Origin of the sequence: Anaerococcus sp. AH8042_DFU013_CI05, from assembly GCF_047936775.1 — a bacterium.
Taxonomy (GTDB): domain Bacteria; phylum Bacillota; class Clostridia; order Tissierellales; family Peptoniphilaceae; genus Anaerococcus.
This window is the reverse complement of sequence record NZ_CP175954.1, coordinates 57672-519044: the sequence shown is the minus strand read 5'-3', so window position 1 is coordinate 519044 and position 461373 is coordinate 57672. Positions and strand designations below refer to the sequence as shown.

At 32.3% G+C, this 461373-nt stretch carries 455 protein-coding genes, 17 tRNA genes, 3 rRNA genes, 8 pseudogenes, 1 CRISPR repeat array, 1 riboswitch and 4 other annotated features (2 of these 489 running past the window's edge); of the genes and pseudogenes, 83 read left to right on the top strand and 400 right to left on the bottom strand.

The window, feature by feature from the left end; translation table 11 throughout:
• The 15 genes from ACKRLN_RS02795 to ACKRLN_RS02725 all read right to left on the bottom strand — a co-directional run.
• Nucleotides 1-633, bottom strand: partial view of an ATP-binding protein gene (locus ACKRLN_RS02795; RefSeq protein WP_416335200.1) — the beginning only. Its footprint begins 1188 nt before the window's first position; the window shows 633 of its 1821 coding nt (coding positions 1-633); it begins with the start codon at nucleotides 631-633; its stop codon lies off the left edge, out of view.
• Entirely contained in the window at nucleotides 630-1640 is a 1011-nt protein-coding gene (locus ACKRLN_RS02790; RefSeq protein WP_416335199.1) for a metallophosphoesterase family protein, read from the bottom strand. Before ACKRLN_RS02790 ends, ACKRLN_RS02795 begins: the two co-directional genes overlap by 4 nt.
• Complete coding sequence (locus tag ACKRLN_RS02785; RefSeq protein ID WP_416335198.1) at nucleotides 1637-2206, bottom strand: histidine phosphatase family protein; 570 nt, start codon at nucleotides 2204-2206, stop codon at nucleotides 1637-1639. Before ACKRLN_RS02785 ends, ACKRLN_RS02790 begins: the two co-directional genes overlap by 4 nt.
• Nucleotides 2207-2280: 74 nt before the next feature.
• Entirely contained in the window at nucleotides 2281-2847 is a 567-nt protein-coding gene (locus ACKRLN_RS02780) for a histidine phosphatase family protein (protein ID WP_416335197.1), read from the bottom strand.
• A gap of 18 nt (nucleotides 2848-2865) precedes the next feature.
• Nucleotides 2866-6303 carry an FtsX-like permease family protein gene (locus tag ACKRLN_RS02775; protein ID WP_296141494.1) on the bottom strand — a complete coding sequence of 1146 codons (3438 nt, stop codon included), beginning with the start codon at nucleotides 6301-6303 and terminating at the stop codon, nucleotides 2866-2868.
• Between the two features lie 5 nt (nucleotides 6304-6308).
• Nucleotides 6309-7010, bottom strand: coding sequence for an ABC transporter ATP-binding protein (locus ACKRLN_RS02770; protein WP_203127774.1), 702 nt, complete (start codon nucleotides 7008-7010; stop codon nucleotides 6309-6311).
• A gap of 281 nt (nucleotides 7011-7291) precedes the next feature.
• Nucleotides 7292-7686: direct repeats of the CRISPR family, unit length 29 nt; unit sequence AGGATCACCCCCGCGTGTGCGGGATAAAC.
• A 28-nt stretch (nucleotides 7687-7714) separates the two neighbouring features.
• Entirely contained in the window at nucleotides 7715-8602 is an 888-nt protein-coding gene (gene cas2e / locus ACKRLN_RS02765; RefSeq protein WP_416335196.1) for a type I-E CRISPR-associated endoribonuclease Cas2e, read from the bottom strand.
• Nucleotides 8602-9540, bottom strand: coding sequence for a type I-E CRISPR-associated endonuclease Cas1e (cas1e, locus tag ACKRLN_RS02760; RefSeq protein WP_416335195.1), 939 nt, complete (start codon nucleotides 9538-9540; stop codon nucleotides 8602-8604). The genes cas2e and cas1e overlap by 1 nt, the downstream gene beginning before the upstream one ends.
• A gap of 1 nt (nucleotide 9541) precedes the next feature.
• A complete protein-coding gene (gene cas6e / locus ACKRLN_RS02755) occupies nucleotides 9542-10183 on the bottom strand; it encodes a type I-E CRISPR-associated protein Cas6/Cse3/CasE (protein WP_416335194.1) in 642 nt (213 codons plus the stop codon).
• A gap of 11 nt (nucleotides 10184-10194) precedes the next feature.
• Nucleotides 10195-10914, bottom strand: a complete 720-nt coding sequence (gene cas5e / locus ACKRLN_RS02750; protein ID WP_416335193.1) for a type I-E CRISPR-associated protein Cas5/CasD — start codon at nucleotides 10912-10914, stop codon at nucleotides 10195-10197.
• A 9-nt stretch (nucleotides 10915-10923) separates the two neighbouring features.
• Nucleotides 10924-11997, bottom strand: a complete 1074-nt coding sequence (cas7e, locus tag ACKRLN_RS02745) for a type I-E CRISPR-associated protein Cas7/Cse4/CasC (RefSeq protein ID WP_416335192.1) — start codon at nucleotides 11995-11997, stop codon at nucleotides 10924-10926.
• Entirely contained in the window at nucleotides 11990-12610 is a 621-nt protein-coding gene (gene casB, locus ACKRLN_RS02740; RefSeq protein ID WP_416335191.1) for a type I-E CRISPR-associated protein Cse2/CasB, read from the bottom strand. The genes cas7e and casB overlap by 8 nt, the downstream gene beginning before the upstream one ends.
• Nucleotides 12611-14284, bottom strand: a complete 1674-nt coding sequence (locus ACKRLN_RS02735; RefSeq protein ID WP_416335190.1) for a type I-E CRISPR-associated protein Cse1/CasA — start codon at nucleotides 14282-14284, stop codon at nucleotides 12611-12613.
• The gene (gene cas3 / locus ACKRLN_RS02730; protein WP_416335189.1) at nucleotides 14271-17036 is read right to left on the bottom strand and encodes a CRISPR-associated helicase Cas3'; all 2766 of its coding nucleotides are present in this window, start codon (nucleotides 17034-17036) and stop codon (nucleotides 14271-14273) included. Before cas3 ends, ACKRLN_RS02735 begins: the two co-directional genes overlap by 14 nt.
• 11 nt (nucleotides 17037-17047) lie before the next feature.
• On the bottom strand, nucleotides 17048-17584 hold the full coding sequence (locus ACKRLN_RS02725; protein ID WP_203127356.1) for a thermonuclease family protein: 537 nt from the start codon (nucleotides 17582-17584) through the stop codon (nucleotides 17048-17050).
• 79 nt (nucleotides 17585-17663) lie between these two features.
• Between ACKRLN_RS02725 and ACKRLN_RS02720 the strand changes: the two genes are divergently transcribed.
• Nucleotides 17664-17951, top strand: a complete 288-nt coding sequence (locus ACKRLN_RS02720; RefSeq protein WP_203127355.1) for a cupin domain-containing protein — start codon at nucleotides 17664-17666, stop codon at nucleotides 17949-17951.
• A gap of 27 nt (nucleotides 17952-17978) precedes the next feature.
• On the opposite strand, the gene ACKRLN_RS02715 is transcribed toward ACKRLN_RS02720, so the two are convergent.
• The 12 genes from ACKRLN_RS02715 to nth form a co-directional block, all read right to left on the bottom strand.
• The gene (locus ACKRLN_RS02715) at nucleotides 17979-18431 is read right to left on the bottom strand and encodes a hypothetical protein (protein ID WP_416335188.1); all 453 of its coding nucleotides are present in this window, start codon (nucleotides 18429-18431) and stop codon (nucleotides 17979-17981) included.
• Between the two features lie 86 nt (nucleotides 18432-18517).
• Complete coding sequence (smpB, locus tag ACKRLN_RS02710; RefSeq protein ID WP_203127353.1) at nucleotides 18518-18961, bottom strand: SsrA-binding protein SmpB; 444 nt, start codon at nucleotides 18959-18961, stop codon at nucleotides 18518-18520.
• Nucleotides 18924-21065 (bottom strand): ribonuclease R, encoded by a 2142-nt coding sequence (rnr, locus tag ACKRLN_RS02705; RefSeq protein WP_416335187.1) that lies wholly within the window; start codon nucleotides 21063-21065, stop codon nucleotides 18924-18926. The genes smpB and rnr overlap by 38 nt, the downstream gene beginning before the upstream one ends.
• A 57-nt stretch (nucleotides 21066-21122) precedes the next feature.
• The gene (gene secG / locus ACKRLN_RS02700) at nucleotides 21123-21350 is read right to left on the bottom strand and encodes a preprotein translocase subunit SecG (RefSeq protein WP_203127351.1); all 228 of its coding nucleotides are present in this window, start codon (nucleotides 21348-21350) and stop codon (nucleotides 21123-21125) included.
• A gap of 146 nt (nucleotides 21351-21496) precedes the next feature.
• Nucleotides 21497-22804, bottom strand: a complete 1308-nt coding sequence (eno, locus tag ACKRLN_RS02695) for a phosphopyruvate hydratase (protein ID WP_203127350.1) — start codon at nucleotides 22802-22804, stop codon at nucleotides 21497-21499.
• Between the two features lie 15 nt (nucleotides 22805-22819).
• Nucleotides 22820-23572: a triose-phosphate isomerase gene (gene tpiA / locus ACKRLN_RS02690; RefSeq protein ID WP_203127349.1), complete on the bottom strand. Its 753-nt coding sequence runs from the start codon at nucleotides 23570-23572 to the stop codon at nucleotides 22820-22822.
• A gap of 9 nt (nucleotides 23573-23581) precedes the next feature.
• Nucleotides 23582-24778: a phosphoglycerate kinase gene (locus ACKRLN_RS02685; RefSeq protein ID WP_416335186.1), complete on the bottom strand. Its 1197-nt coding sequence runs from the start codon at nucleotides 24776-24778 to the stop codon at nucleotides 23582-23584.
• Between the two features lie 56 nt (nucleotides 24779-24834).
• Nucleotides 24835-25839, bottom strand: a complete 1005-nt coding sequence (gene gap / locus ACKRLN_RS02680) for a type I glyceraldehyde-3-phosphate dehydrogenase (RefSeq protein WP_203127347.1) — start codon at nucleotides 25837-25839, stop codon at nucleotides 24835-24837.
• A 72-nt stretch (nucleotides 25840-25911) separates the two neighbouring features.
• The gene (gene trxB / locus ACKRLN_RS02675; protein ID WP_203127346.1) at nucleotides 25912-26841 is read right to left on the bottom strand and encodes a thioredoxin-disulfide reductase; all 930 of its coding nucleotides are present in this window, start codon (nucleotides 26839-26841) and stop codon (nucleotides 25912-25914) included.
• An 8-nt stretch (nucleotides 26842-26849) separates the two neighbouring features.
• The gene (locus ACKRLN_RS02670; protein ID WP_416335185.1) at nucleotides 26850-27308 is read right to left on the bottom strand and encodes a tRNA (cytidine(34)-2'-O)-methyltransferase; all 459 of its coding nucleotides are present in this window, start codon (nucleotides 27306-27308) and stop codon (nucleotides 26850-26852) included.
• Nucleotides 27301-28149, bottom strand: a complete 849-nt coding sequence (locus ACKRLN_RS02665) for a Cof-type HAD-IIB family hydrolase (protein WP_296142670.1) — start codon at nucleotides 28147-28149, stop codon at nucleotides 27301-27303. The genes ACKRLN_RS02670 and ACKRLN_RS02665 overlap by 8 nt, the downstream gene beginning before the upstream one ends.
• Nucleotides 28142-28786, bottom strand: a complete 645-nt coding sequence (gene nth, locus ACKRLN_RS02660; protein WP_295885597.1) for an endonuclease III — start codon at nucleotides 28784-28786, stop codon at nucleotides 28142-28144. The genes ACKRLN_RS02665 and nth overlap by 8 nt, the downstream gene beginning before the upstream one ends.
• Before the next feature lie 99 nt (nucleotides 28787-28885).
• Here nth and rodA point away from each other — a divergent pair, with 99 nt between their 5' ends.
• Nucleotides 28886-30076 (top strand): rod shape-determining protein RodA, encoded by a 1191-nt coding sequence (gene rodA / locus ACKRLN_RS02655; protein ID WP_295885565.1) that lies wholly within the window; start codon nucleotides 28886-28888, stop codon nucleotides 30074-30076.
• On the opposite strand, the gene ACKRLN_RS02650 is transcribed toward rodA, so the two are convergent.
• From ACKRLN_RS02650 to efp, 26 genes are all read right to left on the bottom strand, one after another.
• Entirely contained in the window at nucleotides 30073-30714 is a 642-nt protein-coding gene (locus ACKRLN_RS02650) for a V-type ATP synthase subunit D (RefSeq protein ID WP_296142664.1), read from the bottom strand. The genes rodA and ACKRLN_RS02650 overlap by 4 nt on opposite strands.
• 1 nt (nucleotide 30715) lies before the next feature.
• Complete coding sequence (locus ACKRLN_RS02645; RefSeq protein WP_203127340.1) at nucleotides 30716-32080, bottom strand: V-type ATP synthase subunit B; 1365 nt, start codon at nucleotides 32078-32080, stop codon at nucleotides 30716-30718.
• On the bottom strand, nucleotides 32080-33834 hold the full coding sequence (locus tag ACKRLN_RS02640; RefSeq protein WP_416335184.1) for a V-type ATP synthase subunit A: 1755 nt from the start codon (nucleotides 33832-33834) through the stop codon (nucleotides 32080-32082). Before ACKRLN_RS02640 ends, ACKRLN_RS02645 begins: the two co-directional genes overlap by 1 nt.
• The gene (locus ACKRLN_RS02635) at nucleotides 33818-34423 is read right to left on the bottom strand and encodes a V-type ATP synthase subunit E (protein WP_295885433.1); all 606 of its coding nucleotides are present in this window, start codon (nucleotides 34421-34423) and stop codon (nucleotides 33818-33820) included. The genes ACKRLN_RS02640 and ACKRLN_RS02635 overlap by 17 nt, the downstream gene beginning before the upstream one ends.
• Before the next feature lie 11 nt (nucleotides 34424-34434).
• A complete protein-coding gene (locus tag ACKRLN_RS02630; protein ID WP_203127337.1) occupies nucleotides 34435-34674 on the bottom strand; it encodes a V-type ATP synthase subunit F in 240 nt (79 codons plus the stop codon).
• A gap of 1 nt (nucleotide 34675) precedes the next feature.
• Nucleotides 34676-35116, bottom strand: a complete 441-nt coding sequence (locus ACKRLN_RS02625; RefSeq protein WP_296142656.1) for an ATP synthase subunit C — start codon at nucleotides 35114-35116, stop codon at nucleotides 34676-34678.
• A gap of 16 nt (nucleotides 35117-35132) precedes the next feature.
• Nucleotides 35133-37190 carry a V-type ATP synthase subunit I gene (locus ACKRLN_RS02620; RefSeq protein ID WP_416335183.1) on the bottom strand — a complete coding sequence of 686 codons (2058 nt, stop codon included), beginning with the start codon at nucleotides 37188-37190 and terminating at the stop codon, nucleotides 35133-35135.
• A 17-nt stretch (nucleotides 37191-37207) separates the two neighbouring features.
• Nucleotides 37208-38086, bottom strand: coding sequence for a hypothetical protein (locus ACKRLN_RS02615; RefSeq protein ID WP_203127335.1), 879 nt, complete (start codon nucleotides 38084-38086; stop codon nucleotides 37208-37210).
• Between the two features lie 2 nt (nucleotides 38087-38088).
• Nucleotides 38089-39069 carry a V0D/AC39 family V-type ATPase subunit gene (locus ACKRLN_RS02610; protein WP_203127334.1) on the bottom strand — a complete coding sequence of 327 codons (981 nt, stop codon included), beginning with the start codon at nucleotides 39067-39069 and terminating at the stop codon, nucleotides 38089-38091.
• Between the two features lie 98 nt (nucleotides 39070-39167).
• Complete coding sequence (gene miaB / locus ACKRLN_RS02605) at nucleotides 39168-40523, bottom strand: tRNA (N6-isopentenyl adenosine(37)-C2)-methylthiotransferase MiaB (RefSeq protein ID WP_203127333.1); 1356 nt, start codon at nucleotides 40521-40523, stop codon at nucleotides 39168-39170.
• 67 nt (nucleotides 40524-40590) lie between these two features.
• Nucleotides 40591-42873 carry a bifunctional 4-hydroxy-3-methylbut-2-enyl diphosphate reductase/30S ribosomal protein S1 gene (locus ACKRLN_RS02600; RefSeq protein WP_416335182.1) on the bottom strand — a complete coding sequence of 761 codons (2283 nt, stop codon included), beginning with the start codon at nucleotides 42871-42873 and terminating at the stop codon, nucleotides 40591-40593.
• Nucleotides 42874-42888: 15 nt separating this feature from the next.
• Complete coding sequence (locus ACKRLN_RS02595) at nucleotides 42889-43464, bottom strand: lysophospholipid acyltransferase family protein (protein WP_203127331.1); 576 nt, start codon at nucleotides 43462-43464, stop codon at nucleotides 42889-42891.
• Nucleotides 43454-44107: a (d)CMP kinase gene (gene cmk / locus ACKRLN_RS02590; protein ID WP_203127330.1), complete on the bottom strand. Its 654-nt coding sequence runs from the start codon at nucleotides 44105-44107 to the stop codon at nucleotides 43454-43456. Before cmk ends, ACKRLN_RS02595 begins: the two co-directional genes overlap by 11 nt.
• Complete coding sequence (locus tag ACKRLN_RS02585; RefSeq protein ID WP_416335181.1) at nucleotides 44104-45318, bottom strand: NAD(P)/FAD-dependent oxidoreductase; 1215 nt, start codon at nucleotides 45316-45318, stop codon at nucleotides 44104-44106. The genes cmk and ACKRLN_RS02585 overlap by 4 nt, the downstream gene beginning before the upstream one ends.
• 40 nt (nucleotides 45319-45358) lie before the next feature.
• Nucleotides 45359-46054 carry a pseudouridine synthase gene (locus tag ACKRLN_RS02580; protein WP_416335180.1) on the bottom strand — a complete coding sequence of 232 codons (696 nt, stop codon included), beginning with the start codon at nucleotides 46052-46054 and terminating at the stop codon, nucleotides 45359-45361.
• Entirely contained in the window at nucleotides 46044-46577 is a 534-nt protein-coding gene (gene scpB, locus ACKRLN_RS02575; RefSeq protein ID WP_203127327.1) for an SMC-Scp complex subunit ScpB, read from the bottom strand. Before scpB ends, ACKRLN_RS02580 begins: the two co-directional genes overlap by 11 nt.
• A gap of 6 nt (nucleotides 46578-46583) precedes the next feature.
• A complete protein-coding gene (locus ACKRLN_RS02570; RefSeq protein ID WP_203127326.1) occupies nucleotides 46584-47276 on the bottom strand; it encodes a segregation and condensation protein A in 693 nt (230 codons plus the stop codon).
• Nucleotides 47276-47821 carry an NUDIX hydrolase gene (locus tag ACKRLN_RS02565; RefSeq protein WP_296142629.1) on the bottom strand — a complete coding sequence of 182 codons (546 nt, stop codon included), beginning with the start codon at nucleotides 47819-47821 and terminating at the stop codon, nucleotides 47276-47278. Before ACKRLN_RS02565 ends, ACKRLN_RS02570 begins: the two co-directional genes overlap by 1 nt.
• Nucleotides 47808-49508, bottom strand: coding sequence for a DNA repair protein RecN (gene recN / locus ACKRLN_RS02560; protein WP_416335179.1), 1701 nt, complete (start codon nucleotides 49506-49508; stop codon nucleotides 47808-47810). Before recN ends, ACKRLN_RS02565 begins: the two co-directional genes overlap by 14 nt.
• Nucleotides 49508-49960 (bottom strand): arginine repressor, encoded by a 453-nt coding sequence (locus ACKRLN_RS02555; protein WP_203127323.1) that lies wholly within the window; start codon nucleotides 49958-49960, stop codon nucleotides 49508-49510. Before ACKRLN_RS02555 ends, recN begins: the two co-directional genes overlap by 1 nt.
• 9 nt (nucleotides 49961-49969) lie before the next feature.
• Nucleotides 49970-50797, bottom strand: coding sequence for a polyprenyl synthetase family protein (locus ACKRLN_RS02550; RefSeq protein ID WP_295885393.1), 828 nt, complete (start codon nucleotides 50795-50797; stop codon nucleotides 49970-49972).
• Nucleotides 50790-50975, bottom strand: coding sequence for an exodeoxyribonuclease VII small subunit (gene xseB, locus ACKRLN_RS02545; protein ID WP_296142621.1), 186 nt, complete (start codon nucleotides 50973-50975; stop codon nucleotides 50790-50792). Before xseB ends, ACKRLN_RS02550 begins: the two co-directional genes overlap by 8 nt.
• On the bottom strand, nucleotides 50968-52155 hold the full coding sequence (gene xseA, locus ACKRLN_RS02540) for an exodeoxyribonuclease VII large subunit (RefSeq protein ID WP_416335178.1): 1188 nt from the start codon (nucleotides 52153-52155) through the stop codon (nucleotides 50968-50970). The genes xseB and xseA overlap by 8 nt, the downstream gene beginning before the upstream one ends.
• A 1-nt stretch (nucleotide 52156) precedes the next feature.
• Nucleotides 52157-52531, bottom strand: coding sequence for a transcription antitermination factor NusB (gene nusB / locus ACKRLN_RS02535; protein WP_296142614.1), 375 nt, complete (start codon nucleotides 52529-52531; stop codon nucleotides 52157-52159).
• Nucleotides 52531-52857: an Asp23/Gls24 family envelope stress response protein gene (locus ACKRLN_RS02530; RefSeq protein WP_416335177.1), complete on the bottom strand. Its 327-nt coding sequence runs from the start codon at nucleotides 52855-52857 to the stop codon at nucleotides 52531-52533. Before ACKRLN_RS02530 ends, nusB begins: the two co-directional genes overlap by 1 nt.
• A gap of 9 nt (nucleotides 52858-52866) precedes the next feature.
• On the bottom strand, nucleotides 52867-53424 hold the full coding sequence (efp, locus tag ACKRLN_RS02525) for an elongation factor P (RefSeq protein WP_203127317.1): 558 nt from the start codon (nucleotides 53422-53424) through the stop codon (nucleotides 52867-52869).
• Nucleotides 53425-53564: 140 nt separating this feature from the next.
• On the opposite strand from efp, the gene ACKRLN_RS02520 reads away from it, so the two are divergent.
• Entirely contained in the window at nucleotides 53565-54722 is a 1158-nt protein-coding gene (locus ACKRLN_RS02520) for a nucleotidyltransferase family protein (RefSeq protein WP_416335176.1), read from the top strand.
• A 24-nt stretch (nucleotides 54723-54746) separates the two neighbouring features.
• Here ACKRLN_RS02520 and ACKRLN_RS02515 read toward each other — a convergent pair whose 3' ends face one another.
• From ACKRLN_RS02515 to ACKRLN_RS02490, 6 genes are read right to left on the bottom strand one after another with little or no spacing between them, the layout of a single operon-like run.
• Complete coding sequence (locus ACKRLN_RS02515; RefSeq protein ID WP_203127315.1) at nucleotides 54747-55232, bottom strand: ATPase; 486 nt, start codon at nucleotides 55230-55232, stop codon at nucleotides 54747-54749.
• Between the two features lie 10 nt (nucleotides 55233-55242).
• Complete coding sequence (gene coaD / locus ACKRLN_RS02510; protein WP_416335175.1) at nucleotides 55243-55725, bottom strand: pantetheine-phosphate adenylyltransferase; 483 nt, start codon at nucleotides 55723-55725, stop codon at nucleotides 55243-55245.
• The gene (rsmD, locus tag ACKRLN_RS02505; RefSeq protein WP_416335174.1) at nucleotides 55722-56264 is read right to left on the bottom strand and encodes a 16S rRNA (guanine(966)-N(2))-methyltransferase RsmD; all 543 of its coding nucleotides are present in this window, start codon (nucleotides 56262-56264) and stop codon (nucleotides 55722-55724) included. Before rsmD ends, coaD begins: the two co-directional genes overlap by 4 nt.
• Nucleotides 56264-58252, bottom strand: a complete 1989-nt coding sequence (locus tag ACKRLN_RS02500) for an ATP-dependent DNA helicase RecG (RefSeq protein ID WP_416335173.1) — start codon at nucleotides 58250-58252, stop codon at nucleotides 56264-56266. Before ACKRLN_RS02500 ends, rsmD begins: the two co-directional genes overlap by 1 nt.
• Nucleotides 58252-59826, bottom strand: coding sequence for a DAK2 domain-containing protein (locus ACKRLN_RS02495; protein WP_416335172.1), 1575 nt, complete (start codon nucleotides 59824-59826; stop codon nucleotides 58252-58254). Before ACKRLN_RS02495 ends, ACKRLN_RS02500 begins: the two co-directional genes overlap by 1 nt.
• A gap of 6 nt (nucleotides 59827-59832) precedes the next feature.
• Nucleotides 59833-60186 carry an Asp23/Gls24 family envelope stress response protein gene (locus ACKRLN_RS02490; protein WP_203127310.1) on the bottom strand — a complete coding sequence of 118 codons (354 nt, stop codon included), beginning with the start codon at nucleotides 60184-60186 and terminating at the stop codon, nucleotides 59833-59835.
• 264 nt (nucleotides 60187-60450) lie between these two features.
• Here ACKRLN_RS02490 and ACKRLN_RS02485 point away from each other — a divergent pair, with 264 nt between their 5' ends.
• The 7 genes from ACKRLN_RS02485 (at nucleotide 60451) to ACKRLN_RS02455 (ending at nucleotide 65760) form a co-directional block, all read left to right on the top strand.
• Nucleotides 60451-61377 (top strand): (Fe-S)-binding protein, encoded by a 927-nt coding sequence (locus ACKRLN_RS02485; protein WP_416335171.1) that lies wholly within the window; start codon nucleotides 60451-60453, stop codon nucleotides 61375-61377.
• Between the two features lie 12 nt (nucleotides 61378-61389).
• Nucleotides 61390-62562 carry a sulfurtransferase gene (locus ACKRLN_RS02480; protein WP_416335170.1) on the top strand — a complete coding sequence of 391 codons (1173 nt, stop codon included), beginning with the start codon at nucleotides 61390-61392 and terminating at the stop codon, nucleotides 62560-62562.
• 76 nt (nucleotides 62563-62638) lie between these two features.
• Entirely contained in the window at nucleotides 62639-62932 is a 294-nt protein-coding gene (locus ACKRLN_RS02475; protein ID WP_416335169.1) for a hypothetical protein, read from the top strand.
• The gene (locus tag ACKRLN_RS02470; RefSeq protein WP_416335168.1) at nucleotides 62916-63746 is read left to right on the top strand and encodes a rhodanese-like domain-containing protein; all 831 of its coding nucleotides are present in this window, start codon (nucleotides 62916-62918) and stop codon (nucleotides 63744-63746) included. Before ACKRLN_RS02475 ends, ACKRLN_RS02470 begins: the two co-directional genes overlap by 17 nt.
• Nucleotides 63747-63757: 11 nt before the next feature.
• Nucleotides 63758-64489: a TVP38/TMEM64 family protein gene (locus tag ACKRLN_RS02465; RefSeq protein WP_416335167.1), complete on the top strand. Its 732-nt coding sequence runs from the start codon at nucleotides 63758-63760 to the stop codon at nucleotides 64487-64489.
• Nucleotides 64464-65135 carry a TVP38/TMEM64 family protein gene (locus ACKRLN_RS02460; protein ID WP_416335166.1) on the top strand — a complete coding sequence of 224 codons (672 nt, stop codon included), beginning with the start codon at nucleotides 64464-64466 and terminating at the stop codon, nucleotides 65133-65135. Before ACKRLN_RS02465 ends, ACKRLN_RS02460 begins: the two co-directional genes overlap by 26 nt.
• Nucleotides 65107-65760 carry a TIGR04283 family arsenosugar biosynthesis glycosyltransferase gene (locus ACKRLN_RS02455; RefSeq protein WP_416335165.1) on the top strand — a complete coding sequence of 218 codons (654 nt, stop codon included), beginning with the start codon at nucleotides 65107-65109 and terminating at the stop codon, nucleotides 65758-65760. Before ACKRLN_RS02460 ends, ACKRLN_RS02455 begins: the two co-directional genes overlap by 29 nt.
• Before the next feature lie 27 nt (nucleotides 65761-65787).
• On the opposite strand, the gene ACKRLN_RS02450 is transcribed toward ACKRLN_RS02455, so the two are convergent.
• The 11 genes from ACKRLN_RS02450 to ACKRLN_RS02400 all read right to left on the bottom strand — a co-directional run bounded on the left by ACKRLN_RS02450 (nucleotide 65788) and on the right by ACKRLN_RS02400 (nucleotide 80775).
• Entirely contained in the window at nucleotides 65788-66609 is an 822-nt protein-coding gene (locus ACKRLN_RS02450; protein ID WP_416335164.1) for a nucleoside hydrolase, read from the bottom strand.
• Nucleotides 66594-67529: an ABC transporter ATP-binding protein gene (locus tag ACKRLN_RS02445; RefSeq protein ID WP_416335163.1), complete on the bottom strand. Its 936-nt coding sequence runs from the start codon at nucleotides 67527-67529 to the stop codon at nucleotides 66594-66596. Before ACKRLN_RS02445 ends, ACKRLN_RS02450 begins: the two co-directional genes overlap by 16 nt.
• A complete protein-coding gene (locus ACKRLN_RS02440) occupies nucleotides 67517-68296 on the bottom strand; it encodes an ABC transporter permease (protein ID WP_416335373.1) in 780 nt (259 codons plus the stop codon). The genes ACKRLN_RS02445 and ACKRLN_RS02440 overlap by 13 nt, the downstream gene beginning before the upstream one ends.
• Complete coding sequence (locus ACKRLN_RS02435; RefSeq protein ID WP_416335162.1) at nucleotides 68289-69146, bottom strand: ABC transporter permease subunit; 858 nt, start codon at nucleotides 69144-69146, stop codon at nucleotides 68289-68291. Before ACKRLN_RS02435 ends, ACKRLN_RS02440 begins: the two co-directional genes overlap by 8 nt.
• The gene (locus ACKRLN_RS02430; RefSeq protein ID WP_416335161.1) at nucleotides 69122-70420 is read right to left on the bottom strand and encodes an ABC transporter substrate-binding protein; all 1299 of its coding nucleotides are present in this window, start codon (nucleotides 70418-70420) and stop codon (nucleotides 69122-69124) included. The genes ACKRLN_RS02435 and ACKRLN_RS02430 overlap by 25 nt, the downstream gene beginning before the upstream one ends.
• Nucleotides 70410-70847 carry a C-GCAxxG-C-C family protein gene (locus ACKRLN_RS02425; protein WP_416335160.1) on the bottom strand — a complete coding sequence of 146 codons (438 nt, stop codon included), beginning with the start codon at nucleotides 70845-70847 and terminating at the stop codon, nucleotides 70410-70412. The genes ACKRLN_RS02430 and ACKRLN_RS02425 overlap by 11 nt, the downstream gene beginning before the upstream one ends.
• On the bottom strand, nucleotides 70840-72297 hold the full coding sequence (locus ACKRLN_RS02420) for a TIGR04282 family arsenosugar biosynthesis glycosyltransferase (RefSeq protein WP_416335159.1): 1458 nt from the start codon (nucleotides 72295-72297) through the stop codon (nucleotides 70840-70842). Before ACKRLN_RS02420 ends, ACKRLN_RS02425 begins: the two co-directional genes overlap by 8 nt.
• A gap of 97 nt (nucleotides 72298-72394) precedes the next feature.
• The gene (gene nifJ / locus ACKRLN_RS02415; protein WP_416335158.1) at nucleotides 72395-75934 is read right to left on the bottom strand and encodes a pyruvate:ferredoxin (flavodoxin) oxidoreductase; all 3540 of its coding nucleotides are present in this window, start codon (nucleotides 75932-75934) and stop codon (nucleotides 72395-72397) included.
• A 161-nt stretch (nucleotides 75935-76095) separates the two neighbouring features.
• Nucleotides 76096-77082: an HPr(Ser) kinase/phosphatase gene (gene hprK, locus ACKRLN_RS02410; RefSeq protein WP_295885305.1), complete on the bottom strand. Its 987-nt coding sequence runs from the start codon at nucleotides 77080-77082 to the stop codon at nucleotides 76096-76098.
• A 70-nt stretch (nucleotides 77083-77152) separates the two neighbouring features.
• Nucleotides 77153-79003, bottom strand: a complete 1851-nt coding sequence (uvrC, locus tag ACKRLN_RS02405; RefSeq protein ID WP_416335157.1) for an excinuclease ABC subunit UvrC — start codon at nucleotides 79001-79003, stop codon at nucleotides 77153-77155.
• The gene (locus ACKRLN_RS02400; protein WP_296142567.1) at nucleotides 79000-80775 is read right to left on the bottom strand and encodes an aminopeptidase P family protein; all 1776 of its coding nucleotides are present in this window, start codon (nucleotides 80773-80775) and stop codon (nucleotides 79000-79002) included. The genes uvrC and ACKRLN_RS02400 overlap by 4 nt, the downstream gene beginning before the upstream one ends.
• A gap of 178 nt (nucleotides 80776-80953) precedes the next feature.
• Between ACKRLN_RS02400 and ychF the strand changes: the two genes are divergently transcribed.
• From ychF to ACKRLN_RS02375, 5 genes are all read left to right on the top strand, one after another.
• Nucleotides 80954-82051, top strand: a complete 1098-nt coding sequence (ychF, locus tag ACKRLN_RS02395; protein WP_416335156.1) for a redox-regulated ATPase YchF — start codon at nucleotides 80954-80956, stop codon at nucleotides 82049-82051.
• A gap of 9 nt (nucleotides 82052-82060) precedes the next feature.
• Entirely contained in the window at nucleotides 82061-82669 is a 609-nt protein-coding gene (locus ACKRLN_RS02390; protein WP_203127292.1) for a thymidine kinase, read from the top strand.
• 65 nt (nucleotides 82670-82734) lie between these two features.
• Nucleotides 82735-83748: a D-alanine--D-alanine ligase family protein gene (locus tag ACKRLN_RS02385; protein ID WP_416335155.1), complete on the top strand. Its 1014-nt coding sequence runs from the start codon at nucleotides 82735-82737 to the stop codon at nucleotides 83746-83748.
• 69 nt (nucleotides 83749-83817) lie between these two features.
• Nucleotides 83818-84357 carry a transposase gene (locus ACKRLN_RS02380; RefSeq protein WP_416335154.1) on the top strand — a complete coding sequence of 180 codons (540 nt, stop codon included), beginning with the start codon at nucleotides 83818-83820 and terminating at the stop codon, nucleotides 84355-84357.
• Nucleotides 84270-85214: an IS3 family transposase gene (locus ACKRLN_RS02375; RefSeq protein ID WP_416335372.1), complete on the top strand. Its 945-nt coding sequence runs from the start codon at nucleotides 84270-84272 to the stop codon at nucleotides 85212-85214. Before ACKRLN_RS02380 ends, ACKRLN_RS02375 begins: the two co-directional genes overlap by 88 nt.
• A 55-nt stretch (nucleotides 85215-85269) precedes the next feature.
• Here the strand turns inward: ACKRLN_RS02375 and ACKRLN_RS02370 are convergent, their stop codons facing one another.
• The 8 genes from ACKRLN_RS02370 to ACKRLN_RS02335 form a co-directional block, all read right to left on the bottom strand.
• Nucleotides 85270-85665, bottom strand: coding sequence for a hypothetical protein (locus tag ACKRLN_RS02370; RefSeq protein WP_416335153.1), 396 nt, complete (start codon nucleotides 85663-85665; stop codon nucleotides 85270-85272).
• A complete protein-coding gene (locus tag ACKRLN_RS02365) occupies nucleotides 85665-86384 on the bottom strand; it encodes a YdjY domain-containing protein (RefSeq protein ID WP_295884980.1) in 720 nt (239 codons plus the stop codon). Before ACKRLN_RS02365 ends, ACKRLN_RS02370 begins: the two co-directional genes overlap by 1 nt.
• Nucleotides 86385-86457: 73 nt before the next feature.
• Nucleotides 86458-87522, bottom strand: a complete 1065-nt coding sequence (locus tag ACKRLN_RS02360; RefSeq protein WP_416335152.1) for a methyltransferase domain-containing protein — start codon at nucleotides 87520-87522, stop codon at nucleotides 86458-86460.
• Nucleotides 87523-87580: 58 nt separating this feature from the next.
• Nucleotides 87581-88552 carry an arsenosugar biosynthesis radical SAM (seleno)protein ArsS gene (arsS, locus tag ACKRLN_RS02355; protein ID WP_416335151.1) on the bottom strand — a complete coding sequence of 324 codons (972 nt, stop codon included), beginning with the start codon at nucleotides 88550-88552 and terminating at the stop codon, nucleotides 87581-87583.
• Nucleotides 88536-88874 carry an arsenosugar biosynthesis-associated peroxidase-like protein gene (locus ACKRLN_RS02350; RefSeq protein WP_296143002.1) on the bottom strand — a complete coding sequence of 113 codons (339 nt, stop codon included), beginning with the start codon at nucleotides 88872-88874 and terminating at the stop codon, nucleotides 88536-88538. Before ACKRLN_RS02350 ends, arsS begins: the two co-directional genes overlap by 17 nt.
• A gap of 131 nt (nucleotides 88875-89005) precedes the next feature.
• Nucleotides 89006-89542, bottom strand: a complete 537-nt coding sequence (locus ACKRLN_RS02345) for a GNAT family N-acetyltransferase (RefSeq protein WP_295884966.1) — start codon at nucleotides 89540-89542, stop codon at nucleotides 89006-89008.
• A 12-nt stretch (nucleotides 89543-89554) separates the two neighbouring features.
• A complete protein-coding gene (gene map, locus ACKRLN_RS02340) occupies nucleotides 89555-90361 on the bottom strand; it encodes a type I methionyl aminopeptidase (protein ID WP_416335150.1) in 807 nt (268 codons plus the stop codon).
• Between the two features lie 45 nt (nucleotides 90362-90406).
• Nucleotides 90407-91204, bottom strand: coding sequence for a nitroreductase family protein (locus ACKRLN_RS02335; RefSeq protein WP_416335149.1), 798 nt, complete (start codon nucleotides 91202-91204; stop codon nucleotides 90407-90409).
• Between the two features lie 73 nt (nucleotides 91205-91277).
• Between ACKRLN_RS02335 and ACKRLN_RS02330 the strand changes: the two genes are divergently transcribed.
• Together ACKRLN_RS02330 and ACKRLN_RS02325 are read left to right on the top strand one after the other, a co-directional pair.
• Nucleotides 91278-93077, top strand: a complete 1800-nt coding sequence (locus ACKRLN_RS02330) for an ATP-dependent helicase (RefSeq protein ID WP_416335148.1) — start codon at nucleotides 91278-91280, stop codon at nucleotides 93075-93077.
• A 52-nt stretch (nucleotides 93078-93129) separates the two neighbouring features.
• Nucleotides 93130-93639 (top strand): type 1 glutamine amidotransferase domain-containing protein, encoded by a 510-nt coding sequence (locus ACKRLN_RS02325; protein ID WP_416335147.1) that lies wholly within the window; start codon nucleotides 93130-93132, stop codon nucleotides 93637-93639.
• Nucleotides 93640-93676: 37 nt separating this feature from the next.
• Here the strand turns inward: ACKRLN_RS02325 and ACKRLN_RS02320 are convergent, their stop codons facing one another.
• Complete coding sequence (locus ACKRLN_RS02320; RefSeq protein ID WP_416335146.1) at nucleotides 93677-93880, bottom strand: DUF4177 domain-containing protein; 204 nt, start codon at nucleotides 93878-93880, stop codon at nucleotides 93677-93679.
• A 37-nt stretch (nucleotides 93881-93917) separates the two neighbouring features.
• Between ACKRLN_RS02320 and ACKRLN_RS02315 the strand changes: the two genes are divergently transcribed.
• Nucleotides 93918-94631 carry a heparan-alpha-glucosaminide N-acetyltransferase domain-containing protein gene (locus tag ACKRLN_RS02315; protein ID WP_416335145.1) on the top strand — a complete coding sequence of 238 codons (714 nt, stop codon included), beginning with the start codon at nucleotides 93918-93920 and terminating at the stop codon, nucleotides 94629-94631.
• A 27-nt stretch (nucleotides 94632-94658) separates the two neighbouring features.
• Here ACKRLN_RS02315 and ACKRLN_RS02310 read toward each other — a convergent pair whose 3' ends face one another.
• The 9 genes from ACKRLN_RS02310 to ACKRLN_RS02270 all read right to left on the bottom strand — a co-directional run bounded on the left by ACKRLN_RS02310 (nucleotide 94659) and on the right by ACKRLN_RS02270 (nucleotide 101550).
• Complete coding sequence (locus ACKRLN_RS02310) at nucleotides 94659-95270, bottom strand: DUF4230 domain-containing protein (protein ID WP_416335144.1); 612 nt, start codon at nucleotides 95268-95270, stop codon at nucleotides 94659-94661.
• A 78-nt stretch (nucleotides 95271-95348) separates the two neighbouring features.
• Nucleotides 95349-96233, bottom strand: a complete 885-nt coding sequence (locus ACKRLN_RS02305) for an SDR family oxidoreductase (RefSeq protein ID WP_416335143.1) — start codon at nucleotides 96231-96233, stop codon at nucleotides 95349-95351.
• A gap of 62 nt (nucleotides 96234-96295) precedes the next feature.
• Nucleotides 96296-96922, bottom strand: a complete 627-nt coding sequence (gene trmB / locus ACKRLN_RS02300) for a tRNA (guanosine(46)-N7)-methyltransferase TrmB (protein ID WP_416335142.1) — start codon at nucleotides 96920-96922, stop codon at nucleotides 96296-96298.
• 39 nt (nucleotides 96923-96961) lie between these two features.
• A complete protein-coding gene (gene brnQ / locus ACKRLN_RS02295) occupies nucleotides 96962-98329 on the bottom strand; it encodes a branched-chain amino acid transport system II carrier protein (protein WP_416335141.1) in 1368 nt (455 codons plus the stop codon).
• Nucleotides 98330-98394: 65 nt separating this feature from the next.
• Nucleotides 98395-98889, bottom strand: a complete 495-nt coding sequence (locus tag ACKRLN_RS02290) for a GAF domain-containing protein (RefSeq protein WP_203128145.1) — start codon at nucleotides 98887-98889, stop codon at nucleotides 98395-98397.
• On the bottom strand, nucleotides 98886-99491 hold the full coding sequence (locus tag ACKRLN_RS02285) for a hypothetical protein (protein ID WP_416335140.1): 606 nt from the start codon (nucleotides 99489-99491) through the stop codon (nucleotides 98886-98888). Before ACKRLN_RS02285 ends, ACKRLN_RS02290 begins: the two co-directional genes overlap by 4 nt.
• On the bottom strand, nucleotides 99488-99838 hold the full coding sequence (locus ACKRLN_RS02280) for an arsenate reductase family protein (RefSeq protein WP_416335139.1): 351 nt from the start codon (nucleotides 99836-99838) through the stop codon (nucleotides 99488-99490). Before ACKRLN_RS02280 ends, ACKRLN_RS02285 begins: the two co-directional genes overlap by 4 nt.
• A 51-nt stretch (nucleotides 99839-99889) precedes the next feature.
• Nucleotides 99890-100090, bottom strand: coding sequence for a DUF503 family protein (locus ACKRLN_RS02275; RefSeq protein ID WP_416335371.1), 201 nt, complete (start codon nucleotides 100088-100090; stop codon nucleotides 99890-99892).
• Nucleotides 100091-100479: 389 nt separating this feature from the next.
• Complete coding sequence (locus tag ACKRLN_RS02270) at nucleotides 100480-101550, bottom strand: FAD-dependent oxidoreductase (protein WP_416335138.1); 1071 nt, start codon at nucleotides 101548-101550, stop codon at nucleotides 100480-100482.
• Nucleotides 101551-101678: 128 nt separating this feature from the next.
• Nucleotides 101679-101914: a binding site (T-box leader), on the top strand.
• Between the two features lie 76 nt (nucleotides 101915-101990).
• Between ACKRLN_RS02270 and ACKRLN_RS02265 the strand changes: the two genes are divergently transcribed.
• Nucleotides 101991-103139, top strand: coding sequence for a 5-methyltetrahydropteroyltriglutamate--homocysteine methyltransferase (locus tag ACKRLN_RS02265; RefSeq protein ID WP_416335137.1), 1149 nt, complete (start codon nucleotides 101991-101993; stop codon nucleotides 103137-103139).
• A 37-nt stretch (nucleotides 103140-103176) separates the two neighbouring features.
• On the opposite strand, the gene ACKRLN_RS02260 is transcribed toward ACKRLN_RS02265, so the two are convergent.
• Nucleotides 103177-104553, bottom strand: coding sequence for an alanine/glycine:cation symporter family protein (locus ACKRLN_RS02260; RefSeq protein ID WP_416335136.1), 1377 nt, complete (start codon nucleotides 104551-104553; stop codon nucleotides 103177-103179).
• Nucleotides 104554-104907: 354 nt separating this feature from the next.
• Between ACKRLN_RS02260 and ACKRLN_RS02255 the strand changes: the two genes are divergently transcribed.
• Complete coding sequence (locus tag ACKRLN_RS02255) at nucleotides 104908-105072, top strand: hypothetical protein (RefSeq protein ID WP_416335135.1); 165 nt, start codon at nucleotides 104908-104910, stop codon at nucleotides 105070-105072.
• Between the two features lie 3 nt (nucleotides 105073-105075).
• Nucleotides 105076-106290, top strand: a complete 1215-nt coding sequence (locus ACKRLN_RS02250; protein WP_416335370.1) for a leucyl aminopeptidase — start codon at nucleotides 105076-105078, stop codon at nucleotides 106288-106290.
• An 81-nt stretch (nucleotides 106291-106371) separates the two neighbouring features.
• On the opposite strand, the gene ACKRLN_RS02245 is transcribed toward ACKRLN_RS02250, so the two are convergent.
• The 16 genes from ACKRLN_RS02245 to hpf all read right to left on the bottom strand — a co-directional run bounded on the left by ACKRLN_RS02245 (nucleotide 106372) and on the right by hpf (nucleotide 123556).
• On the bottom strand, nucleotides 106372-107013 hold the full coding sequence (locus ACKRLN_RS02245; RefSeq protein WP_416335134.1) for a YdhK family protein: 642 nt from the start codon (nucleotides 107011-107013) through the stop codon (nucleotides 106372-106374).
• Nucleotides 107014-107480: 467 nt separating this feature from the next.
• A complete protein-coding gene (locus ACKRLN_RS02240) occupies nucleotides 107481-107750 on the bottom strand; it encodes a hypothetical protein (RefSeq protein ID WP_416335133.1) in 270 nt (89 codons plus the stop codon).
• A gap of 14 nt (nucleotides 107751-107764) precedes the next feature.
• Nucleotides 107765-108424: a hypothetical protein gene (locus tag ACKRLN_RS02235; protein ID WP_416335132.1), complete on the bottom strand. Its 660-nt coding sequence runs from the start codon at nucleotides 108422-108424 to the stop codon at nucleotides 107765-107767.
• 933 nt (nucleotides 108425-109357) lie between these two features.
• A complete protein-coding gene (locus ACKRLN_RS02230; RefSeq protein WP_296143058.1) occupies nucleotides 109358-109888 on the bottom strand; it encodes a type I restriction-modification system subunit M N-terminal domain-containing protein in 531 nt (176 codons plus the stop codon).
• A 558-nt stretch (nucleotides 109889-110446) separates the two neighbouring features.
• On the bottom strand, nucleotides 110447-111400 hold the full coding sequence (locus ACKRLN_RS02225; protein WP_296143060.1) for a 1-aminocyclopropane-1-carboxylate deaminase/D-cysteine desulfhydrase: 954 nt from the start codon (nucleotides 111398-111400) through the stop codon (nucleotides 110447-110449).
• Nucleotides 111393-111533, bottom strand: a complete 141-nt coding sequence (locus tag ACKRLN_RS02220; protein WP_296143064.1) for a hypothetical protein — start codon at nucleotides 111531-111533, stop codon at nucleotides 111393-111395. The genes ACKRLN_RS02225 and ACKRLN_RS02220 overlap by 8 nt, the downstream gene beginning before the upstream one ends.
• Before the next feature lie 201 nt (nucleotides 111534-111734).
• Nucleotides 111735-112244, bottom strand: a complete 510-nt coding sequence (locus tag ACKRLN_RS02215; RefSeq protein WP_416335131.1) for a helix-turn-helix domain-containing protein — start codon at nucleotides 112242-112244, stop codon at nucleotides 111735-111737.
• A 326-nt stretch (nucleotides 112245-112570) separates the two neighbouring features.
• On the bottom strand, nucleotides 112571-112948 hold the full coding sequence (locus ACKRLN_RS02210; RefSeq protein ID WP_296143070.1) for a VOC family protein: 378 nt from the start codon (nucleotides 112946-112948) through the stop codon (nucleotides 112571-112573).
• Nucleotides 112949-113016: 68 nt separating this feature from the next.
• The gene (locus ACKRLN_RS02205) at nucleotides 113017-114009 is read right to left on the bottom strand and encodes an NADH:flavin oxidoreductase (RefSeq protein WP_416335130.1); all 993 of its coding nucleotides are present in this window, start codon (nucleotides 114007-114009) and stop codon (nucleotides 113017-113019) included.
• A gap of 593 nt (nucleotides 114010-114602) precedes the next feature.
• Entirely contained in the window at nucleotides 114603-115541 is a 939-nt protein-coding gene (locus ACKRLN_RS02200) for an L-lactate dehydrogenase (protein ID WP_416335129.1), read from the bottom strand.
• Nucleotides 115542-115636: 95 nt separating this feature from the next.
• Nucleotides 115637-116944: a sodium-dependent transporter gene (locus ACKRLN_RS02195; RefSeq protein WP_416335128.1), complete on the bottom strand. Its 1308-nt coding sequence runs from the start codon at nucleotides 116942-116944 to the stop codon at nucleotides 115637-115639.
• Between the two features lie 125 nt (nucleotides 116945-117069).
• Nucleotides 117070-117645, bottom strand: coding sequence for a uracil-DNA glycosylase family protein (locus ACKRLN_RS02190; protein WP_416335127.1), 576 nt, complete (start codon nucleotides 117643-117645; stop codon nucleotides 117070-117072).
• Nucleotides 117646-117684: 39 nt separating this feature from the next.
• Entirely contained in the window at nucleotides 117685-118773 is a 1089-nt protein-coding gene (trpS, locus tag ACKRLN_RS02185; RefSeq protein ID WP_416335126.1) for a tryptophan--tRNA ligase, read from the bottom strand.
• Between the two features lie 52 nt (nucleotides 118774-118825).
• Nucleotides 118826-119933 (bottom strand): peptide chain release factor 2 gene (gene prfB / locus ACKRLN_RS02180; RefSeq protein ID WP_416335125.1). Its coding sequence is split into 2 segments (ribosomal slippage): nucleotides 118826-119857 and nucleotides 119859-119933, totalling 1107 coding nucleotides; the frame shifts between segments, so codons are not numbered across the junction.
• Between the two features lies 1 nt (nucleotide 119934).
• On the bottom strand, nucleotides 119935-122694 hold the full coding sequence (gene secA, locus ACKRLN_RS02175) for a preprotein translocase subunit SecA (RefSeq protein WP_416335124.1): 2760 nt from the start codon (nucleotides 122692-122694) through the stop codon (nucleotides 119935-119937).
• Between the two features lie 310 nt (nucleotides 122695-123004).
• Nucleotides 123005-123556, bottom strand: coding sequence for a ribosome hibernation-promoting factor, HPF/YfiA family (gene hpf, locus ACKRLN_RS02170; RefSeq protein WP_416335123.1), 552 nt, complete (start codon nucleotides 123554-123556; stop codon nucleotides 123005-123007).
• A gap of 116 nt (nucleotides 123557-123672) precedes the next feature.
• Here hpf and ACKRLN_RS02165 point away from each other — a divergent pair, with 116 nt between their 5' ends.
• The 4 genes from ACKRLN_RS02165 to ACKRLN_RS02150 all read left to right on the top strand — a co-directional run bounded on the left by ACKRLN_RS02165 (nucleotide 123673) and on the right by ACKRLN_RS02150 (nucleotide 129511).
• Nucleotides 123673-125574 carry an alpha/beta hydrolase family protein gene (locus tag ACKRLN_RS02165; RefSeq protein WP_416335122.1) on the top strand — a complete coding sequence of 634 codons (1902 nt, stop codon included), beginning with the start codon at nucleotides 123673-123675 and terminating at the stop codon, nucleotides 125572-125574.
• The gene (locus tag ACKRLN_RS02160; RefSeq protein WP_416335121.1) at nucleotides 125574-127130 is read left to right on the top strand and encodes a 5-formyltetrahydrofolate cyclo-ligase; all 1557 of its coding nucleotides are present in this window, start codon (nucleotides 125574-125576) and stop codon (nucleotides 127128-127130) included. Before ACKRLN_RS02165 ends, ACKRLN_RS02160 begins: the two co-directional genes overlap by 1 nt.
• A gap of 33 nt (nucleotides 127131-127163) precedes the next feature.
• On the top strand, nucleotides 127164-128063 hold the full coding sequence (locus ACKRLN_RS02155; RefSeq protein ID WP_416335120.1) for a DUF4300 family protein: 900 nt from the start codon (nucleotides 127164-127166) through the stop codon (nucleotides 128061-128063).
• 36 nt (nucleotides 128064-128099) lie between these two features.
• A protein-coding gene (locus tag ACKRLN_RS02150) for an IS3 family transposase (protein ID WP_416334739.1) occupies nucleotides 128100-129511 on the top strand; the annotation gives its coding sequence in 2 pieces (ribosomal slippage) (nucleotides 128100-128606 and nucleotides 128609-129511; 1410 coding nt in all).
• A 112-nt stretch (nucleotides 129512-129623) separates the two neighbouring features.
• On the opposite strand, the gene ACKRLN_RS02145 is transcribed toward ACKRLN_RS02150, so the two are convergent.
• Nucleotides 129624-130814: a carboxylate--amine ligase gene (locus ACKRLN_RS02145; RefSeq protein ID WP_416335119.1), complete on the bottom strand. Its 1191-nt coding sequence runs from the start codon at nucleotides 130812-130814 to the stop codon at nucleotides 129624-129626.
• Nucleotides 130815-130912: 98 nt separating this feature from the next.
• Between ACKRLN_RS02145 and ACKRLN_RS02140 the strand changes: the two genes are divergently transcribed.
• The 3 genes from ACKRLN_RS02140 (at nucleotide 130913) to ACKRLN_RS02130 (ending at nucleotide 133772) form a co-directional block, all read left to right on the top strand.
• Nucleotides 130913-131605, top strand: coding sequence for an aspartate/glutamate racemase family protein (locus tag ACKRLN_RS02140; protein ID WP_416335118.1), 693 nt, complete (start codon nucleotides 130913-130915; stop codon nucleotides 131603-131605).
• Nucleotides 131606-131687: 82 nt separating this feature from the next.
• Nucleotides 131688-133517, top strand: coding sequence for an acyltransferase family protein (locus ACKRLN_RS02135; protein ID WP_416335117.1), 1830 nt, complete (start codon nucleotides 131688-131690; stop codon nucleotides 133515-133517).
• 30 nt (nucleotides 133518-133547) lie between these two features.
• A complete protein-coding gene (locus tag ACKRLN_RS02130) occupies nucleotides 133548-133772 on the top strand; it encodes a hypothetical protein (protein ID WP_416335116.1) in 225 nt (74 codons plus the stop codon).
• 120 nt (nucleotides 133773-133892) lie between these two features.
• Here the strand turns inward: ACKRLN_RS02130 and ACKRLN_RS02125 are convergent.
• From ACKRLN_RS02125 to ACKRLN_RS02050, 16 genes are all read right to left on the bottom strand, one after another.
• Nucleotides 133893-135304, bottom strand: a protein-coding gene (locus ACKRLN_RS02125) for an IS3 family transposase (RefSeq protein WP_416335115.1) whose coding sequence is annotated in 2 segments (ribosomal slippage) — nucleotides 133893-134795 and nucleotides 134798-135304 — 1410 coding nt in all. Because the reading frame shifts where the segments join, the coding sequence is not laid out codon by codon here.
• 77 nt (nucleotides 135305-135381) lie between these two features.
• Nucleotides 135382-136671: a serine--tRNA ligase gene (serS, locus tag ACKRLN_RS02120; RefSeq protein ID WP_416335114.1), complete on the bottom strand. Its 1290-nt coding sequence runs from the start codon at nucleotides 136669-136671 to the stop codon at nucleotides 135382-135384.
• A 235-nt stretch (nucleotides 136672-136906) separates the two neighbouring features.
• Nucleotides 136907-138199, bottom strand: a complete 1293-nt coding sequence (gene brnQ, locus ACKRLN_RS02115) for a branched-chain amino acid transport system II carrier protein (RefSeq protein WP_416335113.1) — start codon at nucleotides 138197-138199, stop codon at nucleotides 136907-136909.
• A gap of 59 nt (nucleotides 138200-138258) precedes the next feature.
• Nucleotides 138259-138744, bottom strand: coding sequence for a DUF1003 domain-containing protein (locus ACKRLN_RS02110; RefSeq protein WP_203127762.1), 486 nt, complete (start codon nucleotides 138742-138744; stop codon nucleotides 138259-138261).
• 75 nt (nucleotides 138745-138819) lie between these two features.
• Nucleotides 138820-139479 (bottom strand): NAD(P)H-hydrate epimerase, encoded by a 660-nt coding sequence (locus tag ACKRLN_RS02105; protein WP_416335112.1) that lies wholly within the window; start codon nucleotides 139477-139479, stop codon nucleotides 138820-138822.
• A 7-nt stretch (nucleotides 139480-139486) separates the two neighbouring features.
• Complete coding sequence (locus ACKRLN_RS02100) at nucleotides 139487-140455, bottom strand: ATP-binding protein (RefSeq protein WP_416335111.1); 969 nt, start codon at nucleotides 140453-140455, stop codon at nucleotides 139487-139489.
• A 1-nt stretch (nucleotide 140456) separates the two neighbouring features.
• Complete coding sequence (locus ACKRLN_RS02095) at nucleotides 140457-141176, bottom strand: DnaD domain-containing protein (protein WP_416335110.1); 720 nt, start codon at nucleotides 141174-141176, stop codon at nucleotides 140457-140459.
• Nucleotides 141166-141738, bottom strand: coding sequence for a GNAT family N-acetyltransferase (locus ACKRLN_RS02090; RefSeq protein ID WP_416335109.1), 573 nt, complete (start codon nucleotides 141736-141738; stop codon nucleotides 141166-141168). Before ACKRLN_RS02090 ends, ACKRLN_RS02095 begins: the two co-directional genes overlap by 11 nt.
• Complete coding sequence (gene dnaB, locus ACKRLN_RS02085) at nucleotides 141731-143062, bottom strand: replicative DNA helicase (protein WP_416335108.1); 1332 nt, start codon at nucleotides 143060-143062, stop codon at nucleotides 141731-141733. Before dnaB ends, ACKRLN_RS02090 begins: the two co-directional genes overlap by 8 nt.
• A complete protein-coding gene (gene rplI / locus ACKRLN_RS02080; protein WP_203127749.1) occupies nucleotides 143062-143511 on the bottom strand; it encodes a 50S ribosomal protein L9 in 450 nt (149 codons plus the stop codon). Before rplI ends, dnaB begins: the two co-directional genes overlap by 1 nt.
• Nucleotides 143489-145495 (bottom strand): DHH family phosphoesterase, encoded by a 2007-nt coding sequence (locus ACKRLN_RS02075; RefSeq protein WP_203127747.1) that lies wholly within the window; start codon nucleotides 145493-145495, stop codon nucleotides 143489-143491. The genes rplI and ACKRLN_RS02075 overlap by 23 nt, the downstream gene beginning before the upstream one ends.
• Entirely contained in the window at nucleotides 145485-146390 is a 906-nt protein-coding gene (locus ACKRLN_RS02070) for a hypothetical protein (protein WP_416335107.1), read from the bottom strand. Before ACKRLN_RS02070 ends, ACKRLN_RS02075 begins: the two co-directional genes overlap by 11 nt.
• A 294-nt stretch (nucleotides 146391-146684) precedes the next feature.
• On the bottom strand, nucleotides 146685-147431 hold the full coding sequence (locus ACKRLN_RS02065) for an ABC transporter ATP-binding protein (RefSeq protein ID WP_296142533.1): 747 nt from the start codon (nucleotides 147429-147431) through the stop codon (nucleotides 146685-146687).
• On the bottom strand, nucleotides 147428-148483 hold the full coding sequence (locus ACKRLN_RS02060) for an ABC transporter permease (protein ID WP_416335106.1): 1056 nt from the start codon (nucleotides 148481-148483) through the stop codon (nucleotides 147428-147430). Before ACKRLN_RS02060 ends, ACKRLN_RS02065 begins: the two co-directional genes overlap by 4 nt.
• Before the next feature lie 14 nt (nucleotides 148484-148497).
• Nucleotides 148498-149610 (bottom strand): ABC transporter substrate-binding protein, encoded by a 1113-nt coding sequence (locus tag ACKRLN_RS02055; protein ID WP_416335105.1) that lies wholly within the window; start codon nucleotides 149608-149610, stop codon nucleotides 148498-148500.
• 30 nt (nucleotides 149611-149640) lie between these two features.
• Complete coding sequence (locus ACKRLN_RS02050) at nucleotides 149641-149865, bottom strand: hypothetical protein (protein WP_203127738.1); 225 nt, start codon at nucleotides 149863-149865, stop codon at nucleotides 149641-149643.
• 58 nt (nucleotides 149866-149923) lie between these two features.
• Nucleotides 149924-150136: a binding site (T-box leader), on the bottom strand.
• A gap of 157 nt (nucleotides 150137-150293) precedes the next feature.
• Between ACKRLN_RS02050 and ACKRLN_RS02045 the strand changes: the two genes are divergently transcribed.
• A complete protein-coding gene (locus tag ACKRLN_RS02045) occupies nucleotides 150294-152432 on the top strand; it encodes a metallophosphoesterase family protein (protein ID WP_416335104.1) in 2139 nt (712 codons plus the stop codon).
• Between the two features lie 104 nt (nucleotides 152433-152536).
• Here the strand turns inward: ACKRLN_RS02045 and ACKRLN_RS02040 are convergent, their stop codons facing one another.
• From ACKRLN_RS02040 to ACKRLN_RS01730, 63 genes are all read right to left on the bottom strand, one after another.
• Nucleotides 152537-154012, bottom strand: coding sequence for a DUF1846 domain-containing protein (locus tag ACKRLN_RS02040; RefSeq protein WP_416335103.1), 1476 nt, complete (start codon nucleotides 154010-154012; stop codon nucleotides 152537-152539).
• A 64-nt stretch (nucleotides 154013-154076) separates the two neighbouring features.
• On the bottom strand, nucleotides 154077-155183 hold the full coding sequence (locus ACKRLN_RS02035; protein WP_416335102.1) for an FAD:protein FMN transferase: 1107 nt from the start codon (nucleotides 155181-155183) through the stop codon (nucleotides 154077-154079).
• Nucleotides 155180-155638, bottom strand: coding sequence for a UPF0158 family protein (locus ACKRLN_RS02030; RefSeq protein WP_203127721.1), 459 nt, complete (start codon nucleotides 155636-155638; stop codon nucleotides 155180-155182). The genes ACKRLN_RS02035 and ACKRLN_RS02030 overlap by 4 nt, the downstream gene beginning before the upstream one ends.
• Nucleotides 155622-157439, bottom strand: a complete 1818-nt coding sequence (glgB, locus tag ACKRLN_RS02025; protein WP_416335101.1) for a 1,4-alpha-glucan branching protein GlgB — start codon at nucleotides 157437-157439, stop codon at nucleotides 155622-155624. The genes ACKRLN_RS02030 and glgB overlap by 17 nt, the downstream gene beginning before the upstream one ends.
• A 5-nt stretch (nucleotides 157440-157444) precedes the next feature.
• Complete coding sequence (udk, locus tag ACKRLN_RS02020) at nucleotides 157445-158065, bottom strand: uridine kinase (RefSeq protein WP_296142516.1); 621 nt, start codon at nucleotides 158063-158065, stop codon at nucleotides 157445-157447.
• Nucleotides 158062-159012 carry an NAD(P)-dependent oxidoreductase gene (locus ACKRLN_RS02015; protein WP_296142514.1) on the bottom strand — a complete coding sequence of 317 codons (951 nt, stop codon included), beginning with the start codon at nucleotides 159010-159012 and terminating at the stop codon, nucleotides 158062-158064. Before ACKRLN_RS02015 ends, udk begins: the two co-directional genes overlap by 4 nt.
• A 117-nt stretch (nucleotides 159013-159129) precedes the next feature.
• Nucleotides 159130-159654 carry a nucleoside deaminase gene (locus ACKRLN_RS02010; RefSeq protein ID WP_296142511.1) on the bottom strand — a complete coding sequence of 175 codons (525 nt, stop codon included), beginning with the start codon at nucleotides 159652-159654 and terminating at the stop codon, nucleotides 159130-159132.
• A 202-nt stretch (nucleotides 159655-159856) separates the two neighbouring features.
• The gene (locus ACKRLN_RS02005; protein WP_416335100.1) at nucleotides 159857-160066 is read right to left on the bottom strand and encodes a hypothetical protein; all 210 of its coding nucleotides are present in this window, start codon (nucleotides 160064-160066) and stop codon (nucleotides 159857-159859) included.
• Nucleotides 160056-160313 carry a hypothetical protein gene (locus tag ACKRLN_RS02000; protein WP_416335099.1) on the bottom strand — a complete coding sequence of 86 codons (258 nt, stop codon included), beginning with the start codon at nucleotides 160311-160313 and terminating at the stop codon, nucleotides 160056-160058. The genes ACKRLN_RS02005 and ACKRLN_RS02000 overlap by 11 nt, the downstream gene beginning before the upstream one ends.
• 82 nt (nucleotides 160314-160395) lie before the next feature.
• A complete protein-coding gene (locus ACKRLN_RS01995; protein WP_203126440.1) occupies nucleotides 160396-160839 on the bottom strand; it encodes a hypothetical protein in 444 nt (147 codons plus the stop codon).
• Nucleotides 160840-161108: 269 nt separating this feature from the next.
• Complete coding sequence (locus tag ACKRLN_RS01990) at nucleotides 161109-161492, bottom strand: hypothetical protein (RefSeq protein ID WP_416335098.1); 384 nt, start codon at nucleotides 161490-161492, stop codon at nucleotides 161109-161111.
• 10 nt (nucleotides 161493-161502) lie between these two features.
• Nucleotides 161503-162243, bottom strand: coding sequence for a peptidoglycan amidohydrolase family protein (locus ACKRLN_RS01985; RefSeq protein WP_416335097.1), 741 nt, complete (start codon nucleotides 162241-162243; stop codon nucleotides 161503-161505).
• 50 nt (nucleotides 162244-162293) lie between these two features.
• Nucleotides 162294-162836, bottom strand: a complete 543-nt coding sequence (locus tag ACKRLN_RS01980) for a hypothetical protein (RefSeq protein ID WP_296142497.1) — start codon at nucleotides 162834-162836, stop codon at nucleotides 162294-162296.
• A 10-nt stretch (nucleotides 162837-162846) separates the two neighbouring features.
• Nucleotides 162847-164280 (bottom strand): leucine-rich repeat domain-containing protein, encoded by a 1434-nt coding sequence (locus ACKRLN_RS01975; protein ID WP_296142494.1) that lies wholly within the window; start codon nucleotides 164278-164280, stop codon nucleotides 162847-162849.
• Nucleotides 164280-164747 carry a carbohydrate-binding protein gene (locus ACKRLN_RS01970; protein WP_296142491.1) on the bottom strand — a complete coding sequence of 156 codons (468 nt, stop codon included), beginning with the start codon at nucleotides 164745-164747 and terminating at the stop codon, nucleotides 164280-164282. The genes ACKRLN_RS01975 and ACKRLN_RS01970 overlap by 1 nt, the downstream gene beginning before the upstream one ends.
• Nucleotides 164740-165108: a hypothetical protein gene (locus ACKRLN_RS01965; protein ID WP_416335096.1), complete on the bottom strand. Its 369-nt coding sequence runs from the start codon at nucleotides 165106-165108 to the stop codon at nucleotides 164740-164742. Before ACKRLN_RS01965 ends, ACKRLN_RS01970 begins: the two co-directional genes overlap by 8 nt.
• A complete protein-coding gene (locus tag ACKRLN_RS01960; protein WP_416335095.1) occupies nucleotides 165101-166966 on the bottom strand; it encodes a hypothetical protein in 1866 nt (621 codons plus the stop codon). The genes ACKRLN_RS01965 and ACKRLN_RS01960 overlap by 8 nt, the downstream gene beginning before the upstream one ends.
• Nucleotides 166967-167434 carry a hypothetical protein gene (locus tag ACKRLN_RS01955; protein ID WP_416335094.1) on the bottom strand — a complete coding sequence of 156 codons (468 nt, stop codon included), beginning with the start codon at nucleotides 167432-167434 and terminating at the stop codon, nucleotides 166967-166969.
• Nucleotides 167427-167771 carry a hypothetical protein gene (locus ACKRLN_RS01950; RefSeq protein WP_296142478.1) on the bottom strand — a complete coding sequence of 115 codons (345 nt, stop codon included), beginning with the start codon at nucleotides 167769-167771 and terminating at the stop codon, nucleotides 167427-167429. Before ACKRLN_RS01950 ends, ACKRLN_RS01955 begins: the two co-directional genes overlap by 8 nt.
• Entirely contained in the window at nucleotides 167771-168535 is a 765-nt protein-coding gene (locus ACKRLN_RS01945) for a hypothetical protein (protein WP_416335093.1), read from the bottom strand. The genes ACKRLN_RS01950 and ACKRLN_RS01945 overlap by 1 nt, the downstream gene beginning before the upstream one ends.
• Nucleotides 168528-169760 (bottom strand): baseplate J/gp47 family protein, encoded by a 1233-nt coding sequence (locus ACKRLN_RS01940; RefSeq protein ID WP_416335092.1) that lies wholly within the window; start codon nucleotides 169758-169760, stop codon nucleotides 168528-168530. The genes ACKRLN_RS01945 and ACKRLN_RS01940 overlap by 8 nt, the downstream gene beginning before the upstream one ends.
• Entirely contained in the window at nucleotides 169753-170121 is a 369-nt protein-coding gene (locus ACKRLN_RS01935) for a DUF2634 domain-containing protein (RefSeq protein WP_416335091.1), read from the bottom strand. The genes ACKRLN_RS01940 and ACKRLN_RS01935 overlap by 8 nt, the downstream gene beginning before the upstream one ends.
• A complete protein-coding gene (locus ACKRLN_RS01930; RefSeq protein WP_416335090.1) occupies nucleotides 170118-170732 on the bottom strand; it encodes a Gp138 family membrane-puncturing spike protein in 615 nt (204 codons plus the stop codon). The genes ACKRLN_RS01935 and ACKRLN_RS01930 overlap by 4 nt, the downstream gene beginning before the upstream one ends.
• A complete protein-coding gene (locus ACKRLN_RS01925; protein WP_416335089.1) occupies nucleotides 170729-171565 on the bottom strand; it encodes a phage protein in 837 nt (278 codons plus the stop codon). The genes ACKRLN_RS01930 and ACKRLN_RS01925 overlap by 4 nt, the downstream gene beginning before the upstream one ends.
• Nucleotides 171552-171857, bottom strand: a complete 306-nt coding sequence (locus ACKRLN_RS01920; protein WP_416335088.1) for a phage baseplate plug family protein — start codon at nucleotides 171855-171857, stop codon at nucleotides 171552-171554. Before ACKRLN_RS01920 ends, ACKRLN_RS01925 begins: the two co-directional genes overlap by 14 nt.
• On the bottom strand, nucleotides 171854-172633 hold the full coding sequence (locus ACKRLN_RS01915) for a phage baseplate protein (RefSeq protein WP_416335087.1): 780 nt from the start codon (nucleotides 172631-172633) through the stop codon (nucleotides 171854-171856). Before ACKRLN_RS01915 ends, ACKRLN_RS01920 begins: the two co-directional genes overlap by 4 nt.
• Before the next feature lie 3 nt (nucleotides 172634-172636).
• A complete protein-coding gene (locus ACKRLN_RS01910) occupies nucleotides 172637-174889 on the bottom strand; it encodes a phage tail tape measure protein (protein WP_416335086.1) in 2253 nt (750 codons plus the stop codon).
• Nucleotides 174890-174894: 5 nt separating this feature from the next.
• Nucleotides 174895-175032, bottom strand: coding sequence for a hypothetical protein (locus tag ACKRLN_RS01905; protein WP_416335085.1), 138 nt, complete (start codon nucleotides 175030-175032; stop codon nucleotides 174895-174897).
• A 53-nt stretch (nucleotides 175033-175085) separates the two neighbouring features.
• On the bottom strand, nucleotides 175086-175367 hold the full coding sequence (locus tag ACKRLN_RS01900; RefSeq protein WP_416335084.1) for a hypothetical protein: 282 nt from the start codon (nucleotides 175365-175367) through the stop codon (nucleotides 175086-175088).
• Nucleotides 175368-175381: 14 nt separating this feature from the next.
• Nucleotides 175382-175795, bottom strand: coding sequence for a phage structural protein (locus ACKRLN_RS01895; protein ID WP_416335083.1), 414 nt, complete (start codon nucleotides 175793-175795; stop codon nucleotides 175382-175384).
• Nucleotides 175796-175838: 43 nt separating this feature from the next.
• Complete coding sequence (locus ACKRLN_RS01890; RefSeq protein ID WP_416335082.1) at nucleotides 175839-176804, bottom strand: DUF3383 family protein; 966 nt, start codon at nucleotides 176802-176804, stop codon at nucleotides 175839-175841.
• 3 nt (nucleotides 176805-176807) lie between these two features.
• Complete coding sequence (locus tag ACKRLN_RS01885) at nucleotides 176808-177320, bottom strand: LIC_12616 family protein (protein WP_416335081.1); 513 nt, start codon at nucleotides 177318-177320, stop codon at nucleotides 176808-176810.
• Nucleotides 177304-177687, bottom strand: coding sequence for a hypothetical protein (locus ACKRLN_RS01880; protein WP_416335080.1), 384 nt, complete (start codon nucleotides 177685-177687; stop codon nucleotides 177304-177306). The genes ACKRLN_RS01885 and ACKRLN_RS01880 overlap by 17 nt, the downstream gene beginning before the upstream one ends.
• Nucleotides 177687-178199: a hypothetical protein gene (locus tag ACKRLN_RS01875; protein WP_416335079.1), complete on the bottom strand. Its 513-nt coding sequence runs from the start codon at nucleotides 178197-178199 to the stop codon at nucleotides 177687-177689. Before ACKRLN_RS01875 ends, ACKRLN_RS01880 begins: the two co-directional genes overlap by 1 nt.
• Entirely contained in the window at nucleotides 178186-178581 is a 396-nt protein-coding gene (locus tag ACKRLN_RS01870; protein ID WP_416335078.1) for a hypothetical protein, read from the bottom strand. Before ACKRLN_RS01870 ends, ACKRLN_RS01875 begins: the two co-directional genes overlap by 14 nt.
• Nucleotides 178582-178591: 10 nt before the next feature.
• Entirely contained in the window at nucleotides 178592-178927 is a 336-nt protein-coding gene (locus ACKRLN_RS01865; protein ID WP_416335077.1) for a hypothetical protein, read from the bottom strand.
• A gap of 1 nt (nucleotide 178928) precedes the next feature.
• Complete coding sequence (locus ACKRLN_RS01860) at nucleotides 178929-179876, bottom strand: phage major capsid protein (RefSeq protein WP_416335076.1); 948 nt, start codon at nucleotides 179874-179876, stop codon at nucleotides 178929-178931.
• Nucleotides 179877-179889: 13 nt separating this feature from the next.
• Nucleotides 179890-180453 carry a DUF4355 domain-containing protein gene (locus tag ACKRLN_RS01855; protein WP_416335075.1) on the bottom strand — a complete coding sequence of 188 codons (564 nt, stop codon included), beginning with the start codon at nucleotides 180451-180453 and terminating at the stop codon, nucleotides 179890-179892.
• Between the two features lie 78 nt (nucleotides 180454-180531).
• Nucleotides 180532-180615, bottom strand: a tRNA-Cys gene (locus tag ACKRLN_RS01850).
• Nucleotides 180616-180822: 207 nt separating this feature from the next.
• Nucleotides 180823-181608: a phage minor head protein gene (locus ACKRLN_RS01845; protein WP_416335074.1), complete on the bottom strand. Its 786-nt coding sequence runs from the start codon at nucleotides 181606-181608 to the stop codon at nucleotides 180823-180825.
• Complete coding sequence (locus ACKRLN_RS01840) at nucleotides 181574-183022, bottom strand: phage portal protein (RefSeq protein ID WP_416335073.1); 1449 nt, start codon at nucleotides 183020-183022, stop codon at nucleotides 181574-181576. Before ACKRLN_RS01840 ends, ACKRLN_RS01845 begins: the two co-directional genes overlap by 35 nt.
• Before the next feature lie 256 nt (nucleotides 183023-183278).
• Nucleotides 183279-184061 (bottom strand): hypothetical protein, encoded by a 783-nt coding sequence (locus ACKRLN_RS01835; RefSeq protein WP_416335072.1) that lies wholly within the window; start codon nucleotides 184059-184061, stop codon nucleotides 183279-183281.
• Between the two features lies 1 nt (nucleotide 184062).
• Nucleotides 184063-185340 (bottom strand): PBSX family phage terminase large subunit, encoded by a 1278-nt coding sequence (locus ACKRLN_RS01830; RefSeq protein WP_416335071.1) that lies wholly within the window; start codon nucleotides 185338-185340, stop codon nucleotides 184063-184065.
• Nucleotides 185327-185740: a terminase small subunit gene (locus tag ACKRLN_RS01825; protein WP_416335070.1), complete on the bottom strand. Its 414-nt coding sequence runs from the start codon at nucleotides 185738-185740 to the stop codon at nucleotides 185327-185329. The genes ACKRLN_RS01830 and ACKRLN_RS01825 overlap by 14 nt, the downstream gene beginning before the upstream one ends.
• 188 nt (nucleotides 185741-185928) lie before the next feature.
• Complete coding sequence (locus tag ACKRLN_RS01820) at nucleotides 185929-186417, bottom strand: hypothetical protein (RefSeq protein WP_416335069.1); 489 nt, start codon at nucleotides 186415-186417, stop codon at nucleotides 185929-185931.
• Nucleotides 186418-186431: 14 nt separating this feature from the next.
• A complete protein-coding gene (locus ACKRLN_RS01815; protein ID WP_416335068.1) occupies nucleotides 186432-186656 on the bottom strand; it encodes a hypothetical protein in 225 nt (74 codons plus the stop codon).
• A gap of 2 nt (nucleotides 186657-186658) precedes the next feature.
• Nucleotides 186659-187156: a MazG-like family protein gene (locus ACKRLN_RS01810; protein WP_416335067.1), complete on the bottom strand. Its 498-nt coding sequence runs from the start codon at nucleotides 187154-187156 to the stop codon at nucleotides 186659-186661.
• On the bottom strand, nucleotides 187146-187634 hold the full coding sequence (locus tag ACKRLN_RS01805; protein ID WP_416335066.1) for a hypothetical protein: 489 nt from the start codon (nucleotides 187632-187634) through the stop codon (nucleotides 187146-187148). Before ACKRLN_RS01805 ends, ACKRLN_RS01810 begins: the two co-directional genes overlap by 11 nt.
• 115 nt (nucleotides 187635-187749) lie before the next feature.
• Complete coding sequence (locus ACKRLN_RS01800) at nucleotides 187750-187938, bottom strand: hypothetical protein (RefSeq protein WP_416335065.1); 189 nt, start codon at nucleotides 187936-187938, stop codon at nucleotides 187750-187752.
• Nucleotides 187935-188402: a hypothetical protein gene (locus ACKRLN_RS01795; protein ID WP_416335064.1), complete on the bottom strand. Its 468-nt coding sequence runs from the start codon at nucleotides 188400-188402 to the stop codon at nucleotides 187935-187937. Before ACKRLN_RS01795 ends, ACKRLN_RS01800 begins: the two co-directional genes overlap by 4 nt.
• Nucleotides 188399-188821, bottom strand: coding sequence for a nucleotide modification associated domain-containing protein (locus ACKRLN_RS01790; protein ID WP_416335063.1), 423 nt, complete (start codon nucleotides 188819-188821; stop codon nucleotides 188399-188401). The genes ACKRLN_RS01795 and ACKRLN_RS01790 overlap by 4 nt, the downstream gene beginning before the upstream one ends.
• On the bottom strand, nucleotides 188822-189202 hold the full coding sequence (locus ACKRLN_RS01785; protein ID WP_416335062.1) for a DUF1064 domain-containing protein: 381 nt from the start codon (nucleotides 189200-189202) through the stop codon (nucleotides 188822-188824).
• 101 nt (nucleotides 189203-189303) lie between these two features.
• The gene (locus ACKRLN_RS01780; protein WP_416335061.1) at nucleotides 189304-189717 is read right to left on the bottom strand and encodes a single-stranded DNA-binding protein; all 414 of its coding nucleotides are present in this window, start codon (nucleotides 189715-189717) and stop codon (nucleotides 189304-189306) included.
• A complete protein-coding gene (locus ACKRLN_RS01775) occupies nucleotides 189714-190172 on the bottom strand; it encodes a hypothetical protein (RefSeq protein ID WP_416335060.1) in 459 nt (152 codons plus the stop codon). Before ACKRLN_RS01775 ends, ACKRLN_RS01780 begins: the two co-directional genes overlap by 4 nt.
• Complete coding sequence (locus ACKRLN_RS01770) at nucleotides 190172-191050, bottom strand: phage replisome organizer N-terminal domain-containing protein (RefSeq protein ID WP_416335059.1); 879 nt, start codon at nucleotides 191048-191050, stop codon at nucleotides 190172-190174. The genes ACKRLN_RS01775 and ACKRLN_RS01770 overlap by 1 nt, the downstream gene beginning before the upstream one ends.
• A gap of 15 nt (nucleotides 191051-191065) precedes the next feature.
• Nucleotides 191066-191809, bottom strand: coding sequence for a hypothetical protein (locus tag ACKRLN_RS01765; RefSeq protein ID WP_416335058.1), 744 nt, complete (start codon nucleotides 191807-191809; stop codon nucleotides 191066-191068).
• Complete coding sequence (locus ACKRLN_RS01760) at nucleotides 191799-192677, bottom strand: recombinase RecT (protein ID WP_416335057.1); 879 nt, start codon at nucleotides 192675-192677, stop codon at nucleotides 191799-191801. Before ACKRLN_RS01760 ends, ACKRLN_RS01765 begins: the two co-directional genes overlap by 11 nt.
• Nucleotides 192678-192686: 9 nt before the next feature.
• Nucleotides 192687-192926 (bottom strand): hypothetical protein, encoded by a 240-nt coding sequence (locus tag ACKRLN_RS01755; protein WP_416335056.1) that lies wholly within the window; start codon nucleotides 192924-192926, stop codon nucleotides 192687-192689.
• Entirely contained in the window at nucleotides 192919-193860 is a 942-nt protein-coding gene (locus ACKRLN_RS01750; protein ID WP_416335055.1) for a YqaJ viral recombinase family protein, read from the bottom strand. Before ACKRLN_RS01750 ends, ACKRLN_RS01755 begins: the two co-directional genes overlap by 8 nt.
• The gene (locus ACKRLN_RS01745) at nucleotides 193857-194126 is read right to left on the bottom strand and encodes a hypothetical protein (RefSeq protein ID WP_416335054.1); all 270 of its coding nucleotides are present in this window, start codon (nucleotides 194124-194126) and stop codon (nucleotides 193857-193859) included. The genes ACKRLN_RS01750 and ACKRLN_RS01745 overlap by 4 nt, the downstream gene beginning before the upstream one ends.
• Nucleotides 194107-194298: a hypothetical protein gene (locus ACKRLN_RS01740; protein WP_416335053.1), complete on the bottom strand. Its 192-nt coding sequence runs from the start codon at nucleotides 194296-194298 to the stop codon at nucleotides 194107-194109. The genes ACKRLN_RS01745 and ACKRLN_RS01740 overlap by 20 nt, the downstream gene beginning before the upstream one ends.
• 83 nt (nucleotides 194299-194381) lie before the next feature.
• Nucleotides 194382-194558: a hypothetical protein gene (locus ACKRLN_RS01735; protein ID WP_416335052.1), complete on the bottom strand. Its 177-nt coding sequence runs from the start codon at nucleotides 194556-194558 to the stop codon at nucleotides 194382-194384.
• A 14-nt stretch (nucleotides 194559-194572) separates the two neighbouring features.
• Nucleotides 194573-194776 carry a hypothetical protein gene (locus ACKRLN_RS01730; RefSeq protein WP_203127622.1) on the bottom strand — a complete coding sequence of 68 codons (204 nt, stop codon included), beginning with the start codon at nucleotides 194774-194776 and terminating at the stop codon, nucleotides 194573-194575.
• A gap of 57 nt (nucleotides 194777-194833) precedes the next feature.
• Between ACKRLN_RS01730 and ACKRLN_RS01725 the strand changes: the two genes are divergently transcribed.
• Nucleotides 194834-195022, top strand: coding sequence for a hypothetical protein (locus ACKRLN_RS01725; protein ID WP_203127621.1), 189 nt, complete (start codon nucleotides 194834-194836; stop codon nucleotides 195020-195022).
• Here ACKRLN_RS01725 and ACKRLN_RS01720 read toward each other — a convergent pair.
• The 3 genes from ACKRLN_RS01720 to ACKRLN_RS01710 are packed head-to-tail and all read right to left on the bottom strand — an operon-like array spanning nucleotide 195019 to nucleotide 196354.
• Nucleotides 195019-195270 carry a hypothetical protein gene (locus tag ACKRLN_RS01720; RefSeq protein WP_203127620.1) on the bottom strand — a complete coding sequence of 84 codons (252 nt, stop codon included), beginning with the start codon at nucleotides 195268-195270 and terminating at the stop codon, nucleotides 195019-195021. The genes ACKRLN_RS01725 and ACKRLN_RS01720 overlap by 4 nt on opposite strands.
• 8 nt (nucleotides 195271-195278) lie before the next feature.
• Nucleotides 195279-196082, bottom strand: a complete 804-nt coding sequence (locus ACKRLN_RS01715) for a phage antirepressor KilAC domain-containing protein (protein ID WP_203127619.1) — start codon at nucleotides 196080-196082, stop codon at nucleotides 195279-195281.
• 38 nt (nucleotides 196083-196120) lie between these two features.
• Nucleotides 196121-196354, bottom strand: a complete 234-nt coding sequence (locus ACKRLN_RS01710; RefSeq protein ID WP_416335051.1) for a helix-turn-helix transcriptional regulator — start codon at nucleotides 196352-196354, stop codon at nucleotides 196121-196123.
• A gap of 173 nt (nucleotides 196355-196527) precedes the next feature.
• Here ACKRLN_RS01710 and ACKRLN_RS01705 point away from each other — a divergent pair, with 173 nt between their 5' ends.
• Complete coding sequence (locus ACKRLN_RS01705; protein ID WP_203127617.1) at nucleotides 196528-196719, top strand: hypothetical protein; 192 nt, start codon at nucleotides 196528-196530, stop codon at nucleotides 196717-196719.
• A 22-nt stretch (nucleotides 196720-196741) separates the two neighbouring features.
• On the opposite strand, the gene ACKRLN_RS01700 is transcribed toward ACKRLN_RS01705, so the two are convergent.
• Nucleotides 196742-196918 (bottom strand): hypothetical protein, encoded by a 177-nt coding sequence (locus tag ACKRLN_RS01700; protein WP_203127616.1) that lies wholly within the window; start codon nucleotides 196916-196918, stop codon nucleotides 196742-196744.
• Between the two features lie 156 nt (nucleotides 196919-197074).
• Between ACKRLN_RS01700 and ACKRLN_RS01695 the strand changes: the two genes are divergently transcribed.
• The 3 genes from ACKRLN_RS01695 (at nucleotide 197075) to ACKRLN_RS01685 (ending at nucleotide 199248) form a co-directional block, all read left to right on the top strand.
• Complete coding sequence (locus ACKRLN_RS01695) at nucleotides 197075-197677, top strand: LexA family protein (protein WP_203127615.1); 603 nt, start codon at nucleotides 197075-197077, stop codon at nucleotides 197675-197677.
• Nucleotides 197674-198042 (top strand): hypothetical protein, encoded by a 369-nt coding sequence (locus tag ACKRLN_RS01690; RefSeq protein ID WP_203127614.1) that lies wholly within the window; start codon nucleotides 197674-197676, stop codon nucleotides 198040-198042. Before ACKRLN_RS01695 ends, ACKRLN_RS01690 begins: the two co-directional genes overlap by 4 nt.
• Nucleotides 198043-198162: 120 nt before the next feature.
• The gene (locus ACKRLN_RS01685) at nucleotides 198163-199248 is read left to right on the top strand and encodes a tyrosine-type recombinase/integrase (RefSeq protein ID WP_416335050.1); all 1086 of its coding nucleotides are present in this window, start codon (nucleotides 198163-198165) and stop codon (nucleotides 199246-199248) included.
• 86 nt (nucleotides 199249-199334) lie between these two features.
• Here the strand turns inward: ACKRLN_RS01685 and ACKRLN_RS01680 are convergent.
• From ACKRLN_RS01680 to ACKRLN_RS01665, 4 genes are all read right to left on the bottom strand, one after another.
• A tRNA-Arg gene (locus ACKRLN_RS01680) sits at nucleotides 199335-199409 on the bottom strand.
• Nucleotides 199410-199616: 207 nt separating this feature from the next.
• Nucleotides 199617-200825: a D-alanyl-D-alanine carboxypeptidase family protein gene (locus tag ACKRLN_RS01675; RefSeq protein ID WP_416335049.1), complete on the bottom strand. Its 1209-nt coding sequence runs from the start codon at nucleotides 200823-200825 to the stop codon at nucleotides 199617-199619.
• Between the two features lie 8 nt (nucleotides 200826-200833).
• Nucleotides 200834-201664 (bottom strand): aminoglycoside 6-adenylyltransferase, encoded by an 831-nt coding sequence (locus ACKRLN_RS01670; protein ID WP_416335048.1) that lies wholly within the window; start codon nucleotides 201662-201664, stop codon nucleotides 200834-200836.
• Nucleotide 201665: 1 nt separating this feature from the next.
• A complete protein-coding gene (locus tag ACKRLN_RS01665; protein WP_203127610.1) occupies nucleotides 201666-202244 on the bottom strand; it encodes an NUDIX hydrolase in 579 nt (192 codons plus the stop codon).
• A gap of 125 nt (nucleotides 202245-202369) precedes the next feature.
• On the opposite strand from ACKRLN_RS01665, the gene mscL reads away from it, so the two are divergent.
• The 8 genes from mscL to ACKRLN_RS01625 all read left to right on the top strand — a co-directional run bounded on the left by mscL (nucleotide 202370) and on the right by ACKRLN_RS01625 (nucleotide 207037).
• Entirely contained in the window at nucleotides 202370-202804 is a 435-nt protein-coding gene (gene mscL / locus ACKRLN_RS01660; RefSeq protein WP_296142342.1) for a large conductance mechanosensitive channel protein MscL, read from the top strand.
• A 125-nt stretch (nucleotides 202805-202929) separates the two neighbouring features.
• Nucleotides 202930-203313 carry a GntR family transcriptional regulator gene (locus tag ACKRLN_RS01655; protein ID WP_203127608.1) on the top strand — a complete coding sequence of 128 codons (384 nt, stop codon included), beginning with the start codon at nucleotides 202930-202932 and terminating at the stop codon, nucleotides 203311-203313.
• An 8-nt stretch (nucleotides 203314-203321) separates the two neighbouring features.
• Complete coding sequence (locus ACKRLN_RS01650) at nucleotides 203322-204173, top strand: ABC transporter ATP-binding protein (RefSeq protein ID WP_416335047.1); 852 nt, start codon at nucleotides 203322-203324, stop codon at nucleotides 204171-204173.
• 11 nt (nucleotides 204174-204184) lie between these two features.
• The gene (locus tag ACKRLN_RS01645) at nucleotides 204185-204832 is read left to right on the top strand and encodes an ABC-2 transporter permease (RefSeq protein WP_416335046.1); all 648 of its coding nucleotides are present in this window, start codon (nucleotides 204185-204187) and stop codon (nucleotides 204830-204832) included.
• A gap of 4 nt (nucleotides 204833-204836) precedes the next feature.
• Complete coding sequence (locus ACKRLN_RS01640) at nucleotides 204837-205010, top strand: hypothetical protein (RefSeq protein WP_203127605.1); 174 nt, start codon at nucleotides 204837-204839, stop codon at nucleotides 205008-205010.
• A gap of 123 nt (nucleotides 205011-205133) precedes the next feature.
• The gene (locus ACKRLN_RS01635) at nucleotides 205134-205502 is read left to right on the top strand and encodes a GntR family transcriptional regulator (RefSeq protein ID WP_203127604.1); all 369 of its coding nucleotides are present in this window, start codon (nucleotides 205134-205136) and stop codon (nucleotides 205500-205502) included.
• The gene (locus tag ACKRLN_RS01630; protein ID WP_416335045.1) at nucleotides 205495-206355 is read left to right on the top strand and encodes an ATP-binding cassette domain-containing protein; all 861 of its coding nucleotides are present in this window, start codon (nucleotides 205495-205497) and stop codon (nucleotides 206353-206355) included. Before ACKRLN_RS01635 ends, ACKRLN_RS01630 begins: the two co-directional genes overlap by 8 nt.
• A gap of 1 nt (nucleotide 206356) precedes the next feature.
• On the top strand, nucleotides 206357-207037 hold the full coding sequence (locus tag ACKRLN_RS01625) for a hypothetical protein (protein WP_296142329.1): 681 nt from the start codon (nucleotides 206357-206359) through the stop codon (nucleotides 207035-207037).
• A 24-nt stretch (nucleotides 207038-207061) separates the two neighbouring features.
• Here ACKRLN_RS01625 and topA read toward each other — a convergent pair whose 3' ends face one another.
• Genes topA through ylqF form a run of 5 tightly spaced genes read right to left on the bottom strand, consistent with a single transcriptional unit; the run spans nucleotide 207062 to nucleotide 212003 of the window.
• Nucleotides 207062-209116: a type I DNA topoisomerase gene (topA, locus tag ACKRLN_RS01620; RefSeq protein ID WP_416335044.1), complete on the bottom strand. Its 2055-nt coding sequence runs from the start codon at nucleotides 209114-209116 to the stop codon at nucleotides 207062-207064.
• A gap of 5 nt (nucleotides 209117-209121) precedes the next feature.
• Nucleotides 209122-210213: a DNA-processing protein DprA gene (dprA, locus tag ACKRLN_RS01615; protein ID WP_416335043.1), complete on the bottom strand. Its 1092-nt coding sequence runs from the start codon at nucleotides 210211-210213 to the stop codon at nucleotides 209122-209124.
• Nucleotides 210203-210550, bottom strand: coding sequence for a YraN family protein (locus ACKRLN_RS01610; protein WP_203127600.1), 348 nt, complete (start codon nucleotides 210548-210550; stop codon nucleotides 210203-210205). Before ACKRLN_RS01610 ends, dprA begins: the two co-directional genes overlap by 11 nt.
• Entirely contained in the window at nucleotides 210547-211170 is a 624-nt protein-coding gene (locus ACKRLN_RS01605; RefSeq protein ID WP_416335042.1) for a ribonuclease HII, read from the bottom strand. Before ACKRLN_RS01605 ends, ACKRLN_RS01610 begins: the two co-directional genes overlap by 4 nt.
• The gene (ylqF, locus tag ACKRLN_RS01600; protein WP_416335369.1) at nucleotides 211167-212003 is read right to left on the bottom strand and encodes a ribosome biogenesis GTPase YlqF; all 837 of its coding nucleotides are present in this window, start codon (nucleotides 212001-212003) and stop codon (nucleotides 211167-211169) included. Before ylqF ends, ACKRLN_RS01605 begins: the two co-directional genes overlap by 4 nt.
• A 272-nt stretch (nucleotides 212004-212275) precedes the next feature.
• Here ylqF and ACKRLN_RS01595 point away from each other — a divergent pair, with 272 nt between their 5' ends.
• Nucleotides 212276-214018 (top strand): phosphoenolpyruvate carboxykinase, encoded by a 1743-nt coding sequence (locus tag ACKRLN_RS01595; RefSeq protein WP_416335041.1) that lies wholly within the window; start codon nucleotides 212276-212278, stop codon nucleotides 214016-214018.
• A 42-nt stretch (nucleotides 214019-214060) separates the two neighbouring features.
• Here the strand turns inward: ACKRLN_RS01595 and ACKRLN_RS01590 are convergent, their stop codons facing one another.
• The 10 genes and pseudogenes from ACKRLN_RS01590 to ACKRLN_RS01545 all read right to left on the bottom strand — a co-directional run bounded on the left by ACKRLN_RS01590 (nucleotide 214061) and on the right by ACKRLN_RS01545 (nucleotide 223021).
• Complete coding sequence (locus ACKRLN_RS01590; protein WP_416335040.1) at nucleotides 214061-215302, bottom strand: aminotransferase class I/II-fold pyridoxal phosphate-dependent enzyme; 1242 nt, start codon at nucleotides 215300-215302, stop codon at nucleotides 214061-214063.
• A 249-nt stretch (nucleotides 215303-215551) separates the two neighbouring features.
• Nucleotides 215552-215878, bottom strand: a pseudogene (tnpA, locus tag ACKRLN_RS01585) (IS200/IS605 family transposase).
• Between the two features lie 497 nt (nucleotides 215879-216375).
• Nucleotides 216376-217782 carry a YcaO-like family protein gene (locus ACKRLN_RS01580; RefSeq protein WP_203127596.1) on the bottom strand — a complete coding sequence of 469 codons (1407 nt, stop codon included), beginning with the start codon at nucleotides 217780-217782 and terminating at the stop codon, nucleotides 216376-216378.
• The gene (locus tag ACKRLN_RS01575) at nucleotides 217773-218531 is read right to left on the bottom strand and encodes an ABC transporter permease (protein ID WP_296143202.1); all 759 of its coding nucleotides are present in this window, start codon (nucleotides 218529-218531) and stop codon (nucleotides 217773-217775) included. The genes ACKRLN_RS01580 and ACKRLN_RS01575 overlap by 10 nt, the downstream gene beginning before the upstream one ends.
• Nucleotides 218531-219421 carry an ATP-binding cassette domain-containing protein gene (locus tag ACKRLN_RS01570; RefSeq protein WP_296143200.1) on the bottom strand — a complete coding sequence of 297 codons (891 nt, stop codon included), beginning with the start codon at nucleotides 219419-219421 and terminating at the stop codon, nucleotides 218531-218533. Before ACKRLN_RS01570 ends, ACKRLN_RS01575 begins: the two co-directional genes overlap by 1 nt.
• A gap of 10 nt (nucleotides 219422-219431) precedes the next feature.
• Nucleotides 219432-219827, bottom strand: coding sequence for a CPBP family intramembrane glutamic endopeptidase (locus ACKRLN_RS01565; protein ID WP_416335039.1), 396 nt, complete (start codon nucleotides 219825-219827; stop codon nucleotides 219432-219434).
• 224 nt (nucleotides 219828-220051) lie between these two features.
• A complete protein-coding gene (locus ACKRLN_RS01560; RefSeq protein ID WP_416335038.1) occupies nucleotides 220052-220879 on the bottom strand; it encodes a SagB family peptide dehydrogenase in 828 nt (275 codons plus the stop codon).
• 9 nt (nucleotides 220880-220888) lie between these two features.
• The gene (locus ACKRLN_RS01555) at nucleotides 220889-221647 is read right to left on the bottom strand and encodes a hypothetical protein (protein WP_416335037.1); all 759 of its coding nucleotides are present in this window, start codon (nucleotides 221645-221647) and stop codon (nucleotides 220889-220891) included.
• A 16-nt stretch (nucleotides 221648-221663) separates the two neighbouring features.
• Nucleotides 221664-222461 carry a hypothetical protein gene (locus ACKRLN_RS01550; protein ID WP_203127590.1) on the bottom strand — a complete coding sequence of 266 codons (798 nt, stop codon included), beginning with the start codon at nucleotides 222459-222461 and terminating at the stop codon, nucleotides 221664-221666.
• A gap of 95 nt (nucleotides 222462-222556) precedes the next feature.
• A complete protein-coding gene (locus tag ACKRLN_RS01545; RefSeq protein WP_296143190.1) occupies nucleotides 222557-223021 on the bottom strand; it encodes a hypothetical protein in 465 nt (154 codons plus the stop codon).
• Nucleotides 223022-223730: 709 nt separating this feature from the next.
• On the opposite strand from ACKRLN_RS01545, the pseudogene tnpA (ACKRLN_RS01540) reads away from it, so the two are divergent.
• Nucleotides 223731-224163, top strand: a pseudogene (gene tnpA / locus ACKRLN_RS01540) (IS200/IS605 family transposase); the annotation flags it as partial.
• Between the two features lie 1506 nt (nucleotides 224164-225669).
• Here the strand turns inward: tnpA (ACKRLN_RS01540) and rplS are convergent.
• The 8 genes from rplS to ACKRLN_RS01500 all read right to left on the bottom strand — a co-directional run bounded on the left by rplS (nucleotide 225670) and on the right by ACKRLN_RS01500 (nucleotide 230276).
• On the bottom strand, nucleotides 225670-226017 hold the full coding sequence (gene rplS, locus ACKRLN_RS01535) for a 50S ribosomal protein L19 (protein ID WP_203127588.1): 348 nt from the start codon (nucleotides 226015-226017) through the stop codon (nucleotides 225670-225672).
• Nucleotides 226004-226711: a tRNA (guanosine(37)-N1)-methyltransferase TrmD gene (gene trmD / locus ACKRLN_RS01530; protein WP_416335036.1), complete on the bottom strand. Its 708-nt coding sequence runs from the start codon at nucleotides 226709-226711 to the stop codon at nucleotides 226004-226006. The genes rplS and trmD overlap by 14 nt, the downstream gene beginning before the upstream one ends.
• Complete coding sequence (gene rimM / locus ACKRLN_RS01525; protein ID WP_416335035.1) at nucleotides 226704-227189, bottom strand: ribosome maturation factor RimM; 486 nt, start codon at nucleotides 227187-227189, stop codon at nucleotides 226704-226706. Before rimM ends, trmD begins: the two co-directional genes overlap by 8 nt.
• A complete protein-coding gene (locus ACKRLN_RS01520; protein WP_203127585.1) occupies nucleotides 227186-227410 on the bottom strand; it encodes a KH domain-containing protein in 225 nt (74 codons plus the stop codon). The genes rimM and ACKRLN_RS01520 overlap by 4 nt, the downstream gene beginning before the upstream one ends.
• A gap of 5 nt (nucleotides 227411-227415) precedes the next feature.
• Nucleotides 227416-227661, bottom strand: coding sequence for a 30S ribosomal protein S16 (gene rpsP / locus ACKRLN_RS01515; protein ID WP_101540903.1), 246 nt, complete (start codon nucleotides 227659-227661; stop codon nucleotides 227416-227418).
• Between the two features lie 60 nt (nucleotides 227662-227721).
• Entirely contained in the window at nucleotides 227722-229074 is a 1353-nt protein-coding gene (ffh, locus tag ACKRLN_RS01510; protein WP_416335034.1) for a signal recognition particle protein, read from the bottom strand.
• Nucleotides 229075-229085: 11 nt separating this feature from the next.
• A complete protein-coding gene (ylxM, locus tag ACKRLN_RS01505; RefSeq protein ID WP_115594946.1) occupies nucleotides 229086-229409 on the bottom strand; it encodes a YlxM family DNA-binding protein in 324 nt (107 codons plus the stop codon).
• Between the two features lie 165 nt (nucleotides 229410-229574).
• Nucleotides 229575-230276 (bottom strand): class I SAM-dependent DNA methyltransferase, encoded by a 702-nt coding sequence (locus ACKRLN_RS01500; RefSeq protein ID WP_416335033.1) that lies wholly within the window; start codon nucleotides 230274-230276, stop codon nucleotides 229575-229577.
• 75 nt (nucleotides 230277-230351) lie between these two features.
• A riboswitch (TPP riboswitch) is annotated at nucleotides 230352-230439 on the bottom strand.
• Nucleotides 230440-230524: 85 nt separating this feature from the next.
• Here ACKRLN_RS01500 and tenA point away from each other — a divergent pair.
• Entirely contained in the window at nucleotides 230525-231193 is a 669-nt protein-coding gene (gene tenA, locus ACKRLN_RS01495; protein WP_416335032.1) for a thiaminase II, read from the top strand.
• 38 nt (nucleotides 231194-231231) lie between these two features.
• Here the strand turns inward: tenA and ACKRLN_RS01490 are convergent, their stop codons facing one another.
• The 27 genes from ACKRLN_RS01490 to ACKRLN_RS01360 all read right to left on the bottom strand — a co-directional run bounded on the left by ACKRLN_RS01490 (nucleotide 231232) and on the right by ACKRLN_RS01360 (nucleotide 251682).
• Nucleotides 231232-232503 (bottom strand): S1C family serine protease, encoded by a 1272-nt coding sequence (locus ACKRLN_RS01490; RefSeq protein WP_416335031.1) that lies wholly within the window; start codon nucleotides 232501-232503, stop codon nucleotides 231232-231234.
• Between the two features lie 85 nt (nucleotides 232504-232588).
• A complete protein-coding gene (locus ACKRLN_RS01485) occupies nucleotides 232589-233770 on the bottom strand; it encodes a YcjF family protein (protein WP_416335030.1) in 1182 nt (393 codons plus the stop codon).
• A 101-nt stretch (nucleotides 233771-233871) separates the two neighbouring features.
• Nucleotides 233872-234570, bottom strand: a complete 699-nt coding sequence (locus ACKRLN_RS01480; protein ID WP_416335029.1) for a cysteine hydrolase family protein — start codon at nucleotides 234568-234570, stop codon at nucleotides 233872-233874.
• A 186-nt stretch (nucleotides 234571-234756) separates the two neighbouring features.
• A tRNA-Arg gene (locus tag ACKRLN_RS01475) sits at nucleotides 234757-234833 on the bottom strand.
• A gap of 118 nt (nucleotides 234834-234951) precedes the next feature.
• Nucleotides 234952-235025 (bottom strand) — tRNA-Gly (locus ACKRLN_RS01470).
• A gap of 55 nt (nucleotides 235026-235080) precedes the next feature.
• Nucleotides 235081-235155 (bottom strand) — tRNA-Gly (locus ACKRLN_RS01465).
• Nucleotides 235156-235214: 59 nt separating this feature from the next.
• A tRNA-Asp gene (locus ACKRLN_RS01460) sits at nucleotides 235215-235291 on the bottom strand.
• A 72-nt stretch (nucleotides 235292-235363) separates the two neighbouring features.
• A tRNA-Thr gene (locus ACKRLN_RS01455) sits at nucleotides 235364-235439 on the bottom strand.
• A 121-nt stretch (nucleotides 235440-235560) separates the two neighbouring features.
• A tRNA-Val gene (locus ACKRLN_RS01450) sits at nucleotides 235561-235636 on the bottom strand.
• Nucleotides 235637-235852: 216 nt separating this feature from the next.
• Nucleotides 235853-235927 (bottom strand) — tRNA-Glu (locus ACKRLN_RS01445).
• A gap of 181 nt (nucleotides 235928-236108) precedes the next feature.
• A tRNA-Glu gene (locus tag ACKRLN_RS01440) sits at nucleotides 236109-236183 on the bottom strand.
• A 33-nt stretch (nucleotides 236184-236216) separates the two neighbouring features.
• Nucleotides 236217-236293, bottom strand: a tRNA-Met gene (locus ACKRLN_RS01435).
• A 16-nt stretch (nucleotides 236294-236309) separates the two neighbouring features.
• Nucleotides 236310-236386 (bottom strand) — tRNA-Met (locus ACKRLN_RS01430).
• 77 nt (nucleotides 236387-236463) lie between these two features.
• Nucleotides 236464-236538 (bottom strand) — tRNA-Asn (locus ACKRLN_RS01425).
• A gap of 78 nt (nucleotides 236539-236616) precedes the next feature.
• Nucleotides 236617-236733, bottom strand: a 5S ribosomal RNA gene (gene rrf / locus ACKRLN_RS01420).
• 36 nt (nucleotides 236734-236769) lie between these two features.
• Nucleotides 236770-239981, bottom strand: a 23S ribosomal RNA gene (locus tag ACKRLN_RS01415).
• Nucleotides 239982-240185: 204 nt separating this feature from the next.
• Nucleotides 240186-240262: transfer RNA gene (locus tag ACKRLN_RS01410), tRNA-Ile, on the bottom strand.
• A 91-nt stretch (nucleotides 240263-240353) separates the two neighbouring features.
• A 16S ribosomal RNA gene (locus ACKRLN_RS01405) occupies nucleotides 240354-241880 on the bottom strand.
• The 16S, 23S and 5S rRNA genes sit together here with 12 tRNA genes alongside, the layout of an rRNA operon.
• A gap of 379 nt (nucleotides 241881-242259) precedes the next feature.
• Nucleotides 242260-243465: a glycosyltransferase family 4 protein gene (locus ACKRLN_RS01400; protein ID WP_416335028.1), complete on the bottom strand. Its 1206-nt coding sequence runs from the start codon at nucleotides 243463-243465 to the stop codon at nucleotides 242260-242262.
• Nucleotides 243462-244391 carry an ABC transporter ATP-binding protein gene (locus ACKRLN_RS01395; protein ID WP_416335027.1) on the bottom strand — a complete coding sequence of 310 codons (930 nt, stop codon included), beginning with the start codon at nucleotides 244389-244391 and terminating at the stop codon, nucleotides 243462-243464. Before ACKRLN_RS01395 ends, ACKRLN_RS01400 begins: the two co-directional genes overlap by 4 nt.
• Nucleotides 244375-245928 carry an ABC transporter permease gene (locus ACKRLN_RS01390; RefSeq protein WP_416335026.1) on the bottom strand — a complete coding sequence of 518 codons (1554 nt, stop codon included), beginning with the start codon at nucleotides 245926-245928 and terminating at the stop codon, nucleotides 244375-244377. Before ACKRLN_RS01390 ends, ACKRLN_RS01395 begins: the two co-directional genes overlap by 17 nt.
• 135 nt (nucleotides 245929-246063) lie before the next feature.
• Nucleotides 246064-247230 carry an ABC transporter substrate-binding protein gene (locus ACKRLN_RS01385; RefSeq protein WP_416335025.1) on the bottom strand — a complete coding sequence of 389 codons (1167 nt, stop codon included), beginning with the start codon at nucleotides 247228-247230 and terminating at the stop codon, nucleotides 246064-246066.
• Nucleotides 247231-247295: 65 nt separating this feature from the next.
• Complete coding sequence (gene msrA / locus ACKRLN_RS01380) at nucleotides 247296-247781, bottom strand: peptide-methionine (S)-S-oxide reductase MsrA (RefSeq protein ID WP_416335024.1); 486 nt, start codon at nucleotides 247779-247781, stop codon at nucleotides 247296-247298.
• On the bottom strand, nucleotides 247778-248248 hold the full coding sequence (locus ACKRLN_RS01375; protein WP_296141535.1) for a threonine/serine exporter family protein: 471 nt from the start codon (nucleotides 248246-248248) through the stop codon (nucleotides 247778-247780). Before ACKRLN_RS01375 ends, msrA begins: the two co-directional genes overlap by 4 nt.
• Nucleotides 248249-249028 carry a threonine/serine ThrE exporter family protein gene (locus ACKRLN_RS01370; RefSeq protein WP_203127498.1) on the bottom strand — a complete coding sequence of 260 codons (780 nt, stop codon included), beginning with the start codon at nucleotides 249026-249028 and terminating at the stop codon, nucleotides 248249-248251.
• Between the two features lie 25 nt (nucleotides 249029-249053).
• Nucleotides 249054-249653: a J domain-containing protein gene (locus tag ACKRLN_RS01365; RefSeq protein WP_416335023.1), complete on the bottom strand. Its 600-nt coding sequence runs from the start codon at nucleotides 249651-249653 to the stop codon at nucleotides 249054-249056.
• Between the two features lie 259 nt (nucleotides 249654-249912).
• Nucleotides 249913-251682: an ABC transporter ATP-binding protein gene (locus tag ACKRLN_RS01360; protein WP_296141537.1), complete on the bottom strand. Its 1770-nt coding sequence runs from the start codon at nucleotides 251680-251682 to the stop codon at nucleotides 249913-249915.
• 186 nt (nucleotides 251683-251868) lie between these two features.
• Between ACKRLN_RS01360 and ACKRLN_RS01355 the strand changes: the two genes are divergently transcribed.
• Entirely contained in the window at nucleotides 251869-254127 is a 2259-nt protein-coding gene (locus ACKRLN_RS01355) for a metallophosphoesterase family protein (protein ID WP_416335022.1), read from the top strand.
• 92 nt (nucleotides 254128-254219) lie between these two features.
• On the opposite strand, the pseudogene brnQ (ACKRLN_RS01350) reads toward ACKRLN_RS01355, so the two are convergent.
• Nucleotides 254220-255552: pseudogene (gene brnQ, locus ACKRLN_RS01350) on the bottom strand (branched-chain amino acid transport system II carrier protein).
• Nucleotides 255553-255614: 62 nt separating this feature from the next.
• Nucleotides 255615-255843: a binding site (T-box leader), on the bottom strand.
• 140 nt (nucleotides 255844-255983) lie between these two features.
• The gene (locus ACKRLN_RS01345; protein ID WP_416335021.1) at nucleotides 255984-256820 is read right to left on the bottom strand and encodes an aldo/keto reductase; all 837 of its coding nucleotides are present in this window, start codon (nucleotides 256818-256820) and stop codon (nucleotides 255984-255986) included.
• Nucleotides 256821-256871: 51 nt separating this feature from the next.
• Here ACKRLN_RS01345 and ymfI point away from each other — a divergent pair, with 51 nt between their 5' ends.
• Complete coding sequence (gene ymfI / locus ACKRLN_RS01340; RefSeq protein WP_416335020.1) at nucleotides 256872-257600, top strand: elongation factor P 5-aminopentanone reductase; 729 nt, start codon at nucleotides 256872-256874, stop codon at nucleotides 257598-257600.
• Between the two features lie 130 nt (nucleotides 257601-257730).
• Here the strand turns inward: ymfI and tnpA (ACKRLN_RS01335) are convergent, their stop codons facing one another.
• From tnpA (ACKRLN_RS01335) to ACKRLN_RS01290, 10 genes are all read right to left on the bottom strand, one after another.
• Nucleotides 257731-258201 (bottom strand): IS200/IS605 family transposase, encoded by a 471-nt coding sequence (tnpA, locus tag ACKRLN_RS01335; protein WP_416334547.1) that lies wholly within the window; start codon nucleotides 258199-258201, stop codon nucleotides 257731-257733.
• A gap of 210 nt (nucleotides 258202-258411) precedes the next feature.
• Nucleotides 258412-258885 (bottom strand): GyrI-like domain-containing protein, encoded by a 474-nt coding sequence (locus ACKRLN_RS01330; RefSeq protein ID WP_416335019.1) that lies wholly within the window; start codon nucleotides 258883-258885, stop codon nucleotides 258412-258414.
• A 79-nt stretch (nucleotides 258886-258964) separates the two neighbouring features.
• Nucleotides 258965-262342, bottom strand: coding sequence for a UvrD-helicase domain-containing protein (locus ACKRLN_RS01325; protein ID WP_416335018.1), 3378 nt, complete (start codon nucleotides 262340-262342; stop codon nucleotides 258965-258967).
• The gene (locus ACKRLN_RS01320) at nucleotides 262335-265703 is read right to left on the bottom strand and encodes a PD-(D/E)XK nuclease family protein (RefSeq protein WP_416335017.1); all 3369 of its coding nucleotides are present in this window, start codon (nucleotides 265701-265703) and stop codon (nucleotides 262335-262337) included. The genes ACKRLN_RS01325 and ACKRLN_RS01320 overlap by 8 nt, the downstream gene beginning before the upstream one ends.
• A complete protein-coding gene (locus ACKRLN_RS01315; protein ID WP_416335016.1) occupies nucleotides 265700-268756 on the bottom strand; it encodes an AAA family ATPase in 3057 nt (1018 codons plus the stop codon). The genes ACKRLN_RS01320 and ACKRLN_RS01315 overlap by 4 nt, the downstream gene beginning before the upstream one ends.
• Nucleotides 268753-269853, bottom strand: a complete 1101-nt coding sequence (locus ACKRLN_RS01310) for an exonuclease SbcCD subunit D (RefSeq protein ID WP_203127508.1) — start codon at nucleotides 269851-269853, stop codon at nucleotides 268753-268755. The genes ACKRLN_RS01315 and ACKRLN_RS01310 overlap by 4 nt, the downstream gene beginning before the upstream one ends.
• A complete protein-coding gene (gene yaaA, locus ACKRLN_RS01305) occupies nucleotides 269850-270572 on the bottom strand; it encodes a peroxide stress protein YaaA (protein WP_416335015.1) in 723 nt (240 codons plus the stop codon). Before yaaA ends, ACKRLN_RS01310 begins: the two co-directional genes overlap by 4 nt.
• Nucleotides 270573-270619: 47 nt before the next feature.
• The gene (locus ACKRLN_RS01300) at nucleotides 270620-271426 is read right to left on the bottom strand and encodes a metal ABC transporter permease (RefSeq protein WP_416335014.1); all 807 of its coding nucleotides are present in this window, start codon (nucleotides 271424-271426) and stop codon (nucleotides 270620-270622) included.
• The gene (locus tag ACKRLN_RS01295; protein ID WP_416335013.1) at nucleotides 271419-272084 is read right to left on the bottom strand and encodes a metal ABC transporter ATP-binding protein; all 666 of its coding nucleotides are present in this window, start codon (nucleotides 272082-272084) and stop codon (nucleotides 271419-271421) included. Before ACKRLN_RS01295 ends, ACKRLN_RS01300 begins: the two co-directional genes overlap by 8 nt.
• Nucleotide 272085: 1 nt before the next feature.
• Nucleotides 272086-273237, bottom strand: a complete 1152-nt coding sequence (locus ACKRLN_RS01290; RefSeq protein ID WP_416335012.1) for a metal ABC transporter solute-binding protein, Zn/Mn family — start codon at nucleotides 273235-273237, stop codon at nucleotides 272086-272088.
• Nucleotides 273238-273335: 98 nt separating this feature from the next.
• Here ACKRLN_RS01290 and ACKRLN_RS01285 point away from each other — a divergent pair, with 98 nt between their 5' ends.
• Complete coding sequence (locus ACKRLN_RS01285) at nucleotides 273336-273749, top strand: Fur family transcriptional regulator (RefSeq protein ID WP_203127513.1); 414 nt, start codon at nucleotides 273336-273338, stop codon at nucleotides 273747-273749.
• Nucleotides 273750-273775: 26 nt separating this feature from the next.
• Here the strand turns inward: ACKRLN_RS01285 and ACKRLN_RS01280 are convergent, their stop codons facing one another.
• The 5 genes from ACKRLN_RS01280 to nadE form a co-directional block, all read right to left on the bottom strand.
• Nucleotides 273776-275038 carry a dicarboxylate/amino acid:cation symporter gene (locus ACKRLN_RS01280; protein ID WP_416335011.1) on the bottom strand — a complete coding sequence of 421 codons (1263 nt, stop codon included), beginning with the start codon at nucleotides 275036-275038 and terminating at the stop codon, nucleotides 273776-273778.
• Complete coding sequence (locus tag ACKRLN_RS01275; protein WP_203127515.1) at nucleotides 275022-275885, bottom strand: SDR family oxidoreductase; 864 nt, start codon at nucleotides 275883-275885, stop codon at nucleotides 275022-275024. The genes ACKRLN_RS01280 and ACKRLN_RS01275 overlap by 17 nt, the downstream gene beginning before the upstream one ends.
• A gap of 469 nt (nucleotides 275886-276354) precedes the next feature.
• Nucleotides 276355-276428, bottom strand: a tRNA-Arg gene (locus ACKRLN_RS01270).
• Nucleotides 276414-277214, bottom strand: coding sequence for a metallophosphoesterase (locus tag ACKRLN_RS01265; protein ID WP_416335010.1), 801 nt, complete (start codon nucleotides 277212-277214; stop codon nucleotides 276414-276416). Before ACKRLN_RS01265 ends, ACKRLN_RS01270 begins: the two co-directional genes overlap by 15 nt.
• Nucleotides 277201-279015, bottom strand: coding sequence for an NAD(+) synthase (gene nadE, locus ACKRLN_RS01260; protein WP_416335009.1), 1815 nt, complete (start codon nucleotides 279013-279015; stop codon nucleotides 277201-277203). Before nadE ends, ACKRLN_RS01265 begins: the two co-directional genes overlap by 14 nt.
• Before the next feature lie 146 nt (nucleotides 279016-279161).
• On the opposite strand from nadE, the gene ACKRLN_RS01255 reads away from it, so the two are divergent.
• Nucleotides 279162-280382 (top strand): FprA family A-type flavoprotein, encoded by a 1221-nt coding sequence (locus ACKRLN_RS01255; RefSeq protein WP_416335008.1) that lies wholly within the window; start codon nucleotides 279162-279164, stop codon nucleotides 280380-280382.
• A 41-nt stretch (nucleotides 280383-280423) separates the two neighbouring features.
• On the opposite strand, the gene ACKRLN_RS01250 is transcribed toward ACKRLN_RS01255, so the two are convergent.
• From ACKRLN_RS01250 to ACKRLN_RS01110, 29 genes are all read right to left on the bottom strand, one after another.
• Nucleotides 280424-281791 carry an aldehyde dehydrogenase family protein gene (locus ACKRLN_RS01250; RefSeq protein ID WP_416335007.1) on the bottom strand — a complete coding sequence of 456 codons (1368 nt, stop codon included), beginning with the start codon at nucleotides 281789-281791 and terminating at the stop codon, nucleotides 280424-280426.
• 92 nt (nucleotides 281792-281883) lie between these two features.
• Entirely contained in the window at nucleotides 281884-282336 is a 453-nt protein-coding gene (locus ACKRLN_RS01245; protein ID WP_203127519.1) for a redoxin domain-containing protein, read from the bottom strand.
• Between the two features lie 47 nt (nucleotides 282337-282383).
• Nucleotides 282384-283580, bottom strand: a complete 1197-nt coding sequence (locus ACKRLN_RS01240) for an amidohydrolase (RefSeq protein WP_416335006.1) — start codon at nucleotides 283578-283580, stop codon at nucleotides 282384-282386.
• 189 nt (nucleotides 283581-283769) lie between these two features.
• On the bottom strand, nucleotides 283770-284141 hold the full coding sequence (locus ACKRLN_RS01235) for a RidA family protein (protein ID WP_416335005.1): 372 nt from the start codon (nucleotides 284139-284141) through the stop codon (nucleotides 283770-283772).
• An 80-nt stretch (nucleotides 284142-284221) separates the two neighbouring features.
• On the bottom strand, nucleotides 284222-285229 hold the full coding sequence (locus ACKRLN_RS01230) for a M15 family metallopeptidase (protein ID WP_416335004.1): 1008 nt from the start codon (nucleotides 285227-285229) through the stop codon (nucleotides 284222-284224).
• Nucleotides 285230-285537: 308 nt separating this feature from the next.
• Nucleotides 285538-286008: an IS200/IS605 family transposase gene (gene tnpA, locus ACKRLN_RS01225; protein WP_416334547.1), complete on the bottom strand. Its 471-nt coding sequence runs from the start codon at nucleotides 286006-286008 to the stop codon at nucleotides 285538-285540.
• A gap of 210 nt (nucleotides 286009-286218) precedes the next feature.
• Nucleotides 286219-288411, bottom strand: coding sequence for an RNA degradosome polyphosphate kinase (locus tag ACKRLN_RS01220; protein ID WP_416335003.1), 2193 nt, complete (start codon nucleotides 288409-288411; stop codon nucleotides 286219-286221).
• Between the two features lie 7 nt (nucleotides 288412-288418).
• Entirely contained in the window at nucleotides 288419-289327 is a 909-nt protein-coding gene (locus ACKRLN_RS01215; protein ID WP_416335002.1) for an exopolyphosphatase, read from the bottom strand.
• A 1-nt stretch (nucleotide 289328) separates the two neighbouring features.
• Nucleotides 289329-290075, bottom strand: coding sequence for a glutamate racemase (gene murI / locus ACKRLN_RS01210; protein WP_203127524.1), 747 nt, complete (start codon nucleotides 290073-290075; stop codon nucleotides 289329-289331).
• Entirely contained in the window at nucleotides 290072-290902 is an 831-nt protein-coding gene (ispE, locus tag ACKRLN_RS01205; RefSeq protein WP_416335001.1) for a 4-(cytidine 5'-diphospho)-2-C-methyl-D-erythritol kinase, read from the bottom strand. Before ispE ends, murI begins: the two co-directional genes overlap by 4 nt.
• Before the next feature lie 93 nt (nucleotides 290903-290995).
• Nucleotides 290996-291085 (bottom strand) — tRNA-Leu (locus ACKRLN_RS01200).
• A 57-nt stretch (nucleotides 291086-291142) separates the two neighbouring features.
• The gene (locus tag ACKRLN_RS01195) at nucleotides 291143-291868 is read right to left on the bottom strand and encodes an amino acid ABC transporter ATP-binding protein (RefSeq protein WP_416335000.1); all 726 of its coding nucleotides are present in this window, start codon (nucleotides 291866-291868) and stop codon (nucleotides 291143-291145) included.
• The gene (locus tag ACKRLN_RS01190; RefSeq protein ID WP_416334999.1) at nucleotides 291861-293336 is read right to left on the bottom strand and encodes an ABC transporter substrate-binding protein/permease; all 1476 of its coding nucleotides are present in this window, start codon (nucleotides 293334-293336) and stop codon (nucleotides 291861-291863) included. The genes ACKRLN_RS01195 and ACKRLN_RS01190 overlap by 8 nt, the downstream gene beginning before the upstream one ends.
• A gap of 12 nt (nucleotides 293337-293348) precedes the next feature.
• On the bottom strand, nucleotides 293349-294719 hold the full coding sequence (argH, locus tag ACKRLN_RS01185) for an argininosuccinate lyase (RefSeq protein WP_416335368.1): 1371 nt from the start codon (nucleotides 294717-294719) through the stop codon (nucleotides 293349-293351).
• Nucleotide 294720: 1 nt separating this feature from the next.
• The gene (locus ACKRLN_RS01180; protein ID WP_416334998.1) at nucleotides 294721-295962 is read right to left on the bottom strand and encodes an argininosuccinate synthase; all 1242 of its coding nucleotides are present in this window, start codon (nucleotides 295960-295962) and stop codon (nucleotides 294721-294723) included.
• Nucleotides 295963-296036: 74 nt separating this feature from the next.
• Nucleotides 296037-296267, bottom strand: a binding site (T-box leader).
• A 58-nt stretch (nucleotides 296268-296325) separates the two neighbouring features.
• Nucleotides 296326-297066: an ABC transporter ATP-binding protein gene (locus ACKRLN_RS01175; protein WP_416334997.1), complete on the bottom strand. Its 741-nt coding sequence runs from the start codon at nucleotides 297064-297066 to the stop codon at nucleotides 296326-296328.
• A complete protein-coding gene (locus ACKRLN_RS01170; RefSeq protein ID WP_416334996.1) occupies nucleotides 297066-298094 on the bottom strand; it encodes an ABC transporter permease in 1029 nt (342 codons plus the stop codon). Before ACKRLN_RS01170 ends, ACKRLN_RS01175 begins: the two co-directional genes overlap by 1 nt.
• A 13-nt stretch (nucleotides 298095-298107) precedes the next feature.
• The gene (locus ACKRLN_RS01165; RefSeq protein ID WP_416334995.1) at nucleotides 298108-299268 is read right to left on the bottom strand and encodes an ABC transporter substrate-binding protein; all 1161 of its coding nucleotides are present in this window, start codon (nucleotides 299266-299268) and stop codon (nucleotides 298108-298110) included.
• A gap of 397 nt (nucleotides 299269-299665) precedes the next feature.
• Entirely contained in the window at nucleotides 299666-300763 is a 1098-nt protein-coding gene (locus tag ACKRLN_RS01160) for an ABC transporter substrate-binding protein (protein ID WP_416334994.1), read from the bottom strand.
• 31 nt (nucleotides 300764-300794) lie between these two features.
• Nucleotides 300795-301610 carry a DUF169 domain-containing protein gene (locus ACKRLN_RS01155; protein ID WP_416334993.1) on the bottom strand — a complete coding sequence of 272 codons (816 nt, stop codon included), beginning with the start codon at nucleotides 301608-301610 and terminating at the stop codon, nucleotides 300795-300797.
• 406 nt (nucleotides 301611-302016) lie between these two features.
• The gene (locus ACKRLN_RS01150; protein ID WP_203128333.1) at nucleotides 302017-303978 is read right to left on the bottom strand and encodes a sodium-translocating pyrophosphatase; all 1962 of its coding nucleotides are present in this window, start codon (nucleotides 303976-303978) and stop codon (nucleotides 302017-302019) included.
• A 182-nt stretch (nucleotides 303979-304160) separates the two neighbouring features.
• A complete protein-coding gene (gene rpsR, locus ACKRLN_RS01145) occupies nucleotides 304161-304391 on the bottom strand; it encodes a 30S ribosomal protein S18 (RefSeq protein WP_203128335.1) in 231 nt (76 codons plus the stop codon).
• Between the two features lie 22 nt (nucleotides 304392-304413).
• Entirely contained in the window at nucleotides 304414-304959 is a 546-nt protein-coding gene (locus tag ACKRLN_RS01140; RefSeq protein ID WP_203128337.1) for a single-stranded DNA-binding protein, read from the bottom strand.
• A 3-nt stretch (nucleotides 304960-304962) separates the two neighbouring features.
• Nucleotides 304963-305247 (bottom strand): 30S ribosomal protein S6, encoded by a 285-nt coding sequence (gene rpsF / locus ACKRLN_RS01135; RefSeq protein WP_203128339.1) that lies wholly within the window; start codon nucleotides 305245-305247, stop codon nucleotides 304963-304965.
• An 84-nt stretch (nucleotides 305248-305331) separates the two neighbouring features.
• Nucleotides 305332-306270 (bottom strand): P1 family peptidase, encoded by a 939-nt coding sequence (locus ACKRLN_RS01130; protein ID WP_416334992.1) that lies wholly within the window; start codon nucleotides 306268-306270, stop codon nucleotides 305332-305334.
• A gap of 40 nt (nucleotides 306271-306310) precedes the next feature.
• Nucleotides 306311-307000, bottom strand: coding sequence for a hydrolase (locus ACKRLN_RS01125; protein ID WP_416334991.1), 690 nt, complete (start codon nucleotides 306998-307000; stop codon nucleotides 306311-306313).
• A 48-nt stretch (nucleotides 307001-307048) separates the two neighbouring features.
• A complete protein-coding gene (locus tag ACKRLN_RS01120; protein WP_416334990.1) occupies nucleotides 307049-308200 on the bottom strand; it encodes a nucleotide sugar dehydrogenase in 1152 nt (383 codons plus the stop codon).
• Between the two features lie 92 nt (nucleotides 308201-308292).
• The gene (locus ACKRLN_RS01115) at nucleotides 308293-309582 is read right to left on the bottom strand and encodes a dicarboxylate/amino acid:cation symporter (protein ID WP_416334989.1); all 1290 of its coding nucleotides are present in this window, start codon (nucleotides 309580-309582) and stop codon (nucleotides 308293-308295) included.
• Between the two features lie 110 nt (nucleotides 309583-309692).
• Entirely contained in the window at nucleotides 309693-310760 is a 1068-nt protein-coding gene (locus ACKRLN_RS01110; RefSeq protein WP_416334988.1) for an alpha-glucosidase C-terminal domain-containing protein, read from the bottom strand.
• Nucleotides 310761-310847: 87 nt separating this feature from the next.
• On the opposite strand from ACKRLN_RS01110, the gene ACKRLN_RS01105 reads away from it, so the two are divergent.
• Both ACKRLN_RS01105 and ACKRLN_RS01100 read left to right on the top strand, forming a co-directional pair.
• A complete protein-coding gene (locus ACKRLN_RS01105; protein ID WP_416334987.1) occupies nucleotides 310848-313571 on the top strand; it encodes an ATP-binding cassette domain-containing protein in 2724 nt (907 codons plus the stop codon).
• A gap of 6 nt (nucleotides 313572-313577) precedes the next feature.
• Nucleotides 313578-314480 carry a diacylglycerol/lipid kinase family protein gene (locus tag ACKRLN_RS01100; RefSeq protein WP_416334986.1) on the top strand — a complete coding sequence of 301 codons (903 nt, stop codon included), beginning with the start codon at nucleotides 313578-313580 and terminating at the stop codon, nucleotides 314478-314480.
• 69 nt (nucleotides 314481-314549) lie between these two features.
• On the opposite strand, the pseudogene ACKRLN_RS01095 reads toward ACKRLN_RS01100, so the two are convergent.
• The 10 genes and pseudogenes from ACKRLN_RS01095 to ACKRLN_RS01050 form a co-directional block, all read right to left on the bottom strand.
• A pseudogene (locus tag ACKRLN_RS01095) lies at nucleotides 314550-315506 on the bottom strand (M20 metallopeptidase family protein).
• A 142-nt stretch (nucleotides 315507-315648) separates the two neighbouring features.
• On the bottom strand, nucleotides 315649-316887 hold the full coding sequence (locus tag ACKRLN_RS01090; protein ID WP_416334985.1) for a hypothetical protein: 1239 nt from the start codon (nucleotides 316885-316887) through the stop codon (nucleotides 315649-315651).
• 437 nt (nucleotides 316888-317324) lie between these two features.
• Nucleotides 317325-318521, bottom strand: a complete 1197-nt coding sequence (gene tuf / locus ACKRLN_RS01085) for an elongation factor Tu (protein ID WP_416334984.1) — start codon at nucleotides 318519-318521, stop codon at nucleotides 317325-317327.
• A gap of 17 nt (nucleotides 318522-318538) precedes the next feature.
• Complete coding sequence (gene fusA, locus ACKRLN_RS01080) at nucleotides 318539-320611, bottom strand: elongation factor G (RefSeq protein ID WP_416334983.1); 2073 nt, start codon at nucleotides 320609-320611, stop codon at nucleotides 318539-318541.
• Between the two features lie 12 nt (nucleotides 320612-320623).
• Nucleotides 320624-321094 carry a 30S ribosomal protein S7 gene (gene rpsG, locus ACKRLN_RS01075; protein WP_203127537.1) on the bottom strand — a complete coding sequence of 157 codons (471 nt, stop codon included), beginning with the start codon at nucleotides 321092-321094 and terminating at the stop codon, nucleotides 320624-320626.
• Nucleotides 321095-321238: 144 nt separating this feature from the next.
• Nucleotides 321239-321652, bottom strand: a complete 414-nt coding sequence (gene rpsL / locus ACKRLN_RS01070) for a 30S ribosomal protein S12 (RefSeq protein ID WP_203127538.1) — start codon at nucleotides 321650-321652, stop codon at nucleotides 321239-321241.
• 110 nt (nucleotides 321653-321762) lie between these two features.
• Nucleotides 321763-322533: a MurR/RpiR family transcriptional regulator gene (locus tag ACKRLN_RS01065; protein ID WP_416334982.1), complete on the bottom strand. Its 771-nt coding sequence runs from the start codon at nucleotides 322531-322533 to the stop codon at nucleotides 321763-321765.
• On the bottom strand, nucleotides 322520-323209 hold the full coding sequence (locus tag ACKRLN_RS01060) for a MurR/RpiR family transcriptional regulator (protein ID WP_416334981.1): 690 nt from the start codon (nucleotides 323207-323209) through the stop codon (nucleotides 322520-322522). The genes ACKRLN_RS01065 and ACKRLN_RS01060 overlap by 14 nt, the downstream gene beginning before the upstream one ends.
• Nucleotides 323210-323277: 68 nt before the next feature.
• Nucleotides 323278-324606, bottom strand: a complete 1329-nt coding sequence (locus tag ACKRLN_RS01055; protein WP_203127541.1) for a 6-phospho-alpha-glucosidase — start codon at nucleotides 324604-324606, stop codon at nucleotides 323278-323280.
• 23 nt (nucleotides 324607-324629) lie between these two features.
• On the bottom strand, nucleotides 324630-326267 hold the full coding sequence (locus ACKRLN_RS01050) for an alpha-glucoside-specific PTS transporter subunit IIBC (RefSeq protein ID WP_416334980.1): 1638 nt from the start codon (nucleotides 326265-326267) through the stop codon (nucleotides 324630-324632).
• Nucleotides 326268-326520: 253 nt separating this feature from the next.
• On the opposite strand from ACKRLN_RS01050, the gene ACKRLN_RS01045 reads away from it, so the two are divergent.
• The 3 genes from ACKRLN_RS01045 to ACKRLN_RS01035 all read left to right on the top strand — a co-directional run bounded on the left by ACKRLN_RS01045 (nucleotide 326521) and on the right by ACKRLN_RS01035 (nucleotide 329645).
• Nucleotides 326521-327972, top strand: coding sequence for an FAD/NAD(P)-binding protein (locus ACKRLN_RS01045; RefSeq protein WP_416334979.1), 1452 nt, complete (start codon nucleotides 326521-326523; stop codon nucleotides 327970-327972).
• Between the two features lie 54 nt (nucleotides 327973-328026).
• Nucleotides 328027-328524: a thiol peroxidase gene (tpx, locus tag ACKRLN_RS01040; protein WP_416334978.1), complete on the top strand. Its 498-nt coding sequence runs from the start codon at nucleotides 328027-328029 to the stop codon at nucleotides 328522-328524.
• A 119-nt stretch (nucleotides 328525-328643) separates the two neighbouring features.
• Nucleotides 328644-329645: an MsnO8 family LLM class oxidoreductase gene (locus ACKRLN_RS01035; protein ID WP_416334977.1), complete on the top strand. Its 1002-nt coding sequence runs from the start codon at nucleotides 328644-328646 to the stop codon at nucleotides 329643-329645.
• A 52-nt stretch (nucleotides 329646-329697) separates the two neighbouring features.
• On the opposite strand, the gene rpoC is transcribed toward ACKRLN_RS01035, so the two are convergent.
• The 3 genes and pseudogenes from rpoC to ACKRLN_RS01020 form a co-directional block, all read right to left on the bottom strand.
• Nucleotides 329698-333261, bottom strand: a complete 3564-nt coding sequence (rpoC, locus tag ACKRLN_RS01030) for a DNA-directed RNA polymerase subunit beta' (protein ID WP_416334976.1) — start codon at nucleotides 333259-333261, stop codon at nucleotides 329698-329700.
• 8 nt (nucleotides 333262-333269) lie between these two features.
• Nucleotides 333270-337060, bottom strand: a pseudogene (locus tag ACKRLN_RS01025) (DNA-directed RNA polymerase subunit beta).
• Nucleotides 337061-337223: 163 nt separating this feature from the next.
• Nucleotides 337224-337730, bottom strand: coding sequence for a nitroreductase family protein (locus ACKRLN_RS01020; RefSeq protein WP_416334975.1), 507 nt, complete (start codon nucleotides 337728-337730; stop codon nucleotides 337224-337226).
• 109 nt (nucleotides 337731-337839) lie between these two features.
• On the opposite strand from ACKRLN_RS01020, the gene ACKRLN_RS01015 reads away from it, so the two are divergent.
• The 4 genes from ACKRLN_RS01015 to ACKRLN_RS01000 are packed head-to-tail and all read left to right on the top strand — an operon-like array spanning nucleotide 337840 to nucleotide 341226.
• The gene (locus tag ACKRLN_RS01015) at nucleotides 337840-338775 is read left to right on the top strand and encodes a hypothetical protein (RefSeq protein WP_416334974.1); all 936 of its coding nucleotides are present in this window, start codon (nucleotides 337840-337842) and stop codon (nucleotides 338773-338775) included.
• A 14-nt stretch (nucleotides 338776-338789) separates the two neighbouring features.
• On the top strand, nucleotides 338790-340688 hold the full coding sequence (locus tag ACKRLN_RS01010) for a fructose-1,6-bisphosphatase (RefSeq protein WP_416334973.1): 1899 nt from the start codon (nucleotides 338790-338792) through the stop codon (nucleotides 340686-340688).
• 9 nt (nucleotides 340689-340697) lie between these two features.
• Nucleotides 340698-340952 (top strand): hypothetical protein, encoded by a 255-nt coding sequence (locus ACKRLN_RS01005; protein WP_416334972.1) that lies wholly within the window; start codon nucleotides 340698-340700, stop codon nucleotides 340950-340952.
• A gap of 25 nt (nucleotides 340953-340977) precedes the next feature.
• Nucleotides 340978-341226 (top strand): hypothetical protein, encoded by a 249-nt coding sequence (locus ACKRLN_RS01000; RefSeq protein ID WP_203127552.1) that lies wholly within the window; start codon nucleotides 340978-340980, stop codon nucleotides 341224-341226.
• A gap of 37 nt (nucleotides 341227-341263) precedes the next feature.
• Here ACKRLN_RS01000 and ACKRLN_RS00995 read toward each other — a convergent pair whose 3' ends face one another.
• From ACKRLN_RS00995 to ACKRLN_RS00985, 3 genes are all read right to left on the bottom strand, one after another.
• Nucleotides 341264-341782 carry a peptidylprolyl isomerase gene (locus ACKRLN_RS00995; RefSeq protein ID WP_416334971.1) on the bottom strand — a complete coding sequence of 173 codons (519 nt, stop codon included), beginning with the start codon at nucleotides 341780-341782 and terminating at the stop codon, nucleotides 341264-341266.
• A gap of 64 nt (nucleotides 341783-341846) precedes the next feature.
• Nucleotides 341847-342626: a hypothetical protein gene (locus ACKRLN_RS00990; RefSeq protein ID WP_416334970.1), complete on the bottom strand. Its 780-nt coding sequence runs from the start codon at nucleotides 342624-342626 to the stop codon at nucleotides 341847-341849.
• A 135-nt stretch (nucleotides 342627-342761) separates the two neighbouring features.
• Complete coding sequence (locus tag ACKRLN_RS00985) at nucleotides 342762-343607, bottom strand: SH3 domain-containing protein (RefSeq protein ID WP_295883373.1); 846 nt, start codon at nucleotides 343605-343607, stop codon at nucleotides 342762-342764.
• 445 nt (nucleotides 343608-344052) lie between these two features.
• On the opposite strand from ACKRLN_RS00985, the gene ACKRLN_RS00980 reads away from it, so the two are divergent.
• The 3 genes from ACKRLN_RS00980 to ACKRLN_RS00970 are packed head-to-tail and all read left to right on the top strand — an operon-like array spanning nucleotide 344053 to nucleotide 347408.
• On the top strand, nucleotides 344053-345090 hold the full coding sequence (locus tag ACKRLN_RS00980; protein ID WP_416334969.1) for a D-alanine--D-alanine ligase family protein: 1038 nt from the start codon (nucleotides 344053-344055) through the stop codon (nucleotides 345088-345090).
• Nucleotides 345087-346466 (top strand): UDP-N-acetylmuramoyl-tripeptide--D-alanyl-D-alanine ligase, encoded by a 1380-nt coding sequence (locus ACKRLN_RS00975; protein WP_416334968.1) that lies wholly within the window; start codon nucleotides 345087-345089, stop codon nucleotides 346464-346466. Before ACKRLN_RS00980 ends, ACKRLN_RS00975 begins: the two co-directional genes overlap by 4 nt.
• 9 nt (nucleotides 346467-346475) lie before the next feature.
• Nucleotides 346476-347408: a 1-phosphofructokinase family hexose kinase gene (locus tag ACKRLN_RS00970; protein ID WP_203127558.1), complete on the top strand. Its 933-nt coding sequence runs from the start codon at nucleotides 346476-346478 to the stop codon at nucleotides 347406-347408.
• A gap of 46 nt (nucleotides 347409-347454) precedes the next feature.
• Here ACKRLN_RS00970 and ACKRLN_RS00965 read toward each other — a convergent pair whose 3' ends face one another.
• The 10 genes from ACKRLN_RS00965 to ACKRLN_RS00920 all read right to left on the bottom strand — a co-directional run bounded on the left by ACKRLN_RS00965 (nucleotide 347455) and on the right by ACKRLN_RS00920 (nucleotide 356857).
• Nucleotides 347455-348105 (bottom strand): ABC-2 transporter permease, encoded by a 651-nt coding sequence (locus ACKRLN_RS00965; protein WP_416334967.1) that lies wholly within the window; start codon nucleotides 348103-348105, stop codon nucleotides 347455-347457.
• Nucleotides 348105-348941: an ABC transporter ATP-binding protein gene (locus tag ACKRLN_RS00960; RefSeq protein ID WP_416334966.1), complete on the bottom strand. Its 837-nt coding sequence runs from the start codon at nucleotides 348939-348941 to the stop codon at nucleotides 348105-348107. Before ACKRLN_RS00960 ends, ACKRLN_RS00965 begins: the two co-directional genes overlap by 1 nt.
• A complete protein-coding gene (locus ACKRLN_RS00955; protein ID WP_416334965.1) occupies nucleotides 348934-349317 on the bottom strand; it encodes a GntR family transcriptional regulator in 384 nt (127 codons plus the stop codon). Before ACKRLN_RS00955 ends, ACKRLN_RS00960 begins: the two co-directional genes overlap by 8 nt.
• 524 nt (nucleotides 349318-349841) lie before the next feature.
• The gene (gene udp / locus ACKRLN_RS00950) at nucleotides 349842-350615 is read right to left on the bottom strand and encodes a uridine phosphorylase (protein ID WP_416334964.1); all 774 of its coding nucleotides are present in this window, start codon (nucleotides 350613-350615) and stop codon (nucleotides 349842-349844) included.
• Nucleotides 350616-350634: 19 nt separating this feature from the next.
• A complete protein-coding gene (locus ACKRLN_RS00945) occupies nucleotides 350635-351072 on the bottom strand; it encodes a deoxycytidylate deaminase (RefSeq protein WP_203127563.1) in 438 nt (145 codons plus the stop codon).
• Nucleotides 351073-351088: 16 nt separating this feature from the next.
• Nucleotides 351089-352324: a hypothetical protein gene (locus ACKRLN_RS00940; RefSeq protein ID WP_203127564.1), complete on the bottom strand. Its 1236-nt coding sequence runs from the start codon at nucleotides 352322-352324 to the stop codon at nucleotides 351089-351091.
• Nucleotides 352324-353187: an ABC transporter ATP-binding protein gene (locus tag ACKRLN_RS00935; protein WP_203127565.1), complete on the bottom strand. Its 864-nt coding sequence runs from the start codon at nucleotides 353185-353187 to the stop codon at nucleotides 352324-352326. The genes ACKRLN_RS00940 and ACKRLN_RS00935 overlap by 1 nt, the downstream gene beginning before the upstream one ends.
• Entirely contained in the window at nucleotides 353177-353548 is a 372-nt protein-coding gene (locus ACKRLN_RS00930) for a GntR family transcriptional regulator (protein WP_203127566.1), read from the bottom strand. The genes ACKRLN_RS00935 and ACKRLN_RS00930 overlap by 11 nt, the downstream gene beginning before the upstream one ends.
• Nucleotides 353549-353669: 121 nt before the next feature.
• Nucleotides 353670-355175, bottom strand: coding sequence for a PTS transporter subunit EIIC (locus ACKRLN_RS00925; protein ID WP_416334963.1), 1506 nt, complete (start codon nucleotides 355173-355175; stop codon nucleotides 353670-353672).
• Between the two features lie 89 nt (nucleotides 355176-355264).
• Nucleotides 355265-356857, bottom strand: a complete 1593-nt coding sequence (locus ACKRLN_RS00920; protein WP_416334962.1) for a phospholipase D-like domain-containing protein — start codon at nucleotides 356855-356857, stop codon at nucleotides 355265-355267.
• 81 nt (nucleotides 356858-356938) lie between these two features.
• On the opposite strand from ACKRLN_RS00920, the gene ACKRLN_RS00915 reads away from it, so the two are divergent.
• From ACKRLN_RS00915 to ACKRLN_RS00905, 3 genes are read left to right on the top strand one after another with little or no spacing between them, the layout of a single operon-like run.
• A complete protein-coding gene (locus ACKRLN_RS00915) occupies nucleotides 356939-357718 on the top strand; it encodes a bifunctional hydroxymethylpyrimidine kinase/phosphomethylpyrimidine kinase (RefSeq protein ID WP_203127569.1) in 780 nt (259 codons plus the stop codon).
• Entirely contained in the window at nucleotides 357708-359048 is a 1341-nt protein-coding gene (locus ACKRLN_RS00910) for an MATE family efflux transporter (protein ID WP_416334961.1), read from the top strand. The genes ACKRLN_RS00915 and ACKRLN_RS00910 overlap by 11 nt, the downstream gene beginning before the upstream one ends.
• A gap of 9 nt (nucleotides 359049-359057) precedes the next feature.
• Nucleotides 359058-359255: a hypothetical protein gene (locus ACKRLN_RS00905; RefSeq protein ID WP_296141645.1), complete on the top strand. Its 198-nt coding sequence runs from the start codon at nucleotides 359058-359060 to the stop codon at nucleotides 359253-359255.
• 35 nt (nucleotides 359256-359290) lie between these two features.
• On the opposite strand, the gene ACKRLN_RS00900 is transcribed toward ACKRLN_RS00905, so the two are convergent.
• The 4 genes from ACKRLN_RS00900 to ACKRLN_RS00885 all read right to left on the bottom strand — a co-directional run bounded on the left by ACKRLN_RS00900 (nucleotide 359291) and on the right by ACKRLN_RS00885 (nucleotide 363261).
• On the bottom strand, nucleotides 359291-359530 hold the full coding sequence (locus ACKRLN_RS00900; protein WP_203127572.1) for a Veg family protein: 240 nt from the start codon (nucleotides 359528-359530) through the stop codon (nucleotides 359291-359293).
• Between the two features lie 96 nt (nucleotides 359531-359626).
• Nucleotides 359627-361009: an aminopeptidase gene (locus ACKRLN_RS00895; RefSeq protein WP_416334960.1), complete on the bottom strand. Its 1383-nt coding sequence runs from the start codon at nucleotides 361007-361009 to the stop codon at nucleotides 359627-359629.
• A gap of 8 nt (nucleotides 361010-361017) precedes the next feature.
• Entirely contained in the window at nucleotides 361018-362859 is a 1842-nt protein-coding gene (gene htpG / locus ACKRLN_RS00890) for a molecular chaperone HtpG (protein WP_416334959.1), read from the bottom strand.
• Nucleotides 362860-362913: 54 nt separating this feature from the next.
• Complete coding sequence (locus tag ACKRLN_RS00885; protein WP_416334958.1) at nucleotides 362914-363261, bottom strand: hypothetical protein; 348 nt, start codon at nucleotides 363259-363261, stop codon at nucleotides 362914-362916.
• A gap of 125 nt (nucleotides 363262-363386) precedes the next feature.
• Between ACKRLN_RS00885 and ACKRLN_RS00880 the strand changes: the two genes are divergently transcribed.
• Nucleotides 363387-363602 (top strand): DUF1858 domain-containing protein, encoded by a 216-nt coding sequence (locus ACKRLN_RS00880; RefSeq protein WP_296141652.1) that lies wholly within the window; start codon nucleotides 363387-363389, stop codon nucleotides 363600-363602.
• 31 nt (nucleotides 363603-363633) lie between these two features.
• Here the strand turns inward: ACKRLN_RS00880 and ACKRLN_RS00875 are convergent, their stop codons facing one another.
• From ACKRLN_RS00875 to ACKRLN_RS00860, 4 genes are all read right to left on the bottom strand, one after another.
• The gene (locus tag ACKRLN_RS00875) at nucleotides 363634-363948 is read right to left on the bottom strand and encodes a DUF1648 domain-containing protein (protein WP_416334957.1); all 315 of its coding nucleotides are present in this window, start codon (nucleotides 363946-363948) and stop codon (nucleotides 363634-363636) included.
• Nucleotides 363949-363973: 25 nt separating this feature from the next.
• Nucleotides 363974-364492: an NUDIX hydrolase gene (locus tag ACKRLN_RS00870; protein WP_416334956.1), complete on the bottom strand. Its 519-nt coding sequence runs from the start codon at nucleotides 364490-364492 to the stop codon at nucleotides 363974-363976.
• 75 nt (nucleotides 364493-364567) lie between these two features.
• A complete protein-coding gene (locus ACKRLN_RS00865) occupies nucleotides 364568-366217 on the bottom strand; it encodes a putative manganese-dependent inorganic diphosphatase (protein WP_416334955.1) in 1650 nt (549 codons plus the stop codon).
• A 9-nt stretch (nucleotides 366218-366226) separates the two neighbouring features.
• The gene (locus ACKRLN_RS00860; RefSeq protein ID WP_295883413.1) at nucleotides 366227-367471 is read right to left on the bottom strand and encodes a hemolysin family protein; all 1245 of its coding nucleotides are present in this window, start codon (nucleotides 367469-367471) and stop codon (nucleotides 366227-366229) included.
• Between the two features lie 118 nt (nucleotides 367472-367589).
• Here ACKRLN_RS00860 and ACKRLN_RS00855 point away from each other — a divergent pair, with 118 nt between their 5' ends.
• Nucleotides 367590-368909, top strand: a complete 1320-nt coding sequence (locus ACKRLN_RS00855) for an NCS2 family permease (protein WP_203127286.1) — start codon at nucleotides 367590-367592, stop codon at nucleotides 368907-368909.
• A 38-nt stretch (nucleotides 368910-368947) separates the two neighbouring features.
• Here the strand turns inward: ACKRLN_RS00855 and ACKRLN_RS00850 are convergent, their stop codons facing one another.
• A complete protein-coding gene (locus tag ACKRLN_RS00850; protein ID WP_203127285.1) occupies nucleotides 368948-369244 on the bottom strand; it encodes an MTH1187 family thiamine-binding protein in 297 nt (98 codons plus the stop codon).
• A gap of 11 nt (nucleotides 369245-369255) precedes the next feature.
• A complete protein-coding gene (locus ACKRLN_RS00845) occupies nucleotides 369256-370530 on the bottom strand; it encodes a M18 family aminopeptidase (protein WP_416334954.1) in 1275 nt (424 codons plus the stop codon).
• Between the two features lie 125 nt (nucleotides 370531-370655).
• On the opposite strand from ACKRLN_RS00845, the gene ACKRLN_RS00840 reads away from it, so the two are divergent.
• Nucleotides 370656-371228, top strand: a complete 573-nt coding sequence (locus tag ACKRLN_RS00840) for a xanthine phosphoribosyltransferase (RefSeq protein WP_296141661.1) — start codon at nucleotides 370656-370658, stop codon at nucleotides 371226-371228.
• 69 nt (nucleotides 371229-371297) lie between these two features.
• Here ACKRLN_RS00840 and ACKRLN_RS00835 read toward each other — a convergent pair whose 3' ends face one another.
• Entirely contained in the window at nucleotides 371298-373166 is a 1869-nt protein-coding gene (locus tag ACKRLN_RS00835) for a flavocytochrome c (RefSeq protein WP_296141663.1), read from the bottom strand.
• Between the two features lie 246 nt (nucleotides 373167-373412).
• On the opposite strand from ACKRLN_RS00835, the gene ACKRLN_RS00830 reads away from it, so the two are divergent.
• Nucleotides 373413-373934 carry a sigma-70 family RNA polymerase sigma factor gene (locus tag ACKRLN_RS00830; protein WP_416334953.1) on the top strand — a complete coding sequence of 174 codons (522 nt, stop codon included), beginning with the start codon at nucleotides 373413-373415 and terminating at the stop codon, nucleotides 373932-373934.
• Nucleotides 373927-374916 carry a hypothetical protein gene (locus ACKRLN_RS00825; protein ID WP_416334952.1) on the top strand — a complete coding sequence of 330 codons (990 nt, stop codon included), beginning with the start codon at nucleotides 373927-373929 and terminating at the stop codon, nucleotides 374914-374916. The genes ACKRLN_RS00830 and ACKRLN_RS00825 overlap by 8 nt, the downstream gene beginning before the upstream one ends.
• A 45-nt stretch (nucleotides 374917-374961) precedes the next feature.
• Here the strand turns inward: ACKRLN_RS00825 and yihA are convergent, their stop codons facing one another.
• The 13 genes from yihA to ACKRLN_RS00760 all read right to left on the bottom strand — a co-directional run bounded on the left by yihA (nucleotide 374962) and on the right by ACKRLN_RS00760 (nucleotide 390027).
• A complete protein-coding gene (gene yihA / locus ACKRLN_RS00820) occupies nucleotides 374962-375549 on the bottom strand; it encodes a ribosome biogenesis GTP-binding protein YihA/YsxC (RefSeq protein ID WP_416334951.1) in 588 nt (195 codons plus the stop codon).
• Nucleotides 375546-377876, bottom strand: a complete 2331-nt coding sequence (gene lon, locus ACKRLN_RS00815; protein WP_416334950.1) for an endopeptidase La — start codon at nucleotides 377874-377876, stop codon at nucleotides 375546-375548. Before lon ends, yihA begins: the two co-directional genes overlap by 4 nt.
• Before the next feature lie 46 nt (nucleotides 377877-377922).
• The gene (gene clpX, locus ACKRLN_RS00810) at nucleotides 377923-379152 is read right to left on the bottom strand and encodes an ATP-dependent Clp protease ATP-binding subunit ClpX (protein ID WP_295883443.1); all 1230 of its coding nucleotides are present in this window, start codon (nucleotides 379150-379152) and stop codon (nucleotides 377923-377925) included.
• A 7-nt stretch (nucleotides 379153-379159) separates the two neighbouring features.
• On the bottom strand, nucleotides 379160-379753 hold the full coding sequence (gene clpP / locus ACKRLN_RS00805) for an ATP-dependent Clp endopeptidase proteolytic subunit ClpP (protein ID WP_203127276.1): 594 nt from the start codon (nucleotides 379751-379753) through the stop codon (nucleotides 379160-379162).
• A 31-nt stretch (nucleotides 379754-379784) separates the two neighbouring features.
• A complete protein-coding gene (tig, locus tag ACKRLN_RS00800) occupies nucleotides 379785-381155 on the bottom strand; it encodes a trigger factor (protein WP_296141674.1) in 1371 nt (456 codons plus the stop codon).
• Between the two features lie 56 nt (nucleotides 381156-381211).
• A complete protein-coding gene (locus ACKRLN_RS00795) occupies nucleotides 381212-382528 on the bottom strand; it encodes a CCA tRNA nucleotidyltransferase (protein ID WP_416334949.1) in 1317 nt (438 codons plus the stop codon).
• Complete coding sequence (locus tag ACKRLN_RS00790) at nucleotides 382518-383507, bottom strand: YbbR-like domain-containing protein (protein ID WP_238390473.1); 990 nt, start codon at nucleotides 383505-383507, stop codon at nucleotides 382518-382520. Before ACKRLN_RS00790 ends, ACKRLN_RS00795 begins: the two co-directional genes overlap by 11 nt.
• Nucleotides 383476-384297: a diadenylate cyclase CdaA gene (gene cdaA, locus ACKRLN_RS00785; RefSeq protein ID WP_203127273.1), complete on the bottom strand. Its 822-nt coding sequence runs from the start codon at nucleotides 384295-384297 to the stop codon at nucleotides 383476-383478. The genes ACKRLN_RS00790 and cdaA overlap by 32 nt, the downstream gene beginning before the upstream one ends.
• Nucleotides 384298-384392: 95 nt before the next feature.
• Nucleotides 384393-385187: a ZIP family metal transporter gene (locus ACKRLN_RS00780; protein ID WP_416334948.1), complete on the bottom strand. Its 795-nt coding sequence runs from the start codon at nucleotides 385185-385187 to the stop codon at nucleotides 384393-384395.
• A gap of 24 nt (nucleotides 385188-385211) precedes the next feature.
• Entirely contained in the window at nucleotides 385212-387599 is a 2388-nt protein-coding gene (locus ACKRLN_RS00775; protein WP_416334947.1) for a glycogen/starch/alpha-glucan phosphorylase, read from the bottom strand.
• Nucleotides 387592-389103 (bottom strand): 4-alpha-glucanotransferase, encoded by a 1512-nt coding sequence (gene malQ / locus ACKRLN_RS00770; RefSeq protein ID WP_416334946.1) that lies wholly within the window; start codon nucleotides 389101-389103, stop codon nucleotides 387592-387594. The genes ACKRLN_RS00775 and malQ overlap by 8 nt, the downstream gene beginning before the upstream one ends.
• Nucleotides 389104-389105: 2 nt before the next feature.
• A complete protein-coding gene (cutA, locus tag ACKRLN_RS00765) occupies nucleotides 389106-389417 on the bottom strand; it encodes a divalent cation tolerance protein CutA (protein ID WP_296141687.1) in 312 nt (103 codons plus the stop codon).
• Nucleotides 389398-390027, bottom strand: coding sequence for a hypothetical protein (locus tag ACKRLN_RS00760; protein ID WP_296141689.1), 630 nt, complete (start codon nucleotides 390025-390027; stop codon nucleotides 389398-389400). The genes cutA and ACKRLN_RS00760 overlap by 20 nt, the downstream gene beginning before the upstream one ends.
• A 110-nt stretch (nucleotides 390028-390137) precedes the next feature.
• Here ACKRLN_RS00760 and ACKRLN_RS00755 point away from each other — a divergent pair, with 110 nt between their 5' ends.
• Entirely contained in the window at nucleotides 390138-390758 is a 621-nt protein-coding gene (locus ACKRLN_RS00755) for a thiamine diphosphokinase (protein WP_296141691.1), read from the top strand.
• Nucleotides 390759-390783: 25 nt separating this feature from the next.
• Here the strand turns inward: ACKRLN_RS00755 and ACKRLN_RS00750 are convergent, their stop codons facing one another.
• The 6 genes from ACKRLN_RS00750 to ACKRLN_RS00725 form a co-directional block, all read right to left on the bottom strand.
• Nucleotides 390784-392013, bottom strand: a complete 1230-nt coding sequence (locus tag ACKRLN_RS00750) for an AI-2E family transporter (RefSeq protein ID WP_296141694.1) — start codon at nucleotides 392011-392013, stop codon at nucleotides 390784-390786.
• A 20-nt stretch (nucleotides 392014-392033) separates the two neighbouring features.
• A complete protein-coding gene (gene abc-f, locus ACKRLN_RS00745) occupies nucleotides 392034-393959 on the bottom strand; it encodes a ribosomal protection-like ABC-F family protein (protein WP_296141696.1) in 1926 nt (641 codons plus the stop codon).
• A 2-nt stretch (nucleotides 393960-393961) separates the two neighbouring features.
• Nucleotides 393962-394600, bottom strand: coding sequence for a redox-sensing transcriptional repressor Rex (locus ACKRLN_RS00740; protein WP_203127265.1), 639 nt, complete (start codon nucleotides 394598-394600; stop codon nucleotides 393962-393964).
• The gene (locus ACKRLN_RS00735; RefSeq protein ID WP_203127264.1) at nucleotides 394593-395246 is read right to left on the bottom strand and encodes a hypothetical protein; all 654 of its coding nucleotides are present in this window, start codon (nucleotides 395244-395246) and stop codon (nucleotides 394593-394595) included. Before ACKRLN_RS00735 ends, ACKRLN_RS00740 begins: the two co-directional genes overlap by 8 nt.
• Before the next feature lie 9 nt (nucleotides 395247-395255).
• Nucleotides 395256-397076 carry a translational GTPase TypA gene (gene typA, locus ACKRLN_RS00730; RefSeq protein WP_296141699.1) on the bottom strand — a complete coding sequence of 607 codons (1821 nt, stop codon included), beginning with the start codon at nucleotides 397074-397076 and terminating at the stop codon, nucleotides 395256-395258.
• 110 nt (nucleotides 397077-397186) lie between these two features.
• The gene (locus ACKRLN_RS00725) at nucleotides 397187-397579 is read right to left on the bottom strand and encodes an ATP-binding protein (protein WP_203127262.1); all 393 of its coding nucleotides are present in this window, start codon (nucleotides 397577-397579) and stop codon (nucleotides 397187-397189) included.
• A 133-nt stretch (nucleotides 397580-397712) separates the two neighbouring features.
• Between ACKRLN_RS00725 and rd the strand changes: the two genes are divergently transcribed.
• On the top strand, nucleotides 397713-397871 hold the full coding sequence (rd, locus tag ACKRLN_RS00720) for a rubredoxin (RefSeq protein WP_101540267.1): 159 nt from the start codon (nucleotides 397713-397715) through the stop codon (nucleotides 397869-397871).
• 77 nt (nucleotides 397872-397948) lie between these two features.
• On the opposite strand, the gene ACKRLN_RS00715 is transcribed toward rd, so the two are convergent.
• The 9 genes and pseudogenes from ACKRLN_RS00715 to ACKRLN_RS00675 all read right to left on the bottom strand — a co-directional run bounded on the left by ACKRLN_RS00715 (nucleotide 397949) and on the right by ACKRLN_RS00675 (nucleotide 404485).
• Entirely contained in the window at nucleotides 397949-399007 is a 1059-nt protein-coding gene (locus ACKRLN_RS00715) for a hypothetical protein (RefSeq protein WP_203127261.1), read from the bottom strand.
• A gap of 104 nt (nucleotides 399008-399111) precedes the next feature.
• Entirely contained in the window at nucleotides 399112-400077 is a 966-nt protein-coding gene (locus ACKRLN_RS00710) for a YitT family protein (RefSeq protein ID WP_296141704.1), read from the bottom strand.
• Between the two features lie 25 nt (nucleotides 400078-400102).
• Nucleotides 400103-401282: pseudogene (locus tag ACKRLN_RS00705) on the bottom strand (coenzyme F420-0:L-glutamate ligase).
• 109 nt (nucleotides 401283-401391) lie between these two features.
• Entirely contained in the window at nucleotides 401392-401718 is a 327-nt protein-coding gene (locus tag ACKRLN_RS00700; protein WP_416334945.1) for a hypothetical protein, read from the bottom strand.
• A complete protein-coding gene (locus ACKRLN_RS00695; protein ID WP_203127258.1) occupies nucleotides 401708-402442 on the bottom strand; it encodes an NAD-dependent protein deacylase in 735 nt (244 codons plus the stop codon). The genes ACKRLN_RS00700 and ACKRLN_RS00695 overlap by 11 nt, the downstream gene beginning before the upstream one ends.
• A gap of 8 nt (nucleotides 402443-402450) precedes the next feature.
• Nucleotides 402451-403185, bottom strand: a complete 735-nt coding sequence (locus ACKRLN_RS00690; protein ID WP_416334944.1) for a hypothetical protein — start codon at nucleotides 403183-403185, stop codon at nucleotides 402451-402453.
• 2 nt (nucleotides 403186-403187) lie between these two features.
• Complete coding sequence (locus tag ACKRLN_RS00685) at nucleotides 403188-403886, bottom strand: ABC transporter ATP-binding protein (RefSeq protein WP_203127256.1); 699 nt, start codon at nucleotides 403884-403886, stop codon at nucleotides 403188-403190.
• Nucleotides 403879-404229, bottom strand: a complete 351-nt coding sequence (locus ACKRLN_RS00680) for a GntR family transcriptional regulator (protein ID WP_296141711.1) — start codon at nucleotides 404227-404229, stop codon at nucleotides 403879-403881. The genes ACKRLN_RS00685 and ACKRLN_RS00680 overlap by 8 nt, the downstream gene beginning before the upstream one ends.
• A complete protein-coding gene (locus ACKRLN_RS00675) occupies nucleotides 404219-404485 on the bottom strand; it encodes a barstar family protein (protein ID WP_296141713.1) in 267 nt (88 codons plus the stop codon). Before ACKRLN_RS00675 ends, ACKRLN_RS00680 begins: the two co-directional genes overlap by 11 nt.
• 168 nt (nucleotides 404486-404653) lie before the next feature.
• Between ACKRLN_RS00675 and ACKRLN_RS00670 the strand changes: the two genes are divergently transcribed.
• A tRNA-Pro gene (locus ACKRLN_RS00670) sits at nucleotides 404654-404730 on the top strand.
• A gap of 485 nt (nucleotides 404731-405215) precedes the next feature.
• On the opposite strand, the gene ACKRLN_RS00665 is transcribed toward ACKRLN_RS00670, so the two are convergent.
• The 5 genes and pseudogenes from ACKRLN_RS00665 to ACKRLN_RS00645 all read right to left on the bottom strand — a co-directional run bounded on the left by ACKRLN_RS00665 (nucleotide 405216) and on the right by ACKRLN_RS00645 (nucleotide 412826).
• Complete coding sequence (locus tag ACKRLN_RS00665) at nucleotides 405216-407636, bottom strand: zinc-ribbon domain-containing protein (protein ID WP_416334943.1); 2421 nt, start codon at nucleotides 407634-407636, stop codon at nucleotides 405216-405218.
• Nucleotides 407637-407721: 85 nt separating this feature from the next.
• On the bottom strand, nucleotides 407722-408654 hold the full coding sequence (locus ACKRLN_RS00660) for an ABC transporter permease (RefSeq protein WP_295883867.1): 933 nt from the start codon (nucleotides 408652-408654) through the stop codon (nucleotides 407722-407724).
• Between the two features lie 241 nt (nucleotides 408655-408895).
• A pseudogene (locus tag ACKRLN_RS00655) lies at nucleotides 408896-410002 on the bottom strand (ABC transporter permease); the annotation flags it as partial.
• A complete protein-coding gene (locus ACKRLN_RS00650) occupies nucleotides 410002-411525 on the bottom strand; it encodes an ABC transporter ATP-binding protein (protein ID WP_296141715.1) in 1524 nt (507 codons plus the stop codon). The gene ACKRLN_RS00650 and the pseudogene ACKRLN_RS00655, both read right to left, overlap by 1 nt.
• A 113-nt stretch (nucleotides 411526-411638) precedes the next feature.
• Nucleotides 411639-412826, bottom strand: coding sequence for a BMP family lipoprotein (locus tag ACKRLN_RS00645; RefSeq protein ID WP_295883872.1), 1188 nt, complete (start codon nucleotides 412824-412826; stop codon nucleotides 411639-411641).
• A 286-nt stretch (nucleotides 412827-413112) separates the two neighbouring features.
• On the opposite strand from ACKRLN_RS00645, the gene ACKRLN_RS00640 reads away from it, so the two are divergent.
• Together ACKRLN_RS00640 and ACKRLN_RS00635 are read left to right on the top strand one after the other, a co-directional pair.
• Entirely contained in the window at nucleotides 413113-413835 is a 723-nt protein-coding gene (locus tag ACKRLN_RS00640) for an MIP/aquaporin family protein (RefSeq protein WP_295883875.1), read from the top strand.
• Nucleotides 413836-413953: 118 nt separating this feature from the next.
• Nucleotides 413954-415462 (top strand): NAD(P)/FAD-dependent oxidoreductase, encoded by a 1509-nt coding sequence (locus ACKRLN_RS00635; RefSeq protein ID WP_416334942.1) that lies wholly within the window; start codon nucleotides 413954-413956, stop codon nucleotides 415460-415462.
• Between the two features lie 31 nt (nucleotides 415463-415493).
• Here the strand turns inward: ACKRLN_RS00635 and ACKRLN_RS00630 are convergent, their stop codons facing one another.
• The 10 genes from ACKRLN_RS00630 to ACKRLN_RS00585 form a co-directional block, all read right to left on the bottom strand.
• On the bottom strand, nucleotides 415494-415850 hold the full coding sequence (locus tag ACKRLN_RS00630) for a DUF1667 domain-containing protein (RefSeq protein ID WP_416334941.1): 357 nt from the start codon (nucleotides 415848-415850) through the stop codon (nucleotides 415494-415496).
• Complete coding sequence (locus tag ACKRLN_RS00625) at nucleotides 415847-417106, bottom strand: NAD(P)/FAD-dependent oxidoreductase (RefSeq protein ID WP_296141721.1); 1260 nt, start codon at nucleotides 417104-417106, stop codon at nucleotides 415847-415849. The genes ACKRLN_RS00630 and ACKRLN_RS00625 overlap by 4 nt, the downstream gene beginning before the upstream one ends.
• A gap of 10 nt (nucleotides 417107-417116) precedes the next feature.
• The gene (locus tag ACKRLN_RS00620) at nucleotides 417117-418544 is read right to left on the bottom strand and encodes an NAD(P)/FAD-dependent oxidoreductase (protein WP_416334940.1); all 1428 of its coding nucleotides are present in this window, start codon (nucleotides 418542-418544) and stop codon (nucleotides 417117-417119) included.
• A 121-nt stretch (nucleotides 418545-418665) separates the two neighbouring features.
• Nucleotides 418666-420168 carry a glycerol kinase GlpK gene (glpK, locus tag ACKRLN_RS00615; RefSeq protein ID WP_296141725.1) on the bottom strand — a complete coding sequence of 501 codons (1503 nt, stop codon included), beginning with the start codon at nucleotides 420166-420168 and terminating at the stop codon, nucleotides 418666-418668.
• An 18-nt stretch (nucleotides 420169-420186) separates the two neighbouring features.
• The gene (locus ACKRLN_RS00610; RefSeq protein ID WP_295883891.1) at nucleotides 420187-420756 is read right to left on the bottom strand and encodes a glycerol-3-phosphate responsive antiterminator; all 570 of its coding nucleotides are present in this window, start codon (nucleotides 420754-420756) and stop codon (nucleotides 420187-420189) included.
• Nucleotides 420757-420885: 129 nt separating this feature from the next.
• Complete coding sequence (locus ACKRLN_RS00605; protein WP_296141727.1) at nucleotides 420886-421482, bottom strand: sugar transferase; 597 nt, start codon at nucleotides 421480-421482, stop codon at nucleotides 420886-420888.
• A 23-nt stretch (nucleotides 421483-421505) separates the two neighbouring features.
• A complete protein-coding gene (locus ACKRLN_RS00600; protein ID WP_416334939.1) occupies nucleotides 421506-422204 on the bottom strand; it encodes a pseudouridine synthase in 699 nt (232 codons plus the stop codon).
• Nucleotides 422201-422527, bottom strand: coding sequence for a PadR family transcriptional regulator (locus ACKRLN_RS00595; protein ID WP_203127239.1), 327 nt, complete (start codon nucleotides 422525-422527; stop codon nucleotides 422201-422203). Before ACKRLN_RS00595 ends, ACKRLN_RS00600 begins: the two co-directional genes overlap by 4 nt.
• A gap of 40 nt (nucleotides 422528-422567) precedes the next feature.
• Nucleotides 422568-425144: an ATP-dependent DNA helicase gene (locus ACKRLN_RS00590; protein WP_296141731.1), complete on the bottom strand. Its 2577-nt coding sequence runs from the start codon at nucleotides 425142-425144 to the stop codon at nucleotides 422568-422570.
• Nucleotides 425141-425641: a GNAT family N-acetyltransferase gene (locus tag ACKRLN_RS00585; RefSeq protein ID WP_296141734.1), complete on the bottom strand. Its 501-nt coding sequence runs from the start codon at nucleotides 425639-425641 to the stop codon at nucleotides 425141-425143. The genes ACKRLN_RS00590 and ACKRLN_RS00585 overlap by 4 nt, the downstream gene beginning before the upstream one ends.
• 95 nt (nucleotides 425642-425736) lie before the next feature.
• Between ACKRLN_RS00585 and ACKRLN_RS00580 the strand changes: the two genes are divergently transcribed.
• Nucleotides 425737-426912, top strand: a complete 1176-nt coding sequence (locus ACKRLN_RS00580) for an NAD(P)/FAD-dependent oxidoreductase (protein WP_416334938.1) — start codon at nucleotides 425737-425739, stop codon at nucleotides 426910-426912.
• 108 nt (nucleotides 426913-427020) lie between these two features.
• On the opposite strand, the gene ACKRLN_RS00575 is transcribed toward ACKRLN_RS00580, so the two are convergent.
• Genes ACKRLN_RS00575 through ilvA form a run of 4 tightly spaced genes read right to left on the bottom strand, consistent with a single transcriptional unit; the run spans nucleotide 427021 to nucleotide 432119 of the window.
• Nucleotides 427021-428313 carry an NAD(P)H-dependent oxidoreductase gene (locus ACKRLN_RS00575; protein ID WP_296141738.1) on the bottom strand — a complete coding sequence of 431 codons (1293 nt, stop codon included), beginning with the start codon at nucleotides 428311-428313 and terminating at the stop codon, nucleotides 427021-427023.
• Entirely contained in the window at nucleotides 428306-429514 is a 1209-nt protein-coding gene (locus ACKRLN_RS00570) for an aminoacetone oxidase family FAD-binding enzyme (RefSeq protein WP_416334937.1), read from the bottom strand. Before ACKRLN_RS00570 ends, ACKRLN_RS00575 begins: the two co-directional genes overlap by 8 nt.
• Entirely contained in the window at nucleotides 429511-430938 is a 1428-nt protein-coding gene (locus tag ACKRLN_RS00565; protein ID WP_416334936.1) for a UDP-N-acetylmuramoyl-L-alanyl-D-glutamate--2,6-diaminopimelate ligase, read from the bottom strand. Before ACKRLN_RS00565 ends, ACKRLN_RS00570 begins: the two co-directional genes overlap by 4 nt.
• A complete protein-coding gene (gene ilvA / locus ACKRLN_RS00560) occupies nucleotides 430935-432119 on the bottom strand; it encodes a threonine ammonia-lyase (RefSeq protein WP_416334935.1) in 1185 nt (394 codons plus the stop codon). Before ilvA ends, ACKRLN_RS00565 begins: the two co-directional genes overlap by 4 nt.
• A gap of 105 nt (nucleotides 432120-432224) precedes the next feature.
• Between ilvA and ACKRLN_RS00555 the strand changes: the two genes are divergently transcribed.
• Nucleotides 432225-432857, top strand: a complete 633-nt coding sequence (locus ACKRLN_RS00555) for a hypothetical protein (RefSeq protein WP_296141743.1) — start codon at nucleotides 432225-432227, stop codon at nucleotides 432855-432857.
• A gap of 141 nt (nucleotides 432858-432998) precedes the next feature.
• Here ACKRLN_RS00555 and ACKRLN_RS00550 read toward each other — a convergent pair whose 3' ends face one another.
• The 9 genes from ACKRLN_RS00550 to metG form a co-directional block, all read right to left on the bottom strand.
• Nucleotides 432999-435500 (bottom strand): FtsX-like permease family protein, encoded by a 2502-nt coding sequence (locus tag ACKRLN_RS00550; RefSeq protein ID WP_416334934.1) that lies wholly within the window; start codon nucleotides 435498-435500, stop codon nucleotides 432999-433001.
• Nucleotides 435463-436140, bottom strand: coding sequence for an ABC transporter ATP-binding protein (locus tag ACKRLN_RS00545; RefSeq protein ID WP_296141747.1), 678 nt, complete (start codon nucleotides 436138-436140; stop codon nucleotides 435463-435465). The genes ACKRLN_RS00550 and ACKRLN_RS00545 overlap by 38 nt, the downstream gene beginning before the upstream one ends.
• Before the next feature lie 87 nt (nucleotides 436141-436227).
• Nucleotides 436228-437100 (bottom strand): sensor histidine kinase, encoded by an 873-nt coding sequence (locus ACKRLN_RS00540; RefSeq protein WP_296141749.1) that lies wholly within the window; start codon nucleotides 437098-437100, stop codon nucleotides 436228-436230.
• The gene (locus ACKRLN_RS00535; RefSeq protein ID WP_296141751.1) at nucleotides 437088-437741 is read right to left on the bottom strand and encodes a response regulator transcription factor; all 654 of its coding nucleotides are present in this window, start codon (nucleotides 437739-437741) and stop codon (nucleotides 437088-437090) included. The genes ACKRLN_RS00540 and ACKRLN_RS00535 overlap by 13 nt, the downstream gene beginning before the upstream one ends.
• A 168-nt stretch (nucleotides 437742-437909) precedes the next feature.
• Nucleotides 437910-438140, bottom strand: coding sequence for a glutaredoxin family protein (locus ACKRLN_RS00530; protein ID WP_203127226.1), 231 nt, complete (start codon nucleotides 438138-438140; stop codon nucleotides 437910-437912).
• A 44-nt stretch (nucleotides 438141-438184) separates the two neighbouring features.
• Entirely contained in the window at nucleotides 438185-439021 is an 837-nt protein-coding gene (gene rsmA / locus ACKRLN_RS00525) for a 16S rRNA (adenine(1518)-N(6)/adenine(1519)-N(6))-dimethyltransferase RsmA (RefSeq protein ID WP_296141754.1), read from the bottom strand.
• Nucleotides 439018-439548: a ribonuclease M5 gene (rnmV, locus tag ACKRLN_RS00520; protein WP_203127224.1), complete on the bottom strand. Its 531-nt coding sequence runs from the start codon at nucleotides 439546-439548 to the stop codon at nucleotides 439018-439020. The genes rsmA and rnmV overlap by 4 nt, the downstream gene beginning before the upstream one ends.
• The gene (locus ACKRLN_RS00515; RefSeq protein ID WP_416334933.1) at nucleotides 439545-440306 is read right to left on the bottom strand and encodes a TatD family hydrolase; all 762 of its coding nucleotides are present in this window, start codon (nucleotides 440304-440306) and stop codon (nucleotides 439545-439547) included. The genes rnmV and ACKRLN_RS00515 overlap by 4 nt, the downstream gene beginning before the upstream one ends.
• The gene (gene metG, locus ACKRLN_RS00510; protein WP_296141760.1) at nucleotides 440306-442255 is read right to left on the bottom strand and encodes a methionine--tRNA ligase; all 1950 of its coding nucleotides are present in this window, start codon (nucleotides 442253-442255) and stop codon (nucleotides 440306-440308) included. The genes ACKRLN_RS00515 and metG overlap by 1 nt, the downstream gene beginning before the upstream one ends.
• 125 nt (nucleotides 442256-442380) lie before the next feature.
• Here metG and ACKRLN_RS00505 point away from each other — a divergent pair, with 125 nt between their 5' ends.
• Both ACKRLN_RS00505 and tyrS read left to right on the top strand, forming a co-directional pair.
• Complete coding sequence (locus tag ACKRLN_RS00505) at nucleotides 442381-442629, top strand: hypothetical protein (RefSeq protein WP_416334932.1); 249 nt, start codon at nucleotides 442381-442383, stop codon at nucleotides 442627-442629.
• A gap of 210 nt (nucleotides 442630-442839) precedes the next feature.
• Nucleotides 442840-444090, top strand: coding sequence for a tyrosine--tRNA ligase (gene tyrS, locus ACKRLN_RS00500; RefSeq protein ID WP_416334931.1), 1251 nt, complete (start codon nucleotides 442840-442842; stop codon nucleotides 444088-444090).
• Nucleotides 444091-444130: 40 nt separating this feature from the next.
• On the opposite strand, the gene ACKRLN_RS00495 is transcribed toward tyrS, so the two are convergent.
• The 9 genes and pseudogenes from ACKRLN_RS00495 to ACKRLN_RS00455 form a co-directional block, all read right to left on the bottom strand.
• Entirely contained in the window at nucleotides 444131-444448 is a 318-nt protein-coding gene (locus ACKRLN_RS00495) for a hypothetical protein (RefSeq protein WP_416334930.1), read from the bottom strand.
• A 108-nt stretch (nucleotides 444449-444556) separates the two neighbouring features.
• The gene (gene epsC / locus ACKRLN_RS00490; protein WP_203127218.1) at nucleotides 444557-445084 is read right to left on the bottom strand and encodes a serine O-acetyltransferase EpsC; all 528 of its coding nucleotides are present in this window, start codon (nucleotides 445082-445084) and stop codon (nucleotides 444557-444559) included.
• The gene (cysK, locus tag ACKRLN_RS00485; protein ID WP_416334929.1) at nucleotides 445071-445982 is read right to left on the bottom strand and encodes a cysteine synthase A; all 912 of its coding nucleotides are present in this window, start codon (nucleotides 445980-445982) and stop codon (nucleotides 445071-445073) included. The genes epsC and cysK overlap by 14 nt, the downstream gene beginning before the upstream one ends.
• Before the next feature lie 278 nt (nucleotides 445983-446260).
• Nucleotides 446261-446818: a DUF3793 family protein gene (locus ACKRLN_RS00480; protein ID WP_296141765.1), complete on the bottom strand. Its 558-nt coding sequence runs from the start codon at nucleotides 446816-446818 to the stop codon at nucleotides 446261-446263.
• Complete coding sequence (locus tag ACKRLN_RS00475; protein WP_416334928.1) at nucleotides 446815-447246, bottom strand: flavodoxin; 432 nt, start codon at nucleotides 447244-447246, stop codon at nucleotides 446815-446817. Before ACKRLN_RS00475 ends, ACKRLN_RS00480 begins: the two co-directional genes overlap by 4 nt.
• 127 nt (nucleotides 447247-447373) lie before the next feature.
• Nucleotides 447374-447526, bottom strand: coding sequence for a FeoB-associated Cys-rich membrane protein (locus ACKRLN_RS00470; RefSeq protein WP_115594804.1), 153 nt, complete (start codon nucleotides 447524-447526; stop codon nucleotides 447374-447376).
• A gap of 9 nt (nucleotides 447527-447535) precedes the next feature.
• Nucleotides 447536-449690, bottom strand: a pseudogene (gene feoB, locus ACKRLN_RS00465) (ferrous iron transport protein B).
• Entirely contained in the window at nucleotides 449687-449914 is a 228-nt protein-coding gene (locus tag ACKRLN_RS00460) for a FeoA family protein (RefSeq protein WP_416334927.1), read from the bottom strand. The pseudogene feoB and the gene ACKRLN_RS00460 overlap by 4 nt, the downstream one beginning before the upstream one ends.
• Nucleotides 449914-450135 (bottom strand): FeoA family protein, encoded by a 222-nt coding sequence (locus ACKRLN_RS00455; protein ID WP_115594801.1) that lies wholly within the window; start codon nucleotides 450133-450135, stop codon nucleotides 449914-449916. The genes ACKRLN_RS00460 and ACKRLN_RS00455 overlap by 1 nt, the downstream gene beginning before the upstream one ends.
• 328 nt (nucleotides 450136-450463) lie before the next feature.
• On the opposite strand from ACKRLN_RS00455, the gene ACKRLN_RS00450 reads away from it, so the two are divergent.
• Genes ACKRLN_RS00450 through ACKRLN_RS00440 form a run of 3 tightly spaced genes read left to right on the top strand, consistent with a single transcriptional unit; the run spans nucleotide 450464 to nucleotide 453660 of the window.
• Entirely contained in the window at nucleotides 450464-450847 is a 384-nt protein-coding gene (locus ACKRLN_RS00450) for a hypothetical protein (RefSeq protein ID WP_203127487.1), read from the top strand.
• The gene (locus ACKRLN_RS00445) at nucleotides 450837-452645 is read left to right on the top strand and encodes an acyltransferase family protein (protein ID WP_416334926.1); all 1809 of its coding nucleotides are present in this window, start codon (nucleotides 450837-450839) and stop codon (nucleotides 452643-452645) included. Before ACKRLN_RS00450 ends, ACKRLN_RS00445 begins: the two co-directional genes overlap by 11 nt.
• Before the next feature lies 1 nt (nucleotide 452646).
• Nucleotides 452647-453660, top strand: coding sequence for a threonine aldolase family protein (locus ACKRLN_RS00440; RefSeq protein WP_416334925.1), 1014 nt, complete (start codon nucleotides 452647-452649; stop codon nucleotides 453658-453660).
• 36 nt (nucleotides 453661-453696) lie between these two features.
• Here the strand turns inward: ACKRLN_RS00440 and ACKRLN_RS00435 are convergent, their stop codons facing one another.
• From ACKRLN_RS00435 to ACKRLN_RS00425, 3 genes are all read right to left on the bottom strand, one after another.
• The gene (locus ACKRLN_RS00435; protein WP_203127484.1) at nucleotides 453697-454149 is read right to left on the bottom strand and encodes a YtxH domain-containing protein; all 453 of its coding nucleotides are present in this window, start codon (nucleotides 454147-454149) and stop codon (nucleotides 453697-453699) included.
• A gap of 36 nt (nucleotides 454150-454185) precedes the next feature.
• Nucleotides 454186-454395 (bottom strand): hypothetical protein, encoded by a 210-nt coding sequence (locus ACKRLN_RS00430; RefSeq protein ID WP_416334924.1) that lies wholly within the window; start codon nucleotides 454393-454395, stop codon nucleotides 454186-454188.
• A gap of 94 nt (nucleotides 454396-454489) precedes the next feature.
• Entirely contained in the window at nucleotides 454490-454948 is a 459-nt protein-coding gene (locus ACKRLN_RS00425; protein WP_416334923.1) for a GyrI-like domain-containing protein, read from the bottom strand.
• 157 nt (nucleotides 454949-455105) lie between these two features.
• Here ACKRLN_RS00425 and ACKRLN_RS00420 point away from each other — a divergent pair, with 157 nt between their 5' ends.
• Entirely contained in the window at nucleotides 455106-456320 is a 1215-nt protein-coding gene (locus tag ACKRLN_RS00420) for a peptidoglycan-binding protein (protein ID WP_416334922.1), read from the top strand.
• 43 nt (nucleotides 456321-456363) lie between these two features.
• Here the strand turns inward: ACKRLN_RS00420 and ACKRLN_RS00415 are convergent, their stop codons facing one another.
• The 6 genes from ACKRLN_RS00415 to ACKRLN_RS00390 form a co-directional block, all read right to left on the bottom strand.
• Nucleotides 456364-456693 (bottom strand): hypothetical protein, encoded by a 330-nt coding sequence (locus ACKRLN_RS00415; protein ID WP_203127480.1) that lies wholly within the window; start codon nucleotides 456691-456693, stop codon nucleotides 456364-456366.
• A 67-nt stretch (nucleotides 456694-456760) separates the two neighbouring features.
• Complete coding sequence (locus tag ACKRLN_RS00410; protein ID WP_296141780.1) at nucleotides 456761-457195, bottom strand: SH3 domain-containing protein; 435 nt, start codon at nucleotides 457193-457195, stop codon at nucleotides 456761-456763.
• Nucleotides 457188-457853, bottom strand: a complete 666-nt coding sequence (locus ACKRLN_RS00405; protein WP_296141782.1) for a CpsD/CapB family tyrosine-protein kinase — start codon at nucleotides 457851-457853, stop codon at nucleotides 457188-457190. Before ACKRLN_RS00405 ends, ACKRLN_RS00410 begins: the two co-directional genes overlap by 8 nt.
• Complete coding sequence (locus tag ACKRLN_RS00400) at nucleotides 457846-458670, bottom strand: chain-length determining protein (RefSeq protein ID WP_296141786.1); 825 nt, start codon at nucleotides 458668-458670, stop codon at nucleotides 457846-457848. Before ACKRLN_RS00400 ends, ACKRLN_RS00405 begins: the two co-directional genes overlap by 8 nt.
• Nucleotides 458660-459451 (bottom strand): glycosyltransferase family A protein, encoded by a 792-nt coding sequence (locus ACKRLN_RS00395; RefSeq protein ID WP_296141787.1) that lies wholly within the window; start codon nucleotides 459449-459451, stop codon nucleotides 458660-458662. Before ACKRLN_RS00395 ends, ACKRLN_RS00400 begins: the two co-directional genes overlap by 11 nt.
• A gap of 1 nt (nucleotide 459452) precedes the next feature.
• The gene (locus ACKRLN_RS00390) at nucleotides 459453-460601 is read right to left on the bottom strand and encodes a glycosyltransferase (RefSeq protein WP_296141788.1); all 1149 of its coding nucleotides are present in this window, start codon (nucleotides 460599-460601) and stop codon (nucleotides 459453-459455) included.
• 97 nt (nucleotides 460602-460698) lie between these two features.
• Between ACKRLN_RS00390 and gltS the strand changes: the two genes are divergently transcribed.
• Nucleotides 460699-461373: the 5' portion of a sodium/glutamate symporter gene (gene gltS / locus ACKRLN_RS00385; RefSeq protein WP_416334921.1), read on the top strand. Its footprint extends 504 nt past the window's final position; only the first 675 of its 1179 coding nucleotides appear in the window; it begins with the start codon at nucleotides 460699-460701; its stop codon lies beyond the right edge, outside the window.

Sequence of the window (461373 nt, the reverse complement as noted above, 5' to 3'; positions counted from 1 at the left end):
AAGACTTTTTAGATCTAAAATCTCAGAAGAAATTTCTTCTATTTCTGCCTTTGTTTTTGCATAAGGTTTGGTATAAGCTCGATTAGTTCCTATTTCAGCTAGCTTATTGTCTAAAATATTTATAGCATCACTGGCAGAAAAATTATAATCATCTTTATTTCTTATAAGCTCTACGACCTTTGCCCTAGCCTTATCAGATGATTCTTGTGCTTGATAGTTTGAGATTATGTTTTGATAAATCTCATATGGTAATTCTAGTAAAAATTCTCCAGGATAATTTAAATTGCTTGCTTTTGCTTCGACTACTTCTTTAGTATATAGATTATAGATTTCGTATTCACCATTCTTAAAATTACGGCTAATCCTATAATCTGTTCCATCTTTATTAAAAATTGCAATTCCTGCATATTTATAAGAATTAATTGGTCTATATATTTCTTGTTTTTTATTAAAATGACGAACACGAACTCCATCATCAAAACCGTATAGAATTCCTTCAATAAAGCTTGCTATGGTTGATTTTCCAGATTCATTTTTACCGTAAATTAGATTAAATCCAGAGGTAAAATCAATGCTCGTATTCTCAAACTGGCCAAAGGAAATAATATGGAGTTTTTTAATATATACGCTCATTTTTTACTCCTCAAAATTGCATCAAGCCCAATTTGTCTAGCTAGCTTGCTTATTTCATCATCGGCATTTTCAAAGTGCTTATCATATTTACTTAAAAGAGAATTTGGATATAAATCTCCTAGATTAAATAGATCCTTATCATAGTCTTCGTTTATTTCAACATAGCTAGCATTAATTTTTTTCTTTAATCTATTAAAATTTATATCTGATTCGTTTTTTATATTTATCCTAAGAAAATTAATTTTATTACTAAGTTTTGATTCTATAAAATCAATAATTTCATCTTCAGACTTAAAATCATTTGTATATATATCTAGGTTTTCAAAACTTAAAAGTGATGAGTCAATTTGGCTGATTTCTCCATCATCATATCTGATATATCCATAATCATATATATCAGAAAAATCATGGGGCTCGATACTGCCTGGATAGAAAATATTATAGATATTCGAAGCCTTATGGATGTGACCCAAAGCAATGTAATCAAATCCTATTTTGTTTAGCTCTACTGGGTCTAGGTCTAGGTAATTTGTAGGACTTGGACTAATATCAGCGTGTGATAGTAAGATATTAAAAAATCCCCTATCAAGATTTAAATCATAGGGAAAGTTATTTTTATATATGCGGTCTTTGTAGGATAAGCCATAGACTCTAAGTTTTCCATTTTCAAATAGGGAGAGGTTTTCTTCAGTAAAAATATGCAGATTATTTGGTTTATTATTTAGAAAAATTGTGTTGTACTCATCAAAATAATCGTGATTACCTGTTACATAATAAATATCTTTTCCAAAGCTTTTAAAAATATCAAAAATCTTATCAAAATCTTTGGCCGAGAAATACTGTCTTTCAAATAAATCACCTGCTATTAGGGCAAAATCTACATCCGTGTTCGTCTTAAAAATATTTTCAAATGACTCCCATGATTTTTTTCTAATTAGAGATCCTAAGTCATCATTAAAACTAGATTTATCCGCCAAATGAGCATCAGCTAGGTGGATAAATTTCATATTAGGTTTACACTTTCTATAATTTTTCTTCTATTTTCTATCCTAAAGACTGTAATAGATCCATTTTCAACCCAAAATTTTTCCCAATTTTCCATATCTTTAAGTAACCAAAATAAGGATGATTTGATAGCCATAGCATGACTTACGCAAAGAATATTTTTATCCTCTTTTGACTTTTCCTCAAAGAAATCACTGGTTCTTTTTATTACATCATTGATAGATTCACCGCCTGGATATTTTAAATTAAAAAGATCTTTTTTCTGTTTTTCAAAAAATTCAATTTCATTTGATCTGATATCATCAAAAAACTTGCCCTTAAAATCTCCAAAGTCTAGCTCATTTATACGACTATCTATTTTATAATCTGTAAATCCAAGCCTTTCAGCAGTTTGCTGGCTCCTTTTAAGCTCTGAAACATAAACTTCATCTATGTCATATTTTTCTAAATTTCTTCTAGTATTATTCAAAACACTAAATCCACTCTCGTGCAATATAGTATCTTCTAAGGAATAAAATTTTGAAATATTTGCTTCACTTAAACCATGTCTAACTAAAATTATTCTCATTATTTTCTCCTTTATACTATTATATCTTATAATTAGTTAACAAAAAAACAAGGTCATAGGACCTTGCTTTTCTATTAAACAATGTTAACACCTTTTATAAGTTTTTTATCATTATTTATATCAAATATAGTTACTGAACCATTTTCTATCCAGAAACTATCCCAATCAGCTTTATCTTTTAGTACCCAGAACAGGGCAGATTTTATAGCTAAGCCATGGCTGATGCAAAGGGCATTTTCATTCTTTTCTACTAACTCATCTAAAAATTCACTAATTCTTTTTATAACATCATTACGGCTTTCATTACCAGGATATTTTACGTTAAATATATCTTCCTCATTGCCTAAAGTACCTTCATAATGCTCATTAATTTCTTCAAGTAATTGTCCGCTATATTCACCAAAGTCCAGTTCATTTAATCTTTTATCTACTGTGTAATCATGATAGCCTAGCATATCAGCAGTTTGTGTTGCATCTTTTAATTCTGATGTGTAGACTTTATCGATATTATATTTTTCAAGATTTCTTCTAGTATTTACCAGAACATTAAAACCACTTTTGTTAAGTTTAGAGTCTTCAAATGATTCTGTTCTAGCCCTATTTGATTGGGTAAATCCATGTCTTACTAAGTAAATTTTCATAAAAATCTCCTTAAATATTTATTCTCCACTACTCATAGCCTCAGCCATATCAATTTTCTTTAGTTTTCTGTGAACTACAAGCAGTAAAATTATTGAAATAGCTATTGTTATCAATCCGCTATATAAAAATGGGTTAAAGTGGACTCTGTAAGATAATAAAATATCGGATGGAGCCACTACGTATAATATATACCTAAACATAGCATATCCTAAACCAAAACCAACAAAGATTCCAAGTATAGTAAGGATAAATATTTCTCTAAATATATAGGAAGTAACTTCCTTTGGATAAAACCCGAGTACCTTTATAGTTGCAAGTTCCCTTTTTCTTTCACTAACATTTATATTTATCAAATTATATAAAACAACAAGGGCTAAGAGTCCAGAAATAATGGTAATTATTCCTATAACAAGGTTTAAATTTTGAAGAAGTACATCCATTGATGCATAAATTACAGATGCATTGATTATTGCACTTACTGCTTTCTCATTTTCAATATTTTTTATAATCTTGCTTGCATCACCGTGGAGATAATTAGCATTCAAATCTGCTTTCTGGTCGGATAGTTTTTCAAAATTTTCCTTTGAAATATAGATGTAATGGCCAGTATAGTTTTCTGCTATATTTGTTATAGGGAGGTCAAAATCTTTACCCTTATAGGAAAATTTAATTTTATCTCCCTTTTTTATTCCTAACTTATCAGATGCTTTTTCTGTAATTACAGCCTTTTCATTTGATAAATCTATTGAATTTCTATCAAGGTTTTTTAGACTTACAAATTTATCTAATTTATCATGTTCCTTTGGGATTACCAAATTTAAATTTAATCTATTACCATTATTATTAACATTTGTCTCTTGAAAACTAATCGGAAGAGATTCATAGTTTTTAATTTTATTATTGAAAGATGTTAAATCTCCATCAGTTGCATTTTCATTCACCATGGCAATTACATCATAGTGATTTATCCTATTTTGCTGCCAATCTACCGTATCTTTTATAGAATCTATCATTGCAAAACCAAAGAAAGTAAGGGCAGTACAACCTCCCACTCCAAATAAGGTCATAAACATCCTAGACTTATATCTAAATAAGTTTCTTGCAGTAATTTTTTGCATAAATGAAAGATTTTTCCAAATAGGTTTGATACGTTCTAAAAGTATTTTCTTTCCAATTTGTGGAGCCTTTGGTCTTAGTAGAGCGGCTGGAGTTTCTCTCACCGTTTCTTTTGATGAAAAATATACTGTGAGGACAACAAGTCCTACCGACAAAGCTATAGAAAATAAGATGTATGGTAATGCTCCTACATAATTTATACCAAGATTTCCAAATCCTGATGAATAAGCATTTATAATAATGCGGCTAACTAAAAATCTTCCAAACAAAGCTCCAATAATTGATCCGATAAGTGTAGGAATTATCCCATAAATATAAAATCTTTGGCTGATTTGCTTATCAGAATATCCGAGAGACTTTAAGGTTCCATTTATTGTGCGTTGTTCATCTATATATCTTTTCATAGTAGTAAGGGTAACAAGCATTGCTACTAGATAGAAAAATGTAGGAAAAACTTTGGTAAGCTCATCCATATTTAAACTATTTTTATAATAGGTGTCGATACCCTCATTGTCAAAAATCGTCTCTACATCATATTCTGGATCTACGAGTTTTAGCAAAGACTCCTTATTTTCTTCAATATCGTCTTCACCTTTATTTATTTTATTAGTCGCTTTTGATTTTTCTTTGTTGAACTTATCCAGATTATTTTGGTACTCTTCTTCCCCATCCATAAGCTTTTTGTAAGAGTCTTCTAATTTTTTTTGGCCATTTATTTTTTCTGATTCTAGATTTTTTAGTCCAGAATTGTAATCAGTCCAGCCAGCATCAATATTAGCTTGATTTTTATCAAGTTCGTTTTTTGCACTAGATAATCTTGACCATCCTTCATTCTTTTCAGATTCTAGTTCTCTTTTGCCTTGATTAAGTTTTGTCCAACCAGCATCTAAGTTTGCTTTTTTATTATTTAATTCACTCTGACCTTGATCAATTTTAGCTTTTTCTGTTTGATATCTAGATTCTATGGAATCCTTTTTAGAATCATATTCAAAAAGGCTTTGTTCATATTGAATTTTTGCCCTATCTATTTCTGCTTTTAACAGACTAATTTGTTCTGACAAATTATCTGCTTCACTGTCTTTATCGAAACGGTCTTCTAAAATAGCTAGCTCATTTTGTTTTTGATCTATATTTCTTTTTGCCTCGTCTAATTTGGATTCTGCACTTTTTAACTCTGCCCTAGGACCTTCAAATTTATTTTCCAATTTATTATATCCTGCATCTATTTCAGCTTGGGCAGCATCTAATTCACTTTGACCGGCAGAAAGTTCTTTTTCCTTTGTATTTATTTCACTTTGGGCAGATGAAATTTTTCTATTGTATTCATCTAGATTTGTTTTATAGCTTTCTCTACCCCTATCTATTTGATTTTGACCTTTAATTAATTCATTTTTCGCATTCTCTAATTCACTTTGGCCTTTTGAGATTTGTTCCTCATATGTTTTTTTTCCTTTTTCATAATTAACATAGCCTTGATCTAGTTTTTTGCGTGCATTTTTAAGTTCTTTTTCTGCATCGGAAATTTCTTTCTTTGCATTATCAATTCCACTTTGGGCATCATCAAGTTCATCATTTGCTTCAGATTTTATTTTCTTAAGGACCTCACTTGGTCTATTTGCTATGGCATTTTCAAGATTATCTTTCTTTTCATATACAAAATTTTGATAATCTCCACTTGTTTTATCCATTTTTTTTGAATTTTTGTAGATAATATTTGCCTCTCCAAATTTATCTGTATCAAAGTTTTCTTCAAGAACATAAGCATAGCCATTAAGTTCTTTTTTTGCACTAAAAGACAATTCTCTCATATCTTCCATAAAATAATCTGAAGTTCTAAAAAATCCTACAACTTCATATTCCAAGTTTTTCATGACTTCTTCATCAAATTTTGGATTATCTACATAGGAAAATTTAATCTTATCTCCAATTTTATATTGATTTTCTAAAATTCTATCTAATATTATTTCATTTTTCTTTTCTGGTTTATGACCACTTACTATTACCGATTTTGCTATAGATTTATTGTAGGATTTTACTCTTATTAGAGTTTCATTATCCAACAGATCAGCGCTTTTTACCAGAGTAATATTCTCTATATCCTCATCTGTTTTTAAAATCATCTCATCTTCAAAATCAAGTCCATAGGTTGATCTTAATATTATATCTGGGTGATTATAAGACTTTAAGGAATTATTTAAGGTTTTTCGCATAGTGGGACCTGTTAGGGTCAAAGCAACTACAACTAAAGCTGCAAGTCCAACCATGGTGGCAATGGATATTACTTTACCCATGGTATTTTTTATATCTTTTAGGATATTTTTAAAATATGTTTTATTCACAAAAATCACCACTCAATACTTTCAACCGGTGTTGGGTTTGTATTCTCATAATTTTCAATTACTTTTCCATCACGCAGCTCAATGACTACATCTGCCATTGGCTTTATTAGAGAGTTATGGGTAATTATTATTACAGTTGCTCCAAGCTTTCTTGATGCATCTTGTAGCAGTTTTAAAATATTTTTTCCAGTTTCATAATCAAGGGCACCTGTTGGTTCATCACATAATAAAATTTTAGGATTTTTTGCCAAAGCCCTTGCAATAGCAACTCTTTGTTGTTCACCACCAGATAATTGGGCTGGGAAATTTTCTGACCTATTTTTTAATCCAACATTTTCTAAAACTTCTGCGGAATTTAGTGGATTGTCTGATATCTCAGCAGATAAATCTACATTTTCAAGAGCAGTTAAATTTGGGATAAGATTATAATGTTGAAATACAAATCCTACATCATTTCTCCTATAAGTAGTTAGTTCATTATCATCAAGTTTTGTCAAATCCTTGCCATCTATTAGGATTTGCCCACTGCTAGCTTGCTCCATACCACCAAGTATATTTAAAAGAGTTGTCTTTCCTGCACCAGATGCCCCAACGATAACTAAAAGTTTACCGCGTTCAAGATCAAAACTTATATCATCATTGGCAACAATAGTCGATGCACCAGACTTATACTCTTTTGTTAAATTATTTAATTCTATATAAGCCATATCTAACCTTTCTAAACTTTAATATAATAATAATTATACCTAGATATAGGCCTAAATCATTTCCCCTTAACCTTAAGATAATCTTTATGTCTAAAACCAATCAAAATATATGACAATCTTTAGTTATAATTAATGATTAAAGAAAAACTAAATATTGAGTATCACCCCAGCGTATGCGGGATAAACGCCTCTGCAGGTGCTGGTGGGCCACACAGGCATGGAATCACCCCCCCCGTGTGCGGGATAAACTAGACCCTATACCAGGTCTTATGATACAGAAGAGGATCACCCCCGCGTGTGCGGGATAAACTATGATATTTAAGAAAACACCTGAAGAAAAATAGGATCACCCCCGCGTGTGCGGGATAAACTCAAATGCTCTTAAATTACGCATATCATTTACAGGATCACCCCCGCGTGTGCGGGATAAACCTAAATCTGATTACTTAGATAGTGCAAAAGTAGGGATCACCCCCGCGTGTGCGGGATAAACCTAAAGGGTGTGTAACACCTTTTAGCTTAAAAAGGATCACCCCCGCGTGTGCGGGATAAACACAATTAGTAAAAACAATACCAGTAATAACGGAGGATCACCCCCGCGTGTGCGGGATAAACCTAAAGGGTGTGTAACACCTTTTAGCTTAAAAAGGATCACCCCCGCGTGTGCGGGATAAACAGTATTTTGATCCTTATTTATAGCCATCCTATTTTATTTTTTCTTTAAAAATATTTACTTTTGTTGAAAGCTCGTAGGTTAATTTGGCATCAGCCAGCGCCCTATGGGGTACCTCTTGACAAATCCCATATGATTTTAAGACTGTTTCTAGTTTATAGTTTTCTAGCATTCTTTTTTCTTTTTTTACATATCTCATCAAGTCAATGGTTTGATTTTTTATATTTCCTAATTTATGTTTGTTTAAAGATTTATTTAAGAAGTTTATATCAAAGTTACTCCCATAATTTACTAGGGGTAGGTCTTTAATAAAATCTAGTAGTTCGCTTAGGACTTCTTTTTCATCTTCTCCATTCTTATCTAAAAACTCGTCAGTTATTCCGGTAAGATTTACTATTTCTTTAGATAATGAATTATCTATTTTAATTGCCTTTTCAAATTCTTCAAGATTCCCATTAGAAAGTTTTACACATCCAATTTCTATTATACTATTTTTATTAAAATCTAATCCATTGGTTTCTATATCTATAACTACATATGAAGGTAATTTTTTGGATTGTTGCTGAAATTGTCGTGCTTTTATAAATTTTGATGCTGTACTATAGCCTAATTTTGTTTGATCATTTACTTCTATTTTTTCTTTCTTTTCAAGCATTACCAAGGGTATGCCATCAAAATCAATAATGGAAATCTCTTTGCTATTTGTCTTAAAGTCATATCCTATTTCATTGCGTGAAGCATAACAGATTGTAGCCTCACCTTCTTTTACATTTTCTACTACTCTTTTCCACAGTTCTTCTCTTACTTTGCTATTAAAATTTCCTATATAAACTCCTGTAGATATTTCTTGCATCCATTTTGTAAGATCACCACGGAGTGATGGAGGAGTGTTTTTTAATGTTATTACTGTAAAAGGCATTAGTACTCACTATAATTTATTCCGTAATCTACGTATTCTTCTTTATCATCCCAAAGATGAATCTGATCTATTACTATTTTTTCTTCTTTGGGTATTTCTAAAAGATATTGAACATCTTTTACTATTCGTTCCATTAATTTTTCTTTTTGTATAAGATCTCTTATGGATTTTCTTGTGATAGTTTCAATATCATCGTTTTCTGAAATTAATGACGCTACTTTAAATGAAATAGGTATAGTTATTTCTGCCTTATATAAATCTGCGATATCATACACAAAGGCTAGATTATGGCCAGAGTGAACAAAACCTAGCCCTGGTGATATGCCAAGTGCTACTATTATACTATGGACTAATCCATAAAGCGCTACATTTGCCACTGATAAAGCCTTGTTAACCTGATCTGATTTATTAAAATCATCTGGATCATAGTCTCTACCTGACCACTCTACATCATATTTTTTCGAATTATCTTTGTATACTCTACGGACTCTTGTTCCTTCTCTACCACGCAATTGTTGGATTGTTAGATTGCTTACATCTTCTTTTGGAAATCTCATCTGATACATTTTTCTAGCAACGGCTGCTCTACTTCTAGTATTTGATACTAATTTTGCTTGCTTTTCTAAATATCTAGATGAATGGGTTAAACTTCTGCCGTGAGCATATTGCCTTACACCATTTTCTCCTACCCATACCATAGCACAACCTGTATCTCCTATTAGTTCCACAGCTCTATGACTAATATCTGTACCTGGTCCTAGGAGCAAAACACCAATCATTGCACAAGGGATTTTAACTATTCCTCTGTTATCTAAAAATATGATTGCACTATCTTGCCTATTAATTTTTGCATGTTCTACATATATAAAACTAACTCTATCTGATATTCTAGGAAGTTCATTTATTTCTGCTTTTTTTGCTCCAAATGATTTTTTCATATTAATTATCCAAAATTATTGTCATTAGACCAAATCCATATGCTCTTTTCTTTCCGATACCGGAAGTAAGAGTTTTTATCATCTTATCTTTATCAGTTATCTTTAGTTTTCCTTGATAAGTAACTTGATCTAAGTTTATTCTTTTTGAATTTTTAGAATGTTTAAAAGGCACTATTTTTCTTTCTGTTATCAAAAAATCATCCTCATTTAAAGAAAATCCATTTTTTAATGACCTATCCAATAAATAATTAGCAAACTCAGATGATTTTAGTGGAACTATCTTGCCTCTTTGAGATTTATCTACTTCACTTTTTATAGATATAGTTGGATTTAAAACTACTTTAAAACGCGCAATATCTCCATTTTTAAGTTTATTTAAAAATGAATCATAATCTTTAGTAGAAGCTGTACCTCTTACACCATATTTTTCTAATTGATCTAAGTCTGGTTTTGTTTCACTTACTAGTAATAAATAGTTTTTGCCATTAAGTTGATCAATCCTCCATAGTTTTCTAGTGCGAGTTTTGTTTTTTATTTCATCCGGAAAACTTTCTTCAACCCAACTATGATAAGCATTTAAATTAGATAATTTTTTGAGGTTCATTCTATTATTAAAATCAATTCCTACTCTTGACATATACATAATAAATCCTCCTAAAGACTGCCATAAGCGTCATGCTCATCATAAGTAGTAAGATTATTATTTTCACTTGCAGGGTCGATTGCTTTTATTATTAGCTGACTTTCATTTCTATATTGGTGTTTTCGTTCTCTTTGAGAAAAAGATATAACCATATCTCTTCTTTGTGATACTCTTAAGTTCTTTTCAATAGAAGCATCCATGTAGCAAGATATAGCATTATCATTATGTTTTTTATACCAATATTTAGCTTGCCAAGGATAGTTTTTTAATGTATCTAAAATATTATCATCAAAAATTCCAAGTAAAAAATCGGCTGGTGGTGGACATGATCTTCTGCCCATAAATGTTTGAAAATATGGGTTTCGAAGATTCTCATATATTCCTTCGATAAATTTATCATCATCATGACTTAAAGCTACTACAAATATTGCATCTTCAAGATAATAACGATTAGTAACATAAGTCCTATCAAAATCCCCATTTTCTTTAAATTTTTGTGCTATCTGATAGTCCCTTAGTAAATTTCCCTGTTGGTCTATTCTTACTGCATAGTTTAGTTCATTTAGCTTTTTTATTTTACTATCTTCATCTCTTTGATATCCAAAACTAGCAGCTATTAGACCTATTACTGCACTTTTTGATGGATATAGGTCTGTTTGCCTTGTTTCAAAATGGGAATTAGTTCCCCATGATTGAAGTGGTCCTGCAAATTTTAATAGTATTGTTTTCAAAAAATCACCCTACCAATTTGATAACTCTGTGTCTAGGAAATTTCCTAAGTCACCTATCAACTCATTTAATGAATTTTCATTTTCAATGTTATCAGAAGAAAAATTATAGTTATTTAAGTCTAAGATAAATGTTTTTATAGTTTTATTTACAAATTTTTCTACCTTTTCGTTTTCGTTCAACAATGCATTTACAGATTTTTCTACATATCCTTCATTTGATCTTATAGGATTCTCAAAGGCTGAGACTAAGTTTACTGGTCTATCATCTCTTAATGTAACCATTACAAATTGAGGAAGAGTCTGATTTGCAAATGTATTTACTTTTCCTGTTGGAAGGCTATTTGTAAATGATTTTACAAATAACTTTCCAGTATTTAATACAGCTTCTTTATTTTCCAATTGTTTGTATAATTCATGAATAGCTACATTTGCATATCGGTAAAGAGTTGATGAATTAAATTCTACTGTTCCAAGCATACCTGCACCGGCATTTTCTTCTGGAGCAAGGTCATCTACTGCTGTAAAAAAGTCAAATTCTGTATCTACTGAATGAGTTGAAATTGCATGGGCTACTTGGCTTGATGCATCTTCATTTAATGATGGATCATCTGCAACCATTCTACCAAATAAAGCTATATCTATGGCAGGATTATTTCTCAATATCTCTTTTAAATATTTTTTATCATTATTTCCATCAATTGCAGCCTTCGCCAACTCTTTAGCCTGACTATCACCTAAAAAGAAAAGAGCTTTTGCTTTTCCATCTTTAGTTTTTACGCCAGCATCATTTATTATTTTTTCAGCTAGACTAAAAGCTGTATCTTCATTGCTGGAGTCAATTTCAATTATTTTATCAGCTACAAATTGTACAATATCTTTTGTCCTAACACCCACATTTTCTTGTTCACTTTGTTCATAAAAATAAGTTCTCATCGCCCTTTTCCAAGATTGGGAGCTAACTCGGGCTCTTTTTACCCCACCATATTGGCAAGTTTTTGGACTTCCTGTATCATCCCTATTAATATTTGAAGGTGGCAATGTTTGTATTGCGTGCACATCTAGGAACAGTCTATTATTACTCATTTTCTTCTCCTTTATTATTTTTTTCTTGGTTATTAAATCTGTAGTATTCTTTAGCCCAGCTAAGCTTAATATTTTCTCTCATACTTGGTATTTGTAAATAATATAAGTCTTGGGCAAGTTTTGCATAATTTACCTTTTGATCTGACCTAGACTTTAACAAAGAAATTAGTTGTCTTAGGTGAAAAGTAAGCTCTTCAAAGGTATCTGCACTTATCATAGCGTTAAATCTTCTATCAGTTGATTTTGCATTTTCACTAGTTCTTAAAACTTTTAATGCACATCCTATATTTTTGTATTTATTTTCATCATCAGCTGCTAAAAAAACACTTTGGCTATTTCCTTGCTGATGAATAGAAAATATTTGTAGTGTTGTGATTATAGCTTTTTCTTGATATGACAAATCTCCATATTCACTAATAAATGAATCTGGGAGATATATATAAAGTGTAGAAAAAACTTCAATTGTTTGTGAATATGGTTTTGATATAGAATTTCTAAGATTTGATAATGTTGCTTTTGTAGCTGGTGCATCTAAGTTACTTGCAATTTGATTTAATATATTAGCAGTAACTCCATAAACAGATGGTTTGTTTATATTATTTTTATTAGACATTTAGGCCTCCTTTCTTAGTTGTTTATTTAAAAAGAAATTAAATGAATTATAAGCAGTTATAATGTTATGTGTTTTATCATCAATTGTAACACCTGTAAAATCTCTTTGATTTGCATTTACTAATATTCTATCTGCCTCAGCTCTTACAATTTTTTCTAATACCTTCCTCCATTCTTCAATTTTTTGATCTTTACTATCCTCAAGCGTAATAGAAGATAACCAGTTTTTAAATGGATCATTTAATAAAAAGTATAAGTTTTCTACATTTTGTTCTACAAAATTATCTGAATGTTGATTTCTAATTAATTTTATTTCTTTTAAAAACCTTCTGTAAGTGATATCTACGATCTCTTTTGTTTCATTTATAGTATCTTCAATGCGGATAACCCATCCATTTTCTGATAAATCTGTCGCTACAAAATCGTTAATATTTAAATAGTCATATATTTCATTAACTGGAACCCAGCTTGTAGCATTGCCATCATCTTCCATACTTATAGAATTAATAGTAAATTTGTAATCTCCAAGAGTACTCTTTATACTTTCTAAATGATCCATTAAACCTACTTTCCGAACATCACTTGTATTTGGATTTAAGGCAAGCAAACCAAATGATCTCCATAAACTAACATCCCTTTTATGTTTTTTGGGTGTAAAAAACCCCTTATTTGGTCCACTTTCATTTTTTCTCCATGTTGTCATAAGTTCTAGGCTTTGATTTTGATGTTCTAAATCTAATAATTTTACAACTTCAAATGAGAATTCTTTATCCAAATCTGTGTCTGGATCAATATATATGGCTCTAGAATACCTAGTGTAAAGCTCTGACAAATTATTTACTAAAGATTTTGATAAATCCTCGTTTATATTTTCCTGTGGAGAATATTCCCAAGCCGGTTTTTGTTTATTAGCATTAAAATCTGCTGGATGAACCAAGATTAAATTAAGCATCAAAGTCTCAAACAAATTATTTCCAGTAAAATAAATACCACCAATATCGTATAGCCATCCCTTAGATGGAGTAAATTTATCGTCAATATCTGTAAATTTTGTCTTATCACCTGTCCCAGTGTATCCGTGATATGTGATTAACCACCTTGCTATTTCTGCTTCTGTAGTTAAGTTTTTGCTAGAAGCATCTTTTCCTGCAAATAATGAAATTTTATTATTACTTTCTGTTATAGTTCTATTTATATTCTTTATACTTATGTTGGTTCCTTTTTTATTTTTAGTATTATTCCTAATAATATCTTCACTCACTTGCATAAATGGATATTTATCATCAAATAGATAAAATCTGTCATGACATTTTTCAAAATATTCATTTACGATATATGGAAATTCTCCTGCTTTCCATAGATTTTTCCATGTTTTTTTTAAATCTTTTTTATAATCTTTTAGATCATCTTCTTCAACATCTTCTAACTGACGATAGTCTTCATCTAATTCTAAATATTCATAAAAAATACCATCAGCATCAAATCTAGAAAACACAGTCTGTAAAATTGCAAGCAATATTCTAAGAACAGCAAAATCTTGTGTTTTCATTTCACCTGCTAGATCTTTATAATTGCTTGCATTAGAAAATAATTCTTTTAACGATATTTCTTTTGTGTTTCCGTTATTATCTATAACTAAAATCCAATTTTCATCTATTAAATTAAAGCTTGTCACTATCTCCCTTCCTTTCATAAGATAGTCCGTATTTATTTGAGTATTTTAATATATAATCACCAATCTCAAAAAAACCGTTTTCATTAAAAATTATACCCAATGATCCTTTTAGCCAAGCACTGTCTTGAAACTTTAATAAATATTTCAAATTATATTTTTCTAGAAAATTTATTGTTTGATTTAAATTATAATCTTTTGTAAGAATTTGAGGTAGCTTTAAGGTATTTGCAGCTATAAGTTTTGCAATGTGAGAGTCATCTATTTTTTCGTAGATATCATCATCATTTCCAAATAGTCCTATTCCATGTTTATTTTCTTGAAGGGCTATAACTTCTATGGTTTCTTTTGTATCACGAACTTGGGCAAATGCCGCTTCTTCAGTATTTACCTCATTACTATTATTTAACCAACCTATTATAGTTTCACCTTCATCTTCTAAAAAATCTGTATCTGGATTTCCTATTCTAAATACTTTGGCTTTTTCCTTTTGTCGCTCAATTAACCTCAAATGTTCATTTCTAAAGTTTTTATAAACATTATCTAAATTTTTATCTAATTTTATTTCACAATCTGAATAGACATTTTGTACAAGTTTTGATAAATCATCTGGAATTATTATTTCATCTGGCAAAAAGTATTGGCTACGTGCTAGAAGATATGAGCTGTATACAAATGATGAACCTTCATCAAATTCTAATTTTTCTGATGTTCCTATTACATATAAAGTAGGCTTTTTATAATATTCATTTCTTTTTATATCATGTCTTTGAAGTCTTCCTATTCTTTGTAAAATCAAGTCAATTGGAGCAAGTTCTGTTATCATAACATCAAAATCTATATCTAAAGATTGTTCTATTACTTGAGTACCAATATATATTTTCCTATCTGGTCTATTTGCTTTTTTTCCTATTTTTTGCAACAACACTTCCTCTTTTTTCATTCTATTAGTATCAATAAATCTTGAATGTATCAATTCAAATGAGTCACTTCCAAAGACTTCCTCTACTTCTTTCGCTAAATTTTGAGCTTTTTTTACTGTATTTACTATTACTCCTATATTTCCTCCCTGTTTATACAAGGATTTAATTAGCTTTATTATATTATCCTCATCTTCTTTTATAACATGTATTTTCTTTGTGGAAGACTTTTCAAATTTATCTTCATATTTAATTATTGAACCATCATTATAAGTAATTAATGGATAGGTATCTATTGCTATTTGCCTATCATGCTTTTGCTTTCGTGCTTTTATGCCCTTGCCTATTAGATATTCTTTTATAAGCTCTTCTCTTTTTTCAGCTGGTAAGGTGGCAGACAATATTATAACTGGCACATTATAAGCCCCCATCCATCTTAAAGCTTGGTACAGATATTGGTTCATGTATGCATCATAAGCATGAACTTCATCTATAACTACTACTTTTTTACTAAATCCTAGGTGTCTTAGAAAAAGATGTTTTTGCTTTAATGATAATAGCAAAAATTGATCAATTGTACCCACTACAAAATCGTCTAAAATTGCAGACTTTTTCCCTGAAAACCATTCGTTAACAACTACACTTGGATGATCATCATAGTTTGCATCTGGGTTAATATTTTTTGCAAGCCTTTGAAAATCTTCATTCAAATATGCTTTTCCATGTACCAATCTTAATCCTAAATCATCCTCAAAATCATCTACAATATCTCTTAACCACTTTTCTACTCTTGGGAAAATTCCATTTGTAGTGGCTTGAGTAGGTAAGGCGAAAAACATTCCGCTAGATCCTTTTTTTTGAGCGAGTAATTCTACACCATATAAAGCAGCTTCAGTTTTTCCCATTCCCATGGGAGCTTCAAATATATAAATACCTACATCTTTTGTATTCAAAATAGTTTCTATAAAAATTTCTTGATGTTTGTTTGGATAAAATCCAAATCGTTTTTTGAAATTTTCTTTATAATCAAATTTATAATCTGCTTGCCAAACTTCTGTTTTAAACCAATTTGTAAAACCTATTTCGACTCTTTGATCTAAATTACAGTCTATTTCATCATAGATTGAAAAAAGCGGAAAATATTTCGTATTACTTGCTATCCAGTCTGCCATAATTAAAAGTCCAGTCAATATTACTTGACCAACTTGATTTATTTCTGGCAAATCATCTATACTTTCAAAACCACTTGAATTTAAAGCCGATGAAAAAAAATATTTTTGTATCTGTTCCCATTTTTGATATATTGGGTTTGTACTTTTTTCTTCTTGATAATAATTAGATTCATAGGCGATTTGGTTTTTAATTGTAGTAAAGTTATCAACTGGCTTTCCATGGTGGGCACCTACAATAGAGGCTATATCTGCTTTTACACCGTATTTATATAATATATATTCACTTGCCATACTATGATGAGATTTATTCATTGAAGGAAGGCTAGTACTTGCTATACCAAAAAATCCTACTTGTTCTAATTTTTCTTTTAATATCTTATCTAAATCATCTGAGTTTGCAAAACCTTTTTTAATTTGAAACGCTGGAGTAGCTTTGCCTAAATCATGACAAGCTCCTAAAAACATAACAAGATTCTTTGCAATGCTTTCATCCCCATTATCTATAGAATTTATAACTATATTTTTTTGTGAATCACTAAGCCAATGTTCCCACAACAAGGATGATACTTTTTGAGTATCAGATAGGTGAATATATAGTGGCATCCATTCAAAATTTCCATTTGTAATTTGTTTTTTTGCCCAAAAACTTTTATAAGATTCCATATTATTTCTCCTTAACTCCATAAACGAAGTTTTTTATTTTTTGCATCTTTCTCGATTTCATTTAAATAGCTTTGGTATTTTATGTTTGGCTCATAAGTTTTAGCTCTTGCATATCCATCTCTTACCAATATTCCATTTACCAATTGAGTTTCTATCTCTTCATGAGTAGGATTATTGGGTTCTTTGGGTGGAATTATCCAGATATATCTTAATAATCTATCATAATTATCGGTATCTGATATGTCTTTTTCTAGGTATACTATTTGTTTATCCAATAAATTTCTAGTGAACTCACTGGCTTCTTTTCCCCAAGGATCGGATATATTCATTGTAGGATTATATTCTGGTGTATCCATTCCTATAAATCTAACTTTTTGGTTTTCATTCTTTATTCTAATTACTGCTGTATCTCCATCTACAACTCTTATTACTTTTCCTGTTTGATAATTAGAATCCTCTTTTATAAAAAAATTATTATTTGCTAATACCACAGTAAGTATTATGATAATGCCAATAATATTGGATATTTTATTATTTTTAATTTTCATACTATTCTCCTTAATCTTATATATAGATTATATCGAAATTTTTGGTAAAATGTAAGAAATAATCTTTTTAGGAGGTATTATGAAATATTCAGTAAAAGATGCTAGTGCAAGGGCACACAACATTTATGAAAGTGATAATCAAGTTGTTACTCATTTAAATTTAAAATCTGGTGAGAGTATTCCTAGCCATGACAGTAATATGTCTGTTGTGGTTGTTATATACGAAGGTCAAGTTATATTTACAGAAAAAGATAAAGAATATACTATAAAATCTGGTGATATTATAAAACTTGAGCCAGAAGTTAGTCATAGTCTAAAGGCTTTAGATGATAGTAAACTTATGGTAATAAAGTCTGATCTAAAATAAAACGCAGAGGATAGTTCCTCTGCGTTTTTAATTATCATTTTGTATATATGATTTTAATATATTGTATAATTTTGCCTGGTCTACTAGTGAAAGTGAATCAGCATCTACGTTATTTTCGATTATATACTCCTGACAAGCATCATATATTTTATTTAAATCATCGTATGTAAAGTCGTTTGTATCATAACCCATTTGCTTTAGACCATCACTAGCCATGGCATATATTTTTGCTTTTTCATCATCACTAAGATCATTAAATTCATTATTTTTAACATATTCTATGCCAGTACTTAGGTCATTATTTTCTATATTATTATCTTGCCTATTAGTTTTGCATGATTTTGTATGTACCTTATCATCCAATGCATCTTCAATTTGTCGATCATTTTTTTCAATACTTTTTGGCCTATTATTTTCCCTGTAATTTATAAATCCTATTATGAGGGCTGCTGCTAAAAGTATAGATAATATTTTCTTCAAAATAACCTCCTTAGTTTTTACTAATGGCTATTATACCTTTTTTAGTTTTTAAAAAAGCAATCGACCACATATAGGGTCGATTGTCATTAATAATTTTTTAAAGCTCTATCAATTCTTCGATCTGCTTCTCTTCTTTTTATAGTTTCACGTTTGTCGTATTGTTTTTTACCTTTGGCTAGAGCTAGTTCTAATTTTACTAGACCATCTTTTTCATAAACACTAATTGGCACTATAGTATAACCATCTTGAGTTTTTTTACCAATCAATGTATCTATTTCTTTTTTGTGAAGGAGTAATTTTCTGGTGCGCGTCGGATCAATTTTTTGATCGTAAGCTTCCTTAAATGGAGTTACGTGCATACCATATATAAACATCTCTCCATTTCTATCTCCTACAAAGCTTTCCTTGATACTAACCTTGCCCTGTTTTATACTTTTTACTTCGCTTCCTTGCAATTCTATGCCTGCTTCATATTTTTTTTCTATAAAATAATCATGAAAGGCTTTCTTGTTGTTCGCTAACTGTTTCATCTTCCTCCAATAAATCAAAGTCAATATTTCTTTGATAAATATCGACATTGAGTACTCTTGTTTTTACTTCGTCTCCAATAGAGTATATCTTCTTATTATCAACATTTACTGCTTTTAAACTTTCTTCTTGATATTCAAATCGGTGCGGTGAGAACTTATACATAAAAAGTCCCTCTACCGTATTTTCAAGCTCTATGAAAATTCCAAAGTCTGTTACTGATGATATTGTACCGGTAAATTCATCTCCGATAAATCTACGCATATATTTACATTTCATCAAATCTTCTACATCTCGCTCTGTATCTTCCGAGCGTCTTTCTGTCATAGATAAGTGTTCACTGGACTTTTCTAGGCTCATCTCTAGACTTGCTTGATTAAATTTATTTAGTCTATTTTCAATATATGATTTTAAAAGTCTATGAACAATGAGGTCTGGATATCTACGAATAGGGCTTGTGAAATGCGTATAAAATTCTGTGGATAATCCAAAGTGTATGTCACGCTTTTTGCTATATTTTGCCTTTTGCATGGTGCGTAGCATCAGCATATTTATAACATTTTCTTCATTTTCCCCTTCTACATCTTCTAGTATTCTTTGAAAATCTTTTGGGTGAAGTTCGTTTCCGCGGATATTATATCCCATTGTGTTTAGGGCGCGTTTAAATCCATCTAGTTTTTCTTTTGATGGTTGCTCGTGAATACGGTACATAAATGGGAAGTCCATATATCCAAATAGAGTTGCAACTGTTTCATTTGCTGCAAGCATAAATTCTTCTATCATCTTATTTCCTGAACCACGCTCATGTACGGAAATATTTAATACTTTGCCATCATCAGTTACATCTATTTGACTTTCTGTAAAATTAAAGTCAATAGCTCCCCTATCTTCTCTTTTTCCTCTTAATATTTTGTGTAATTCATCAAATAAAAGTAACTTTTCTTTTAATATATCATCTTCATAGACACTTTCATCTTTTTCATCTATAAAATTATTTACATCATCATAAACTAATCTATAATCAGAGTTTATAACTGCTTTATAAAAGTCATTTGCTATTACCCTACCTTTTTTGTCTATGGTCATTTTTAATGATAGGGATAGTCTATCTACATTTGGATTTAATGAGCAAATACCATTTGATAATTCTTTTGGAAGCATTGGTATAACTACATTATATAAGTATGTAGAGTTGCCTCTATCATAAGCATCATTGTCTAAGGCTGTTCCTTTTTTTACATAATGGGATACATCTGCAATGTGTACGTATAAATCGTAATTGTCTCCATTTTTATCAATTGAAATAGCATCATCAAAGTCTTTTGAGTCCCTTCCATCAATTGTAACTGTAAATAGGTCTCTAAAATCTGTTCGATTTTCTATATCTTCTTCTTTTACTTCCTTATCTAGATATAAAACTTCTTTTTTTGTATCTTTTGAAAAAAGATAAGGTATTCCGTGTTGCGCTACTAAGGAATAGATATCAACATTTTTATCATTTTTATGACCGATAATATCTACAATCCTACCCTCAGGATTGCCTTTTTTAGGGAAGTTGATTATTTCTGCTACTACCTTATCCTTATTCTTTGCATTTTTTGAAAGTTTTTTGTCGATATAAATATCATTACCAATTGATTTATTATCTGGAATTACAAAACCAAAACCCTTTGACTCTTGGTAAGAACCTACTATTTTAGTATTGCCACGTTCTATTATTTCTAAAACTCGTCCCTCAGCATTTTTTCCTTTTTCTCTAGCTTTTGTAATTTCAATTTTTACTCTGTCCCCATCAAAGGCCTTGTTTAGGTTATCTTTTGAGATAAATACATCTTTAAAATCTGTATTATCTGAAATAAAAAAACCATAACCAGATTGAGCTAGTTGAATCTTTCCTACTAGAGAAAGTTCTTCATCACTTAATGGCAATATGCGTTTTTTGTGGGAGATACGTAGTTTATTTTCTTTTTCAAGCTCTTTTAAGACATCATAAACTGCATTTCTTGTGTATTTATCAGCTTGTAAATATTTTTCAAGTTCTTTTATTGTAATGGGTTCATAATTTTCATCATTTACTATATTTAATATTAGTTCTTTTAGATTCATATCTTATCCTTTTCTATAAAAAAAGAGGCTAGATAGCTTAAGTCTATCTATAGCCCCTTACATAACTGCTAGCATTATGATACTTCCTAAGAAAAGTAATACTCCTCCAGCAATTACAACTTTATCTAACATTTCATTTTTAGTTCTATGAGCACTTCTACCAAATACGTTTGTTTCTTGGCCAGCTAGTGTTCCTAGTCCATCAGTTTTTGGATCTTGCATTGTTACAGACACTATAATTATTAGTGATGCAAGCATTAAAATAACTGCAAAGATATTTTCCATCTAGACACCTCCCATTTTCATCACTCTATATGATACCACAGGAAATGTCCTTTCGCAATTTTTAGTTTATAGATTAAGCTAGTAATATGATACCCAAATTTCTTTAAATAAAAAAGTAGGGATATTTTCCCTACTTTTTATTTTAATTAATCGTTAAATCTATCTTTTAGGTTGTAAAATGCTTTTAAACCTTTAAATTCTGCATTTTCCCAAAGTTCATCTTCGATTCTTAATAATTGGTTGTATTTTGCAACACGGTCAGTTCTTGATGGTGCACCTGTTTTGATTTGTCCAGCATTTACAGCTACTACTAAATCCGCGATTGTAACATCTTCTGTTTCACCAGATCTATGTGAAACTACAGCTGTGTATCCTGCTTGTTTTGCCATTTCGATAGCGTTTAGTGTTTCTGTTAGAGAACCAATTTGGTTAACTTTGATAAGGATAGAATTTGCAACATTTTCTTTGATACCTTTTTCAAGTTTTTCAGTATTTGTTACAAATAGGTCATCACCTACAAGTTGAACTTTTCCTCCAAGTCTTTCTGTAAGTTTTGCCCATCCTTCCCAGTCGTTTTCATCTAGGCCATCTTCGATTGAGATGATTGGATATTTATCAACTAGGCTTTCTAACCAGTCAATCATTTCTTCTTCTGAGTAAACTGTGCCTTCACCTTCTAGGTGATACTTTCCGTCTTCTTTGTTATAGAATTCTGAGCTGGCGCAGTCCATTGCTATAAATACATCTTTACCTGCTTCATAACCTGCTTTTGTAATAGCTTCAACTATGATTTCTAGAGCTTCTTCGTTTGATTTAAGGTTTGGTGCAAATCCACCTTCATCACCTACAGCTGTGTTGTATCCTTTTTCTTTAAGAACTGATTTTAAGCTGTGGAATACTTCTGTACCCATTTGTAATGCGTGTGAGAAAGTTTCTGCGCCTAGTGGGAAGATCATAAACTCTTGAATATCTACTGAGTTATCAGCGTGTTCACCACCATTTAGGATATTCATCATTGGTGTTGGTAAAAGTTTGGCATTTGGTCCACCAAGATAAGCATAAAGTGGAAGTCCTAATTCATCTGCTGCTGCTTTTGCTACTGCTAATGATACACCTAGGATAGCATTTGCACCAAGATTTCCTTTATTGTTTGTTCCATCTAGTTCAAGCATTCTGCTATCAACACCTACTTGGTCGGTAACATCATATACTAAAACTAATTCATCAGCTATTTTGTCATTTACATTTTCAACAGCTTTTAGAACTGATTTTCCTAGGAAGTAATCTTTATCTCCATCACGAAGTTCTACTGCTTCCCATTCACCAGTTGATGCACCAGATGGTACTGATGCGCGGCCGTATCCGCCTAGTTCTGTTTCAACTTCTACTTCTACTGTTGGATTTCCTCTTGAGTCGAGGATTTGTCTTGCATATACACTTGTAATTAAGCTCATTATTAATTCTCCTTATTATTTTCTATGATTTACCAATGCTTCAAAATCGTCTGCTTTTAGGCTTGCTCCACCTACTAGAGCTCCATCGATGTTTTCTTTTTCCATTAACTCTTTAACATTTGCTGGTTTTACAGAACCACCATATTGAATTCGAACCGCATCTGCTGCTTCTGTTGAGTAAAGATCCGATACAAGATTTCTAATAAATGCACACATTGCTTCTGCATCATCAGCTGATGCTGTTTTTCCAGTACCTATTGCCCAGATTGGTTCGTAAGCTATGATTAATTTTTTAATATCACTTTCGCTTATATCTTTAAGATCAGCTTCTAATTGTGCTTTTACTTTTTCTTCTTGTTTGTTAGCTTCTCTTTCTTCTAAAGATTCACCACAGCAAAGAATTGGTGTTAAGTCATGGTCAAAGGCTGATAATACTTTTTCATTGATTAATTTATCATCTTCGCCAAAGATATCACGACGTTCAGAATGACCTAGGATAACATATGTTGCTCCAATATCTTTTAGCATTGTTGGGGAAATTTCTCCTGTAAATGCTCCAGATTCTTCAAAGTACATATTTTGTCCACCAAATTCAACGTTAGTTCCTTCTAAAATCTCAGCTGCTATTGGTAGGTCTATGGCTGGTGTACAAACACCTGCTTCTACTTCATTATCTAAGTCTTTTTCTTTAATTTCAGTAAGTAAATTTTTAGCTTCACTTACTGTCATATTCATTTTCCAGTTTCCAACTATTACTGGTTTACGCATTATTACTCCTTATTTATCTTCAATTGCAGAAATACCTGGTAGGTCTTTTCCTTCTAAAAATTCTAAGCTTGCTCCACCACCTGTTGATACGTGGGTAATTTTATCTTTTAAATCTGCCATTTCTATTGCAAGTGCTGAGTCGCCACCACCAACAATTGTTGTTGCATCAGCTTCTGCTAGAGCGTGTGCTACTTTATTTGTACCATTTGAAAATTCTTTGATTTCAAATACGCCCATTGGCCCGTTCCATACAACAGTTTTAGCATCTTTAATTTTTTCTGTATAGATTTCTGCTGTTTTTGGTCCAATATCTAATGCTTCCTTATCAGCTGGGATATTATCAACATCTACAATTTCAGTTTCAACACCTGGAGCAATATCTTCAGCTATTACAACATCTACTGGTAATAATATTTCTACATTGTTTTCTTTTGCTCTTTCAAGTAATTCTAAAGAAAGATCCATCTTGTCTTCTTCAAGAAGAGATTTACCTATTTCCTTGCCTTGAGCTTTTAAGAAAGTGTAAGCCATGCCCCCACCAATAAGAATTGTATCTACTTTTGTAATTAAGTTTTCAATTACACCAATTTTATCAGAAACTTTAGCTCCACCAAGGATTGATACAAAAGGATGTTCTGGATTTTCAAGAGCTTTTCTCATAACATCTATTTCTTTTTCAATTAATAATCCTACTGCGGATGGCAAAATGCTAGCTACACCTACATTTGAAGCATGTGCTCTATGGCTTGTACCAAAGGCATCATTTACATATAAGTCAGCAAGAGAAGCTAATTCTTTTGCAAATGCTTCATCATTTTTAGTCTCACCAGCTACGTATCTAGTATTTTCTAATAAGGCAAGTTCTCCGTCATTAAGTTCATTTACTTTTTCTTTAACATTTTCGTCAACTACTTCATCAGCAGCTAAAAATTCAAATTTATTACCGTAGTGGTCGGATAACCAATTTGCAACTGGTTTTAATGAAAATTCTGGGTTAGCTTCACCGTTTGGTCTGCCTAAGTGACTAATTAAGATAACTTTTGCGTCGTTTTCTAATAAATAATCTATTGTAGGAAGGGCTGCTCTGATTCTAGAGTCATCTGCAATCTTACTTCTATCCTCTTTTGATAAAGGAACGTTAAAGTCTACTCTAACTAATACTTTTTTTCCATTTACATCTAGGTCTTTTAGTGTTTTTTTGTTCATAATTCACCTCAATAATAAAAGGGCAAGAGATAAATATCCCTGCCCTTTTCTATCTCTTAAAGTTTAGCTAAATAATCTAATGTTCTAACTAAGTTAGATACGTATCCTGCTTCGTTATCATACCAAGCAACTGTTTTTACTAATTGACTGTCACCATTTTCTACAACTTTTGTAAGTTGTGAATCAAATACTGATCCTGCTGGGTAGCCAACGATGTCACTTGAAACAACATCTTCTGTTTCGTAAGCGAATGCATCAGATGAGTATTTTTTCATTGCTTCATTTACTTCTTCTTCAGTAACTTTTTTCTCAAGTACTGAGTAAAGTTCTGTAATTGATCCTGTGATAACTGGTACTCTTAAAGCAGTACCATCAATTTTACCTTCTACTTCTGGAAGTACTTTACCTACTGCTTTTGCAGCCCCTGTTGAAGCTGGAATTGTATTTTGAGCAGCTGCACGTCCACCTCTAAGGTCTTTTTTAGAAGCTGGTGTATCTTGGATAGCTTGTGTTGCTGTATATGCGTGGATTGTAGACATTTGTCCTGTTACAAATCCAAATTCTTTTACAAGTACGTTTACCATAGGTGCTAAACAGTTTGTTGTACAGCTTGCTGCTGATACTACTGTTTCTGATCCATCTAAAGTTTCATGGTTTACACCGTAAACGATAGTTTTCATATCACCTTTACCTGGTGCAGAGATTAGAACTTTTTTAGCTCCTGCTTTTAAGTGAGCTTCTGCTTTTTCTTTTTCTGTGAAGAAACCTGTACATTCTAGCACAACATCAACATCAAGGTCTCCCCATGGTAGATCTTCTGGATTTCTTTCAGCAAAGATTTTGATTTCTTGGCCATTTACTTTAAAGCCCTCTTCTGTTTGTTCAAAATCTCCAGTAAATCTTCCTTGTGCTGTATCGTATTTAAAAGCATAAGCAAGACCATCTTTATCAATAAGGTCATTAATTGCTACTACTTGGATATCATCTTCTACTTCAGAAATTCTTCTTAGTGTAAGACGACCGATTCTACCGAATCCATTAATTGCTACTCTAGTTGTCATTATTGCCTCCTATATTCTTTCTAAAAGTTTTTACAATAATATTTTACTAAATTATAGGACATTGTCAATAGTTTACCAGACTTGTCCTTCAAGGTATCTGTTTGCTACAACAGCAGCTGTACAGCCATCGCCTGCAGCAGTCACCATTTGTCTGACAGACTTTTCACGATTGTCACCTACTGCAAAAACTCCTTCGATATTTGTTTTCATATCGCTATCAGTAACTATATACCCATAATTCATATCAATTTGATCTTTGAATATATCTGTTTGTGGAATATATCCTACAAATATAAATACCCCTATTGGGTCATTATCATCACTTTTTAGCTCTTTTTTCTCCCCAGTTTTTACATTTTCTATAATAAGAGAAGTAGTTTCCTTATCTCCCCTTATTTCATTTACTACAGAATCCAGTTCGAATTTTATTTTTTCATTTGCACGTGCCTTATCTACAACAACTTGGCTTGCTCTAAACTCATCACGTCTGTGGATAATAGTTACAGATTTTCCAAATTTTGTAAGATATATCGCTTCTTCTACTGCACTATCCCCACCACCTACAACAAATATATCTAGTCCATTATAAAATGGGCCATCGCAAGTAGCACAATAAGAAACACCCATATTTGCAAATTCACTTTCACCAGGGACTTCAAGTTTTCTATGGCTTGCTCCAGTTGAAATAATTATTACTTTTGCTTCTAGGGTTTTGCCATCATCTGTGTGAACTTTTTTAACTTCTCCCTCTAGTTCAACACTAGTAACATTTGTAGTTAAAAATTCACAATATTCTTTTGCTTGATCATACATCCTATCTGATAGACCCATGCCTGTTGCATCTTCCATAGATCCAGGGTAGTTATCTACAAATGCTGTTGTCGCAATTTGTCCACCTGGTATATTTTTTTCAATTATAAGTGTTTTTAATTTTGATCTACCAGCATAAAGTCCTGCAGTAAGACCTGCTGGACCTGCTCCTAAAATTATAATATCGTACATATTCTCTCCTAAAAATTAAAATTATTTTGCCTTAAGGCTTCGTATAAAACTATATTTACTGAATTGGCTAAGTTTAAAGACCTATCTATCTTTTTAGTCATAGGGATAGTAATTATTTTTTCTTTATATTTTTCTAGAATACTTGAATTTATACCTTCTTTTTCCCTGCCAAATATTAAAAAATCATTATCATTAAAAGAAATATCAGAATACTTTGTATCTGTACCTGTCTCTACTAAATAAAAATTCTTGTCTTTGATGAAATCTAAAAATTCCTCCATACTATCATGGATAGTAAGATTTACCTTATCCCAATAATCAATTCCAGATTTTTTTAAGGCCTTATCTGAAAAATCAAATTTAAATGGTCTTACTAAGTGTAAGTGAGACTCGGTTAATACACAAGTTCTTCCAATATTTCCAACGTTACCAGGATATTCTGGGGCTAATAAAACTATATTAAACACTTGGATTTTCCTTATTATATTCTAAAATTATTTTTGCTGCTTCACTAATGCCGCCATTATCATTATCTGCTACAACATAATCGGATATTGATTTTACTTTTTCGTTACCATTGCCCATAGCAAATCCAATTTTTGCATTTTCAATCATTGGCAAATCATTATAAGAATCTCCAATTGCAGCAACTTCATCAACTTTTATACCCAAAAATTCTATTAGTTCTTTTATACCTTCCCACTTATTAACATGGGGTTCCATGATTTCTATTGCACCTGGACCAGAAGAAGTTATATAAAGTATATGATTAAATTTTTCTTTTATTATTTCTACTGCTTCTTCTTCGCCATAAGGATGGCTACTTAAACATCCGATTAATATCTTATAGGCTAATTTTTTTCTTTCTTTCAGATTCTTAATGGGATCGTCTGTAATAGAAATATTGCATTGGTAGTTTAAACCATAATCATTATCAATTTTTAAATGTCTTATCCTGTCTTCATCAAGTCTATTTGAATAAAAAGTATCTTCATCATAAAAATGATATATAAATTTGTGTTCCTGGCAAAAGTCTACTAATTCTTTAAGATGGTCATCTTTAAGTGGATATTGCTTTAAAATTTTATTATTTGCCATAATCAAGGCTCCATTAGTTGCCACCATGGGATTATCTTCTCCAAGATCTTTTGTAGCAAATTTAATAGATGACATTACCCTGCCACTTGTTAAAACTGTTTTTACACCAGATGCATTTAATCTTAAGATGGATTCTTTCGTAGATGGATCTATTTTATCATCAGTATTTAAAAGTGTACCATCCATATCAATTGCAAAAAGTTTAATCATTATCTCTCCTATAATATAAACATAACTTATTCAAATTGCATTCTTCACAGAGTGGCCCTCGCGCCTTACAGATTGCTCGGCCGTGGGTAATAAGCCTTTTATGTGTTATATTCCACTCATTTTCTGGCACATTTTCTGTAAGCTGCATCTCTGTTTGACTAACATTCTTTGCCTCAGCTAGACCTATTCTATTAGCTACTCTAAAAACATGAGTGTCTACTGCAAAGGCTGGGATGTCAAATGCATTTGCAAGAACTACATTTGCTGTTTTATTGCCTACTCCAGGTAACTTTATTAGTTCACTTTTCTGTTTAGGAACTTCACTATTAAAATCTTCAAGCAAAATTTGACTGGTTGCTTTTATATTTTTTGCTTTATTTTTATATATTCCAATAGATTTTATCCAGTTTTCTAAAACTTTAATATCCATCTTAACAAAATCTTTTGGAGTATTTGCCTCTTTAAATAGTTCAGATGTTACTGCATTTACTCTTTTATCAGTACTTTGAGCTGAAAGCATAGTTGCAATTAGCGCTTCAAAAGGAGTTTCAAAGTGTAACAGATTTTTGTTTGGATCCTCATACATTTTAGATAAAATGTCTAAAACCTCTCGAATTTCTTTTTTCTTTAAAATAATATCACCTTATCCTCTTTTAATACTATACTATTTTTTAAGATTATATTTATTAAAACTTCTTAAAATGGTATAATAAGTCATTAGATATGGAGTGATTGAATGTTTAATATAAAGAAAAAAAATTTAAAAGATTTGGATTTGATTTTGCTTTTTGCAACACTTATCCTAAGTATTTATGGTCTAGTAATTCTATACTCGGCCTATGGAGGAGATTTTGATTCTATAAAGATGCAAATAGCATCGACCCTTTTAGGTTTTGTACTAATTGGTATTTTTTGTACTATTGATTTGGAAGTATTAAAACGATTTTACCTATGGATTTATGGAATAGGTCTTGGCTTATTGATTTTAACCTTAATATTTGGACGAGGCCTTGATGAATGGGGTGCAAAATCGTGGGTTTATATAGGATCATTTTCCTTCCAGCCATCAGAATTTGTAAAAGTAGGGCTTATATTTGCTTTTGCAGCTTATCTAGATCAGAACAAATATCAAATAAATGAGCCAAAAAAACTTATACAAGCTTTAATATTTGTTGCTGTACCCGTAGGACTAATCCTACTTCAACCAGATTTTGGAACTGCAATGGTATTTTTATTTTTCATCGCTGCTATGCTTTTTGTAGCAGGCTTGTCTTGGAAATGGATTTTGTTCTTTGCAGTGGGTGGTATAACTGTAGGGTACTTAGTTTTATCAAATCTATCTGGTTATAGAGCCGATAGAATTCAAAACTTTTTGGACCCAGCAAGAGATACATCTGGATCTAACTGGCAACAACAACAAGGTATGATAGCAATTGGATCTGGAATGCTAAAAGGCCGTGGATATTTAAACGGTACTCAATCCCAATATGGATATGTTCCAGAAAAAGAAACTGACTTTATTTTTTCAGTTTTGGCTGAGGAATTAGGATTCATAGGAGCAATATTTTTAGTATTGTTATTTACAATTATTATTCTAAGACTAGCTAGACTTGCTAAAAAATCTAATAATACTTTTATTTCATTAATGGTAACAGGCATCGCAGCCATGCTATTTATTCATATTTTTGAAAATATAGGTATGACAATTGGCCTAATGCCAGTAACTGGTATCCCACTTCCATTTTTATCAGCTGGAGGTACTTTTCAATTAATATGCTTAATTATGATTGGACTTGCCTTATCGGCATCTATGCAAAAATCATACAAGGATGATGATATCTTGGATTATGAAACTATAAAAGTTATCGATCCAAACAAGATTCGCACATCTAAAAAGAGAGAAATTAAAAACACCGCAACAAATTAGTTTGCGGTGTTTTTTTCATCTCGTATTTTTTTATCCTTAACCATTTTTGTCTTAGAAAATTCTTCTCTTTCCTTTTCTTCTATCAAGGATGATATTGTTTTTATTCTCTCTTCGGTTTTTGGTATTTGTACTTTTTCTAGAGAATTAACTTTTTTACTAGTTTTTTTTATTTGCCTATCAAGGTTATTAATTGTAGTATCTAGCTCGGCTAACTTATAAATTTTATACTTAAGTTCATTAAATGATAGCAATGCCACATCAAAGGCTTCGTTTGTTTCATAAAATGAATAAGAAAGATTTAGCATAGTTGGTACAAAGTTTATATCATAAACCTTTGTTTGCATAAATTCGCTTTCTTTTAGCTCTATACTATTATCTACTGGAACAATTCTTGAAATATCATCAAGTTTTGACTCACCCATGGTTACCATAGCTTTTTTGAAATTTCTGCTAACTTTTTTGATAGTATCATTTACATCATCATTTAGTTCATCTCTTTGTTTAATCTTGCCATCATGGGCTTGTATTAAAGCTTTTCTTGATTTATCAAGAATATCAAGACCACCCTTAAGTAAATTTAAGTGGTCTTTAGCTGCAATTAAATTTGCCTTGGTAGGGGCAGTTGATTTTATTTCCATTTTACTTACCTATAAATTTATCTAGGTTTTCTGGACTTACCCTGTGTAGTTCTGTCCTTGGAAGAATACTTAAAATCTCCCAACCTAGATCTAAACTTTGGTCAAGTTCTCTATTTTCAGTTGGATCTTGAGATAAGAATCTTTTTTCGAATTCATCTCCAAATTCTAGATATTTTTTATCAATATCTGATAAGTCATCTTCTCCAACAATTTGGGCAATATTTCTTACTTCACCAACGTGAGAATATGATTCATAAATTTGGTTCATTAAATCTTCATGGTCAGCACGTGTATACCCTTCACCAATACCATCTTTCATAAGACGAGAAAGTGAAGGTAGTACATTTATTGGTGGATAGATTCCTTTATTAAATAATCCCCTATCAATTACTATTTGTCCCTCAGTGATGTAACCTGTAAGGTCAGGAACTGGGTGAGTAATATCATCATTTGGCATAGTTAAAATTGGAATAAGTGTAACAGATCCATTTACATCACGAATCATACCAGCTCTTTCATAAAGAGTAGCAAGATCAGAATATAGATATCCTGGATAACCCTTACGAGATGGCACTTCTTGTCTGATAGATGAAACTTCACGTAAAGCTTCTGAATATGAAGTCATATCAGTGATAATTACTAAAACGTGATAGCCTTTTTCATATGCTAAGTATTCAGCTGCGGTTAATGCACATTTTGGCGCTATTAATCTTTCCATAATTGGGCTATCAGCTAGATTTTGATACATTACTACTTTATCACGGACTCCTGCTTTATTAAAGGCATCTTCAAAAAACATAGCTTCATCTTTTTTTATTCCCATAGCGGCAAATACAAAGGCAAAGTCTTCATCAGTTTTTAGTTTTGCTTGTCTTACTATTTGAGCTGCTATTTGATTATGTGATAGTCCATATCCTGAGAATATTGGTAGTTTTTGACCACGGATTAGGGTTGTAAGTGTATCTATTGCTGAAATACCTGTTTGTATAAAGTCTCTTGGGTACTCACGAGCCACTGGATTTAGTGGTTCACCTTCTACTGAATAATTTTTTTCAGCATAGATATCTCCACCATTGTCAATTGGACGAGCAAGTCCATCAAATGTACGACCAAGTATTTTCTCACTTAGTGGAATAGCGAGTGGTTTTTCTTCAAATGATATCACTATATCATCTAGTGAAAAATCTTGAGTATTACCAAAAACTTCTATAGATATAGTATCATCATCTATCTTTACAACTTGTCCTACAAAGTCCATTCCTAATGCATGAACCGACACTACGGCATTGTAGGTTACATCTGCTACTTTTTCAATTTCTATGATTGAGGATTCGATTCTTTTAACTTTTGTATATTCTTTACGCATTAATATTCTCCTCCCCTAAGTCCTAAGAAATGTGATTCTAGTTTATTATTTAAAACTGTAAATTTATCTAGCTCATCATTTTTAATGGTGTATTTCATTTGAGTAATGTCATTTATAAGTTCTGAGTTATAAGTTTTACTATATGGTACACCATTTTCAATTGCTTCTGCTGATTTATGATAATAATTTCTAATTACATTTAGCATTTCAATTTGTTTATCAAGTGGCACGTATTTATCAGTATCATTGTAGGCATTTTGTTGTAAAAATCCTACTCTGATAAGTTCAGATACATCTAAAATATTTCTTTGAGCATCTGATAGAGCATCCTTACCTACAAGCATAAGGATAGAACGCACTTCGTCTTCTTGTAAAAGTACATTCATAAGTTCATTACGAACTGCAATAATATCTTCTCCAGTTTTTTCTTGATAGTATGATCTCATGGTATCAACATAGTTTGAATAAGATGTTAACCAGTTAATTGCTGGATAGTGACGTGAATATGCTAATTTTCTATCTAGACCTAAGAATACATTTACAGACCTTCTTGTATTTTCTGTAACTGGTTCTGAGAAGTCTCCACCTGATGGTGAAACTGCACCAATTAGGGTAACTGATCCTTCTGATCCATTTAAGTTTGTAAAGTATCCTGCTCTTTCATAGAACTGAGAAAGTCTTGATCCAAGATATGCTGGATATCCTTCTTCTGCTGGAATTTCTTCCAAACGACCAGAGATCTCTCTTAAAGCTTCTGCCCATCTAGATGTAGAGTCAGCCATTAACGCTACGTGATAACCCATGTCTCTAAAGTATTCTGCAATTGTAATTCCAGTATAAATTGAAGCTTCACGGGCAGCTACTGGCATGTTTGATGTATTTGCAATAAGAATTGTACGCTCCATCAAACCATAACCTGTATTTGGGTCAATAAGCTCTGGGAATTCTTCTAGTACTTGAGTCATTTCATTTCCACGTTCACCACAACCGATATAGATAATAATATCAGCATCTGCGTATTGAGCAAATTGGTGTTGAAGCATAGTTTTTCCAGTACCAAAACCACCTGGGATTGCTACTGTACCACCCTTAGCTACTGGGAAAAATACATCAAGGACTCTTTGCCCTGTATTTAATAATAACTCAAGCGGTCTAACTTTTTTAACTGGACGAGGATTTCTTACTGGCCAATATTGATAAAGTTTTAATTCTTCTTCTTCGCCCTTATTTGTCTTTACTTTTACTATTGTATCTTCTAATTTATAAGTCCCTGATGGTTTTACATCAGTGATCTCACCATCTACTGTAGACATAAGTCTATGTTCGATGGTTTTTGTTTCCATAATTGTGGCATAAATATCTCCAACATTTATAGTGTCGCCTACAGAAACCTTGATTTCTACTTCCCAAGATTTTTCTTCATCCAAGTTTTCAAAACCAATTCCTGAGGGAATGAAAGCACCATTTTCATCCATAATTTTTTGTAGTGGACGTTCGATACCATCAAACATATTTTTAAGTAGGCCTGGTCCAAGTCTTACAGAAAGTGGTCTACCTGTTGAAACTATCTCTTCATTTGCAGCAAGTCCAGATGTATCTTCATAAACCTGGATAGTAGCATTATCACCATCTACAGATATAACTTCACCAATAAGTTTAAGTTTACCTACAGAAACCATCTCACGAATTTTAAGTGAGCTTGCATTTTTTGCTACAACTACTGGACCATTTATTGTTTTAATTATTGGATTCATTAAAACTCTCACTTTCAAACAGATTATATAAAGTTCTGCCTATATCGTATTGTTTTTCTTCGATTTTTTTTAGATAAGTTTGGTTATATTGGAATGATCCATCTTTTGCTTTTAAAATAAATCCACCAATATATTCATCATCCAAAGTACCAATATTAGGATAGTTTACTAAATTCTTGTCCTCTTCTCTTAACAAAATATCAAAATTATCAGCGCTTTCATTTAATTCGTTAAGTACTTTTTCTATATTTTTTGCAAGAGAATTTTTATATTCATCTGTTTTTGTATACTCTTTAAGCTTATCTTTAACTTCTCCCACTAAGTCATTAAGGAGAGATTCTTTATGAGCGTAAAAATTTGTCTTTTGTTCTTCTTCAAGTTTTGATACTCTCTCGTTTCCACGAATTGTTGCAAAACTTCTACGATTTTCTAAAGTTGATTTTAGCTCTTTTTCAAGACTTGCTTTTTTCTCATCAATTTGTTCACTATTTATATTTGTAGAATTGTATAATTCTTCGTTACTTCTTGCTTTTTCTTCATCCCAAACCATTTTTCTAAAGGTTCTTAGTTTTTGATTTATATCAAGCATAATACCTCCAATTAACCATCAATGACTACAATTAAAGGAGCCCCTTCACTAAGCCTATGAGTTCTAACATCTTCTTCAATCCATGATTCTACTGTTTTAGTTAAAATTAGAACTGCAAGATCATTATCTTTTAATGAAGCCTTAAAATCTTCATAGGCCTCATCAGGCTCAGTAACTAGCTTTCCTTCAATAGACCCAAGTCTAAACATTACAATAAGACTTGGGTCGTTAGTTAATATTTTTGCCTTCATTTTATGCGTATAAAATAAGGATTGAGATGATAACACCGAAGATTGCGATACCTTCAGCAAGACCTACGAAGATGATTGTACGTCCTAATATTGATTGGTCTTCAGAAATAGCTCCAAGTGCTGCAGAACCTACTGTACCTACTGCATAACCTGTACCAATTGTTGCAAGACCTGTTGATAAAGCAGCACCAATATATTTTAATCCTTCAGCGCTTGTTGCTGCTGTAGCTGCTGCAGCATCAGTTGCGGCTGCTTTTGCATTTGCTGGTAAAAGTAAAACTACAATCATTGCCATAAGTGGTACAAATGTTGTTAAGTTTATCTTTAGTGCTTTTTTAATTTTTTCTTTTGATGGGTCTTCATTTGTTCTTAATAGATAAATACCTGAATAAATTGTAATAACTACTACTGCTAGTGCTAATAATCCTATGTTTTTAATCATAACTTTTCCTTTCCATTTAGTTATTAATTTTTTTTCTACCGATTGGTCTAAATAAGCGACCGTTACCTTCATAATACTTGCTAAACATTTCATAAAATTCTAGTCTTAGACCTTGGATAAATACTATCATTCCTTCTAGACCGATAATTAATGCATTACCTAGAATTAGAATTATGAAACCAATTATGCCTCCACCCGCAAGCTTGGCCATTACTTCAAAGGCCATATATAAACCAACGTGGTTTATAGCAAAGGCACCTACCCTTGTAAAGGATACTAAATTTGAGAAAACTGAAAGAAGTGCTTCTATGATAGAGAATGAACTTTCTACATAGTAATCGCCTTTTGATTGATCGTAAAGTCGTTTTTTACCTTCAAGTTTTCTTGCTATAGGTTGTTTAAATACCATCATGACAATGGAAGCTATTAATAAAATTAATCCCACTGGCATTGGTATTGGGCTTATGTTTACTATATTTAACACGATGATGATAAATGAAAGCATCATCATAAGTCCTGCCAAACCTTCCTTGCCAAATATACCTTCTTCAATATTATGTTGTTTTGAAACTTTATTGTAGACCCCTATTAAATAAGAAATTACCATAAGTCCCACACCGAATGCAACGGATGCTATTAAAACAGTCATAATATTATCAAATGGTTTGATAAGCAAAGCTGGAATTAAATCTTCGCGTCCAAAGAATGAACCGTACATGAGTCCAAAAAACGAAGCAGATATCCCTATTCGCTTGATTAAACCGCCAAAAACTTTATTTTTCTTTGACAGCCACAAACCTATAGCTATAAATACTAAACCTTGGCCCAAGTCCCCAAACATTAATCCATATAATAATAAATATGTGATTGCGAAAAATGGAGTCGGGTCAACTTCATCATAGTTTGGTGCACCATACATATTAACTAAAAACTCAAAAGGTCTAAATAATGAATTATTTTTAAGCCTTGTTGGTGGTGCCTCACTAGTTTCTTCAACTTTTTTAGTTGATAAAACTGTATCTTCATATTTATTTTCTAAAGATTTAAATTTATCAACTTCAGATTCTGGAACCCAACCTGATAAATAAAAATATTTATCACCTTGAGCCATATTGCTTTTTAAATCCTCTGCTTTTTGAGCATAATCTAGTGAATAAGCAATATTGTTCATAACATCTTTATATTGCTTATCAAGTTCATTTATCTCAAGATTTATATTATTTAACTCAGCATTTACACTTGCGTATTCTCGATCTATATTTTTTATATCAATATCTTCTGGAATTTCATTATCTATAAATCCAAGAGTATTTATAGAACGAGATACATCTTTTTTAACTTTCTCTGGATAAACAAGCAAATAACTTTCTTCATTTTTATTATTCTGCTTATTATCATTTTTTTTAGGTTTCTTCTTTTTATCTTCAACCATAATATCTTCTTTTACAATTTTAGTATCTGAATACTTATCCTCAAGACCTTTGATATTCTTAAGATCAGATTCAGGAACTAAAGCTGAGAAATAAAAGTATTTATCTCCAAAGGCCATGCTATTTTGATAGTCGCTTGCACTTTGTTCATAATTTAAATTATAAGATAAATCCTTGATTACATCTTGATATTCATTGCTTAATCGATTAATCTCATCGTTTAATGATTCTAGTTTCTCGTCTATTTGTGCAATTTCATTATCAATATTTTTGTAATTACTGTCCTCAGGAATAGTATTTTCTACAAAACCTAGAGTATTGATAGTTCTATTTAAGTCTTTGCTAACTTTTTTTGGATAAACCATCAGATAACTTTGTTTTTCAAGTAGGTCTTGGTTGTCGATATTAGGTATTTTTTTTATTTTTTGTTTAGAATTATTTATATCTGTCAAATTATCCTCATAAGTGTCTCCAATAATATCTGCATCTAAAAAATTATTTTTTTCTTTTTGCAACTTATTATCTTTAAAGACTTTACTTTTTAACTTTTCCCCTACATCATCTTTAACATTTTGGGCTTGAATTTGTAGATAATCGCCAGTATTTTCCAATCTGATATTATTAAAATTTTGATTACCTGCCATTTTCATATACCTCTTATCTAACTTTCAGAATTAACTAAGAAGTCTACTATCTTATCAACAACTTCATCCTTATGTTTACTATAAGTATCATTCATGTTGTTAATTCTTGACTGATAGTCTGCATTGATTTTATTTTCTCTATCTGAAGCGCCTTGCATAATATCATTATAAATTTGATTTGATTCATTTTTTGTTTTTAAACTATATTCTTGATCAAGTTTTAGAGAAACATTGCGAGCATTTTCTCTTTCATTTTCTAAAACTTGATTTGTTTTTTCATTTAAGTTATAAGTTGCTTCATCAATTGCATAAATTTCATCTAATGCATTTAAGCTTGCACGATCTACATTCTCATCCAAATGGATAATTAAAGATGGGATATTTTCGTAGTTATTTTTTAGGATAAAACGACCATCTTCAGTAACTACTCCATATCTATAATCAAAATATTTTAAATTTTGAATTTTATCGATATCGATATCGTATTGTTTAAGTAAGTCTACATTCTTTTTATAGACTTCAAGCTGTTTTGATTTTTCTTCTAGTTCTGTTTTTTTGTCTAATAAAACTTTAAGTTTATCATAAAGTTCATCGACTCTTTCATGGTCAAGTAATTGTCCATTTTCTGAGTTACTATCAATGCCTAGAGAATTTTTCATCTCTTCAAGCTTGTTAATAAACCCATCATCATTTCTGTCAAATCCTGATAAGTTATTGATATCTTCAGTAATGTCAACATTTTCAGCACTAGCTGTTATGTTAAAATTCCTGTTTGTAATTTGATTAAATGAATCAAGTGGCTCGATATCACCAATTTTGATCACATCTTCCAAAAAACTGTCCAGGTTTTTTTTATCGGATATCATATTTACCAGGTACATTTTTTCTACTGCCATTATTACCTCACTATTAGATATTCCATTGCTTCTTCTACTGTGAAACTGTCATCAACTTCTAAAAGGGCTTCGATATTTTCTTCGCTGATAAACATTATATTCATTGCAGAAATCACGTATAGGATATCGCACTCTTGTTTAGTTATTTCACCATAATAGAGTTTTAATTCCCTTTTTCTGATTTCTTTATGAGTATGGGTGTAATCATCGAAAATATGTTTGTACTTACTATCACTCATTTTTTCGAGAAAATCTATCTTTGACATTTCTGCTAATTCCTTTAGCCTTTGTCCATTATATGTATTTCCTCCTGCAATAAGGTAGTTGAAAACATCGCCGTCATTTCTATTGTAATATGATTTTAGTCTATAAAGCATCTCAAAATTAAGCAAATTAATTTCTTCACCTAGGAATTTTTCTATTTGCTTGCGTTCTTTGCTATTAAATTTTTTAGCAAGTTTTAATAAATTACGATAATAAAATTTGATTAAAGCATTTGAAGATAAAAATATTATAGACTCTGCCTCCATATTTTCATTTAAAAATGGAAGCAAAATTCTATAATACTTGCTAGATTTATTCATATTTACAAAAGATTCTAGATCCATGTCCTCTGTCAAAATAAATTCTTTTGATAAAGGACTAGCTGTAAAGCTTACATAGTTTCTTTTGTAGTTTTTATTTACTAGTGATTCTATAACTTCTTGCAAAAATAATATTTCATATTTTGAGAAGTATAAGTTGAAAAATTCACTTTCAAGTCCGCGTAAAAAGTAATCAATGCTTTTTAGTTCACTAAACATATAGTTGAAATTATCAGCTTCTAGGGCTCTTTTATTTTTCCTGTTATCAATTTCAGGATAAGCTTTTGAAAGAATATCAATTTTTTTGTCTATATTGCTTTCATTTGCTAAGGCTAAATATAATTCGTTATCTGGGAGTCTTCCCATTTTTGCCTTGGCTTTTACTAATACATCTCTCATTTATCGCCTCTTTTCTCCCTACAGAAAAATAATATCACTTATAACTTTTCTTTAAAAGGATAATAAATAGTTTGTATTATCCATAAATGATTTGATAATTAATTTACCAAGTCCCCTGATATAGTAAACGATGTATGATCTGTGATTTTTACATTTACAAATTCACCTATTAATTCTTTCGGTGCTTTTACGTGAACTAATTTGAATGTATCAGTCCTACCTGTTAAAATTTCAGGATTATTTTTTGATTCTGATTCTAATAAAACTTCTACAGTTTTTCCAACATACTCTGCATTCTTTTCGTTAAACATTGGATATAGTTCATCTAAAAGTCTTTGGAATCTGTCTTGAACTATTTCATCATCTATTGTTGGGTATTTTGCTGCAACTGTTTTTGGTCTTGGTGAGTATTTAAAAGTATAAGCTGAGTCAAAACCAACTTTTTTGCATGCTTCAACTGTTTTTTGAAAATCTTCTTCTGTTTCTGTAGGAAAACCTACAATTATATCTGTAGAAAGGGCAATGCCTGGAATCTCTTCTTTTAATTTGTTTGCTCTTTCTAAGTATTTTTCTATTGTATAATGACGGTTCATTTTCTTTAATACTTCATCTGATCCTGATTGCATTGGTAAGTGGAAGTAGTTACAAATGTTGTCATTATTTCGCATTACTTCAATTAGCTCATCTGATAAATCTTTTGGATGGCTTGATGTAAATCTAAGTCTTTTTACACCTGGAATTTTAGCAACTCTTGCTAGTAACTCTGGAAAAGTAAAGTCATAGTCTGTGTTGTTTCCATATGAGTTTACATTTTGTCCAAGCAGAGTAAATTCTTTAAAGCCTTGAGAGACTAAATACTCTATTTCTTCAATAATTGAATACGGACGTCTAGATTCTTCTCGTCCACGTGATTCTGGAACTATACAATAAGTACAATAATTATCGCATCCGCGCATAATATTTACATAGGCTTGGAAATCATTGGTGGAATTATATTTTTCGAAATCATCTTTTACTGCATCTGTAGAAATATCTATAACTCTTTCACCTGTTTCAAGATATCTAAATATCAAATCAGAAAGTGAATTAATATTTTTTGTACCAAAAATAATATCTACCTCTGGATGCTTATCTATTATTACTTGTCGAGCTTCTGTGGTTTGCATCATACATCCAGATACTGAAATGATTTTTTCTGGGTGTTCTTTTTTTAATCTTTTTAGGGATGAGACTTGACCATACAGTTTTAACTCAGCATTTTCACGAACTAAGCAAGTATTAAATAAAATAAAGTCAGCTTCTTCCCTATTATCTGTATATGTGTATCCTAAATCTTCAAGAATATATGAGATACGCTCAGAATCATGTTCATTCATCTGGCAACCAAATGTGGTTATATTGTAAGTTTTATTCTTAAAATATTCTTTGTATTTTTCTTTTTGTAAACTTTGCATTATATCCTCACTTAAAAAAAGAAGATGATCGAAATCATCTTCTTTAATTTTTAATTTTATTTATAGATTAATATTCTATTTCTTCTTCATTTTCATCAACATCATCGATTTCATCGGCTGGTTGATCAAGATTTTCTTCATCTTCAAGTGTTACGATGTCTTCATCAACTACTTCATCGTCTAGCTTTTCAGCTTCTGTAGCTAATTCTTCGTTAACTTCTTGATCAAGATTTTCTTCTGGAGCTTCAACAGAATCGAAATCATCAATTACATTGTCAACTTCTGAGTCTTCAGAGATTAAATCAGATGAACCTTGTGCAAATAGAGCTTGTTCTAATAAGTTACCAAGGTTGTTGTTTAGATCAGCATCTGAGCTAAAGTTATTTGAGTTAGATCTTTCAGCTTTTCTTCTTGGTCTGTTGTTATTAGTATTTTCTCTTTTTTCACGTCTAGGTTTTCTTTCTGGTCTTTCTGGAGCTTCTTCAAGTTGTTTGATTGATAGACCAATTTTTTCTTCTTCATTATCTAATGAAATAATTTTAACTTGGATTTCATCTCCTACATTTAATTCATCAGATGGTTTTTCTACATGGTCCCAAGAAATTTCTGAAACGTGTACTAGTCCTTCTACGCCATCAGCTACTTCTACGAAAGCACCAAAGTCAAGTAAGTTTACAATTTTACCTGTTACTACATCACATACTTCGTGTTCATTTACAAATGAATCGAACGGTTTATCTAGTAGTTGTTTACGACCTAGAGAAATTCTATTTTTTTCTTTGTTTAATTTTAATATTTTAACTTCGATAGTATCTCCAACGTTAAGTACATCTGATGGAACTTCTACTCTAGTCCATGCAATGTCTGAAACGTGAAGTAAACCATCAAGTCCATTTACTTCTACGAAAGCACCAAAGTCTGTAAGTCTTGCAACTTCACCTTCAAGTACTTGACCTTCTTCAAGTTCATCCCATCTTTCGTCAAGTTCTTCTTCAAGAACATCTTTACGAGATAAAACTAATCTATTTTTTCTTTCATCGATTGAAACAATTTTTAAATCCCATGTTTCACCAACAAATTTTTTGAAGTTTTTAACAAAGTATGTTGCAACTTGGCTAGCTGGTACAAAACCACTTACTCCTTCAACATCAACTGTAAGTCCACCTTTGTTAAAGCCTGAAACTGTACCTGTTACTAATTCTTCGTTTTCGAATTTTTCAGCAAGTTCTTTCCAAACTTTCATTCCTTGAACTCTTCTTGTTGATAGAGCTACGTTTCCTTCACCATCATCTAGTTTAATAACATAAACATCAATGTCTGTTCCTACTTCAAAATGATCTTTAGGATTTTCTTGTTCTTCTTCTGTCATTTCGTCAAGTTTAATGATACCATCTGCACGGTATTGGATATCAACAAAAACTTCATCATCTTTTACATCGATAACTGTTCCTGTGATAACATCTTTTGGATATACCTTTTTTAAACTATCCTCAAGACTATTCATAAAATCTTCTTTTGTAAATTCGTCCATTTTACTAACTACCTCCTCAATAATCTCATCAGGTGTGGATGCACCTGCGATTATTCCAATTTTTTTAAATTCCGAGAGCTTTTGCAAAGGTAGATCTTTAACAGTCTCAATCCTAAAAACATTTTTGTTATACAAACTCACTACTTGATATAGCTTGTTAGTATTAGAACTATTAAAACCACCAACTACAATCATGCAATCAACTTCCTTTGACAACTCTGCTGCTGATTGTTGTCTAAGCTTAGTTGCGTTGCATATTGTGTTTTCTATCACAACACTACCATTATTTTCTTTGAGCGTATTTGCAATATCATAGTAAAAATCAGCTCTATTTGTAGTTTGACTTACAACATAGAGTGGTTTTTCACTTTTAATATTTTTTGCTTCAGTCTCATCATCTACTATTATACCATTTTTTAAATAAGAGTCCATAGCAATTATCTCAGGGTGATCAGGGTCCCCTACAATAATAACTTGGTATCCTTCTTTCTCTTTTTCTGTTATTTTTATATATATATTTCCTAGGACCGGACAAGTCGCATCAAGTATTTCATTTCCATTATCTAAGAGTGCTTGTTTAAACTCAGCACTTTCTCCATGGGCACGAATTACAATTAATGAATCCTTTATTTTAAGAGCTTGCTCTTTAGTTAAAACTTTTAATCCTTGACTTTCTAACTTTTCTACTAATTGTGGGTTATGAATTAGCGGTCCAACTGTATATTTATCTCTTTTGCTATCTAGGGCTTCATGAGCTAGATCAACAGATCTTTTTACCCCAAAACAAAATCCAGAATTTTCTGCTATAATTATTTCCATTTTTTTCTCTTTCTTTTATCTTAGCTGTGTTTGATAGATATTTAAAAATACCTCATCAGTCATTTTTACCATAGCCTCTTTTGATTTCATAGATAAATATTTATCTACATTAATTGGTTGATTTATATAAATATATGTTTTTCTAAAAGGTTTATAAGTTGAAACAATTTCAACAGGCAATATATCCTTTTTCGCTTTTAAGGCAATATAGGCCACACCATCTTTCATATTCTCACGAGATATATTTTTTGTTCTCGTTCCCTCTGGAAAGATTCCAAGTGTTTTTCCTTCTTTAAGTAAGCTTATTGAGTTTTTTAAGCTAGCTAAGTCACGACCCTTACGGTCTACAGGAAAAACTCCAAGTCCTTTTAATAACCAGGCAAAAAACTTGTTTTCAAACAATTCTTTTTTAGCCATAAATTTTATTTGAGGCGGAAAGGCTATTACTAGAAATATCGGATCAAATCCAGATTTGTGATTGGCACATAAGATATAATTATCTGCTGGTATATTTTCATATCCTACTACATGGACTCTATAAAGTGGCCATATAAAAATTTTAGCTATTATTCTTATAATTCTATAAAACATCTGATTTTTCCATATTCTTTAGTATTAGATCAATCGTCTGATCTATATTTAAATTTGAGTTATCAATCTCAATTGCATCCTCAGCTTTTTTTAAAGGTGATATTTCACGTGTGGAGTCGTATTGGTCACGGGAAATTATCGCTTGTTCAATTTCTTCAACTGTTAGTTTTGATTCTTTTTGCTCAAATCTTCTTATGGCCCTCTGCCTAGCATTTGCAGTTAAATAAAATTTATACTTAGCATTTGGAAATACAACAGTACCGATGTCTCTACCATCAAGTACAAATGATTTTTCTTTTGCAATTTCTCTTTGCATATCAACTAGTCTCTCTCGTACAAGAGCAATTGCAGAAACCCATGACACATTTTTAGTCACAATATCTGTCCTAATTTCATTTTCTACATTTATATCATTTAAAAATATTTCATTATCCTTAAAATCTATTTTTATATTATTTAAGGCCTTTGATATTTCCTCAGTACTTGAGTCTTCATTTAAAGAATGTTCTAGAAAATAAAGAGTTGCTGCCCTATACATAGCACCAGTATTTAGGTATTCTATATTTAAAATTTTTGCCAGTTTATTTGAAATAGTTGATTTTCCAGAACCACTTGGCCCATCTATGGCAATTATATAAGTCATATTCTCTCCTTTATAGCACTTGCTGCAGCAAATGCGCTTGTAAATGCGATTTGTAAATTAAATCCTCCAGTTAAAGCATCTATGTCTAAGACTTCTCCAACAAAATATAAATCAAAAACTAGTTTTGATTCCATAGTTTTAGGATCGATATCTCTGACATCTACTCCGCCTTTAGTAATAACCGCAGTATTAAATCCGCCGAATTTATCAAAATCCAAGGTAAAATTTTTAATATTTTTTACTATTCTACTTCTCTCATCTTTTGTAATTTGATTAGATTTTTTATCTGGATTTATGTGTGCTCTTTTTATTACTACTGGGACTAAAGCATTTGGTAAAATTGGGTCTAAAACATTTGATATATCCTTATTAGGATTTTTATCAAATATTTCTATTAGAGTTTTATCAAGTTCATTCTCATCTAAAACTGATAAATTTAGTGAAATTTGTCTTACATCTGTTCCCACTATAAAAGAAGATAGTCTTAAAACACTAGGTCCTGATATAAAGTTTTTTGTCAATAAAACTGGTCCTAATTGCGAAAAATCTCCTTTATTTGTTTCTGCTTTTATTTCTATATTTTCAAGGGATAGGGCTTTTATATTTTCTAAATCTTTATCCTTAAAGAAAATAGGCACTAAAGATGGAATTGTTTTTGTAACTTTGTGTCCAAAGTTTTTTGCAAATTTATATCCATCACCAGTTGCCCCAGTATTTGGATATGACAATCCACCTGTTGCAATGATTAAATAATCAAAATCGTAATTTTTTTTATCAGTTTTAACTAAGAATTTTTCGAATTTTTTAATACTTAAAACCTCAGTATTTGTAATAAGTTTTATATTATTTTTTATAATTTCTCTTTTGAAAAATCTTATTACATCAGTACTTTTTTGAGATTTTGGAAATACTCTATCATATTCTTCGGTAACTAATTCTAGACCTTTGCTCTGAAAAAAATCCATGCTAGCATAGTTATCATGCTGGCTAAATGATGAATATAAAAACTTTTGATTTGTCACAATGTTTTCTAAAAATTCATCATAAAACTTTGCATTTGTTATATTGCATCTACCATTACCAGTCATGAGGATTTTTTTGCCAATCCTATCATTTTTTTCAAGTATAGTCACATCTGTATTTTGATTTTTTAAATTTATTGCAGCATAAAGTCCACTAGCTCCAGCTCCAATGATTCCTATTTTTTTCATATACTATAAAAATTTTACCATAAAAAAAAGAAATAGATAACTATTCCTTCCATAAAGAAACAAATTCCATTTCTTTGTCATCAAATTTCCTGTATTCGCCTTCTTCTAATTTATCAAGATGTATTGCACCAATTCTTGTGCGTTTTAGGTCAATTACAGTTGATCCAAACACAGCAAACATCCTTCTAATTTGGCGGTTGTATCCTTGGCGGATAGCAACTATATATGTGTTATTTTTTATATAGCGAATAGCAGCATCTGATGTCATCTCACCATTACCGATATCAAGACCACTTTTAAATTTTTCGATTTGATTTTGATTGAGCAATTTATCAACTTTTACTATATATTCTTTGCTAATCCCAGATGAAGGATGGATTAGAGAGTTTGTAAAATCTCCATCATTTGTAATTATCAAAAGCCCATGGCTATCCTTATCGAGCCTACCAGCCGCGAAAAATCTTTCGTCAATGTCAATTAGATTATTTAAATCTTTGTCATTATGAGGGTCAAAATTACTTGTTATATACCCAACTGGCTTATTTAGTTTATAATAAAAATATTCTTCTAGTTTTAATATCTCACCATTGATGCTTACTATATCATCTTCCTTTACATTATATCCCATTTCATTTAAAACATTCCCATTTATTTTTACTTTTCCAGCTAAAATTAACTGATCAGCTTTTCTACGAGATGTATATCCTGATTGGGCAATAAATTTATTAATCCTCATAACTATCCTCTTCTAACTCTTTAATTTCAGGTAATTCTTTAAGGGAAGATATATTAAAATATTGCAAAAATAATGTAGTAGTTACATAAATAATCGGCTTGCCAATTTTCTCCAAGCGTCCATTTTCTTTTATAAGTCCACGTTCTAAAAGATTATCAATTGTAGTTTGAGAATTTATACCACGAATCTTATCAACTTCTGCTCGAGTTATTGGTTGCTTATATGCAATTATTGATAGAGTTTCTAAGGCTGAGGATGTTAATTTTTTTTCGCTTTTTTTAACAAGGGCAGAGAAATACTTATCATGTTTTACCCTTGTCACAAACTGGTATTTTTCATCAAAATTATTTATCAAAAGCCCACTTTGATTTTGCTTTCTTTCTGCAACCATCTCATCGATAGCTATCTTTATTTGATTTTTATCTGCATCAGTTATTATTGTTGAGAGATCTTCTATACCAATTGGTTCACCCCAAATGTATAAAACCTCTTCAATAAGTCCTTTTAGATAAATTTTATCCATTTTTTCCTACATTCTCTTTTTAATATGAAATTTATTTCCTTGATTTTGTTCTAAATATATTTCTCTTAGCTTGCAAAGTTCTAAAAGTGCCAAGAAACTTGCTATACATTCTGCCTTTGTATGGATTTCATTTATTATTAGATCAAGTTTCAAATCATTTCTTATATCTAAAGCCTTTCTATAGCTTGATAAATAATCATTTACATCTGGTATCTTGATTTGAGAAATGATGTTTTGAGGTTTTTCTTCCTTTTCTATTCTTTTTAAAAGCTTTTGAAATTGATTGGCTAAAATTTTTACATCTTTAGTAATTATCTCTTCTTCTGCTTCAAATTTTGCCAAGTCTTCCCCATATTTGCTATGAATTTTTCTAGCTTCTGCTTCTAAGAGTTTTAAATCATCCTGAACCGATTTTATTTTTTTGTACTCAATTAGATACGCAATAAAATCTTCTTCTAGATTTTCTTCCTTTTCTCTAGGTAATAGTTTATTTGATTTTATATTTAAAAGTACTGAAGCTATGTATATAAAACTACTTAAGTCTTCTATAGCAGGGTCCAGCTTTTCGATCTCCGATAGATAATCATTAGTTACATCTTCTAGATTAATATCGTAAATATCAATTTTTTGTTTTTCAATTAGTTTTAATAACAAATCAAAAGGGCCTGTAAAGCCCTCTAGTTCAATAGTAAATTCCATTAATTATTTTTATTCATTATTGCATATTGAATAGCAATTATTGTTTTTGCATCTGTGATTTCGCCATTTTCTACCATATTGTAGAGCTCATCTATAGGATAAGATTTTGCTTCTAAGTTCTCATCCTCATCTAATTCAAGTTTTGATTCTTTTAAGTCTTTTGCTACAAAAAATAATAATTTATCATTTGTAAATCCTGGAGATGCATGCATAGTAAATAAGAAATCTATTTGTTCTGGGAAAAATCCCACTTCTTCTTGTAGTTCTCTTTTTGCAGATTCAATTGGAGCTTCATTTGGGTCAACTAGACCTGCTGGAATTTCTAGCATTACTTTATCAACTGCAATCCTATATTGGCTAACCATCCATAATTTATCATCGCCGTCATAAGCTATAATGCCTACTCCTTTTTGGTGGTCTACAATTTCTCTTTTTGAATATTTTTTATTTTGTAATTCTACCGTTTCAACTCTGAGTTTTAAAATTTTGCCATCATAAATAGTATCTGATTTTATCGATGTTTCGTAAAATTTATTTTCGCTCATTTCTTAATTCCTCCGCCATTTCAAGCATTTCACTTGCTGAATTTATGGTTATATCTGTTATATTTACTCCGCCTATAAGTCTAGCTATTTCCGATATACGCTTTTTACCTTCAATTTTTTGTGTAGATGATATAGTAAAATCTCCCACATCTTCTTTACTAATCAGTATATGATTGCTTGCAAGAGATGCAATTTGTGGCAAATGGCTTATAGCTATTACTTGCCTTTTGTTTGATAAATCGAGTATTTTTTCACCTACAATTTGGGCAGTTCTTCCTGATATTCCTGTATCAATTTCATCAAAAATCATTGTATCTACATTATCAAAATCAGCAAATATTTCTTTAAAGGCTAACATAATCCTGGATATTTCACCGCCTGATGCTGTTTTGGTAAGAGATTTTAAATCTTCTCCCTTATTTGTTCTTATCAGAAAATCTACTTCATCAGCTCCTGTAGTATCAATATTTTCTTTTTTACTAAATTCTATCTTAAACAAACCATTTTTGATATTTAAATCAGCTATGGATTTATTTATATTTTTTTCAAGAATTTTACTTTTTTTAACTCTTATCTCATGGAGTTTGTTTGCATTTTTATCTAGCTTTTGGTCAATATCGGATAAGATATCATCTAGATTATCTCTTAAATCTTCAATCTCATCCAGTTCCTTAATTCTAGCTGAGATTTCATCATAATAGGCTATGATATCATCAATATTCGCCCCATATTTTCTCTTTAGATTATAAATGTGTTCTATAAGGTCTTCTAATTCTGCAGCTCTTTCTGGATCTCCAGTTAAAGTTTCTTGATAAATATCCATCTCTGAATAAATATCATTGACTTCATCATTTAGTGCAGAAATTCTGTCATAAAACTCACTTACCTTACTATCGATATCAGAAAAAGAATTAATTTCACTTAGTATTGTTCCAAGCATTGAAGAGATTGAATTTACATCATAATCGCTATTATCCAACACACCCTTCGCAAGCTCTATAGACTCTCGCAAAGCATTGATATTATTTAGCTTTTTGTATTCTTCATCAATTTCTTCTTCATTTATAGAAAACAAATCAATTTTATCAATTTCCTCGATTTGGTATTTTATCAAGTCTCGTTCTCTAGTTATTTCTTCATCTGACAGATTTAGATTGTTATATTTTACTAAATATTCATTTTTTTGATTAACTAAGGCCTTAATCATTTTTCTAAGATCGATAGTTTCTTGATCGTTAGAATAATTATCGATAAGATAAATATAGTTTGCCTTGTTCATAAAAGCATTAGAATCGCCTTGATTATAGATATCAATTAAAATTGGTGATATTTCTCTAAGTATAGTAAGATTGGCAACTCTCCCGTTAATACGCAAAGTGGATGATTTTTGAGAAATAGTTCTATTTACTATTAGTTTATTATCATCTTCATCAAATATAACACCATTATTTATAAGTATATCTTTAGCCTTTTTATCAAGCTCAAAAACTCCTTCGATTACAGTTTTATCTGCAAAACGGCCTACTATATCTTTGTCAGCTCTTTTTCCTAAAAGCAAATTTATAGACTCTAGAATTAAAGACTTACCAGATCCAGTTTCTCCAGTTAGTACATTAAATCCATCTTCAAAAAATATATGATTTCTTTTAATAATTACAAAATTATCTATAAACAGCTCAGAAAGCATTATCTAACCATATCCCTTAATTCTTCTATCAAATCATCTAGGGCATCAAAATCTCGTGGTGTAATAAACATAGTATCTATTCCTGTTACTATACCTTGAATATTTTCAAGTTTTGCATTTGTAATATATTGGCCACAAACAGTCGCACAGTATGAAATAGTTTTTATCACACAAAATTGTCCACTTTTTTCAACAGAAAGTACAGACTCTTTAAAAATCTTTTCCATACGCTCATTTAAAGTATCATATACTGTATCTACAACAGTATATTTATATTCATAATCATCTGTTTGTACTTTTGAAATGCGAAGTTCCTTGATATCTCTAGAAATTGTAGCTTGTGTCGCATCAACTCCATGATCCCTAAGCATTTGAGAAAGCTGGCTTTGAGTTTTTACTTCATTATTCTGAATAATATCAAGTATTAGTCTTTGTCTAGTATATTTTTTCATATTATTTCCTTATTTCTCGCGCACTGATAGATATTCTATCAGAAATAATAAAAAATCGTTATTTTCAAATTCTAATATCGATGATTTTGCTTTTTTGTTTATATCATCTAACAATTTTATAGCAGCGGACTTATCTAAAACATTTAAAATATTAAGTTCATCTGTATAGCTATCTTCTAATAAATCGTCTTGGATTTGGTAGGCCAAACCTAAATTATAGGCAAATTCTTCTAATTTTTTCACTTTTTGATCTGAACAATTACTAACAATAGCAGCCGAAACAATAGAAGCTTTAAATAAATCAGAAGTTTTTTTATCATAGACATTTAATAGATAATCTTTATTATAATGATCAGGACATCTTAGGTCTAATACTTGACCCTCGACCATACCCTTATAACCAGTGTGTTCAAAAAGATATCTTCCAGCCTTTGCATAATCTAAATTTTCACTTGATAAATCAAATATTAATGAACTTGCTTCATTTAAAAGAGCATCCCCAGTTAATATTGCAATATCTTCACCAAATTTAATATGTAAAGATGCTTTTCCACGTCTCATATCATCATCATCCATAGCTGGTAAATCATCATGAACTAGTGAATATGCATGAACCATTTCCAAGGCTAAAGCAAAATTTAAATCTAGATTTGTAATCACTTTATTAAACATTTTTAAAGTTTCAAGATAAAGATTAGCTCTGATTCTTTTTCCAGAATCCATAGCATAAACTAAGGGCTCTACTAGCTTATATTTATCAGTAAAATATGAAATTGCTTTCTTATCTATTAAATTTCTATTATCATTTAATGATTTTTGAAATATTTCCTTATTCATGCTTGCCTATTACTTCAATTTTTGCTTGGTATTCTGAAAGCTGAGATTTAAGCTCATCATAAAGACCATTTGCTTGTTCATATATCTTTATACTCTCATCCAAGTTTTCTTTGTTTTCTTCTAATTTTTCTAAGAGTTCTTCAATTTTTTTAAAATTTTCTTCAAATGATTTATCCATCAGTAACTACTGCTTTTATCCTTCCATCACTAAAGTTGATTTCAATCTCATCCCCTATATTTATAGAATATTTTGAAAATATTTCAGTATTGTGAGCATTTTTGATCACTATATTTTCTTTCCTAGATTCAATTAATGTTTTTGCAGATTTCAGTCTTGCTTCTAATAAATTGAGTTTGCTTATATTATGGGCAATATTATTTTTTATTGCCTTGTCCATAGCAATTTTTAAACTTTTAACATCTTTATTTTTTTGCTCAACACTGTTTTTGGGATTTTCTACTTTTAATTTTTGTTTTAATATTGCAAGTTTGTATTCATTTAGCCTTAGTTGACCTAAAACAATATCTTTCATCAAAGATAAATTTTTCTTCATTTCACTTTCTAAATTTGTATAATTTGCAATAATATAAGATCCTGCTTCGGTTGGAGTTTGTAATGATAAGTCAGCTACCAAATCTAATAAGGTTGTATCAATTTTATGTCCTATTGCTGAGATAATAGGTGTATTTGACCTAAATACTTGTTCAATTATTTCCTTATCATTAAAAACTGACAAGTCTTCGCTCGATCCCCCACCACGTGTAATTACAATTACATCTAAATTCATTTTTTCCAAATCATTTAAACCTTTTAAAATCAAATCAACTGCATCATTTCCCTGAACTTTTACTGGAAATAATTTTATAATGATATCATTCGGTTTTTGATTGATTACTGAAACAAAATCTACTATGGCTGCTCCATCTTTCGAAGTTATAAGGCCTACATTTTTGGGTAGTTTTGGAATTTGTTTTTTATTTTCTAAATCAAAGTATCCTCGATTTTTAAAGTCTTCTTTCATTTTGATAAACTTTAAATATTCTTCTGATACTCCATTTTCCTTTATTTCATTTGTAATTATGACTACTCTAGATGAATAGTTGTTATAGGAAAAATTACCTCGAACTAAAACATCCATCCCCTCCTTAAAGTCAAAATCAATATCCTTATCATCGTAATAATAAATCACGCAGTCTATAATATCGTTTCCTTCTTTAAGAGAAAAATATAAATGGGCGCCATTAAACCTAATATTGGCAAGGCTACCATTTATATAAACTCTTGTTAGGATGGGATCATGTTTTATGCTAGTTTTAAAATATTCGTTAAATTGTTTTACAGAAAGAGCCTTTAACATATTATTTTCTTACAATTTTCCCTAAAACTGAATTTATCATTTGGTAATCATTGTCAGCAGCATAAGTTTTTGCAAGCTCCACAGCTTCATTTATAGAAACAGAAACTGGGATATCCATGTAGGTCATTTCATTTAGGCTTAAAAATAATATTGCTTTCTCAACTTTTGATAAACGACTATATCTCTTTTTTAAAGATTCTTCTAAAGTTTTTTCTATATTTTCATAATTGTTATTGTAAGAAATTATAGATTCTCTTATAAAATCTTCATCAGCTATGTTGTGATTTTCCAATGTTTTTTCAACATCTGATATTTTATTTATACTGTCCTCATATATGAGTTTAAAAACCCACTCTCTTTGCTTACTACGCTTCATTAGATTACTAATTTGTCCACAGATACATTTACACGTGATACACTAAGGCCTGTCATAGATTCAATAACTCTTACTACATTTTCTTGAATATTTTTTACTGTTTTTCTTACATTTACATTTTTATCAAGATTTACACTAAGATCTACTAAAAGTTTACCATTTGAATGTGTAACTGTACTTTTTGGGCCATGTTGCGAAATATTTAGTTTACTATCATTCTCTTCTTGTCCGCAAACTCCATTTATCTCTTCACTTGCTCTGATAGCAAGTTGATCTAAGATTTCATTTGCAATCTTTACTTGCCCATTTCTAAAATTATTAGACATCATTTCTCCTTAAACTCTGGATAGATAATCTCCAGTTCTTGTATCAATTTTGATTGTGTCTCCTTCATTTACGAACACTGGAACGTTTATTACTGCACCTGTTTCAACTGTAGCTGGTTTTGTAACGTTTGTTGCTGTATCACCTTTGATAGCAGGTTCTGTTTCTGTAACTTTTAGTTCTACAAAATTTGGTGCTTCAACACTAAATGGATTGCCATCATAGAATTTGATTTGAACTGAGTCGTTTTCTTTTACGTATTGTATAGCTTCTTCTACAGCCTCGTATTCTATACCAATTTGTTCAAAAGTTTCAGGATCCATAAAGTAGTATAGAGTACCATCATTGTATAAATATTGCATTTCTGTAGTAGAGATAACAGCATTTTCAAATTTTTCATTTGGGTTAAAAGTTACATCTTTTGTTCCCCCACCCATAACTGATCTAATTTTAGCACGCACAAAAGCAGCACCCTTACCTGGTTTAACGTGTTGAAAATCAACTACTTGATAAACATCATTGTCATATACAAAAGTAACACCTTTTCTTAAATCATTTGCAGAAATCATAATTCCTCCTATGTAAATTTAGTTTACATTATTATACCATATTCTGTATTTTTTTGGAAATTTTATTAAAATTATATTTCAAATATATCTAAAATTATTCTTATTTATGAAATAAAATACAATTGGGGTATAAAGATTTTATGAAAACTTTAGCAATAATTTCGGAATTTAACCCCTTTCATAATGGCCATAAATACTTATTGGATGAAGCAAAAAGATTAACAAATGTAGATATCTCTATAAGCATTATGAGCGGAAACTATGTTCAAAGAGGAGAACCAGCAATAATAGATAAATTCGCTAGATCAGATAGTGCCATCAAAGCTGGATTTGATATAATAATTGAAATGCCAACATTTATCACCTTACAATCTGCAGAATACTTTGCCCTAGGATCTATCAAAATTTTGGAAAAAATCGGCATAGATTATTTATGTTTTGGTATTGAGAATATAAATTCTGATGATTTTTTTAAAAAAGTAAATTTATTAATTGACAAATCCAGTGAGCTTGAAAGATTAACTAAGGCAAATCTTTCTAATTCATCTTTCACCAAGGCTCGCTATGATGCTACTTCTAAGATATTAGGAGAAAGTGATTTTATCACTGCAAATAATATACTAGCCCTAGAATATATAAGAGCTATCAGAAAAACTAATTCAAAAATTAAAGCTATACCGATTAATAGAATATCATCTTTAAATAGGGATAGTGACTTAAGAAAAGAAAAAATTTCTTCATCAACTGCAATTAGGAATAATATTTTCGCTGACTACAAAGATCATGTCCCAGATTATTCTTATAAGCTTTTAGAAAAAAATAAAATAGACTATGGTATTCCTAATATGGAATATGAATATGATTTGTTTAAATTTTTGCTGCTTATAGATAAAAAACCAATGGTAAATATTTTGGGATATGAAGAAGGAATAGATAATTATCTTTCAAAAATTGCTAGTAAAAACAATTCATTTGAGCAATTTTTAGACGAAGTCACTACTAAAAGATACACTTCTTCTAGGATTAAAAGATTGATTTTAAATTATATTTTAAATAATACAAGTAAGCTTAATGATTATGATCCAAATTTCTACAGAGTGTTAGCATTTAATAAAAAAAGCGAATATATTTTTAAAAATGCAAAAAGTAAATCAATACTAACAAAAAAAGATATGGATAATCTAGATGGTGATGATCTAGAAATATTATCACAAATGATTAAGGCTTCAAATCTATATAATATTTCTACAAATAGAGAATTAAATACGGATTTTACAAAAAAAATAAGACGCTATTAGGAAAACTAATGGCGCCTTTTTTTATTATCTAGATTCTAGAATAGATCTTCTATTTTTTTCTAATTGTTGAGCGAGAGTACTGAAGTTTTCAGATGAAGATGAGAATAGTTTATCAATATACTCATATGATTGTTGTCTAATTTTATTTGCTTCAGTTGCTGCTTCTTGTAAGATTCTGTCCGCTTCTGTTCTAGCTTGTAGAGTGATTTCGTGTTCAGAAATCATTTTTTGGTATTGAGTTTTAGCTTGTTCTTTGAAGTTTTGGATTTCTTTATCAGCATCTGCTAGTCTACGATCAGCTTCAGCATTAGCTTCACCAATAATTCTATCTTTTTCTTGATAAGTCCACTCAGCTTGTTTAATTTCTTGAGGTAGAGAATCTTTCATTTCATTTAATATTTCATAAATTTCGTCTGGATCCACTGATACTTTTCTAGAAAATGGAACAGCACTTGCTTCATCCATAACATCTTCCATTTCATTTATTAATTCTGTAATTGTACTTGCCATGTTTTCCTCCTTAATAATTGAATTTTTCTTTCATTTTACGTTCAACATCTGCGCTTACAAAGGAGGAAATGTCTCCTTCAAAGCTTGCAACTTCTTTTACCATGCTTGAGCTAATGTGCGAATAATCAGGATTGCTTAAAAGATAAACTGTTTCAAGTCCTTTAAAAAGTGCTTCATTTACCCTTGCAAGATTTCTTTCATATTCATAGTCAGCCATGCCCCTCAACCCTCTTGCAATTATGTGTGCATTTTCTTCTTTTGCAAAGTTTACCATCAGGCCATCAAATGTTTTTATAGTTACATTTTTAAGATTATGGTCTTCTACATCTGATTTTATCATTTCGATTCTTTCATCTAGGGTAAAAATCGGATTTTTATTACCATTTATCAAAAGTGCAACTACTACTTCATCAAACATTTGACTAAGTCTTTTTATAATGTCAAGATGCCCAAATGTTGGTGGGTCAAAGGTTCCGGGATATATTACTTTCATTTTATATAAATTTTAACTATTTTCCTTCCATAAGTTTTCTCTTTAATGAGATATAAATCATATGTATCAGAAAACTCAATGTTTCTATCTGATTCAGTTATTACTATACCATCGTCATTTAACAATTCATAATTTAAAATTAATTCGATAGATTGTGTGATATATTCTTCATCATAAGGCGGATCTAGGAAAATATAGTCAAATTTTATCCCCTTGTTTTTATAATTTTCCAAGGCCAATTTATACTCTAATTTAGTAAGTTCATAATTTGGATTATTAATTTTTTTTAAATTTTCATTTAGAGTTTTTAAACTTGACCTATCTATCTCATTAAAATAAATAAAATCCATACCCCTTGATAAAAATTCTATACCCATTTGCCCACTTCCTGCAAACAAATCTAGGGCATTACCATTTGTCTTCATTGGATAAAGCATATCAAAAATTGCTTCCTTGATTTTATTATCAGTAGGTCTAGTATTTTTATTTTTGGGTGCGGTTAGATTAAAACCCTTATATTTTCCTGCTACTACTCTCATTAGTTTAAAATTATCCTTTTATCCATTTCAAAAAATTTCTCTACATAAGAAAAATTTACTCCTCTAAAATTATTTGCTTTTAGATAATCAAATATTTTAAAGCCCTTATCAATCTCTTCACTTGCCATATTTAAAAACTCTATTTGGCTGATATTTCTACCGTGTTGGATGGATGATAAAATTTTACCATCACCACGTAGGTCAAAGTCTTTTTTTGCAATATCAAAGCCATTTTCGTTATTTACCAAGATATTTAATTTTGCCATATTATCAGCATGTTTACTTACTAAATAACAATATGAATCGTATTGGCCTCTACCAACCCTGCCTCGTAATTGGTGGAGAGATGAAAGTCCAAAGTGATTTGCATTATAAATTACCATTGTGTTAGCATTTGCGACATCTATTCCAACTTCAATTACTGTGGTTGAAATCAGAATATCTATACGCCCTTCAGCAAATTCTTTCAAAGTTTTATCCTTATCGGCGGCTTTCATATCCCCGTGAAGTTTTTTTACATTCCTCGTTTTAAATTGTTTTATATAACGTTTGTATAGCTTTTCTACACTATTTTTATCATCGGCATCGATATTATTTGAAACTACATAGACTTGTCGTCCTTCATCTAAATTTTTGTTTATCTCATAAAATAATGTTTCTTCCATTGCCTCAGTGATTACACTTGTAGTAATTGGTTTTCTGCCTTTTGGAAGTTCATTTATCATTGATAAATCTAAAATTTTAGATAATCTTAAGGAAATTGTTCTTGGGATTGGAGTTGCAGTCATGGTAAGGTAATTAACTTTTTCACCTTTTTTGCCCAAAGCCTGCCTTTGTCCAACACCAAATCTATGCTGCTCATCATTTACAACAAAACGTAAATCATTAAAAATTACATCTTCTTGAATAAGAGCATGTGTGCCAATTACAATATCAATTTCACCATTAGCAAGTTTTTCCTTAATCTCATCCTTATTTTTTTGAGATCCAGTTAGCAATCCTAAATGCAATCCAAATTTTCTGATTAAATCTAAATTTTTTTCGTATTGTTGGATAGCTAAGACCTCTGTTGGAACCATCATAGCAGCTTGATATCCATTTAAGGCAAATATAATCATTGCAATTATAGCAACAATTGTTTTTCCAGATCCTACATCACCAATTAATAACCTATTCATCAATTGATCTTTGCTTGCATCATTTAATATTTCTTTTAAAGAAATAAGCTGAGATCTAGTGAGTTTAAATTCTAATTTCCCTAATATATTATCCAAATCATATTTTAGATCTAAACTTTGTTTTCTTTGGAGATTTTGATTTATATAGTCAATATAGATAAGTTCTTTTACAAAATCTATAATTTTAATTTGTGACTTAGCAGCCATCAAATTTTCTTTTTCAGTAGGAAAATGAATTTGATTTAAATTATCCAGCTTAGTATTAAAGGAGATTTTATTCAAAGTACTAGTATCTAAAATCTCTTCATCCTTATCAAAGTTTTTAAGGCTTTCTTTAATAAATCCAGATAATTGCTTTTGATTTATCCCACTTGTAAGCGGATAGATTGCAATTATGTTGCCAATCTGCTCATCATCTAGTTCACAAAAAATTGGATTGACAGTCTCGTAAATCCCATTTTCTGATTTCACTTTACAATAAAATTTATAGTTATCTCCCACTTTTAATTTTTGATGTGAGAATCTATCATTAAACCATATGATTTTTATTTTTTGATTTGTCTCTTCTTCAAAGGCAAACAAGTAAGTTATAATCCCTACTCTGGTACGATTTTGATATGACCTACTTACTATTTTCCATTCAAAATATGATTTTTTATCTGGATTTGCCTTTAATATATTTGTTTTATGACTTCTATCCTCAAAACTAGTCGGATAGTAATTATACAAATCAGAAACCATGTAGATATTTAGTTTTCTTAGTGTATCTTTTTTCTTTTTTCCAATGCCTTTTAGATCAAGTAAGTCCATTATTCAAGTGTTATTGTGTAATAATAAATTGGTTGTCCACCATAAACTAGCTCTACATCGACATCTTTATTTTTCTTGCTGATTTTATTTACCAAGTCTTTGGCATCTTTTTTGTCTATTTCTTCTCCATAATATAGAGTAATAAGCGATAAATCTTCATTATCCTCTAATGCACTTGCAATAGTTTTTAATGCTGTATCAACAATTTTTGCATTTGATGTTACGATATTACCATCTAGTATTCCTAGATAATCATCTCTTGCAATTTCTATGCCATTGATTGAAGTATCACGGATAGATATAGAAATTTCAGCTACGTGCATTTCTTTGATAGCATCGTTCATATTTTCTACATTTGTTTCAATATCACTATCTTCGTCAAATTCTAGCATTGCAGCAAATGTTTCTGGTATAGATCTAGTTTCTACAACGACTGCATTTTTTTCTGTAATTTCAGCTGCCTGTTTAGCACTCATTATTATATTTTTATTATTTGGAAAAATAATAATGTTTTCAGCATTAACACGATCTAATGAATTAAAAATATCTTCTGTGGATGGGTTCATAGTTTGGCCACCAGAAATGATTTCGTCTACATTCATTGATTCTAAGATTGCATCATAGCCTTCACCGCGACTTACAGCTATAAAACCATACTTTTTAGCTTGACTTGACTTTTTGCTTGTAACTTTTTCTGCATTTGGTTTTAAATTTTTAAACTCAGCCTTTAAAATCTCTCCATCTACAGTTAACATTTGTAGTAACCCATATGGGTTATCAGTTTTTAAGCTTGCTTTTAATACTTTATCTTCAAAAGATTCTTCTATTTCATCGGCCATTGTTTCAAGATTCTTTAAAATAGTTTTATAAGACTCTTCTGTAGTGGCTATCTCAAAACTTAATTCATAAGGCAAATCTTTTTTTGCTGCTTGACTTTTGCTATGAATATCCTCGATTTTGATATCACTATTTAAAGCAGTAAATGCACCTTTAAGTAGAGTAATCAATCCTTGTCCACCAGAATCAACCACACCTGCTTCTTTTAATACTGGAAGTTGATTTGGTGTGTTATCTAATGCTCTTTGCCCTGCACTAATTATTTCAAATAGATACTCATCTAAGTTAATTTCTTCGCTATAGACTTCATTTGCTTTATCAGTCATCTTTTGACTAACTGTAAGGATTGTCCCCTCAGTTGGCTTCATTACAGCCTTATAAGCTGTTTGATTTGCTATTTGAAAAATTTCTTTTATATCAGAATTTTCGATAATATCTTTGTTCTTAATAGCTTTAGATAGTCCTCTTACAAGTTGAGATAGGATAACCCCGGAGTTCCCACGAGCTCCCATAAGGGTTCCTTGGGATAAAGCTTTTGCAATTTCATAGCAACTAGTACTATTTAATTGATTAACTTTATCAACCCCTGACTTCATAGTCATAGTCATATTTGTTCCAGTATCTCCATCTGGAACTGGAAAGACGTTTAATTGATTAACCATCTCTTTATTTTCATTTAATAATTCATAAGCTCCAATTATCATCTGGTGGAGTTTATTTGCATCAATTTCTCTCATATTCACCTACTGTCCTATTCCTTGCACCAAAATATTTACATCAGAAACTCTAACATTTAGAGATTTTTCGACTGTATATTTTACATTGTCAATTATATTTTGTGCTACTACTGAAATTCTTACCCCATACAGTATAAAAATTGAAATATTAATTGTAAGAGTTCCATCATCTCTTCTATGTATTTCTACACCTTTGCTCATATTTTCTAGTTTTAATAATTGATAAATATCATCTTTTGCTGATTGTGATGCAAGGCCGACTACACCATATGATTGCATTACTGTAGCTGCAACTATATTGCTGAGTACAGAATCATCTATAGTAACCTTGCCTAAATTATTTACGTATTTTATAGACATTGTATCCTCCATTATTTGGACCTATTATATCATATATATTTGTTATATTATACTATAAGCATTCTAGATTTGCTGTATATATATTGACAAAATAATCTTTTGTGTTAATATATAAACGGATATATGACAACATTTTCATAATTGCAAAGGCAATAAGTACACTATGAAGTTTGAATATATTTATAAGCTAAATTTAATATTTTAAGATAAGCCCTAGGCTTTAGTACACACTTAAAATATTTTATCATAAAGATTGGAAATAAAATGGATTATCTGAAAATAGTTAAGGACAATTGTATCAAGTGCGGGCTATGTACTGATAATTGTCCATTTTTGAGTAAATATAGTATAAACTTATTAGATTTTACTAAAAGAAAAGACTTAGCTTATTCATGCTTTTTATGCAATAAATGTAGTGATGTTTGTCCTAAAAATTTAAACGGCAAATATATTTCACTGGCATTTAGACAAAATACTCCAAAATATAAACTCGTAAAACTTACTAAAGAATCCTACCCCTTTAGAAACCTTCCAAAAAACAAAGGTAAATCAAGGGATCTTTTATATCTAGGTTGCAACTTTCCAGCATTTTATCCAGAAACTTCTAAGACTTTAATAGACTTATTTAAAGATAAGGGTTTTGATTTTTCTATCGACTGTTGCAAAAATCCAGTTAAAAGCTCAGGATACAAAGATACTCCTAGTAAGTTATTAGAGGATGAAATAAAAAATCTGGATATAGATAGGATTGTAACTGCATGTCCAAACTGCTACCATCAGATGAAAAATAAATACGATGCTCAAATAATTTCTATATTTGAATGGCTAGAAGAATATAATTATATAAAAGACATAGATCATGAATGCAATGTATTTTACCCATGTTCTGATAGATATAATAAAGAAATATTTGAAGTCATTAAAAGACACGCTCCAAAATGGCAAGATAAGTTTAAATCAACTAATTGCTGTGGTGCAGGAGGTCTAGCAAGTAAAAAGGAAAAAGAAATAGCAGATGGTATGGCTCAATCTATTAAAAATGATGAGATTTATACTTATTGTGCAACTTGTTCTATGCGATTTTCCAAATATAACAAGGTCCACCACTTTGTCTCAGTATTTTTAGGCATCGATGAAGAAGTAAATGCGGATTATTTAAAAAATGCACTTAAAGCGAAATTTTTTAAATAAACAGGAGAATAAATGAAAAAATTAAATATTAATCAAATCATAAAAAAACTTGGCCTTTCATTTTTTACTTTGTTTTTTGTTTTAAGTATTACAGCTTGTTCAAATCAAAATGCAAATGAAAATACTGCAGAAAATGAAAAAGTAAGCGAAGAAACATCAGACAGCAATGAAGTAGAAGAATCAAATGAAGAATCAAAAAATGATGAAAAAAAAGAAATTGCATCTGAAACTATCAAAGATTCTGATGACGGTGAAATACTTGATTGCTGTGGAAGGACAAAAAACAAGGATATTTTTGTTACAGCTGACTATGTAAAAGATGTAATTGATGGCAAAGAAGATGTTGGTGATTATGTAATAGCAGAAGTTACTTGGGGTGAAGCTGACGCCAGCGAGGATTATTTAAAAAATCATATCCCAGGAGCTATTCATATAAATACTGATACTATCGAAGAGGGCCCAGTTTGGAATTTAAAAAGCGATGATGAAATTGTAAAATCAATGCTAGATTACGGAATTGATAAAGATACAACAGTATTTTTATACGGTCCTGATTCTGGAGCACCAAGAGTAGCTCTAGCCTATCTGATAGAAGGTGTTGAAAACATAAAGCTAATTGATGGCGGCCTTAAAGTTTGGATGGACAAGGGTTATGAAACAGAAGATGGTGAAAATAAAGCAGTTGCCAAAGATGATTTTAAAGGTGAATATCCTGCCCACCCAGAATTTATAGTGAGCCTAGAAGAAGCTAAAAAAGACATTGAAGATGAAAATGATGATGTTCAATACATTTCTACTAGAAGCTATGAAGAATATGTCGGTGAAACCAGTGGATATTCTTATATTCCAAAAGCATGTGAACTGCCAGGTGCAATATACGGCCATGATGAAGCGGACTATAAAAATCCAGATGGAACATATATCATCTACACAGATATGATAAAAATGTTAGAGGCTGAAGGTGTAGACACCAGCAAAGAAATGGTATTTTACTGCGGAACTGGTTGGAGAGCTGCCCTGCCAATCCTAAAATTCTACGAAAAAGGAATTCAAACAAAATTATTTGATGGCGGATGGAATGAATGGCAAATGCACGATGAACTTCCAGCCCAACTAGGTGATCCAAAAGATGGTGCAGAAATAAAAAAAGTTGGCGAATTATCAAATGATAAAGCCACAGAATAAAAATATTATACTTTCGATCTTTCAATTTATTTTCTTATTAGGCATTTTTTTAATCCAATACTTTTCAAGAAAAAAAATGGGAGTTCAAAGAACATTAGTTTACTATAATTACAATTTAGAAAATAATTATAATATTAAAATCATAATAATACTTATTAGCTTGGGATTATTGATTTATTTAATCTATAACTTTTATAAATACAAAACATTAAGAGTTATTAATTTATTGTCTACAATTGCAATATTAATCTTAATGACCATTAATATTAATAAATTTAAACTTATTAAATATGCAATATCATTTTTATTGCTATTGATAAATATTTTAGAATTTAACAAAATAGGAGAAAAATATGAAAAACACAAATAAACTACTTACACTTATGCTAATTGGTACTTTTGTCCTAACAGCTTGTGGAAATAACACATCTACAGCACCAGAAGAAACAAAAACTGAAGATACTACTTCTACAGAAACTACAAGTGAAGATAATAACAAATCAGAAACATCTACAACAGATGAAGCAACCACTGATGATACTGCTAAAGATAATTCCGAAACTGAAGTTAAAACAATTACAGGTGAAGAACTAGATAAAATCCAAGAAGATAACGACGAAAAGGAAAAATATCTAGTAATTGATACAAGAAAAGCTGATGCTTACAAAGAAGGACACGTAAAACACGCTATCACACTTCCAGCTGATGAATTAGCTGAAAGAATTGATGAACTAGCTGATTCTAAAGACAAAAATGTTGTTGTTTACGGTGAAACTACTGGAAAAGCAGAAGAAGCTTATAAGACTTTAGTAGATAATGGATTTACAAATGTAAAATCTGCTGGAGCATACAGGGACTTTGATTACACCACAAAAACAAAAGTAACATCAGTATCAGGACCAGAATTTATAGAACTTGCAAAAACAGGCGATTACACAATCGTAGATGTTAGAGATGAGAAAGACTACAATAAAGGTCACTTAGCAGGAGCAATCAATGTTCCAGTTGATCAAACTGAAGAATTAATCAAAACATTACCAACTGATAAACCATTCTTAACACATTGCTACTCAGGAAACAGATCATTTAAAGTAGCTGATATGTTAGCAAATGAAGGACATGAAGTAATAAACGCTCTTGATGGTACTAAAGAATACGACGGATACGATCTATCTGAAAATTAAGGTAATAAAATATGACACAGAGACACACAGATAAGACAAATCCACAAGAAGAACGATTAAAAAATTCTTCTAAACTTGCTATTTTGGTGCCCCTATTAGTTTTATTACTAGCTTACTTCATAATTCCATCATTTAGAAATGGAATTAATAACGCTTTGAAAGCTATCAGTACTGGTGGACTAAGTGGTGTTATTGAATACATCCGTGGTTATGGTGCAAAAGCAGCTGTAGTTTCTTTTTTATTAATGGTTTTACAATCTGTTATAGCACCTATCCCTGCAGTTTTGATAACACTAGCCAATGCAGCTATCTTTGGTTGGGTTAAGGGAGCTATACTTTCATGGTCTTCAGCTATGGTTGGAGCCGCACTATGCTTTTTTATAGCAAGATCACTAGGCCGTGATGCAGTTATCAAACTTTCTAGTAAAGGTGCTTTAGAAAATATCGAAGATTTCTTTGCAAGATATGGTAAACACACTATTCTTTTAGCAAGACTTTTACCATTTATATCTTTTGATATTGTAAGCTATGCTGCAGGACTTACATCAATGGGTTTCTGGGGCTTTTTCCTAGCTACAGGACTTGGACAATTACCAGCAACTATTGTGTATTCCTACACAGGTGGAGAGCTTGATGGCGGAGCTCGTGGAATATTTATGTTTGTAATAATCATATCTGTCCTTGCTGTTCTCGTAGCTTTCATAAGAAAAAGATATAATGAAAAACACAAAACGAATTTATAATGTTATTAAAGCTATCCTTGTGATAGCTTTAATAGTTTGGGTAAACAAATCAATTAATATAGACATATTACAAGCAAAAATAGAATCTTATGGAGCTTTAGCACCTATAATATATATAATCGCATTTACAATACTACCTGTCTTTTTATTCCCGACCCTTAGTATTGTAATAGTAGGTGGAACATTGTTTGGATTTTTAAACGGACTAATATATACAACAATTGGGGTTGCTACAAATACAACACTGATGTATTTAATCTCACACAAATATGCTAAGGATAAAGTTTATAATATCTTAAAAGATAAATTACCTGATCAATATTTAGATTTAATTTATACTAAAGATCAGAAAAAACTTATAACTACTTTTATTATATTTAGACTAGTACCTGCGGTTCCTTATATTTTTGAAAACTATCTTGCAGGCTTAACTGAAATAAAATTTGTACCATTTTTACTTACTACTATCATCTCAGTTATTCCAGGAACTTTGGTTTATTTAAATGTAGGGACAGCTATAACAGATGTGGGTAGTAAAGAATTTATAATTTCAATAGTAATTCTTGTGGCATTTACAGTATTGACCCTCCTTGCTAAAAAAATATATGATAAAAAACATGGTAACAATAATAATTCCAACTTATAATGAAGTAGAAAATGTAAAAAAAATTGAAAAACAATTAGATAAAATAAATGGAGATATCGAGGTAATATTTACTGATGGTTTTAGTAGTGATGGAACTTACGACCTAATCACATATCCTAAAATAAGAGAAACAAAGTATAGATCAAATCAGATGAATGCAGCAAGTAAGTATGCCAAGGGTGATTACTTATTTTTCCTCCACTGTGATAGCTATATAGGTTCTGATTGTATAAAAGTAATAGAAAAATCCAATCTTGATGCAGGTTGTTTTACCTTAAAATTTCATCCAACAAATCCTAGCCTAGATTTTATAGAATTTTTCTCAAATCTAAGGGTAAAGAGAAAACATATTGCTTTTGGTGACCAAGGCATATTTATAAAAAGAGAAATTTTCGAAAAAATCGGAGGATATAAGGCAATTCCTTTAATGGAAGATTATCAATTATCTATGGATATTAAAGACCATGGTTATAAGTTAAAGCAAGTAGACTACCCTATATATACTTCTTCAAGAAGATTAAAAAATCATCCCCTAAGGACTGGATTTATGATGAAAATTTTGCAAAAAATGTATAGGAAAGGTTATGATATAGAAAAAATAGCTAAACTTTATAAAAAAATATAAAAAAGACGAGGATCATTCCCCGTCTTTTTAATTATTGTTTTCAATTATTGATACTATATACTTCATAGCATTTATATTTTCTTTTATTTCTGGTAAATTTACTTTTTTATCATTTCCTTCCACCAGGTATCCATTTAGTAAATGTTCATCTAATGATATATCTTTTTTATAGTCAGTGAAGTATTCTGGATTTGTTATATAAAGTGCAGCCAGTGCATCCCAAACAACTAATTTGCTTTCTCCAAACTCATCCATAAATTCTTCACTAACCCTATTTAGAGATGGTTTCAAATAATTCATAAACTCACTTTTATAAACCGCATTAACTGGCACTTGATATTTGTGCTTCATACAATTATTGCCAGTAATGACATCAATATTATCAAATCTTTTTAATGCATATATAGTGGATAGATAGTCTATACTTAGGTTTAGCTCACGCATAATTTTTTTGTTAAATCTAAGCTCAGCTGTAATCCCACCCATGGCTACAAAAGATTTTACTCTTTTAGGATCCATTCCTAAAGCTAGAGCCTTTTGACTATTGCTTGTTGCTCCTAAAGATAAAATGATGATATCATCATTTTCTTCAACTTCCTTTTTTATAGCTTCTGCCGCATCATGGATGTAAAGGCCGCCCTTTACAAGTGGTATGTCAATATTTAAATCATCTAGCATTTTTTTTGTAGCATTGTAAGTTACATCCTCATTATTATTACCAAAAGTTGTTGTAATAAGCCTCACATCTATATCAGGATGGGCTATCAAATAAAGAATTGCAAAAGCATCATCTAAGTCACATCCCTTTACATCTACAGTACAATCTGTATCTATTATAACTTTTTCCATTTCTCCTCCAATTCTATCACTCGTTTTATATTTATCCCTATCTTATCACCTAAAAAATATTCTTTAGGGCTATCTACTGACAAAGTATATGGACCATCCAATTTATAAGAAAAATAATCTCCCCTATAAGTTTTTTCTATAACACTGTAATCATCACCGTCTATTATATCAATATCAGATTTTTTGATAAGTTTGTTACCTATTATATTATCCTTAAATATGAAACTTGCCGTAGTTTTATTACCTGGATTTTGATAAATATTTTTGGGCCTATCATAGGCTATAAATTTCCCATCAGCAAGGATTGCAAGTTTATCTGCTACTTCTACTGCTTCATTTAGGTCATGGCTTACAAATATAGTTGGGATATTCTGATCCTTTATGATTTTAAAAGTTTCGCTTCTCAGTATCTCTCTTAAAGTTGGATCAAGTGCAGTAAATGGCTCATCTAGTAAAAGCATTTTTGGTTTTACAATCAAGCTACGAGCTAGGGCAATTCTTTGTTTTTCTCCCCCTGATAATTGAGATGGGTACTTATCTTTATGCTCTATTAGTCCAACCAAATTTAGATATTTTTCCACTTCTTTTGTTATAAAGTCTTTATCTTTGCCCTCCATTTTTAGGCCAAAACCAATATTATCAAAAATTGTCATATGAGGGAAAAGTTCATCATCTTGGAACATAAGGATAAATTTACGTTCCTTCATAGATAAGTTTGTGATTTCTTTTTCATTTAAATATATTTTCCCAGAAAATTCTTCTATAATTCCAGAGAGAATTTTTAATAAAGTGCTTTTTCCCGATCCACTATTGCCAACAATAGATAAAACTTGACCAGATTCTAAATCAAAGCTTATATTATCAAGTATTTTTTCATTATTATATGACTTGCTTATATTCTTTGCCCTTATAAGGCCCATTTTTTCCTCCTAAATACTATTTTAAAAATCACTTCTATGATTAATATAAAAATTATATTAATAATTAAAAATACTATGCTCACTGCTGAATAAATTGCCCTATCTCTAGCTACAAAAAATGGAAAAGCTACAGTCATAAAACTTTCTACAAGGCCAGATCCTAATACTAGGGTTAGATAGTATTCGCTAATCGAAAAAATGAATCCCATAATAAAGGCTGTCTTTATAAAAGGCGCTAGGATTGGAAAAACTATTTCTTTTTTAATTTCTTTATCTCCAGCCCCTAACATTTTTCCAGCATAAATGAGATTATCAGATAGAAAACTATACCCAGCTTTTAGTATCCTAACTGCATAAGGAATAATGTAAATGCTTTGAGCAATTATAATAAGTATTTTTGAGCCAGTAACTCCAATAGATTTAAAAAATAATTGCAAACCGAGGCCTATACTAGTAGCACCTATTAAAAAAGGTAGAAAAACTATAAAACTTATTAGCCTATATCCCTTAGACTTATAATAAATTTTTTTAGTAATTGCAATGGACAGTAAAACTGAAAAAGTACTAGAACTTAAGCCAATTATTAATGAATTTAGTATTCCTTTGATAAATTTCCTATCTCTATATAAGTACAAATAGGATCGTAAAGAATAATTAGCAGATACTAAGTTGGGCCAAGGATAATTTTGTCTAAAGCTAGTAAATAACAAATCTATTCCCGCAAATATTAATATAATTATATAAATATATAATACTATCTTAGACATTTTCTTCATAAATTTCATCCTTTATGATATACACAATTACTAATGATAAGAGACCTAGAATGATTAAAAATATATTTATAACTAAGGCCTTAGGCTTATAGGCAAAGCTATTTTTAGTAAATTCGATATAAGATTTTGCAGCAAGAGTTCTTGGACTAATGGGACCTATCAAAAGTGGAACTTCATAAGAACTTATAGCGAAATTAAAAAGTATTAGAAAAGTTTCTATCATTTGCCTTTTTATAAAAGGGAAAATTATAAAATAGTATTGTTGAATATCATTTGCCCCTAAATTTTTAGCAGCAAGTAGCTGATTTGAACTAATATTTCGATAGATTTCTAAAAAAACCATGCCTGCATAAGCCCCACCCTTTAAGGCATAGCTTAAAATTATCCCAAAAGCATTTTTGTTATAAAATAATTGAATAAATGAACTTGAATCATCTATTAAATTTAGCTTATAAAATACTCTGGAAATCACCCCCGTTTGGGAAAATAAATTTACAAACAAAATTGCAACTATAATATGTGGCACAATCACGGGTAGTTTTAAATAAATATCAAATATTTTATTGGTAAATATGCCATAAGAAAGAAATATACCCAGCAATACTGCTAAAATACTTGAAATAATAGAAATTTTTAAAGAAAAAATAAGGCTTGATATAAAAGTCTTATCTTTAAGAACTTCTTTATAAAAGTCAAAGGTAAAACTATCAAGCCCTACTTCTTTAAAAAGTCCAAAACTTATTAACATTGACTTACTAAAGCCAATCAAGATTAATAATAATATTAGTATTAATCCTGAATAGCTAAGTAAGTTTTTTAGTTTAGTACTTCTTCTTCCCATATTTCTTCAATCAAAGGCACAAGATTTGCTGGCATTTCTGGAATTCTATGTTCTTCTAATTCTTTTGTAGATAAAGTGTATTTACCGCTTGGAATTTCATCATATAATTTCTTTTGCTCATCAGTTAATTTATCGTAATCTATTATAGGAAGATCTCCTAAAGTTTCAGGATCAGCTTTTGAAATTTGAGCTTCTGGGGATAATATTAAGTTTATAAGAACCGTTGAAGCATCTTTGTTTGAAGATCCTTTGCTTATTGCTAAGAAGTGTGTATTTGCGATTGTCCCCTTATCAAATACTGCTGTCCTTACATTTTCATTAAATTGTCCATCAGCTACACCAGTTGATGCGGCATTTGGATTATAGCTCATAGCCATTATTAATTCACCATCTGCAAACATATTTACTAGAGTTGGGTTATCTGCTGGATAAGATTGACCTTCATTCCATAAATATGGTTTTAATTCATTTAAATAATCAATTGTTGGTTTTAGCATTTCTTTAAGCTCATCTTTAGTTAGATCCTTATCCATAAATTCTTCATAACCTTGGATATCAGAAATAATATTTCTAATAAAAGCTGAACCTGTAAAATCTGGCAAAGAAGCATAAGTTATTTTTCTAGGGTTTGCTTTGGCAAGTTCTAATAATTCTTCAGCGTTTTTAGGTGGATTATCAATTTTTGAGCTGTCATACATAAATACAAATTGAGCTCCACCATATGGTGCTTCCATATTTTCTACTGGTTCACCAAAATCGTATTTTATTCCTTCATCATCTTGGTCTACATAATCATTAAAATTTGGAAGTACCTGTGTTATTGGACCAAAAAGCAAACCATTACTCTTTGCATTTTCAAAGTTTTCACCATTTATCCAAACCACATCTACATCACCTTCTTCAGAATCTTTCTCTGCTAGCATAAGATTTAATATTTCATCAATATCCATGCCTACACGATTTACTTCGATGTTATAATCTTCTTTCATCTTTGGAATTATATAATCATCTAACCATTGATTACGCTTATCATCCCCACCCCATCCATATAAATTTACAGATGTTCCTTCCGCTTTTTTAGCTATTTCGTCATAATTTACTTCACTTATTACATCACTTGTTTCAGAAGTTTCTTTAATTTCTTCATTTTCCTCTGATTGGCTTGTTTCTACTGGTGCTTTTTCTTCTACTGCCTTCTCATTAGCATTGTTAGCACAACCGGTTAATATCCCTAAGCACAGGAGACTTGTAATAAATAAATTTTTAATTTTCATCATTTCCCCTCATTATTTCTTCTGTAATCTCAATTGCATTTGTAATGCATTTGCCACATATCTTTGATAACAAATCATTTTCTACTGCATAATTAAATCCATCATCTGTATTTACATCTACTTTTAAAAGATTGGAACATTTTGTATGGCCCATTCTTTTTTCAAATTCTTTATCAAGTTTATAAATCATCTTAGCCAATTCAATCTTTTTATAAGGATCTGTAGACCCATATTTAAGACCTAATGCCATATATGATGCAGTCAAAGCACCACAAATATCGGATTTATACATTCCCATTTCAAAAGGTGTAGAAATTTTTACTGCAGTATCTTCATCCATTCCCAAATCTTCAGCAAAATAAGCAAATACTGTTTGTGAACAGTTATAGCCCTTTTCCATAAAATTTTCTAATTTTTTATTATCCATTATAGCTCCTATAAAACTTCTCTAACATATCTAAAAATTCAATACTTAAAAACTTATTTATTTTTATAAGTGTATCTTTATTAGATAAAAATCTATCTTGTTCGTATTCTACCTTTGCCATAGAACACCATGTCACTCCCCTTAGTGAGTTAAACATTAAGTACTTATAAAACTTATCATAATCTACTTCTCGATACTTCTCATAAATCTTTAAAAAAGATAGCATTTTTTCTTCAGATAAAATTGTATCAGTTTTCCAATTTGTAGTAGTAGGCACTAAAAAGTGAGCTAAATCTTGTTCGCACTCACCAATAATTGGTTTTTCCCAATCAATTATCACTGATTTTTCACCAATTATAAAATTACGATTGTTTAATTCAGTATTTATAATGCATGGATTTTCTATTTCAGAATCTAAACCTGAATCTCTAGCTATTTTCAAAAATTTCAAAATTTTTGACTCGACAATTGGATCTTTGTGGATATAGTTTTGATAATGGAAAAACATGGTCTGAAATTCCTCATACATGCTAAGAAAAGGTTTTTTAGCCCAGATAAACTTATTGAAGTCTACTTTCAAATTATGGACTGTGCTTAATAATTTTGCTGCAATATCCATATCTGTATCATAATTAAGAGGTCTACCCTCGACATATTCCATAGTCATAAACGATTTATTAAGGTATTTGCCATTTTTATAATAATCATAGATCTTAGGAGTAACGTTAGATTTTCCTAAAGTTTTTAAAGCATCAAATTCATACTTTAATTGATTTTCACCTAAACCCATCTGGGATGCAAGATTTATTCTAATTACCATATCATTAAGTTTATAATTTAAATTGTATTCACCATTACCAAGCTCTGTAATGTTTTCATCATCAAACTCAGCAATTATCAAATCTTTTATGGTATCTATATCGCGAATTGGATTAAGTAAAAAATATGATTTATCAAGGTCTTCTATTTTCTTGATAGTATCGTCCAATACATTGGGGGTTGAGTATTTTATATCAGAAAATATATCCAGTTTTTCTTTCATAGCTATCAGGCCATATCCCCCATCAATACTTGGTGCAATTACTACATCAAACTTATCTAGTTTTTCGAAAGCATTTTCAATTTGTATCTCTGTAAGATTTTCTAAGTCTGATCCTATTAAAAGAACTTTCTTGTAGTTATCTAACTGATCAAAAATAGCATTTCGCATTTTTTCCCCTAAATCTTTTCCATATTGGGAAATTTTTTGACCTTCTATAAAGTCTAAATCTGATTCAGTTCCACTAAAATATATCACTGATTCTATTGATTGTTGATTTAGAAGTTTATAGTTTTTCTTTATAAGTTTTCTCATCAGATCAAGTCTTTCTTTCTCAGACAGGAAATCTTTTAGTCTTGTTTTACTATTGGTTAGATTGGGTGCTTTTGTAAATAAAATTGCTCTATTCATTTTAGCTTCCATTATAATTTTGTTAAAAAATTTATTAATTATTTTAAAAAAAATGCCATATTTTCATATGGCATTTTTTGCTAATTAATTTTTAACCTTATTTACCAGCAAGTCTCTTATATGTTTCGTATCTATCGTTAGCTGCTTTTTCTGCTTCAGCATATAATTCGTCTGCTGTTTCAGGGAATGATCTCTTAAGTGATGAGTATCTTACTTCCCCTTGAAGGAATTCTTGGAATGATTCGCTTGGTTCTTTAGAGTCTAATTGGAATGGATTTTTGCCCTCTTCTGCAAGTCTTGGGTCAAATCTCCATAAGTGCCAGTAACCAGCTTGAACAGCTTGTTTTTCTCTAAATTGTGATTTACCCATACCAATTCTAATTCCGTGGTTGATACATGGTGCGTAAGCGATGATTAATGATGGTCCATCGTAAGCTTCAGCTTCTTTGATAGCTTTGATTGTTTGGTTTTGGTTAGCTCCCATAGCTACTTGTGCTACGTAGATGTAACCATATGAAGTCATCATTAAACCAAGGTCTTTTTTACGTACTTTTTTACCAGATGCAGCGAATTGTGCTACTGCTGATAATGGTGTAGATTTAGATGATTGTCCACCTGTGTTTGAGTAAACTTCTGTATCGAATACAAGAATGTTGATGTTTTCACCACTTGCTAATACGTGGTCTACACCACCAAATCCGATATCGTAGCTCCATCCGTCACCACCGAAGATCCATAATGATTTTTTAATCATGTAGTCTTTTAGGTTGTAAATATCTTCTAGAAGAGCTTTACCTTCTTCACTGTCAACTGTTTCGTTTTCAAGTGTAAGAATTTTAGCTGTTGCTTCTTTAGATGAGTTTACATCTTCTTTACCTTCTAACCACATTTTAAATGCTTCATTAAGTGGTGTATCAAGGTTTAAGTCTAAGAATGAATTCATTCTTGTTTCAAGAAGTAATTTATTTGATTCTGCAGCTAATTTGATACCATATCCGTATTCAGCAGCATCTTCGAATAATGAGTTACCCCAAGCTGGACCTTTACCTGATTCTTGGTTAATTGTGTATGACATAGCTGGTGCACTTGCTCCCCAGATTGATGAACAACCTGTTGCGTTTGCAACGTACATTCTGTCACCGAATAATTGTGTAACAAGTTTAGCATATGGAGTTTCACCACAACCTGCACAAGCTCCTGAGAATTGAAGTAATGGTTGTTTGAATTGGCTTCCTTTAAGTGTTTTATCATCCATAACATCTTCTTTGTAGCCAACTTCTTCGTGAGCGTATTCCCAGTTTTCTTTTTGACTTTCTACTTGTTCATCGAATGGTTTCATTAGAAGAGCTTTTTCTGGAGCTGGACAGATATCAGCACAGTTTCCACAACCTGTACAGTCTAGTGGAGAAACTTGAATTCTGAATTCGTATTGTTCCATTCCTTTTCCGATAGCTTGTTTTGTTTCGAAACCTTCAGGTGCATTTGCTTTTTCATCTTCTGTTACTAGGAATGGTCTAATTACAGCGTGAGGACATACAAATGAACATTGGTTACATTGGATACAATTTTCCATTTGCCATTCTGGAACATTTAGAGCAATACCACGTTTTTCAACTTCTGTTGTACCAGATGGGAATTCACCATTTTCAATATTAAGATCTACGAAAGCAGATACTGGAATGTCATCTTCTTTTTGTTCAATCATTGGTCTTAAGATGTTTTTAACGAATTCTGACATTTCTGCTTGTTCAGCTTTTTCTTCTTCAGTAGCGTTTGCCCATTCAGCTGGAACTTCTACTTTTTTAGCTGCTTCTAGACCTGCATCTACTGCTGAATAGTTCATGTTTACAATGTCATCACCTTTGTGACCGTAAGCTTTAACTATAGAATCTTTTAAGTATCCAACAGCTTCTTCAATTGGAAGTACTTGAGATAAGTTAAAGAATGCAGCTTGCATAATCATATTTGTTCTTGAACCTAGTCCAATTTCTTGAGCAATGTGGCTTGCATCAATGATGTAGAAGTTAATATTGTGTTCAGCAAGGTATCTTTTTACATTTGCTGGAAGGTGTTCGTCTAAATCTTCTTCACTCCAAGTTGTGTTAAGAAGGAATGTACCACCATCTTTAAGTCCTTTTAATACATCATATTGGTGTAGGTAAGCTTGTTTTGAAAGTGACATAAAGTCAGCTTCGTCAAGTAGGTATGTTGATTTGATTGGTTCTTTACCAAATCTTAAGTGAGATACTGTTAAACCACCTGATTTTTTAGAGTCATAGTCAAAGTATCCTTGAGCAAACATGTCTGTGTTATCACCGATGATTTTGATAGCTTGTTTGTTAGCACCAACAGTACCATCAGATCCGAATCCCCAGAATTTACATCTTGTTGTGCCTTCGTGACGTACTTTGAAGTCTTCTCTTTCTAAAGATGTGTTTGTAACATCATCTGTGATTGAAAGTGTGAAGTTATCTTTTGTATCTTCTTTTCTAAGGTTGTCATAAACAGCCTTGATATCTCCAGGAACTGTATCTTTACTTGAAAGTCCGTAGATACCACCATAGATAACTGGTGCGTTTTCTACTCCGTAGAATGCTGATTTAACATCTAGGTATAAAGGTTGTCCTTCAGCTCCGTGTTCTTTTGTTCTATCAAGAACTGCGATTTTCTTAACTGTGTTTGGAACAACTTTTAATAAGTGTTCTTTAGAGAATGGTCTGTAAAGGTGAACTTCTACTAAACCAATTTTGTAACCGTCTTTTACTAATTCATCAATTGTTTCACGAATTGTTTGGTTTACAGAACCCATAGCTACGATAACTTCTTTAGCATCTTCTTGACCGTAGTAGTTGAATAGACCGTAGTTTGTACCGATTAATTCGTTAATTTGGTTCATGTAATCTTCTACAATACCCACGATTTCTGTGTAAGCATTGTTTCTTGAAACTGTTCTTTGGAAGAAGATATTCTTCTCAGCTGTACCCATGTGTTTTGGTCTTTCTGGGTTAAGTGAGTTATTTTTGAAATTATCAACTGCTTCGAAATCTACAAGGTTTTCTAATGTTTCGTAATCCCAAACATTAATTTTTTGGATTTCGTGGCTTGTTCTAAATCCGTCAAAGAAGTTAACAAATGGTACTCTACCTTTAATAGCTGATAAGTGAGATACTGGTGATAAGTCCATAACTTCTTGTACAGAGTTTGAGCAAAGCATAGCTACACCTGTTTGTCTAGCTGCATATATATCTGAATGGTCTCCGTAGATTGAAAGTGCGTGTGTAGCAACAGTTCTAGCTGCAACGTGGAATACACCTGGTAATCTTTCTCCAGCAACTTTATACATGTTAGGTATCATTAATAATAAACCTTGACTTGCTGTGTATGTAGTAGTTAGTGCTCCTGCTGCAAGTGAACCGTGAAATGCTGCTGCTGCTCCTGCCTCAGATTGCATTTCTTTAACCATAACTTCTCTATCGAAAACATTTTTACGTCCATTTGATGACCATACATCAATAGATTCTGGCATTGGTGAAGATGGTGTGATTGGGTAAATGGTTGCAACGTCAGTAAATGCGTATGATACGTGAGCTGCAGCGGTATTACCGTCCATAGTCTTCATTGCTCTAGTAATTGTCATTTAGACCTCCTAAAATAATTAATAAGCAATTATCGTTAACACTAATTTAAGTATAGATAAGATGAAAGCGAATGTCAAGAGCCTTTGGTAAATAATATCAAAATAATAAATTTTTTTAAAAAATTAACCAATATATTTGCAAAAAAATAAAAACGATAAACTTATTCAAAGTCATCGTTTTCATCAACTAATTCTTTATGAAATATCTTATTTGTCATTACACGAGCTGCATTATAGCCAAAATTTTTCTCTCTTTGGTTCATAGCAGCCACTTCTACAATCATAGCTAGATTTCGCCCTGCTCTAACCGGAACAACTAAGTGAGGTAATTTGACATCTAATAGCTCAATATAATGATCATCAAGCCCTAGTCTGTCGTACTCGTAATCTTCTTTCCATTGCTCAAGCTCAATTACCATTTCTACTTGCGTGCTATTTTTAACCGACCCTGTACCATATAAACGTCTCACATTTACTATTCCAAGCCCTCTTATTTCCATATAATGGCGGATATTATCCGGAGACTCTCCAATAATTTTGTTATCAATAGCCATTATATCAACCATATCATCAGCTACTAATCTGTGACCGCGATTTACAAGGTCTAGGGCAGTTTCACTTTTTCCAACTGAGGATTTCCCCATAATTAAAACCCCCACACCAAAAACTTCCAAAAGCTCACCATGGACATTGCTTCTTGGTGCTAATTGATATTCTAGTTCATCAGAAATATCAGAAATTAATTTAGTTGTTTTTGCTGGCGATCTTAAGACTGTTTTGTCATAATAATCGGCTAAGTCTAATATGTCTTGGTTAATGTCAACATCATAAGAAAAAATTACCGCAGGAATGCTATATGAAAGTATGCCTCTAAATCTTTCATATTGAAGCTTACTATCTAGTCCTGTAAGATATGTGTATTCGACAGAACCAATAACTTGAAGTCTCTTATAGGGAAAATCTTCTAAGTATCCTGCCAATTGCAAACCAGGACGATTTACATCAGCGCTTAAAAGACAAATATCATAATAATCTGAGGATTGGTGGACAATTTCAAGACCTAGTCTTTCAACAACCTTATGAAGTTTTATAGTATTTTTTTCCTCACCTAATTGTAATTCTTTTAATATAGTTTCACTTTCCACCATTGATTCTTGAGGCTCATTTATTGATTTATCACTCATATTGTTATTTTCATCCATAAATACGCTCCTATTTCTAGCCTTTTAATCTAAAGTATTTGTAAATTTCAAGGGCTTGGGCTCTGCCGACTAATGGCACTTCCATAAGTTCTTCAACACTTGCTTTTTTTATATTGGATATGCTTTTAAAATGTTTGTATAAATTAGTTCTAGTCTTTACTCCTACTCCCTTGATATTATCAAGCTCAGATGTTTTCATTGTACTTTGCATAAGCTTTCTATGATAATTTATTGCAAATCTATGGGCTTCTTCTTGGATTTCGTAAATTAATTTATAAACCGGATCATTTCGGTTAATAAATATCTCTTGACCTTGATAAATTATAGCACGGGTGGTGTGCTTATCATCTTTTACAAGTCCTGCAATTTCTATATCCAATTTAAATTCATCAAGGATTTCTAGGGCTGATGAAACCTGACCCTTTCCACCATCCATTAAAATTAAATCTGGCATATTTCCAAAACCTGTAGAAGTATTGCCATTTTCCATTTCTTTTATACCATTTTTAAATCTACGAGTTAATACTTCTTTTAAGGAACCATAGTCATTTGGCCCCTCAATAGTTTTTATTTTAAATTTGCGATATTCTTTTGGATTTGGATGACCATCTTCAAAAACTACCATAGATCCTACAGACTGAACACCAGATGTATTTGAAATATCATAGCATTCGATACGCTTTATCTCCGTCATATCCAAAATATCTTTTAGCTGATTGATACCTGCTGACTTCTTACGTTCTTTTTTTTCAGCTTGCTTTTCGTATTTTATGCGCATATCATTGGCATTAGTAAGGGCCATATTTATTAAATCTCTCTTCTTACCAAGTTTTGGCTTATGGATTAAGACTTTTGTCCCACGCTTTTGATTTAAGAATTCATTTATAGTTTCTAAATCATCTGGCTCTGTCTCTATCAAAATTTCTTTTGGTATATACATTATGTCAAGGTAGAATTGCTTGATAAAAGAGCTCATGATATCTTTATCGGTTTCTACATAGTCATTTTTTATTATAAAATGTTCACGTTCTACAATTTTTCCTTGACGCATGAAGAAAACTTGCATGACAATAGCTATTACACCCTTGCTCATGGCAATGATATCCATATCTTCTCCGGCAGCTTCTGTAACTTTTTGTCTTTCGGATATTGTTGATAGCGCCTTGTAATAATCTCTATATTTTGAAGCCATTTCAAAATTTAAATTAGCACTAGATTCATTCATCTTATCTAAAACCCAATCAGGAATTTTATCAGACTTATTTTCCAAAAAAAGTTTTATATCATCTAAATGCTTCATGTAGCGACTCTCATCTTCATCATGGATACAAGGTCCGTTACATTTTTTAATAAAATAATTAAGACATGGTCTATCTAATGTCTGTCCTTTTTCAAAATCTAGATTGCAAGTTCTAAATGGATAGTATAGATGAAATAAATCTATGGCATCATTTACTGCATAGGCATCAGGATATGGCCCATAATAATTAGCTTTATCATTATAAATTTGCCTTACTTTTTGTATCCTAGGGAATTTCTCATTTGTAATTTTTATATAAGGGTATTGTTTATCATCTCTTAGGACGATATTATATTTTGGCCTGTTTTTCTTAATTAGATTTGATTCTAAGACCAAGGCCTCCACTTCATTTTCTACTATGATATATTCAAAGTGGTCAATGTGGGAAACCATGGCCAAAACTTTGGCACCCTTGTTTTTATTGTTATCAAAATATTGGCGAACCCTTTTTTTAAGAGAAATAGCCTTGCCGACATAGATTATTTCATCATCGGCATTTCTCATTATATAAACTCCTGGCAAATCAGGAAGTTCTTTAAGCTTCGTCCTTAGTTCTTCTTTACTCAAATTTGTCTACAACTCTCTTTCAAATACTCTAAATCTGCTCCTTCTAGGTGTGGAGCTAAAACTTCTTCGCATTTTTGATTGTAATCATTAATCCAGTTAATCTCATCATTTGTTAACATATCAATATTTATTGGACGTGTGTCAATTGGAAGATAGGTTAGATTTTCAAATTCTAAAAACTTACCAAATTCATTTTCCATTGCTTTTTTCACAACAGCTTGATTTTCTATTCTAATTCCGTGGCTGCCTGCAATATATAAACCTGGTTCAACTGATGTAAACATATGTTCTTTAAATTCTATTTCTGATCCAGGACCCATACCAAGTCTTTGTGGTCCTTCATGAACTGTTAATAGATAACCAACACCGTGTCCTGTTCCGTGGAAAAAGTCCTTTCCTGCTTGCCATAATGGATATTTAGCAATAGCATCTAATCTTGATCCAGTGGTTTTTTCTTTAAATTTCGCTAAAAATAGTGCAATGTGTGATTTTAAAACCAAGGTATAGTCATCTTTTTCTGCTTGGCTAAGTTCTCCAAGTGCAATAGTTCTTGTTATATCAGTCGTTCCTTCTTTATAGTGAGCACCAGAATCTATCAAAATCATTCCATTTGTTCTAATTGTTTTTGAGCCCACATCTGCTGGCGCGTAGTGAACTATGGCTGCATTATCCTTAAATCCTATAATTGATTCAAAAGATTCTTCTACAAAACTCTCATTTTCTGCACGAAGTTCACGTAGTTTTTTACTAGCTACATATTCGTTTAATGTACCAGTTGTTGCTCCTACTTCTAACCAATTAAAGAATTTCACTAAGGTTATTCCATCTATAATGTAAGCTTCTTTAGTATTTTCTATTTCTTTTTCACTTTTTATCGCCTTCATATTTGTAGTAATATTTGTCCCAGTGGATACCTTAACATTGGAATTTATAGAATCATAAATTGCTACATTAGTACGAGCTGGATCTAGGAAAATACGATTTTTTCCAGGAATATCTTTTAATAGTGTAAAAATATAATCATATGAATGAATTTTTATTTTGTTTTCATCTAAATATTCTTTTACTTCTCCATCTAATTTTTCTTGGTCTATGCATAAGTAGGCCCTATCTTTTGAAATTAGCATGTAAGATAAAACAACTGGATTAAAATCAATATCATTTCCACGGATATTTAAAAGCCAGCATATGTCTTCTACTGCCCCTATAAAATAATAATCGTATTCATTTTTCTTCATTTCTTCCCTAATACGACTTAATTTTGATTCTGTACTTTCGCCAGTATATTCTTCGCCTAATAACCAAGCTTTATCTTTTCTTAAATCTGGACGGTTTTTCCATAATTTTGAAATATAATCAATATCAGATACTAGAGTACGTGATCCCATTGATTCGCTGAGTTTTTTATATTCTCTTACTGAAAACAAATTTCCATTAAAGGCAATTTTTCCAAATTCACTTACACTTTGGTCTAGGTATTCTTCAACAGATGGATAGTCTTCATCTCCTAATTTCATTAATTCAAATTCTGATCTAGACAATTCTTTTTCTGCTTGTAAAAAATATCTGGAGTCTGTCCACACTTTTGCTTCATCTGGTGTAATAACAGCAGTTCCAGCAGAACCAGTAAATCCAGAAATAAATTCTCTCTCCTTATAATGATCTGCTAGATATTCTGACTGATGTGGATCAGAAGTTGGAATTATGTATGCTTCTATTTTTCTTTCTGCCATTAAACTTCTTAAGTCTTCTAATCTTTGATCTATATTCATATAAACTCCCTTAAATATTTAAAAAAGTAACTTTGTTAAAAGGTTAAAATTCCTTGATTTTATAAAATAATTATACCTTTTAGCACCCTATTTGGTAGCATATCAGTGATTGAATTTTTTAGCAAATCAATTATAATAAATACAATCGTGTAAAAATATTAGAGGGGTGATAATATAAATGAAACTTGGAATTGTAGGTTTGCCAAACGTTGGAAAATCAACTTTATTTAATGCCATTACAAAAGCTGGAGCTCTTATTGCAAACTATCCTTTTGCAACAATTGATCCAAATGTAGGGCTAGTAAATGTACCTGATGAAAGACTAGATGTCCTAGCTAAAATCAGTGAGTCAAAAAAAATAGTTCCAGCTGTAATTGAATTTTATGATATAGCAGGTCTTGTAAAGGGTGCTTCTAAAGGTGAAGGTCTAGGCAACCAATTTTTATCAAATATTAGAGAAACAGATGCTATTGTTGAAGTTTTAAGATGTTTTGATGATCCAAATGTAACACACGTTGATGGATCCGTTGATCCTATCCGTGATATCGAAACCATAAACTTAGAATTAATTTTTGCTGACCTTGATATGATTGATAAAGTTTTAGAAAAACGTAGAAAAGTTGCAAGAAATGATAAGGAAGTGGCTAAAGAGGTAGAAGTTTTGGATAAGGTAAAGGCTGTGCTTGAAGAAGGAAAATCAGCCAGAGTCCTTAACCTAACAGATGATGAAAGAAAACTGCTTCGTTCTTACCAATTACTTTCAACAAAACCGATAATCTATGTTTGTAATGTAAATGAAGATGATGCAGCAAATGATGGAGCTGATAATCAATATGTTGCAAAAGTTCGTGAATTTGCAGCAAATGAAAATGCAGAAGTTTCTATAGTATCTGCAAAAATCGAGCAGGAAATCTCAGAACTTGATACAGATGAAGAAAAAGAAGATTTCCTATCTATGCTTGGTTTAAACGAGTCTGGTACTGATAAAGTTATAAAAGATAGCTACAAAACCCTAGATCTCATTTCATTTCTAACAACTGGTGAAATGGAAACACGCGCTTGGACTATAAAAGATGGTACCAAAGCAGTGGATGCAGCTAGCAAAATCCATACTGACATCTCCCGAGGATTTATAAAAGCAGAAATAGTTTCTTACGATGATTTAGTAAATAGTGGATCTATAAATGCTGCTCGTGAGAAAGGCCTTTTAAGAATGGAAGGCAAAGATTATATTATGCAAGATGGTGATGTAGTTAACTTTAGATTTAATGTGTAAGGTTAGATAATGAAAAAACAAGGAAAACTAATAGTTCATACAGGATCAATGTTTTCAGGCAAAACCACTTCCCTATGGCGCGAGCTTTATAGGATGCGCATTGCTAATTACAAGATTGCCGCCTTTAAGCCAGCAATTGATAATCGTGACGATGATAAAAAAATAGTTTCTCATGATAACTTAGAATTAGATGCCATAAAGGTTGAAAATCTAAATGATGTTCTGGAATACGCAACCAAGCACGAGCTAGATGCCATAGGAATTGATGAAGTGCAATTTTTCCCAAATGATCCAACCGAAGTTATCGATATTTTTAATGAACTTATGGCAAAAAATATCACCATCGTAGTCTCAGGACTTGATATGGATTATAAAACTAGACCATTTGAAATTATAAAAGAAATTATGCCAATTGCAGATGAGCTTACCAAGCACCATGCCATTTGTGCAAATTGTGGTGACGATGCCTGGGCATCATACAGAAAATCAACTGATGAATCAAGAATCCAAATTGGTTCAAAAGATAAGTATGAACCATTATGCAGGGAATGCTACAATCAAATGATGGGCGAACGAGAAAAAACCAAAAACCAAATATCATTAGAATTAGGTGAATAAACCTAATTCTTTTTGTTTATCAGGAAATAATTTACTATATTAATGTTATAAAAGGAAGAGTACATATGAAAGTTGCTTTAGTTTACGCAGAATACGAAAACATGACAGAAGAAATCAGACAGGTAAATCCAAATGCAGATAGGATTATGAAAAATATGCTATCATCTATAAAAGAAGCATTGGAATATAAAAACCACGAAGTTTATGAGATCCCAGCAAATATCGATATGATGAGAAATATTATGGAAATTGAGGGACTTGATGTAATATTTATCCATTACGATCCATTAGAAAATCTAAAACTTCAAGGAAATGTATTTGCAGCATTAGAATTACTAGGAATTCCAATAGTAGGAAGCGGTATGCTAGCGCAAGCTACTGCTCTCTCAAAGGAGACTGCAAACTTAATTTTAGCATCTCATGGTTTACCAATAGTAAAATCACAAATCTTATTTTCAAAAGATGAAGAGTTAAAAGAAGAGCTTAAAGGAAGCTATCCCCTATTTGTAAAACCAGAATCAGAAGCTGTTTCAGTAGGAATCAGGAGTGATTCTTTGGTAGAAAACGAAGAAGATTTAGAAAAAACTTTAGACAGGATATTTTCTGAAGTAAACCCACCAATAATCATTGAAGAATTCCTCCCAGGTAGAGAATTTACTGTCGGAGTTCTTGAAGATATGGGTGAGATAAAAGCATTAGAGGTAACCGAAATTACTTTTGATAAAGAAAGTGGAGTTAACTTTAGAACTAAGGATGTCGTTAAAAATAAATGGACTATTAAAACTACTCCAGCTGAAATTGATGAAGAATTAGAGCTAGAAATGAAATACCTAGCCATTAAATCATTTAAGGCTATGAATTGTGATACTTACGCAAGAATTGATATTAGACTTAATGCAGATGGAGAGCCTTACATAATGGAAATAAACACCATGCCAGGTTTGTCTAAAACTTCATCTCCATATGTCTTAGAAGCGAAAGCCTCCGGGATTGAGTACGAAGAACTAATTGATAAATTAGTAAAATCAGCTTACAACAAGGGTGCAGATAATAAAAAATTAGGTATAGGAAAATTTTAATATTAAAAAAGCAGGATCAGTTTTGAGCTGAACCCCAAAATCCGGAATATGGATTGAGGGGTTTTTTTCATGCCAAAATACACAAAAAAGTTTAAAATTAAATTAGTTCTGGAGTACTTATCAGGTCAAACAGGTGGACGACCTGAAGTAGCAAATAAATACAATATACCTGATAGCACTCTAGAAAATTGGATTAACAAATATAACTCAGGAGGGTTTTACAACTTAACTAAAAAACAAAGTAACGATAAATTCACTAGTGAATTTAAACTATCTGTAATACAATATAGACAAAACAATAATATCTCATACAGGCAAACCGCAGAGCACTTTGATATCACTAATGGATCAGTAATATGTAACCGGGAGAAAGCATATCGAGAACGTGGTTTATCTGGATTAGAAGATAACAGAGGAAGGCCTAAGAAAGATATGTCTAAATCAAAAAAGAAATCAAAGAACGAAAAACCAATAGTTGAGTCTGAAAGAGAAGAACTAATAAGACTTAGAGAAGAAAATAAATATCTAAAGATGCAAATACTATTCGAAAAAAAGTTTCAAGCCTTGCTACTAGAAGAGGAAGCAAAAGCAAGGAAAAAACAAAGATAATACTTCATCTTCTTAAAGAACATCCTGAAACAAAAGCAAATGAATGGATAAAAGTAGCTAAGCTTCCTAAATCTTCATACTATGAGTGGAAAATTAAATTAGAAAATCCAGAAGACAAAGATAAAGAAGTAAAAGAAGAAATTAAATTAGTAGTTAAAAAAACTAAAGGTAGATATGGTTACAGAAGAGTAAGTACAGTTCTAAGAAACAAAGGCTTAATAGTAAATCATAAAAGAGTTCTTAGAATCATGAAACAAGAAGGGTTACTCTGTACTAAATTTAAAACTAGGTCAAGAAAATACTCATCATACAAAGGTCAAGTAGGTAAAATAGCTTCTAACGTAGTTAATCGTAACTTTAAAGCCAGTAGACCTAATAGGCTATGGTTAACAGATATAACTGAATTTAGAATTAAAGGTCATGAAGATAGACTCTACCTATCACCAATACTAGATGCATACAATAGCGAGATAATTAGCTATACACTAAGTCATCACCCAACAATTAAACTAACGAACTCAATGTTAGACAAAGCAATAAAAGGTATTAGTTCTAAAGACAATTTAGTAATACACTCAGACCAGGGATTCCATTACCAACATAGTTCATGGTCTAGTAAACTAAGAAAACTAAATATAATACAAAGTATGTCAAGAAAAGGGAATTGTCTAGACAATTCACCAATGGAGAACTTCTTTGGCATACTCAAACAAGAAATGTACTATGGTGTAGAATTTACAAGTTATGATCAATTAAGAAAAGAAATAGAATTATATATCAAATGGTACAACGAAGACAGAATAAAGACAAAATTAAACGGAATGTCCCCTGTTGATTACAGATTACATTCCGCTTAAAATATTATTAAGTTATTCCGTGTTTATGGGTTCAGCTCATTTAAAGATCCTGCTTTTATTTTGTTTTAATTTTTTCTAAAGACTTACTTTTTTTATAATAATCATAATAAACCAAAAGACTTGTAACAATTATAATTATTATTAAAGATACCTTAAAGTCTTCAATACCTATTGGTAAATAAAAGGCATCTCTAAGCTCATACGAAACTCTTGGAAATTTACCAAATATAAAAACTAACACCATAATAATTTCACCAATTAAAATTGGTTTTATAGTCTTAAAATCCCTGCTTATTATGAATATCAGCATTATGATAAAACTAGCATAGACAATATGCCTAGCATGGATTCTCATATCTATCCATACGCTTAGGCTAATTAAACTAGTTGCAAGTGCAAATAGAATGATTGAGCTTAATAAGTATCTTGCAATTTTTGTTAAAGTTTCCATTATCCTTTAATTGAGTATACTATAGCAATTGGAGTTCCATCTTCTGGAGCTAGTTCTTCATTTAATCCAAATTCTACAGTTTTTGCTTTTTCAACAGATCCGTATGGATAGTTAGCGTTTGATGTAATACCAACTGTACAAGAGTCTAGGCAAGATAAGCAGCCTGTTTTCTTATCATTTGCTCTATCAAGGTTACCTGTAAATCTTAAGTCAACTCCTTTACCGTTTGGATCTACAATAAAGTCATTTACATCAACCCCATCTTCATTTCCTTCCCAGTAAAGTGTTACATCAAGTGGTGTACCTTCAGATGTTGTTTCTTCTGCATTTTCTGGTGTCATATTGTTGCCTGGTTCAGCTCCGATATCTAATAAAGCTTGATGGAAATCAGCTGGTGCTGTATATGATTTAAATACTGGTTTATCAGCAAATTTACCTGTTTCAGAGACCACTAAGTGTCTTGTTGACTCTGTTAAAAATTTACCATTAAAGTTTGCATATATTGTAACTGTTTGGTTTTCTTTATCAACTACGATATTGTTATCTTTGCTTACACCTTTAATTTCTTCTGCCACTTCTTTAGTACTATCAGATGACTCTGTAGTTTCAGTTTTGTTTCCTGCAGCATCTTCTTTTGGTGCTGCATCTTGATTAGAACAAGCTGTTAGTAGAGCTCCTGCTAGAGCTAAAGTTAGAAACAAATTCTTGTAATTTTTCATATTACTCTCCCTTTATAAAATGTTATTTAATGTATAATATATTTTATCATGCTTAAGAAAAAAACACAATAATTTAACAACAACAAGCTTCTTTACTTTCTCCATTATCTGAATTGCTAGATCCTGTCGTTACGCATCCGGCAAAGGCACCAAAGTGTTTTTCTCTATTACCTATAATTTCAAAAAACTTATTATATCTAGTTTCTTCAAGCATAGCAGCTGTATTGCCACAAACTAATTCTGGCTTATTTAGAAAAAATCTATGGTGGTCATCAAGGTCAAAGTAAAATTTATTTTCATTTATTCCACCCCTATAGATAGCAATTTGGCCATAGTCTTCACATATATCTTCCATAAGATTTGGAATTTTAAAGGCACTAATAGTATCAGAATAAAAGTTGATATCGCCTACCAAATCTTCTATATTTTTATTTCCTATACTTTGCTTAGCGCTTGATAAATATCTAAAGTCAGCCCATCCTATCTTAGTCATTAGCCTTCTAAAATCTTCCCTATACATAGCCCCACCTAGACACTCTCCTCTGAGGGTTTCATTTTTACTAGTTTCTTCTGGGATTCTTCTATCAGCAAATATGTCTGAGAAGAATAACTCTCCACCACGTTTTAATACTCTCCATATTTCTTTAAAGACTTCTTCTTTAAATGGAGAGAGATTTATAACACAATTTGAAATGACTACATCAACTGATTCATCTTCTATTCCAAGTGTTTTTAAATCTTCTATGTATCCTTTATGAAACTCTACATTTGATTTGCTATAGCCAAATTTTTCTGCCATCTCATTTTGATATTTTTTTGCAATTTCTAATTGGCTATCTGTCATATCAACACCAATCACCCTACCATTTTCACCGACTAGTTTTGACAATATATAACAATCTAGACCTGTTCCACATCCTAAGTCAAGGACAGTTTTGCCTTCAATAGCCTTTGGTATAGGTGATCCACATCCATAAAAACGAGTAATAATTTCTTCTGGCAATTCTTTTCTGATTTCTTTTAGATAATCAGGCATTGCATCGCTTGCACATGAGCAAATATTAGTTTGCATTTTACCTTCATCTTCTGTAGTAATCTTACTATAGTAATTGCTTACTTTTTTTCTTAAATCTGACATAAAACATCCTCAAATAATATATTAACTCTTTAGGAGTAAACTACTCCAAAGAGCCACCTCAGGAAGAGCCCGCTCCTGCTGTACAGCTGTAACAATGATTTGCTGTAACTATTGGTCTATTTTCTAAATCATTTACTGTAATATCAAATATAGTTTTATTTTTCCCTTTTATACCAAGACCTAGGGCTAGGTTAAAATCACAATCATGGATAGTGCCATCATAATCAACTGATAAAGTAGACCTGCACATAACTTCTTCGATAACTTCATCATTAAAAGAATTGTATAGGCGATTCATATACCTATCAAGATTGCGAGATTTATCTAACCATTTTCCAAAATTTCCTATAGGTGAATTTGTAATTGCAAATAAATCATTAAATATTATGCCATAATCTTCTTTTAGTTTTACCCTGTATACTTGCTCTAACTCTTCCTCTGATTGGGGAATCATGGCACCAGAAGGATTATAAACTAGGTTTAGATTTAAATCAGAATCTTTTCCATAATCCAATTCATTTAATATTTTTAAAATTCTTATAGAATCCTCAAAAACTCCTAGGCCCCTTACCTTGTCAGTTTTTTCTCTCTCATAAAAAGGCAAACTTGCTATTATATCCACCTTATGATTTCTTAAAAACTGAGGAATATCCTTATAATCTTCTTTGTTATAAATAGTAAGATTTGATCTAATCATTACATTTTTATTTAATTTGCTAGCTTCTTCTACCAGGTACTTAAAAACCCCACTCATTTCTGGAGCCCCACCTGTGATATCTACCGTGCTAAAGTTATAAGATTTTAGAAGCTCTACACATTTTTTGGCCACATCCAGACTCATATCTTCTCTTCGATTTGGATTACAGGAAAGATGGCAATGTTTACATGAGAGATTGCAAGTTCTGGTTATATTTAATTGTAGGATATCAATTTTGTTTTTAGTCTTAAGCTTATAACCTACCCTATCGTTAAATTTTGGAACAGTTTGATTTACTTTTTTTAAAATAATCCACTTAAAATTCCAAATCATCTATGATATTTTTCATTTGAACACTAGTTACAAGAGTAATACCTGCCTGCATAGCACTTGCTACGTGAACTGCTTCCATCATTTCTTCTTTACTAAGACCTAAGTCTAAACATTTTGTAGTATAGGCATCTATACAATATGGGCATTTTTCTGCATGAGCTACTGCAAGGGCTATTAGAGCTTTTGTTCTTACAGAAAGTTTGCCATCAGCCATCACATTTGAATAATAATTTAGAAAATTATCCCAATGTTCTTTATGCAATTCGGCTAAATCACCGCTATTAAATTTATCTAAATCAGATTTGTTAAAATATTCACTCATCTTATTTTCCTTATATTTTATTAATATACTATGTATTAAATATAATTATACAATATGTGAAAAGGTTTAGCTAACTTATAAACCTTAAAAATTTAAAAAACAAAGGGTCTTAGTAAATTAAACTAAGACCTCTAAATATCAATTGCTTTTATATTCTCATTTATATAATCTTCTTCAAAAATATTTAAGTAAGTATCCATATATTCATCAAGACCAGCATCTTTTGTAGTTGCCATTAGTTCCATTTCTATTCCAAAATAGTTTATGTTTTCTTCTAGTACATTAAAACCATTTTTGATATAAAAAGCCTTTCTTCTATTTCTTAGGGCAAAGTCATCTGCATCTTTAAATCTTGTACTTTCAATTTCGATAATCAAATCTTCGTACTTTACTTTAAATAGTTTTAAAGCTTCGCTACCCATCCCCTGGCCTCTATATTTTGGATCTATCGCAAGATATGAAAGTAAATGAATATTTTTATTTAAATAAATTACAGCCATACCGACTTTATTTTCATCTTTAATTAGTATTAAAATATCTATCAAATTTTTCTCAAAAAAACCATATAAAATATTTTCACCAATTCGTTCATCTTCTGGAAATGATGATTGATATAGTTTTTCAAAATATTCTTTATCTTCTTGTGTTTTTACTTGTTTTAATTTCACTGTACCCTCAAATTAAAATTTATAGTTTTCAATAAATTCTAAGTCAGATTCGTTTAAGGAATATTTACTTTGATCTGTAATTATTTCTGGACCATCTTCATGGATTATTAATTGATGCTCAAATTGACAAACATTTGACCCATCTTTTGTTTTTGCCACCCAGCCATTATCTTCAAGTTCCATAGGCCAGTTTCCACTTGCAATCATTGGTTCGATTGTAAATACCATTCCTGCTTGAATTCGCGGTCCACGATGAGCCTTACCGTAGTGTGGAACTTGTGGATCTTCGTGCATTTCCTTGCCTATACCATGTCCTATAAAATCACGAATAACTGAAAAATCATTTTCTACTTCTGCATATTCCTGAATAGCATGCCCAATATCACCTATTCTATTTCCAATTTTTGCTTCTTTTACTGCTCTATTTAATGAATCTAATGTCACATCCATTAGTTTTTGATCACGTTCTGATAACTTACCGATTGGGTATGACCAACAAGAATCAGCTAATCCTCCATTATATTCAATAACATTATCTATAGAAACTATATCTCCTTCTTTAAGGACATAGTCGCCAGGAAAACCGTGGCATATTTCATCATTAACAGAGATACAAAGCGTATATGGAAATCCACCATAGCCTAACTGAGCTGGTATTGCCTTTTTATGCTCTACTATAAATTTATTTGCAAAGTCATCAAGCTCTTTTGTTGTCATACCTTCTTTAATAACTTTTTTAATAGCAAGATGGGTTTGGCAAAGAATTTCTGCAGCTTCTCTCATCTTTTCAAAATTATTTTCTGTATATAATCTAATCATATTTACCTTTCAATTAAAATAAAGCGACTAAAAGTCGCCCTATCATTATATTTTCTTTGTTGCTATATAAGTGTATTTGTCAGATGAAATTTGTGGGTTTAATTCCCATCCACTTGTCATCGCAAGGGATTTTCCAAGTTCATCTATATAATACATTATTATACCAGCATCGATTAGATTTACATCTCCCTTAAAGTTTTCGATATATAGATTGATTTCATCATCTACAATTACAAATCTCCAAGGTTGTTCGTTATGAGTTGATGGTGCAAATTTTGCATAGTCAAAGATGTCATTTAATCCTCTTTGTTCTAGGTCTTCATCTGTTGCTTGTGTATCAAAATCACCAAGGAAAACTAAATCTTCTGTTGGTTTTCTATCATCATATCTTTGTTGGTGCACTCCATCATCTAGTGGATATCCAACAGCCAATAGTAGATTTACATCTCCATCAGTAAAGTTAAAGGCAGATTGTTTTACAGTTGCATCTACATCATTTACTGTAATCCAGCAAGATCCAAGACCAATTTCGTTAAGTTTTGTGATGATCTCTTCCATACCATAAGCACCTTTTACAATAGATGCAGGATTTGTATTAAGCGCATTTAGTGCAATGTATGCAGGAGCTTTAATCATGATTCCCCTATAACCTGCCACTCCTTTAAGAGCATTAAATACAGATTCTCCATCTGTATTTACTAAAAAAGAAAGATCATCTTTACCAAGTTTTTCTGTCTCAGCATCCACGATTTCATAAATTTTTTTAGTTGTATCTTCATCTAATTGTATGTCTTTATAATCTCTAGTTGAAGTTCTAGATTTCAAAAAATTTGTTGTAAGCATTGTTACCCCCATTTATGTATTCTAATACAATTTTACCATATTTTAATAAATTTTTATATGGTATGATAATTATATGAAACTTACAGAAAAACAAATTCAAGCTGCAAATCATATATATGGTCCATGTTTAGTTCTTGCAGTGCCTGGAGCTGGCAAAACAACCATGCTTTTAGAGCGAATAAAAATATTAGAAAAGCAAGTAGATCCAGCAAAAATTTTATCACTCACCTTTTCTAGAACCCAAGCTTTAGATATGAAAACGCGATTTGAATTAGAAAATGATACAAAATCAAATTTTATGACCATACACGCCTTTTGCTATTTGATTATTAGAAATTATTATAAAAAATCAAATAGAGAACTTAAGATATTAGAAAGTGATGATAGCTATAATAAGTACAATCTTATCCAGAAAATTTATTTTGATATCAATGGCAAGTTGATGTCATCAGAAGATTTGCGAAACTTTTTTACAGATATTGGTTACATGAGAAATAGTTTGTCAGATATCACTTATCTAAAAAATTCTCAAATAAAAAATATTGAGAAAATATATTTTGCTTACGAGAACTTCAAAAAAGAAAATTCCTACATAGATTTTGATGATATGCAGACCATTGCATTAAGATTATTAAACGAGCATCCAAACTTACTAAAATCTGTAAAAAATAAATACAAATATATCCAGCTAGATGAGGGTCAAGATACATCTATCTTACAATTTAAAATCATAGAAAAAATAATTTATCCAGAAAATAATCTAATGGTAGTTGCAGATGATGATCAATCCATATATTCATTTAGGGCTGCAGAACCAAACTATTTATTAAATTTTAAATCCACATTTCCAAATGCAAGAATAATCACCATGGATGAAAACCACAGATCACAGGCTAACATAGTAAAAGTAGCAAATGATTTTATAAGGCAAAATCAAAATAGATATGAAAAAAACTTATTTACAAATAAGAAAGCTACAAATAAAGTTCATAAAAATTATGCAAAAGATAGCAAAGATGCTTTTACTTATATACAAAAAAATATTGAAGATGGAAAAACAAATGCAATTCTTTTTAGAAATAATATCTCATCACTTAATTTAGTAAGTTTTTTAATGGATAAAAATATCGATTTTGCAGTTAATAATGGGTCCATTGATTTTTTTGATTCCAAAATTTTAAGAGATATGATAAATATTATTAACTTTTCTAACGATTTTAATAATGTTGAACTTTTTACAGAAATATATTATATGGTAAAGACATATCTGACCCGCGAAGAAGTTGAAAAATTAGAATTAAAACCTAGAAATTATTCAGTTTTCGATTATCTTCATGAGTATATAAATGAAGAAAAAGCCTATGGACTTTTAAGAAAAGAAAAAGAATTTAAAAATTTGCGAACAATGACATTGGATAAACAGATTGCATATATCTACAATACCATGGGCTATAGAGATTATATAAAAATGTTTTCTAATAAATATTATGAAGTTGTGTTAAATAAGGATTTGTATATAGAAAGTATAATTAATTTTACCAAAGACTTACATAATTTAGATGAATTTTATAGCAAAATAGAAGACTATGAAAAAATCTTAAATAGACGCAGCAAATCAAACATTATCCTTTCCACCATCCACAAATCAAAGGGTCTTGAGTATGATAATGTGTTTGTAGTAGATTTAGTCAAGGGTGAATTCCCTATGATTTTTGATTATAAAGACAAATTAGATCGACTAGAAGAAGAACGAAGGATGTTTTATGTTGCTATGACTAGGGCTCGCGACAATCTCCACATTATTTCTTTAAAATATCGTAATAATCATAAGGCCTATCCTTCCGAATTTTATAATTTTATTACAAATAAATAATTTGGGTATAAATAAAATGAACATGAAACATTGAGTTTTAAAGGAGAATATAATGAAAAAAGTAGCAATACTAATTGAAAATAAATATGAAGAGCCAGAACTAATTTATCCATATTGGAGACTTAAAGAAGATTATGAAGTAGTACTTGTTGGTACAGAAGCCGATACAGAATATGTCGGAAAAGCTGGTGGATATAAAATGAAATCAGATATTGCAAGTTCTGATGCAAAAGCAAGCGACTTTGACGCAGTATATATTCCAGGTGGTTTCTCACCAGATGCTATGAGACAATCAGAAGATACAGTAAATTTTGTAAAAGAAATGCATGAAGCTGGAAAACTAATTGGTGCAATTTGCCACGGTCCATGGGTATTAGCAGAAGCAGATATCCTAGATGGAGTAAAAGCAACATCAGTAAAAACTATAAGCACAGACATTAAAAATGCTGGTGCAAACTGGGTTGATGAAGAAACTGTTGTAGATAATAACATTGTTACAGCAAGAACTCCTGAAGACCTACCAGTTCACGTTACAAGATTTGTAGAAGAACTTGGAAAATAATATAAAATTTAGCCCCTCCTGGGGGCTTTTTTATTTGCTAAATTTCTCTTTCAAATATAATTTTGTAGTAGTTTATCATAAATAAACCTGCTTTTTCTTTGGGAACAACTAAAACTTGGACCAATCTCCAACCATCCTTAGCATGATCCACTATTGCTTTTTCTACTTGCTCCATATTATTATCTTGTCTTTCTTTTAATCCATTACTGATGATAACTTTTTCAAACTTATATTCAAACATAAGGCCGCCTAGCTAGTTTTTATGTTATAATATTATCATGAAAAGAAATCACAATCTAGATAAGTGGCGTGGATTTACTATTATATCCATGGTGCTTTTTCATTTAATCTATAATATAAATTATTTTTGGCAAATTGATTGGTATGATGGGACTATTTTCAATAAAATTTGGCAATTATCAATTGCTTGTTCGTTTTTTATCATATCAGGCATTACATCCAATTTTCTTACTCCAGAAAGAAATATAAAACGTGGAATAAAAACATCTTTGATTGGCTTTGCAATTACAGTTATTACCTACATTGCAGCGCCTAGTCAGTTTATACTTTGGGGAGTATTAAATGGACTTGGTGCTTCTATTATTATAACGGGTCTTATCCAGTATTTTACAGATATTTCACCAAAATGGGCCATAGTTTTTTTATTGCTGTTTGTAATTAGCTACAAAGTTCCAAGAGGGATTCTTTATGAAAACCAAGTTTTTAAAAATTTTTATGATCTAAATTTTTTCTACCTAGGTTTTCCCTCAAATGACTTTCATTCTACAGATTATTTCCCAATCATACCTTGGGGATTTATCTACCTATTTGGTTTTTACTGGGGCAAGTCTTTAAAAAACAAAAATTTTTATGGTAAATATGGCAGGGATAGCATGTTAGCAAAAATTGGTAGATACGCTATGCCAATTTATCTAGCCCACCAAATAATCTTATATCCTCTTATAACTTTGATTTATAATTTTGCAAAATAAAACTAGGAGCTTATTACTCCTAGTTTTTTATTTTACAGTTAATGTGTATTCTTCTTCTATTATTGGATTTAACAATAATATTTCTTTTACAGCCTTTAAAGTTTGATCTTTTGCTTCTTTTAATAAGCCTTTATCAATGGCTTCTTTTTCTACTTTTGCTTCTTCTTCTTTTCTAAAATTTGAGTAGTCTTCTAATTCTAAGGGATTAAATATAGAATTTTTCTCATCATAAAACATAACACTATCTTCATCTATGTCATGGCTAAGTATTTTTGTTTTAGGCAATGTGACACTTATAGATTTTGCCTCTTGATTAATATTTACCTTTGCCTGATCAAGGTCGACCCCTGCATGGATTTCTCCTTCGTAAGTATACAAGAATCTTTTTGTGGTAAATGGTATGGTCATACCATGAAATTGTTGACTATTTTCAAATGAGGCTATATTTTTATAATGATATTTTAAAGTAGTAAGCTCTTTTGCTTCCTTTAAGGCTGATTCTACAGTTTCTGAACTTATTTTTGTGTCTTCTTCTACATTAAAGATACTTTTTGCAGTAAAAAAAGTTAACAATATAAGGCTAGCTACTATAATAGCGCTAATAAGCCCTTGTTTAAATTTACTTTTATTATTATTCATTTTAATTCCTTTATTTATTATTTTATAATATTATACTGCATATATTAATAAAATGTAGGTAGGATTTAAAATAATAAATTATATTGTTCTAGTACCACCTGTTATACCAAAAACTTGACCAGATACATATGAGCTATCGTTTGATGCTAAGTATACATAAAGAGCTCCTAGTTCTGCTGGCTGGCCAGATCTTCCTAAAGGTGTTTCTTGACCAAAGTTTTCTATATCGTGATTTCCATCATCTAATTGAAGAGGTGTCCAAATTGGTCCTGGCACAACAGTATTTGCACGAATTCCTTTTGATGTGAAATAATCAGCTAGACCTTTTGTAAATGTAAGTACTGCTCCATTACTTGTTGCATAATCTAACAATTGTCCAGATGGTTCAAAAGCTTGCATAGAAGAGGTTGTTACAATAGTTGCACCTGCTTCAAGATATTTTTCAGCAACTTTTACTGTTTCAAACATGGAAATAATATTGACATTCATAGTATCTCTAACTTGCTTCATTGACAATTCTTCTAAGGATTCAGAAACTATTTGTTGAGCTGAATTAAGAACTAAGATATCAAGATATTCAAAGGCTTCAATTGTTTTTTCTACAAGATTAGCTCCAGTACCTTCTTCTCTAAGATCTGCTGGAATGATTAAAGCTTTTCTTCCTTCTGCTTCTATTAATTCTTTTACTTCCTTTGCATCAGCTTCTTCAGCTGGGAAATATTGTATGGCAACATTTGCACCTTCCCTAGCGAAAGCTATGGCTGCTGCACGGCCTATACCAGAATCTCCCCCAGTTATTAGGGCATTTCTTCCCTCAAGTTTGCCATGACCAACATAAGATTTTTCGCCGTGGTCTGGTTTATATGTCATTTCAGCTTCCAAAGCTGGTGTGTCTTGTTCCGCTTCCTTATATCCTTGGGTATGATATAGGGTTCTTGGATCTTTTAAATATTTATTTTTCATTTTTGCATCCTTTCTTATCCTTTATGTATATTTACCCAAGTTTTTTTATAAAAAAACTAAGTTTATTTAAACTTAGTTTTGGCGTAATATATTGGTTTTTGACGATCTCTCCATTTTCTTTCGTATTCTGTGACTATGGATTTTTCTTCTGGTAAATCAAAATTTGATTCTAAGACTTCCATTCCAAAATCCTCATAATATTTTAATGAATTTTCAAAAAATGATAAGTCATCTGTTTTTTGCTCGATGATACCATTTGATTTTATTATTTTTTCGTATCTTTCGAGAAATCTTGGATGGCTTAAGCGTCTCTTATGGTGTTTTGTTTTAGGCCATGGGGTAGAAAAATTGATATAAATGTGGTCTATTTCGTTTTCATCAAAGGTATCAGTTAATTCTTCTGCATAATCAACTAAGCCAATGACATTTGTAAGTTCTTGTTCAATTATTTTTCTACTTGCAATTACAAAAGCATTTGTATTCATCTCTAGTGCAATAAAATTTATATTAGGATTAGCTTTTGCTTTTTCTATGATAAAGTCTCCCTTACCTGCCCCAATTTCTAGGTGGATTGGATTATCATTAGCAAAAATTTCGTGCCACTTACCTTTCATATCTCTTGGATAAAAAAACACTCTATCATTTTCTTTCATCTCTGGTATAGCATTTGGTTTAAATCTTAATCTCATATTCTCCTCACAAAAAATGGCAAGCCTTGCTCCATCGAGCTACTTGCCTGTAGTGTAAATCATTTTACTTTTTTTTCTACTTTTATCAATCATATAACCTATGATAAATCCAATGATAGCAGGAACTACCCAACCAAAACCTAATTCAAATCCAGGTAGATATCTTTGAGCTATGCTTAGGATGCTTGTCATAAAAGAACTTTTTGATATACTTTCTGGTAAACTTACCAATAAGTCAAAAAATGCCGCTACTGCTGTAAACGCTAGAGTCCACTTATAGATTGTTTCTTTTTTGCCAGTTTTTATTGAAATCATCGATAAAAATATAATGGCAATTGAAAGTGGATATAAGAACATCAATACTGGTAATGATAGCGAAATAATCCTACTAAGTCCAAGGTTTGCTATTAAAAACGAAACTAAGGAAAAAATTATGCAATATTGCTTATAAGATATCTTAAATGAAAGCACCTCGCTAAACATCTCAGAGCATGCAGAAATTAGTCCAATAGCTGTTTTTAAGCAAGCTATAAAAACAATCAAACTTAAAAGAATGTGCCCAGCTGATCCTAAATAATGACTAGCAATTTTTGCAAGTATTATCGCTCCATTTTCTCCACCATCCATGATGTGAGCTGAAGCTGAACCTAAAAAAGCAAGAGATGTATAGACAACCCCCATGCCAACTAAACAAACCAAACCAGCCTTTAAGGTTTCTCGTCCAATATCAGCTGGATTCTTTACTCCTAAATCTTTAATAGCAGATATAATTAAAACTGCAAAAGCAAGGGAAGCTGGTGCATCCAAGGTATTATAGCCATCAATAATACCAACTGTAAAAGGACTATTTTGATACTTATCAATAGGTTCTACACTTGCTAGAGGACCCATAGGCTTTACTAGTCCCAATATAGCAATTATTGCTAATAAGATTAAGAATATTGGAGTCATGTATTTTCCAATAGTATCTATTAAATCACCCTCTTTTACCGCAAAATAAAAGGCAATTAGGAAAAATACTAAGGAGAATACCAATAAAACTACAGCATCATTAGCTCCAAAGATCTCCTTAAAGGCAACTTCATAAGAAACGGTCGCCGTACGAGGGATTGCAAAACCAGGCCCTATTGTCAAATATAGCAAAATAGTGAAAAAATACGCAAAAAAATTGCCAGCAGGTTTTGCTGAATCAAACAAAGATTGGCTATCACTAAGACCAGTAGCAACTATACCTAGTATTGGTAGCCCCACACCCGATATCAAAAATCCAATGGTAACTGGTGTGAGATTAAATCCTGATCTTTGTCCTAATTCTAGTGGGAAAATAAGGTTTCCTGCTCCAAAATATAGGCCAAATAAAAGTGAGCCTACTAGTAAAACTTCTTTAAAACTTAATTTATTTTTCATAATTTATCCTTCCTTTATCTGGATAATTATATCAATAAAACTTAAATTTTACTACACAATAAATATTAAAAAGGGTGTATTTTTTTCTCTATTAGTTTTCCAATTTTTGAAAATCCATCTAGCTCTATATCAGTAAATCTATTTTTTATTGGACTATCTAAATCAAGAACTCCATATACTTTGTCTTGGTAAAAAAGTGGTATAACAAGCTCGCTTTCTGATGCACTATCGCAAGCTATATGATCAGCAAAATCGTGCACATCATCTACCTTTGTAATCTCTTCATCCCTAAAAGCTTTAGCACAAACTCCCTTATCTAAAGCTAATCTTGTACAAGCAGGCAGGCCTTGAAAAGGACCTAATACCAATTCATTTTCTTTTAAAAAATAAAATCCAGCCCAATTTAGATTTTTTACACTTGCCATTATAAAACTAGAAATATTACTCATTAGTGCAAGGCTATCAAGCTCATCATCCAATTGTATTTTTATAAAATTTATTAGTTCATCCATACGTTCTTGATCCGATAATTTATCCAATCCTTTTAGTTCAAAGCTCATTTTTCTCTCTTTCCATTACTTAACTTATCTATTAACTTTTCATTCTCTCTAATTGTATTATCAATTACTTGATCTAAAAAATTATCAAAAGCCTCTTGGCCATATGAGTCGACCAAATAGGTTTTTAAATCGTGAATCAGTTCATAATTATTGATACCATTTGGATTTTCCGTGACTATTACATCATGTGTTATGGCCACATTATTTTTTTCATCAGCAGTATCCCTTATTTTTGTATCAATTATTTCAAATTCTGCCCTTTGATACCTGATTTTTACCGGACTATCATCTTGCATAAGAAAAACTTTGAGATTATCATTTATTTTTAATTCCCTATCAGAAGAATATGTCTTTATAAGCCCCATTATTTTTTCTGCAGTATTTTCATTATAAAAAAATTTATTTAAAGCTTCCTTATCATCTGCTATAAGCTCTGATAAATCCTTGGTTGTTGTATCAAGTGTTTTAATTCTCTCAGATACAATCTCTGTTTTATTTTGCTTTTGTCTTAAGGGCAAGGTTTCCACAAAATAGTATAAAATTAATAATGCAATAAGATAAACAATATATCTTTTAGTCTTATTTTCTATTTTAAATTTCATAGACTTTCTATATGTTTTTTGACATCTGGTCCTACGAAAATTTCTCCATCATCTGTAAAAAGGATTGGTCTTTTTACAAGCATGCCATCAGTTGCAAGCAATTCATAAGCTTCATCATTGCTCATTTGTGGCAATTTATCTTTGATATTATTCTCCCTATAAATTTTACCTGATGTATTAAAAAATCTTTTGATTGGTAGCTGTGTTTTCTCATGCCATTGTTTTAGCTCACTTGCACTTGGGTTTTCTTCTTTAATGTCTCTATAATCATAAGAAATATTTTTTTCTTCAAGCATTTTTTCCACACCCTTGCAGGTTGTACATTTTTTATAGCAAATTATTTTCATGTTTTCCTCCTCAAAAAAGATAAGTATATGATATCATCATACCCTTATGATCTAAATTCTTTCTATTGCGTAGTTGGTAATTTCTACTGGATAATTATTTTCTATTCTTTTTAGCAAGTTTTCTAGGATTTCCTTTGCCTTATAATTTTGATTTGAGATAGTCACAAATCCTAGGTGGGCAAAATTTTTAATATCATTTGCTGAAATTTCTGCTGATGATATTTTTAAAGTATTTCTTGCATAATCAATAATTGACTTTTTGACTTCTAGATTTTTCTCATAAGCTTATTAAAGTTTGGAGCGTATTCTGGAATTAAATACTCTAGTGGTATCAAAAGACCATAACTAACGCATTCCACTTCTTCGGCAGTATTTAGAATGCATGGTCCATTAGCATATATAATATCAGCGATTTAGGCAATCTTTCGGCTCTTTAACTCAAGTCGGATCAAGGTGTATCCTGCTGATATAGTAAATGCAAGGTTTACCAAGGTTCCACAACTGTATAAATAAACGAAAAATATATCAAAGATAATTAATCAAATCCCCAAGTTTTGATAAAAATATTCTTATATCTAAGCTATAAACATATACAAATTTAAATTTTTTAATAAATATATATACGAATTATAGGTTTACAACTATATTTTCATATAGTCTCTATCGATTTTATCCTTAATTTTCCAGGAAATTTTTCCATAATTTGATAGACTACCATAATTTGACATGGCTCTTTTATTGCCACAATTGATTATCTGTAGATACTTTTTTTGGGGTTTGTAATTTATAAAATCATTATCGCCATTTATAAGTTTTAGCAAATTTTGGTAAAGTATAGGTGCTTCGCGTATAGCATATACACCTGCTTTTGGCATAGTAGGATATTCTTTTATACTTGCTGCATCCCCCATAGCCAACACATTTTTATCAGCAAATAGTTTATCATTTACTGCAAGATAATTATTATTAAAAATCATGAATCCATCAAAATTAATATCTGGTCCGCAAAAACCTGTTGTAATAAAAGCAAAGTCAAAATCATATATATCATCATCAGTATAGATCTTCTTGTCTTTTATCAGATTAACTCTCTTACCTGTGATAATTTTTATAGACTTAGTATCTAAAAGTTTTTTAAGCTTATTTTTTGCACTCTTATTAAAATTTTCTAATATATTCTTTGTGGTCATGATAGAAATTTCTGCTTCAGGAAAGGCTGCCCTGAAGGCAAGGGCAAGCTCCACCCCAGAGGCCCCAGCTCCAATAAAACTAATTTTTAGTCTTGGATTTTTTCTGTACATTTCACTTACCCTATCTTTTGCATCTACCACATTTTTAATAGGTTTTACCAAACAAACATCTTTAGATTTTATTGGAAAATTGATATTTGAAAGTGATCCTAGATTTATTGATAAAAAGTTATAAGGATAATCACCCTTACTTGTAATAACTTTTTGATTAGCTTTATCTATGGCTATAATCTTTTCTTCAATATATCTAACATTTGCCATTTTAGAGAGTTTTGCCACATCAAATGAAATATCTTTCTCAGTATATATCCCCTCAACGAAACCAGCAAGCATACCCGAGTAATATTGTTTTTTAAAATCTGTAATCAGTAATATTTCACAGTCAAGTAACGGATTTCTAATCAAATTTTTAAGAACATTTATATGCCCATGGCCTCCGCCAGCTAATATAATTCTCTTCATAATCTCCCACCTTAATTAATATATAAATATTATACTAGACTTATATATTAAATAATTATTAATTTTTTTAAATCTTCATACTAAAATATTTGACAAACCTAAATTAAGCTCCTATAATGAATATAGAAATAAAAACGTTGATGAGAAAAGTAGCTTTGCTAAGACCTACCCAGAGAGGCTAAGGTTGGTGAGATTAGTCTAGGGATAGCAAAGTGAAAATGGCCTCTAAGTTGATTATCCGAATTTTTAAGATAATCCGTGTGCGCACGTTACAGCGATAGGGTATAAATTTGTACCTGATGAGTTATTAATTGTGAAATTGATATAAAATTAAGGTGGTAACACGAGTGACCTCGTCCTTTATAAGGACGGGGTCTTTTTTTATAAAGATTTTGCATTTAGCGTTTTATTTCTAAAAAATTTTAATAAAGGAGCTAATTATGAGCGAAAGATTTTTAACAGTAGGATCGTTACTAAGAGAAGAAGAGTTATTAAAATACAAAAACGAAATAGAACACAGAGATGACATCACTTATCCATTTTACAATGACATTGAAGGCTATAAGGAAGCTGAGGATAATGCTGTAAAAAAAGTAGTAGATGCTCAAATTGAGCATGGCTTGCCACAAATAACTGATGGAGAATATTCAAAATCTCTATGGCATCTTGACTTTGTCTGGGGTCTACATGGGGTAAAAAGATTTATCGATGAAAGTGGATATTTCTTCAGAGAAAAAGACAATGAAGAAAAATACGAAACCAGAAAAGATATAGGAATAAAATTAACAGATAAACTTAATGGTAAAAATCATCCATTTATTGATGACTTTAAAAGACTAAAAGAGCTTGCCGGCGATAAAAAAGTCAAACAATGTATTCCTTCCCCATCACACATTTATGGTGAGCTATCTCTATTTGGAAGACTAGATGATGGCTATTATGCTAGAAAAATTGACGAATTTGAAGAAGACCTTAAAACATCATACAAAGAATTTTTAGATGAATATAAAAACGCTGGCGGTGAAATTATCCAATTTGATGATTGCTTGTGGGAATTATTTTCAGAAGATAATGAGGATTCACCATTTTCAGAAGATTCTACACAAGCAGAAAAGAAAGAACTAGCATTAAAATTTATAAACATTAACAATGATATAATCGCCTATGCCCATAATCTAGGACTAAAGGTTTATACCCACAATTGCAGGGGAAATTATGACTCTAGATCTATGAGTGATGGCTCCTATGAGTCCATAGCAGATTTATTCTTAGAAAAGCAAAACTATGATAGGTTTTACCTAGAATGGGATGATGAAAGAGCAGGATCTATAAATGCCTTAAACGCTTTTAAAAATAAGGATAATGAAGTAGTTTTAGGGTTACTTTCCAGTAAGACAAATACCCTAGATGATGAAAAAAGAGTAAAAGAACTTTTAGAAAAAGCTAGTCAAATCATCGACAAAGATAGACTTTATCTCTCCCATCAATGTGGTTTTGCATCTTGTGATGGAGGTAATGAACTAACCATAAATGAGCAATGGCAAAAAATTGACCAAGGACAAAAAATCGCCGAAGAATTTTGGGGATAAAAAAAGTGTAAGGAATCTTCCTTACACTTTCTAATAATTAATATAGACGGTGCTCTTCGCCCCTATCCCATACTGGTTCTTCTATACCTTCATCAAGTTGTTTTTGATAGTCTTTTAAAACTACTTTTACATCCTTAAATAATAAGAATAAGCATATTACGTTAATAAACACTACTATACCAACAAATACGTCGATGAATCCCCATACTATGTCTAGATCCATTTGTGTAGCAACTAAGAACATGATAAAGGCAATTATTCTATAAATCCAAAGTGGCCATTTATAATTTTTGCCAAAGATTAAAAGGATGTTGCTCTCACCATAGAATAAGTCAGCAATTAAGGTTGTAAATCCAAATAAGGCCATTGAGAAGAATACTAGCCATCTACCTATTTGGCCAAATTGAGATTGGAAAGCATCTTGTACTAGTAAGATACCATCGTGACCATTACCAGCTACCCCTGTTAATAGAATGGCAAATGCAGATAATGAACAAATAATAATTGTTGTTACAAAAGTACCAAACATAGCTAGGAAACCTTGTTCAGCTGGGTGTTTTACATCTGCTGATGCGTGCATGATACCAGCTATACCGTTTCCAGCATCATTTGAGAATAATCCACGAGCAACCCCATGTCTAAATGCTTCTGTAATAGTATGTCCTGCTAGACCACCTACTATAGCTTCTGGTTTGAAAGCTCCTCTAAAAATTAAGCCAAACATAGCAGGTACTTCTTTAATGTTAGTTATAATAATAAATAAAACTGCTAAGATATAAAGACCTGCCATAAAAGGAACAACATTTGATGAGAACTCTGTTAGTCTTTTTACTCCTCCAAATGTAATTATAGCTGCTGCAACAGTTACAATTATTCCAGGCCAGATAGGATTTGCATTAACAACCCCTGTAAAGGCTTGACCAATAGAGTTTGATTGCATAAATGCAATACACAAACCTACACCTAAAATATAGAAAAATGCAGTGAGAATAGCAAAACCACGAGATTTTAGTCCATATCGTACATAATAAGCAGGACCTCCCCTGTATGTACCATCTTCAAGCTTTACTCTATATAATTGACCTAAAACGGTTTCTGCAAAGGTTATTACCATTCCTAAAAGAGCAGTAATCCACATCCAGAAAATAGCTCCAGGGCCTCCCCAAACGATAGCAGTAGCTACCCCAACAAGAGATCCAGTACCTACCTGGCCTCCAACTGCAGTTGCAAGAGCTGCAAAACCACTGATGTTATCACCAGATTTTAAGTTTTTCTTCAAAACTCTATTAATGTTACCAGCATATTTGAATTGTGGGAAGCCTAGTCTTAGGGAATAGTAAAGACCAACAGCCAATAATATGTACCCGATAACGTTATCCCACATCCAATTGGCAACGCCGATTATATTTTCCATATAACCCTCCTTTATAAAACTATTTCTTGTGCACAAATACCCCTCCATTATATATAATCTATCAAAAAAATACAAGTCATAAATTAAATTACAAATCAAATTACTATTTTATTTCAAATATAATATTACTTTGTCTAATTAATAAACTATCTAGCTATATTTTTTATGGCAAATTTTAAACTGTCTATTTTGCAGCTATAAAGGGTATATTGATAAACATATACTTAAGAGTATAAGGCAATCCACCCTACAAGAATTAAAATTTTGATTTTTTATGCCATAGCCAATGATTAATTAGCCATATATTTGTCATTGTAAAATCAATCCCAAATATAATTTAATATAAGGAAAAAAATGAAAGTAAATTTTAATAATCACAAAAAAACAAATTTAATAAAATTTGCCTATAAAAATGAAATTGATAATCCATTTTTTAAAACAAATGCAGGAGAAACCCTTCCAAATTCTTCCGATAATTCTATCCTTCTAGGACTTGGGGAGAAAGAAAAATTAGACTAAGAAATATTTCAAAAATCTATCTATGATTTAGCAAAAAAAGCTATCAAATTTGACCTAAATGAACTTAGCTTTGAAAAAGAAAATATAGATATAGAAAATGAAGAATTTTTAATCCAAGTAATAGAAGCAGTAAGCCTTGGCTCATATAATTTTGATCACTACAAAGAAGAAAAATGCGGCAAGATAGAATATATTAATTTTCCAGAAGATCTAGATGATGAAAATTCAAATGCTATTGAACAGCAACTAACAGTCCTAGACTCCCAAGCCTTTGCCCGTGATCTTGTAAACCTACGTTCAAATGACATCTATCCAGAAACTTTAGCAAACAATGTAAAAGAAAAATTTGCTGATAAGAATGTAAATATAAAAGTTTATGATGAGGAACAAATCCACGAACTAGGTCTTACAGCATACTTGGAAGTAACAAAGGGATCAGACAATCCACCAAGATTTATAGTAATAGAATATCTAAATGGACCTCAAGAACAAAAACCACTAGTATTTGTCGGAAAAGGCATCACCTATGACTCAGGTGGATATTCTATAAAACCATCCGATGGCATGAAAACAATGAATGCAGACATGAGTGGCGCTGGAACAGTAATCGGTGCAATCGATGCCATTTCATCAAACGAACTAAAAGTAAATGTTGTAGCATTAGTAGCAGCTTGTGAAAACTCTATTTCAGGCAGATCCTACAAACCAGGAGATATTATAAAAGCAAGAAATGGATTAACCATAGAAGTAGATAACACAGATGCAGAAGGAAGAATAACCCTTGCAGATGCAGTAAACTACGGAGTGACAGAATACGACCCAGAATTTATAATAGACCTTGCAACCCTAACAGGAGCATGCCTAGTAGCCTTTGCAGAAACCTACACAGGAGCTGTAACAAATAACCAAGAAACATTTGAAAAAGTTCTAGCAGCAGCCAATGAAGCAGACGAAAAAATTTGGCAACTACCAAATGATGACACAATAAGAAAGTATAACGAATCTGAAGTAGCAGATGTCAAAAACTCAGGCGGTAGACTGGGTGGCACAATAACAGCCGGTCAATTTATAGAAAACTTCATAGAAGAAAAACCATGGGTCCACCTAGACATAGCAGGCACGGCCTACCTATCAAAAGCCCAAGGCCTATACGAAAAAGGCGCAACAGGTGTCCATGTCAAAACCCTTTATAACTTAGCAAAAAAATATAGCAAGTAAATACAGACACAGAAAAAGCTACCATTTATTGGTAGCTTTTTTTGCTAAATATATCTATATTTTATATTACCAAGACGGTAATTATTCAGCTTTAGATAGTTCGTCTTCTGACATCCATTTATGGTTTTCAATCTCTTTCCCAGATTCTGTGTCTGTGTAAGTAACCATATAAACATTAGTCTTTTCAGCCGAATCAATAGTTGCGGTAGCCCCTTTCATACCTGGCATATGAGAAGCTTCCAAAACTACCTCATCGCCTGCTTGGTATGGTTCATCTTGGGCGTTTTCTAATTCTTCATGGACTACCCATTTGTGGTTTGCTACGGTTTCACCTGTTTTAGTATCTTTATAGGTCACTTCATAAGCAATAGTGTCAAATACGCCTACCACAGTACCTTTAGCACCTTTCATTCCTGGCATATGATCATTTTCAATAACAACTTCGCTTTCTACTGGGTAAGTTGGATTTTCTGCTTCTTTCATTCCCTCTGGAACTTCACCAGATTCATCGTGTTCCATATCTTCGTGACCATCTTCATTTGCAGCTTCTTTTTCTTCCGCATCGTTAGTGTTTTGTGTTGTCTCTGTATCAGTAGTTTCCTCTGTTGTAGTTGTTGGTTCAGTTGATTCTGTTTGTCCATTATCATCTGTTGTACCACAAGCTCCTAGAAATAATGCAGATGATAGTAAAACAGCTCCTAACTTCTTCTTATTATTTTTCATTTTTTGCCTCCTTTAAAATATAGAAATATCTTTACAAATTCAAGTATAAAAATAGCATAAATAATGGTAACCAAATATTTTTTTGTTCCCACCGTTTGCTTATTAACGTCATTTAATTAAGATTGATACTCCCCTCCTTATAATTTATTATACACATATTAGTCTAGAATATCATAGACCCCTATCCTAATAAATAGATTCACTATCTAATACACAAGTTTTGTATGAAAAATGCGACTATATCTAGAAATTTTCTTTTAATTTATTGCTATCCTAATCTTCAAAGAATTTCTAAAAGCTTTTTCTAACATTCCTTCATCTTTTGTATAAGTAGTCTAAACAGAAACCTTTTAATTCTAGATAAATACTATTATAACGAAATTTTGTTAATTCATAAATATTTGATTTTTTCTTATCTATTTTGATATCAAAAAAGCACCTATTTTTTGATAGGTGCCTAAAACTAATTATAAGATATATAGAGTTCCTTCCTCGTATTCCTTATTATCGAATAAATCTTTAATTGTTTTTTCCTGTATAGTTATTTTGCTAACATTTTTTATTAATTTATCATAGTCTTCAAAATCGGAGAGTTCTTGAGATTTTACCAAATCATCTTTTTCCTCAGAGAAATACCAAATCCCCTCATAATTAGTTATAGAATAATTAATATTATTATAAGAAAATTCAATTTCTCTCCCTCTTCTTAAGCTATCTACTAAGTCTTTATAGTTCATATCATCACCAATTATTAGTATGCTTTTCCTCTACCAGTATCAGACCATTTGTGTCTATGCGGAAATTTATGTTTAGCACCACTATGTCTATAATCTATATCTAAATCAGCTTTTCCGTTTTCATCGTAATATCTTCTTTGTTTTATACCTTTATTATCTATTAAGTCTTTTGAAGAATTAGGATCACCTTTGGGCGGAAGACTGCTACCAGTTTCTGAGGAATGGTTTTTCGTTTTTGTTCCATTTTCTTTAGCATTATTATATTCTCTATTTTCAAACCAATTAACAACTGCTTCGTAAATCCATGATCCCGCTGCAACAACAGTACCTGCAAAAATAACAGCACCTGCTGCTGTTACTACCACTTCTCCTACTCCTGGAATCCACCATGTTCCTGCAACTAATGTAGCTGCAGTGGCGCTTCTAGTTGCCACACCATTTTTGTTATTTTCTGATATAGGCACTGCATTATCTAGTAATTTTATAAACTCTTCTTGAGTATAAAATTCATCATTTATAAAAATACCATCATTAGTCACTTTTACAGTCGATTCATTATTACTTACACTTAAACTGTTACTACTTTTTTCTTCCACGGCATGTGATTTTGTAGCTGGAGCTACTGTTGATATTAAAATTGAAAATATCAAAAAAAGTGTTATTCTTCTTTTCATTTTTACCTCCTATAATCGATTTATCATAATATACTATAATTTAGATTTTTCTCAAATAAACTTTTTAACTCATAAAAATCTTTAAATTGATAGTAATTAAAAAAACTACTTACAAGATTTAATCATTTATCTTTTTTAAAACTGATAAACTTAAATAAAAAGAGTAATATGTAATCACAAACTATCTATCAATCATGTAAACTTATTACCATTAAAATAGTATAAATAATTATTCGATGTTATAGATAATATTTTAAAATATTTATATATTAAATAATATCAATTAGTTAAATAAATATATTAATTTACCCTTATTTTTACATCCTATGCTATATCTTAGTATCTTGGATCTTTGAATGTTAGTAAGGATTTGTTAATCTAAACTTAATATTACAGTTTCTTATGTATAAGCTAATAATTAATTTCTATAAACTCTTATTCTGTTTTGTGAACTATTTTCCTATTTGATTACTTTACATGATGAATACTTTAAAATTTTAAAATAATTCTAGTTTTTATATGTATAAATTTATAATCTTTACTAAGTATTATTATAATTAGTATTCTCTCTAAATAAAATCTTCATTTAATTCCATCTCTATATTAATAAAATTTACTACAATTGTAGGAACTTTTCATTAAGATTTTTTATACATTTACATGTCAAACATTTAAATAATTTTTATATCTTATACTCAAAATAAGTCCCAATCTTTTGCCTTATAAACTTATGTGTATCTTTTCTAAGCATAGATTTAAATCTTAATAAAATTAGATTTTCGCCACTTGCCTCGTTGTAGAGGTCTTTGTTGGCGTTTTTGATTAGCTTATCCTCACCTAGTGGTTTTTTTACTTCTTTTTTATCTAATTGGTAGTTGGCTATTAGAAACTCTATGTCTTCTTTGTTACCTTGGAAAAGTTAGATATCATATATTAGTAGGCATATCCTAGTATGTCGTCAGAATATTCTGCAAGGTTGATGCCTGATATTTGTTTCATAACATTGGCTATTCTTTTGTTTTTATCTTGCAAAGACTTGCCCAAACGATTTGAGTATAAGTCTACATCATCGAATAAGCCTGCAAAGTTTTCATCTGATCTTTCTATGTCGTTAAAGGCTTGTTTTAGATTATCTAGCTGGAAGCTTGCCTCATCTATTTCTTTTATAAGATTTGTAAATGTATATTGAGCTTTGATTATAAAACCATCTTGGTATTTTAGTTCTTCTAAAAGCAAGTCTGCATCTTCACTTTGTATGGCTTCTTCATATGCTATTTGTATTTCTTTTAAGTCATCTGTTTCTAGTTCTAGTAAATTTGCTATCTTTTTTAGTTGTTTATCTGATAAATATTTATAAAAAATGATCCCTAGAAGATAATTTTTGTACTCATTGGCATCCATAATGTTACGCAAATCATCCGATGCGGACCATAGTTTTTGGTATAGGTTGTTAGTAGTTTCCATTATCATCTTCTCCTTAATATATATTATAACATAGGCACTATATCTATTTAATTGACTTTCTAATATAGCATTTATAATTTCCCAACTTAGGCTCTTGCTAATAGCTCAACGGTTTATAAATTTATTTTTCTTACCACATTCACCTCTATCTAAGTATCTAATTAAAAGTAGGCATAAAAAACTATCGTTTTAAGCTTAGAAGGTAACACTGAATAACTTAATAGTATTTTAACTGGTAAATTTATTATATTTTTAGAAATTAAAAAACCCCTAAATCCATATTACAGATTTTGGGGTTAAGTCAAGAAGAACTTGACATATTTTTCAATTAGTAGGCTAAACTAAGATCTAGCTAGTCTTTTGTTATTTTTAAATATTCTAGCACGTGGATATCCACATATTTTTTATTTCTTATCCTATTTGATTAGAAAGCTTAAAGTTCATATCAGCTGTTTATGTAGGAACAATGTCTGATTTTTCATCTAATCCTATGCTTCTTAAACATTGGTGTTTGCTTGCTTATTTTAGTCTATTGTAAGTATCCTTGAAATTATACTTCTATTTTTCCCTTACTATTTCTTTAGCCATTTCTCTCATCTCTTTTGTCCACCCAAACATTCCTCCTGTATGGATAAATAAATGATTGCCTTTTTTGTCGTACTTGTTTTCAATATTAGAAATAAATCCTGCAAATGCTTTTCCTGTGTAACATGGATCAAATAATATGCCAGTTTTTCTTGCTATATCTAGATATAATTCTATATCTTCTTTTCTATATTTAGCATAGCCCGGACCTATAAATTTGTCATTTATATAGATTTTTGAAGTATCAATTTCATCTTTGCTGTCTTTTAAAATTTCGCTTACTTTTTTTATAAAAAATTCCTCGCTATTATTAACAGATATGCCATGGATTTGCTTTTTGCCAGCTGATAATTTTTCATTGCCATTATAAATACCTGCATATGTTCCAGCTGAACCAATTGCAAAAGTAATAGTATCGAACTTTATATTATTTTCATTTTCGTAAGTTAAAATTTCTTTATATTGGTCAAAGTATCCTTTTGATCCTATATAATTGGATCCTCCCATAGGAATTATATATGGTTTTTTTCCTATGTCATAAAGCTTAGAATAAGTTTCCTCTATTGAATCTTTTACATTGTTTGTAAATATGATTTTTGCTCCAAAGGCCTTATCCAAAAATAAATTGCCTTCAAATTCTTTTTCCTCGCCTTCAAGTACTAAATAACAATCTAGTTCATACATGGCCGCAACTACAGCAGTAGCCCTGGCATGATTTGATTGAACTCCTCCACTTGTAATCAAAACATCACATTCTTTATCAATGGCATCATATACCAAATATTCCAATTTTCTTATTTTGTTTCCCGAAACTTCTAAACCAGAAAAATCATCTCTTTTTATATAAATATTTGTTCCATAATAATCAGACAAGCTATCTATCTTATAAACTGGTGTCGGAAAGTTTCCTATTTTCAATTTATTCATTTTTTAATCCACCTTTTTCTATCCAATCTTTTCCATAAGCTATTCTTGCAACCATCATAGATGATATAGTATCTCCATATACATATATATTTAATAAAATAGGTTGACAAATTCTTAGAAATTTTAGAATCATATATATAAAGTCATCATTAGTATAATTATAACAAAAATGTTGTTAAATAGGCAATTAAATAGGCTTGGATTAAATTTGATAGTATTAGAATATAATTAGATATATAAAAACAATGAATGAATTTAATAATAAAAACTTATATAAGATAAAATTGACTAGGTAAATATACTTTTTATTGGTATATTTGCCTAGTCGATATTTTTATCTTTCTTTCTTAAAAATATAATAAAAGACTATAAAGGGTGATATTATAAAAATCACAGGCAATATCAATTTTGAAAATGTGAAATAATCTGTATCTTCTAATTTGTTTCCCATATTTTTCACTGCTTGTGGGAAAGTTATTACTGAGATTATTAGGAAAATTGTTAATATTAAAAATGGCATTTGTTTTGGATCTTTGTTTAGGGCTCCCTCTACTATACCAAAGTAATATATCAAATAGAAAATAAGTCCTACAACTGCATACAAAATATCCCAAAATATTCTCAAAGCTTGGGACGTATTTTCTTCTGGATCCCTATCTTTTTTAAAATAGCCTATATCAACTCCGAATATTTCAGATAGTTTAACAAGATTATCCATAGATGGTTCGCTAATTCCTTTTTCCCACTTTGATACAGCTTGTCTTGAAATATTTAATTCTTTTGCTAAATATTCCTGGGTTAAGTTCAATTTTTTTCTTTTATTTTTAATTTTTTCTCCAATCATAAAATCTCCTTTTTTCTATTGTAAGGGGATTTTTTAAAAAAAGCTAGCAACTATAGGGCAACTTAGACATTTTTTCCTATATTTTTTAGTTTTTTCATTGTATTTTACTTGATTTACCTGATTTTTTTACTCATTTCATACAATCTAGATCGATGATTAATTTTTTTAAATAAAATGTTAAAGTCAAATAGTAGTCCTACTACTATCCCAGCTGGTATTGATGCAAAGTTTGCTGATTGGCCATATACTCCTTAAAATCCTCCCAAACATTCAAAAAGGGCCAGCAGATTTTACTGCTAGCCCTTTTAAGTCGTAAATTTTAAATATTATTTTTCTATAATCTCAATCTGATATCCATCTGGATCTGTTACGAAAAAGTATTTGTCTGAATTATCACTTAGACCTCTAAGTTCTGTAACTTCATAGCCTTTATTGCTTAATTCTTCTCTAAAGGATTTGATATCTGGGTTAGAAATTGCTATATGTCCGTAGCCATTTCCTAGCTTATAATCTTCTTCTTGGTCGTAATTATATGTTAATTCCAATTCATAATCGTTAGATTCAGGAAGTTTTAGGTATACAAGGTCGAATTTCTTGTCTGGAAATTCCTTTCTTCTACTTTCAACAAATCCCAACTCTTCTGTATAAAACTTATAGGACTTATCAAGGTCCTTAACTCTAATCATTGTGTGTAAAAATTTCATATATCCTCCTGATTTATTTATAACCAAATGCGATTTTATTATTCAATTAGCTTATTTTTGGATTTGCTTTATATAAGGGGCTTGATCTCTTTTTCTATCCAATTTGAGTCTTTAAAAACTGATCTACCTACGCCAACTAAATCACATACTTTACGATTTAAAATATTTTCTACATCTTGTCCAGTTTTTACACCACCTGTAAGTATAACTGGTATTTTTACTTCCTCATAGATAGGTTTTGACAAAAAGTCAAAAAATCCAGCTGATGTGTTATCAATTGAAAATTTACACATACCACCAGAAATATCCAAAACATCTATATCAGCTTTTTCAAACGCTTTCGCTGCATAGACTGCATCTTCTTGTGTGAGTCCTCCTTCCATATCATCACCTGCACCTAGTCTTAAAAATATTGGATAATCCTCTCCAACTTTTTCTCTAACTTTTTTTATAATTTCTAAGTGAATTTTGATTCTATTTTCGATATCTCCGCCATATTCATCAGTTCTTTTATTAGTAAGGGGTGATAAAAATTGATCTAGTAGATATCCGTGAGCAGAATGAATCTCAACTCCATCAAATCCTGCTTCTTTTACACGAACGGCTGCATCTGTAAATTTATCTTCTATTTCTTTTATTTCTTCAATTGTAAGTTCTCTTGGCTGGGATGCTTTTGCATTGGAAGGATTTTTTATTGCAGATGGGGCAACTGGACTCTCACCTATAACATCCTCATTTGTAGAACTACCTGCATGAGAAATCTGCACTACTGCGTGAGAGCCATTATCTTTAATAATTTTTGCAAGTTTTTTTAGGCCATCTATAGAAGAATCATCTGCTATCGAAACTTGATTGTGACTTGCTTTTCCAAGAGGATCAATAAAATTATGCTCTATAATAACTGTTGAAAAAAGTTTATCACGAGTTTTCTCCTGATAATAGTCAAGTATTTCTTTGGAGATATGCCCCTTATCATCAGCCTTGGCGGTAGCCATAGGTGGCATTATAATCCTATTTTTAAAGCTTATATTTTTGGATTTTAACTCTTCGAACAATTTCATACATACCTCTGCTTTCATGAACTAACTACATTTACAACAATACTCTACTAATTTTATTTTACTTGTTTTCATTGATAGTAACGAAGATGATGCTACAATTTTATACTTAATTGTTTAATTTTATAGTTCATTTATCTCATTCACAAGTTGTCTAGCAATCGCCTACCAGAATCTATTTTTTCACTATCATTTCCTTAATGGACAGTGTTTGTAATTACTACTAGTGATTTTTTATCCATTGTTTGCCTCATTTTTTCTTAATTAAATATTCACCCAATAAAGTAAATAAAGAAAAACCGCAAACTTATGTTTACGGTTTTTCATTAGATATTGTTGGTTTTTGCAAATATTGATTCGGATATTTCTCTAAAAGTATTTAAAATTAAGCTAATACTTTTTTTATCCCGTTTTTGTACTGATCTATGAGCTTTATAAAATTAGCTTTTTCAAATCATTTGTCTTATCTTTGAAATATTCCAGATGTACTAGTAGGCATCTACAAATCCATTTATATTTTCTTAAAAAGACTTGTCATCCTCAGCCGTTTAGCTTCCTTCTTTTTTATTTACCCACAGTCTAATTTTTTATAATATTTATAATTGGCTGTTGTTGATGATATCTTTAAGTGTTTTTGCAGAGTGTTCTAATTTTTCTTTTTCTTCATCTGATAATGGCACTTCAATGATTTGTTTTACACCTTCTTTACCAATTACTGTTGGTACACCTATGTGGATATCGCTTAATCCGTATTGGCCATCTAGGTAGCTTGAAGTTAGGTAAACTGCGTTTTCATCATTTAGGATTGCTCTAACTAAAGATGTAAGTGCTGTACCAATTCCATAGAATGTAGCACCTTTTCTGTTAATGATTTCATAAGCTGCATTTACAGTTTGATCAAATGCTTTGTCAAGTACTTCTTGAGTTACATTTGGATGTGTGCTTTTCCATTCTTCAATGCTTAGTCCACCTACGTTTGCGTTTGACCAAACTGGAAATTCTGTATCTCCGTGTTCACCCATGATGTAAGCGTTTACTGATCTATAGTCAACATCTAAAAGATTACCAATTTGTTTTTGGAGTCTTGAAGTATCTAGTGTTGTACCAGAACCAATTACTTTGTGTGCTGGGAATCCTGAGAATTTCATTGTTGCATATGTTGTGATATCAACTGGGTTTGAAGCGATTAAAAAGATGCCATCAAAACCACTGTCTACAACTTTTCCAATCATGTCTTTAAAGATTGCTAAATTTTTATCTACTAATTGTAAACGTGTTTCACCCGGTTTTTGTGGGATACCAGCTGTAATTACTACTACTTCTGCATCAGCACAGTCTGAGTAATCAGCTTTGTAAACTTTTTTTGGATATGCAAAGCTTAGTGCGTCTGTAAGATCTAGTACATCTCCTTCAACTCTTTGTTCATTGATATCGATGATTCCTAGTTCACGACCTACTCCTAATAAACATGATGAGTAAGCAAATGAAGATCCTACTGCACCATCACCAATTAAAATTACTTTACTATCTTTCATAATAACTCCCTTCAATATATGTAATGTTATTTTTTTTATTTTTGTTATTTTAATAACTATAATAACTATAACATTTGGGCATGGATAAAGCAAACCTAAAACGAAATTTTAAATATCAGTGCTAAGGAAGTTAAGATAATAGCTAAAGGTACATAAATATATTTGCCCATTTTGTACCAAATTTTAGAGTGCTTATTTTTACTAGAAAGATTGACTTCATTAATTAGTAAGTCTTTTTTTAGTACATAAAACCAAGTAATTGCACCTATTGATGCACCTATTGGGATGATATAAATAGAAATGATATCCATATATGGTCCAAATGAATCGATAGTTTCAAGACTCACCCCGATGATAAACACAATAATTCCTAAGGCTAGAAAAACTGAATTTCTGGATAGATTTTTAAATCTTGATGTGATAGATTCGGCTATTACTTCAAACATATTTTGTAAAGAAGAAATACCAGCACAGATTACTGCAAAATATAAAAATATGGCAAATATTCTACCAAATTTAATATTTTTTAGAATTGTAGGCAATGTTACAAATAAAAGTGATGGTCCCCCTATTTGTTGCATATTAAATACACTTACTGCTGGAATAATTACAAAAGAGGCAATAATTCCTGATAGTGTATCAAGAATACCCGTTTGAACTGATGAGCTTACTATATCTTCTTTTTTACTAATATAAGCACCTACCACTATCATTCCAGAGCCTGTAATTGATAGGGAGAAAAATGCCTGACCCATTGCCGTAACTACCGTATTAATATTTAGTGTTGCTGGATCATACTTAAACATATTTACATATCCAACACTAGCATTTGGTAAAGTTGCTACTTTGATAGCAAGGATTACAAATAAAATAAAAAATGCAGGCATCATAATTTTATTTGATTTTTCAATTGAAGACGCCCCACCTAAGCAAGTAATTATAGTAAGTATGATGGCTATAGCATGATAAATAATTATAGAATATTTCTCTTTAGCAAAACTATTAAACCAAAGTTCTGCATCCATAGTAAATATATTTCCAGTTAATGAATCTACGAATCCTTTTAGTATATAAGCAACTATTACACAATATCCAATTGCTATTAAAAATGTACCAATAAGCGGGATAAAACCAATAACTTTCCCCAATTTTGTCTTATTTTTCTTAGATTTAAAGGCAAATTCATAAGCTCCCAAGGTCCCAGTTTGGGCCATTCTGCCTACTGCAAACTCACTTGCAAGTCCTACATAGGAAAAAATAGCTGCAAACAATATATAAAATATTAAAAACACTAGACCGCCTGCTTGAAATTTATATGGAAAACCCCATATATTCGCCATTCCAACTGCTGACCCAACTGCAGAAAGTACGACGCCTAGTTTCGATGAAAATTCTTTATTCATACTTTACCCCTTTAAAGTGTGATTAGTTATAAAAAGATTATAACACTTCTAAAAATTGATGTAAAGATGCCAACAATTTAATATGTTTAGTTTATTTAAATAATAAAATATTATTAATTCCTATCTTATGACAATATTTTCTTTATCATCTCCTGTAAATCAGGAATAGCTTCTTTTTCAAACCAAGGATTTTTCTTTAGCCAACCTATATTAAGAGGGCTAGGATGTACTATTGGAAAAAATTCTGGTAAATATCCCTTATAATTTTTTACGGTTTCTGTTAAATTTTTCTCACGGTTTTTACCTAGATAATATTTTTGCGAATAGGCTCCTATTAGTATAGTAAGCTCTACATTGGGCATTTGTTCTAATATTTTCTCATGATAGACATCTGCCATGAATTTTCTTGGTGGCAGATCTCCTTGTTTAGCCTTACCTGGATAATAAAAATCCATTGGTAGAATTGCTATTTCTTTTGAGTAAAATTGCTCTCTATCGATCCCCATCCATTTTCTTAATTTATCTCCAGATTTATCATTAAAGGGAATCCCTGTTTCTTCTACCACCCTACCTGGAGCTTGGCCTATAAGCAGGATTTTGGCATTCTTATCTACTTGAAAGATTGGATCTATGCCGCGTTTTGTGTATTCTTCATTTTTAGGATCAGCTTTTATTTCTTCTATAATCTCTTTTAAATTCATTTTCCCTCCAAAAAAACCACCAAAAGCTGGTGGTTTGTTTTAATTATATTTTTCTTTTATCTCATCTAAAAATCTGCTATCAGCAAAGTAATCTATGCCCATCGCTCTTTTGACTTCTTGAAGTTTTGCTCGCCCTATCTCTCTTGCATCAGCAGTCCCTTCTTCAAGAACGGCTAGAACCTGATCTAAATTTTGCTCATAGTAGGCTCTTTTTTCTCTGATAGGTTCTAGTTCTTCTTCCAAAACCTTTATCAAGAATTTTTTAACCTTTACATCACCAAGACCACCACGTCTATAATGATCTTTTAGCTGATCAAGATTCTTATAGTCTGGCAAATATTTTTCAAAATGTTCCTGTTTAGAAAATACATCTAGATAAGTAAATACAATATTTCCATCAATTTTTCCTGGATCATCGATATTAATATGATCGGGGTCAGTGTACATGGACATTACTTTTTTCTTAACGGTAGCCTTATCATCTGCAAGATAAATTGCATTTCCAAGAGACTTGCTCATTTTTGCTTTTCCATCTATACCTGGCATACGTCTAGCTTGTTCATTTTCTGGCAAAATAGCGTATGGTTCTGTAAAAATCTCTCCATATATATTATTAAAACTTCTAGCAATTTCTCTAGCTTGTTCAAGCATAGGCTCTTGATCCACCCCCACTGGGATAAGATTTGCATCAAAAAGTAATATATCTGCAGCTTGACTGATTGGATAGATTAAAAATCCTGCTGGAAGACTTGTTTCAAAATTTTTTTGTTTAATTTCTGTTTTAACTGTTGGGTTTCTTTCTAGTCTTGAGAGAGTTACTAGATTTAAAAAGTAAAAAGTAAGCTCTGTTAACTCTTCTACTTGAGATTGAACAAAAATAGTTACTTTTTCAGGATCTATACCTATACTTAGATAATCAAGAGCTACTTCAATTAAATTTTCACGTATTTTTTCTGGATTATCAAAATTATCTGTTAGGGCTTGGCTATCTGCAATCATGACATACATTTTTTCATAATTGCCTTCATTTTGCATTTTTACCCTGTTTTTTAGACTTCCAACATAGTGGCCTAAATGTAATCTTCCTGTTGGTCTGTCCCCTGTTAAAATAATTTTTCTTTCTTGCAAAATATTCTCCTTTTAAAAAAGAGAGGATATTATCCTCCCTGCTTTAACTTTCTTAATGACTTTCTGCTAGATATGCATCGATAAAAGCTTGTATATCTCCATCCATTACCGCTTCTACGTTTCCTACTTCGTAGTTTGTCCTATGGTCTTTTACCAAAGTATACGGTTGGAAAACATAGGATCTAATTTGGCTTCCCCAGGCAATTTGTGTGTATTTACCTTGAATGTCGGAAATTTTTTCTCGTTGCTCTTCTTCTTTTATTTGTATAAGTTTTGATAAAAGAAGTTTCATAGCAGTTTCTCTATTTAAAATTTGGCTACGTTCTGCTTGGGAGCTTGCAACAACACCTGTTGGTATGTGAGTAATTCTTACTGCAGAATCAGTCTTATTTACGTGTTGACCACCAGCGCCGCTTGCCCTATATGTGTCAATTCTTAAATCATTTGGATCGATTTCTACATCAGTATTATCAGGAAGTTCTGGAAAAATATCTACTGATACAAATGATGTATGGCGGCGAGCGCCACTATCAAATGGTGAAATGCGAACTAATCTATGAACTCCTTTTTCACCCTTAAGGTATCCGTAAGCATAGGATCCGATTACCTTTAATGTAGCAGATTTTATACCACCTGCTTCTTCATTATTTATATCGGTAAGTTCAAATTTAAAACCATTGTGGTCAAAATATCTGGTGTACATACGTAGGAGCATTTCTGCCCAATCTGTAGCTTCTAGACCACCAGCACCTGCATTAATTGACATAAAGGCGTTGTTTTTATCATATTCCCCATCTAGCTGGGTTTTTAGTTTCATTGAAGATACTTCTTTTTTTAGTTTCTCCAAATCATTTTCTATTTGATCAAGAGTTGCTGATTCTGAATTTTCGCTCATTTCTACAAGGTCTATCAAGTCAGTGTTATCAGTAAGACCTTGACTTATTTCTTGATACTTTTCTAGGTCTTCTCTTTTAGATGACAATTCTGCCATAATATTTTGAGCCTTGTCACTATCATCCCAAAAATCAGGAGCAAAGGTCTGTTTTTCTAGATCCTTTACTTCATTTTCTAAATTTTCTGGGTCAAAGAGAGTCTCCGATTAGTTTCAATGTATCAGATAATTCTTCAATTGTTTCTCTTAGTTGATATATTTCTGCCATATTATTTCTTTACGTTAGATTTTTTGCTTTCGCGCTCTAATCTTCTGCGTTCAGCTCTATTTAGCCCTTCCATTTGATCTTCATCACTAATGTCATCAGCTTCTTGAGATTTTATATTGCTATCTCCATCAAGTTCTGGTCCATGTTCTATGGTTGGAGACATAACTTGTTTTCTTTGGATATTTTGTCTCATTTCTACATTCATCATGTATCTTACAGTTTCTTCTTGGATGGCTCTTGTCATTTCTTCATACATATCAAAACCTGTGTTTGTGTATGCACGGACTGGGTCTTCGTTACCCATTGCTCGAACACCAATTTCTTTTCTCATTTGATCCATTGCATCGATGTGGTCCATCCACTTTTGATCGATTACTCTAAGCATGATTACACGTTCTACTTCTCTCATGTTTTCAGAACCAAATTGGGCTTCTTTGTCTTCATATTTTGCAAGAGTAGCTTCTGTGATGTAATCGATTAAGTCTTGTTGGCTGTAATCATTTATATTTTCAAAATGTAATTGTGTTACTGGTATCCCTAAACTATTTAAGTGGTTTAATAGTGCAACCATTTCCCAGTTTTCTGGTTTGATTTCTGGATTTGTAAAGTTATATACACTATCAGAAATTACTTCTTTAATCATACCAACAATAGTTTCCTTCATGTCTTGACCATAAAGAACATCTTGTCTTTCGTTATAGATGATTGTTCTTTGTTTGTTCATAACATCATCGTATTGTAACACTCTCTTACGTGTTGCAAAGTTATTTGCCTCTACACGGGTTTGAGCTTTTTCTACTGATCTACTTACCATTTTTGATATGATTGGCTCGTCTTCATCAAAGTTTGCATTTTCAATGAATTTAGCTACTTGTTCCCCACCGTTTAGTCTGATTAAATCATCTTCAAGTGAGATAAAGAATCTTGAGTGTCCTGGGTCTCCTTGACGACCTGAACGTCCTCTTAACTGGTTGTCTATACGACGAGATTCGTGACGTTCTGAACCAATGATGTATAGTCCACCTACTTCTTTTACTTTTTCGGCTTCTTCTTTTACACCTGGTCTTATTTGGTCTTTGTAGTGTCTAAATTTCTTACGAGCATCTAGGATTTCTTGATCATCTGTTTCTGCATATGAATCTACTTCTTCAAGAAGTTCATCACTCATTCCTTCTCTTTTAAGTCTTTGCTTAGCCATATCATCAACATTACCACCAAGCATGATATCTGTACCACGACCTGCCATGTTTGTTGCAATTGTTACTGCTCCAAGGCGGCCTGCTTCTGCTACGATTGCAGCTTCTCTTTCGTGGTTTTTAGCATTTAGTACTGTATGTTTGATTCCTGCTTTTTTAAGTGCTTGAGATAACCTTTCGCTTGCTTCAATGGAAATTGTACCTATAAGAATTGGTTGTCCTGTTGGGTGTATTCTATTTATCTCGTCGATAATTGCTCTAAATTTACCATTTTCGTTGATATAAACATAGTCCACATCATCTATCCTTTGGATAGGTCTATTTGTTGGAATTTCTACAACGTCTAGGTTATAAATTTCGTCAAACTCTTCTTCTTCTGTTTTTGCTGTACCAGTCATACCAGAAAGTTTATCATACATTCTAAAGTAGTTTTGGAAAGTAACTGTTGCAAGAGTTTTTGATTCAGCTTTTACTTCTACGCCCTCTTTTGCCTCGATTGCTTGGTGAAGACCATCTGAGAATCTTCTACCTTGCATAATACGACCTGTAAATTCATCTACGATTTCTACTTCGCCGTTATTAACTACATAGTCGATGTCACGGTGCATGGTTGTATTTGCTTTAAGAGCGTTGTTAATGTAGTGAGAAAGCTCTAGGTTTTCTGAATCTGATAAGTTTTCGATACCAAAAAATCTTTCTGCTTTTTCAGTACCTTTTTCTGTAAGGTTTGATGTTTTTCTTTTTTCATCTACTATAAAGTCGACATCTTCCACTTTAAATTCACGATCAAATGGGTCGATATCTGTATCTTCGTTTGGATCAAGGATTCTACCTTCAAGTGTTTGAATAAATTCATTGGCACTTGTGTAAGTATCTGTGGATTCGTCGCCTTGACCAGATATGATAAGTGGAGTACGAGCCTCGTCGATTAAGATTGAGTCAACTTCATCGACAATAGCATAATTAAGGCCACGTTGAACCATATCGTCTTTATAAATTACCATGTTATCTCTTAGATAATCAAACCCAAATTGGTTGTTTGTACCATAAGTAATATCTGCTGCATAGTTTTCTTGTCTTTCGCTATTTGTAAGGCCATAAACAATACATCCTACAGTCATACCAAGGAAAGTAAATATTTTTCCCATCCACTCTTGGTCACGTTTTGCAAGATAGTCATTTACTGTAACTACATGAACACCCTTACCACTAAGAGCATTAAGATATGCTGGACAAGTTTCTACTAATGTTTTACCTTCCCCAGTTCTCATCTCAGCAATCTGACCATTGTGTAAAACAATTCCCCCAAGCAATTGGACTGGATAATGTTTCATACCTAATACCCTATCACTTGCTTCACGTACTGTTGCAAATGCTTCTGGTAGAAGGTCATCTAAAGTTTCGCCGTTTTTTAATCTTTCTCTAAATTCTACTGTCTTATGTTGTAACTGTTCATCTGTAAGTTCTTGCATAGACTCATCTAGGCTAAGGATCTTATCAACAATCTTTTGATTGTTTTCTATTTCCTTTTCGCTAAATGACTTAAATAAATTAAATATTGCCAAATTATTCACTCTCCAATTCTCTTAATTATTTGTCCAAATTATTAAAATAATTAAGTTTATACCACTATAATATTAAAGTATTTTATCAAATTTGTAAACTCCAATATAAGTTGGTTCATTTTATAACTTATTTTACTTAACATATAAAAAACGCAGTAGACTTAGTCACTTAAGACCCTGCGTTTAAAACTTAAGTATTTTTATTACTTTCTTCTATTGATAGTACCTTTATAAAGGCAAATTTTCAAACAAAAAAGCTGCAAGATAAACAAATAATTTTTACTATTTGTTTAAGCTTGCAGCCCTTAATTTATCTAGCTGGTACTATTAATCCATAATCTCCCTTGCGTCTTTTATAAACAACCCTTACATCCATTTCTTCTTGGTCATAAAATACAAAAAAGTCATGGCCCAATAGCTCCATTTGCATTACAGCTTCTTCTGTATTCATTGGTTTAAGTGGAATATTTTTTATCCTAGCTATATTTATCTCATCATCATAAGCTTGATCAATTTTGTATTCATCATCAAAAGCTTCGTTAAAATTTTCGAACCTAATAGAATCTTGATGACGATTTTTGGTTAGCCTTGTTTTATGTTTTCGGATTTGTCTAACCAATGCATCAATTGTTTTATCAATTGCATTTAGATAATTTTCATCATAGGCTTCTGCACGAAGGATTGGCCCCTTGTCAAGATACATAGTCACTTCTGACTTAAAACCATTGCCCTCTTTTGAAATTAGAAGATTCATTTCTTCTTCTTTAGAAAAGTATTTATCAAGTCTGTCATACTTTCTTTCTGCTTCGTATTTAATATCATTAGTGATATCAATATTTTTGCCTTTTAGATTAATCTTCATAAAATCATCTCCTCTTTGCTTTTTTATTATTTACCCAAATTCTTAGATATGCAAACGTTTGTAATTTAAAAATAATATAAAATATTGTATAATTATATTATTAATTGGAGGAAAATATGACTAAGACAAAAATTAAAGACATACTTAACTATGAATTTTTATCTGGCCTTGAAATTTCAAAGGATGGATCAAAATTAGTCTACAAAAAAACAAAAGCAAATTATGATGAAAATAAATACGAAACAGACCTTTGGGTTTATGACACTAAAGAAAATAAAAACTATCCTATTACAGATATTAAAAATATAACAACTTACACCTTTGATGAAGATGCAAATGTAATTTATAAATCAAAATCAGGAGCCAAAAAAGATATCTTTAAAACCTATAATGGATATGGCATAGGCAAAAAAGCCTTTGACTTAGATCTTGATGTAAAAGAAATTAAATGGATAAAAGATGAATTATTTTTAGTCCATGCTAGTGAAAAAAAGAATGATAAGGCAAAAGAAAAAAATAAGTACTTTGAAAAACTAGATACCCTCCCTTTTTGGTTTAATGGACAGGGATATATAGAAAAAGATTCAAGTGCTTATTATTTTTACGATGCAGATAATGAAAAATTAACAAAAATAGTAGATTCAGAATTTCCAAACGAAATCCAATATCTAGCCTTAAATGATGATTTGTCAAAAGCCTTATATATAAAATCAAATTATGATAAAAACAAGGTTGCACAAAGCCGCGAAAGCCTAGTGCTTTTTGATATAGAAACAAAAACAAAAAAAGTTCTAATTGATAATATTTTTTCTTACTATACTGCAGAATTTTTGGGCGATAGAATTATTTTTGTAGCTACTGATATGAAAAAAGGTGGCATTAACGAAGACTCTTTCATTTTTACCTGCGATTTTGAAGGAAATTATGAAAAAATTACCGATAGTAATTTCGATATGTCTTTTGGAAACTCTCTAGGAACTGATGCAAGATTTGGATCAAGCAAGACTTTCTTGAAAGCTAATGATAAATTATATTTCATTGTAACCGAAAAAGAAACTACAAAATTATACTCAATTGATAAAAAAGGCATAGTAAATCTTGAAATAGATGATCAAGTAGAAGACTTTGCTATCAATAATGATGACATTTACTATTTATCTATGGGTAAAGAAAGTTTATCTGAACTTAAGAAAAAAGACGATGACCGCATCCTTGTAAAAAATAAAATCAAATCAAATGTAGGAAAAATAGAAACATTTGAATTTGAGTCTAACGGGGATACACTAACAGGCTTCGTAGTATTACCTCCAAAATTTAACAAAAATAAAAAATATCCTACCCTATTGAGCATCCACGGAGGACCAAAAACTGAATTTGGAGACATCGTCCACCACGAGCACCAAGTGTTTGCAAGCAATGACTACATTGTAATTTACACTAATCCACATGGTGCAAGCGGTAATGGTGTTAAGTTTTCTGATATCCGTGGTAAATATGGAGATATAGATTATTCCGATTTGATGAGATTTTTAGACATAGCAATTAAAAAATATCCACAAATTGATACTGAAAATCTAGGAGTTTACGGTGGATCATATGGTGGATTTATGACAAACTGGATAATTGGTCACACTGATAGATTTAAAGCAGCTTGCTCCCAAAGATCTATTTCAAACTGGACAAGTTTTTATGGAGTATCCGACATAGGATATTATTTTGGATCTGACCAAACTGCTTCAAATCCTTGGGATAGCCTAGATAAAATGTGGGAACAGTCACCAATAAAATATGCAGATAATGCAAATACTCCAACCCTATTTATTCACTCTGATGAAGACTACCGTTGTCCTTTAGAACAAGGTTTACAAATGTATACCAAATTAAAATTAAATGGTGTTGATACAAAAATGTATGTTTTCCATGGAGAAAATCACGAATTATCCAGATCTGGTAAACCTCACGGTAGAATAAAAAGACTTAAAGAAATTAAAAAATGGTTTGATGGGCATTTAAAATAATGAAAACAGCGACAAAAGTAAAATTAAAAAATACCATATCAAATATGATTTTTAGATTTAAAAATCATGAGGTTACAAATAATTCTGCTGCCCTATCTTTCTACTTTTTACAAGCATCCATCCCACTTTTGATGGTTCTTGTTTCAGTAGCTTCAAAAGTTTTACAAAATAATGCAAAAGCAATCTATTCTCTTATAGACTTTTTGCCATCGGCATCCCAAGAAATGTTAATTTGGGTAATTGATACTATGTTTGCAAATACGGGATCAGCTTCTGTGACAATCATTACTATTTTGTTTGCCCTATGGTCAGCTACAAAGGGTATTAATAATCTAATAACATCAATAAATAAAGCTTATGGTTTAGAAGGGGAAACTAAATATATAAAACAAAGACTATTATCACTTTTATATACAATTATCTTTATATTGTTTATAGTATTTATATTAGTTTCTCAAATCTATGGACCTAGTATTTTGACATTTATAAATGACCAAGTTTTAACCCGTATATCTGATAAAGCATTTGGTGGGATTTTTGATAGAGTCATCAAAACCCTATCTTCTCCCCTATTTAAACTTACAGTTATACTTATTCCAATATTTATAATGTCTGTTGTTTTTGGGATATTTTACAAGTTTGCTCCAAATAATAGAGAAGACCGAGTACCTTTTAAAGATTCGTTATTAGGCGGAATCTTTGCCACAGTTACAATCTATATTGCAACATTTATCTACTCGTTCTTTTTAACAAATTTCTCAAAACAATCTGTAGTGTATGGAGCACTTGCTGGTATTTTGGCGTTATTTATCTGGCTAAACTTAGTTTCAACAATACTTATACTAGGTGCAGAATTAATCGATGCAGTACGTAAAAATTACAAAATAAAATCAGATGAAGAAATTGATTCATTTGATGAGGAGAATAAATCCTTTAAACAAACTCTAGAATCGACTATTGCAAATTCAAAATCTAATGATAATGATAAAAACAAAAAGGAAGGTCATAAAATGGACAAAAGATCATTGCGTAAGAAATTTAGAGATATTAGATATCACATGAACTATGATTACAAAAATATGGTTGATTACAGCATTTATACCAAATTTTTAAACTCAAATTTATTTTATGAAGCAAAATCAATTTTTATCTATGTTTCAGTAGCTGATGAAGTTGACACTTATGAAATAATCAAAAAATCATTAGAGTTTGGAAAGGAAGTATATGTACCATATATCTATGATCCAGATAATTTTCTAATGAAAGCTGTAAGAGTCTACTCCCTAGATGATTTAGGAGTTGGAGAATTTGATATACCTACATCTCGTTCGCTAGAGTATATAGAAAATCCAGATCTAACAGTTGTGCCTGGACTTGGTTTTGATAGAGATAAGAACAGGTTAGGCTACGGCGGTGGCTACTATGACAGATATTTAAGCAAAAATCAAACTAAATCAGTTGGATTTTTCGCTAGTGACTTTGAAGTAGACCATATACCAGCTGATGAAAATGATCAAAAACTAGATTATATTATTACAGAAAAAGAAATATTTTAATGGGGCTTATATAGCCCTTTTTTTGGAGACAAAATGAGAAAAATTTTTGCTATAGTACTAATGCTTTTAAGCTTAAACAGCTGTACAAATAAAAATGAGATTATAATACCCGAAAATGATGAAAAAATCTTAGTTTATAATAACCTTGCTAGTAAAAAATCCAAAGATGATTTAAAAGGTATTATGAATAATACTGACTTGAATAAAAATAATATTGATAGATTTTTTAAGCAAGTTGATTTTTTTAATAAACAGGTTGATAAAAATTTGCTTGTAGAAAAAGATTACGAAAAATCTGACAGAATTATGGATTATGATTTTTATGCTATCCAAGATCAACTTTTTAAAAAACATCCAGAATTTACCGGTACCAATTGTAGGATAACAACTTTTGGCTTAATTTCTGATAAAATAAAAATTGCTAACACAAAAAATCCAAATTTATCAGTAGTGGAAGTTGACAATACAAGCTTTAATAATGATTTAGTTGCAACTTTAAACAAAGATGAAATTGAAAAATTTAACAAATTTTACTCAGCAATTCCAACCGAAAATAAAAACGATAAGAATTTTCAAATCAAGAAAATAAAAGATTTTTGGAAAGAAAATGATATCACTTTTCCAAACAGCAAAGATTATAGTGTAATATCAGTATTTGTATTCTCAAACATTGATGAAACTATAAATGAGCTTTTTATAGGTCACACTGGATTATTATTTAATCTAAATGATGGCAGATTTATGCTAGTAGAGAAGTTAGCCTTTACTGCTCCCTACCAAGCTATAATTTTTAAAAACAAAAATGATTTATATGATTATCTAATGAAGCTTTACGATACTTCAAATGAAGAGTATCCTATAAAGCCTATTATTTTTGAAGATGATAAAGTTTTAGATAAAAAAAATTCCCCTAATATTGAACTGACCCCTTAAAGTTGGACCTAATCAACTTAAGGAGGTCAGTTTTTTATGGCAAAATATAGAACAGAATTCAAATATAAACTAGTTAAAAGATATTTAGAAGGTGACGAAAGTTATGAATCTTTAGCTAAATCATTCAATATTCCTGATAAATATCAACTAAGAGTATGGGTGAACGCATATCAAACACTAGGTTATGAAGGATTAAAAAGATCTAGAAATAAGAAGGATTACTCTACAGAATATAAATTAAAAGTAGTAAAGTTGTATTTAACAAGTGAAATGTCCTATCTAGACCTAGCCAATAATTTAAATATATCAAATCCATCTATGATATGTACATGGATTGGCAAATATAGAAAATATGGAATTAAGGGACTGGAAGCTAAAAAACGAGGAAGGCCTTCAAGTATGACTAAAGAAGATAAAAAAGTTAGTAAATCAACAGATAAACAATATACTCAAGAAGAAAAAGATAGAATCAAAGAACTTGAAGATCAAGTATATTGGCTACAAATGGAAGTAGATTTCTTAAAAAAAAAGAGGGAATTCAGACAAAGGGACAAACTCAAAAAGAAGAAATAGCTAGGATAATACACGAACTTAGAGAAACATACAAATTGAAAGATTTACTAAATAAATTAAACTTTCCAAAATCAACATATATGTATTGGCAAAAAAGATTCGGTAGAACTAACAAAGATGCTGATTTAGAAGAAAAAATATTAAATATTAGAGCTAATCATAAAAACTATGGATATCGTAGAATATATGGACATTTAAGAAATCAAGGAATACTAATAAACAAAAAGAAAGTACAAAGATTAGTCCAAAAACTAAAACTACAAGTTACAAGCTTTGGAAGAAAATCTAAGTATTCATCATACAAAGGGCATATAGGAAAGTTATCAGACAACCTAATAAATCGTAATTTTAAATCAGAACTAGCTCATCAAAAGATAACAACAGATACATCAGAATTTAAATATTACGCCACTGATGATAAAGGTAATACTAGAATAGGTAAACTGTACTTAAATGCATTTCTAGATATGTATAATAGTGAGATAATATCATATTCCATAAGTAAAAGGCCAACAATAAAAGCAATCTTAACCCCACTAGAAGAAGCCATCAATATAACAAGTGACTGCAAAGAAAGAAGAATAATTCATTCAGATCAAGGATGGGGATATCAGATAAATCAGTACACAAAAAGACTTAAAGAATATGGAATAACTCAAAGTATGTCAAGGAAAGGTAATTGCTTAGATAATGCTCCAATGGAAAACTTCTTTGGAATACTAAAACAAGAAATGTATTATGGTCAAACTTACAAATCCTATGAACAACTAAAACAATCCATAGAAATGTATATCGAATACTATAATGAAGAAAGAATAAAAGAGAAATTAGGATACTTATCACCGGTAGAATATAGAAGAAGGAATGCTGCTTGAAAAATAGACTTTCCCCTAGGGGAAAGTACAAACAAAAACATCAGACACAGATATAAATCTATGCCTGATGTTAAGTCCAACTTTTTGGGGTCACCTTAATATAGGGGAATTTTTATATTTCTCTAACGGCAAAAGTTTCTTTGCTTAGCTTATCCAAGTATTTTTTCATTTTTAGTCTTCTTTTGAAATTTAAATCTTTTTTATAAACAAGTGGGTTTGCTGAGTTTGTTTTTCTATCATCATCTTCAAAGTCTTCTCTAAATTCAGGGTCTAGATTATCGATTGTTTGACCTAAATCTAGATTATAGTATCTAAACTTCTTATCTCCTATTATCTCTGCTTGTTTATCAAAAATTAAATCTTCAATAGCAAGTTTTGAAGTATTTACTCCATTTAGACTTGCAAAATAATGGCTGCGGCCTTGGCGAAGATTTATTTCAAAGGCATAAAATTTGCCAGTTTTGGTATCTTTTTTAAAATCAATGTTAAATAAACCAAAAACGCCTAAGGTTTCTACAATTTTTCTAGCATAGTCAAATAAGATTTTTTCATCAGAGTCAATTTTTGCAACAAAATTTCCAATCCATTCTACTCTTTTATCAAGTAAAATATTTCTTGAAATTGCCATAGAAATAGTGGATTTTGATCTATATCCTTCGATAGTGTATTCAGTTCCATCTCCACCAGCTACAAATTCTTGAACTAATACATTGTAATTGTAGCCATTGTTAAAAATATTTGCCAAAATTTCCTGAGTTTGTTTAATTGATTTTGAATGATATCCCTTTTGCCAACCTTCAAAATCTAATGTTTTATAAAATACATCATTGTCTGGCTTGATAAATACTTCTTCTGGAAAATCCAAGTTCATATAGTTTTTATTATTTGCTATAAAAGTTTTTGGTGCAAGATCTAAGTCACTTATCTTATCATAAAAATCATTTTTTGTTGAAAGTCCTCTGATAACTTCAATATCCGCATAAGGCATAAGTGGTTTAAAGTTTAAATTTTCTATATTTTTAAGGGCAAATGTTCTCATAACATCATCCGGAGCAAAAATTATAAAGTTTTCGTAATCACTTTTGTAATCTTTGTAAATATCATCCAAAACTTCTTTAAAAACTTCTGGATCTTTTGAAAAATTTGTTTTTTTATAAAATTTGATGATTTTAGAATCCACACATGGCAATAAAATCGTAGATGTTGCTACAACTGGATTTATGTCATAGGCTTCGTGGATTTCTCTTGCTATAGAATATGTATTTAGGTCTGAGCCTAGGATAATTGGTAAAAATTTGTTCATTCTGTCTCTCCTATTTTGCTTAAAAGGCTTGTCAATAGTGATATCTATTATATAATCGTATAATATAAAAAGCAAATCCTAGAATTAAGGAGAACTTTATGAAAAAATTAGGAATCTTAGGTGGAATGGGTCCACTTTGTACTGCAAACTTTTATCAAAAAATAGTACAAAATACCAAAGCAGACAAGGATCAAGGCCATATACCTACTATAATAATTTCAGATCCTCAAATACCAGATAGAACAGCAGCGATTTTAACTGGCAAAGATGAAGAAATTTTACTTAAAAAATTTAAGGAAGACTTAGAAAACTTAGAAAATCAAGGCGTAGATAATATTGCAATTCCTTGTAATACCATGCATTATTATTACGACACTTTTAAAAAGTACACAAAAGTCAACATTATAAATATGGTAAAAGAAACGCTTTTGTATTGCAAAAAAAATAATGATATAAACATTGCGGTTTTGGGAACAAAAGCAACAATGTCTTGTGGGATTTATGAAAAATATGCTGGAGATATTGGCATAAATATTATCCCAATGAATGATAAAATCAAAGATTTTACCATGGATACAATTTATAAAATAAAAGAAACAAACGAAACTAATCATCCAGAGTTTTTGGATATGATAAAACACTTGAAAAATACAGGTGTAGATGCAATAATACTTGCTTGCACAGAGCTTTCACTAATCGATAATATAACTTCATATGATTTTGTCATAGATGCTATGGACATCTTAACCTATGAATCTATAAAAAAATCCGATTTCGAATTAAAACTTTAACTAAGATTTACAAAGTTCATAATGTCTTTATAAATTTTTAATATTAGCTCTGTTATAATTAATCTGTTAACGAGGTGGCATTATGACTAGAAGAATAAAATCAAATAAAAAATATAATTACCTCACCATTCTTAGGGCAATCGCTTTTTTTGGAGTTTCTCTATTTCATACCTACTCGCACTTTGTGCCAGGTGGATACTTAGCTGTAATTATATTTTTAGTTTTATCAGGATTTTTAACAGTTAAGACAGCTGATTTTAAAAATCAAGAATTAAAAACAAAATTAAAGACAAAATTTATAAATATACTCTCACCAGTTTATTTGATTATGGCAATCTCCCTCATATTTTCATTTATTTTTGCAAGAACCATATTTGATGATAGCATCAAGTCTGCTATACCAGTTGCATTAAATATTGAAAATATTAGGCGAATCTTAGCTGGCGATGACTATTTTAACCAACTTGGCAATTTCAATATGTTTTTGCATATGTGGTATGTTTCCCTCTATATGCAATTTATTGCAATATTTTTTACAATTGATCAATTTTTAAGAAATCCTAAAAAGGATAATAAAAGAATCCTTGTATATGGTTCTTTGACTCTCATAAGTTTTATATCAATGTTTATATTTGCAAAATCAAATGCTGATATTACGAGGATTTATTACGCTATAGATACAAGATTCTCTGCTTTTAGTCTTGGTGCTCTTGCATATTTAATTAATAAAAAAATTGATAAAACTAAGCTTAAACTTGAAATAAATCCTAAAATTGCAATTATAATCCTAGGGCTTCTAGTGATTGTTCCTTTTTTTGTAGTAGATGGAAAAGATATTAAAGCATATCGAGGATTTTTTGTTATTTATACAATAGCAGTTGCCCTTTTAGTAACTTTTTTATATAATTTTGAAAATTTATCATCGAGCAATAAGCAAAATAGACATGGTTTTATATATAAATTTTTATTATACATTGGCGAAAGATCTTTCTACTTGTACCTGTGGCAATATATAGTGCAAATTTTTGTAGTATATTTTTCTCCAGGACTCATGGATAATATTTTACTTAATCTGTTAATCCAATTCTTTATAATAATAATTTTAAGTGAATTTACTTACCATTTATTAAAAACAAAGAGTTTTAAAAAATATATCTTGAGTGGATCTCTACTTGTTTTTGTAATTTTATCCATAACATCTCTTGTACTGGGTAATAGCAAAAATGATGAAATCAATAATCTACGCAATGATATAAAACAAAGTCAAGAAAAGATTGATCAAGCCAATAAGGAAATAATAGAAAAAAATAAAAATCGAAAAGGAAAAATAGAAGAAAAAAATATTCCTAAGACAAAGAAATTAGAGGATAACTTTAAAGAAAAAGCCTACGATGACTTTGATTTTAGCGAAAAGGAATTAGAATTTTTAAAAAATCTCAATATCACAGCTGTTGGTGACTCTGTTATAATTAATGCAGACTCATATATCAGAAAATTTATTCCAAACTTTTATCTTGATGGTAAAGTTGGTAGAGATATGGTTTCAGGTCCTGATATCCTATCTCAAATTAAAAATAACTACGGCCTAGCTGATATTATTTTAATCTCACTTGGTTCGAATGGCTCAGCTAATGAAGCAGATTTAGAAAAAATTATGCAGATTGCAGATGGCCGTGATGTATATTTTATAAATACTTCCCACACCCAATCATATATGGAATATGTAAATAAAAATCTAGCAAGTTTTACAGAAAAAAATGATAAGGCCCATCTAGTAGACTGGAGAGAATTTGTAAAAGACAGACCAGACCTATTAGCACCAGATAGGACACATCCAAATGTAGAGGGATCAGATGATTTTGCAAAACTAATTATGAGAAAGATTTTGAATGTAAATAAAGTCGTAAATTAATATGGGTATCATAAGTAAAAGGAGTTGCTTATGAAAAATAGTAAAATTTGCCCGAAGTGCAATTCAGATGAAATAATAATAGTCCCTGGAAAGAGGATACCTGCTGAAAATGGTAGAAATATCATGATAGGAAGTTCTGTTTTTTCCTCAGCTTTATTTGATAGATATATTTGCTCTGATTGTGGTTACTCTGAAGAATATTTTGATGAAAATGAGATTAAAAAATTAAAAGATAAATTTGGAACTAATAATTAGAATAAAAAATCCAAGCAATTAATAAGGTGACCCCAAAAAGTTGGACTTAACATCAGGCATAGATTTATATCTGTGTCTGATGTTTTTGTTTGTACTTTCCCCTAGGGGAAAATCTATTTTTTAAGCAGCATTCCTTCTTCTATATTCTACCGGTGATAAGTATCCTAATTTCTCTTTTATTCTTTCTTCATTATAGTATTCGATATACATTTCTATGGATTGTTTTAGTTGTTCATAGGATTTGTAAGTTTGACCATAATACATTTCTTGTTTTAGTATTCCAAAGAAGTTTTCCATTGGAGCATTATCTAAGCAATTACCTTTCCTTGACATACTTTGAGTTATTCCATATTCTTTAAGTCTTTTTGTGTACTGATTTATCTGGTATCCCCATCCTTGATCTGAATGAATTATTCTTCTTTCTTTGCAGTCACTTGTTATGTTGATGGCTTCTTCTAGTGGGGTTAAGATTGCTTTTATTGTTGGCCTTTTACTTATGGAATATGATATTATCTCACTATTATACATATCTAGAAATGCATTTAAGTACAGTTTACCTATTCTAGTATTACCTTTATCATCAGTGGCGTAATATTTAAATTCTGATGTATCTGTTGTTATCTTTTGATGAGCTAGGTCTGATTTAAAATTACGATTTATTAGGTTGTCTGATAACTTTCCTATATGCCCTTTGTATGATGAATACTTAGATTTTCTTCCAAAGCTTGTAACTTGTAGTTTTAGTTTTTGGACTAATCTTTGTACTTTCTTTTTGTTTATTAGTATTCCTTGATTTCTTAAATGTCCATATATTCTACGATATCCATAGTTTTTATGATTAGCTCTAATATTTAATATTTTTTCTTCTAAATCAGCATCTTTGTTAGTTCTACCGAATCTTTTTTGCCAATACATATATGTTGATTTTGGAAAGTTTAATTTATTTAGTAAATCTTTCAATTTGTATGTTTCTCTAAGTTCGTGTATTATCCTAGCTATTTCTTCTTTTTGAGTTTGTCCCTTTGTCTGAATTCCCTCTTTTTTTTTAAGAAATCTACTTCCATTTGTAGCCAATATACTTGATCTTCAAGTTCTTTGATTCTATCTTTTTCTTCTTGAGTATATTGTTTATCTGTTGATTTACTAACTTTTTTATCTTCTTTAGTCATACTTGAAGGCCTTCCTCGTTTTTTAGCTTCCAGTCCCTTAATTCCATATTTTCTATATTTGCCAATCCATGTACATATCATAGATGGATTTGATATATTTAAATTATTGGCTAGGTCTAGATAGGACATTTCACTTGTTAAATACAACTTTACTACTTTTAATTTATATTCTGTAGAGTAATCCTTCTTATTTCTAGATCTTTTTAATCCTTCATAACCTAGTGTTTGATATGCGTTCACCCATACTCTTAGTTGATATTTATCAGGAATATTGAATGATTTAGCTAAAGATTCATAACTTTCGTCACCTTCTAAATATCTTTTAACTAGTTTATATTTGAATTCTGTTCTATATTTTGCCATAAAAAACTGACCTCCTTAAGTTGATTAGGTCCAACTTTAAGGGGTCAGTTCATTAAGCTTGGATTTTTTTATTTTATTTATTTTTCAACTGGCTCGATTTTTTCTTTACCACCCATATACATTCTAAGTGGTTCTGGGATTTTTACGCTGCCGTCAGCTTGAAGTAGATTTTCTAAAAATGCTATAAGCATTCTTGGTGGAGCTACAACTGTGTTATTTAATGTATGGGCAAAGTAAGTGCCGTCTTCTCCACGTAATTTAATACCAAGTCTTCTTGCTTGAGCATCTCCTAGGTTTGAGCAAGATCCTACTTCAAAGTATTTTTGTTGGCGTGGGCTCCATGCCTCAACATCTACTGATTTTACTTTTAAATCTGCTAGGTCTCCTGAACAACATTCTAGTGTTCTTACTGGTATTTCCAAGCTTCTAAAGAAGTCTACAGTATTATGCCACAATTCATCATAAAATTTCATAGAATCTTCTGGTTTACAAATTATAACCATTTCTTGTTTTTCAAATTGGTGGATACGATATACTCCACGTTCTTCGATGCCGTGAGCTCCTACTTCTTTTCTAAAACATGGAGAGTAGGATGTCATTTTAAGCGGCATTTTTTCTTCATCATTGATTGTATTTATAAATTTACCAATCATTGAGTGTTCAGATGTACCGATTAGATATAGGTCTTCTCCCTCGATTTTATACATCATATTTTCCATTTCTTCAAAGCTCATAACACCTGTTACAACTTCGCTTCTAATCATAAATGGAGGTATATAATATGTGTAGCCACGGTCAATCATAAAATCTCTAGCATATGAAAGAATACCTGATTGTAGTCTTGCTATATCTCCTTTTAGATAGTAAAAACCAGAACCGGAAGTTTCACGAGCAGCATCTAATTCTATACCATCAAAACTTTCCATAATATCAACATGGTATGGTACTTCAAAATCTGGTACTACTGGATCGCCGTATCTATCATTTTCCACATTTTCGCTATCGTCTTTACCAATAGGTACAGATTCGTCGATAATTTGTGGAATTTTTTGCATTCTAGTTTTGATTTCTTCTTCAAAATTTCTAGTTTCTTCTTCTATGTGAGTCAATCTGTCGTTGATTTCTCCTACATGAGCCTTAGCTTTTTCTGCTTCATCTTTTTTGCCTTGGCCCATAAGAGCACCGATCTCTTTTGAAACTTTATTTCTTTCTGCTCTTAGATTATCTCCCTCAGTTTTTACAGCTCTGCCCTTTTCGTCAAGCTCTAAAACTTCATCAACAAGGTGTAATTTTTCATCTTGAAATTTCTTTTTGATATTTTCTTTTACTAGGTCAGGGTTTTCTCTAACTAATCTTATATCTAACATTTTTTCTCCTTTTTTGCATAAAAATAGACCATCATCCTACATGGGACGAAGGTCTCGTGGTGCCACCCAATTTTTATGTATAATTACATACTTAAATTTAAAAAGCTAAAGGTAGATTCACTATTAACCACCAAAGATTTTCACCAACCATCTTCTCTCTAAAGGCTTTATAATAGTTACTAAGTCTTATCATCGCTCATATTAACTTAAGTATAGTATATACCAAAAGTTTATTTTATTCAATTATTTTCTGCTTTTTTGAAATTAATAGTCCAATTATTAAAGAAATCCCAAAAACAAAAACAAAGGCGAATCCTGATGATCCTAGCGGCAATTTGTTTATACCATTTACATAAAAATTATTATTAAATCCAAGGGCACTAAGGGCATCTGCAAAACTTACAAGAGCCACAGCTCCTATTGATATTTTGTAAGCTAAAGGACTAATATTTCCCCTATCTATTAAATTTAAAATATAAAGACTAATTACAATTGGATAGATAAATAACAAAATCGGGATAGATATTTCCATAATTTTGTCTACTCCCAATATCGATAATACAAAAGAAATAATCACTCCAATCCTTACAAAAAATTTGTATGATAGCTTTTTAAAATTGTTTGCAAAAATAGATGCAAACGCTGATACGAGTCCTATGGCTGTAGATAGACATGCGAAGCCTACTACTAAACTTAGGATAATTTGTACATTTCGCCCTAAAAGATTTTCTGATATAGTTATTAAAAGGCTTGTTCTATTTAAATCTGGATCAGCAAAGGCAATTGATTTTGCACCTACATAAGTAAGACCAGTATAAACTACTACTAAACCAAAAACAGCAATTAATCCTGAATAAATAGTTGCCCTGATCAAGTCATTTTTTTCACTGATTCCTTTATTTCTAAAATCTTCTAAAATCATACCAGTAAGAAATATCGGCCCTAGTGAATCCATAGTTTGATATCCTTCTATAAATCCTGCGGAAAATTTGTTGCCAGCTGTTGAATTCAAAACTATATTAGGATACATAATTCCCCTTACAATTAAAATAGCTAATATGAAAAGAAGAGTTGGTGTCAAATATTTGCCTACCCTATCAATTACCTTTGATCCATTTATAGTTAAAATATATACTAGAGCAAAAAATATAAATGAAAATAATATTTTATTTATATTTGGATAAAAAGGACTAAGGACAACTTCAAAAGTTGTTGCACCAGTTCTAGGGATTGAGAGCAAGGGCCCCACAAGTGTTATGCATATTAAACTTAGGATATTTCCAAAATTTTTACTAATCTTGCTTCCAAAATCATTTAAATTTGCTGACCTAAAGCTTAATGCTAATATTCCCAAAAGTATTAGAATAGAATCGGAAAGATTAAAACCAAGGGATGCTAAAAACCAATCTTTACCCGAATTTATGCCTAAAAATGGAGGAAAAATCAAATTGCCCGCACCAAAAAATATAGCAAAAAGGGCAAATCCTGAAATAATTATTTGTTTTGTATCTAAATTTTTTTGCTTCATTGCTTTTACCTGCTTAAGTGTTTTACTTTATATTATACAAGTAAAATTAAAATTAAAAACTATTTTATCTCATTATTTTGATCTAATTTCTCCTCTATCTCATTTAGGTGTTTGTGTATATCACGGATGATGATTTCTGTCTTAAGATTTACTATATAATCATCTTCTGCCCTTTGTCTGTCCTTTTCCTCTTGACGATTTTGACTCATCATTATTAGTGGAGCTTGGATGGCAGCTACACATGATAAAACTAGATTTAAAAGTATGAATGGATATGGATCAAAAGCCTTATCTTTCATTTTTATATTTATAAACATCCATAGAATAAGACAGGCCACAAAAATAATGATAAAAGTCCAAGATCCAGCAAACTTTGCTATTCTATCTGCAGCTTTATCTCCAAATGAATAATTATCTTCTTTATTTCTTTTTTGCTTTGATAGGCTATCTTTGATTAGCATTACTATTTGTTCATCATCTAAGCCAAGATCATTATCTAGAATATTTCTAAGAATTTCAGCCTCATTTTCTTTATGATTTTCCATAATTTTCTCCTAAGAATTTTTTCTATTATATTTTATTCTCTTTTATAAAAAAATAAAGATGGCTAAATCGCCATCTCATTTAATTACATAATCTATTGCTTTTTGAGGAATGCCAATGTCTTCGACAATGCACTTATTTTTATAAATTGACCTTTCAAATACACCTTTTTTCATCAATTGCATAGAAACTATCAAATCGCAATCGACAATTTCACCCCAGCTGTCCCCACTTGACGAATCAAGTCCTGAAGGCACATCTATTGAAATAATATATTTTAAAGATCGGTTTATAAGGGATATCACATATGCATATGTACCAGATATTGTTCGATCAAGTCCAGTGCCAAAAATCCCTTCGATGATTGTAGAAACATTGGAAAGATTTTGCTCCATAAATTCTAAGTCTGCTATTGTTTGTAAGGGATAAATGTTTTCTGTAAGATTTTTAACTGCCTCATAATTTTGCAAAAATTCAGTACTTGCTTTTTCAGTGTTTCCAACAATATAAATATCTACATAATATTGCCTAGCTAGCAAATTTCTAGCAATAGCAAGTCCATCAGCTCCATTGTTTCCAATTCCAACTACTATTGCAAAAGTTTTTCTGACTTCTAGATTAATATTTTTTATTACCGCAAGGGCTGCCCTTTCTACCAGAGCAAGAGCTGGAACTTTTAACTCATCTATAGCATACTTATCAATTTCTATCATCTGGCCTTTGTCAACAACTAGCATTTTTACCTCAAAATTTTCTTGTTTTAAGTCTCAAATCTTCACCAAATATTTCAAAAACTTCACTATTTCCAATAATTCTAGAAAAAATCCTATCCCCATAAGTATCTGACAAACTTGTTTCATCAAAGTTAGTAGAAAAAATAATTGGCTTTCCAGCAATCATTCTATTATTAACTACTTCAAATAAATTTGCAGAATCATTTTTACTGGATGGTTCACTTCCTAAATCATCTATTATTAGTAAATCACATTCTAGGATAAAATCAAATTGATCCTGATGTTTTTCACGTACTTCTTCAAAAGCCCAATTGTAGTCATTTAAAAATTTAAAAAGCCTTGAAGAGGTCATATAAAGGACTGAATAATTGCGATCTAAAATTTCTTTGGCAATAGCATTTAGTAAGTAAGTTTTCCCGCGTCCTACATCACCAAAAATATATAAATTGTGACTGACATTATCAAAATTATTTATAAATCCATACAAAGATTTTTTTATTAGCTGAATATTTTTATAAGGTGTAATTGGATAATCTCTATAAGGATTATCAGAAAATAATGAATCATCAAAATTTCTAAAATTTTCTATGGAAATTAGATTTCTAATATTTGATTGATTGTAGTTTTCATCAATTATTAGTTGTTTGCGGCAAGAACACATTTGTGTTCCAACAAATCCTGTATCTTTGCAAATTGGATGATGATATCTTATCTCCATATAATCTTTTGAAAATCCATTTTGCTCTAAGATATTTATTTTTTGAAGTCTTAAATTTTTAAGGTCATTTTCTTTTTTTTCTGTATCAAAACCCTTAAGCCCATCTTGAATTATAGAGTAACCAAGCTCTTTTATATTTTTGTCTAAAGACTCCATACTAGGAATTTTGTGATATACTTCATTGATTCGTTTTTGCTGGTCAAGTATATTTTGCTCGCGCCTTTGAGATAGGATATTGGATACTTTATTGTTAGTTTCCATTTTAATCCTCCCCTAGCATTTTTCTAAAACGTTCTTCACGAGCTTTTTGGGCATAGTTTTTAACATCATCATTTGTAGAAGATTTTTTCCTATATTGGCGTGGAGAATTATTACGAGCAAGTTTTTGGCGTTCTTCACGCATTTTTAGATCATTTAGAGTAAAGACTCCTTGGTCACGCCAGGTTTTTATGTAACCTAGGACATATTTTACATCCATATTTCCATTGGCTTTTCCTTGACGAAAAGCTTCTGTCACTAACTCTGGATCAGAATCATAGTCTATTAAAGTTTCCTGGATACGAGTAATATCTGCTGGGGTCAAACTTCTATCTAGTATTCTTTCTATATTATCGAACATAATTGACTTTCTGCCTGCCTGATCAAAGCTAATTTCATTATCGCTTTTACTATTATCACCATAGTACATTTGCCTTAGAGATACTATTTCTATGAAATTTTCTCCCCTTGGATTTTTCTTCTCACGAAAAACTCCCATATTTATCCAAAACTCTATACACTCATTAAATTTTTCTTCTGTAAATGATAATTGTTTTTGAATTTTTTTTGTATCTACAAGTCCAGTATTGTAGGCATCTTTGTAGACTAAAAGATAAACCTTAAGCGCATCTCCATCTGCCATTTGGACATAGGTGTTTAAAAACATATTTTCAAAAGCTGTCATACCTAAATCTAGCTTTACATCTTGCATCTTAAAGTTCATAATAATCTTCCTTTGCTAAATTCATAATAAGTATCTTGGAAAAAATAATATCTCTCTTGCCCTCAAAATATCTTTCGTCAAATTTTATATTTTGGTTTTCAAAAACTTCAGTTTTTTTTCCACATTCTTTAAAACCCAATTTTTTATATAGCTTTATTGCTCTTTCATTAAATAGATTTACTTCAAGAATCATCTCTCTAAATTTTAATTCATTAAAATAATAGTCTAAAAATATGGACATGGCTTCATATCCATAACCTGCTGAAACAAAATTCGGATCAAAAACTATGCCTAGTTTTGCTTTTTTGGTAAGTGGATTATAGTTTTTTAGGCCCATAAAACCTATAAATCTATTATCATCAGTCTTTTTTACTGCAAAATATCTCTTGCGTGGTGTTGTTACAGAATTATACCAAAAATTAATTTCAAAGTCTGTTAGGCCACCGTAATTATATCCAGCTAACCTAGGATCATCAAACTCTCCCCGATCCTTAAATCCATATGCTGTTTCGCGATTTATTTTTTCTATATAAACTCTATGCTTGTCTTTCAAATTATGCATCTTCTTCCCTATAGCTTAGGTCTCTAAAGGTTGTGCATGGTTTGTTGAAAAATAAATCAAGAGTTCCCGTTGCACCATTTCTGTGTTTTGCAACTATAACTTTGGCAATATTTGGATTTTCTTCCTCATCGTAATAATCTTCACGATATAAAAGCATAACTACGTCTGCATCCTGTTCTATGGCACCTGATTCTCTAAGGTCTGATAAGATTGGTTTATGGTCTGCTCTTTTATCAGCTTCACGGGATAATTGAGCAAGGGATAAAATTGGGCAGTTTAATTCTTTGGAAAGTGATTTTAGTCCACGAGAAATAGAAGCAATTTCATTTTGTCTATTTTCTTGTCGACCATCTGCTTGCATAAGCTGTAGATAATCGATTACTACAAGATCTACCCCTACTTCAGCTTTTAGTCTTTTTAGTTTTGATCTCATTTCTGATAGGGTGATACCTGGGGTTTCATCGACATATAAATCTTTTTGTGCAATTTCTTTTGTAGCAGTAAATAATAACTCCCACTCATCATCCTTTATCCTACCATTCATGACCTGTTCTAGATCAATCATGCTTACCATAGATAAAAGTCTATAATTTAATTGGAGAGTTGACATTTCAAGAGAAAAAAATGCAACAGATTTTCCTTCTCTGGCTGCATTCCATGCCATTGTAAGGCCTAAGGCAGTTTTCCCCATAGCTGGACGAGCTGCAAGTAAAATTAATTGGGCTGGTTGAAGACCTGAAAGTTTGAGGTCGATAGTTGAAAGTCCAGTTCCAACACCTGTAATTTCTCCATCATTTAGGGATAATTCGTTGATCACTTGGACAGTTTCATCAAGGGTGTCAGCTACTTTTATCAAACCTTCGTTAAGTTTGCTTTGGGATATATCAAAAATCCTTCCCTCAGCCATGGATAAAATGGAGCTTACATCTTCATTTTGCCTGTAGCTTACCTCCATAATATCTTCACTTGCCCCTATAAGACTTCTAAGCAATGCTTTTTCTTTTACAGTTTTTGCGTATGTATCGATATTTGGAGTATAAAATGAGGAGAGGGTAATCTCAGTGATAAACTCCTCCCCTCCAACTTCTTGTAATATATTTTCATTCCTAAGCTGGGATAATAAACTTATTTCATCAACCTTAATGTCTTTTTCAAACATAGTGACGATTGATTTATATATCCTCTGTGTCCTAGAATCATAAAAGTCTACAGGTTTTATTATTTGATTTGCCTTATCGAAAGTCTCATTTTTTTTGATTATACTTCCGATAATAGCTTTTTCTGCTAAGAAGTCGTATGGAAGAGGCCTATTTGCCTCTGTCACTATTGAACCTCAGCTACAACTTCTACTTTAAGATTTGCGTTTACTTCTGGGTAAAGTCTAACATTTAGATTATATTCACCAGCTCCATCAATTTTTTCAACGTCTTCAATTCTTTTTCTATCGATTTCGATTCCTTGTTCTGCAAGTGATTCTGCAAGGTCTTTGTTTGTTACTGATCCGAATAGTTTACCATCTTCACCAACATTTACTTTTTGAGTAATTGTAAGTGCTTCGATTTTTTCTTTTAATTCTTCAGCTTCTTTTCTATTTTCTGCTTCTTCAGCTTTTAATTGTGCTTGCATTTCTTCAAGCTCAGCCATATTTTTCTTTGTTGCTTCTACAGCTAGTCCTTGTGGATTTAGGTAGTTTCTGAAGTATCCTGGTTTTACGTCTACTAAATCTCCTTTTACACCTACTCTTACAATATTATCTGTTAGTATTACTTTCATTTTCTTCTTCCTCTCTTAAATATTCATTTATTGCTTTTTTTAGCATATCTTCAGCATTTTCCATGCTCATGTCTAATTGGGTCGCAGCCGCTGTTAGGTGGCCTCCCCCGCCGATACGTTCTAGTATTAATTGTACCGATATATCGCCAAGGCTTCTACCAGAAATGTGGATTTTGTTATTAGCTTTTGTGAGTACAAAAGATGCTTTTACACCCTTTATAGTTAGCAAATCATCAGCAGCCTGACTTGCAATTAAGCTAGATCCATCTATATCTCTATTAAAATGAGCTATGGCAATCATATCATTTACTATACTCGAATCTGCTATAACTTCCGACTTATATTTTACAATTTCAAAGTCATCTTTAAACATACGTTTAATATACACAGAATCAGCTCCCCAGCGTTTTAATATACTGGCTGCTTCAAAGGTACGGACACCTGTTTGATAAACAAAATTTTTGGTATCTACAGTTATTCCTGCAAGAAGTGATTCTGCAATAGATGTCCTTGCCTTAAAGTCTTCATCCAAATAATTTAATATTTCAGTTACAAGCTCTGATGCACTTGATGCATATGGCTCGATATAAGAAATAGTTGCTTTTTTGATATAGTCATTTCCACGTCTGTGGTGGTCTATGATAAAAATTTGGTCTGTTTTTTCAATTAAACTTGGTGCCTCTGTTGAGTTTTTCCTATGGTTATCACAAACGACTACAAGTGATGAAGGCTTTATGCGGGCAAGGGCTTGGTCTTCTGTTAAAATATTACCTTCAAGCTCTTCTAGAGTACTAGTAGTACTTGCATACATATTTTCTATTTGTCTAGGCACTTCGTTAAGTACGATATAGGCATCTTTCTCTAAAAATCTTACGCCCTCATAAACCCCAAGTGATGACCCAAATGAATCCATGTCTGGATTGTTATGGCCCATGATATAAACTTCGCTAGAAGCATTTATCATTCGTCTTAAAGCACCAGATATTACTCTTGATTTTACTTTTGAAGTTTTTTCAGTAGCCTTTGACTTTCCACCAAAATATTCGTAGTTATCATCAATTTTTACTACTGCTTGGTCCCCTCCACGGGAAAGAGCAATTTCAATTGCAACTCTTGAGTCTCCATATATCTCGCTAGGATTAGCACCAGAAATACCAGCACCTATAGATAAGGTAGGATTGATAGTATTTCCAGCCTCTATTTCTCTAATATCATCCAAAATCGAAAATTTTTCATCATGGATCTGTTGGTAATCTTGATACTCCATGATCACCATATATCTGTCATTTTCATATTTTCTTACGATACCGTTGTGACCATTAAAGTACTCATTGATTATTCTATCAACAGCGCCTAGGACTTGAGGTCTATTAACTGAGTTTGTTGAACTTCTTAAATCCTCATAATTATCTAAGTAAACTGTAAAAAATACTAGCCTTTTATCCTTAAATAATTGCTTAATAGACTCATCATAGGAGTTATCGATACCATATAGAAAAGTTTCTGTTGTTTTTAATTCCTCATTAAATACTGTTGAAAAATAAAATTGCATGGACTTATCATCTATAACTATTGTTATAGGCTGGATAACATCCTTATCACTAAAGTCGGTATCTTCAAAATCGGAAATTAATTTTTTTATATCAACTCCAACTAAATCTTCACCTGGAAACAAATTTCTAAAATATCCATTATGCCATTTAATATTTGCTCCATCATTTAAAACTGCAATAGGAAAAGGCATCTCAAAAACCAAATTTTTTGTGATACTATCAAAACTTAAATGCACATCATCTACGTATCTTTGGATAGCTTTTTCATTATAATCTCTTTGATTTTGCAAAAAAAAGTAAAGAGCTCCGCAGCCTAAAATAGCTATGGCCCCAAATATTTGGTTATAATAGAAAATCCCAACTGATGTGATAACCGGAAGAATCATTGTATAAAAAATATTTTCATTAGCTTTATTTGAATTATTTTTCATCTATCCTCCTTATCTTTTTTCTAAAATCAACAAATATATCGCTTATGCCTAACAAAATAAAGATAAACATAAAAAAATAGAAAAACATTATAATAAAAAACCATCTCATACCACGAGAAATAGCTCCGGCCCTTCGCATTGTCATATAATCATAAGTTAGAATACCATTTAAAATTAAAAATATAATCACAATGGCTATAAGATTTGCACTTATATATTTTACAGGCACACTTAAAACAAAGCTTAATACAAAATAAATCACTAAGCAAATTGCAATTAGTGTGATGAAATTACTTTTACTAAGCCTAATGGTATTTAAGTTTTTGATATCCTCGCCTTTATTTTTGTAGGCTAAATAATTTCTCACTATTTTTAAGGAAAACAAACTATAAAGCATAGCAAGCCCAGACAAAATAGATGGATAAAGGGCAAATGATGTTTCATAAACCCTATCTGGGATATCATATTCCAAACTAGACGAAAAAGCTTCTTTCATTTCATTTGCCATATCAGCAATACTGATATTTTCAGTAATCATTTGATATTTATATATTCCAATAAATAACAAACTTGCTAGGGCAAAATTAATGACTATCTGGTATTTATCAGATAAATTAGATTTTATAAGTCCTATTTGGATCAGTGACAAAATTAAAATCGGGATGAAAAATAAGCAATTTTGCTTAATATCACCAAATATTAGCCCAATTAAAAACGAACTGGCAAAAACTATTAAAAATTCACCAATTCCCTTATCTAGGCCAATAGCAGAAAAAATAATTGGTATGCTAGCGAGCAATAAAAAACTATCTCCTGCTGTGATAGTTAAAATACTGACTAGGCATATGTAAAATAAAATATTTACTATCTTATTTATATTTTTACTAATGTCCATAAAATTCCTTTCACTTAATTTTAGCATAAAGGTTCAAATCGAACAATTTGATTTATATATTTTACTTCATCCTTGATAAGTATCAATTTAATAAAAACTACATTAATTTTATATTATATTTAATTAAAATAATAATGTTACCCTTATAATTGAATTTTAACTTATAACTTATGTAATTGCCCTTAAGGCATATCACCTTCATAAATTGATAAGGGAGTAATCAATGGCAAATTTACGTAAAAATATGTAAAGTAAAAAGTGCTAATCAAACTAATAATTAGCACTTTTTATTTATTAAATATCAAGCATATCTAAAAGTTCATTTCTGTATGCCATAAATTCTTTACTTGTTCTTTTTCTAGGATATTCTAAGTCTATTGGAACTATGCCCTTTATTCTACCTGGGCGAGGCTCCATAACAATAACTTTTGTAGACATATATACAGCTTCGTCTACATCATGTGTTACCATTATTGTCATATTTTTCTCTTCATTCCATAATCTTAAAATTTCATCTTGCATGTTCATTCTTGTAAATGCATCGAGGGCACCTAGTGGTTCATCTAATAATAAAACTTCTGGTTTGTTAATTAGTGTTCTAATTAGCGAAACCCTTTGAGCCATACCACCTGATAGGTTTGATGGATATGAATCTTTAAAGTCAAGTAATCCAACTTTTTCAAGCATTTGATCAATTGCTTGATCACTTACTTTCTCTTCGTTTTTTAGTTCACCAGAAAATCCAACATTTTCTCCTACTGTAAGCCATGGGAATAAGGTTGATTTTTGAAAAACCATACCCCTGCGGCTAGATGGACCTTCAATTTCCTTATTATCTAAATTTATATTTCCTGTTGTAGGGAAGATTAGACCTGCGATAAGTCTTAATATAGTAGACTTACCACATCCTGATGGTCCAACTATACTTACAAATTCCCCATCATGGATTTCAAAATTTATATCATCTAGGGCTGTAGTGATGCTGTTATTATCTGGTCTTACAAATGATTTTGATACATCTTTAAATTCTAATTTGCTCATCTTACACCCCCAACTTTCCATCTTAAGGCTCTATTACTAATATTTTTAATTACTTTATTTACTAATATAAATGTAAGAGCAAGTAAAATAATTGCTCCATACATAGCTGAGTAATCAGCCCATGAAGATTTCCATGTAATATACCAACCAAGTCCACTTTCTACTCCTAGCATTTCAGCTACGATTAGAGCATTACAAGCAGCGCTCATACCGGCAATTAATCCTTGGAAAATATTTGGTGTTGCTGACTTTATTGCAACTTTTCTAACTAATTCAGAGTTTGTTGCACCTAGAGTTTGTGCAGCTTCATAATAGGATGGATCTACGTTGTGAATACCAGTAATAGTTGCTAGAGTTGTTGAAAACCAAACTCCAAGTGCGATTATAAATACGGCTCCTTGGAAGAGATTTATTGCAATTACCATTACTACTGGTAGCCAGGTTGTAGTTGGAATAGGCCCTAGTAGTTTTAAAAATGGGTCTACCCAATAATTTACTTTTTCAAAGTATCCTGCAAGAATTCCGGATAGTATTCCTAAAAATGCTCCTATAAAGTAGCCTGTAAATAGTAATTTTAATGAGCTAAATACAGAATCTGCTAAAAAGCTTGTATCCTCTTTCATAGAATTAAATATCATATCAAGCCATGGGAAATATGGCAGAGCCAATTTTCCTGTTTTTAGGGTCATGATATCATAAATAATCAATATAATAAATACGAAAGTGTAAAAGTTAGACTTATATAAAAGTCTATCTCTTACATTTTCTTTTTTTATAGATACTAGTAGGGCAATAATATAAATTGCTAATAGTATGCCTATAAATCCCGGATAAAGATTTGTTTTTGTTACGGATACATCATAATCTGGGACAAATAGGTATTCTAGTATTGCCGCAAGTCCTGCAAGGATTGGCAGGATTAGTTTAAAGCGATCTTTTATTTTATTTCTTGGTTTTGATTCAAGTTTTATAAGCTCTTCAGCCGTAAGGGTTCTAGTTGAAGGTTTCTTTTCTATAATTTCGGCAGACGGTTTTTCATTATTTATTGCCATTTATTTCTCCTTAACTATTTTCTAACTACGTCAACTTCTCCGTTACCTAGTGGTCTCCATAGTTGTTCTACAAGTTCATCTGTAGATTTATTTGCTGGGATTAGACCTAGTTCTTTGTAATCATCGAAATAACTTCTAATTGTTGTTTCACCATCTTCGTTTGTTAATGAGTAGTCATATGATTTTAATAGATCAGTAGCTACTTCTGGGTCACCTTCAGCTAAGTTTTTATCTTGAAGAAGTTTAATTGATTCTTCTGGATTTTCTGCTGCAAATGTATTACCTTCATCAATTGCTTCTGCTACAAGCTCTGCAAGCATTGGGTTGTTTTCTACAAAGTCTTTGTTAAATGCAGCTACACAGCATACTTCTTTACCAAAGTCCTCATCACTTGTTAGTGATCTAATTGGTCTAATAATATCTTTTTGTAGGAATTCTTGAGCAAATTGATCATCAAGAACTGCCCCTTGGATTTCGCCTTTTTCTAGAGATTGGATAACTGCAGATTTTTCTACTGGTTTTACTTTGATATCTTTTGGATTTACATCATCATGGTTTAAGAATCTTAAAAGAGTGTTGTGTCCACTATTTCCTATACCATTTGTTACTGCTACTGATTTACCAGCTAGATCAGAAGTTTCTTGTAAATCAGTATTTTCATTTAATACATAAAGTGATTTACATCCTGAGTGAGATGCTGTTGAGAAGACATAATTTAGTCCTTTTGTTGCTGGAACGATTAGTGAACCAAATTCTCCTGTCATAACGTCAATTTGTCCTGTTGAAAGAGCATCTTTACCATTTTGTGTGTTGATAAACTCGATATCTATACCTTTGTCTTTAAAGTATCCATTGATTTCAGCAAGGTTTTGTCCTGCCATACATAAGTCACCATCAAATCCCATTTTAATTGGAGTATTGTATCTTGGTTCTTCTTCAAGACTTTGAGCTTGAGCTACATTTTTATCTTCAGTTTTGTTTTCGGTTTTATTTTCTTTCTCAACTTCATTTTTAGTTTCAGTTTGAGTATTTGCTTGATCAGTAGTTTGATTGTTTGCGTTGTTACCACAGCCTACTAAAGTAAGTCCACCTAGTAATAGTACAGCTAATAATTTATTGTTTTTCATTTATATTTCTCCTTTTATAATCGTTATATATTAAAGATCACAGCATGAGCGCTTTTCAATCTTATCCATATCAAAATCTTTATCCATAAAGTCAACAGTTTCTAAATCATCGACCATATGTTCTTCATGAGTCACACTATTACTAGCATGATCATGGTGGTGAGTATGCGTATCTACTTCAGCATCAGCACTGGAACAGGCAGATAAGCTAAATGCCATAGCAGCTGAAAGTGTTAGATAAACTATTTTTTTCATCCGATAATACTATAAAAATCCTTTCTATATATTACATGAACATAAAAAATCCCCGCCCAAAAAGGACGAGGTTATCGTGGTTCCACCTTAATTTATTTTAAGAATATCTTAAAACCTTAATGTGCTTAACGGGCACAAGCGTTATAGCCTACTATGATTTCGGTATAAAACTCAAAGATGCACTTCCATAAATTTTTCAATGATTTTTCTCAGCTAACAAATCTCTCTGTATTTGAAAATAAATATGTACTCTTCTTTTCCTAGTTATTCATGTAAAATAAGTATACCATCTACTTAACATATGTCAATATTTTTTTGTAATATTTTTTACATTTAATAAATTTATAAAAACATTTTCTTATCTGATTTTGTTTAAGAAATTTCATTTCCTGGTATATTATTTATGACAAAGTTATTAAGAGGTAAATATGAGTTTACAAAAAATAGACAATTTTGATATATCAATCATTAGCGACCCCCATGTGCTTGCTTATGACTTGATAAAAGATACAGAAGATTTCCAAAAAGAAATCAAAATAGACAGAAAACTTTTAGTAGAGAGTGAGGCCTTACTGGGTGAAGCTTTATCTATGGTAGATAAGGTTAATAGCCAGTTTCTTTTTTTGCCAGGAGATTTGGTAAAAGATGGAGAATATAAGTCTCATGAAATAGTTAAAAAATATGTTTGTGATTGGAAAAATGCCAAAGAAGGTCGTGAAGTTTTTATGATCCCAGGCAACCATGATCTAAATAACCATAAGTCCTACGATTTTAAAAATTCTAGAAAAACAAAAAATATTACACCAAAAGAATTTTATGATCTTTATTCTTTTATATACGAAAACCCATATGTCATAGAAATGTACAAGGATACAGATATTTTTAAAGAATATTTGACTAGGGTTAATGATGAATATGATAGAGATCAACAATACAAATATTATGCTCACGGATATTTTTCTTATGTAGCAAGAATTCCAAGTGAGATTAACAATAGTGGCTTAACCATCATTTCATTAGATACTTCAATTTATTCTGCTGATACCGAGCAATCTCATAGGGATGGCAGAGAAAATGTTCCTGGATCATTAGTCCTAGAGCAAATGAGATGGGCAGTAGAAAAAATAAAAGAGGCAAAAGAACGCAATGATTTAATTTTTGTAATGGCCCACCATGCACTTATGCCAAACTTTAGAAACCAAGAATTGGTTTTTTCACCATTTATAATCAAAGAATGGCGCACAAAATTTATTGACGATGACCCAAGGATAAATAACAAAACACCAATAGAAGTACTAGCTGACAATGGGGTAAAATTTGTATTTACAGGCCACTTACACGAAAATGGTACTGCCAAATATATTTCAGAAATGGGCAATGAAATCTATGATATCCAAACAGGCTCTACAGTGACCTATCCCCTACCTATTAGGCATATAAAAATAATAAATAAACTAGAAGAAAATAGCGGCTATGAAGTTCATATAAAAACCGAATTAATTAAAAAATTTACTTATAGAAATTTATCCGATGAAATAGAAGTTGTTAATGATGCTATAAATTATACAATTGAAAAACAACTTTCACTTAGAGATGTTCTTCATAATTATGTAAGGATTCAGGCAAACAATCCAAAGTATGCTCACATAGATTTGCAAGATCTACTAATAGAAAAAGCTAGCGCATATTTAAATGAAGATGTGCCAGAACATGGATATATGAACAAAATAGTTTTTCCAATGATCTATAAGTATTTCCCACTTTCTAAAAAATATCTTGGAAAAATAGATATTGCAAAAATAAACAATGAATTTGAATTTCAAATTAGATCTATAAAAAATATCCTTCATGTAAAGGCTACTAATATAGAAGAAGCTATAGATGTAATTTTTGATCAGATTGAAGATAAAATTTTGATACCATATCAAATAGTCAATTATTGGGATAGGATAATAAATAAAGCTTGGCAAATGCCTATTGATGAGGAAGGTAACACCTTTTATGATTTTGCTAACTACATTTATCAATATAAACCTCTAGGTGAGGAAGAAAGACCTACCTATGTATCAAAAATGATTGATAATCTAAATAATCCAAACTATAATTTAATAAATATAGTTATAGAATATTGTAAAGATGAAATAAACGAAATATTTGATAAATTTACAAGATCAATCAAACTAGAAAAAGATGGCAGCAAGGAAAAATTCTTTAAAGACCTCATCCAAACAGAGGGATTTACCTCAGGCCTTGTATATAAATATCTAATAAAAAGAGTTGATAACCTTAGGGACTTACTAGACTTTTTCTCCCTATACCTAACAAAGAAAAAAGATTTGACTGGTGTTGATCTAGCAAAAAGAATAGTAAATACAAAATCAGCAAGAATTGCAAAAGAAACATTCGCAGACCATATGTTCGGACAAACAAGTTTAAGGAAATTCATAATAGATGTGGTAAACTCGATGAGTGATGAAATGGTAGAAATTTACCAAAATGAAGATTTAAATGAACTAGAAAAATATTTTAATTATATAGAGTATAACGACAAAAAAACAACAACTTAAAAAAGTAACTCGCAAAATCCCAAATAAACATAAGTGCCTAACTAGATGGCTTAAAAATTAAATGATAAAGATAAAAAGACTTTTAGAAATCCTAAAAGTCTTTTTTAATATCCACTATCATCTCCAAAAACTGCATCTTGAGTAAAATTAAAACCTAATTTTCTAAGTTCACTTTTTTCACTATCATTTAAAATAACTGTGCTGTGGGCATCTAAATTTTTTAAATTTTTAATCTCCTCCATAGCCATATGGGTTAAGGGATTTGTTGTAGCTGAAATTGCAAGAGCAATCAGCATTTCATTTATAGATAGAGAAGGCTCTACTTCTCCAAGAGAAGCTGTTTTTAAATTTGAAACTGGCTCTATGATATGTGGACTTAGCAAAAGTATTTCATCATCTATTTTGCCAAGTTTTTTTAATGTATTTAAAATTGCTGCAGCTGGTGCTGAAAAAAGATTTGATTTCTTACCAGTTATTATCTGTCCATCATTCATCTGAATTGCAAATGATTCTTTGCCAGTGCTTTGTTTTTTTTCTCTAGCTGCGATTGCAACTTCTCTATCTTCTGCTTTTATATCCAAATTGGACATTAAGGTTTGGATTTTTTCTATTGAGCTATATGATTCTTTGGCAAAACGATAGTCAACTAAGGCATTATAATATCGTCTAATAATTTCTTCTTTGCTTGCTTCTATGGCAGCTTCTTCATCAACTATGCAAAAACCAACCATATTTACACCCATATCTGTTGGTGATTTGTATGGTGCCTGTCCCATAATTTTTTCTAGCATTCTTTTTAAAACCGAAAATGCTTCTACATCCCTATTATAATTTACCGCCAAAGTCCCATAGGCCTCTAAGTGATATGGGTCAATCATATTTATATCATTTAAATTTGCAGTGGCAGCTTCATAGGCCATATTTATCGGATGCATCAATCCTAAATTCCAAATAGGAAATGTTTCAAATTTAGCATATGAAGATCTTTGTCCTCTTTCATGGTCAAGATACATTTGTGAAAGGCATGTTGCCATTTTTCCTGATCCTGGTCCTGGTCCAGTAACTACAACTAAGGGTCTTGTTGTTTCTACATAATCATTTTTACCAAAGCCTTCCTCAGATAAGATGTGGTCAATGTCATTTGGATAGCCATTTATATTATATGTCCTGTAATGTTTTATTGATAGGTTGTCTAAATATTTTTCAAATTTTATAGCCTTATCTTGGTGAGTAAATTGGGTGATAACTATACTATTTACTAAAAATCCCTTTTGTTCAAAGGCTTGTTTTAGTCTGATAGATTCTGTATCATAAGAAATATCATTATCTCCCCTGATTTTATTATTTTCAATATCATTTGCATTTATTGTTATTATTATTTCTGCCTTGTCTTTTATACTTTCTAGCATTCTAAGTTTGCTATCAGGCAAAAATCCTGGTAAAACTCTTGATGCATGCCCATCATCAAAAAGCTTTCCGCCAAATTCTAGGTAAAGCTTATCAAAATGGCTGATGCGTTCTAGGATCTTTTCAGATTGTAATTTTATGTATTTATCATTATCATAGGCTATCTTTTTCATAATTCCTCCATTTGCTAATCTAATTATAACAGATTAAATTTTAAAAAGAAAAAAATCGGAAACATTATTTTTCCGATTTTGATTCTAATTTTTCATAGCCTTCTGTCTTGTAGTAATTACCATCATAATCTATCCAAAGTACTTCTGCCTTATATTTTTCGGCAACTTTCTTACCAGTTTCTAAATCTACAGTAAATAAATAAGTACTTAATGCATCTGACAAGGCTATATCTGGGTGGATTACTGATACTGATTTAAAGTATTTTGATGGATAATTTGTATCTGAGTCTATAATATGGTGGTAAATTTGACCATCTACTACATAAAATCTTTGATAGTCCCCACTTGTTACAACCGTATTATCTTTTATGTCTACAACACTGGCATAAGGTTTTTTTGCATTTTTTTCAGGGTTTACAATAGCAATTTTCCATAGGCCATCTGCTCTAGCAGGATTTTTTCCTATTATTACATCATCTCCACCGACTGATAAAATACCATGCTTCATTCCAGCTTTTTCTAGGCTTTCCTTCATTTTTTTTATAGCGTAGCCTTTACCTTCTGCTCCAACATCAATTTTGATATCTGGATCTTTTATATAGACTGTGTTTTTTTCATGATCAATTTCGATTTTTTCGATATCACTGTGACTTGCAGCTTCTTTTAATTCTTTGTCGCTAGGTATAGCTGCATTTTTTTCATCAGCAAGTCCTGCTTCCCTGTATTCATGCCATAAGCTTATTAGATCTCCCAAGGCCATATTTATTTTTCCATCTGTTATATTATAGATTTCTTTACTATAATCTAAGAGTTCTATTATGGCTGGGTCTACTTTTACTGCTTCTTTTCCTGCATTTTCATTTATGGTTTTGACATCATTTATCCCATCAAAATCATAGTAAGTGTTAAAAAGTTTGTTGTATTTGGATAAGTCGTCTTCTAGTATTTTTTTATAGTTCTCAAATTCTTCTTCATCTTTTGCATATACTAAAAATTCGGTAACTGTATCAAAATAGTCGTAGAAAACTGCATTATATTTTTTTAAATCAGTAGCATTTTCATCTGTTACTACTGTTTTATCGCTTGCGTTTTTATCTTTAGCTCCTTGAGTACTGCAAGAGGTTAAACCAATTGCAAAAACTAAGGCCATTAGTATTTTTTTGTAATTCATATCTTATTTGTATTAATTGTCTCCATATCTTTTTTAATATGTATGCCTTGTTCATCTGCCCAATATAATAAAATATTTCCGGCAGCCTTTGATCTAAAGTCATAATATTCATTTTCAAGACCTAAGGTATAGACTGTATCTAGAAATTCTTCGCTTGGAGAAAATCCATCATATTGATCTATAAACTGGTCTTTTTTAAATCTATCTAGGGTTTCTATAAATGCTTCCCTTATATTTGCCCTATTAAATTCATCACGACTTGGCATTAGAACATAGTGTTCTATATCATTTTCTATATCTAAGTAATCTTTTGTAATATCTTCTTCTGTTTGTCCTTGGTTGATACGAACAATGTCTAAACTTTCTGTATTTAACCACATTGCTTTAAGATAAGAATCCTCATCTAGTAATGTCCATTTTTCTACCAACCAAGATAAGTTAATTGGTTTTTTCATTTTTTTCTAAGATTTCAAAGACACAAGCTTCATATTCCCAAAGCTCAAGTCTTAGAACTTCTCCCTTTCTAATTTCAATTTCCCTATAATTATCCTTAGCACCACCATAAGTGGGGCTAAAGGTATTTAATTTTTCAATAAATATCAAATCTTCATCATAAGTAAATTCATATCTACCATGATACACATTTGCCATATTTAGTACAACTAAAAATCTTGATCCCTCTGCTATTCTTTCATAAGCAAAAACTGAAGTACTTGCATCATCTACAACTATCCACTTAAATCCATCTTCTTCGTAGTCTTTTTTATAAAAGGCTGGATTATTTTTGTAAATGTAATTTAAATCTTTAATAAATCTATTAAAATCATCATGAACTGGATAATTTTTTATGTCCCAATTTATGGATTCATTTTCATTCCACTCATCAAAAGTTGCAATCTCATTGCCCATAAAGTTTAACTTTTTGCCTGGATGAGTCATTTGATAAGTATTTAAAACTTTTAACTCTTTAAATTTACTTTCATAGTCCCCACTCATTTTGTTAATCATTGGTTTTTTTAAGTGCACTACTTCATCATGACTAAGGGGTAAAATAAATCTTTCATTTTGAAAATAGAACATAGAAAAAGTTATTTTATTATGATACATGGACCTATTGAAAGAATCAACTTCAAAATATTTAATTGTATCATTCATCCAGCCCATATCCCATTTGTAGTCAAATCCTAAACCCTCATCAGAATTTTTATTTGTTACTAGTGGGTAAGATGATGAGTCTTCTGCAATGAGCATTACATTTGGATAATTTGTAGCTAAAGTTTTATTTAAATCACTTATAAATTTTATATTATCTTCATGCACTCCACGATTTTCGTTACCATTATAATAAATCATATACGAAACCGCATCTACCCTTATACCATCTAGGTGAAATTTCTCTATCCAATAGGATAAACTTGATTTCATAAAGCTTTTTACATGCCCTTTTGAATAATCAAAATTTATAGATCCCCATTCAGAATAAGTGAGTCCTTTATATGGCGATTCGTATAAATGAGTTCCATCAAAAGTTTTTAGCCCATAATAATCATTTGCAAAATGCACTGCAACTACATCAAGGATTACACCGATACCATTTTGATGCATTAGGTCGATAAATTTCTTAAAATCTTCCGGTCTACCATAACGAGAACTTGTGGCAAAAAATCCTGTGGATTGATATCCCCATGATGGATAAAATGGATATTCTGTAACTGGCATTATCTCCACATGGGTGTAGTTCATATCTTTGATATGAGCAATTAATTTATCTACAACATCTAAAAAATTAACATTTTGACCATATCTAAGCCAAGAACCTATATGAACTTCATAAATATTCATTGGCTTATTAAAATTTTTGCTGCGATTTCTTATAAATTCATCGTCATTAAACTCATAGTTTTCATCCACTATTAATGATGCAAAATCTCCTTCATAGTCCATGGCCCTTGCAAAGGGATCTGTGTGTTCCACCCAGTTGCCATCTTTTACTACAACTAATTTATAAAAATCTCCTATTTTTGCGTTTTTAAATATATAAAAGTAACCATATTCAGGATTTTTACTCATCTCGTGATTTTCCCAATTTGAAAAATCACCCCTTATAAACATTTGATCAGCATTTGGTGCATATACTCTAAAGATGTAACCATCTTCATAAGGGATTGGACCAAAAATTTCATGGCCATTGCTGGCATGACCACTTATATAATTTTTTATTTGCTCATGGTCTGTTTCAATGATATTTATCTCCATTATTATTACTTATCCTCTATCATATCAGTAATATGTCTTAATAGGATTTCTATTCCTTTAGTATTTTTTGCTCCGCGTGGGATGATTATGTCTGCGTATTTTTTGGTAGGTTCTACATATTTCTCATGCATTGGTTTTACTTGCTTTATAAATTGTTCCAAAACAGAATCAAGAGATCTGCCGCGTTCTTTGGTGTCTCTTAAAATCCTTCTTTGTAGCCTTACATCACTATCAGCATCAATAAATACTTTTGTATCGGTAATATTTCTAATTTTCTTATCTTCTAAGACTAAAATACCTTCTATTAGGATGATTTTTGTAGGCTTGATTGTGATAGTTTTATCGCTTCTAGTGTGGATTGTGTAGTCATAAGTTGGCATTTCAATTGTTTCACCCTTTTGAAGTTTTAATAAGTGCTTATGAAATAAGTCATTATCGAAGGCTCCTGGGTAATCGTAATTTAGCTTTGCCCTTTCTTCAAAAGAAATATCATCATGGGCTTTGTAGTAATTATCATGGCCTATAACTAACAAATCATCTTTAAAATACTCATCTATATGTCTGACAATAGATGATTTTCCAGATGCAGACCCACCTGCAACTGCAATAATTTTTATATCACTCATAGTTTTATCTCATTGATAATATTTCCATCTAAGTATTCATAAATATTGTTAAAAACAATTTCAGCACGGTTTGCCATTGCTTCTTTTGTATAAAAACCAATGTGATTTGTAAGTACTACATTTTTTGCATTTCTTAATGGATAATCGCTTGGAAGTGGTGGTTCCATATCGAAAACATCGATACCAGCACGAAGTTTATTAGCATTTAGTAATTCTGCTAAATAATCATTATCTACAACTGGACCTCTAGCGCAATTGATTAAAATAGCATTTTCTTTCATTTTATCTAATTCTTCTTTGCCTAGGAAATGTTTAGTCTCACTGTTATTTGGAATGTGTAAAGAAATTACATCTGATTCTTTTAAAAGTGTGTCTAAATCTACATAAGTCACACCAAGATTTTTTATATCTTCTTTTTCAGTTCTAGAATAAGCTATGACTTCGCAACCAAAGGCTAAGAGTATGCCAATTAATTTTGTACCAATATTACCTGTACCAATTATCCCAAACTTTTTGCCTTGGATGGTTTCTCCCATCAAATTATTATTTTTACCATCAAAAATATTTGCATCATTTTCTTTAAACTTTCTCATAACCGCAATTGTAAGACCAATAACAAGTTCTGCTACAGAATCATCAGAATATCCACTTGCATTTAAAAGTTTTATTCCATTTTTTTTGACAGCCTCTAGATCTATATGGTCTACCCCTGTAAAGGCAACATCGATCAGTTCAAGATTTTTTGATGCATCTATAACTTTTGCTGATAATGGTTTATTTGTTACAATTGCAATATCAGTATCTTTTAATCTTTCTATAAGTTCATCATCATCTTTTGCGTTTTCATCATAAGAAATGAATTCATGACCCATTTCTTCTAATTTTTCTTTATGACTTTCAATAATTTTTTCTTCTACTTCTAACGGATTAACTAATGAAATTCTCATAACACTCTCCTTAACTATTATTCTAATTTAATTATACTATAAATATTTTGATTTTAGAGATAAAAAAAGACTCCAGAATATATCTGAAGTCAATAAGTATTTGAGATTTTAATAAATTTATAAATTATCCTGATACCTTTTTAATAATTTTTTCTCCTTATTACGAGCTCTAAGCATTTTAAAAAAACTTTGAAGTTCAAAAAGACATTCATCATCTCTTAAACCAAATTCTGCATCTAAAAAGTGTAGTTGAGATCTATCACCAGTAATGTTAGTATTTGACCCACAAGCCCCTCTTTTATAATCAGGGATCCCAATAACAAGTCTAGAAATTCTGGAATTTATAATAGCACCAGCGCACATAGAACAAGGTTCCATAGTAACATACATAGTTGTGTTTTCAAGTCTAAAGTCATCAAAAAATTCATTTGCTTCTTTTATAGCAATCATTTCAGCATGTAAGAGACCAGACTTGCCTTTAAAAGTGAAATTGTGACCTCGTCCAATTATTTTGCCATCATACACAATTACACAACCAACCGGAACTTCCTCGATAAATCTAGCAAGTCGTGCCTCATAAATTGCCTCATTCATAAAAAAATAATCATCACTAGTAAAATCTTTTTTTAAAATCTCAGTCATAAAAAATCCTTAAAATAATACAAAAAAAATATCTTTAATAAAAAAGATATTTTAAAAGTTAAATATAAATGGTGTTCCAGAGAAACTGCCTACACCCCTTGCAATATCTTTACCATAAATAATACAACCGCTTTCAGCCAAAGGCAACCCACCGCACCCAGTTAGGTTGCCCACACGTTGCCCACATCATTAAAGAGGACACTCAGTCCTCTTTTTCTTTGATCCCTCTAGGATTTTCTTTGTAGTATATATCTATCAACTCATCTATATCATCTTGGGTTGCATGGTGCCTAAAGAAAGTTCTTGCGCTTCTTTTGTACCTATCTATTTTAGTTTTTTCTGGGTTTCTTTCTTCGTAAGCTCTGGAGGCTCTTTTTTGAGCCTCGCTTACTTTTCCCTTTTTATCTGTCATTTTCTGCAGCCTTTAAAAAATCACTCCACATAGTATCTGGATCATCATAGCTGCTATAGTCTAGGTCATACTCTTCTAATGCTTTTGCATACACTTCATCATCGATATCGCTCCACATATCAACACTTTCTACTTCTTTTACAAATTCATCTACTGTAAGATAGTCATAGTTATCTAGGTTTATACCGTTGTATGCTACTGCGATTTGGTTGTCTTCTTTGTTTCTTAATACTTCTAATTGTTTCATTTTTCTATCTCCTTTAATTATTTATCTTACACTAACATTATACCGCGGGCGTTATATAAAGTCAAGTACTTTTTTTAATTTTTTATGCTAATTTTAAATTATTTTCTAAAGCAATTACTGCTTCTTGCACATCATCATCTTTTGCTTGTGTACAGTGAAGTTTACCAGTTGTTAAGTCGATGTAAGCTCTTTCTACTATGCTTGCCATGTTGCTACCTTTAGTGTTTGAAACTTTTTCGCCGTTAAGTTTAGCACTTGAAACATTGCCTGTGTTATATCTGCTAATTTCTAGACCTGCAAGTTTAAGACCAGCATTGTTTAAGTAAAGTCTATCATAGCCAGCTTTTTGCCATCTTTTAGCACCCATAGCTATAAGATCTTCTACTGTATATCTTACTTCTTTAACTTCTGCCCATGCCATCTTCATAGCTTCTGCTATATACTCAACTGCTTTGCCGCCAAAATTTGCTACTGCTTCTTTTGCGATTTCCCATGCTCTTGTCATAATGTTTTTTAAGTTTGCCATTTTTGTTATCTCCTTATCTCTTATGTTACTTATATTATATCACGCCCGCGTTATATGTCAAGTGTTTTTTTAAAGTTTTTTTAGAAAATCTTCACTTTTTTTATAAAGGCAAGTTACAAGCATTGCAATCAAGCCAATCATTCATATTTTAAGTTATAAACGATTTAAAATATCTAGCCATAGTTTTATATGCCTAAAATCTACTTTAAAGCACAAAAAAAGAGGGCCAGCACACCGCCAGCCCAGAGTTAAACATTTACTATATATTACTACTTCTTTTTTTGTTTTCTTACTTCCGCTTGAACCACATCGGTAAGGTAAGAGTCAAGGTCATCATGAGTTTTAGATAACACTTCTTTGCTAGCATCATCTAAGTTTTTCTTTATTGCAGCCTTTGCTTTTTCACGCACTGCATTTTGCCTTTGCTCATCAAAGTTAAGCTCTGGCGATTCTTTTAGTGGGTCTACTACTGTTTGGTTAAGACTACCTACTATAGTCTCTGCTAGATCTAGTAGTTGTAGTGTGGCGTTTCTTAAAAGCTCATTTTCAATAAGCTTCGCTCTCTCTTTGCCCTCTTTTATACCTTGTATAGCAAGAGCAATCACTGCTCCAGCCATTAAAACCATTAAAAATATTACTAAACTATCTCTCATTTATATCCTCCTAAAAAGTTATCCATGCTCTTGTGTTGCCACTTGTACGTCTATAAGCTACATATCTACGCTTACCAGAGTTACCTACATAGGATATCCAACGATAGCCATTAGCCTCATACACCCTATCATAGTTAATTCTAGATCCCATTGGGTAGGTTGCCACTATGGCTGAGTTTGTACTTGCATCTGCTCTTACATGACAAGCAGCCTGTGTTATTCCGTGCCACTTTTCATATTTAATTAACTTTTTACCTGATGCTTTTTGTGGTCTCTGTTGTTTTACAGGTGCTATATCTAACTTTTGTCCACCATACCTAGGTCTAAAGTAACGCTCATTACTGCTCCTCCTGCGGTCTAAAAAGTAGCCTATAAAGCTCTTGTTGTCGTTGTAACTAATCCCATTGTTTGAATAGTTAGAGTGGATTATGCCGTCTTTTTTGTAAAACATTCCAGTGTGGCCACCAGCACCTGCAGAGGTACCCTCGCCACCTCTTATAAAGATATCACCAGCTCTTACATCCTTGTAGTCATATATCTCATCTAGATACTTGCCTTTTAGCTTAAAAAGAGTCTCGGTGTTTCCTATCGGCGTATTTTTAGGTAAGACTCCACCCGCTATAAGTGCATAGTAAACTGCAGATGAGCAGTCATAACCTGGGTTGCCATTTCTTTTAACCATTGAGTATGGATAGTTGCCCTTGTGCCTATGGTGCTTATCCATCCAATCTAAAGCTTCTTTTACTCCCATTTTTACCTCCTTTTAGGTACTAAAAAAGGACTAGCTTGTGCTAATCCTAATTACTTTTTTGACCTGATATACTCATCAAGTCCACTTTGCACTTTATCCAGGTCTGCTTTTGTTACTAAATCGCTAGTACTGTGTTTTATATCCTCAAGCATACCAGCGATGCTTACTAACTGACTATCGACACAATCAAAACGATCACCAGTTTTTTTTATGTGGGATATAAAAATTTGATTATGCTCATCAATAGCCTTAGTATTGCTATTAATCCTATCGCTATAGCTTCTTAGTTCATTTGATTGGTTGCTTAATATTTCCGCTTGCATCTGTGTAGTTTTCTTAAGCTCTTCTGTCATACTCAGATAAGTTCTTCTGGTCTCTTTTTCTGCTTCGAGCCTATCCCTCTCGGCTTCGAGCATTAGTTCATCACGTTTTGCCTTTTGCTCTCTCTCGTATTTGTTATTTTCTCGTTCATCCTCAAAATTTTTATCCAATTTTTGCAGATACTTATAAAAAAAGGCAACTAATAGAGTAACCACAATTATTGTTATCCCTATGGCTACCCCGTAATCTGCTATTGTTTGACTTACTTCCATGTCTCACCTCCTAATTTCTTAGTATGATTTTGGTCGTAGATGGGAAACTACTTGGTTTATATATTGTGTTTTTATTAATTACTACTTCTTTTATATTTGGATTATTTGAAAAAGCATAATTACCTATACTTTGTAATCCATCAGGGAAAATTACACTTTCTAAAGTGTTATTTGAAAAAGCATAATCACCTATACTTTGCAATTCATCAGGGAAAATTACACTTTTTAAAGCGTTATTTCGGAAAGCATAATTACCTATACTCGGCAATTCATCAGGGAAAATTACACTTTTTAAAGCGTTATTCTGGAAAGCATAATTACCTATACTTTGCAATCCATCAGGGAATTCTATTTTCTCTAATTTATTATTTTCAAAAGCATAATCACCTATATTTTGCAATTCACCAGGGAGTATTATACTTTTTAAAGCGTTTTTTTGGAAAGCATAATTACCTATACTTTGCAATCCATCAGGGAATATTATACTTTTTAAAACGTTGTTTAAAAAAGCACTAGCACCTATTAATAATAAATTATCCGATAGTTTTAAATCTTTTATATCATTACTTAAAAAAGCATTTTTACCAACTGATGTTATACTGTTGGGCATTATAACTTTATAGACTTTTTTTTCATTTGGAGTGTTAGAGTCGGTCGTAAAGTAATCGTCGGGTATTTTTGTAAACCCAATTAAACTTTGATAAGTACCATTATTAATCCATATACCTTGGGTAGGCTCTGAATCAACTGATAGTTGATATTCTTCTATATATCCCTTGATAGTTTCTTTTTTATCCTCGATGTATTTATCAGCAGCTAATGATATAATATCATCATTTATAGATATATAGTCGCTACCTTGATACTTTGGCGCATCTTCTCCTTTATCGCCTTTTAGCTCAGTTTTATCTTCTTCGGATAAATCTTCAAAGGTTAGTTTGTCCCCTTTTTCCCCTTTAAGTTCCGCTTTCTGCTCTTCTGTTAGGTCTTCAAAAACTAGGGCTTTTCCCTTAGGAATGGTAATTTGTGTATCATCACTAAAACTAACAACTACATTGTTTTCTTCATCTTCAAAAGTTTCAGCAATCCTTATAGACTCCCCAGGTTTACCTTGAGGCCCCACATCACCAGTATCACCCTTTAGGTCAAGCCTTTGGCTTACAGTCAAGTCATCAAAGGTAAAAGGGTCCCCTTTCTCACCCTTAGGCCCTCTAATCAAGGCTTTATCTTCCTCGGATAATTCATCTACCTTGATTTCCCCGATAGTGATATAAGGCAGGTCAGCATACTTAGACCTACCATCACCCCTTTTTATACGGGTAGTACCCTCATCATCTGTTTCTAGAGCCAATTCCCCTTTTAACAGTATTAAATCAGATGCTTCTAGCTCCTCTTTTGTCCCATCGTAAAACTGGAAACGCCCTTGTATTACACCAGTAGCCATTATTCAACCACCTTCCAGCCAGCAGGATAGTCAGTAGGACTATAGGCATTATTATCGATCGCAGACTCATAAACCTTGCCTTCAAACTTCACTTTATCCCCTTTTTTATAAGTATCATGACCACCTGTAGGTTGTTTAAAGTCCGGGATTATTTCAACCCCATCTGTAGTCTCTTTAGCTGTAGTAGTTTTAAAAAGAGCAGGCGTAGCATTAGGCTTCCAGTCCGTTTGACTTGTGTGGTCTTGGATAACCTCATAAAGCACATTGTAGTACTTGACAACATCCCCTTTTTTATAGGCCTTGCCAGCCTCCCACTTATCATAGATAGCGATTATCTCAGCATAATCACTTGCTGATATATCGCTTGCCATTACTAGCCTTTGTGTAGCCTTTTTAATATCTGCTACATCAGTCGTTGTAGCATCAATGTTTTGTCTTAACTTTTTTAGTTTATCACGTCTACTCATCTATATCTCCTACAAGAACATCAAGGTCGGCATTTAGGTCTTCTATGGTCTTAGCTTGACTCTCAGTCTTAGACGCATAGTCAGCCACTGTTTGCTCAGATTCTGCTAGCTTTGCTTCAAGTTCTTCTATTTTTTTCAAAAGTTCACTGTCATCGTAAAGATCTGTAGCATTGTCTTTGCTTTCAAGCTCTGTAATCTTGCCCTCCAGCTTTTGAATTTTATCCTCCAAAGCTTTTGTATCTGGAGTCTCAATCTTTGTGGGATTGGCATTTTCTTGCACACTAAAAGGGGCGTTGTATAGCCCCTTTTCTCTCAATTCTTCAATTTCCTTTAGTGGTTTTGGGTTTAAAATTTTAATCAAAACTACCTCCTATTGCACTTATATATGACTGCCCTTTTGCATCTCCACGGCTGATAGTAACTCTTATATCAACCCCAGCTTTTTCAGCCACCTTATCCTTATTAGTAAAATTAAAGGCCTTATTAGCCATAGTCATAGCAGTAGCATCTTCCCAAGTCGGGCTATCATCAAAGGAGTTGTTGCACACCTCATACTTTACATCTGCTCCCTTAGCTACATAAACACCGGCAGTAGATATGAGTACACGCTTAGCTAATCCGTTAGTTTCTATCCCGTTGCCCGCAAGCTTCATCACTAACCTATCTACTACCCTAGTAAAAGTTAAAGTACGACTAGAGCTAAAACCCTTATCATCATCTACAACTATCCTTATAGTATGTTTGCCACGAGATAGCTTTTGCATAGCTTGGCCATCTATTTTTACAGTCTGATTTGTCCCCTCAGTTAAGGCAAATCTATCCTTGATTATCCTGTCATCAAGAAAGATTATTGCAGTCATCTTATCTTTTTCAGGATCAGTAGCAGACCATGAGTATTTAAGGTCATTTGTCACTTCTCCCAAATCCTTGTCCTTATCAGATATGATAGGCGGCATATTGTTACGGATAAAAGTAACACGCCTAAAGGTTGTAGCAGTACCATCAGTCGCCTCTATCTCAATAGTATTAGACGCATTAAGTTCAAGCTTTCTGATTTGCTCATCTGTGATAGTTATCCTATACTCACTACCCAAAGTAGCATTGTTAAGTACACGGATGACCTCGCCATTTACTTTTTCTATAACATATATGTTGTCACTTTCCCTATCAGTCACAGTATAAGTATAGGAAAAAGCAGTATTCTTAGCCCCTAGATTTTCATCCTTGCCCGATATGACTGGCGCTGAATTAACCTTATTAAAGGTATAAGCCCTTACTGTAGATGCTCCATTGCTATCAGTAGCCTTTATCTCAATAGTATGGCGGCCTATCTCATAGTCTTTTATAGCTATAGTAAAGTATCGCCTTACCCCTAAAGTACTCTTACTAGAGCTTTGCTTGATAGCCCCATCAACCTTTATCTCAACCGATACATCATTGCCCTCAGCATCTTGGACTAAATAATCGACTTGGAAGTCCTCAAACTTAGCCCCCAAATCCATATCAGACCCAGATATAGTAGGTGCAGTATTAGACTTTGTAAAGTAGTAAGTACGGCTAGCAGATGCTTTACTTGTATCAGTAGCAGTCACTGTGATAGTATGGTCACCTAGTCCATAGTCTTTTATACGGATAGGCACACTGTGACTTTGGTTTAAAGCCATAGCCATAGGGTATTGGATAACTTTTCCGTCCACCATAATCTCTACTTTTACTTCATCATTATCTTCATCCATTAAATTATATGATATAGTAAAGTCATTGTTAACATTACCAATAGCGGTGTTAGACCCTCCTATTATAGGGGCACGATTAGCATATCTATCCCACTCGTACCAATAACCATCTTTTGTGCCATCTCTTGGGTAGGCGCCATCTTCTGCTGTAACTTCACCAATATATTTCCCTTTAGTATATCTAGGAGTTACGCGTTCTGATTTATAAACTTTTTCTGGCCTAGGAAATGTTCCTCCACCTGATGTGTATCTTGTATACTCGACAACTATATTTTTAGAGCTACCACCATAGGCATAAAAAGTCCCACTTGGATAAGTGGAGCCACTCATGGTAAAAGTCCCGTCATTTTCATTAAATGTAAAGTGCGAGTAGGCGGTGTTGCTATCATTATAAGAATAGGAATAAGGACTACCGCCATCTACCATTTTATAATTTGGATTTAAATTTTTAGCCTCATATTTTTTGTAAACAACCTTAGCCATCTACACCACACCCCTTCCGTTCACTTCATCATAGATACCTTCAACCATTTCAATATCCTCTCCGATATTTTTAGCATTAGCCACAAAGGAGTTGTAAGGCATATTGTTGTTATTTTGTCCTATAAGAGTAGCCACCTGCACTTGTACTTCCCTTATTTTATCCATTACATATTTACCTATGACAAAGTTGATAAGGTCATTCCACTCCATCTGTCCAAGATTCTCAGCATTCACAGGAGTACCCTCTTGAACAACCACACCATCAAATCGTATATGTTGATACAAAGGATTACCCTCACTATCCTTACCAACATCCTTTTCAGCCCTCACATCAGCAAACTCAGCTAGATGGTCTTTCCATCCCACAAGGCTTATGCTTTGAGTTATAAAATATTCAACAAACTCTTCACGGTCATAGCCTTGCTCAACCAGGTCATTATACTCAGCTAAAGAAAAATTATTATCCATTTAACCCCTCCTTTATCTCGATAATGTTCAAAGGATTTGCAATTTCTTCTTCAGTAATTTTTATATAAAAAGAGGACACCAATGCATATCCTGTCGTTTTCACTCTCTCACGAGGTTTGCTTAACAAAATTATGCCTTTAGCATCCTTAAGTCTTATATCTTTAATTGTTCCAATCCCTTTGGTTGTAGTCACATTTACTTGCAAAACACTTCCCACAACCCTTTTGTTCATAATTTGCACTTCTTCCACCCTCTCATCATCAAAGACAACCTCAGCAGTCGCTATTTTTTCTTTGATAAATTGGGCTACATCAACCATTAGTTGGTCAGATAACATTACTTATCACCCCCAAAATCGTACCTATTTTCAAGACCAAAGTTTTGTACATATAGATAGTCAGCATCTTCATAGTCACGTAGTTCACCAGCCTTATGCTCAGTACCAGCATATCCATAGTAATTTTTAGCATCATATGTGCTTGTATTAAGACCAATCCCCATATAGTGCACTTCACCAACAGCCCATGGATAAGGTATATCCCCACAAGGATGCTCCCCGCAAAGGTACTGCATAAAAGAACTATCCCCAGACCTAGTCACTATCTTAAGCTCAGTCGCATAGATCTCATCAACCAGTATTCTTATCCCAGCAGCCTTTATCCTTTCAAGGATTTCATAAGGCATAAAGCCTGCAGAGTTATCCACACTTAGCCTTAAAGCAGCCGGCTCATGATAAAGGTATTCATCATCTAAAAAACCCTCCTTGATAGATAAATACTTATCTCCAAGTAGGGTAGACATTACGTAGTTTATAGTTGGTATATCACCGATAGATAAGTTAGATATGATACGGACTTTTATATAGAGCCTATACAGGTCATCATCCATACCCTCTTGCCTAAACTCACCAACATTTGCTCCAAGCATATCTAGAGTTTGCCCAAAGGCTTTATCTATACTGTGACTGTCTTTAATTGTTTGATAGGCACTTTCAATTTCGTCAGATCCGTTATAAAGCACATAGTAAAGGTCTTTTGTGTTAGGCTTTCTAAATCTTTCTGGCAATCTCTCAAATGCTTTTAAGTATAAAGGTTTATTCATAGCTAATCCTTATTAGTTCAAGGCTAGTTACCGCTATTTCATGCCTATCTATATCAATAGATTCTTCTACCATTTCATAGTCAGGGCTTGCTCCTATCTTTACACTTGCATCTGACACTCCACCCGGACACAATATTTTAGCAATAAGCTTATTATAAATAACATCTTCGCCTAGCTTTAGTCCTGCATACTCTACGTTGTCATCATCAACTCCGCCAATATATCCAAGGACTGCTCTTTTGATTACATCATCTCCTGGATAATCTTCAGTTTTTGTAAGAGTAATATCAACCTTGATTTTAACTTCTTTGGCACGGGTAAATCCTATCTTATGCTTAACACCTTTTTTATCTTCTATATACTTATAGGTTTGACCATATGCTTCGATACCTGCAGGTTTATTTTCATAAATTACATTGGCAATTTCATCATCTGTACCACCAAAAACAAAGCAAGCTACAGATTTTGGAGGTATACCATCAACTTCTTGCATGGTGACGTTCTCACGGACTTCACAATCCACAACATCGTTTATATCAAGCAAAGCCGCAGTCATAGCAGGCACGGTAGATCCACCAACTCTTGAATAAGATTTTTTATATCTTAGCCTAAATTCTTCGTCAGATTCTACATCCATACCACCCTCGGTATACATAGCATTGCTAACCCTATCTATACCAAAAGTAGGATTGACTATTTGGTCTATTTCCTCAGATTGGGCATTAGTGTTTTTACCTGCAATTACTGACTCTATGGGTATATCCACTTGACCATTATCACCAATATAAGCTTGTTCTGTGGTATAAAATTCCACGCCACTTCCTGTCGCTACTCTAAAACCTGCAGGCACTAGAGTATTAGCAGTACCAAATACAGTGATTACACCCTTACTCTTACTAGCAGGTCTACGGGTAATGGTTAAGTATTGGCCAACTGCATCAAGCCCCGTACCCTCAGCATAATTTACAAAAGGACTCATATAGACCGATTCTGCAATTTCCCACATATAGGCCTCATCCCATGCAGCATTACGTATTAATTTTCCTAAAAAAGAGGTCTCTGAAGTATCAATTTTTACTCCAAAAACCTCTCTTGCACGTGTTATCCTTTCAGACAAGCACTCACTATACAATTTTCTTCTAAATCCATACTGGGTCACACCATAACCATCATCCTTAAACTCAGTTATGGACCCGTAATCGTCATATAATTCAAAATTATCCAATATCTATCACCCCCGATAGTATTAGTTCTTCGCCATAAGGGTCGATTATAGTCACATCAATATCAGCAGTCCTTAAAGCTGCATTCCTATCTACAGTCACTTTCCTTACTTCTTTTATTCTCTCATCTTGCAAGATACACTCACGGATCCAGTACTCTATATCACTGTCTCTTACACCCTTGCCCCTTATATCCTTGTAGGATAAGCCAAGGCCAAGGTTTAAAAACCATTCAGTTTTATTTACAGCTAGCCTATTTTCGGCATTTTGTCGCATTTCTTCTTGACCAGTAACCAAGGCAAGGTCATTGCCAACTATGTCTATATCTCCGTTAGTCATCTTAAAAGTATCATAGTAATTCATGCTATACTTGCTCCATCCGTTGTAGGGTCACCCCTACGTGCTATTTCTCTACCATTATAAGTTGCCTTGCCTTTTATAGATAAATTAGCACTTGATATGTTGATATTGGGAGCATCAATCTTTATTGACTGCCCTTTTACATTTATATCTCCACTAGATTTTATAACTATACTAGCATTTTTATCCATAGTTTGTAGGCAAAGACTGTCGCTATCTTCAATTTCTAATTCATCATTGATAAGGCTAATGCCACCTATAGCTATACAATCAGATATATCATGGCCACGCTTAGTATCAGCCTTATCTTGGCCTAATAATATTTGGTCTATATCTCCATCCATAAAAAGCAAGACTACATAATCATCTGCTTGTAAAGGGTAATAAGCTACAAAGTCCTTAGATCTCATACCAGCTACTGGTACATTTATTAGCAAGCTATTATCTTTACTTGGTAAAGGCATTACCTGGCAAGACATATTTTTTGGATCGTAGGACTTAACCCTACCAACCCTTGCAACCACGGTGGACTCAGCCATAGACTGACTAAAACTATCCATAAACTTATTAAAAGCTGCATTAGTATCTTTCTTTTGTCTTAGTAAATCGCTCATGCTTCCACCACCTCCAGCTCTGTTACAAAGTCCTTAGAGTGCTTTCCAGATTTAACCCTAAAAGCACCATTTATAGACCTTGATTCTATATTTATTATCATATCTGTTTCTATCTGTGGATTTAACAAGCATTTTACAGTCCACGACTTTTGAGGTGGATTTTCTTTGCCACCCTCAGCACTGTCTACTTGGTCTCCAGTATTATTTTCATTAAGGGTAGGCGTATCCAATAGTCCAGATTCACCATTAAGCAAAATCCCACTATTATAGCCAACTTCTTCAGGCCTTATTACAATACGACCTTTATTTATAAACATCTTAGATTCAGTATCTTTTGCTAGTTGTATAAGACTCTTAGATGCGCTCCCTTTGATTGTTTTACCTAATGGATATGTAATATCCTTTTTAGGTTTTAATTCACTTACAGGGTAGCCTAGAGTACTGCAAAGGTCATTCATTATTGCAGATGCCTTGGTATTGTTCTGATATGTCTTATTTAACTCAGTCTTACGCCAAGCTTTTGCTCCATCAGATATGGTTATAGTTGTAACCTTGTCAAGGCCTTTCCATTCAGTTTTGATAGATTCTATCTGCCCAGATAAAACTTCGGCCACATTGTGCATATCTCTATATCCAGCAGATACCGATACATTGCCTTGCTTTTCGATTGAGTTTATACTATCTTCAGATAAGTTATATATGCTTATAGTCGATACATCCGGCTCATTTTTATCGCTAAAGGGTATCTCAAATTCTATATCTAGGGCGTTATCCCCTATAGATTCAAAAACTTTACCCCCAGCTTTAACTTCAATTTGCCTAATCCAATACATACAGAAACACATCCTCATTTAGATTTTCATAGGTTATCCTTAATGCTGACTCAGTTGTATCATAAGGAATTACAATTATCATCGGTATATTTAAGTGTTCAAATCCATCAAATAAGGGCTGGTGGAGTACAATTTTCTCCCCGATTATTACCGGCTCATGATTTTTATATAAATTAGCAGTGAAGTAGTCCCCATAAGTGTTATACAGGATTTCGAATTGGAAAATCTCCCCGTCAAACTCCATTTCAAACTCATAGGGTATCCTCTCTTTTTCTATTTCTATATAATTCATCGTCCACCACCCCCTCCACCGCCAAACGCTCTGCCAGACCTTTTCTTTGGCAATGGATTTAACATTTTCTTATACATTTTTTGACTATTTATTGTTTTGTTCACTCTTAATTTAGTGCCAGATGTTAGTGTGGATATCATCTTTTTACGTATTTTACCTGGGTTAGTTATAGTAATATTTGATCTTTTTCCAGAGTAATATTTCATAATAGTTTTAGGTCTTGTATTTCTATTGACTTTTTGTCGTCTATTGCTATAACCGCTAGACCTTTGATTTTTATAGTTTCGATTTCTATTAGCCGTATTCTGCATTTGTTTACGACCTGCATTTGTTACTTGCTTAACCTTAGTTTCGACTTTTTTATCAGCTTGCTTAGTTACAGGATTTTTTACCTCTTGCTTGATAGTTATAGGCTTAGCTATTTTTACAGATTTTAAGGATATATCCCAGTCATAACCATTAGACACTTGCTTGTTTTGTTTTGTGCTAAAAGATGTTATAACCATATCCTTTAGCTTTCTTTTGCCTATATACTCAACAAGTTCAGCATCAGCCATCATTTTTTCAAGGGTAGATATTTTGCCCTCTGGATCGTTGACCATAGTCCCAGACAACCTTACACTATACGGTTTAGTTTTCATATGGTCTGATATATCTTCGCCTTTTTCTACTGGCCTATCAGTTACATCTGCAGTCTTAGATACTTCTTCAGCCGTGGTACAATCGAGTAGGACTGTACCAAGCTTAATCTTTGTTATCTCTTTTGGTTGGTCCATATCCTACCCCCTTTGTAAGTTAGCAGTCATAAATAACTGCATCAATTCTTCTTTTACTACATCTGCAATATGATTTGCATCTGAAGCGTTTCCGTTGCCATTTACTGTCACATTTATTACCGGGCTAAAACTACTATTATTAGAAGTGCTAGACTCGTTATTAGTCACACTTGGTCTTAAGTCTCCCATCATAGACCCAGTTGGAGGATTAGAAAAACCATTTTCATTTGCCCCCATAGAGCGTAGTTGATTAGACCCTTGGGCAGTAACAACCATCTCATCTTTATGGAGCATTGCAGGGTACTCATCATAAGGCACACGATATAAACCGTCAGCATGAGAATTCCCAGAAATTAAATTCTTTGCCCCATTAACGATCCCTTTACCAAAATTAACTACGGCATTGATTGGAGCAGATAAAGCCGATTTTAATCTGTTCCATGCTCCAATTATTCCATTTATAGCACCTTGTGCAGTTGCTTTTAAAGAGTTAAACATGCCCATAGCAGTATTAATCGCTCCAACTACAACTCCACTTATAGTGCTAGCTAGGCTAGAAAAAGCAGATTTTAAAGTATTAACTGCAGGCGCAAAAAGGCTTTGGATGGCACCGCCTACTTCAGACGCTTTTTGTTTTACCATGTCCCAGTTAGAATATAGCAAATATCCAATACCAATCACTGCAGCAATAGCACCAACAACCATACCCATTGGACTAATAACAAAACTTACAATGGCACCCCCAACTGCCATTAGACCGCTACCGATACCCCCAAGGATACCCATAACTACAGTCCCAACAGTTGAGAAAAATGTTCCGACAGTTGCCAAAGCACCACTAATACCAGCAACTGCACCACCGATACCAGATACCACAGACCCTATCACTCCAACTATGGCACCAACACCAGATATTAGCCCACCAATAGCACCCCCAATAGTGCCAAGGATAGCTAACACAGGACCTGCCACAGTCATTACAAGAGCAACTTTTCCTATCATTCGTTTAGTACCGTCATCAAGGGAATTAAACTTTTCAGCAATCTTAGTTACTCCAGATGCAAATTGTTCAAAGACTGGAATCATAGAAGCACCCATTTCTATAAATGAGTTTTTAAGCTTGTTTTGTGTTTGCCTTAATTTTTCAGTAGGACCTTGCATCTTTTGAAAGTTTGCCTCGACAGACCCACCACTATTAACCATAGCATCTAAAGCACTGTTAAATTGTTCTGGGCCGTCAGCTAGTAGTGTATTTGCAGCAGATGTAGCCATTTTATTAGCAAACATATCCCCAAGGTTTAGGCCTTCCTCTTGAGCAATACCATCTAGAGATTGGAGTACATCACCAAGTGATTTACCATCTTCCATCATCTCTTTAAAGGACTGGCCCATGCTTTTTCTTAAGGCCTTATCAGCAGTAGACCCAGTTGTATTAAGCTCAGATATAAGGGCAGATAAGTTAGTAGTAGCAATAGCCGCATTTTGCCCTTTAGCAGTTAACACTGAGTAACCAGCCCCTAATTGGTCAATCGATACACCTGCAGCAGATGCAAATGGTACTACCCTACCTATGTTTTTACCAAGCTCATCCACGGTAATCTTACCAAGGTCTTGGGTCTTAACCATTACATCTTGGATATGTGAAGTGGCCTCAGCGCCTTGCAAACCATAAGCATTAAGAGCGGTAGTAGTAGCATCTATTACAGTTGGCATATCAGTAAAACCAGCCTTAGTAAGTTGTACACCTTGCTCTACAAAGCCGACTACATCAGCACTATCTATACCAGATGATAAAGCCTCATACATAGACTCAGATATTTCTTTTTGGGCAATACCAGTGGCATCAGATATACGCCTTACTTCACTTTCAATTTTGCTTACAGGCAAGACATCTTGGTCTGCTAGTGTAGTAACTTGTCTTATAGCAGTATCAAGCTCTAAAGCTCCATCTACACCCTTTTTAAAAGCTAGGGCAACTGGCGCAGCCATAGCGGTCATCCTTGCACCAGCAGTAGCAATTCTCCCGCTTACATTAGATATGCCAGCACCCACGCTTTGCATACCAGCCCCAACATTTTGTATCCTAGAGCCTGCAGTAGCAAAACCTCCAGCAATCTTACCTAAAGCCCCAGACTGCTTGTCGACAGCCAGCATGCTAGTCTTTAGCTTATCTACTTCTTTGTCAACTTTTTGTATATCACTGACTGCCTTGCCAGTTTTCGTATTCAAGTCCCAGGTAAGTTCTCTCTCTGCCAAACGCCTCACCTACCTTTCTTCATTTGATTATTAATTTCTTTGGCTATCTCATCTTCCACCCTTTCTGCAGCAATGGATAACTCAGCTAGTTCAATTTCTGTCAGCTCCATAGCCTCTGAGTATGTAAGATAACCCCCGCGCATTAAAAAAAGAGCAGGACGCCAGAAATCATAGTAGATCTCATCAATCCTGCTCTTTAATTGTTTTTTGTAAATTTGCCTCCAAATTGGAAGTTTACAGCTTGGGTGCCTAATTTATTAAGCTCTGATATATCATCAAAGTCATCTACAGTTTTCTTTGGATTTACCACAATGTGTTCAAGCACTTGATCATACATTTCAAGCTCTATAATTTGTCCATTAGCATCAAGCCATTTTTGTTTTATTTCTAAAGCCTTTCTAGTAGGTAGCTTTTGTAAAACATATTCTTTGTCCGCAACTGTAACTGTCTTCTGCTCAAATTTTTTAGCTTCTGTCATCTCTACTCCTTTATCTATTTATATCTTCTATCTTCGTAGTATGGTATTAGGATTTCTATTTCCACATCTTCAACTTCTTTATTACCTCTATACTCAGTCATAGGCTTTACAATTACACAATCACTGCTAGCAATATTGTCTTGATTTTCGTTCATATCCACGATACTTAAGTCAAAGAGTTCATTGGTCTTTGATAACTCTCTAAATAGTGGGATAGATGGGCTAGTACTTACAAGCTTTACAGTAGCAGTTGCAGTACCATCAGCACTCACGCCAAAGCTTACAATACCATCTACACCAACTTTGTGAGCTATATTGTCCTCGTTTTTCTCTATTTCTATTTTCCCGTCTTCGGAAAAACCAGTAATGTATTGACCATTTATAGTTAATATGCAATCTCTAGGATCGTATACATAAACATTTTTCATTATCTACCAACCCTTTCTTCAATATCATTGACCATATCATAAGTCAATATTCCTGATATTTGCCCTTGGTGGATAGCACCTTGTAATTGTGCAGTCCAGATGATGTCGTTATATGTCTTAAAGCTACTTCATTAGCATCTACATCTTCACGGCGCTTATAGTCCACTCTATATTGGCCAGAGCTAATAATTCCTTGAGTTACTGCTTCTTGTAACGTCCCTTCAACTTCCCCTACAAGTATTCCAATACCAATATTTGTATATGGTATCTTGTCATTAGTTACAGATGCTCTTAAAGCACGCTCTTCCATACGGAATCTAATCCAGTATTCAGCAAGTACTATGTCTAGATACTCTCCAGATAAAACAAGCCCCTCACTTCTTTGCAATACTCCTAATTTTTCTACATAAGTATTGATCCCGTTTTTGTGTAGGTCATAGATTTGAGTATCAGATACATTTGAACGCTTAACCCCTTGGATAGCCTTAAATTTAGCAGTCTTGCCACCTACGTTATAAGACATAATAACTGCAGTAGCTTCTGCCGAAAATGCATCCTTATCATCGTGGTAGTCTACAAATGTATTTTCATACACTTCTTCAAATAACGCTTCACAGTCGCTATATTCATTGATAGTTACTGCATAAAGCTTATTGTTAGTTTGGGCCAACTCAGATAAGGCCTTTACAGTTTCTAGGCTATTGTCAGTAGCAGTTAGCCAAAACCAATCAGTCCTGCCAGAGTTTAAAAGCTCTCTTACAGCATCAACCACAGATCCATCTGCTTTACCATATACTGCCACTTCCTGTGGTTGTGGTTTTTGGGCAAACAGTCTATTTAATAGCTTAAACAACTTGCTATCAGGCTCTAATTCATTAACATAGTTATAATCAACTAATGTATAGTCAATATCCATAGTATTATCAACAACTAAAATTGTGCCAAATCCTCTCTCAGATACGGCAACAGTTTTTCTTTGGATATTAACAGGAAAATCCAATTTAGCCATATATTAAAATTCCTTTCCTTTGTTTATCTTGTATGTTTCAATATTTTCAGTTCTTCGCTCCACTTCGTGTAGGTATCTTATACGGACATCAAACCCATACCTATACTCAAAAGATACATCCTTAAATACCGACCTATCAGAAATATTTTTCACATCAACTACAACATAGTTTTTGTCTTTAAAATCTTGATAGCCTGCTTGCTTAAACCAATCCCAAGCCTTTTGGATTGACTCTTGGCACTCTATGAGGTCATCAGAATAAGCATTAAAGCTAATCACATAATTAGGTTGATGCTGGTAGGTCTCTCTTAGGTCGTATTTAAATTTAGGGTCTAAACTATCAGGGTAGTCATATAAATAATTGCCCTGCCCCCTATCCTTTTGCAGTAGAGTTGTAAACTTAAAACTATAAAAGGGATATGCAGGTCTCCTATAATTGCTATCAGTATCGATAGTCTGAAGTCCCGTATATCCCTTAAGTCCACTAACAATTACCTCTCTAATTGTCATTATCATTTCTGCCACTCCTTTTAAGAGTGTAAATAAAAAGACCCTCATCAAAATCTGAGTAGTCTTTAAGCTCCATTATTCTATAATATTTTCTAGTACCATTTTTCTGCCAGTTGCAAATATAAGTCCCTTTGGGCAAGTATTGGTAAGTATAAAGCTTACGATCATCTCTTGAGTACATACCGCCCTCATCATTAGCAAGGTCAGTATTAGATAAAGGGACAATTGCAAACTTATCTAATTGTACAAATGTTTTTTTGCCCTCGATTGGCAATCCAGTCCTATCATCGTAGGTATCAGGCTCTCTTATCATAGCCAAGACCCTACCAGTCTGGAATTTATCAACCAAGGCCTTAAAATTAAATAGCCCCATTATCTACCCCTTATCTCATAAGTTATAGCTGCTGCCAATTGCCCACTATCTACAAGTGGATTGCTAGAGCCTTTATTTGCTATAGTTAGGCTACTATTAGCAGGACTATTAACTTCATTTACCATATACTCTCTTATAGTATCAGCACATGTTTGCCCCAATAGCTCATAAAAAGCTCTAGCCGACATATTGCCATTTACTACTTCAGTAAGCAAATCCTCGCCCTTATCATAGACTTCACTTGATTTATTGTCATAAGATGACCTAACAAAAGACCTTTCTGGTATCTTAATTACCTTAGTATCTCTTTTAAGGTGGACACCGTAATTGTAGGCCAAAAACCCCCTCATCTTATCAGTAACAGGGATACTACAGCCAAATTCATGGACATTAGCTATCATTAGCATTTCTCCGCCCGATTTGGATAGGATTCCCACTGCTACTTGATACGATTCCAACTCTTTTAAGTTAGATAGGATTTCTGGCACCTTACTTTTATCATCTACCGTCATAGTAAGGACGTTTCTTTTTATCTAATAGGTGGACACGCCTATAAGGCTCTAGCCACGCTAATATATATCCAGGTATTGCTCCACCAGCGCCCCCACCTGAGCCAGTGCCAGACCCATAAGTTATAGACATATCTGACAGTTTTTCTGTAGTTACGTTATAAGACTTAGGATCTGTCTTGATTAATTCTTCAAGGGCAAGGGAGACAGGACCTGGCAAGCTAGCCTCATTAAAGGTCACATTGCAATAATCTTCTATCCAATTCATATAAAGAGGCCTTAACTTTTCAAATTCATCTTTGATATTTGCCTCAGCTTCTTCTAGGTTAGTAATCTCATTATCTAGGTCACGTTCCCACCTATAGTCCGGAGTTAAATTTTCCATTTATACCCCCCTAACCATTGATTAAATTGATTAAGTCCTCTTTGGTATCATCGTCCTTAAATTCAATACCTTTTTCGCTAGCTAATTCTTGTAGCTCAGCCTTTTTTAGTTTAGATAAGTTTTTGTTGGTTTCTTCTACTTCTTTATCTTCCGTATCATCAGCCTTATCTTCAGATACTACTTCTTCTGTTTCTACTTCCTCTGGAGTAATTTCAGCTTCTGGTACAGATTCAGTAGCTTTACCTTCTTCATCCTTAACCAAAGTCCAGCCCCTATATCTATATAGGGTAGAGTAAGCCTTTTTAGTAACTTCTACAATTTTACCTTGTGGATTTCTCGCTTTCATCTTAAGCCTCCGCTCCTGCTGGTTCTCCAGCTGGTTGTAGTACTGCAAACGCATCTGGTTTAACAGTCAAGAAAGCCACATGCATAGTAGCTCTTAATGCTACTAAGTCTCTTTCAGCAAGATTGATAGGTGCTCCATCTTCGCCTACTACTGTAGATAGTGTAGCTTCTTCAAGGATTTTATATTCTATTCCTTGTGGTATACCATAAAATAGATTGTCAAAGTCCCCAGTTAAAGCAACAGCCTTTTCTTTATCCCAAGACTTTCTGTTTCCATAAACGATAGGTAGACCTAAAACATCAGCAGTTACTCCGTTATGAGCATCATTAAAGATAGGTAGGTTTCTGCTATCAAGAGCCCCCCTTAAGTCCTTGTTATAACTTCTAGTAGTAGCTATTGCTTGAGGTTCAAGGTCAGCATCTTCAATAAGTGCCATTAGGTCATTGATGTCGCTATATGGACTAGTAGATTGTGTAATTATATTTCCTTCTTCAGTTGCTCTTTCTAGCACTGATAGACCTTTAGGGAATGGAGAATCTTCTCCACCAAATAGTACAGATCTATCAAACTTAGCTTGGAAAGCTTCAGCAATCTTAGGTTTGATTTGTTCAAAGAAGTCTGTGACTGTAAATTTTAAAAACTCATTAGACACTGGAATGATAACCCCTAATTTATGAGCTTCCATTTCTACTGTTAGCCACTTAGCCTTAGAAGTTTGGATTTTTTCACCTTCCGATACCCAGTAAGCCCCAGGTCCTTCAGCTAGATAAGTAAACTTCTTTCTTAAAGAGTCCATCTCTTCATATTTTGCAAGCTTAGTAACTAATGAGTCATCTACTACTTGCTTAATTACTAAATCTCCTTGCTCGGTAGGTACGCTACCTGTTTTTTTATCAGATAATAAAACATTATCTGGATCAAATGTAGCATTTGTTTTTACTTTTTCCATTTATATTCCCTTCCTAGATAATTCTTTGCTTTGAAGCATATTCAGCCATTTTTGCTTGAGTATCCTTCTTATCAACCTTGGCAGTCACAGTATTAGAGCCCTTTGGTGTACGACCCTTAAGCCTTTTCTCAACCTCAGCCTGCACTGCATCAAGAAATATAGGTTTGAATAAGTTAATATTTTCTAGAGTGTTTTCAGCATTTTCTGCAATTAAAAAAGACTTAAACTCAATCGGTAAGCCTTCTTCTTTAAGATTTTCAATTGTATCGCTCTCTAGCTCCATACGGGCTAGCCTAGCCTTAGACTCTGCAAGCTCTTGCTTTAATTTATCGTGTTCTTCGCTATCTCTTTCCTCTTTTGATAATTCAGAAAGTCTCTTAGCCTCTTTTTTGGTATCTTCAATAGCCTGCTCTATTTCTTTTTCATGATTTTTCTTCTCGCGAGCCAACCTATTAGCAATTAACTTATTTACCTGTTCTTCAGTAAAAGTTTTCAGTTCAGCATCAGCCTCTGACTCTTGGTCATCAACTTGATTAACATCTTCAGTTTGCTCATTTACTTGTAATTCTTCTGCCATAATTGTTCCTTTCTTCCGTTTAACGACCGTATGTCTAATTTCCACACTTCTTTAAAGTCTAGTGAGTCAAAGACCATATGGAGGGAAGAGAGGGATTCGAACCCACGATGGCTTTGCCAACGGTTTTGCAGACCGCCCCGTTTTCCGCTTCGGTATCTCCCCACAAAAAAAGACGGTATAAAACCGCCTTGATTGATTTATTTAATTATCGTCAACTTTCCCGCCTACCCAATAGACAAATCCAAATATGGCAATTGTTAACCATAGTGGAGTAAAAACAAAAAACCAAGATGCTGAGGTCCACCCCATAACCTTGGCCATAATTAAAAATATTTGTAGTATATACATTAGCACCTTATAAACTCCGTTTTAATTCTTTTTATAATCATAAGACACCCAGCACCTGCAATGTATATCTTCAGCAGCCACACCAAACTCCCCAGGTCTTAAGGCAGTAGCCCCAGATGATGAAACAAATTCCTCATCAAAGGCAACTGTCTTACCATCTAAATATTGGTGGGTATGCCTCACTCTCTCATCACCCACACAGTGCCAGGTCTTTTCAAGTCCTAACTGCCTATTGACTTCTTCCATTGTGTCATACTTAGTAGTTTCATATATCCTATGGCCTTCAGTTCTAGCAATTGTATAGGATTTGCTATAATCATTCATAAATTTTTCAGCTACTTTTTTAGTAATAGTAGTATAGCTATCTCCAGCTTCAATACCACCCGCAGTTACATTGATTAGATCATACCTAGTATTAGCATTGTGATGAGCCAGTCTTCCAGCCCAATCAACGCCAGCCCTAGACTTATTTATAATTGCATTCCTGTCGATAGCCTTATTAATTCCAATAAGCCTATCAGTCCCGCCAAGAGACTGTATAGAATTATCACGGGCTTGTTCAAATATCGTATTAAAAGTTGCAGTAATCAGCCTTTCATTAGACAAATAAAGGTCTTTCATAGTAGATGCAGTCTTAAAATTTAATAACTGTCTAGACCAATCATCAAGGCTTAGTTGCCCCTCAATCTCATCAAGGCTGCCATAGATCTCTCTAAAATCTCTCTCTAATTGCCTATAAGATAGCTTATAATTAGCATATAGTTCTTTTTCCTTAGCCTTCAGAAGCCTCTCGTACTTCGTTAGCATTGTCTCCCAAGTCATCTTGGCCATACATCAAATCCTTTGTAGTCTCAGCAAATAAATCACTATAGGCTTCCCTTTCCTGTCGTTGTCTTTCTAACTCCTCAGATACATCATCAATACCTTTAAGCTTAGAAAATGCATATTGACGACTAGCACCAGCATCAAGCAATTGCTTAACAGTTTGTGCATTTTGTAGTTCATCATAAGGCTTATTATCTTGAAAGTTTATAGCAATCTCTCTATAGTCCAAATCAATACCTTGCTTAATTCTTAAATACTCACAGATAAGCTCAAGCCTTTTAGTAAGTGCCGAATGGAATTTACGCTTCTTAAGCTCTATAATCTGGTCAGTAGTAAATACCTTATATTTCTGACTCTCGCCAGAAGCAGTACCAGAAAACTTTTCATCAGTCACATTAGGAGCCTTAGAAAACTTATGGATAGCCTCATCAAGATTTTTCTTAAAGTTTTCAATAGCTGTGTCATTAATATCTTTGGTTAAAAACTTAGCATCTTGCTTGCCCCCAGCACCTTCAGATGTAGCCAAAAGCACTCCATCTTCACGCAGCTTCTTAAAGTCATCGGAGTCAGTATTAACCATTCCCCATAAGATTAAAAGAGCATTTATAGTCTCTTCAAAGCTATTGGCATTATCAGAATATAGAAGGTTCATTTCATCAATCTGGGTAAGCTCACGCTCAAAGTCCCCTGTGTACTCATCGTTGTTGGCAAATTCAATAACCGGAAACATACCTAAAGCATTGTCATATTCTTCTTCTAACTTAAATCCACTTTGGCTTGGCACATATTCATAAATCCTATCAGCAGTATAAACAGTAGCTGCTTGGGCTTTCTCATCTGCAGTTAAGTTTTCTAATGTGATAGCATCTCTAACATAAATAGCTAGCCAAGGCTCAGGATTAATCTTATCATCCCAAACATAAATCATATTCTGAGGCAAGATCTCATTAAATCTAAAGTTCCCCTCCTCATCTATATAGTTGATTTCATAACCTACACCATTGATACCACCCATTTTAGCAAGAGCGGTATTCTCATCCTGTTCACGGTTTAAGTCAAGGATATCTTGTACTGCTATCATTTTATCTCTAAAATCATCAGAAACAGCATAAGTCACAGGCCTACCAACCGCCATACCTTGAAGGATGTCCACAATATAAGCAGGATAAGCCAACACAATTTTATTATTAGACTTTTCAGCATCCCTAGTTCTTTCAAGGATTTTTGCCCAGCCCTTGTAATACTTTTGTAGGGTAACAAAACGTTCATTGTCCTTATCCTTAATCTTCATTAAAGTATTAATTAAATCAGGACTAATCTCAGTATCAGTAGGCAAACAAATTCTTTGGGGCAACTCCATATATTCACTTATGTAAGATTGTGATTTACCAGCCATTATCTTCTCACCCCACAATTCTGATTAAAATATCTTTCCTTTTTGTTCAACTTCTTAAACTCCTCATCTGTCAGTAATCTTTGCATTGCAATCCTATACTTTTCCTCACGTGGATACTTGCAAGCATCAATCAATTTCCTACAACACAAAGCTTCTTTTTTGGTATAAAAATGAGCATGTTGAGAATACTCTCCATGCTCACGTTTCAATAGCCGAGGTCTATTCATTTTTGGATAATAGATTATTGATAATTGCATTAGCTTAGACTTTCAATGATTGACTTTTCCTTATCGCTTAGTTCCCATTTAGTAGTTTTTGCCAGCTCTATCTCTTTGGCTCTAATCTCCATTTCCTTGGCTCTTTCGTCATTAATAAAAAAACCAGATCCATAGATAGTTTTTTTGTGAGGCTTCTGGGCATCTAGCTGCCTAACAAAATGTAACTCTTCTTTTTTAAATTTGATTTCTTCCCCAGCCTTTACATACTTGCCTAGGTGGGATGCGGTAATTATATTGTATGGATAAATATATTTAGGCAAATTTACCTTATTATCTTCTTGGACTTGCTTTATCATCCTATGTAATTCAGGCTCAGTCCTCACCATATAGTCATCCATATTGGTCACGAACGAAGTATTGACCTTGGCCTTGTTCTCATACTCTATACTGGCATCTACAATGACGTAGCTTAAATCTAGGTGCGTGCTTGAGAATACAGTCAAGCTCGGAGCAAATAAAAAGAATTTTATATTATGCTTAATGTAGAACCTCTTAATCTCAGCTAAAATAGAAAACGGTGGATTATCAATTACCACCGAGTTTTCAGAATATTCATAATTTTTATAGTCCCCGCCAGGATAAAAAGGTCTTTCAATCTTTACATTTTCTAACTTATAATAATCAATTACATAATTCTTAATGACTTCATATACAGGTTCCGGAGTATAACAGTCGTCTGTAGTAACCTTATGCTTGAATTTTTCTTCAAACGCCCTATATTTATCGTCTTTAATCTTTTCTATATTTTTTAATTCTTTCAATCTATAACCCCAACTTACGTTTACTAATAGTCCTCATGCTTCCTTGTCCTGTCATATCGTTATTTAAGGCGTACCTAACAGCATCTATAATGTGGTTATCCTTATCCTCAAGTCTCGGTAACGGATTACCATCTCTATCCACTTGATAGTCAATGTTTTCAAATTCTTTTGCCGCATTAGGACACCTCTTAGGGTCAATAAAAATAGCCTCTAAATCATCCAGCCATTTTTCCCCAAACTCGACAGATCCAGGACCTTTTTTAGCACCAATGATATTAACACCAAAGGACCTAACCTCATCAACCGACTTAGGCTCAGCACCATCTGCAATTATCAAAGTGTCATTAAAACCACGTTCCTTTATCTCAGCTGCAGCCTTACGGTTGCTCATCTTAACTTGGTATATCTCATCAAACAAATATATACATCTCCTAGTCTTATCATAGTGGAGCCTTATCATAGCAAAAGGGTCAGTTGCATAACCCCAGTCAAGGCCCTGCCTAATATTATCAAAGTTCCTAACCTCATTATCAGAAAATTCCCTAAATACAAGATTATCAAAAGGTACAACCCCAGACCCGATAGGCTCTCCTAAATATTCCCAGCGATACTTATTAGACCTATTGTCTTTTAGATGTTCAGCCTCTTCGATAAAGGCCTTAGATATATAAGGATTATCTAAATAGGTGGAATGATGTACATATGTATTAGGATTTATAAACTGAGTCTCATACTTTTTATTAACCCACGATTGCTTACGCTTAGGCGGGTTATATGAGTAAAACATCTTGTAATGCAAGTCATTAGGTAACTCTGCCCTTAGCACTGAGTTCTCTATAGTGCTAACTTCATCTTCTGTCTTAAATTCCGCCAATTCCTCAATCCATAAAGTGGCAATAGGAAACTTAGCCACCTTGATAGACTTAATCTTTCCAGGATCATCAGCACCCCTAAAGATGATAGAATTACCACGCGGGATATAAGTAATCTTTAACGGGCTTTTACCAAAGTGAAAATACGAATCAAGCTCTAATATAGACACAGCCTCTTTTAATTGCTCATAGCAAGACTCATAAAGAGTATTAGCCACCTTACGAATGCACAAAATAGAAACAGGATTAGCCACTAAATCAAGAATCAATTCAATAGCAATATTAGAAGATTTACCAGACCCACGGCCACCCTTTAAAACATATCTTAGGTAATCATTGTTTTTAATATGCCTATGCAGGTCAAAAAAAATAGGATTAATGATTGTAGATAACTTAGCCGATGTCATCTATAATCTTAATCCCTTCGCTAGTACTTAGGTCAACCTTATCAGTAAACATTTGATGTCTTTTACCAATAAGTTCTGCCGCCCTTAACTTATCCTTAGCAGTTATTTCAATATCAGTTACCACCTGATAGCCATCACCATCAAGCCTTAAGACCTGCTCAGTCTTTTCACCACGCATAATAGCAGTCAAAAACTCCATAACCTCTTTTTGGTCAGCAATCTTTTTAGAGTCAATCTCTTTCATACGCTCAGCAATATATTCCTTAACATCACGCCTGCCAAAAATAGACTCCGCATTCCTATCAGCATAATTCTTCGAATAACCAGCCTTAAGCATAGAGCTTTTCTTATCACCGCAGATGATAAACTCATCCACAGCAATCTTTTGTTTAGGATTCATCCAGTCACCTGCCTTTCCCTTAAAAATAAACACAAAAAAACAACCACCCACCGCAAAAAATCAAAAGATAAAAAAATAAGGAGTTTCATTCAGTAACCGCGGTACCAAGTAGTTGTTAATTTATGTAATTTAATACAATACTATTATAACCCATTCAGTGACTTAAAGTGTCGCTTTTTCTGTCGCATTTAATCAGGATATACATCCTCAGGAGTTTTTATATACAATTCTTCAAAAATATAAAGCAAAGCCTTGTCAGATTTCCTCTTAACCGTATCCTTAGCCATATTAACCTCAGGCTCAAGCTTTCTTAAAGAACTAGTTTTATCAATCCATAAAGCATTAACCAACTGCCTATCTTCATCGTCCAAAGTAGATAAAACCTTTTTCAAAGCCCTAGTATCCAAATCAATCATTTTCAAAAGTCTTTCAAGCTCTATAATCTTATCAAAAACATCAAAGTACCTATCCTCTTGGGAGCTACCCCCACCCTGCACAGGATCAGTATTACTTAAGCCAGACTTAGCATCAGTCACGCCTCCACGAAGATTTTCAATCTCCTCTCTAATTTCCTTAGCCAGTTCATCTTGTCTCTTTAAAAAACTTAAATCAGACTTTACCTTATCAAGTCTCTTAATCCTAATGTTTTTGTTTCTAATGTAGTTGTAATTAATCAATCAACACCTCCAGCTTAATCCTCAACCTTTTGTATTTCACACTCAGAAAGAGCATCCAGAATTTTCTCATACATATCAATCCTAGCTTGTTTAACCCTAATAATCCTAGGGTCCACGTCCTCCATAGACTTAACCCTTTCCAAAGCATCCTTTTCTAGTTCAATTTCCGTACTACAATCAGAATGCAACATAAAAAGCTCGTCAACATCAAGTTCAATCTTAAGTTTAAAAATAAACATAATTAAAGCTCCGAGTCCTTAACAAAAGTGCCATTTTTAACAACGCCTTTTCTATCAGCAATTTCCTTGTAAGCACTTTCTACGCAGTCGGCAAAATCTAGATTGTATAGTTCCGCCACCAAAATTATAGTATTGATTTTCACATGGACAGCCTTGCTATAATCTTTATCAACAAGTAAATCACTAAAGTTAAGCATGAGTGTTTGTATACACTCGAATTTATCTTTAAAGCAATCATTTTTTTGGTACTTATAAAAGTCATCAATAGTTTTCATCAAGTCATTTTTATTACCTTGAATTAGACTACCAATAACAAGTGTAACAAACACATCCCCAATAGAGTCCTTAATCATATCAACATCATCCTTAGAAATCCCAATAATAAGTTCCGCCACTTCTTCAGCAGTCTTGATCAACTGCCCTTCTACTGTGCCATTCTCATCAAGCCCACGGTCAATAGCCCATTGTTCTGTAAGTTTAATTAATTCATTAATTGTCATCTAACACCTCATCTATTTTAAACAATGTATCATCTATCATTCTATGATCTCCCAAACATACCCTTTCAAAATAAACAGATTTGCTTGCATGGATTTTATAATCTCTAAAACATCTTAGTAGGTTTCTACACTCTATATCAGTAAGTTCTAATTGTATCGTATCAGCTTTTAAATCCTTGCTTATTTCTAATCCTAAAGACAGGAGAGTTCCCTCATGTTCAGGAAAATACCTAATTATCCCTATATAAGTTAATTCAAATTTCTCTATATCCTCATCACTTTTTCTATCTTCGTATATTAAAGTATATTTAAAGTCATTTATAATCCCTATTTTTAAATAGGCCTTGTATTTATATTCCGCACCTTTCATCAGTGCAATGATATTTTTATATAAAGGATTACCTTCACTTAAGTATCCTTCAGGGTGGTCGCCATATTTCTTCCATTGTTTCTTAGTTCCATAGACGTAGTATCTCATTCCTCAAACTCCATATGCTCATATTCTTTAAGAACTTCTTCTGCCCAAGCCTTAGAAACTAAGTAACAAAACAAATTGTAAAATATATAACATATTATAAAAATCACTTCTGTTCTCATCCCTCCACCTCAATTTCATCGTATAAATTCTGAAATTCCTTTCCACTAATCTTGTATCTATCTCCAGTATCTACATCAACAAATGCTAAACTACCATCTTTGTGCACCTCTAGACCAAAATTAAATTCCTTTACAATCCTTGCTATCATCATTGCAGCTAGCATAGCTATGTCTTTTTTATTCACTCCTCCACCTCCACCTCTTTAAAATCGTATAAATCAGTATCAAACGCAAATTTTATATCTTCAATTTCTTTTTTTGTAAATCTAACTTTATACTCAAATACATCTTCGTTTGACCCTTGTAGTGTCAAGTATGATATGTTCGGTCTTTTTCTTAAAGCCATATATAACCAATTGCCATTTTTTGTTTTTGCCCACCTATGTCTCAAATAAAACTTCTTTTCCTCTTCACGTTCTTCAATTGGAGTAGATGCATATTCCACAAGTAGGTCAAATAATTCTTTTTTAAAGTCATCATTAACTAATCTAAATCCTAAAAAAAGTGTATTAAAATTATACATAGTGTACTTAAATATAACCGCCAAATCTTCATCACTATCATAATCAAACAATCTAATAAAGAGTCTGTCTTCTTCCACGTGCAATCCAAGTTGTTTAACTCTTTCAATAAATTCCTTAGTTTTCATATATTAAGCTTATCCCCCTGGTCATAATCTTTTACCGGTGCAGGCTCACCCGGAAACCCTTTATCACCAACATGTATTGGTTTTTTTCTTTCAGGACATATCCCAAGCCTCCATTTTTCATAATCAGTTAAAGGTGTAATTGTAAAACCGCTATCTTCCAACTCCATCTCCACCACAGCCATCACACAATAATTAGCACAATCAATAAACGTATCTTTAATCGACTCATCCTTAACCCTAGCATCAGCCCTGGTCAAAGCCTTAAGCCTCTCAACCTTATCAGAAATCCTAACAACAGGAGCAGTCAAACCAAACTCCTGGTAGGATTTGCTAAAGCTATCCCCATAGTCAGCATTTTTAGCCTTATAAGTCTCAAGCATCTCCCTAAAAATCACAGCCATCCTATCTGCCTTATTCATCTAAACCTCCCTAAAAACAAAATCTGTATATTTTTGCAAAAACAACCTTTTTTTTAATAAATATACAGGCGTTTTTGTAGCCACAGATTTCACATCTTCAACAATAATTTTTCCACTTTCAACATCCACATACTGAAAGTCAGCATAATAAGAAACCTTTCTCAAAGTCTCAGTCTCAGTCCTAATAGTAGGTATCAGCTCAAACTTAGGCTGCAGCTCCAAGTCTTTGATAACTCCAGCCCTCTCCATAAGTTTAAGCTCCCCATACCTCCTAGCCTCTTTCTGGCTGTCAAACTTATGTCCATCAACAACAACTTTTTTATTGCCATACTTGTTGTAAGCCTTATTTTGCGTTCTAACGATATTTACCCCCTTATTCATATGTAGGTACTCTTTTTACATTTCAATACAATCTAGGCACAAAATATGCACGATCTAGGGCAAATCTATATTAACCCAATAGACCTACCCAACAATAACCACTAAAAAGGAATAACTCCATTGTCAGCCTCATCAACAAAATCATCAGCCCAGTCATCCTCAGACTTAGCTTGATTAGCACTGCCCAAAAACTCAATCCTATTAGCCACAACATCAGTCGTATAAACAGTTTTGCCAGTATCCTTATCTTGATAAGACCCAGTCTGTATCCTGCCCTCAATAGCAATTTTAGATCCCTTGCCACAGTACTGAGACAGTAAGTCAGCAGTCACGCCCCAAGCTTGGCATGATATAAAGTCAGCAGTGGGCCTATCATTTTGCACCGCCTCATCTCTCTTTTGCTTAGACAAGCCCTTATCAACAGCCAGTATAAAACCAGCAACACTAGTCCCACTCTTAGTAGTCCTTAAATCAACATCTTTGGTCAAACGACCAATCAAACTAACACAATTCACTCAGCATACGCCCCTTTCTTATTTATAATCTTCCAAACAGTCATGTAATGTATATCCATTTCTGTAGCTATAGCCCTTTGACTCATCCCATTAGCATGAAAGAACCTAATCTTGTCAATCTGGGCATCATTAACAGCCCTAGTTTGCGGAATTTTTCTAGGTGCCCTACCAATAGCAGCCTCAATCTTAGCAATACTCACCTCAATACTTTCAGGATCAGACTCAGCCAAAGCCCCATAGCGTATCACACCCCTAACAAAAACACCATCACGATCCAAATCATAAGTCAAATATCTACGACCGCCACTAACAAATCTTACAATTTGCGTATCCCTAGCCTTTTTATTATGAGGTAGTAGGAAACCCTCAAAGACAATGGAGTTACCTACAAAGATCTCCTCATAGTCGCTAAAGACTTGGTCTGTCCTATTTTTTAATCTTAAATCAACAGCCATTACTGTCCTTCTCCTAACATTTTCTTAAATCTTTCCTCACGTGCTTTTTGAGCATAATTGTTGTGCTTTTGTTTATTTTCTGTCTCTTTGTCTTTGTAATTACCTTCTAAAACCTTAATAAAATTATTAGGCTTAATAAACCAGTCAAAGTTAATAACAAAATCAGTTACATATCCTTGTAGAAAAGGACTTTGATTAATCGATCCAATAGCACCTAATACCTTATCCAGGCCATTTTCATTAATCCTAGCTTTGATTAATCTATAGCGATTAGTGTTAGGGTTAAGCGATTGTATTCTAGGGATATTTTTATCTAATTGGTTCCATGTATCCATGATTTGTGCCTGCCATACTTCATCATCCTTCTTATTCTTATCTCTATCTCTTCTCTCTATATCTATCTCTTTCTCTATCTCTGTGTAACAGGAACGAACATTGTTACGCCCTTCCGTTACATTGTTACGTAAGGCTTGAACATTGTTAGCATTTGTATCGCTCTCTATAGCTTTATTGTCTCTTGCTCTTTTCCTTCTCATGCGCCTAGCAGCCTGTGTTTCCGACCCAATCAGCTGAGGAACATCATTTAAAAACAAGTCCTGCTCCTTTATCTCGATTAGATCATTAGCAGTACAAAAGGCCACCGTCATTTTTATATCATCAATCTCTTCATCAATATCAAGGGAGAGTTGGTGGAATATATCCTCATCAGTACCTTCAAACTCAATCACACCATCGTTATTTATACTTAGTAGCTGTAGTTTTAGGTAGATGATAGTATAGGTATCCCCACCAGCCACCCTTCTAAGCTTCTTCATCTTCCTTGACTGGAAAAAGTCATCCTTAAGTTTTAACCAATAATATCTCTTTTCATCTCCCACTAACTCACCCCACAATCAAAAAGCAAAACCAAGCTGACCACTATCATAAGATCTAAAACCTAATTCTTTAGCCCTACTTTTCATTCCATACTTTTGTTTCTGCTCCCAAGCCCCTAAAATATAAAAAGGAGTAAACCAAGTATCAATATCTAGCACACTATTAGGAGCCAAACCATCACGCTGTCTAATCACAGCATTAGCACCAAGTAAAGACAACTGCACATAAGACATACAGCAGGCCTTATGGTCAACATCAACACCTTCCAAAACCAACATTTGCTGAGGATTAAATCCCAACTCTTTAATATGATTAAAAGCAGCGATCATATTAACACCGCCACCACAACCAGAATTATCAGTTAATTTGGCAAAACCCTTATCATCCACCTGCTTTTGGATAGCCTCTTTGGTTAAAATTAAATTAGTCATTACATTAACCAGATAGTAAGGGGTAAAAAACTGCCCCTTCCACTTATCTCCCAGCTCCAACTCCATAAAAGCCTCTCCCAAAACATCGCGAGGATTTTCTTCCAAATCCATAACCAAATCAGCAAAGATTTTAGAGAAAACTTCAAGCTCACTTTTTGAATATTTATTCGCAATAGCCTGATACCTTACATTCCTAAAATCCCTTCGTCTAGTATCAACAGTATTAGATAAACTAATAGCCGCCATTTCCACAAAGTCAGACCAAACAGTGTAAGTATCCCACTTATGCCCAGCAAAGCTTTTAATTCCTTTTACAAAATTACTTGTCATCTTTTACCGGCTCAAAATCATCCCCAAAGAAATCATCCTCAATAATTTCCCCAGTCTCTTTATCAACCTTAGGCTCTTGCTCTTGCTTTTGCTCTGGCTCATCATCTACAACCTCATAGTCAATATCATAAGTAATACCACCAGTTTCTGAGTCAGTATTTGACGATTTAAAGACTTGATTGTCATAAGCCATAGCTTGACCTAGTTCGGGCTTATCTATAGCCTTAGGGGCGTATTTAAGCACTTGTATGATGCAAGACTTCTTAGCCATAGCATCAAAGTTAGTTTTCCAAGGGCCAGAGTTAAAAGACTTAGAAAATCTACGACCATAGGCCTCCGCATCCTCTTTGCTCATATAGAAAGAGTCACGGCCACCCTCTTTGGTCTCATACACTGCATAGTAACCAATCACATCGCCACTTTCGCCAATCAACACTGGTTTATGTTTGATTTCTCCAGTCCCATAATCGATATCAAAGTCATCATTTTCATGCACTTCCTTAGCAGTTATTCTTCTAAATTGGCCGGTATTGTGTGCAAGCTTTAAAAGTCCTTGATAACCAATCTGAAACTGCACTTGATTACCATAAGGGATCAGATAAGCCTCACCCAGCGGAGTATTAAACTCAAGCCCCAACTGTGCCGAATTCATAACCGCAGCTAAAAGCGACTGCGGGCTACATTGCAATAACTTAGGATTGCTATTTATAGCAGTTAGTGATGTTCTTACAAACTTATCAGCAGGTAAATATTGAGGTAGAGCATTATTAATCTCCCCCTTCATACTCATTAATAGATTTCTCACATTGTCCTGTGGTGCCGGTTTATTATTTGCCTTTTTGCTTAGTGCTTGTTTTGCGTTAGTCATGTAATCCTCCTAAAAACCCTCGTTTTGTTCTTCTAATACTGATATTTTTTTCTCAAGTTTTTCTGTCATTTGATAATATTTGTCCCTTTGTTCTCTAGCTAAATCTAATTGCCCTAGAATCTCATGTTGTTTATTTATAAGCTGAGCCTTTTCAACTCTCAGCCTAGTAATTTCACTTTTTAATGTCTCGATATAATCTTTTGCTACATCACTTAAAACATCTGCATAATTTTTGTTTCTCTTACTCACTTTTAATCTCCTTAATCAAAAATCTTCTACTTTCAGTCTCTTTTCCATACTTCTCATATATTTCAGGTGCTTCAGCCTTTATCCTCTTAGTATCAAGTCTTACACTCTTACTAGGCTTGTAAGTCACCGTGAAGTGCTTACTCTCACCAAAGTTGTTATCACCCATAGCAAGCTTAATCTCCTGCTCAAACTGTTTGTTATACTCCTCAAGCCTCTTAATCTGCTCCTTATTGTAAAGATATAGGTCATAGGCATGTTTATCTGTATCTAGGTCAATACTTTCCTCTAGTCCCCCTTTAAAACGATTTTTAAGGGCATCATCATAAGCACTAGATCCATCAGGCTCAGGCATTATTCCTTTTTCTACATATTCAGTCCAAAACTTGACTTCCAATTCCCTTAGCATCTGGATATCTTCATCATCCCAATCAAGCTCACGGATGATAAAATCAGTACCAAATATCAAGCAAGCAATGTAGCACTTTCTAGCCCCAGTAACAGACATATAATGCAAGCATTGCAGCTCATACTCGATAGGTATAGCACCATCTGCCCACTTATCCTTTACATAAGGACTAGCAGTCTTACACTCAAGGATTGCATCCTCACCAACCACACGGCGGTCAATATCAGCAATCAAAAATGGATACTCACTATCACTCACCATGTGGTTATCACGCCTAACTTTCTTACCAGTAGCTTCAGTAAATCTTTGGGCTACATAGTCCTCAAAGTCCCTGCCTTGTCTTAAATGCTCACTTTCAGACTCTTCTTTTTCAATCTCTGTAGTCTTTTCTAAATATAGCTGTGCAGGACTCTTCCACTTAGAAAGCCCACAAGCAGCCGCAGCATCAGACCCGCCAATACCTAGTTGCCTATACTCCAACCATTCTTCGCGGCTTAGGTCTTTTACATTAACAATCGTATTAGTCATATAAGACCCCCTAAATAGTCAGAGTTTTGATTTCTTTCATCTATCTCCCATAGCCTATCCTGTTCCTTTTGATATTCCTCATCCTCATCATCAAGACTGCCAACTTTCATATCATCAAGCTCCACATATTCATGGATTTTTTTAGCCTTAAACATATACTCAAGGATTGCCTCCTCCTTGCTATCGTTAAATCGCTCCTGAAACTCTTTCAAAGGCACATCCACCTCACAGTCTTGATATATGCACTTAGTAAATGTTATTTTCATAATATCTCCTAATCTTTTCCCTACGTTCAATCTCCAAATCTATATATAAAATCTTTGTATCTCTTTCTTTTTCATTAGGTTTAGTTTCTAGCCACTTTCTTAAGGAAAATAATCTATCTTCTTTAGTGGCCATCAAACAACGCCTATACTCTTCCCAATCATGACAATTCATTTCTTCTTCCTTTCAAATTGTGGTATAATAACCACATAAGTTTTTTTGCCAAGCCCTTAGATTGCCGTCTATTGGGCTTATTTTTATTCTCCAAACTCCTCTAAACTAGCTTTTCTGATACGCTCCCAGTTTCTTTTTCTGTAATCCTTTTGCATATCCTTGTAGACCCTTTTTTGATTTCTTCTTTCTGCTTTTCTGCTTATCTTTTTGTCATAGTTTGGTTTAAAAATATCTTGAAATGTTAATCTTTTTACTGTCATTTTTTAATCTCCTTTTACTTAAACAATTCTTTTTCCCCATTTGCACACTTGTACAAAGTCTTTTTATCAATGTAATATTTGTGATTATCTCCAGTACCTTTTATAGCAGTGCCAAAAGTTAAAACCCCAGCCCTGAGACAATCACGTATTATTTTTTCATCCCAGTTTAAAAGCTTACTAGCCTCTGCAACTGTTGTTATATGGTCACTTGCTTTCACTGGTCACCCCATCCTCCTTTTTAATATTGAGTACAATCACCTTAAGGAGGTGATATAATGTCTAAAAAAGTCAATATAGAATTGACAGAGCGCCAAGCCACATCTTTATTACTTTTGCTTGCAGAATACAGCAACGGCAAGACTGAAGTAACAAAAGAAGATGCCAAGCTTTTTAAATCTGTTTTAAATTCTATAAAGAAAAACTATCCAAACATTGAAAAGTTTGATAATCTATTCAAAGATTAATATTTGTCCCAAACACCAAGGTCATTAGCTATATCTTCCATAATTGATATTCTTTCTTCGGCAGTAAGATTAAGAAGATTATTTTGAGAAATAGTTACCATGACTTTCCTAATATCAGAGTCGTCCAACACAATTTGGTCGGCTCTTTTATTTTCTTGTAGTCTTACAGCCTCATTAATCTCGTGCCATTCTCTTTTAGTAAATTTTTGTCTAAACTCTAAAAACTGTTTTATATCTTCTAATTTCATAATTTCACCTATCCTAAAAATTTATTAATAAAGTAAATCTGACCCTTGCCAGTAACCTTTGTAGTGGTTGTCAATACATTAGCACCCCTACTATCCACATAAGACCCTTTCTTCATTTCAAATAAGCCTTGCTCAACATACTGTTGCAGTGGTTGATTTTTTCTCTCGCCAGACTTACATAAGTATCCGTTATCTCTCATCCAAGCAAATAGTTTGTTTTGTCCTATCTTTCCATCAATTTTGCCTTGTCTTATTGCTTCTTGACTAATCATCTTAGCAAGTTCACCCATTAAGCAAGACCTACTTGAAGCAGATACTGTGTCAGCAAATAGTACCTTTGGTTTGTTTCTTTCATTCTCAGCCTCAGCCAATGCTCTTTTTGCTCTTTCTTCTTTTAAGTTTGTCGCTAGCATTATTAGATAGTCCGGATCAGATAAAGTTTTCTCTATGACTTCATCAGACATGTATACTCCATGCTTTCTGATTGCTGGTAGGACTTCACTTGTAACCCAATCTGTAAATCTTTCAGCTTGAGGTTTTCTACTTTGGAAAGCTAGTTTGTATAGGTTGGACTCATTGATAAAATTCATTTTTACATTTTGTACAGCATTTGTACCGTCTGATTTTTTTCCAGTTATCACCCCTACCTCATTACTAATGACCCCGTCTTTATTAAGTCTTGTCTTAGCTTGACTAGGATTATTTATTTCTAAAATCTTACAAATATCATTCAAAGCGAAGTATGGTTCGTTGCTTATAGTTGTTGTTCTTATTTCAAATTCATTGTTCTCAAAAATTTTTAATTGATTCATAATTACTCCTATTCATTTTTCTTGGATTTATTCTAAATCTATTTATTTTCTATTCCATATTCTTGGACTTTTAGGTCAAAAAAATATTGTACTGGCTTATGAAATATGTCAGCTATTGAATTCATAATTTCAAGTCGCGGTTTTGTGACTCCTTTTTCAATATACATATAAGTACTTTTGCTACTATATCCTAGTAGTGTAGCCATATCTTCATACGTATAGTTATGCTTCAATCTCTCTTCCTTCAATCTATTATTAGTTATAATAATCACCCCCTACTCTTCATAAATCAACCACCAATCAATTTTAAGCTCTTTAGCTAAAAGCTTAGCTTTACTAACTGGCAACTCTAATCCACCATTCTCATACAAATAATAAGTATTTATATGACAACCCCTATAAGTGTTATAATTGTCTTACAATGTAAAGAAAGGAGGATAGTATTATGAATACATCTGATTTAAACACCCTTATTTACCTACGTTTAAAAGATGAAGATTTATCTAAACTTACCGACATGGAATTAGTTGAAAAATACTTAGAACACTCAAATTCATTAAAACAAGCTTATAATCAACTTAAATACCCAGACGGCGAAAGATTGAGATCCATTGATAAACGTGAATTAGGTTTATAAGATTGAGGGCTTCTGGCCCTCTCTATTTGTAAGCGTCTAAATTTATGTGGACTTCAACCACACAATCATTTTTTTTAGCGAATGCTTCTGCATACTCCTTATATTCTTCTAATGCTTTATGCATTTCTTCTGGAGTCCACTTATCATAAAAATTAAAATTCAAATGTATTTTTACTTTATTTTCATCTTCAATTTCCATCATTTCCTCCCTTCCTAAGTATATTATAGTCCAAGTAATTTGGACTGTCAAGTAAAAATAATTTATTAGTACAATATTTTTGGATTAAGTTCATTTTATTTGGATATTATAGTATTATGAACTTAGTAGTTCATAATATTTGAACAAGGAGAATGTATGATTAGTAAAAATATTAGAAAGTTTAGGAATGAAAATAACTGGACTCAAAAAGAATTGGCAGATAAACTTCACGTAGGCAAAACAACGGTTTCTAACTATGAGACCGGCTACTCAGAGCCTGATATAGAAACACAACTTATTTTAGCCGATTTATTTGGCGTATCACTTGATGAGCTTAATAGCCGTAAATCTGACTCCAAAATCAAAAATTACATAACTATCAACGTCTATGGTCGTGTCCCAGCAGGCATCCCTATAGAGGCAATAGAAGATATAGAAGACACCGAAGAATTATCCCTAAAAGATTATCAACTATCCAAAGACTACATAGGCCTCATAGTAGATGGAGACTCCATGTACCCTAAATATCTTAAAGGAGACACTATAATAGTAGAAGTCACTCCGCAGTGTGAAAATGGCGAGGATTGTGTTGTATATGTAAACGGCTATGATGCAACACTAAAGACTGTGATAAAAAATGACGATGGAACAATAACTCTACAACCAATAAACCCCTCATATCCCCCAACTACATATGGCTCAGATGATGAGCCTATAAAAATCTTAGGCAGAGTAAAAGAAATAAGGAGAAAAATATGAAAAAAATACTATTAACATTAGCTTTATCACTAACATTAACATCTTGCGGAGGAAACTCAATAAAGCCAGAAAAAAATGATATAAAAAATGGATCCGGTACAGAAACAATCGGCACCATGACAGTAACAAGAGAAGATGAAGCTAAAGTAACAGATGAGTACATCAGAGAATGGTACGAAATTGTAAAAGACCAAAGCTCAGACTATGATGTAATAATCTATAACGAGTCAAACACAAATAACGAAGGTAAGGGAATATACTATGATGGCAGCACTATATGGAAAGATGTTGAATTTGAATTAGGACCTGACTTAATCTTTACCACATCAAGCATGGAGAATGCTGAAGAAGTACCAATACAATAACAAATAAAAAAGCACGGGAACCTGTAAAACCCGTGCTAAATTATACTTTTTAAAAGACATTAACCGACTTCTTATATCATTTAGTGCCTCTTAATAGAATTATACAACAAGGAGGACAATATGGCAAAAAGAAGAAAGCTACCCAACGGAACTGGATCTATCGAGCGAGTAAAAAAGACACCCCAAGGCAAAACACGATTAAACCAATATCGAGCAAGACTACCAGCAAAGAAAGGCCGTAAAGACATAGGATTTTACAAGACCTACAATGAGGCAATGGACGCCCTAATTAATTATCAAGAGCCAGCAAAAACCGAAACCTTTGAAGCTTTATACCAAAAAACAAAGCAAACCAAAGCCTTTAGAGACCTAACCCACAAAACAAAAATCAGATATGACTCGGCCTATGAAAAATTTGAGCCTATCCATAGCCTAAATATCACAGAAATAACCTACACCGACCTGCAAGAAATCATCGACCAAATGGATGAAGAAGGCTACTACAAAACGATAAATGGAGAATATAGGCATCAAGAATATAGCAAAGGCACCCTCAAATACCTAAAATTTGTAGTAAACAAAATCTATACTACAGCCATAAGAAACAATATCCAAGTGACCAATCTAGCCCCTACCCTAACATTAGGAGGTGCAGCGGTAGGTACAAAAAGACAAAAAACAATCTTTACAAAAGATGAAATTAACCAAATGATAGATCAAATAGACAAAGTACCAAATATAAGACACGTACTTATAATGATATTTACAGGCATGAGACCAGGAGAATACAGAGAATTAGAAAGGTCAAATATAGACTTTGATACCAATACCATATCAAACTTTGGAATAAAAACAGAAGCAGGACAAAACAGGAAAATATTTATCCATCCCAAAATAAGAAACTTGCTAATGGATCTAACTATAGAAAGTCAGTCAGGATATATTTTAGAATATAAAGGTAAAGCACTAAAACATGATAAAAGATTTTATGATGACATCTACTATCCAGCACTAAAAGATGCAGGCATAGAAAGAAAAATACCATATACATGTAGGTACACCTTTGCCACCATAGCCCACAACAGTGGAGTAGATAATAAAGCCTTACAAAAATTAATGGGCCACACCGATTTTAATATTACAGCAAATTCTTATATCCAAGACCTAGATGAATTTATTTATGAAGAGTTACAAAAAATACAATAAAAAAGCGGATAATATGTAAGATTACCCACATATTACCCACAGACAAAATATAAACCGTTGGAATTTCAATATTCTAACGGTATTAATGGTGTTCCAGAGAGGATTCGAACCTCCGACACCCGCCTTAGGAGGGCGGTGCTCTATCCAGCTGAGCTACTAACAAGCCCCTCCGGCTTAGGGAGGAGTCGCGCCATAGCGCGAAATAACCGCAGAGCAAGGCTCGAGGACAAAGGCCCTGCGCCGCATGAGCAGTCGGAACGAAGTTCCGAACTAAATTTAATATCAATCTACAGTCCTCAGCCCTAAAAGGGCTTGCGGTATTCCGTGCTGTAGCACGGGTCCTCTAAAAGGCGGACAGCCTTGTCTTACTATCTAGCAATCAACACCTTCAACAAAAAGTCAGCTGCATCTTCACTAGATCTCATAATTCTTGAAAACATAGATGCTTCTTTAAAATCACTTTTTGCTACCAAAGGCACTTTGTATTCTTCGTCTTCATAGCTTACATAAGCTTCACCGAGAACTTCTCCTGCCTTAATTGGTGCCTTAATTTTATTTTTTATATCATATTTAATGGCAGCTTTTTCTCCATCTTTTAATATTATGTTTACATTTTCACTTGGGAAAACATCGACATAACCTTGACTTACAGTGTTTGTTTTTATAGATTCTACTGCTACGTTTTCATCTAGTACACTTTCTAGATTGTAATATCGGCTTACATAATAAATCAAATCGCTCATTACACTATTTCTAGTGTCTTTTTGATCAGCTCCCATCACTACACCGATAGTTCTAAAATCATCTTTATCATCGATTTTTTTCATATCAGCTGTAGATATTAAACAAGCACCAGCTTGATCAGTTGTCCCAGTTTTAAGTCCGTCTACTCCTGGTATTTCTCCTATCAATGGTACTGTAGATTCTACATTTATGTTGCGTCTTGGATCTGTTATTTCGCGTACACTGCCATATTCTAATATTTCAGGATACTTTTCAATAATGTGCTTAGTTAGTAAAAATAAGTCTCTAGCCGAAGATGAATTTTCCTGACCATTTTCTGTTTCTACTCCACTTGCATTGTAATAAATTTGACTGTTTAAGCCAAGTTCTGAAGCTTTCATTGTCATATTTCGTGCAAATTCTGTCTCAGAATCCTCTACTGTCACTGCAAGTTGATAGGCACAATCATTTCCAGAAGCCACAATTAAACCTTCTAAAAGCTCTTTTACTGTAAAAGTCTCTCCTTCTTCAAGGCCTAGGGCAGAATATTCCCAGCTATTATATTTAGCTGCTTCTTTACTAACTGTAACCTCTTGATCTGGGCTTATTTTCCCTTCATCAATTGCTTCTTTAGTTAGTAGATAGGTCATTAATTTACTAAGGGAAGCCATTGGCAAAGACTCATCAGCATTTTTTTCGTAATATATATCTCCTGTTTTTTCATTACCTATAATGTAGCTTGTTACATTATCATCTAGACCAACAATCTTATTTTGATTAGCTGCAAGAGCTGGCATTGGCGCTAGAATTAAGATTAATGATAAAAGTAAAGATATGATTTTTTTATTTTTCATAGATACCCCTAACTTAAGAATGACTCAAGTTTTTTATAATTACTTCTTAAAATCTTAAGGCTTTCTACATCTATTTCTTTTGGATAAGCATAACCTAAAACATTACACATATTCATAGCAAGTCTTCTAAATAGGACACAGGCCTTAAAGAGTGAATTATATATATCCATCAAGTCCTCATGATGATAGGTCAAAAGGAAATTTTCTTTTGTGTCGATATCTAAAGTACTTTTAAGCTTTTGCCCGTCATATCCTTTATCCATTGTATAAGCATATTTTTCTTTTACATAAAAATCAATCATTGCTAATAAGTAGCTTCTTAATTCTTCCATTTTAAGGCTTGCCGCAATTTCATCTTTTTCTGTTATATATAGTGAAACTTCAATAGCATTTGCAAAGAAATTTCTGATTGTTGATGTAAATTCATATTCTTTTGGAGATTCGTACCTAAAATTATCATTAATATCTAGTCTATCAACACCTGGTTTGTTATAGATAAACTGAATTTCCTTAGGCAATTTTTTTACAAAAACATCTGCATAATCACTAGAAATAATGCTTTCAGTAATTTTAGTATTGTCTTTTTTGTAAATATTTATACTTGTAAAAGGTACCTTAGATTTATCGATTGTAAACTCTTCTTTTATTCTATTTACTAGTACAACATCATCAAATAGGCCCACTAATTCTTCTTCAAGCTTTCCAATTATAATGTCATTTACAATTGTATAAACCTTGTAAAACGAATCGTAGTTTTCATCTTTGATGCAAAACATCGATTCAATTGCATCATTAGTTTTGGAATATGAGATGAGTTTGTTATTAATATCATTTCTCATATTAATCTAAACTTTCTATATAATTATTTAGTAGCTTTGCAGTTAATCCCCATATTACTGGCTCTGTATCATAAAAATAAATATCATTAAATCCAGTCCAAAATTTATATTCTCTGCCATTTGGTATTTTATCAAATGGAAAATCATCTGGGAATTCCCACCTTGACGGAGTGTGATAAACTTTTGGTCTATGTTCTTTTAAATAGTCGATATCAACTGCAAAAATTTTTTCTACTTCCTCATTATACTTTATTTCTTCGATTTTTTTATGTATTCTGCCATAAAAAGATTTAACATGCATATAAGATGTATTTAAAATCATAGAAGAATATCCTTGATACTCAATATCTTCATAATCAAGCAATAGCTCTTCCATAGTTTCTCTTACAGCCGCTTGTTCAAAAGTCTCACCCATTTCTACTCTCCCACCTGGAAAACTCACTTCTCCTGGCTGGGGAATATTTTTAGATCTTACTTCAAAAAGTATATGGTCTTTGCCATCCACTTCTATAATTGGAATCAGGACAGCATAATTTTTAATTTTATCATAAAACTCATCATCAACCAATAAATTTTTCATAATAACCTCTGTAGCTTTATCTTATAAAAATTATTTATATTAGTCAAATAAAAAATAATGTTTATTAAATCCTAAATTAGGTATAATAATAGTGTCATTGACAAATTTCTGAAAGGAGAAATATTATGTGGAAAGAATTTAAAAACTTTATCCAAAAGGGTAGTGTTTTAGACATGGCCGTTGGTATCATCATGGGTTCTGCATTCACAGCAATAGTTAATTCACTTGTTGAAGATTTATTAATGCCAATTATTACAGGATTAACTGCAGGTGTTGATTTTGAAGACCTAGTAGTAAATGTAGGTGGTGCAACACTTAAATTTGGTAACTTAATTAACGCTATTATAACATTCCTAATCATTTCACTAGTTCTATTCTTAATATTAAAATCAATGAATAGAATTGAACCAGTTAGCGATAAACCAACTACAAAAGAATGTCCTTACTGTAAAACAGAAATTGATATTTCTGCAACAAGATGTCCAAATTGTACATCAGAACTAGAAGGATACCACAACGAACATGCACATGTTCATAATGAAAATGTAGTTGTGAAATAAGACTTTTAATTAGAACCACGTAAGTGGTTCTTTTTTTTGCCATATTTTACTTTACAATTTAAATAAATTTGTTATACTGTTATATATACAGTTATACAATTATTATAAGGAGTTATAAAAACTTAATGGATATACTAATAAATGCGCAAAGTGAAGATCCAATTTATATTCAAATTAAAAATCAAATAATTAAAGCAATTATTGAAGGCAATTTAAAAAACAATGAACAGTTGCCCTCCCTAAGAGGCCTTGCAAAAGAATTAAAGGTAAGCATCTTAACTGTAAATAGAGCATATACTGAACTTGAAAGTGAAGGATTTATAGTAGGGGTACAAGGAAGTGGATTTTTTGTTGGAGATACTCAGTCACTCATTGTTAAAGAACAATATATCCGCGAAATCGAAAACTTATTTTCCCAAGCTGTAAATCTTGCTAATATTTCTAATCTAGATTTAGAAGATTTAACACAATTACTAGAAATGATATATAAGATTGAAATTAATGATTAGGAGCAAATATGGATAGTGTAATAAAAATTGATAAGTTAATTAAACAATACAAAAATTTCGAATTAAATGTATCGACAGTTTTTCCAAAGGGTTATATAACGGGGATTATTGGTGGAAATGGTGCCGGTAAAACCACCTTAATTAATTCTATCTTAAATATTATAAAAACTGAAAGTGGTTCTATATATGTGGATGATAATAAAATAAATGACGAAAGTTTCATTTATAAGGATAAAATTGGAATCGTACTTGATTCAAACTTTTTTCCCTCCTTTTGGACCGCTGAAACACTAGAAGAAGCTATAAGTCCATATTATAATCACTGGTCTCATAAAAAATATATGGATTACCTTGATATATTTGATCTTGATAAAGAAAAAACTATATCTTCCTTATCAAAAGGCATGCAAATGAAATTGATGCTAGCAGTTGCCCTAGCTCATAATTCACAAACTCTCATACTTGATGAGCCTACTTCTGGACTTGATCCTATATCTCGCAATGAATTACTTGAAATACTACAAGAATTCGTACAAACTGAAAGCAATAGTGTTATATTTTCAACTCATATTACCAATGATTTAGAAAAAATAGCTGACTACATCATATATTTAAATAAAGGAAAAATTGATTATAGTGGAACAAAAGATATGTTTCTAGAAAATTACCGTATTGTACAAGGACCAAAATCTAAATTAAGCCAAGGTATAGAAAAATTTATGATAGCTAATGAAACTTCTAATTATGGCTTTAAATCATTAATTGAAACAAAAAATATATCGAATTTTAAAAATGATGATTTTCAAATATTAAGTCCTAGTATTGAAGAAATAATGATTTTTAAAAATAAGAATAAATAAAGGAGATAAGGGTGTCTACAATTAAAATTCAGTGGCATTTAATAAAATCATATCTTTTGCCAATTTTATATTATATGTTAATAGCATCAATTATGACCATACAATCAAGTAGCATAATATTTTCTGCTTTATTAGCAGCTACACTTATGGCTATGAAACTAACATCCCTCCCATTTGAAGTTGATACAAATGAAAATCTAGATAAATTTTATGGATCACTTCCTGTATCAACAAATGACTTTATTAGTTCAAGATACGGTTTGATGATAATAATTGGTTTTATTGGAATTATACTTAGCGTATGTCTAAGATTAATATTAGTACTAATTATTAAAAAAACAGTTTCAAGCTCAGAAGAAATAATTTGTGCTATCATATTAGGTATGATTTTCTATGTGATATTAATCTCACTACAACTTCCTTTGTATTATAGATACGGCACTATTAAGGTTAGATTATTTTCTATAATTCCTGTTATATTTTATGTTTTAGGAGCTTCATTATATATATACACAGATGTATCAAATAATCTAATAGAAATTATTGGCTATCTCAAAAGTAATATTTGGCTCTCTATTATAATTTTTTTATTAGTAAGCATATTAGTAGGATATATCTCATTTACGATTTCAAATAATATCGTTAAGAAAAAGGAGTAGAAAAATGGATGATAAATCAAGAAAAAATTTAAATTTTGTAGGTAAATTTATAGCAATCTCGGGAGCCATTCTAGGAATACTCCACATAATTCCTATAAATGGAATTATTCAATTATCATCACTGGGGATTGGCCTTATATTAATTATTGTGAGTAAAATTGATAATGATAATTTATAAAAAGAACTATAAAGATAGTTCTTTTTTTTTTGCAAAAATAAGTTGACAATTAAAAATGAGATGCTATAATTAAATTAAGTTAGTTAGTCACTTAAGTAACTAACTGATAAGGAGGCTGTATGAATGGATTCTAATAAACTTATTTTTGAACAAGTAGCAGAAATGGTAGAAAATCAAATCCTAGATGAACTTTTAAATCCAGAAGACCAATCCCCTTCTACGACGGATTTTGCTAATATATATGGTATAAATCCAGCTACGGCTAGGAAAGGACTTAATATTTTGGTTGATGAAGGAATACTTTACAAAAAAAGAGGAATGGGCATGTTTGTAACAAGTGATGCAAAAAAAATTATTAGTGAAAAAAGAAAAAATGAATATTTGACCAATATCCTACCAGATTTGATAAAAAATATTCAAATGTTAGGCATAAGTCAAGATGAGTTGATTGCAGAAATTGAGAAAAATTATAAGGAGCTATCTAATGATTGAAGTTAGAAATCTAAAAAAATCTTATAAGGATAAACTAGTCCTTGATCGAATAAATTTAACTTTAGAAAATGGAAAGATTTATGGACTTGTGGGCAGAAATGGTGTAGGTAAAACTACCTTGATGAAAATCCTATCAAATCAAATATGTGAGTATGAGGGAAATGTAAAAATTAACGGTGTTGACATTAAAAATGATAAATCATTTAAGGAAGGCGTAACAATAATTAGTGATGATTTTATAACTGAAAACCAAAATGGTGAAAAAATAAAAACTTTACTTAGCAGTTTTAAAAGCCTATCCCCTAATTTTAATCAGAAAAGATTTGACGAATTGATGAGTTTGTTTAATATTGATAAAAAGAAAAGATATGATAAACTTTCATTTGGTAATAAATCTCTATTTAGGACAATAATTGGCCTATCATCTGGAGCAAAATACCTATATCTAGATGAACCAGCAACAGGACTTGATGAAATAAATAAAGATATTCTTTACAATAAGATTTTAACCTACCAAGATAGTGACAATTCAACCATTATCCTTTCATCACATATTTTAAATGACATAGAAAAGATTGCAGATGATGTGATAATTTTAAAGGGTCAAAAAATTATAATCAATGATTCTATAGAAGCATTGTCAGAAAATTCTCTAAAAATAACTCTAGATCCTAATGACCTTAGCTTGCTAGATGGTAAGAATATCATACATACAAACAATATTGGCGGACAAGTTATAGCATATGTTTATGATCGATTTACTAGAGCTGAACTTGAAAACTTGAGGGCAAAGTCTGTCGTTCAGCCAATGCCACTTGATGAATTATTTAAGTCATTGAATATGGAGGTTTAATATGAATGGAATTACAAAAGTTATAAAAGCTTCCTTGAAGCTAGATTTAAGAGGACTACTCGGTGCCTTTATAGGTATTATTTTTGGCAGTTTGGTATTATATTTTGGTTTAGGCCAAGAAATCATGAAAGATAGTGGAACTAGTGGAATTAATACAATTTTGCTGATTTTAAGTGGAATGATGATAATAGCCATAGTTGTTATGGTAGCAATGTCCCAGGCCCAATCCATGGGCGATATTCTCCCAACTGCTAGCAAACTAGGTAATAAGAGAAATGATATTGCTTGGGGATTGCTTTTAAAGGATATTATAATCACGTTAATAGCTGTAATAATGTTAAAGCTATTTGTAGATTTTATAGTGGGAGTATATATAAATAGTCCTAGTTTTAAGGATGATTCCTTAAGCAAAACAACTATGAATCTGTCATTAAATGAAGCATTATTGAAATTTGTTTTAAATATTTTAAGCATATCAGTAATTGCATCTGTAATTTCCTACTTATTAAAAGTAAACCCACTTATTGGATGTGTTATAGGACTTGTACTTTCAAGTGCATTCAACTCAAGCTCCCTTACCTTTGATGCTATTACTAATAATTTATGGTTAAGCCTTCTACTAGTAATTATCAGCCAAGCATTTAGATTTTATGTAATAAAAAAAATAGATTTAAGATTTTAAATTAATAGAGATGAGAAATTATTCTCATCTCTTCTTTTCTTTTATATAATCACAGTTAGCACATCTTATCTCATCGACTCTTCTATTTTTCTTATGAACTAAAAGGTCACCACATTCTGGGCACTTTTCTCCTGTTGGTGGATCCCATACTGCATATTCGCATTTTGGATAATTATCACAGGCATAAAATCTTTTACCCTTTTTGCTAACTTTTTCGATAATTTCTCCAGTTTTGCATTTTGGACAAGTAACTCCAGTAGTTTTTACTATTGATTTTGTAAAATCACATTCTGGAAAATTGGTACAACCGATAAATTTACCATTTCTGCCGTGTTTTATAGCTAGAGCATGACCGCATTTTGGACATTTTTCATCTAAAACTTCATCTTTGACCTTATAATCTGTATCATCTTTTTTGACATTTTTCATGTCTTTTTCAAAACCAGTATAGAAATTGCCCAATACGTCTTTCCAATATATTTTATGTTCGGCAATCTTATCCAATTGATTTTCCATATCTGCGGTAAATTCTACATTTATTATGTCATCAAAATTTTCTTGTAAAAAGTCATTTACCGTAAAACCAAGTTCTGTTGGATAAATAGACCTGCCCTCGTATTCTACATAGTTTCTATTTACAATTTGATTTATCGTAGCTGAATAAGTTGAAGGACGGCCAATGCCAAATTCTTCAAGGACTTTTACAAGACTTGCTTCAGTATATCTTGCTGGTGGATTTGTAAAGTGTTGGTCTTTTTTTATTTTTGTAGCAGATATTACATCTCCCCCTTTAAGCTCTGGGAGTATATTTTCATTTTCAAGTCCCCCACTTATTTTGTTAAATCCTTCAAAAATAGTGATTTTACCATTTGATTTAAAAATTAAGCTATTATTATCAAAATTTATTGTGGTTGATAGATATTCATAATCTGTCATTTGCGATTGAACAACCCTTGTCCAAATCAATTTGTAAAGCTTATATTGTTGATCGGTTAAATATGGTTTTACTGAGATAGGGTCTCTAAAAATTGATGTTGGTCGGATGGCTTCGTGGGCATCTTGGCTGCCTTTTTTCTTGCCGCCATGATTATTGCCCTTTCCAGCATACTTATCTCCGTACTTATCTTTTATATATTTTAAAGACTCTCCCACAATTTCTGATGAAATTCTTGTAGCGTCAGTTCTCATATAAGAAATCAAACCAACAGACCCATCTCCTACATCTATACCTTCAAATAGTTGTTGGGCCAATTGCATGGTGTATTTTGTAGAATAACCCAATTTGTTTGAAGCATCTTGTTGGAGTGTTGATGTTGTGTAAGGTTTTGGTGGTTTACGAGATTTTTTGGTCTTTTTAACTTCTACTACCTTAAAATTGTCCTTATCTATGGCATCTAAGACCTTATCAGCCCCAGACTCGTTTGAAATTTTTACCTTTTTGCTAGGCTTACCATAAAATTCTGATATAAATTTTGTATTGTCATAATCATGGTCAGCTGTGATTGTCCAGTATTCTTCTGGTACAAAGGCATCTATTTCTTTTTGTTTTTCTACAATTAATTTTAAAGCAACTGATTGCACACGGCCAGCTGAAAGTCCAGATTTTACTCGCTTCCACAAAATCGGACTAATTTCATAACCTACTATCCTATCCATAACCCTTCTAGCTTGTTGAGCATCTACTAGATTTTGGTCAATTTGCCTTGGAGTTTTTATGGCATTTTTTACATTTTCTTTGGTAATTTCATGAAATTCCACACGATTTTTATCATCTGGATCAAGTCCCAATAGATATTCCAAATGCCAGCTTATAGCTTCACCTTCCCTATCCGGGTCAGTTGCCAAGTAAACTTTGTCCGCCTTATCTGCTTCTTTTTTAAGTTCATTTATAGTTTTTGCCCTGCCCCTTACTTTTATATATTCAGGTTCAAAGTTATTTTCTATATCTACACCAAATTTTGACTTTGGTAAATCACGCAAATGTCCAATGGTCGCCATTACCTTGTAATTGCTTCCTAGCATCTTGCCGATTGATCTTGCTTTTGTTGGAGATTCTACTATCACTAAATTTTTAGCCAAGCTTTTCACCTCTTTGTTGTAAATTCATTATTTCCAATATTTTCTATATAATCTCTAAGTTCGAGTGATGTTAAAAGATAATTAATTTCTTCGATATTATATGATAAATTTGCTGCAAGTAAGTCTGCAGTAGCATTTGGATTTTCTTCGATATATCTTACTATTTCTAGCTCATCTTTTGCAAGTGATGAATAATCAATACTTGATTTTATTTGATTGATATCCAATAGATAATCCAGTTCTTCTAGGATATCCTCAGTACTTGTAATTAATTTGCTACCCTCTTGGATAAGTTTATTTGTACCCTTGGAATAAATAGAATTTATATTTCCAGGCACTGCAAATACTTCTTTACCTTGGTCTAAGGCACATCTGGTTGTAATCATTGTCCCAGATTTTTCCTTAGCTTCAATAACTACTGTTGCAAGCGATATACCGGATATAATTCTATTTCTCCTTGGAAAATTATAAGGCTTTGGTTCAGTTCCTAGGGGAAATTCTGATAATATAAGTCCCTTATTTTCTAGTTCTTGATATAAATTACGGTTTTGTTTAGGGTATATCTTATCTATTCCACAACCGATTATTCCTATGGTCCTGCCAGAAACTTCTAATGTAGATTTGTGGCATACTGCATCTATGCCATAGGCAAGTCCAGATACAGTTGTAATTCCAGCTGATGAAACTCCCTGGCTTAAAGTTTTACAAGCCCATTTGCCGTAATCAGTGCATTTACGTGCGCCAACAAAGGCAATGGAGTTTTTATCTTTTTCGTGATCTAGTTCACCCTTATAAAATAATATAGCAGGTCTATCTTCAATATATCTAAGGTTTCCTGGATAATCTTCATCTAAAATAGTTACGTAGTTATAGCCATATTTAATAACTTTTTCATGATATTCTTTAAAATCTACCATGGATTTAGCATTAAATATTTTTTCATATATCTTATCTGTTAAAAAATCTAAATCTATCCTAGATTTGTCAAAAAAATTATCAAAACCTATGGTTTCATTAATCTTTAAAATGACACGATTATCTAAAAATATGTAGTTTAAGTATAATATTATTTCTCTATTTGTGTATTTAGAATGCATTTTCAATATAATTTATCTTTCTACTTTCGGTAAATACTTCCGCCACATCAAATCTCATTATATAATTTGTAAGATTGTTCTCAATTAGATAAGTTTGGCTAGCCTTGGCTATGCGTTGTTGTTTATAAAAGTTTACTGCTTCTCTGGGATAGCCAAATTTTATATTTTTTCTAGCTTTTACTTCCACAAAACATACTATATCATTTTTCATAGCAACAATATCAATTTCTCCATAGGGCTTTAGGTAATTACGGTCGAGTATTTCGTATCCATTTTCGATTAAAAATTTTGCAACGATTTCTTCTCCTAAGTTCCCTATTTTTCTTTTTTCACTCATAAAAAACTTTCCTGTTTTGCATAGTATTTTTTTAAGAAACTTAGCCTATGAATAGGTGTAATTCCGTTGTTATCAATAGCTTCGTAATGTTTTTTTGTTCCGTAGCCTACATTTGTATCAAAGGAATATTCTGGATAGATTTTTGAAAAATTAATCATAATATCATCCCTACGGATCTTTGCTAAAATTGACGCACAAGAGATGGCATACTCATTTAAATCTCCTTTTACAATATTTAATTGAGGGATATTTGAGTCAATTCTTTCTGCATCTATTAGCAAAATTTCTGGCTTTATATTTAAATTCTCAACTGCATTTTTCATCGCAAATAGGGTCGCCTGTCTGATATTTATCTTATCTATCACTTTATTATTGGCATAGCCATAAGAAACTGCAAGAGAATCATCTAAGATTTGCTCTTTTAATTCTAACATTTTCTTACGTTTTAGCTTTTTAGAATCAGTTACGCCTTCGATATTGGAATCTTTTTTCATAATTACAGCACAGGTTACAACAGGTCCTGCCAAGGGCCCACGGCCTACTTCATCCACTCCTGCTATATAAGTATATTTTTCGTATATTTGTTTTTTTATTTGATCATTATATTCTGAATATCTCATGGGCGTTCTAGTGTGATTCTTCCAAGTTTGCCTGACCTAAAGTCTGTTAAAATTATGTTTGCAGTTCTAGTGTAGTCAAAATCTCCACCCTTTGTGACTGCACCACGTTTTCTTGCAATATCTTCGTAGATTTCTAGGGCTGGTTTTTCTTGATCTATACCATATCTTTCATTTAGATTTTCTGGATAATCTTCCTTCATTTTTTCTAAAAACTTAAGAGTTAGGTCTTCGATATTTAAAATTTCATCTTTTATGGCATGGGTATATGATAAATTTAGTCCAGTTTCCTCATCAAATTTTGGCCATAAAACCCCAGGAGTATCTAGAAGTTCAATATTTGCATTTGTTTTTATCCATTGCTTAGTTTTTGTAACACCTGGGCGGTTTCCTACATTTGCAGATTTTCTTTTTGCAACATTATTTATAAAGGTAGATTTGCCTGCATTTGGTATACCAACTATCATCATGCGGATGACTTTATTTTCAATATTTTTTGCCTCTATTCTCTCAAACTTTTCAGATAGTTCTGCCTTTGCTAAATCATAAATTCTAGAGACATTTATTTTTTCTTTTGAATTCATAAGTGTAGCAGGTATACCCTCCCCCTTAAATTTATTAATCCACATTTTATTTACCTTACTATCGGCAAGGTCTGATTTATTCATCACTATTAAACGTGGTTTATCTCCCAAAATCTCATCAAGCATAGGATTTCTGGATGATTCTGGTATGCGGGCATCTATTATTTCTAAAACTATGTCTACTAGTTTTAAGTTATTTTGAATCTCTTCCTTGGTCTTTTTCATATGACCTGGATACCAATTTATATTCATTGCCATAATACTCTCCTTATTTTCTAAATATATTATACATAATATATTGTCTTTATCTAGAATCAGTTAATTTGTTGTACTTAAAAAGTGTACCAATTTATAGAGTATAAAGCTATATTTGATGCACTTAATTTAATTATTTAATAAATAAATCTCATAATAGCTGAGATTTATTCTTTTTAATTTTTATCCTTGTGTTTAGCCAAGTTTTGATATACAATTAATAAAAATTATCAATAAAAAGTAGAAAAGAATAAAGAATGGAGAAGAAAATGAGTATGGAATTTTCTATTACAGGAAACAAGTCTATTTTAAACTTATCGGAACAATTTTTTAATGATATCAACGAACTTTTAAATAGCGATTCTTTCTTTGAACTAACAAAATCATTTATAAACTATCACAAAGAAGAATCATCAAGGGTCTACGCATACATAGAACAATTTTTTATTAATTCATCTGTTGACTCTCTTTCAAGAGAATTAGTTGATATCCTAAAGCTACTTACAGTTATGAATATTGACGAAGTTTCTTCAAAAATAAACAAATATCATAACCTAAACAAGGAAAAAGATGGACTATTAAAGATAGTTGAAGAATTTTATAACTATTGGAGAAATCTTGAAAGATACTCAATCATAGAACAAAAAGAAGATTCTCGTGGAGTTGGAGTTGTAAATTTTGTTGAGATCAATGAAAAATTAAAAAATATGATCCTACAAGCCTACAGAAGAATTGAAATGTCTATCATAGGAGAATGGCCAAAAGTCTATAGGCAAGTACCTGCAGCAGCTGATGCTTCTATTATGATAAGATATTTTGATAAGGACTTTCCAGAAATTTATCAAGACTTAAATAAAATACCTTTTATAACTCAAGTTATGATTGAAACTCCATATATTACCTATACTAAATCAAATAAAAGAGATGGAATATTTGAAGAAGTTTACGAAAACCCAATATTTGATACAGATATAAATTACGACCATTTCTTCTGCTATCCAGCAAAGGTAGGAGATAATTTAATCTATATATATTTTCATAGAGACCTTCTTACCCATGGAGTTTCAGCATCCAACCTATTTGAGCTAGCAGATGTTAAAGATATTGAAGAAAAAACTCCAGATGCCATTTATATTTATGGACCAAAAGATAAGGGTGATAGAAAAAATTCTTTCTACTATGATGAGGAAAATAAATTATATGTTGGCTATATTGCCTACAGCGATAAGATTGATTATTTTGGTTATCTTAAAAAAATGGTCCTAACCTTAAACAATGTAATAAACATCAAAAAAGGATATTTACCAATACACGGTGCTGGTCTTTCAATAGTTTTACAAAATGATAAAACAGTAAATATAGTAATCCTTGGTGATAGCGGAGCAGGAAAAAGTGAATCAATAGAAGCCTTTAGATCTCTTGCCAAAGACTATATAAAAGAGATGACCATAGTTTTTGATGATATGGGATCATTTAGAATAAAAGATGGTAAAGTTTATGCTTATGGAACAGAAATAGGTGCTTTTGTAAGGCTTGATGACCTTGATGCAGGCTATGCCTTTAAGCAAATTGATAGATCAATTTTTATGAATCCTGATAAAGTAAACTCTAGACTTATAATGCCTGTGGCAAGTTTTGAGGAGATAAATAAGGGATATGAAGTTGACTTTTTCCTTTATGCAGATAACTACTCAGCAGTTTTAGACAATGAGTCTTCACTAGAAATAATTGATGATAAAAAAGAAGCCTTAAGAATTTTTAAAAGAGGTGGAAGACTTGCCAAAGGAACTACTACAGAAACAGGTCTTGTTAAAACTTATTTTGCAAATCCATTTGGTCCTGTTCAAAAAATGGAAGAATGTGACAAGTTATTAGACCAATATTTTGAAACTTTATATAAAAATAAGGTTAAGGTAGGAACTATAAGAACTCAATTAGCACTTGATAATATGCAATTTGCAGGACCAAAAGCTGCTGCTATCGAACTCTTCGAACTAATTAAAAATATGTAAAATAAAAAAACTCAAGCAAAATAATATGCTTGAGTTTTTGTTCTATTTGTTTACCTTATCAATAGCTTCTTTTATAAGCTTTGGTGAAATTTTACATTTTTCTTCACTTACTGCACACACTGCAAATCTTAGCCCGTTTTTATTTGCAACTATGTACATATCTTTTTCCTTTAATTTTTCGGCAACTTCTTTTGGATTTTCACATGGAATTGAAATGAAAAATCCTCCAAAATATGGCAGATGAATAAGGCCCACCTCTTTTGCACTTTCTACAAAAGCACTAGCTCTTTTTTCAATCAAACGTCTATTTGCAATAAGTTCATCTTCATAAGATTTTTTCTTCTTTTCATCACTTTCTATATCAACTAAGATATTCATACCAGCATGGGTTATATTTGACCAGATTGATCTGTTTGAATGTTTCATCGAATCAAAGGCTCTGTTTGCAATATCTTCATTTGATGAAATTATTATACAAGCACCTGCTCTTATTCCATAAGCTGTATAGGATTTACTCATAGAATAGGCAATTGTTGTTATGATATTTTCTGGTAAAGATGAAAATTTTTGAAAGAATTTCTTTTGAGATCCATCCCCTGCAAATTCTATATAAGCAACATCAAGAAGAATGCAGATAAACTTACCAGAAACCGCTCTTTTTCTTATTACGTCAAGAATCCTATCCCACATTGCATCATTTATACTAAAACCTGTGGGGTTATTGGCAGGGGTGTTAAATACACAAAGGACCCTATCTCTTTTTTCTAAGGCAAAATCTAAAGTATTTGTAAACTCTTCTAGATTGAAGTTAAAATCTTCATCTAAAAACTCATAAGTTTTAAATTCCCTATCAAATTCTTCACACATTGTATGATAAGCCGGCCAATACCAATTCGGACATATTACATAATCACCTTGATTTAAAAATGTCCAAATACTATGCCTAATAGCTCCAGTGCCACCAGCAGTTGCAACAGCTTTAATATAAGCATCTGGCTTATAAGAGCCAAAGCAATTATCAATTAAGAGGTCAAGATAAGCTTCATTTCCCTCAATAGCTCCATAGCCTGCTATTGACTTTTTATCCATATCTTTTAATGTATCATAGACACTATCAAATGCAATCAGATTCCCATCATCATCTATCAATGTTCCAAGAGTTGAGTCTATGACCTTATCTCTTCCTTTTGCTTTTATAGCTTCTTTGCATTCTTTATTTACTTTAAATATTTCATCTTCAAGTCTTGGCCACCTAGCATGGTCTGCTATAATATCTTTTGCCATAATCTCTCCCCCATTTTAATATTTTTGATATTGTATCATTTTTTAATATTTTTTAAAAGGAAAGATTTAGAAATCATAAAGTATCTCTATGAAATATAAATCAAATAGGTATTTTTATCTAACCAAAACTACCAGTTTAGCTGGTAGGTTCCACAGCGCCTAGAAGGCGCTAATACCAGCACGCCCCTACTGGACCTTAGAGTATTTCTCCATATGCAACACTATCCCAGCTACTGCTTAAGCAGTTATTTATTTGCTCTTTGGTAATGACTCACTCGTAAAAGGGTCATAGTATTCCTTTAAGCTGATTTGATCTAAATAATAATCTTCTTATAATTGATTTTGTATATATTCTTTTATTATTTTTTCGTTTCGTCCTATTATATCAACATAGTAACCTCTACACCAGAAATGTCTGTTTCCATATTTATATTTTAAATTGGCATGGCGATCAAATATTATTAATGAACTTTTTCCCTTTAAGTATCCCATTATTTCTGATATGCTGTATTTTGGTGCAAATACTACATGATATTTACATCGTCATTTAGTGTGTGATAAACTATTTTCGTCCATTAAATTCTCCTTGTTTTAATTGTACTTGTGGTTATCACAATTATATATCAAGTGAGAATTTTTTGGCTTGAAACTGGCGCTTAAATCCTCCACCTGCATAGCGGGTGGTTTTTTGTTTCACTCACATTCGTTCGTTCAACTCACTAAAGTGAATAATAAAATATGTCTCCTTAAGCTTAAAAGTTAAGGAGACATTTTATTATTATGACAAGCATAATAAGTAATCTTTTCTGCTATATTTTATTCCCTAAAAATTTAACAGTATATAACTATATATTAATTGAATATATTTGCCCAGCACCAGCAACAGCAGCTACAGCACCATCCACCTGGTGAAAGTGCACTAGCATTGAAGTCTTTTTGGTCTTCAATTTTCTTTACAATTTTCATTAAGCGACTCTCCTTTCTTATTATTTACAGCAGAAAAGTATTACCAAGATTATTCTGTTTTTAGAAAAATTAATCTAGATTTTATCTAAAAACTTATTTAATAAATATTATGGGAAAGGTAAAATTCTCTTATTTAAATTTTCACCTTTTGGTAAGAATTTTTCATAAGCTTTATGACCTAAAGCCGGGACTCCTGCAATGAAAGCTGTAGAGAACTCTTTCATATAAACTTTAGCTATATATATTCTTCTAAATCTCTCTTGCATTTTAAGTACTGTGTAGACAGGCTTTATATCATTTTTCTCTACATATTCTTTAACGCTAAGACCTAGTTGTTCTTTACGTATTTCGGATAATTTAATTTTATCGTTTCCTTTAACAAACCAATCTAACTCACGTTTATAACATGAAAGTCCATAGTAAGATACTGCTTGATAAAAAGTTTTGAAATTTTTGGGATCATCACCTTCGTGAACATCTAAAACTTGGTTAGAGAACTTTGATGTTATCCAATTTGGAGCGTAAACAATTTTTCTAGTATTATTAATCGATTGCATATATTCTTCTAGAGATGATAATATAGCACTTTCTATATCATTAGAGACCCCTCCTCCAGCATTAAAAGAATATTTTGTCATATCTTCATCAAAAGACATAGCAGTTACAACGTGAAAATTTTCTTGATCTACGTTATGTAAATAAAAATTAATATTTTTATCTCTTATGTATTCTTTAAACTTTAAAAGCTTTGAATTTTTTACTTTATCTAATATAATTGCTTTTGGAGGATTTTTACAATACCAAGATAAATTAATTTCATGGCGTTCAATAATTTCTTCTATCCCGTGTAAAATTCCACGATTATATTCAAAATGAGAAGTCAGCCCCCCCGATGTAGAATAACCTATCCTATCTTCATTTTTTTCTTGTTGAACGTAGTACATTAGAACTAGGGATGCAGGAAATAGAATTTCCTCATCTGTTCTGTATTCTTTCATCGGAACCCATCCAATTATGCTATCTTCATTAAATTTATCAAATAAGAAGTTTTTTTCTTCATGTTGATCTTTTGCAAATAATGAATAGTCTGCAGGATTAGCTGCATTAATATTTTTATTGACTAAGTCCTTGTAAGAGGATACTACCAAATTATTTTCTTGCTCAAAATATTCAAAACATGCCATAAGTCTTTCAAATGCTTCTCCTAAAGATGAACATATTGCTTTATAGTATGTGAATCCCTTTCCTCCAGCAAATATAGATTCACTAAGGGATAATGATTGTCCTGTGTTACCAAGAAGATAATTAAAAATATAATCTATATTAGAAAACTCACAATTGCCTATAAAAAGTGGTAGTTCTGAATATGGAGCTAAAACTATATCTAATTTTTTTATCAAGTTAAAATATCCTAGATAATTCATCATCTCCCTGTAATTTAAGAAGTCTTCAACTTGAAATTCTGATGGCTCAGAAATCTTTTTATGATTTTGTACTTTTATCTTTAATCCCATTTTATCCTCACATTCTTTAGTACTAGTATTGCAATTATAGTATAACCAAGCATATAGAGACAGTTTATTCCATTATTAGATAATGAAAATTCATTAATCCAAACATTTTGAACTATTTCAATAGAATGATACATTGGAAAAACACGAGCAACTTTTTGTACAATTTCTGGTAAAGAGTCTACTGGCAAAGCAACCCCAGATGTAAATATCAAAAACATAAATACTCCCGATGCTACTAAACTAGCTGTTCTAGTTGATTTTATTAGCAAGGCTAATGCATAACCTAAAATGAAAAATACAAACATAATATCAAAATATGCTACAATGAATATTAGTAATGATTTAATATCCATAAACCAACTCGCATCATATATTAAAAAAGATGCAGCTACAAAGAGAGATGTTGATAGCAAACAAACAATCATAAAAGTTAGCATAAGTGATAAGAAATACATCCCATAAGATACAGGATAGGTCATATACCTTTTTAAAACTCCTTGATCTTTTGCTTCAAGCGTTGTTATTGGAATCCCCATTAAACCAGTATTTGCTAATAAAAATACTATATTTACAGGAATTACTGTGTCTATCCCTAATACATCGGAACCGTACTTGGTTACTTCATCACCGAAAGTACCACCAAAAACTATTGTTAGCACCATAGGTAAAACTATCATAAAGAAAAGGGAAACATATTCACGTGATAAAGCAATCATTTCCATTTTTAAATATGGTTTTATTTTATTCATTACATAATCTCCTCAGAATGACTCTTTTTACCAGTTAAATAAAAATATATGTCTTCTAAATCCAAATCATGAACTGATACTTTTAAATCTTTCACTTTGTTTTGAATCTGATCAACATTATTTCTTATATAGAAATTATGAACAGTTCCTGATACTTTAATTTCGGAAGTGCCACCCAATTCTTCTATGATTTGCTTTATGGGAGCAACATTGTTATGTCTAACTTTAATTAATTTCTCGTAAGGACATTTTTTTCTTATATTTTCAAAAGTATCTTTTGCTACTATTCTTCCATTATCTAGTAAAATTATTGTATCAGAATAGAGTCTTGCTTGATTTAAGTAGTGATCAGAAACAATTACAATATGCTCTTTTCCGTATTCTCTAATTGTATTCCAAATCTCATCTCTACTATATGTATCAAGTCCTGATACTGGTTCATCAAGCATGATAATGTTTTGCTGTGCTAAAAAAAGAATAGCTGTTAAAAAACGTCTTTTTGTACCTCCAGAAAGAGTAGTTGTTTTATTGTTATAATATTTTTCCAGATTAAATCTTTTTAAATAATCAATATCATTAACTTCAATTTGAAAAATATCTTTTATTAGAGCCATTTCTTCCTTTAATTTTATTGTTTTTCTCAAACCATTTTGTTGACATAAGAATCCTAGCTCTTTTTTCGCCTCTAAACTTCCTGCTTTATAGCCACTTATTAAAACTTCTCCGCTATCCGCTTTACGAAGCCCCGCTATTATCTCCAATAAAGTTGTTTTCCCACTACCGTTTGGACCTGCTATCAAATAAACACCTGGTTCCTTAAGATCTAGATTTATATTATCTAACACAGTATTATCGTAATTTTTTATTACATGATCTACAATTAAATTCATATCTTAACTCCTAAACATCATCTCTATTTCTCCTTGTATTTACCCCACCAAATAATTCAATCGCAATATTATAAGTAATATGAACTATTATAGAATAATAAATATTCTTAGTTATTAGAACAATCATACCAAAAATAAGTCCAATAACTATTTTAGATAATCCATCATACTTTGAAAAGTAAAAGTGAATTATACCGAATGAAATTGATCCTAGCATAAATAATAACACTCCCTTCACAAATTCTAATTGACTTATAGGGAATCTAAATATAAACTCCTCACCAATTGATATTATCAAGGATAAGATTAATCTTAATAATGATATATCATTAAAGCTAGTATAAAATTTTATGTCTAGTATCAACAAATCATTTAATAAAATATTTTTTATTAATAAATCTACCATATAAATTAAAAAACCTATAATGATAAAACCTACGCATAATAAAAATTCAACATTCGTTGCCTGTATTATTAATTCCATCTTATAACGTAGTACTATGTATAATGCTAGACTAGTTGTCATAAGTATATGTGCGGCCAACACTACAATTCTAGAATGAATTAACTTATCTAACATCCTCTGGACTAAGGGAAATACCAGAAAGATTAATAGAGAATAGTTAAACATTAATTTTTAATTCCAAAGGACATAGTGGAAATTGGATAATCATTTTCTGTTAAAGAAAGTAATTTTTCTAATTCATTTTCTAAAAAACCCGCAACTATACAAGAGGATACGCCTAAATACTCTCCAAGTAATTGCATATACGCTGTTGCAATTCCTGCATCCATATGCACCATTCTATAGGCACGCTTATAATATTTAGGAACTATTCTAGATAAGTCTGATACAATTGTTACTATAAAATTAGAATATACAGTAAATTCATTTTGATAATTGACATACTTCTCAGCTAATCTCATATTTCCATGTTCAATTTGTATGAGCTCATCATTAATAAAATCATAATAATATATTCCACTTTCTACTCCAGTAACTTTATTTACGAATACATACAGATCAAGATGGTTGAGACCGCCAGCACTATTAACGAATCTAAAAGGATATTCTCTTTGATCATAAGCTCCTCGTGCAGTACGTTTTTTTCCAAAGCTATAGTGTAGAATTGTACTGAATTGCTCAAAAGACACTTCTTCGTTTTTATAGTCACGAATAGAATATCTTTGAGTTATAACCTTTTTCAAATCACAATTTGACATATCTTCACAAGGTTTTAATTTTATTCTTTTAGCATTACTATTAATTATATTTTCTTTATTATGTGAAATATGGTATTCATCATGTAAATATTTATTATATTCTTTTGTCTTGTAAGGAGTATCGTCGATTATTTCATGAATTATAGCAACTTGCTCTATATCTGGTAAATTAGCTATATTGTTAGAAATTTCTTTTATTTGATCTGAATACTTATTTAGTCTTATACCTTCCATTTTATCTCCTTAACATGTAATAATGCTAATAATACTTTTTTCAACTGAATCTATTCGGAATTTTTCATTTATATATCTAGACTCAAATCTTCGAATAATCTTAGAATCATCAGTACTATGTTCAACTAGTGAAAGTATTCTACCATAGTCTATGAGTGATTCTCTATAACCATATTCACCAAGAAATAGCATCTTCCTTATAGGTATAAATATAGGAATTATTACTATCTTATCAGTTAAGTCCATAGATAAAATTTTAGAAATTTTATCTATAAGATTTTTACCATTTTTTTCCCACGTGAATACAAAATTTTTTTTTGGTAAATATTGATATAAACTACCATCTACATAAAAAATTAAATCTACTGAAGAATAAAGTTCTATATCTTTTTTATTTAAATTATTAAGAATCTTTTTTATTTTATTGGAAAAAGAATCTATAAATACGTATTTTTCTTCTTTAATTACATATTCTGAATCATGAGGATGAACTGTTTTATTTCTCCAATCAACAGATACTTCATACAAATTTATATTTTCATCCATCTCATCTGAGTTCCAAAAATCTGAGTTTGCATGAAATAATTCTGCATAAGATACAAATTCATCTCTGGTATATCTAGAAGCATAATAGTCTAAATTTTTTTCGAAAACTTCAAATACGTTATCATTAAAGACATCATTTTCTTCTATATATCTTTTAAATGATGCTATCTGTTCACCTGAAAAGTCATCGTATTGTTCATTTTCATTTAATAACTTCTCCATAGCTTATATCTCCTTTCTATATAAATGGATGAGTAAGATTTGAGTCACCTTGACAACTAGGACATTTAGGAAATCGGAAAAGTTTTGTTTTTGAAAAATGCATTCTTTCAAAGTCAATAGATTGAGCAAAAGTATTAATTTGTGTTTGTTTTTTTATAAAATTCATTATAACTATTGACCAATCAAGTAACATGGCAGAATAAAAAGAACTTTTTTTCATAGTTCTTTTTTTTATAATTTCTTCTTTCATTATTTGATATTCTAATAAATTATGGAAAGACGATTCTCTTAAAAGTTCAAAGTCGTTGTAGCACCCTTTGTACTTAGGTTCTAATAGAGGTAATACTATTCCTTCATCCCCATCCATATAAGAAAAGATAGCGTCTTTATTTTCTTCAACGATGTATGAATTTATTGTATAGAAAATATCTGGTCTAAAACTATTAGAGAAAACTAATATCATTTCTGAGTTTTTTATATACTTTTCTAGCTCTGAATTATCTTCTGATACATTTTCGATTTCAAAAAAAGCATCCATAATAAAATCCATTTGGTTAAGTTTAGTTTCTATAAGTTTTTTATCATCTATTGTTGAAATGACCATTACTTTATTTAGAACAGAATCATTGTTAACTCTTCTTATTACTTCTAATTCTAAAAGTTTTTGTATAAATTCTTTTGACTCATCTCCAATATATTTTTTAACATTATTGGAAAATTTTTCCTCGTCTATAGGATACTTCTCAATTTCAAATATATATTCCAATACATCAGTATTATTTTCGTCAATTATATTAAATGAGTAATTTGACATACTACCTTTTTTGACAAGATAGTTTGCTTTGGTGCAACGAAAAAATTCTAAATCGTTATATAGATTAATCATATATGTACATCCCCTTTTTATATTTACTTATCTTCTAAAAATAATTCAAAATCAAGAACATCCCCGTAATAAGAAATATGAGACAGTTCTATTATAGAGTTATTCGATAAATCCAAATCCGGTCTTTGTTTCATTAACAATTTTATACCTTCACGGAATTCATTTTCATTGTTTGTGATAGCTAATTTCACCCCCTCATTTATTGAAAAATTTTTTTCCAATTCATATTGTGGATGCTTTTTAAAAAAATTACTAAGTCCATCATTTATAGAAATTGGAACACGGATTTGCATCAACATAGTTTTTTTAGTTGGATTTTTACCTACAACCTTACTAATAACGATATTTTTATGCTCTATTCCAATTTTTCTAAGTTTAGGCATAATCATATCAAGCTCTTTTTTTATAATTTGCGGCTGTGTTACTTCTCTTTCGAAGAAAAATAAATCCTCAAAATTTAGTCTTTCAGTTCTAACTAACTCACTCATAAGTATCCCTTCACACTTATATTAAAATCCTAATGAAACAATAAATTATTCTTTTATGATTTGAAGTGTATAATCATCAATTTTAAACCATCGATATTTTAATAACCAACAATATATTAAACGTTTATCCATCTTATAGGATATAATTAACACATTTATTATTTTATCTAAGTTTTATTTAGAATTTATTATTATTCTGTAAATAATATGTAAAAATATTTAAAATTATTTTGTAATCAAATTTATATAAAAACTAATCAATATTAATAATTTACTATTTAAATAATAATTAGTTCATTGTTAAAAATCAAGGTTACAGGAAAGTCCTAATTGACTTATAATCCTATATTACTCACTGCTATAAATTGATTAACCTTAATTTACTAGTATAGTCCATATCCGGTAGAATCTTTTTTACACCTAGTTTATGTGCATAATAACCCCTTTTAAAATTTCGAGGACACCAAAATTTTGGCCTTAACATCAGACATAAATCTATATTTATGACTGATGTTTTTTGTTCACTTAAGTAAGTTGAACGAACGAATGTGAGTGAAACAAAAAACCACCTGCTATGCAGGTGGAGGAATTTAGCTTTAGCTTCAAGCCAAAAAATTCTCACTTGATATATAATTGTGATAATCACATGCACAATTAAAACAAGGAGAATTTAATGGACAAGAATAGTTTATAACACGCTAAATGACAATGTAAATATCATGTAGTATTTGCACCAAAATATCGAAGAGAAGCAATATATGGGAAATTAAAAAAAGATATAGGGCAAATACTTAGAAAACTGTGTCAACGAAAAGGAATCTATATAATAGAAGCAGAACTTTGTGTAAACCATGTTCATATGATGATAGAAATACCACCAAAATATAGCATATCAGAAATAATGGGATATTTAAGAGAAAAAGTTATTAATAATATTTGATAGTCATGCAAATCTAAAATATAAATATGGGAATAGACATTTCTGGTGCAGGAGCTATTATGTGGATACAGTAGGACGAGATGAAAAAATGATAAAAGAATATATACGAAATCAATTATAAGAAAATTATTTTAGCGATCAAATAAGTCTTAAGGAATACTATGACTCGTTTACGGGTGAGTCAGTAGCAAAAGGCAAATAAATAATTGCTTAAGCTGTAGCTGGTAGTTCTGATTATTTGTACTTTTCCCTAGGGGAAAGTCGAGTTTCTTAAGCTGCTCTCTTTCTTCTATAATTCTACTAATGTGAAGAAGCCTAGTTTCTCTTTTATTCTTTCTTAACTGTAGTATTTTATATATACATATATGGATTGTTTTAGTTAATCATAGAATTTGTAATTTTGACCATAATACATTTCTTATTTTAGTATTACAAAGAAGTTTCCCATAGGAGAATTATCTATACAATTACATTTTCTTGACATACTTTGGGTTATTCTATATTCTTTAAGTCTTTTTGTGCATTGTTTTGCCTGATATCTCCATCCTTAATCGGAATAAAATATTCTTTCTTTGCAGTCACTTGTTATACTGATTGTTTCTTCTAGTGAGATTAAGATTGCTTGTATTGTTGGTTTTTACTTATGGAGTATGATATTATCCCACTATTTTACATATCTAGAAATGCATTAAGTATAGTTTACCTATTCGGGTATTCCCTTTATCATAAGAAGTGTAAGATTTAAATTCTGGTGTATCTATTGTTATCTTTTAATGCGGTAGTGGTGATTTAAAATTACAATTTATTGCTTTATCTGATAACTTTCCTACCTTACCTTTGTATGATGAATACTTAGATTTCCTACCAAAACTTGTAACTTGTAGTTTTAGCTTTTGGACTAATCTTTGTACTTTCTTTTTGTTTATGAATATTCCTTAGCTTTTTTCATGTGCCCTGGATACCAGTTTATATTGATTGACATAATTTTATCCTTATTTACTAAATATATTATACATAAGATCAAATTATTATCTATAAAATTTAAAATAATGAGAATATATTTTAAAAATTCATTCTTACGTTAAAAAACGACTCTATTTTGAGTCCTTTATTTTATAATTTATTAATAATTATAAAATTTATATTAATTTTCTAAACCTTCAAAATATTCATTGCAAAATTTATCCCATTTTAGTATGTAATCCTCACTGTTTTTAGCAAAAGTTTTTATTGCATCTAGCTTTTTTCTATCAATATAAAATTGTGTGGGTTGTATGTTATCAAGATCTAACTTAAATATTTTAGGAGACTTACTTTATAAGAGCCAAATTTTTAGATATTATTTTGATTTGATAGAGAAATTTGCCATTTACCACAAAGCATCCATGTTGATTAAGAGCTGCTTCATCAAATCTTTTGTCATCATATGAATCTATTCTTTGGATATCTATTTCATTTAGTAATCTATCCTTCTTATCTTAATACTTTTTATAGTTTAGTCTTTCACAATTTGGGATAAATTTTAAAAAAGGGACTGTTGAAAACAGATAAAATGTTCCAAAATCATTCGAGCACCCTCTCAGAAAGTGTCTCAACCAGCCGACGGAATATGCCTCCATAAGCCGGCGGGCTAAGTCTCTAACTTTCTGTGAGTGCACTCTAATGACGGAACAATGATTATCTACCAATTTCCAACAGTCTCTGATTTCTAATAATTAGTTTTTTCTTTTACTTTTGTAGCTTTACCTTGACGTCCACGTAGGTAGTTAAGTTTTGCACGACGTACTTTACCGTGTCTTGTTACTACTAGTTTTTCGATTCTTGGTGAGTTATAAAGGAAAGTTCTTTCAACACCTACACCATAAGAAATTCTTCTTAGTGTGAATGCTTTATTTACTCCACCTTCTTTAATTTTGATAACTGTACCTTCAAAGTCTTGAAGTCTAGTTTTTTCACCTTCTTTAATTCTGTAAGATATTCTAACTGTATCTCCTACGTTAAAGTCAAATTGGTCTTCACGTAAGTTTTCTTGTTCAATTTTTTTAATTAAGTCCATTTTTATTCTCCTCTCTTAGGAATTTTTCATATAAGTCTGATCTGACTCTTTTTGTTTTTTCTATTGCTGATTTTTTGTTCCAAGCTGCAATTTTTTTATGATCTCCACTTAGTAAGTCTTGTGGCACCATATATCCATTAAATTCGCGTGGCTTGGTGAATTCATCTTGTTGCAATAATGTATTGTAATGTGAATCTGTAACTAGGGATTCTTCTTTACCAACTACGCCTTCTATAAATCTTGCCATAGAGTCGATTACTACCATAGCAGGGATTTCTCCTCCTGTAAGGACATAATCTCCAATTGAGATTTCATAATCTACATAGTGGTTGGTTATTCTTGCATCTATACCTTCATAGTGGCCACAAATAAGTATAAGATGTTTAATTTCTGCAAAGTCGATTGCTAATTTCTGATTGAATTGAGATCCTGCAGCAGACATATAGGCTACCTTGGATCCAGGTTTTTTTACAGACATTAAAGCATCATATATTGGTTGTGGTCTCATAAGCATTCCTGCTGCTCCACCATAGACTGTATCGTCTACATGATTGTGCTTGTCGTTTGAAAAATCTCTTATATTTACAAATTCAAGTTCTAATAATCCTTTTGAAATAGCCTTGCCTATAACTCCATAAGTTTTTAGAAATTCAAAACTTTCTGGAAATAGGGTCAGGATGGTTATTTTATTCATAGTCACTAAAGTTTTCTACTTCTATAAAGCCATTTTCTATATCAACATTTTTTACAGTAGCATTTAAAGCTGGAAAGTAAACTTCATCTTTTTCTGTTTTTATAACATAAACATCATTTGGATAAACGCCTGTGATAACATCTGTGATCTTGCCTACTATTTGCCCATGGCTTTTCACATCTAGTCCAACTAATTCAAAAACATAATACTCATCTTCGTTTAGATCTCCAAGATCAGAATCTTCTATGGTTATATCCTTGCCCACAAATTTAAGAACATCATTTATATCATCATATTCTTTAAATTTGATAACCTTTAGTCCTTTTTGATCAAAGGATGATTCTACTGTAAGCTCCTCATCTCCGATTAGTAATTTTGCTCCGTCTTCAAATCTTTTTTCATAATCACTTAGGCTTTTTACTTTTAAATTACCACGTACGCCGTGGGTAGTTACTATCTCTGCTACTGTTATTCTCATATTTTTATATTAACCTTAACATTTTCTTTTATAGCTGCTGATCTTGCGATAGTACGGATTGAGTTTATAATATTTCCTCTTACTCCTATCACTCTGCCCTTATCAGATTCAGCTACATGGATTATGATGTTAACTTCGCCGTCATTACGGTTTTCTTCGATTTCTACTTGATCTTTTTCTTCTACAAGTTCTTTTACTATTGTTTCTACTAGTTCTTTCATAATTCTTAAGCTAGTACATCATTGTCATTGAAAAGTTTTTCAACGATTGATGTTGGTTTTGCACCAGTGCCAACCCAATATTTTGCTCTTTCATTATCGATTTTAAATTCTTTAGGTTCGCTTACTGGATTGTAATATCCGATTTCTTCGATGAATTTACCATCTCTTGGGCTTCTACTATCTGCTACAACAACTCTGTAGAATGGTCTTTTCTTTTGTCCCATTCTTTTTAATCTAATTTTTACTGCCATTTTTACTTCCTTTCATTTTGACGTTTGAAACAAATTAAATATTTAAATATTATTTAGCTATTAAAAAGGGAATTTAGGCATTTTTGGCATCCTCATACCTCTGCCTTTCTTTCCTTTTCCTTGCATATTTGAAACTTGTTTCATCATTTTTTTCAGTTCTTTAAACTGCTTTAAGAGTTTGTTTAACTCTTTTACATTAACTCCAGATCCGTTTGATATACGATCTTTACGGCTTTTGCCTATTATTTCTGGTTTTGCTCTCTCTGCTGGTGTCATAGAGCTTATGAGTGCTTCAATTCTTTCAAAGCCTAAGTCATCTACGTTAATTTGCTTAAGCATTTTATTATTTACACCAGGTATCATTGCAAGTAAGTCTTCTAATGGACCCATATTTCTGATTTGATTGATTTGCTCCATAAAATCATCTAGGGTATAGGTTTGATTTCTCATCTTTTCTTCAAGCTCTTTTGCATTTTGAAGATCAATTTGGGCTTCTGCTTTTTCTATTAAAGATAAAACATCTCCCATTCCTAAAATCCTATTTGCCATCCTATCTGGATAAAATGACTCTAGGTCTTCTAGTTTTTCACCTACACCGACAAATTTTATTGGTTTCCCAACTACTTGTCTTATGGATAAAGCTGCCCCACCTCTAGCATCACCGTCAAGCTTGGTGAGTATTACACCTGTGATGTCAAGATATTCATCAAAAGTTTTTGCAACATTTACTGCTTCTTGTCCTGTCATAGCATCTACTACTAAGAGGATTTCATCAGGTTTTGTTGCTTCTTTGATTGCTTTTAGCTCTTCCATCAAATCAGTATCTATTTGAAGACGCCCTGCTGTATCGAGGATGACTGTATCATAATTATTTGCCCTTGCAAAATCTTTTGCATTTTGAGCTGTAATTACTGGGTCTTGTTTGCCCTCTTCAAAAACTGGAACTCCTGCTTTGTTACCAACTACTTTTAATTGGTCAATAGCTGCTGGCCTATAAATGTCTAGGGCTGCTAGCATTGGGTTTCTGTTTTCGCTTTTAAGTTTGTGTACTAATTTACCTGAGTGAGTGGTTTTACCAGAACCTTGAAGCCCAACCATCATTACCATATGCGGTGTGCTTCCTTTAAGATCTAGTTTGGAGTTTTCTTTCCCCATCAAATTGGTTAGCTCTTCATTTACGATTTTAACTACCATTTGACCTGGGCTTAGTGACTGCATGACATCTTCGCCTAATGCGCGTTCTTTTACTGTTTTTACAAATTCTTTTACGACTTTGTAGTTAACATCAGCTTCAAGAAGTGAAAGTCTTATCTCTCTCATTGCACTATCGATGTCTTTTTCTGTTAATTTTCCTTTTCCGGTTAGCTTACCAAGGGTTTCTTGGAGTCTATCGGATAGGCCTTCAAACACCATATTATCACTCCCTAAATTTTTTCAATTTCTTCTGTTATCTTTTCAATTGCTTGTTCATAATTTGAACTTTCCATCAGCTCTCTTATACTCATAAGAGCATCCTTGAGCCCCTCTTTTTTTTCTAGCAAAGAAAGCTCATCTTCAAACTCAAATAATTTGTCAACTGAACGAGTCATCATATCTGAAATTGCTTGCTTGGATTTGTTGTTATTATCCGCAATCTCTTGTAAGGATAAATCCTCGTTATAATAGCAATTTATAACATCACGTTGTTTTTCATTTAGTAGCGGTCCATAAATGTCGAATAGTTCGGCCACTTTAACAATTTTTTCCATAATGCTCCACTAATATTCTTGTAATTTTCAAAAATTACTGTGTCAATAAAATTTCTTGACCTATGCATTATACAACGTATTTAAAGGAGTGTCAAGGATTTTTCTTGACATATAAAAAGAAGACAAATGGCCTTCCTTTTGTGCTTATTAATTATATTTTTTTACTTATTTTTCAGCTACTATTGCAACATATGATCCCTTGTCATATCCTTCTACAGCTTCTTCTACATAGTCATCTGAATATGCTGGATCTGTTGTTAGTGTTTGATAATATTTAAAGTCTTTAAATCCTATATTTTCTAAGATATCACGTTTTTCTGGTGTAGTTGTCATTACTGTGGATGTAATTAATTCTATTGGATATGGTGATTTTGGTAAGATCCCCTCAAAATTTGGCAAATCAAATGTTTTTGCATGGCTAGCAAATTGATAAAGAATTCCAAATGGGCTTTCCTTTGGAACATCGATTACTACAATGTGTCCGCCTGGTTTTAGTGCTTTATAAACTGTTTTGTAGGCACTTTCTAAATCTTCTATATATGTTGATGAACCATTTAGGTAAATGCAGTCATAGAATTCATCTTCTAGCTTAGCATCTTCGATGATACCTACAATTACATTTAAGCCTCTTTTTTCTGCAATCTTAGCCATATCTTCTGATGGTTCTAATCCATCAGTAATGGTAATTCCCCTATCTTTTAGAGAAACTTCAAACAAACCACTTCCACAACCAACTGATAGTGATTTTTCTGTATTTACACTTTTAAGAGCCATCTCTACGACACTTAGCTCTGTTAAATACATATTTTCATTTTCCATAAACCATTCATCATATTTATTAGCATATCCATCAAATTTTGCTTTCATTGTCATCTCCTTATTATATCCAAATTCACAATTAAAAATAAAAAACTCTTTTTTCTTATATTCGGAAAAAGAGTTATCATTGCTTTTTTATTTCCCTACGAAACTATTACGTTTATCAGGTTTGCGGGTATAATCTCAGCACTTGGCACCCCGAATACAAAAAGAAATATTTAATTGTTACTTATACTATATCAGTTATATAGAAAATTTAAAGTAATATGGGGTATGGTTTACTTATTGGAGGATTTATGAAATTTATTGACTATTTATACGAAAAAACCGAAGACATTTGGCAAGAGCTTTACAATCATCCTTTTATATTAGGTTTGATTAATGGAGACCTTGAAATGTCTAAATTTAAATATTACCTGGAAGAAGACTACATTTACCTATGGGACCATGTCAAAATTTTTGCTATTGGTATTACAAAAACAAATAATAAGGATATCATCCGCAAATTTTCCCATCTATTAAATAATTGCATGGAAAATGAGATGGCCATCCACCGTGGGGTCATGCGTGATTTTGGTATAGATGCTAAAGAAATTGAAAAAAAACCTTCAAATCTTACTAATCTTTCTTATTCAAATTATAGGATTTCTCAATCATTAATTGGGGGTTATGAAGAAATATTGATGGTCCTTATGGCTTGCGATTTAGGATATGTAAATATTTTTAGATATATAGATAAGGTAAATCCCGAGGCAAAAAATCATGATGTTTACGGCAAATTTATAACTGGATATCTAGATCCTGTTTATCTTTCATATGTAGATGGGACAGTTGATGAAATAAATGAAATTGGCATGGATATGACTGATACAAAAAGAGATATTTTGATAGATATTTTTAAAAATTGTCTGCTTTATGAACTTAAGTTTTGGGATATGGTTTATAACGAAGGCGATGTATTTTAAAAATAAAAGCTTGCTAGATACTAGCAAGCTTTTTATCTTTATGGAAGATTGTTAAATGGGTTAATACTACTATTTTCCTCCTCATTTTTTTCTACTTTATTTTCTGGACTAGCTTGTTTATATTCATCTACATTTGATGAATCTATTTTGAATGTAAAGTTAACTTTTTGCTCTTTTCCATCTCTGATTAATGTGATTTCTGCACTTTGGCCTATTTGATAATCAAGAAGAACCTTTCTTAAGGATGCCATATCAGTTACTTTTTTGCCATCAACAGCAGTGATTACATCTCCTTTTTGGAAAACACCATCTTGATCAAAGTCGCTAAATACATATACACCTTCTACATCCTCAAGAGCTCCCATATTTGCTTGTGGGAATTGTTTAAAATAGTCTAGGGATTGTCCAGTTATGCCTAGATATACTGACTTATATTCTCCATTTTTTATTATTTGTTCGATTACACTTTTTACAGTATTGATTGGTATAGCAAAACCAATACCATCACTATTTCCAGCTTTTGCAGAGTTGATACCGATTTGTTGGCCCTTTGAGTTTAGTAAGGCTCCACCAGAGTTTCCAGAGTTTATAGCAGCATCTGTTTGCATTAAACCATCCATTTGTGCTCCAGTTTGAAAACTTACTGTACGATTAAGTCCTGAGATTATTCCGCTAGTCACTGTAGATTGAAGTTCAAAACCAAGTGGGTTTCCAATAGCTACAACCCTATCACCTACTCCCACATCATCACTATCAGCTAGTTCCATTGCTGGTAGATTTTTCTTTTCTACTTTAATAATAGCTAAATCTAGGGTTGAGTCATTCCAAACAAGTTTTGCTGGTGTGGTTGTACCATCATTAAAAAGTACACTAATTTCACTAGTATCACCGTTACTTACTACGTGAGAATTAGTTAATATATATCCATCACTGCTGACAATAGATCCTGATCCGATTCCTTCAACATATCCAGATTGTGGACCCCAAAATGTTTCTTGGGTAACCTGAGACTTGGTTGTAATTCCTACAACGCTATTTATAGATTTTTTTACAACCTTAGACTCCATGGATGCGCCAGAATCATCAGCATCAAGATTTCCTATACTCTTATCTATTTCTTTTTTTGAAACATTCGCTTCTTCTGTCTTTGTTTGTGGAGGATTAGCAGCTTCATTGCTACTATTATCATTAGTCATTGCTCCAAAACCATTAGTTAACAAAAATACCAAAAGTCCACCTATAAGAGCTCCTGTGAGAGCTGATAAAAAATTAGGTAGAGAACTTTTTTTATCAGAAGTTTTATTAGACATAAATTATTCCTTTCTATAAATATTATTTAATTATGATTATATGATACTCTTTTTGAGATTAAGATTTTGTTAAGGATTTATTATACTATTTGTTATTTTTATCTGACAATATGGCTAAATATGATGCTAAATTGTCTTTTCCAGATTTTAACTTATCATTAAATACTTTGGATAAAGTTTCTTTTCCTTTTTTGCTAGAAATATCCTCTATATTCATTTCCCCCTTATAGATCATCTCCATAATTGTTATATATGCTGCTCCTAGGGCTGCTGTTATGATACCTGCAGTAGTTGCAGATATTGCACCCCCTGCTACAGATCCAGCTCCTGGTACTAATTTAAATACATTTGAAACCACAGTTCTACCTAAAAGTGTTGCTCCTCCAGATCCTATTGTTGAAGATAATAGAGCTGTTATAACTGTTTTATTAATCTCAAAACCAAATACTACTGTGATAGAAGCTATCATAGTAACTTGGGTTGGTATTAAAAGTGCAGCGTCTGCAAAAGGAATTGGGGCCGCCCCCTCGCTTGTAGCTGTTAGTGCTGCAGTTGCTACAATTTTAGAGGCTTTTCGCTTTTTTTCAGATAAACTTGCTATTTGCACATGTTGTAGAGTATCCATAAGCTCATCAGGCATGGCCTCACCCATTACTTGGATTAATGTATCCAGACCAAAAGCTTTTACAGTACCCAGACCTTCAATTTCATAGTCTTTTGCAAGTACTGGTATCACTTGGATAATATCTAAATTCTCATCTAAAATAAGATTTTTCATTTCTTCTGCATTTTTCTTAGAAATAGTCTGAGTTAAAACTACTATAATTGGCACTTGTGTAGAATTATTTTCTTCCGATAGCTCTCTTAACCATTCTATTTCCTCAGGTTCAATCCTATTTGAACCAGTATTTATACAATACCAAATACAGTGTATGGCTTTATTTATATCATTATAAGCAAGACCATCTTTAATAGTATCAAGTATTTCCTTTTTTACATCTTCTTGGACATCCTTGCCTAGTTCAAATCCTCTAGTGTCATAGATTGCTAATGGTATATCTTTTTTGCTAATCTTTCTCATATGATTTGTAACTGGTCTACCCATCCCTGTTTGTACGATATTATCTTTAAAAACAGCATTTATTAAAGTAGATTTTCCTACTCCGGTTTTCCCAGCTACTATTATATTTAAGGTATTTAAATTTTTTATTTTCTCATTGATTGCATTGATTGTATCTTGGGCAACTTTGTTTATATCATTAAGCATATTCGCTCCTTAGAAATTTAATTTTTATAAGCATATTGTACTTATAAGAGCATTTTTAACAATAAAAAAGGAGCCATAAGGCCCCTTTACTTATAATTTTATTATTTGCTTTCTTCTAGTAAATTCAATGTATCCTCTGTGCTTAAAACATAAGTATAAATTACATTCATTATTTTAAGTTCTGCATCATGAAGCTCTTCTGAAGCTGCAATGCAAGCATCATGTACTGTTATAACATCATAACCAGCATCAGCAAGACCTCTTACAGTAGAAGCCACACATTGGTCAGTAACCATTCCGCAGACAACAACAGTTTCTATTTCCATATTGTCTAATAAGTGTAGATAATTCGTTCCAGTTGTTACAGAGTCAGTTGTCTTATAAACAACTATTTCATCATCAATTGGTTTTAAAGAATCTACAACCTCTGCTGCAAATGAATTTACAGGCATGAGCATATTATTCCAACCATCAGATTTTTGAACTGGTGATCTATCACGTCCATCTTCTCTTTGGCAAGCAATAAGTCCATATGAAACTAATAAATCATTGTCTCTAAAATATTTTAAAACTTTTTCAGTATTAGGTAAAGCAACTTCATGCATTTTGTCAAAATATGGTTTCCAAGAATCCCACATACCTTGTTCTTTAAATTCCTTAGCTTCTCCAAAATCAGTCAGACAAAATTCATTTTGATAGTCAACAATAAGAAGTATTGTCTTAGAAAGATCAATATCTAAATCAGGAAAATCATCTACATGCTCATAATATTTTGATACAAACTTTCTGTCTAATTTCATATAAACCTCCATATGCAATTGATGGCTATTGAATTTAACCATTGTGTTAAAGTTTTGTCTTTATAGTTATTATAACATAAATAAATCATTTTCCAATGTAAGATATCAAGCTATCGTAATCAAATTTGTAACAATTTAAAAAACAAACCCTTGTAAACATAGTACTTACAAGGGTTTATTGAAATCTGGCGCGTCATTGAGGATTCGAACCCCAGGCCTTCTGGTCCGTAGCCAGACGCTCTATCCAGCTGAGCTAATGACGCAAAAATTTAATTTTTTGTGCACTCAAGAAGTTTATGCTTCTCTCGCTTAGTTCTTCGGATTCGCTATGCTCATCTCGAAGATTTCAGATGCTATGCATCTGAAACACTACAAGTGACTTGGAGCGGGTGAAGGGAATCGAACCCTCGCAACCAGCTTGGAAGGCTGGGGCTCTACCACTGAGCTACACCCGCATATTAAAAAATCACCATACCAAACATCTGCTGTTCGGGATATCTGGTGATATTGTGGAGCGGATGACGAGATTCGAACTCGCGACCCTCGCCTTGGCAAGGCGATGCTCTACCACTGAGCCACATCCGCATAAGTATATATAGTATTAAATTTTCGCATTATAAAGTCTATTTCAAAAAAATTTTAAATGGCGACTCGGATGGGATTCGAACCCACGACCTCCGCCGTGACAGGGCGGCATTCTAACCAGCTGAACTACCGAGCCAATAAGTGCCGATATTTATTCTCGGCTTACAAACCTATAATAAACCATTAGAGTTATAATATAGGTTTGATTTGGAGCTGATGATAGGACTTGAACCTACAACCTATTGATTACAAATCAATTGCTCTGCCAATTGAGCTACATCAGCGTACCTATGTAAAGGGTTGGGCTAGGGTAAAATCTACCCTAGTAAAATTATTACTAGTCTAAAAATCCAAAATATTCTCTACTTTATGTCTCTATTAAGAGCTATTTATAGACTAGTTATATGGTGGAAGTAACAGGGCTCGAACCTGTGACCCCCTGCTTGTAAGGCAGATGCTCTCCCAACTGAGCTATACTTCCATATTTACTTAATACATTATAAGTTAAAATCAAATATCTGTAAAACGGAGCTTGGGATTCGTAACCCAGTCCCTTGTAGGGTGGAAAGTACGGAGTACTTTTTATTTTCGAGATGAATCAAAGCGTAAGCTATTGATGAATCCGAAAAACTTACCACCGTCGGTGGTATCCCCGCCAAACGAAGATTTTATCTTTATATAAAAGTAATAATAATAGTGGTGACCCTACCGGGATTCGAACCCGGGATACCACCGTGAAAGGGTGGTGTCTTAACCGCTTGACCATAGGGCCTTGTTAAAAATGCATAATATATAATATAATTTTTGAAGCTACGATTCAAGGTGTCTTAGTCGGCTCCGTTTACCAAATCAAAGATTTGGACTTCGCGACATTTGACCTACCATCAATCCAACTTTGTTGTATTGGGTTAGGATCAAGAAACCGCTTGACCATAGGGCTTGTTTTTTATTAATGGTGACCCCATCGGGATTCGAACCCGAGAACCCGCCGTGAGAGGGCGATGTCTTAACCGCTTGACCATGGGGCCAAATTTAAAGGTCTATTAAACTAAATAAAAAAATGGTAGCGAAGAAGAGACTTGAACTCTTGACACTCCGGGTATGAACCGAATGCTCTAGCCAACTGAGCTACTTCGCCATATAAAAATTAATAATGGTTGCGGGAGCAGGATTTGAACCTACGACCTTCGGGTTATGAGCCCGACGAGCTACCAAACTGCTCCATCCCGCGATATATTAGTCCTCGGCTTCGCCTGCGGTATTTCGTGCTGATGCACGACTCCTCTATGAGCCGGAGGGACTAACTCTTGGCGCTCAGGGTGGGACTCGAACCCACAACCTACCGGTTAACAGCCGGGTGCTCCACCATTGAGCTACCTAAGCATAGTTATACTTAAATTAATCTAATATATTTTTTTACATTTATATCTAACTAGCCAATATGGCTAGCTAATATTAAATGTTTAGCAACTTCCTACTCTACCGGGAGGTCACCCTCCGAGTACCATCGGCGTAGTTGGGCTTAACTTCTATGTTCGGTATGGATATAGGTGTATCCCCAACGCTATCGTTACTATATTATATTTTGAACCTTTTAAATAGCCAACAATATTTCCAGTCAAGATTAAAAGTTTAGTATCCATTAGCTTAATACATTACTGCACTTACACCTTGGACCTATCAAACGTATTTTCTTTACGTACTTTTAGAAATCTTATCTTGAGGGTTGCTTCGTACTTAGATGCTTTCAGTACTTATCAATTCCATACTTAGCTACCCAGCTATGCTCCTGGCGGAACAACTGGTACACCAGTGGTATGTCCATCCCGGTCCTCTCGTACTAAGGACAGGTCCTCGCAAATTTCTTACGCCCACGCTGGATAGGGACCGAACTGTCTCACGACGTTCTGAACCCAGCTCGCGTGCCTCTTTAATGGGCGAACAGCCCAACCCTTGGGACCTACTTCAGCCCCAGGATGAGACGAGCCGACATCGAGGTGCCAAACCTCCCCGTCGATGTGGACTCTTGGGGGAGATAAGCCTGTTATCCCCGGGGTAGCTTTTATCCGTTGAGCGATGGCCCTTCCATGCGGTGCCACCGGATCACTAAGTCCGTATTTCTACTCTGCTTGAGCTGTATCTCTCGCAGTTAAGCTCGCTTTTGCCTTTGTACTCTACGAATGGTTTCCGTCCATTCTGAGCGAACCTTTGAACGCCTCCGTTACTTTTTAGGAGGCGACCGCCCCAGTCAAACTGCCCAACTGACAATGTCCTTTGCCCTGATTAAGGGTCAATGTTAGAATTCTGATATTAGAAGGTTGGTATCCCAAGGATGGCTTGGCACATACTGGCGTACATGCTTCTTCGCCTCCCAACTATCCTGTACATCTAATCTCAAAATCCAATATCAGCCTACAGTAAAGCTCCACGGGGTCTTTCCGTCCTAGCGTGGGTAAGTCGCATCTTCACGACTACTACAATTTCACCGGATCCTTTGTTGAGACAGTGCCCAAATCGTTACACCTTTCGTGCGGGTCGGAACTTACCCGACAAGGAATTTCGCTACCTTAGGACCGTTATAGTTACGGCCGCCGTTTACTGGGGCTTAAGTTCTAGCCTTCGCTTGCGCTAAGCCTTCCCCTTAACCTTCCAGCACCGGGCAGGTGTCAGCTCCTATACTTCATCTTACGATTTTGCAGAAACTTGTGTTTTTGGTAAACAGTCGCTTGGGCCTGGTTTCTGTGGCCATATCGCTATGGCTCCCCTTCTCCCGAAGTTACGGGGACATTTTGCCGAGTTCCTTAACAAAGGTTCTTCCGCGCGTCTTGGTATTCTCTACCTCCCTACCTGTGTCGGTTTTGGTACGGGCGCTTTGGTCATCGATAGTGACTTTTCTTGGCAATTTGAAATCGGCTACTTCTCTACTCATGTTTTCGATACCTATCACACATTAGCTTTTTGATTAGCGGATTTGCCTACTAATCAGCCTTTGTGCTTAGACTGCCATCCATCGGGCAGCTTAGCTTATCCTCTTGCGTCATCACTTCTCTAATAGCGACTTTAAGCGGTACAGGAATATAAACCTGTTATCCATCGGCTACGCCTTTTGGCCTCGCCTTAGGTCCCGACTTTCCCTGAGGGGACGAGCCTTGCTCAGGAGTCCTTGGGGTTTCGACGGGGATGATTCTCACATCCCTTCTCGCTACTCATGCCAGCATTCTCTCTTGTATTAAGTCCACGCCTGCTTTCGCTTGGGCTTCTTCCCTAATACAATGCTCCTCTACCACTGATAGAGTATTTAAATCTATACATAAGTAACCATCTTTTTATCGGTTTTAGAATACTTTTTTTCCAGACTTTGATATATTTTTTTATTTATATATCTTACTGTTTAATCTAGTGATTTTTGTAGTTATCTTGACCTAACTCAAATCTTTGATTTGTTAGTAGGTCAAATGTCTCACTGTTTCAAAATTAGCCCCTCCGGCTTTTGGAGGAGTGATTTGTCAAAGTGCAGACCAACTTACCTTTTACTTGTGATTTTGCGTAATTAATTAGTTGATAACTCGTTTTATCTTGATTGTATATTTTAATATTTCTCAGTCTAGTTTAGTTTTCTTTATCCTTTTTTAATGGTTTCCTTTATATTATAGATTTAAATTCTCTATCAATCCGAAGCTTCGGTACTGAATTTTAGCCCCGTTTATTTTCGGCGCAAACCCACTTGACCAGTGAGCTATTACGCATTCTTTAAATGTATGGCTGCTTCTAAGCCAACGTCCTGGTTGTCTTAGTAGGTTCACATCCTTTTCCACTTAATCCAGATTTTGGGACCTTAGCTGTCGGTCTGGGCTGTTTCCCTTTCGACTTAGGAGCTTATCCCTCTAAGTCTGACTCCATGATCTGATTTTTTGGCATTCGGAGTTTGATAGGCTTTGGTACGGTAAGCCGCCCTAGGCCAGTCAGTGCTCTACCTCCGCAAATCTTTAATCATAGGCTAGCCCTAAAGCTATTTCGAGGAGAACCAGCTATCTCCGGGTTCGTTTGGTTTTTCGCCCCTATCCACAGTTCATCCGATGCGTTTTAAACCGCACCCGGTTCGAGCCTCCAGTGAATTTTACTTCACCTTCACTCTGACCATGGATAGATCACCCGGTTTCGGGTCTATCGCACTTAACTTTCGCCCTATTAAGACTCGCTTTCGCTTTGGTTCCGTCTCTTAAAGACTTAGCCTTGCTAAGTACGATAACTCGCTGGCCCATTCTACAAAAGGTACGACATCACACTGTTGTGCTCTGTCTGATTGTAGGCTCAAGGTTTCAGGTTCTGTTTCACTCCCCTTTCGGGGTTCTTTTCACCTTTCCCTCACGGTACTTGTTCGCTATCGGTCACATGTTAGTATTTAGCCTTAGGGGATGGGCCCCCTATCTTCACAGCAAATTTCTCGTGTTCACTGCTACTTGCCCCCACAATATATTTTCTTTTGCTTACAAGACTGTCACTTTCTTTGGTTCATCTTCCCAAATGATTCTGCTAAAAAATATATTTCTTATTGGGTTGGGCTGTTTTCTTTTCGCTCGCCGCTACTTGGAAAATCGAGTTTTCTTTCTTTTCCTCCTGCTACTTAGATGTTTCAGTTCGCAGGGTCTTACTTCATAAAGCTATGTATTCACTTTATGATGACTGTGTCTTCCACAGCCGGGTTTCCCCATTCGGATACCTAGGGGTCATCGCTTTTTGTGAGCTTGCCCTAGTTTTCGTTCACTTACGTCCTTCATAGTCTTCATGTGCCAAGGCATCCACCTTGAGCCCTTTATTTCTTGACTGGAAATATTGTTTGCTATTTAATTTTTTACTCACTTTTGTGAGTGGTTCATTTATTGGTGTAATTTAAACTTTACACTTTAATTTACAAATTTCAAATAGTAATAATCAGCCAGGACAAATTTTATCCTCTGTCCTCGGGCATATGCCCTGCGGCAATTTCGCGCCTATTAGGCGCGAGGCCTCTATGAGCCGGCCGGGCTTGTTGGTGGACCTGAGTAGACTCGAACTACCGACCTCACGCTTATCAGGCGTGCGCTCTAACCACCTGAGCTACAGGTCCATGCAATTAATTGGTACCATTATATTTCTAATTAGAAATCACAAAGTAATTTCTTCTTGAGAAGTCGACGTATCGACTTCTCAATCCTTAGAAAGGAGGTGATCCAGCCGCACCTTCCGATACGGCTACCTTGTTACGACTTCACCCCAGTTACTGACCCTACCTTCGACTGCTGCTCCCTATTGGTTAGCTCACAGGCTTCGGGTATTGCCAACTTCCATGGTGTGACGGGCGGTGTGTACAAGACCCGGGAACGCATTCACCGTGGCATTCTGATCCACGATTACTAGCAACTCCAACTTCATGCACTCGAGTTGCAGAGTGCAATCCGAACTGGGACAGGCTTTTTGAGTTTTGCATCAGATCACTCTGTAGCTTCCCTCTGTACCTGCCATTGTAGCACGTGTGTAGCCCAAGTCATAAAGGGCATGATGATTTGACGTCATCCCCACCTTCCTCCGGTTTGTCACCGGCAGTATTGCTAGAGTCCCCAACTTAATGATGGTAACTAGCAAAAGGGGTTGCGCTCGTTATGGGACTTAACCCAACATCTCACGACACGAGCTGACGACAACCATGCACCACCTGTATTACAGTGAGCCGAAGCTCTAAGGATCTATCTCTAGATGCCCTCCGTAATATGTCAAGACTTGAAGGTTCTTCGCGTTGCTTCGAATTAAACCACATGCTCCGCTGCTTGTGCGGGTCCCCGTCAATTCCTTTGAGTTTCACACTTGCGTGCGTACTCCCCAGGCGGAGTGTTTAATGCGTTAGCTGCGGCACCCAGATTTACTCCAGACACCTAACACTCATCGTTTACGGCGTGGACTACCAGGGTATCTAATCCTGTTTGCTACCCACGCTTTCGTACCTCAGCGTCAGTTAATGGCCAGAAAGTCGCCTTCGCCACCGGTATTCCTCCTAATATCTGCGCATTCCACCGCTACACTAGGAATTCCACTTTCCCTTCCATTACTCAAGGTTCCCAGTTTTAGAAGCTTACTATAGTTGAGCTATAGCCTTTGACTTCTAACTTAAAAACCCGCCTACGTACCCTTTACGCCCAATGATTCCGGACAACGCTCGGTCCTTACGTATTACCGCGGCTGCTGGCACGTAATTAGCCGGACCTTATTCGTATAGTACTGTCATTTTCTTCCTATACAAAAGATTTTTACAACCCGAAGGCCTTCTAAATCACGCGGCGTCGCTGCATCAGGGTTTCCCCCATTGTGCAAAATTCCCCACTGCTGCCTCCCGTAGGAGTCTGGGCCGTGTCTCAGTCCCAATGTGGCCGTACACTCTCTCAAGCCGGCTACTGATCGTTGCCTTGGTGAGCTTTTATCTCACCAACTAGCTAATCAGACGCAAGTCCATCTTACACCGCTAAGCACTTTGACTTACTCTTCATGCGAAGTTAAAGTTTCATAGGGTATTATTCTCCGTTTCCAGAGGCTATCCCCTTGTGTAAGGCAGGTTACTCACGCGTTACTCACCCGTTCGCCACTAATCCTTTCATTTTCATTCCGAAGAAATCTAATGAGTTTCATCGTTCGACTTGCATGTGTTATGCACGCCGCCAGCGTTAATCCTGAGCCAGGATCAAACTCTCATGAAAAATTATTTAACTACTATTTTAAAATAGTAGTTTTAAGTTTTGTTCATAAAAGCTTTTTGATTCAAGCTCTTTTCATTTACACTGATCTTTTAATCAATGCGTGATTTAAATTTATCCTTTTCTATATTATATGGATAAGAATCATTTTCTCGGCCGTTCCGTCCTGCGACCACTCCGTGGAGGGTCCTCTTCTGGCCGGACTGGCCTAATTTTTGGTTACTCAAATTAATTGCTAAAGTTTAATTACTATTTTATTGTTTCATCAAATATAAATTTGATGGATGAATACCCATTTTCTAGATAAATCATCAGGTTCTTTGTCGCTTGTTAACGACAAGATATATAATACCATGGCATTTTATTCTTGTCAACACTTTTTTTAAAAATTTATTACATTTAATATTTTCTTACCTATATTAGCCCATGCTAATGCCTCTATTTCAGCGTTTACTTCGTCTGTAAATAAATTTTGATTTAGTCTTTTTATTTGTTTTTCTATATTAGTGCTTAGTCTTTGTACATACGCCGGTATGTCTTCTTTTACTGGCTTATCTACATCATAAATCCTTGGTAAGTTTGTGAATTCTATTAAGTGCTTTTCTTTAATCTTTTCTCCCACTAGATTATAAAGTCCCTCTATCTCACTTGTTACTACTAATTTATGACAGGCCAGGGCTTCTATTGCGATTAGTCCTAGGGCTTCAAAGTATGATGGTAAGACAAATATATCTGCATCTCTTAAAAGATTTGCTAGTTTCACCTGGTCTAAGGCATGACAAATTACTAGTCTTGGTGAATGATTGGCTAATTCTTTCATTTTGTGGCAAGATTCTAAATCAGCGTTGCCTACCATATGTAGCCTAATTGCTGGATACTTCTTTTCTAGTAATGGTAGAATTTGTACTAGTTCAAAAACTCCTTTTGACTGACTGATTTTTCCAGCATAGACAATATCAATGCTGCTTTTTTCTATCTTTTCTTTCGGAGGATAGAATACTTTTTCGTTATAGCCTCCACCTACATTATGGATTTTTGCCTCATCTATACCTAATAAATTAATTATTGCATCATCTTCTTTGTCAGTAACGGTTAATACATAATCAAGGTCTTTTAAATGGCTTAATCTTTTTAAAAATTTGTTGTGTTGTTTAACTTGTCTGATATCTGTCCCATGAGATATGCCTACCACTTTTGTATTTTTAAATATTTCTCGAACTAAATCAGTTATAAAAAACAAGTGGTGGGATATGACTATATCAGCTTTAAATTCTGCTTTTATTTCTAATAACTTTTTTCTGAAATTTTCTAAAAGGATATCGATCTGCTCTTCAGTCATTTGGCTATAGACAGTTGAATCATATGGCATAAGATCGCTCATCCCACAAATTCTAAATGGTAAAGATTTGGTATTGTAATAAACAGGTTTTAAAATTTTTGCATTAACTTTGTTATCATAAATTTCTTCCGTACCAAATACGGCTGCATTTTCTATTCCTAAACTATTTAAGCTATCTATAAGGTTTGTAAAATATACTCCACTGCCGGTTTTTGATGGAAGTTGAGTTAGTACGTGTAATATTTTCATTCTATATACTCCATATCGTATCTAAGTTTTATCCTATCACCAACTTTTTTATCAAAATTATCGTTAAGCAATAAAACTTTTAGTTGTTTATAATTATTTTCTACAAAAAGTTCAATAGTGCTTCCCATAAAGATAATGTCTTTAATTGTAAATTCTTCTCCCTTATCTGAGATTTTTACTTTTTCAGGTCTTATATAAGAATTCCCAATTATATTTTTTTGACCTATAAAGTCTAAGGTCTTTTTGTTGGCAGGATTGTTATACACTCTTTGTGCTGGTCCCTTGTCGATAATCTTACCTTGGTTTAATACTATGACCTCATCAGCCATCTTAAAGGCTTCGCTCTGATCATGGGTTACAAAAATGGTTGTTAGATCAAAGTCCTTATGAATTTTTCTTATTTCTAATTGCATCTTTTCCCTTAGTTTCTGATCTAAGGCAGAAAAAGGTTCATCCATTAAAAGTAGTTTGGGTTTTACAACTAAGCTTCGGGCAAGCGCCACCCTTTGCCTTTCTCCTCCAGAAAGAGCGGTTGGTTTTCTTTTTTCATATCCTTTTAGTCCAACCATTTCAATGGTTTGGTAGGCTAAGTCTTTTTTCTGATTTGTATTTAATGATTTTTGATTAAATTTAAGACCATACATCACATTATCCAAAACTGTCATATGAGAAAAAAGGCCCAGGGATTGAAAAACTGTGGATACTTTTCTCTGACTGGCTTCTAGATTTGTAATATTTTCATTATCTAATATAATTTCTCCATCATGGTCGATAAAACCACCAATCGAATGAAGAATAGTACTTTTGCCAGAACCAGAAGGACCAAGCAAGCACAAAAATTTTCCTTTTTCTAAATTTATGTTAATATTATCCAAAACCTTATTTGCCCCATAGGTCTTGGATAGATTTTTAATTTCTAAATACATACATAAACCTTTCTTTAAAACTATCTTGACCAAAAATCCAATTAACTAAAAGATTAAAAATTAGACAAATAACCATAATTAAAAGGGCGATTACCGATCCTTCGCCGTATCTACCACTATTTATAACATCAAACATAACAAGGGTTAAAAGTTTCTTGCCTGGATGTACTAAAAAAATAATTGATCCAACTGTTGTCATAGTAGTTGTAAAAGAATTTATCATGGAGATACGTAGGGAAGGCTTAATATTAGGTATAATTCCATCCTTAATTTCGTAAAAAGTATTTGCACCTAGGTCTCTTAAAGAATTTATTATATCTGTATTAATTGCTTTCATAGCAGTATTACCCACCCTGCTTGAAAATGGTAATTGTTTAAAAAGCACATTTAAAACAACAATTATACTTGTCCCAATAATCATAATCGGTGGGGATTTGAAATAAAGCAAGTAGCCTAAACCAAAAAATGTACCCGGAATAATATATGGCATATTTGAAATCAAATCGATTAACTTCATAAATTTACTATTTTTTATAATTAAATAGTAACCGATTAGCATTCCAATAATGGTACCAAAAATAGCCGAAATTAATGAATATCCTATAGATCTTAGCATTGCATCATTTATATAATTTTTGGCACGGGATAAATTATCCAAAGAAAATACTAAAGCACCTTTTTTCATAGTAGTAAAGGCACTTAAAAATATTGAAAAATAAAGGCTTACTAATAAGATCAATGTCAAAATTCCCATAAATTTAAATAATTGATATACAAATCCCCTTCTTTGAACACGGATTTCAGAAAGACTATTTGGATTTGCAGTTGAGCTTTTTTCCTTGTTTAATAAATTTCCTATTAAAAATATCAAAAGAATTGGTAATAAAAGCAGTACATTTAGAACACTTGCCTTTGCTAAATTTCCATTTGCTATAACTTCAAAGTATGATTCTAGCGCTAATACATTAAATTTACCTCCAATTATAGAAGGAGTTGCAAAGTCAGACATAGATTTAAAAAAACTTAGCATAAAAACTGTAAAAATCCCATTTTTTAGCTGAGGAATTATAATATCCTTTATTATAGAATTGGTATCTCCCCCAAGAGATCTTGCAGAATTAATCACATCCTTATCCATATTTTTTAAATATCCTAGCAAAATCAAGCAATTTAAGGAAATAAATGATAGAGTTTGCATAAAAATTACTCCCCACATATTGTAGGGGTTTAAAGATAAATGTAATAAATTATGGGTGATAAAACCTCTTCGCCCAAAAAGTGTAATATAGCTTAAGCTTGTAACAAATGGTGGACTGATTAGCGTTAGTAGGAGGATAAAATTAATAATTTTTCTATTTCTTTTATTAGTTAGGTATGTATAGACCGCTAACATTGTAGATAAAACCACCGAAAAAATCGAAGTTAGCATCCCCATTTTAAGAGAATTTGTTAAAAGCTTTTTATTTTCTAAAATATCCTTATAATATCTAAAATCAAGTCTGCCATCTATGATAAAACTTTCCTTAAATACACTCACAAATGGGAGTAATATAAAAAATATTACCGCTAAGGCCAAAATTACTTGTATTAAAATGTCAAAAAAATTTATTGTCTTTCTTCTTTTCATAATATGTACATATAAAATAAACCAAGGCTAGGCCTTGGTATTATCTTATTCTTCGCTAGCTTTGTCTCCAGCAATTTCTTTAAATTTGTTTAAAATTTCTTCTCTTTCTGATCCAAATGTAGATAGGTCTTCATCAATCAATTTATCTTTTGGTAATCCTAAGTCAAGACCTTTGATATCTGGAACAATTAATTGATTTGTATCTTTTCCATCGATTTCTGCAATCATATTTTGAGCTTTTTCGCTTAGCATAAAGTCAATGAACGCTTTTGCAATGTCAGCATTTTCGCTGTCTTTAAATATTGCAACACCCTCTGGAACCCAAGGAATTCCATCTTCTGGATAGATTACTGTTAGACCATAGTCATTAGCTGCATCAAATGCTTTTTGATCAACTGGGATAATACCAATTCCAAATTCGCCTTGAGCTGTTTTTTCTTGAGGATCCTTTCCTCTTTTGGAGTAAAATTCGATATTTTCATTTATTTTTTCAAATAATTCCCAACCTTCTTCTTTGCCATATAGGTCTAAAAGTCCTTTAAGGGCTGCGTAGTTTGTACCAGATATAGCTGGGTTTGACATGATAATTTCGCCCTTGTATTTTGGATCTGCTAAATCTTTCCAAGTTTTTGGAGCTTCTAGTCCTTTTTCTTCAAGAATACCATCATTTACAACAAATCCTACAACTGTAAGTCCTTTTGAGAAGTAATATCCGTCTTTATCTTTGTATTCAGCTGGAAGTTTGTCAGTAATTTCTGATTGATATTTTTCTAGTAGATCGTCATTTTTTGCTGCCATAAAGGCATCAAGACCACCACCGAACCATAGGTCAGCCATAGCTTTTCCCTCAGCTTTTGTTCTAGAAATAACTTCTCCGCTTGACATTGATAAAAATTCTACATCTGCACCAGTTTCATTTGTAAATTCTTCAAATAGTGGTACATATGAGTCACTTGTAGCAACTACATTTAAAGTTTTTCCTTCAAAATTTGGAGCTTCAGTTGCTTCAGCTTCTTCTTTGGATGCCTCTTCTTTTACATCTTCAGTTTTTTCTGTAGCTTCTTCTGTTTTATTCTCTTCTTCTACATTTTGCTCAACCGCACTTTCATTTGTTTTTGTTTCTTCTGCTGGCGCCTGATTTGACCCACAAGCTGTAAGGGCAAAAAGTGCAGCAAGTGTAAAAGAAAACTTACTAATAAAATTACTCTTCATACTTCCTCCTTAATAATATTAGTAAGTTTATTATATATTATATTTAATTTAAAATAAAGCCTAGTTTATAAACTAGGCTTATCATTTAAGTTTATGTGACAGTAACCAGTTGGATTTTTTTCTAGGTAATCTTGGTGGTAATCTTCTGCTATCACAAAATTATTTAATTTTTCAACTTCAACTTTTATTTCATCATTCTCTGTTTCTTGTTTTTTACTTATGAATGCTTTTGCTTTTTCTAAGTCTTCTTCGTTTTTGGAATAAATTCCTGTTCTGTATTGGCGACCTGTATCATTGCCTTGCTTGTCAATGCTAAATGGATCGATAATGTAATATAAATATTCTAAAAGTTTTTCAAGACTTATTTTTTCATCATCATATTTTATTTCTACTGTTTCTGCATGGTCAGTGTTTTTCACTTCTTGGTAAGTAGTTTGCTCAGCTTTACCATTTGCATAGCCTACCTCTGTATCTACTACTCCATCAATTTCTTTAAAATATGCCTCTACTCCCCAAAAACATCCACCCGCTAAGTATATTTCTCTAATCATTTTTTTCCCCTTAAATAATTGGTACGGTTAACACTTCTAGTTCTAAAACTCTTAAGTGATGTTGAAAACGAACTGGCTAATAGGACACCAAAAGATATGGATCCTGCTACTACAATTGTGCTATAAAAACTAGCTATGGCTAAATCCGACTGGTTATTTACAAAATAGTTCATGGTTTTGTATATCCCTTCACCTGGAACTAGGTTGATAATACCTGGGATAATAAAAACTGATGCTGGATATCTGAGTTTTTTAGCTAGCATTTCTGAAACAAAAGTGATGCTTAGAGCTGATAAAAATACTGCTATGTATTTGCTACCTGTCGTATCCATAACATATTTAAAAACTATCCATCCCATGCCCCCATTGACTGCTGATACTAAAAGAGTTTTTAATGGAACAGAAAATACTAGGGCAAAGCCTACTGTCGACATAATCGCTGCTATAAATTGTATTAAATATGACATTTAGAATAACCTCCATAAAGAAATAGGTACAGCTACCCCTACTGCAAGGGCAATTGATATTAATATCGCCATAGCCGTTCCCGTTATCCCACTTAGAGCATCCCCACTCATTAAATCCCTTACTGCATTTGTAAGCATAACACCTGGAACAAATGCCATCATACCACTAATGATAAGGATATTGATACTTACTGGTGTAAATTCATTTACAATCAGTGATGATAGGGAAAGAAATAAGCCATATAGAAAATTTACCACAAAAAAGTTTATTTTTTGTCTTTCTAAATATAGGGAAAATCTAAAAGCTAGATATCCAATCGCAAATGATGATATAATCTCTATCATATTTCCACCAAGAAGGATTGAGTAAGATCCAGCTGCTATCGTTGCTCCAAATACTTTTCTATAAACCGGTGTGCTTTCTTCCTTTTTAATTTTAGCAATTTCTTCTAAGGCTTCGTATAAAGTAAATTTACCAGCGGTAAAATTTCTAGAAAAAGTATTTACCCTATCTACATAGTACAAGTTGTTGCCTCTATTTCTGACCCTACGCATATTTGTGTGGATCTCCCCCTTGTAGGAAAATGAAATTATTATTGTATTGTATGAAGAAAATACATCCACATCTTTTATGGATTCTTTCGATCTTATTATTCTTTCAACTGTGTCCTCTACCCTATAAATTTCTGCACCATTTGCAAGCATTAAGGCCCCTGCAGAAGCAGCAACCTCAGATAGTATTACGGCTTCTTGTAGGGAAGTAATTTTTTCCTTAGTCATTTTCTATCCTTTTTTATCACATATATTATAAATAATTTTGCTTGTATTTTTTAATATTTTCCTCTGTTAAAAACTCGTAGGCTTCATTTACTTTTGTAAACATTTCTGTTGCACCAGGATCTTTATTGATATCTGGGTGGTATTTTTTGGCAAGCTTTCTATAATTTAGCTTAACTTGATAAATATCTGTATCTACACCAAGTCCAAGTATCTTGCAAGCTTCCTCATATTTTTCCTTAAAACCAATATTATTTACACCTGACTGTCCAGAATATCCGCCTTGATTGTATCCTTGATTATAATTACCATAAGTTCTTGAATTTTGATAGCCACCAAAATTTCTAGCAAATTCTTCAAAGCGACGATTCATTTCTTCTTGCTGACGGCGGGCTTCTTGCTCCCTTTGTCGGCGGCGCATTTGCTCTTGTTCATAGATATATTTATTTGAATAATCCGAAATACTCTCGTAGCCAACTTTTTGACCAGTTATCATAGAATCAGCCCTATCATACATCCATTCGGTAAGGGTGTAATTTATGTATCTTAAAAAAGAAATAAATTTCGGTCCCAAAATCGGTATAAAAATCACCGCAAAAATAAAATACATTACTTCTTTTGGTAACATTAAAGGAATTATTGGAAAGATAAATATAGTTGAACATCCAAAGATAAATATCATAAATAATAATTGCCTGATCCCCTCAAATGTGACCACTATAACGTTCATGATATTTATCAGCACATTAAAAAATGTCCCTAAGCCTGTCGCAAGGCCATGTAAAATTTTACCTAAAAACTTCATAATTTTTCTCCATTCCCTACGATTATATCAGAGTTTTCATTTTCTTTAAAATAAAAAAAGAATGGTTAATAAACCACTCTTTTTATCCAAATAATTCTTCGTTGTTACTATTATATAGATTGTAGTAAATTCCTTTTTTATCTAAAAGTTCTTTGTGATTTCCACGTTCAACTATACCATCATAGGTTAAAACTAAAATCTCATCTGCATTTATTATAGTAGATAGTCTGTGAGCAATAGTAATTGTTGTTCTTCCCTTTGATAAAGTTTCAAGAGATTTTTGGACAATTGCCTCACTCTTGTTATCTAGTGCACTTGTTGCCTCATCCAAGATAAGAATTGGTGGGTTTTTTAAAAATACTCTGGCTATGGAAATTCTTTGTTTTTGTCCACCTGATAATTTTACACCACGTTCACCGATATGAGTATCCATTCCCATTGGCAAGTCTTTTATAAATTCAGTTGCTCCAGCTAGGGCGGCTGCTCTTTCAATATCTTCATCTGTAGCATCATCCTTACCATAGCGGATATTTTCTTTTACTGTTCCACTAAATAAATAAACATCTTGTTGGACAATACCTATATTATCACGCAGTGAATCCAAAGTAAGATCTCTTATATCAAGCCCATCAATTTTAATAGATCCTTTTGAAATATCATAAAATCTAGGAATTAGTTTTGATATTGTAGTTTTACCAGCACCTGATGGTCCAACGAGAGCAATATTTTCTCCAACATCTACATTAAAGTTAATATCATCCAGAACATAAGGCTCATCTTCACTTGTTTCTGGATATTTGAAATATACGTGATCAAAGTTGATTTCGCCTTTTACATTAGTAAGTTCCCTTGCGCTTTCATCATCAAATATGAAATTATCCATCTCCATTACTTCTGTAAATCTTTCTATACCAGTAGTACCTGCTTGGAAAACATCAGTAAAGTTAATAAGTCTTTCAATGGTTGTAACAAGCATATTTAAATACATGGTAAATGCAATCAAATCACCAGGACTAATTTGTCCGTTAATTACGAAAAATCCACCTACAAAAATCAAAATTGCATACATAAGTCCAGCAAAGGCCTCATTTATCATGAAAAAACCTGCCATACCAAAATATCTATCTTTTTTGATATCTACGAACTTGTCATTATTTGTTTGGAATTTAGACTTTTCTATATCTTCATTTGCAAAAGATTTTACAACAGAAATACCTAGGAGTGTATCTTCAACTCCAGAGTTGATATCCCCAATTTGTCTTTTTACTTCCATAGTGGCTTGTCTAAATTGCTTTCTTTTTTTGCTAGAAACTACAAACATGATTGGAATGATAATATATATTATTAAAGATAGTTTCCAATTTATAGTAAGTAAAACTACAAATGATAAGATTAATTTTATTGCTCCTACTAAGAATTCTTCAGGAACATGGTGGGAAAACTCTGTAATATCAAATAAATCTGTCGTAATCCTACTCATTAAAGCTCCGATACGAGCATCGTTAAAAAATTCCGTGTCCATAGTTAATAAGTGATTAAATACATCTGCCCTCATGTCACGTTCAATTTTTGCACCCATGATATGACCAAGAGATTGCATAAAATATCTAGCAGCTACTTCAATTAATTTTGTAACTGTGTATACAATTCCTACTTTTACAACGCGGCTTGCATCCAGTAAACCTAATTGCGCCCAATCTGTAAGATTTGATAGAAGTATTGGTAATACCAATTGAGAAACAGTGGTTAGTGCTGATGCAAACAGGTCAGCAAAAAGTATTTTTTTATATGGATTATAGTAAGGTAAGAATTTCTTGATTAAATGCTTATTACTATAAGTTTTTTTCTGCATAAGTCCTCCTTATAAATTTTACATAATATTATTACTGTACTCTATTTTACCAGAGTTTAATTGATAATGATAATTTATATTAATTAAAATTATAATACAAAAATTTTACATAAAATTTACAATATTATGTAAATAATCTAACAATCATTATATATAATAGCCTTGAAAAATTTTATGGAGGTTCATATGAAAAAATATAACAAATTAGTCTTAGCCCTAGCTATTGCCAGTGCAAGTAGCGCAATCTTCCCTGTACAAAATACATATGCAGCAGAAGATACAGCAGTAGTAGAATACGAAAGCACTACTGAACAAAGTGATGAAAGTCTAAATGACCTTCTAACAGAAGAAGCAGATTTAGAGTCTACTACATATTCATCAGATAGTCATTTCAACTTTACAGATGATGAAGTTACATTTCCAAAAAACGAAGCAAATGTAAGAGAATCTGACGGAACAAACAAATTTAACAGAGCTACTGAAACTGAAAGAGAAACTTTTGGTGAAGACAAAAATGTAACAAATATTGATGAGAATGTTGCTAAAAAGTTAGAAGAAACTAATGGCGAATACGGTAAAAAAGATGGAGAATATGCTAACCACAATCTAAAAGCAATAACTACTCCAATCAAAAATATCGTAGTAAACAATGGTAAAAACGAAAATGAATTAGCAATTACTTGGTTTGCTAAGGGTGATGTTACAGATTCAAGACTAGTTTTTGATGGAAAAGAATATGAACCTGTTAGAGCTAGAAAAACTGGCGATGTAAATGATTACAGCACATACACAGCTATCGTAAACATTACTCCAGGAAAATCTTACACTTACTATGTAAAATCAGGATCATATAAATCTGATAACTACACTGTAAAAACAAAAGCACTAGGTGAAAATAACGAATTTAAAGTTGGATACTTTGGAGACCCACAAATGGGATCTGGAGACAGCGTTTGGGATTCTAAAGGTCTATACAAAAATACACAAGCAAAAGTTGATCAAGATAAAGTAGACTTTGCAAAATCATTAAAAAAATCTCGTGAACTTGACCCACACTTCTATCTTTCAATGGGAGATAACGTAGAAATTGTAAACTACGAAGGTGAATATGATTACTTCTTAGATAATGATTTATTCAAAGACAGCGTATTTTCAACTGTAGTTGGTAACCACGAAACTTACGTAGACGCTTCAAACGGTAGCCAAAGAAATACAGTTTTCTCTGATCATTTTTACCTACCTAACGAATCAAAATTAGGCTCTATCTCAAAAATTAATGAAGATGGTACAGCTTACTACATCCCAGGAGATTACTACTATTCTTATGGTGATACACTTTTCTTAAACATCAACTCAAATGTAAATGACTCTAAAGAACATGAAGCATTTATCAAAGATGCAATAGCAAAAGCTACTAAAGAACGTGGTAAAAATTTCTCATGGAAAGTAGTATCATTCCACCACGCTCCATACTCAACTGCAACTCACACATCTGATACAGATATTCTTGAAAGAAGACATGAATTAGTAAGAATATTTAATGAAAATGGTATCGACCTTGTATTAAACGGCCATGACCACATTTATACAAGAACTGGCCAAATGATAGCAGGTGAACAAGTCTTAAGCTTTGAAGATGCTTATGGTACAGATCCAAAAAATGAAAATGCTGGCATCAAAGATGGATTCACAAAAACTTACAACAATAGAGTTTATAAAGACAATAAAGTTGTAGTTGATGGTATAAAACTAGATTATAACCAAAAAGAAGTAACAAACCCACGTGGAACACTTTTCTTAACAATGTCTACATCAGCAGGATCAAAATTCTACAACCCAATTGGAGAAGACCAATGGTTTGTAAATAGAAGTTTAGATGATAGAAGCCAATTATTCTCATCTCTAACATTCTCCAAAAATATATTTAATATTAAAACTATGAACCCATATGGCGAAATCGTAGACTTCTATACAATTAACAAAACAGATGACTTTATTAATAACCCAGGTGTGAATAAAGATCTTTCAAAATCAAAACTAGAAGCATTAGTAAAAGAAGCTAAAAATAATAAACCAGTAAATAAAGAAGAAAATGTAGAACTTTATAATTTAGCAATCGAAAGAGCTGAAGAAGTATTAAACGCAACTTTCACATCTGAAGAAGAAGTAGATGCAGCTGTAGAAGTACTTAACACAAGACTTTCAAATGTAGAATTCCTTGCTGAAAATAAAGATGATAACAAAACAGATGATAAAAAACCTGCTAAACAAGTAAAAGGTGAAAAAGCTCCAAAAGCAGCTAAGCTAGCTAAAAAAGAAAATAAAGCTGACAAAAAAGAAGCTAAAAAATCTGACAATCCAAAAACAGGTGTAGCTACTCTAACTGGCGTTTATGCAACATTGTCAGTTGCAGCAGCTGGCCTATTTGCTACAAAAAGAAAATAATATTTCAAAATATAAATAAAAATACGAGTAATTATTACTCGTATTTTTTTATTTCTAGTATTTACTTATTCTTTTTTAATTTATTTTTTTACTTATCTTGCTAGTTGAGTTTCTCCAGAATGCTCAAACAATTTTGAAACTAGGCTAGTAACTACTAATACTACAAGAGTTGGCAGTAACCAAGATAACCCTTCTTCATACAATGGTAAAGACTCAAAAGTACTTGTAAGAACTCCAAGATTAATATTAAATGTTTTACTTAACACCTCTACAAATGGTAGGACTACTGAAACAACAGCAGCTGACACATAAGCAAGTTTTGAATAATTGATAAGATCATGGCTTATCCCCATAACTATAAGTACTAAAGCTACTGGATATATTATTTGTAAAAGAGGTACTGAAAATTCTAATAATTTATTTAGACCAAAGTTTGCCATTATAAATGAGAATAGTGTCCATATAATACCCAACTTTTATATGACAATTTGTGGTTAAATAAGCTTTCAAAGTATTCTCCACCACTTGTTATAAGCCCAACACAAGTTGTAAGACATGCTAGGGTAAAAATAGATGCAAGTAGTAATAGTCCAAAGTCTCCTAAGGCAAATTTAACTGATTCAGTAAGGACTTGTGCCCCATTTTCTAGACCTGCAAATCTATTAGATCCTATCATACCTATAGTTGCAAGTATTGCATATACTACAAACAGAACTGATCCAGCAAGTAATCCTGCCTTAACCCCATATTTTGTAACTTCCTTTTCATCTGTAACACCAAATCTTCTAATAGCTTGGGCTATTACAAATCCAAAATTTAGAGCAGCAACTGCATCCATTGTATCATAACCTGCCAAAAATCCTTTTGTCACTGGACCTGTTGCATAGTCTCCAGTAGGAAAACCAACACTCCTATCCATAGTTACAACTCTTATAAACATTATTGCTATAAGTACTAATAGAGTTGGTGTAAGGTATTTTCCTACTCTTTTACAAGTTTATTTGGCTTTAAACATATAAAAAGTGCTATTATAAAAAATACTAAAGTATATATAAATCTAGCTAAAGATAGATTAAATGTTTGAGGTATATAAGGAGCTATCGCCATTTCAAAAGGAACTGATCCAGCTCTTGGTATCCCAAGTCCTGGACCTATGGATAAGTATATTGCAGTTGTAAATACAACTGAAAACACTGGTCCAACCCTATTTGCAAGATTTGTTAAACCATTTGTTTTTCCTACTACTATGGATCCTAAGACTGGAAATAAAACTGCGGTAACGCTAAAAGCTAGTAGTGAAATATATGTAGCAGAACCTGCTTGGTTACCTAGTAGCGGTGGAAAAATTAAGTTTCCAACTCCAAAAAATAAACCAAATAGCATTATGCTAACTTGTAAAAACTGACTTCTTGATAATTTTTTCATTATTTCCTCCCAAAAATTTTTCACAATATTTATCCATTAAAAAAGTCCCTTGTCTAAAATAGACAAAGGACGAAAATTTCCGCGTTACCACCTTTATTCTTATTGAAAAATAAGCAACTCAAGCATCTAGCAATGCCGGGTTTTGATAACGCCAACCATGGCGACATATCTTACTGTCTTCAGATATGCAAAAGAAAAATGATTTTCGAACTCATTTCTAAGGATGGATCTCACCAAACTCCAACTCTCTGTGCTTATAGATAAGCCTACTCTTTTTTTCGTAATTTTTATTAAATAAATAATTATTGTTAAGATAATTATAGGGCAATTAAATTTACTTGTTAAATATTTTATTATAAAAATGTATTTTTTTGAAAGTTTATTTAATTAGTACTTTAAATATTAATGCTTTCTAATTGTAGATAATAAATTTACATATTAGAAGCTTTTTCTAACCATTCCTTATCTTCTGGATTAGCTGAGTATCTTTCCTTTTTATCTAGGCTTGCTAGAGAATTCATATCATCTTTTGTAAAATTAAAATCAAATAAATCGATATTTTCATAAATTCTTTTTTCATGGGAAGACTTAACTAAGATCATAACTCCTCTTTCGATATTCCATTTTAAGGCGATTTGCGCAGGAGTCTTACCATATTTTTTTCCTATATCTTCTAGGACATCTTCTTTAAGAAGATTTGATTTTCCTTGAGCAAGTGGTCCCCAAGCTTGATGGAGGATTTTGTTTTCTTTTAAAAACTCATGTGTGTCTTTATCTTGTAAGTGCAAGTGACTTTCTAATTGGTCAATAACTGGTAATGTTCCTTCTTTTAACAGTTCTGACATTTGATTAATAGAAAAGTTGCAAACACCAATACTTTTTATAATTCCTTGGTCCTTATAATCGTTAAAAACTTTCCAAGCTTCTTTGAAATTATCTCCATACCAGTGTAAAAGTGCTACATCTAAGTAATCTACACCTAAATCCTTTAAAGATCCTTCGATAGATTCTTTTGTTTTATCAGCTGAATAGGCATTTGGCCATACCTTTGTAGCTATTTGATAATCTTCGCGATTTTTACCATAGGATTTTAAATATTTTCCTAAAATATGTTCATTTTCATAAAATTTTGCTGTATCAAAATATGTGTAACCAGCCTTTAGAGCAGTTTCTATAGCAAGGTCCATATCTTTTTCTTCAATAATTTTATAAGTACCAAATCCTATTGCAGGTACTTTTGTGCCGTCATTTAATGTAAAATAATCCATAATATTCACTCCTTTTGATAATTATATACCCGATTATGTTATAATTTTATTATGAAAACAGTTTTAATAACCGGTTCTTCTAGGGGCATAGGTGCTGCCATTGCTAGAAGACTAAATAATGAATACAAAATAATAATTAATTACAACAAAAGTAAAGATAAAGCCATGGAGCTTTTGGATGAACTAAGAGAGACAAATCCAAATGTTATCGCCATCAAGGCTGATGTTTCTGATGAAAATGAAGTTGAAAATATGTTTGCTATTGCTGAAAAAAATTTTGGACATGTTGATATATTGATAAATAACGCTGGTATCTCTCATTTTTCCATTATCCAAGACATTGACTTTGATACTTGGAAAAATGTTATAAATACAAATCTTAATTCAGTTTTTTTAAATAGTAAGCGTGCCATTCCAAATATGATTTCAAATCAGTATGGAGTCATAATAAATATGAGCTCAATTTGGGGAGATTTTGGAGCTAGCATGGAGGCCCTTTATTCTACCAGCAAGGGTGGGATAAATACTTTTACAAAGGCTATGGCAAAAGAACTTGCCCCTTCTGGCATCAGAGTAAATGCAATAGCCCCGGGTATTGTTGATACGGATTTGATGAGAAATGATTTTTCTAAATCAGAACTTGAAGAACTAAAAAAAGAAGTTGCTGTAAATAGATTTGCAAAACCTGAAGAAATTGCTGGTCTTGTAAGATATTTAATATCGGATGAAGCATCCTATATTACAGGTGATATTATCCATATAAACGGCGGTTTTTATTGAAAAATCAGAACTACCAGCTTAGCTGGTAGTTTCCACAGCGCCTATAAGGCGCGAATACCGGCACGCCCCTACTGGGGCTCCGAGTATTCTCCACATGCAACACTATCCCAGCTACTGCTTAAGCAGTTATTTATTTGCTCTTTGGTACTGACTCACCCGTAAACGGGTCATAATATTCCTTTAAGCTGATTTGGTCTGAATAATAATCTTCTTTTAATTGATTTTGTATATATTCTTTTATCATCTTTTCATTTCGTCCTACTGTATCAACATAGTAACCTCTACACCAGAAATGTCTGTTTCCATATTTATATTTCAAATTGGCATGACGATCAAATATTATTAATGAACTTTTCCCTTTTAGATATCCCATTATTTCTGATATACTATATTTTGGTGGTACTTCTATCAACATATGAACATGATCTACACAAAGCTCAGCTTCTATTATATTTATTCCTTTACGTTGACATAATTCTCTAAGTATTTGACCTATATCTTTTTTTAGTTTTCCATATATTGCTTGCCTTCTGTATTTTGGTGCGAACACTACATGATATTTACATCTCCATTTGGTGTGTGATAAACTATTCTTGTCCATTAAATTCTCCTTGTTTTAATTGTGCATGTGGTTATCACAATTATATATCAAGCGAGAATTTTTTGGCTTGAAGCTAAAGCTAAATTCCTCCACCTGCATAGCAGGTGGTTTATTGTTTCACTCACATTCGTTCGTTCAACTCACTTAAGTGAACAATAAAAGTCTCATAAGCTGAAACAATAGCTTATGAGACTTAAAATCCATATTCAACTATATTATTGGTACACAAAGCTCGCATAAGTGATTATCGACTAAACTTTTTTTATACCTTTCTATAATAGGCCTTTTATAATCCTGAGAGTATCCTTTCTGTATCAATACTTTATGATAATTTATCCAGATACTTTGTATACTCTCTTGGGTATGTGAAATTAAAAATACTAGATACTTGCCACCTCTAATTTTTCTAGAACAAATTTCTTCTTTTATGTCGTTTTCTATAAAATCATCTTTAAAAATCACTCCTACATCATATCTGCACTCACTTGGACTAACTAGTTCTGGGTTATCTAAAGCTATAGAAAGTATAGTTGTGTCTTTATCAAATCCAATATTATTCCTTAACCAACTTTTAAATCTTTCCATTAATATTTTATTTTCTGGTCCATATTCACCTACTCTTCTCATATATATAAATTCTGAGTCAGGGATATTTTCTAATTTACATTTTAAATAAAAATTCAATTTATATTCTCCAATATTTGTTAGTACATCGATGTCTAAAGAAATTGTATATCGATTTAAAATGGATTTCAAATGAATTTTAAAAATTAGTATTTACTTCTTCTAGCTCAGAAAAATTGTACCAATAAATATATGATTTTTTCACTGGTTTTTTTAAACTTTCTTCAATGGCTAATTTGTATATTTTTAGCTGGTCATCATAGAGGCCTTCTCTTTTGATTTTATCAGTTTTAAAGTCTAGTAAGATTATCTCGTCTTCAAATTCAAACATGATATCTATCTGCCCATTTACATAATAGTCCTCATATTTCATCAAGAAAGTTTCTTCTTTTCTGATATTTGCTGCACTTTGATAGAGATTTTTTATTATAGGGTTTTTAAAATACTCTATAATTTTTTCTTCTTCTATGACCTTTAGTTCATCTTGTTTTATTTTATTTTCTAAAACTAATCTTTTAAGCGCTCGATCTAAGCTCCTATTATCATATCTTTGATAAGATAACCCTTGGAAAATTTTGTGGATGATAGTTCCCCTATCAGTTGGCTTGTACTCTTTTACTTCAGAAATAAAGTTTGGTTTTCTAAATTCTCCTGTTTCTTCAAATTTACTGTAGGATGGTAGTTCATAGCCATCTTCTTCTGGATTAAAGTTTTTACTAATCTCTGTTACAGATTTTTTGATAGAGTCTTTGGTATCAGCCTCATATTCATATCTTTTTGTAAATAAATCTACAAATTTATAATAAAGTTTATCCTTAACATTAGCTGCTAAAATATCTGATATATCCTCTCCCTTACTTACTTCATAATCACTTTCCTCTGTAAAGGTTAAAATTTCAGCTATATTTGATAAGTCATCTGTAGTGTATTCATTTTCTAGTAAATCTCGACTTATTATATCATTTGAAAGGCTAGCTATAATCCAATCTAAATATGTGGACATATTTAGATAATCATCTCTACCATTTAATTTATTTACTGTATTTAGATTTCTATTGCCCACTACTATAAGTTTATTTATAGCACGGGTTAGGGCAACATAGAGAATTCTCATCTCTTCTCTTTTATTTTCCAAGGTCATTTTTTCCGTAATCAAATCTTTTTTAAGAGATGTTAGCCTTATTTTATTTTCATAGTCAGCCACATTTATACCTATTCCAAGATCATCATCAAAGACTACACTTTCTCTTAGGTGTTTGTTATTAAATCTCTTGTTGGCATCAGCTAGAATAACTACTGGAAACTCTAATCCTTTAGATTTATGGATGGTCATAATCCTAACTAGATTTTCATTTTCTGATAATTCACGAGCTGGATTCATATTATCTGTTTGGTATAAGGATAAATTTTCTACATAGTCTAAAAATCCATACAAGCCATTATCATTATTAGCTTCAAAATCGCTCATAAGATCTATAAAGGCTTCGACATTGGCTATCCTATCACTTGCCCTATCACGAGCCATTAAAAATTCATAAAACTTAGAATTTTCAAAAATATAGTTTCCAAATTCATATAAGTCCATAAGGGATAATTGGTAAGAAAAGTCGTTAAATGCAGTTTTAAAGTCATTTATTTTTACTAAAATATTATCATCTTTATCATAGTTTTCAAAGGCCTCATAAAATTTATTATATTTTGAATTTAATCTAATAGCTGCTATGTCATCTTCGCTAAACTTATATATATCACTGCGGATAACTGATAAGAGTGTGATATCATCTTTTGGATTTGCAATGAGCTTTAACATATTTATAAAAAATGTAACTTCTACTGCTCCAAAAGAAACCTTACTTATATCATTAAAAAATGGAATACCTGCTTTTTTAAAGGCATTTTCGTACAGGTAAGATTTCGCACCACTTCTTAAAAGTATTGCTATATCCTTATACTCGTAGCCTTCTTCTATTAGATTTTCTATTAGCTTTACCAAATGATTTTCTTCAGATAATTTATCTTCTAGGACGTGAACTTCTGATTTTGGATTTTTTTTATCAAATTCTTTGGTAGGATTTAGCCTGTGGCCACCATTTTTATAATCTATGCCAGAAGCTTCCTTAGTCATTAACCTATCAAAAATATAGTTTACAAAATCTATGATATCCCTATCTGTCCTAAAGTTTTCATTAAGGTTTATCCTAATAGAATCTTTATTTTCATCACTATTGTATGATTCGAGTTTGTCTAGGAAAAGTTGTGGCTCTGCACGTCTAAATCCGTAGATAGATTGTTTGACATCTCCTACAAAAAATAAATTGTTAGACCTTTTTAATTTTTCTATGATATAGTTTTGGATTTCGTTACTATCCTGGTACTCATCAAAGAATATATAGACAAACCTTTCTCTTAAAACTTGATTAGCCTCTTCATTATCTATTAATTTTATAAATTCTGCCTCGATATCGTTAAAATCTAGGTAGGACTTATCTTTCTTTTTGGCCTTGTATTTTTTTATAAATCTTTTAGTCAGATAATTGATTTCTTTTAGGACTTCTACTTCTTTTTTGCCAAATTCACTTATGATGTGGGAATTTGTATTTAAAACTAGGGAGCTAATATTTTTTAATTCTTTTTTATAAAGGTCTCTATTATTTTTTATAATAGCTTGGATATCTTTTTCATCTTTACGAGCCCTTACCATGGTAGAAAATTTTGCCTTGTTGATCTTTTCTATAAATAGGTCCCAATCTGTAAATATAAGCTGGTTTAGGATATTTACTAGGTTATAGTCATCACTAAGCATATCTTCATATTCGACACGCAAATTATTTTCCCCAGCTATGGATTTATTTTTGCTAATATCTTCTAGGATTAGGTCTATCTTTTCCCTTACTATTTCTTTAAAAATATTAAAATCAAAAGGACTTGCGGTTTTACTATCTAACCAAGCTATAGGGTCTATTTGAGATGTTAGCTTATCGTAAGTTTTTAAAATAATTGATTTTGCTGCCCTATCATTGCGGCTGGTGGCAAAATTGTGGATGAAGTTATGAAAGTCAGCACTTTTTTTAGCATATTCTTCATCAAAAACTTCATCTATAGCCTCTTCTTTTAAAATCACATTGGAATTTTCACTAATGATGCTAAAGTTTGGACTAAGGTCATCAAAATAGTAAAAATATTCTCTAAGCATATCTGATGCAAAGGAGTGGAGGGTTTGGATGTGGGCGTGTTTTAATAATTTTAGTTGGTCTTTTAAAAATTTATTAGAAATATTATTTTCTATTTGATTTTCTAAGGCTTCTCTAATTCTATCTTTCATCTCAATGGAAGCCTTGTTGGTAAAGGTAACTATAATCATCTTATCTATAGGAACTTTTTCATCTAGCATAAGGCTTATTACCCTATCAACTAAGACCCTAGTTTTACCAGATCCAGCTGCAGCAGAAATTATTATATTTTTATCTCGCTCTTTTATCGCTTTCTCCTGGCCAGGTGTATAAACTATATCACTCATCTAGATCCTCCCTATCTTTATAAAGGTCAGTTATAGTTTTCTTTTTATCAAATTCCCTATATTTGTCACTATCGATACTCTCATCAAACTTACATATGCCTTTAAAATCACAGTACTGGCACTCATTTTGTGTATCAGAATATCTGATAGGATGAAGGCTTATATTACCCATCTTAATTTCTTTGATATATTTACTGATAAGGTCTTTGGCAAAGTCATTTACTATTTGTTCTTCTTCAGTTGATAAAATATCAGTATTTTTTGTATCGATAACCCCAATATTTTTGCTATCGTAATTTTCCTTATCTATAAGCTTAAAGACTTCCTCATTAACTTTTACTATTAGCCCATTCATCTTAAATTTATCTTCATAAATTTTTTCGATATTAGACTTTTCGTATGTGCCTTCCATTTTTTCTAGTTCATCTGATAATGGCATATAAAATGACCCTATTGGAGTAATCTCATTTCCTCCAGCTTTTGCACTCATCATATAAACTAAAATCTGGAGGTCTAGGCCATTTAGGATATTTACTATTTTAAATACTTTTTTACCAGTTTTATAGTCTATAATCCTTAGATAATTTTCTGCTGTATCTATCCTATCAATCCTACCTCTGAGGTAATTTTCCTCGTCTACATATACTCCTGGCAATCCATTTTCTTTGTCATAACCAAAGTTTACCTCCACATCTGCCACCTTAAATTCACCTTTTTTAAGTTGGTTGATGACTTCTTTGGAGTTATTTTTGGTATTTTTGATTAAGTTATTTAGTATAAATTCATTGCGTGGGTCACTTCTACGGGCCGTATCTAGGTAATTATCTATACTTTCTGAAAAATTTTCTATAATTAACTGGTCAAGCTCTTCATTTGTAATATTTTCTATATCACTATCTTTAATTAACCTTGACACATCTTCTAAGGAGTTATGAACTATGGATCCTAATTCTCTGGCATCTACATCATAATTTTCTTCATAGTAAGGTTTGATACCAAAATTTACAAAATATCTGTAAGGACATCTAGAATAGGTTTCTATTTCTGTAACATTAAAATGATTTTTAGGGTATAGATTCTTGGCGTTGATTTTATCCAAATTATTTTTAATATTTGAGTAGTATAAACCATCCATCATAGTCTCAAAATCTCCATGGTCTTTTAGGTAGGATAAGTAAGATTTAGTAAATGATAAATCATTTTTACCTACTTCTTCCTCTTTACGAATCTTCCATAGGATGTCCATGGCATACTTTTGCGATAGCTCTTTTGAATAAATTATTTCATCTAGGGGCAAGCTGGTTAAATCTGTAGTTTTCATTGCTGGGAATATTTTTAAAATATCATTTAAAACTATAGACTTATTAATAGCTCCCCCATCCTTATCGCTTAAAGCAAAGGATAAATAAATTTTATCTGACACACTTATCAGTTTGTAAAAATTGAGCTTTTCTCGTTCTTCCATATCTTCTTCATAGATTTTTAAATCTAGATCAAAGTCTGCTAGCTTATCCTTATCTTCTTTTGCTATTAAAAAGTCTCCACTAGATTTTGAAGGGAAAAATGTATCGTTAAGTCCTAGGGCAAAGTTAACTGGCCTTTGGGAAACTCTTGGTTTTTTAAAGTTGGTTACTGTTATGTGATCTTTAGTTGGTGGGATGATGCCTATATCTATATCTGATGCAGTCGCCAGAATAATATCGTAAGTTGCTTTTAAAGTTGATTTTCTATCTGCCATTAGATTCATAAGTTCTTCTAGTATAGAAATAAACTTATCCCAAACCTGGCCGTTTTCGTCATAATCATCTAAGTCTCCTTCTTCTAGGAGGATATTTTGATAATTATTGATTCCCCTTATAAAGCCAGGATTGCTTATCATAGTATAAATAGCATTTATAATTTCAGATGTACTAGTATTCTCTTTATTTTTAATTGCTAATAAACCATCTAGGAGGTCTAATATTTGTTTTCTGATCTCTTTTACAATCTTTTCTTCATTTATTTTAGCAAGTAATTTTTCATCTTTAAAAGGGTCATCCTTGTAAAGATTTTTATAAAAATCTATATCTAGGTTAAAATATTTATCTTCTAAGAACATAGATCCTTTTATTTTTCGGGTATTGATATAGTTTTGGAATATTATTATCTTATCAGTCCCCGCTTTTCCAAAGTCAAAAATATTGGACCTTAAAAAGTAGGATAGATCATGAGCATTAAAATCATAGATTATAAGCCTAAGGGCTGCCAGCCAGCTTTTTACAATATGGTTATCGGATAATTTGTTAGTCTTATCAAGGAAAACTGGCAAATCATATCTATTAAATACTTTTTTAACCTCGTTTTCGTATTGGTCAGCATCGGTAATATAGATTGCTATATCCTTATAACGTAAGTTATTTTCATGGACTAATTTATTTATAGTTAAGGCTATGTTTTCTACTTCAGTTTTTGTAGATATAGATTCTAGTAAGTGGATATTTGAAGGATTAGCCTTATAGGTTAGAGGATTATATCTTTCAAAATTTACACACAGGTGGTTGATATCATCGTGGGGATTTATTTGGGTGTCTATATTTATTTCATTTATTGTAGCGATATCCTTTAACCTATAATAAAATTTGTTGGCCATATCATATATTTCTATGTCCTTGCCCATAGAATTATTTATAAAAGTCTTATCTAGAGTTAGGGTTACATTTACCTTTGCTCCAAGTCTTACAAGCTCTGCTATAAAATCCATTTTTATATCAGAAACATAATCAAACTTATCAAAATAAAAATTTGCATCCCTTAAAAAATCACAGCTAGGCAGCCTTGTGATAACTTGGTTTAGCCTATCCTCTGAATCTAGGAACTTATCCTTTATTTCCTTTTGGTAGGCCTCATATATTAGCTTTATTTCTTTAAATTTTAATTTTAATATCTCATCATCAGAATTTTCCTTGATGTTTTCATAAAAGGCTTGGTCAAAGTTATTGTCTTTTATATTTGTAATGATAGATTCTATGTCATTTATAAAGTCAATATTGTTATACTTTCCCATAAAAAGAGTAAGATTATCGTTGATATCCCTTAGAATGTTGCTAAGCAAAATAATTTTCCCAGACTTACTTAGAATATTATCTGCAAGTCCTCCAGTTCTATCGATTATAAATCTAGATAGGGATGAAAAGGACAATACCTTGGCATCCATAACTGTTTTATAGGAAATATTATCCATAAGATTAATATCAGACTGTAATGTATATTGCTCTGGAACTATTAAAAATGCCTTTTCTTTATTATCTAAATTTTCTTCTATTTTTTTGTAAATATACCTGCTATTGGCATGAGGTGACTTTGAAATAATTGTATTTATCATGCTATTACCTCTAAGCTACTTCCTTTATCTTCTCGATAAGTTACAAGGATTTTGCCATCTATGGCATCTTTTAATTCACTTACGTGGCTGATAAGACCTACAAATTTGTTATCATATGAAAGTTTTTCAATTTGTTCTATAACTTTTGCTAGATAATCATCAGATAAAGTTCCAAATCCCTCATCTATAAATAAAGTATCAATGGTAATGCCACCATTTTCTGCGCTTATTTCATCTGAAAGTCCTAGGGCTAATGATAGTGAAGCTAAAAATGATTCTCCCCCAGATAAAGTAGATGCTGGACGAGTTTTCCCGGTATTTGCATCTAAAATTTCTATATCTAGACCTGATTGGGTTTTTAAACTTTTAGCATAAGATGTACGTATCATGGTAAACTGACCATTTGACATTTGTAAAAGTCTTTGATTGGCATAATTTAGGACTCTGTCAAAGTAATAAGTTAGTACAAAAGTTTGAAAATCAACTTTCTGCCTACCAGCAACCTTACCATTATTCCCATTTGCTATTTCTGATAACTTATCAAAAATCACACTTTCTTTTGAGATAGACTCGTATTTTTTTGCTAAACTGTCTATATTTTCAAAAATGCCAGTAATAGATAAATTTTTGAATTTAAGATTTGAGATAGTATTGCTTAATTCTTTAATAGAAGTGTTTGTTTGAGCAATTTCTTTATCAATTCGATCCAGATCTACTAAATTCTTATCCTCAAATTCTTTTAAGTTTTTATAATTAATTTTTAGTTCAGCAAGTAAGGTAAAATATTCCTCGATTTCTTGACTTTTTTGTGAAATTTCTTTATAAATATCTAGATAATATTTATAGTCAATGAAAGAATCAAATTTTGCCTTGATTTTCTCATCTAATTGCTTTTTAAGCTCGTCTATACTCTTTTCTAAAGTATCTATATTTTGATTAAAGTTTGCAATATCAGCTTTATTTTTGGTTTGCTTATTTAATAGATTATTGTGGATCTCGTTAGTTTCTTTAATCTCCCTATCCAAACTTTCTATATTAGTGTTTAGGTCCTCTAATCTAGTTGACAAGCTTTCAAAATCTAGTGACTGCATTTTTTCCTTATTAGCCTGATAATAGGATTTTAGATTTTCTGAGTCTTTTGTTTTTTCTTTAAGCTCGGATAAGATATTAGAAATTTTTTGAGATTTTTCGCTTATTTTTACAAGTTCTAATTTTTTTTCATCTGCATTCTGTCTTATTTTTCCAATCGATTTTGAAAGGCTTTCTTTTTCTTCATTGATATTTGTTATTTGCTGACTTATATTAGATTTTTCTAATTGTATCTGATCAATGCCTTTACTTTCTTTTATAGATTCATTGAAAATTTGATTTTGAGTTTTAAGTTTTGTAATTGTTTGATTTATCTCTGATAAATTAGCATTTACAGCCTCAATATCAATATCATTAACCTCTATTTTTTCAAAATGTTTTTCATGATTTTCCCCGCAAACTGGGCAAATCCCTGTACTATTAAGCTGATCAATCAAATCGTTAATTTGAATAATTTTTCTATTTTGCTCAAAAATTTCTATATCTTTTTCTAGTACTTCTTTCTTGCTTTCTTTTATTTGTAAAAGATTTTTATTTTCTGCAATTTTTTCTAGGAGTTCTTGGTTTTTGTTATAGATTTCTAATTCATTATTTATTTCTTTTTCAGAATTCATTAAGTCCGTAAGATTTTTTTCTAGGGCTAGTGATTTATTTCTTTTTTCATCTAAATCATAATTTTGATCGTATAAGTCCTTACGTTTTTGCTCTAAAACTTCCTTTAATTCTTCATTTTCTAAAGAAAGAGAAGATATCTTTTCCAAATCTTTTTCAATTTGCTGATATAGTAGCTCTTTTTCTTTAAATTCTTTTAAACTATTTAGGCTATCAGTAGTTTTTATTTTAGAAATCTTAAGCTCATCCAAATGTTGATTTTTTTCATCAAGCTTAAGGTAATTTTCATTTGATTGGTCGATTTTTTCTTCCAAGTCTTTGGATAAATTATTTGCTTTTTCTAGATTAACTTTATTTTCTAAAAGATTTACTTTATTTTTATCTAAATTTTCATCGATAAGACTTATATTTTTTGCATATTCTGATTTTTTTAGTTTTTCTTTAAGGTCATTAAAATGAGCTTCATCCTTTGACTTTTCATGAAGTTTAGCACTAATATTCTTAAATTTCAAAATATTTTCATTAAAGCTTTTATCTTTTTGTCTTTGTTCGACTAAAGATGCGTATTTTTTGTTTTCTTTTTCTAAATTATTACTTTCATCCGCTAATTTTCCTTCATAATTCTTAATGATTTCATTAATTTTTGATTTTATCATTGTAAAATCATGAGAAATACGTTCATTTGGGTCAATTACAGCATTTATCTCATCATCTTTTTCGATTTCATTTTTTAGATTTTCATCTATAAAGTTTAGATCCTTTTTACTTTCTTGAGACTTCTCCTTGATGACTTCTTGTATTTTTTTGTATTGGTCAGTTTTAAATATCTTTCCTAAAAGCTCTGTGCGTTCCTTGGAGCTGGCATGTAAAAATTGTTGAAATTCTCCTTGGGCTAAAAGCATCACTTTTGTAAATTGGTCTTTATCCAAGCCAATTATTGATCTGATTTCACTTTCTACATCACCTATTTTTTCTGCAAGCAAGATTTTCTCATTTGTAATATCATATAGGCTAGCTGCATGGCTAATATTTTGATCAATTTTTGATTTTTTTGCTCTTTGGCTGGGGATTCTTTCAATCTCATAAATTTTTCTATCAGCCTCAAAAGTTAGTTTTACATAGGTATAAAGATCTTCTGAACTTAAAAAATCTGATCTTAACTTATCCATGGGGATATTTCTTGAAGTTTGTCCATAAAGTGCGAAGCTTATTGCATCAAATATTGTGGTTTTCCCTGAGCCTGTGTCACCTGATATTATAAATATTTTCTTATCATAAAGCTTGGTAAAGTCTATTTCTATTTTTTCCTTGTAGGTTATAAATCCTCTAAATTCAAGTTTTATCGGCTTCATCCTATAACCCTTCCTATGATTTCTAGCTCCTCAGCACTTAATTCTTCATCCATTTTGTACTTATAAAATTCTTTAAACAAAGCCAAAGTATCTTTATTTTCCAAATCAAGATTTAAATCACTTGTGGTATTAAAAATACCCTTGTTTTTGTAGGAGACTTGGACTGCATGTGGGAAGATTTCTTTAAGCTTACTCATTGCATTATCAATAGTATGCTCATCTTCAAGGATAAATTTTAAGTAATCATCGCTTGGATTCATCTTAATTATCTCATCAAATTTACCCTCGATAATCCTAAAATCTCGCAAAGGATTTATTGGAAGATCAAAGGTAGTCACTTCATCAGTTATATCAACAATAGTTACACTTTTTATAGCCTTTGTCTCATCAAAAGAATATTTCATAAAGGTACCTGCATACCTAATTTTAGGGTCAATTACATAATGTTTGCCGTGCAAGTGACCAAGAGCCACATAGTCAAAGTCTAAAAATAAGTGTCCATCCATGGCATCTGAACCACCAATTATAAGTGGTTTTTGTCCTTCGGTGTATGCTTCATCCTCTTCAATGCCAATATTATTTGCATAGCAATGAGTAATAAGAACATTGCGGTCTTCATAGATTTTCTCCTTAAGCACAGCCTTATAAAGGTCGGTAAAGTTTTCTATGTCTTCATCAAATAAAATTTTGCCTTGGTTTAGGGAAATATATGGGACTAGATGAAAGTTTATTTTCCCATATTCATCTTCTAAAGTAATTATTTCATCCTTATACTCACCAAAAAGATAATAATTGCGTTCGGTAAAAAAACTTGTATTTACATCTAATCTTTTTGCAGAATCATGGTTTCCACTAACTGCTAGAACTGTTTTGTTTCTCTTAAATATTATCTCATCTATAAAATCAGAATAAAGTTTTAAAGCATCTACACTTGCGATTGTCGTATCAAAAATATCTCCTGCAATCATTATAACTTCAACATTATAATCATCAATTATATTTAAAATCTGATCAAGGGCGTATTTCTGGTCTTCGATTAGTGAATAATTTCCAATATATTTTCCCAGATGTAGGTCTGATAAATGCAACAATCTCATGAATGACTCCTAATGAATACATATTCATTTTCAGTGGAGTTAAATGGATCATATTTATAATCATTTACTACTAGTTTTTTTATCTCTTCTGGATTCTCGATTTTTTCTTGGATGATTGTCTTTAGCATCTGACCTCTAGCCTGTTTCATCCATGCTGTATATGAACGCAGTTTCCCGCCCTTATCATCTTTAAATGCTAAAGATATAAATTTATCATTCTTTTTTAAAAATGGCCTAATGGTTTTTGTATATTCCTTGCTTGCTAAATCTATTATTGAATCATCATTTTTAAATAATTCATCATAAAGGTCTTTGCCCCAAAACTTATACAAATCCATATCAGAATTATCAAAATAAAGCCTATAATCAGCCATACCTGTTAAGGGTTTTAGCAAACCATATAGGGCAGAAATGATATAGACATGATTATTTAAGTAATCCAAATCATCAAAGTCATCCCAATCAAATTGCTTAAAAACAAGGCCATCATAGGCAAAAATTGCAGGGTTATTTAATTTTTCAAAGTCAAATTCTTGGTAATCATAGTATGCTTTTTCTGTTAATTTATCGTTAGTTCTATTGAGATTTCCCATCTCATTCATAGAATAGTTTTTAAATTTATCTACCAAAATTTTGGTTTTTTGAGGGAAGATTAAATCTTCGGTCTTAATCCCTTCATTTTTCTTAAAACTTTTTGCAGGTGAAATAATTATTTTCATCTAAATTCCTCCATTATATAAATTATAACACACAAAAATAGCAGGCTCTAACCTGCTATTTGCTTTCTTTTTATATATGATATTAAAGAAGTTAAAATAAAAAATCCTACTGCTATCAAAACAATGGCCCCACCTGGTTTGACCCCCAGGTAGTAGCTAGCTATGATTCCCAAAGTCATGAATATACTAGAAAAAACTATGGAGATTTTAAAGGTTGAATGATATGATTTTGTAAAAACCATAGCGGAAGCTACTGGTATGGTCATTAGGGATGTAATCATTAAAGCACCTACAGTTTTAGCTGAAATTGCAACAGTGATTGCTGTTATAAAGGTAAATAAATTATTAATCAGACGAGTATTTACCCCTGCAAGCCTAGCCAAAACTGGGTTTATGGATGTATATAAAAGTCCGTAGTAAAAATAAATCGAACTTATAATTACAATTAAAAATATCAAAGATACTATAATTAAATCTTCACTGCTAACAGTTGTTATTGACCCAAACATAAAGGATTCAAAGCTAGTTCCACCAGGTGTAAAATCTGAAAGTATAGATGCTATGGCAATACCTGTACTCATTACAATCGCTGTAGCCATATCTCCATATTTTGGAAATTTTTTCCTTAAAATTTCAATAGCAAAACTAGCGATAATGCAAATTATAATTGATGTCCACATAGGATTTATGCCAAAAATAAGACCCAGGCCAATACCTGCCAAAGAACTATGGCTTAGGGCGTCACCAATCATTGAGGTCTTTCGGTTTATCATTATTATCCCAATCATAGGGATTATAATTGCAAGCATGATTCCAATGGCAAAGGCCCTTCTCATAAAGCTAAATTCAAGCATTTACTAGCCTACCTTCCTTTAAGATCATGGTTTTATTTACAAAATCATCTATCAAATCCATCTCATGGCTAATGATAAGTATGGTTATGCCATGTTTTTTATTTAAATGACCTAAAATGTCCAAAAATTCTTCCTTACTTTTTTGATCAATGCCAACTGTTGGCTCATCTAAGATTAAAATTTCTGGGCTAGATACCATAGCCCTTGCAATCATCACTCTTTGCTGCTGGCCACCTGATAATTTGTTAAAGGGTCTATCTTTAAGATTTTCTATATTTAGTCTTTTAAAAATATCATTTGTTTTTCTTATAGCTTCCTTAGTGGGCCTTTTAAAAATATTAAATTCCCTATAAAGATTTAAAATTACATATTCAAAGCAAGTCAGAGGAAAGGTAATATCCTTTGATTCACTAAGTTGTGGTACATATCCAAGTCTTCTAAAATCATCAATTTTTTCGATTGGCTGACCTAGGATATTTATCTGACCACTTTGCTTTTTTAACTCACCGGTTAGGATTTTGATTAGGGTAGTCTTACCACTACCATTTTGACCAGAAATAGCCAAAAAGTCTCCAGATTCTACCCTAAGATTTATATCATTTAATATTAATTTTTCATTGTATCCAAAATTTAGATTTTTTATTTCAATAACACTCATTTTATTTCGCCATAGATTTGTAAAGTTCTTCTAAGTTATATTTTATCAAATCTTGGTATGTTGTGTCATTATTTAATTCTTCGTCTGTGGCAAATTCTAAAGTATTTAGTGGAACTGTGTTTGCACCTAGCTCGTTTGCTATAGTGTCTGCTGATTTGCTTGATCCACCCATTTCATAGAAAATTGTATTTATGCCTAGGTTTTTAGCTTCATCAACAGCTTCTTTTAAAGTTTTTGCATCTGCATCTTCTGTTGAAGTTAAACTTGTTAGGGCTATTTGATTTAGTCCAAAATCACGTGCTAGGTAGCCAAAGGCTTGGTGGCTAACTAAAAAGTTTTTGTTTTCTAGTTTTTCAAATTTTTCTGTATATTCATCAATCATAGCATTAAGCTCATCTTCAATTTTTTTGTAATTTTCCATATAATAGTCTTTATTAGCTGGATCTATTTCGGAAAGTTTATCAGCTATGACTTTTGCTTGGGCAAGACCATTTTTTGGGCTTAACCATGTGTGTGGGTCAAATTCTCCGTGGCTGTGTGAATGTTCGTGTTCATGTGCATGGTCTTGGTCTTCATGATCATGATTTTCTTCTTCATGAGCGTGGTCATGGTCTTCGTGATCGTGACTTTCTTCTTCATGAGCGTGATCATGGTCTTCGTGATCGTGATTTTCTTCTTCATGAGCGTGGTCATGGTCTTCATGTTCATGGACATGATCATGGCTACCTTTGATTAATTCTACATTCTCACTAGTATTTACTAACTCGATATCTGAAGAGCCTTCTAATGATTCTTCCCACTCTTCCATGCCAGCACCATTTATAAACATAAGCTGGCTATCTGTTAGATCAGCTATATCTTTTGCTGATGGCTCCCAACCATGGCTTTCTGTTTTTAGGTTAGTAAAAGATTTTACTTCAAATTTATCTCCTGCTATTTGTTTAGTCAAATTATAGATTGGATAAAAAGAAGTATAAACACTTGTACTTTCCATATTTTGATTGGTCTTTTCTACCTTCTTTTCATCAACTTTATCATTATTAGCTTCTTGGCTAACTTCTGTATTAACATTATTTTCTGCTGGTTTTTGATTATTGCAAGCACTTAAACCCACTCCTAGGGCAAGCACTAATGCCATTTTTTTGTATTTCATAAACTCCTCCGTTTCTTAATGCAAATCATTTGCATTTAAGATTATATAATAATTTTTTAATATGTCAAATAATTGTATAATAATATTGGAGGTTAATAATGACCATAAATGACCTATTAAGAGAAAAAGATTTAAAAGTAACCAAAAATAGAAAAATAATTCTAGAAGCCTTGCAAAATGAAGAAAATCCAATATCAGCAGAAGAACTATTTGATAAGCTAAATGTGGATTATGATATGGATTTATCAACCATTTATAGAAATTTAAATATATTAGAAGAAAAATCGGTCCTACTAAAAACAACAAATTTAGATGGACTAAACTATTACCAGATAAATAATAGTCACCACAAACATTTCATAACCTGCAACAATTGCCATAATAAATTTGTAATAGAAAACTGCCCAGTCCATGATTTGGAAGAAAAAATAGAAAAAGAAACGGGATTTATAATCAACGGGCATAATTTTGAATTTACAGGAATTTGCCCAGATTGCCAAAATGAAAAATAAAAAACTGCTATATAAATAGCAGTTTTTTATTTACTATTAAATTTTTCTTTATTAAAGGCTCCTACTGAATTTGCAACTATCATAGTTCCAGCTGCATCTCCAGCTAGGTTTATTGTTGTTCTTGCCATATCTAGGATTCTGTCAATTCCCATAATAATTGCGATCCCTTCTACAGGTAAACCTACTGATTCTAAAACCATGGATAGGGTAATAAGTCCCACTGACGGGATACCAGCAGTACCTACTGATGCAATTGTCGCTGTAAGAATTACTGTCATAAAATCAGTTGCAGTAAGATCGATGCCATATGCATTGGATATAAAAATTACTGCTACTCCCTGCATGATTGCAGTACCATCCATATTTATTGTTGCCCCAAGTGGAATGGTAAATGATGATATTTTTTTATCAACTCCCATGTCTTCAAGAGTTTGGATATGTATTGGAACAGTTGCAGATGATGATGCAGTTGAAAAACCAAATGTCATAACGGGTGCAAATTGCTTAATGAAGCTAAATGGATTTACTCTTACAAATATTACTATTAAGAGCATATATACAATTAATAATTGCACTGCAAGGCTTCCTAGAACAGATCCCATATATGAAAGCATTGATATAATTGCATCATAGCCAAGACTTGAAAATGTCCTTGCAATTAGGAAAAATACTCCGATTGGTGCAAGTTTCATAACCCACATCGTCATGCCCATCATAAGGTCATTCATTTCTGTCACTATATTTCCAAGAGTTGTCAGCCTTTCTTCCATTGAAGCTATCAAAAGCCCTACAAGCACTGCAAATATAATAATTTGAATCATATTTCCTTCTGCTAAAGCTCCAACTGGATTTGTAGGTATAAAGTCAAGAATGGTATCTTTTAATGATATATCAGCTTTATCCACTTCAAAACTTTGTGATCCTATAGCCATATTCATTCCCTTGCCAGGCCCCACAAGACTTGCAAAACTTAGAGCAATTAAAATTGCAAGAGATGTTGTAAACATATAAAAAATTACAATTCTAATCCCTACTTTTCCTAAAGTTTCGGTATCTCCTAGGTTTCTACAACCATCTGCAATCGAAAAAAATACTAAAGGCACAACTAGCATTTGCATAAGTCTTATAAAGAGTTGACCTAGGGTATAGAATATACCTTCTACTAAAATGTCATTTTTAAAATGTGAATCTGGCACAAATGAGTGGAGGATAATTCCAACGATTAGTCCCAAAATCAGGCCTATAAATATTTTCTTAGATTGGGATAATTTTTTATTTTGTTTTTCCATTTAGTCCCTCCCTATCGATATATTGGTGAAGGCAGTCTTTCCAATTTGGCATCTTATCCCCACCAGTAATTTTTAATATGTAGTCTTCAAGGGCAAAAAATCCCGGCTTTGTGCTAAGACTTTCATCATCACTTGATTCAATAATTGTTGCATCTTTTCCAGTGTAGCTTAGGATTTCACTTGCGAAATCTTTCATAGATGTGTATCCTTCTGCTGATGCGTGGTAAGTACCATAATAGTTTGTGGCAATAAGTTTTATTAAAAAATCAGCAAGTTCATGAGCGGAAGTCGGTGATATAAATAAATCTTTTGATACCCTTACTTCACCAGATTCTGCTTCTTTTAATATATTTTCAACAAATTGATTTTCACGAGAATACAGTCTACTAACTCTAACTATAAAATGATGATTAGAAAATTCTCTCACATAATTTTCACCTTCATATTTACTTTTTCCATAGACACTTAAGGGATTTGCCTTATCATATTCCGTATAAGTTTTAAAACTTTTGCCATCAAAAACATCTGCTGTAGATAATTGAACAAGCTTTGCCATATATTTGTTTGAAGCTATAGCAATATTTCTTGCTCCAATTGCATTAAGTAAAAACGCTGCATCCGGATTTTCTTCGCATTTATCTCTGTTTGATAATCCTGAACAGTTAATAATTGTATGAGGTCTGATGCGCCCTACAAATTGAGTAACTTCATCAAGATTGGTAATATCCACCTCGTTTTTATCTGTGGCAATAATCTCTGCATCAAGTGGATCTAGAAGTCTTAGCATAGAGGTACCAAGCCTACCTGATGATCCTGATATCCATATTTTTTCACGTGCTACTCTCATAATTTCTCCTTAATAATAAAAGTTCCATATATCTGTATTATATATGAATTATATCAAAAAAATTGTTGTTTTTAAATTTTGACTTGTGGGTGGGGATTTCTTTTGAAAAATGTAGTCCTCGGCGATTTTTCGTACGGGCTTTTAGTCGGCTTGCTGACAAAGTTGATAAATCAATTTGAAACGTCGCGACATCTGATTTTATTTTTATGAGTTTGGTCCTCGGCGATTTTATCGCCTGCGGTAATTTCGCGCCTTTTAGGCACGACTCCTATATTAGCCAGGTAAATATGCCTTGATTTGGCATATTTACCCCGAAAACTTAGTGCGGTAGCACGGAAGAGCTTTGTAAAAGCGAGTTTTCGTAGGGGCTTGTAGTCGGCTTGCTGACAAAGTTGATAAATCAACTTTGAAACGCCGCGACATCTGACCTTCCATCAATCCAGCTATGCTGAATTGGGATAGGTCATTATGGCATGCCAGGAGAGAATCGAACTCCCATCTTAGGCTTCGGACACCTTTGTTTTACCACTAAACTACTGGCACAAGAGTAATATTACTATACTGGATTTGGTCTAGAAATCTTAGTGGTAGGAAGGTATTACCTAGGCCGCTGTCTACGTATATTATTGTGTTTTTAAATTTAAATGTGCCTTTGTCAAAGTCTGGTAGGACTCCTTCTCCTGGAGCTATCAAGCCGCCTATTATTGGAAGTCTTACTTGACCACCATGGGTATGGCCTGAAAATACAAAATCCTCATCTCCCCTATAATTATCTCTCACCTTTTTTGAAAAATGGCTTAGGATTATGTTTACATTTTTATCACTTGTCTTATAATTTTTATATGAAAAATCAAACATACTTGTCCCGTATAGGTAGAGATCATTGCCATTTATTTTTAAATTTTCGCCCTCATTTCTTAAGTATTTTATCCCTAGTCTATCAATTTCATTTAAAAATACATCTAAATTTGGACCGCCCTCTTCGTGGTTTCCAGTTATATAATATGTGATTTTATTTAAGCGTGATAATTTTTCTAGGAAATATACTGATCTTTTGATTTTATTTTCAGTGCCATAGTCAATAATATCGCCCGTAAGAATTATAAAATCTGGGTCAAATTTTTTTATATTTGCCAAAAGTTCATCTAAATTTTTAATAGCATTAGAATGAAAATCACTTATTTGAGTGATTTTTATAGGATTTTTAAGTTTTTCATTTGTAAGTGTAACTTTTTCCTCTTTTGCTACAAAACATTGATTATTTATATAAAGACCCAGGGCTATGGCTGTTGCCGAAAGCCCTAGGGCAATTTTACTAATTTTTTTCATATAAATTTTCTAAATATCCTTCACTTCCCAAATCGGATGGGATTTTAAACCCTGCTCGTGGACTAAATGCCCTTCCTGTTATATTTGGACCATCTACAGCAGTCGAGCGTTTAAATTGGCTTGCTGTAAATCTTTTGAAATATGAAATCAACCATTTTTTGATGGTTTCTTTGTCATATTTATCATCAAAGGCAGAGATTGCATCTTCTAATATTTCCTCTGCTGGCAGATGATAGGTCAAATGTTCGTAGATAAAAAAGTCTATTAATTCGTATGGTCCTATTATATCTTCTGTTTTTTGACTAATTTCTTTTTTATCTTCACTTATTAGTTCTGGAGATATTGGTGTATCAAGTATATCATTAAGAACTGCTTTTAGTTTTAAATTTTCAGTAGTCTCTGCTATAGCCCCTACTACATAACGAATTTCTGTTTTTGTAAGACTTGCATTTAGTGAATAATTACTCATCTGATCCCCATTAAAGGTTGCAAATCCTTGCATGGACTCAGATAAATCTCCTGTACCTATCACAATCCCATTATGCATATTTGCCAGATCAAATAATATTTGTGTACGTTCACGAGCTTGAGCATTTTCATATGCAGTATCTGGGGTAAGTCCATCATGGCCGATGTCTCTTAAGTGGATTTTTACAGCTTCTGTAATATTTATTTCTTTTAATTCTAAGCCCAAAGCCTCACAAAGTAAATAAGCATTTGATTTTGTCCTATCACTTGTACCAAAGGCTGGCATTGTATAGCAGTTTATCCCTGATAAATCATAGCCTACTTTATTGTAAGCGTGGACTAAAAATAAAAGGGCCATAGTTGAGTCAAGGCCACCAGATACTCCTAGAAATACATTTTTAACACCGATTTTCTGCATGCGGGTTAAAAGTGCACTTGCTCCTATATCTAGGACATCTCTTACATAATCATCCCTTTTTTCATATATAGGTAAATATGGGAATTTTTCCTTAGTTATATTTTCGCCAAACTTATCAAAGTGTAGTAACTCTTGATCAGTATATATCCTATATCTGTTTACATAATCTATTTGATCATTGCAAATAATTTTTTCTACTTTCCCATCTTCAGCAATTATATTTAAGCCGCCATATACAAAGTCTGTCGTGCTTTCACCCCTGCCTTGAGAAGTATAGATATAAGTTACATCTTTTGATAAAAATTTAACTCTATTTAAAATTTCTTCTTCATTTAATGCTATTTTTGCTTCTGCCGTTGGATTTAAAATAATTTGCGGGCAGTTAGCTATATCAGACTTGTAAGTTAAACTTCTTGGTATATCCATCATTTCATCTTCGCCAATGCTTACTGCTATATTTAAGTGACTAATACTTTTTGATAATGGATTTACCTCACACCAGTCATCCAAAAACGGTATAACTTCTCCGTCTGGTATATCACTAGCAAATACATTTTTTTCTGTTATAGATAGGTTCTTTTTGGTATACAAATCTACTAAATATCCATCCATTAGTAAAGCTATGGCATTATAAATTTTTCTATTGTATATTAAAGGAAAACCAACAGAAAATAAAATATTATAGCCTTTTGAAAACTCTTTTAATTCAAGGATAGCATCTTCAGCTAATAAAGCCATATCTTTGTATCCGTCATAAAGACTAGCTCCTGTAAGAGATAACTCAGGTAAAGATAGTATGCTCACACCGTCATTATAAGCATTTTTTACAAGATTTTTAATTGTTTCTTTATTTTTATTTATATCTCCAAGGGCAAGCTCAAAGTTTGTAGATCTAATTTTTAAATTTTTTCTCATAATCCACCTCTTAGAGATATTTTACCACAGATTACTACTAAAAATCTTTATACAATAAATTTTAATTATTTTTTCACAAAATATTTTATTTATAAATCTATAAGTGTATAATGTTATTACAGGAATAGATGTATTTAGGAGGAAAAATGCACAATATTAGAGAAATTCTTGACGGAATTTATTATGTCGGTGTAAACGACAGACGAATTGACAGATTTGAAAATATGTTCCCAGTAGAAAATGGTGTTTCATATTCTTCTTATGTTATAAAAGATGAAAAAAATGCCTTAGTAGATAGTGTTGAGTCTGGATTTACTAGACAATACCTAGAAAATATTGAAGCTGCCTTAGATGGTGAAGATTTAGACTATATAATTGTCCACCACATGGAGCCTGATCACTGTAGAAACATTGATTTTTGTATGAGAAAATGGCCAAATGCAAAACTTGTTGGAAACGCAAAAACATTCCAATTCTATGAACAATTCTATAACGATGAATTTCAAGATAGATATCATGAAGTAAAAGAAGGCGATGAACTAAATTTAGGCAGTCACAACATTAAATTCGTATTTGCTCCTATGGTTCACTGGCCAGAAGTAATGATGTCATATGATACAAACAACCAAATCTTATTCTCAGCTGATGCCTTTGGTTCATTTAATGCTATAGAAGGACACCTAAGAGCAGAAAATGTAATACATAAAGGCGATTGGTTAGATCAAGCACGTAGATATTACATCAACATAGTTGGTAAGTTCGGTAATCAAGTTCAAGCTGTATTTAAAAAAGTAGCTGATCTTGAAATAAAAACTATCCTTCCCCTACACGGACCTGTCTATGATGACCAAGAATCTATTGGATTTATCATGAATAAATACAACAAATGGTCATCATTTACTCCAGAAGAAAAAGGTGTAGTTATCGTATATTCAACTATGTATGGTGATACAGAACAAGCTGCAGACATACTTGCAAAAGAACTTGCAGAACTTGGTGTTACAGAAGATATCAGAGTATATGATATATCTGGTTGGGATCCATCATATGTAATTGCTGATTGTCATAAATACAGCAACGCAGTTTTTGCACCAATCAACTACAACTCAGGTCTATATTATAAAATGGAGGCCTTCCTACAAGAACTTGCTGGAACAGGCTACAAAGATAGACACATTTCTTTCTTAAACAACTGGTCATGGGGTGGTACAAGCCTTAAAACTTCAAAAGAAATTCTTGAAGCTGGTAAACACACATATGTAGGTGAAGATGTGCTAATCAACTCAGCAGTTAAAGATGAACAAGTAGACCAAATTAAAGAATTAGCAAAAGCTATCAAAGAAGACTTAGATGGCCAAGAATATTAAAATATAATTAAGGAGCCAATTATGGCTCCTTTTTTTATTTGCTATTTAATTTTTCTAAGTATATTTAAAGCTCCACCATCATATGGAGGATATTTCATTTTCATTTCAAAATTCGAATTTGCTTCCATAATTGATTTTTGATTTGAAAAATTCTTAAAACCATAGTATCCATGATATCCACCTTGGCCACTATATCCTACCCCTCCAAATTGAAGATAGGGATTTGATACCATCATTAAAGTATCATTTACCATTCCATTTCCAAATTCCATATTGTACATAACTTTTTCTTTAGTACGCCCACTTTCTGTAAATAAATATAAGGCTAATGGTTTTGGTAAAGTTTTTACCTTATATAATACTTCATTTAGATTTGTATAAGTAATTATTGGAAAAATTGGGCCAAATATTTCTTCATCCATTAATTTGTTTTCAAAATCTACTCCATCCACAATTGTTGGAGCAAGTTTTAAATTATTGCTATCAAACTCTCCACCGTATATTATATTTTGACCTCTAAGAAGTCCTACAAGTTTTTCCAAATGTTCCTTATTAATTATATTGGCATAGTCTCTACAATTTATTGGATCTGGTCCATAAAATTCTAAGAGCGCATTTTCAAGTTCTCTCACAAATCTATCTTTTATAGATACATGGACTAAAATATAGTCTGGTGACACACAAGTTTGACCAGCATTTACTGTGTTTCCCCAGGCAATAGATCTTGCAGCAAGTCCTATATTTGCATCCCCTTCAACAATTGCAGGAGATTTTCCTCCTAGCTCTAGGGTAACTTTTGATAAATTTTTGCTGGCAGCTTGCATAATTTTTTTGCCAACTTCTGCCCCACCTGTGTAGAAGATATGATCATAATTATATGATAATAATTCGTCATGGCTTACTTGCTCATTATCCACTACATGGATATATTTCGGATCAAAATTTGCATTTATAATTTCTCTAATAAGACTTGATGTGTGCTTTGATTTTCTACTAGTTTTTAAAATTATTGTATTTCCAGCAGCCATTGCACCAATCAATGGGTCGATTGCTAGTAAAAATGGATAATTCCAAGGGGAAATAATAAGTGTTACTCCCATTGGCTCAAAAAGTGTGTATGATTTTGCAGGCATGGCCATTAGTGGAGTTTTTTCTGCTATTGGTTCCATCCATTCGGAAAGATTTTCTGTGGCCAGCTTTATTTCCTCATAGGCCATAGTAAGTTCTGAAGCATAGGCTTCAAAGTTTGACTTACCCAAGTCTTTTGAAAGAGCCATTAAAATATTATCTTCAAATGTGATTAGCAAATCTCTTAACTTTTGTAGATTTCTTAATCTAAAGTCTAAGGTCTTTGTTTCTCCTGAGTAAAAATATTCTCTTTGGAGATCTACTATTTGTCCTAAATTCATTATTTACTCCTTAATTTCTCTTAACTTATCTTATTTTTACCCTTATTTAGCAAAAAAAATAAAGCTTCCAAAATTTGGAAGCCCTTTTCTTATTAAAGATTTTCAATTACTTCTTCGATATCTGGCAATTCTGATGGTTCGTAAACTTTTACCCATTTCACATTACCTTCTTGATCGATAATTACATTTGCTCTTTGGCTAGCCCCATTTTCTTCATTGAATAGTCCATAAGCCTTTGTTACTTCTGCGTATGGGAAAAAATCTGAAGCTATTTTTACATCTTCTATACAAAGAATGTCTGCCCATTTTTGTTTAGCTGGGAATGGGTCAACTGAAAGACCTATTACTACTGTATCGCCTTTTTCTTGGATTCTATCATAATTTCTTTCTAGACTTCTCATTTGATCAGTACATACTGATGTAAATGCAAGTGGGTGCCAAGAAAGTATTACCTTTTTTCCTTTTAGGTCAGATAAATTTATGTCATTTTTATTTTGATCTTTTAGTGAAAATTCTGGTGCTTTTTCATTAACTTTTATAGTCATAATTTACTCCTTTTATCTTCTTAACTCGATATTAAATATATACCCAATTAATTTTGATTTAAAAAATTATTGGCAAATTTGACCATAGCTTTTGTGCCTATTATGATAGATTTTTCATCAATATCAAAGTATTCGTTATGGTGTTCTGATCCTGAGCCTAACTCTTCATTTTTTGTACCTACTAGGACAAAGACAATATCGCTTACTGCTCTATACTCAGTAAAAGTTTCTGATGCAAACCAAGTCAGATTTTTATAAATAGTCCCTGGCATTATATCATCAATTGATTTTTGGGCGAGATTTGCTAATTGCTCATTGTTTATAACCGGGTCGTTCATGTGATACATTTCATTTATTATAAATTCACACTCGTGGGCTTGGGCTGTAAGATTCCCTACTTTTTTAACAAGTTCTAAAGCCTTCTTTCCTTCTTTGGTATCAAAATAACGCAAAGTTCCAGCAACTCTGACATCATCAGGAATTACATTTGCAATTGTACCACCATTTATAAGTCCTAGTCCTAATGTAACAGTTTTAGAAACATCAATTCGATTTATCCATGCACTTGCTAGGCCATTTATAATATTTGTAGCTGCAAATATAGGACTAATTGATAAATCAGGGCGAGATCCATGGCCACCCTTACCGCGGACAGTAAAGTCAACAATAGCATTTCCCGCCATCACAGGACCTGCATCAACACCAATTTTCCCTGTTTCTAAAAATGCTGCTAAGTGCTCTCCATAAATTGCATCTATATTTTCTTTTTTTAAAGCATCTATCATATTAAAAATTCCAGAGCCAGTTTCTTCACCCTCTTCAAAAATAAAAATAACTCTTCCCCTTAGTTTGTCTTTATTTTCTACTAGAACTTTCATCGCTCCCAGAAGAGTTGCAATATGACCGTCATGACCGCAAGCATGAAAGATGCCATCGACTTTTGATTTACAAAGTCTCATTGATTTTTGATTTGAATCTTTTTCTAATATTGGCAATGCATCTATATCTGTTCTAAGGCCCACAGTCTTGCCAGGTTTTCCAGTATCAAGGGTTGCATAAAAACCAGTACCCTTAACCTCAGTAATTGCTAGATTTAATTTTTTTGCTTCTTTTTTTAAAAACTTACTAGTTTCTATTTCCATACCAGATAGTTCTGGATTTTCATGCAAATATCTGCGTGTAGATATTAGATAGTCCTCTAAACTTTCTACACTTTGTAAAATTTCTTCATTTGAAATACTCATTTTTTCTCCTAAATAAAAAGATAGGCAAAAGACCCATCTAAAATTAATTTTTATATTTATTATTAGTAATTAATTTTTATTAAGCTCTTATGTTTTTACTCTACCTTTTTTTAGGAATAATATCGATAAGTATGAGTCAAAATTTCCAATTAAAAAACGACAATGCAAATTCATTGTCGTTTGTTTCTCTTATAATGAAGCAATAGCTTCAATTTCTATTGCTGCTCCTAATGGTAGAGCTGCTACTTGGATAGCTGATCTTGCTGGTTTGTGTTCATCAAAGAATTCTTTGTAAACTTCATTTACTGCTGCAAAGTCATTGATATCAGCCAAGAAAACTGTACATTTGATAACTTTATCAATTGATGATCCTGATTCTTCTAGGATAGCTTTGATGTTATTTAATACTTGTTTAGCTGCAGCTGAGATTTCTGTTACTAATTCTCCAGTTTCTGGATTTAGTGGAATTTGACCTGATGTAAATATAAATTGTTCTGTACCAATTGCTTGTACATATGGTCCTACTGCTGCTGGTGCTTTGTCTGTGTGAAATGATTTCATAATGTCTCCTTAAATTTAATATTTAAAATGTTTTCATACTACATTTATATAACAATTTAGCTAAAAATTCAAGGTTTTTTTTAATTTATTTTTAAATACTCTTCAAGAGTCAAATCATTTTCATAGATGTTCTTAGCATTTTCAACACCTACAAATCTAAAATGCCAAGGTTCAGCCTTATGGTTAGTTTTGTTTTCCTTCCCCTTTGGATATCTTTCGATAAAACCATATTTGTAAGCATTTTCTGCTAGCCAATCGTAGCTTGCAGTTTTTTCAAACTTATCATTGTATTTGCTTCCTTCTGTAAAAAAGTCAAAGGCAGATCCTAGTTGGTGTTCATTAGTGCCTGGAGCTGAGCTATCTGGTTCAGAAACTTCAAACATTTTTTTCTCTAAATCATAACCCCTATAATCAGATGCAATTTTTACATCCAGATTTTCACGTGTCATATCTTGACGCATGGTCTCAAAAGCACGTCTCGCTGTTTTGTCAACACCTGGATCAAAGTCTTCTGGTAGTGGATGATCCTCATTTACAAAAGTAAGTCCATTTACAACCTTGATTTGCTTATCGTTATCTAACTTTGATAGTCCATATTTATTTACATAATAATAGGTATCATCGATTTTTACTTTAGAAAAACCATTTTCTGTACCAAAATAAGGCACATATGATCCTTCCTCAATGAACTTTTCAGTTTTTGAATAATCATTTGGAAATTGGTATGCATATTGTGTTTGCACACAAAGAACATATTCTTGTAGAGTATCGCTATATTTATCATCTTTTAGGGCATGACTTTCATCAACATCTGCATCTTTGAAACCAACATCAGTTGCTACATGAATTTTGTTACTTGTTTCTTTTTCTGTTTCTTCTTCAAGTTCACTAAAATTTCCTGCTGCTTGTCTGATTTCATTTGGTCTTGCGATTTCAAATTCATTATCATTATTGCCATTAAAACCAAATTGATAAATAGAAGCTACGACTGCTAGTCCTAATATTCCGCTAGTAAAAATCTTTTTGTTTCTTGCTTTTCTTCTCTTTGCCTGATTTCTCTTTTTTTCTCTGATACCTTTATTAGACATAATTAATTCCTATTCATTTATTTCAATATTATAGTTATGATTGTTTTTAGTGTAGACTGTGGGATATCAATTTTATAAAATATATCTCAATTTTATACGAAATTGATTTATTACTATTTATTAACATTATAGCATGATTGTTAGAAAATTAATAGGGGCAAAAGTACTTTATTTGCATAAAATCAGAACTACCAGCTTAGCTGGTAGTTTCCACAGCGCCTATAAGGCGCGAATACCGGCACGCCCCTACTGGGGCTCCGAGTATTCTCCACATGCAACACTATCCCAGCTACTGCTTAAGCAGTTATTTATTTGCTCTTTGGTACTGACTCACCCGTAAACGGGTCATAATATTCCTTTAAGCTGATTTGGTCTGAATAATAATCTTCTTTTAATTGATTTTGTATATATTCTTTTATCATCTTTTCATTTCGTCCTACTGTATCAACATAGTAACCTCTACACCAGAAATGTCTGTTTCCATATTTATATTTCAAATTGGCATGACGATCAAATATTATTAATGAACTTTTCCCTTTTAGATATCCCATTATTTCTGATATACTATATTTTGGTGGTACTTCTATCAACATATGAACATGATCTACACAAAGCTCAGCTTCTATTATATTTATTCCTTTACGTTGACATAATTCTCTAAGTATTTGACCTATATCTTTTTTTAGTTTTCCATATATTGCTTGCCTTCTGTATTTTGGTGCGAACACTACATGATATTTACATCTCCATTTGGTGTGTGATAAACTATTCTTGTCCATTAAATTCTCCTTGTTTTAATTGTGCATGTGGTTATCACAATTATATATCAAGCGAGAATTTTTTGGCTTGAAGCTAAAGCTAAATTCCTCCACCTGCATAGCAGGTGGTTTATTGTTTCACTCACATTCGTTCGTTCAACTCACTTAAGTGAACAATATAAAAAAAATCGGCTATTTTAGCCGATTTTTGTAAAATTTAATTAATATTTATTACTTTCTGAAAATATCAAGGATTCTGCGGAAGTAACTTTTCTCTTTTTTAAGATTTTTTCTTTGCTCAGAAATTTGATTTTCATGTTGTCTTTTGTTTTTTTGAGCTACTTTTTCAACCGCTCTTTTTTCTTCTGCATTAATGCTACGTTTTTTAGCATTATTTGCTAGGACTGCTTGGGCATCTATATTATTAACTTTTTGAACTTTTGTGTATTCTCCATTTGATAATAATTTTCTTATTTTTACATCATCAGATAGCATTAGATCCATAAAGTCTAGGATGCGTTTTTTAATATCATCATCAAATATTGGTACTGCAACTTCCATCCTGTGTCTTATATTTCTTGTCATAAAGTCAGCAGATGAAATATATACTTTTGCATTTTCGCCCTGACCAAATTGATAAACTCTGTGGTGTTCTAAAAACCTTCCTACAATTGAGTAAATTTCAATATTTTCTGTACGATCTTTCACACCAGGTAAGATACAGCAAATACCTCTAACTAGCATTACAATTTTTACACCTTCATTCGAAGCTTCGGAAAGCTTGTCAATGAGAATCCTATCAGAAATAGAATTAAGTTTTACTCTAATGTATCCTTGTCCACCTTGTTTTTGAATTTGAATTTGATCATCTATTAGTTTATCAAGACCATCTTGCATTGATTTTGGACTTACCATTAGATTTTTGTATTCGCCTTCAAGATTTCCAAGCATTACATTATCAAATAAGTCTTTGGCATCAAGTCCTATTGCTCCACTTGATGTCATTAGCGAAAAGTCTGTATAAAGTTTTGCAGTTTTTTCGTTGTAATTACCTGTTGCTACTTGGGTGATATATTGGATATTATCATTTTGATCTACTTTTGTTATCAGACAAATTTTGGAGTGGGTCTTGTAATTATCAAAACCATAAAGGATTTTACAACCCGCATCTTCTAATTTTGATGACCATAAGATATTATTATCTTCATCAAATCTCGCACGAAGTTCCATTAAAACAATAACATCTTTGCCATTTTCACTAGCCTTTATTAAAGCCTTTGCAATCTTACTGTCATGGGCAATCCTATAAAGGGTAATTTTTATTGAAACCACACTCTCATCATCAGCTGCCTCTTCTAAAAGTCTGATAACTGGATCCATTGATTCATATGGAAAAGATAAAAATATATCTTTTTCATTAATCTGCTCCATCATTGGACGGTTTGGATCAACCATAGCTGATGCTTGTGGACTAAATGGATCATAAGTATGTTTAGCAATAAGATTTTCTGGTAAATCTTCTACAAGACCAAATAAAAATCCCGCTTGCATCAATGACTTAGTTACAAAAATGTTTTTTCTATCTAGGTCAAACTGACTTTTTAAAAAATCTAGAGCCTGTTCAGACAGCTCGCTATCAATTTCAAGTCTTACTGGGTGTAATCTTTTTCTTTTTTTAAGCTTGCCCTTCATATAGTCTCTAAAGTCTTGATCGATATCATAGTCATCATCATCATAGGAAATGTCAGTATTTCTTGTTAGAGAAATAGTAGATTTGTTTTCTACTTCATATCCTTCAAAAACTTGGTAACCAAATTCTTTAATTATATCTTCGATAAAAACAAAGGTGGTATCATTGATTTTTAAGTATCTTTTGATTTTGTCTGGAACTTGGATAAGACCTACACTTTTGCTTTCATCATCATTATCAGCTACAAGTGAGAAAACTAAACAAAGAGCTAAGTTAGGTAGCCTTGGGAATGGATGAACCCTATCTACTACCTGGAAATTTAAAATTGGTTCAATTTTTGTATTAAAGTAATATTCTACAGATTTTTTATCTTTTTCATTAAGTTCAGAAACTTTGAGTAAATTTATACCATTTACTTTAAGCTCATCTACTATTTGAGCATAAACTTGGTCTTTTTGATTATATAAGTCGACACATTCAGACAAAATTGCATCAAGTTGTTCATCACTGGTCATACCTGACTTGCTATCAATCGGTTTTTTCTTTAGATTTTTAAAATCAGTAAGACTTCCAACCCTTACCATGAAAAACTCTTCAAGATTGGTATCAAATATCGAGAAAAACCTTAATCTTTCTAAAACTGGTACATCTCTGTCATTTGCTTCTTCTAAGACTCTTTGGTCAAATTTTAGCCATGAAAGTTCTCTATTTTGCGTAAAAGATATATCTGCCATATGATTATTATTTATTCCTTCCTAGTAATTTATTATATACATACCCTTCTCTTACCCCAGTTTGACTAATACTAATTTTTTCACAATAAAAATATTTTGCCAAACGGTTTAATATTATCATACCCGGAAGTAGAGTATGTACTCTATCTGGTTTTACTGCTAGGATGGAATCTAGAATATCTCTTGGTTGTCTACCTATAACTTCTTTTACCATATCGTTAAGCTTACTTGCTACCATTACAGTGTTATAATTAGCTTCGTTATAGTAATCATTATAGTATTTTAAAGTAGCACGGGCTGTACCACCAACTGCACAAAGTAAATCATGATCTTCTCTATACATTTTGTTTGACTCAAGTAAGGCTTTTACTTCTGTATCTATATCTTTTTTCTCATCTTTACTTACAAATAATGAACTTACATAATCATTAAAGGCAGAAAGTGAACCGATAGAAAGAGATGTTGATTTTATTACTTTATTTTGATCAATAATTACAACTTCAGATGATCCACCACCAATATCTGTCAGTACACCACGAGAGACTTCTACTGAAGAACTTGCACCAATAAAGGCAAGTTTTGCTTCTTCTTCCCCGCTTATAATTTCAATATCTAAATCAAGTTCTTCTTTTACCCTCTCTAGGATTTCCGCTCTATTTGCTGCATCACGGATTGTAGCAGTTGCAAATGGATGAAGCTCATCTATATCTCCAAAATTATCAACTACACTCTTAAACACTTTTAATGTTTCAATAAGTCTTTGGATTCCTTTTTCTGAAAGTACTCCATCAGATACAAAAGTTTTTAGAGATGCCTGTTCTTTTTCATTAAATAAATTAGTTACCTTATCGCCAGATACTTTGTAAACAGAAAGCCTAACGGTATTTGAACCGATATCTATTACTGCATAAATCATCTTAAATCTCCTTCAGTTCTAAGTTGTAATCACAATCTAGAATATGATCTACAATCATCTTATTCTTTTCATTTACTTGGGTCATAAAAATATTTATAGACCCCTTATTATTTTCCTTAAAATTAATCTTACTAGCAATATTTTCAGCTGGATTTATAATATTTGCCTCATAAGTCAAGTTTTTTTCAATAGCTTTTTTTATAATTGGATAATGGGTGCAAGCTAAAATTATATTAGGAATTTGATTTTTATTTGCAATTTCTAGATAATTGAGCAAATTTTCATCAAGTTCATCACCACAAATTTTGCCATCTTCTATAAGTTTTACTAGATTTGGTGCTGCAACTTCATAGACCTCAATTTCTTCATTTTCAAGTCCATTTTTATATATATGGCTATCAACAGTAGCTTTAGTTGCAAGCACTAAAAAATCTCCCTCATACTGGCTAGCATTTTCAAGACCTGCTTTTGTAATAGGATAAAACTTTTTTTGATATTTTTCTTCCAAGTATTCTGTGGCTATAGTTGAAATTGTATTACATGCTATGATGTATTGGTCTATGTCATACTTTTCTAAAAATTCGACTATCTCATCGGTAAATTTAAGAATTTCGTCTTTGGAGCGGCTGCCATATGGAGCTCTTTTACTATCACCTAAGTAATAGTAGTTCGCATTTTTTTCCTTAATTAATTCTTTTAAAACTGTTAGACCACCAAGACCAGAATCAAATACACCAATATTTGTCATACCAATTCCACCTTTTTTACAAATTCGTATTTTTCGTTCATTTTCTTATAAGCAATGTCAAGACTTTCATCATCCATAAATATGCCAAAAATAGATGCTCCACTACCACTAATTAGTGTAACTTCTGACCCATAATCTAGGAATTCATACTTAATCTCTAGTAAATGAGGGTACATATCAGCAACCACATCTTCCATCACATTTTCAAAATAAAAAATAGCTGAGTGATCACCATTTTTTAGCTTTTCAACAATTAAGTCATTTTCTACATGACCAAAATCGGCAAGTTTTTTATAAACTTCAGCTGAGGATATTTTAGTGCCATCATTTATCAATAGTATTTTCATATCAAGATTATTTTTAAAAGGATAAAGTATTTCACCTATACCTTTTGCTCTAGCTGGCGAATCTTCAAAGAAAAACGGAATATCTGCACCAAGTTTTTTTCCTATTTCCATCATTTCGTTTTTTGATAGATTTAGATTCCAAAGGGCATTTAAGCCTTTTATCATCTCAGCTGCATCAGTTGATCCCCCAGCAAGACCTGCTGCTATAGGAATATTTTTCTTTAGATAAACATCCACACCTGGATTTTCAGTTTTTTCTTTTAAAATTTCCCAAGCCTTATATATCAAATTGTCCTCAACCGGGCATATTGTTTCAAGATTTGATGAGTAGTTAAAAACTCCCTTATCATTTGGAATTATTTCGAGCTCGTCAAATAAGCTTATGCGAGCCATAATAGTATCAATCTCATGATATCCATCATCACGTTTGTATAAGCTATCTAAAGTTAAATTTATTTTTGCAAAACATTTTCTATTCATTTTAACCTCAGCTACAATTATAACAAAAATTATCAATTTTAAGCAAAAAAAATAATATGTTTATAAACATATTAAATCTCAAAAATATTTATTTGGTGCAGGATAGAAGACTTGAACTTCCACGACCTAAAATCGGTCACAAGATCCTTAGTCTTGCGCGTCTGCCAATTCCGCCAATCCTGCGTAAATACTAAATTATGATACACCTAAAAATAAAAAAAGTCAAATAAGAGTTATCTCTTAAATGACTTGTGATAAGAATTGCTTGCTTCTTTCGTTTTTTGGATTTGCAAAAAAATCATAAGGATCATCACTTTCTTCAACTATATGACCCCCATCCATAAAAACTACTCTGTTTGATACTTCACGGGCAAATCCCATTTCGTGAGTAACTACCACCATTGTCATCCCTTCATTTGCAAGCTCTTGCATCATTTCAAGAACTCCACCAACCATTTCTGGATCAAGGGCACTTGTTGGCTCATCAAAAAGCATTAGTTTTGGATTCATCATAAGAGCTCTTGCAATAGCTACCCTTTGTTTTTGTCCACCGGAAAGACTTACTGGATATACATTTTTCTTTTGGCTTAGTCCTATCCTTTCCAGTAGTCTCATTGCCTTTTCATTTGCTTCTTTTTTTGTCATTTTCCCTCTCATAACTGGAGCAAGGGTCAGATTTTCTATGATAGGCATATTTGAAAATAGGTTAAAGTTTTGAAAAACCATGCCCATTTCTTCTCTTAATTTATTGATGTCAACATTTGTATCATTTATCTTATTCTCTTCAAAAAATATTTCTCCACCATTTGGTTTTTCTAAAAGGTTTAGACATCTTAAAAATGTAGATTTGCCTGATCCTGATGGGCCAATGATTGAAATTACATCATTTTTTTCAACTTCAAGGCTTACCTTATCCAAGACTTTTAAAGGACCAAATGATTTTTCCAAATTATTTACTTTAAGCATATAGGTACAACCTTTCTATCTTCTTAAATATTTTTTCTATTAGTAAAACTATTAATAAATATATTATAGCTGCTGAAAAATAAGCTGTTGCTGCATCAAATGTTTGGCTGATTACTATTGAAGCTCCACGAGTTAGGTCAGCAAGTCCTATAAATCCAGCAATTGATGTTTCTTTAAATAATGTTATAACTTCATTTCCTAAGGCTGGCAATGAATTTTTAAGGGCTTGTGGCATTACAACTTTTTTCATAGTTTGGAAGTTGCTTAATCCAAGGCTTCGTGCTGCTTCTTTTTCTCCTTTTGCAACAGAATTTATTCCACCCCTAAATAACTCTGCCATATATGCAGATGAGTTTAGACCAAATGAAATAATTGCTACCCACAATAGGCTATCCAGATTTACTAAAATTACATTAAACATTATCAAAAGCTGGATAGTAGAAGGTGTACCACGGATAATAGATACAAAAACTGTAAAAATTTTATCTAACAATTTTATTAAAAATCCACCAAGTCCAACACTTTCTCCAGCCATATCTATGCTTGCTGCTCTTAGTAAAGCTATTAAAAGTCCTAGAGCAAATGAAATAATAAGTGCACAAATTGTAACAATTATTGTAGTTTTTAGCCCATCTAATAGATATTTGTAGGCCCCATTATCAATTATATTTGATTTGAATCTGCCAAAAATCCCTGAGCTGCTTTCTCCAACTTCTGATTTTTGGTATTTTTCCATAATTTTATCAATTTCGCCAGATTCTTTTAAAGCTGCAATAGCTTCATTCATTTTTTCAAGCAGTTCTGGATTATCCTTACTGATTGCTAGGGCGTATTCTTCTTCTAAATATGGTGTATCGATGATTGTAAGATCTTTATTGGCATTTACAAAATTTTCTGCAGAATGTTTGTCTAAGATTACAGCATCAATTTTTTTATTTTGTAAAGAAAGAATTGCATCTGGGACTTTGTTAAATGAATTCACATTCGCCTCACCAAAGTCATCTTTTGCTATGGTATCTCCGATAGTTCCAAGTTGGGTTCCTATTTTTGCACCATCATTTAAATCTTCAACTTCTTTAATATCAGAATCTTTTCTAACAATTACAATTTGGCTGGTTTTTGTAAAGGAGTCTGTGAAATTTACTGATTTTTTACGTTCTTCTGTAACAGTAAATCCAGCTGCACCCCCATCCATTTTGCCTGACTGGATACTTGCAATTATGGTATTAAAATCCATATCATGGAGTCTAACTTCATAACCTAAATAATCTCCAATTGCTCTTACAATATCAGGATCAATTCCAACTATTTCATCATTTTCAAAGTATTCATAAGGTGGGAAATCTGCACTTGTTCCAAAATCAATTACCCCATCATCTACAAGTTCATCTGCTGCAAATGTTTTAAATGGTAAAAATAATACCATAATAAAAATAATTGCTAGCAGGCTTTTCTTTTTACTTTTCATCTATTCTCCATTCTAACTTAACTTTTCTAAGACAAAGGCAATTTGTCTTTCTACTTCTTTCTCAGCGGGACCACCAAGGGATTTTCTCTCATTGACACATTTTATTATATCAATTTCTTGATAAATGTCTTCTTCAAATAAATCTGATTCATCTTTATAGATGTTTAAGTCAATTTCATCCAAAGCTTTGTTGTTTTCTATTCCATATTTTACAAGTCGTGCAGAAATATGGTGGGCATCTCTAAAACTTAGACCCTTATTTACCAAATAATCTGCAAGATCAGTTGCATTTAAAAATCCATTTTTACAAGCTTTTAGCATTTTTTCTTTATTTACTTTTAGACTTTTTATTTGTCCTGCCATAACTTGTAATGAAATTTTTATTGTATCTATGCTACCAAATATGGATTCCTTATCTTCTTGCATATCTTTTGAATAAGCTAGGGGCAAACCCTTTATCATTGCAAATGATTGATTCATATTTCCTATAAGTCTTGCTGACTTACTTCTAATTAGCTCAGCCATATCAGGATTTTTCTTTTGTGGCATAATTGATGAGCCAGTAGAAAATTTATCATCTATGCTTACAAAATGATATGGTTGGGATGACCAAATAATTAATTCTTCAGAAAGTCTTGACAAATGTATAGCTATAATTGATAAAGTCGATTGCAATTCCAATATATAATCTCTATCACTTACTGCATCCATGGAGTTTTGCATAATAGTATCAAATCCTAGTTCCTTTGCAGTAAATTCCCTATCAATTGGATAAGTTGTCCCAGCCAAAGCACAGGCTCCCAGCGGTGAAGAATTTATTCTTTTTTTTAAGTCTTCTAATCTTTCTAGATCCCTAAGACCCATCATAGCATATGCTAACAAATGATGGGCGAAAGTCACTGGCTGAGCAGCTTGCAAGTGAGTGTAGCCTGGCATTATTGTTTGAGTGTTAGCACTTGCCACATCAGACAAAACTTTTAAATATTCTTTCAAAAGTGAACTTATATTTTCAACTTCATCTCTTAAATGTAATCTTAAATCTGTTGTAACTTGGTCGTTTCTGGACCTAGCTGTGTGCATTTTTTTGCCTACTTCTCCAATTTCAGCTATTAATGCTCCTTCAACAAATGTGTGTATATCTTCACTTGATAAGTCTACTTCTATTTTGCCGTCTATAAGTTTCTGACTAATGGTTTTTAATCCATTTATTATAGCATCTGCATCATCAGCTTTTAAGATTCCTGTTTTTTTAAGCATCTTTACATGGGCTATGGATCCTTTAATATCATCAAATACCAATCTTTGGTCAATTTTTATTGATGAATTAAATTCTTCTGCAAATTTATCTAGGTCACCTGATAACATGCCGCTCCAAAGTTTCATTTTAATTTTCTTCACTTTCTTTTACTACTTTTGAGTATATTTTTGTGCTAAGGCCAAATAAATTTATAAACCCAGTTGCATCTGATTGGTTATAAACATCATCTTCTTCAAATGTTGCATACTCTTCAGAATATAAGGAGTTGGTTGCAAAAATACCTGCTGGTTGCATAGATCCCTTATAAAGTTTTACTTTTACTTTTCCACTTACATTTTCCTGAGTTTTTTCGATAAAACTATCCATGGCTTCTTTTAAGGGTGTCATCCATTTTCCGGCATAAACTAAATTTGCATAGTCTAGTGCCATTTTTTCTTTATATTGTAGGGTATCAGGATGAATTGTAACTGATTCTAATTTTTCGTGAGCGAAGTATAAAACACTTGCTGCAGGATTTTCATATACTCCTCTTGATTTCATGCCTACTAGCCTACTTTCAACTATATCATCTACACCAATTCCATGTTTTCCAGCAATGATATTTAGTTTTTTTACTAGGTCAGATCCCTTTAGCTTTTCGTCATTTAGTCCAATAGGATTTCCTTTTTCAAATTCTATTTCGACAGTTTCTGCCTTATCAATTGCCTTTTCTGCTGGTGTTACCCAGTATAATATTTTTTCTAAATCAGCTGGATTTTCTGGATTTTCTAAGTCTAATCCTTCGTGAGATAGGTGCCAAATATTTTCATCCATAGAGTAGTCTTCTTCTTTTTCTACTTTTAGAGGGATTCCATGCTCTTTTGCGTAAGCTTCTTCTTCACTACGTCCTTTGATATCCCAAAATCTCCATGGTGCAATGACTTTTATTTCTGGTGCAAGGGCCATAATTGATAATTCAAAACGAATTTGATCATTACCTTTGCCAGTACAACCATGAACTATTACATCTGCATTTTCTTTTTTAGCAATATCTACTAAAACTTTTGCAATTAATGGTCGAGCTATAGCAGTTCCTAATAAATAGTTATTTTCATACTTTGCATTAGCTTTTAGTGATTTATAGGCATAGTCTTCAATAAATTCGTCTTCTACATTTACATTATAAAATTTGCTAGCTCCAGATGAAAGAGCCTTTTCTTCTAAGGCTTTTGGATTTTCTACTTGACCTAGGTCAACTGATACACAAATGACTTCTCTTACACTATGTTCTCCTAGCCAATTTACAATAACAGATGTATCTAGGCCACCAGAATAAGCTAGTATTACTTTTTTTGCTTCTTTTAAAACTTGGTATTCATTTTTTATCATAATATCCTCCATTAAAATTTTTTAAAATATAGACATTTGTGTATCTTTTTGGCAATAAAAAAAGCTTCCATCCCAAAAGGGACGAAAGCTCGTGATACCACCCATATTTATTTATTTTTCACAAAATAAACCTCATCAAGTACAAATTATACTCTAACTCTGTAACGGGAGTTCCCGAATAAATCTCCTTGGATCGACTTATTAGCTCAGAGGTTCTTTTCTTTACCTAACCACTTATCCCCTCTCACCATCTAGGATTCGCTTTAAGCTTTTTAGATAAATACTCTTCTCTTCAACACATTTTTAAGACTAATATTCTAATTAAAGTCATTTTATCTTATTATATTTACTTTGTCAAATTTTTTAAATATTTAATATGTGAAGTATATGGTTTCTATATTCTGTAAATTTCTTATCTGTCCTATCTCTTGGATAATCCATGTCTATATTTACAATTTCTTTTATTTCTCCAGGACGTGGTTTCATAACAATAACCTTATTTGACATATAGATTGCTTCGTCAATATCATGGGTTACCATTATCATCATGGTATTATTTTCATCCCAAAGTTTTAAAAGTTCATCTTGCATATTCATTCTGGTAAATGCATCTAGGGCACCAAGTGGTTCATCTAATAAGAAAACTTTTGGTTCATTAATCATTGTTCTAATTAAGGCTACTCTTTGGGCCATACCTCCGGATAAGTGATGAGGATAGGCATTTTTAAACTCGATTAGTCCAACTTTTTCCAAAAGTTCATCTACCTTTTTATAGTCTACATTATTTTTTAAATTTCCAGAAAAAGCTACATTATCCTTTACTGTTAGCCAAGGAAAAAGTGTAGGCTTTTGAAAAACCATGCCCCTATTGCTATCTGTGCCTTTAACCTCTTGGCCATTTAATTTTATAGATCCATTTGTAGGCTCTATTAAACCTGCAATTAATCTTAAAATGGTAGATTTTCCACATCCAGACGGTCCTACTATTGAAACAAATTCTCCATCATTTATTGTAAAACTTACATTCTTTAGAGCGTGGGTTATCATTTGAGAATCAGGGCTTATAAAATCTTTATTAATATTTTCAAAAACTAGTTTACTCATTAATTAACCATTCCTTCTTGCCAGATTAGTGCACGATCTCTAAGTCTTCTCAAAACCCAATTTACAAATAAAAATGTCAAACAAATTATGATTATTGCCCCATACATACTAGCATATTCTGCCCATGATTTTTTCCAATTTATATACCAACCAAGACCTGACTCTACTCCCATCATTTCTGCAATAAGTAAGGAAGTACATGCTGAGCTCATGCCGGCTGTAAGGCCTTGAAAAATATTTGGTAATGCTGATGGGATTGCAATTTTTCTTATCAATTGATTGTTACTTGCTCCAAGTGTTTTTGCAGCTTCATAGTAAGATCTATCTACGTTACGGATACCCGTCATAGTGGCAAGGGTAACTGAAAACCAAACCCCAAGGGCTATTATAAATACTGCTCCCTTAAAAAGAGTTGTTGCAAGCACCATTACAACTGGCAGCCATGTTGTTGTAGGGATTGGCCCTAATATTTTCATAAAAGGCTCTACCCAATATGAAACTTTTTTAGAATAGCCGCACAAAATTCCTGTTATAAGTCCCAAAATACCCCCTATTAAATATCCTATAAAAAGCAGTTTGAGAGATGAAAAAGTAGATTGCATTATGTAATCACTATCTTTTAGTATTGCATTAAAAATCATATCAACGTATGGGAAATATGGCAATCTAAGCTTTTCTGTTTTTAGGGTCAATATATCAAGGGCTATCAAAATTAACAATATCAAACAATAAAATGGAGCCTTATATATCAAATGGTCCCTAAGCTTTTTATTTTTTATTGATATTAAAAGACATATAAGATAAATACCAACTAATATCCACAAAAATCCATTATACAAATTGCTTTGTTTGGCTGTTGCTCTGTGATTTGGCATATAGACATATTCAAAAATTGCAATTAGTCCTATTATAATGGGCATCAGTAGTCTTAAAATATTATTTAGTTTATAATTCTTTTTAGAAATAGGACTTTGCCTACCAAGAACATCTTGATGAGCATCATCCTTTATATTTTGATTTTCTGTCATGGCTTAAAATTTCTTATTTTATATCACTATCTTTTAAACCTAGACTATTCCAGTAAGTTTTTATAAAGTCTTCTTTGGTCATATCTGAATCAATTATTCCAAGATTTTTGTAATCTTCAATAACTGTTTTTAATGTACTTTCAGTATCATCAAGTGTTACTGCCCAGTTATATGAATCCATCATTTCTACTACTGTATCAAAGTCTCCAGTTGCCCAGTTATTGTCAAATAAGATTTGTGCAGCTTCTTCTACATTATCTTCAATCCATTTTTGTGTTGAAAGTACTGCTTCATTGTATGCCTTTGCCATTAGTGGATTTTCTCTTACAAAATCACCGTTTAGGGCATTTATACAGCAAGCTTCATTTTTAAAATCATCGTCAAATGATAAAGATCTAATTCTTTTGATAGTGCCATCTTCAACAAATTTGCTGGCAAATTCATCAGATAGGATAGCACCTGCTAGTTCACCATTTTCCATAGATTGAACTATAGCAGAATTTTCTACTTGTTTGTACTTAACTTCATCTGGTTTGATACCATCGTTGTTAAAAAATCTTATTGCAATATTATGATCGGCACTTCCAATTGATCCTGGGAAACCTACTGTTTTATCTTTTAAACCTTCAGTATCATTAATCTCACCATTATCAAGAACGTAAAGTGATTTACATCCTGTGTGTGCTCCTGATGCAAAAACTGCATCAACCCCATTTACTGTTGGAGGAACGAATTTTGCAATATGACCAATTGTTGCATCTGCTGTGTGAGTACCAATTGAATCAACATCACTTTCTACATTTATAAACTCAACTTCAAGTCCTCTTTTTTCAAATTCACCACGTACACTTGCAATACCTGGTGCACCTGTACATACTCCACCGTTATAGGCTACTTTGATTGGCTTACCGTAGTGCGGTTCATCTTCCATTTTACCTGTTGTTTCAGCTTCTTTTGTTTCATCTTTGTTATCATTTGCTTCTTTACCTGTTTCTTCTTTAACAGTATTTGGATCTTTTTCGTTTACATTTTCTCCAGATGTATCAGTTTTTGGATCGCCTGCTGGCATTTCTGCCTTAGTATCTTCTTTTTTTGATTCTTGATTATCATTTACACATGCAGTAAAAGATAGAGCCATTGCTAATGTTAGAGCTACTTTTTTAAAATTATTCATTTTTTTCTCCTAATTATGTAAATTTTCAGTTTTTTTGTACAAAAAAACCTGTAAAAAACTTTACAGGAGTGTCTCTTTTTTATTAAATTAATCTTTAAGGCATTTTACTTATAGATTAGTTAAAAAAGAGCGCACTTTCCCTATTAAGAAAGCTAACTTTCTTTATAAGCCTAAAGTGTGTACTAAGGATAATCCTATCTTTAGACAATCTATATAGTAAAAATAATATATCCAAACGATTTCTAGCAAGTGTACTTAATTATCTTTTACGATAATTTTGCTATCAATCAAATATATCACCTATGCTATTTAAACATATAAACAATATTGTGTCAATAAATTTTATTTTTATATATAAATATAAATAAAAAAACGAAGGAAAATCCCTTCGTTTTAACTATTTAAAATCACTATCTTTTAAGCCGATTGTTTGCCAATAATTTTTAAGGAATTCATCACTATCCATTTCAGTTTTAATTATTCCCATTTCTTTGTATTCATTGAAGCCTGTTTTAAATGTGTTACTTGTATTTTCAAATGTAACATTCCAATTATAAGAATCTAACATTCTTACACTTGCATCAAAATCTCCGCTTGCCCAATTATTATCATATAGAATTTTTGCAGCTTCTTCTGGATGTTCTTCTATCCAAATTTGTGTTTCTATAACTGCTTCATTGTATAATTTTGCCATAAGTGGATTTTCTTCTACAAAATCAGCATTCATTGCATTAACACAACATGTTTCATTTTTAAAATCATCACCCCAAGTTAGTGATCTAATTCTTTTCAAAGTTCCGTCTTTTAAAAATTTATCAGCATATTCGTCTGTTAGAATTGCGCCTTGGATCTCTCCTTTTTCTAAGGATTGTATTATAGCGGATAATTCAACCTGCTTATATTTAACTTCATCTACCCCGATATTATCTTTATGGAAAAATCTTAAGGCAATATTTTGATCTGATGCTCCTATAGGCTCTGGAAATCCAACAGTTTTTCCTACTAAGTCTTTAGTAGATTCTATCTTCCTATCATTTAATACATATAATGATTTACATCCTGTATGAGCACCTGATGTAAATATCATATTAACCCCATTTAAAGTTGGTGGAATAAATTTAGTTATATGTCCAACGCTTGCATCAGCTTTTCCTGTACCTAAAGCATCCACATTACTTTCACCACTAACATATTCAACTTCAATTCCTCTTTCTTTAAATTCTCCTCTAATATCCGCTATATTAGGTGCACCCGCACATATTCCTCCATTGTATGATATAACAATAGGTGTCCCATATCTAGGTTCATCTTCTATTTTGTGATTATCAGTTATAAGTTCACCTGCGTTTAAACTATCTTCTTTTATATTATCATTTGTAGAATTCTCTATATTTTTGTTATCATTATTCACCTTACTTTTGTCATTATTTTGCACACATCCTGTAATCAAGGATGCAAATAAAATTGATGCTATAACTTTATGTAATTTTTTCATTAAACCCTCTACTTACTCTCTATTGCTAAATTTAAATTTCAGCTAAACCACCCTTGTATAATCCAGTATCATAATTTTGATTTAATTTTATATGATTAGAATCCATTCCATTATCATCTAGTTTTTTAATAATTTTTTCTTTTTCATCATTTCTAACAAATGCATTTGTAGTACTGACCACGCCTTGGACAGTTTTATACCATTTGCTAAAGCTGATGCCTATTCCTATTTCATCAGGCTGCCAATCTGCAACTAACCTCGTACCAGGGCATAAGAAGGAAATATTTACACTATCGCTTATTATAGGAGCTGTGGTTAGATCATGGCAGATAGCTTGTAACCCAACAGTTTTTATACTTGTAGCATAACCATAATTATAAGAATATCCTTGAATTAGTCTCATAATATTGTATGATTTACCAATAACTATAATTACATCTGGCTCCACTTCCATTTTATCTATAGGTGAAACCAACACACCGTAAATATAGTTATCATTAAATTTCATCTCATCAGATACAGATTTACTAGTTTCTAAATCTGCATAATTTTCTCTTTTAAGCCTAGTTTTACCCGATAGCATATCTTCATTGTATTTTTCAAAACCTAAGGCAGTAGATCCACCTATGCAAGCTTGATGCCCTTTTAATAATTTCAATTTTTCACCTCTACTAGCTAAATTCACTGAATTGCAATAGGTTACTTTAGTTTTTCTAACACTTGCTTGTATAGAATCATATTCCTCTTTTGAATTTAAATACTTAACTCCAACTGGACATCTATCTAAACTCATATATATATTAAGTATCTTATTACTTTTACTTAGATCATCTATTTCTTTTACCAAACATATCTCCTTATCAACATATTAATTTATATTTTTGCACAAAAAAACCTGTAAAAAACTTTACAGGAGTGTCTCTTTTTAATTAAATTAATCTTTAAGGCATTTTACTTATAGATTAGTTAAAAAAGAGCGCACTTTCCCTATTAAGAAAGCTAACTTTCTTTATAAGCCTAAAGTGTGTACTAAGGATAATCCTATCTTTAGACAATCTATATAGTAAAAATAATATATCCAAACGATTTCTAGCAAGTGTACTTAATTATCTTTTATGATAATTTTGCTATCAATCAAATATATCACCTATGCTATTTAAACATATAAACAATATTGTGTCAATAAATTTTGTTTTTATATATAAATATAAATAAAAAAACGAAGGAAAATTCCTTCGTTTTTATTTTATATCTTAGATAAATAATCCAGCAAATACTACTGAAACTATTGTCATAAGTTTAATTAGGATATTTAGTGATGGTCCTGATGTATCTTTGAATGGATCACCTACTGTATCCCCTACTACTGCTGCTTTGTGGGCATCAGATCCTTTTCCGCCTTCTACACCAGATTCGATGTATTTTTTAGCGTTATCCCAAGCACCACCAGCATTTGACATAAATATAGCCATCATTACACCTGTTACTAGTGCTCCTGCTAATAGTCCTCCTAGAGAATAAGGTCCTAGGAAAATACCAACTAAGATTGGAACTACAACTGCTAATACTCCTGGGATAATCATTTCTTGAAGTGAAGCTGTAGTTGAGATATCGATACAATTTGCATAGTCTGGGTCTCTTTCTCCAGCTAAGATTTTGTCATCGTCTCTAAATTGTCTTCTTACTTCTTCAATCATTTGGCTAGCAGCTTTTCCTACTGAATTCATTGTTAATGCTGAGAATAGGAATGGTAGCATACCACCTATAAACATACCTGCAACTACTCTACTATCTAGGATAGAGATTGCTTCAAGGTTGATTGATTCAGCATAAGTAATAAATAATGAAAGTGCTGTAAGGGCTGCAGATCCGATTGCAAATCCTTTACCAATAGCTGCTGTTGTGTTACCAATTGAGTCTAGCCCGTCTGTGATGTCACGAACGCTTTCTGGTAGGTAGCTCATTTCTGCGATACCACCAGCATTATCTGTGATTGGACCGTAAGCATCTACTGTTACTGTTGTTCCTGTAATTGAAAGCATACCTACTGCTGCAAGGGCAATTCCGAATACTCCCATTAGTTTAAATGCAACCATAATAGCAAGAGCAATTACGATAATTGGGAATACTGTGGAAAGCATACCTGTTGAAAGACCAGCAATGATGTTTGTAGCAACACCTGTTGATGATTCTTTTGAGATGTATTTTACGTGTCTATATTTATCTGAAGTATAAACTTCTGTTAAAAGTCCGATTAAAATACCTGCAACAAGTCCTGTAATAACAGCAAGAGCTGCACTATAGTTACCAAAATATCTGTTTGATAAAAGTAGTGAGCCGATTAGTACTATAGCTCCTGAGATGTAAAGTGTACCCATTAATGATTTTTGTGGGTTAGCGTGTTTGCCTACTAAGAAAATGATTGAAGCGATGATTGATGCAATAATTCCTAGGGCTGCTAAGAAAAGTGTAAATTGTAAACCAGCTTCTTCAAAGTAAACTGCACCAAGTGTCATTGATGAAATGATAGCACCAGCATAAGATTCAAATAAATCTGCTCCCATACCAGCAACATCACCTACGTTATCTCCAACGTTATCAGCAATAACTGCAGGGTTTCTTGGGTCATCTTCTGGGATTCCTGCTTCTACTTTACCTACAAGGTCAGCCCCAAGGTCAGCAGCTTTTGTATAGATACCACCACCAACTCTTGCAAAAAGAGCAACTGATGATGCACCTAGTGAATATCCCATAAGGATTGTTGGGTCTTTAAAGTAAAGGTAGGTTAAAATAATTCCTATAAATCCAAGACCTGTTACTGCCATACCCATTACTGAACCGCCTGAGAAAGCTACTTTTAAAGCTCCATCTTGGCCTGATTCGTAAGCTTGGTTTGCACATCTAACATTACTTGCAGTTGAAACTCTCATTCCTATAAAACCTGCTAGCATTGAAAGAACAGAACCTAGTAAGTAGCAAATCATAACTCTAATATTTAAGAATATTGCTAATAAGATTGCTACTATAACAACGAAAATTGCGATGAATTTATACTCTCTTTTTAGAAATGTCATCGCACCATCTCTGATATAGCTTGAGATTTGTAGCATACGTTCATTACCAGCTGATAGTGGATTGATTTTTTGGGTAATTGTAAAAATCATGAAGATTATCGCTAGTATTGCTACTATCAAAGATAAAATCTCTACAGACATATGTCCTCCTTATATAATATTTATATTTATATTGTAGTATTAAAACAATAATATTACAATTATAAATCAACTTGAAATATTTTTATATAATAAAAGGACGCCAAAGAGATGCAAGTCTGCATTAACTTTTAGCGTCCTATTTATCGCTTATTGAATTTGTTTTTATATTTATAATCTAATTATTAATTTTCTTCATATGGTAATAATGCAACTTGGCGAGCACGTTTAACTGCACGTGTAATTTCTCTTTGGTGTTTTGCATTAAGACCTGTTACTCTTCTAGGTAGGATTTTTCCTCTATCAGAGATAAATCTTTTTAAAGTTTCAATATCTTTGTAATCGATAACTTTTGATGGATCTTTTACAAATGGATCAACTTTTTTTCTTGGTTTAAATCTTCTATTTTGAGCCATGGTATTCCTTTCCTTTTATTTTTTAGAACGGAATCCTTCCATCATCTTCAATTTCTGTGAAATCATCATCAAAGAAATCATCGCTACTATCAAATCCACCTTGGTTTTGATTGTAGGAATTATTGTTATAATTATTTTGATAATTTGTTTGTGAATAGTCGTTATTGCCATAATCTTGGTTATCACCATAATTTTGATTATAGTTTGAGCCTCCACCTTGATTATCAGAACGGCTACCTAAAAACTCTACGTTTTCAGCTACAATGTCAGTAGTATAAACTGTTTTGCCTGTTTCTTTATCAATGTAGGATCCTGTTTGGATTCTACCATCTACTGCACACTGACTTCCTTTTCTTAAATATCTTTCACAATTAACAGCTTGAGGACCCCAAACAACTATACGAATGAAATCTGCTGTTGGACGATTTTGAGATTCTAGTTCTTGTTTCTTTTGCTTACTCATATTCTTATCTACAGCTAGAGTAAAGCTAGTAACAGTCTGGTTTGATTGAGTATTTCTTAAATCTGGATCACGTACTAGTCTTCCTACAAGTACTACTCGATTCATAAATTAGTCCTCTTTTCTGATAACCATGTATCTGATTATGAAATCTGAAAGTCTAAGTCTTCTTTCAAATTCTCTGATATGGTCTGGTTCAGATTTAAAGTCTACGATATAATAATATCCATCTTTGATATAATTAATTTCGTAAGCTAATTTTCTTTTACCCCAGTCATCTACACTAGTTACTTCACCATTTTCTTCGATGATTCCTTTGAATCTTTCTAATAGTTCAGTTCTATCTGCATCTTGCATATCAGTTTTGAAAATTAAAACTGCTTCGTAGTTATTCATTTTTTCACCTCCCTATGGTCTATGACCCCGTTGATTTATCACGGAGTAGAGTGTTACTGCTATATTTTACTACCTATTTGTCTTTTAGTCAATGCTTTTTTGAGATTTTGTATGATAAATTGCATTGGCAATGGCGCGACTCATAGCATTAGCTGCCATTACTCCTACAATATTTAAATCTGCATGGATTTCATTGGTTGCTAAAGAAAATATTGTATCTCCGTCAAAGCCAGTATGGACGGGATTTATAGATCTTGCAAATCCATCGTGGGACATTTGGGCGATTTTTTTAAGTTTTGTCTTATCAAAACTTGCATTTGTTGCCACTATGCCAATTGTTGTGTTTTTATTAGCAATATCAGAAAAATCATTCATGATATTTGCCATTACGTCAGTTGTTTTTATCATATTTCCATCTTTGATAGGGCCTGCTATTTGAATTCCTTTTTCATAGTCAAAAACATCTCCAAAGGAGTTTACAGCAACTATTGCAGAAACTTTTAAATCTCCTTCACTTATGGTTGCAGATCCAAGGCCAGATTTCATTACGCAATCCATACCCAAAATTTTACCTACTGTCGCTCCAGTTCCTGCCCCTATTATTCCCTGGCGATACTCATCTGATTTTGCATATTTGTAGGCAATTTTTCCCATATTTTTATCAGGTCTAATTTTTGGATTTTTGTAAGCTAGGTCAAATAAAACCGCTTGGGGAACTATTGGCACAATCCCAACTCCAACATCAAGCCCTATTCCATCTTTTTCTAAAGATTCCATAACTCCACTAGCAGCATCAAGCCCATAAGCAGAACCTCCGCTTAGGATAAGTGCATTTACACTTTCCACAGTATTTATTGGATCTAAGAGGTCTGTTTCGCGAGTTCCTGGTGCTGAGCCTCTGACTTCTACTGCACAAGTATTGTTTTTAGGTGGAATTAATACTGTAAGTCCAGTCCCCGCATCAAAATCTTGAGCATGGCCAACTTTTATGCCATCTATATCTGTAATATAACCTTGATACATAATTCTCCTTTAAAAAAGACCTCCCTTTTGGAGGCCAAAATTAGTGGGCAACATCTTCGTTTCTATATTTATCCATCATTTGTCCAAATACTTCTGAGCTTGATGGTGGTGTATAAGAGATGGCATTTGCGCCTGCATCTATTGTTTCTAGAATGCTTTCTCCAGTTTTTCCCCCTGTGGCTATGATTGGGAAATTATCGCCAATATCTTTTCTAATCTCCCTTACCAAGTCAGCAGTATATTTACCACCAGATACGTTTAAAATCTCAGCTCCTGCTTGAATTTTACCAATATAGTCATTTTCACTAGTGGTAACAGTTGCAATTACAGGCACATCTACAAAACCAGAAATTTCTTTAATGTCCTTATTTGGCATTGGAGAATTTACTACCACTCCATAGGCACCAGAAAGCTCTGCATCAATTGCAACGTATTTTGAACGCAAGCCTTGGGTAGTACCTCCGCCAACTCCTATAAAACAAGGAACATTAGATACGCTTAAAATAGCATTTGAAATCGAACTTTGAGGGGTGTATGGATAAACTGCCATGATGCTATCAGCATTTGAATTTCTAATAATAGCAAGGTCTGTTGTAAAAAGTAAGGATTTAATTCTCTTTTCAAAAATCATTATCCCAGATGCCTTATAAATTTCTTTTGGCACGGTGATAAAAGATTTTCTAAGCTTGGAGTGCACCAATGGTATATATTTTTCTTTTTTTTCGCTCATAAAGCCCTCCTTTTTTCTCACTTTTTATTTTACCCTTATAGATATTAATTAATCTATATTAAAAATATCTCTTGTATAAACTTTATCTTTTACATCTATTAATTCATTATCTAGCCTATTAGCAACTATAATATCGGATTTTTTAAATGCTTCAAGATTATTTTCTATCCTTAAACCTTCAAAAAATTCTTCTTCTACATTTGGCTCATAGATTATGATTTCAGTTTGATCTTTGATATTATTTATTACATCAAAAATTGCAGACTTTCTAAAATTGTCCGAATCTTTTTTCATTACTAGTCTATAAATGCCAACTGTTTCTGGCTTGTCCCTTAAAATCCTATCGCTGATATAATCTTTTCTAATTTGATTGGCATCAATAACTGCACCAAACATTGCATTTGGTACATTTTCAAAATTTGCATAAAGTTGTTTGCTATCTTTTGGCAGACAATACCCCCCATATCCAAATGATGGGTTGTTATAATAGTTTCCTATCCTTGGGTCAGCAGAAACTCCATCAATAATATCTTTTGTAGAAAGCCCCTTAATTTCTGCAAAGGTATCAAGTTCATTAAAATATGATACTCGCATAGCTAGATAGGTATTAGCAAAAAGTTTTACAGCCTCTGCTTCTGTAGAGTCCATAATTAAAACTTCTGGGTCATTTTGCGCTTCATTTTTATATAAATCAGCAATTTTTTTGCCAAGATCTGTCCTATCTCCTACTATTATCCTAGATGGATTTAGACTATCATAAAGGGCTTTACCTTCTCTTAAAAACTCTGGTGAAAATATAATATTTTCACAAGCAAATTTTTCTCTTTGTGCTTTTGTATATCCCACTGGGATTGTTGATTTGATTAAGATAGGCAGATTTTCATTTTTAATGTTAGTAATTACATCATCTACAAAAGATGTATCAAAGTATCTACTTTCTTCATCATAGTTTGTAGGCACAGCAATTATGGCAAGATCTGCATTTGCCAAGTGATTTTTGTATTCACTTGTTGCTGTTAAATTAAGATCCTTCTCTGCCAGATACGATATTATTAAGTCATCAGTCAGTGGTGACTTTTTTTGATTTATAAGACTGATTTTTTCTTCGTTGGTATCAATTCCTATTACTTCATTTGATTGGCTAAGCAATATGGCATTAGCCAAACCCACATAGCCTAATCCAAAAACTAAAATTTTCATAAACTCTCCTTAAAATAGATAAGTTTATTTTACAAGAAAAGTAAATTTTTACAATAAAAAAGCCTGACTTTTAGCCAAGCTTTTTAAAAAAATTAGATTCTATTAAATATTTCTCTATTAAATTTATTTTCACTAGCAGCTACTATAAGGGCTGATGAGTTTGCAGCTGTAACATTTGTAGCTGTTCTACCCATGTCTGCAAGTGTAGAGATTGGAGCAAGTAATACTACCATTTCTAGTGGAAGTCCCATTGATGCAAATAGTGCAGTTGTTGTAATTGTTGCTGTTCCTGGCACACCAACTGTTCCTAGAGAAACTAAAAGTGCAATTAAAATAAGTTTTATATAATCAGCTGCTCCCCAGCCTAGTCCCATCATATTTGCAACAAAAATTGCATTCATTACTGGCCAAAATCCTGCACAACCTGGCATACCCATAGTTGCTCCAAGAGGTGCTGTAAATGATGCGATTTCTTCAGCAACACCTTGTTTTTCTGTAAGATTTTCTACGTTTGCTGGTATTGCACCCATAGAAGATTGGGTAGTAAAACCAATCATTGTTACTGGCCATACTTTTTTGAAATAAGTGAAAGGATTTACTTTTGCAAATACTGATACAAGTATACCAGTTCCAAGGAAGGTGTGGATTGCTGATGCCACATAGTTTAATACTAATATTAAAATAAATGGAGCAATAGCTGTTGAATCAACCCTACCAACAGCATTTGTCATAAGTGCAAGTACTGCATATGGAGTAAGACTTGTAATCATACTTGTAAGTTTGAAAATAACTTCAGCAAGTGAGTTTGTAAATTCTGCAAATGGACGAACCACTTCTTCCTTACCATTTTCAATTAATTTTAGGGCAGCTATACCAAGTAAAACTGAAAAGATAATAATTGGTACTATTTGTCCTTCAGCTGCATTTGAAATGATATTTGATGGGAAAAAGTTAGTGATAGTTTCGGCTACTGTAGGTACTTCACGCACTTCTGTATCGACAGGAACATCAAAATTTACTCCTTGGCCAATACTGAAGATAATAGCTAAGATAAGTCCAATTATGGATCCCATAACATTGTGTAAACTTAAAATTCCAACTGACTTTAGACCAACAGATCTAAGTTTTGTAAGTGAGCCTGTGTTTAACATGGTTCTAACAATTGTAGTTAATAATAGTGGAATAACCATAGCATAAAGCAAGTTAACATAAATAGAACCAAAAACAGAAACATACTCAGTATTACCTCTAAATATAAATCCTAAAATAAGACCTGCGATAGTACCGGTAATAACCCTACCTCCAAATGAAACGCCACGTTTTTTCATCAGGTGGAGTACATAAAATAATACTAGTGTGACTAGTACGGCAACAAATTGCATAATTTCCTCCTAAACATATTACTATATTTGTCAGTTATTATTTTAACACTTTAAATCGAAAATCACAAATTTTTTTGCAAAATATTTTACACTTATAATATTTTAATAAATTATTTTGTAAATGCAATAAATTCATAGGGTCTTAATAAGAGATTTTTGGCAATCTTTCTCTTGCCATAATTACCTAAAAGATACTTAAAATCGTTAATATCAATGAAATGAAAACGAATATCAGCGAGTACTTCTTTTTGGCTAAAATTTGCAAAAACAATCACTTTTTTATCCTCATAGGTCCTAATAAATGCGAAAATATCTGGATCATTTGCAAAAATCTCCCTATAAGTCCCCCTCTTGATTGCTTCTATATTTGTTTTTATATTAATAAGTTCTTTGTAAAAATCAAAAGTTTTATTGGTTTGATCTAACACCTTGTGGTCATTGCTATAATTATTATTTTCAAAGATCCCAAGTTCTTCAAAATTTTCTAAAAGTACGCCTCCATTTAATAGAAAAGTCACCCCTGTAACTAAACTATGACTGAAAAATGGGAAATTTTTAGTATTTATAAAGTTTTTTAAAAGATTGTCTGTAATAAAAATCTGCCTTATATTTTCATTTTGAATTGATGAAAAGTATTTTTTTACTTCCTGTAAATCTGTCATATTTTTTTTTGAATTTTTTTTGTTATAAATATAATCAAAATTTTGATAATTTGTATTTGACAAAAACTTTTGATAGGCCAATTCATCACTATTTATCTGTCCTATGCTTAGGGTATCTTCACCCAGAAAAATATTTTTTGCCATCTCTCTTATATAAAAGTAAAAGTCATCTGCAAAAAGTTTTTCAAAATTTGTATAATAAAATCCTTTTAGCTTATGCTTTTTTAGATAGTTTATAAATTGGTAAAAGGATGTACGAATTTTAGGATTGACCCAATCAATTTGTTCGTCACTTTCTAAAAGAATTTTTGAACTTTGCTCTATATCCATTTGTAAAAATAATTTAATATTATTTTTTACTAATAAGTCGTTTAGAGCAAAGATTTCTTCTATTATTTTCTCATTAATTTCACTAAATGGATTTATAAGAAGACCATGTATTCCTAGCCTTTTGTAATATGTAATTTTCTTATTTATTTGGGAATAATTTTCCCTATAAAGTACTAAATTTTGCATATTTACCTCTATAAAATATATTACATTTAAGTTTACTTTTCACAAATAATGAGGGTATAATATTGTGATTACAGAAAGAAGGTATAAATGTTAACCCTTAAAAATATTTCTAAAATTTATAAGACTGGAGACTTTGAACAAACTGCTTTGAACAATGTTTCCATTTCCTTTAGACAAAATGAATTTGTTTCCATATTAGGCCAATCAGGAGGAGGTAAAACTACTCTTTTAAATATTATAGGCGGCCTTGACCACTACACATCAGGTGATCTTTTGATAAATGGTAAGTCTACCAAAAATTTCTCCGACAATAATTGGGACTTTTACCGTAATGTATCAGTTGGTTTCGTTTTTCAATCCTACAATCTGATTAGCCACCAAAGTATCTTATCAAATGTAGAGCTTGCTTTAACCTTATCGGGTGTATCAAAAGAAAATCGACGCCAAAAGGCAATAGCAGCCTTAAAAAAAGTTGGTCTTGGTGAGCATATAAGTAAAAAGCCATCAGAATTATCCGGCGGACAAATGCAAAGAGTTGCCATAGCTCGTGCTTTGGTAAATAATCCTGATATTGTCCTTGCAGATGAACCAACAGGAGCTCTTGATACAGAAACTAGCAAGCAAATCATGGACTTGCTTAAAGAAATTGCAAAAGATAGGCTAGTAATAATGGTAACCCACAATCCAGAACTAGCTGAGACCTATTCAACAAGGATAGTTCGTATAAAAGATGGACAAATAATCGGAGATAGTAATCCATTTACTGAGCCAAATGAGTTGGATAATTTTAAGACAAAAAAAATAAAATTAGGCTTACCCACAGCAATCAGCCTTTCATTTAATAATCTTTTGACCAAAAAAGCTAGAACACTTCTTACAGCCTTTGCAGGATCTATTGGGATAATTGGTATCGCACTTATCCTTTCAATATCAACTGGAGCAAATGATTTTATAGCTGATAGCCAAAGAAAAGCCCTAAAATCATATCCAATCCAAGTTCAAAAAGAATCAGTAAATCTAGGATCATTAATCACCCCACCAAAGACTGAGGAGAAAAACCATAAAGATGATAATGTCTACACTAACAATTTCATCCTAGACCGTAGGTCAGATTTTGCTTCAAATGTTAAAGAAAATAATCTTACACCCTTTAAAAATTTTATTGAAGAAAATAGGGATGATTTAAATCAAAATGTAGGATCAAATTTCATCTCCTATCTTTATGATATGAACTTTGATATTTATACAAAAGATCCAAAAGGCGAACTTGTAAATACAAATGGTGAAGAGTTTGAGGAAAATAATCGACCACCAATAGCAGACTTTTTCGCTCCAAGTCAAGATAATAAAAACTTTACCCAATTAATAAGCACAGATGATGGCAAGATTAGTCCAATAATTACAGATGAATACGAGATAGTAGACGGCAAATGGCCAGAAAATCCAGATGAATTAGTTTTATTTACTGATTACAATAACGAAATATTTACAGCTCATATGTATGAACTAGGTTTTTTGCCAGCTAAAGATTATAAGGAAATCATCTCAAAACTAGATAATAACGAAAAAGTAGATTTAGATGAAATAGGTATCAAACCAACAGAAATTATAGGACACGAATACAATATAGTTTCCCCTTCTGACTATTACGAAAAAGAAGGTGATGGTTTTATCAATGTCAAAGATGATGAAGTAAAAGTAGATAAAATTGTAGAAAGAGGCGAGAAAGCAAAAATAGTCGGCATCGCAAAAAGAAAAACAAATGATGACAATCAAATTGTAAACGGATCAGTAGGATTTACAGAGGGCCTTACAGATATGATGATTGACCATGCAAATAAATCTGAAATTGTAAAGACGCAAGTAGCAGATAAGGATAAAAACGTCCTAAACAATCTCCCTTTTAGGGCAAAAAATGATGATGAAAAACAAAAATCTGCTAGATATTTCCTAGAAAATTTAAATGAGAAAAACTCACTTAGCTTTTCTACTTGGATAGTTAGAAATAAGCCAGAAATTGCAGAACAAACTCAAAAAGATGCCAAGGAATTGCAAATGAAGGCCATGGCAAATCCTTCTATGATGCAAAACCAAAAGCCAGATGAAAATCAAAATCAAAACCAACTTGCCCAATATGTAATAAATCAAAATGACAAAAAAACTCTAATTGATGTCTATGACGAATTCCTATCTGGCAATTCTTATAATAAAAACCTTGAAGATCTAGGAGTAGTTAGCAAGGATGCACCAGCAGAAATTGACATCTATGTAGAAAATTTTGAAAATCGTGAAAATATTAAAAATGTGATAGATTATTACAATAAAGACAAAAGCGAGAAAGAGCAAATCACATACACGGATTATATAGGACTTATCACCAAATCCGTAACAGATATAGTAAATGCCATCTCATATGTCCTAATAGCCTTTGTTGGTGTTAGCCTTGTCGTTTCATCTATTATGATAGGAATTATAACCTATATTTCTGTTTTGGAACGTACAAAAGAAATTGGAATTTTAAGGTCAATTGGTGCTAGCAAATCAGATATCAGAAAAGTATTTATGTCAGAAACATTTATAATTGGATTTTTGTCAGGCTTGATAGGTATCGGGGTAACAATGCTATTAAATATTCCAATTACAAATATCATCCGTAATTTAACAGGTGTTGACTATATAGCATCGACCCTACCAGCAAAAGCTGCTGCTGCATTGGTAATAATCTCAGTATTATTAACACTGATAGCTGGTATTATCCCATCATCAATGGCAGCCAAAAAAGACCCAGTAGAAGCACTTAGAGAAGAATAAAGGATTATGAAAAAGCTATTTTTAATAAGTTCTAATGCAGGAGCAACAGAATATTATTTTAGTAAAAATCATATAGAAGAAATATACAAGACATATAATAAAGAAGACGAAATAATAGTTAAAGAAACAAAATACGCAGGTCACTTAGAAAAAATTGTGAAATCCTTCCTAAAAAGTGATTATGATGATAAAGTCATAATCCTTTTAGGAGGTGACGGATCTTTAAATGAACTAGTAAATCTATGCTATGGTCAGGATGTAACCATTGGTCTTATACCAACAGGCACTGGCAATGACTTTGCAAAAAACTTTGACTATAAAAACTTTACCATAGAAGATACCTTTAATATATTAAAAAAACCTATAGATCTAATAAAAATAAATGACAAATACTGCATAAATGTCACAAGCTTAGGATTTGATACAGAAGTCTTGCAAAAAGCCTATCAATATCTAAAAAAAGATAAGTCTCTAGGCAAAAGGGCCTACATCAAAGCTGTGGCAGACCGAATATTTCATTTGACATATAATAACTTAAAGATAGACTTAAATTTATCAGATGGATCACAAATTCACTTTAAAGATGAGTTTTTAATATCAGCAATCTGCAACGGATCATATTACGGATCAGGCTTTAATCCAGCTCCAGATGCAAAAATTAACGATGGAGTAATAAACCTAGTAATGGCAAAAAGATTTCCAAAATACGTCTTGCCTAGTCTTATTCTAAAATACAAAAAAGGCAAACATCAAAACTCAAAATATCTAAGCGAGTTAAAAGTAAAATCAGGGATAATAAGAGCTGATAAAGAGTTTTTAGGCAATATTGATGGGGAAATATTTAAAGATAAAATAATAAAATTTGAAGTACTTCCTAATGCGATTAATTGGGCGTATTTTGATTTATAAATTTTAATTTAAAAACTTCTTAAGAAATTTATTCATCTTAAGAAGTTTTTTATATTGAGTCTATTAAATTTAAAGTTCAAAATATTTTTTAGTGTAATTTATAAAATATTCTGAACCAATTTTTAATGCTCTTTCATCTATTATAAATTTTGAATTATGGTGAGGATAGCTATCGCCTTCTACTTTTGCCCCTAGAAACATCAAAGCACCAGGAATTTCCAAAAGATATTTTGCAAAATCTTCTCCACTCATTCTAGCTTTAGAATGGATAATTTTTTCCTCACCAATAATATCTTTTAGAACATTATAACCAAGCTTTGCAGATTCCTCATCATTTACTGTCGCTGGAGTGCCAAAATAATACTCAAAATTATATTTAGCTCTGTTAGATTCACAAATCCCTTTTACAATTCTCTCTATAATTTCAGGAAATTTTTCGCGAAGGTCATTGTCAAATGTTCTAGTAGTTCCTAGTAGCTTAGCTTTATCAGGAATTACATTCTCACTATTTCCTGAGTTAAAAGAAGTTATAGATAATACCATAGGATTTATAGGCGAAACTTCTCTAGCAGCAATATTTTGTAAATTTTGAACTATAAGAGATCCTATAGCTATGGGATCTATAGTAAGGTCTGGTTCTGATCCATGGCCTCCCTGTCCTATAATCTCTATTTTAAAAGTATCAGCTGAGGCTTTGATTGGTCCTTCTTGTATTGAAGCAGTTCCTAATTCTAAGGCACTATTTATATGAAGGGCAATAATCCTATTTACTCCTTCTTTTTCTAATATCTTTTCTTCCATGACATGTTTTGCACCAGAATCTTTTATAAATTCTTCTGCAGGTTGAAATAACAACACAACTTTTCAAATTTCATCTTTCATTTCTTGAAGTTTTTTACCAGCTCCTAAAAGCATAGCTGCATGAGTATCATGTCCACAAGCATGCATCACACCCTCTTTTTTTTTTGACTTAAAATCTAGATCTGTTTCCTCACATATTGGAAGTGCGTCAATATCTGCTCTAATAGCTAAAACTTTTCACTCTTTTTGTGGATTAATAATTCCAAGTACTCCAGTCTTGACAATTTTTCTTGCTTGAATTCCTAGCTCTTCTAGCTCTTTTAATATACATGAATTTTAAATTCTTTTTAAAATGTTGTTAATATATTTAATTATCGTCATCTAACTCACCACGGATAAAATCTTCTGCAGCCTGCTCTATTTGATCATTATCTATATGAGATCTTTCTATTAGTTTATTTAATTTCTCTTCATCTTTCTTAGAGAATTCTTCATTCTCATCTACTTTTTTTCTCATGTAGTGGTTAATACCTAGTCTTTTATAAGACTCATATTTTATAGCCGATCTTTCTTTATACCAAGCTGCTACTAAAACTATCATCATAACTATGCCTACATAACCAATTATAGGATAAAATATGGATACTAACTCTTTAAAACCACCAAAGCTTAGAACAAAACCTATCAAAGTTAGTAAAATTAACATAATTCTAAATCTTTTTTCTTCACCTTTTGAAAATCTACGGGCTAAAGCATAAAAAAGTGAGATACCTGTATTAAATATCATTCCAAATATTACAATTGCCATTAGTAAGCCGAGGATAGGATTTATGTCTTCTATGATATATAACATCGGGATATCAAGTTTTCCAACTTCATCAATTCTTATAAAAAGAGTAAAAGAAATCAAAATTCCAAGCACCCCTGCGATGGCTCCACCTAATAGGCCACCTATCCCAGCATCAGTTGTATTTATTTCTTCTCCACCTAAAACAAGTCCCATTGAAACCCCGCTCATCAAACACATACCATAATAATTAAATGTTGAAAATATTACACTATTAAAATTTGATGGTAACTCTCTTGCTATACTATCAAGATGGCTCCAATCTGGATTATAATTAAAGAATGTATACAAAGAACCGATTAGTGTAAAAATAATAATAAGAGGTGTAAAAGATCCTATAATTTTTGAAACTTTTTCAAAGTCCATCATACCAACAATAATGATTAGCCCTGCACATATAACTTGGCCTATCCATTTTTCAATACCAAATGCTTCATTTAGATTTGAGCCAGCTCCTGCAATCATAACAAAGCCTATAACAAAGCAAGTAAATATTAATGAATAATCCATAAACTTGCCCATATATTTATTTGTAATTTCGCCAAATACTTCTGAGTGATCTGTCGCCATATAGTGAGATCCTAATTGTAAAAGAACTCCTCCTATTAATGTATGTAATAATCCTACCACTCCAGCTCCAATAAGTCCTGGTATGCCAAGTGATACGAAGTATTGTAAAATTTCCTGACCTGAAGCAAGTCCAGCACCAGTTACAACTCCTACATAAGCCAACATAATTATTAATGATTTTTTATTCATATTTCCTCCATAGTATATAATATACTTTAATAGGATAGTTGTGTAAATTTAAATGTGTAAAATCGGCATATCAAATAAGTAAATGTATCACAAATGTATTTTTTTCATTATATCGTATATTTTTTTATAAAATTTTTCAAAACAAAAAGAGCAAGCAAATGCTTACTCTTTTTTTATAATTTTATAGAATAATCCTCACGACATTCACTGCGTGAACATCTCGCTTAGTTTTTCGGACTCAGAATAAAGCCTGTCCGGCTAAGGGAGGACCTTCATCTCGAAAATGAAAAATACTTTCGTATTTTTCACCCGATTAGTGTGGGGTCCTCTTGATGATCACTGCGTGAACATCTCGCTTAGTTTTTCGGACTCTGCCTTACGGCAATCATCTCGAAAATGAAAAATACTTTTGTATTTTTCACCCGATTAGTATGGGACTACTTTGTAATTTTTGTTACAACTCCTGAAGCTACTGTTCTACCACCTTCACGAACTGCAAATCTTAGTCCTTCTTCTAGGGCGATTGGTTTTTGTAGTTTGATTTTGAATGTTGCGTTGTCTCCTGGCATTACCATTTCTACGCCTTCTTCTAGTTCGATGTCTCCTGTTACGTCTGTTGTTCTAAAGAAGAATTGTGGTCTGTATCCACTGAAGAATGGTGTGTGACGTCCTCCTTCTTCTTTTGTTAGTACGTATACTTGGCCTTCGAATTCTGTGTGTGGTTGTACGCTTCCTGGTTTTGCTAATACTTGGCCTCTTGAGATTTCGTCTCTTTGTACTCCTCTTAGTAGGATTCCTACGTTATCTCCTGATTCTGCTTGTTCTAGGGATTTGTGGAACATTTCTACTCCTGTTACTACTGCTTCAGAAGTTTTTTCTGTTAGCCCTACGATTTCTACTGTATCGCCTACTTTTAGTGTTCCTTTTTCTACTCTTCCTGTTGCTACTGTTCCACGGCCTGAGATTGTCATTACGTCTTCTACTGGCATTAGGAATGGTTGGTCATTGTCTCTTTCTGGGATGTCAAAGTATCCGTCTACTTCTTCCATTAGTTTTAGGATTTTGTCTGACCATTCGCCTTCGCCACCTTCTTGTAGTGATTTTAATGCTGATCCTACTACTACTGGTGCGTCGTCTCCGTCGTATTCGTATTCTGTTAGTAGGTCTCTTACTTCCATTTCTACTAGTTCTAGTAGTTCTGGATCGTCTACTTGGTCTTCTTTGTTTAGGAATACTGCGATTTTTGGTATTCCTACTTGGCGTGCTAGTAGGATGTGTTCTCTTGTTTGTGGCATTGGACCGTCTGCTGCAGATACTACGATGATTGCTCCATCCATTTGTGCTGCTCCTGTGATCATGTTTTTAACGTAGTCAGCGTGGCCTGGAGCGTCGATGTGTGCGTAGTGTCTGTTTGCTGTTTCGTATTCTACTACTGATGTGTTGATTGTGATTCCACGTTCTCTTTCTTCTGGTGCTTTATCGATGTTTTCGTAGTCGATGAATTCACCTGTTCCGTATTTTTTGTTTAGAGCTTGTGTTATCGCTGCTGTTGTTGTTGTTTTACCGTGGTCTACGTGACCGATTGTTCCGATATTAATATGTGGTTTGCTTCTTTCGAATTGTTGTTTACTCATTTTAATCTCCTATTAAATTACTTATCTAATATTTGTTCTTTTACTGATTCTGGTACTTGAGCGTAGTGGTCAAATTGCATTGAGTATGTTGCTCTACCTTGTGTTTTACTTCTTAGGTCTGTTGCATAACCAAACATTTCTGATAGTGGGATAAATGCATCTAGTACGTGGATACCATCTTTTGGATTCATTCCATCGATTTTACCACGACGGCTTGATACGTCCCCCATTACATCTCCTAAGTATTCGTCTGGAGTTGTAATTTCTACTTTTTCGATTGGTTCTAGTAAAACTGGTTTTGCTCTTTCAACTGCATTTTTAAGACCCATTGAACCTGCTACGTGGAAGGCTACTTCTGATGAGTCAACTTCGTGGTATGAACCATCATAAAGTACTACGTGCATGTCTACCATTGGATATCCACCTAGGATACCATTAGCTGCTGCTTCGCGTACACCTTCTTCAACTGGTCTGATGTATTCTCTAGGTACTGAACCACCGACAATTTGTGATTCAAATGTAATTCCTGAACCTTCTTCGCCTGGTGAAACTCTTAAGTGAACATCACCGTATTGTCCAGAACCACCTGATTGTCTTACGAACTTACCTTGTGCTTCTGCTTCTTGAGTGATACCTTCTCTGTAAGCTACTTGTGGGTTACCGATATTAGCTTCTACTTTGAATTCTCTTAAAAGTCTGTCAACGATGATTTCTAGGTGAAGTTCTCCCATTCCTGAGATAATTGTTTGACCTGTTTCTTCATCTGATTTTGTAACGAATGTTGGATCCTCTTCTGCTAGTTTTTGAAGACCGATAATCATTTTATCTTGTGAAGCTCTTGTTTTTGGTTCGATAGCAACTGAGATTACTGGATCTGGGAATTCCATTTTTTCAAGGATAATTTGATTATCTTGATCACATAGTGAATCCCCTGTTGTTGTATCTTTAAGTCCTAATAGAGCAACGATATCTCCAGCATAACCTACTGGAATTTCCTCTTGCTTATCAGAGTGCATTTGCATGATACGTCCAACACGTTCTCTTTTACCTTTTGTTGCGTTATAGATATATGAACCTGATTCGATTGTACCTGAGTAAATTCTTGTGTAGATAAGTTTACCTACATATGGGTCAGTTACAACTTTAAATGCTAGTGCACTTGTTGGCTCATCATCACTTGGTTTTCTTTCCATTTCAACTGATTCGTCTTTTGGATCGAGACCTTTGATGTTTGGTACATCTAGTGGGCTTGGCATAAATTCAATGATTGAGTCTAAAAGTGGTTGTACACCTTTGTTTTTGTATGCTGAACCGCAAAGGCATGGGAAAATCTTTTGTTCGATTGTTCCTTTTCTAATTGCAGCTTTGATTTCTTCTACAGTAACTTCTTCACCTTCAAGATATTTCATCATGATAGTATCATCTACTTCTGATAATTCTTCAAGCATGTTGTTTCTGTATTCTTCAGCTTTGTCTTTTAGATCTGCTGGAATTTCGCCATATACTGGGTGAGCACCTAAGTCTTCTGTGTTATATGTTACAGCTTCCATTGTTATTAGGTCTACTGCACCTTGGAAATCTTGTTCAGAACCAATTGGAATTTCTATTGGAACTGCGTTTGCTTTTAATCTATCTTTGATAGTATCAACTGCCATGAAGAAATCTGCACCAGTAGCATCCATTTTATTGATAAAACAAATTCTTGGAATGTGGTATTTGTCAGCTTGTCTCCAAACAGTTTCTGATTGTGGTTCTACCCCACTTTTTGCATCAAATAAAGCTACAGCACTATCAAGTACTCTTAGTGATCTTTCTACTTCTACAGTGAAGTCCACGTGTCCTGGAGTATCGATAATGTTAATTCTGTGATCTTTCCAAAATGCTGTGGTTGCAGCTGAACCGATTGTAATACCACGTTCCTTTTCTTGGTCCATGGAGTCCATTACTGCTGTACCATCGTGAGTATCACCTATTTTGTAAATTTTACCAGTGTAGTATAGGATTCTTTCTGTTGTAGTAGTTTTACCGGCATCGATATGTGCCATAATCCCGATATTTCTGGTATCTTTAAGTGAAACTTCTCTAGCCAAATTTTCCCCCTATTAATATCTATAGTGTGCAAATGCTTTGTTAGCTTCTGCCGCTCTGTGCATTTCTTCTTTTCTTTTTACAGCTGCACCAGAGTTGTTAGATGCATCTAGAATTTCTTTTGCAAGTCTATCAACCATAGTTTTTTCGCCACGAGCTCTTGAGAAATTAACTAACCATCTTAAAGCTAAAGTTTGTCTTCTTTCTGGTCTAACTTCCATAGGTACTTGGTAGTTAGCACCACCGATTCTTCTAGCTTTAACTTCTAGTGTTGGCATAATATTTTCAAGCGCTTGGTAGAATACTTCTAGTGCGTCGTTTCCTGTAGTTTCTGCTACAATGTCAAATGCATCGTATACAATTCTTGTTGCAAGACCTTTTTTACCATCAAGCATAACGTTGTTGATTAATTTTGTTACAACACGGTCATTATACTTTGCATCAGGCATTACTTCTCTTTTTGGTATATGTCCCTTTCTTGACACTTTGCTTCCCTCCTTTACCAATTATGTGTAATATCATTAGTACTCGACTAATTTTTTGTCGTAAGTGTGCATGCATATACCTTAATTTCAATAATTTATTTCTTAATTATAGGCACATTATGCACTTATTTTAAATTTTATGATCTAGTTTTGGTCTTTTTTAGCACCGTATTTAGATCTACCTTGTTTACGTCCATTTACTCCTGCAGTATCTAGAGTACCTCTTATGATGTGGTAACGCACACCTGGAAGGTCTTTTACTCTTCCACCTCTAATTAGTACAACACTGTGTTCTTGTAGGTTGTGACCAATTCCTGGAATGTATGAAAGTACTTCAGCACCATTTGTAAGTCTAACTCTGGCAACTTTACGTAAAGCTGAGTTAGGTTTTTTAGGTGTTACTGTTCTAACTGATGTACAAACGCCACGTTTTTGTGGTGATTGGTTAGGAGTAACTCTGCTTTTTAAAGTATTGTAGTTGTAACCTAAAGCTGGTGTGTTTGATTTAGATTTTTCACTTTTTCTACTTTTTCTAACAAGTTGGTTAATTGTAGGCATAATGCACCTCCTTTTCTTTTAATATTAATATTTGGCAAGTCCTTGCCAATACTTAAATATTCTACTATGTAATATTTTAAAAGTCAAATAAAACTTAGAGTTTAAAGCTTCTATATATTATTGTCTATAGTAGTATTTCTTTCTTTATATGATAAATATTTTAAAATGATAAAATCTATTACAACATAAAACTGTGATATTGGTGAAATTTCCGTTCTACTATCATATTCAAATACGCGGTGCGTTACAAAAGGTATATTAACATCAGATTTTTTTGATAAGGTATTGTTAGATAATCTTGTGATTGAGGCTATAGTAGGTTTACTTGGAAGTTTATTTAAAAATCTTAGCACCTCTTTATTTTCTCCACTAAGTGATAAGACAAACAACACATCATCTTCTTTTATATTATTTAATATAGTGCTAGGTATATTCTTATCTATTACATAAACTATTTTATCAACGATTAGAAAGTTTCTTTTTAGCTCATCTGCTGCATTTTTTTGAGTATAGCCACTAGCCATAGCATAAATACGGTTCGCCTTATCTAATTTCTTAAATAATTCATCTAAGTTTAATGAAATCATCATTGTCATAGTGAGTAAAAGGTCATTTTTGCTATACTCGATTTCGTTATCATCAAATCCACTACTCTCTTTTCCACTCCATTTGACGATATATCTTAGCTCACTATAACCATCTAGACCGAGCTTTTTTGAAAAACTTACTATGGATGATGGAACTAAATCCAAAGCTTCAGCAAGTTCGCTGATATTAAGACCTAGAAATCTCTTTTTATCCAGGAGTATATAAGAATAAATCTTTAAATCATTTTTATTTAATTTATTATAATTCTCACTTATTAAATCAGTTAATATCATCTTCTCTCGCCTTTTTATATATTTTTAGTATTTCTTCAAACTCAATTATATATGGACTAAGTAGCCTTATCCCATCATGTTCATCTGGAAAATAGATATTATAATCGACATTTGTAGCTTTGGTATATACTTCACCTATCACAACCTTTAGGCAATCTATACTTCCTATTTGAAACATAAGTTGCTTACTTAGCATATTATCTGAAAAGTCCACTATAAATACTCCACTATCTTTTAGCATAGTTTCAGTAAAGGCACCCATCTCTTCCCCACCACTATATACCTCAGCTAAAATTCCTATTTCCATTAAATACATCTTTATAGCTGACTTTATAACCTTCTCATATCCTCCATTACCATATATAAAAACCTTTTTACAAGTTTTTAGTCTATTATATAATTCTATTAAATCTTCACTTTTACTATAAGATTTATTAGAATTACTATTACTATCATCATTTACATAATATTTAAGCTCACTGTACCCACTAAACCCTAGTTTTTTAGCAAATCTTAGTACACTCGTCCTTGATGTAAAGCATTTTGATGCAAAGTCATTGATTGAAATGTCATAATCAATTCCATTTTTCATTATCTCTTTGCCAATATTGATATCAGTATTGCTAAGACTAGCTTCATTTTCTTTTATTAAATTTGAAATATCTATATCTATCACCTCAACTAAAAAACACCGCTTAATATATAGAAACTATACATTAAACGGTGTCTATTGCTATTTATTAACTAGTTTAGTTCTGGCCAATATTCTTTGTTTGCTTCGATTAGATCATCTAAGATAGCTTTAGCTACTTTTGCAGATGGTACTGTGCTTGAAAGTGTAAGTGCTTGCCATAGTTTTAGGTATGAATTTTCTATCCAAGCTTCTACTACTAATTTTTCTACTGATACTTGTTGCTCCATTAGACCTTTTTGGAATTGTGGGATGTATCCTTGGTTGATTTTTTCAAAGCCATTGCTACCTACTATACAAGGAATTTCTACCATTGCTGTTGGATCAAAGTTTGGAACTGCTCCTTCGTTTGGTACGATTAGTAGGAATCTTTCTTTTGTATTTTCAGCAAGTGCACGAGCTAAATCTACTATATATGTTGCGTGTGCATCTAGTTCAATTTCAATTCCTTCTGCTGTTCCTCTGTCTATAATTTCTTGACACATATTAAATACGTCTTTTTCGCGATGTTCGCGTACTTCATCTACCCTTGTGTGATTAGGATCTGTATGTTCTAATACAAAATCAGGGTAGAAATAGTATTTTAGGTATGTGTTTGGAATTGTGTCAGGATCTAAGGCATATACATCTTTTGCTTTTGTGAATGTTTCCATCCAAGATTCTTCTATATGTTGACCACTTCCTACACCATCAGCAAATCCAGTTTTTGAAACGTGTTCTTTAATTTGTGGCATTAGGTCATTACCTTTATGGTCTTTTATTTCTGTAAACCAACCAAAGTGGTTAAGTCCATAGTAAGAGAAGTCAAGTTCTTGCCATTCTTTAAGTCCAACCATATCTGCCATTTTATACATTAAATCAATTGGCATATCGCAGATATTGATTACCTTTGAATCTGGGCGAAGTCTTCTTGTTGCTTCTGCTACGATTGCTGCTGGGTTTGAATAGTTTAGCATCCATGCGTCTGGTGAGTATTCTTCCATGTAGTCGATGATTTCTAGTACTCCACCGATTGATCTCATACCATAAGCAATTCCACCTGGTCCACAAGTTTCTTGACCAAATACTCCATGTTTTAGAGGAATTTTCTCATCTTTGTCACGCATATCATATTTTCCAACTCTTAGTTGAGCTAGTACAAAGTCTATGTCTGTAAATCCTTCTTTTGGATCTGTTGTGTATACGAAGTTAATTTCTGGATGTCTTTCTTTTAGAATAATTTCCATTGCTCCACCAATTTTAGCTTGGCGTTGTTCGTCATTATCGTATAACTTGATTGTTTTGATTGGAAATTTATCTAAGTTATCTAGTAACATTCCGATGATACCTGGTGTAAATGTTGATCCACCACCTGCGATTACGATTGAATATTGATTTGCCATAATTATCTCCTTTTTTATTTTGCTTATTCGTTTTCCTTTAAAATTTCTCCAAATGCATCTGCAACATATTGGATATCCATTCCTACAATTACATGGACAGAATTACCGCTTTTAGCAGTACCATAAGTTCCTATATTTTTGAAATACTCGTCACTCTCGACTATACTAGGATCTTTTACATTTACTCTAAGTCTTGTTACACAGTTAGTAAAATCTTTAATATTGTCTGGACCACCTAGACCTATCAAGATTTCATCAGCCACAGTCTCAAACTTATCTCCAGATTTTACATCTTTTTTCTTATCAGAAACCACCTCTTTTCCATCAGATTCAATAGTAGTTTTATCTGTAGTTTTGTTTTTATCTCTATAGTCTTGTTTGCTATATAATTTAGCACTATCCTTATCAGTTGTTCTACCTGGTGTCTTAAAGTCAAACTTTTTAATTAAGAAAGAGAACACAAAATACCAAACGGCTACGGCGATAAGCCCTATAACTAACATTATTAAATATGTCTTCCAGTGATTTGCACCAAGAGGTATCCAGTTTAATGATGCCATCTCGATTACACCACCTGAATATATACCAACTACACCAAAAGCATTCATAGTCATAGCTAGTAATCCAGCTAAGAGAGAATGTACTGCAAACAACTGTGGAGCTATAAATAAGAAGGTGAACTCAATTGGTTCTGTAACTCCGCTTAGAACAGCTGTAAGAGCTACTGGTAACATAAGACCTGCAATCTTCTTTTTATTTTCAGGAAGAGCAGTCTTATAAAACGCTAATGCAATCCCGACACACCCAAAAATCTTTGACCAGCCTGTTGCTGTAAGCTGAGCATAAGGTGCAATTTCCTTAAGTGAACCCGTTGCAGCCGCTATTTGTGGTAGATTTTGTGCCCAATATGCATATATCCCGCCTGGTACAACCAAGCTATCATAATACATTGGGGCATATAATAAGTGGTGAAGGCCAAATGGTATTAAAAGTTTTTCTAATAATACAAATATTCCTACACCTAGGGTTCCTGAGTTTAGGATAAGATCTCTAAAACTATTCATACCAGCCTGAATCTTAGGCCAAATAAGAACAGCTAGGAAAGCCACAGGAATCATAACTATAAATCCTATACCCAGAACAAAAGCTGAGCCTTTAAAAACTCCAAGCGCTTCTGGAAGTCTCTTATCAAAATATCTGTTATGTAGCCAAATAGCTATACCAGATATTAGTAAAGCTCCCATCATTCCCATGTCTAATGTTTTAATATTTGCAATTAATGCAAGACCACTAGCTCCACCAACCTCTTGGCTAAAATCCACACCAAATGTTGGTCCCCAGTGTTTTAGTATAGAAGAAACATAATTTAAAAATACTAAATAAATTACAAAAGCTTCCATACTAGCACGAGCATTTTGCTTACGAGCTAGACCTATCGGTAAGGCAATAGCAAATAATAATGGTAATTGGTTAAAAACGACCCACGCTCCTGAAAGAATCATGTCCCAAAATCCAAACCAAACTGTACCCTCCGATGCTATAGGACCCATGATTACATCTGTTGTAAACAGGGTTCCAAATCCTATTAGTAGAGCAGATACCGCAAAAAGCATGACCGGTGTGAACATAGCTCCACCAAATTTTTGGATTTTTTCCATCATAATGGTTTCCTCCTTTGAAAACGTATTTATCTTTACCTATATAATATATCTTCAAAATCTCTATGTCAATAAACATTGATAATTAGGTATTTGTGTATATATTGCAAAAATATTTTATTTATGTGAATTTTCACATAAAAATATTTTCACTACTATAAGTGGAGATTTTTATTTAGCTATGAAGATTAAGCATAAGCATCATTCTAAGGAGGGTATTAAAATAAATAGTACACAAGTTAGTAAAGGAGATTTTATGAAAATAGCCATCGTCGGTTGCGGCATAAGTGGAGCTAACACTCTTAAAACTATAATTGATCACAAAAATTTTAGTGAAAATATACATATAGATATATTTGAAAAAAGAAATGAACTAGGCGTAGGACCTGCCTATGAAGATGATGATATGCATAAGGTTTTAAATACCCCAGTAGAACATATGAATCTGAATTTAGAAAATAGGGATGAATTTAAAAATTGGCTCATAGAAAAATATGGAAAACTTCCAACAGTCGAAGGAAAAATTCCCAGACCTATTGTAGGGCTATATATTAAGGAAAAATATAAAAAATATTTTGCTCATAAAAATGTAAGCATTCACCAAAATGAAATAGTTGATGTCATAAAAGAAAATGATAAATTCATTTTAAAAAGTAAAAATGAAAGCTACGGTCCATATAATGAAGTTTTCTTAAGCATCGGCCAATCATATTATAAGGATGATTACAATTTGAATGAATATGAAAACTACGTATCAAATCCCTATCCCCTTAGAGAAAAAATTACAAATATAAATAAAAATGATACTTTAGGTATCATAGGAACCGGACCATCTTCCATTGATATTTATAGGTATCTAAGTAAATATTTCGATTATAAAAAGCCACTTTATTTTTTTACTAATAGCAGTTTTTTTGCTCTGCCAGAAATCAAAGAATACTGCCCAAAAAACATCTGCTCATTTGATGAAGCATGGATATCTAATCATCAAGATGAAGACGGCTTTATTAAACTAGATGATTTTAAAGAAACTTTTGACAATGACTTTAAAAAAGCTTGCGTAGACTTTTATGCTACTTATGAATATTATAAAGATAATGACATAGAAGTATCTAGGAAAGCTTTAAAAAGCAAGGATTTCAATTTAGAATTTTGCCAAAGCTATGCACTTGAATTGTGGTATGTAAGTACTAGCCTATTTAATTCATTAAATGGCCTTGAACAATTAGAATTTAAAAAATCTTATCAAACTAAGATAGCATATCTTATGACAAAAACACCATTCATTACCATGGAAAATATTTTTTCTGACCTAGACAAAGGCAAAATCAAAATCGTAAAAGATACTGAAGATATAAGTTATATCAATGGCAAATTTGAAATTACTACTAAAAATAAAGAGTCATTCTCAACAGATAAAATTTTTAACGCTCAAGGTTTTGAAAAAGACTTAAGTAAAGCTATAAAAAAAGATAATCTTTTAGAAAATCTATATAAAAATAGACTAATCGACGCTGATCTTAATGATAATATAAATGTGACTTATCCTTCCTATAACCCGATTACAACAAAGTACGGGCAAATAAAAAACTTGCATATAAATGGCATGTGGACAGCAAGTGTTGATATTTCAAACAATGATTTAAGATCAGTTTTAATCTCTAGTAAAGATATGGCAAATAATTTTATGAATAATTTAGAAAATTAATTTGTGGGTATAAATGTATCTGGAAAAAGAATTACACTTTAGGAGGATATAAAAATGGATATAACATTTGCAGGAAATAAAGTAAATCTAGTAGGAAATGAAATCAAAGTTGGAGATACAGCTCCATCATTTAAAGCAACAATGAATGATCTTATCGAATGGTCAAGCGATAATTGTGATAACAAAGTAGTTATCTACTCTGTAGCTCCATCACTAGATACTGAAGTTTGCGCCCTACAAGCTAAAAAATTTAACAAAGAAGCAAGCGAACTTGAAGGAGTAAACGTAGTAACAATTACAGAAGACCTACCATTTGCCCAAGCAAGATTTTGCTCAAATGAAGGAATCGAAAACAATTTAATGATTTCAGACTACAAAGACCGTGAATTTGGTGAAAAATACGGATTCCTAATGGAAGAAAACAAATTGCTAGCTCGTGGAGTTGTAGTTGTAGATAAAAATGGAAAAGTTGCTTACGTAGAATACGTACCTGAAGTAACTGATGAAGTTGACTTTGACAAAGCTTTAGAAGAAGTTAAAAAATTAGTTTAATTATACTATAAACCTTAACAGATTTTCTGTTGAGGTTTTTTTGTGTCTTTTTTAAAAAATTATGCTTTAACTTGGAGTATAATAATGTTAATAATGATTTAAACTTTAAGGAGGTTATTATGAAACTTGGAGTTCATGATTTATTAATAAGAGAAGCAGGAAAAACTAACCAAGATGTCTTTAATGATACCAGAAAAATGGTAACAGAGTTAGACAAGCTTGGCTATGATAGATATTGGTTTGCAGAGCACCATGGCTTTGAAAATCTACTTTCAGTTGCCCCAGAAATACTTGCAACATATTTTTTATCAAATACTGAAAATATTGTAATAGGAACTGGTGGGACAATGATTATGCATTATTCTCCTCTAAAGGTAGCAGAAACTTTTAAAACCATGGCAGAACTTGCTCCAGGAAGAGTAGATTTGGGCATTGGCCGTGCTCCTGGATCTGGCCCTTTGGAAATACGCGCTTTAAATCAAGGCTATCCTAATAAATCCAGTCAATTATATGATGAAATTAAAATAATTTTAGATTATTTGGAAGATAAAGAACCAAATGACCCAATTTTTTCCAGAGTAAAGGCAGTACCAATGAATAACGAAAAATTAGTAATGCCATGGATGCTTGGGTCTACTGGCCAAGCAGCACCAGTTGCGGCAGAATGGGGCATGCCATATTCTCATGCCAAATTTTTTGCAGTAGAAACTCCTGACTATGTTTTTAAGGACTACAAGGAAAATTTTAAACCATCGAATTTTGCTGATAAGCCATATATCTCTATGTCCTACAAAATGCTAATTGCAGATGACAAAGATGAATTAGAATATTTAGGCAAGGCTTTTGACTACTTCCACCTCCAACAAGCCCGTGGTCGCCAAAAAGGTTTAGTGAGTCCTGAGGATGTAAAAGACTACGAATTTGATTTAAATGAAAAAGCCTTACTCAAAAAATCCTATGAGTCTAGATTTATCCTAAAGGGAACAAAAAAAGAAATAGCTGATATACTTTATGATGAGATAAGTAAGTTTGACTTAGATGAAATCTTAGCCTTTACTCCTATCTACGGGGTGGAAAATAGAATTAATACCTACAAGGCATTAAAAGAAATTTTTGAATAAAATAATACTAAAAAACCCCTCAATCAATTTAGATTGTGGGGTTTATTTTTATCTAGTTTTGTAATTGTTCGTCAGCTTCTAAACTTTCGGCTTCTTCTAAGTTTAGTGCGATTTGGGCATCTTCTAATTCTTTTGTTTCATAGTCAATTTCTACATCATTGTAGCGTTTCATACCTGTACCTGCTGGTATAAGTTTACCTATAATGATATTTTCTTTTAGACCCATTAGGTCATCGACTTTACCTTTTATAGATGCATCTGTAAGAACTCTTGTTGTTTCTTGGAAGGATGCTGCTGATAACCAAGAATCTGTTGCTAGAGATGCTTTTGTGATACCTAGTAATTCTTGAGTGTATTCTGCAGGAGCTTTTCCTTCTTCAATCATTTGTTCATTTACAAGGTCAACATCGCGTCTTTCTTGTAATGATCCTGGTAAGAATTCTGTGTCGCCTGATTCATCAATTTTAACTTTTTTAAGCATTTGGCGGGCAATTACTTCGATGTGTCTATCATCGATTTCTACCCCTTGGATCCTATATACTTTTTGTACTTCTTTTGTGATGTAGTTTTGTACTCCGATTTTGCCAAGTACATTTAATACATCATGTGGATCTAGTGAACCTTCTGTTAATTGGTCACCTTTTTCTACTACATCACCATCACGTACTAGGATTCTAGAACCAAATGGAATATTATATTTTTGTACGTATCCATCTTCTGATTCGATTTCTACGTCTGTTTTCTTTTCATTTTGGATAAGTGTTACTGTACCGCTATTTTCTGCAATAAACGCAAGACCTTTTGGTTTACGTGCTTCAAATAACTCTTCTACCCTTGGAAGACCTGATGTAATTCCTACACCTGCGATACCACCTGAGTGGAAGGTTCTCATTGTAAGCTGTGTACCTGGTTCACCGATTGATTGAGCAGCAATAATACCTACCGCTTCACCGATATTTACAGGTTTTCCAGTTGCAAGGTTACGTCCATAGCATGCAGCACAAACACCTTGTTTTGCCCTACATTCAAGTACAGAACGTAATTTTACCTTTTTAACTCCAGCTGCAACAATTTTTTCTGCAGTATCTTCATCTATTAATTGGTCTTTAGCAGCTAGGATTTCGCCATTTTCATCTTTAACATCTTCAAATGATGTACGTCCTACAATACGTGTGTAAAGATTTTCGATTAATTCGTTTCCATCTTTAAATTCGTAAGCTTCAACATATCCATTTGTATGACAATCATCTTCTGTAACTATTACATCTTGAGAAATGTCTACCATACGACGTGTTAGATAACCTGAGTCGGCAGTTCTAAGCGCTGTATCTGTAAGACCCTTACGAGAACCGTGAGATGAAATAAAGTATTCTTGTACAGAAAGTCCTTCACGGAAGTTTGCTTTAACTGGAATCTCGATAGTTTTACCATCGGCCTGACTCATCAGACCACGCATACCGCCTAGCTGTCTGATTTGGTTTGTTGAACCACGGGCACCAGAGTCAGCAAATATTTTGATATTGTTATCATCACGAAGGTCAGTTAGTAGAGCTTCAGTTACCTTATCTGTAGTTTCTCTCCAAATATCGATAACTTTTTCATATCTTTCTTCATCTGTGATTAGTCCGCGTCTATATAGTTTTTCGTAATTATCTACTTCAGCATCAGCTTCTGCAATGATATCCCATTTTTCTTTTGGAATTGTAACATCAGCCATAGATACAGTTAGACCTGAAAGGGTTGAGTATCTGTATCCTGTTTGTTTGATATAGTCTAGTACTTCTGCTGTTTTGATATTTCCATGTCTTCTAAAACATCTATCTACTATATCTTTTAATACTCCAGAGTCTGCTACTTGGTTGATTTCTAGTGAATATGGATCTTCTTTTCTATTTACATATCCTAAATCTTGAGGGATACCTTCGTTATAGATAAATCTACCTACTGAAGATTCTACAATTTTACCAGGATCTTCTGATGAGTGTTTTATTCTAACACTTACTCTTGATTGGTATTCTACATCACCTACAAGTAAGGCTTTTTTCATCTCATTTGTAGATTCAAAAACCATACCCTCGCCTTTTGCACCTTCTTTTATGGTTGTTAGATAATATGCACCTAACACCATATCTTGGGAAGGAGATGTAATTGGCTTACCATCTTTAAGACCAAGGATGTTGTTTGTAGACATCATTAATAATCTTGCTTCGATTTGTGCTTCATTTGATAGTGGCAAGTGGATAGCCATTTGGTCCCCGTCAAAGTCCGCGTTAAATGCGTTACATGCAAGTGGATGAAGTTTAATAGCTTTACCTTCTACAAGTACTGGTTCAAATGATTGGATACCAAGTCTGTGAAGTGTCGGAGCACGGTTTAGTAAAACTGGATGGTCTTTTATAACTTCTTCTAGAACATCATAAACTCTTGGGTCCTTTTTTTCTACCATTTTTTTAGCAGATTTTAAGTTATGAGCCATGCCACGGTCTACTACCTTATTCATTATAAATGGCTTAAATAATTCTAGAGCCATTTCTTGTGGCAGACCACATTGGTTAAATTTAAGGTCTGGACCAACTACGATTACTGAACGTCCTGAGTAGTCTACACGTTTGCCAAGTAAGTTTTGTCTAAATCTACCTGACTTACCTTTTAGCAAATCAGAAAGTGATTTCATATTTCTATTTGATGCACCAGTTACAGCACGACCACGACGACCATTGTCAATTAGAGCATCGACAGCTTCTTGAAGCATTCTTTTTTCGTTACGAACGATAATTTCTGGTGCTCCAATATCTAAAAGTCTTTTTAGTCTGTTATTTCTGTTGATTACACGTCTATAAAGGTCGTTTAAGTCGGATGTAGCAAATCTACCACCTTCAAGTTGCACCATTGGTCTTAGTTCTGGTGGCATAACTGGAAGTACATCTAAGATCATCCATTCTGGACGGTTGCCTGATGTCATAAAGGCATCTACAACTTCAAGACGTCTTGAAATTCTTACTTTCTTTTGACCTGTTGATTCTTCTAATTCTTTTAAAAGTAATTCGTATTCTTTTTCTAGATCAATGCTAGCAAGAAGTTCTCTTACAGCTTCTGCTCCCATTGCTGCGTTAAATTCTAGGTCATCAGGATGTAGTTCTAGAGCTTCTTGGTATTGAGTTTCTGAGATTTCTTCTTTAAAGGCAAATCCAGATTCTCCAGGATTTATAACTACATATGATGCAAAGTAAAGAATTTTTTCAAGAATTCTAGGACTCATATCTAAAAGCAGACCCATTTTTGATGGGATACCTTTAAAGTACCAAATGTGTGATACTGGAGCTGCAAGTTCAATGTGGCCCATTCTTTCACGACGTACTTTTGCTTTTGTAACTTCAACACCACATTTTTCACAAACTACGCCTTTATATCTAATTCTTTTGTATTTTCCACAAGAACATTCGTAGTCTTTGGTTGGTCCAAAGATTTTTTCACAAAATAGACCATCTTTTTCTGGTTTAAGGGTTCTATAATTTATTGTCTCAGGTTTTTTAACTTCACCATGAGACCAGGATCTGATTTTTTCAGGGGATGCGATTTTCATCCTCATCCCGTCAAATTGTGTTAATTCGCTCATAAATCTCCCTATTCTAATTCTTCGATACTAAATCCTTGGCTGTCAGATTCTTCATATAAACTTTCAAATTCATTTTCTACAAGGATATCATCGCTTGCTTCTACATTTTCTTCATCTGGGACACTTACTTGCTCAGAGTCTACATTTGAAGTATCAGTAGTTGAATTTTGTGTTAGTGATCTGGTTTGGGATTTAATTTTTGATGCGTCTATTTTATCTACTTGACTAAATCTGTCTTGTTCATCGACATTTTCTTTTAGCTCAATTACACTTCCTTCTTGGTCTAAAAGTTCTACATCAAGGGCAAGTGATTGTAATTCTTTTACAAGTACTTTAAATGATTCTGGTGTACCTGGTTCTGGGATGTTTTCACCTTTTACGATAGCTTCGTAAGTTTTTACACGGCCTGTAACATCATCTGATTTTACAGTTAGGATTTCTTGAAGTGTGTGGCTAGCTCCATATGCTTCTAGAGCCCAAACTTCCATTTCCCCAAATCTTTGTCCACCAAATTGTGCCTTACCACCAAGAGGTTGTTGGGTTACAAGTGAGTATGGTCCAATTGATCTAGCGTGGATTTTTTCTTCTACCATGTGGTGAAGTTTTAGCATATACATTACCCCAACAGTTACTGGATTTTCAAAACTTTCGCCTGTTCTACCATCACGTAGTTCAATTTTTCCTGTTTTGTTGATATATGGAGCTTTTAATGCTGCTTCTTCAAGTGCATCTTCGATTTCTGTATCCATTGCCCCATCAAATACTGGTGTAGCAACTTTCCAGCCCATTGTCCTTGCTGCAAGTCCCATGTGTACTTCAAGTACTTGTCCAAGGTTCATACGGCTTGGGATACCAAGTGGGTTTAGGCAAATTTGTACTGGTGTTCCATCTGGTAAAAATGGCATGTCTTCTCTTGGAAGTATACGAGAAACAACCCCTTTGTTACCGTGACGACCGCACATTTTGTCCCCAACCATTATTTTTCTTTTTGTAGCTACATATACTCTTATAACTTTATTTACACCTGGAGATAATTCGTCTCCATCTTTTTTGTTGTATTCTTTAACATCTACGACGATTCCTTGCTCACCGTGTGGCACTTTTAAGCTGGTATCACGTACTTCACGAGCTTTTTCACCAAAGATTGCACGTAATAATCTTTCTTCTGGTGATAGTTCTGTTTCTCCTTTTGGAGATACTTTACCTACTAGGATGTCGCCTGATTTTACTTCAGCACCGATTCTGATAACCCCGTTTTCATCAAGGTTTTTCTTCATGTCTTCGCCGACATTTGGAATATCTTTTGTAATTTCTTCAGCACCAAGTTTTGTTTCACGAGCTTCACATTCGTGTTCTTCTATATGAACTGATGTTAGTACATCATCGATTACTAATTCTTCATTAAGAAGCATAGCATCCTCAAAGTTGTAACCTTCCCATGTTGTAAAGGCTATTAGGATATTTTTACCAAGGGCAAGTTCTCCATTTTGTGTAGAAGGTCCATCTGCTAGGATTTCATTTGCTTCTACTTTATCGCCTTTTCTAACAAGTGGTCTTTGGTTGATAGTTGTACCTTGGTTAGCTCTTTCAAATTTTAATAATTCGTAAGCATCAATTTCGCCATCAGAATCTCTTTTTACTTTGATTTGGTTATCACCAACATAAACAACTTCTCCAGCATTTCTTGATACTACACAAACTCCAGAGTCTTTTGCTGCTCTGTGTTCAATACCTGTTGCGATAATTGGAGCTTCGGCTTTAAGTAGTGGAACTGCCTGACGTTGCATGTTGGCACCCATTAGTGCACGAGTACTATCGTCATTTTCTAAGAACGGGATTAGTGATGCACCTACAGATACGATCTGTTGAGGAGAAACGTCCATGTATTGGATTTTTTCTCTTGGGTAAATATCATTTTCACCCCTAAAACCACGACCTGATACTCTTTCGTTGATAAATCTATGTTCATCATCAAGTGGTTCATTGGCTTGGGCAATGATGTAATTATCTTCTGTATCTGCTGTTAGATAGTCAATCTCATCAGTTACGACTCCGCCTTCTTTTACCACCCTATATGGAGTTTCGATAAATCCATATTTGTTAATTCTTGCATAAGTTGTAAGGGAAGTAATAAGTCCGATGTTTGGTCCTTCGGTGTTTCTATCGGACAGATTCTACCGTAGTGGGAATCATGAACGTCACGAACTTCTACCCCTGCCCTATCTCTTGATAGACCACCTGGTCCTAGAGCTGATAATCTTCTTTTGTGTGTAAGCTCACTCATAGGATTTGTTTGGTCCATAAATTGTGAAAGCTGTGAACTACCAAAGAATTCTTTTATAACTGCAGTTACTGGTTTGATGTTGATAAGTCCTTGAGGAGTTGCAAGGTCTGGGTCTTGAGTTGTCATCCTTTCACGTACAACTCTTTCCATACGAGCTAAACCAACTCTAAATTGGTTTTGTAATAATTCTCCAACACCTCTTACACGGCGGTTACCTAGGTGGTCGATATCATCAACTTCACCAATGCCTTCAAATAAGTTAAATTGATAGTTTACAATTGCAAGTAGGTCTGCTTTTGTAACATTTTTTGGAGATAATTCTTTTTTACGAGCATTCATTGCAATTAATATTTCTTCTGCACTGTCGTATTGGTCAAGAATTTCTCTCATCACTGGATAATAAACTTTTTCTGAGAATTCATCAATGTCATAATCTACATCATCTAGTTCTTCAAATGAAGTGATATCTACAAAGTGGTTACCAACTATTCTAAGTACTTGGTCTTCACCATCATTGTTTATTTTTTTGATATCAACAGAATTAATACCTGCATTTTCAATTGCAATAGATGTCTCACGATCGATTCTTTCGCCTTCTTTTATGAAAAGCTCTCCTGTTTCGCCATCGATAACATCAGTTGCTGCAATTCTTCCTTCAATTCTTGGCCATAAAGCTAGTTTTAAATTGTATTTGTATCTACCAACTTTTGCCAAATCATATCTTCTATCATCAAATAAAAGATTGTTGATAAGATTTTGAGAAGACTCTAAACTTGCAGGATCTCCTGGTTTTAATTTTCTATAAATTTCAATTAAAGCTTCTTCACTAGTCTCAGAATTTTCTTTTTCAAGAGTAGTTCTAAGGTGTTTTGTATCTCCAAGTGCATTTATAATTTCATCATCAGTTTCAAATAAAAGTGCACGTACTAGAGTAGTAGCTGGAAGTTTACGAGTTCTATCAAGACGTACGTTTACTGTATGACTTGCATCTGTATCAAACTCAATCCAAGCTCCTCTATTTGGGATTACAGTTGAAGAATATAATTTATCTCCTGCTTTGTCAGTTTCTTCAGCATAGTAAACTCCTGGAGAACGAACAAGTTGGCTAACTATTACCCTTTCTGCACCATTGATTACAAAAGTTGCAGAATCTGTCATCATAGGGAAATCTCCCATGAAAACTTCTTGCTCTTTTACTTCTTCTGTTTCCTTATTAATAAGTCTAGCCTTAACTTTAAGGTCTCTTGAATAGGTTGTATCCTTATATTTTGATTCTTGGATAGTATATTTTGTTTCATCATCAAATTCGTATCCAACAAATTCAAGAATTAAATTTCCATTGTAATCTTCGATTGGGGAAATATCTTCTAAAATTTCTCCAAGACCTTCTTTAAGGAACCACTCATATGAATCTTTTTGAACTTTTAGCAAATTAGGTAGATCTAAGACTTGAGGGAATTTAGAAAAACTCACTCTTTCAGTTCTTCCAAACATCTCGTTGTGATATTGGGCCATTAATTAAAAACTCCTTATCTTTATAAAAACACAAAAGGCTAAAAATACACAAATATCTTAGCCTCATGAACGAATAAAAATCTTTCTTTAATAGATTTCTAGCAATGCTTAATTATACTATACAAAGCTATGGTTTGTCAAATCTCATTTTACTTATTTTAAATTAAATGAAATTTGTAGGAATGTGATGCTCTTTTCCGGCTAGTTCACTTTCTGTATGGCCTATAACTATGCCTGCCACCGGAGAAAAACCATCATCCAGATTTAATTTCTCAATATAAGCACCATCCTTGCCTAGGTTATGGAATGTACCTCTTATATAGCAAGAACCAAGGTTTAAACTTGTCGCAGCAAGTGATATGTTTTCTAAAACACAGCCTGCATCCTGAAATCTTAAATCATTTTCTTTGCTTGATGAAAAAATAATTAACAAAGGTGCATTAAAGAGTGGATCAGATTTTTTGTCTTTCTTTTCCATATACTCTTTACTTATTTCTTCTATAAAAGACTTATCTTTAACGACTGTTAGTCTACACTCATCATAAGTCCCCATACCTATTGGAGCTTTATTGGCTGCATCTAATAGTTTTTCAATGTCTTTGTCAGATATTTTTTCATCTGAAAATTTTCTTGTAGAAACTCTTTTTCCTAAAACTTCATAAAAATCCATAAATTACCTCACTTTACTATCACTATACGTATTATTTCTATCTTTTGCGAGTTAATTTTCCTTATAAATACATCCTTATTTATGTTATAATTAGACCAATGGAGGAAGTATGAGAGATACAGTTAAATTATTTAGTTTAATAACAGGATTTTTTAGAACACTTGTTACTATAATATTTTTATTAGGAATAGGATTTACTATCTTGGTAGATACAAATTTACTAATGTCAATACTAGACTTGGTGGGTTTTCAAGGACTATCTGCAGGCATTGTAAAACCAATATTTATTATTATCCTCGCCTTACTTTTTGTAGTTAATTTCATAATTACTAGACACATTTATAAGGCTGGAGATACTGGTGAATACCACTTATCAAATTTTGTATTTGCCTTATTATTTTTAGCAATAACTGCATTTGTTTATATAACTTTTAGAAGTTTAACAACAAATCTTATATTTGTATTTTTTGCTCTAAATGGACTCTTGGTTTTAAATTCATTATTAGGATTGATTGCAAAAACACGTGGTTTATACCCAGCAGAAAATACTAATAGTAATAATATTACAAACCCAAATAATTATATAGAGTTTGAAGATGAAGAAGTAGAAAACATAAGTACAGATAGCAAGGCTATCGGACTAAATGATGTAGTTGGAAATACTGGAGAAATCAAAGTAATAAAGTCTGATCAATCAAATAAAGAAGAACAAAGTCAAGCATCCACAAAAACAAAATCAAACAATGAAAATAAAACAAAAACACAATCTATAAACAAAAATAAGGAAGAAAAAGCACCAGAAAGTAATACAAAAATGGTTTTTGAAAGTGATGATAATAATGAAAATACCATCAAAAACTCAAAACCACTTGCAGATAAAAAACAAGCTACTAACAAGATTTCATACGAAAATATCGATAAAGATGGTGAAATCTACGGCGAAGATGAAGCAAATAAAATAAAAAAAGAAAAGGATTCAAAAGTTTTTGATAAAAATCAATTTACCGGGATAAATGTTGATGATATAAAAAAAGAAAATAAATAAAGTCGAGGTGGGTCATGGTCGAAAATTATTTTAAACTTTTAAAAGAATATTATCCGAGCAAATCTGACATTAGAAACGAATTAATTTCTCTAAATGCTAAGCTTTATTTGCCAAAAGGCACAGAATACTTTTTTTCTGATGTCCATGGCGAGGCACAAGCATTCTTGCAACTTTTAAAATCAGCTTCTGGAAATATTAGAGAAAAAACTTCTATTCATTTTGGAGATACACTTTTAAAAGAAGAGCAGGATAAGCTTGCAGAATTGATTTATAATCCAAAAGCAGTCCTACATCAGATGGACTTAAAAGGAGAGCTTACGGACGATTATTTGACAATAACTATTCATAGGCTAATTAGTTTATTTAGATTTGTTTCTACCAAATATGCAAAAAATTATGTAAAGAAAAAATTTGGCCATTTATTTACTGATATAGTAGATGAGCTCTTATACACCAACGATTCTGAGTTTAATAAGAAAGAATACTATGATCAATTAATAGAAAACATAGTAAAATACGATGCTGCAGAAGAATTCATCATAAAAATCACAACCATGATCCAAAGGATAAGTGTTGATAAACTTCATGTAGTTGGTGATATCTATGACCGTGGCCCTTCCCCACAAATAATTATGGATGAACTATTAACCTTTCCAAATGTAGATATCCAGTGGGGAAATCATGATGTTGAGTGGATGGGAGCAGTTGCTGGCAACAAGGCTCTTGTGGCAGCCTGTATAGCAAATGCAATTTCATATAACAATTTTGATATGTTAGAAGATGGTTATGGTATAAATCTTAGACCCCTTTACGAATTTGCAATTATAACCTACAAAGATGACCCATGCGAATTATTTATGCCAAGGATTTTTGATACTAATCTATATGACAACATTAGTTCTGAAATAGCCGCAAAAATGTTTAAGGCAATTTCTATTATCCGTTACAAGCTTGATGGCAAACTAATAGAAAGAAATCCAGATTTTAATATGGATGATAGAAATTTCTTAAAGATAATTGATTTTGAAAATAGTACATATAAGGGTGCCCCACTAAAAGATAGCAATTTCCCAACAGTCGACCCAAAAGACCCATTAAAATTAACAGAAACAGAAGAAGCCGTAATAGAGGCACTTGCCTTAGATTTTAGCCGTGGAACAAAACTTAACCGCCATATTGAGTTTTTATATGAAAACGGGGCCATTTATAAAATAGAAAATGGATCATTGCTATTTCACGGATGTATCCCTCTAAATGAAGACGGAACATTTACAGATGTTGAAATCCGGGGTCAAAATTATGCTGGTAAAGCCCTATTTGATAAGTTTGATGAGATAGCAAGGTCTGCGTTTTACAAGAAAGATGAAAAGTCTTTAGATGTAGTTTGGTATTTATTTTACGGCAAGCAGTCACCATTATTTGGCAAATCTCAGTTCTCATACTTTGAAAATATCTTCATTGCAGAAGAAGAACTAAGAAAAGAGATCTATAACCCATACTACAAACTATCTGAAAACGAAGAAATAGTAGACATGATTCTAGATGAATTCGAAGTAACCGGTCCACGCAGAAGGATTGTAAATGGTCATGTACCTGTAAAAACTAAAAAAGGAGAATTACCGATAAAAGCAAAGGGAAAACTATATGTAATAGATGGGGGTATATCAAAACCATATCAAGCAAAAACTGGGATTGCTGGCTACACCCTAGTCTTTAATTCTCATGCCGTTTCTCTTGCTGAACATAATAATTACAAGTCCATCACCGATGGAGTAAGCTCTTACCGACCAAACATAAAAGAAGTAGAAGTCCTTCACCCTAGGATGCTTATGAAAGACACCGACGAAGGGAAAAATATTAGGCAAAGAATAGAAGTATTAGAAGAATTGCTTGAAAAATATGACAATTTGTAGGAGCTAATTATGAAAAGAAAACACTATAACCTAGTATCTATAGCCTTGTGGATTGTAGCTTTGATTTTAATTTTCGCCTTTAATAATCCCTTTGCTACGAGTATCACTTGGAATATAGTTCTTGCAATTATACTTACTGTAGTTGGTTTCATATTGTATTTTGCTGCTAATAAGTGTCCATATTGCAATAGTCTAATTAATGATTATTTACTAAAACCAGCAAAATATTGCCCACACTGTGGTAAAGATATTTCTAAATTTTGATTAATTTTTGATAGAGGAGCTATAAATGGATTTAAAAAAAGCTAGCCAATTAAATCTAATTTTAGGCTTTATTGGCCTTGCTATTTTAATATTTGATTTTATAAACAAGGGAAGACTATCATGGCATTCAATAATAATTTTTCTAATTATATTTACAGTCTCAATTATAATCGAGAAGAAATACTTTAAATGCCCCCACTGTGATCATCATATAAAAAGAGAGGATTACTTTAGAAAAACTTGCAAAAATTGCGGCAAGCCATTAGACCAATAAAAAAGATGCGGTAGAATTTTCTACTCGCATCTTCTTTTTACATTTTTTCTGGGTCTTCGTATTCTTCACCAAAGGTATCAACAGTAACTTTTTGAATTTTAACTTCATCAACTGGTCTATCAGATCTGTCAGTTTTGCTCTCAGCAATTTTATCTACCACATTCATACCTTCTGTAACTTTACCAAAAGCAGCATAGTCACCATCTAAGTGTGGGCTGTCTTTGTGCATTATAAAAAATTGGCTACCAGCAGAGTTTGGCATCATAGATCTTGCCATTGATAAAACTCCTGCTTCATGGGCTAAGTCATTTTTAAAACCATTTGAAGCAAATTCACCTTTAATTCCATAACCTGGCCCACCCATGCCAGTTCCTTCAGGGTCACCCCCTTGGATCATAAATCCTTTTATAACTCTATGAAAAATAAGTCCATCATAAAAACCTTGATTTATGAGTGAAATAAAGTTATTTACTGTGTTTGGTGCTATTTCAGGATATAATTCAGCTTTGATTATATCTCCATTTTCCATTTCAAATGTAACTATTGGATTAGTCATATTACCTCTTTTCTAATTCTTTTGTGATATATAATTTATATCCAAAAGCAAGGTAAAGATAACATTAATTATTTTCTTCTTCCTTTACGCCTTTATCTTTATCTCCCAAAGCAGCTGTGTGAGTAAACACTGGGTATGGGTCTATAAAGGCATCATCTAGGCTTAATCTTCTCTTATCGTATGCCCTTTTGTGATAATAATTTTTAACTATTTCCAAAAACGCACCTGTATTAAAATCAGAAACTACATCCTTAAATTCAAATTTTTCTTTAAAGTTGTAGTCATTTCTTACTGTTGTTTTATTTTTTGCTGAATTATATTTTACTTTTGTTGCCCCTACATATCTTTCAAGATTGAAGTGGTCTTTTTTTTCAATGATATTAAACTTTTTCATTTGCCCAATTATAAAATCTTTATCATAGTTTTTATCATGGACTTCTTTTAAAGTTTCTCTTACAGTTTGATAAACTTCCCTAGATTTATCATCATGAATTTCACTAATCTCATCATCAATTGTTTCTTCTAAGTCAGTAAAATAATCTTCATCTAGTTTTTTGACATTAAATTTCTCAACCGCTACTCTATCAAGATTTTTACTAATGATTGGGTCAATCTTTCCTCTTGAAATCTTCCCATTATTATTTACTTTTAATGAGTTTGTTGCTGTATTAATCTCGATGATACTATCTTTGTCTCGGTATTTAATATAAACACCCTTATATTCAATTGTTTCTAAATCTAAAATAATAAGTGTATCACTTTCCTCATCGAAAAAAAGTGTTTGTATCTTATCTTCATTGCAAAGTTTAATTAATTTATTCTTTACACTATTAGCTTTATCCATTCTTCCCCCTAGCATTTATTAACATACTGGTCTATATATAATAATTATATCATTTATTTGTAAAGTTTGTGTAAAAAATTTTTTAGATAAAAAAAGACTACCAAAAAATGGTAATCTTTAATGTTTTCTTATTGATTAATACCAACCATTAGATGCCCAGAATTGTTGTGCAGCTTCCCATGAACCATATCTTTGAGCTACATAGTTATCTGCTGCTGCTTCTTGTTGAGCAGGGCTTGCACCATATGGTACTAGTGATGGATTTAATTGGTATCTTCCGTAGTATCCACCATTTGGATTGTAAGCTGAGTATGAACCGCCACTTTCTCTTTGAGCAATCCATTCTTTAGCCCAGCTTGATGAACCTTGGTAAGATTGTTGTTGTGGAGCTTGTTGGTATGTTTGTGTTGTTGTTTGAGTTTGAGTTTGGCTTTGTGCTTGTGCTTGAGCTTGGTTATTATTGTTTGTTGATTGAGCCTTAGCTTGTTGAGCTTTTTGGTTTTCAATTCTTACTTGTCTAAATGATTGTAAAAGATCGTGGTAAACATATCCTTCTTTATCATTTACTCTTACTTTTACATAACCATTATCAGCAAGACCAAGTACTTCAACTTCTGTGTTAGCTTTTAAAACATCAATTACATTTGAGTCTAGTTTAGCTGCATCTCTAAAGTTAGCATCTGCTACTAGTTTTGTGTTCTCAAGTTCTACAAACCATTTTGAAACTACGAATGCTTCTTTGCCGTTAAATTCGATTTTTGCCCAATCTCCTTCTTTGCCAAGAACTTCGTAAGATTTTTCTTTATCATCGATAAGGCCAATAACATTGTCGCCTTCTTTGGCTTCTGTTCTTACGTTTACACCTTGTGCAAGGTTTTTATTAATTGCAAGTTTACTCGCGTGAGAGTCTTTTGCTCCAAATCCAATTGCTGTTGGAATTACTAATGCTGCTGCAATAGCGTATTTTTTTAAGTTAAACATGTATAATATCCTTTCAATCGCCTTTATGGCTAAGTTTTCTTTTAAGTTTAAGTTTACAAGCTATTTGTAACAAAGGTTACAAAATATTAACAACTTCGTTTGTACAAGTGTTATTATACAGGCTAATTGTGTGTAAATTATGTAGATTTAATATTTTTTTATTTTTTAAAGTTTGTATATCTAAATGCGTATATTTCAATATTTACTAGACTTTTCTCCTTAATTTCATCCTTAGATTATTTATACAAATTGTATTATTTAGCAAATTCTCTATAGTTTTTTCTTAATAATTTAATTTTTCTCCGAAATAAATTGATTTTTATATAAATAATAGGTAACAAATTGTTACAATTTGATAAATACTTGTACTTTAAGTTCCCTATATTTGCCCAGTTTTTTTATATGTAGTAAAATTTTATTAATTACAGATGAAAGTGAGTGTTAGATGATTAACGTAATTCTATTTTGTGGAGGCCCTTCTAGTGAACATGATATTTCTCTTAGAAGTGCTCTTAACATTAGCAATAGCCTAGATAAAAATAAATATAATACAAAAATAGTCTATATTGACAAAAATGGAGCTTTCTCAAAAGCTTTTAATACTATAGATACAAAGGACGAATTTGACTTAGTTCAACAAACTGATACAAATGTTGCTGGATCTATTGCAGATTTTTTAAGTTTTTTAAAAGACTTTGATCCAGCTGATACAATAATTATCCCAGCCATCCACGGAACATATGGAGAAGATGGCACTATCCAAGGATTTTTAGACTGTATAAATTTTCCTTATATAGGTAATGGATTGCTCTCTTCTGCTATTTGTATGGATAAGGTTACTAGCAATGATATATTTGAAAAAAATGCCCTTTCCCAAGCAAAATATCTTTACACTTATAAAGAAGGTTTTGATGATGATTTTATAAATAGATGTGTATCTGAAATAGGATTGCCATTAATAGTAAAACCATCAGCAAATGGATCTTCTGTTGGTGTTAGTAAGGTAGAAAATAAGGAAGAATTAAAAGATGCTATTATAGAAGCATTAAAATACGATCAAAAAGCCTTGGTAGAAGAACTAATCGATGGTCAAGAAATAGAAATTGCCATTATTGGACAAGGTGATAAGCTTGATGCATCAGTGCCTGCTGCATATATCACAGATCATAAATTCCTTGACTACGATGCAAAATATTTTGATACAAAGACTGTCGCACAAATTCCTTATAAAATGGAAGAATCTTATAAAAACGAAGCCATAGACTTTGCCAAAGAATGCTACAAGGCGGTAGGCTGCGAAGGCTTTGCTAGGGTTGACATTTTCTATACAAAAAACCACAAGTTTTATATAAATGAAATAAATACTTTCCCAGGTTTTACCCCTACTTCATTTTTTGCAAGACTTGCCATGGATATGTATGATGAGTCATTTGATTTTGTCCTTGATAAACTAATTGAAGATGGATTTAGGAGATTTCAATGATTAAAAGAACTTTAGGTCATATAGCAGAGATGATTGATGGAGAGATTTCAGACCCATCTAAAAAAGAATTATTTATAGAAGGAATTTCTACAGATTCTAGAACTATAAGCCCAGCAAATTTATATATCCCACTTATTGGTGATGTTTTTGATGGCAGAATCTTTATAAGAGAATGTGAAAATAAAGGAGCTGCTGCATTTATTATTGATAATGATTTTGAGATTAATAAAAATATTACAATACCATTTATAAAAGTAGCTGACACAGCAAAGGCCCTAAGAGACCTTGCCACAGCCTACAGAAATGAATTAGACATCAAAATAATAGGAATCACTGGATCAAATGGCAAAACTACTACAAAAGATTTACTTGAATCTACTTTAAAAGAAAAATATGTAGTTCAAAAAACAATGGGTAATTTAAATAATGAAATTGGTGTGCCAAAGACAATTCTTTCCTTAGATGAAGAAACTGAAATCGGTATTATTGAACTTGGTACAGATAATTTTGGCGACATTGCTCTTACAACTCGTATTGCAAAACCAGATATTGCTATGATTTTAAATATCGGCGATAGCCATCTTCATAATCTAAAGACACGTGAAGGCATTGCAAAAGCAAAAATGGAAATTACCGAGGGACTATCCGATAATGGGATATTTATCTACAATCTGGATGACCCAATACTAGCAAAAGTAGTTTCAAGCTATGATTTAAAACAAAAGGTTATGACTTTTGGGACAGATGAAAAATCAGATTTTGTAATCACTCCAGTAGAAAACAACAATTCTGGGGTAGAATTCAAACATGAGAAAATTAATTACAATGTCCCACTTTTAGGAGATCACCAAATTTATAATGGTGGAATTACAGTAATGATTGCTAAGCTTTTAGGACTTGATGAAAAGCAAATCCAAGATGGCCTTAAAAAGGTAAAAGGCAGCCACAATAGATCAGCTATTTTGGAGCTTGATGGTTTTGATATCCTAGATGACTCTTACAAATCAAATCCCCAAGCGCTTTTAACAGGGCTAAATACAACATATACCCTAAAGGGTTATAAAAATAAAATTGTAGTTTTGGGAGATATGCTAGAGCTTGGTGATGATGAGAAGAAGCTCCACTATAAATCAGGTACAAATATCGACCCTAACGAAATTCATTACTGCCTATTTTATGGACCACTTTCATATGAAATGTATAAGGGAGCTATGGAAAATTTCCCAAAAAGTCGCTTATTTTATTTTGAAAACAAAGCAGATGTGTGCGATAAGCTAAAACAACTGATTACAAAATCATGCCTAGTTTTTGTAAAAGGTAGCCACGGCATGCACATGGAAGAAATAATTGAATGTATAAGAACGCTTAAAATTTAAGGAGTAATAATGATTTATACTATAACCCTAAATCCCTCCATAGACTTATATGTCGGTCTTGACCAAATAGAACTTGGAGAGAAAAATTATGTAAAAAGCGAACGCACCCTACCTGGAGGAAAGGCGTTAAATGTATCAAGAGTCCTTTCTTCCTTAAGAATACCTACAATTGCAACGGGATTTGTAGGGGGATTTCAAGGTCAATTTATCAAAGATTGGTTACAAAAAGAAAATATTACTACCGATTTTGTAGAAATGAAAGGTGTAAACCGTACAAATGTAGTAATTTATGAAGATGAAAGAGAAACTGCTATTCATTTCCCAGGACCAAATATCACTTCAGAAGAAGTCGATGAGCTTTTATATTATTTAGCTAGGGTTCGTGAAGGAGATACCATTATATTTGGTGGATCAGTGCCTCCTATGCAAGAAAATATGGATGAAGATATCTATGATAGACTCTTATCAGTTGCAAATGCAAATGGTGCTGATTTTGTTGCAGATGTACCTAGCCAATATCTTATAAATATGGTAGAAAAAAAACCACTTCTAATTAAGCCAAATGGCTATGATATATCAAAAATATTTGGTGTAGAAATTAAAAACAAATTAGACTATATCCCATACGGCAAAAAATTATTAGAAATGGGAGCTAAAAACGTAATAATTTCTTATGGAGCAAATGGTTCTATGCTATTTTCAGGAGATAAGGTCTACGAATCAAATCAAATTGATGATGGCAGAGAAATAATAAGTACAGTGGCTTGTCGTGATGCAATGATTGCAGGATTTTTAGCAAATATGGCAAAAGATAACAATCCAATAGAAGCTTACAGAATGGCTGTAGCAGCAGCATCAGCAACAGCTAGGGTATTAGACTTGCCAGATCGTGATTTAATAATAGAGATGCTTGATTATGTAGAAATTGAAGAATTGGAATGAAATAATCGTCCCTATAGCCTTTAATTGGCTAGGGACGATTATTATTTTAAAAGTCTCTTTTTTTATAAGATTTAATTGCCAGCTTAATTGATATAAAAATAATAACTACAACTAAGATAATAACACTTATTAATATCATAGACTTATTCTGTTCTAAAAAGCTGAGTATTTGCTTAAAGTCTTTTATAAAGAATCCTAAAGACATAGCTATAATTCCTATGATGAATATAGGAATTAGAGCATAAGTTTTTGCTTTAGTATAGCCGTATTTGAAAAATATAGGATACTGAAGAGCTGTAACTACCGCATATACAAGAAAATTGATAGCAAGAGTAATTAATATATCAATATTCATTGGAATACTTTTTATTAAAGTAATTATTAAATAAAAAATTAAGCCTATTAAACTTGTCATTATATAAAGAAGACCTGCTAAAATATATCTACCAACTACTACATCCTTACAGTCTATGGAAAAAATCCTGTATAGACCATCAATACCTGAGTTTTCGCCAACTAAGAACGGATATGATGAAAAAATCATAGAAAATATCATGGTAATTGACATTATTACATTAGGACTATCCATAAGTTCCATATAAAAAAGTGCTAAGACAGTCATTATAATGAAGTTCTTTAAGGTAAAATATGGTTTTATTGAAATTATATCTAGTTTTATTAATTTTTTAATACCCATCATTTCCTCCCATAATAAATCATTATTTCATCAATGCTCGGCTCTTCTACCAATAAGTCAAGATTAGACTCATAATCCTCCTTTAGAACCAGAGCTTCAAAATTAACTTTAGTAGTCTTCACTCCAAAAATCTTATAATTTCGTATTTTATCAAAATCGTTAATCGCACCCTTGATAAGTAAGAATTTTTCATAAAATTCATCTTTAGTACCTTCAAATACAATTTTTCCATCGTCTATAAAAATAATATAGTCTGCAATCCTATGAAGGTCTTGGGTTATATGGGTTGAAAATAAGACAGTGTTCTGATCATCTTCCATAAATTCTAAAATTATATTTACAAGCTCATCTCTCATGGCAGGATCTAACCCACTGGTGGGTTCATCTAGGATAAGAATTCTTGCCTGATGAGAGAAGGCAATAGATAGCATAAGCTTTATTTTCATCCCTCTTGAAAGTTCTGATACCTTTTTTTCTTTTTCAAGTCCAAATTTTTCAAGATAAGAAAAATAACTATCAGAATCCCAATTTTTGTATCCCACATCCATGGCTTCGTTAACTAGTTTCAATGTCCAATCTTTGCCTAGAAAAGAATCATCCATAACTAGACCTACATCTTGAAGGTAAGATAGATCATTTATACTTTGTCCATCAATTAATATTTCTCCATCATAATTTACTAATGATAGTAGGGCTTTGATTGTAGTTGTCTTTCCCATACCATTTTTACCAATGAATCCAGTGACAAATCCTTTTTTAATAGCAAAATCATTTGGTCCAAGAATAAACTTTGGATAAGTTTTAGACAGATTTTTAGCAACAATCTTATCAGTCATTAAAATCTCCTTCATATAAGTATTCCAACACTTTAATTAAATCACTTTTTGTCATTCCAATATCTTTAGCCATACTAATGGCACTTAATAGAGATTCCTCTAATTTTTTTTGCTTTTCTTCAAACTTAAGCTTAGGATCATAATTTCCTACAAAAGTTCCAAGACCCTGCCTTGACTCTATAAAACCTTCAAGTTCCAGCTCATCATAGGATTTTTTTACAGTCAAAATAGATATAGAAAGTTCTCGAGCAAGAGATCTTACAGATGGAAGCTTCTCTCCTGGAGAGACATTTCCTTGTAGAATCTCATCTTTAATAGCATTTTTTACTTGTTCATAAATAGGTATTGGAGAACCATTTTTTATAAGAATTTTCAATTTTATCTTCTCCTTTATAACAGTATATAACAGCTTATAACACCTGTCAATTATATAGTGATTTTACTCAAATATATAATAATTTTTTCTATTCAATCAGATCTATGGAGTTTCTCTACCAAGTTTGCAAACTTTAGCTATCCGCCTAAATTATAGCTTTATATAAAAATAATGACTGATTAACTTAAAAATATTAACCAGTCACTATTTTAGTTTTCCTTATATTTTCTTATTAAATATATCAAATAAATTAGCAATGCTAGGGTCCTAGACTTACCAGATCGTGATTTGATTATCGATATGCTAGATTATGTAGAGATTGAAGAAATTGAATAAAAACTCTCTTAAATATTATCATTTAAAATTCTCAAGCAATATTTATTTTAAATAATACATCAAAAATTGGAGGGCCACTTTAAGTAAGTTCCGATATCCCCTCCAAACCACCCCGCAAACTTCACCCCTAAGCGGGGAGCGTAATTAATTAAATAATAAAAGATAGGCAATAAGTGCCTATCTTTTTTTTACTTATTCTTATCTGATTTTATCAATTCTCTTAAAGCTTCAACTGCTACTTTTATAGCCATTTCTGTATCGTGTACTACTGGATTTTCTAGTCCAGCTTTTTCTCTTTCCTGATTAGCTACTACTAAAAAGCATGAGCCGCATCTAACATTTAAGTAGTTTGCAACTGTAAAAAGTGCTGCTGATTCCATTTCACTTGCTAGAGTACCCATTCTAAGCCAAGCCTGCCATTTATTTTCTAGTTCATAAGAAATTGGCATTTTATCTGGCTCATGTTGACCATAAAAGCTATCCTTACATTGGACTACTCCTATATGACTTGTTTGTTTTAGCTTATCACTAGCATTTTTAAGGGCTGTTGTAACTTCAAAGCTACTTACTGCAGGAAACTCTATGGGAGCGTATTCCTTGCTAGTACCCTCTGCTCTAATGGCAGCATTTGCAATAACTATATCTCCACTTTTTATATTTTTCTGCATACCACCGCAAGTACCTACACGGATAAAAGTGTGAGCTCCGATTTTTGTAAGCTCTTCCATGGCAATAGCCGCTGATGGACCTCCGATGCCTGTAGATGTAACAGAAACTTTTTCACCATTTAAGTATCCTGTATAAGTGACATATTCACGGCGGTCTCCTACTAATTTTGCATCATCAAAGTGAGCTGCAATTTTCTCGCATCTTTTTGGATCACCTGGAAGGATTACATATTTTCCTATATCGCTAGCATCTATCCCTATGTGGTATTGCTTATTATCTTCACTATAGTTCATAATTGCTCCTATTTAATATTTATGGCAATTCAATCTTGATAAATTCAATGTTATTGCGATTTAAAAGCTCTACTGCATATTCATCCATCCTGTAAGCTTCACTGTAATAAATCTTACTTATACCTGCTTGTATCAAACTTTTTGTACAGTTAAGGCATGGAAAATGAGTTACATAGCAAATGCAATCTTTTACAGATATCCCCTCTTTGGCACAATATAAAAGTGCATTCATTTCTGCATGGATGGTTGCTATACAGTGACCATCACGCATGGTATGCCCTATTTCATCACAATGTGGATTGCCTTTTATAGAACCATTATACCCAGTTGTGACTATTCTGTGATCATTGTTTACTATTACACAACCCACATAAGCCCTATCACAGGTCCCTCTTTGGGAAACTGTGATAGCAAGGTTCATAAAATATTCATCCCAAGTCAATCTATCTTTTGCCATATATACTCCTTGAAATTTAAAATTTAAGTCTTATCTTAAATAGAATATCAAATAGTTTTATGCTAATCAAGAGACCAAGTACATAAATGGCTAAAGCTAGCATAATTGAACTTGATACAAGAATTGTCTCTGATATTATAATGTAGAATAAACTTGTAAAACTCAATATGCCTAATACTTTAACAATTTTTTCTATAGGATTTGAAATAATCATATATCCGGATTTTTCACCGCTTAATTTTTGGCTAACAAAATATGCCAAAACTGCCCAAAGAATTGATACTAATAAAAATCCAAACAAATATGCATATTCATCCTTAGTATAGGTTATAGAAATGAAGGGCTTAGCAATTGCAGGTACTTTTTCCATGAAGCTTTCATATTTTTGGTCTATATTAAAAGTTGGATTTTCATTAAAGTTTTGATTAAATATTGATATTATAACCCTAATGTTTTGCCAAATAAGCTCTAATCCTCCCAGGGCAACTATCATCATACCAATATGGCCTAGGAAGTTTCCAGCAATCATTCCCGTTGATACAACTAATATACTAGTTGCTAACATGGTTAGAATAAATTTGCTTGCAAATTCTCCGATACTTGGATTGCCTACAATATTTGATAAATTAGATGCACTTAATATAAGTGAGCTGGTAAGTAAATTTATTATAAATAATCCTAATCCTAAAGCAAAGACAATTAAAGCTTTCATCCATACTTCATCACGTTTTTTCCATGGTAACATAGTTGTAAATTCATAATAAGGGAAGGATTGTTCCATTGACGTGATTAGAAATCCTATCACACTTACAAAAAACATAATAGGAGCAAATAAATTAGTTTTATAATATTCTCGGCTTATGCCTTTTTCAGATATAAAATATTTAGCCTGCATATAAACCGATGCTTGATTCATCAGCTCATAGTCTCTATCATCACCCTCATAATCTGCTGGATAATAACCATATTCATCAGGACCAGAAAAACTTAAGTCATACTTTTTCTTAAATTTTTCAAAAATTTCATCTGATGCTTGGATATATTTTTTATCAAATTTTCCATCCCTTTTTGGAATATCTTCACCCAAATCATTTGCCATACCATCAACAGTCCTTTCTACCATGACTTGGTATCGGTCAAGTTGCTCTCGGGCACTAAGTCCATTTAGCATCAGAGTGAGGATTGTCAGAAGGATAATCCATACAGAAAACCTCTTCCAAACTAGTTTAAATAATTTTTTTAAATCACTCATTATTTAGCTCCTTCTTCCAAATAGAAATAATCTTCTACTTTCATCTCAAGCCTATCATATTGAACAATCTCAGGAGAATCTAATAATTTTAAAAGATCTTTCTCCTCCATATCAATTAAGATATTATAGACCCTACCAATATGTGAAATAATTACTGACCTAGACCTAATTTCTCCTGGCAAATCTTTTTTTACAACAATTTGAATTTTGTTTATATTTTTATTTTCATCCGCATTTGTTGTTGTTAGATGACCTTCTTTAGATAAGTAAAGTATTTCATCGCAAATCCCACTTAAGCCAGCTAGTTCATGGCTTGAAGCAAAAACTGCACAATCCTTATCCCTGGCATCAAGCAAATATTCGATGATGTGACGTTTATTTATTACATCCATCCCATCTAATATCTCATCTACCAGCAGTACTTCAGCATTTGTTGCAATTATTGTAATTAAACCCAAAAGATTTTTCTCACCCTTTGATAAATTTCTTACATTTTGATTTAGATTATAATCATATTTACTTATTTCTTCTGTAAAAAACTTTTCATCAAATCTAGGATAAATAATCTTATAATAGCCCGGGATTTCTTTAATTTTATCGTAGTTAAAATAATCAAATCTATCAGGTAAATAGGCGATTTTTTCAATAGTTCTTGGATTAATAGCCAAAGAGTTTCCATCTATTTTAAATTTGCCGCTATCAGCGCTATAAATCCCTGCTAAAATTTTAAGAAGAGTAGTTTTACCAGAACCATTTCTGCCAACAAGACCAGTAATTTGACCCTTTTTTAAATTTAGGGATACATCTTCTAAAACTTTTCTATTATCAAAGCACTTATTTATATTTATTGCCTCAACGATCACTATAATCACCCGCCTTTTCATACATACTTATAACTTCATTTAGGGTAATCCCTAAGTATCTTGCCTCAATTAAGTCATTTTGAAGTTTTTTATTTATCTCATCTACTCTATTATTTATCTTCTCATCATCAAAACAAATAAAAGTGCCTATTCCGGCTTTAGTTTCAATAATGCCTTGTCGATCCAACTCTCTAAATGCTTTAGAAACGGTCGCTTGATTTATCAAAAGCTCACGAGAAAGCTCCCTAACAGACGGAAACTTATCCCCATTTGAAAAATATCCCTTGGCAATAGCCAACTTCGTTTGTTCTACAATTTGCAAATAAAGAGGTGTCTCAGAGTTTGGATTAAGTTCAAACAAATCATTTGCCTCCTAATAAGTGTTTTGTGTTCCGCCATACACTGATATAATTATAGCATTATTTGTATATTTTTCAAATACAAAGACCATACTCTATTAAAAGAATATGGTCTTTATAAATTTAATCATCTGTTCCTAAAATTTCATTTATTTTAGATGAGTAGATATTCGCCTTATTACCAAATACTGCTTGTACACCATTTTGAACATCAACTACCGCTGTTGCTCCAAGATTTTTTAGTGCTGCATGGTCTACTCTTGTCTTATCTTTTACAGTAACTCTTAATCTAGTTGCACAAGCTGTAACATGTTCTATATTTTCTTGACTACCTAGCGCATCTATTATTTGCACAGAAATGTTTCCTAAATCAGAATTATTCTCAGTTATTACATTTTCTCTTTGATTCTTCATTTCTACATTCATTCCAGGAACAGCTACTTTATATTTACTTACTAGAGTTCTAAATAGAAAATAATAAACTAATGCCCAAATAATACCAACTGGAATGACTCTTATCCAATTAGTTTTATCATTTCCTTGTAAAGGACCAAATAAAATAAAATCTATCAATCCACCAGAAAAAGTATTTCCTACCCTTACGCTTAGCAGGTCAGCTACAAAAAATGATACCCCATCTAAAAATGCATGGATCACATATAGCCAAGGAGCAGAAAATAAAAATGAAAATTCAATTGGTTCTGTGATTCCTGTTAAAAATGATGTTAAAGCTGAACTTAAGTAAAATCCTTTGTTTTTAGCTCTATTTTCTTTAGGTATTGAATGATACATACCAAGGCAAGCTGCCGGCAAAGCAAAAATCATAGTTGCAAATCTTCCAGCAAAAAATCTAGTTCCTCTTGTGTATAATCCAATATGATTTGGATCAGCTAATTGAGCGAAAAATATATTTTGGGCCCCAGAGATTAGATCTCCTGCTACTGCTTCTGTACCACCTAAAGAAGTATACCAAAATAATGGATAAATTGTATGATGAAGACCAACTGCACCTGTTAATCTTAAAAAGAAACCATAAAAAAACGATCCAATCGTACCAAGATTTGCTATCCACTCTCCTACTTGCTCTAGTGCATTTTGAATTGGTGGCCATATGAGGTAAAAAGCAATTCCTATTAATATAGCTGATAGAGCAGAAATAATAGGCACAAATCTATTTCCCCCAAAAAATCCTAAGAATTCTGGAAGTTGGATCTGACGATATTTGTTATGCAAAGTTGTAACAATTAATCCAATAACCAATGCTCCCAAAACACCAGTGTCAATACTTGCATCCTTTGAAGAAAAGTTTTCTAATAGTACTGCAATCGTTCCTGCATATACTAAATACGCCACTGCTGCAGACAAACCTGCAGTACCCTTATCTCCATTTGCAAGACCAACCGCAACCCCTATTGTAAAAATTAAAGGCAGGTTAGCAAAAACTGCATTTCCAGCTGCTGACATTATTGAAAAAATTGTTTGTAGCCAGCTAGCTCCTAAAAATGGAAAGGCTGCAATAGCGGCTTCATTTGATAAAGCCGCACCAAGACCTAAAAGCAAACCTGCAACTGGAAGTATTGCTATAGGCAGCATGAAAGCTTGTCCTAGCCTTGAAAATTTCTTAAACATACTCTCTCCTTACATATTAATAATAATTTATATTATAACATGCAAATCTTATCTTGAAAATGAAAAAAGAGCACTCTATATGCTCTTTTCTAAAACAATGTAGCAAAGGGTTTGGCTATTTTGCCTACTGCTTTTGTTGTAATTGGCATGTTTACTACATCTTCCATTGTAATTTTTGTTGCTATGTTAAAAAATATATCAAAATCGCTTTTTATATCCACTAGGGCTGCCGTATCTTTCATCCATACTCCGCATTCAAAATTTAAATAAAGGGCCCTATAATCTAGGTTTATGGTTCCTACAAAACCATAAGTATCATCTGCTAGCCACACTTTTGAATGGGAAAAACCTGGTGTATATTCAAATATTTTTACCCCATTGCCTATCAATGTTTTGTAATGGGTTTTTGCTAAGGCAAAGGCGACTTTTTTGTCTGGTATGTGAGGTAGACATAATCTTACATCTACTCCCCTTTTTGCAGCATTTGAGAATGCATTTACTATTTCATCTTCTACAATAAAGTATGGGGTCATAATGTATACATACTCTTTTGCATTATTTAAAAAAGAAATTATAGAATTTTTTCCATAAAATTCGGTGTCCATAGGACTATCTGAAAATGGCATTGCTAGCCCCTCACTATCTATTGCCATTTTCCTTGGCAAATATGGACTAAAATCTTCTATATCATCTCCAACTGCATTCCACATTTGTAAAAACATTACTGTAAATGATTCGCAAGCTTGGCCTTTTAAGCGAATCCCGCAATCTTTCCAATGGCCAAATCTTTCAAAAACATTAATGTATTCATCAGCTAAATTTATACCGCCAGTGAAGGCATATTCATTGTCTATTACAAAAATTTTCCTATGGTCACGGTTATTATAATAAGTTGACATAACTGGCATAAGTGGAGAGAATACTCGGCAATTAATCCCCATAGATTCCATTTCATTTGGAAAATCATTTTTTACTCTAGTTAAAAGATTTGTCCCATCTATTAGTAGCCTTACTTCTACACCTTCTTCTACTTTTTTTACAAGTTCTTCCAAAATAGTTCCCCACATGTAGCCATAGTCAATTATAAAAATTTCAATAAATATAAATTCCTTGGCATTTTTTATAGCTTTTAGGATATCAGCAAAAATATCCTCACCTACGGGATAATATTTGGTAGCTGTGTTTTCGTAAAGGACAAATCCACCTAGATCATAAAAATAATTTTGCATATTGTATAGCTCACGGTCAGTTTCTTTTAGGCTATCGATCATGTCAATATCGCGATTATGATATTTCCTAGAAATCTTCTCAATCTCCATGATTTTTCTCTGCTCTTTTTTATAACCAATACTTAAGTATGCCAGCAAAAATACCATGGTTGCAAAAGAAGGAAATATTGCTATTAGCATAAACCATGATAACTTGTAAGATTCATTTATAGAATCCATATTTAAAATTACAAGCATAACTATAGTACTTAATACAGTATCTCCCCCAATTAAAACGGTAGGGTCTATATTTAAATGTTTATAAAGATAAACCATTGCTCCAAATTGCAACATAATCAGGACAAAAAATACACCGGCTCTTGAAAAAATTAGAGATACTAATGACTTTTTTGTTTTTTTGACATACTTATTTTTATTTACTTTTTCTATAATATTAAATCGATCTTCTTTCATAAGATTATTATAGCAAATTTTAATCTTTTAGTTAATTGACAAAAGGTCTATAATTAATATCATATTAATAAGGAGTAAATAATGAGTAAAATTCTTTTGATAAGCGATTTTGTATCACGAGGGAAAATCGCTGGAAATATGATGGAACCTGTGCTTTCTTACAGTGGCCATGATGTTTTTTTTCTACCTTCAGCTTTAATTTCAAATAATTTTTCCAAGGGGAAAGTTACTATTTTTGACACCACTGATTATATAAAAAATAGTTTAAAAGTCTGGCAGGAACTTGGCTTTGATTTTGATTTAATATTTTTAGGCTATATCAATGATATGAAGCAGAAAAATATTATTTTTTCATACTTAGAATCTCTAGAAAAAAAACCTTTAATAATTTTGGATCCTATAATGGGAGATAATGGCAGTCTCTATAAGGGGGTTGATGAGGAAAAAATAAATATCTATAAGGAATTTTTAGATATTGCTGATATCACCATGCCAAATATTACTGAGGCAAATTTTTTAGCGTTAGATAATTTTAATGAATTAAAGTCAATTAGCAAAAATTATATAATTACTAGTCTTAATGATGAAAATGGATACTATAATCTAGCTATTGGCAATGATATTAAAAAAATTTACTACAAAAGAATTGACCATAATTTTGCTGGAACTGGTGACTTATTGGATGCACTCTTTATAAATTATTATCTAAAAACAAGTGATTTTAATTTATCAAATAAGCTTGCATCAGATAAAATTTATGAAATATTGTCTAAGCAAAAAAGCGATCATCCAGATGACATTGAAATATATATTGAAGAATACTTGTATATTTTAGATAATGGAGGCAATTTTGCTAGATAGTAAATATTACAAAAGAGCACTTTCAATAGCTTGGCCTGCGGTCTTCGAGTCCTTTTTTATAGCACTTGCTGGTATGATAGATACATTTATGATTTCTTCTTTGGGACCTGAGGCAATTGCTGCAATAGGACTTACTACCCAGCCGAAGTTTTTGGCTATTACATCTTTTTTTGCAATATCAAGCGCAGTATCAGCCCTAGTTGCAAGACGACAGGGTGAGGATAATAGAACAAAGGCCAACCAGACCTTAGCAACTTCAATTTTAATATCTATGATTTTTGTTGTTATTACAACAATTATTATGATAAGATTTGCAGATCCAATCTTAGTTTTTGCTGGAAGTGATGAAAGCACTCACACTATGGCCAAAGAATATTTTAATGTAATTATGCTTGGAATAGTCTTTAATGCCTTGTCAATGACTATTAATGCGGCTCATAGAGGTGCTGGTAATACCAGAATTGCCTTTATAACCAATCTTGTTTCATCAATTGTAAATATATTTTTCAATTACTTACTAATTGAGGGCAATTTGGGTTTTCCTGCTCTTGGAACAAAGGGTGCAGCTATTGCGACAGTAATAGGTGCGGCAGTTTCAACAATTATGTGCTTTTATTCACTTAGAAAGAAAAATTCCTACCTAAATCTAAAAGAAATGGCCTATGGTGGTATAAGGATTAGCAAAACCATTGCAAAAGAAATTTCAAATCTTGGAGTCAATATTTTTATTGAGATTATGTCCATGAGGATAGGATTTTTCATAACAGCCCTTACAGCTGCAAGGCTTGGTACAGATTATTTTGCCGTACATAATGTTGGTATGAACTTGCTTTCACTTTCTTTTTCTTTAGGAGATGGTATGAGTGTTGCAGTTATTACCCTAACTGGAAATAATCTGGGTGCTGGACGCAAGAATGAAGCTATTGCTTACGGTAAGGCCTGCCAGCAAATAGGATTTATTATGGGAATTATCATTTCTATAGTATTTATGATATTTGGTAGAGCGATATTTAGCCTATTTTTCAATGACCCAAGTATAATCGAAAAAAGTGATATAGTAATAAGATATATTGGATTTATAGTAATCTTTCAAATACTTCAGGTAATCTATGGTGGATCTTTAAGATCTGCTGGAGATGTTAAATATACCCTATTTGTGGCAATTATATCTGTAACAATCGTAAGATCAGTTGCAACTCTAGTTATGGTAAATATGCTAAAACTAGGACTAGATGGTATTTGGATAGCAATTCTAACTGATCAAGCAAGTAGATTTATTGGATTAAGACATAGGTTTAAAAAAAGAAAATGGGTTGATTTAAAAATTTAGAGGGAAATTATGAGAAGAGTTTATAAATTTTTAGCATCTATTGTTCTAATATCTGCAATATTTACAGGATGCGAAAAAAAGGTTGAGGAAGTAAAACCCACAGAAACCACCACAACTATTATAGAGGTGGATAAAGATAAAAATAAAAATCAAGATGATGAAGAAAGTGATGAAGACACTAGCGAAAAAAATGAAGAAAATAATTAAAAAAACTGATTGGTGTTTACCAATCAGTTTTTTATTTACTCTGCAGAGATAAGCTCCACAGTTGATGTTAATATATCCGAATATGAATATGACACTGTACGTTCCACATCAAAGTCGTTATTTACTTTTACAGTAAAGACGCTAGGAAATGCATTTACAATGACACCCGTTTTTGTTTTTATACGTTTACGTCCCATATCAGCTTTAAGAATTACCTCTTTGCCGATATTTCTCTTGACTTCCTGTCTGATGTCATTTACTGATCTTTGCTCCATTAAATCATCCTCTCATTAAATGCTAATATAGATTATACGTCTATAAAGCGCTTAAGTCAAGGAAGCGTAATATTATACTAAATGTCTAATGGTGTGTCAAATATTTTTATAAAAAGCTTTGTAAGCTAGTACTGTCTCATATAAATCAGCCTTGCTTACAAGTTCTGTTGGTGCGTGCATAGAAATAACTGGAGTTCCACAATCGACTACATCCATTCCGTATTCTGCAAGAATAAAGGCAATTGTGCCCCCACCTCCTGCATCTACCGCACCAAGCTCGCCTGTTTGGTAGATTACATTTTCTTTTTCAAAAGCCATTCTTACTTCTGATAGATACTCTGCATTTGCATCATTTGATCCACCCTTTCCACCGCTACCGGTGTATTTGGTAAGGGCCACCCCGCATCCAAATTGTGCTGAGTTATCTATTTCTGATACATCTTTGAAATTTGGATCGTAAGCGAGTGTTACATCTGCTGATAGGACTTTTGAATTTGCAAGAGATCTTTTAAGACTAATAAGATTTGCCTTGCCTTGGATATTTAATAGCTCTAGCACTACATTTTCAAAAAATTGTGAAGTCATAGCAGTTGCACCACGTGATCCAATTTCTTCCTTATCTACAAATAAGGCTACCGCAGTTTTTGATGGATTTTTTATATCAAGTATTGCGTTTAATGTTGAGTAAGCACAAACCCTATCATCTTGGCCGTGGCCTATTATCATAGAGTTATCAAGACCTGCATTACGTGCTTTTATTGCAGGAACAACTTCAAATTCTGCGGTGATGAAGTCTTCTTCTTCGATACCATATTTTTCGTTTAGGATTTTTAAAATATTTTTCTTAACTGGATTATCATCTTCATCAGCAAGTGGGATTGAACCAACTATTACCTTTAATTGTTCCCCTTCAATAACTTCGCTAGCTGATTTTTGCATTAATTTTTTAGAAAGGTGGATTAATAGCTCTGATATTGTAAATACCGGTTCATCGTCGTTTTCCCCAATAGAGACTTCAATTTTTTCGCCGTTTTTGTTAAAAATCACTCCATGTAGGGCTAAAGGAATAGTTGTCCATTGGTATTTTTTTACCCCACCATAATAGTGAGTTTTAAAATATGCAATATTATTATCTTCTGATAGAGGGACAGGTTTTAAATCTAGTCTTGGTGAATCAGTATGTGCACCAACAATATTCATCCCATTTTCTAAGTCTTCGTTACCAATTACAAACAAAGCAACTGCCTTGTTTTTATTTACAGCATAAACTTTATCGCCTGCTTTTAAAGAATTTTCACCGATTTTTTTATCAAGACTTACAAAACTTTTAGCCTCAGCACGTTTTATAATCTCATTTGTAGCAAGTCTTTCAGTTTTTGCTACATTTAAGAAATCTATATAGTCTTTTGAGATTTCTTCTAGTTCATTTTTTTGATTTTGATCAATGTTTAACCAAACATTTTTTCTCTTATATTCCATAATTGTCCTTAAATAAGTTTCCAAATATTTTTTGTATAGGCTACTGGATCTTCAATTTCTAGGCCTTCTATTAATTTTGCTTGATCTAGAAGTAGATTTACAATTTCATTCTTATTTTCATCATCTTTTGCATTTTCTAAAAGCTCATAAGCCTTAGAATTTTTATTTATTTCTAGCACTTTTTCTGCCTTTACAGCTGGACCTGTTGGATTATTTTTAAGGGCCTTTTCCATTTCTATCGAAATATCTCCCCTTTGTTTTATCATCGCAGGAATGTCTCCCATTTTTTCGCTAAATTTAATGTCCACAACATCTTCAGGCAGATTTTCTAAAAGTTTTTCGATTAACTCTTTTTGACCTTCATCACTTGTTTGCTCTTCATCTTCTTCAGCAAGAGATTTAAATTTAAGTCCATCATATTCTTCTAGCATTTTTACTAAAAATTCATCTATTGGCTCATCTAGTAATAATACATCCTGATCATCATTAACTAGGGCTAGGGCTGGTGAATTTTTGATTTTTTCTATAGAATCTCCTGTTGCATAAAGAATATTTTCATCTGTTGATTTTGCTTTTTCTTTATATTCTCTAAGTGAGATTAATTTATCTTCATTTTTAGAATAAAATAGCAATAGGTCTTGTAAATCTTCCTTATTTGATCCAAAGGATTCATAAATTGCCACTTTTATATTATTTCCAAATTCTTTGAAAAAGTCAGCGTATTTTTCTGGCTCATTTTTTTGTAAATCAAGCAAGTGCTTACGGATTTTTTTGTTAATTTGTTTTGAAATCACCCTTAATTGCCTGTCTTGTTGTAAGGTTTCTCTGGAAATATTTAGGGTAAGATCATCACTTTCTACAACACCTTTTGCAAATGAATAGGAATCATCTAATAAATCTTCGCTGCGGTCCATAATTTTTACACCGTGAGTGTATAATTGAAGGCCCTTTTGATAATCTTTTGAGTAATAATCAAATGGAGCTTTTTTCGGAATGTAAATTAGGGCCTTAAACTGAACTGTTCCTTCGGCAGCAAAGTGAATCCATGAAAGTGGTTCATCAAATCCAAAGTGTTGGTCTTGGTAAAATCCAATGTAGTCTTCATCAGATAATTCACTTTTATTTTTCTTCCAAATAGGTGTTTCAGAATTTAGAACTTCAAGCTCTTTATAATCTTCATACTTTGGATCCTCATCTGTGCTATCTTCGGAAAGTCTAGTTTTTGTAACTTCCATTTTAATTGGATAACGGATGTAATTTGAATATTTGCTTACTAAATTTCTGATTCTAAATTGATCTAAATAGTCATCGTAGTTTTCATCTTCTGTATTTTCTTTTAGGAAAAGTGTAATTTCTGTGCCTTGGTCATCTTTATGAGTTTCTGATATTTCAAAACCATCTGCATTTTCACTTTCCCAGAGATATCCAGTATCTTGACCATATTTTTTAGTTTTTACAACTACCTTATCAGCCACCATGAATGCAGAATAAAATCCTACACCAAATTGACCGATTAGGTCTTTGATATCAGAATTTTCGACAGTATTTTTAAATGATTCTGTGCCAGATTTAGCAATTGTTCCCAGATTTTCGATTAAATCCTCTTTATCCATACCAATTCCGGTATCTTTTATGGTTAAAGTACGATCATCTTTATCCACTATAATCTCTATATAATAATCATCTTTTTGTGTGTCATTGTCTGATTTTAAGTCTTTATAATATAATCTGTCCAAAGCATCGGATGCATTGGAGATTAATTCTCTTAGGAATATTTCCTTGTTTGTGTAGATAGAATTAATCATTAAATCCATGACTTTTTTAGCTTCAGCTTTAAATTCTTGTTTCATATTTCCTCCTTAGCACTCTAAGTGTCTAACTGCTAATATTATACTAAATAGACTTTATTTTTCAATTTGACTTAACTCTTTTCCCTTAGACACAAGTTGTTTTTGGATGGCAAGTCTTTCTTTTATCAGCTCATCTTTTCTCCTAGCTAATTTGTTTTTATTTATCATTGTTACAAAAATTAAACTTAAAATAAATATAACTATAAAAAATCCTACACTCTGATTAGTAGTTATAGAAAATTGTTTGACAATGAGAGTAGCAAGAGCTGATGCTATTAATGGTATGACAAATAATTGGAAAAATGATACATTTTTTCCTAGGTTATTTATCATTTCATTTTTTTCTTTTAATTCTTCTCTTAATTTTAATATTTCATCTGTTAATATCTTTTTTTGATCCATAATATTGACCTTTCTTTGATTTTCTATTATTATACTTATTATCGATAGGAAACATAATCCCTAGTAAATCACTTGCTAATACTAGTTTTAAAGGTACCATTATATTATAAAAAGGGGGCAGAAAAATGGAAGATACAAAACAAACAACTGGCAAAGTTGAAATCACTCGCGATATGCTAATCGGTGAGATTATTCAAGCAAAACCAGAAACTATAAATACACTCCTTATGGCAGGTATGGGTTGTATATCATGTCCTTCATCATTATATGAAACACTTGATGAGGCATGCATGGTACACGGCATGGATCCAGAATACCTACTTGAGGAATTAAATAAATAAAACTCGAGGCTAAAAGCTTCGAGTTTTTTGTTTATATATTTGTTAGTAATAAGTAAGCAAAAATTAAAAGAAATAAAGTTAAGACAACTATGATAATAATATTGCTGGTTTTATTATCTTTATAATCTGCTCTTTTATATTCAATTTTATCTATTAAAAGTGTAGCTGAATAAATTATCCAGATACTAAGTAGAAAGTGCCCCTTTTCTATACTATTATTGACTGCTCCACTGCCATTCCAATGGATTGGTATGAGGTCAGGTAAATTTATTATTGCAATAACTGTTAATAAATAAAATGCTATTTTAAGCAACCGATTAGCCTTATTAAAACTAGTTTTTTTCATAAACTCACCTCTTTTTTTATTCTAATTATATCTCCACATATCTATTATCATTGCTTAATTCAAACAAAAATCTTATAAAAGATTCCTTATAGCCTACAAATTTATTGGCTTTTCTTAAAGCGAGGACTCCTTCAAGATTCTCCCACCTAGCATCCGCTACTTCTTCTTTTTGTAATACCAGATCATCTAAATTTATATCGGCATGTAGAACATAAAAATCATCAAATCCTAGAGGGAAATTTGCAGTTAGACTTGGTCTTATATTTGTAAAATCAATCTTTATTCCAAGTTCTTCAAATAATTCTCTTTGAGCTCCGATAGCTGATGATTCCGTCGTGGACACTGCTCCACCACAGCTTACATCCCAAAGGCCAGGCATTTTTTTATTAAAGGTACGTTGTTGGATTAAAAGTTCGCCATTGCTATTAAAAATACACACATGGACAACCATCCTATAAAAACCCTTGGGTTGGGCTGATCCTCTTATATAAGTTTTTGTTGTTTTTTGCCTATTTTCATCATATAAATCCATTATTTCATCCATAAGCTCGCACTCCTTATAAATTCATACCCCAAATTATATTTAAAGAAAAAAATCCTAGCTAATGCTAGGAAAATTTTAGTCTGCTTTCATAAATGCATTTGTCAGTCTTGGAATGACTTGTTTTTTACGGCTAAGAACTCCTGGTGCAGAAATAGTTCCATTTTCTACCTTATGACCAAATTCTTCCTCTATATCTGCCACATGCTCTCCTACTACTAAGAGTTCACTAGTTTCGTTAAATATATCTGTAAGGACTAATACAAATGTAGTTTCGCCTTTTGAATTAATTTTTTCCTCCATAAGACTTACAATTTCATCACGTAGTGGTGCTAATTCTTCTGGATTCATAGTCATTACTTGACCTACTCTTACATCTTCACCAGCAATTGTAAAAGTTTTTACATCTCCCTCTACAATATCTGTTGGAGATTTTTCTTTTAGACTAGTACCAGCCTTAAACATTTGATTTGCAAATTCTTCTGGATTTATGTCTGCAATCTTACTCATGCGATCTAGGATGCGACGGTCAATATCTGTAGTTGTTGGTGATCTGAATAAAAGTGTGTCTGAGATAATTGCTGCACAAAGAAGACCTGCAATTTCTTTTGATGGTCTAAGCCCTGATTCAAAATACATTTCAGAAATAATTGTAGCTGTAGATCCCACTGGTTCTGCCCTATAAAATAGTGGAGCTGTTGTAGATATATTTGCTACTCTGTGGTGGTCTATAATTTCTATTATCTCTGCTTGGTCAATATCATCAATTGCTTGATTTTTTTCGTTATGGTCTACCAAAATCAATTTTTTCATATTTGAAGAAATAAGGTGGTATCTTGAAATAGAACCAATCACTTTTTTATTTTCATCAACTACTGGATATGATCTAAATCTTGATTTTGCCATATTTTCACGAACTATATCGATAGTATCAGCAGTAGAAAAATATACTAAATCATCATCAGTCATAACATGGCTTACTGGTATTGTCATAGGTAACAATCTTGATGTCATAAATGTGTTAAATTCAGTAGATAAAATTGTAACATCATTTTCATTTGCATATTCTATCAAATCTTCGCTGATTGTTGATCCATTTGTAAGGATTACAAGGGCAACTTTGCGAGTTATTAGATATTCCATATAGTCAATACGATTACCAACTATTACTATATCACCCTCACTAAAATAATTATCAAATTCTTGATTGTCATCATTCATAGCCATTACAGTCATCTTACCGTCAAATGGCCTTTGATTTTTTGGCATGGATAAGGCTTTTGCTGATAAAACATCTATTATATTTTCTATAGGTGTATCAGCCCTGCCTATAATTTTATCATCCCAAACATCCATATATGATTTTGTAATATTTGAAAGTGACGCAATACCAATTATTTTTCCTTCGCTATCAACAACCGCGAGCGAACTAGTAAGCCCTTCTTGAAAAATATCCCAGGCTACTCTTACTGGAATACTTGGATCTATTGCATAAGCCTTATCAATATTTAAGTCGCTAACTTGTAAAATCATTGACTCTTTTAAAACTGGTGCAGGAACATTAAAATATTCTAGAACAAATTTTGTTTCTGGATTTAATTTGCCAAGTCTAACTGGAATGGCCTCTACATCACCCAGTCTATTTTTTAAATCCGCATAGCAAATTGCAGAAACAATTGAGTCAGTATCTGGGTTTTTATGCCCGCTTATATAAACTGTATCTTTCATTACATCTCCTTAAATAAATTCAACTTTTATCATTTCTATTTTGTATCTATCTACTTCATCTACAGTAATTCTTACATTATCAACCTCAACACAATCACCTTGCTCTGGGATTCTGGATAGATGATCAATTACATATCCTCCTATGGAGTCGTTTTTAATTTCCTCAAGCTCCAAATTAAAGTAATCATTAAAATCACTAAGATGAAGGGATGGTTTTACCAAGTAAGAATTTTCTGTTAGTTTAAATATATCTTTATCATCTATATCATATTCATCATCGATTTCACCAACTAATTCCTCAACAATATCCTCAATGGTTACAAGACCGCTGGTGCCACCATACTCATCTATTACTATAGCCAGAGAAGCATTTTCTGCTCTCATATTTGTAAAAAGATCAAAAATGTGCATATTATCATACACATAGTATGCTGGTCGGATCAACTCTTCTAAATCTAAATTTCTACCATCCGCAATAGTAGATACTATATCTTTCATATGAAGTATGCCCAAAATATTATCGATATTTTTTCCATAAACAGGTATTCTAGAGTGGTTAGTTTCTTTTAGTATTTCGTTTAGCTCTTCTTGATCAGACTCTATGGATATGACTTCCATATTTGTTCTTGCTGTCATGATGTCTGATACATACGAATTTCCAAATTCAAATACGTTATTAATCATCTCACTTTCTTCGTTATTGATGACTCCTTGCTCTTCAGAAACATCCACGATAGTTTTTAAGTCTTCTTCTGTTACAAGATTTGTGCTTTCTTCCTCACCAACGAAAATTTTGGTAATGGCTCCTGTTATTTTTCCTAAAATAAAGTTTATTGGTTTTAAAATAATATCGAATAATCTAATAGGTCTAGCCACCTTAAGGGCTAACTTTTCACTATTTGCAGCTGCAATATTTTTTGGAGTAACCTCTCCAAATATAAGAACTACTATCGTTAAGATAATAGGTGAAATTACCGCACCTTTTGGACCCATTACTTCTGTAAAAAATATAGTTGCAATAGTTGTGGTAACTATATTTACAATATTATTTCCAATCAAAATGGTTGTTAATACTGATCCAATATTATCTACTAATTTTCTAACGAGTGGAGCCTTTTCTACTCCATTTTTTTCCATTTGTCTGATTTTAAAAATATTTACACTGGTAAGCGCAGTCTCAGATGATGAGAAAAACGCCGATAAAATAATGCCTACAATTATAACAATCAATTGCAATAGGTTTTTACTACTCATATATCCTCCATAAGTTATATATTTATTATAGTTTAGAAAAAATAAAAATAAAGAATTTTCGCAAAAATAAATAATTTGCGTATAGTAAGTCTGTATCATTTTAAATAAGGAGGAAACAATGGCATTTGAGTCGTTTAATGAGCGTACTTTTAAGTTACGCGAACATGGTACAGACCAAAAAACAGAAATCATGGCCGGTATTACTACTTTTATGACTATGAGCTATATATTAGCTGTAAACCCTAGTATACTTTCTGATGCTGGCATGGATGCTGGCGCAGTATTTACAGCTACAATTTTAGCATCAGTAGTGGCTATGCTAATTATGGCCTTTTATGCAAATATGCCTTTTGGTTTATCTGCAGGTATGGGTCTAAATGCATTTTTCACATATACAGTAGTTATGCAAATGGGCATGAGCTGGCAATTTGCTCTTACAGCAGTATTTTTAGAAGGTCTTATTTTTATAATCTTATCCTTTACAGGAGTCAGAGAAGCATTATTTAATGCTATACCTATCAATCTTAAGAAGGCAGTTTCAGTTGCTATCGGTTTATTTATCGCACTTATAGGTTTAATTAATGCTGGTATTGTAGGAGTAGGTGATATTTCACTAGAACTTGGTAATATTGCTTCAAAAGAAGGTTTTGTATTTTTTATTGCCCTTATTATCATGGTTGTTCTTACAGCTAAAAATGTAAAAGGTGCGCTTCTTTGGGGTATACTTGCATCAACTGTTATTTCATTATTTTTAGGAGTTACATCACTACCAGATGGAAATGCGATAGTATCGCGCCCACCATCAATTGCTCCAATAGCTTTTAAATTAGATTTTTCAAATATATTTTCATTTGAAATGTTCTCAGTATTATTCTCATTTCTATTTGTAGATATATTTGATACACTTGGTACACTTACTGGTGTTGCTACTAAAGCAAAAATGCTTGATGAAAATGGAAATCTTCCTGAGGGGTCAAAAGCACTTTTAGCTGATGCTATTGGTACAACTTTTGGAGCTCTTTTAGGAACTTCGACTATTACAACTTTTGTAGAAAGCTCTGCCGGTGTTGCAGAAGGTGGAAGAACTGGTCTAACAGCACTTTCAACTGCAGTATGTTTTGCAATTGCAGCATTTTTCTTCCCACTATTTTCAATCATCCCAGCTCAAGCAACAGCTGCAGCCTTGGTAGTGGTAGGATTATTTATGCTTTCGACAGTAGTAGAAATTAATTTCTCAGATATTACAGAAGCATTCCCAGCATTTATGACAATTTTAATGATGCCTGCAACATATTCTATTGCAGAGGGTATATCATTTGGTATGATTTCTTATGCTGGCATCAAACTTTTAACTGGTAGAGGCAAAGAAGTAAGCCCACTAGTTTATGGACTTGCAGTAGTATTTTTATTAAGATACATCCTTCCAGTATTTATGTAAATTAAAAAAGATTGCCAAAATAAATGGCAATCTTTTTTTTACATCTTTTCTTCTACAGATTTTACCTTATATTCCATATCGTGGTCACTATCACGTCTATCATCCATTTTTATAACTGTATAAACGCGATCAGATCCAGCTTTAAATACTTCTTCCTGCATTTTTCTTGCTATTTCAAAACATTTATCAGGGTCAGCTTCAATAACTGTTCCCATTGGGTTTAGTTTGTGTTTTACTCCCTCAGCCTCTAAAACCTTACTAGCACTTGCTACGTATTTACTAACTGAAGTTTCCTTTGTACCAATTGGTATTAAACATATTTCCATAATAGCCATAAATATTCTCCTTATAAATTTGTTTCATAAAATGCCTTATATATTTTGTAGGCATCAAAGTGATCTTCTATACCGCCTAGCTCTCTTATTGAGTGCATGGCTAAAATTGGTTCGCCAACATCTATAGAATTTATTCCAAGTCCAGTTGATGCAATTGGCCCGATTGTTGATCCACCAACCTTATCATTTCTGTTGTGAAATTTTTGAATTTTGCAGCCAATGCTATTTGCTAGGTCAATTAATCTTGCATTTGAAGCTATGTTTGAGGAATAAGCCCCATTTGCTGCAGTTTTTATTACCAAGCCCCTATTCATTTTTATAGGATTGGTTGGATCATGGTAGTCTTTAAAATTTGGATGGATAGCGTGGGCTTGGTCAGCAGATATTAGATAAGTATTTGCAAGAGCAATATAAAAATCTTCATCATCAAGCTCACGATTATCACAAAGTCTTTTTAAAGTATCTCTTAAAAATGGAGAAAATGCACCTGTTGGTGTTCTAGACCCTATTTCTTCATTATCGTTTAAAACTAATACATTATTTTTACTTGCATCTGCATCTACAAAAGCCATTAGTGAGGCATGAACTGATCCTAGGTTATCGATGCGGCCGATTTGGTACATATTGTTTATAATTGCACCCTTTTGCCTATCGTAAAGTCCTAAGTCAAAATCCAAAATTTCATCAGCTTTTATGCCAATTTCTTCAGCCAATAATTTTTCTAAGTATCCATTTCCAAAATTTTCTTCGATGGTTTGAATTATTGGATATAGGTGGTTTTGGGGATTAAGTTCAAAACCCTTATTTACTTCCCTATTCATATGGATAGCTGCATTTGGAATGGTTAGTAAGTCTTTGTCTATATTTACCAATTCACTTTTAATTTCCCCATCTTTTTTGTAGGAAACTTTCCCTGCAAGAGATAAGGTCCTATCTGTCCAAGTTGAATAAATCATACCACCATAAGGCTCAATATTTATTTTTAAATATCCACTATCATTTATCTCAGCGTTTGATTTTACCTTAAAGGTAGGGCTATCGGTGTGAGAACCAATAATATCAAAGCCTTTTGTCAAATCTTCGCCCACTGTAAAGGCAATCAGAGCTGTGTCATTACGGCTTACAAAATATTTACCTTTATCGTCTATATCCCATTTTTCATTTTCTTTTAGTTCTTTAAAACCATTGGCAGTTAAAATTTTTTTTGCATTTGCAACTGCAAAATAATTTAAGGGACTCTCATCAATAAATTTTATTAAATCTTTACTAAATTCTAAACTATTCATATTATTATATTACCCAACTTGATTAGGGTATCTATATTTAGAGAAGTTATAGTTTTTGACTATTTGGGATTTTATCCTTATAATAGTAATAATAAGTTATACATAAATTTAAATAAGGAGTAAGAATGAAAGAATTAAAAGATAAAATTCTAGAAGAGGGTGTAGTTCTTGGCGATGATATTTTAAAGGTAGATTCTTTTTTAAACCAACAAATAGATGTAGAATTAATCTCTAAAATGGGAAAAGAATTTGCTGAGCATTTCAAAGATAGAAAAATCGATAAAGTCTTTACTGTAGAATCATCAGGTATTGCTCCAGCCCTTGCAACAGCTAGTGAACTTGGTGTAAAATGCGTTTTTGGTCGTAAAAAACAATCTCTAACAACCAGCGAAGATGTTTACCATTCAAGCGTATTTTCATTTACAAAGCAAGTGATGAACGAACTTATAGTGAATAAAGAATTTATCAATGAGGGTGAAAATGTCTTAATGATTGATGATTTCCTTGCAAATGGTCAAGCAGCAAAAGGTATGATTGCAATAATCCGTCAAGCAGGGGCAAATCCAGTAGGTTGCGGAATAGTAATTGAAAAATCTTTCTCAAATGGACGTCAATTAATCGAAGATATGGATGTAGAAGTTTATTCTCTTGCTAGAATTGCAAAACTAGAAGATGGAAATATAGAATTTACCGAATAATATATGCCAGGTTGATCCTGGTTTTTTTGTACAAAAAAAGTAGCCATATCGGCTACTCTTTTTTTATATTTATTTTGCGTGTTCTGCAGCGTTTTTACCTGCTATTCTACCAAATACTGTAATATCTGCAATTGCTGCTGAACCTAGTCTATTTTTGCCATGGATACCGCCTGTTACTTCTCCTGCTGCATATAGACCTTCTATCCTTTTATCATCTTTTGTTAGTACTTCAGCGTCTGTATTTATTTTTAGACCACCCATTGTGTGGTGTACTGCTGGAGCTGCTTTTAACATGTAGAATGGTCCTTCTTCTATTGTCCATCCTAGCATTCTTAGGTTAAAGTCTGGATCTTCTTCTTTTTTAGAGTTTTCGTTAAATGTTTCTACTGTTTTTAATAGTTCATCTTTGTCAATATCGAAGTGATCAGCTAATTCTTCGATTGTGTCAGCCTTATAAAGGTTGCCTTTTTCAAATTGTTCCTCAGCTTCTTCTGGGTTAGATGCCATAGTTCCAGTAGTTTCATTTGATTTTTCATCCCAAAGTAGATATCCAACATGGTCTGTTTGTTCTTTAATTGCAAGTGAGATTTCTCTTCTAGTTGCTAGTTCTTCAACGAATCTGTCCCCTTCTTTGTTAACAAGAAGTGCTCCACCAACTAGTCTTGTATCACCTACATAAAGTAATCTACCTGTTTCAGGGTCACATACTGGATAAAGTTGGATTTTGTCCATATCTACTGTATCAGCTCCAAGTGATTCTGCCATTACGATACCATCACCTGTCGCTCCTGGTGAGTTTGTTGACTTAACGTGTTCATCGATTTCGTGGTCATTTTCATAAGTCATTTCATCGTTTGCACCAAATCCACCTGTTGCAAGTACTACTGATTTTGCATTTACTGTTAGATTTTCATCTGGTGTTTCAGCTTTGACACCTGCTACTTTGCCATCTTCTGTTAAGATTTCTTTTACGTCTGCTTCTGTGATTACTTCGATACCTAGCTCTTCACATTTTTTAAGGTAATTTTTGATTAATTCATTTCCTGAGTGAGCAGCTGGAATTAATGATCTTTTTACTGAGTGACCACCAAAGAACATCAAGCTATCTAGCCATTTTACACCGATGTCATCTCTTAGCCAATAAGCATCTTCTGTTGCATGGTCTGCTAGAACATCGATTAATTCTGGATTACCGCCTGCTTCCTTAACGTCTTTTGCAAATAATTCTTTGCTATCTTCAATACCATCTTTTTCTTGAAGTTCGTTTTCTGGAGCTGCCATTTCTCCACCAGAAATAAGTGTGTTTCCACCTACTTGTGGTAGTTTTTCAAGTAGTACTACATCTGCACCATTTTCTTTTGCTGTAACTGCTGCTGCAAATCCAGCACCACCACCACCTACAACTACTACATCTACATCTTTTGTAGCATCTGTTCTTTCTTTATCTTTGCTAGTGAAATCTTTTTGATAATCTTCTAGATTATGTCCACTTTCAGTAATTGCTGCTGAAACTGCTTCAATTAAAGCTGTGGATGAGAATGTCGCACCTGATACTGAATCGATATTTACTGACTGGTTTTCAATAATTTCTGGCACCATGTTATCGATCGCTTTTGCACCAAGTCCTTCTGTTTCATGGTGGTCTACATGGATATTTGAGATTTTATCTCCATCAAAGCTAACGTGAGCGATTACATCTCCCTTATATCCTTTAGCTTTCCCCTCAACAGCATCTGGATCAACTTCTGCTGTTTCTTTTTCTGTGTCCTTTTCTTCTTCTTTTGGTTCATCTACTTTTTTTGTATCTTCAGTCGATTGCTCGCTTACTGTTGTTTCAGTAGATGTATCTTTCTGATCTTGGTTAGTATTATTTGCACTACAAGCAGAAAGAATTAGTGACATTGATAATATGTAAGGTAAAATTCTATTTTTTTTCATAACTCCTCCATTTTTTAAAATTTTACTTATGAAGATATATTATCAAAGAAAAACGTTTTATGCAATGTACTAAAGCATATAGTTATTAAAGATAAACAATTTTTTGCAAAACAAAATATCTTATACAACTACAATTAATAATTTAATATAAGTTTATTTATATGAATATTTAATATTTTACTATATAATTTAAAAAAATGATAGATTTAGTTCTCTGCTTGCGAATATATAGGTAAAGGAGGATATATGGATGATAAAAAAATAATATCCGGGATAAAAAAGAAAAAAGAGCCTTATCTAAACGAATTTATAAATAAGTATGGTGGGATACTTAAGGCAAGCATAGTAAAAACTATCGGCCATAGAGATGATTTAGTGATAGAAATATTAAATGATACCCTACTTGCTATACGGGATAATATAGATTCTTTTGATGAAAACAGATCTTCTTTTAAAAACTGGTGTGCAGGAGTTGCAAAATATAAGGCCATTGATGCTATTAGAAAGGAAAGTCGTCACGAAAGTGTTGATTTAGACCCGCTTGAAAATAATATCAGTAATAATCAAGACTTTTCAATAGATGAAAGCGAAGAAATTTTAAAACTTTTAAGTGATGAAGACAGGGAAATTTTTAGAAAATTATTTATAGAAGGCTATAGCTATGATGATCTATCAAATATAACAGAAATCCCCAAAGATAGGCTTTATAATAGGGTTTCAAGATCTAAAAAGAAATTAAAATTACAACTAGGAGGTAAATATGACTAATATATACGATAAAATAAACGACATGGATTTTGATACAGATAGCATAGAATTAAATGATATTGAAAAAGAAAAAATGTTTAGAAACGCAAAATCTTATGCCAAAAAAACTAATAAAAATAAATTAATAGCAAGCGCTGCAGCAGCCCTACTTATAGCTGGACTTATGACACCTCCAGTAAGAGCAGAAGTTTTAAAATTTACAACCGATATTAAAGTTTCAATGATGGATGCCTTTGGTGCAAGTCCTGATTCTTATAAATATATAACTGAGCTTGACGAATCCGTAAAAGTTGGTGATGATAGTTTTGTAATAGAAGATATTGCCTTTGAAGATAATAAGGCATTTATAAATACCCTTAGAGATAGTGATGGATCTAAGGAAAGTCAACTTTCAGAAAATGAAGCTTGTGTTTATAAAATTGTTGTAGATGGAGTAACATACAAGGCTTTGGGTAGCTCTAGAAGTTCTGGCCTATTAGAAGATGGAAAAACAATATCCGAAGTTAGCATGATAAATTTTGATAAAGAATTTCCAACTCTTAATAATGCTGATGTTGACCTTTATTATACTAATGGTAATTCAACTAAAATAATATCAACTAAAGCTAGTACAAATACAGTTAATGAAGAAAATGTAATCTTTGCAAAAGATCAAAAATTAAAAAATAGATCAGTGATTTCTCTAATGAAGTTAAATCCAATTACTATGACTGCTATTATTAAAAACCTTGAAACAGACTATTATTATCAAATCGAGGGAACCAATAATGAAGGAAAAACTTTATTACTTGATGAAAGAATAAACGAAAATGGTGAAGTAACTTTTATTTACAACAAAGACTTTTCAGATATGACTTTAGATGAAATAAAAAATGCAGATATAATAAACTTTGTTCTTAAGGGAACTAGGATCAACAAAGAATCTGGAAAAGAAATTAATGGTGAATATAAAACTATAGAAGAATTCACATATAAAAAATAATAGGTATAAATACTAAAAAACCGGCTGAATGCCGGTTTTCTTAAATTAACTATTTACAATAACATCAACTTGTTCATGGATAACTGATAAGTTGTGTTTGTTTTCTGATGAATAGGCAAAGATTAGCCCCTCATCATCTATATTTAATTTATTTTTTATAGCTTTGATATGTTTTGTAAGTTGGTTTTTAGAAATTTTATCATACTTTGTTGCAATTACAAATCCTGTAAAACCTGATTCCAGTATCCATTCATACATTTGCAAGTCTAATTGGGTTGGCTCGTGGCGAATATCTACCAAAAGAAAAACTTCTTTTAAATTTTCTCTTTGATGGAGATATTCATTGATTAGTTTGTCCCATTTTGCTTTTTCAGTTTTAGAAACTTTTGCATAGCCATAACCTGGCAAGTCTACCAATCTAAATTTATTATCTATATTATAAAAATTTATAGTGCGAGTTTTGCCTGGTTTGGAGGAAGTTTTTGCTAAATTTCTCCTAGCTAAGAAAGCATTTATAAATGAGGACTTGCCCACATTTGAGCGGCCAACAAAGGCAATTTCTTCAATTGACTCGTCTGGCCATTGGGATTTAAATCCTGCGACTTGTTCTAATTCAATTTCTTTAAATTTCATATTAAAGCCCTATCTATTACTTCAGAAACGTTGGAAACTTCTATAAAGTTAATCTTATCCCTAATTTCTTTTGGAATATCTTCGGTATCTCTTTTGTTTTCTTTTGGAATGATTACATCACTGATACCGTAAGAATAGGCAGCAAGTGCTTTTTCTTTTAGTCCACCTATTGGCAATACATCGCCTGTTATGGTCACTTCGCCAGTCATAGCAATATCATTTCTAACTTTTTTGCCAGTTAGAGAGGAAACCATAGCTGTTGTCATTGTAATACCTGCTGATGGGCCATCTTTTGGTGTTGCCCCTTCTGGTATGTGAACGTGGATGTCTTTGTTATCGTAAAATTTGCCACGAATGCCAAGTTCTTTTGCATTTGATCGGATGTAAGTCATAGCTGCTTGACCAGATTCTTTCATCACATCACCAAGGGAACCAGTAAATTCGACATTTCCCTTGCCTTCCATAACATTTGCTTCTATTGTTAGCATAGTACCGCCAACTGAAGTCCATGCAAGTCCATTTACAACACCAACCTTGCTTTCTTTTGAAATATGATCTTCGAAAAATCTTTCTTTGCCAAGATATTTACTATAATTTGCCATAGTAACTCTAACTTGGTTTTTGCCTTCTAGGATTTCTTTTACTGCTCGTCTGCAAATTTTTGCAATAAGTCTTTCAAGTTCACGCACTCCCGCTTCTCTTGTGTAATTTTTAATAATTACTTCAAGAACAGCATCAGAAATTGAAAGTTCATCTTTATTTAGACCATTTTTTTCCATTTCTTTAGAAACTAGATATTTTTTGGCAATATTTAGCTTCTCACCTTGGGTATAGCCTGAAATTTCAATCATTTCTAGCCTATCATAAAGAGCATCCGGGATTTCATTTGGGTCATTTGCTGTTGTGATAAAAAATACATCTGACAAATCAAATGGTATATCTAGATACCTATCGATAAATTTGTCATTTTGTTCTGGATCTAAGACTTCAAGCAAGGCTGATGATGGGTCTCCCCTAAAATCTGATCCTAATTTGTCAATCTCATCTAAAAGAAAAACAGGATTTTTAACTCCAACGCGGTTAATATTTGATAAAAGTCTACCTGCCATAGCTCCGACATAAGTTCTTCTGTGACCACGAATTTCACTTTCATCAGTCACACCACCCAGACGCATCGATACAAATTCGCGATCAAGGGCCCTTGCAATTGATTTTGCAATTGAAGTTTTACCAACTCCCGGAGGACCTACCAGACAAATTACAGTTCCTTGATTGTTTTTATTTTTTATTCTTACAGCAATAGACTCTAAGATACGTTCTTTTACTTCATCTAGACCATAGTGATCCTCATCAAGAACAATATCTGCCCTTTTTATATCAAGAACATCTTTGGTTTTTTTACTCCATGGTAGATTTACAGCAAAATCAAGATATGCGCTTAAAACTCCATAGTCTGGACTCATTTCTGGAATTGCATCTAATCTTTCTGCATCCTTTAATAGAGCATTTTTGCTTTCCTTATCGATTTTTAATTTCCCAATCTTATCAGCAAGCTCCATAGCTTCGCTTTCAAATTCGCCATTTGCTTCGCTAAGCTCGCGACGTATTACCTCTATTTTTTCTCTTAGATAATATTCTTTTTGTGATTGGTTGATATTATCTTGGACTTCTTGGTCAATTTCTAGACTTAAATTTTTAAGTTCTATTTCTTTTGACAATATGCTATGAAGAAGACTCAATCGTTTTTGTGCATCTAGCTCTTTTAATAGGCCATAATACTCCTCAGCTTTTAAGTCCAAATGATAAATAATTATATCTGCAAGTCTGTGAAGGTTATATACTTCACCGATAGAAAATGCAGATTCATCAATATTATTGCCATCTAGTTCAATATATTTTTTGAAATCTTCAATTAAAAGCTTCCTTAAAGCTTCTTTTTTGTTAGAATCCTCTTCGTTTTCCTCGATATATTCGTATTGTTCAACCTCAGCTTTATAAAATCCTTCGCCAAGTTTTATCTCATTAATTTTTGCTACTGCTTTTGCTTGGACATAGACTCTTATGTCCCCGTTAGGTAAGCTAAATGATTCTTTAATGCTTACAACCATACCATAATCGTATAGGGCATCCGCACTAGGATTTTCATCAAAAACATTTTTTTGATTAACTAAAAATACTTCTTTGTCTCTTATATTTGCATCTTCAATAGCATTTTTTGATATAGGTCTAGCACAATCAAAATTTAAAATAGTATTTGGAAATGCCCATAGTCCTCTAAGTGGAACAAGTGGATATTCATTTGTGCTTACTTTATAAACATCTGCCATTTTTAACTCCCGTTTAAAAAAGGGAATGGCTAGCCACTCCCTCTACTTATCTTTTCTTATATTTAAGTTTTGAGTGATCCTTAATAGAATCTTTTGTAACAACTACTTCTTTTATGTCAGTTTTTGATGGAATTTCATACATCACATCTAAAAGTAAATCTTCTAGTATCGTCCTTAGTCCACGTGCACCTGTTTTTTGTTCAATTGCTTTTTGGGCAATTTCATGTAGAGCCTTTTCTTCAAATGTAAGTTTTACATTGTCTAATTCAAATAATTTTTGGTATTGTTTGATTAATGAATTTTTTGGCTCTTTTAGGATGCGGATTAGGGCATCTTCATCTAGGCTATCTAGGGTTACAATTATTGGCACCCTACCTATAAATTCTGGTATAAGACCAAATTTTAGTAAATCTTCAGTGTTTACATCTTTAAGATTTGCCTTATGGTTAGCTGCAACTAGTTCTGCACCAAAACCTATAGTTTTTTGAGCTTGACGTCGATTGATAATATCTTCAATGCCATCAAAAGCTCCACCTAATATGAATAAAATATTGCTAGTATCAACTTGGATATATTCTTGACTTGGATGTTTTCTACCACCTTGAGGTGGTACATTTGCCTCAGTTCCTTCAATTAATTTTAAAAGAGCTTGTTGGACACCTTCACCAGATACATCACGTGTTATAGAAGGATTTTCACTTTTACGAGTAATTTTATCTATCTCATCCACATAAATAATCCCTTGCTCAGCAGCTTCAATATTGTAATCTGCGGCTTGGATTAATTTTAAAATGATATTTTCTACATCTTCACCCACATATCCTGCTTCTGTAAGACTTGTGGCATCTGCAATTGCAAATGGGACATTAAGCTTACGGGCGAGGGTTTGAGCTAAGAGTGTCTTTCCTGAACCAGTTGGTCCTAATAAAAGGATATTTGATTTTGATAGTTCTACTTGATCAATGTCGCTATCATTTGCATTTATCCTTTTGTAATGGTTATAGACTGCTACTGCCAAAGTTTTTTTGGCTGCATCTTGGCCTATTACATATTCATTTAAAAAATCATTTATTTCTGCTGGAGTTGATAAATCTACCTCACCATTTTCATCAAAGTAGTTTTCATCAAATTTTACTTCTGCATTTATTATCTCGTCGCAAAGACTTACACATTCATTGCAAATATAAGCATCTGGTCCTGCAATGATGCGTTCTACTTGAGAACTATCTTTGCCACAAAACGAGCATTTTACATCTTCACCTTCGAAGTTTGCCATCTATTTCCTACTTACTTTCAATAACTTGATCGATTAGGCCATATTCTAAAGCTTCTTGAGCTGTCATGGCAAAGTCACGATCAGTATCTTTTTCAATTTTTTCTAAGTCTTGTCCTGTATTTTCAGCTAAGATATGATTTAGTCTATCTTTTATTTTTAAGATTTGCTCAGCTTGGATTACAATATCAGATGCTTGTCCTTGGGCACCACCGCTTGGTTGGTGGATCATGATATTTGAGTTTGGTAGAGAAAATCTCTTACCCTTTGCACCTGATGAAAGTAAAACTGCACCCATAGATGCTGCTTGTCCGATACAAATTGTTGATACATCTGGTTTGATATAATTCATTGTATCAAAAATAGCAAGACCGCTTGTTACAACTCCACCTGGGGAGTTGATATAAAATTGGATATCCTTATCTGGATCTTCACTTTCTAGAAATAATAACTGAGCAATGATTATATCACTCATTTGATCATTTACTTCTCCAGATAGGAAAATAATCCTATCTTTTAGAAGTCTAGAATATATATCATAGGCTCTTTCGCCTTTATTTGTTGATTCTACTACTGTTGGTACTAGGTAATTTGTAGCTTTCATATAATCTCCTTACATTATTAAGGATGATATCTTAGTTTTCTTCGCTTTCTTTAGAATCTTCGCTGTGGTCATGATCGTGATCATCACCTACTGCTTTGTGGTATTCTTCGTGTGGTAGAGCTTTTGCATTTTTTACTAAAAGTTCTACAGCTTTACGACGTGTGATGTTTTCTTTGATTGTATCTTCTGATACATTTTTTCTAAAGATTTCTTTGAATTTTTCGATATCATCTACACCATACATTTTTGCTGATTCATTGATTTCTTCTTCAATTTCATCATCTGTGACATCAAAACCTTCTTTTAGAGCTAATTCGTCTAGTACTAGGTTTGCTTTTACACGGTCTTCAGCTTGTTGTCTGTATTGGCCTCTAACTTCGTTGATGTCCATTTGTGTCATTTCAACATATTGAGCAAGACCGATACCCATTTGTTGTAATCTTTGGTCTAGGTTTTGCATTTCAACATCGATTTCTTTATTTACTAGAGATTCTGGTGCTGAAACTTCACTTGCTTTTACTAGAGCATCGATAGCTTGGTTTTGTTTCATATTTGTTGCAAAGTTTTCTTTGTCTTCTTTTAATTTTTCTCTTAAATCTGCTTTTAGTTCATCAAGAGTTTCAAACTCAGAAATATCCATTGCAAATTCGTCATCTAGTTCTGGTAATTCTTTTGTAGTAATTGAGTTGATTTCCACTTCAAATTTTGCATCTTTACCTTGGAATTCTTTTGCTTGGTAATCTTCAGGGAAAGTTACATTTACATCAAATTTATCGCCTGTTTTATGTCCTGCAACTTGTTCTTCAAAGCCTTCGATAAATGTATTTGATCCTAATTCTAGATCATAATCTTCAGCTTTTCCGCCTTCAAATCTTTCACCATCTAAGTATCCGTCAAAGTCGATATTTACTGTATCACCCATTTTTGCTTCGCCATCTTCAACTGGGATTAGTCTAGCATTTTCTTCTTGTTGGCGAGTAAGCTCTGCATCGATATCTTCATCTGTTACTTCTGATGGGATATCTTCGATGATTAATTCGCTATAATCTCCTAATATTGGGTGTGGTTTTGTTTCTACTTCTACTTTGAAAGTAATGTCCTTGCCATCTTCTATATCATCAAGGTCAACTGATGGTTGGTCGATTGGTTCAAGTTCTAATTCTTCTACTGCTGCTTCGTATGGTTCTGGGAACACAATTTGGATAGCTTCATCATAGAAGATTTCTGGTCCGTACATTTTTTCTAGTACTTTTCTTGGAACGTGTCCAGCTCTAAATCCATCAATTCTATATCTTTTTTTATTTCTTTTGTAAACTGTATCTACAGCCTTTGCAAAGTCATCGTAATTTACGTCAAATTCAAATTTTGCAATGTTATTATCATGAGATTTTAATTCTGTCATTTCTTCCTCCTGCTTATATAGCTACTCATTTGTCTAATATACTACATCTATGTCTATCAATCAACATTTAAAAGGTAAGAATTAATGTAGTTTATAATGTCTTCTTTATTATTTTTCAATTTTTCATCATAGATTAAATTTTCTATATTTTCTAAGGTTCTACCAAGTTCTTTTCCTTCTTTAAAACCTAATTTTTTTAGATCATTTCCATTTATTTTTATTTGGCTTTTATTTGTTGGGATATCATCATTTTTTATCTCATCTAAAAGCGCCAATCCTAAGTCAATATTTGAGTCATCAGCATGTTTTGTTGACATTACATCTGCTCTTTGGAGTTTAAATAGATTTAATAAATTTTCCTCACCTATATTTCTTAAAAGTTTTCTAACAGATTTTTTAGTATAGGTGTTAGTGTTATCCATGTGTCGTTTTACCAAAATAGATGTGTTTTCTATAAACTTTCTAGAATATTTTAGTTTTTTGAGCCTTTCTACTAAAAGCTCCTCAGAAAGACTTTGATGGCCAAAAAATCTTCCTTCGCCATTTTCATCTAAGAAAAATGTATCGATTTTACCTACATCGTGGTAAAGGGCTGCCATTCGTACTTCAAGTATTGGGGGAGTTTTTTCTAAAACGCTTAAAGTATGGTCATATAAGTTTTCCGAATGAAAGCTAGAATGTTGGTCAAAACCTTTTGTAGCAAACACCTCTGGAAAAATATATTCTAAAAGCCCTACTTCATCCAAAAGCAATATTCCTCTTCTTGGCTCATCTGCTAAAAGAATCTTATTTAGCTCTACTTGGATACGCTCTTTTGAAATCTCTTCTATTGATTCCGCATTATTTCTAATAGCTGTTTTTAAATCATCTAATATATCAAAATTTAGAGTTGTCGCAAATCTCACTGCCCTTAATGACCTTAATACATCTTCTTTTATGCGTTCATTAGAAGTACCCACTGCCCTAATGATTTTATCTTTCAAATCCTTTTTTCCATCAAAAAGATCAATGATTTGACCATTTCTTTTTGCCATAGCATTTATGGTAAAATCACGTCTTTTTAAATCTTCTTTTATATCATTTGTAAAGGCGATTTTTTCTGGATGACGTTTGTCAGAATATCCTGATTCACGCCTCATAGTTGTGATTTCGTATTCACTATCCTCATCCAAAACTTTTATCGTTCCAAATTTTGCTCCAATATCGATTATTTTATAATCTTTAAATACTTCTTTAATCTCATCTGGTCTTGCACTTGTCGTGATATCAACATCAAAATTTACTCGATTTAATAACTCATCTCGTACACAACCGCCAACAGCATAGCTTTCAAAGCCTGCATCCTCTAATTGTTTTAAGATTTTATTTGTCATCTTTATTATCATCACTTGCTGATTTTGCTTTTCTTTGGACATCTATCCTGTAGTTTACAGTGCTATCTCCATTATAAACTTCAACCCCATCTGGTAAATCAAGTTTTACTTCTCCATTGGAGTTTGATCTTAGATTGTTAATATTAACTGGTTTGGTAGATATCTCTTTAATGTCTCGAATTATTGATTCTTGTCCTTTTATAACTATTGAGTCTGGTGAGAGCTCCCTAGCTGTTTGTTCATAGTCCTTGTTTATAGTTCCGCTTGTTATAAGTTTTAGCTTTACTCTTTTGGTTTCGTATACTAAAAATGAAACATTTACATCCTCATGAGAAATATTTATATCTGATAGGGCATTTCCATTTTTATCCAAGACCTTGACTGGTATATTGTGAATTTTACCATCTAGGAAACTTATATCATCTATCCTTAGCTCTATCCTATCCACTTTGTTTATTACACTAGCAGGCCCCTTTACGGTAATTTCTTCTGGTGACATTTCGTTTACTTCAACTATTCTACCATCTTTGATTTCATCAGAAATTATGTGATTGACCGGTAGTGATTTTTCTATAACTTTTTGTATATTAAGATTTATTTCACCTGGATCAAGCTCATCTACACTTACTCCTGATGGTGTGTCAACCTCTATATCAAGTGACTGTACGCCTTCTTTTAAGTCAGAAATATCAACACTGGCATATATATTAGTAGGTTTTAGAGAAATTAACTTTTCTCGACTACCCTTAAGTTTTACATTTGTGGAATATGCTTCATCCTTACCAATTATAGTGTATCCGTTTTTTTCCAAATCATCTTGATTTCTTATTACAACTGGTACATTGCGGTAAGTTTTATTTGCAGTTGGGTTTGTGGAGTTGATTACAAAAGTCCACATAAATATAGCTACCAGAACTGAAAGAATTTTTAATTTTAAATCATTTTTATTATTCATCATCGTCTTCTTTCTTATCTTCATCAGCTTGAGCTTCTTTTACTAAAACTAGGTCTTTTTTCAATCTTTGTTTTAGTGAATCTTCATCAAAATATCTGTCGATTCTGCCTGATTCTACAACTGAGATATTACCTGTCTCCTCACTTACAACTATGACAATTGCATCTGACTTTTCAGAAATTCCCACTGCTGCTCTATGTCTTGTACCTAATTCTTTTGAAATTAAATTTGAATTTGAAAGCGGTAGATAACAAGCTGCTGCTATAATTTTTTCGTTATTTATTATAACGGCACCGTCATGTAAGGGGGTGTTTGGGATAAATATATTTATCAAAAGCTCACTTGAAACATCGGCATCAAGGATGGTTCCACTTTCTACGATATCATTTAGTCCAACTTCACGTTCCAAAACTACAAGGGCGCCAATTTTTTGACGAGCAAGGGAAGTCATGGCACGAGTTAGCTCATCGATGCTTTTTTCATTTTTTAATGCACGTTCACCAGTAAAAATCGATCTACCTCGACCAATTCGCTCCAAGGCTGATCTTAGTTCAGGTTGGAAAACTACAATTATAAATACAAGTGCCACTGTTAAAAATTGGTTCATCACCCAGCTAACTGTATTTAGACTTAAAATATCGGCAACTGAAGCAAAAATTAATACAATAATAAGTCCATATAAAACTTGCTCAGCACGGGTATTTCGTAATAAAGAAAATAATTTATAGACAACAAAAGAAATGATGGCTATATCTATAATGTCTGTAACTCTTATAAGAGCTAAAGAGTTAAAAAATTCAGTAAAATAATTCATATCTCCCCCTAATTCTTTCCTACTTATATATTACTATTTTTTCCTAATAGTCGGTAGTTTTGGGCAAAATAAAACACCTAGGATTAGGTGTTTATTTATCCAAGCATAACATCAAGTATCATCATTATTACAAAACCCGCTGCAAAGCCAAGAGTACCAATATTTGTATGATCCTCTCCCTCGCCTGTTGCTTCTGGGATAAGTTCTTCGACTACGACATAAAGCATAGCTCCAGCGGCAAAGGCTAATAGGTAAGGCAAGATTGGAATCATTATTTGAGATAATAAAATTGTAACAAGGGCAGCAATTGGCTCAACTGCACCAGATCCTACTCCCATCCAAAATGATTTCTTTTTATCAACTCCAGCTGAACGAAGTGGCATAGAAATAATAGCACCTTCTGGAAAGTTTTGGATGGCAATACCTATTGATAGTACAAGTGCTCCAGCTAGACTTACATTTCCTGTGCCAAAAAGTGCACCTGCATAGGAAACTCCCACAGCCATTCCTTCTGGGATATTGTGAATTACTACTGCTAAAACCATCATGGTTGTTTTTCTTAAGTTTTCACTCTTGCGTCCTTCGGGCGCAGCCGAGTCAATATGTTGGTGGGGAATAGCACTATCTAGGAATAATAAAAATAAAATTCCTATTAAAAATCCAATGACAGCTGGAACCCAGCTCATATTGCCCATAGTTTCTTTTACCATATCCATGGCAGGAATTAATAGTGACCAGATACTTGCTGCCACCATGACTCCGGCAGCAAAACCTGACAATCCCTTTTGTACTTTTGGATTTAGCTCATCTTTCATTACAAAAACCATAGCAGAACCAAGGGAAGTTCCTAAAAATGGAATGAGTAATCCTAGTAACGTTTCTTTATTCATTTTTTTCTTTCTTTCTAATATATTTTAATAATTTGGAGAATCTATCTTCCAAATTTCATCTGCATAATTAATTATTGTCCTATCTGATGAGAAAAATCCTGCATTTGCAATATTCATAAGACATTTTCTAGACCAAGCTAGTTTGTCCCTATAATCATGATTTATCTTCTCATGAGCGCGTTTGTAAGCTTCAAAGTCTTTTAATATGAAGTATCTATCCCCACGAGAGCCATCTTGTGGATTGATTAATTCATTATAAATATCGAGGAACATATAAGAATTATTGTCGTCTAGCTCACCATTTACCAAAGCATCTACTGCTTCTTTGATGTCTTTATTTGTTTGATAAATTCCTCTTGGATTATAGCTATCATAAATTTCGTTTAATTCTTCAACAGTTGCGCCGAAACGATAATTGTTTTCTTCTCCAGCGTGATCAAAAATTTCTATATTTGCACCATCAAGGGTACCTAATGTTGGTGCGCCATTTAGCATAAATTTCATATTTCCAGTACCAGAGGCTTCCTTGCCTGCAGTTGATATTTGCTCTGAAACATCTGCTGCTGGATAAATTTTCTCCCCATAGGATACTCTAAAGTTCTCTACGAAAACCACTTTTAATTTTTCGTTTACATCTGGGTCATTATTTACTATTCTTGCCACTTCGTTGGCAAGTTTTATAATAGCCTTGGCTCTGAAATATCCTGGCGCTGCCTTTCCTCCAAAAATAAATGTTGTTGGATAAAAGTCCATGTCTGGATTTTTCTTAAGTTCATGATATAAATAAATTATGTGTAGTATATTTAGATGTTGGCGTTTATACTCGTGGATTCTTTTTACTTGGATATCAAAAATTGATTCTGGGTCAATTTTTATGCCCTCATGTTCTAAGATATAAGTAGCAAGGCGATTTTTATTTGCCTGTTTGATATCCCAAAGTTCATTTAAAACATCTTCATCGTCTGCAAATTTTTCTAGCGCCTTTAGCTCATCTAGATTATATTTCCAATCCTCTGTGCCAAGTTTTTCTGTAATAAATTTTGAAAGTGATCTATTTGCATAAACCAGCCATCTTCTTGGAGTGATACCATTGGTTTTGTTATTAAATTTATCCGGGAAAATCTCATACCAGTGTTTGAAAGTATCATCTTTTAAAATTTGTGTATGAAGGGCTGCTACACCATTTACTGAAAAACCAACAAAAATCGCAAGATTTGCCATATGAACTTGATCATAAATTACAATTCTATATGGGTCGATTTCAGTTTCTGATAAACCTTTTTTCTTAAAATCATTTACTAAAATATCATTGATTTGATAAATGATTTCTAGGCATCTTGGGCTTACTTCTTCTACTATATCAATTGGCCATTTTTCAAGGGCTTCTTGTAATACCGTGTGATTTGTAAAGGCGAATACTTTTTGAGCAATTTTAAAAGCTTCATCAAATTCTAGACCATTTTCATCTACTAAAACCCTAATCAATTCAGCAATCGCAATATTTGGATGGGTATCATTTAGTTGGATTACATGGTATTTGTGGAAATTTTTAAAACGTAAATCATCAGAAAAATATCTTTTGTATTTTGCAACCATATCTTGTATGGAGGCAGACACAAAGAAATATTGTTGTTTTAATCTTAATACGCGTCCTGCTCTTTGAATATCATTTGGATAAAGTACTCTTGTGATATCCTCTGCCCTATTTTTCTTAGCAACTGCAGCATCGTATTCAAAATTGTTAAATTTATCAAATTCAAATTCTTCAAATGGTTCTGCTTGCCAAAGTCTTAGGGTATTTACTTTACCATTTTCAAAGCCCACCACTGGCATATCAAATGGTACAGCTTTTACTACTTGATCCCTAAAATTTACTATTCTTGAGTCCGAATCCACTCTTATAGACCAGCCATCACCATCTTTTATCCAACTATCTCCTTGTTCTTTTTGAAATCCATTTTCAAAAGATTGTTTAAATAAACCCTCACGATAGCGGACTCCATAGCCATACATATTTATATCTTGAGTTGCAGCAGAATCCATAAAGCAGGCAGCAAGACGTCCTAGCCCACCATTACCAAGAGCCGCATCATCTTCATAGTCTTCGATTGCTTCAAAATCAATTCCTAATTCATCAAGCAAATCTTTGACCTCATCGTAGATCCCTAGATTTATTAGATTATTTCCAAGAGATCTACCGATTAAAAATTCTGCTGAAAAATAATAAGCTGTTCTTTCGTATCTTGATTTATTTTTGCTAGCCCTCCATTCTTGGTTGATACGCTCCATAATTGTGTCACAAAGGGCATCGTACTTATCTTTTTCACTTGTATCATCGAAATTTTTAAGAGTGATCCTCTGTAGGTTTTCTATATAGTCCTCTGTAAACTTATTCTTTGCTAATTTATCCATTATATCTCCCATATAATCTTGACATTTCCTTGATTTTCACTGCCAAAGCATCTGTAAAATCTTCTTTTTTAGCCCTCCATTTCCAATTATTTCCCATGGTGGAAGGTGTGTTTATTTTTGCTTTATCTCCTATCTCAAAAAAATCTTGGATTTGAAAAACAGCAAGATCAGAAACTGATGCCATTAAAGATCTAATGATTTCCCAAACATAATCTTCTTTGTCTACTTTGCTAAGTCCAAAATATTTTTCTACAAGAGATAGCTCTTCTTCATCAAGTGATTCTATCCAGCCTTTAAGAGTGGAAGAATCATGGGTTGATGAGTAAACTACTGAATTTTTCTCATAATTATGTGGCAAATAATTGTTATCAAATGTCCCGTCAAAGGCAAATTGGATAACATTCATGCCTGGAAAGCCGTAATGAATTTTTAATTCATCGACTTCCTTAGTGATATACCCCAAATCCTCAGCTATAAATTGCTTATTAGGAAACTTTTTTAGGATATAATCAAAAAATTCATAGCCCCCACCTGGTTCCCATTTGCCAAATTTGGCATTTTCATCTGTGGCGGGAATTGCATAGTATTTTTCAAATCCCCTAAAGTGGTCAAGACGGAGTAGATCATTAGTTCTAAGAGCCATTTCAAGTCTATTTTGCCAAAAGCTATAAGAATCAGCTTTCATTTTATCCCAATTATATACAGGATTGCCCCAAAGTTGCCCATCATCCGAATATGCATCTGGCGGAGCACCTCCAACTATGATTGGTTCTTTTGTTTTAGGATCTATTTTTAAAATATCAGCATTAACCCAAGCATCACAGGAATCATAGGCAACATAAATTGGTAAATCACCAATGATTTCAATATTGTGTCTATTAGTGTATTCTTTTAATTTTTGCCATTGGGTAAAAAATTCGTATTGAATAAAGATATAAAAATCTATATCCTCTTTGTGCTCTTTTCCAAATTCTTCTAGGGCTTTTGGATCTCGATCACGTAAATCTTCATCCCACTCCGCCCAATTTACATCAAGTTTATCATGCTTTATAGCCATAAAAAGAGCATAATCTTCTAGCCAAAAGCTTTCTTTTTCTCTAAATTCTGCTATATTTTCATCCAATTTTCCTTTTGAGTTTTCAAAAGCTTTTTTTAATATACGATAGCGTATATTGTATTGGATAGCATAGTCAACGTATCTTTCATTGTCCCCAAAATTGAGGTTCTCTAAATCTTCTTCTTCTAAAAGTCCGTCTTTACAGAGCAAATCTAAATCTATAAAATATGGGTTGCCGGCAAATGATGAAAATGCTTGGTAAGGACTATCCCCATATGAAGTTTGTCCAAGTGGCAAAATCTGCCAGTATTTTATAGAAGCATCTGATAAAAAGTCTACAAATTCATAGGCAGCTTTACCAAAAGTTCCTATCCCATAAGGAGATGGAAGGGAAAAAATTGGCATTACCACACCATTTGATCTTTTAAGTCTTTCTTGCATAGTCATTCCTATAAAAGTTCTAAAAAGTTTATAACTGGTACTTCATAAGGATGATTTGACTTTATAATTTCAAAAACTTTTTCTTTATCTTCTGTTTTAATTCTAAATTCTAGTTTTACCTCATTTACTTCGCAAGGCTTTCCTATTTCTCCCTTATCAGGATTTGATCCTTCTAAGGGGATAAAATGTCCTGTAACTACACTTTCTGCAAATACAGAATCATAGCCATTATCCTTTAAAATTTCTTTTTCATTTAAGCCATCTATTACTTTCCACTTATCATCTGCTGGTACGAAAACTTCAACTTTGATGTATTTCATAATCATTCCTTTCAAAATATATTAGTCCGCTATATGATTTCATTTGCCTATCAAAAATTTCGAAATTCACTTTATAAACTCTTCCCCAACTAGAAATAACTAGCTCATGGTAGTCGCCCATATCATTGCACTCAGTGATTGTTACCCCGTGGTGGGCTAGAACTTTTACATTCCTACTCATCCAATTTATAAAAATTACTGGGCAATTTTTACTAAGACCTTGATTGATAAAGGCAATTTTTTCTTCAGTACTGTGACGTCTTACAAAAAATTCTTGCATTATATGAGCGTATAGATTTAAATTGCGATCTCGTCTTATGCGATTTACCCTGCGATTTAAGGCTTCGACAGTAGGCACTCCGTTTATGTGTGGGCGGATTCTTTTGTAAAAATCATAGTGATACTTGTTGTATTCTTCTAAAGTAAATTTTTCATCTGGGTGATACATATATAAATATGAATTGGTAAATGCAGTCACAACGCAAGACCTATCCCTATAAAATTTTGAAACACCTACATCCCCTAAAGCATTTTGATAGCCTCCATAATAAAGACCTAGCTTGCTTGTAACTGGGACAAATTCTCCTACTTTGCTATTTTTTAATTTCATTTTTATCCTAAATTCTTTTTAATCTTTCATTTTAACTTTACCCTAGAAAAATTTTTTCTTCTATTAAGGATTTGTTATAATTGGTTATAGATAAAGTTAAGGGAGTAGATATGAAAAAATGTTATATAATCGCAGGCGGCGATTTTGATGGTTTTTTTGATCATATAAATAAAGAAGATATGGTAATTGCTGCTGATAAGGGGCATTTATACGCAAAAGAAGCAGGCATTACACCAACAATGATAATTGGTGATTTTGATTCATCAAATCAACCAGAAGGCGATTTGGTTATAAAATTAAATCCTATAAAAGATTACACAGACACAAAGGCTGCTCTAATGGTAGCTGAAGATTGGGGTTATAAAGATATTGTTATTTATGGTGGGCTTGGTGGACGCGAATCTCACACATTTGCTAATATTAGAAGTGCCTTAGAATTTAAGAAAAAAGGCATAAATGTAGTCTTTAAATCAAAATACAAAAGTTTTTATATAGTAGATGATAGGTTAGAATATAAATTTAATGATGATGATAATTTCTATGTATCAATATTTGCCCTTTCTGATATAGTAAAGGGTGTGGATATTAAGGGATTATATTACGAATTAAATAATTTTGATCTAGCAAATGACAGTGCCCTAGGAGTTTCAAATGAAACAACCGGCAAGGATTTTAGAATAAAGGTTAAAAGCGGATACTTACTTGTAATTTTTGAAGACAAATCAATTTAAAAAGACCCCAGTCGGGGTCTTTTTATTAGGATTTTCTTTCTGCTTCTTTTTCTCGAAGTTCTTCTACAGTCTGATTAGATTTTTCTGCTACTGTTATTCTATCCATATTTTTTTCTTTAAGCTTAATATTAGTCCTATCGACAACCAAGGTATAAATCACTGTTGCTAGTGGCATAAAGAATATCATGCCTAGGATACCAAATAGTCTTCCTCCCAAAAATACTGAAAGGAAAATCCAAATTGCTGGTAAACCAGAATTTTTTCCAATAAATAATGGATATACAATATTTTCTTGAACTTGTTGTAATATTACCAAGAAAATTATGTAAACTAGCGACTGGATTGGGGATTGGATAAATATCATAATCATACCAAAAGCACCAGCTATAATAGGGCCAAAGTATGGAACTATATCCATCGCACCAACCAAAACAGAAATCATACCTGCATATGGCATTCTTAATATTTTCATACCAATATAATTAAATATACCTAGTGATATGCATGATAGGACCTTGGAGTCCAAAAATTTGGAAAATGAATCATAGGTTAGTTTAAATAAATAATTTATTCTATCTGCTCTTTCTTCGCTAAAGTTTGCATATAAAATTTTATTGGCATTTTGTCTCAAATCTTTCTTATTGACACTGACATAAATAGAAAATACAAAACCCATGGCTACAGCTATTAATCCAGATCCTACTGATGATAGGATATTTTGAGCCCTATTTAATAAATTCGAACTATCTCCACTGATGTAGGCTGTAACTGTATCTGAAATTTTAACCACATCTAGGTCTTGGAAATAATCTTTAAATTGAACTGCTTGCTTGTGGATAGCTGGGAATTTTTCTGTATATTCTAAAAGTGAATCCATAAATACTGGCAAGTTAGTAATACCTGTTTGAAGGGCATTAATAAATTCTGGAATAACTACGACTAAAAGTATACTTACTCCAGCGAAAAAGATTAGCCAGCTGACTATAAGTGAAAGGGCAACTACCAATTTTTTGTGTTTTAAAGGATCGATTATCCTTCCAAAAACTTTTTCTTGGAAAAAATTCATAGGTAAATTTATCACAAAGGCTATGGCAAATCCTAGTAAAATCGGCCTAAAAACTGCATAAGTTGCTATTAAAAATTTGCCAATGGGCTCTATATACCAAATTGCAAAAAATGTTAAAAGTAAGATAAGACCTACTTTTAAATTATTTTTTGATTGTTGGTCTAATTCATTTTCATCTTTTATCTTCATTATCTCCCTCTCAAATGACATTAGTCTTCAAGACTCATGCTAAGGTCTAACCACTTTTCATCAAGGATTTTTTTTCTTTCTTCTAATTCCTTAATTTTTGCAAAAGTTTCTACTACTTTTTCTTGGTCAGCATAAAAATCTGTGGCCAGGCTAAGGTCAGTTAGGCTTGCAATTTCATTTTCAATTGCTTCCAACTCATTTTCAACATCCCTAATATCATTTTTTATTTTCTTAATTTCATTTTTCTTTAGATTTTGTTTTTTCTTTTCTTTGACTAATTGGGTTTTGCTGACAGATTGACCTTGCTCTATAGTTTGACTTTGTTCCCTAAGTTTATTTTCATAATAAGTATAGTTACCCAAATATTCATCTATACCATCAGATTTCATATCTAAAATTTTGCCTGCTATCTTATTTAAAAAGTACCTATCGTGGCTAATAATTAGCATAGTACCCTCATAATCAAGGATAGCATCTTCTAAAATTTCTTTAGAATCAATATCCAAATGGTTGGTAGGCTCATCCATCAAAATGAAGTTTGTATCTGAAATCATTAGTTTTAATAGAGAAATCCTAGATCGTTCTCCACCAGAAAGTTCTGATATTTCTCTATCTACATCATCTCCATAAAACATAAATTTTGCAAGATAAGACCTGATTTCAAAATTTGTCATCATTGGATAAGTTTCGCTTATTTCTTCAAAAATAGTATTTGTTAAGTTTAATGATTTTTGTTCTTGATCAAAATAACCTATATTTACACTTTGTCCAAGCTTAACTTTGCCAGCTGATGGCATTTCTTCGCCCATTATTATCCTAAAAAGAGTTGTTTTTCCAACACCATTTTCACCTATTATTGCAGTTCTTTCGTTGCGGTATAGATTAAATGATATATTTCCAAAAATTTTCTTATCTGCAAAGGATTTTTCTAAATTATCGACCTTAAGAACATCCTCTCCACTTTGGATGCGCGGAGTGAATTTTAGCTTCATGGAATTTTGGATTGTCTCTGGCATTTCTATCCTTTCCATCTTGTCCAAAAGTTTTTGGCGAGATCTGGATTGGGAAATACCTCTTTTTCTTTTTGAGCCACCTTGGTTTTTAAGTCGATCGATAATTTCTTCTTGACGGTCAATTTCCTTTTGCTGATTTTTGTACTGGTGCATACGCACTTCTAGTTCTTTTTTACGTTTTTTTACAAATGTAGTGTAGTCCCCATTATATGCGGTTAATCCACCATTTTCTAACAAAAATATCCTATTTACAGTATTATCTAGAAAATATCTGTCGTGGGAAATTACTATTACAGATCCAGAATAATTTTTGATAAAGTTTTCTAAAAATCTTATAGCCCCAATATCTAGGTGGTTGGTTGGCTCATCTAAGAGAATTAAATCTGGTTTTTCTAAAAGTAAATATGCTAACTCTACCCTAGCTTTTTGGCCACCTGATAAATTTATAATATCCTTATCAAAGTCTTCTTCACTAAATCCCATTGCTTTTAGGGTGCCTTCTAGCTCGGATTTTATGGCATAGCCATTTTTCTCTTCAAACTTTTCAAAAAGTTTACTATGCTCTGCCAAAAGATTATCCATTTGATTTGGGTTTAGATTTGGATCTGCTAATTTTTGTTCAATTTTTCTTAAATTTGCTTCTATTTCAATAATATCATCAAAAACCTTCATACAATAATCATATATACTTATATGATAGTCGATAGAAAGTATTTGCTCTAAGTATCCAACTTTGACATTATTTGGTATATAAACTTCACCCGAGTCTTTTTCATTTTCTCCCATTAGAATTTTAAAAAGGGTGGATTTGCCGGCCCCATTGATACCAATGAGCCCAACTTTATCACCCTTTTCAATCTTAAAACTCACATTTGAAAATATGTCCTTAGTTGGATATGATTTACTCAAATTGCTTGCTGTAAGTATATTCATTTTTAAAAATTAAAGTCCTGTGGAGAATTGATGAAGTAGGTTAGAGTAAATAATGATTCATCAAGGTGTACATTTTCTAAAACAACATCATTTTTTGTCTTTATATCTACTGGAGAGAAGTTCCATATACCTGAAACTTCGCCATCACAAAGAATGTCGCAAACTTCTTGACTGGCATCTTTTGGTGTAGAAATAATACCAATATCAATTTTGTTGTTTTTTAGGTAATCTGGTAATTTGTCTATGCTTATTACTTCTGGATCCTTATCATTTGCTTCTCTTGCTTCAAGATCAAATACAGATTCGATATGGTAACCTAAGTCTTTAAAGGATTTATATTTATAAAGAGCATGGCCGATATTACCAAAACCAACTAAAACCATTTTGTACTTTTTATCAACACCAATTATTTTTGAAAGCTCATCCATAAGCTCACGGACATTATATCCATATCCTTGCTGACCAAAACAACCATAATGATTTAAGTCTTGTCTAATTTGACTTGCTGTTAATCCAGTAATTTCTGATAATTCTTTTGATGAAACCCTTACTATGCCACGATCATTTATACTTTCTAGATATCTATAGTATTTTGGTAATCTCTTTATAACCGATAATGATACACCGTTATCTTTAGCCATTGTTCTCCTCATCTTTCCTAAATTCTAAATCTTCATCCGTTAAATCTTCTACAAGAATCACTTCTTCTGTGTTATAAGTAGAATTTTCATTGCTATCAGCTTCAAACACTAACTTTTCATCAGTGTCTTTTGTTATATTATACTCAATTTCACTATCCGAATGCAAATTTTTGTTAAAATCTAAATTTTCATCTAAATCTTCTTCCTTAGCTTCAGAGTATTCTATATACTGAGCATTTTTATTTTTTAATTTTGATGCATTGATAATATGAGCAAAGTATACAACTATTAATACGGTGTATAAGACTAGTTGGCTATTTGAATTTAAAAATTGATTGTTAAATGTAAGTCCCGCTGGAAGTCCTGGGATAAATCTCGCTAAGACTAATATTGCTGGCACACTTAAAATCGCAAATCCTAGGGCTGTAAGTATAGCTACAAAAATTGACATTCCATAGGATTTTTTTTGAAATAGTACATAGACACCAAAAATAAGCATTAGTGCCCATGCTATGATAAATCCAGCTGCCCATATGTAGCTAACTAACCATATATTAAAATTTGCTGATACAATAGTTATTAAAAACACTATCAAAACCACTACACTTAGGATTTGGCTGAGTGTTCTTTCAAACCTTCTATCCATATCTACCTCTTATTTATTTTTCTTTGATTTGTATCTTAAATTGCTATCTAGAATTCTTTTTCTAATTCTGAGTGTATTTGGAGTTACCTCGATTAATTCATCATCTTCTACAAATTCCATCATTTCTTCTACACTCATTTTCTTTGGAGGTGTTAGGACGATGGCATCATCAGATCCTGATGCACGTGTATTTGTAAGTTTTTTAGTTTTACATACATTTACATCGATATCAAGGCCTTTTGCATTCATGCCTACTACTTCTCCTTCGTAAACTTCTTCACCTGCTTCGATAAATAATAGTCCACGTGATTGGGCAGAATTTAGTCCATAGGCTCTTGCAATTCCTTGTTCACTAGCAATTAGTGATCCGTCTTGGCGAGTTTCGATATCTCCTTTATATGGAGCGTATTCTTCAAATTCTGAGTTTAATATACCAGTTCCTTTTGTATCAGTTAAAAACTCAGTTCTATAACCAATTAGTCCACGTGCTGGAATTCTAAAGGTCATCCTTGTATATCCTGAAGAAGTTGGTGTCATATCGATAAGTTCACCTTTTCTACGTCCAAGTTTTTCTATAACTGATCCTGTATATTCTTGGTCAACATCTATTGTTGCAATTTCTATAGGTTCATTTCTTTTACCATCTATTTCTTTAAACATAACCTCTGGTTTTGAAACTTGGAATTCGTAGCCTTCACGTCTTAAGTTTTCAATTAATACTGATAAGTGAAGTTCTCCACGGCCTGAAACTTTAAAGCTTTCTGTTGAGTCAGTATTTTCTACCTTAAGTGAAACATCTGTTTCCTTTTCTTTAAATAACCTTTCTCTTAAGTGGCGGCTGGTTACAAATTTACCATCACGACCAGCAAATGGTGAATCGTTTACTGAAAATGTCATTGAAAGGGTTGGTTCAGATATTTTTGTAAACTCAATTGGCTGGCTATCTTCTTCTGTACCGATAGTATCTCCAATTGATATGTCTTCCATACCTGATAGAGCTACGATTGATCCAAATTTTGCTTCTTCTACTTCTACTCTATCTAGGCCATCAAATTCGTAAATTGTTACAATTTTTGATCTTTCATGGCGGTCTTCTTCGTTGTAGTTTGTAATTACTGCATTTGCATTTTTCTTAATCACACCTTGTTCTACCTTACCGATAGCAATAGATCCTAAAAATGAATTGTAATCAGTTGTAGAAACTAAAACTTTAAATGGAGCATTTTCATCTGCTTCAAAGGCTGGAGTGTAGTCAATGATTGTATCAAGTAAGTCTGTCATATCATTTTTTACACTAGCTTTTTCAAGGGAAGCCCATCCATTTTTTGCTGATGCGTAGATAAATGGACTTTCTAAATAAGATTCATCCGCATCAAGTGAGATAAATAAATCTAGAACTTCATCTTCTACTTCATCAATCCTTTGGTCTGGTCTATCTACTTTATTTATACAAATGATAGCAGGCAAGCCAAGCTCAATTGCTTTTCTTAAAACAAATTTTGTTTGTGGCATAGGTCCTTCGTGGCTATCTACAACTAAAACTACGGACTCAGCCATATTTAAAACACGTTCTACTTCTCCACCAAAGTCCGCGTGGCCTGGTGTATCTATAATATTTATTTTTGTATCTTTATAATGAATAGCAGTATTTTTAGAAAGAATTGTAATTCCTCTTTCTTTTTCAATACTATTTGAGTCCATTACTCTCTCATTGACCTCTTGGTTGTCTCTAAAAGTACCTGAACTTCTTAAAAGTCCATCTACTAGGGTAGTTTTACCATGGTCAACGTGGGCAATAATGGCTACATTTCTTACATCTTCTCTTTTCATAATTCCTTCTTTCAAACTAATAAATTCTATCAATATATTATATCGATTGTGGTTATATTATCAATAAACATAATAAAAAAACATCTAGCTAATAAAGTTATCTAGATGTTTTAACTAACTCTTTGCGTATCTAAAAGTAAAAATGCTACTATTGTATTATCTTTAACTATTATATTCTCGCAAAGATTATAAACTAGTTGGATACCTCTACCATGATCTGCTAGCATATCACGATCTTTGGTGTAGTCTATCCCCTCGCCCTCATCTTTTACTTTTATCATACAATAGTCCCTATCCAGTAGCATGATGATATCAATTAGTTTTTCATAATTTTTTCTATTTCCATGCTTGTAAGAATTTGTGATAAGCTCATCTAAAACAAGTCTAATTTTAAAAATAATATCGTCATCATATTCTTGTTTTTTTAAAAATTCTATAATATTATCTCTAAATTCTTTTATTAAGTCTAGGTCACTATGTATAAGATTTCTTATAATCTCCATAGTTCTCTCCTTTATCTTCAATAATCTTATACCCAAAGATTATGAAAAAAACTGAATGTTTTATAAAAAATGTATTAAAATTCGTTAAAAGTGGTATAATATAAATGTAATAACAATGAAAGGAGACATTGGTATGAAATACGTATGTACAGCATGTGGATACATTTATGATCCAGCTGAAGGAGATGTTGATAACGGAATCGAAGCTGGTACAGAATTTGACCAACTTCCAGAAGATTGGGTTTGCCCAATTTGTGGAGTAGGCAAAGATATGTTCGAACCACAAGAATAATTCAAAAACGCAAGGGGCTTTTTTAAGCCTCTTTTTATTTTATAAACTTATAATTAAAAAATAAGCCCCCTTAGGACTTATTTGGTAACATTGTTTCGATTTTTTAATACTACAGTAATTGCTATTGCAAGAGAAATAATTAAAACTACAAAAACTCCAAGTGCCATTTTAAAAAATGGAGCTTCATTATCATCATTTGCAAGTTTTGGGGGTTTTTCTAGCGATGTACTTTTAGTAACCTTATAGTTTTTATTCCCTTCCTTGCTATCTTCTTTGTCATTTGGCTCAATCTCTAATACCAGGGTTTCGTTTTTTTGATCATAGATTGATACATCTTTGTTTATAGCAGTGTCATACGCTTCTTTTGATGTATTTTTAAGATTTTCATTTATCTTTTGGCTTGCTTCTCTTACTAAGGCTTCTTTTTCTTCAGTAGTTGCTGCATTTTCTATTTTCTTATTGTACTGTTCGACAATTTCTTTAGTAGTTTTTGCTAATTGTTTGCTTTCAGCCTTAGTAATTTTATCTGAAAGCATTACCTCTCCTACTAATTCCACAGCATTTTTGTAATTTTCTGCCCCTTTTGATGGCTTTTTTGTATCGGAACTACTAGGCTTAAGATTACTTTTAATAGCCTCAGTTCGCTCATTTAATTCCTTTAGTAAAGCATCAATTTCAGATTTTCTTTCAACATCTGCCTTGGTGGGGCTAGGTTTTTTATTTACAGTTTTTGCTTTGTTTGCAGGTTTTATTTCTTTTTTAGTTTCTGTTTTTTGACTTTCTTTGGCCTTTTGCTCTTCTCGGTATTTTTTATTTACTCTTTCGTTAACCTCAGTCGCTCTTGGGTCTACAGTCAGGCTAGGTGATGTATTATTTTTTGTTGTTACATTTTCTTTTTGCACTGGTCTTCTGCCGGCCGCTTTTTGTGGCTTTATTACTTCAGCTTTAACAGGTGGAAGTTCATGTTGATTTTCAATAGGTTCTTCTTCTGTAATGGTAATCTCATCCCCGCTTTTGATATCTGTTTGTGGGCTAGTCGGCTGATTTTGATCATCTGTACTAGCAAAGGATGGTCTGATAGAAAATAAAGCCACTAAAAGACAAAGAAACATTAAAGCTTTGTTTTTTGACTTCATATCATTCTCCATCCATAGTTCTTCACTATTATTTTACACTTATTTTCTACACATTTCAAACAAAAAGACGCCTTATAGCAAAGCGTCTTTCTTAATGTATGTGATTAATACTGGTTAGAATCACTGGTTAGATAAAATCCTTTACCAATAATTCTTGATGTATTTATAATAGTTATAAATGCTGATGGATCCACTCCCTTGATGTATCTTTTAAAAAGTGGTGCCTCTTTTGGTGAAAGCACAGATAAGAATACAAATCTGTGAATTCCTTTATAAAGTCCAACTCCATTCATAACTGTAGCAGATCTATTGAGCTCCCCACGTATGAATTTACCTACTTCATCTGGTTTTGTAGTAATAATTATAAATAACTTGTCAGTATTTAAGGACTGGATAATTACATCCACAAATATTCCTTTTAATAATAGTCCTAAAATAGAAAGCAAACCTATTTCTACATTAAAAATCCAAATAGAAGCTATGGTAAATACACTATCTACGCACAATAGAGCCTTTCCTACTTCTAGGGAAGAATATTTTTTTATAATCATTGCAATTATATCAGTCCCGCCGGAACTTGCCGCAAGATTAAATAATATTGCTGAGCCAAAGGCTGATATTAATAGGGTAAATATCAACTCCAAAAGCTTATTTGATGTTAATGGACCTGCAATTGGGAAAATATAATCTAAACCCAAGGCCGTCAACGAGTTTAAAATTGCGACATAACCAGTCCTTAGGGTAAAGTGCTTGCCCAAAACAAAGTAAGCAATTATTAGCAAGCTTACATTTATAAAAAGGGTAATTTGTGGTCGAGTAAATGGTACAAAAGTTGAAGCAATGATACTCATCCCCTCTACTCCACCAATTACAAATGAGTTTGGATATTTAAAAAAATGTGTTCCAAAAGCCATCAAAATGGCAGCAAAAGACATCATTAAATATCTTTGCAGTTCATCCATTGGATCGTGATTGTATTTAGCCTCTGCTCTTTTTTCAAAATAATCATTTACAAAATGAGTCGCAAAGGCTTTATTATCTTTCTTTTCCTGGCTATCTGATCCTGCCACAGCTATTTCTCCTTAAAAATAGAAATTAATTATTTGAGTAGTTATCAAAATATCCTTGTATTAAAACAATAGGTGTACCTTTATCTCCTGATCCAGATGTAAGATCGGCTAAAGAGCCTAGTAAATCTGTTATTTGTCTTGGAGTTGTTCCTAAAGTTTCGTTTTTGCCAACCAATTCCTTTGCTTTTTTGGAAATTCTATCAACCATTGCTGATGTTCTCTCTTCGATAGATAAATCAGCTAGCTCATTATCGGCAATATATTTTATCTTAATTTCGCTTGGTGTACCCTTAAGTCCATCTGTAAATGCAGGTGATACAATTGGATCAGCTAATTCCCAGATTTTACCAACTGGATCTTTAAAGGCTCCATCTCCATAAATCATTACTTCGATTTGTTTATTAAAATGAGCAATCAATTTTTTTTGTAAGTTTTTTACAAATTCTTCCCCATCTCTTGGGAAAAGTTTGACTTCATTTTCTGTTGATAAGTTTGAGCCTAATAGTCCATAATCTTTGTTAAATCCAGATCCATCCACCGGTTCGTTTAAGATTTCATCAAGTGATAGAATATTTTTTCCACCAGCTTCTTTTAATTGTCTTTTTATGATGTTTCTAGTGTGGATTGAACAAACCAAAACATCTTCAGCGAATTTTAAGCTATCTACTGGATTATTTAGAAAATGTATTTCAGAATTAGGAGCAATTTCTGTATATAATGATGGATAGTCCATACCAGTAAATGTGTGTTTGTAGTCCCCAGCTATTTTCCTAAATTCGTCTATATTTAAAACATCTTGATATGGATTAATATCACTATTAAATAAATCCATCTCATCCATTAGATAGTTTCCTACCTCATCTTGCATATGAAAGACAAATATGTAATTTTTTTCCAGAAAGCGCAATTGCCTTTAATAGTATAGAAAATCTATTTCTTGATAAAATAGGAAATAATACTACTAGTTCATCTGATTTAAATTTGTTATTAATATCTTTTGCTATTTGCTCTATTGTAGCGTAGTTGCCTTGAGCACGAGCAACAAGAGATTCTGTAACACATACTACATCTAAATCATTCATAGTAATGTCATGATTTTCACTTGCTTTTTTTACAGTATCAAAAACTATTTCTTCTAAGTTATCGCCTTTTTCAATAATTGGCGCGCGTAGTCCCAATGATCTTGTTCCAATAATTCTTTGCATTTTAAAGCCTCTCTTTCAGAAAAATTATACAACTTCTAAGCTAAATTTAAAAGATGCTAGAATCAACTTCTAGCATCAAACTTTGTATCGCACTTTGGACATCTTACTTTTATTTTCCCCTTTTTCTTTGGTATACGCAGCTTTTGTCCGCATTGAGGGCAAAAACGTATTTGTAATTTTTATCTCCCACAGTTTCGTTTTTAAATCCCTTAAAAGATTTTTTAATTGGATTTAGGAAAGCTTGCTTAAATTGGTTATTTTCAGCAATTCTTTTTTCCTTATTACTAGAGAAAAATCTAAAAATTGCATAAATTACATTTACAAGGGCCAAAATGTCCACAAATTGCGAATGAGTGAAATATGCTAGCAGGCTAAAAATAATTCCTAGCCATACTAAAAATATTCCGTACTCATCTATATTAAATCTATCTTTCATCAATATCCTCTACTAATTCTTTCATGATTTTACTTATATCTCCCTTTAATACAAAATTAGCCGCATTTTCCTTACCAGTGTCATCTTTATTTATTAAAATAAGTTTATTGCCATTATAAAAATCTATGAGACCCGCTGCAGGATAAACCGCAAGAGATGTACCGCCAATAATCAAAACATCAGCATGGGAAATTAAGTTTATAGCATGACTAATATTATCTTGGTTTAAACCCTCACCATAAAGGACTATGTCTGGGCGTACAATACCATCACATTTCGCACATCTTGGAGTAGCGGTAAATTTATTTACATAATCCAAATCATATTTCTCTCCGCAATTTGTACAATAGTGATCGTTTAATGTACCATGAAGTTCTATTACATTTTTACTGCCTGCTTTTTGATGTAAACCGTCTATATTTTGAGTAATTATTCCTTGAAGTTTACCCATTTTTTCAAGTTTTGCTAGGGCATAATGACAATAATTTGGCAAAATACCCTCTACCATAAGATTTTCCTTTACATATGTTGTAAACTCATCAGGATGATTTTCAAAAAACTCGTGGCTTAACATATATTCTGGTGAATAATTAGCGTTGTTTTTCTTATTATAAAGACCAGTTGCTGATCTAAAATCGGGCAAGCCAGAAGCTGTTGATACTCCTGCTCCACCAAAAAATACTATATTATTCGAATTTCTAATAATTTCTTTTATATCTTGCATTTTCTCTCCTAGGATAAGTCTAAATTATTCTTTATATTTTTTTGATTTACAAAAATTACAACTAATAGGGCTAAAAAATAATAAATTAACGGGCTGATATTTTTATATAGGCTAAGGCTGCCCACTGCAAATGGGAAGACAAATCCGTAATTTATAGGGCGGGCATGTTGGATTGCTCCATTAACTATCACAAAGGAAAAATATTTGCATACTAAAAATCCAAGCACAATGATTAATAAAATTAATCCCAGACCGTATAATTTACTTCCTGTAGCTTGATCAAATCTCTTTAGACTTTTAAAATAGAAAACAAATCCTCCTACTATAAGCATCCAAATAAGCCCCAAGGCGAAAAAATATACTATATCAGATGTAATTTTAAATCTTAGAGCCCACAAAAATATCAATAAAAAAAGCAAATTGATTATATAAAAAAATGCTAATTCAAATATTTTTGCCCAAATAATTTTTTTCTGTGCATTTGGTAGAGAAAACTTTAATAAGGCTCTTTCTGAGTCAAAATCTTTATTTATAGTAAAAACTATATAAAAAATATTAATTCCTAAAAAAAACACTGTAGCTAGGGAAAATATCCCATTTGCAAAAACGGGATCTGTCAGATAATTTGTCGACAAAAATCCATGTCCTAAAAAGCTTAGAGATATAAATATTATTTGCAGGATTATTAGTTTTCTTAAAAATCCTCTATTTGATTTTAAATCGTATTTTATAAACTTATTCATACTTATCCTAAATATATTTCATCATAGTAATCGTTAATATCCATTTGATTTTGTTCTCTAATCTCACGAGCCTTTCCAAAATCATGAACTTTACCGTTTGATAGGAAAATTACTTCATCAAATAGATTTTCCGTAAGGGCAATTTGGTGGGTAGATATTACAAAAGTTTTTTCATTTTCAAGCTTGTCGATAATAAGGTCAATTATTTTTGCAGCTGATATAGGATCTAGACCATCAAGTGGCTCATCAAAAATATATATTTCTGCATTTCTAGCTAAATTTAGACAAAGACCCAGTTTTTTGTAATCTCCTTTGGAAAGACTGCTAATCTTACTTTTTTTATTTAAATAAAAAAATTCTAAGATTTTATCAAAAAGCTCCTTATCAAATTCCTCATAAAAATCAGCGTACATATCCCTAGATTCTTTTACACTTTGATTTGGGTATAGAAATTTTTCATCTGGCAAATACGCAATCTTATTCTTATCTATATTTGCTATTTTTTGCTCATTAAGATTTATCTCTCCCTTATCTGGATGAATTAATCCTGCAAGAGCCTTTAATAATGTAGTTTTACCAGACCCATTTGGACCAAGAATACCAGTGATATTTCCTAAATTTATACTTAAAGTTATGTCATCTATGGCAATTAGATCTTCGTATTTTTTTGTGAAATTTTTAATCTCTATTGCTTTATCCATTTGCAATATTCCTTTGTCTTAGTATTTCAATGACTTCATCCATACTTACACCAATTTTATTTAAATTTTCTGTAAAATCATTTATATATGAGTGCAAAAATTCATCTTTTAGCCATAACACCCTATTTTCGTCTGCAGAAAATATATATGACTCGCCTTGTTTTTGGATGATTCCTTCTTTTTCTAGATCATCAAAAACATCTCTTACATAAGAAGGATTTACTTTAAACTTACTTGTAAAAAATTTTTTTTCAAAAAATGGATCTCCGTATTTTTTTCTACCAGATATTAGTTCCAAGGCTACAAAATCTTTTATTTCACTCTGTTTATTTTTATAAACCATTACTATGCTCCAAACTTACATTTGCATCATAATCTTTTACCGCATCGATAAAAACTGTTACAAGCTTTTCTCCATATTCGCCAAGATTTATAAACATATATCTATAATTAGTAATCTTTATCTCATAGTCAGTAGTTACCAAAAAATCATAAAGCGCATCTAGATTTTCCACATAATAATAAAAATCTATTTGATCATTTAAAAGCTTATAAAAGGTCTTTTGATCGGTAAAATTTTTTGCATCTAAAATTATCATTATTTTCCTCAATTTTGTTTACTTTTAATTTTGCTTATGGTATTATTATAACAGACTTCTCAAAAGAAAGGGGTCAAAATCTACTTTTGTAAACTTTTTTTTAAAAAACTTTTACAAAAACTTGACATTGTAAAAAAAAGGGTGTATACTTACATAGTAATCACTTAACGGGGTGTGGCGCAGCTTGGTAGCGCGCGTGTTTTGGGAACATGAGGTCGAAGGTTCGAATCCTTTCACCCCGACCATAATTAAAAAGCAGGATAAGCTGCTATTTTTTTTGCTCATTTTATATTTATTATTTACTTAACAATTAATTGTTGGTAACACTGGCTTTGAGAAGATGAGGCTCAAAGGTTCGAATCCTTTCATCCTGACCATAAATTTTACAAGCAGTGTGAACTGCTTATTTTTTTGCTTTTTTTATTTTGTTTATTTAAGATAATAATTAAATTTTGGTAGCGCTGGCTTTGAGAAGATGAGGCTCAAAAGTTTGAATCTTTTCACACCGACCATTGATTATTAAAGCAGTTCGATAAATGCTTATTTTTTTTACTTTTTTATATTGCTTATTTAATATACTAATTAAATGTTGGCAGCTCTTGGCTTTGAGAAGATGAGGCTCAAAAGTTTGAATCTTTTCACACCAACCATGATAGAATTAGTTTTATCTGATTATTTTTAATTTTGGCAAATAAAAACCCGGTAAGTTTTCCTTACCGGGTTTATTTATTTAATATGTTTCCATTTTATTAAATGTTTGTCCTGCCATTTCGCCTTGCTCTGCTACATTCAACGCTCCGTTTTCAAATTTCGCATTGATTGGTGTATCTACATTTACACCTTGGATTGTAAGGCTTACATCAGAACCATTTTCGCTCCATTTTCCTGTATGAACTCTTTGATCTAGTTTATATCTTAGTGTTCCATCAGATTTTAATGATAGCCTTGTGCCATTGCCTTGGTATTCACCGGCAACTCCGTCAGATTTTTCAAAGTATTTTGAAATATCTACTGATATAGAGTCTTCGATATTTAGTCCTGATAGGGCATTGTTGGCTCTTGATATTACTTCTTCTAAGAATGCAAATCCATAATATGGAATTTCATAATATGTGTAGTCATCTTCTACAAAGAATTTGTGGAAGATTTCGTTATCTGTTGTTATTGGCCCTTCTGTGTAGAATTTGCCATCTTCTGCCTTACTATCTTTTACATTTTGATATTCTACAAATGTATAGTAGCTAAAGTCATTTGTGTAACGACCTTCGTAGTCTTCTTTGGCTTTTACTTCATAAATTAGCATTACCCTGTTTTTAAGGTCTGCATTTGCATCTGAGCCTGTAATAGCTCCAAGATAATTTATTTCATTTATTTCTGTAAAAGATCTGCCGCCAAATGTTTCTTTAATCAATTGACCAGCATTATATTTTAATGTGCCTAATAATTCTTCATCAAGATTATCGATTGTTGATATGAATCCATCAGCTAAGTCTCCACTAGCCTCATCATTATTTTCATCTTCAGAATTTTCTTCATTATTTTGGCTATCTTCACCTGGAGCTGTAAATGTTTTATCGATTGGATTTAATCTTATACCATAAGAATTAAATAGTTCCTCTTCATCAAAGTTTAGGGAAATATTTACTTCTTCACCACTAGCAAGCTCACTGGTTTTGCTTGGTGCAATTTCAATATTTTTAAGATATTCTGGTGCATCTTCTCTAAAGCTTGCAGAAAGGGTAATATTTGGACTTTCGCCTTCAAAGTTTACATCCATATATTCAAATGGGTCTACAGACTCTTGAGTGATTAATCCATCTACAATTACTGATTTAATGGTGTTTGTAAACATAACATTGTAATCATCTGCAATTGCACTATCAGAAACATTGGCTACAACTGTGATTTCTTCACCGTTTGATAGATTACTATCCTTGCTGAATTGGAAATTTGTACTTTTTTCTAGGTCATCAACTAGTTGATTTGCTGGTGATGAGTATTGATCATTTTTTCTATCTTTATTTACATATGCAATATCATTGCCATAATCTGCTAGTAATTTTGATGTATTTAAAGTAGCACTTGGGCTTGCTGCTCCATCATCTCCGCTATAAGTTACATCAATGTACTGGCTAAGATCAATTTCTACTTCTTGAGCCGTACGGTTTTTAAGAAAGTATACTCCTGCAAGTGCTAGAGCTATGATTAAAAGTGGCAATAAATAAATCGGTTTGAATTTGAAAGGCTCTTTTTCATCTTTTGTAGGCTCTTCTTTTGTCTCATTTTCTATAGGATTTGCTAAGTTAGCTTTTTCATAGCTATTTAAATTTTGATTTTCACCCGTCACAGGCCTATTTGCAGCATTAGTTCTATCATCAGCCCTATAATCTTGATCTTCTGCTCTACTGTAAGATATTTTTGGTCCACCACCATTGATTTGTCTTGCAATTCTTGCTTCGACAAATTCATTTGGTATGTCATCATATCTTACCTTTTCATTTAAAGATTCATTTTTTTGATTATTATAACCTTCTGCCCTAGCTAAGTTTTGAGCAATTCGCATTTCACTTGAAAGATTTGTTTCTTTTGAAAATTGGTTAGGAATATAATTTTGATTTTGTTTTAGATTTGGATTTTTATCTTCAGAAATACTTTCGGTTTGCTTATGTAAGACCTTGTTTTGGACATAATCTGTTGGATTGTTTTTAGATGTTAAAGAGGGATTTCTTAAGTCTTTTCTTTGCCTATCCTCTACCGGATTATAACCATAATATGAAGGAGGGATTTGACTCTCATTTGCCATGTCTGGTTCAATTTTTTGATTTAAATGACTGTAATTATTGTCATTATCAAAAATTTCATCAGCGATTTTTTCTTCCTTAGGCTTAGGCTGAGTTTTTTTGCTAGTAAAAGAACTTATAAATCTTTGAATCTTGCTTTCTTTTTTACTTTTCTCTTCTGATTTTCTTTGATTTTCTATTAAGTTTTCTTTATTTTGTATCGATTCATAGGTAGATTTTTCTACTGGAGAAGCCTGTGCTTGTGGGGCCTCCGGATGAGCATGCGAAGTATCACTTTTTAGTTTGTGACCGCAAACCGGACAAAATCTCGCGCTATCATCTACCTTTGCACCGCAGTTAGTACAATTCATACTTGCTCCTTTTAAAGCTATATATTATAATATACAACTTTTTGACAAAAATATAAACCCTATTAAGGGCTTATACTTTCAAAATTTATATATTGTCTATAGCTAAATATGGCTTACCAGATGCTTTTGGTGCCTTTGATCTTCTTTGGAAAATTATCAGTATTAATAATGTTGCTACATATGGAATCATTGAGATAAATTCTATTGGCATACTTAGTCCTGATCCTCCAAGATATGTTGCTATTGATTGGGCAAGACCAAAAAATAAGGATCCTAAAAGCACTCCTTGTGGCTTCCAGTTACCAAAAATTACTGTTACTAGGGCAATATATCCTTGTCCTGCTATAAGTGATTGTGAAAAAGAACTTACAACCGCAAGGGCCATACTTGCTCCACCAAGTCCTGCCATAAAACCTGAGAAAATTACCGACCAGTAACGAGTTTTCTTTACAGAAATATTTAAAGTTTCTGCAGCTTTTGGGTGCTCTCCAACTGCTACTACCCTAAGTCCCCATTTAGTTTTATAAAGGAAAAGGTATAAAACAGCCACCATTATTAGGGCAATATAAACTGTTGCATATTGACCAAAAATATTTAAAATCACTTGGTTTCCTGATCCTCTAAATAGTCTTGGAATCTTGTTTTCTAGTGGGATTGATGGAGTTTGACTTGCTCCATCAAAAAATAATCTTCCTAAAAATAGTGCCAAACCAGGTCCTAGCGTATTAATAGCAATACCTGAGATAGTTTGATCTCCTCCTAGGGAAATTGAAATAAAAGCGTGAATTAGTCCAAATCCTGCTCCTGCAAGACCGCCTGCTAAAAACGCTAGCCAAGGATTTCCTAATTTATAGCCCACTGTAGCTCCAACAAGAGCACCAATTGTCATCATTCCTTCAAGTCCAATATTTACAACACCAGATTTTTCGCTCATCATACCGCCAAGTCCTGCAAAAAGTACTGGAGCAGCATTTGAAAAAGTATTTCCTATTATTAAAGCGAGCATTACTAAATTCATATTACTCCTCTTCTCTTTCTACAGTTTTTACTATGATATCTTCACCAGTTTCATTTATAACTCTTGGATTAGAGTTAGATTCGTTTTTAGATTTCTTTTTAATATCTTCATTAACTTTCTCGTTTTCTAAAGATTCTACTTTTTCATTATCAATAGTTTTTTGATTTATAATTTCTTTTTTATTATCAGCATCATCAATAGGCGCGTTTTTAACTACTTTTGTATCCGCCATTTGTTTTTTAGTATTTTTTCTATTTCTGCTTTTAGCACGGATAATTCTAAATACCAATGGTACAGCTGTAAATAGGATAATTGTACCAATTATTATGTTGATTAACTCTGTTGGCACTCCCATGACTCTTTGGATATTGCTACCTGCATATTTTAGTGAACCAAAAAATAATCCTGAGAAAATTACGCCGATTGGGTTATTTCCTGCTAGAAGCGAAACAGCTAATCCGTCAAATCCATAGTTATCCATAGCAGAAACTATAGAAAGAGCATAGGTAAATCCTAATATTTGTGTGACTCCAGCTAGGGCACAAATTGCTCCAGAAATTGCCATTGATTGGACAATTTTTTTGCCAGAGTCAATACCACCATATTCACTAGCCTCGCGGTTAAGACCCACTGCCTTTAGTTCATAACCAAGAACAGTTTTCTTTAAAATATACCAAACAACAATAACTGCAATGATTGCAAGTATTGTTCCAAAATGTATTGGAGCTTTAAAGAATTTTTTGAAAAATGGTCCGAAATTTTTAACCGTTGCTCTATCAAACATGGTTATTTTTGCACTATCTAGGACATCAAAAGAACCCATAGAATTTGGCTGTTGATATGCGTAGCCAATAAAGTTTTGGAAATAAAAGGCAATCCAGTTTAACATTATGGTTGAAATAACTTCATGAATGCCAAAATGCGCTTTGATAAAACCTGCAATAGCTCCATAAAGGGCCCCTGCTATCATTGCTATAATTATTGCAACAATTGGATGTAAGATTGGAGGAAGTGGTAATTTATAACCTACTAAAAATCCTACGACTGTACCAATTATAAATTGGCCCTCAGCTCCCATATTAAAAAGTCCTGTTTGAAAAGCAAAACACACACCAAGACCTGTTAAAATAATTGGAGTTGAGCTAACAATCGCCCATCCCATATTTCTTGGAGTCTTAAAAATCCCTTGAAATAAGGCTTTGTATCCTTCAATTGGATCATAGCCAGAGATGCTTAGAACAATTGCTCCTACTAAAAATCCTAATAATATTGAAATAAAGGTAAATAATAATTTGGAATTGTCGCGTGATTTTTTTTTCTTTACTTTAACTTGTTGTGTATTTTCCATTATTTTCCACCTGCCATTAATCTACCTAGTTCAAATTCGTCAGTTTGTTTAGGATCTTTCTCACCAACAATCTTGCCATCATAAATTACAAGAATCCTATCTGATAGGTCCATTACTTCATCTAACTCAAAGCTAATTAACAAAACAGCCTTGTTTGCATTTCTTAGTTCTACCAGATATTGGTGGATAAATTCAATAGCACCAACATCAAGTCCCCTTGTTGGTTGAGCTGCTATTAAGACATCAGGATTATTTGAAATCTCACGAGCAATAATTACTTTTTGCTGGTTACCACCTGAAAGAGCTACAGCTTTTTCATTTATATCATTTGGTCTAACATCAAATTTTTCTACAAGATTTCTGGCATTTTCATCTATATTTTTGAAATTTAATTTTCCTCTAGTAGAAAATGGCTCTTTATGAACATTTTCTAAGATAAGATTATTTTTTATCGGATATTCTAATACTAATCCGCGTTTTTGCCTATCTTCTGGTATAGAATTCATGCCGGTATCTAAAATATTTCTAGGACTTGTATTTGTGATATCTTTGCCATTTAGAGTAATTCTTCCACGATTTGACTTTGCCATACCAGTTAGACAGTCAATTAACTCGCTTTGACCATTGCCATCAACTCCAGCAATCCCCAAAATTTCTCCAGCACGAAGTTCCAAATCAAGGCCTTTTAAAATATCTACACCACGGCGGTCTTTTGCCCAAAGATCTTCTACTTTTAGAACAACTCCACCTGTTTCTTGAGCCTTTTTATCTACATTGAAGCTAACATTTCGACCAACCATTTTTTCGGCCAAAATATTTTCATCCACTTCTTTTACATTTAGTTTATCGATATATTCTCCACGTCTAATAATGGTACAATTATCAGCCATAGCCTTTATTTCTGCAAGCTTATGGGTGATGATTATTATTGACTTATCCATTTTTGTAAGTCTATTTATAATTACAATAAATTCGTTGATTTCTTGAGGAGTTAAAACTGCTGTTGGCTCATCAAATATTAAAATATCTGCTCCCCTATAAAGGGCCTTTAGGATTTCTACTCTTTGTTGTTGACCAACTGTAATGTCCTCAACCTTTGCATCTGGATCTATCATAAGTCCATACTCTTCGGACAATTTTGATATTTTTTCACGAGCAGTTTTTCTATCTAAAAACAGACCAGTGTCTTCTTCATAACCTAGAATAATATTTTCTGTAACTGTAAGAGGTTCTATTAACATAAAATGTTGATGAACCATTCCAATACCTGCATCTATGGCCATTTTAGGAGTCATATTTGAAAAAGTTTTGCCATTTATAGTAATAGTCCCATCACTTGGTGGGAACATCCCATACAAAATATTCATCAGTGTGGTTTTACCAGCACCATTTTCTCCTAAAAGAGCGTGTACTTCAGATTTGTGTAAATCAAAATTCACATTTGATAATACCTGCTTATCTCCAAAGGACTTGCTTATATTTTTCATAGATACTACAGGATTTTCATTTAAATGCTTATCCATAATATCCTCGCTTCTTTAGTGTATATACATAATAATATCATAAAACGTACTTTTATAGTATTATTTTTTTGCAAATAAAAAGACCCCACAAAAGAGGTCTTTATATTCTAAACTTATTTTTCAATCCAACCTTGATCGATTGCTTGTTCTTCATTTTCTGGAACTTCGATTTTGCCATCGATGATTTGTTGTTTAATTTCTTCTACTTTATCTTTAATTTCTTGGCTTACAATACCATTATCTGCGTATGCGATTGTTACTGCTTCACCGTCAGCTAGAGTAAATGTTTGTTCTCCGCCTTCAAATTTTCCTTGAGTATATTCGTCAATAATTTGTCTTACAGCATCACCAACACCTTTTACTGTTGATACTAGCATATTATCTGGTGCTTCGTCTTGTTGGTCACGGTCTACACCAACAACCCATTTATCATTTTCTTTTGCTGCTTCGATAACACCGATTCCAACACCACCTGCTGCGTGGAAGATAACATCTGCACCTTCTTGGTACATTCTATCTGCGATATTTTTACCTGCTGCTTGGTCATTAAAGCTGTTTGCGTATTGTACTTGAACTGTAATTGGTTCGCCTTTTTCGCGAGCTGCTTGTTCAACACCTGCTCTAAAACCATATTCAAATCTATCTACGATTACACCTTTGATACCACCTACAAATCCTACATTATTTGTTTCAGATTGCATACCTGCAATGTATCCTACTAAAAATGAGTTTTGGTGGTCAGCAAAAGTTACTCCAAGTAAGTTTTCTCTGTCATTTTCATTTGCATTGTCAATGATTACGTAGTTTTGTTCTGGGTTTTCTTCAGCTGCTTCATCTGTAGCTGGGAATAGTGCATATCCTACAGTAAGGATGATGTCTGATTCAGAATCAAGTGCGCTTTCAAGGTTTGGTACGAAGTCTGCTTCTTTGTGACTTTCGATGTAGTCAAATTTTGCACTGCCTTCTTCTTCGGCTTTTTGTAAACCTTCGTAAGCAGATTGGTTAAATGATTTATCATTTACTCCACCAAAGTCTGTTACCATTGTTAGGCTAACTTCTTCCCCTGTTGGATTAGCTGCTTTTTCTTCTTCATCTTTATCTTCTTCTGGAGCATCAGCTGTGTTTTCTTCTGTATTTTCAGTTTCTTCTGCTTTATCAGCTGTATCATCCGCTTTTTCTTCTACTTTTGTTTCATTATCTGCTGGTTCATTTTTAGCATTTTCTGTATTTGATCCACATGATGCTAATACTAGTGATAATGATAGTGCGGCTGCGATTGACATAAAGTTTTTAATTTTCATCTCTTCCTCCCAAAAAATTTTAATTTATGCCTTAATTTTATTACAATCAAGCTATTTTGTCTATAAATAATAAATTTTTAACTTATTTCTCTAAGTTAGAGAAAACTTATATTGTAAAAAAGACATTAAATTTTCGTAAAATAAACTTAATAAATGGTATATGAAAACTATTGCCATTTTTTGTCATACATGCTATACTTAATACAGAAAAGGTTTCCACAAATGCATATGATATAGAGAGCGGGTTTTAATTTTACTCGCTTTTTATATTTACGAGGAGGTTTGTATGAGAGATATTTTTGTGGCTGAATTAGTTGGTACTTTCCTACTAATTTTATTAGGTGATGGTGTTGTAGCAAATGTTTTGACCCGTAAATCTGGGATGTATGGTGGTGGCCCTTTACAAATCACCGTTGGATGGGCGCTTGGGGTTATGATACCAGCAGCTATATTTGGAGCTATGAGTGGTGCCCACTTTAACCCAGCTTTGACACTTGCCCTAGCTTATAATGGTGGAATTACTTGGGATACAGTTCCTTTTTATATAGCTGGTCAAATGCTAGGAGCCATGATAGGTGCACTTTTTGTTTACCTACTATATAAAGACCACTTTGAAGAAACTGTAAAGACCGAAGATCCTGCCGTAGTACGTGGATGTTTCTGTACAGCACCATCTATTAGAAACACAGGTCGCAACCTATTATCAGAAATCATGGGTACATTTGTGCTTGTATTTGCTATCCTTGGCTTTGCTAATGTGGCTGGAGCTAGTGATGTTGGCATAGATAAACTTTTTGTTTATGGACTTATCTTATCTATAGGTGTAAGTACCGGTGGTCTAACTGGTTATGCTATAAATCCTGCCCGTGACCTAGGTCCAAGAATTATGTATGCTATACTACCTTTTAGCAAGAAAGCTGATACTATGTGGGACTACTCATGGGTACCAGTAGTAGGGCCAATCATCGGAGCGTTTTTAGCAGTATTCTTATTTAATTTTGTATTTTAATTATTAATTGAAAATGTTATCATTTGATATATAATGTTTATAAGGAAATATCAGATGAGCTAGGGGCGAGTATACATTTTATACTTGCCTTTTGTGTTTTTTAAGAAAGAAGGAATTTATGTATGATGTATTAGTCATAGGTGCAGGAGTATCTGGAGCATCCATTGCCCGCCGCCTATCCAGATATAAATTAGATATAGCCATTGTAGAAAAAGCAAATGATGTCAGCATGGGAGCTAGCAAGGCTAACTCCGCTATCATCCACGGAGGATATGCAGAGCCCCACGATGAGCTTAGGGGTAGGATTTGCTATCCAGGACGTACCCAGTTTGAAGAATTAGAAAATGAATTGCACTTTGGTTTTGTAGCTAATGGATCCTTAGTTTTAGCCTTTGAAGAAGATGAAATCAAGACCTTAGAAAAACTTTATGATATGGGGATTGAAAATGGTCTACCAGATATGGAAATCATTGACCAAGATAAACTAAGAGAAATTGAGCCAAATGTATCAGATAATGCTATTGCTGCTCTTTGGTGCAAGGGTGCTGGAGTTTGTTCTCCTTATGAATATGTAGTAGCCCTTGTAGAAAACGCAGTAGCTAATGGTGCAGAATTATTTTTAAACTCAAGAGTGTCAGATATTTCAAAAGATGACGATTACTTTATAGTAAAAACAGAAGATGGCAAAGAATATCAGGCAAAATATGTAATAAATGCATCTGGCCTAGAAGGTGCAGTAGTTTCAGAAATGATTGCTCAAACAGATTTTGATATCCACCCTAGAAGCGGGGAATATTTGATATTCCAAAAGGGAACAGGAAAAAGATTAAATAACGTACTTTTCCAAGTACCAACAGAAAAATCAAAGGGAATCCTTGCAACAAGAACCTACCACAACAACTTGCTTTTAGGACCAGATGCCATTGATGAAGAAGAAATCGACCTATCAACTCACGAAGATAGGCTAATGTATATCTATGAAGAAGCCCAAAAATCTGTAAAAGAGGATGTAATAAATCTTAGAGAATTTATCAGATCCTTTACAGGATTGCGCCCAGCAAGCTCCACCCATGATTTTATAATTGAAGAATCAAATGTAGCTGGCTTTATAAATGTAGTAGGCATCCAATCACCAGGCATCACCGCCAGTCCAGAAATAGCAAAAATTGTTGAAAATATCCTAAAAGAATCTGGATTAAACTTAGAAGAAGACCCAGACTACAATCCAAACAGAGAACCAATCATCGAGTACAAAGAACTAGAAGATATGAATAAAATCAAAGACCGCCTAGACCTACCACTTGGCGATCCAGATAGGATTGTTTGTAGGTGTGAACAAGTCGCAGAAAAAACAATCCGAGATGCAATGAATCGTGGCATACCAGTAGAAACCCTAGATGCAGTAAAACGCAGGACTAGAGCCGGAATGGGCTTTTGCCAAGGCCAATTTTGCAAACCAAGAGTTCTAGAAGTAATGGAAGATGAACTAGGCAAAAAACTAATCGATGACCTATACGACTTTGAAAGAAACGAGCTATCAAGGCTAAATAAAAAAAGGGTTAATGAATTAATAAAAGAAATCCAAGAAACATCTCGTAAAGAGATTGAAGAAAAAGAAGAAGAATAAAAAATAGACCAAGTCTGAACTTGGTCTTTTTTTATTCCCTCTCATCTGTAGCAATGACATTTACTCCTGTATCTAGTACATTTGCTATTACTACATCTCCAATATGAACTGGAGCTTTTATTTCTGCATCGTTTATTTCTTTCATACAATCAAATATAAGCCCTTTTGGGATGGCTGTTTCTGTTTTTACGGGGACGCTGTAGGTTTTGCTGCCATCTACTTTTACAGTGGATGTTACCATTCTTTTTGGATCTTTTACTTCATCTCTTACGTAATTTTCGCCACGTTTGCAATTATTGCCTTCTATATTTGTTATTTCTTCGCCATCCATAGTTACTACTACTTGGCAACCCATGGGACAGTTTATGCAGGTAAATTGTTTTTTCATACTTCCTCCAATTTTACTGTGATTTGTTTGGTATTTGGATCTATGTCTTCTTTTTTAAGTCTTAGTAGTTCCATTTCTCCTGGGGCTAATACTCTTTTTTTGCGTTCTATGATGCATTTATCATCTGCATAAGCAGTAATTTTTCTAGATGGATATACGTTGTTTACTCTAAATTTGACTATTATTGAATCATCCATATTTTCATAGTCTATATATTGGGGCATTGTATATGATATTCCATCTCCAGCAATCATATCTATTTTGTTTTTTCCAGTAGTAGAGAACTCGCCTTTTATATATTTCGCTGCATTTACTGCTGCTTGTTCACTTTCTTCTGATACGAAGTCTACTAAATCGTGAACGTGGAGAACATTTCCTGCTGCAAATATGCCATCTACGCTGGTCATAAGTTTGTCAGAAACATATGCTCCCTTTGTTTTTCTATCTATTTTTATGTTTGCTTCTTGGGTTAGCTCATTTTCTGGTAGTAATCCTACGGAAAGCAATACTGTATCACATTCTACAAATTTTTTTGTGCCTTCGATTACTTTTAAGTTTTCATCTACTTTTGAAAGGTAAACTCCCTCTACCCTATCTGTTCCTTTTATGCCAGATATAGTTGTTGAGTAGTAGAGTGGGATGTCAAAATCGTGTAGACATTGGACAATATTTCTTTTTAGCCCTCCTGAAAATGGCATTATTTCTGCAACACATTCTACTTTTGCCCCTTCTAAAGTCATACGACGTGCCATGATTAGTCCTATGTCACCAGATCCTAGGATAACAACTTTTTTGCCTGGCAAATATCCATCAATATTTACTAATTTTTGGGCAGTTCCTGCACTGTATATTCCCGCTGGACGACTGCCTGGAGTATTTAAGGCACCTCTTGGTCTTTCACGACAACCCATAGCTAGGATTACTGCTTTTGGTTTTATTTCAAACATACCGTTTTCTTCATTCATTAGTAAAACTGATTTGTCTTCACGTAGCTCTAGTACTATGGTGTTCATCATGATGTCAATGTCACGAGCCATGGCTTCTTTTATAAATCTTTGAGCATATTCTGGGCCGGCTAATTCTTCTTTAAATCTTTGCAAACCAAATCCATTGTGGATACATTGGTTTAATATTCCACCTAGTTTGTCATCACGTTCTACAACTAGGATATTTTCTACTCCCTCATCATAGGCTTTTACTGCTGCAGAAAGTCCAGCAGGACCACCACCTATTATTACTAAATCATATTCGCGCATTTATCTCTCCTTACTTAGCTCTTTTTTCAATGTAGTAGGAATTGTTACCTTTTTTGGTAATTTCTTCTTCAACTACGCCTAGTTCACGTGCCAAAATTTCGATAATTGATGGCAAGCAGAATCCTCCTTGGCATCTGCCAGCTGTTGCACGAACACGTCTTTTTACACCATCTACTGTTGTTGCTCCAAGTGGGCGGTTAATTGCATCTACAATTTCGCCTTCTGTGACTTTTTCACATCTGCAAATAATTTTGCCGTAAAGTGGATTTTCTTTTATAAGCTCATTGTGGGCTGATGTTTCCATTTCGCTTGTTTTTGGAATTGGATTTCTGCCTGGCTTAAATTCTTTATTTTCTGCTAAGTCTAGGGATTCTTTTACTAAATTTGCCATATATTTTCCAATGGCTGGTGCTGAGGTAAGTCCTGGGGACTCGATACCAACACAATCAAAAAATCCTTTTTGGCTTTCTTCTAGGATAAAATCTCCACCTGATTCGTGGGCTCTGTTTCCAGAAAATGAAGTGATTACTTGGCGAACCGGTACATTTTCTACTGTATCTTCTACTTTTTCTATTACTTCTTCTATTCTTTCTTGGGTTGTCACAGTATCTGCTTTGTCATCTACAAAATCAGAGGTTGGTCCGATTAATGTATTTCCATCAATAGTAGGAGTTACTAGGATTCCCTTTCCTTTTTCTGTCGGCAAATTAAATAGTACATGATTTACAAATCCTCGTGTTGCTTTATCCAAAAGTAAATATTCTCCACGGCGGGCTCTCACTTCAAATTTGTTGTCATTTAATAATTGGTTGTGGATAGCATCTGAGTATAGACCTGCTGCATTTACTACTGCACGAGTTTCGATTTCTTCGCCATCTTGGCTGATCAAAACGTAATGGTCATCGATTTTTTCAATTTTTGTAATTTCTGTATTAAACTTATAGTCTACTCCATTTAGGTTTGAGCCTTCTGCATAGGCAATATTCATTAAAAATGGATCGACGATTCCTGCCTCTTCGCAAAGCAAAGCTGCATATACATCTTTTTCTACATTTGGCTCCATGGCAAGGATTTCTTCATTATAAATAATTTTCATCCCTCCAACGCCATTTTCTATCCCCTGATCATAAAGCGCTTGAAGTTTTGGAAAATTTTCTTTTTTGTGGCAAAGCACTAGGGTGCCTATTCTCTCATATGGAAAGTCTAATTCTTTTGCTAGTTCTTCCATCATGTGGTTACCTTCTACATTCATTTTTGCTTTCATAGATCCAGGTACTGCATCGTAACCACCGTGGCAGATTCCTGAGTTTGCCTTACTGGTTTCTTCGCAAACATCTGAGTGTTTTTCTACTACTAAGAAATCACCCTCATATTTGGATAAATTGTAGGCTACAGATGTGCCTGTCACACCTGCACCAATTATTACAACATCTTTCATTATTTTCTCCTTTATGTACTAAATAAAAAAGAGCTACTTTGCATGGTACTTTTGGGTAAAGTACGCCTATATCTATCAAAGTAACTCTTTTCTCTAAAATATTTTGCTGTATATCGTTATTCTACTTCAAATCTTTTGCCCAGTCCACTGATCTTGAGATAGCTTTTTGCCAGTTGTAGTCTTTTTTATCTCTTTCTTCTTTGCTGATTTCTGGTGTGAAGACTTTATCGATTTGACGATTTTCTATAATTTCATCTAGATTTGTGAAATAATCCACTGCAAGTCCTGCTAGATATGCAGCACCTAGGGCTGTTGTTTCAAGTGTTTTTGGTCTTTCTACACTTGTTTGGATCATATCAGATTGGAATTGCATTAGAAAGTTATTTGCACTTGCTCCACCATCTACTTTTAGCTCTTTTAATTCATTTCCTGAATCGATTGACATTGCTGAAAGTACATCATTTGTTAGATATGCAAGAGATTCTAATGTTGCACGGACAATATGATATTTGCTAGTTCCTCTTGTAATACCAACTATTGTTCCACGAGCGTATGGATCCCAGTATGGAGCACCCAGTCCTGTAAATGCAGGCACAACATAGCAACCATCTGTATCATCTACTTTTGTTGCAAGATATTCTGTATCATCTGATGCATCTACTATTCTTAATTCATCTCTTAGCCATTGGATAGCAGATCCAGCTACGAAGATAGAACCTTCTAGGGCGTAGTTTACTTTTCCATCTTCAAGTCCCCAAGCAATTGTAGTTATTAGACCGTTATCACTTTTTACTGCTTCTTCACCTGTATTCATTAGTAAGAAAGCACCTGTTCCGTAAGTATTTTTTGCCTCTCCTGGATTAAAACAAGTTTGACCAAATAAGGCTGCTTGTTGGTCTCCAGCAATTCCTGCAATTGGAATTGGTGAACCAAATAATCTTTCGCTAGTTTCTCCATAAACATATGAAGATGGTTTTACATCTGGTAGCATGCATTTTGGAATATTCAGCATTTCTAATAATTCATCATCCCATTCTAAAGTATGGATATTATAAAGCATGGTTCTTGATGCATTTGTGTAGTCTGTGATGTGAACTTCACCACGGGTTAGATTATATACTAACCATGTATCTACTGTACCAAATAACAATTCGCCATTTTCTGCTCTTTTTTGACCATTTTCTATATTATCAAGTATCCATCTAATTTTTGTCCCTGAAAAGTATGGGTCAACTACAAGTCCAGTTTTTTCTTTTATCATCTTGCCATAGCCATCTTCTACAAGTTTATCAGCCATTTCAGCTGTACGACGACATTGCCAAACGATTGCATTATATACAGGACGACCTGTTTCTTTTTCCCAAACAATAGTTGTCTCACGTTGATTAGTAATGCCGATAGCCGCAATTTCAGATGCATCAATATTTTCTTTTGCCATAGCTTCTGTACAAACTCCTAGTTGAGTTGACCAGATTTCTGATGGGTCATGCTCTACCCAGCCTGGTTTAGGAAAATGTTGGGTAAATTCTTTTTGAGCAACAGAGATGATTTCACCTTTTTTGTTAAAAATAATCGCTCTATTGCTGGTTGTACCAGCATCCAAGGCCATGATGTAATCTTTCATAATATCCTCCTAGATTTGCTACATTTGCCATATATTATAATTTGATGATGAGATTGCAAGGGAGCCTGAGTTTAGTGCAGCCATTACCTCTTCCTTTGAAGAAATCAGCCCACCTGCAACAAGTGGAATATTAGTTCGCTTTTTGATATCTTTTATGATATTTGGCATGACGCCCGGCAGGATTTCTATGATATCGCAATTGATATCTTTTATGGTCTGTTTCATATTTTCATAACTCATGCTATCAAATACAAAAAATCTTAAAACTGCAAATAAACCAAGTTTTCTAGCATAAATAACGTTTGCAGGTTTGGTAGAAATAATGCCATCGGCCTCAGTATATCTTTTTATAAAGCTTGCTGCATAAGTAGAGCTTGACAGACCCTCGATAAGATCTTCGTGAACTATTACAATCTTGCCATTATCTTTTAGTTTTTTAACAATAGTAGGGATAGATTCAAGGTTTCCATACAAAACAAATACAATTTTGTTATCGCTTTGCATACATTTGTTAAAATCTTTATTATTTTTTATTGCCATAATGACAGGATTTGAATAAAGCTCTTCGAAAATACTTTCGCTTTCCATAAATCCTCCTAATAATAGACAAAACGAGCCCATAAATTTCATCCGGCTCGTCCTCATCACCTATATTATTATAATCATACTTTATCATAATCTGTTATTGATTGCAAATATTTTCCTTAAAACTTTAGCCTAGAAGTTTTGTTTGCCTTCGGTTACCCCGTCGCTTGATAAAACTTTTGGAATTGTCTTTAAAAATATCTTTAAATCATTGATAAATGTAATATCTAAGGCATACATTCCATCTGTTTGGGCTTTAAGTTTTGGGGATAGATTGTCCCTGCCAGATATTTGTGAAAGCCCTGTAATACCTGGTTTTGCAATGTATGCTCCATTTTCTGCTCTTAGATCTAAAAGTTCTTTTTCTTTTAAAATAACTGGTCTTGGACCTATAAAGCTCATTTCGCCCCTTAGGATATTTATTAATTGTGGAAGTTCATCTAGGGATGTTTTTCTTAAAAATTTGCCAAGTGGGGTTATAAAATCTTCTGGGTTTTCAAGCTCCCATGTGGAAGCGTTTTTTGGAGCAGTCATTTTCATAGACCTAAATTTGTAGCATAGGAAAGGCTCATTAAAAACTCCCGCCCTTTCTTGCTTAAAATATACTGTTCCGTCTGGTTCTTCTATCTTTGAAATTATTGCAATTATCAAAAATACAGGACTAAGAAGGATTAGTAGTATTAAAGCAAATAAAAAATCCAGTATGTTTTTTATATATTTTTGATACATATAATCCTCCTTTTATGTATCTTTTAATCAAGGAAGAGCTCAAGCTCATCCTCATTTAGCTCTCTATAAGCTCCCTCATTTAAAAATGGATCAAGTTTTAAATCTCCAATGGCAATGCGTTTTAGACTTACCACTTCATTGCCTAGATTTGAAAACAGTCTTTTTACTAAATGAAACTTACCCTCAGTGACTTTTACTATTGCTTTTTTCTCATTTATTATTTCAAGTTTTGCAGGACGGGCTATGTAGCCTTCCTCTTTGATTTCTACACCATTTTTAAATTCTTCTATAAAAGACTCATCGATTGTATCTTTGGTTTCTACTTCATAAGTTTTTTCTATATTTGAATTTGGACTGGTAATTTTATGGACAAATTTGCCATCAGTTGATAATAGCACAAGTCCAGTTGTATCCTTATCAAGTCTGCCTGCAATTGATAGGTCAAGCATTTGATAAAAATCATCTAATAAGTCTACTACAGTTTCTTCTTCGTCAACTGTAGCTGATAAAACTCCTGCAGGTTTGTTCATAATTATATAAATATTGTCAAAATATTCTACAAACTCTCCCATATAGAAAACTTCATCGACATTTGGATCAACTTGAGTAGATGAATCTTTTACAATTTCTCCATTGATAACTAGGGCACCTTTTTTTGCATTTCTTTTGATATTGCGTCGTGTGTCTAGCTTTGCATTGCCTATCATCTTATCTACTCTCATTTGTTCCCCTTTTCTATCACCTTGTAAACTGCTTGGTTAAGCTTCTCGTAGTTTACATAAAAATTTGTCAAATATTCTCTACCCTTAGCTGTAATATAATAATATTTTCTTTTTGGGCCGATTTCTGATTTTTTGTAACCACCTAATATATAACCTTTTTTTGTAAGTCTGGTTAAAATTGGGTAGACTGTCCCCTCTGTCATCGTGTAAAAACCGCTACGTTTAAGCTCTTCTACTATTTCATAGCCGTAGGTTTCATTATTTTTTATTATATGAAGGATTACTCCCTCGATGACGCCCTTTAACATTTGAGATTCTATCATAATATCACCTAGCTATATTGTATTACATAGTAGAATTTAATCAATATCTATCACAATAATATTTCATAGGACAGTACTTACATTCATTAATATCAGATGTTTTTTGATAAATATTGTCATCTATGATAGATTTTGCGATAGTATCTATAAAATCAATATTAAAGTCTGTCTCATTTACTGCTAGCAATTCATCTTTATTTACAAAATAAAGATACATTTTATTTACTTTTTGCTTATTATATTCCATTAAATATTTGTAGGTAATCAGCTGATTTTGGTATTTTTCTAAGATTTTTTGATCATAAGATCCAGTTTTAATATCCAAAATCGTATTGCCATCAAGCAATATATCGATATTACCTTGGAGTATATAAAAATCCCTGTCAGCTTTAAAGTTTACCTCAGTTGATTTTACATCAAAATTTCTATTTTGAAAGTTTTCTAGTGGATTTTTGTAGACTGGGTCTTTTGTAAATAAATTTTCAAAAAAGTCGTTATTTAAATCAGCATTAGGATTTTGGGCCAGATACTCACTTAACTTGTGGACATTGGTTCCAAATTCCAAGGATTTGCTTAAGGGCAATTTAAAATTTAGTTTTCTTAAAAATTTGTATTTTAAAGGACAAGAGTGGTAGACTTCAATATCTGTTGTATAGGCAAAAATTACTTTTTCTTTTTTTGTCTCTTCTTTTTTAAAATCAATTGTTCTTAAAATCGAACTATCTGGCAAGGTATTTGCAAAGTCTTGGATAATTTTATCCCTGGAATTGTCCAAAATAACTAATAGTTTTTTGGCACGGGTGAAGGCTGTATAGTATTTCCTGTAAAAATCCCTAACTCCCCCATCAGAATTCGCATTTGTCTTTTCATAATCTGACAAAAAAGTTTTTCTATCCTCTCTTGGATAATCATTAAGTCCTGATACAAAAACCACATCAAATTCTAATCCCTTGGCATTATGAATAGTCATAAAATTTATGGCATCTGTTTCTTCTGGGAGGTTTTCAAACTCTTTAATAGCTTTGGTTTTGTAATGGTAGAAAAGATATCCATATATAAACTCTATATAATAATTTGGATTTTCCCTATCAAAAATCTCTTCATATTCGCTAAGTTTTTGGCTAAAGATTGCAATATTATTCTGAGCCTTTTGATTTTCTAGCTTATCAAGCTTTTTTCCTAATATTTCCTTTAAAATTGGCAGATTAAAAGACTTATATAAAACTTCGCTTAAGGAAATATTTTTTGTATTTTGAAATCCTTTTATAAAGTCATCCATTTGGTTTGATTTAAAAGATTGGTCATCAAACAATGACGCTATATACCTTCTAAAATAAAGTTTATCTAGATCTTCTTTTGTCAAATTTTCTTGATACCCAATGTTTGATGGATATGATGTAAAAGTTTTTACAAAAATATAGACCAAAATTTTAATCTCATAGGATTCAAAAAAGTTTGTGCTTGCCTTATTTAAAACTGCTAGACCATTATTTTCTAAATATTTTTGTAAATTTTTGGCATAGGTATTATTTAGGGTTGGAAATAAAAAAGCTATTTGATTTAGATTTAAATCCTTTTTTAAGATATTAATTATTTTTACCAAATTTTCCAAGTTTTCTGCACGAGCCTTAACAACTGTATTTTGGTTAACCTTGCTATCACTAGACCTTAAATTCTTAGTGAATAAATCTGATTTTTCATTTGTTTTTATAAAATCTTGAGCAACATCAATTATGGCTTGGTTTGACCTATAATTTATATCTAACTTATAAAAATTGGCAGGAGCATTTAATTTCTGCCTACAAACCTCATCAAATTCTAATAAATTTTTAGGATCTGCTCCTCTAAATCTATATAGTGACTGGTCATCATCTCCAAAAACCATAATATTATTGTTTTTTAAAAGACCAAAGGCTATTTCCTGCTGGATAAAATTTGTATCTTGGTACTCATCTATAATTACAAAATCAATATCATCACGGATTTGTGGACCTATAATAGGATCAGCTAATAAGTCATAAAAGTTTTTTAATATCATCTGGAAGTTTAAAAGATGATTTTCCTTTAAAATATTTAGATGAGTATTAAAAATCTCGTAACTTAGCCTATCCATAGGATTTTTTGAATTTTTTAAAACTTGTGGGTCTATTAGATTGTTAGTAATTTTAGCAAAAATATCCTGTATTGTGTAAACTTCATAACCATTTATAATTTCCCTAAAACCATCGATTTTATAAAATCTATCAAGATTTCGCTCGATTAAATAACCCTCCATTTGTGGCTCTATGACCTTATTGTCAAAAAATCTGTCATCTAGCTTTTTGTAATCAGCTAAAAAGCTAGATGCTAAACTATGAAAGTTACCTATTTTAAGGTCATTTAGATTAGAATTAATATTTTCTTTGTTAAATTCAGTGATAATCCTAGTATTTAGCTCAGCTGCTGCCTTCTTGGTAAAAGTTGTAAGCAAAATTTTATTGGCAGGAATTCCATGATTTTTTACCAAATCTACTACTTTTTTTACTATGGTAAAGGTCTTTCCTGTTCCAGGTCCTGCAATTACAGCAGCGGGAGTTTTTCCAAACTCTATGATTAATTTTTGACCTTCATTTATCATAATATCAATTCATAGGCTATGCGTGGTTTAGTCATGCCAGCATCCTTGATATAAATTTGGCCTAGCTCTTTAAAGCCCATCTTTGAAATAAGACCACGCATCTTAAAATTATCCTCATGGGTGTCTATACGTAATGAATCTTTATTATTTTCTTTTGCATAAGCAATTATATCATCAAAAAATTTGCTAGCTATGCCCTTGCCTTTTTCTTTTGAATCTACACAAAAGGTATGGATAGTGTAGGCATCTGATCCTTTCACAATATTCATAACTGCTGCATAAGTTGGCTCATAGTCCTCTGACAAATATGCATAGGCTAAAATTTTATCATCATTTTCATATACAAAGGCATTTTCGCTTGATATTTGCCTGCCTAAAAGCATAATATCTGGACTACCATTTTGCCACTGATCCACCCCATCATCTTTTAGAGCAATTTTAGCATCATCAACTATATTATTTATATTTCTTAAATCATTTAATTTTGCTTTTCTCATACAAGTATTATACCTTTAAATTATCATATATATTTTCTTAACAAATAGGGTATGTAATTAATATATTAAGTATATTTTTTAAAAGGGGAATATTTATGTACGATTATTTAATTATAGGTAACGGTATAGCCGGCCTTTCTGCTACAGAAGAAATCAGAAAAAAAGATGCTGATGCTACAATTTTGATAGTATCAAACGAAAAATCAAGCACATATTGGAGAACAAGGCTTTCTCATCTAATTAGCCAAGACTTTGATAAAGATGATTTGTTTGTAAAAAAACAACCTTGGTATGACGAAAGAAAAATAGATGAAAGATTAGAATGTTTTGTAGAGAAAATCGATACTGACAAAAACGTTGCCATACTTTGCGATGGAGAAAAAATCGAATATGGAAAAGTTCTATTAGCAACAGGAGCCAGACCATTTGTTCCTCCAATTACAAATATTGAAAGCAAGGGTGTATTTGCAATAAGAACTATTGATGATTTGATGGACTTTAAGGATTATGTAGCTGATAAAAACAAGGTAATTGTTATTGGCGGAGGTATCCTAGGTCTTGAAGCTGCTTACTCTGCCCTACTTTTAGAAAAAGATGTAACAGTCATAGAAAGTTTTGACTATTTACTATCACGCCAACTTGATAAAGATTTATCAGAAAAACTAGAAAAAACTTTAAATGATATGGGCATCAAAACCTATACTGGTAAATTTACAGAAGAAATAATTGAAGAAAATGGCATAGCCAAAGGAATAAAACTATCAGACGGGACCGAAACTCCAGCAGATGCGATTATGGTTCAAGCAGGTATCCGTTCAAATATAGATCTTGCCAAAAACTCTGGGCTTGAAGTAGACCGCGGTGTTTTGGTAGATGATGGACTAAAAACAGAGTATGACAATGTTTACGCTGCTGGAGATTGTGCACAAATTGGTGATTTTACAATTGGTCTTTGGACAAGTAGTCAAGAAATGGGCAAAATCGCTGGAAACAATATGGCTGGGGATAGCCAAATGTATGAAAAACCAAAACCATTCTCTGTACTTACCTTAGGTAATACAAAAATATTCTCAGCTGGCCTAAACTCAAGTGAAGGTATTGAAGAAATAAGAGAAGAAAAAGATGGAAATATCTATAAATTATTCAAATTAAATGATGACTATGTAGGCGGCATCCTTTGGGGCGATATTAAGTATCAAAATGATGTTAAGGATATTGTTTTTAACGGAAAAAATCTTGAAGATACAAAACTTGGAGAAATTTTTGCTTAAAGACCAATCTTTAATAATTTACTTAGCCGTATAAATAAAAAATAATACTTACTTATTGCCATAAGAAACTAATTAAAAAACGAAATGGGGAACCCATTTCGTTTTTTATTACAATTTCATTGAATTTTGTCTTCTTCTAAGTCTCGTTATTGTTGCTCTATCATCGACCTCTACCATAGTCATATCTATTAGACTATCTTTTGCTATATCGCAAGTTGCAACTGTTTTTTCTGTTATCATTCCTATTGGCAATAGGTCTTCTTTGATGGATCTTGTGTGGCTTGTTATCTTACCATAAACTTTTTCGCTACCTATACCATCAAGGGTTTCCCCTTTTTTGATATCTCTTTTAGCAACTGTTACTGTATCTGCAACTTGTCCTTGAATTGGGGCTATTGTTGCCTCATTTTCTACTACCGCTTTAAAGATTGTAATTGGAGCTTCAAGGCTTGTTAGGTGGTAAGGTCTATACATCAAGTAATTTGGACCATCTCCAAATCCTAAAAACTTCATTAAATCTCTAACATCTTCTTTATCACTCGTTACAATGATAAATACTCCTGGTGCCATTCCTTTTGAGAATTCTACAACTTTGTAATTATCAAGAATACCACCATCTTGTTTTAATTTAAAGTCTTCTACTGCAGTCTGAGGGCTTGATTCTACACCGTGGCAACCAAATTTATCTGGCAAAAATCCTAGGGCATTACATACACTTGTAAGCTCAATCATAGTGTTTGTTCCATCTACAAAGCTTGTTAACATTTTTGCAGAAAGATTTTTCTCTTTTGCTTCTGTTTTAACACTTTCTGGAGTTACATACTCATCAAGTCTATTATTTTTGCCCTTTCCAGCTACTAGGACATCAAGTCCCATACCAAAAGCATTTTCGCAAAGATCAATTATCGCACCTGGTTCATCACCAAGAATTCCTGTATAAACTACCCCTGCTTTTTTTGCCATATCGTGTAAAACTGGACCAACTGTAGCTTCGCACTCCACATTAAATGAAATCATGTGTTTGTGGTATTGGATAGTTTTTCTAGCAATAACAGCTCCAAAAGATGGATTTCCTGTACAATCTACAACCGCATTTATTTGTAAAAGTTTATAAGAAAGTCTATAATTTGTTGAAACACAGACATATCCCTTTTCTAAAACTTCGTATCCTTCGTTATAATCATCAGTATAAATTATCTTATCTTCAGCAACACCAGCTTTTTTTAAAGCCTCAATTGCTTTTTGTGGAGTACGGTCAATTACAAGCTTTACTTCCATAGCATCAATGTTTGCAAGTTGGGATATAAGACTAGTTCCCATTTTCCCTGCACCCAAAATGGCAAGCTTAATTGACTCTCCATTATATTTCATTTCATTTAGTTCTCTACTAATTTTAAACATCTAAGCTCCTTAAATAATCACTGGCTACTTTTGCAGTGGAGGCTGCCCAGGAAATATTATATCCTCCGCAATCACCAGCTACATCTTGGCATTCTCCTATGAAAAATACATCCTTAATCTTTGTAGATTCCATAGTTTTGGTATTTATAAAATTGCTATCCACTCCGCCAAGAGTGACTTGGGCATTTTGTCTATCATGTATATCTAAAACTTCAAACCTTAGAGACTTTAGCGTATTTACTAGGTTATAAAAGTCCCTATTATCGATTTCAAAACCCTTTTTGCGGGCCTTAATCTTTGAAATTTTTAGTATATCATCGATTAATTTTTCGTTGATTACACCAATTAGTATATCTTTTATAGGCCTTTTAGCAAATTTATTTAAAAGGCTAGACAGATAATTTATAAAGTCTTCTCGGGAATATTCTGGGAAAAAGTCTATATATATATGAGAGGACTTTTTATAAGATAAACTTTCTGATAGGTCATTTGAAATATCTAAAATTGCTGTTCCTGTTAGCCCATAGTCTTGAAAAATCACATCATCAGTAGATGCTTTTATAAATTTATCATCTACATATAAACTTGCTTTTGCAGTAACCTTTGTCCCCTTTGCTTTTTTTGAAAGCTTCTCACGGGTTTCATAATTTGTTATTGCATAGGTCATATCTGTAATAGGAATTTGATTTTTTATCAAATCAAAAATCTTTCCGTTTGATCCAGAATTTTTTAGGGTGATCCCACCACTTCCTATTACTAATTTGTCATATGAATAAGTTTTGTTACTGGTTTTTACCTTTTTATTTTTAAAGTTAATATCTATCACTTCTTCATTAAAGACAAATTTCGCCTTATCTTCTGCTGCCAAAAACAGAGAGTCTCTGACAGTTTTCGCACTCATAGTCTTGGGATAACACCTCCCTGATGGGAGATTTGTTGTGGCAATCCCAATTTCGTTTAGATATTTTATCAAATCTTGGTTAGTAAAATACCCGATTGCATAGTTTATAAGTTGATCACTGCTTGCCTTAAAATTGTCTGCCGAAAAGTTAAGGTTGGTAAAATTACAACGGCCATTGCCTGTTGCCAAAAGTTTTCTGCCAGCAAATTCATTTTTTTCAATAACTGTGACATCGTGTTTGTCCATAAAGGAGGCAAAAAATAGACCAGCTACTCCTGCCCCAATTACTAAAATTTTCATTGGTTTTTTATAGCCTTTTGGACTGTTTCAATTTCATTGTATGGAGTTTTTTCATTGCCGTGATATTTCATAAAATGCTCTTCACCTTTTCCAAGCATAAGGATATAGTCTCCCGGATTTGCTTTTTTTATAGCAAAAGTCATAGCTTCTAAGCGGTCTTCTATGCGTTCGTACTTTCCACCAAGTTCATCAATCCCTGCCGAAATCTCATCTGTGATGTGTTCATAATTGTCAAATTTTGGATCATCAGTTGTAATTACTGCAAAAACATCATTTTTTGCACAGGCATTTCCTATAAGCCTTCTAAATTCTGTATTTCTGTCGCCATTTATACCAAAAACTGCATAGGTTTTTACATCTTTTGGTATGGATTCAAAAATCGCCTCAAAGGCCCTTGGTGTGTGGGCAAAGTCTATGATTATATTTTTATCTAAATCATTTTCTACATATTGAAATCTTGATGGTAATCCCTTAAATACTTTTAATTTTTGAGAAATTTCTTCAAGGCTAGCTCCCATATTATTTAAAGTTGCAATTGCAGCAAGTTTATTATAAATCTCATAATCTGCTATGGAATTTATAGTAAAATCTACTCCATTTACTTTAAAATCAGTAGTTTTTTCATTTTTTACTATATCAATGGCTTGATAATCAGACCCACTTTCTTTTCCAAAAGTTACAGCATCCGAAAATTTTTCTTTGGCTTTTTTTCCGTATGGATCATCTATATTTACAATTCTTTTCTTAGCATGATCTAAAAGTATCATTTTTGCCGCAAAATACTCATCCATTGTTTTATGATAATCTAAATGCTCTGTGGAAAGATTGGTAAATATTCCATAGTCAAAGTCAATGCCATTTAGGCGGTTTTGAACTAGGCCATGGCTTGATGCTTCAAGTACTACATGATCTATATTTTTTTCTAAACTCTGATTAAAAATCTTATTTAAAATATAAATATCTGGTGTAGTATTTGATGTATCAGAGCGTTCATCTCCTATAAAAGTCCCATCTGTACCGATATTTGTAGCATTGCCATAGATTTCTTTCATCAAATAATAAATGGTGGTTGCTGTTGTAGTTTTTCCATTTGTCCCTGTCACCCCTACAACCGTCATTTTCTTTGATGGAAAATCTTCTAAAATATTTGAAATATCAGATAGGGCGCGTCTACTGTCTGCTACTTTTATATAGTTTATCCCATCCTTAAAGTCTATATCACTTTGATAAACTATAGTTTTTGAACCATTTTCTATGGCATGGCCGATGTATTTGTGGCCATCACTTAGAGTACCTGCGACCGCTACAAATATATCGCCATCTTCCACTAATTTTGAGTTGTTTGTTATATTTTTTATTTCTTCATCATTTTGTTCTTTTATATCTATATAGTCAATTTGATTTACTAAACTATCAAAGGTCAATGTATTATGTATCCTTTCTTAGCTATGACATCGTGGATTTTTTTGACATGGTCTGGGCCGTTTGTTTCTAAGGTGATTTCTACATTTATATTTTTAAATCTGCTGGCTTCTTTTAGGCTGTCATGGTCTATTGAGATGACATTTGCCTTGGTTGAGGCAATATCTGCTAATAATGATTGGAGTTTGCCTGGTATATTTGGCACTTCCACGTTAATACGGGTAATGCGTCCAGTTTCGTATAGTCCACGATTGATAAGTTGGGAGATAAAACTCATATCGATATTGCCCCCGCTTATAATAGAAACTGCATTTTTGTTATAAAAATTTAGTTTATTAAGGGCAGCCAGACTTAGGGCACCTGATGGTTCTGCAACTAATTTGTGCTTTTCCATTAGGTTTGTAAAGGCCATGAGGATTTCCTCATCAGTTACTGTAATCCAGTCATCTACATAGTCTTTTGCAATGTCGTATGTGTATGATCCCACTTCTGCAACGGCTGTACCATCAGCAATTGTATCAACACCTTCTAACTTAATTATCTTACCTTTTTTGATAGATTCTTGCATAGAACGAGCAGAATATGGCTCAACCCCAATGACTTTGATAAGTGGACTGATTTGTTTAATGCATTTTGCAACTCCTGCTATAAGCCCGCCTCCACCAACTGGGACAATTACATAATCTACATATTCAAGTTCATCTATGATTTCAAGTCCGATAGTTCCTTGACCTTCGATAACATCTAAATCATCAAATGGAGGAATAAAGGTATATCCGTTTTCCTCAGCTAATTTTATAGCATGGTCTTTGCATGCATCGAAGTTTTCTCCGTATAAAACTACATTTGCCCCGTATTTTAAAGTACCATCTACCTTTATCATAGGAGTTTGCTCTGGCATACAAATTGTAGCATTGATGCCAAGTTTGTTTGCAGAGTAAGCTACTCCTTGGGCATGATTTCCAGCAGATGCTGTGATAATGCCTACTTCTTTTGACTGCTCATCTAGCTTTGATAGCTTATTATAGGCTCCGCGGATCTTAAAAGACCCAGTTTTTTGCATATTTTCTGGTTTTAGGTAAACGTTATTAGAAGCAATATCAGAAAAGTATTCTGAATAAATCAAATGAGTTGGTCTAACGACCTCATCTAGTCTCTTTTTAGCACTTGTAAAATCTAACATAATACACTTCCTTTCTATAGTTGATTATAACAATTTTTTGACAAATATTAAACAGTTTTATAATTCAAAAAATCTTGATATAATTAAAGCAATAAAGAAGAAAATATGAAAATACTTTTGATAATACTAATGGCCTTATCCCTTAGCTCCTGCCAAGAGGCCCAAGACTTTATGTATGAGAATTTTTCTTTGCAAAAAAATATAGATAAGGCCGATGAAAATAGCAGAAAAAATATAGAAGGCGACTTTAAATTAGACGACTTTGGCTATACTTTCCCACCAAATGTGGGACGTTTTGTTCAAAATGGCTTTGATTATAATGCTGCCATAAATGGCGAAGCTCAAAAAGAAAATCTAGAAACAATCCCTGCTGGTAAAAGCGCCGATATTTTTCTTACAAAGGATGACAATCAAATATTTGTAAAAGCAACAAATAATAGTAGTACTGAAATAAATATTATAGATGCACCAATTAATTACATTGAAATTTCAAATTTTGATTTAGCTAGCATGGACTTTGCCTTAGGTGATATAAAATTTGGCGACGCCCTTTATGATATAGAAGCAAAGGTACCAGATAAGGAAATCATAGAACTACGCCAAAATACCAAAGATACCCAAAACGACCAATATTATATGTATTTAAACGGTAAATACGTGGTAATATTTACTATGTATCAGGGTAAACTTGCTGAGTTAGAAATAATACCAAACGAAAGTTTATCTAGCTATGAATAAAATCAGCAATAAAATAAATTAAGCAAAATTTTTAAATTCACTTTCTAGATAAGATTTTTAGAAAATAAACAAAAAAAAGACTATGAGCTTTAAAACTCATAGTCTTTTTTAATCTCTTTCGATATGACTGATAAAAAATATTTATTCTAAACTTCTTATCCTATCAACAAGACTGTCACGACTGTGTTTTTCATAAAATTTGTTAGTAAACAGTATTCCTATGATTATATTTGCGATATTCACCATAAGAAGCGGTGTAATTATGAAACTAAATGTTGTCCACTTAGTTTCTGCCATAAAATCTATCAATATAAATTTATTTACAAGTAGCATCACTATGAAAGAAAATACTAAGCTTGAAATTGAATATATCAAATTCTTCTTTATTAAATATTTCTTAATATTATCTTTTGTCATTCCAATAGCTTCAAGGATTGAGAGATTAACCTTGTTTCTTAAAATTTCTGTAGCAATAATATTTATAAAGTTTAGTACAGAAATTAAAAACAAGACTATAGATAAACTATAACCCACAAATTCTATAAGATTTTTGAAATCTTTAAAAGAATTTATCTGAATATCTCTTGAATCATAAGAAAAGTCTGGTTCATCTTCAAAGGATTTTAAAAATTCATCAAAGTTTTCTTTTGCACTATCCTCTACATCAAATCCATAGGACATTATGCTCCTATCTCCAGTGAGTTCTTCGTACAAATTAGGGCTTAAATAAAGATATTCTATATCCAACTCAGGACTAGACTCATCAAATCGATCTTCCTGAATAATAGGATAATATCTTAAACCATCGGAATAATTATAGTTAATTTTTCCCATAATTTGGACTTCTTTTATAGTATTTTTCACTTTAATTTTAATTTTATCTCCAGCTTTCAATGAAGATTTTTTATCGCTATCTTCACCTACAATAGCAAAGGAACCATTATTCCATTTATCTCTATCAAATTCTCCTTCTAAAAATTTCTGTTTATTTATTAAATAATCATCTACTCCAAGTAAGAGTGGGGCAATCTTTTTTCCTTCGACTCTTATATCTGGATACTGATATTGATCACCATAATAGTACAAGGCTCCTCCATCTTTAAATCCTTGATGCTCCTTTATCTGATCAATAAATGTTTCTTTTAAACTATCTTCTTTATCGTAATACCTATATCTAAAATACTTAGGACTTGCTATATTATAATCAGTTACAATTACATCTGATATTCCTTTCTCCAAATCTATATTACTTGTATAAGTTAAAACACTATTTAAAATAACTGCTGATAGGCTCATAGAAAGAACAATTGAGATAAATCTAAATTTATTTGAAAAAACCTGCCTTCTTGCAAGTTTTCCTAGAGAAATATTATCACTTTTATATTTCTTTTTTACCTGAGTTTCGTTATATTTACTAGCATCTATCGGTGAAATTTTAGCTGCATATTTTGCCGGACTCATAACTGATAGAAAAACAGTTAATAAAGTAAATATGGTTGAAAAAAGTATAACTAGTAATATTAAAACTAATGATAGATTTATATTTGCTAATACTACATTAGTAGAAAATATTTTATTTAAAATTATTTTCCCGATAGTAATTCCTATAATATTGCCCAATATTATAGATGGGATCGCTATTATAAAAGATTCTAAATGAACAAGTCTTTTAATTTGTACCTTTGTCATACCTATAGTTTTAAGTAATCCAAGTAAGTTTATATCTTCATTTACAGATATTTTAAAGATATTATTAATAATTAAAAATCCTGCAAGCATTACTAAAATTAATAAGAGCAATGCTGGTAAAAACATCGTAAAGTCTGTACCATCAGCTCCGGATAAAAGATAGGCGAAATTAACTCCAATTCTTATTTCTTTATCAGATAAATTACCAGGACTATCTGACACCTTATATCCATTTCTTTCTGCAATTTTTAAAAGTTTATCCTTTATCATAAATGAATTATTTAGCATTACTTCCATATCGTTATTGGTATCTGGAAGTGACAATTTATCTACATAGGCTTTTGATAAGTATATTTGTCCTACACCAACGTTGGAATCTATCGGACTTTGATATGTTCCAGATATAACAAAATCTCCGATTTTCTTTTCTATAAGCTCTCCAGTGTAAGGTTTTTCTATATTAAATGGAATCTTTATTTTTTCTCCAATTTCACCTTTGTAGCCTAGTTTCTTTGCAGTGGCTATATCTATAAATACTTGGTTTTCTTTTTCAGGATATCTTCCACGAACATTGTCAAATAATGACCAGTCAAATCCATTTTTATCACTATAAGATAACTCTGCCCTTATTTTTTCATCATTTAGAATACCAATGTGTTTTTTTATCGCATATTTCTTTATATCTTTATCTTTGGATAAAATTTCTATATCTTTGTTAGAAACTTCTTTATATGAGCCGTGGCTGATCGACCCCACAGTTTTCATCGTTTGAGCTTCCATACTTTTGCCAAGTCCCAATACTACTGAAAAAAGACTTGTAAATAGTATACAAGTTAAGGCAATGGCTAATAAAAGAATATTTCTTCTACTTTTATTAGTAGTTAAAATAGCTTTGGCTAGCTTTCTGATATAGGCTCTATTTTGAACTTTCATTATTTGCCACCAACTTTCCATCTTCTATCCTTAAAGTTTTTTCTGCTGCTTGGGCCACAGCATCATCATGGGTTATCATAAGAATAGTATTTCCAAGTTCCTTATTAATCTTTTTTAATAAATAAACAACTTGGGATGATGATTTTGAATCCAAATTCCCAGTAGGTTCATCAGCTAAAATTATAGATGGTTTTGTAACCAAGGCTCTTGCTATAGCAACCCTTTGTTGTTGGCCTCCTGATAATTCATTGGGCATTTTATTTACTTGATCTCTAATTTCAAGTATATCTATGATGTTGTCAACATATTTTTTATCCACCTTATCTCCATCAAGACCAAAGGGAATAATTATATTTTCATATACATTTAGCATTGGCAAAAGATTATAAGCCTGAAAGACAAAACCAATATTTCTTCTTCTAAATATAGTCCTCTCATCATCTTTTAAAGCATAAATGTCTGTATTATCAATAATTACTTTTCCACTTGTAGGATAATCAAGTCCTCCTAATAAATGTAATAGGGTTGACTTTCCAGAACCAGAGGCTCCGATTATCGAAATAAACTCTCCTTTTTCTACTACAAAAGATACTCCGTCAAGAGCTCTTAGTTCAATATCATTTGTTTTATAATATTTTTTTAAATTTTCTACTTTTAACATATATATCACCTCTTTATATAATATAACATCCCTATCTTACAAAGTACTTACAATGCTTCTTACAGTTTTGTAAGAAAAAAAGACTTCTCACAAGGGGAAGTCTATCGAAAATTTTATTTTATTTTCTCTCAAAGATGCCTTTATATTGCCACTATGTTTTTCTATAATCTCTCTAGCTATAAAGAGACCTAGACCAAAACCATCTTTAGAAGCTGAATTTTTGCCTCTATAAAATCTTTCAAATATTTTTGGCAAGGTTTCCTCTGATAAGTCCTTGTACTCATTTTCTATGTCTAGATTATAGTTTAGATAAGATTTATAAACTGAAATATTAATCATAGAATGATCAGGAGAATATTTTATAGCATTATCTACTAAATTGTGAATAGCTTCTTTAAGCCATCTCTCATCCAAATTAAAAATGCAATCCTCTTCTTTCAAAGCAATAGTTATATTTTTTTCATCTAATATAGTTTTAAATTCTCCCAAAACATTCTTTACCAAGTCTGCTAAGTTTGCTTGATTTTTTTGCAATACGATAATATCAGATTCAAGTCTTGAAGATTTTACTAGGGCTTGAACTAAAAATTTTAGTTTGTCTAGCTCATATTTTATAATTTCAATGTACTCATCTTTTGGATCATTTTCTAATAGGCTAATGTATAAAGAGAGATTGGTAATTGGCGTTTTGGTTTGATGAGATATATCGGCTATTAGATCTTTTGTTTTATTTTTTTCTGTGTTTATTTTTGCTTCTTTTACCTGGCTTGCATATAAAAATTTAATGAGTTTTGATTTTATTTTGGACAATTCCATCTCATCAAAGTCAGAATTTTCTAAATTTCCATCCAAAGCCTTATCAATATAGTCTGAAAGCTCCTGCATTTGCTTTTTTAATGCTATATATTTGTATAAAAGAATTACTATTATAATAAGTAAAAAACCTGCTAAGAATTCCATTTATAGCCAACTCCAAAAACTGTTTTAATAGGATCATAGGGTTTTAATTTATTTCTGATTCTGGATATATTTACACTCAGAGTATTTTGGTCAATAAATTCATCATCTACTCCCCAAACAAAGTCAAACAGTAATTCCTTAGTTACTACTTGGGATTTATTTTTAATTAGATAATACAAAATTCTAGACTCTGTCCACGTCAAGTCAATCTTTTTATTATTAATATAAAATTTATTTTCTTTAAAGTTAAAGTCTAACCCATCTTTTTTATAAAATCTTAAATCATTAGAAGCTATCTTTTCAAAAGCTCTTTTAATCTTAGCTTCTAAAATACCTAGAGAAAAAGGCTTGGTTAAGTAATCATCTGCTCCTAAGTTTATAGCTGAAATTATATAAGCTTCCAAATCTATAGCAGATAAGATAATTATAGGTATGGATGAAGTTTGTCTAGTATATTTTATTATTTCTAGCCCATCTCCATCAGGAAGATTCATATCTAACAAAATTAGATCAGCTCTATCAATATATTTTTTCGCTTCGCTGATTGTATTTAAAGAAATAATTTCATACTCTTTTTCCAAGGCTATGGATAGGCCCTTATTTAAATTTTTATCATCTTCAATTATAAGTATTTTTTTCATATGTATTGCCACTTTTGCTATAAAAATAAATCATATTAAACGCTAACATTGATTTCACAATCTTTTATTACAATTATATTACATTATTTTTTGGGAAAATGGATAATATAAAAATTGGCACAAAGGTTATTACCTTCATGCCAGTTAAAATCAAGGGTAAAATCCCTCTTATAAACCAAGTTTTGCTTCAATAGCTGGTTTATCAAATCCTACGATGTCTTCGCCATCGATGTTGATTACAGGAACTCCTCTGTATCCTTTTGATACTAGGTATTCTACTGCATCTGGATTTTCGTCTATGTTTAATTCTGTAAAGTCAATGTTGTTGTCATTGAAATATTGTTTTGCTGCTTTACAAAAAACACAAGTATTTGATGTATAAACTTTAATATCTGCCATTTGTATCTCCTTATACTTTCATTTACTTAATTACTTATACCCAATTAAGACAATTCATTTGCCAAATTTATAAAATCATCTAAGGATAAATTTTCTGCCCTTAGATTTTCTGCTAAATTTAGCTTCTCAAAGGTTAATTTCAAATCATCCTTAGCCACTACATCAGATAAGGAATTTAGGATAGTCTTTCGTCTTTTGTTAAACCCAGCTCTTACAAGTTTAAAGAGCATATCTTGATTAACTCTATCATCATAAAGTCTTAGTTTTAGATTTAGTATGGTAGAATCAATCTTTGGTTGGGGCATAAATACTGATTTTGGTAGGTTTATTACTACTTTTGCATCAGTGTAAAATTTTATAAATACCGAAAGAGAACTATACTCTTTATCAGATTCACTTGCAACCATGCGTTCAGCTACTTCTTTTTGAACCATGATTGTCATATCATCACATGGGATGCCTGTTGTTATTAGCATTTCAATGATAGGAGTGGTGATATAGTAAGGAAGATTTGAAACCACCTTAAAACTTTCTCCATTAAATTCTTCTTCTACTAATTTTTTTAAATCAGTTTTTAAAATATCTTGGTTGATGACTTTTGCATTAGCAAATTCTTCTAGGTTTTCTTCTAAAATTGGTATCAATGTTTGGTCTATTTCTATGGCTACTACTTTTTTAGCAACTTTTGCCATCTCATAGGTAATAGTTCCTATACCAGGTCCTATTTCTAGGACGTTTTGATTTTCAATCTCTGCCGCATCTACAATCTTATCTACAAAATTTTTATCTATCAAAAAGTTTTGGCCAAGGGATTTTTTGAATTTAAAATCATACAGATCGATTATTTCGCGAACTACCTTTGGTGAATATAGTTTTTTCATAAAGCTTCCACCGCCCTTTCAAATTCCTCACGGCTGATAGCAAAAGAATTTAGCTTGCTTAAAAGTTGCTTGGAATTATAATAACCAATGCCTAGGATATCTCCAAGTTTTTCCCTGTTTTCCTTTGCACCCTTACCAATTGAAAGACCGTTATTTACCAAGTCTGCCATGACAAATTCATTTCTTTTCTCAACTGTTTCTGCTTTTGCATTATTTAAGGCATCTATAATCACTTGTGGCTCTGCATTTTCTACACCCAAGTCATTTTTCTTTATGGCAAGTTTTCTATCGATATAGGCGTGTTTGGCATCTGGGATGTGCCTTGCAATTTTTTCTCTAATTTTTTTGCCAGCATGGTCAGGATCTGTGAGAATGATTATGCCGGTGCGTTCATTTATTTTTTCTAAACGATCTATCAACTCTTTGCCAAAGGCTAGGCCATTTGTAGCAATTATCTCACAATCAACAGCTCGTTTTACATTGGCAATATCATCTTTTCCTTCAACAACTATAGTTTCTTTTATCATAAGTTAAAAAACTCCTTGGTGTTGTTGTAGGTTCTTTTTGCAAGCTTATCTATTTTCATATCGCGTAATTTTGCAACAGTCCTAGCAACTTCTACTACCCTGCGAGGGTCATTGCGAAGACCACGATATGGTTCTGGGGTTAGGTATGGGCTATCTGTTTCTAGCATTAGCCTTTCAATCGGCACATTTCTAGCTGCATTTTGCTCATTTGTACCATTATTAAAGGTTACTACTCCCCCAATTGAAATATAAAAACCCATTTGCATATATTTTTCTAAAGTTTCCAGGTCATCTGAAAAACAATGGATTTGGATTTTTAAATCTTGGTATTCCTTTAATATCTCTATCACATCATCCTTGCTGTCTCTAACATGGATTACTGCAGGCTTTTCTAATTTTCTAGCTAGTTCTAATTGGTGGATAAATATTTCTTTTTGCTTTTTCTTATTATCATCTTTCCAATAGTAATCTAGGCCTATTTCCCCAATTGCTATTACTTTTTCATTTTTTGCAAGCTTTTCTAACTCTTCTAAATCTTTATTATCAGTGTCATCAACTTCTTCTGGGTGGATGCCTGCCATGGCGTAAAAATTGTCGTATTTTTCAGCAAGTTCTATTGCCATTTTGCTATCAGCTATATTTGTAGCAGGATTTATGATTGCCTTTAGACCAAAATTAGACAGGTCATTTAAAATAAATAACCTGTCATCATCAAAAGCCTCATCTGTAAGGTGGCAGTGTGAATCTATCAATCTCATTAAGAAACCTTACTTCCTGGTTTCATATCTTTTAGAGTTGTTAAAAGTGATAGGTCACCATCAAAATCACTTGCTAAGATCATGCCTTGAGACTCGATACCGCGCATTTTCCTTGGTGCAAGGTTTTTAACAACTATTACATTTTTATTAACTAAATCACTTGGCTCATACCATTTTTTGATACCAGATATAATTGTGCGAGGGTTTTCTTCTCCCACATCTACAGTAAAGACTAAAAGCTTGTCAGCATCTGGGTGTTCTTTGGCTTCAAGGATTTTTCCTACAACCATTTCTACCTTTGTGAAGTCTTCAAATGTTATTTCAGCCTTACTTTCTTCATCTTCTTTTTTATCGTCGCTATTTTTTATTCTTTGGGCGATTAATTCATTGTTACGGTCGTGAAGTTTTTTAAGTTCTACTTCTACATCTAGCCTATCAAATAAGTTTGCTCCCTTAGTAACTTTTGCTCCTTCTTCTAAAAGACCAAATTCTCTTGCAGATGCAAAACCTTTGTTGTCTGTACCAAGTTTTTTAAGGATTTCTTTGCTAGTATTTTTCATCACTGGCTCGATTAATTGGGCAACAATTCTTAGTGACTCTGCTAGATTATATAAAACTGTGTTTAGTCTATCCTTATTAGCTTCATCACGGCCTAAAATCCATGGTTCAGTTTCATCTACGTATTTGTTAGCACGTCTGATAAATGTCCAAACAGTTTGTAAGGCTTCATTAAATTTAAAATCATCCATTAGGCTTACAAAGTCAGTATAGGTTGTTTTTGCAAGGGCCTTTAATTCTTCATCGTAAGTATCAGTTTCACTACCCTTAGCAACTACTCCACCATTATATTTATCAATCATTGATGTAGTTCTTGAAACTAGGTTTCCAAGGTCATTTACAAGGTCAGAATTATATCTTTCCATGTATTTTTGGCTAGAGAAGTTTCCATCAGAGCCAAAATTAAATTCACGAAGGACGAAATATTTTAAGGCATCCACACCATAAAGTTCTACAAGTGGTTCTGGATACATAATATTTCCCTTGGATTTACTCATCTTATCATTATCAAAAAGAATCCAACCATGGGCAAAAACTTTTTCTGGAATTGGTAAATCTAGAGCCATTAAAAGGGCAGGCCAAATAATAGTGTGGAATCTTACTATATCTTTTCCTATTAAATGCACACTTGCAGGCCAATATTTATTAAATTTCTTTTGATTATCTCCATATCCAATTGCAGATAAGTAGCAAGAAAGGGCATCTATCCAAACATAAACCACATGCTCATTATCAAAAGGAACGTCTACTCCCCAATTAAAGGTATTACGGGTTACAGAAAGATCAGAAAGTCCCTTATCGATGAAGTTATTTAACATTTCTTTTTGACGGAATTGTGGTTCAAGGAATTCTGGGTGTTCTTTAAATAATTCTTTTAATCTATCTTCATATTTTGATAATCTGAAGAAATAGGATTCTTCCTCTTGGTATTCTACATCACGACCACAGTCCGGGCATTTGCCATCTACTAGTTGACCTTCAGACCAAAAAGTTTCGCAAGGGGTGCAGTAATATCCCTTATATTCACCTTTATAAATATCACCTTGGTCATAAAGTTTTGTAAAAATATTTCTTACATCTTCCTCATGTTGAGGCTCTGTTGATCTTATAAAGGTATCGTAGTCAATTTCAAGTTTTTTCCAAAGTAATTTTGTTTCATCTGCTATGATGTCCACAAATTTTTGAGGGCTAGTACCATGAGATATTGCAGTTCTCATAATCTTTTGTCCGTGTTCATCAGTTCCAGTTACTAGATATGCATCATAGCCATTTAAATTTTTATATCTTTTTAAAACATCAGCAATTATTGATGTATAAGTATTTCCAATATGTAGGTTACTATTAGGATAGTATATTGGAGTTGTTATATAATAAGGTTTTTTTTCTGTCATAAGCTATCCTTTCTTTTAGAAAATATATAGATATATCATACTTCAAATCTTATAATACTCATAGTTAAGTATTGATTAACTTTTATATTTACCATATAATGAAATTAAAAAGGAGGCCATAGGATATGAAAAAAGATATAGACCAGCATAAAAATCGAATGAGCATATTATTTTTCATCTCTTGTCTCATCGTAGCGCTTGGAGATAAGTTTTTAACAGACACTAGCTACTTCATTTCGCAAATAATTGCCTATATATTAATTATTTATAGTATCTATTCTGGGAAAATATTTAGCAAGAAATTAAGCATTTTATTTATTATAAGCTGTATCTTAATGCTAATAGGAGAAGTAGGCTCTTTTATAAGTAGCTAGGCTGATTGAAGATTCATTAAATAAAAGGTATATTAAAACTAATTAAATAAAACTCGATAATGAAAACCCAGTAAGGAATTTTCCCGAATTACACTTTCATTGAGTTTAACACTATTCTTTGTGTAAAAGAAGCTGAGTATAAAAAGAGGTGGTACCGCAGAATTCTGCCCTCTTATACTCTTTTTTTATGCCGATTTTTAGGAGGAAATTATGAGATACACTTACGAAAAAGAATACGATAATGTTTTTGATGAGCTAGTAGAACGTGGCTACTACGAGCAAGCTACTGATGAAGCTGAGCTTAAAGAAAAATTAAAAAATGAAAAACTAACTTTCTATTGTGGTTTTGATGCAACAGCTGATTCTCTTACAGTAGGTCACTTAATCCAAATTATGGTTATGATTCGTATGCAAAATTACGGCCACAAACCAATTGCCCTATTAGGTGGTGGTACAACTCTAATCGGTGACCCATCAGGTCGTTCTGATATGAGAAAGGTCATGACAGAAGAAACAATAGATAACAACGCAAAAAGGTTTTATGAGCAATTTCAAAGATTTTTAGAATTTGGTGATGATGCAGCAACTGTTGTAAATAATAAAGACTGGCTTAAAGAATTAAAATTCTTAGAGTTTTTACGTGATGTGGGTAACGAATTTTTAGTAGGTGAAATGCTTAAAAAAGATGCCTACAAAAACCGTATGGCAGCAGGTGGCTTAACATTTTTTGAATTTTCTTACATGCTTTTACAATCCTACGACTTCTTAGAACTTTACCGCCGCCACGATTGTACCTTAGAAATCGGTGGATCTGACCAATGGTCAAACATCATCGGTGGAGTAGACTTAGTTCGCAAAAAAGAAAATGACAAAGCTTATGGAATGACCTTCTCCCTACTTACAACTGCTGATGGAGTAAAAATGGGTAAATCTCAAAAGGGTGCAGTATGGCTAGATGAAGAAAAAACATCTGCTTATGAACTATTCCAATACATGAGAAATGTTGATGATAGAGATGTAGAAAAATTCTTACTACAACTTACTTTCTTACCAACAAAGGAATGTAAAAAATTAGGTTCTGCAACTGATGCAGCAGATATAAACCATGCCAAAGAAGTATTAGCCTTTGAAGTTACAAAACTAATCCATGGTGAAGAAAAAGCCAAAGAAGCCCTAGATGCAGCAAAAGCACTATTTGCAGGAGCTGGTAATGAAGATGCTATGCCAACAACAGAAATCTCAAAAGCTGATTTACCAATTGGTTTATTACAACTTATGACAGATGTTGGACTTACTCAGTCAAATGGTGAGGCTCGTAGACTTATAAAACAAGGCGGAGTATCAATCGATGATGAAAAAGTATCTGACCCAAGCCTTGAAGTTACAGAAGATTTATTTACAGATGATAAAATAATAATCAAAAAAGGAAAGAAAAACTTCCACAGAATACTTTTAGGATAAAAATATAAGGGGCAAGAATGCCCCTTTTTTTGTTAGGAATTTATTCATATATTAGGTAATTGTGAAACACAAAAGTTATAAGGGCTAAAATTATCCCATCCATTGTTGGACTTGTTGTAAGGTAAGTTAAATTATGAGTATCTCTAAAAATAACTGAGAATGATAAAATTACTAATAGCAGGAACAAAAAGATGTTACCTTTTTTCTTCATCTTTAACTTATCATTATAATATAATCCTGCTCCAAGAATTATAATTAATGGGATAGTGTTTTTAAAAACTATCTGACTTTGATAAAGCAAAAAATAAAGCAGGATACCAAATGCGAAAAGAAATGCGTACTGAGTTTTCTTTGCCATATAAACCTCTCTTTCTATACCTTCACAATAATTTATACCGCAAATATTTGTACAAAAAAACTTCTAAATAAGATTTTTAAGTCAAATTTAGAAGTTTTTAATAATTATTTATTTTTTTATAATCCTAGCCGGTGCACCGACTGCTGTTGCATTATCTACTACATCTTCTAAAACAACAGCATTAGCTCCTATTTTTACATTATCCCCTACATTTATAGCGCCAAGAACTACAGCTCCTGCACCTATCATGACATTGTTACCTACCGTTGGGTGTCTTTTTCCTTTTTTATTTTCAACTGCACCCAGGGTTACTCCGTGATATATCAAACAGTCTTCTCCTACTTCTGCAGTTTCACCAATTACAATGCCCATGCCATGGTCGATAAATGTTTTTCTGCCAATTTTTGCTCCAGGGTGGATTTCTATACCTGTTTCTATCCTAGACTTGTAGGCTAATTCATCAGCTTCATAAAATTGGCCTCCAAGCCACAAATTGTGGGCCCTAAAGTGGCTTAAAAGAGCTTTTATGCCTGGGGAATAAAGTATTGCTTCTTCCTTACTTTTTAAAGATGGATCTTTTTTCAAGGCAGCCTCTAAAAGTTCCTCTTTATATTCTTCATAACTAATTAATTTCATATAGGCTAGTTGATAGGTATCTTTCCCCAGTATCTGGAAGTACAGTTACAACTGTTTTACCTTCACCTAATTTATCTGCAATTTCAATAGCTCCTACTACATTTGCTCCTGATGATATCCCAACTGCTAGGGCCTCATCTTTTGCTAATTGTCTGCTCATTTTTATTGCATCATCACTTGCTACACTTACAATATCATCTACTACATCAAAATCTAGATTTTTAGGAATAAAGTTTCCACCTATGCCTTGGATTTTGTGGCTAGAGGCCTCTCCACCTGATAAAAGTGGACTTTCTGCTGGTTGGATAGCGTAGATTTTGATATTGTTATCTTTTTCTTTTAATTTTTTACCAACTCCAGATACTGTTCCACCTGTACCAACTCCTGCTATAAAGGCATCTGGTGTAAGTTCTGCTAAAATTTCTGGTCCTGTTGTTTCATAGTGGGCTTTTATATTTGCTGGGTTTGAAAATTGATCAGGGAAGTAATATCCTTCATTTTCAGAAAGTTCTTTTGCCTTATCCACAGCTCCTTGTAGAGCATTTTCTGTTGTTCTTATAACTTCTGCCCCATAAGCTTTTGCTAGTTTTTCACGTTCTTCACTCATTGATGCTGGCATGGTTAGGATTAGTTTGTATCCTTTTGCCGCACATAAGGCTGCTAGGGCCACCCCAGTATTCCCACTTGTTGGTTCTACAATTGTATCTCCTGGCTTTATTTTGCCTGCTTTTTCTGCTTCTTCAATCATATAAAGAGCGATTCTATCTTTTACAGATCCAGCCACATTATTTTTTTCTACTTTTACATAGATATCAGCTCTACCCTCTTTTTTTAGGGAATTAAGCTTAAGTAAGGGAGTATTTCCGATAAGTTCTTTTGCGTTATTTTTAATAGACATATTATTCTCCTTTTATAAATATACACTCCTGAAAATATATATAAATTTTCCATGGGTATCTTTTGTCTATTATTATATCTAATCCTTTATTTTATTCAAGTTTATAAGTATATATAAAAAAAAGCAACCTAACTGTATCTAGCAGCTATGGTTACTTTTTTTGAGTAATTATAAAATTACATCGGTATGTTTACGCATTTGTCTACCAAGCCTATATTTTTTAGGAGATCTTGCATGAACTTGGTAGACTTTTTAAATAATTGTAAAAATAGATTACTTTATGAAGTATCTATTTCCACTAATTTCATAAGCTTATACTTATTTCCATTAGTTTGTATGTAGATTCGACGAATCTTCTCATATAAGTTAAATAATTTACACTTATCCTCTTTATCTTTATATACTTTCCAATAACCACTATAAAGGTAATTTCTACCTTTATTTTCAATAAATCCCCTTACATCATCATAGGGATAACCGAGAAAAAAACCTATTTCATGAGGAAATTCATTTTCTAAAAATCTCTTTTTTAAGCAGCTAGTACAAGAATCGATATTACTTGTATCATAACCACAAGTTTTTAAAAAACACTTTGTTTTTTCATAGCTAAGAGACTTTTGCAATAAATCTTTTCTAAAGCATAAAATTGAAGATGTCCTCTCTCTTTTTGCTATAATATGAAAATAGATTCCGTACTTATTAAAATCATCATTCCAAGTTTCTATAAGTTTATCCACATCATAAACTATATTAGATACAGTAAATAAATTTGATGGTTTGATATTTGCTAAAACTTGGCTACAATAAAGGGATAATAATTCATATCCTAAACTCATAACATTTCTATCAGCTTATCGGCTAAATTTTGACAAGATCTTATATCCTCTTCACTCGGACTATCATAGACCGCAAGGCCATTAGCGGCTAAATTTATGCCATTATCTTTGCATCTTTCTTGCCAATCTAGCATCCATTGACCTTCATTCCACTCATAAGAACCAAATATTATAACTGCTTTATTTTCAAGCTTTCCTTCTACTGATTCAAACATTGGTTCAAATTCACTTTCTTCAAGAGATTCATCTCCCATAGCTGGGCAACCAAAAGCAAATCCATCATAATCAGCTAGCTTTGATTCATCAAAATCACTTGCTTGATAGATATCTAGATCAATTTGTTTCTCCTTTAGTCTATCCGCTATGGCATTTGCCATTTGCTCTGTATTACCTGTTCCTGACCAATAAATTACTGCTACTTTTGACATATTATTTCTCCTTTTCTCTTTTTATTATCAAACTATATAATAGTGATAATCATTATCGTTAATTAATTAAAATTTTTTGAAAGCCCGTAATAATTTATACGAGCTTTCATATATTTTCTAGAAACTCTTATATTTTATTTTTATTAAATCCTTTTTTAGGATTGTGACCTGGGCAATCTTTGCAGCCACCAGGTTCATCATTTTGAATAAATCTTTTATATACTATAAAAGAACAAATGGCTAATATTATTATTAAAAGTATCCATGATTGTGTGTTCATAATCACCCCCTAACTTTTTGCAAAATTTGTATTATAATGTTTAGTTTCTTTTATTTGTCTAGAAGGTCTAAATATTAGATATAATAAACCAATTAGACAAATACCGGCTAGTACTGTGCTTGTACCTCTTCTTCCATAAGCTATTAAATTAGCAAATTGATAGAAGATAAAACTAATTACCCATGCAAAACCCATTTGATAAGCTACTGTTAGTAGAGTCCATTTACTATCTCCCATTTCGGTTTTAATAGCTCCAACAGCTGCAAAACAAGGCATACAAAGCATATTAAATAGTAAAAATGAATATCCACCAACAGGTGTTCCTATTGCACTACCAAATGCTCTTAAAAGTTCTGCACTTTCTTCTGTAACATCACTACCAATTCCTAAAACAACTCCCGTAGTTGAAACAACATTTTCTTTTGCAATAAAGCCTGAAACAGTTGCAACAAAAGCTTGCCATGTTCCAAATCCAAGTGGCTTAAATATAACCGCTAAGTATGACCCTATAACTCCAAGTATAGAATTAGATGCATCCTCTTCTACCAAGTTAAATTTATAATCGAAGTTTGTCAATACCCATATCAAAATAGCTGAAAGTAAAATGATTGTTCCAGCTCTTCTTACATATGATTTAGACTTATTCCATACATCTTGAAGTACAGATTTTAATCTAGGTGCATGATATGGAGGCAGCTCCATAATAAACGGTGCTGGATCAGATGCAAATTTTTTAAATTTCTTTAAAATAACACCTGAGATTATTATTGCTGCTATACCTATAAAGTAAAAACTTACGGTAATCAATGCCCTATGATTTGGAAAAAATGCACCTGCAATTAAGGCTATTACGGGTAGTTTTGCAGAACAAGGCATAAATGACGTTGTCATTATAGTTATTCTACGGTCTCTATCATTTTCTATGGTTCTACTTGCTTGGATACCTGGAACTGCACATCCAGTTGAAATCATAGCAGGAATAAAAGATTTTCCAGATAAACCAAATCTTCTAAATAGTATCCATAATAAAAGCAACTCTAGACATATATCCTATATCTTCAAGGATTGATAATAGTGCAAATAATACCATCATTTGTGGTAAAAAACCTATTACAGCTCCAAAACCCGTTAGCATACCATCGCAAACAAGACCTATCAACACTTCATTTATATCTATAGATTCCAAAAACGCTGCAGTTGCTGGTATGAGATTATCCTCAAAAAAACCATTTACAGCATCTGTTAGTAAGGTACCTGGAGAGTATTTAAAAACAGATAATGAATAAACTATAAACATAACAAGAGCAAAAATTGGAATTCCCCAAGCTCTAGATGTTACTACATTATCAATCTTATCAGTAGTTGAAAGTTTTGGTTCAGCCTTTTTTAACACCCTTTCACTTAAAGTTTCAAGCCTTTCATACCTTTCACTAGTGATAATTGATTCTGCATCATCATCAAAAAATTCTTCACACTTTTTACGAATATCAGAAATTTTTCTACTATCTTCAGTTGTTAGCTCAATTTTTTCTATCATTTCCTCATCATTTTCAAAGGCTTTGATAGTATAAAATCTTTTTAAATCATCTTCAACATATGGATCTACTATGTTTCTTATATCTGCTAATTTATTTTCTAAATCATATGAAAATTCTAAAGGAAGTGGCAAATATTCCCTATTTTCAGAATCTACTATTTCACTAATCAAGAGATCAATTCCAGATTCTCTACTGGCAACAATTTCTACTACTGGACAGCCTAATAACTTAGATAGAGCATCTTTATCTATTTCATCTCCCCTATCTCTTACAATATCCATCATATTTATAGCTAGAATTGTCGGAATACCTAGTTCTATTAATTGACTTGTTAAATATAAATTTCTAATTAAATTTGATCCATCTACTAAATTCACCAGTAAGTCTGGTCTCTCGTCTACTAGATAAGTTCTAGCAACTTTCTCCTCTAAAGTATAAGGAGAAAGTGAATATATTCCAGGCAAGTCCTGAAGAACAATATCATTATGTCCTTTTAAATTTCCTTCTTTTTTATCAACCGTTACCCCCGGCCAGTTTCCCACTCTTTGATTTGAGCCTGTCAGAGCATTAAAAAGTGTTGTTTTACCACTATTGGGGTTGCCCGCTAAAGCTACTTTTAAGCTCATACTTCCTCCACCATTATATTTTCAGCATCATGTTTTCTAATTGTAAGTTCATAACCCCTTAAATTTATTTGAATAGGATCACCAAGTGGAGCTACTTTTCTAACCAAAATTTCTGTACCTTTGGTAATACCCATATCCATAATTCTTCTCTTGGTTGAACCATCACCTAATATTTTTGCAATCCTTAAAGTTTCTCCAACTTCTGCATTTCTTAAAGTTTTCACTATGCAATCTCCTCTACCATTATTCTTTTTGCTATATCTTTTGATAATGCAAGCCTATTGCCATCTACTAAAAATATATAATTATTTCCATCAAATCTTTGGACAATCATTTCTCTACCTTTAGTAATACCGAGGTTAGACAAGTGTTTTCTTACCTCATCATTCCCTTTTAAGCTTATAACGCGGACTTTATCTCCTTGATTAAAAAAAGTAATTGGCATATAAACTCCTTTTCTAATGAATATTAAACATTCTTTTTTATAGTTTATTTTAATATTTCTACAAAACAAGTGTTTAATAACTGTAATATTAGTATAACATATTAAGTAATGATAATCAATATCAAATTTTATAATTTTTTTCGTCTTTAAAGGTCTAATTTTCAACCTTTTAAGATAAATCAACTAATAGTAATTATTATTTTTTCAATGTTTTATATCAAATTTAATTATGGAAGTAAAATTTTCAAGTAAATATTAATGATAAATCTGTCTATTTTTGAATAATATTTTGTTATAATTGTTATATATAGTTATATAGGAGATTAAAATGGATAATAAAAAGTTTACTTCTTATATGGGCATAGGCATTGCTATTTTAATGGTCATATCTTTAATTTATTTTATTTCAAATAGCAAAAGTAAAGATGTAGTAGATTATAAAATAGATGAAAATACCTATTACACAGGAACTATTTCTAAAAATAAATTAGAAGGTCAAGGCATCTTAAAAAGTCCATATGGAATTTATAAGGGAAATTTTAAAAAATCTCGTTTTGACGGACCAGGTGATTTTTCTAACGAAGATTTTACCTATAGTGCAAATTTTAATAATGAGTCTGGTAATAGTCAGATAAAAATAAAATTAAAAAACGGAAAAATTTATAAAAAAAATAGTAATGGTTTTGTTGAGGTAGAAGAAAATGAAAATTAAAGGTTTAGATTTTTTAAGGGTTTTTGGCATACTTTTAGTACTTATCTACCATTATTTTCCAGCAATGCTGCCGGCAGGATTTTTAGGTGTTAATATTCTTTTTGTCCTTTCTGGATTTTTGATAAGTTTTCATCTAATTGATGAATTGTTTAATAATAAAAAAATCGACTATCGAAAGTTTTTCACAAAGCGTTTTGTAAGAATTTTTCCAGGTCTATTGTTGATGCTTTTTTTGACTACTTTATTTGTTTTAACCATAAATCCTGATTATAGTGTAGGGTTTTTTGACCAGTTTTTAGCTGCAATAAGTTTTAATTATAATTTCTTTGAAATCCTACGCGGCGGATCATATGAGGGTCAATTTATAAGAGGGATTTTCATGCATACTTGGACCCTGGCTCTTGAAATCCATTTTTATTTGATCTGGCCATGGATTATGGGTTTTATTTACAAAAAATCACTTAAAAAAAGAGCCGTAAAGCGTAGATTTACTGATTTATTTTTGATGACTACTTTCTATCTTGCAATAATTGGTTTTGTTTTGATGCTAGTGCTTACAATTATAAAAAGTGTTGATACTGGTTTTGTCTACTTTTTTGATCTAACTCGTATGGGTGCCTTTATGCTAGGAAGTTTTTTGGCAGCCTTTGTAAAAAGATTTTCCTTTAAGAAAATTCCTTACAATAAGCCGACACTAGCAGGACTTGGTCTGATTTTACTAATGGCTTTTACTATGTCATATGATAGCAAAGTCACATATTTTGTAGGATTTTTGCTTACTGACTTGATAACAGGATTTTTAATCTTAGTTGCCTACTCCAATAAAAACTTAATGGAAGATAAGTTTACATCTAGGCTATCTGATTATTCCTATGGTTTTTATTTATTCCACTGGCCAGTTTGGGTAATTGTAAGCAATTTTGACAAAACTGCTAAGGGACTAATTTTAGCAATACTCATTACCATTGGCCTAGTCTTATTTAATTACCACGTTTTCGAGCCGATTTTTAGAGGAAAAAACATCCTGTCTTTAAAAGAAAATACTGCTAAATATAAGATAGACTATGAGAAAAACAGATTGATTTTTAGGTCAGTATTTATATTTATGATTATAACAAGCTTTAGCCTATCCTTTGCAATCTCAGAAAATGCTGGATCTATGATGAGCCTAGAAAAAGAAATTTTAAAAGAATCAGTAAATCAAGATATAGAAAAAATAAAACTTGATAAAAATAACCTTGACCAAACAATAAATAAAAATAATAGCGAATATATAAAATCATCTAAAAAAGAAAAATCTCTCACCCTTATCGGTGATAGCGTAATGTTGGGACCACGTGAGTATCTGACAAGTAATATAGAAAATTTATATATAAATGCTGAAGGCAATAGGCCTCTTGAAGATGGGGCTGGTATTATATCGCAAATGAATCAGACAAGTAACCTTGCTGATATAGTAATCATTGCCTTGGGAACAAATGCAGAAAAAATTCCAGGACCAAGCCTTGAAGAAATCGTAAAAGCTCTTCCAGATGGAAAAAGACTCATACTTGTAACCTGCTATGATAATAGATTTGACCAACCCCACCGAGTAAGTGTAGCAATGAAAGATATAGCTAAAAAATATGATTTTGTAACAGTCATGGACTGGGAGGATTATGCCATTAAGCATCCTAAATTTTATAATGGTACAGATGGTGTTCACTTCTACGGGCAAACACAAGCCTATGAAGCTTACCTAAAATTACTGAATGAAGCAATTGAAAAATCACTATTAAGTCCAGTGAAAGGAGAATAAAATGTATTTTTTCTTAAATGATTACAATGATATAGGAAGAGTTGAAGTCCTTGATGCCCTACTAAAGGCAAAAGATGAGTATAATCCCGGCTATGGTTTTGATGACCATAGTGAAAATGCTAGAAATTTAATAAAAAAAGCCCTTAAAAATGAAGATGTAGACATACATTTTGTACCAGGCGGAACTGCTGCCAATGTTTTGGGAGTTTCCTGTGGTATGCAACAAGAAAACTCTGTACTAGCAGTAAAAACTGGTCATATTGAAGACCATGAAGCAGGATCAATAGAGGCAACGGGTATTAAGATTGAAACCATTGAAAGCCTAACAGGTAAACTAAGCCGTGACCTCTTAGAAGAAAATTTGAAAGAATTTAATTCTGAGCTTGTAACTGTACCAAAAAAAGTTTATATTTCAAACACTACTGAGCTTGGTGAAGTCTACACTAAAAAAGAACTTACAGAAATTTATGATTTTTGTAAGGAAAATAATTTGTATTTGTTTATAGATGGGGCAAGGCTTGCTGCAGCCCTTGCCAGTGATAAATGCGATTATGAAATTTCAGACATTTGCAATTTGTGTGATATTTTCTACCTAGGTGGGACAAAAAATGGTCTTTTGCTAAGTGAAGCCATGGTTGTAGTAAATGATGAACTTAAGAAAAACTTTATCAACCTACAAAAACAAAAAGGCTATCTTTTAGCAAAATCTTTTGTAGTTGGCATCATGTATGAAACTGTATTTGCCAAAGAAGATGGCTATGTAAGTGGTGCAAGAATTGCCTTTGAAAAAGCAAAAGCTTTGGCAAAGGGAATATCTGATAAGGGCTATGAACTTGCCTATGACTTTGAATCCAACCAAGTTTTTGTAAAACTTTCAGATGATCAAGTTAATAAATTTAAAGAATTTTCTGTCTTTGATGTAGTTGGCAATGTCGATGGTAAAAATATTGCCCGTTTTGTGACAACCTATAGAACAAGTGATGAAGATGTGGATGGATTTTTATCTAATATATAAAAATAAACCCAAGGAATTAAATCCTTGGGTTTTGTTTTAATAATTGTCGTAAAAACTATTTTTTACTTCTTTTGCTTCAATAGATTTTTTGCCTTTATTTAATTTATCTTCTGCATCATCGGCAAGGTCTTCTACTTTTTCTTTTGCATCATGAGCTATTTCTTCGCCTTTTTTTGAAACATCTGATGCTAATTCTTTTGTTTTGCTTCTAGCATCATTTGCTGCATCTGCAATTTTATCTCTGTTTTTTGCTATTAGGTAAGCACCAGTACCAATTACAGCTGCTGCAAGAATAGCATTTCTTCTTTTTTCTTTTTCAATTTCTTCTCTTTCCCAGAAGTCAAGGTTGAAATCTGGTAGGTGATCTGTTGGATCGAATGTTTTTACTTTATAAGCTGTGCTTGCAAGTCCAATTAAGTCACCAACGTCTAATAATCCAAGTTTGTTATTCACTTTTAAAAGTGTTGTAAGTGTTTTTAATTTTCCCATAATTATCTCCTTTTGTTTAGATTATATATACCCACTTTAATAAATAATTTGACATTCTTCGCATTCCTCATCATCTTCCTCTGGAATATAGGTAAATGAAGAATTGACACGTTTTAAAGTAGGGATTTCACGAGTTTCGATAAGATTTTCCCCATAAATTATTTCTTGGTCAGAATATTTGTCTGAAAACATGGTGCATGAGCTAAGGCTTAGGCCTACTAGTCCAATTAATAAGATTTTTTTCATGTGATCCTCAGTTCGTATTTATAATAATTTGTACTTGTATGTCCTTAAAATAAAAGGCAATAGATTTTTCATGATGTTTTTAAATTTTTATAACTTATGCGTTAGGATTTTCCCTAAGTAGTATAAAAAGCTTTACATTGCCTATATTATCAGTCGTTTCATCATACTGATAAAACTCTATATCAGCACCTAAACCATGGAAATACTTTTTATTTGGGAAATACTCTTCATAAGTATATCGATACCCATCTTTTAATCCACCTTCTCCCTCAACTGGAACTTCTAGATAAGAAGCTTCAGGAATTTCATATACTAAGAATTTATTTTTATCAATTGTTTTCTTATCTGATATCTCAAAACCTATAAAGTAATTATAATCTTGCTCTAGGGCATTGTACTCCATAAGACCAAAGGCTGCCCCATGGTCTTTTAGTATATCTCTATAAGTTTTTAAAAAGTCATCTCTAATTTCTCCCGCATCTTCTCTGCTATCTATTTTAAAACTCTTGCCTGCTATTTTAAATGCGAGTTTCTTATCAACCTTAACTTGCATACTCTCTCCTTAAAACTGTTCTTCTATGAAAGATTATACCCAAAATTGCTATTATTATTGACAAAAAATTTGCGAAAATTTTTCATATATATTATAATGATTCTAAATTAGTTATACAAATAACAATAATTTTTATACAATTAGCGGAGGATAATTTATGAACAAGAAATTTAATATTGCAACACTTATGCTGGTAACATCATTAGCATTTACAGGATGTGCAAACGATACTAATAAAGAAGCTGATAAGGCAAATGAAACAGCAGTTGAACAAAAAGCTAATGAAACTGTCGATCAAGCAGATAAAACAGAGGAAAAAACCGAAGAAAGCAAAGAAGGCGAAGTAAAAGAAGATAAAGCAGCTGAGGAAAACAAAGAAGATAAAGCTGAAGATGAAAAGTCTGATGAAGAAAAAAAAGAAAACACAGAAACTTCTGAAACCCCAGCTGTAGAGGGCAACATAGTACTTCACAGAGCTTATCCAGATGAAGCATCTAGATCATTTACAACAGTTGTTGTAGCAACAAGTGGAGATAAAATTGTAGATGCATTTATCGATGAATACCAATACTTTGGTGATGACGAAGGATATCAGGGTGTCCCAAACTCAGACAAAGAATTTGGTGATGGTGCTAAAGAAGGCAGAATCTTAGCATCAAAAATTGATAACAAAGAACCATATTCAGAAACTATGAAACAAGCTGGTGGAGAAGTCACACTTATGGACAACTACAATGCAGTCACTAACTTTGTAAAGGGAAAAACTATTGCAGAGCTTGAAGAAGTAATAAATGATGATGATGAAAAAATCATGGATGCCATCTCTGGTGCAACATTCAAATCAACACCAAATCTTCTAAGATATATAGTAGATGCTGCAAAAGATAATTCATTTATAATTGGCGGACAAGCTGAAAATCCAGAAAATATTGAGCTAAGATATGTCCTAGGTGCCCCACATGGAGATAAGTCATTTGCAAATGCTGTTGTAGCAGTAGAAGATGAAAAAATAATAGCTGCAAGCATTGACGAATATCAATACATCGAAGAGGGTGTCACATCTCAAGGCGAAGGAAGTGATTTTGCAAATGACTATAAAGATAGCAAAACAGTACTTTCTAGTAAACTTGAAAACGACGACCTTTATTCTAAGCTAATGGCAGAAAAAGCAGGTTCAACAGTTACTATTAAAGAAAACTTTGAAGCAATCGAAAAATTTGTAGCTGGAAAAACTATAGATGAGATCAAAGAAACTATTGCCGGCGCAAAAGAAGGTGAAAAAGTTGAAGCAGTATCAGGAGCAACACTGGTAGATACAGCAGGCTACTTACAATTAATCGTAGATGCTTTTGAAAATCCAATAAATAAATAAGCAAAATAAAATGCTAGTACAAAATAGTACTAGCATTTTTTATTTATTCAATTAATGTATATCTTAAAAGCAATATTAACATGACTACCATAAGGATGATACCAATAATGGTAAAAGCATCTATTCTTTTCTTTAGGGCAAGGATTACAAGGGATAAGGATAACAAAAACATAAACAAATACACTTGCAAAAACAAATATCCTATTGAAAAATAAATAAAATATGCAAAAACTCCAAAACCAAAAGCTAGGAAAATAATTGCAATATTTCGGCTAGATTTTTTTCTATCTAGGATAAAGTCTAATAGACTTATAAAGCCAATATCTAGTAGTACAGGCCATATTAAATTTTTTAAAAGCGAAATTTGATCCATACTTGCCCCCTATTTTTACCATTATAACATAAAAAACCCCTGAGGAAATCAAATCCCCATGGGTTAATTAATTTGCTTTTAATAAATCTGTTCTGATATAGCCTGTTTGTCCGTCAATAGAAATTCTTGACCAATTGTCAGATTCACCTAGTTTAAGGATATCATCACCAGGATTTACTGTTGTCATAACGTTTGAATTTTCACTAGGAGCAACTCTTACATTTACGACATTTTCTACTGTGTAGTTAATCCCATCATCAGTAACTTCTTCATCAGCTTGATCTGTGTTTTGCTCTTCAGTATTTTCTGCTTGATTTTCTCCATTAGCTGGATCAACATTTTCAGTTTCTGCTGCTTGATCATTATTGTTTTCTTCTAAGGACTCGTCAGTTACAGTTTGTGCCTCTCCCTCTGGGTGTCTAAGTGATGTATAATTATCATCGCTACATCCTGTTAGGGCAAGAGTAAGGGCTAGGCCTGTTAATAGTTTTATCTTATTCATTTTCTCCTCCAAATAGCTCATCAATTTCCTCATCTGCATACAAATAGTCTGTGATTATGATTCCAAGAATATTTGCATTTACTTTTTCAAGTTGTTTTAAGCTATCGCGGGTAACTGGGTTGTTGGATTTTTCATAGGTTGAAAATACAACAGCTGCATCTGCATTTGCAGCAAACATATTTGCTTCTGGTATATCGATGTTTGGTGAAAGATCGATAAATACATAATCATATCTATCACGCATTTGATCAAAAAATGATTTGATATCAGCTGGTTCTAGGAATTTATCAGCATAATCTCCTACCTCACCTGTGAAGATATATGATAAATCATCATGGCTGTTATCATGCATAATTGCATCATCTACTGAATAATCCCCTAGGATGATGTCTATAAATCCACGTTCTTTATCTTTTCCAGTTACACTTGGTAAGTGTGATTCTCTAAGATTTGCATCAACAATTAAAACTCTGTCTCCATCTTCTGCCAAATGTTTTGCTAGTGTATAAATATGATTAGTTTTATCTGTATCATGGCTTGAGGCAGTGAAAGCTAGGGTTACTAGCTGTGTGCCCATTTTTTCTGTAAGTCTATCCTCTAAATTATAAAAAGATTGGAGAAGAATTTCTCTTTTTTCGTTAGTTTTTTTTCTAAACATCTAATTCTCCTTTGTCATAGGAAGGAATTCTGCCTAAAACTTCGTATTTGCTAGATGAAGTTTCAGATAAATCAGCTGCTTTTTTTACTTCGCTGCCATCAATAACTTTTGTAGATCCACTTTCAAAACTTGTTGAGTCTACCTTGCTTGCTTTTTTTGTGGCTTCTTTTTTAGATGATCTAAATGTTTTTTTAGCTGGTTTTTCTTCTACTTCTCTAACTTCTCTTACTTCGCTAGTTTCGTTTTTATCATTTGTATAGTTTTTGGCAATTTTGTTATTATAAGAATTTATCATTATCATTCTTAAAACTGTCCAAAGGATAAATCCTATACCACCTGTCATAAGGGCATATCTTAGTGTATTATCAATGGTTGTAGCAGATCCATAAGAATATTCCATAACTTTTGCACCAGAATTATAAATATTATTGATAACTCTAACTGTATAATCAGCGTATTGGTCAGCTATGTCTTCTGCACGAAGTTTGTTTGTATCTGTAACAACAATATCAATTATAGATGTGTTTTCTATTGGTTTGATTTCTAGTTTTGAGTCAAGCTTGCCAACATTCCAATCAATGCCTAGTGTTTCAAGTGTTCTTTGTTTTATCTTTGGACTATTAATTGTTGCAGCATAGGTTGCAGCTGTGCCACTTGCTTCATTTAAATTTTCAATATTTGTAGTAACTACCTTTGATTGAGCTTGATATTCCTTATAGCCACCAAAATTTAGGCCAAAATAAGTAATCATGCCTATAATTATCCCAGCAATAATTGCAGATGGTATTGCTGAAAATAATGATTTTTTATTTTCCATTTTCTCCTCCAAAATCTTTTGCTCCCGCAAGCATTAGTTTACGGGCTTTTTTTAAATCAATGACCTCTGTCATTTCCTTATGGCGTCTTAAAAATTGTTCTATATAAAGTCTATAAGTATTTGGGAAAAGAGCTTTTGAAAGTTTTCCCTTATCGTAGAAAAACTTCTCATCATATCCAGTAAACCAAGTTGATCCGTCATTGTAAACTTTTGCTATAAGTTTTTCACTTGTACGAACTTTCTTCCCAGCTCTTATAAAATCACTAATAAAAATACTATCCTCACCCGATCCATTTGGTGTGCCTGCCCCAAAATATGTCGAAATCCAAATATTTTCGCGTTTTTGCACTTCTTTTTTAAAGGCAAAATGTACTGATCCATACCTTAATGAGTTATATATAGATAGATTTTTTTCATTTTTTACTTTTATAATTTCTTTGCCATCTTGATATATTATAGTTTTAAATACGAAAAAATCCACATCCGGATGGGCTTCATACTCTGATAATATTTTGTCTTTGTATCCATTTTCAAAGACTTCATCATCATCACAAAAAACTACAATGTCAGCATTTGAATTTAGCAAGGCAAGATTACGGCTTACCCCAAGTCCTCTTGTTGTAGTTGAAATCATTCTGATTTTTATCCCATCTACACTTAACTCTTGATAATCATTATAATCAGTTTGATTTATTATAATTGCATCAGTTTCAAGGTTAAATTTCTTGTAGCAATCAATGGATTTTTCGTGCATAGTTGATATTAATACTTCAATATTCATTTTATATCCTAGTTGTCTCAGCCTTTTCCCAAGTAGGCTTGCTTTTTCCACTTGCTTCGTTATATGCTCCCTTTAGTTGAGCTAGCATCATCATTGAGTAATATCTTGGGAAATAAAATATTTTTGCTTTTGAATTAGTAAGTTTTCCAATAGCAGCAAGAGTAAAAAACGCTACTTGGCCCATAAAAAATATCCTATAAAACAATCCATGATTTAATAGGGCAAGGTTACTTACAACAAGCAAAATGTGGTTAAAGGCTTGCAAAAATCTTAAAGTCTTGTGGTTAAAGTGAAAGAAGCTAAACCAGCCATATTCAAAAATATTTAAACGGCGAAGATTTGTAAATAGATTGGTAAGGATTCTTCTTTGCATCCTAACTTTTCTCTTAAACTCATCTTTTGTAGTTGCCCCAGCCTTTTCAACTGCTATGGCAGCTGGATTATAAAGGGCTCTTTTGTGATTTAGTCCTGCTGCAAGTGGCATCTCATAATCGTGGCTTGATACAAGATCATAGTTTCTGTAATCTTTTTTTCTAACTGCATAAATAGCCCCATTGCCTGCTGCAATAGTAGAAATTTCTGACTCGATTTTTCTCATCAAAAGCTCCGCATCCCAGTAAGAATTTTCTGCCACAACCGATGCTATATCATCATCTTTGGCATAGATTAAAGATCCGCACACATATTCGATATCATCATCTGTGAAAAAACTTACTAGTTCATCAATGGCATCAGCTTTAAACATGGAGTTTGCATCTGAAAATACGATTATTTCACCATTTGCAACTTCTACTGCCTCATCTTGGGCATTTGTTTTTCCCAAATGATTTTTAACTGTATTTAGCCTTATATTTTTATCCGAATGATTTTTTATAAAATCTTCGACAAGTGGCACAGTTCTATCATTTGAGGCATCATTTGCAACTATTACCTCATAGTTTGGGTAGCTTGTTTGTATTATATTTTCTAGTTTTTTTTCTATTACTTTTTCTTCGTTGTAAGCAGAGATTATCACAGAAACAAAGGGCTTTTTAGATAAGTCCTTGTTATTTTTCCTCTTTAAAATCTTTTCTAAAATTAAAAGAGTCAGTGGATAACCAATCATTGCATAAAAAATTGCAAATCCTGCTATATAAAATATTATTTTCATTTTTCTCCTCTATTCTGTGACAATTATATAAAAAATCTATGATTATAGCAATATTTCTTATATAATATGAGAGTATGATATTTTAAACGAGGTAATTATGGAAATACAATTAGATATTTTACAGTCACTAGGAGTGGCAATTATTGCCTTTATCCTAGGAGCTTTTATAAAAAATAAGATAAAATTTTTTCAAAAATTCTTTATCCCATCCCCCGTTATCGGTGGACTAATCATAAGTCTTATTAATTTAATTTTAAATCAAATAGGCTTTGGATTTTTTAAATTTGATGAAGTAATACAAGATTTTTTTATGAATATATTTTTCACTTGTATAGGGCTTGCTTGTAGCTTTAAGGTCCTTAAAAAAAGTGGCTGGCTTGGTATGAAACTTGCCTTTGCCATTATTTTACTTTTACCCTTACAAAATGTATTAGCAGTTGGCCTTGCAAAACTTATGGGAATCAATCCTCTTCACGGAGTAGCCATGGGATCTACATCTATGACAGGTGGTATAGGATCTGCAGTTAGTTTTGGAAAGATTATGGAAGGCTATGGGGCAGCAAATTCTACTTCTATAGGAGTAGCCGCAGCAACCTTTGGTATGCTAATAGGTTCTCTTGTAGGAGGTCCTGTTGCAAGTAGGCTAATAAGAGTTCATAAATTAAAATCAACTGACGCACAAACGACAAATAAAGATGGTAATAATATAAATCTTATCAACCAAAAAACTTTGATGGATGCAATTATAATTATTGCCCTAGCATCATTTTTA

Coding starts and splice junctions, on each gene's coding strand:
- tpiA (WP_203127349.1), bottom strand. CDS start 23,572: ATGCGTAAACCAGTAATAGTTGGAAACTGGAAAATGAATATGACAGTA.
- miaB (WP_203127333.1), bottom strand. CDS start 40,523: ATGCAAAGTTTACAAAAAGAAAAATACAAAGAATATTTTAAGAATAAA.
- ACKRLN_RS00850 (WP_203127285.1), bottom strand. CDS start 369,244: ATGGCTATTATGGAAATATGTTTAATACCAATTGGTACAAAGGAAACT.
- ACKRLN_RS02130 (WP_416335116.1), top strand. CDS start 133,548: ATGAAAAATAGTAAAATTTGCCCGAAGTGCAATTCAGATGAAATAATA.
- ACKRLN_RS02620 (WP_416335183.1), bottom strand. CDS start 37,190: ATGGCAGGTAATCAAAATTTTAATAATATCAGATTGGAAAATACTGGC.
- ACKRLN_RS01245 (WP_203127519.1), bottom strand. CDS start 282,336: ATGACTATAAAAGTTAATGAAAAAGCACCAGAATTTTCACTAAAAGAT.
- ACKRLN_RS01280 (WP_416335011.1), bottom strand. CDS start 275,038: ATGGAAAAACAAAATAAAAAATTATCCCAATCTAAGAAAATATTTATA.
- ACKRLN_RS01375 (WP_296141535.1), bottom strand. CDS start 248,248: ATGTCATATTTAATACAATTTATAGCAGCGATTATGTCGACAGTAGGC.
- ACKRLN_RS01765 (WP_416335058.1), bottom strand. CDS start 191,809: ATGACAAGTAATTTTGTAAAAGGAATTAAAAGCTTTGCTGGGCATAAG.
- ACKRLN_RS02425 (WP_416335160.1), bottom strand. CDS start 70,847: ATGGATAATAAAAAATTAGAAAATTTTATGGAAAAGGGCTATAACTGT.
- ACKRLN_RS01635 (WP_203127604.1), top strand. CDS start 205,134: ATGGATTCTAATAAACTTATTTTTGAACAAGTAGCAGAAATGGTAGAA.
- ACKRLN_RS01750 (WP_416335055.1), bottom strand. CDS start 193,860: ATGACTAATACGATTGTTAATGTAAAAGACCTAAGCCGCGAAGAATGG.
- ACKRLN_RS01895 (WP_416335083.1), bottom strand. CDS start 175,795: ATGAAAAATGTTTATGTATACGATCCTAGAGATTGCATATTAACTATA.
- ACKRLN_RS01045 (WP_416334979.1), top strand. CDS start 326,521: ATGAAAATAGCCATCGTCGGTTGCGGCATAAGTGGAGCTAACACTCTT.
- ACKRLN_RS00420 (WP_416334922.1), top strand. CDS start 455,106: ATGAACAAGAAATTTAATATTGCAACACTTATGCTGGTAACATCATTA.
- ACKRLN_RS01395 (WP_416335027.1), bottom strand. CDS start 244,391: ATGTATTTAGAAATTAAAAATCTATCCAAGACCTATGGGGCAAATAAG.
- ACKRLN_RS02570 (WP_203127326.1), bottom strand. CDS start 47,276: ATGGAATTTACTATTGAACTAGAGGGCTTTACAGGCCCTTTTGATTTG.
- ACKRLN_RS02200 (WP_416335129.1), bottom strand. CDS start 115,541: ATGAAAGATAGTAAAGTAATTTTAATTGGTGATGGTGCAGTAGGATCT.
- ACKRLN_RS00515 (WP_416334933.1), bottom strand. CDS start 440,306: ATGAGATTGATAGATTCACACTGCCACCTTACAGATGAGGCTTTTGAT.
- ACKRLN_RS00915 (WP_203127569.1), top strand. CDS start 356,939: ATGAGTAAAATTCTTTTGATAAGCGATTTTGTATCACGAGGGAAAATC.
- ACKRLN_RS01925 (WP_416335089.1), bottom strand. CDS start 171,565: ATGTATTGGATTAGGCAAATTGAAGTTAAAGCTGGGGGTAAAGTTTTT.
- ACKRLN_RS00875 (WP_416334957.1), bottom strand. CDS start 363,948: ATGAAAAAAACTAGTTTTAATAAGGCTAATCGGTTGCTTAAAATAGCA.
- ACKRLN_RS00860 (WP_295883413.1), bottom strand. CDS start 367,471: ATGAGTAGTAAAAACCTATTGCAATTGATTGTTATAATTGTAGGCATT.
- ACKRLN_RS02100 (WP_416335111.1), bottom strand. CDS start 140,455: ATGGAAACTAACAATAAAGTATCCAATATCCTATCTCAAAGGCGCGAG.
- xseA (WP_416335178.1), bottom strand. CDS start 52,155: ATGTTAAAGGCTCTTTCTGTAAAACAATTTAACGAATATTTTAAAACT.
- ACKRLN_RS00505 (WP_416334932.1), top strand. CDS start 442,381: ATGAAAAAAGATATAGACCAGCATAAAAATCGAATGAGCATATTATTT.
- ACKRLN_RS01740 (WP_416335053.1), bottom strand. CDS start 194,298: ATGAATTGTCATGATTGGGAAGAGTATAGGCGTTGTTTGATGGCCACT.
- gap (WP_203127347.1), bottom strand. CDS start 25,839: ATGACAACTAGAGTAGCAATTAATGGATTCGGTAGAATCGGTCGTCTT.
- nadE (WP_416335009.1), bottom strand. CDS start 279,015: ATGAGAAAAAATTTAAAAATTAGATCTACAAACTTTGAGCTTGCCCTT.
- ACKRLN_RS00990 (WP_416334970.1), bottom strand. CDS start 342,626: ATGGATAAAGCTAATAGTGTAAAGAATAAATTAATTAAACTTTGCAAT.
- ACKRLN_RS00695 (WP_203127258.1), bottom strand. CDS start 402,442: ATGCAAGATATAAAAGAAATTATTAGAAATTCGAATAATATAGTATTT.
- ACKRLN_RS02635 (WP_295885433.1), bottom strand. CDS start 34,423: ATGCTTGATATAAATCAAAAACTAAGAACCTTTAGAAAAATGGTTTGG.
- ACKRLN_RS02435 (WP_416335162.1), bottom strand. CDS start 69,146: ATGGGAAGAAGAAGTACTAAACTAAAAAACTTACTTAGCTATTCAGGA.
- ACKRLN_RS01175 (WP_416334997.1), bottom strand. CDS start 297,066: ATGAGTAAACTAGTTTTTGAAAATATTAATAAAGATTTTATAAGCCCT.
- ACKRLN_RS02610 (WP_203127334.1), bottom strand. CDS start 39,069: ATGAGAGATGTATTAGTAAAAGCCAAGGCAAAAATGGGAAGACTCCCA.
- ACKRLN_RS01560 (WP_416335038.1), bottom strand. CDS start 220,879: ATGGAAGGTATAAGACTAAATAAGTATTCAGATCAAATAAAAGAAATT.
- ACKRLN_RS02230 (WP_296143058.1), bottom strand. CDS start 109,888: ATGGAAACTACTAACAACCTATACCAAAAACTATGGTCCGCATCGGAT.
- ACKRLN_RS00570 (WP_416334937.1), bottom strand. CDS start 429,514: ATGAAAATTTTAGTAATTGGGGCAGGAGTAGCTGGTCTATTTTTTGCC.
- ACKRLN_RS01605 (WP_416335042.1), bottom strand. CDS start 211,170: ATGAGATATTCAGAATATAATGATCAAATAAAAAAACAAATATACGAA.
- ACKRLN_RS02005 (WP_416335100.1), bottom strand. CDS start 160,066: ATGACAGATAAAAAGGGAAAAGTAAGCGAGGCTCAAAAAAGAGCCTCC.
- ACKRLN_RS01055 (WP_203127541.1), bottom strand. CDS start 324,606: ATGGCAAATCAATATTCAATCGTAATCGCAGGTGGTGGATCAACATTT.
- secG (WP_203127351.1), bottom strand. CDS start 21,350: ATGGAAAATATCTTTGCAGTTATTTTAATGCTTGCATCACTAATAATT.
- ffh (WP_416335034.1), bottom strand. CDS start 229,074: ATGGTGTTTGAAGGCCTATCCGATAGACTCCAAGAAACCCTTGGTAAG.
- ACKRLN_RS02665 (WP_296142670.1), bottom strand. CDS start 28,149: ATGATTAAACTTTTTGCAATTGATATGGATGGTACACTTTTAAATACT.
- ACKRLN_RS01745 (WP_416335054.1), bottom strand. CDS start 194,126: ATGAAAATAACATTTACTAAGTGCATATATCAAGACTGTGAGGTGGAT.
- ispE (WP_416335001.1), bottom strand. CDS start 290,902: ATGAATAGAAAATGTTTTGCAAAAATAAATTTAACTTTAGATAGCTTA.
- rpsP (WP_101540903.1), bottom strand. CDS start 227,661: ATGGCAGTAAAAATTAGATTAAAAAGAATGGGACAAAAGAAAAGACCA.
- ACKRLN_RS01320 (WP_416335017.1), bottom strand. CDS start 265,703: ATGATAAATACAATTATTTCAAAGTCACCTCATGCCAATAGCAGGTAT.
- ACKRLN_RS02785 (WP_416335198.1), bottom strand. CDS start 2,206: ATGAGAATAATTTTAGTTAGACATGGTTTAAGTGAAGCAAATATTTCA.
- brnQ (WP_416335113.1), bottom strand. CDS start 138,199: ATGAAGCAAAAAAATTTAGATACAAAACAAATAATTATTTCAGGATTT.
- ACKRLN_RS00880 (WP_296141652.1), top strand. CDS start 363,387: ATGGAAGATACAAAACAAACAACTGGCAAAGTTGAAATCACTCGCGAT.
- arsS (WP_416335151.1), bottom strand. CDS start 88,552: ATGATTTGGAATTTTAAGTGGATTATTTTAAAAAAAGTAAATCAAACT.
- epsC (WP_203127218.1), bottom strand. CDS start 445,084: ATGAAATTAATTAGTTATGAAGAATATAAAGAGGAACTTTTAGAGGCT.
- ACKRLN_RS02460 (WP_416335166.1), top strand. CDS start 64,464: ATGAAAAACACAAAACGAATTTATAATGTTATTAAAGCTATCCTTGTG.
- glpK (WP_296141725.1), bottom strand. CDS start 420,168: ATGAAAGATTACATCATGGCCTTGGATGCTGGTACAACCAGCAATAGA.
- ACKRLN_RS01325 (WP_416335018.1), bottom strand. CDS start 262,342: ATGAGTGATATAGTTTATACACCTGGCCAGGAGAAAGCGATAAAAGAG.
- ACKRLN_RS00975 (WP_416334968.1), top strand. CDS start 345,087: ATGATTAAAAGAACTTTAGGTCATATAGCAGAGATGATTGATGGAGAG.
- ACKRLN_RS00790 (WP_238390473.1), bottom strand. CDS start 383,507: ATGAAGATAAGAAAGAAGACGATGATGAATAATAAAAATGATTTAAAA.
- ACKRLN_RS02400 (WP_296142567.1), bottom strand. CDS start 80,775: ATGAATATAGATCAAAGATTAGAAGACTTAAGAAGTTTAATGGCAGAA.
- cas7e (WP_416335192.1), bottom strand. CDS start 11,997: ATGAGTAATAATAGACTGTTCCTAGATGTGCACGCAATACAAACATTG.
- ACKRLN_RS01870 (WP_416335078.1), bottom strand. CDS start 178,581: ATGGAAAATTTAACTCCGGACTATAGGTGGGAACGTGACCTAGATAAT.
- udp (WP_416334964.1), bottom strand. CDS start 350,615: ATGAACTATAGTGAAGATAATAAGCAATACCACATAGGGATAGATGCT.
- trmD (WP_416335036.1), bottom strand. CDS start 226,711: ATGAATAAAATAACCATCCTGACCCTATTTCCAGAAAGTTTTGAATTT.
- argH (WP_416335368.1), bottom strand. CDS start 294,719: ATGAAACTTTGGAGCGGCATGTTATCAGGTGACCTAGATAAATTTGCA.
- ychF (WP_416335156.1), top strand. CDS start 80,954: ATGAAACTTGGAATTGTAGGTTTGCCAAACGTTGGAAAATCAACTTTA.
- ACKRLN_RS02090 (WP_416335109.1), bottom strand. CDS start 141,738: ATGCATAATTTGAAAGACAAGCATAGAGTTTATATAGAAAAAATAAAT.
- ACKRLN_RS00635 (WP_416334942.1), top strand. CDS start 413,954: ATGTATGATGTATTAGTCATAGGTGCAGGAGTATCTGGAGCATCCATT.
- ACKRLN_RS00750 (WP_296141694.1), bottom strand. CDS start 392,013: ATGAAGATAAAAGATGAAAATGAATTAGACCAACAATCAAAAAATAAT.
- ACKRLN_RS01545 (WP_296143190.1), bottom strand. CDS start 223,021: ATGAGTGAGTTAGTTAGAACTGAAAGACTAAATTTTGAGGATTTATTT.
- cas6e (WP_416335194.1), bottom strand. CDS start 10,183: ATGTATATGTCAAGAGTAGGAATTGATTTTAATAATAGAATGAACCTC.
- ACKRLN_RS01670 (WP_416335048.1), bottom strand. CDS start 201,664: ATGAGAAATGATATTAATAACAAACTCATCTCATATTCCAAAACTAAT.
- ACKRLN_RS02165 (WP_416335122.1), top strand. CDS start 123,673: ATGACTAAGACAAAAATTAAAGACATACTTAACTATGAATTTTTATCT.
- metG (WP_296141760.1), bottom strand. CDS start 442,255: ATGACAGAAAAAAAACCTTATTATATAACAACTCCAATATACTATCCT.
- ACKRLN_RS00650 (WP_296141715.1), bottom strand. CDS start 411,525: ATGGATAAGCATTTAAATGAAAATCCTGTAGTATCTATGAAAAATATA.
- ACKRLN_RS01570 (WP_296143200.1), bottom strand. CDS start 219,421: ATGAATTTAATTGTAGATCATGTAATAAAAAATTACGATAATACTGTG.
- ACKRLN_RS02420 (WP_416335159.1), bottom strand. CDS start 72,297: ATGAATAGAGCAATTTTATTTACAAAAGCACCCAATCTAACCAATAGT.
- ACKRLN_RS01960 (WP_416335095.1), bottom strand. CDS start 166,966: ATGGCTAAGGTTGTTTACAAAAAATATGAGGCTAAAAATTTAAATCCA.
- ACKRLN_RS00595 (WP_203127239.1), bottom strand. CDS start 422,527: ATGATAGAATCTCAAATGTTAAAGGGCGTCATCGAGGGAGTAATCCTT.
- ACKRLN_RS01915 (WP_416335087.1), bottom strand. CDS start 172,633: ATGGACCAACCAAAAGAGATAACAAAGATTAAGCTTGGTACAGTCCTA.
- nusB (WP_296142614.1), bottom strand. CDS start 52,531: ATGAAGCGTAGTAAGCAAAGAGAGTGGGTTTTTAAACTCATATATGAG.
- ACKRLN_RS01020 (WP_416334975.1), bottom strand. CDS start 337,730: ATGGATTTTTATGAAGTTTTAGGAAAAAGAGTTTCTACAAGAAAATTT.
- rnr (WP_416335187.1), bottom strand. CDS start 21,065: ATGAATCTAAAAGAACTAATATTAAATATAGTAAATGATGAAAATTAT.
- malQ (WP_416334946.1), bottom strand. CDS start 389,103: ATGACTATGCAAGAAAGACTTAAAAGATCAAATGGTGTGGTAATGCCA.
- ACKRLN_RS00685 (WP_203127256.1), bottom strand. CDS start 403,886: ATGGATAAAGCAATAGAGATTAAAAATTTCACAAAAAAATACGAAGAT.
- ACKRLN_RS02160 (WP_416335121.1), top strand. CDS start 125,574: ATGAAAACAGCGACAAAAGTAAAATTAAAAAATACCATATCAAATATG.
- ACKRLN_RS02350 (WP_296143002.1), bottom strand. CDS start 88,874: ATGAGTGAATATTTTAACAAATCTGATTTAGATAAATTTAATAGCGGT.
- ACKRLN_RS00545 (WP_296141747.1), bottom strand. CDS start 436,140: ATGTTAAAAGTAGAAAATTTAAAAAAATATTATAAAACAAATGATATT.
- ACKRLN_RS02640 (WP_416335184.1), bottom strand. CDS start 33,834: ATGAATCCAATAATTAAAACAATAAATGGTCCAGTAGTTGTAGCAAAA.
- ACKRLN_RS01970 (WP_296142491.1), bottom strand. CDS start 164,747: ATGAGTAGACGTGATAAACTAAAAAAGTTAAGACAAAACATTGATGCT.
- ACKRLN_RS02245 (WP_416335134.1), bottom strand. CDS start 107,013: ATGAAAAATAATAAGAAGAAGTTAGGAGCTGTTTTACTATCATCTGCA.
- ACKRLN_RS01890 (WP_416335082.1), bottom strand. CDS start 176,804: ATGGCTAAATTGGATTTTCCTGTTAATATCCAAAGAAAAACTGTTGCC.
- ACKRLN_RS01400 (WP_416335028.1), bottom strand. CDS start 243,465: ATGAAAATATTACACGTACTAACTCAACTTCCATCAAAAACCGGCAGT.
- ACKRLN_RS00985 (WP_295883373.1), bottom strand. CDS start 343,607: ATGTTTAACTTAAAAAAATACGCTATTGCAGCAGCATTAGTAATTCCA.
- mscL (WP_296142342.1), top strand. CDS start 202,370: ATGTGGAAAGAATTTAAAAACTTTATCCAAAAGGGTAGTGTTTTAGAC.
- ACKRLN_RS00600 (WP_416334939.1), bottom strand. CDS start 422,204: ATGAGAGTAGATAAGATGATAGGCAATGCAAAGCTAGACACACGACGC.
- ACKRLN_RS01355 (WP_416335022.1), top strand. CDS start 251,869: ATGAAAAAATATAACAAATTAGTCTTAGCCCTAGCTATTGCCAGTGCA.
- ACKRLN_RS02790 (WP_416335199.1), bottom strand. CDS start 1,640: ATGAAATTTATCCACCTAGCTGATGCTCATTTGGCGGATAAATCTAGT.
- tuf (WP_416334984.1), bottom strand. CDS start 318,521: ATGAGTAAACAACAATTCGAAAGAAGCAAACCACATATTAATATCGGA.
- ACKRLN_RS02360 (WP_416335152.1), bottom strand. CDS start 87,522: ATGTCAGATTTAAGAAAAAAAGTAAGCAATTACTATAGTAAGATTACT.
- ACKRLN_RS00495 (WP_416334930.1), bottom strand. CDS start 444,448: ATGGCAAAGAAAACTCAGTACGCATTTCTTTTCGCATTTGGTATCCTG.
- ACKRLN_RS00690 (WP_416334944.1), bottom strand. CDS start 403,185: ATGAATAAGTTTATAAAATACGATTTAAAATCAAATAGAGGATTTTTA.
- rimM (WP_416335035.1), bottom strand. CDS start 227,189: ATGAGAATAACAGTAGCAGAGATAGTAACTACCCACGGCGTACGTGGT.
- ACKRLN_RS00825 (WP_416334952.1), top strand. CDS start 373,927: ATGACTAATATATACGATAAAATAAACGACATGGATTTTGATACAGAT.
- ACKRLN_RS01480 (WP_416335029.1), bottom strand. CDS start 234,570: ATGAAATTAGACAGAAAGTTTGTATCAAAATATTATGAGCATGTAGAT.
- ACKRLN_RS01230 (WP_416335004.1), bottom strand. CDS start 285,229: ATGTCTAATAAAGGTATCAGAGAAAAAAAGAGAAATCAGGCAAAGAGA.
- ACKRLN_RS01990 (WP_416335098.1), bottom strand. CDS start 161,492: ATGAGAGATAGTTTAGTAATATTTTTAATGGTTTTAATGGCTGGAGCA.
- ACKRLN_RS01690 (WP_203127614.1), top strand. CDS start 197,674: ATGAAAAAAATACTATTAACATTAGCTTTATCACTAACATTAACATCT.
- ACKRLN_RS01700 (WP_203127616.1), bottom strand. CDS start 196,918: ATGGAAATTGAAGATGAAAATAAAGTAAAAATACATTTGAATTTTAAT.
- ACKRLN_RS01840 (WP_416335073.1), bottom strand. CDS start 183,022: ATGGCTGGTAAATCACAATCTTACATAAGTGAATATATGGAGTTGCCC.
- rnmV (WP_203127224.1), bottom strand. CDS start 439,548: ATGATAAAAGAAACTATAGTTGTTGAAGGAAAAGATGATATTGCCAAT.
- ACKRLN_RS01220 (WP_416335003.1), bottom strand. CDS start 288,411: ATGGCAGATATATCTTTTACGCAAAATAGAGAACTTTCATGGCTAAAA.
- ACKRLN_RS00405 (WP_296141782.1), bottom strand. CDS start 457,853: ATGTTTAGAAAAAAAACTAACGAAAAAAGAGAAATTCTTCTCCAATCT.
- ACKRLN_RS01240 (WP_416335006.1), bottom strand. CDS start 283,580: ATGAGTATTTCAAATGAAGAAATTTTACAAAGTGTAGAAAGTTTAGAG.
- ACKRLN_RS02615 (WP_203127335.1), bottom strand. CDS start 38,086: ATGGCAGTAGAAAAAATGTACCTGGTAAATATGATATCCGATAAAAAA.
- rodA (WP_295885565.1), top strand. CDS start 28,886: ATGTTTAATATAAAGAAAAAAAATTTAAAAGATTTGGATTTGATTTTG.
- ACKRLN_RS00980 (WP_416334969.1), top strand. CDS start 344,053: ATGATTAACGTAATTCTATTTTGTGGAGGCCCTTCTAGTGAACATGAT.
- ACKRLN_RS02075 (WP_203127747.1), bottom strand. CDS start 145,495: ATGAAAAATAATTCAAATAAAGCTAATGAAAATATTTTTTATACAATG.
- ACKRLN_RS02720 (WP_203127355.1), top strand. CDS start 17,664: ATGAAATATTCAGTAAAAGATGCTAGTGCAAGGGCACACAACATTTAT.
- ACKRLN_RS01130 (WP_416334992.1), bottom strand. CDS start 306,270: ATGTATCAAGGTTATATTACAGATATAGATGGCATAAAAGTTGGCCAT.
- glgB (WP_416335101.1), bottom strand. CDS start 157,439: ATGGAGATAAATATCATTGAAACAGACCATGAGCAAATAAAAAATTAT.
- ACKRLN_RS01980 (WP_296142497.1), bottom strand. CDS start 162,836: ATGGAAGTAAGTCAAACAATAGCAGATTACGGGGTAGCCATAGGGATA.
- ACKRLN_RS02585 (WP_416335181.1), bottom strand. CDS start 45,318: ATGAAAAAAATAGGAATCATTGGAGCTGGAGCTAGTGGACTTTATGCT.
- efp (WP_203127317.1), bottom strand. CDS start 53,424: ATGATTTCTGCAAATGATTTAAGAAAAGGTGTTACTTTTGTATATGAC.
- ACKRLN_RS00530 (WP_203127226.1), bottom strand. CDS start 438,140: ATGGCAGATATTAAAGTTTATACATCAAATACTTGTGTTTTTTGTAAA.
- ACKRLN_RS02325 (WP_416335147.1), top strand. CDS start 93,130: ATGAAAAAAGTAGCAATACTAATTGAAAATAAATATGAAGAGCCAGAA.
- ACKRLN_RS02565 (WP_296142629.1), bottom strand. CDS start 47,821: ATGAGCGAAAATAAATTTTACGAAACATCGATAAAATCAGATACTATT.
- ACKRLN_RS01705 (WP_203127617.1), top strand. CDS start 196,528: ATGAATACATCTGATTTAAACACCCTTATTTACCTACGTTTAAAAGAT.
- ACKRLN_RS01090 (WP_416334985.1), bottom strand. CDS start 316,887: ATGAATAAAAAATCATTAATAATTATGTTGGCTTATGTAGGAGTTGTA.
- ACKRLN_RS01920 (WP_416335088.1), bottom strand. CDS start 171,857: ATGAATTATATAGAAATAGAAAAAGAGAGGATACCCTATGAGTTTGAA.
- ilvA (WP_416334935.1), bottom strand. CDS start 432,119: ATGTTAGATTTTACAAGTGCTAAAAAGAGACTAGATGAGGTCGTTAGA.
- ACKRLN_RS02290 (WP_203128145.1), bottom strand. CDS start 98,889: ATGAGCTTTGAACTAAAAGGATTGGATAAATTATCGGATCAAGAACGT.
- ACKRLN_RS02205 (WP_416335130.1), bottom strand. CDS start 114,009: ATGAAATTGTTCGAAGAGTTAAAATCCAAAAATATAAGCTTTAAAAAT.
- ACKRLN_RS02725 (WP_203127356.1), bottom strand. CDS start 17,584: ATGAAAATTAAAAATAATAAAATATCCAATATTATTGGCATTATCATA.
- lon (WP_416334950.1), bottom strand. CDS start 377,876: ATGGCAGATGTTTATAAAGTAAGCACAAATGAATATCCACTTGTTCCA.
- murI (WP_203127524.1), bottom strand. CDS start 290,075: ATGACAAATATTGGTGTATTTGATTCTGGTCTTGGTGGTCTAACAGTT.
- ACKRLN_RS01110 (WP_416334988.1), bottom strand. CDS start 310,760: ATGCAAAATTTAGTACTTTATAGGGAAAATTATTCCCAAATAAATAAG.
- ACKRLN_RS01100 (WP_416334986.1), top strand. CDS start 313,578: ATGAAAAAGCTATTTTTAATAAGTTCTAATGCAGGAGCAACAGAATAT.
- ACKRLN_RS00475 (WP_416334928.1), bottom strand. CDS start 447,246: ATGTCAAAAGTAGCAGTAATTTATTGGTCAGGAACAGGTAATACAGAG.
- clpX (WP_295883443.1), bottom strand. CDS start 379,152: ATGGCAAACTTCGAAGGTGAAGATGTAAAATGCTCGTTTTGTGGCAAA.
- ACKRLN_RS02430 (WP_416335161.1), bottom strand. CDS start 70,420: ATGAAAATTAAAAATTTATTTATTACAAGTCTCCTGTGCTTAGGGATA.
- ACKRLN_RS02550 (WP_295885393.1), bottom strand. CDS start 50,797: ATGAATAAGGAAATATTTCAAAAATCATTAAATGATAATAGAAATTTA.
- ACKRLN_RS02040 (WP_416335103.1), bottom strand. CDS start 154,012: ATGAAAAAGATAGCCTATGATAATGATAAATACATAAAATTACAATCT.
- ACKRLN_RS02030 (WP_203127721.1), bottom strand. CDS start 155,638: ATGAAAAAACCAATTAACTTATCTTGGTTGGTAGAAAAATGGACATTA.
- ACKRLN_RS02500 (WP_416335173.1), bottom strand. CDS start 58,252: ATGGACTTACTTGATCTAAAAGGCATTGGAAAAAAGAAAAAAGATACA.
- ACKRLN_RS02530 (WP_416335177.1), bottom strand. CDS start 52,857: ATGTCTAATAATTTTAGAAATGGGCAAGTAAAGATTGCAAATGAAATC.
- ACKRLN_RS00760 (WP_296141689.1), bottom strand. CDS start 390,027: ATGAAATTAAAAAATAGCAAAGTAGGAGAATTTGTCCCAGTTACAAGC.
- ACKRLN_RS02210 (WP_296143070.1), bottom strand. CDS start 112,948: ATGAAATTTTTACACACAATGATTAGAGTTAAGGACCTTGATAAGTCC.
- ACKRLN_RS01195 (WP_416335000.1), bottom strand. CDS start 291,868: ATGCTTAAAGTAAATAATTTGGAAAAATCATTTGGTCCTTTAAAAGTC.
- ACKRLN_RS00885 (WP_416334958.1), bottom strand. CDS start 363,261: ATGGATCAAAAAAAGATATTAACAGATGAAATATTAAAATTAAGAGAA.
- ACKRLN_RS01790 (WP_416335063.1), bottom strand. CDS start 188,821: ATGAATAAGGCAGATAGGATGGCTGTGATTTTTAGGGAGATGCTTGAG.
- ACKRLN_RS00960 (WP_416334966.1), bottom strand. CDS start 348,941: ATGACTGATAAGATTGTTGCTAAAAATCTGTCTAAAACTTATCCAAAG.
- ACKRLN_RS01215 (WP_416335002.1), bottom strand. CDS start 289,327: ATGATTTATGCAGTAATAGATATCGGTTCAAATACCGTTAGGCTTTCT.
- ACKRLN_RS02010 (WP_296142511.1), bottom strand. CDS start 159,654: ATGACTGAGATTTTAAAAAAAGATTTTACTAGTGATGATTATTTTTTT.
- ACKRLN_RS01275 (WP_203127515.1), bottom strand. CDS start 275,885: ATGAGAGTAGCACGTGAAAAAATATGGATATCAGGATCATCAGGTAGG.
- ACKRLN_RS02145 (WP_416335119.1), bottom strand. CDS start 130,814: ATGAACAAATTTTTACCAATTATCCTAGGCTCAGACCTAAATACATAT.
- ACKRLN_RS01300 (WP_416335014.1), bottom strand. CDS start 271,426: ATGCTTGAATTTAGCTTTATGAGAAGGGCCTTTGCCATTGGAATCATG.
- ACKRLN_RS00830 (WP_416334953.1), top strand. CDS start 373,413: ATGGATGATAAAAAAATAATATCCGGGATAAAAAAGAAAAAAGAGCCT.
- ACKRLN_RS01855 (WP_416335075.1), bottom strand. CDS start 180,453: ATGGCAGAAGAATTACAAGTAAATGAGCAAACTGAAGATGTTAATCAA.
- ACKRLN_RS02380 (WP_416335154.1), top strand. CDS start 83,818: ATGCCAAAATACACAAAAAAGTTTAAAATTAAATTAGTTCTGGAGTAC.
- ACKRLN_RS00865 (WP_416334955.1), bottom strand. CDS start 366,217: ATGAAAGATACAGTTTATATAAGCGGGCATAAAAACCCAGATACTGAC.
- msrA (WP_416335024.1), bottom strand. CDS start 247,781: ATGATTAGAGAAATATACTTAGCGGGTGGATGTTTTTGGGGAGTAGAG.
- ACKRLN_RS00425 (WP_416334923.1), bottom strand. CDS start 454,948: ATGCAAGTTAAGGTTGATAAGAAACTCGCATTTAAAATAGCAGGCAAG.
- ACKRLN_RS02065 (WP_296142533.1), bottom strand. CDS start 147,431: ATGAGCAAATTAGAATTTAAAGATGTATCAAAATCATTTGTAAGACCA.
- ACKRLN_RS01955 (WP_416335094.1), bottom strand. CDS start 167,434: ATGGATAATAATTTTTCTTTAGCTGAGTATAATGACCTGGTTGAGCAA.
- ACKRLN_RS02445 (WP_416335163.1), bottom strand. CDS start 67,529: ATGGGCCTTATAAGGGCAAAGAATATAAGCAAGTCATATAATAATGAA.
- rpsL (WP_203127538.1), bottom strand. CDS start 321,652: ATGCCTACAATTAACCAACTTGTTAGAAAAAGTAGAAAAAGTGAAAAA.
- ACKRLN_RS01015 (WP_416334974.1), top strand. CDS start 337,840: ATGAGAGATACAGTTAAATTATTTAGTTTAATAACAGGATTTTTTAGA.
- ACKRLN_RS00550 (WP_416334934.1), bottom strand. CDS start 435,500: ATGGAAAGTTGGTGGCAAATAATGAAAGTTCAAAATAGAGCCTATATC.
- ACKRLN_RS02580 (WP_416335180.1), bottom strand. CDS start 46,054: ATGAGGATTAATAAATTTATTGCCCAATCAGGATATACATCTCGTAGA.
- ACKRLN_RS01905 (WP_416335085.1), bottom strand. CDS start 175,032: ATGCGCGGGGGTTATCTTACATACTCAGAGGCTATGGAGCTGACAGAA.
- ACKRLN_RS02270 (WP_416335138.1), bottom strand. CDS start 101,550: ATGAAGAGAATTATATTAGCTGGCGGAGGCCATGGGCATATAAATGTT.
- ACKRLN_RS00555 (WP_296141743.1), top strand. CDS start 432,225: ATGAAAATACTTTTGATAATACTAATGGCCTTATCCCTTAGCTCCTGC.
- ACKRLN_RS00535 (WP_296141751.1), bottom strand. CDS start 437,741: ATGAAAAAAATACTTATAATTGAAGATGATAAAAATTTAAATAAGGGC.
- ACKRLN_RS00610 (WP_295883891.1), bottom strand. CDS start 420,756: ATGGAAAGCGAAAGTATTTTCGAAGAGCTTTATTCAAATCCTGTCATT.
- ACKRLN_RS00725 (WP_203127262.1), bottom strand. CDS start 397,579: ATGGAGATTATAAGAAATCTTATACATAGTGACCTAGACTTAATAAAA.
- ACKRLN_RS02440 (WP_416335373.1), bottom strand. CDS start 68,296: ATGTCTAAGATAGTATTATATATTTATATAATTATATTAATATTTGCG.
- ACKRLN_RS00840 (WP_296141661.1), top strand. CDS start 370,656: ATGAAAGAATTAAAAGATAAAATTCTAGAAGAGGGTGTAGTTCTTGGC.
- ACKRLN_RS01035 (WP_416334977.1), top strand. CDS start 328,644: ATGAAACTTGGAGTTCATGATTTATTAATAAGAGAAGCAGGAAAAACT.
- ACKRLN_RS01360 (WP_296141537.1), bottom strand. CDS start 251,682: ATGCAGAAAAAAACTTATAGTAATAAGCATTTAATCAAGAAATTCTTA.
- ACKRLN_RS00680 (WP_296141711.1), bottom strand. CDS start 404,229: ATGGTTTATAAAAATAAACAGAGTGAAATAAAAGATTTTGTAGCCTTG.
- ACKRLN_RS02370 (WP_416335153.1), bottom strand. CDS start 85,665: ATGGAAACTTTAACAAAAATTGCAAGATACTTATTAAGCTCAATCATT.
- ACKRLN_RS00445 (WP_416334926.1), top strand. CDS start 450,837: ATGAAAATTAAAGGTTTAGATTTTTTAAGGGTTTTTGGCATACTTTTA.
- tpx (WP_416334978.1), top strand. CDS start 328,027: ATGGATATAACATTTGCAGGAAATAAAGTAAATCTAGTAGGAAATGAA.
- ACKRLN_RS00845 (WP_416334954.1), bottom strand. CDS start 370,530: ATGAATAGTTTAGAATTTAGTAAAGATTTAATAAAATTTATTGATGAG.
- trmB (WP_416335142.1), bottom strand. CDS start 96,922: ATGAGATTAAGATTTAAACCAAATGCTATACCAGAGATGAAAGAAAAT.
- ACKRLN_RS02475 (WP_416335169.1), top strand. CDS start 62,639: ATGGGAGTTCAAAGAACATTAGTTTACTATAATTACAATTTAGAAAAT.
- ACKRLN_RS01630 (WP_416335045.1), top strand. CDS start 205,495: ATGATTGAAGTTAGAAATCTAAAAAAATCTTATAAGGATAAACTAGTC.
- ACKRLN_RS01760 (WP_416335057.1), bottom strand. CDS start 192,677: ATGACTAACGCAAAACAAGCACTAAGCAAAAAGGCAAATAATAAACCG.
- ACKRLN_RS01250 (WP_416335007.1), bottom strand. CDS start 281,791: ATGAATTTAGGACAAATAGTAGATCTCCAAAGAGAATATTTTTACTCA.
- trxB (WP_203127346.1), bottom strand. CDS start 26,841: ATGTACGATATTATAATTTTAGGAGCAGGTCCAGCAGGTCTTACTGCA.
- ACKRLN_RS01860 (WP_416335076.1), bottom strand. CDS start 179,876: ATGGAAAAAGTAAAAACAAATGCTACATTTGATCCAGATAATGTTTTA.
- ACKRLN_RS00540 (WP_296141749.1), bottom strand. CDS start 437,100: ATGGAATTCTTAGCAGGTTTTTTACTTATTATAATAGTAATTCTTTTA.
- ACKRLN_RS00775 (WP_416334947.1), bottom strand. CDS start 387,599: ATGGATAAATTAGCAAAGAATAAGTTTACAGAGGACTATATAGAAAAC.
- ACKRLN_RS02305 (WP_416335143.1), bottom strand. CDS start 96,233: ATGAAAAATAAATATTTAAAAGATCCAAGAACCCTATATCATACCCAA.
- yaaA (WP_416335015.1), bottom strand. CDS start 270,572: ATGAAAATAATTATTTCACCTGCAAAAAGTTTTAAGAAAAATGAAGGG.
- ACKRLN_RS02320 (WP_416335146.1), bottom strand. CDS start 93,880: ATGTTTGAATATAAGTTTGAAAAAGTTATCATCAGTAATGGATTAAAA.
- ACKRLN_RS01695 (WP_203127615.1), top strand. CDS start 197,075: ATGATTAGTAAAAATATTAGAAAGTTTAGGAATGAAAATAACTGGACT.
- ACKRLN_RS01720 (WP_203127620.1), bottom strand. CDS start 195,270: ATGAAATTAGAAGATATAAAACAGTTTTTAGAGTTTAGACAAAAATTT.
- ACKRLN_RS00735 (WP_203127264.1), bottom strand. CDS start 395,246: ATGGATAGAAGGTTTGAAAGAACACTCAGCCAAATCCTAAGTGTAGTG.
- ACKRLN_RS00940 (WP_203127564.1), bottom strand. CDS start 352,324: ATGAGTGATTTAAAAAAATTATTTAAACTAGTTTGGAAGAGGTTTTCT.
- ACKRLN_RS01935 (WP_416335091.1), bottom strand. CDS start 170,121: ATGAATTACTATGATACTTTTAAGATGACTAACGGAGATATAGACATA.
- ACKRLN_RS01490 (WP_416335031.1), bottom strand. CDS start 232,503: ATGTCTAATAAAACTTCTGATAAAAAAAGTTCTCTACCTAATTTTTTA.
- ACKRLN_RS01520 (WP_203127585.1), bottom strand. CDS start 227,410: ATGAAAGAACTAGTAGAAACAATAGTAAAAGAACTTGTAGAAGAAAAA.
- tyrS (WP_416334931.1), top strand. CDS start 442,840: ATGAGATACACTTACGAAAAAGAATACGATAATGTTTTTGATGAGCTA.
- ACKRLN_RS01140 (WP_203128337.1), bottom strand. CDS start 304,959: ATGAATCGAGTAGTACTTGTAGGAAGACTAGTACGTGATCCAGATTTA.
- eno (WP_203127350.1), bottom strand. CDS start 22,804: ATGAGCTTAATTACAAGTGTATATGCAAGACAAATCCTCGACTCAAGA.
- ACKRLN_RS00590 (WP_296141731.1), bottom strand. CDS start 425,144: ATGATAAATGAAGGTCAAAAATTAATCATAGAGTTTGGAAAAACTCCC.
- ACKRLN_RS01995 (WP_203126440.1), bottom strand. CDS start 160,839: ATGGCAAACTTAAAAAACATTATGACAAGAGCATGGGAAATCGCAAAA.
- ACKRLN_RS01725 (WP_203127621.1), top strand. CDS start 194,834: ATGTCTAAAAAAGTCAATATAGAATTGACAGAGCGCCAAGCCACATCT.
- ACKRLN_RS01295 (WP_416335013.1), bottom strand. CDS start 272,084: ATGAGTGTTATTGAAATAAAAAATCTAAATTTTGGATACAATGAAAAA.
- smpB (WP_203127353.1), bottom strand. CDS start 18,961: ATGAAACAGTTAGCGAACAACAAGAAAGCCTTTCATGATTATTTTATA.
- ACKRLN_RS00970 (WP_203127558.1), top strand. CDS start 346,476: ATGATTTATACTATAACCCTAAATCCCTCCATAGACTTATATGTCGGT.
- brnQ (WP_416335141.1), bottom strand. CDS start 98,329: ATGAAAAATAAATTAAGTTTTAAAGAAGTTTTACTAGTAGGCTCACTT.
- scpB (WP_203127327.1), bottom strand. CDS start 46,577: ATGGATAAAATTTATCTAAAAGGACTTATTGAAGAGGTTTTATACATT.
- ACKRLN_RS01785 (WP_416335062.1), bottom strand. CDS start 189,202: ATGAATAAGGGGGTAAATATCGTTAGAACGCAAAATAAGGCTTACAAC.
- ACKRLN_RS01565 (WP_416335039.1), bottom strand. CDS start 219,827: ATGGTAGATTTATTAATAAAAAATATTTTATTAAATGATTTGTTGATA.
- ACKRLN_RS01685 (WP_416335050.1), top strand. CDS start 198,163: ATGGCAAAAAGAAGAAAGCTACCCAACGGAACTGGATCTATCGAGCGA.
- ACKRLN_RS00630 (WP_416334941.1), bottom strand. CDS start 415,850: ATGAAAAAACAATTTACCTGCATAAACTGTCCCATGGGTTGCCAAGTA.
- ACKRLN_RS02385 (WP_416335155.1), top strand. CDS start 82,735: ATGAAAGTTGCTTTAGTTTACGCAGAATACGAAAACATGACAGAAGAA.
- ACKRLN_RS01930 (WP_416335090.1), bottom strand. CDS start 170,732: ATGAGCGATTTACTAAGACAAAAGAAAGATACTAATGCAGCTTTTAAT.
- ACKRLN_RS02390 (WP_203127292.1), top strand. CDS start 82,061: ATGAAAAAACAAGGAAAACTAATAGTTCATACAGGATCAATGTTTTCA.
- abc-f (WP_296141696.1), bottom strand. CDS start 393,959: ATGAATATACTTACAGCAAGCAATTTGAGTAAATCATATCCAACTAAG.
- ACKRLN_RS01865 (WP_416335077.1), bottom strand. CDS start 178,927: ATGAAAGCGAGAAATCCACAAGGTAAAATTGTAGAAGTTACTAAAAAG.
- casB (WP_416335191.1), bottom strand. CDS start 12,610: ATGTCTAATAAAAATAATATAAACAAACCATCTGTTTATGGAGTTACT.
- ACKRLN_RS00900 (WP_203127572.1), bottom strand. CDS start 359,530: ATGGAGCAAAGATCAGTAAATGACATCAGACAGGAAGTCAAGAGAAAT.
- ACKRLN_RS01595 (WP_416335041.1), top strand. CDS start 212,276: ATGAGTATGGAATTTTCTATTACAGGAAACAAGTCTATTTTAAACTTA.
- ACKRLN_RS01105 (WP_416334987.1), top strand. CDS start 310,848: ATGTTAACCCTTAAAAATATTTCTAAAATTTATAAGACTGGAGACTTT.
- ACKRLN_RS02035 (WP_416335102.1), bottom strand. CDS start 155,183: ATGAATTACAAAAAAATACTAATGGCCTTAGTTTTTGCAATTGGTTTA.
- ACKRLN_RS01795 (WP_416335064.1), bottom strand. CDS start 188,402: ATGAAAACTAAGGAATTTATTGAAAGAGTTAAACAACTTGGATTGCAC.
- ACKRLN_RS00645 (WP_295883872.1), bottom strand. CDS start 412,826: ATGAAAATTAAAAACTTTATGTCAATCGCAGCCGCACTATCATTATCA.
- ACKRLN_RS00660 (WP_295883867.1), bottom strand. CDS start 408,654: ATGAATTTAGTAATGCTCGCTTTAATAATAGGAAATACTTTTTCAAAT.
- ACKRLN_RS02000 (WP_416335099.1), bottom strand. CDS start 160,313: ATGAAACAATTAGAAGTATTAAGAAACAAAGAAGACAACCAAATCGCA.
- ACKRLN_RS00665 (WP_416334943.1), bottom strand. CDS start 407,636: ATGAATTGTACTAACTGCGGTGCAAAGGTAGATGATAGCGCGAGATTT.
- ACKRLN_RS01120 (WP_416334990.1), bottom strand. CDS start 308,200: ATGAAAATTTTAGTTTTTGGATTAGGCTATGTGGGTTTGGCTAATGCC.
- ACKRLN_RS02215 (WP_416335131.1), bottom strand. CDS start 112,244: ATGATTGGAGAAAAAATTAAAAATAAAAGAAAAAAATTGAACTTAACC.
- ACKRLN_RS02265 (WP_416335137.1), top strand. CDS start 101,991: ATGAGCGAAAGATTTTTAACAGTAGGATCGTTACTAAGAGAAGAAGAG.
- ACKRLN_RS00575 (WP_296141738.1), bottom strand. CDS start 428,313: ATGTTTAAAATTAGTAGAGAACTAAATGAAATGAAATATAATGGAGAG.
- udk (WP_296142516.1), bottom strand. CDS start 158,065: ATGAGTGATATAAAAATTATTGCAGTTGCAGGTGGGTCTGCATCTGGA.
- ACKRLN_RS02770 (WP_203127774.1), bottom strand. CDS start 7,010: ATGGCTTATATAGAATTAAATAATTTAACAAAAGAGTATAAGTCTGGT.
- ACKRLN_RS01985 (WP_416335097.1), bottom strand. CDS start 162,243: ATGGGAGTAAAAGAAGCTTTAGATTGGATGGATAAGCACCATAGGCAC.
- ACKRLN_RS00925 (WP_416334963.1), bottom strand. CDS start 355,175: ATGTTTAAGAAATTTTCAAGGCTAGGACAAGCTTTCATGCTGCCTATA.
- ACKRLN_RS02480 (WP_416335170.1), top strand. CDS start 61,390: ATGAAAAAATTAAATATTAATCAAATCATAAAAAAACTTGGCCTTTCA.
- clpP (WP_203127276.1), bottom strand. CDS start 379,753: ATGAAAGCTACAAATTACCTAGTACCAACAGTAGTAGAATCAACAAAT.
- serS (WP_416335114.1), bottom strand. CDS start 136,671: ATGTTAGATATAAGATTAGTTAGAGAAAACCCTGACCTAGTAAAAGAA.
- rsmD (WP_416335174.1), bottom strand. CDS start 56,264: ATGAGAGTAGTAGCAGGAAAATATAAGGGTTTTAATCTAACCGCACCC.
- typA (WP_296141699.1), bottom strand. CDS start 397,076: ATGAAAAGAGAAGATGTAAGAAATGTAGCCATTATTGCCCACGTTGAC.
- ACKRLN_RS01010 (WP_416334973.1), top strand. CDS start 338,790: ATGGTCGAAAATTATTTTAAACTTTTAAAAGAATATTATCCGAGCAAA.
- ACKRLN_RS00450 (WP_203127487.1), top strand. CDS start 450,464: ATGGATAATAAAAAGTTTACTTCTTATATGGGCATAGGCATTGCTATT.
- ACKRLN_RS02595 (WP_203127331.1), bottom strand. CDS start 43,464: ATGTTTTATAGAATTATAAGAATAATAGCTAAAATTTTTATATGGCCA.
- ACKRLN_RS01310 (WP_203127508.1), bottom strand. CDS start 269,853: ATGAGATTGTTGCATTTATCAGACCTACATCTGGGAAAATATATTGGA.
- ACKRLN_RS00435 (WP_203127484.1), bottom strand. CDS start 454,149: ATGGGAAAATTAAAAACACTTACAACACTTTTAAAAGTGAATAACAAA.
- ACKRLN_RS01000 (WP_203127552.1), top strand. CDS start 340,978: ATGGATTTAAAAAAAGCTAGCCAATTAAATCTAATTTTAGGCTTTATT.
- ACKRLN_RS00965 (WP_416334967.1), bottom strand. CDS start 348,105: ATGGGTATTAAAAAATTAATAAAACTAGATATAATTTCAATAAAACCA.
- ACKRLN_RS01235 (WP_416335005.1), bottom strand. CDS start 284,141: ATGAAATCATTTCACACAGACAAAGCACCAGCAGCAGTAGGACCATAT.
- ACKRLN_RS00675 (WP_296141713.1), bottom strand. CDS start 404,485: ATGATAATTTTAGATGCAAAAAATTTTACCGATCAAAAGACCTTTTAT.
- rd (WP_101540267.1), top strand. CDS start 397,713: ATGAAATACGTATGTACAGCATGTGGATACATTTATGATCCAGCTGAA.
- dprA (WP_416335043.1), bottom strand. CDS start 210,213: ATGCATTCTAAATACACAAATAGAGAAATAATATTATACTTAAACTAC.
- ACKRLN_RS00855 (WP_203127286.1), top strand. CDS start 367,590: ATGGCATTTGAGTCGTTTAATGAGCGTACTTTTAAGTTACGCGAACAT.
- ACKRLN_RS00780 (WP_416334948.1), bottom strand. CDS start 385,187: ATGAATAAAGAAACGTTACTAGGATTACTCATTCCATTTTTAGGAACT.
- ACKRLN_RS02110 (WP_203127762.1), bottom strand. CDS start 138,744: ATGGAAAATCATAAAGAAAATGAGGCTGAAATTCTTAGAAATATTCTA.
- ACKRLN_RS02155 (WP_416335120.1), top strand. CDS start 127,164: ATGAGAAAAATTTTTGCTATAGTACTAATGCTTTTAAGCTTAAACAGC.
- ACKRLN_RS02055 (WP_416335105.1), bottom strand. CDS start 149,610: ATGAAAAACAATAAATTATTAGCTGTACTATTACTAGGTGGACTTACT.
- cmk (WP_203127330.1), bottom strand. CDS start 44,107: ATGACTTATATAATTGCCATAGATGGGCCAAGTGGTTCTGGAAAATCA.
- ACKRLN_RS02070 (WP_416335107.1), bottom strand. CDS start 146,390: ATGGACATTAGTAAAAATATAAATAAGATAGTAAATATTTTATTTTAC.
- ACKRLN_RS02190 (WP_416335127.1), bottom strand. CDS start 117,645: ATGAATTTAAAAGAGATTATAGAAGAAATAAAAGCTGATCCTAAAAAT.
- ACKRLN_RS01945 (WP_416335093.1), bottom strand. CDS start 168,535: ATGAATAAACCTTTATACTTAAAAGCATTTGAGAGATTGCCAGAAAGA.
- ACKRLN_RS00795 (WP_416334949.1), bottom strand. CDS start 382,528: ATGACAAATAAAATCTTAAAACAATTAGAGGATGCAGGCTTTGAAAGC.
- tnpA (WP_416334547.1), bottom strand. CDS start 258,201: ATGGACAAGAATAGTTTATCACACACCAAATGGAGATGTAAATATCAT.
- ACKRLN_RS02645 (WP_203127340.1), bottom strand. CDS start 32,080: ATGCGTAAAGAATATACAAAAGTTAAAAGAATCGAATCCTCAATCATA.
- rpoC (WP_416334976.1), bottom strand. CDS start 333,261: ATGAGCGAATTAACACAATTTGACGGGATGAGGATGAAAATCGCATCC.
- ACKRLN_RS01365 (WP_416335023.1), bottom strand. CDS start 249,653: ATGTTACCAAAAGAAGTAATGTATTTTATTTTTGCGGTGATTTTTATA.
- ymfI (WP_416335020.1), top strand. CDS start 256,872: ATGAAAACAGTTTTAATAACCGGTTCTTCTAGGGGCATAGGTGCTGCC.
- ACKRLN_RS02235 (WP_416335132.1), bottom strand. CDS start 108,424: ATGAAAAGAAGAATAACACTTTTTTTGATATTTTCAATTTTAATATCA.
- rsmA (WP_296141754.1), bottom strand. CDS start 439,021: ATGAAAAAACTATATTCACCAAAGGTAGTTCGCGAAATAATCGATCTG.
- ACKRLN_RS01345 (WP_416335021.1), bottom strand. CDS start 256,820: ATGGATTATTTTACATTAAATGACGGCACAAAAGTACCTGCAATAGGA.
- ACKRLN_RS01665 (WP_203127610.1), bottom strand. CDS start 202,244: ATGAAAAATTTATTGGTTGATGATGAGTTTTATGATAAAATTAAAAAT.
- ACKRLN_RS01265 (WP_416335010.1), bottom strand. CDS start 277,214: ATGAAAAAAATTAGTAAAATTGCCCTAGGGCTTTCGGCAACAGCCATA.
- ACKRLN_RS00620 (WP_416334940.1), bottom strand. CDS start 418,544: ATGAAAGATGTTGTAATAATTGGTGCAGGTGTGACAGGCACATCTGTA.
- ACKRLN_RS02490 (WP_203127310.1), bottom strand. CDS start 60,186: ATGTCTATAAAATACGTAAATAATTTAGGCAAGGTTACTATAGATGAT.
- ACKRLN_RS02220 (WP_296143064.1), bottom strand. CDS start 111,533: ATGATTCTAAAATTTCTAAGAATTTGTCAACCTATTTTATTAAATATA.
- coaD (WP_416335175.1), bottom strand. CDS start 55,725: ATGAAAGTAATATATCCCGGAACCTTTGACCCACCAACATTTGGGCAT.
- ACKRLN_RS01580 (WP_203127596.1), bottom strand. CDS start 217,782: ATGGGATTAAAGATAAAAGTACAAAATCATAAAAAGATTTCTGAGCCA.
- htpG (WP_416334959.1), bottom strand. CDS start 362,859: ATGAAACAAGAATTTAAAGCTGAAGCTAAAAAAGTCATGGATTTAATG.
- ACKRLN_RS02135 (WP_416335117.1), top strand. CDS start 131,688: ATGACTAGAAGAATAAAATCAAATAAAAAATATAATTACCTCACCATT.
- ACKRLN_RS01125 (WP_416334991.1), bottom strand. CDS start 307,000: ATGAGCGAAAAAAAAGAAAAATATATACCATTGGTGCACTCCAAGCTT.
- ACKRLN_RS00440 (WP_416334925.1), top strand. CDS start 452,647: ATGTATTTTTTCTTAAATGATTACAATGATATAGGAAGAGTTGAAGTC.
- ACKRLN_RS02140 (WP_416335118.1), top strand. CDS start 130,913: ATGAAAAAATTAGGAATCTTAGGTGGAATGGGTCCACTTTGTACTGCA.
- ACKRLN_RS02335 (WP_416335149.1), bottom strand. CDS start 91,204: ATGCTTACAACAAATTTTTTGAAATCTAGAACTTCAACTAGAGATTAT.
- ACKRLN_RS01315 (WP_416335016.1), bottom strand. CDS start 268,756: ATGAAGCCGATAAAACTTGAATTTAGAGGATTTATAACCTACAAGGAA.
- ACKRLN_RS00430 (WP_416334924.1), bottom strand. CDS start 454,395: ATGAAAAAAATCTTATTAATTGGACTAGTAGGCCTAAGCCTTAGCTCA.
- cas2e (WP_416335196.1), bottom strand. CDS start 8,602: ATGCCTTTTACAGTAATAACATTAAAAAACACTCCTCCATCACTCCGT.
- ACKRLN_RS02260 (WP_416335136.1), bottom strand. CDS start 104,553: ATGGAAAATATAATCGGCGTTGCCAATTGGATGTGGGATAACGTTATC.
- ACKRLN_RS01650 (WP_416335047.1), top strand. CDS start 203,322: ATGGATAGTGTAATAAAAATTGATAAGTTAATTAAACAATACAAAAAT.
- ACKRLN_RS02315 (WP_416335145.1), top strand. CDS start 93,918: ATGAAAAGAAATCACAATCTAGATAAGTGGCGTGGATTTACTATTATA.
- ACKRLN_RS00995 (WP_416334971.1), bottom strand. CDS start 341,782: ATGACTAATCCAATAGTTACATTTGAAATGGAAAATGGAGATATAATC.
- ACKRLN_RS00895 (WP_416334960.1), bottom strand. CDS start 361,009: ATGGAATATAAGAGAAAAAATGTTTGGTTAAACATTGATCAAAATCAA.
- ACKRLN_RS01715 (WP_203127619.1), bottom strand. CDS start 196,082: ATGAATCAATTAAAAATTTTTGAGAACAATGAATTTGAAATAAGAACA.
- ACKRLN_RS01160 (WP_416334994.1), bottom strand. CDS start 300,763: ATGAAAAAATTACATAAAGTTATAGCATCAATTTTATTTGCATCCTTG.
- ACKRLN_RS02050 (WP_203127738.1), bottom strand. CDS start 149,865: ATGAAAAAAATAGTTTATCTAACACTTTCAGCTGCTATGGCATTTAGC.
- ACKRLN_RS01050 (WP_416334980.1), bottom strand. CDS start 326,267: ATGATGGAAAAAATCCAAAAATTTGGTGGAGCTATGTTCACACCGGTC.
- tig (WP_296141674.1), bottom strand. CDS start 381,155: ATGACAGAATTAAAATCTCATGATAATAACATTGCAAAATTTGAATTT.
- ACKRLN_RS01190 (WP_416334999.1), bottom strand. CDS start 293,336: ATGAAAAGTAAAAAGAAAAGCCTGCTAGCAATTATTTTTATTATGGTA.
- ACKRLN_RS02330 (WP_416335148.1), top strand. CDS start 91,278: ATGAAACTTACAGAAAAACAAATTCAAGCTGCAAATCATATATATGGT.
- ACKRLN_RS00400 (WP_296141786.1), bottom strand. CDS start 458,670: ATGGAAAATAAAAAATCATTATTTTCAGCAATACCATCTGCAATTATT.
- ACKRLN_RS00870 (WP_416334956.1), bottom strand. CDS start 364,492: ATGGATGAAATAATGGATTTATATGATGAAAATAGGCAAAAAACAACA.
- ACKRLN_RS00945 (WP_203127563.1), bottom strand. CDS start 351,072: ATGGCAAAAGATAGATTGACTTGGGATGAATATTTTATGAACCTTGCT.
- ACKRLN_RS01805 (WP_416335066.1), bottom strand. CDS start 187,634: ATGAGATACTACGTCTATGGAACTAAGAAACAATGGAAGAAATATGGC.
- ACKRLN_RS01385 (WP_416335025.1), bottom strand. CDS start 247,230: ATGAAGAGTAATTTTATTAGTAAGTTTTCTTTTACACTTGCTGCACTT.
- ACKRLN_RS00740 (WP_203127265.1), bottom strand. CDS start 394,600: ATGGCTAAAGATAACGGTGTATCATTATCGGTTATAAAGAGATTACCA.
- ACKRLN_RS01575 (WP_296143202.1), bottom strand. CDS start 218,531: ATGAATAAAATAAAACCATATTTAAAAATGGAAATGATTGCTTTATCA.
- ACKRLN_RS02195 (WP_416335128.1), bottom strand. CDS start 116,944: ATGAATAAAGAATTTTCATCGAAACTAGGCGTCGTACTTTCTGCAGTT.
- ACKRLN_RS00905 (WP_296141645.1), top strand. CDS start 359,058: ATGAGAAGAGTTTATAAATTTTTAGCATCTATTGTTCTAATATCTGCA.
- ACKRLN_RS02095 (WP_416335110.1), bottom strand. CDS start 141,176: ATGAACTTTAAGATGCAAGATGTAAAGCTAGATTTAGGTATGACAGCT.
- ACKRLN_RS00390 (WP_296141788.1), bottom strand. CDS start 460,601: ATGAAAATAATATTTTATATAGCAGGATTTGCAATTTTTTATGCAATG.
- ACKRLN_RS02045 (WP_416335104.1), top strand. CDS start 150,294: ATGAGTTTACAAAAAATAGACAATTTTGATATATCAATCATTAGCGAC.
- ACKRLN_RS00480 (WP_296141765.1), bottom strand. CDS start 446,818: ATGAGTTTAGGATATGAATTATTATCCCTTTATTGTAGCCAAGTTTTA.
- ACKRLN_RS00415 (WP_203127480.1), bottom strand. CDS start 456,693: ATGGATCAAATTTCGCTTTTAAAAAATTTAATATGGCCTGTACTACTA.
- ACKRLN_RS02600 (WP_416335182.1), bottom strand. CDS start 42,873: ATGGAAATAATTATAGCAGAAAATTCTGGATTTTGTTTTGGGGTAAAA.
- ACKRLN_RS02060 (WP_416335106.1), bottom strand. CDS start 148,483: ATGGCAATAAATAATGAAAAACCGTCTGCCGAAATTATAGAAAAGAAA.
- ACKRLN_RS01825 (WP_416335070.1), bottom strand. CDS start 185,740: ATGAATCCTAAACAAAAGATTGCTGTGGATGAGTTTATCATCTGCGGT.
- ACKRLN_RS02470 (WP_416335168.1), top strand. CDS start 62,916: ATGAAAAACACAAATAAACTACTTACACTTATGCTAATTGGTACTTTT.
- ACKRLN_RS02255 (WP_416335135.1), top strand. CDS start 104,908: ATGAAAGTAAATTTTAATAATCACAAAAAAACAAATTTAATAAAATTT.
- ACKRLN_RS01885 (WP_416335081.1), bottom strand. CDS start 177,320: ATGATAATGACAATTAGAGAGGTAATTGTTAGTGGACTTAAGGGATAT.
- ACKRLN_RS01975 (WP_296142494.1), bottom strand. CDS start 164,280: ATGGCTACTGGTGTAATACAAGGGCGTTTCCAGTTTTACGATGGGACA.
- ACKRLN_RS02280 (WP_416335139.1), bottom strand. CDS start 99,838: ATGAAAATAATTTGCTATAAAAAATGTACAACCTGCAAGGGTGTGGAA.
- rplS (WP_203127588.1), bottom strand. CDS start 226,017: ATGGACTTAATTAAAAAAATTGAACAAGAAAACTTACGTGAAGACCAA.
- ACKRLN_RS01005 (WP_416334972.1), top strand. CDS start 340,698: ATGAAAAGAAAACACTATAACCTAGTATCTATAGCCTTGTGGATTGTA.
- ACKRLN_RS02225 (WP_296143060.1), bottom strand. CDS start 111,400: ATGAATAAATTGAAAATAGGAAACTTTCCGACACCAGTTTATAAGATA.
- ACKRLN_RS01165 (WP_416334995.1), bottom strand. CDS start 299,268: ATGAATAATTTTAAAAAAGTAGCTCTAACATTAGCAATGGCTCTATCT.
- ACKRLN_RS01255 (WP_416335008.1), top strand. CDS start 279,162: ATGCACAATATTAGAGAAATTCTTGACGGAATTTATTATGTCGGTGTA.
- xseB (WP_296142621.1), bottom strand. CDS start 50,975: ATGGATAAATCATTTGAAGAAAATTTTAAAAAAATTGAAGAACTCTTA.
- ACKRLN_RS02455 (WP_416335165.1), top strand. CDS start 65,107: ATGGTAACAATAATAATTCCAACTTATAATGAAGTAGAAAATGTAAAA.
- ACKRLN_RS01845 (WP_416335074.1), bottom strand. CDS start 181,608: ATGCTAACGAAGTACGAGAGGCTTCTGAAGGCTAAGGAAAAAGAACTA.
- ACKRLN_RS00605 (WP_296141727.1), bottom strand. CDS start 421,482: ATGTATCAAAAATATATAAAAAACATACTGGATTTTTTATTTGCTTTA.
- ACKRLN_RS01875 (WP_416335079.1), bottom strand. CDS start 178,199: ATGACGGTAGATGATAAAAGTAAGGTGCCAGAAATCCTATCTAACTTA.
- ACKRLN_RS01500 (WP_416335033.1), bottom strand. CDS start 230,276: ATGAAAGCAAAATTTGATGGATATGCTAATAAATATGATGAATGGTTT.
- ylxM (WP_115594946.1), bottom strand. CDS start 229,409: ATGGAAAAAATTGTTAAAGTGGCCGAACTATTCGACATTTATGGACCG.
- ACKRLN_RS01115 (WP_416334989.1), bottom strand. CDS start 309,582: ATGCAATTTGTTGCCGTACTAGTCACACTAGTATTATTTTATGTACTC.
- hprK (WP_295885305.1), bottom strand. CDS start 77,082: ATGGTGGAAAGTGAAACTATATTAAAAGAATTACAATTAGGTGAGGAA.
- ACKRLN_RS01290 (WP_416335012.1), bottom strand. CDS start 273,237: ATGAAATACAAAAAAATGGCATTAGTGCTTGCCCTAGGAGTGGGTTTA.
- ACKRLN_RS01610 (WP_203127600.1), bottom strand. CDS start 210,550: ATGAGTGAAAAAAGAAAAATAGGGAACTTAGGAGAAGAAATCGTTGCA.
- ACKRLN_RS00625 (WP_296141721.1), bottom strand. CDS start 417,106: ATGCGCGAATATGATTTAGTAATAATAGGTGGTGGTCCTGCTGGACTT.
- ACKRLN_RS01170 (WP_416334996.1), bottom strand. CDS start 298,094: ATGACAGAAAATCAAAATATAAAGGATGATGCTCATCAAGATGTTCTT.
- ACKRLN_RS01370 (WP_203127498.1), bottom strand. CDS start 249,028: ATGACTAAGGAAAAAATTACTTCCCTACAAGAAGCCGTAATACTATCT.
- rpsF (WP_203128339.1), bottom strand. CDS start 305,247: ATGAATAACTACGAAGCAGTTTTAATTTTCAAAACTGATATGCAAGAT.
- ACKRLN_RS00700 (WP_416334945.1), bottom strand. CDS start 401,718: ATGAAAGATAGATTTAATATAGATGAGTACGGAATATTTTTAGTATGG.
- cas1e (WP_416335195.1), bottom strand. CDS start 9,540: ATGAAAAAATCATTTGGAGCAAAAAAAGCAGAAATAAATGAACTTCCT.
- ACKRLN_RS02310 (WP_416335144.1), bottom strand. CDS start 95,270: ATGAATAATAATAAAAGTAAATTTAAACAAGGGCTTATTAGCGCTATT.
- ACKRLN_RS01485 (WP_416335030.1), bottom strand. CDS start 233,770: ATGCTTAATGATATAAACAAAGTTGCCCAAGATACAATCAATGCAATC.
- ACKRLN_RS02240 (WP_416335133.1), bottom strand. CDS start 107,750: ATGAACTATAAAGACTTAGTAGATAGCTTAAGAAGAGGGAGAGAAATT.
- ACKRLN_RS01830 (WP_416335071.1), bottom strand. CDS start 185,340: ATGACATCGGCTAAGTTATCTACAATCATTAATCCTATTTTTTTTGAC.
- ACKRLN_RS01555 (WP_416335037.1), bottom strand. CDS start 221,647: ATGGAGAAGTTATTAAATGAAAATGAACAATACGATGACTTTTCAGGT.
- ACKRLN_RS01180 (WP_416334998.1), bottom strand. CDS start 295,962: ATGATAAAAAATGAATACCAAGTTTTAAAAGAAGCAAAAAAAGTAATA.
- ACKRLN_RS00835 (WP_296141663.1), bottom strand. CDS start 373,166: ATGAAAAAAAATAGAATTTTACCTTACATATTATCAATGTCACTAATT.
- ACKRLN_RS02015 (WP_296142514.1), bottom strand. CDS start 159,012: ATGAGAATTTCATTAGTTAATCCGTTAGAAGTAGAAGAAAAAATTATT.
- yihA (WP_416334951.1), bottom strand. CDS start 375,549: ATGAAATTTAAAGAAATTGAATTAGAACAAGTCGCAGGATTTAAATCC.
- nifJ (WP_416335158.1), bottom strand. CDS start 75,934: ATGACAATTACTAGAGCAATGAAGACTATGGACGGTAATACCGCTGCA.
- rpsR (WP_203128335.1), bottom strand. CDS start 304,391: ATGGCTCAAAATAGAAGATTTAAACCAAGAAAAAAAGTTGATCCATTT.
- ACKRLN_RS02625 (WP_296142656.1), bottom strand. CDS start 35,116: ATGATTAAAAACATAGGATTATTAGCACTAGCAGTAGTAGTTATTACA.
- hpf (WP_416335123.1), bottom strand. CDS start 123,556: ATGAAGATTAATCTAAAAGGCAAAAATATTGATATCACTAATGATATT.
- ACKRLN_RS02520 (WP_416335176.1), top strand. CDS start 53,565: ATGAAAACTTTAGCAATAATTTCGGAATTTAACCCCTTTCATAATGGC.
- ACKRLN_RS01735 (WP_416335052.1), bottom strand. CDS start 194,558: ATGACAGTAAAAAGATTAACATTTCAAGATATTTTTAAACCAAACTAT.
- ACKRLN_RS02495 (WP_416335172.1), bottom strand. CDS start 59,826: ATGAGAGAAATTGATGCAAATAAACTCCACCAGATGATAATTGGAGCT.
- tnpA (WP_416334547.1), bottom strand. CDS start 286,008: ATGGACAAGAATAGTTTATCACACACCAAATGGAGATGTAAATATCAT.
- cysK (WP_416334929.1), bottom strand. CDS start 445,982: ATGTCTATTAAAAATAACGCAAAAGAACTTATCGGAAATACTCCCTTA.
- ACKRLN_RS02780 (WP_416335197.1), bottom strand. CDS start 2,847: ATGAAAATTTACTTAGTAAGACATGGATTTACCCAATCAAATAGGGCT.
- ACKRLN_RS02685 (WP_416335186.1), bottom strand. CDS start 24,778: ATGAACAAAAAAACACTAAAAGACCTAGATGTAAATGGAAAAAAAGTA.
- ACKRLN_RS01550 (WP_203127590.1), bottom strand. CDS start 222,461: ATGTCAAATTACTCATTTAATATAATTGACGAAAATAATACTGATGTA.
- ACKRLN_RS02485 (WP_416335171.1), top strand. CDS start 60,451: ATGGATTATCTGAAAATAGTTAAGGACAATTGTATCAAGTGCGGGCTA.
- ACKRLN_RS00755 (WP_296141691.1), top strand. CDS start 390,138: ATGAAAAAATGTTATATAATCGCAGGCGGCGATTTTGATGGTTTTTTT.
- ACKRLN_RS01065 (WP_416334982.1), bottom strand. CDS start 322,533: ATGATATTAACTGATTTAATAAGTGAGAATTATAATAAATTAAATAAA.
- ACKRLN_RS02630 (WP_203127337.1), bottom strand. CDS start 34,674: ATGAAGGCAAAAATATTAACTAACGACCCAAGTCTTATTGTAATGTTT.
- cdaA (WP_203127273.1), bottom strand. CDS start 384,297: ATGAATTATTTTACTGAATTTTTTAACTCTTTAGCTCTTATAAGAGTT.
- ACKRLN_RS01880 (WP_416335080.1), bottom strand. CDS start 177,687: ATGGGGCTATTTAATTTTAAGGCCTTGGTTGATAAATTCCAGACTGGT.
- ACKRLN_RS02650 (WP_296142664.1), bottom strand. CDS start 30,714: ATGGAAATAAAATCAACTGCCCCTACCAAGGCAAATTTAATTGCAGCT.
- ACKRLN_RS00585 (WP_296141734.1), bottom strand. CDS start 425,641: ATGAGAAAAGCAAAATTAAATGATTTAAGAAATATAAATAATATAGTT.
- ACKRLN_RS01815 (WP_416335068.1), bottom strand. CDS start 186,656: ATGTTTATTTTTAAACTTAAGATTGAACTTGATGTTGACGAGCTTTTT.
- ACKRLN_RS01640 (WP_203127605.1), top strand. CDS start 204,837: ATGGATGATAAATCAAGAAAAAATTTAAATTTTGTAGGTAAATTTATA.
- ACKRLN_RS01285 (WP_203127513.1), top strand. CDS start 273,336: ATGACCATAAATGACCTATTAAGAGAAAAAGATTTAAAAGTAACCAAA.
- ACKRLN_RS00470 (WP_115594804.1), bottom strand. CDS start 447,526: ATGAACACACAATCATGGATACTTTTAATAATAATATTAGCCATTTGT.
- ACKRLN_RS02515 (WP_203127315.1), bottom strand. CDS start 55,232: ATGGCAAGTACAATTACAGAATTAATAAATGAAATGGAAGATGTTATG.
- ACKRLN_RS01590 (WP_416335040.1), bottom strand. CDS start 215,302: ATGGCAAAAGATATTATAGCAGACCATGCTAGGTGGCCAAGACTTGAA.
- ACKRLN_RS02285 (WP_416335140.1), bottom strand. CDS start 99,491: ATGAAATTTAAAATAGAAAATAAGACTAAAAGATATATTGTTTATCTT.
- ACKRLN_RS01655 (WP_203127608.1), top strand. CDS start 202,930: ATGGATATACTAATAAATGCGCAAAGTGAAGATCCAATTTATATTCAA.
- tenA (WP_416335032.1), top strand. CDS start 230,525: ATGAAATTTATTGACTATTTATACGAAAAAACCGAAGACATTTGGCAA.
- ACKRLN_RS01950 (WP_296142478.1), bottom strand. CDS start 167,771: ATGTTATCTGACCAACTAATGGTTGATGTAGCCCAATTTATCAAAGAA.
- ACKRLN_RS01900 (WP_416335084.1), bottom strand. CDS start 175,367: ATGACAGAAGCTAAAAAATTTGAGCAGAAGACAGTTACAGTTGCGGAC.
- ACKRLN_RS01675 (WP_416335049.1), bottom strand. CDS start 200,825: ATGAAAAATAAAAAAATCATATCTTTACTTTTATCATTAATCTTAATT.
- map (WP_416335150.1), bottom strand. CDS start 90,361: ATGATTAGATTATATACAGAAAATAATTTTGAAAAGATGAGAGAAGCT.
- ACKRLN_RS00395 (WP_296141787.1), bottom strand. CDS start 459,451: ATGAATATTGAAGTATTAATATCAACTATGCACGAAAAATCCATTGAT.
- ACKRLN_RS00715 (WP_203127261.1), bottom strand. CDS start 399,007: ATGAAGTCAAAAAACAAAGCTTTAATGTTTCTTTGTCTTTTAGTGGCT.
- cas3 (WP_416335189.1), bottom strand. CDS start 17,036: ATGGAATCTTATAAAAGTTTTTGGGCAAAAAAACAAATTACAAATGGA.
- ACKRLN_RS02105 (WP_416335112.1), bottom strand. CDS start 139,479: ATGCTAGTTGTTGACAAAGGCCAGATGATAGAAATTGATAAGTATGCT.
- ACKRLN_RS02465 (WP_416335167.1), top strand. CDS start 63,758: ATGACACAGAGACACACAGATAAGACAAATCCACAAGAAGAACGATTA.
- ACKRLN_RS01150 (WP_203128333.1), bottom strand. CDS start 303,978: ATGTCTGTAGAGATTTTATCTTTGATAGTAGCAATACTAGCGATAATC.
- ACKRLN_RS01625 (WP_296142329.1), top strand. CDS start 206,357: ATGAATGGAATTACAAAAGTTATAAAAGCTTCCTTGAAGCTAGATTTA.
- ACKRLN_RS01775 (WP_416335060.1), bottom strand. CDS start 190,172: ATGGCTGTTGATTTAAGATTAAAAAATAGGACAGACCAAGTCTTTAGC.
- ylqF (WP_416335369.1), bottom strand. CDS start 212,003: ATGAATATAAATTGGTATCCAGGTCATATGAAAAAGACCAAGGAAGAG.
- ACKRLN_RS02365 (WP_295884980.1), bottom strand. CDS start 86,384: ATGAAAAATTACAAGAATTTGTTTCTAACTTTAGCTCTAGCAGGAGCT.
- ACKRLN_RS00580 (WP_416334938.1), top strand. CDS start 425,737: ATGTACGATTATTTAATTATAGGTAACGGTATAGCCGGCCTTTCTGCT.
- ACKRLN_RS00920 (WP_416334962.1), bottom strand. CDS start 356,857: ATGAAAGAAGATCGATTTAATATTATAGAAAAAGTAAATAAAAATAAG.
- recN (WP_416335179.1), bottom strand. CDS start 49,508: ATGCTTTCTGAGCTGTTTATAGATAATTTTGTAATTATTAAAAGAAAT.
- ACKRLN_RS01810 (WP_416335067.1), bottom strand. CDS start 187,156: ATGACAATTAATGAATTAATTAAACTTACAGAACAATGGGCTATTGAC.
- ACKRLN_RS00410 (WP_296141780.1), bottom strand. CDS start 457,195: ATGAATAAGATAAAACTATTAACAGGCCTAGCCCTTACTCTTGCCCTA.
- ACKRLN_RS02450 (WP_416335164.1), bottom strand. CDS start 66,609: ATGGAAAAAGTTATAATAGATACAGATTGTACTGTAGATGTAAAGGGA.
- ACKRLN_RS00455 (WP_115594801.1), bottom strand. CDS start 450,135: ATGCCAATTACTTTTTTTAATCAAGGAGATAAAGTCCGCGTTATAAGC.
- ACKRLN_RS00640 (WP_295883875.1), top strand. CDS start 413,113: ATGAGAGATATTTTTGTGGCTGAATTAGTTGGTACTTTCCTACTAATT.
- rplI (WP_203127749.1), bottom strand. CDS start 143,511: ATGAAAGTAATACTAACAGATAATATTGTAAGAGTAGGTGTAAAAGGA.
- cutA (WP_296141687.1), bottom strand. CDS start 389,417: ATGAAATACATCAAAGTTGAAGTTTTCGTACCAGCAGATGATAAGTGG.
- ACKRLN_RS02555 (WP_203127323.1), bottom strand. CDS start 49,960: ATGAAAAAATATACTAGACAAAGACTAATACTTGATATTATTCAGAAT.